A 461373-nucleotide genomic window follows, 5' to 3' on the forward strand; every position below is an offset into this window, starting at 1 on the left:
CCGGCGCTTCGGCCAGGGCTTCGACCGTCGGCAGCGCGGCCATGAACCGGTCGAAGTAATTGAGCACGGTGCTGACCTGGGTCTGCTGCAACATGATCTCGGACACCCACACCCGATACGGGTTGATGTTCTGTTGCCAGGGCAAATCATGGCGGCCGTGGCGGTCGAACCATTCCAGCACCGCCGTGGAAAACTGCTCCGCTCTCATCGCTTGAACAGCCCCTTCAATGCGTTTTTCAGTTCAGGGCTGACTTTGTCGCCCAGTTTCTCGTCGATTTTTTCGCTGAGCTTGTCACCGGCCAATTTGGTCGCGACCTGGCCGAGGCGCTCGTTATCCACACGACAAGCCTTGGCGCCGAGCTCCAGCGGGCCACGGCAGCGCAGCGGCCACTCGATGCCGACGAATTTCTCGCCGACCTGGCAGGCCGGGTCCGGCATGGCGCTGGTATCGCCTTCGACGATGATGCCGACGCGATAGTCCATACCCAGCACTTTCAGGTCGATGTCGCCGTCACCGTTGACGGTCATGCCAGGGATGCGCACTTTCAGGTCCGGGTTGTTGGCCACACCGTTGCGCAAGGTCAGGTTGCCCTTGAGTTCCTGGAACGGCGTGTCCTTGCCCCGCGGTTCGCCGCTCAGGGATTTGCGGTTGAGGGTGGCGATGCCTTTGCACAGTTGCTGTTCGAGGTTGGCATTGAGCAACACGCCGTTGTTGATCACGAAACTGGCGTTGCCGTTGAGGGTGTCGATCAGCGCCTGCTGGCTGTTCCCGCTACCGGTGACGGTGCTGGTGAGGTTCACCAGGCCTTTGACCGGCGGGTTCTTGCCCTGGCTTTCGAGGATTTTTTCCACCGGCACGCGGTTGATCCGGGTTTGCAGATTCAGTACCGGCACGGTCTGGCGCACGTCCAGCGTGCCCTTGGCTTCGAAGTCGCCGTTGTACAGCTCGCCGCGCAGGTTCTCCAGAGTCAGCAGGCCGCCCTGGCCGGTGGCTTTCAGTGCGGCGTTCTGGATCGGTAATTTATCGAGGGTCAACTGGCCGAAGGTCAGGTCGGCGTTCACGTCCAGTTTGCTCAGGCGCTCCACCGGAAACAGTCGCTCGGTGCTCCAGGCACTTTTGCTCGGTTTGTCCGGCAGCGGGGTGCTGCCGGCGCCGGCCATGGCATCGGCTTCGGTGCTGGCGACTTCGGTCTGGCGTGCCTGAGTGGCGCTGGCGGCTTTTTCCGATTTCGGCGGCAGGTAGCGGTCGACGTTGAAGGTGTCGGCCTTGAGGATCGCTCGCAGCGATTGCCTGGCGAAGTCTTCAACGGCGATGCGGCCGCTGAAGCTGCTGTCGTCGAGTTTCAGGTTGATGTTGTCCAGCGCCAGGCTGGTCGGTGTGGCAGCGACACGGCTGACCAGCTCGACCTTGCTCAGGCTGCCTTCGGCCATGGCCGGCAGTGTCTGGCCGATGCTGTCGACGAACTTCGCCAGATCGAACTGGGCGATGGAAATCGCGCCAGTGATCTGCGGCGTCTTGTCGAGATTGTTGGCCTTCAGCTCGCCCAAGGCGCGCAACTGGTTGGCGGAAATCTTGATCCCGGTCCATTCGGCGACGTTTGCGGCCTTGTCGAGCAACATCTGCCCCTGGGCGGAGAACGTCATGGCTTTGCCCTGCAGGGGATCACCGGTCAGTTCGCCGGACAGCTTCAGGTCTTCGAACTTGTAACGTTGCAGGGCGCGCTCGATGCGCAGCTCACCATTGAGCTCGGTGCGCACTCGCAGCACGGGCTGATTGGTGCTGAGGAATGCCGTGGCTTTGAGCGGAATGTTGGTCGAGTCGTGTACCGCGCCGGTGCTCAACTGGATGCTTTCGGCGCTGAACTGCTTGCCGGTCTGCTCGTCGTTGTATTCAACGCGGGCGTTGTTGACGGTCAGGCTGTCGATGTCGAGGCGAATCGGCTGCGGCGGTTTTTCCGGCTGGGCAGGTGTTTCGGCGACCGGTTCGCCAGCGGCAACAGGCGGGGTGCTGCCCGGCGCAGGCGCTGCAGCCGGCAGCTTGCCGATGTCTTCCCAGTTGCCGTGACCGTTCTTGTCGCGGTTCAGGCGCAGGTTCAGGCCTTCGACACGCACATCACTCATCTGCACTTCACGGCGCAGCAACGGCAGCACGCGTACCGACAGGCCGAGCATCTGCAGATCGGCATACGGTTCGTCAGGCTTGATCAGGGTGGCGACGCTGGCCTCGTGCAATTCCAGGCCGAGCCATGGGAACAGGCTCCAGCCGATATCGCCATTGAGCGTCAGCTCGATGTGGGCCTTGTCGCGGGCTATCTGGCGGATCTCGTCTTTGTAGTCGTTGGGATCGAAGAAGTGGGTCAGGGCGAAGCCCGCCGCCACAATGATCAGCAACAGCCCGAGAAGTACCAGACCCAGGATTTTGCCGAACGCTTTCATGGGCGAGTCCTTGTAGTTAGTCGAATTCATAATTTAGCCGGGGAGTATAGCGCTGCATGACCCTGTGCTGGTGCGGTGTCCAGAGGAACCTGTCGATCCGCGGCGTGCAGCGCTTCGACAACGGTCGGCGGGAGGGTTCCCCGGTCATCTGAGATCAGATGACTCAAAAAAGGTGATATCAGTTTGGTTTTTCTGTCACGTGCAGATGGTAACCTTCGCCCGTTCGTCCGTCCCTCTGCGACTTTTGGTCGCGCTTCAAGGAGCTCCACCCACCAACACGGTCATGCCTGCGTGCATAAAGGCCGGGGGTGAGCAGTGGCTGGCGAACGCATACTAATAATTGGGGGATACACAATGAGCACGAGCATCACGGCGGACGGCCTCAGCGCCGCCCAGCCTGCGTTCCTGTCCAAGGAACGCATCATCGCCAAGCCCGGTTTCAACCGCTGGCTGGTCCCGCCGGCCGCACTGGCCATTCACCTGTGCATCGGCATGGCCTATGGCTTCTCGGTGTTCTGGTTGCCGCTGTCCAAGGCGCTGGGCGTGACCGCTCCGGTGGCTTGCGCACCGGACATGAGCTTCATCGCACAAGTCTTCTCGTCGCAATGCGACTGGCCGATCTCCATGCTCGGCTGGATCTACACCCTGTTCTTCATCTTCCTCGGCTGCTCGGCAGCAATCTGGGGTGGCTGGCTCGAACATGCCGGGCCGCGCAAGGCCGGTGTGGTATCGGCACTGTGCTGGTGTGGCGGTCTGCTGATTTCGGCGTTGGGTATTTATACCCACCAGATCTGGCTGATGTGGATCGGCTCCGGCGTGATCGGCGGTATCGGTCTGGGCCTGGGCTACATCTCGCCGGTCTCGACCCTGATCAAGTGGTTCCCGGACAAGCGCGGCATGGCCACCGGCATGGCGATCATGGGCTTCGGTGGCGGCGCGATGGTCGGTGCGCCACTGGCAACCGCATTGATGAGCCATTTCGCTTCGCCAACCGGTGTGGGCGTATGGCAGAGCTTCGTCGCCATGGCCGCGATCTACTTCGTGTTCATGATCGGTGGTGCGCTGGCTTACCGCGTGCCGCCGACCGGCTGGAAGCCTGAAGGTTGGGCCGCGCCGGCGAAGAAAGCCTCGAATGCGATGATCACCCACCGTCACGTTCACGTGAATGTGGCGTGGAAAACCCCGCAATTCCGTCTGGTGTGGCTGGTGCTGTGCCTGAACGTGTCGGCGGGTATCGGCATCCTCGGCATGGCATCGCCCCTGTTGCAGGAAGTGTTCGGCGGCAAGCTGCTGGGCAACGATCTGCCGTTCGGTCAGCTGGACGCCGGTCAACTGGCGTCCATCGCTGCGATTGCGGCAGGTTTCACCGGCCTGTTGAGCCTGTTCAACATCGGCGGTCGGTTCTTCTGGGCGTCGTTCTCGGACTACCTGGGTCGCAAGAACACTTACTTTGTGTTCTTTGCACTGGGTTTTGCGCTGTACGCACTGATCCCGAACCTCGGTCACCTGGGCAACGTTGCGCTGTTCGTGGCGGCGTTCTGCATCATCCTGTCGATGTACGGCGGTGGTTTTGCGACCGTTCCAGCGTACCTGGCCGACCTGTTCGGCACGCAAATGGTCGGTGCGATCCACGGTCGTCTGCTGACCGCCTGGGCTGCCGCTGGCGTGCTGGGTCCGGTGCTGGTGAACTACCTGCGTGAGTATCAGCTGAGCATCGGCGTTGAACGCGCCGCCGCTTACGACATCACTTTGTACATCCTCGCCGGCCTGCTGGTGCTGGGTTTCCTGTGCAACCTGCTGGTGCGTCCGGTGGCGGACAAGTACTTCATGACCGACGCCGAACTGGCCGCCGAACAGGCGCTGGGTCACGACAAGGGTGCTGACAGCAGCACTGTGCTGGAGTGGAAAGCCGCGCCGGGCAGCAAGCCGTTGGCAATCGCTGCGTGGCTGGTGGTGGGGATTCCGTTGGCGTGGGGTGTGTGGGTGACCCTGCAGAAAACGGCGGTACTGTTCCACTAAGTAACCGTTAAAGCGCAGTACCCCTGTGGGAGCGGGCTTGCCCGCGATGGCGTCCGGTCAGTCGACATCACTGTTGGCTGACCCACCGCTTTCGCGAGCAAGCCCGCTCCCACATTTGTTTTGTGCTGTCCGAAATAGCTTGTATGCACATGTCTATCCCCGACAGCACGGGGTTCTATCCGTCAGTCATTCCACCTCTCGTGTTTCTGTTTCGGCCCCGCGCCCCTATAATGGCTGCCTTTTTCGCCCAATGATTTTGCGGAGCTGGTGATGGCCGAACGTAAGGCGTCTGTCGAGCGCGACACTCTGGAAACCCAGATCAAAGCCTCGATCAACCTTGATGGCACCGGAAAGGCCCGATTCGATATCGGTGTTCCTTTTCTTGAGCACATGCTGGATCAGATCGCCCGTCACGGGTTGATCGACCTGGATATCCAATGCAAGGGCGATCTGCATATCGACGACCACCATACCGTGGAAGACGTCGGTATCACCCTCGGCCAGGCCTTCGCGCAAGCCATTGGCGACAAGAAAGGCATCCGTCGCTACGGCCACGCCTACGTGCCGCTCGATGAAGCGCTGTCGCGCGTGGTGATCGACTTCTCCGGCCGCCCGGGCCTGCAGATGCACGTGCCGTACACTCGCGCCACCGTTGGTGGCTTCGACGTCGACCTGTTCCAGGAATTCTTCCAGGGCTTCGTCAACCACGCGCTGGTCAGCCTGCACATCGACAACCTGCGCGGCACCAACACTCACCACCAGATCGAAACCGTGTTCAAGGCTTTCGGCCGCGCGCTACGCATGGCCGTCGAGCTGGATGACCGCATGGCCGGCCAGATGCCTTCGACCAAGGGCGTGCTGTAATGCAGACCGTCGCGGTAATCGATTACGGCATGGGCAACCTGCACTCGGTGGCCAAGGCTCTCGAGCACGTTGGCGCCGGCAAGGTGCTGATCACCAGCGATGCGGACGTGATCCGCGAAGCCGACCGTGTGGTTTTCCCCGGTGTCGGGGCGATTCGCGATTGCATGGCGGAGATCCGTCGCCTCGGTTTCGACTCGCTGGTACGTGAAGTCAGCCAGGATCGTCCGTTCCTCGGCATCTGCGTCGGCATGCAAGCCTTGCTCGACACCAGCGAAGAGAACGACGGCGTCGACTGCATCGGCCTGTTCCCGGGCGCGGTGAAGTTCTTCGGCAAAGACCTGCATGAAGACGGCGAGCACCTGAAAGTCCCGCACATGGGCTGGAACGAAGTGAAGCAGGCGGTGGATCACCCGCTGTGGCACAACATTCCGGACCTGGCGCGTTTCTACTTCGTGCACAGTTACTACATCGCCGCCGGTAATCCGCGGCAGGTGGTCGGCAGCGGTCATTACGGCGTCGATTTCGCCGCGGCGCTGGCCGAAGGTTCGCGTTTCGCCGTGCAGTTCCACCCGGAGAAGAGCCATACCCATGGCCTGCAATTGCTGCAGAACTTCGCGGCGTGGGACGGTCGCTGGTAAATGGCTGCCAAGAAAAAACCGCCGATCCTGACCCTCACACCCGAGCAGGAAAGCGAGGCCAACCGCAAGATTCAGCGGTTCATGGAGGATCGTTTCGAACTGGACCTGGGTTCATTCGAGGCGGCGGAAATTCTTGAGCTGTTTACCCGCGAAATTGCTCCGCACTATTACAACAGGGCGATTTTCGATGTGCAGACCCACCTCAAGGAGCGGTTTGAAAGCATCGAAAGCGACCTGTGGGCGCTCGAGAAAAACTGATTTCCGAGCCAAGCTGAACATTCAAATTTGAAGGTTTGCCAGATGCTGATTATTCCCGCTATCGATCTCAAAGACGGTGCCTGCGTACGTCTGCGCCAGGGCCGCATGGAAGATTCCACAGTGTTCTCCGATGACCCGGTGAGCATGGCTGCCAAGTGGGTGGAGGGCGGTTGCCGTCGTCTGCATCTGGTCGATCTGAACGGTGCTTTCGAAGGCCAGCCGGTCAACGGTGAAGTGGTGACCGCGATCGCCAAGCGCTACCCGACCCTGCCGATCCAGATCGGCGGCGGCATCCGTTCGCTGGAGACCATCGAGCACTACGTCAAGGCGGGCGTGAGCTACGTGATCATCGGCACCAAAGCGGTGAAAGAGCCTGCGTTCGTCGCCGAAGCCTGCCGCGCGTTCCCGGGCAAGATCATCGTCGGCCTCGACGCCAAGGACGGTTTTGTCGCCACCGACGGCTGGGCTGAAATCAGCAAAGTGCAGGTCATCGACCTGGCCAGGCAGTTCGAAGCCGACGGTGTGTCCTCGATCGTTTATACCGACATCGCCAAAGACGGCATGATGCAGGGCTGCAACGTACCGTTCACCGCCGCGCTGGCTGCTGCCACGAAGATCCCGGTGATCGCTTCCGGCGGCATTCACAACCTGGGTGACATCAAGTCGCTGCTCGACGCCAAGGCGCCGGGCATCATCGGCGCAATCACCGGCCGGGCGATCTACGAAGGCACTCTCGACGTCGCCGAAGCGCAAGCTTTCTGCGACTCGTACCAAGGCTGAGGACTGACCATGGCGCTGGCCAAACGCATCATCCCTTGCCTGGACGTGGACAACGGCCGGGTCGTCAAAGGTGTGAAGTTCGAGAACATCCGTGACGCCGGCGACCCGGTGGAGATCGCCCGTCGCTACGACGAGCAGGGTGCCGACGAGATTACCTTTCTCGACATCACCGCCAGCGTCGATGGCCGTGACACCACACTGCACACCGTCGAGCGCATGGCCAGCCAGGTGTTCATCCCGCTGACCGTCGGCGGCGGCGTGCGGACCGTGCAGGACATCCGCAACCTGCTCAATGCCGGTGCGGACAAGGTGTCGATCAACACCGCTGCCGTGTTCAATCCTGAATTCGTCGGCGAAGCGGCGCAGCATTTCGGCTCGCAATGCATCGTCGTCGCCATCGACGCGAAGAAGGTCTCCGGCCCGGGCGAAACCCCGCGCTGGGAGATCTTCACCCACGGCGGTCGCAAGCCGACCGGTCTCGACGCCGTCGAGTGGGCAAAGAAAATGGAAGGCCTGGGTGCCGGTGAAATCCTCCTGACCAGCATGGATCAGGACGGCATGAAAAACGGCTTCGACCTCGGCGTGACCCGCGCCATCAGCGATGCGCTGGGTATTCCGGTGATCGCTTCCGGCGGCGTCGGCAACCTGCAGCACCTGGCTGACGGCATCCTCGAAGGCCACGCCAGCGCGGTATTGGCGGCGAGTATTTTCCACTTCGGCGAATACACGGTTCAAGAAGCCAAGGCCTACATGGCGCACCGCGGCATCGTAATGCGTTAAACATCCATACAGGCCAGTGGACAGCATGGCGTACCCAAGGCACTCTTGGGCACGCCATGGATTTCGGTAGCCCGACATGATCAAACGCCTGCTTCTCGTCCTCGCCAGTGCCTCCGTGTTGTTGATCAACACCGGCCACGCCGAAGAAAGTCCCGACACCGATCTGGTGCTCCTCACCGAAAACTTCCCGCCGTACAACATGGCGAAGAACGGCAAGAATTTCGCCCAGGACGAAAACATCAATGGCATTGCCACGGACATCGTGCGCGAGATGTTCAAACGTGCCGGCATCACCTACAGCCTGACCCTGCGCTTCCCCTGGGAGCGGGTCTACAAGCTGGCGCTGGAGAATCCCGGTTACGGTGCGTTCGTCATGGCGCGGCTGCCGGATCGCGAAAAACTGTTCAAGTGGGTCGGCCCGATCGGCCCGGACGACTGGGTCATGCTGGCCAAGGCCGACAGCAAGATCACCCTCGAAACCCTCAATGATGCGCGCAAGTACAAGATCGGCGCCTACAAAGGCGATGCGATTGCCGAGACGTTGACCAAACAGGGGCTGAAGCCGGTGGTGGTGCTGCGTGATCAGGACAACGCCAGAAAGCTTGTCAGCGGCCAGATTGACCTGTGGGCCACTGGCGATCCTGCCGGGCGCTATCTGGCTCGACAGGATGGCGTGACCGGATTGAAAACCGTGCTTCGCTTCAACAGCGCCGAGCTGTACCTGGCGCTGAACAAGGACGTGCCGGATGCAACCGTTGCCCGGTTGCAGGCTGAGCTGGATCAGATGCGCAAGGAAGGCGTGGTCGACGAGATCATGGGGCAGTATTTGTAACGACTCCTTCCTCTGTCGGCGGCTGTGGGGCGAGACCGATATCGTGGCTGTCACGGTCTGAATGGCTTTCGCTTGAGGGTGGCTCTGTCGCCAATTGCGGAGTGAAGGTCAGCGTGCTGTCGGTTTCTGGCGGATACTCGGTCAAGTAAAGGCTTTCATCATCGGTGTAACTCATGCTCACCGCTACATGAGTGCCGTCCGTGCGCCTCAACGTATAGAGACTTTGTACCTGGTAGATCGCCACGGCCTTGTTTTTGGCAGCCATGGCGACGATGTCCAGTGGGCGGGATTCATTCCAGCCGTCGGGTGATGTCTCGCAGTAGGTAAAGTCCTTGTACAAATGCGCCGAGTAGCGGATGGCACGGCCTGCGCTCGAAGGCATCGCTGGCCACGCTTTCGACACTTCGATAGAGGTGAGGCGACTGAAAATCTGCTGCATCTGCGGGTTCTGGGCACGAATTGCTTTCCACTTGAACGGCCGTGGCAGATCACTCGTGTTGTGACCGTGTCCCACCAGTACATACTGATCCGAGCGTTCCAGATGGTAGAACGGGGAAGTAGATAATTGCTCGCCAGGAGACAGATGATCGGTCACCGCGAACCACGGAATTCGCACGGTCTGTGTGACCTTGGCCGGTGCCAGTTCCGGGGGCGCTCCATACCCCGAGAGTTTCGGAGCTTCGGGTGCCGGTACTGACTGCCGGGGCAGCTGCATTCGCAACGCATAGGCGATGGAATTCACAGGTCTGGAGTGGCTCTGGACACCGAAGAATGTGCCCGGAGCAAAATAGATTTCGCCTTCGGCAGCCTGCGGAGGATCGATGTGCCAGGCGCTGAAGTTCTGTCTTGCGCCACTGCCTTTATCGTCCCAGATCAAATGGCCGACGGTCGTGGCGATGACCAGATCTTCCCGCACGCAGCGGATCGCATTGAGTAATGGCTTGTCGCGACCATTGGAGCAGACAAGTCCCATGGCCACGTAGCCGGAAGGAGGGATCGGGCGCCACACCGTGCAGTCGGCGGCAGCTCCGGAGTTGGAGTCCCTCCAGACTTTTTCATAGTCCGTGGGCGGGCTGAGTGCTTTGCTTCGGGAGGCGTCGTCACCTTGCAGCTCACCTTCACAGACGACGGCCACGATTCTGTTTCCGTTGATATTTTCATATCCGGTCACGGCCAGATCCCCAAGCGGGAAGTACCCCGGCAGCAGGTCAGGGGCGGGGGTCGGGCGCCAAAAGCTTCCAACCGAGGAGCCGGAGCCTCGGCTGTCCCAGATCCGATGGAATTCGCTGGTGAAATTGATCAGCAGATTGCCGAACCGGATCGGTTCCATTCGCTGCGCGGGTAATGTGTTGCTGTCGATGCCTGTCATAGTCAGTCCTGAAGTTTGAAAGGCGACTCACAAGAGTCGCTAACCATTGCAGGGCTGACTATCCAGACGCGGGCGAGTCGTCAGGCAATAACTATGTGTAGCGGTTGTATCAGGGCGTTTATCGGTAGACACCGTTTTTGCCGTGCGCGGCCGTAGCGCGATTGCTGCGCACGCTGATCATCTGCTTGATGTCGATCCACTCGATGCCTTGAGCTTTCAACTTAGGCAGTTCTCGCTCCAGCACGGCCAGGGTCTGTGGATAAGGATGGCCGATCATTACCGCCGAACCCTGTTTGCGCGCCAGATTGATTGCGGTCTGCAATTGGTTGTAGATCGCCGCTTCGGTGCGCTCGTCATCGAGAAACACGTCCCGGGAAACACTCGCCAGATCGATCTTCTGTGCCTGTTGCGCAGCGACAGTCTGGGCGCTGGTGCGGCTGTCGACGAAGAACTTGTGACGGCGCTGCAGTTCACCCATCAACCAAGCCATCGCCACCGGTTGCGCCGTCATGCGGCTGCCCATGTGGTTGTTGATGCCGGCGGTGTAGGGGACCATTTTGAACGCGGCGTCGAGACGCTTCTCAAGCTCTTCGATGGGCAGTTCGGGATGCCAGGCGAATGGACCGGTGGCCGGGTCCATCGGCATGTGCAGGATCACGATCTTGCCGGCACGATGGGCTTCGCGGGCGAATTCGGTGGCGTGCGGGGTGTCGGGCATGATTGCCGTGGTGACCGGCCCCGGCAGGGCCAGCACGCGGCGATCCCGGGGCAGGTTCTGCCCCAGGTCGTCGATGATCAGTGTCAGGTAGGCTTTTTGTGGTGTCGGTCTGGCAGGCTCTGCGTGAGCAGCACCCGCCAGACAGCACAGCAGGACAAAGACGAAACGCAAAGACATCCTCAACGGCCGGACGTGATGCTCAGGCCTTTGAGCAGGCTCAGGGCCTGGGCCAACTGGTAATCGTCATCCTGCGGCATGGCTTTCGGCTTGCCGCCGGAGCCGGTCGGTTTGTCCGCGCCGCCGTTGCCGTTGCCCAGGTGACCCTGCAGGTCGGCTTCCTTGAAGTAGTCGCCGTCCGCTTCGTTGGTGATCTTGGCCTTGCGCACTTCGATGTCCGGGACGATACCCTGGGCCTGGATCGAGCGGCCGTTCGGCGTGAAGTACAACGCGGTGGTGATCTTCAGCGCACGGTCGTTGTTCAGCGGCAGCACGGTCTGCACCGAACCCTTGCCGAAACTGGTGGTGCCCATGACCACGGCGCGTTTCTGGTCTTGCAGGGCGCCGGCGACGATTTCCGAGGCCGAGGCACTGCCCCCGTTGATCAGCACGACCATCGGCACGGCTTCGCTTTCGTCCTTGCCGGTGGCGGAGAAGCGCAGTTCGGAGTTGGCAATCCGGCCCTTGGTGTAGACGATCAGGCCCTTGGTGATGAAATGGTCGACCACTTCCACCGCTGCCTGCAGCACGCCGCCCGGATTGTTGCGCAAGTCGAGGATGATGCCGTTGAGCTTCTTGCCGTTGTCCTTGCGCAGCTTGGCCAGGGCCTTGGAGACTTCCTCGCCGGTCTTGACCTGGAACTGGGTGATGCGGATCAGGCCATAACCCGATTCGAGCAGTTGCGCCTTGACGCTCTTCACCTGGATCACTGCTCGGGCCAGGGTTACGTCGAACGGCGTACCGCCGTCACGGACCAGGGTCAGGGTGATTTTCTGGCCGATCTTGCCGCGCATCTTGTCCACGGCTTCGGTCATGGTCTGGCCGCGGGTCGGCGCGCCATTGATCTTGACGATGAAGTCACCGGCCTGGATGCCGGCCTTCGATGCTGGCGTATCGTCGATTGGCGACACGACTTTGATGAAGCCGTCTTCCGAGCCGACTTCGATACCCAGGCCGCCGAACTCACCGCTGGTGCTTTCCTGCAGCTCGGTGAAGTCTTCCGGGCCGAGGTAGGCCGAGTGCGGGTCGAGATTGCTGAGCATGCCCTTGATGGCGTTTTCCAGCAGGGTCTTGTCGTCCACCGGTTCGACATACGCGGCCTTGATCCGGTCCATGACCTCGGCAAAGGTGCGCAGCTCTTCCAGCGGCAGCGGGGCCTTGGACGTCGCGGCAGTGCCTGCCGGAGCGACAGCCGGAGCCGGTTGAGCGGCAAACGCCAGAGGCGCGCCGATCACCAGGGCGATCGTCAGGGCCAGCGAGGTAAGACGGGACAAATGCAGCATGTCGAACGAACTCCTAAAGTTGGTGACTCAACGCCTATCCTTGCGCGCGGCACCATTGCGCCGGATCACTCGGGTGACCCTGCTGACGAATTGCGAAATACAGCGCTGGTGTGTCCTGCCCGCCACTGTTACCGACAGTGGAGATGGACTCACCGGCTTTTACCACGTCACCAGCCGACTTCAGCAGCGTCTGGTTATGACCGTAAAGACTCAGAAAACCATTGCCGTGATCGAGGATCACCAATAGCCCGGCACCGCGCAACCAGTCGGCAAACACCACGCGCCCGCCATGTACGGCGTGCACCTGGCTGCCGGCGGAGGCGCTGATCATCACGCCATCCCACTTGGTGCGGGCATCGTCGCCACGGGTTTCACCGAAACGTGCCAGCAGTCGACCATCAACCGGCCATGGAAGTTTTCCCCGGGTGGCAGCAAAAGGGCCGCCGAACGTCTCGCCGCTGCTGGAAACCAGCGCGCCAGGTGTGGGTCTGGCTTGTTTTCGCGGGGCGTCGCTGGTGTCCGAGTCCGCATCGGCACGGGCCTGGGCCTCACGCAAACGCTTTTTTTCGGCTTCCTGCTGGGCGATGAGCGCTTTCTGTCGCGCTTCTTCTGCCTCACGGGCCTGGCGGGCCAGGATTTCTTCAATGGTTTTAAGGACTTTAGACAGGTCTGCCTGATCCTGCTCGCGGGCGGCCAGTTTCTGGTCACGCGCTTTTACGTCGTCGTTGAGCCTGGCCAGCACTTGCTGGCGCTCCTTGCGAACCTTTTCGAGGGCGTCGCGCTGGGTGTCGAGGTCGCTTTTCTGCACCAGCAACTGGGCTTGCTGGGAGGAGATGTCCTTTTCGACATTGGCCAGCTGACGCAGGGTTTCGTTGAAGTTTTTCAGCTGCTCCAGGCGGGCCTGGCTCAGGTAGTCGTAATAGGTGAGGGTACGGGCGAATTTCTCGGGATTCTGCTGGTTGAGCAGCAGCTTGAGGTATTCCTGCCGGCCGTTCTGATAGGCCGCGCGCGCCTGGATGGCGATCAGTCGTTGCTGTTCAGTGCGCGCGCTCTGGAGTTTTTTTTTCTCTGCATCGAGCCGCTGCAGCTCGGATTCACTCTTCTTCAGCTCTTTTTGCAGGGCGTCGACCTGTTTCTCGAGCTTGCCCATCTCGGTTTCGGTGCCCTTGAGCTCTTTCTGGACGCCGGATTTTTCCTCCTGGAGCTTGCCCAGCAGTTTTTTCAGCTCGGCGATGTCCTGACGCGTGGCGTCCAACTGTTGTTGGGTTTGCGCACGCTCGTCAGCGAAGGCCGGTTGGAGCAGGCATGTCAGAGCGAGGGCGATCAGGACGCGAAGCATAAGGGCGGGCGGTACCAGGGTAAGGGACGGCCTAGTATGCCCGCCCCACGCGGCAAAAAAAACGCCTCAAAGCCAACTGCTTTGAGGCGTTCGTCATAAAAAGCCGTTTCAGGCTGATTACAGGGCGTTTTTGATATCAGACCAGAATCGAAGTGCCAGTCATTTCCACCGGTTTTTCCAGACCCAGCAGTTTGAGCATGGTCGGTGCCACGTCCGCCAGCACGCCGCCTTCACGGACCTTGAGGTCGCGTTTGCCGACATAAATGAACGGCACCGGCTCGGTGGTGTGCGCGGTGTGCGCCTGGCCGGTGGCTTCGTCGGCCATTTGCTCGACGTTGCCGTGGTCGGCGGTGATCAGCGCTTCGCCGCCGACTTTTTCCAGGGCATCGACGATCCGGCCGACGCAGGTGTCCAGGCATTCAACGGCTTTCACTGCCGCTTCGAACACGCCGCTGTGGCCGACCATGTCGCCGTTGGCGTAGTTGACCACGATCACGTCATAGCGCTGGTTCTCGATGGCCTCGACGATGCGGTCGGTGACTTCCGGCGCGCTCATTTCCGGCTGCAAGTCATAAGTGGCGACTTTCGGCGACGGGATCAGGATGCGCTCTTCGCCCGGGAACGGCTCTTCGCGACCACCGGAGAAGAAGAAAGTGACGTGGGCGTATTTTTCGGTTTCGGCGATGCGCAGCTGGGTCTTGCCGTTTTTCGCCAGGTAGTCGCCGAGCACGTTTTCCAGGCTGCCCGGCGCGAAGGCGGCGGGGGCCGGGATGCTGGCGGCGTATTGAGTCAGGCCCACGTACTGCACTTTTGGCTGGCGTGCGCGCTCGAATTCCTTGAAGCCGTCTTCGACAAACACACGGCTCAGCTCGCGTGCGCGGTCGGCGCGGAAGTTCATGAACACCACGGCGTCGCCGTCTTCGACCTTCACCTGCTCACCGATGCTGGTGGCCTTGACGAACTCGTCGCTCTCGCCACGGGCGTAAGCGGCCTCCAGACCTTCCTGGGCGGTGGCGGCGTTGAATTCGCCCTTGCCATCAACGATCAGGTTGTAGGCCTGGGCCACGCGATCCCAACGGTTGTCGCGGTCCATGGCGTAGTAGCGGCCGATCAGGCTGGCGATGCGGCCCTTGCCGAGGGCCTGAAAGGTCGCGTCGAGCAGTTCGATCGACGAGGCGGCGCTTTTCGGCGGCGTGTCACGGCCGTCGAGGAAGGCGTGCAGGTAGATTTTTTCGGCGCCGCGCTTGAAGGCCAGTTCGGCCATGGCGATCAGGTGATCCTGATGGCTGTGAACGCCGCCATCCGACAGCAGGCCCATGAAGTGCACGGCCTTGCCGGCGGCCACGGCCTTGTCCACGGCGGCGCAGATGGTCGGGTTCTCGAAGAACTCGCCGTCGCGGATCGCTTTGGTCACACGCGTGAAGTCCTGATACACCACGCGCCCGGCGCCGAGGTTCATGTGGCCGACTTCGGAGTTGCCCATCTGGCCGTCCGGCAGACCGACGTCCATGCCGCTGCCCGAGATCAAACCGTTCGGCACGGTGGCCCACAGGCGATCCAGCACAGGCTTTTTGGCCGCATAGACGGCGTTGGATTCGGGGCTGTCGCTGTGACCGAAGCCGTCGAGAATCATCAGGACCAAAGGTTTAGGCGTGGTAGTCATGGAATCCACTCGTGGCTAATAAAGAAGAGGGCGATGGAAAAGGGAGTTGGAGTTTAAAGCGAAGTTCCGGCGGCGTCACCGCCGGACGGGGTTTGGCCCACCATAGTGGCTGTGTATACTGGCCGACATTTTAACGCCCTGGAACCTCCTTCGATGGTTGCTCACCTGATTGAATTTGCCACTAACCACTACATTCTTGTCGGTATCTTCGTCGTACTGCTGGCTTTGCTGCTGGCGCATACGGTGCAGGGCGGCGGTAAAAGCCTGAGTACCGGCGAGCTGACCGCACTGGTCAACAAGGACGCCGGCGTGGTGGTGGACATCCGTCCGAGCAAGGAATACGCCGCCGGTCACATCGTTGGCGCGGTGAACATTCCCCAGGACAAACTGGCCGCCCGTATCGGCGAGCTGGAAAAACACAAGGCCAAGACCATCATTCTGGTCGACGCCTTGGGTCAGACTGCCGGCACCCATGCCCGCGAGCTGATGAAATCCGGCTTTACCGCCGCCAAGCTGTCCGGCGGGATCTCCAGCTGGAAAGGCGACAACCTGCCACTGGTGAAGTGATATGAACGACGTCATCGTCTATTCCAGCGATTACTGCCCTTACTGCTCGCGCGCCAAGTACCTGCTCGCGAACAAAGGTGTGGCCTTCGAAGAGATCAAGGTTGATGGCAAGCCGCAGGTGCGCGCCGCCATGGCCCAGAAGGCTGGACGTACGTCCGTGCCGCAGATCTGGATCGGCGACACCCACGTCGGCGGATGTGACGATTTGTACGCCCTGGAGCGCGCCGGCAAGCTGGACGCGCTGCTCAAGGCCTGAACTGCTGCACCTCACCAAGAACCCAAAAGACCCAAGATCAGAAAGGATCTGAGATGACTGACCAACAGAACACTGCAGCCAGCGAAGAAGAAACCGCACCGCAATTCTCCTTGCAGCGCATCTATGTACGCGACCTGTCCTTCGAAGCTCCGAAAAGCCCGGCGATTTTCCGTCAGCAATGGGACCCGGCGGTCGCTCTGGATCTGAACACCCGCCAGAAAGCCCTGGAAGGTGATTTCTACGAAGTCGTGCTGACCCTGTCCGTCACCGTGAAAAACGGTGAAGAAGTGGCCTTCATCGCTGAAGTGCAACAGGCCGGTATCTTCCTGATCAAGAATCTGGACGCGGGCTCGATGAGCCACACCCTGGGTGCGTTCTGCCCGAACATCCTGTTCCCGTATGCTCGCGAAACCCTGGACAGCCTGGTGACCCGTGGTTCGTTCCCGGCCCTGATGCTGGCCCCGGTGAACTTCGACGCCCTGTACGCGCAAGAGCTGCAGCGCATGCAGGAAGCCGGCGAGACTCCGACCGTTCAGTAAATGATCTGAGCGTTGACGCAAGTCCAATGTGGGAGCGGGCTTGCTCGCGAAAGCGGTGTGTCAGGTGGCATAAATGTCATCTGATGCGGCCCCTTCGCGAGCAAGCCCGCTCCCACATTTGTTATGTGGTGCTATTTGAAGTCGTTCTGCCGCCACGCTTCGTACACGGCCACTGCTACGGTGTTGGACAGGTTCAAGCTGCGGCAGCCTTCGCGCATCGGCAGACGCAGGCGCTGTTCGGCGGGCAGGGCGTCGAGCACTTCCGGCGGCAGGCCACGGCTTTCCGGGCCGAAGATGAACGCATCGCCCGGGACGAACGCGGCATCGTGAAACGGCCGCGAACCCTTGGTGGTGAAGGCGAACAGCCGTGGATGGCCGAGGCTTTCCAGGCAGCTGGCGAGGTCGGCGTGGCGTTGCAGAGTGGCATACTCGTGATAGTCGAGACCGGCGCGACGCAGCCGCTTGTCGTCCATCTCGAAGCCCAGCGGTTCGATCAAATGCAGGTGGCAGCCGCTGTTGGCGCACAGCCTGATAACGTTACCGGTGTTCGGTGGAATTTCCGGTTGAAAAAGGATGACGTGAAACATGCACGGCTCCGAAGGTAAAGATGACGCGCATTCTACGCCGCCAGCCGACCCGCGTTCGAAACTATTCCCGCGAGTCATGGGGTCGCTGGCAATTTTCGGCCTGATGGTCGGAATGATGATCGGCCGTTTGACCACCCCCGACCCAAGCGTTTTGCAGCAGGTCGAAGTGATCGAGGGTGGTCTGGCGGTCTGGTTCAACAATGAGCCGAAGCTGCATGGCGAAATCGTCGATGGCAGCATTGCGTTGCTGTTCGAGGCCGAAGGCAAGGCGCAGAAAGGTCAGCTCAAGCTCAACGGCAAGGACGTGAACTGGCGGACGCGTTTGAGTGACGGGGGATTGTTGCTGACGCTGGTGGCGGCGCGGCCGCTGCAGGGCGACTGGGCCGGCCAGGCGGTCGATGACCGCTGGCGGCTGGAGATCCATCTCCGGGAGCAATAAAAGAGGGAATCCCCGGCCTGCCTGTACCAAGGTTCCCGAAACGGGCGGGCTCATCGCATCGCGTTCTGAGCCGGTGTAAAGAGGGAACCCCTGACCTGCCTGTATCAAGGGCCCCAAAAGGGTGGGCTCATCACGTTTGTGGTGTGAGCCTGGTGTAAAGAGGGGAATCCCCGGCCTGCCTGTACCAAGGCCCCCGAAAGGGTGGGTGAATCGAATCACCTGATTGGGTTATAGCAGGGGGCGTGCCAGTTTTTATCGTTTTGAAACAAAAAAGCCCGACACAATGACGAAGGCCCCGTAATACGGGGCCTTCGTCTTTTCACAGGGTGGGATTTTCAGCGGTTTACAGGACAAACCTGAGCCAGTGGCCGTGCCCGATTAAGGGTCACGCTGCCTTGCGGCGGTGCAGGCTGGCGCCGAAGCTCAGCCTTCATCGCCCTCATCGTCATCCCCGCCATCGACCTTCATGCCAAGTTCCTTGATCTTGCGGGTCAAGGTGTTCCGGCCCCAGCCCAGCAGCACGGCCGCGTCGCGACGACGCCCGGCGGTGTGCTTCAAGGCGGTCTCGATCATGATCCGCTCGAACGCCGGCACCGCGCTGTCGAGCAGGCTCGACTGACCGCGTGCGAGCGCCTGATCGGCCCACTGGCGCAGCGCCTGTTCCCAGTTGGTCACCGGCGCTGAATCCTGAGGCAGGCTCAGCAGTTCCGGTGGCAGGTCGCCGATGTGAACTTCGCGCCCCGACGCCATCACCGTGATCCAGCGGCAAGTGTTTTCCAGCTGACGCACGTTGCCCGGCCACGGCAGGTTTTTCAGGTATTCCTCGGTCTCGCTTTTCAGCAGCTTCGGCTCGACCGCCAGCTCTTGCGCGGCGCGGCTGAGGAAGTGCTTGGCCAGGGTCGGGATGTCTTCGCGACGGTCCGACAGGCGCGGGATGTGGATGCGGATCACGTTGAGGCGGTGGAACAAGTCCTCACGGAATTTCCCGGCGTGGACCAGGGTTTCCAGATTCTGGTGAGTCGCGGCGATGATCCGCACATCAACCTTGACCGGCACATGCCCGCCGACGCGATAGAACTCGCCATCGGCCAATACCCGCAGCAGCCGGGTCTGGGTGTCCGCCGGCATGTCGCCGATTTCATCGAGGAACAGCGTGCCGCCGTCAGCTTGCTCGAAACGTCCGCGACGAAGGTTCGCTGCGCCGGTGAACGCGCCTTTCTCGTGGCCGAACAGCTCGGACTCCATCAGGTCTTTCGGAATCGCCGCCATGTTCAGCGCAATGAACGGGGAGGCCGCACGCGGGCTGTGGCGGTGCAGGGCATGGGCTACCAGCTCTTTGCCGGTGCCGGATTCACCGTTGATCAATACGGTGATGTTGGAGTGGCTCAGGCGTCCGATGGCGCGAAACACTTCCTGCATCGCCGGTGCTTCGCCGATGATTTCCGGGGTGCGGGTCAGGGTTGGCGCGACTTCCATGCCCTGTTGTTCCTGGGCGTGCTGATTGGCGCGTTTGACCAGCGACACCGCTTCGTCGACATCGAACGGTTTTGGCAGGTATTCGAAGGCACCGCCCTGATAGGAGGCGACAGCGCTGTCCAGATCGGAGTGAGCGGTCATGATGATGACCGGCAGTCGTGGGTGTTGCTCGCGAATCCGCGCCAGAAGATCCAGGCCACTGGCACCCGGCATGCGGATGTCGGAGATGATCACGTCCGGCTGCTGGCGGGCCAGGCGGCTCATTACGCCATCGGCACTGTCGAAGCTCTGGGTGGTCATGCCTTCCTGTTGCAGGGCTTTTTCCAGAACCCAACGGATAGAACGGTCGTCATCGACGATCCACACGGTTTCACTACGGCTCATGTCGATGTGGCTCCTTGTTCCAGTGGCAGAAAGATCGAGAACGTGGTGTGGCCTGGGTGGCTGTCACACTCGATCAGGCCCTGGTGCTGGCTGATGATGTTCTGGGTGATGGCCAGGCCGAGTCCGGTACCGTCCGGACGGCCGCTGACCATGGGAAAGAAAATGGTTTCCTGGAGTTCCGCCGGAATCCCCGGGCCGTTGTCGATGATCTCGATCTTGGTCACCAGGCGATGGCGGATATGGCCGATGGTGAATTGGCGCATGGCGCGGGTGCGCAGGCTGATGCGGCCCAGGCGCAGCTCGTTCTGGCTGCTGATCGCTTGCATGGCGTTGCGCACGATGTTCAGCACGGCCTGAATCATTTGTTCACGGTCGATCAGTACGTCGGGAATACTCGGGTCGTAATCGCGCACCAGCGTGATGCAGCCCTGGCTTTCGGCCTCGACCAGTTGGCAGACGCGCTCCAGCACTTCGTGGACGTTGCACAGGGCCAGCGACGGCAGTTTGTTCGAGCCGAGCATGCGGTCGACCAGATTGCGCAGGCGGTCGGCCTCTTCGATGATCACGTTGGTGTAGTCGCGCAGGCTGTCTTCGGGCAGCTCCCGGGCCAGCAATTGCGCGGCGCCACGGATGCCGCCCAGCGGGTTCTTGATCTCGTGGGCGAGGCCGCGCACCAGCATCTTGCTGGTTTCCTGCTTGGACAGTTGCGCCTCTTCCTTGGTGATCCGCAGCAGGCGGTCGCGAGGGTGAACCTCCAGCAACAGCAGGGTCGCGCCATTGCTGAGGATGGGCGTCACCGCGTAATCCACCGTCAGGGTCTGGCCGGTGAGGGCGGTGAGCATCGCTTCACGCTTGGTGAACGGGTGCGCCTGTTCAACCGCCTGGCGCAACGAGTTGAGCGCTTCGGTGGATTCGGTAAACAGCTCGCTGATGAACTGCCCATGGCTGCGCTGACCACTGATGGCCAGCAGCATCTCCGCCGCCGGGTTCATGTACTCGAGGCGCAATTCGGCATCGAGCAGGATGGTGGCGGTGGTCAGGTTGTCGAGCAGCAAACGGTGGAGTGCGTCGCTTATGGTCATCAGGACCTCTTTTGGAGCAAGGCGTGCGCAAGAAACCAAGCGCCGGTGCGAGGAAAATGCAAAAACCAAACCAAGGCTCCGAAAAGAAGCGTTCGGCGCCTGAAACAGGCGTTTGACGCCCGTTTGCGCAGCGATTGGCCGGCCCTCGCGGGTACTTTCGAACCAAAATGGGTTGGATTGTGGGTACGGTGCAGACTGTTGCACCAATATAGTGCGCAAGGCTGAACGGCGCTAAAAGAAACGCAGGAAGGGATTTTTCGGTTCGGCGGGTTTGTCTTTCAGCGGGCATTCCGGTCGAACGCCGTAGTCATCGGTGGTGCAGGGTTTGACCTGGCGCTTTTGTGCCAGCGAAATGCGCTGCATGTGGAACGGCTGATTGGCCGTTCGTTCGACGATGCGATTCTGTGCATCGAGGATCTCTACTGACAGACTGTGACTGCCGCGATCGATATTGTTCAGTGGAAACACCGGGCTCAGGCCGGGTTCGCCGGTGGCCTGGCCATCCAGCAGCAGGCGATAGCGATGTCCCTTTTGCAGGCCGGGTTCGCTGGTGACGCTGACGATCAGCTCGCCGGCGCTGCTGCGAATGGTGGCGTCCGGCTCGGGTACCAGCACCCGCAGCATGTCGTAGCGGAACAGCGGTTGCTCCGGTGATTTTTTGGCCGTGGTGATGGGCGCCGCCCCGGTCGGGTTGGAGGCCATGCGATTGCTGGTGGCCAGCGGCACACGCTTGGCGTTGCCCCGGGGTTGATCGGTGTAGACGCGATTGCCCTGCGCATCGACATAAGTGAAGACTTCGGCGGACGCACCGAGCGCGAACAGGGCCAGACACGCAGCGATCAGTCCGCGAGTCACGGCTTGTGCACTCGCTGCACAGTGAAGACCACTGCCGGACTCTGTTGAATGATCGCCTCGCCATCGATCACCTGAACCGCCAGCCGATGCTCACCCCGGTCGACGTTCACCAGTTGCAGGATCGGCACGTTGCTCGGCTGGCCATAAGGCGCGTCGTCCAGCAGCAGGCGCAATTGGTGCGGCGGTTGCAGGCGCGGCTTGATCTGCACGCTGACGGTGAACGTGCCGTTGTTGGCGCGCAGGGCCTCTTCGGTGGGCAGGCCGGTCAGTTCCAGCACGTCATAGGCATTGCGCGCGGGCGACCGGCTGGCCGTGTCCGACGACGGCGCGCTCGGTGCCTGAGGCTGGACGCTGTTGAGCGGCGGCAACTCCACCGGCTGCGCCTTCATGCCGTCCGGCGAGTGATCGCTGTACACCGTGTTGCCGTTGGCGTCGGTGTATTTGTAGATCTGCGCTGACGCGTCGTACGCGCAAGCCAGCAACAGAATTGGCAGCAATGGCCGCATTCGGACGTCCTGTGAGTAGCGGATATCACTCCGACAATGGAATACCCTCGCCGCCAGCATAGAACACAACCAGCTCCACAGGTTTGTCTCCAGTGATCCCGCGATGACTGCGGTTCACCATTTCAGCGACGGCTTCTCCCTGTTTAAAACGTTTGCTGCGGCCATCGTCCCTGCTTTCGATAGTCAGTTCGCCGGAGAGAATGTAGGCAGCGTTGGGAATAGGGTGAGTGTGCCACTGGAGCTGTGTGTTGGCAGGAATACTGAGCCGGAGCACCGACAGTTCGGGTTTGGCGTCGGGGTAGTTTGAATAGGAGGTCCCATCCCACGACGTGGTGCTTTCGAGCAACAGATTGCGCTCTATCTGTCTGGATTCCTGTGGTGAGGCACAGCCTTGCAGGGTCAGAGTTGCCAGAGTGGCAAGCAGAATCTGGAAAAGACATTGCTTCATCGTTGTATTCCTCAAGTGGCCGTAAGGAGGAAAGGCTACGGGCCGCTCAAAGGGATTGATGCCGGACGATGTGTCAGTTGCTTTCGGATTTCTGGATTGATGTTGTCGGAAATAACCTCAAAAAAAAGGCCTCCCGAAGGAGGCCTCTCTTTTGTCACGCCGCGTAGCGCAGCGCTACCGGATCAGCAGCTGTAGTACAGCTCATATTCCAGTGGGTGTACGAAGGTGCGGACCTTGATTTCTTCTTCGGATTTCAGCGCGATGTAGGCATCGATGAAGTCGTCGGAGAATACGCCGCCCTTGGTCAGGAACGCACGGCCCTTGTCCAGCTCTTCCAGGGCTTCTTTCAGGCTGCCGCAAACTTGCGGGATCTCTTTCGCCTCTTCAGGCGGCAGGTCGTACAGGTTTTTGTCAGCAGCATCGCCTGGGTGGATCTTGTTCTGGATACCGTCCAGACCGGCCATCAGCAGTGCTGCGAAAGCCAGGTACGGGTTGGCAGCCGGATCCGGGAAACGTGCTTCGATACGACGGCCGCGTGGGCTGTTGACGTAAGGAATACGGATCGAGGCGGAACGGTTGCGAGCCGAGTAGGCCAGCATCACCGGAGCTTCGAAACCTGGCACCAGACGCTTGTAGGAGTTGGTGGCCGGGTTGGTGAAGCCGTTCAGGGCCTTACCGTGCTTGATGATACCGCCGATGAAGTACAGGGCGGTTTCGGACAGGCCGGCATAGCCTTCGCCAGCGAAGGTGTTCTTGCCGTCTTTGGCGATGGACATGTGGACGTGCATGCCCGAGCCGTTGTCGCCGTACAGTGGCTTCGGCATGAAGGTCGCGGTGCGGCCGTAAGCGTCAGCAACGTTGTGTACAACGTATTTCAGAGTCTGAACTTCGTCAGCTTTCTTCACCAGGGTGTTGAACTTGACACCAATTTCGTTCTGACCGGCAGTCGCCACTTCGTGGTGGTGAACTTCAACGGTCTGACCCATCTCTTCCAGTGCGTTGCACATGGCGGTACGGATTTCGTGGTCGTGGTCGAACGGCGGAACCGGGAAGTAGCCGCCCTTGATACCTGGACGGTGGCCCTTGTTGCCGCCTTCCACGTCCTGGTCGGACATCCACGAGCCTTGCTCGGAGTAGATCTTGAACATCGAGCCGGAGATGTCGGACTTGAACTTCACTTCGTCGAAGATGAAGAACTCAGGCTCTGGACCGGCGAATACGGTGTCACCGATACCGGTGGTCTTCAGGTATTCCTCGGCGCGGTGGGCAATGGCGCGCGGGTCGCGATCGTAACCTTGCATGGTCGAAGGTTCGATGATGTCGCAAACCAGGATCAGGGTCGGCTCTTCGGTGAACGGGTCCAGAACGGCAGTTTCGTCGTCCGGCAGCAGGATCATGTCGGAGGCTTCGATGCCTTTCCAGCCAGCGATGGAGGAACCGTCGAACATCTTGCCAACTTCGAAGAAGTCGTCTTCCAGCGCATCGCGAGCCGGCATGGTCACGTGGTGCTGAGTGCCTTTGGTGTCCGTGAAGCGCAGATCAATCCACTTGACGTCATGATCTTTGATGAGTTGAACCGACTTCGACATAGTGTCCTCCGGGTGGCTTAGGGCTGGTAGTGGATGCCCTTAAATGTTGGTGATGCCGGCGCGAATACTCTGCCAAGGCAACCTGCCTCACAAGGGAGCAAATTGCATGCCAGTGCCCCAGCATGGGTTTTTTGCCCCAAATTCACGCTTATAAAGGTGCAAAGCGCAGAAAGAGAGAAAATCTCGCCCTCTAATGTAGCGCTATAAGTCGAAAATGACCCGTTTTGGTGCATGCAAAACCTTCTGCACATTAACTGGTTAAACCTTGAGCAATTTCCGCTATAATCCGCGCCCCCCTTTTTCGGCTGGCCCAGCGCGCGCTGTTTTCATGAAACTAATCGTAAAAGTCTTCCCCGAGATCACCATCAAAAGCCGACCTGTCCGGACGAAATTCATCCGCCAGCTGGCCAAGAACATCCGCACCGTGCTCCGCGATCTGGACCCGGCCGTGGTGGTGAACGGTGTGTGGGACAATCTCGAGCTGGAAACCCGCGTGACCGATCCCAAGGCCCTGAAAGAGATGGGCGAACGCCTGACCTGCATGCCGGGCATCGCGCACTTTCTGCAGATCGACGAGTACCCGCTGGGTGACTTCGACGACATCACCGAGAAGTGCAAACAGCACTATGGCGATGCACTGGCCGGGAAGATTTTCTCGGTGCGCTGCAAGCGTGCGGGCAAGCATGCCTTCAGCTCGATGGACGTCGAAAAATACGTCGGCAGCAAGCTGCGCCGTGAGTGCGGTGCCGCCGGTATCGACCTGAAAGCGCCGGAAATCGAAGTCCGCATCGAAGTTCGCGACAAACGGTTGTTTGTCATCCACAGCCAGCACAATGGCATCGGCGGCTACCCGCTCGGTGCGCTGGAGCAGACGCTGGTATTGATGTCCGGCGGCTTCGACTCGACGGTTGCGGCCTACCAGATCATGCGTCGCGGTCTGATGGCGCACTTCTGCTTCTTCAATCTGGGCGGTCGTGCCCACGAATTGGGCGTAATGGAAGTCGCGCATTTCATCTGGAAGAAGTACGGCAGCTCGCAACGCGTGCTATTTGTCAGTGTTCCGTTCGAAGAAGTGCTGGGCGAAATTCTCGGCAAGGTCGATAACAGTCATATGGGCGTCGTATTGAAGCGTATGATGTTGCGCGCCTCCTCGGCCATCGCCGAGCGCCTGCATATTGATGCGCTGGTCACCGGCGAGGCGATCTCCCAGGTGTCGAGCCAGACGCTGCCGAACCTGTCCGTGATCGACTGCGTGACCGATAAGCTGGTCCTGCGTCCACTGATCGTCGCCCACAAGCAAGACATCATCGACACGGCCAACGAGATCGGCACCGCCGATTTCGCCCGGCACATGCCGGAGTACTGCGGGGTCATTTCGGTCAATCCGAAGACAGCCGCCAAGCGTGGTCGCGTTGAGCACGAAGAGCAGGAATTCGACATGGCGGTGCTCGAGCGTGCGCTCGCAAACGCCAGACTGGTGCCGATTGATCGGGTGATCGACGAATTGGGCCAGGATTTGCAAATCGAAGAAGTCAGCGAGGCACTGGCCGGCCAGATCGTCATCGACATCCGTCACCCGGATGCCGCCGAGGATGAGCCGCTGGAGCTCGAAGGCATAGAAGTACAGACGATGCCGTTCTATGCAGTGAACGCACGTTTCAAGGAACTGGACCCTACTCGCCAGTACCTGCTGTATTGCGACAAAGGCGTGATGAGTCGCCTGCATGCTCACCATTTGCTCAGTGAGGGGCATGCCAATGTGCGCGTTTATCGACCGAGCTAAGTGCCCGGGGCTGTTTGCCTGTGGCCTGCGTCACCGGCCCCCCGACACCGCCGTCAAGCTGTAACGGCCATGCCGGACACTACTGCTAATCGCTGCCAAGACTTGTCAGCAAACCGAATCCTCTGATCGAGATACACAAGTGATCGAAAATCTACGCAACATCGCCATCATTGCCCACGTTGACCATGGTAAGACCACCCTGGTAGACAAACTCCTGCGTCAATCCGGCACCCTGGAGCGCAACGAGCTCAACGACGAGCGCGTGATGGACTCCAACGACCAGGAAAAAGAGCGCGGCATTACCATTCTGGCGAAAAACACCGCCATCAACTGGAACGGCTACCACATCAACATCGTGGACACCCCGGGCCACGCCGACTTCGGCGGCGAAGTCGAGCGCGTAATGTCCATGGTTGACTCCGTGCTGCTGCTGGTCGACGCTCAAGACGGCCCTATGCCGCAAACCCGTTTCGTGACCAAGAAGGCTTTCGAAGCCGGCCTGCGTCCAATCGTGGTCATCAACAAGGTTGACCGTCCGGGCGCGCGTCCTGACTGGGTTCTGGACCAGATCTTCGATCTGTTCGACAACTTGGGCGCTACCGAAGAACAACTGGACTTCCAGGTTGTTTACGCTTCGGCCCTGAACGGCATCGCCGGTCTGGACCACACCGCCATGGGCGAAGACATGACCGCGCTGTACCAGGCGGTAGTCGACCACGTTCCGCCTCCGGCTGTTGACCGTGACGGTCCGTTCCAGATGCAGGTCTCCGCTCTGGACTACAACAGCTTCCTGGGTGTTATCGGTGTTGGCCGTATCGCTCGTGGTCGCGTCAAGCCGAACACTCCGGTTGTCGCTATCAGCGCCGACGGCAAGCGCCGCAACGGTCGTATCCTGAAGCTGATGGGTCACCACGGTCTGCACCGCGTTGACGTTGAAGAAGCTGCAGCTGGCGACATCGTCTGCATCAGCGGTTTCGACGAGCTGTTCATCTCCGACACCCTGTGCGACATCAACAACGTCGAGGCGATGAAGCCTCTGACCGTTGACGAGCCAACCGTTTCCATGACCTTCCAGGTAAACGACTCGCCATTCTGCGGTAAAGAAGGCAAGTTCGTGACCTCCCGTAATATCAAGGATCGTCTGGACAAAGAGCTGCTGTACAACGTTGCACTGCGCGTTGAAGAAGGCGACTCGGCTGACAAGTTCAAGGTATCCGGCCGTGGTGAACTGCACCTCTCGGTACTGATCGAAACCATGCGTCGCGAAGGCTTCGAGCTGGCCCTGGGCCGTCCTGAGGTGATCATCCGTGAAGTTGACGGCGTGAAGCAGGAACCGTTCGAAAACGTCACCATCGACATCCCTGAAGAATCCCAGGGCAAGGTCATGGAAGAAATGGGTCTGCGTAAAGGCGACCTGAGCAACATGGTGCCGGATGGCAAAGGCCGTGTTCGTCTGGAATACAACATCCCTGCTCGCGGTCTGATCGGTTTCCGTAACCAGTTCCTGACCCTGACCAACGGTGCTGGCATCCTGACCTCGATCTTCGACCGTTACGCTCCAGTGAAGTCGGGCCACATGTCGGGCCGTCAGAACGGCGTTCTGGTTTCGGTTGAAACCGGCAAGGCGCTGACCTACTCCCTGGAAACCCTGCAGGCTCGTGGCAAGCTGTTCGTAGAACACGGCCAGGAGATCTACAACGGTCAGATCGTTGGTCAGAACTCCCGCGACAACGACCTGGGTGTGAACCCGACCAAAGGCAAGAAGCTCGACAACATGCGTGCTTCGGGTAAAGACGAAACCATCGCTCTGGTCCCACCTGTTCGCTTCACCCTGGAACAGGCTCTGGAATACATCCAGGAAGACGAGCTGTGCGAAGTCACTCCTAAGTCCATCCGTCTTCGCAAGAAGATCCTGGACGAAAGCGAGCGTACCCGCGCTGCCAAGAAAGCCAAGGCATAAGATTTAGCCAGGCTTGAAAAAAACGCCCCCGGTCGAGAGACCGGGGGCGTTTTTGTTTGTCCGGGATTTGCGCGGTGTCTGTTCCGGCGCTATCGCGGGCAGGCCCGCTCCCACAGTGTTTTCAGTCGTACCAAAAGTTTGTGTACAGCAAAAATCACTGTGGGAGCTGGCTTGCCAGCGAAGGCGGCCGATCAGCCGCCGAACATCTCAGGGCAGATCAGAACTTCTCGATCGACCGCGAATTCTGCACCCGCTCCACTTCCTTCGGCTTGTACGCGCAGTAACCCGGGCGCGGGCCGATCTTCGGGTGGTTGCGGCAAGTGTCCGGGCGCTTGTCATAAATGGTGCACAGGCGGCTCTTACGATCCAGGTAGTAGCAATCGTTGTTGCTCATGCGCTGCAGGGTGAAGATCCCCGACTTCTGGTTGAAGCGCTCCACCAGGCCTTCCTTTTGCAGACGCTTGGCGATGTTCTTCGGCGGGTCGCCCAGTTCGAACTCGTCGACCACGCCGATGCGCACCAGGTCCTTGATCTTGACCTCGACCGGCAGCGTGCAGCAGCTGGAAACGCACGAGCCGCACATCGGGGCTGAATATTTGGCCCAGGTATCGAGACGGTCGATCTCGGCTGCGGCGATCAGGTTGGGCTTCATCATCGGGGTTTACCAGGCGTGTGCATCAGGGCGCGCGATCATACCGGGACGGGTGGATTTTTGAACAACCTTTCGCCAGATTTTTTCTTCATGTACCCGCATCGTCCGACAACTCGGCACGGCCCCTGCATTCATTGAGGCATTCGCCAGAGTATTGCCGGTCGATCTCACACTCTCGGTAAAAACTGCCGAACCAGAGCCCTTACCGTCGGTCAGACCGTCTAGGCTCTGACAACTCCCCGCTCGCTCGAGGTCCTATCGATGACTCAAGAACCACTAGTTCGCGAAGCAGAGGTGGCCGCATTCCGCGACGCCGTCCTGACCAAACTCACCTACGCGGTGGGCAAAGACCCGGATCACGCCTTCGACCATGACTGGTTCGAAGCCATCGCCCTGGCGGCGCGCGATCACATGGTCGAGCACTGGATGGACCACACCCGGCAGATCTACCGCAAAGGTCAGAAGCGGGTGTATTACCTCTCGCTGGAATTTCTCATCGGCCGCTTGCTCTACGACAGCCTGAGCAACCTCGGCCTGCTGGATGTTGCTCGTGAAGCACTGACCGAGCTGGGCGTCGATCTGGAGCGCATCCGCATCCTGGAGCCGGATGCGGCGCTGGGCAACGGTGGCCTTGGGCGGCTGGCGGCGTGCTTCATGGAAAGCATGTCGACCCTCGGCATCGCTGGCCACGGCTACGGCATTCGTTATGAGCACGGGCTGTTTCGTCAGGCCATCGTCGATGGCTGGCAGCAGGAACAGACCGAGCACTGGCTGGATTTCGGCAACCCCTGGGAGTTCGAGCGGCCGGAGGTGGTCTATCCGATCGGCTTTGGCGGCAGTGTTGAAACCGTCACTGACGCCAGCGGCAAGTCACGGCAAGTCTGGCAACCGGCGGAAACCGTCCGGGCCATTGCCTACGACACACCGGTGGTCGGCTGGCGCGGGGCGAGCGTCAACACCTTGCGCTTGTGGCGGGCCCGAGCGATGGAAGACTTGCACCTGGAGCGCTTCAACGCCGGTGACCACCTGGGCGCCGTCGCCGAAGTGGCCCGGGCCGAGAGTATTTCCCGCGTGCTCTACCCGGCGGACAGCACCGAAGCCGGGCAGGAACTGCGCCTGCGTCAGGAATACTTCTTCGTCGCCGCCTCGCTTCAGGATCTGTTGCGTCGTCATCGCAACATGCACACCTCGGTGCTGACCCTGGGCGATCACGCGGCGATCCAGCTCAACGACACGCACCCCTCGATTGCCGTCGCCGAACTGATGCGCCAACTGGTCGATGTCTATGACGTGGCTTGGGACGCGGCGTGGCAAGTCACCGTCGATACGCTGTCGTACACCAACCACACGCTGCTGCCCGAAGCGCTGGAAACCTGGCCGGTGGGCCTGATGGAACGCATGCTGCCGCGGCACATGCAGATCATCTATCTGATCAACGCCCAGCACATCGATTCGCTGCGGGCCAAGGGTATCCACGATTTTGACGTGCTGCGCGCAGTGTCGCTGATCGAGGAAGACAACGGCCGCCGGGTGCGCATGGGCAACCTCGCGTTCCTCGGCTCCCACAGCGTCAACGGCGTGTCCGGGCTGCACACGCAGTTGATGCGCAAAACCGTGTTCGCCGAGCTGCACAAGCTGTATCCAGAGCGGATCAACAACAAGACCAATGGCATCACCTTCCGCCGCTGGCTGTACCAGGCCAACCCGGAGCTGACGTCGATGCTGGTCGATGCCCTCGGCCCGGACGTTCTGGATAACCCGGAACAGCGTCTGCTCGATCTTGAGCCGTTCGCCGAAAAACCAGCCTTCCGCAAAGCCTTCGCCGAGCAACGGCTGCACAGCAAAAAAGCGCTGGCCTACCTGATTCACGAGCGGCTGGGGATCGCGGTCAACCCGGCGGCGATGTTCGACGTGCAGGTCAAACGGATCCACGAATACAAGCGCCAGTTGCTCAACCTGATGCACACGGTCGCGCTGTATCAGGCGATCCGCGCCGAGCCGGAAACCGACTGGGTGCCGCGGGTGAAGATCTTCGCCGGCAAGGCAGCGGCCAGTTATCACCAGGCCAAACTCATCATCAAACTGACCAACGACATCGCCCGGGTGGTGAACAACGACCCGACCGTGCGCGGCCTGCTCAAAGTGGTGTTCCTGCCTAACTACAACGTCAGTCTGGCGGAAAGCATCATTCCGGCGGCGGACCTGTCGGAGCAGATCTCCACTGCCGGTTTCGAGGCCTCGGGCACCAGCAACATGAAGTTCGGTCTCAACGGCGCGCTGACCATCGGCACCCTCGACGGTGCCAACGTGGAAATGTGCGAAAGCATCGGCGCCGAGCACATGTTCATCTTCGGCCTCAGTGCCCAGCAGGTCGAAGCGCGCAAGCAGAACCACGAGTTCAGCGCGGTGCCGGACATCGCGGCGTCCCATCGTTTGAACGATGTGTTGCAGGCGATCCGCAGCGGGGTGTTCTCGCCGGACGACACGTCGCGCTACACCGGGTTGATCGATTCGCTGGTGGACTACGACCGCTTCCTGGTCTGTGCCGACTTCGACTCGTACTGGGAAGCGCAGATGCGCGTGGATGCGCTCTGGCATGATTCCAACAACTGGTGGCGTTCGGCGGTGCTGAACACCTCGCGGATGGGCTGGTTCTCGTCGGACCGGACGATCCGCGAGTACGCCACGGATATCTGGAAGGCACTGGAGTAACTTTTAGCGACAAATGTGCGCCCGGCCCCACGCTTGTTGGGCCGGGCCGATATACTGAGCCTTGGTTCCGCCCCGTTCCGGGGCTGCTCAGGGATATCGACCATGCAATGGATGTTCATGTTGATCGGGCTGCTGCTCGGTTGGCTGCTCGACGAGTCGTTCAGTTCTTCGCTATTGGGCGCGCTGCTGGGCCTGGCAATCGGGCAGACGATCCGCATCATGCGGCTCGGCTCGCAGGTGGCGGAGCAACAGCGGCAACTTGAACAGACGAAGGTGGCTTTGCAAGGCGTTGCGCAGCGTCTGTATCTGCTGGAGGGATCGCCTTCGCACGCGGTGCCGACGTCAGGCGTGGAACCGGTCCCCGAGCCTTTGGTCGAGCCCGCCGAGGTCGCCGAAGATGCTGCGCCCCCCGAACTGGTCTGGGAGCTGCCGCCCGAACTCGAACCTCTCTCAGTCGTCGTCAGCGAAACCAGTCAGCCGTTGCCGGCCGATGTCTGGCGTCTCGACGCCGTTACCCCTGAAACCCCGGAACCGCGACAGCCCGCCGAACCCCGTGGCCCGAACTTCATCGAGCGCGGCATCAGCGCGGCGCGAAACTGGCTGTTCGGTGGCAACACCGTGCTGCGGGTGGGCGTGGTGCTTTTGTTCTTCGGCCTGGCCTTTCTGTTGCGTTACGCCACCGAAGGTATGGTGGTGCCGATCGAGTTGCGTTACGCCGGGGTCGCGGCGGCAGCGCTGGGATTGCTGGCGCTGGGCTGGTGGTTGCGCCATCGCAACACAAGCTACGCCTTGATGCTGCAAGGCACCGGGATCGCGGTGCTGTACCTGACGGTGTTTGCGGCGATGCGCCTGCACCCGCTGCTCGATCCGTCTGCTGCACTGGGATTGTTGGTAGCAGTGACGGTGTTTTCGGCGATTCTGGCCATCACCCAGGATTCCCTGGCCCTGGCCTGCGTCGCCGCATTGGGCGGTTTCGCCGCGCCGATCCTGACCTCCACCGGCAGCGGCAACCATGTCGCGCTGTTCAGCTATTTCGCGTTACTCAACGCCGGCATTCTCGCCATTGCGTGGTTCAAGGCCTGGCGTCTGCTCAACCTGATCGGTTTCGCCGGCACTTTCGGCATCGGTTTCGCGTGGGGCGTGCGTTCGTATGCGCCGGAACTGTTGTGGAGCACCGAGCCGTTCCTGATTCTGTTCTTCCTGATGTACCTCGCCATCGGCCTGCTGTTCGCCCGACGCAAGTTGCTGGACATGCCGGATGCACCGGCAGAGAGCGATCGCGAAGCGCTGCTGCACTGGTCGGCGCGCAAGGGCGACTACGTTGACGGCACGATGCTGTTCGGCCCGCCGCTGGTGGGTTTCGGCCTGCAATTGGCGCTGGTGCAGCCTCTGGAATTTGCCGCCGCGTTCAGTGCGCTGGCGCTGGGCATGATTTACATGGTTCTCGCCAAAGTGCTGATGGGCGGCCGGGCGCTGCTGCTGGGCGAGACCTGTCTGGCGCTCGGGGTGATTTTCGCCAGCCTGGCGATTCCTCTCGGGCTGGATGCGCGCTGGACTTCTGCGGCCTGGGCAGTTGAGGGCGCAGGGATTTTCTGGCTCGGCCTGCGTCAGCACCGGCCGTTCGCCCGGGCCTTCGCGTTGCTGCTGCAACTGGGCTCGGCGCTGGCGTTTCTCAGCCAGTTGCGTGTCGGCGAAAGCAGCCTGCTCGACGGAGCGCCGCTGGGCGCACTGATGCTTGGCGCGGCGTTGTTGTTCAGCTTCTATCAATTGCGCAAGGCGTTGCCGGAACAGGTTTCACCATGGGAGCGCCAAGGCCTGCCGGTGTTGGCGAGTCTCGGTCTGACCTTTCTCTATCTGCTGGCGCCATTGTTCTTCTTCACTCAGGGCACGGCGATCAGTTGGGCATTGGCCGGGCTGGTGACCTTGTTCGTCGGCTTGCGCCTGCAATCGCGCACCTTCCTGTTCACTGCGTTTGCCGTGCAACTGCTCGGCGGGGCGCTGTTCCTGTTGCGCCTGCAAGGGGCGGGCGAGGATTCGGCAGCCGTGTTCAGCGCCGGCTGGAGCGGTCTGCTCAGCGCCTCCCTGATCGGTCTGGCGCTGATCGCCGGCATGCTGCTGGCGGCGCGTGACGAGATGGTACGCAGCGATGTTCGGTTGCTGCGCGGCTTGTCGGTGGTGCTGCTGGCAGGGCTGGTGCTGATCAATCTGGCGGTGTTGTTCGTACTGCCGTGGCAAACCGCGAGTGCGGTGTGGGCGGCCAGTGGTTTGCTGATCATCTGGCTCAGCCTGTACCTCAGGCAGCGCGTGAGTTTTGTCTTTGGTCTGTTGTTGCAGTTGATCGGTGGCGCGGCGTTTTTGCTGGCCGGCCCCGAGTTGCTCGGGCCGCTGTCCAGCGAAGGTCTGCGACCGCTGGCCCATGGCGGATTCTGGACGCCACTGGTGCTGGGCCTGGCGGCGATGATCGGGGCGTGGCGCCTGCAACTGGGCAATCACGCTTCGGCGTTCGATGTACTGAGTCTGCAGCGGCTGTCCGAAGTGTTGCTGGTGTGGGGCGCCGGTTGGTGGTCGCTGGCGTGGGTCAGCGAAGTGCTGCGGTTTGCGCCGCTGAATCTGCAGGCAACGTTGTTGCTGCTGGTCGCCGCGCTGAGCGTCGCGTTGTGGACGCTGTTGGCCTTGCGTCTGAAATGGCCGTCGCTCGGGTTGCTCTGCACTTTACTGATTCCGGCGGCCGGATTGGTGTTGCTGGCCGCGTGGCACTCGCGTTATCACCCGGCGGCCAACTTCGGCTGGCTGGCCTGGACGGCGGTGTTCGTCGTGCACTTCATCAGCCTGCGGCGTCTGGTGCCAATGCTGCCGGCGCGGGCCTTGAGCACGGCGCATGTGCTCGGTTGCTGGCTGCTGATCGGCGTGCTGGCGCTGGAACTGCGCTACGGCCTGCTGCTGTTGTCCGAGCAATACAACGCCTGGCGCTGGCTGGGCTGGGCGCTTCTGCCGAGCGTGTATCTGTTGCTGATGGCCGCACCGCGCACCTGGCCGTGGCCGGTGGCGGCGTTCCCCCGTGAGTACCGTTTGTATGCGGCGTTGCCGCTGGCGGTGTTGATGCTGGTCTGGTTCTGGCTGGCGAACGGGGTGAGCGACGGCAACGCCGAACCGCTGCCTTACGTGCCGCTGATCAACCCGCTGGAACTGGGCCTGCTGATCGCGTTGTTCAGCGTTTATGCCTGGTCGCGCAACGCGGTAACCGAGCTGTCGATCCGCAAGGACTACGCCGCTCACGCCTCGCAACTGATCGCCGGCGTTTCGCTGTTCGCGTTCTGCACCGCGTTGGTGACCCGCGCCGCGCACCATTGGGCGGGGATTCCGTTCGAGCTGGACCTGTTGCTCGAATCGATGCTGGTGCAGGCCGGGTTGTCCATCGTCTGGACGCTGATGGCGCTCGGCCTGATGATCGGCGGGCACCTGCGCCATCGCCGTGAAGTGTGGTTGATCGGCGCGGCGCTGATTGCGCTGGTGGTGGCCAAACTGATTTTTGTCGAATTGAGCAACCGTGGCGGGCTGGCGCGGATCGTCTCGTTTATCGGCGTCGGTGTGTTGCTGCTGGTGGTGGGCTACTTTGCGCCGCTGCCGCCCAAACGCGTCGAAGCTGCACCGGAGGCGGACAAGCCGGCCCCGGAAACCGAAGGAGTGTCGTCTTGAGTCGCAAGCTTAATCTCGGGTGGCTGTTGCTGGGCGTGGCCATGACGGCCGGCGCTCAGGAAAAACCGGCGGACTTCGCCGCGCAGGTGCCGTTGTCGGTCAGCGGTGCGGGCCCGTGGTATCGCCTCGAACTGCCGCTGAGCGTGCAGTTGCAGGCGCGTCAGACTGATCTCAGCGATCTGCGGGTGTTCAACGCCGCCGGAGAACCGCAGGCCTATGCGCTGGCCCGGGAGTCGGCGCAGACCCGCGACGACGGCCAGTTGCATGAGGTGAAGTGGTTCCCGCTGTACAACTCGGCGGATGCCACCGAGCGCGCGCCGAGCGTTCGCGTGCAATCCACCACCACCGGCACGCTGGTGGAGGTGCAGCCGTCCAGTCAGCTCGAAGCCGGTGAAGAAGTGCTGCGCGGCTGGCTGCTCGATGCCAGTGCGATCAAGGCGCCGTTGCAGCAACTGATCCTCGACTGGACCAGCGAGCGCGACGGCTTCCAGCGTTTCAGCATCGAGGCCAGTGACGACTTGCAGCACTGGCAGGCCTGGGGCGAAGGGCAGGTTGCGCGCCTGACTTTTTCCGATGAGCGCATCGAACAGCATGAAGTCGCGCTGCCGGGGCAATCGGCGCGTTACCTGCGGCTGTTGTGGGATTCGCCCAACGCGGCACCCAATCTGACCTCGGCGCAATTGAAAAGCAGTGACCCGCAAAACCTGCCGTTACCGCTGGTCTGGTCGCCGGCGCTGGCCGGCAGCAGCGCCAAGGCCGGTGAATACACCTGGCAGTTGCCGATGGGGCTGAATGTCGAGCGGGTCCAGGTCGAGTTGAAACAGCCCAACAGCCTGGCGCCAGTGACGCTCTCGGGACGCCGGGAAACCAGTCTGCCGTGGCAGCCGTTGAGCAGCGGCTTGCTCTACCGACTGACCCAGAACGGCCAGGACGTGGTGCAGAACGAATTGCAGCTCTACGGGCAGACCGTGCAGCAGTTGAAGCTGACGGTCGACGAACGCGGTGGCGGTCTCGGCGAACAGGCGCCGAGCGTGAAATACGCGGTGCGCGCCACACAAGTCATCTTCCTTGCCCGTGGCGAAGGGCCCTACAGCCTGGCGCTGGGCAATCCGACGGTGAGAACGGCGAGCCTGCCGCTGACCACGCTGATCCCCGATTTCAAACCGGAGAAACTGGCCACGCTGGGCAAGGCCGCGGTGCAGGGTGAAGCAGTCGCGCCCCAGACTTCGACGGCCACCACAGCGGCGACCACCGATACCAACTGGAAGAAGTTCGGCCTGTGGGCGGTGTTGCTGCTCAGTGTGCTGTTTCTGGCGGCGATGGCCTTCAGTCTGCTGCGCAAACCGCCGGCCAAGTCCTGAATATGACGGGTGTCGCCTCTACACCCGTCGGGTTTCCAACTACGCTGAATCCGGTGCCTGAACTCTCCCGGATTCATCACGTCTGATAGCAGGAATTGCACCCGACGCACGTTAGCGGGCGTCATTGCTCGCTACGGTTTCAGACTCCCTGTAAACTGCGCGGGTTTTTAGCCCCCCATTCCACCGGAGCCGTCCATGTCCCGCGTTACCCTGAGTCGCTATTTGATTGAGCAGACCCGCAGCAACAACACTCCTGCCGATCTGCGTTTCCTGATCGAAGTGGTGGCGCGCGCCTGTAAGGAAATCAGCCACGCCGTATCCAAAGGCGCCCTGGGCGGCGTTCTGGGCAGCATGGGTACGGAAAACGTGCAAGGCGAAGTGCAGAAGAAGCTCGACGTGCTGTCGAACGAAATCCTGCTCGAAGCCAACGAGTGGGGCGGTCACCTGGCCGGCATGGCGTCCGAAGAAATGGACAACGCCTACCAGATCCCGGGCAAATACCCGAAAGGCGCCTACCTGCTGGTATTCGACCCGCTGGACGGTTCGTCGAACATCGACATCAACGCCCCGGTCGGCACCATCTTCTCGGTACTGCGCTGCCCGAACGAATACCTGAGCCAGAACGAAGCCCTGAACGAAAAGGCCTTCCTGCAGCCAGGCACCCAGCAGGTGGCTGCCGGTTACGCGATCTACGGTCCGCAGACCATGCTGATCCTGACCTTGGGCAACGGCGTGAAGGGTTTCACCCTGGATCGCGAAATGGGCAGCTTCGTCCTGACCCACGAAGACATCACCATTCCTGAAAGCACCCAGGAATTCGCCATCAACATGTCCAACCAGCGTCACTGGGAAGCCCCGGTACAGCGCTACGTTTCGGAACTGCTGGCCGGTGAAGAAGGCCCGCTGAAAAAGAACTACAACATGCGTTGGGTCGCGGCTATGGTTGCCGACGTGCACCGCATCCTGACCCGTGGCGGTCTGTTCATGTACCCGCGCGACAGCCGCGAGCCGTCCAAACCAGGCAAACTGCGCCTGATGTACGAAGCCAACCCGATGTCGTTCCTGGTGGAACAGGCGGGCGGCGCTTCCACCGACGGTCACCAGCGCATCCTCGACATCCAGCCTGAAGGCCTGCACCAGCGCGTAGCGGTGTTCCTCGGCTCGAAAGAAGAAGTCGCCCGCGCCACGGCCTACCACAAGGAATAAACCATGACCGCGCCCTGGCAGCCGTTGCTCGATTGGTGGTTCGGTCATGCCGAATCAGCCAGTGAAGTTTCGGCGCGACAGGGCAAGTTGTGGTTTGGCAAGCAAGACAGCCAGGACCTCGAGGCGCGAGAGCGTTTCGGGGTCTTTGTCGATCAGGCCCTCGCTGGCGAATTGACCGAGTGGACGCAATGTCCCGAAGGCTGGCTGGCAGTGGTGCTGCTACTCGATCAGCTTCCGCGCATGATTTTTCGCGATACGCCCAAGGCTTTTTCCGGTGATCTGCGAGCGCAGAAGCTGGTTGCTCAGGGGATTGCTGCAGACTTCGATCGGCAGTTGAAACCGATCCAGCGGGTTTTCATCTACCTCGTCTTCGAACACTGCGAAAATCTCGCGGTGCAGAATGAAGCGGTCTCGCGATTCATCGAATTGGTGGCTGAACAGCCGGAGGCGGAGCGCGGGGTGTTTGCCGACAACCTGGATTATGCCGAGCGGCATCAGAAGGTGATTGCGCGGTTTGGACGGTTTCCGCATCGCAATGCGGTGTTGGGGAGGGAGTCTACGGCTGAGGAGTTGGCGTTTTTGAGAGAGCCGGGTTCGCGTTTTTAGGGCGATTTTCGGCAATCTCAAAAACCAGCCCTCACCCTAACCCTCTCCCGGAGGGAGAGGGGACTGACCGAGTTGGATGTTCGAGTTACGCTGACTTGAAATACCGAGTTGAACTCAGGTCTGGAAAGCGACAGAGATCGGCTCCCTTTCCCCTCGCCCCCTTGGGGGAGAGGGTTGGGCGGGCGGCGTTCCGATGAGGGGGTAAGCTCTTGATCTTTAGATTCTGAAGCTACCCACCAACTGCTTCAACCGCGCAGCCTGCTGCTCAAGATCCGCACAAGCCCGCAAAGTAGCCTGCAAGTTCTCCACCCCTTCCTGGTTCAGCGTGTTGATCTCATTGATATCAACGTTGATCGATTCAACCACCGCCGTCTGCTCTTCCGTCGCGGTTGCCACCGACTGGTTCATCCCGTCGATCTCGCCGATGCGCTGGGTCACGCTTTCCAGGCGTTCGCCGGCCTGGTTGGCGATGCCGACGCTGCTTTCGCTCTCGCGCTGGCTCTCGGTCATGATGCCGACCGCCTGACGCGCGCCGACCTGCAACTCTTCGATCATGCTCTGCACTTGCTGCGCCGAATCCTGGGTGCGGTGCGCCAGGTTGCGCACTTCGTCGGCCACCACGGCGAAACCACGACCGGCCTCCCCGGCGCGGGCTGCTTCAATGGCTGCGTTGAGCGCCAGCAGGTTGGTCTGCTGGGAGATGCTGGTGATCACTTCCAGAATCTGCCCGATATTCACGGTGTTGCTGTTCAGGGTTTCGATGTTGCCGCAGGAGTCGCTGATCTTCGCCGACAGTTGCTGCATCGCGTGGATGGTTTTATCCACAACCTGCTGGCCGTCGACCGCCAGGCTGCGCGCGTCGCTGGAGTGTTGCGAGGCGAGCGCGGCGTTCTGGGCGATTTCCTGGGCGGCGGCGCCGAGCTGGTTGATTGCAGCGGCCACGCTGTTGGTGCGCGAGGCTTGCTGGTCGGAGTTGAACATCGACGAGTTCGATGCCGCGACCACGCGCAGGGCGACTTCGTTGACCTGCCCGGTGGCCGAGGACACTTCGCGGATCGAGGTATGGATACGCTCGACAAAACGATTGAATGACAGCCCCAGCGCGCCGAATTCGTCGTGGCCATGAATGGTCAGGCGTTTGGTCAGGTCGCCTTCGCCTTCGGCGATGTCATGCATGGCGCGGCCCATGGTCAGCAGCGGCTGCATCAGCACGCGAATGAGCATGCCGAGCAGGGCGATGATGATGACGACGGCGATGACCATGGCGATCAGCGCCGAGGTGCGGAACTCGCTGAGCATTGAGAACGCGGTGTCCTTGTCCAGCACCAGCGCCACGTACCAGTCGGCCGACGGCACGCCGTTGACGCGAGTGAAGGAGATCAGTTGGGTCTTGCCGTCGAACTCGACCTCTTTCAGGCCCGGGGTGACTTTCGGCGCACCGGTGGGATAGGCCTCGGCCAGAGTCTTGAGCACCAGCTTGCTGTCCGGGTGGATCAGGATCTTGCCGTCGGCACTGACGATGAACGCGTGACCGTGGCCGCCGAAGTTCAGCGAGTTGATGATCGCGCTGACGCTGGTGAGATCGATGTCGGCGCCGGCCACGCCGATCATCTGGCCCTGACGCTGCACCGGGGTGGCGACGGTGATCACCAGTTTGCCGGACGAAGCGGCGATGTACGGTTCGGTGACGATGGTCTGCTGGGCGCTGTTCGCCGCTTTGTACCAGCCACGGGCGCGGGGGTCGTAATCCGGTGCGCGGTTGCCGGCAGGGACCGAGAACATCACGCCGTCGGCGCCGCCGAAATAGCTGAGCTGGAAATTGCCGGTGTAGGCGGGCAGATCAATGATGCGCTTCAGGCTGGCCGGGGCGTTGCCGTCGGCGACCACCTGCTGGGCCATCGATTGCAGCAACTGAATGCGACTTTCCAGCCAGGTCTGGATGTTGCTGGTGGTCAGGCTGCCCAGTTCCTGCATCGACGCTTCGGTGCTGCTTTGCAGGGCTTCGCGCTGGCGATAGTCGTTGAACAAAATGAAACAGGCGAACGCAACGGCCACCACGAGGGCGGCAGCCAACAAGATTTTGTGGCTGAATTTCATGTTTCTGGTCATTAAGGAAGCTACCGCGAAGGGGCTGGTCAAGAAAGGGCGGCAATTTGCCACACTCTCGGGCTTTGCGCTGCTCTTATTTCGACCGCCGCGCGACAAAGATGAGAACGCTTTTGTTAAAGGCGACGAAATGCTCAATAGCCCTACAAAGTGACTGATTTACCGATGAAAGCCGGACGAGCGGGTCAATAAATAGCCGCCCGCCGAGGGAACCAGACAGGGGTTTTCTCTTCTAAGCTTCTGGTTGGCGCCAGGCCATCCCCCTTCCGTTCCAGGAGTTACACCATGTCGCTGCGATCTATCGCCCTTCTGTCGTTTTGTGTGCTGTTGGCCGCATGCAGCAAGGTCAATCAGGAAAACTACTCGAAGCTCTCGGCCGGCATGGCCAAGGCTGAAGTGGAGACGCTGCTCGGCAAGCCTACCGACTGCTCGGGTGCGCTCGGCATGTCCAGTTGCACCTGGGGCGACAAGAACAGCTTTATCAGCGTGCAGTACGCCGGTGACAAAGTGTTGATGTTTTCCGGCCAAGGCCTGAAGTAAACCGGGGCTACGCGCCCACGGGAGAAAAACAATGAAGCGGTTATTGCTTATCCTTTTCGCCGGCCTGGTACTGGCCGGCTGCGCCACGACCGGTGAAGATCCGCTGGCGCCCAAGACAGTCAACAGCGTCAACCTCAAACGTTACCAGGGCACCTGGTACGAGCTGGCGCGGTTGCCAATGTATTTCCAGCGCAACTGCGCGCAATCCGAAGCCCGTTACACGCTCGAATCGGACGGCAACCTGGGCGTGTTCAACCGTTGCCTGACCAAGGACTGGCAATGGGAAGAGGTCAAGGGCACGGCTTATCCCCAGGTGCCGGGCAAGACCGACAAATTGTGGGTCGAGTTCGATACCTGGTTTTCGCGACTGATTCCGGGATCGGCGAAGGGCCAATACTGGGTGCTGTACGTCAGCGACGACTACAAGACCGCCATCGTTGGCGATCCGAGCCGCCGCTACCTGTGGCTGTTGTCGCGTACACCGACCGTCAACGGTGTGGTGCGCGAAGAACTGCTGAGCAAGGCGCGCCAGCAGGGTTACGACACCACGCGGTTGATCTGGCGAACGTCGGATCAGCAGATGGCCAAGACGTCCAACTGACGCGCAACAAAAAACCTGTGGAGGTTGCCCTCCACAGGTTTTTTTGTGTCAGCCCAAAAGGTCTCGCAAGACCTGGGTGAAGGCGCGATTGCTGTCCTCTTCCCCGGCATGCCGGCCATCACGGACGACCCACTGACCGTTGACCAGCACATCGCGCACCTGACGGTCGCCACCGGCAAACAGCCAGCGATTCAGGATCCCGTCACCGCTGGCCGTGGCCAGGTACGGATCGTTGCCATCGAGCACAATCCAGTCTGCACGCTTGCCGACCTCCAGCGCGCCGATCGGCTGGCCGAGTGCCTGAGCGCCACCGTCCAGTGCGGCGTCATACAACGTGCGGCCAACCATCGGCTGATCCGCGCCATACAAGCGATTGCGTCGCTGGTCGCGCAGACGCTGGCCGTATTCCAGCCAGCGCAACTCTTCCACCACGCTCAGCGACACATGGCTGTCGGAACCGATGCCCATGCGTCCGCCCTGAGCGAGGAAATCCACCGCCGGGAAAATCCCGTCGCCGAGGTTGGCCTCGGTGGTCAGGCACAGGCCGGCGATGGCGCGACTCTTGGCCATCAGCGTGACTTCTTCCGGATTGGCGTGGGTCGCGTGCACCAGGCACCAGCGCTGATCGACTTCGGTGTTTTCGTACAGCCATTGCAGCGGGCGGCGACCGCTCCAGCTCAGGCAGTCGTCGACTTCCTTCTGTTGTTCGGCGATGTGGATGTGCACCGGGCATTGCGTGTCGCTGGCCGCCAGCACTTCGCTGATCTGTTGCGGCGTGACTGCGCGCAACGAGTGGAAGCACAGGCCCAGCGACTGCGCCTTCTGCTGAGCCAGCAGCGGTTGCAGGCGCGATTGCAGCTTCAGGTAGTTTTCGGTGCTGTTGATGAAGCGGCGTTGACCTTCGTTCGGCGACTGGCCGCCAAATCCGCTGTGGCTGTAGAGCACCGGCAACAACGTCAGGCCGATGCCGGCGGAGCTGGCGGCCTGGCTGATGCGCAACGCCAGCTCGGCTGGATCGGCGTACGGCTGACCGTTGTGATCGTGGTGAACGTAATGGAATTCGGCGACCGAGGTGTAGCCGGCCTTGAGCATCTCGATGTACAGCTGACGGGCGATCACGCCGAGCTGGTCGGGGCTGATTTTTCCGACGAGCCGGTACATCAGATCGCGCCAGGTCCAGAAACTGTCGTTGGGGTTGCCGGCCACTTCCGCCAGCCCGGCCATCGCTCGCTGGAACGCGTGGGAGTGCAGATTCGGCATGCCCGGCAGCAGCGGACCGCTCAGCCGTTCGGCGCCATCTGCGGTGGAGTTGGCCTGGATTCGGGTCAATACGCCGTCGGCGCTGACCTCGAGACGTACATTGTTGGCCCATCCGTTAGGCAGCAGCGCGCGTTCGGCAAAGAAGGCGGACATGGTTCAGCACCCCATCGTGTGTTATTTGTATATACATATACAGACGTTTGCCTGCCCGGTAAACTCCGGCAAGCTAGCAACCTTATCCAATGAACAGGGATCCATCGTGCCGACTCCGCCTCCAGTTTCTCCGTTGGCCGCGAACATGGGCGACAGTCCGGCGCCCTTGTACGCCCGCGTCAAACAGATGATCACCCAGCAGATCGACAGTGGTAACTGGCCGCCGCATTACCGCGTACCGTCGGAAAGCGAGCTGGTCAGCCAGCTGGGCTTCAGCCGCATGACTATCAACCGCGCGCTGCGCGAGATGACCGCCGACGGTCTTTTGGTACGCATGCAGGGCGTCGGCACCTTCGTCGCCGAGCCGAAGAGCCAATCCGCGCTGTTCGAAGTGCACAACATTGCCGACGAAATCGCCTCCCGTGGCCATCGCCACACCTGCCAGGTGATCACCCTGGAAGAAGAGGCCGCCGGTTCCGAGCGCGCCCTGGCGCTGGACATGCGCGAAGGGCAGAAGGTGTTCCACTCGCTGATCGTGCATTACGAAAACGACATTCCAGTGCAAATCGAAGACCGTTTCGTCAACGCGCTCGTCGCCCCGGAATACCTCAAGCAGGACTTCACCCTGCAAACGCCATACGCCTATCTGAACCAGGTTGCGCCGTTGACCGAAGGCGAACATGTGGTCGAAGCGATCCTGGCCGAGCCGTCCGAATGCAAATTGCTGCAGATTGAAAAGGGCGAGCCGTGCCTGCTGATCCGTCGCCGTACCTGGTCGGGCCGTCAGCCGGTGACGGCGGCGCGCCTGATTCACCCCGGTTCCCGTCATCGTCTGGAAGGACGCTTTCATAAATGAGTGAAGTGAAGGTTTTACGCGCCGAAGGCTACCCGCGCATGCCGTGGAAAAACGGCGGTGGCAGCACCGAAGAAATCACCCGTGACGCCGGTGCCGGCCTCGATGGTTTCGGCTGGCGCCTGTCGATTGCCGACATTGCTGAATCCGGCGGTTTCTCGACATTCACCGGTTATCAACGGGTGATCACGGTGTTGCAGGGCGACGGCATGACCTTGTGCGTCGACGGTGATGACACCCGACCGCTGTTACCTCTCGACCCGTTTGCCTTCAGCGGTGAAAGCCAGGTGTCTTGCACCTTGCTCGGCGGGGCGATCCGCGACTTCAATTTGATTTATGCGCCGCAGCGTTACAGCGCGCGCTTGCAGTGGCTGGACGGCGAGCAACGGTTTTTCAGCTCCGCCGGCACCGTTCTGGTTTTCAGCGTCAGCGAGTTGCTGCAAGTGCAGGTCGGTGACAGTGCTGCGCAACTTGGGCGGCATGATTGCCTGCAACTGGACGGCAACATCGGTCTGGTGGAAGTTGCCGTGAATGCCGGCTGCTGTGTGATCGAACTGACTGCACGCTGATCGCCCCTTGAAAAACCGCCGCTTTGAACAGTCCCGGCAGGGCTGTTGAAAGGGGCGGTTTTTTTCATCCCGACGTTCCCGAACGCGCACCAACTTGTTACCGAACGCCCCAGCGTGGCGCAAAACCACGCTTCTGTAACAGCTCACTGCTCGCGCAGACCCACCTCGCGAAAAAATTCATACACGCCACAGCCCTTGATATAGGCGTCCTCCAGTCGTGTCCGGCATTTTTGTTGAACAGCCCTCCAACAAGTTGGCCGCTCGATTGCATATGCTTGTATGTACAAGTAAAGACGTATGCGTATGAGTCGTTAGAGGTTCTCCGCAGCGTCCACTGATTCGCTTGTCGCGCATTGAAGCGCACAAGCCGCTTGCCCATCGCCAGGGTTGGTTTGAATTGATCGCTGAGGAGTCTTTTTCGTGACTGACAATAAGCCTACAAAATTCCGCAATGTTGAGATCCGTGCATCGCGCGGCAATAAGCTGACCGCCAAGAGCTGGCTGACCGAAGCGCCGCTGCGCATGCTGATGAACAACCTCGACCCGGAAGTGGCCGAGAACCCGAAAGAGCTGGTGGTTTACGGTGGCATCGGCCGCGCCGCGCGCAACTGGGAGTGCTACGACAAGATCGTCGAGAGCCTGACCAACCTGAACGACGACGAGACCCTGCTGGTGCAATCGGGCAAACCGGTCGGCGTGTTCAAGACCCACAGCAATGCGCCGCGCGTGCTGATCGCCAACTCCAACCTGGTACCGCACTGGGCGACCTGGGAACACTTCAACGAACTCGACGCCAAGGGCTTGGCCATGTACGGCCAGATGACCGCCGGCAGCTGGATCTACATCGGCAGCCAGGGCATCGTCCAAGGCACTTACGAAACTTTCGTTGAGGCCGGTCGCCAGCATTACGATTCGAACCTGAAGGGCCGCTGGGTCCTGACCGCGGGCCTCGGCGGCATGGGCGGCGCCCAGCCGCTGGCTGCCACATTGGCCGGTGCCTGCTCGCTGAACATCGAATGCCAGCAGGTCAGCATCGATTTCCGCCTGAAAAGCCGTTACGTCGACGAACAGGCCAAAGACCTCGACGACGCCCTGGCGCGCATTGAAAAGTACACAAAAGAAGGCAAGGCGATCTCCATCGCGCTGCTGGGCAACGCCGCCGAAATCCTCCCGGAACTGGTCCGTCGCGGCGTGCGCCCGGACATGGTCACCGACCAGACCAGCGCCCACGACCCGCTCAATGGCTACCTGCCGGCCGGCTGGACCTGGGACGAATACCGCGCCCGCGCCAAGACCGAACCGGCCGCGGTGATCAAGGCTGCCAAGCAGTCGATGGCGGTGCACGTCAAAGCCATGCTGGACTTCCAGAAGCAAGGCATCCCGACCTTCGACTACGGCAACAACATCCGTCAGATGGCCCAGGAAGAGGGCGTGGAAAACGCCTTCGATTTCCCGGGTTTCGTGCCGGCTTATATCCGTCCGCTGTTCTGCCGTGGCATCGGCCCGTTCCGCTGGGCGGCGCTGTCGGGTGATCCGCAGGACATCTACAAGACCGACGCCAAAGTCAAAGAACTGATCCCGGACGATGCACACCTGCACAACTGGCTGGACATGGCTCGCGAGCGCATCAGCTTCCAGGGTCTGCCGGCGCGGATCTGCTGGGTCGGCCTGGGCCAGCGCGCCAAACTCGGTCTGGCGTTCAACGAAATGGTCCGTCGCGGCGAGCTGTCGGCACCGATCGTGATCGGTCGCGACCACCTCGATTCGGGCTCGGTGTCCAGCCCGAACCGCGAAACCGAATCGATGCAGGACGGCTCGGATGCGGTCTCCGACTGGCCACTGCTCAACGCTTTGCTCAACACCGCGAGCGGCGCGACCTGGGTGTCGCTGCACCACGGTGGCGGCGTCGGCATGGGCTTCTCGCAACACTCGGGCATGGTGATCGTCTGCGACGGTACGGACGAGGCGGCCGAGCGTATCGCTCGCGTGCTGCACAACGATCCGGGTACCGGTGTGATGCGTCACGCCGACGCCGGTTACCAGATCGCCATCGACTGCGCCAAGGAGCAGGGGCTGAACCTGCCGATGATCACCGGCAAATAAAAAACGGCGGGAGCGAGCGTGCTCGCTCCCGCTCAAGCCAATACAGCAACAAAACCCAGAACAATCCACAGAGGTTGAATCATGGCGGGCAACACCGATCGTGCAGGCAGTAAACCGTTGATCGAAAGGCGTTCGATCGACTACATCCCGGAAGCGGAAAGACACGGTCGTCTATTCAGTCAGTTCACCCTGTGGATGGGTGCCAACCTGCAAATCACTGCGATTGTCACCGGGGCCCTGGCCGTGGTGCTGGGCGGCGATGTGTTCTGGTCGCTGATCGGTCTGTTGATCGGTCAACTGCTGGGCGGCGGCGTCATGGCGTTGCACGCGGCGCAGGGTCCGAAGCTGGGCCTGCCGCAGATGATCTCAAGCCGTGTGCAGTTCGGGGTTTACGGCGCAGCCATCCCGATCGTGCTGGTGTGCCTGATGTACCTGGGCTTCACCGCCACCGGGACTGTGCTGTCCGGTCAGGCGCTGGGCCAGCTGTTTGGTGTCAGTGACACCGTCGGCATCCTGCTTTTCGCCAGCGTCATCGTGGTGGTCACGGTGCTCGGCTATCGGGTGATCCACTGGATCGGTCGTATCGCCAGTGTCATTGGCGTGATTGCTTTCGTTTATCTGTTCAGCCGTCTGATGAGTCAGGTGGACGTCGGCGCACTCCTGCAAATTCGCCACTTCAGCTGGAGCAGTTTCCTGCTGGCGGTGTCGCTCGCAGCGTCCTGGCAGATCGCCTTCGGCCCTTATGTGGCTGACTACTCGCGTTACCTGCCGAGCAAGGTTTCCTCGGTGAAAACCTTTTTCGCCGCCGGTGCCGGTTCGGTAATCGGCGCGCAGGTAGCGATGATTCTCGGTGTGTTCGCGGCGGCTTCGGCCAACGGCCAGTTTGCCGGCCATGAAGTGGCTTACATCGTCGGTCTGGGCGGCACCGGTGCCACCGCTGCGCTGCTGTATTTCAGCATCGCGTTCGGCAAGGTGACCATCTCGACGCTGAACTCCTACGGCAGCTTCATGTGCATCGCGACCATCATCAGCGGTTTTCGTGGTGACCTGAAAGTAACGCGCATGCAGCGTCTGGTGTTCGTGCTGGTCATCGTTGGAGCGGCGACTCTGATGGCGCTGCTCGGCCAGCACTCGTTCCTCGGGGCGTTCAAGTCTTTCATCCTGTTCCTGCTGGCGTTCTTCACGCCGTGGAGCGCGATCAACCTGGTGGACTACTACTGCATCACTCGCGAGCGCTATGACGTACCGGCGCTGGCCGATCCGAACGGTCGCTACGGTCGCTGGAACATTCTCGGGATCAGCGTCTACGTGTTCGGTGTGCTGGTGCAGCTGCCGTTCATCTCCACCAAGTTCTATACCGGTCCGCTGGTTGCCGCGCTGGGTGATGTGGATATCTCGTGGATCATCGGTCTGGTGCTGCCCGCTGCGCTTTACTACCTGTGCGCAATGAAATGGCACGGCAGCGTGCCCGATCACCTGATTCTGCCGGTCGAGCAGAACAGCGTTGTACAACCTGAAGCAAACGGGACCGGCCGCGCTGCGGCACAGGCCTGATCTGGACGTGGACAGGGCTGGATGCCTCTTGAACTGCCGTAAGCCAATTCATGATTAGGAGCGTCACAACAATGAAATCGAACAAGACCCTGCTGACCACATTGCTGTCCATGGGCCTGCTGGCCAGTGCCGGCGCCACTCAGGCTGCCGGCTGGTGCGAATCCGGCAAACCGGTGAAATTCGCCGGTTTGAACTGGGAAAGCGCGATGTTGCTCACCGACGTACTGCAGGTCGTGCTGGAGAAAGGTTACGACTGCAAGACCGACAGCCTGCCAGGCAACTCCATCACCATGGAAAACGCGCTGAGCAGCAACGATATTCAAGTGTTCGCCGAAGAGTGGGTCGGCCGCAGCGAAGTCTGGAACAAGGCCGAGAAGGCCGGCAAGGTCGTCGGTGTCGGCGCGCCGGTCGTCGGTGCGGTTGAAGGCTGGTATGTGCCGCGCTACGTGATCGAAGGCGATGCCAAGCGCAAGATCGAAGCCAAGGCGCCAGACCTGAAAAACATCGCTGACCTGGGCAAATACTCGGCGATCTTCAAGGATGCCGAAGAACCGTCCAAGGGCCGCTTCTACAACTGTCCGGCCGGCTGGACCTGCGAGCTGGACAACAGCGAAATGCTGAAAAGCTACGGCCTGGAAAACAGCTACACCAACTTCCGCCCGGGCACCGGCCCGGCGCTGGATGCGGCGGTGCTGTCGAGCTACAAGCGTGGCGAGCCGATCCTGTTCTACTACTGGTCGCCAACCCCGCTGATGGGTCAGATCGACGCCGTCAAACTGGAAGAGAAACCGGGCGTCGACAAGCGCGTGACCATCAAGGTCGGCCTGTCCAAGGCCTTCCACGAGCAAGCCCCGGAGCTGGTGGCCGTGCTGGAAAAGGTCAACCTGCCGATCGACCTGCTGAACCAGAACCTGGGTCGCATGACCAAGGAGCGGATCGAGTCGCCGAAACTGGCGAAAATCTTCCTCAAGGAACATCCTGAAGTCTGGCACAAATGGGTGAGCGACGACGCAGCCAAGAAAATCGACGCGGCCTTGTAGGTCGAGCTTCACCGGCTGCCGGCAACGGCAGTCGGACGCTTGATCGCAACCCCTTGATTGAGAGTCTCTTATGTTTCCCGAACGCTTTACGTTTTCCATCGCCGACTGGGTCAACGGTTGGGTCGATGCACTGGTCACCAACTACGGTGACGTGTTCCGCCACATCTCCGACACCCTGCTGTGGGCCATCGTCAACCTTGAAGGCCTGTTACGCGCTGCACCGTGGTGGCTGATGCTGGCCATCGTTGCAGGCGTTGCCTGGCACGCCACCCGCAAAGTCGTGACCACCGCCGTGATCGTCGGTCTGCTGTTCCTGGTCGGCGCCGTCGGCCTGTGGGACAAGTTGATGCAGACACTGGCGCTGATGATGGTCGCCACGGTCATTTCGGTGCTGATCGGGGTGCCGCTGGGGATTCTCTCGGCGCGCAGCAATCGCCTGCGTTCGTTCCTGATGCCGCTGCTCGACATCATGCAGACGATGCCCAGCTTCGTGTACCTGATTCCGGTGCTGATGCTGTTCGGCCTGGGCAAGGTGCCGGCGATTTTCGCCACCGTGATCTACGCCGCGCCGCCGCTGATCCGCCTGACCGATCTGGGCATCCGCCAGGTCGACGGCGAAGTGATGGAAGCGATCAACGCCTTCGGCGCCAACCGCTGGCAGCAATTGTTCGGCGTGCAACTGCCGCTGGCCCTGCCGAGCATCATGGCCGGGATCAACCAGACCACCATGATGGCCCTGTCGATGGTGGTGATCGCCTCGATGATCGGCGCCCGTGGCCTGGGTGAAGATGTGCTGGTGGGCATTCAGACCCTCAACGTCGGACGCGGCCTGGAAGCCGGTCTGGCGATCGTGATTCTCGCAGTGGTCATCGACCGCATTACCCAGGCGTATGGTCGGCCACGGCATGAGGTGAGCAAATGAACAACGCAACCGTGAGCAAGATCGAAGTCAAAAACGTCTTCAAGATTTTCGGTAACCGTTCCAAGGATGCGCTGGCCATGGTCGGCCAGGGCAAGACCAAGGAGCAGGTGCTGAACGAAACCGGTTGTGTGGTCGGGGTCAACGACTTGTCCCTGAGCATCGGCACCGGCGAGATCTTCGTGATCATGGGCCTGTCCGGCTCCGGCAAATCGACGCTGGTACGCCACTTCAACCGCCTGATCGACCCGACCAGCGGCGCGATCCTGGTGGACGGCGTGGACATCCTGCAATACGACATGGACGCCCTGCGCGAATTTCGCCGGCACAAGATCAGCATGGTGTTCCAGAGCTTCGGCCTGCTGCCGCACAAGACCGTGCTCGACAACGTCGCCTACGGCCTGAAAGTGCGCGGCGAGAGCAAGCAGCTGTGCGCCGAACGCGCGCTGCACTGGATCAACACCGTGGGCCTCAAGGGCTACGAAAACAAATACCCGCACCAGCTCTCCGGCGGCATGCGCCAGCGTGTCGGCCTGGCCCGCGCCCTGGCGGCGGACACCGACATCATCCTGATGGACGAAGCGTTCAGCGCCCTCGACCCGCTGATCCGCGCCGAGATGCAGGACCAGTTGCTGGAGCTGCAAAAGACCCTGCACAAGACCATCGTCTTCATCACCCACGACCTCGACGAGGCCGTGCGCATCGGCAACCGCATCGCGATCCTCAAGGACGGTCGCCTGATCCAGGTCGGTACGCCGAAAGAGATCCTGCACTCGCCGGCGGACGAGTATGTCGACCGCTTCGTGCAGCGGCGGGCGGCGGTGGTCTGATCTGAGTTTTGCAGTGCACAGACTGGCCTCATCGCGGGCAAGCCCGCTCCCACAGGGATTGTGTGAGCAGCGGAGATTCTGTGGGAGCTGGCTTGCCAGCGATGAGGCCGGTGAGGCTGCATCAAAATTATGGTTGAGGTAAGTGATGTCCCAGGCTGAAAAAATCGTTATCGCCGACGCCCCGATGCGTTGGCAGGATGTGGTCGCAGTCGCCCGTCACGGCGCGCAGCTCGAGCTGTCGGCCCAGACCTGGGCGCGCATTGAAAACGCTCAGGGCATCGTCCAGCGCATCGTCGCCAGCGGCGAACGCGCCTATGGCGTCAACACCGGGCTGGGCGGTTTGTCCAACGTCTCGCTGCAGGGTGAACAGCTCAGCCAGCTGTCGCGCAACACATTGCTCAGCCACGCCTGCGGCGTCGGTCCGGTACTGGCTGACGAGCAGACCCGCGCCATCATGTGCGCCGCGATCCGCAACTACAGCCACGGCAAGTCCGGCATTCATCGCCGGGTGGTCGAAGCGCTGCTGGCGCTGCTCAATCGCGGTATCACCCCGCAGGTGCCGTCCCAGGGTTCGGTGGGTTATCTGACCCACATGGCCCACGTCGGCATCGCGCTGCTGGGCGTGGGCAATGTCAGCTATCGCGGGCAAGTGGTGTCCGCACAACAGGCGCTGACCGAAGAGGGCCTGCAACCGGTGCAGCTCGGGGCGAAGGACGGTTTGTGTCTGGTCAATGGCACGCCGTGCATGACCGGCCTCGGTTGCCTGGCGATTGCCGACGCCACGCGTCTGCTGCAATGGGCCGACGTGATCGGTGCCATGAGCTTCGAAGCCCAGCGCGGCCAGATCGCCGCGTTCGATGCCGAGATCATCGCGCTCAAGCCGCACCCGGGCATGCAACAGGTCGGCGTCAATCTACGGGCGCTGCTCGATGGCAGTGAAGTGATCGCGAAGAGCAAAGGCATTCGTACCCAGGATGCGCTGAGCATCCGCTCGATCCCGCAGGTGCATGGCGCCGCACGCGATCAACTGGAGCACGCGATCAAACAGATCGAAACCGAACTCAACGGCTGCACCGACAACCCGTTGCTGCTGGGCACGCCGGACGACTTCCGGGTGATGTCCCAGGCCAACCCGCACGGGCAATCGGTGGCGCTGGCGGCGGACTTGCTGGCGATTGCGATGGCCGAAATCGGCTCGATTGCCGAGCGACGTCTGGATCGTCTGATCAACCCGCACGTCAGTGGTCTGCCAGCGTTTCTGGTGGCCAACCCGGGGGTGAACTCCGGGATGATGATCGTGCAATACGTCGCCGCGTCGCTGTGTGCGGAAAACCGCCAGTTGGCGCAACCGGCGGTGCTCGACAACTACGTCACTTCGGGCCTGCAGGAAGACCATTTGAGCATGGGCACCAACGCCGCGCTGAAGCTGCACCGTGCGCTGGAAAACTGCACGCAGATCCTCGCCATCGAGTACCTGCTGGCGGCACAGGCTTTTGAATTTCTCAAGGACCAGCGCTTCGGCGCGGGCACCGATGTGGCGTGGCGACTGCTGCGCGAGAAGGTCCCGGCCTACGATCAGGACCGTTGGCTGGCGCCGGATATCGCCGCTGCTGCAAGTGTTCTGAAAGACTCGAACCTGTTGCACAACGCCTTACCGAATTTGCACTGACAACTACCCATACCAGCGTGCCAAGGCGCGGATCGTCCAAAAGGCGAGAGGCGACGGATAACGGAATGCTCCGGAGCGACTGGTAGTTAATAACAATGCCTCAAAAGGAGCATTTAAATGACTGCGCTGAACCTGATCCCCGGCCAACTGAGCCTGTCCCAACTGCGTGACGTCTATCAGCACCCGGTCAAGCTGACCCTCGACAACAGCGCCAGCGCCCAGATCGAAGCCAGCGTCGCCTGCGTCGAGCAGATCCTTGCCGAGAACCGCACCGCCTACGGCATCAACACCGGTTTCGGCCTGCTGGCCTCGACCCGCATCGCCAGCGAAGACCTGGAAAACCTGCAGCGTTCGCTGGTGTTGTCCCACGCCGCCGGCGTCGGCCAGCCGATCAGCGATGAGCTGGTGCGCCTGATCATGGTGCTCAAGGTCAACAGCCTCAGCCGTGGTTTCTCCGGGATCCGTCGCGTGGTGATCGATGCGCTGATTGCGCTGATCAACGCCGAGGTTTATCCGCATATTCCGTTGAAGGGTTCGGTGGGTGCGTCCGGCGACCTGGCACCGCTGGCGCACATGTCGCTGGTGCTGCTGGGTGAGGGCAAGGCGCGCTACAAGGGCGAGTGGATGGAAGCGACGGAAGCGCTGAAAGTCGCCGGTCTGGCCCCGCTGACGCTGGCGGCCAAAGAAGGTCTGGCGCTGCTCAACGGTACTCAGGTTTCCACCGCATTCGCACTGCGCGGTCTGTTCGAAGGTGAAGACCTGTTCGCCGGTGCGCTGGCGCTGGGCGGTCTGACGGTGGAAGCGGTGCTCGGTTCGCGCTCGCCGTTCGATGCCCGTATCCACGCCGCCCGTGGCCAGAAAGGCCAGATCGACGCCGCTGCTGCTTACCGCGATCTGCTGGGCGAGCGCAGCGAAGTCTCCGACTCGCACCAGAACTGCGAAAAGGTCCAGGACCCGTACTCGCTGCGTTGCCAGCCACAAGTCATGGGCGCGTGCCTGACCCAGTTCCGTCAGGCCGCCGAGGTGCTGGTCATCGAGGCCAACGCCGTGTCCGACAACCCGTTGGTGTTCGCGGCCGAAGGCGACGTGATTTCCGGTGGCAACTTCCACGCCGAACCGGTGGCCATGGCCGCTGACAACATGGCGTTGGCCATCGCCGAAATCGGTTCCCTGAGCGAGCGCCGCATCTCGTTGATGATGGACAAGCACATGTCGCAACTGCCGCCGTTTCTGGTGGCCAATGGCGGGGTGAACTCCGGTTTCATGATCGCTCAGGTGACCGCTGCGGCGCTGGCCAGCGAGAACAAGGCGTTGGCCCATCCGCATTCGGTGGACAGCCTGCCGACTTCCGCCAACCAGGAAGACCACGTGTCGATGGCCCCGGCTGCCGGCAAGCGTCTGTGGGAAATGGCCGAAAACACTCGCGGCATTCTCGCAGTGGAATGGCTGGCGGCGGTGCAGGGGCTGGACCTGCGCAACGGCCTGAAGACCTCGAGCAAACTGGAAAAGGCCCGGGGAATTTTGCGTCGCGAAGTGCCGTTCTACGAGAAGGATCGCTTCTTCGCACCGGACATCAATGCGGCGACCGAGCTGCTGGCTTCGCGGGTTCTGACGGAGCTGGTTCCGGCTAAGTTGCTGCCGAGCCTGTGATGCACTCATCGCCAGCAGGCTGGCTCCCACAAGAGCACCGCGCAACCTGTGGGAGCCAGCCTGCTGGCGATTCGATTACGAATACTGTGGAGACTAAGGGATGAAAACCCTCTGGCAACACTGCCACGTCGCAACCATGGCGCAAGGCGTCTACTCGATCATCGAGGATGCGGCCATCGTGACGTCCGGCGCACTTATCGAGTGGATCGGCCCGCGCAGCCAATTGCCGTCCGGCGAATATCCGGCGGTCAATGATCTGCAGGGCGCGTGGGTCACCCCCGGCCTGATCGACTGCCACACCCACACCGTGTTCGGTGGCAACCGCAGCGGTGAGTTCGAGAAACGCCTGCAAGGCGTCAGCTACGCCGAGATCGCAGCCGCCGGCGGCGGCATCGCCAGCACCGTGCGCGCCACGCGTGAAGCGTCGGAAGACGAACTGTTCGCCAGCGCCGCCAAACGCCTGAAAAGCCTGATGCGTGATGGCGTGACCACGGTCGAAATGAAATCCGGCTACGGCCTCGATCTGGCCAGCGAGCGCAAGATCCTGCGGGTCATCCGTCGTCTCGCCGCCGAGCTGCCGATCAGCGTGCGCAGCACCTGCCTGGCCGCCCATGCCTTGCCGCCGGAATACAAGGATCGCGCCGACGACTACATCGATCACATCTGCGCCGAGATGCTCCCCGCCCTGGCCGCCGAAGGTCTGGTGGACGCGGTGGATGCGTTTTGCGAATACCTGGCGTTCTCCCCGGAGCAAGTCGAGCGGGTGTTCATCGCCGCGCAAAAACTCGGTCTGCCGGTGAAGCTGCATGCCGAGCAATTGTCGTCGCTGCACGGCTCCAGCCTGGCCGCGCGTTATCACGCATTGTCCGCCGATCACCTGGAGTTCATGGACGAAGCCGACGCCATCGCCATGGCCGAATCCGACACCGTCGCGGTGTTGTTGCCGGGGGCGTTCTACTTTCTGCGCGAAACCCAGTTGCCTCCGATGGACGCCCTGCGCAAACACAAAGTGAAAATCGCCATCGCCAGCGACCTCAACCCCGGCACTTCGCCGGCGCTGTCGTTGCGCCTGATGCTCAACATGGCCTGCACCTGTTTCCGCATGACCCCGGAAGAGGCGCTGGCCGGCGCCACGATTCACGCGGCGCAAGCCCTGGGCATGGCCGAGACCCACGGTTCGCTGGAAGTCGGCAAGGTCGCGGATTTTGTCGCCTGGCAGATCGACCGTCCGGCGGATCTGGCGTACTGGCTCGGTGGTGAACTGGACAAACGCGTCGTGCGTCACGGCGTTGAATCAAGTCTGTAGGAGAGTGGTTGTGGATAAGGTTCTGAACTTCAAACAAGGTCGCGTGCCGCTGCTGATCAGCATGCCTCACGCCGGTGTGCGCCTGACTCCGGCGGTCGAGGCCGGATTGATCCCGGACGCGAAAAGCCTGCCGGACACCGACTGGCATATTCCGCAGCTCTACGACTTCGCCGCCGAACTGGGCGCCAGCACCCTGGCGGCCGAGTACTCGCGGTTCGTCATCGACCTGAACCGGCCGTCCGACGACAAACCGCTGTACGCCGGCGCCACCACCGGCCTGTACCCGGCGACGCTGTTCGATGGCATTCCGTTGTTCAAGGAAGGCCAGGAGCCGTCGAAACAAGAGCGTGCGACCTATCTGGAGCAGATCTGGACGCCGTACCACCGCACCTTGCAGGAAGAGCTGGCGCGGCTGAAGGCCGAGTTCGGTTACGCGCTGCTGTTCGATGCGCACTCGATCCGTTCGGTGATCCCGCACCTGTTCGACGGCAAGCTGCCGGACTTCAATCTCGGCACCTTCAACGGCGCCAGTTGCGATCCGCAGTTGGCTACGCAACTGGAAGCAATCTGCGCACGCCACGGCGATTACAGCCATGTGCTGAACGGACGCTTCAAGGGCGGCCACATCACCCGTCACTACGGCAACCCGGCCGAGAACATCCACGCCGTGCAGCTGGAACTGGGCCAGTGCACCTACATGGAAGAGTTCGAACCGTTCCGCTACCGCGCCGATCTGGCGGAGCCGACGCGGGTGGTGCTCAAGGAGTTGCTGCAAGGGCTGCTCGCCTGGGGCAAATCCCACTACAACGCATAACTAATTGTGGGAGCGGGCAAGCCCGCTCCCACAAGGGTTTTGGGTTTCCACAGGTTTCGCGTTCCAACAGGGTCGCCACCGTGCAAATCCCGGTCGCCACAGTTCGCTTTTCCGTCTCGCCTGCTGCGTAATGTTTCGGTCACGGTGCAAGAAGACACCGATCCGAACAATAAACTGCTGCCGCACGAGACGATCCCACATGAAAAAACTGTTCACTCGTTGTGCGTTAATCCTGACCGGCAGTGCGCTGCTCAGCGCCGGCGCCATGGCTTCCGACGATGCATCCTGCAAAACCGTGCGCATGGGCGTGGTCAACTGGACCGACGTGATCGCCACCAGCGGCATGGCCGACGTGCTGCTCAACGGCCTGGGCTACGAGAGCAAGCAGACCAGCGCCGTGCAGCAAATCATCTTTGCCGGCATCCGCGACAAGCGTCTGGATATTTTCCTCGGCTATTGGAAACCGGCGATGGACAAGAACATCGCGCCGTTCCTCGCCGCCAATCAGGTCAAGGTGATGGACAAGCCAAGCCTGGCCGATGCCCAGGCCACGCTGGCAGTGCCGGACTATGTTGCGGCGGCGGGGCTGAAAACCTTCGGCGACATCGCGAAATTCAAGGATCAGCTCGGCGGCAAGATCTACGGTATCGAGCCCGGCAGCGGCGCCAACACCACGATCAAGACCATGATCGAGACCAACCATTTCGGCCTGAAGGACTTCAAGATCATCGAATCCGGTGAGGCCGGCATGCTCGCCGCCGTGCAGCGGGCGGTGAACCGCAAGGAATTCGTGGTGTTCGTCGGCTGGACCCCGCATCCGATGAACATCAACATGAAAATCACCTACCTGACCGGCAGCGAAGACGTTTACGGCCCCAACGAAGGCGCCGCCACCGTTTCCACCGTTACCGCGCCGGACTACGCCGAGCGCTGCCCGAACGTCCATCGACTGCTGGAAAACCTGACCTTCACCGCCGCCCAGGAAAGCCAGTTGATGGTGCCGATCATGGAGCGCAAGACACCTCAGGAAGTCGCGAAAACCTGGCTGCGTGAGCATCCCGACGACTTGCAACGCTGGCTGGCGGGTGTCAGCAGTTTTGACGGCAAGGACGGCGTGGCCACAGTCCAGGCCAGCCTGAAAAACTGATGAGCACTTATCCACTTTCACCGGCGATGGCGGCGTTTGTCGCCAGAACCGAAAGCTTCGCCAGTGATGACGGCAGCCTCGCGGGTTTGCGCAAATCCTATGACGACATGTGCCGGGCCTTCGCGCCCGAGCGACCGGCGGGTCTGGAGGTGGTGGATTTCCAGTTGAGCGGGGTGGCGGTGCGTTCGTATCGCCCGCCCGTCCGGCCATCGGTCAGTGGCTGGCCGTGCGTGTTGTATCTGCACGGCGGCGGTTGGGTGGTCGGCGGGCTGGATTCCCATGATTTCATCTGCTGTGAACTGTCCATCGCGCTGGGGGTGATGGTGGTGGCGGTGGATTACCGGCTGGCGCCGGAGCATCCGTTCCCGGCCGGTTTCGAGGATTGCCTGACCGTGTGGCGCGCGTTGCGCAGCGGGCCGTTCTGGTTCGACGCCGAGCGGATGCTGGTAGCCGGCGACAGCGCAGGCGGCAATCTGGCGGCGGCGTTGTGCCTGGCCTTGCGCGATGCCGGCCAGCCGCTGCCGGGCGCGCAGGTCTTGATCTATCCGGGGCTGGGAGGCGACGCACAGTTACCGTCGCGCAGCGAATGCGCCGATGCGCCGCTGCTCGCCAGCAGCGATGTCGATTGTTATCACGCCTTGTACCTGCGCGGCACCGCGAAGCCGAACGCCTATGCGATGCCGTTGCTGGCCGATGACTTCAGTGGTTTGCCCCCGGCCTGGATTGCCGTCGCTCAGTTCGATCCGCTGCGTGACGACGGCGTGTGCTACGCCGAACGGCTTAACGCGGCGGGCGTCGACGCGGCGCTGTACTACGGCGAAGGGCTGGTTCACGGTTGCCTGCGGGCGCGGCATCAGGTCGCCGAGGTCGATCGTCTCTTTGAGAACCTGCTGGGGTTCATGACTGACAAAATGTGACAGCGCGCGGGCATGCTCATTGACGTAAATCGGGTTTATGATGCCGGACGGCAGAATAATAGAAGTCCCCCCAGGGATGACCTCGACCCCTTACGGAGCGCGCAATGCAGACTTTGTTTCCGCAGATCAAACCTCACGCACGGCACGATCTGGCCGTCGATGACACCCATACGCTGTACGTCGACGAAAGCGGTTCACCGGAAGGTTTGCCGGTGGTCTTCATCCATGGTGGCCCGGGCGCGGGGTGTGATGCCCAGAGTCGCCGCTACTTCGATCCGAATCTGTATCGCATCGTCACCTTCGACCAGCGTGGCTGCGGACGTTCCACCCCCCACGCCAGCCTGGAAAACAACACCACCTGGGATCTGGTCGAAGACCTCGAGCGTATCCGCAAACACCTGGGCATCGACAAATGGGTGCTGTTCGGCGGTTCCTGGGGTTCGACCCTGGCGCTGGCCTACGCGCAAACTCACCCGGAGCGCGTGCATGGTCTGATCCTGCGTGGGATCTTTCTCTGCCGCCCGCAGGAAATCGAATGGTTCTACCAGGCCGGGGCCAGCCGTCTGTTCCCCGATTACTGGCAGGACTACCTCGCGCCGATCCCGCTGGATGAGCGCGACGACCTGCTCAGCGCGTTCCACAAACGCCTGACCGGCAACGATCAGATCGCCCAGATGCACGCGGCCAAGGCCTGGTCGACCTGGGAAGGGCGCACCGCGACCCTGCGCCCGAACCCGCTGGTGGTCGACCGGTTCTCCGAGCCGCAGCGTGCCTTGTCGATCGCGCGGATCGAATGCCACTACTTCACCAATAACGCTTTCCTGGAACCGAACCAGTTGATCCGCGACATGGGCAAGATCGCCCATCTGCCCGGCGTGATCATCCACGGCCGCTACGACGTGATCTGCCCGCTCGACAATGCCTGGGAACTGCATCAGGCCTGGCCGAACAGCGAGCTGCAGGTGATCCGCGATGCCGGTCACGCGGCCTCGGAACCGGGTATCACCGATGCGCTGGTACGCGCCGCCAGCAACATGGCCCGGCGCCTGCTCGACCTGCCGCCCGAAGAAGCATGAAGGGGCTATTGCAGCGCGTGAAAGGCGCGCGAGTCGAAGTGGCGGGGGAGGTGGTCGGCAGCGTCGATCAGGGATTGCTGGTGCTGGTGGCGGTCGAACCCGACGACACGCAGGCCAGCGCCGACAAACTTCTGCATAAACTGCTTAACTATCGAGTATTCGGTGACGCCGTAGGCAAGATGAATCTGTCTTTGGCGGATGTGGGCGGCGGGCTGCTGCTGGTCTCTCAGTTCACCCTGGCTGCCGACACCAGAAGCGGGTTGCGTCCGAGTTTCTCGACCGCCGCCCCTCCGGCGCTGGGCGAGGAATTGTTCGACTATCTATTCAGCAAAGCGAAACAGATGCATGGCACTGTGGCATCAGGTAGATTCGGCGCGGATATGCAGGTTCACCTGGTCAATGACGGCCCGGTAACCTTCCTGTTACAGACATGAAAGTGCTTGAAACACGTTTTTAAGGGCTTTTCGACTGAAAACAGGGAATTTTCGCGATAAATACTTTGTTACCCCTGATGCGTTGTCACGCGGGCTACTAGATAATCGCGCGCTACGGGGATCAGCGTTCGTTGGTCCATTTTGACTTAGGTAGAGACTTGTCCGGATCCGATTGGGGAATCATTTCGACCCAGCGGAGTCGGAACAATGCTCGCCAACTTGGCAAGGGTGTCCTGCAAGGTCGGTTATTTTTGTACCGAATACCTCACAGGCGCTTCATCTGGCCGTTGGTTTATTGATCTGTTTTCGGCGAGGGTTGCTCGTGATTGTTAGTCCCTGTAATGCAGCAAAATTGTCTGCCAAACGCTTGCGCAGCGCTCTGGTAGCGGGCTCGGCAGTTCTCTGCCTGCTCAGCGCCGGCCAGCTTTGGGCATTCAATCTTGACGATGTGTCGGCCAAGGCCAAAGAGCTGGCCGGGCAGAAGTTCGAAGCCCCGCGCAGCAACCTGCCGAACGAATTCCGTGAGATGAAGTTCGCGGACTATCAGAAGATTCGTTTCCGCACCGAAAAAGCCGAATGGGCCGACCAGAAGACCCCGTTCAAGCTGTCCTTCTACCATCAGGGCATGCACTTCGATACGCCGGTGAAAATCAACGAAATCACCGCGAACACCGTCGAAGAGATCAAATACGATCCGAGCCGTTTCGATTTCGGCGATCTGCAGTTCGATCCCAAGGCCACCGAACAGCTGGGCTACGCCGGTTTCCGTGTGCTGTACCCGATCAACAAGGCTGACAAGCAAGACGAAATCATGACCATGCTGGGCGCGAGCTACTTCCGCGTTGTCGGCAAGGGTCACACCTACGGTCTGTCGGCCCGTGGCCTGGCGATCGATACCGCTTTGCCGTCCGGCGAAGAATTCCCGCGTTTTCGCGAGTTCTGGATTCAACAGCCGAAGCCGGGTGACAAGCATCTGGTGATCTTCGCCCTGCTGGATTCGCCACGTGCGACCGGCGCCTACCGCCTGATCCTGCGTCCGGGCAGCGACACCATCGTTGACGTCAAGGGCCAGATGTACCTGCGTGACAAGGTCGGCAAGCTCGGCATCGCGCCGCTGACCAGCATGTTCCTGTTCGGCGCCAACCAGCCGTCGAAAGTGCTCAACTACCGTCGTGAACTGCACGACTCCAGCGGTCTGTCGATCCATGCCGGCAACGGCGAATGGATCTGGCGCCCTCTGAACAACCCTAAACATCTGGCCGTGAGCCAGTTCAGCGTCGAAAACCCGCGTGGTTTCGGTCTGCTGCAACGTGGCCGTGACTTCAGCCACTACGAAGATCTCGATGACCGCTACGACAAGCGTCCAAGCGCCTGGATCGAGCCGAAGGGTGACTGGGGCAAAGGTACCGTCGATCTGGTCGAGATCCCGACCGCCGACGAAACCAACGACAACATCGTTGCGTTCTGGAACCCGGAAAAACTGCCGGAGCCAGGCAAGCCGCTGGACTTCGCCTATCGCATGCACTGGACCATGGACGAAGCGGCGATTCACGCGCCGGACAGCGCCTGGGTCAAGCAGACCCTGCGTTCGACCGGTGACGTCAAGCAATCGAACCTGATCCGTCAGCCGGATGGCAGCGTTGCCTATCTGGTCGACTTCGAAGGCCCGTCTCTGGCGGCCCTGGCCTCGGATGCGGACGTTCGCAGCCAGGTCAGCGTCGGCGACAACGCCGAACTGGTCGAAAACAGCGTGCGCTACAACCCTGAAACCAAGGGCTGGCGCCTGACCCTGCGGATGAAGATCAAGGACGCGAGCAAGTCGACCGAGATGCGCGCCGCACTGGTGCAGAACATCGTCCCGGCCGATCTGGCCAAGACCTCGCTGCCGGCTTCCAATTCCTCGGTTGCGAAGGCCGACAAGATCGCCGCCAAGCAGCAAGAGAAAGCCGACAAGGAAGCCAAGGCCGCCGAAGCCAAACAGGCCGACGCCAAGCCAGCGACAGACGCCAAGGACAAGGCCAACAAAGACGCCAAGCAGCCAGCGGCTGCGGACGCGGCCCCAGCCACACCGGAACCGGCCTCGACTGAAGAAGTCCTGACCGAGACCTGGAGCTATCAGTTGCCTGCCGATGAGTAATTCTCAAGTACAGCCAGAGACTCTGTCCGAGTATCTGGCGCATCTGCCGATGACCGACGAACAGCGCGCGGAACTCGCGGGCTGCCAGTCCTTCAGCGAATTGCATCAACGCCTGTCGTCCTCGACGTTCGACGCGCCGACCGAAGCCGCCCAGGCTTCGGTCGGCAAGCGCCTGACCCTGAGCACCGCCGAAGAGCTGGAAGACGCGGAAATGCTGGTGCTCGATGCCAGTGGCCGGGTCAGCCTCAAGGCTACGCCGCCGATCCGTCGGACCAAGGTCGTGCCGGAGCCGTGGCGCACCAATATCCTGGTGCGTGGCTGGCGTCGTATGACCGGCCGGACCAACCCGCCGCAGCCGCCGAAGGACCAGAACGTGCTGCCGGCCGCACGCTGGCGCACCGTCGGTTCGATCCGTCGCTACATCCTGCTGATCCTGATGCTCGGCCAGACCATCGTCGCCGGCTGGTACATGAAAGGCATCATGCCGTACCAGGGCTGGTCGTTCGTCGATCTGGAAGAAGTCCTGCATCAACCGCTGCTGCAGACCGCCACGCAAGTGCTGCCGTATGCGCTGCAGACCAGCATCCTGATCATGTTCGGGATTCTGTTCTGCTGGGTGTCGGCCGGTTTCTGGACCGCGCTGATGGGCTTCCTCGAATTGCTCACCGGTCACGATAAATACCGGATCTCCGGTAAAAGCGCTGGCAACGAACCGATTCCGAAAGATGCGCGCACCGCACTGGTGATGCCGATCTGCAACGAAGACGTGCCGCGAGTGTTCGCCGGTCTGCGTGCGACCTTCGAGTCGGTGGCGGCCACGGGTGACCTGGATCGTTTCGACTTCTTCGTCCTCAGCGACAGTAACGACACCGACATCTGTGTTGCTGAGCAGCAGGCCTGGCTGGACGTCTGCCGTGAAGCCAAGGGCTTCGGCAAGATCTTCTATCGCCGCCGCCGTCGCCGCGTCAAACGCAAGAGCGGCAACCTCGACGACTTCTGCCGTCGCTGGGGCGGTGATTACAAGTACATGGTCGTGCTCGACGCCGACTCGGTGATGAGCGGCGAGTGCCTGACCAGTCTGGTGCGCCTGATGGAGGCCACTCCGGACGCCGGCATTATTCAGACCGCGCCGCGTGCTTCGGGCATGGACACGCTGTATGCACGCATGCAGCAGTTCGCCACTCGCGTTTACGGTCCGCTGTTCACCGCCGGCCTGCACTTCTGGCAGCTGGGTGAATCCCACTACTGGGGTCACAACGCGATCATCCGCATGAAGCCGTTCATCGACCACTGCGCCCTGGCGCCGTTGCCGGGCAAGGGGGCGTTCTCCGGTGCGATCCTCTCTCACGACTTCGTTGAAGCCGCGCTGATGCGCCGTGCCGGCTGGGGCGTGTGGATTGCCTACGATCTGCCGGGCAGCTACGAAGAACTGCCACCGAACCTGCTCGACGAACTCAAGCGTGACCGTCGCTGGTGCCACGGCAACCTGATGAACTTCCGTCTGTTCCTGGTCAAAGGCATGCACCCGGTGCACCGCGCGGTGTTCCTGACCGGCGTGATGTCTTACCTGTCGGCGCCGCTGTGGTTCTTCTTCCTCGTGCTGTCCACCGCGCTGCTGGCGGTGAACACGCTGATGGAGCCGCAGTACTTCCTCGAACCGCGTCAGCTCTATCCGCTGTGGCCGCAATGGCACCCGGACAAGGCCATCGCGCTGTTCTCGACGACCATCGTGCTGCTGTTCCTGCCGAAGCTGTTGAGCATCATCCTGATCTGGGCCAAGGGTGCGAAAGAGTTCGGCGGCAAGTTCAAGGTGACCCTGTCGATGCTGCTGGAGATGCTGTTCTCCATGCTGCTGGCGCCGGTGCGGATGATTTTCCACACCCGTTTTGTCCTGGCCGCGTTCCTCGGCTGGGCTGCGACCTGGAACTCGCCGCAGCGTGACGACGACTCCACGCCATGGAGCGAGGCGGTCAAGCGCCACGGTCCGCAGACGCTATTGGGCTTCTTCTGGGCGCTGCTGGTGATCTGGCTGAACCCGAGCTTCCTGTGGTGGCTGGTGCCGATCGTCGGTTCGCTGATGCTGTCGATTCCGGTGTCGGTGATTTCCAGCCGTGTGGGGCTGGGCCTCAAATCCCGTGACGAGAGCCTGTTCCTCATCCCCGAGGAATACAATCCGCCACAGGCGCTGCTGGCCACTGATCAGTACACCCACGAAAACCGCTGGCACGCGCTGAACGACGGCTTCGTCCGTGCCGTGGTCGATCCGCAGCAGAACGCCCTGGCGTGCTCGCTGGCGACTTCGCGTCACGGTGAGGCCGAGCCGATCGAATGGCTGCGTCAGGAGCGTGTGCGTCACGCGATCAAGGTTGGCCCGGCCGGGCTGAACAACCATGATCGCCTGCAACTGCTGAGCGATCCGGTCGCCCTGGCCCGTTTGCACGAGCAGGTGTGGGCCGAAGGTCACAACGAGTGGCTGGACGCCTGGCGGGCTTCGGTGAAAGCCGACCCCCATGCGCCGCTGCTGCCGCTCAAGCCTGTGAGCTTGCAGGCGCAACCGGCCTGATGAAGAAACCCCGCGAAAGCGGGGTTTTTTTTGATCTCGATAAAGGAGCCCCTCGGCCCGGCCCTTGATTGTTAAACAAATCGCCCATTAAACCTTGTGCAAAAAATCGAGTGCGTTAGCATCCGTCCCCGAATTGGCGCACCCGGACAATTTTGTCCATCTCTGTCGGTTTTCGCGCCGCAAACGCAATGGTTTTGGGGACTTGAAGATGAAGAAGTATCTGTCGATGCTGCTGGTCGGCGTCACGGCACTGGTTGCAGTCAATGCGGCGCAGGCCGGCGCAATCGATGACGCGGTCAAGCGCGGCACCTTGAAAGTCGGCATGGACCCGACCTACATGCCGTTCGAGATGACCAACAAGCGCGGCGAAATCATCGGCTTCGAAGTCGACATCCTCAAAGCCATGACCAAGGCCATGGGCGTCAAGCTGGAGCTGGTTTCGACCGGTTACGACGGCATTATCCCGGCGCTGATGACCGACAAGTTCGACATGATCGGCAGCGGCATGACCCTGACCCAGGAACGCAACCTGCGCCTGAACTTCAGCGAACCGTTCATCGTGGTCGGCCAGACCCTGCTGATCCGCAAGGAGCTGGAAGGCACCATCAAGTCCTATAAAGACCTGAACACCGCCGACTACCGCATCACCTCCAAGCTCGGCACCACCGGCGAGATGGTCGCCAAGAAGTTGATCGCCAAGGCCAAGTACCACGGCTACGACAACGAGCAGGAAGCCGTGCTCGACGTGGTGAACGGCAAGGCTGACGCCTTCATCTACGACGCCCCGTACAACGTCGTTGCAGTGAACAAGGTCGGCGCCGGCAAACTGGTGTTCCTCGACAAGCCGTTCACCTACGAGCCACTGGCCTTCGGCCTGAAGAAGGGTGACTACGACAGCCTCAACTTCATCAACAACTTCCTGCACCAGATCCACGAAGACGGCACCTACGATCGCATCCATGACAAGTGGTTCAAGAGCACCGAGTGGCTCAAGGACATGGAATAACTCGGTCATATAGACCGAGTCGCCCCATTCGCGAGCAAGCCCGCTCCCACATTGGAATGCGTTCCCTGTGGGAGCGGCGGTGCGACGATTCGACTTGCCCGCGAAGGCGACCTCCCCGGCGACACAACTTTCGGATTTCGCTAAACCCATGAAACAGAAAAAAGCCCAATGGCCCTGGCACGTGCTGACTGTGCTGGTGCTGGTCGGCCTGGCTGGCGCGCTGTATTACGCCACGTCGCTGATGTCCTACGAATGGCGCTGGAACCGCGTGCCGCAGTACTTCGCCTACCAGGCCGAGGAAACCCAGCGCGCGACCGACATTTCCACCGTCAGCGAACTGGTGCGCAAGGGCGGCAGCGCGCAGGTCACCCTGCGCAACGATGCCGGTGACGAGCAGCATCTGACCGTCGACGAAAACAGCCTGCAATTCGCTCAGGGCGACGATGTGGCCGAAGGCGACGTCGTGGGCGTGACCCGGCATTGGGCGGCGGGTCCGCTGCTGTGGGGGCTGTGGACGACGCTTTGGCTGTCGGCGGTGTCCGGCGTGCTGGGACTGCTGATCGGTCTGGCGACCGGATTGTGCCGGTTGTCGAGCAACCCGACCCTGCGCGACCTGTCGACGATCTATGTCGAGCTGGTGCGCGGCACGCCGCTGCTGGTGCAGATCTTCATTTTCTATTTCTTCATCGGCACGGTGATGAACCTGTCCCGGGAGTTCGCCGGGATCGCCGCGCTGTCGCTGTTCACCGGCGCCTACGTGGCAGAAATCATCCGTTCCGGCGTGCAGTCGATTGCCCGTGGGCAGAACGAAGCGGCGCGTTCGCTGGGGCTGAGCGCTGGCCAGTCGATGCGCCACGTGGTGCTGCCGCAAGCGTTCAAGCGCGTGCTGCCGCCGCTGGCCGGGCAGTTCATCAGCCTGGTGAAGGACACCTCGCTGGTGTCGGTGATCGCCATCACTGAGCTGCTGAAAAGCGGCCGTGAAGTCATCACCACGTCGTTTTCGCCATTCGAAATCCTGTTCTGCGTTGCCGGCCTGTACCTGTTGATCAACCTGCCGCTGTCGAAAATCGCCAGCCGGCTCGAGCGGAGGCTCGCGCAAAGTGATTGAAGTCCGCGATCTGGTAAAAGTCTTCGACACCCGCGGCCAGGTAGTGCGCGCGGTGGATCACGTCAGTACGAACGTGGCCAAGGGCGAAGTGCTGGTGGTGCTCGGCCCGTCCGGTTCCGGCAAGTCGACCTTCCTGCGTTGTCTCAATGGTCTGGAAGAATTCGATTCCGGTTCGGTGAGCATCGACGGCCTGCAGCTGGCCGACCCGAAAACCGACGTCAACGCCTACCGCCGCGAAGTCGGCATGGTGTTCCAGCACTTCAACCTGTTCCCGCACATGACCGTGCTGGAAAATCTCTGCCTGGCGCAGAAAGTCGTGCGCAAGCGCGGCCAGAAAGAAAGCGAAGCCAAGGCCCTGGCGCTGCTGGAGAAAGTCGGTATTGCGCAGAAGGCCCGCGAGTACCCTTCGCGTCTGTCCGGCGGGCAGCAGCAGCGCGTGGCGATCGCCCGGGCGCTGGCGATGGATCCGAAGGTCATGCTGTTCGATGAACCGACCTCGGCCCTCGATCCGGAAATGGTCGGTGAAGTGCTGGACGTGATGAAGAACCTGGCTGTGGAAGGCATGACCATGGTCTGCGTGACCCACGAAATGGGCTTTGCCCGGGAAGTGGCGGATCGGGTGCTGTTCTTCGATCACGGCAAACTGCTGGAAGATGCCTCACCGGCCGAATTCTTCGATGCGCCGAAGGATCCGCGAGCCCAGACGTTCCTGCGCCAAGTCCTCTAAACGCAGGACAAAAAAAATCGCAGCCAATGGCTGCGATTTTTTTGTTTGCGCGGTTTAAACCTTGAACCGGCCCACCAGCGTTTGCAGGTGAGTGCCCAGGCGCGCCAGCTCGACGCTGGAGGCCGCCGTCTCTTCACTCGCTGCCGACGTCTGGTCCGACACATCCCGCACGTTCAGCACGCTGCGATTGATCTCTTCGGCCACGGCGCTCTGCTGCTCGGCCGCTGCGGCGATCTGCTGGTTCATGGCCTGAATCGCCGAAACGGTGCGGGTGATGCTTTCCAGCGAGCCACCGGCGCGACGGGTCAGCTCGACGCTGCTGTCGGTCAGGGTGCGGCTGTTGTCCATGATCGTCGACACTTGCTGGGTGCCGTTCTGCAGGCCGACGATCAGCTCTTCGATCTCTTCGGTGGACTTCTGGGTGCGCTGGGCAAGGCTGCGTACTTCATCGGCGACCACCGCAAAACCACGGCCGGCTTCACCGGCACGGGCCGCTTCGATGGCGGCGTTGAGGGCCAGCAGGTTGGTTTGCTGGGCCACGGACTTGATCACGTCGAGCACGCTGCCGATCTTGTCGCTTTCGCGCTTGAGCTCGCCCATGGCCTCAGTGGAATGGCCGACTTCAGCGGCCAGACGTTCAATCTGGGCGATGGCCTCGCCAACCACCTTGTCGCCTTCACGGGCTTGCTGGTCAGCCGCGACGGCCGCTTCCGAAGCTTCCTCGGCGTTGCGCGCGACTTCCTGCACGGTGGCGGCCATTTCGTTCATGGCGGTCGCGACCTGGTCGGTCTCGATTTTCTGATTGTTCACACCGGCGCTGGTTTGTTCGGTCACGGCTGACAGTTCTTCGGCGGCGCTGGCGATCTGGGTGACGCCGTCGCTGATGCCGACGATCAGTTCGCGCAGCCCCTGGGTCATGCTCTGCATCGACCGCTGCAACTGGCCGAGTTCGTCGCGACGCAGCGATACCAGGTTGTGAGTCAGGTCGCCGGCAGCCACGCGCTCGGCGACTTTCAGGGTCTGCTCCAGCGGGATGATGATCTGTCGGGTGATTGCCCAGGCGGCGAGCAGGCCGAACGCCACGGCCAGCAGGGTGGCGATCAGCAACAGGTTCTTGGCGCTGGCGGCATCGGTATCGCGGACGATGGTCTGGGACTCGGTGAGCTGGCGGCTGACGTCGAACAGAATGTCACCCTGAGCCGCCATGCGGGCCAGGGCCTTGGCGCTGGCAACTTGCGAGTCGCGGAACTGGCTGACGGCGGCCCGATAGGCTTTCAGCGAATCGGTGGCCTGTTGCAGGTTGGCGATGTGTTGCTCAGGCAGTTTGGCCGGCAGGGTCTCGAGGTTTTTCAGGGCGTTGTCGATGGCGTCGAGGGCCGGTTGCTCGGCTTCGGTCTTGCCGCTGTAGGTATAGCCGCGCACCTGGAAGCGGGCCTGCTGGATCAACTTGCTCAGATCGATCACCGCGTTGAACTGGGCAACGCTGTCACCCTGCAGCATGGATTTCTCGACTTCGGCAACCTTGGCCGCGGCGTTGTCGGCAGTGGCGCCGAGTTTGCTGCGGGCATCTTCGCGGTTGGCGCCGGCCTGCACCATGTCGGCGAAGGCGCGCTTGTACTCGGCGATGGCCGCCAGTTGTTGGTCGACTTTCGCCGCGTCGGCGGGTTGTTCGATCAGGTTGCGAGCGGTCTGCAGGCCGCTGTCGAGCTTGCCGAGCAGGTCATTGACCGCGCCCGGGCCTTGTTCGCCACGACGCATTTCGTAGTCCAGGCGCGCCAGACGCAGGTCCTTGGTCAGCTCGTTGAGGCTGGAGATGAAGCCGAGTTTGTCACCGCGGCTGATGATGCCGCTCATGCCGGTCCAGCCGGTAAAGGTGATCAACAGCGTCAGTAGCAGCACCAGGCCGAAACCGATGCCCAGCTTGCGTTTGACACTGACATTTCCAAGACTCTCGGCTAACCAACGGTACATGCGACGACTCCCCTCGGACCACTAATTGGACTTATGGAGACTGTATCGGCTGGATGATCGCAATCTGTAACGCGATTTGTCCGGCGCTCAATGGCGCCGGCAGGTTCAAAACAGGCGGGCAAGCAGGGCGGTGACGGCGGTTTCGACCCGAAGGATGCGATCGCCCAGTTGCACCGGTTGCAGGCCGGATTTGGCCAGCAGATCGATTTCGTAGGGAATCCAGCCACCTTCCGGGCCGATGGCCAGGGTCACCGGTTCGCTCAGGGCGCGAGGGCAGGGCGGGAAATTGCCGGGATGACCGACCAGACCGAGAGTGCCGTCGGTGATGGCCGGCAGCCGATCTTCGACGAACGGCTTGAAGCGCTTCTCGATGATGATTTCCGGCAGCACGGTATCGCGGGCCTGTTCGAGGCCGAGGATCAAATTCTCGCGGATCGCTTCCGGCTCGAGAAAGGGTGTCTGCCAGAAGCTCTTCTCGACGCGATAGCTGTTGACCAGAATCACCTTCGACACACCCATGGTCGCTACGGTCTGGAACACCCGGCGCAGCATCTTCGGGCGGGGCAGGGCGAGCACCAGGGTCAGCGGCAGTTTGGCCGGCGGCGGTTGATCGAGGGTGACTCGCAGCTCGGCTTCGCCCGCGTCCAGACGCAGCAGCTCGGCCGAGCCCATCATGCCGTTGATGCGCCCGACCCGCAGGCTGTCGCCGACTTCCGAGCGGTGGACTTCCTGCATGTGGGTCAGGCGCCGGTCGCGCAGCACGACGCGGTCGGCCGCAATGAAATCGGCTTCTTCGAGCAGCAGCAGGTTCATGGCTGGGTCGCTGGCGGCTGGTCGTTGTGGTCGTCGACGGTTTCGTCCGGGCGCTCGCGCTTGCTGACCAGGCTGCCGAACAGGATGCCGACTTCAAACAGCATCCACATCGGCACGGCCAGCAGGGTCTGGGAGAAGATGTCCGGCGGGGTCAGGATCATGCCGACCACGAAGCAACCGATGATCACGTATGGCCGGATCTTCTTCAGGTATTTGACGTCGACCACGCCGATCCACACCAGCAGCACCACGGCTACCGGGATTTCGAACGCCACGCCGAAGGCGAAGAACAGCGTCATCACGAAATCGAGGTAACTGGTAATGTCGGTCATCATTTCCACGCCGGCCGGGGTGGCGGAGGCGAAGAATTTGAAGATCAGCGGGAACACGAAGAAGTAGGCGAACGCCATGCCGGTGTAGAACAGCAGGATGCTGGAGATCAGCAACGGTACTGCAACGCGCTTTTCATGCTTGTACAGGCCTGGCGCGATGAAGCCCCAGATCTGGTGCAGGATCACCGGGATCGCGAGGAACAGCGACACCATCATCGTCAGCTTCAGCGGCGTCAGGAACGGCGACGACACGTCGGTGGCAATCATCGTCGCGCCGGCCGGCAGGTACTGACGCAGCGGTGTCGAGACGAAGGTGTAGATCTGCTGGGTGAAGGCAAACAGCCCGGCGAAGATGATGAAGATCGCCGCCACGCAACGCAGCAGGCGGGTGCGCAACTCGGTGAGGTGCGAAACCAGCGGCATGTGCTGGTCGTTTTCGGGGAGATCGCTCATGGGGCTCGCGGCGGCAGAGTGGTGTCGTGAGGGGCCGGCGTGGTTGGCGCGGCGGCTGGAGCAACGGGTTCGATCGGTTTCATGACCGGAGCAGCTTCAGCGCTTGCGGCAGAGACGTGTTCGACGCTCGCCGGTGCGTGAATCGTTTGTTCGGCGACAGGCGGTGTTGGCGTCTGGTCTGCCGCCGGCTGCACGGGCGTCGGCTCCTGCTGAACCGGTGGCGTGAAAATCTTCCGCGCCTCCTGTTCCAGCGACAGGATGTGCTCGTTGTGCAGTTGCCGACGGATTTCGTCGGCACCGATTTCACGTTCAACTTCCTGTTTGATCGCGTTGAAGCTGCGCTTCAGCCGTCCGACCCACAGGCCGGCCGTGCGTGCAGCGCCCGGCAGACGCTCGGGGCCCAGCACCAGCAGGGCAACGAGGCCGACGAGCAGCAGTTCAGAGAAGCTGATACCAAACATTAGTCAGTACTCACACGTCTTTGCGGATCGGCTCTTCGACTTTCTGCGCCTGCACGTCGATGGTGTGCGGCGGGTTGGCCTGAGCGGTGGCTTGCGGCTGAACCGGTGGTACCGGCTGCGCAGGCGTGACGGTCGGATCGGCCGGTTTCTCGTCGTCGTTCATGGCCTTGCGAAAGCCCTTGATCGACTCGCCGACGTCGGTGCCGAGGTTTTTCAGTTTCTTGGTGCCGAACACCAGCACCACGACAACCAGAATGACGATCCAGTGTTTCCAGTCAAAAATGCCCATGTTGCTGTTCCTCTCTTGAAGTTGTTCAGGCGGACGGGCGCGAGGCTTTCTCGACGTGTCCGGACAGGCCGAAGCGACGATCCAGCTCGTCGAGTACAGCCTGCGGATGCTGCCCCAGCTGGGCGAGCATGACCATGCTGTGGAACCACAAGTCGGCGGTCTCGTAGATCACGTCGCTGCAGTCACCGCTGATGGCGGCGTCCTTGGCGGCAATGATCGTTTCGACCGACTCTTCGCCGACCTTTTCCAGAATCTTGTTCAGGCCCTTGTGATACAGACTGGCTACATATGAGCTGTCGGCTGCTGCGCCTTTGCGCTCTTCGAGCACCTGGGCCAGACGAGTCAGGGTGTCACTCATGTTTGTGTCCTGCGGAATAAATAGCGTGCGGGTCTTTCAGGACCGGGTCGACCGTTTTCCAGTCGCCGTTTTCGAAGACGCGGTAGAAGCAACTTTGACGGCCGGTATGGCAAGCGATGTCGCCGATCTGTTCGACCATCAGGATGATGACGTCGGCGTCGCAGTCCAGACGCATTTCATGCAGCGTCTGTACGTGGCCGGACTCTTCGCCCTTGCGCCACAGCTTGCCACGGGAACGTGACCAATAGATGGCACGGTTTTCCGCCGCGGTCAGCTCCAGGGCTTCGCGGTTCATCCAGGCCATCATCAGCACGCGTCCGGTCTTGTGATCCTGGGCAATCGCCGGCACCAGGCCATCGGCGTCCCACTTGATCTCGTCCAGCCAGTTTTTCATCTTCGACTCCGACAGCGAACCCACACTTCAATAGTCGGGTTCAGGCGTTGAAACAGTGTGCCAGTCGATCACGCAACTGGCTATCGGCGAACGACCAGATACAAGCCGACTGCTACCATGATCCCGGCGGGCCAATGCCCCAGCTCATGCAGCGGGCCACCGGCGGCGAGGATCGTGCCGCCTGCCAGATGCGCGCTGCCAAGCAGGCGCAGGAACCAGTCGTCCTTGCGTTTCTGCCACGGGGGCGGCGGGTCGTTGGCGTGCGGTTGGGACATGCGTTCGAGCAAATCGCGGGCCATGTTGGCCAGGTGCGGCAGTTGTTCGAACTGGCTCTGGACGTTGCCGATCAAGGCTTTCGGGCTGACGCGTTCGCGCATCCAGCGCTCGAGGAACGGCTGCGCGGTGTTCCACAGATCCAGGTCCGGGTACAGCTGACGGCCCAGGCCTTCGATGTTCAGCAGGGTCTTTTGCAGCAGGACGAGTTGCGGCTGCACTTCCATGTTGAAGCGACGCGCAGTCTGGAACAGGCGCATCAGCACCTGGCCAAATGAAATATCTTTTAACGGTTTTTCGAAGATCGGTTCGCACACGGTACGGATCGCCGCTTCGAATTCGTTGAGCTTGGTTTCCGCCGGCACCCAGCCCGAGTCGATGTGCAATTGCGCCACGCGGCGGTAGTCGCGCTTGAAGAAAGCGAACAGGTTGCGCGCCAGATAGTCCTGGTCTTCCGGGGTCAGGCTGCCGACGATGCCGCAGTCGATCGCGATGTACTGAGGGCTCCACGGATTGACGGTGCTGACGAAGATGTTGCCCGGGTGCATGTCGGCGTGAAAGAAACTGTCGCGGAACACCTGGGTGAAGAAGATCTCCACGCCGCGTTCGGCGAGCATCTTCATGTCGGTGCGCTGGTCGGCGAGGGTCGCCAGATCCGTCACCTGAATCCCGTAGATGCGCTCCATCACCAGCACTTTCGGCCGGCACCAGTCCCAATAGACTTGCGGTACGTAGAGCAGTGGCGAGCCTTCGAAGTTGCGCTTCAACTGGCTGGCGTTGGCCGCTTCGCGCAACAGGTCGAGTTCGTCGTAGATGGTCTTTTCGTAGTCGCTTACCACGTCCACCGGGTGCAGCAGTCGGGCGTCGGCGGAGACCTTTTCGGCAGCGCGGGCGAGAATGAACAGCCACGCCAGATCCTGCGCGATGATCGGTTTCAGGCCCGGGCGGATCACCTTGACCACCACTTCTTCGCCGGTCTTCAGTTGCGCGGCATGCACTTGCGCCACCGAGGCCGAGGCCAGCGGTTCGACGTCGAAGCGGCTGAACACTTCGCTGATCTTCTTGCCCAGCTGTTCTTCGATCAATTTGACCGACAGCTGCGAATCGAACGGCGGCACGCGGTCCTGCAACAGCATCAGCTCATCGGCGATGTCTTCCGGCAGCAAGTCGCGGCGGGTCGAGAGGATCTGCCCGAACTTGATGAAGATCGGCCCCAGGTCCTGCAAGGCCAGGCGCAGGCGTGCGCCACGGCTCAGGTCCAGCGGCTTGCGCGGGAACCAGCGCCACGGCAGGACGTAGCGCAGCGCCAGCAGGAACCACGGCAAAGGCAGATCGAACAGCAGGTCATCGAGGCGGTAGCGGATCACGACGCGCTGGATGCGCAACAGACGGCGGACGGCGAGCAGCTTCATGCGTTATCGCTTGGGTCGAGGGATCGGGAAAGGCGCTCGAAGCGCGCCTCGAGGCGTTCCAGATCGAGTTTGATCCGGTCCAGTTCGCTGAAACGGGCTTCGGCTTCGCGCTGCCCGACGAGGGTGCGCGATTCTTCGGCCAGGTATTCGGCGAGATTCTGGTTGAGGCTGGCAAATCCTTGTTGATACCAGCGGGCGCGGCTGCGCAGGTGACCGCCGACCAGTTGCGTGGCGACCGGGCCGATCCAGCGCGAGAGCTCGTACTCCCAGTCCAGCTCAAGATCCTGCAGCACACCCGCCAGTTCCAGCAGCACGCCGCTGTCACCGTCGAGTTCGACTTCCGGCGCGTGCAGCACCGCCGTCTTGTCCTTGCTCAAGGCCAGTTTCACCAGGCTCGAGGCCGGGGCGCGCAGGGTGCAGTCGACGCCGGTTTCCCAGTGGGACGCCAGCATCAGGCCTTCATCGCTCGGCAGGATGAACAGTTGCAGCGCCGGGCTGCGGCAGTCGACGGCAATCACTTTGCCGGTCAAATGCGCCAGTCGCGGCAGCGCCGTGCTGTCGAGACGCAGCACGCGGTTAAGGCCGAGTTCGACGCTGGCCAGCAGCCCGGTCAGCAGCATCAGGGCTTGATGCCGCGGTGCAGGGCAACGATGCCTGCGGTCATGTTGTGATAGGTCACGCGATCGAAACCGGCGTCGACCATCATCGACTTCAGGGTTTCCTGATTCGGGTGCATGCGGATCGATTCGGCCAGGTAGCGATAGCTTTCCGAGTCATTGGTGATCAGCTTGCCCATCAGCGGCATGAAGGCGAACGAGTAGGCGTCGTAGGCCTTGGACATCAGGGCGTTGGTCGGCTTGGAGAATTCCAGCACCAGCAGACGGCCGCCCGGCTTGAGTACGCGCAGCATCGAGCGCAGGGCGTCTTCCTTGTGCGTCACGTTGCGCAGGCCGAAGGCGATGGTCACGCAGTCGAAGTGATTGTCCGGGAACGGCAGCTTTTCGGCGTCCGCCTGAACGAACTCGACGTTGCCCGAAACACCGACATCCAGCAGGCGGTCACGACCGACCTTGAGCATGGATTCGTTGATGTCCGCCAGCACCACCTGACCGGTCGGGCCGACCAGGTGCGAGAATTTCTTGGTCAGGTCACCCGTACCGCCGGCGATGTCCAGCACGCGGTTGCCGGCGCGCACGCCCGACAGTTCGATCGCGAAACGCTTCCACAGACGGTGCATGCCGCCCGACAGAAGGTCGTTCATCAGGTCATACTTGGCGGCCACGGAGTGGAACACCTCAGCGACTTTTTCCGCTTTCTGGCTTTCCGGAACGTTTTTGAAGCCGAAGTGAGTGGTGGGTTCGGCATCGCTGCCTTTGCGCTGATCAGTCATATCGCTGTCACCAAAAGAGAATGCGCGACATTCTAATCCCCAAGCCATGCTTTGTCTTGGAATGGCTAAAGGTAAGATGGGCAACCTTCGGGACGATTTGCCGCAGTGGCGGTCAAGATTCGTTGCAGGCATTCATAGCCCCATTCAAAAAGCAGGAGTCATTCAATGGCCCATATCAGTGTTGAGCGTGCCCACAGCCTGGGCAAGGAAGTGGCCCGTGAGAAAGCCGACAAACTGGCGCAGAAACTCTCCGATCAATATGGCCTGGAGCCGCAGTGGTCGGGCGATGTCCTGAACCTCAAGCGTTCGGGTGTGAAGGGCGCAGTACATGTGGCCGAGGATTCGATCCGGGTCGACGTGGAACTGGGCCTGATGATGTCGGCCATGAGCGGCATGATCAAAGCCGAGATCGAAAAGGCGCTGGATAAAGCGCTGGTCTGATTTCTGCCTGAAATGAAATCCCCCTGTGGGAGCAAGCCCGCTCCCACATTTGTTTTGTGGTGTGCCCAGCTGTTTATGTCAGTTGTTAGGGTGCCGTTTCTAATTTTTCTCCCTACTTTGTGCCTGAGCCCGACACTCGTCAGGGCAGTTCCTCAAACCTTCTGCGCGTGAGGTGCACCATGGCCAAAGTCATTTTGAAGAAAAAAATCGACGCTTCGACTTCCGCTCTGAGCGACGTCAAATCCTATGCCCGCAAGATCTGGCTGGCAGGCCTGGGTGCCTACACCAAGGTCGGTCAGGAGGGCAGCGAGTACTTTCAAGAGTTGATCAAGGCTGGTCAAACTGTTGAAAAGAAAGGCAAAAAAGCCGTCACCGAAAAACTCGAAGCGGCCAACGCCGAGATCGATGAAGCCAAGAGCGAAGTCAGCTCTTTCAAAGGCCGGGTCGAAGTTCAGCTCGACAAGGTCGAGAAGGCGTTCGACACGCGTGTCGCCAGTGCCTTGAATCGTATCGGCATTCCGTCTAAACATGACGTTGAGACACTCTCTGCTAAGCTCGATGAGCTGACGGCATTGCTCGAACGCGTCGCGCGTAAATCTTAAGGAGAACGGGATGGCTGGTAAAAAGAACACCGATAAAGAAGGCAGCTCGTGGATCGGAAAAGTCGAAGACTATTCCCGCAAGATCTGGCTGGCTGGTTTAGGCGTGTACTCGAAGATCGACACTGACGGCAGCAAGCTCTTCGATACATTGGTCAAAGACGGCGAGAAAGCCGAGAAGCTCACCAAGGCTGCAGTCGGCAAGAAAGTCGATGCTGCCAAGGATTCTGCAAGCTCGGCAAAATCGCGCATCAGCGGCGTGAAAGATCGCGCACTGGGCACCTGGGATCAGCTGGAAGGGGCTTTCGACAAGCGCCTGAACAGTGCGATTTCGCGCCTGGGCGTACCGAGCCGCAACGAGGTGAAGGATCTGCACAAGAAGGTCGATACCCTGACCAAGCAGATCGAAAAACTCACCGGCCTGAAAGCTCAGCCTGTCGCGGCGAAAACCGCAGCAGCCAAGCCTGCGGCCAAAACCGCTGCCAAGCCACTGGCTAAAGCCGCCGCCAAACCGGCAGCAAAACCAGCAGCCAAAACCGCAGCCGCCAAGCCTGCAGCGAAGGCCGCGGCCAAACCGGTTGCCGCCAAGGCCGCCGCCAAGCCGGCAACAAAATCAGCTGCCAAACCTGCGGCCAAGCCAGCAGCGAAAACCGCTGCCGCCAAGCCCGCTGCCAAGCCTGCCGCCAAACCGGCTGCGGCGAAAAAACCAGCAGTGAAAAAACCGGCCGCGCCGAAAGCCGCTGCGCCGAAAGCTGCTGCTCCAAAACCGGTGACCACACCGCAAGCACTGGCCAGCACGTCGAACTCCGCCTCGGCTCCAACCCCGGCGCCAGCTTCGACTGTTGCATCGACGCCGTCGACGCCGACCAGTCAGTCCTGATTTTTCAGGGCTCAAGAAAACGCCCGGCCTGTGAAGGTCGGGCGTTTTTGTTTGGGTAAAAGCCGTCGGGTTACTCGTGATCTTCGAGATACTGCAAAGCCATCCGCTCCGTCGCCACCTTCACCGGCGGCAACAGATGCGGCGCCACCAGCATCATGATCTGGTACACCACCAGCCGCACTTCCCCTTCGCGATCGAGAATCCGCTGATAGTCCAGCGAGAACAGCAAGGTCATGGTGATCTGTTCCACCAGTTGCCCCAGCGCCTGTGTATCGCTGACCAACTGCCCCGAGGCCTTCAACCGTGCCAGCAGTGACGCCAGCGTACGCTTGAGCACGTTGAGGAACTGGCGAATGCCCTTGGCCAGTTTCGGCAGGCGTCCGGCCAGGTTCGACAGGTCCTGGAACAGGAACCGGTACTGCGCCAGCCGCTCGACGATCAAATGCAGGAACAGCCAGTAATCCTCCGGTGCCAGTTCTACATCGGCGGGTGGGTCGAGCAGTGGCGCCAGTTCGTTCTGGAAGCGCTCGAACAGCCCGAGGATCAGCGGTTCCTTGCCGTGAAAGTGATAGTAGAGGTTGCCGGGGCTGATCCCCATTTCATTGGCAACCTCCATGGTGGAGACGTTCGGCTCGCCCTTTTCATTGAACAACTGCAGGGCACATTCGAGGATCCGGTCGCTTGTTTTCATCCAGTTTTCTTAAAGGGATTGAGGCCGGTCAGCGCACGCGCACGTAGGTGCCGGGTGCTGCCTCCATCGGTGGATAATTGGCGTTGCCCAGAGACATCTGGGTTTCGCGCAGGGTGCCGGAACGCTGCTGGACCCATTCCAGCCATTGCGGCCACCAACTGCCGTCGACCTTTTTCGCGTCGTAGTACCAGGCGCGCGGGTCGCTGCTCAGCTTGCCGTTCTCGACGTAAGTGGCTTTGGGGTTGCTCGGCGGGTTGAGAATGCTCTGTACGTGGCCGCTGTTGGACAGTACGAAGCGTCGCTCGCCGCCCAGCAGCAGGGTCGAGCGATACACCGCGTCCCATGGCGTGATGTGGTCGTTCATGCCGGCCACGCTGAAACTGTCGACCGTGACTTTCTGCAGGTCGATCGGTGTGCCGCAGACTTCCAGGCCTCCCGAATGAATCAGCGGGTTGTGCTTGAAGAAGTCCAGCAGGTCGCCATGAAACGCGGCTGGCAGGCGGGTGCTGTCGTTGTTCCAGTAGAGGATGTCGAACGCCGGCGGCTCCTTGCCCAGCAGGTAGTTGTTGACGAAGTAGCTCCAGATCAGATCGTTGGGCCGCATCCAGGCGAACACCCTGGCCATGTCGCGACCGTCCAGCACGCCTTTCTGATAGGAACGGCGCTTGGCCGCTTCGAGGGTCTGTTCGTCGGCGAACAGCGTCGCCGGGGAGTCGATCTGACTGTCGAGCAGGCTCACCAGATAGGTCGCGCTGGAGACCCGCCGCAACTGCCGCTTGGCCTGCAAGTGCCCCTGCAGTGCAGCGATGGTCAGCCCGCCGGCGCAGGCACCCATCAGGTTGACCTCCCGAGCGCCGGTAATCGCCCGGCAGACGTTCATCGCTTCCTCCACGGCCTCGACGTAGGTCGAAAGGCCCCATTCGCGATGGCGCACGTCCGGGTTGCGCCAACTGATCATGAAGGTCTGCAGGCTGTTCTTCAGGGCGTACTGGACGAAGCTGTTGTTCGGGCTCAGATCGAAAATGTAGTACTTGTTGATTTGCGGCGGCACCACCAGCAGCGGTTTCGAATACTGCTTTTCGCTCATTGGCTTGTACTGGATCAGCTCGAGCAGTTCGTTGCGAAACACCACCGAGCCGGTGGTGGTGGCAACGGTCTTGCCGATCTCGAAGGCCTGTTTGGTCACCTGGCGCGGCAGGCCGTCATTGTGCAGCAGGTCATCGAGCAGATGGCTCAGGCCGCGCACCAGGCTGTGGCCGCCGGAGTTGAACAGCTCCTTGATCGCCAGCGGATTGAGCAGCGTGTTGGAGGGCGCCACGGCGTCGTTGATCAGGGAAAAAGCGAAGTGCGCACGGGCGCGATCGTCGTCGCTCATGCTGCTTTCGTCGATCCAGCTCCTGACCTGTTTCTGCCAGCTCAGATAGGCCTGCAGGCCCCGGCGGTAGAACGGATTGAGGCTCCAGGCCGGGTCGGCGAAACGGCTGTCATTGGGGTTGGTCGGGTGCAGGGTTTCACCCAGCAGCACGCGTCCGAGCGCACCGCCGAGTTTCAATGCGTGTTTCGCACTGTGGATCGGGTTGCGCAGGCCATGGGCGGCGACGCTGCGCAACGTCGAAATCAGATCGCGGCCACGCAGGCCGGTCATTGCACTCTGTGCATTGATGAACACGGCAGGACTGGGCACTCCGCCCGTCGCTGGTTTGTCGCGCATGACTCAACACTCCTTCGTCTTCAGGTCAAAAACAAACACACCGAACCAGAACACCATAGACGCTGTTGTGGGTTGTTGCCTGCGCGGCGTCCTGCCACGCACTTGCAAAGCGCTCTGCAAGGAGCTGTCCAGAAAACCGGATCGGGCCGGTTATCCGCCCAGCGGTGTCGGGTGGGGGTGCATCACGGCACGAAGACGTTCCTCCTGCAGGAATTTCATGATGATCGGCGCCACGGCTTCGGCCCGGGTGATCAGGAACAGATGCCCGTCATCGATGATGTGCAATTGCGCGTTGGGAATTCGCCAGGCGAGCAGGCGCATGTTGATCAGCGGGATCAGCGGATCGTCATCACCGGCCAGCACCAGGGTCGGCTGATGGATCTTGTGCAGCCAGTGAATGCTGGTCCAGCCCAGGCCCGCGAACAGTTGCCAGTAGTATCCGAGCTTGCCCGCCGAACGCACCTTGGCCGCGTGACTGGCGGCGAGCGTCGGGTCGCGTCGGAACGAGCCACCGTAAATCATCGGGGCGATGCGGATCACATGGGACGGCTGGATGTAGCGGCGTGGGCTGGCCATCATCCATAGCACCTTAGGCTTGCCCGGCACCATCACCGCACCCGCCGCCGTGGCGGCCAGTACCAGCTTCTTGCAGCGCTCGGGATAGTCATGGGCGAACTGCTGCGCCAGCGCGCCACCCCAGGACACGCCGATCACATTGACCTGACCGTAGTCGAGGTAATCGAGCATCCGTGCCGTCAGCTTCGCCAGCCCCGGAAAGCGATACGGCCGGCTCGGCGTCGAAGAACCCCCGACACCGGGCACATCGAAGGCGATCACTTCCAGGTCCGGATCCAGCGCCGCGACAAAAGGAAACACCAGCTCCAGGTTGGCGCCGATGCCGTTGAAAATCAGCAAGGGCGTCAAGTGAGGCTTGCCGGGGCGGACCGCCGTGCGGATGGTCTGGCCATCCAGCTCGACAGTTCGAAAGATGAACGGGTGCGGCATGCTTCAAGGCCCTATGGGTCGATCTCAATATCACCTCTTACCCCTTGTGGGAGCGGGCTTGCTCGCGAAGGCGTCGTGTCAGTCGCCATTGATGTTGGCTGATCAACCGCTTTCGCGAGCAAGCCCGCTCCCACAGGGGAGTGAGGTGTGTCGGTTACCGCTCGTGTACGTAAGTGCCCGGCGAGGCTTCACCTGCCGGATACGCCTTGTTGCCCAGTTTGGTCGGCGCCTTTTTCAACTCGCCTGACCGCGCGGCCTGCCACGCCTGCCAGTACAGCCACCAGGAGTCGGCGTGCTTGGTCGAGTTTTCCTGCCAGTCATCGGCATTGGCGGTCATTTCATCGCTGGTCATGTAGCGTGATTTCGGGTTGCCCGGCGGGTTCAGGATGCTCTGGATATGCCCGCTGCTGGACAGCACGAATTCCACCTTGCCGCCAAACAGCTGCGCCGACTTGTAGCAGGACTTCCACGGGGTGATGTGGTCGTTGGTGCCGGCCAGCGAGAAGATGTCGGCGGTCACCTGCTTGAGGTCGATCGGCGTGCCGCACACTTCCAGTGCATTGGGGCGGATCAGTGGGTTGTTTTTGAACATCTCGATGAGGTCGCCGTGGAACGCGGCCGGCAGTCGAGTCGTATCGTTGTTCCAGAACAGGATGTCGAACACTGGCGGCTCGTTGCCGAGCAGGTAGTTGTTGACCCAGTAGTTCCAGATCAGGTCGTTGGGGCGCATCCAGGCGAAGACCTTGGCCATGTCTTTGCCTTCCAGCACGCCGGCCTGATACGAATGACGCTTGGCCATCTCCAGGGTCTGCTCGTCGACGAACAGCGCGACGTCGCTGTCCAGCGTTGTATCGAGCACGCTGACCAGCAGGGTCAGGGCATTGACCTTGTTTTCACCGGTGGCGGCGTAGTGGCCGAGCAGGGCGGTGCAGGTGATGCCGCCGGAGCAGGCGCCGAGCATGTTGACGTCCTTGCTGCCGGTGATCGCGGTGACCACGTCGACCGCTTCCTTCAGGGCTTCGATGTAGGTCGAGAGGCCCCACTCGCGCTGTTCCTTGGTCGGGTTGCGCCAGCTGACGATGAAGGTCTGCACATTGTTGCGCAGGCAGAAGCGCGCCAGGCTCTTGTCCGGGCTCAGGTCGAATACATAGAACTTGTTGATCTGCGGCGGCACCACCAGCAGCGGGCGCTCGTGCACTTGCTCGGTCATCGGCTTGTACTGGATCAGCTCCAGCACGTCGTTGCGAAACACCACCGCGCCTTCGGTCACGCCCAGGCTCTTGCCGACCTCGAACGCGCCCATGTTGACCTGGCTCGGCATGCCGCCGTTGTGCACCAGATCCTTGGCCAGATGCGAGAGGCCGTCGAGCAGGCTCTTGCCGCCGGTTTCGAAGAAGCGTTTGACCGCCGCGGGGTTGGCCGCCGTGTTGGTCGGCGCCATGGCTTCGGTCATCAGGTTGATCACGAAGTGGCCGCGCGCAATGTCCTTGGGCGAGAGGCTGCTGTCGTCGATCCAGGCATGGAGTTCCTTGCGCCATGCCAGGTAGGTTTGCAGGTAACGTTTGTACAGCGGGTTCTGACTCCACGCCGGATCGACGAAGCGACGGTCATCGCTGGCCGGTTGCAGTTCTGATTTGCCGAACAGCACGTTCTTCAATTCGAGACCGAAATGAGTGACGTGCTTGACGCTATGGATCGGTTGTTTGATGGCCTGGGTCAGCACCATTCGAGCAGAGGCCAGCAGATCCTTTCCGCGAAGCCCAACGACAGGATTCAGCCCCAGGGTGTTTTCCGAGGCCTGGTACTTCAAATCATCGTTATTCTTGTTACTCATCTACGACGCTCCATTGTCCTGAGACGAGTACCCGGTTTCTGCTGTGCAGTTCCACAGCCAATGCCAGGTACTACTGCTCGGGTGACCGTTGATTCTGCATAGCTGCTTTACAGTCGTAGAGCACTGCAGGGAACTTGCCAGTTCCATTGGTTACCCGAGATTGATTTTTTTCGCAAGCAGCCGATCCCGGGCCGCTTTAGCGGAGCATTCAAACAGATGAATCTAGAAAATGCCCTCTAAACAGTACGAGGCGCGGACTAGAGCATCAGCTTGACGACAGACTCGTCCGGGTCGCGGGTTTTGCCGGCGGCTTTGAGCTCGGCCAGATAATCCGCCCAGAGTGCGTCATAACGTCGCCCCAGTTCGTAGAGGTAATCCCAGGTGAACAGGCCGCTGTCGTGACCGTCGTCGAAGGTCAGTTTCAGTGCGTACTGACCGGCCGGTTCTACCTTGGTCAGGCCGACGTGCAGCTTGCCGAATTGCAGGATCGGTTTGCCGTGGCCCTGAACCTCGGCGGAGGGGGAATGCACACGCAGGAATTCGGCGGGCAGGGTGTATTCCTCGCCGGACGCGTATTTGAGCGACAGGGTTTTCGAGGCTTTGTGCAGTTTGATGTCGGTAGGGAGTTGGGTCATCGCCGGCGTTCCGTCAGGTGAAAAAAATTGTGGGAGCCGATGGCTCCCACAGTTTCACGACCACTGTAAGTATGGCTTACAGGATATAACGGGACAGGTCTTCGTTCTGCGCCAATTCGCCCAGGTGGCTGTTGACGTACTCGGCGTCGATCAGGATCGCCTTTTCGTCGTGGGCGCTGGCCAGATCGCCGGCACTGAACGACACCTCTTCCAGCAGGCGCTCGAGCAGGGTGTGCAGGCGACGGGCACCGATGTTCTCGGTCTTCTCGTTGACCTGCCAGGCGATCTCCGCCAGACGCTTGATGCCTTCAGGCTGGAACTGGATGTTCAGGCCTTCGGTCTTCAGCAGCGCGCAGTATTGCTCGGTGAGCGAGGCATGCGGTTCGCTGAGGATACGCTCGAAGTCTTCCGGGCTCAGGGCCTTGAGTTCGACGCGGATCGGCAGACGGCCTTGCAGCTCCGGCACCAGATCGCTCGGCTTGCTCAGATGGAACGCGCCGGAGGCGATGAACAGGATGTGGTCGGTCTTGACCATGCCCAGCTTGGTGTTGACGGTGCAGCCCTCGATCAGCGGCAGCAGGTCACGTTGCACGCCTTCACGGGACACATCGGCGCCGCCGACATTGCCGCGCTTGGCGACCTTGTCGATTTCGTCGATGAACACGATGCCGTGCTGCTCGACCGCTTCCAGGGCCTTGGCCTTCAACTCTTCTTCGTTGACCAGGCGACCGGCTTCTTCATCGCGCACCAGCTTCAGCGCTTCCTTGACCTTGAGCTTGCGGGACTTCTTCTTGCCCTTGCCCATGTTGGCGAACAGGGACTGAAGCTGGTTGGTCATCTCTTCCATGCCTGGCGGCGTGGCGATCTCGATGCCGGCCATTTCGGCGACTTCGATCTCGATTTCCTTGTCGTCCAGCTGACCTTCGCGCAGGCGCTTGCGGAACAGCTGGCGGGTGTTGGAATCCTGGGTCGGCGCTTCTTCGTTGCTGAAACCCATGCGTGCCGGTGGCAGCAGGGCGTCGAGGATGCGGTCCTCGGCGGCGTCTTCGGCGCGGTGGCGAACGCGGGTCATTTCCTGCTCGCGCAGCATCTTGATCGCGGCATCGGCCAGATCACGGATGATCGATTCGACGTCGCGGCCGACGTAGCCGACTTCGGTGAACTTGGTCGCTTCGACCTTGATGAACGGCGCATTGGCCAGCTTGGCCAGGCGACGGGCGATCTCGGTTTTACCGACACCGGTCGGACCGATCATCAGGATGTTCTTCGGGGTCACTTCAACGCGCAGCTCTTCAGGCAGTTGCATGCGACGCCAGCGGTTGCGCAGGGCAATCGCGACGGCGCGCTTGGCATCGTCCTGGCCGATGATATGGCGGTTGAGTTCGTGGACGATTTCGCGGGGAGTCATGGACATAATAATTGACGGTCCTCAAGCAGAAACAAGCCGTGGCACAGGGGCCGTATCAGGCTTCTTCAGCGAGATCCTGCTCCTCAATGGTCTGGGTGTGGTTGGTGAATACGCAGATGTCGGCAGCGATGCCCAGTGCGGTTTCGACGATTTCACGGGCCGACAGGTCGGTCTTTTTCAACAGCGCGCTGGCTGCAGCCTGGGCGTAACCGCCACCGGAACCCATGGCGATCAGGCCATTCTCGGGTTCGACCACGTCACCGTTGCCAGTGATGATGAGTGAAGCGTCCTTGTTGGCGACCGCGAGCATCGCTTCGAGGCGGCTCAGGGAGCGGTCGGTGCGCCATTCTTTGGCGAGTTCGACGGCGGCGCGGATCAGATGGCCCTGATGTTTCTCGAGCTGGCCTTCGAAACGTTCGAACAGGGTGAAGGCGTCGGCGGTGGCACCGGCGAAACCGGCGATGACCTGACCGTGGTACAGGCGACGAACTTTCTTCGCGTTGCCTTTCATCACGGTGTTGCCGAGAGAAACCTGGCCGTCGCCGCCCATGACGACTTTGCCGTGGCGGCGGACTGAAACGATGGTGGTCAAGGGAAGAGTCTCCACACTGCGGGGCGAAAATGCCTTATGCCCATTCATATGGGGGTGGTGGAGAGGATTTCAACTGCGGGGAGGGAGAGGGGACGAGCGGTGGTTTGCGCGGGGTCGTTCTCACGCAAAGCAACGTGATCGCTCCCACGCTCCGCGCGGGAATGCCTCAATGGACGCTCCGCGTCCCTGCGGCAAGGGACGCGGAGCGTCCCGGGCTGCATTCCCCACGCAGAGCGTGGGAGCGATCGGTGGGGAGTTGTTAGCGGCTCTGGCGTTGTTGTAACAACAGGTTGCTGAAACCTGCGCCCGCCAGTTGTTTCTGGGCGGTGGTCAGTTGTTCGCGGTTGCTGAACGGGCCGACCAGTACGCGATACCAGGTTTCATCCTTCACCGTCCCGGATTCAACCGCTACCGCCTGGCCGAGCAGAATGATCTGCGCGCGCACCTTGTCGGCATCGGCCTCTTTGCGGAACGAGCCGGCCTGGAGGAAGAACTTGGTCACCGGCGCAGCCTTGGTCACCGGTGGCGCTGGCGGCGGGGTGATCCCGGCCAGTGCAGCCTGCGCCCGCGCCGTGTCGATCTTCGCCGCTTCCGCCGGGGTCACCGGCGTGGTCGGGATCGCCGGCACCTGTGGCGTCGGCAGGGTTTTCTCCGGCACCGCATCAGGCGGCACGATCACTTCCGATTCCGGCAGCAGGGTGTAGAAGTCGTACTTCGGCTTCACTGGTTGAGTCGGGCTCGGCGGGGTCTTGTTGGCCTCGGCGATCTTGGTGGCCTTCTGTTGTTGCTGTTGCTCGACCTTCTCGCGCTTGACCGTGTCGCTGCCCTTGCCCGGCTCCAGTTTCATCAGGAACACGATGAACGCGCCGACCGTCAGGCCGATGGCCATCCACAGCCAACCCGGAATCGGTTGCTTCGCAGGAGCTTGGTAACGGCTGGCGCCACGCTTGGGTGCAGGTTTTTTCTTGGCAGCCAACTTACATACGCTCCAGGGTTTCCAGGCCGAGCAGTTCCAGGCCTTGCTTGAGGGTACGGCCGGTCAGCGCGGCAAGGCGCAGACGGCTTTGCATTTGTGCCGGGGTCTCGGCGGCGAGGATCGGGCAGTTCTCGTAGAAGCTGGAGAACAGGCCGGCCACGTCGTACAGGTAGGTGCACAGGGTGTGTGGCGTGCCCTTTTCCGCAACGTTGTTCAGCACTTCACCGAACTGCGCCAGTTTGGCCGCCAGTTCCTGTTCGTGCGCCGCTTCGAGGACGATCTGGCCGTCGACTTCGCTGAAATCCTTGCCCAGTTTGCGGAACACACCAGCCACACGAGTGTAGGCGTACAGCAGGTACGGCGCGGTGTTGCCTTCGAAGTTGAGCATCAGGTCGAAGTTGAAGCTGTAGTCGCTGGTGCGGTGCTTCGACAGGTCGGCGTATTTCACCGCGCCGATGCCCACGACTTTGGCGATGTTGCGCAGTTCGTCTTCCGCCAGTTCCGGATTCTTGTCTTTCACCAGGGTGTAAGCGCGTTCCTGAGCTTCAGTCAGCAGATCGATCAGCTTCACGGTGCCGCCGTCACGGGTCTTGAACGGACGGCCGTCGGCGCCGTTCATGGTGCCGAAGCCCATGTGTTCCATTTCCATCGGATGGGTCACGAAGCCGGCCTTGCGCGCCACGGCGAACACTTGCTGGAAGTGCAGGGCCTGACGCTGGTCGACGAAGTACAGCGCACGGTCGGCCTTCAGCTTGCCGCTGCGGTAGCGCACGGCCGCCAGGTCGGTGGTGGCGTACAGGTAGCCGCCGTCAGCCTTGACGATGATCACCGGCAGCGGCTCGCCTTCGGCGTTCTTGAATTCGTCGAGGAACACGCACTGGGCGCCGTTGCTTTCGACCAGCATGCCGGCGGCTTTCAGGTCGTTGACCACGTTGATCAGGTCTTCGTTGTAGGCGCTTTCGCCCATCACGTCGGCCATGGTCAGTTTGACGTTGAGCAGTTCGTAGATCTTCTGGCAGTGCGACAGCGAGATGTCCTTGAACTTGGTCCACAGTGCCAGACACTCGGCATCGCCGGCCTGCAGCTTGACCACCAGGCCACGGGCGCGGTCGGCGAATTCCGCTGACTCGTCGAAGCGTTGCTTGGCGGCGCGGTAGAAGTTTTCCAGGTCCGACAGCTCGTCGCTGGTGATCGGGTTTTCCTGCAGATACGCCATCAGCATGCCGAACTGGGTGCCCCAGTCGCCGACGTGGTTCTGACGGATGACGGTGTCGCCGAGGAATTCGAGTACCCGCGCCACGCCGTCGCCAATGATGGTCGAGCGCAAGTGGCCGACGTGCATCTCTTTGGCCAGGTTCGGTGCCGACAGGTCGACCACGGTGCGTTGCGCCGGACCGGCCTTGCGCACGCCAACGTGATCGTCGGCCAGGGCGGCGTCGAGGCGGGAGGCCAGTGCTTGAGTGTTCTGGAAGAAGTTGATGAAACCGGGACCGGCGATTTCGGCCTTGGTGACGTTTTCGTCAGCCGGCAGGGCGGCGATGATTTTTTCCGCCAGATCACGCGGTTTCATGCCGGCAGGCTTGGCCAGCATCATCGCGATGTTGCTGGCGAAGTCGCCGTGGGTCTTGTCCCGGGCGTTTTCCACCTGGATCGCCGGCGTCAGGCCTTCAGGCAACACACCTTCGTTGACGAGTTGGGTGAGGGCTTGTTGGATCAGCTGGCGAATGGTGTCTTTCATGGTCTTCTCTTTCGACCGCAAGCGCGGCGGCGCATCGATGCGCGGGTGGAAAAACTGGGCATTATCCGTTGCGAAGACGGGCTTGCCAACCTTAGCAGGCAGGATGTGGATGTGTGGTGACAATTCGGCCGGTTTTGCCCGGTCAGTACAGATCCACCGGGTCGACATCCAGCGACCAGCGCACCGCCCGGCCGCTCGGCATTTGTTCCAGCGCCAGCAGCCAGCTCGCCAGCAATCGGTGCAGCGGCGCCCGGGCCGTGGCCTGCAACAGCAGCTGCGCGCGGAAGCGTCCGGCCCGGCGTTCCATCGGCGCCGGCACGGGGCCCAGCAATTCGATTCCGCTCAGGTTCTGTTCGGCCAGCAAACGCTCGGCCTCGCTGCAGGCTTCATCGAGAAAGCCTTCGGCCTGTCCCGGCTTGTGCGCTTCGGCGCGCAGCAGGGCGAGGTGGGCGAACGGCGGCAGGCCGGCGGCTCGGCGTTCGCTAAGGGCCTGCTCGGCGAAGGCGAAGTAACCCTGCTCGGTCAACTGCACCAATAAAGGATGGTCGGCCAGATGCGTCTGGATGATCACCTTGCCCGGTTCTTCCGCCCGCCCGGCACGGCCGGCGACCTGCACGATCAATTGCGCCATGCGCTCGCTGGCGCGGAAGTCGCCGGAAAACAGTCCGCCGTCGGCGTCGAGGATCGACACCAGGGTGACCCGGGGGAAGTGGTGACCCTTGGCCAACATCTGGGTGCCGACCAGAATGCATGGCTGACCTTTCTGAATCGTGGCGAACAGTTGGTTCATCGCGTCCTTGCGCGACGTGCTGTCCCGGTCGACGCGCAGTACCGGATAGTCCGGGAACAGAATCGCCAGTCGTTCTTCGGCCCGCTCGGTGCCGGCGCCCACCGGCCGCAGATCGACCTTGTTGCACTTCGGGCACTGGCGCGGCACGCGCTCGACGTAACCGCAGTGGTGGCAGCGCAGTTCGCCGTAACGCTGGTGCACGGTCATCCGCGCATCGCAACGCTGGCACTCGGACATCCAGCCGCAATCGTGACACAGCAGGGTCGGGGCAAACCCCCGGCGGTTGAGGAATACCAGCACCTGCTGGCCGGCGGCGAGGGTCTGGCCGATGGCTTGCTGCATCGGCCCGGAAATGCCGCTGTCCAGCGGACGGCTTTTCACATCCAGGCGCAGGAATCGTGGTTGCTTGGCACCGCCGGCCCGTTCGTTCAGGCGCAGGAGCCCGTAACGACCGGTGTAGGCGTTGTGCAGGCTTTCCAGCGATGGCGTCGCTGAGCCGAGCACGATCGGGATGTTTTCCTGCCGCGCCCGCACCAGCGCCAGATCCCGCGCGTGGTAACGCAGGCCCTCCTGCTGTTTATAGGAGCCGTCGTGTTCTTCGTCGATGATGATCAGCCCCGGATTTTTCATCGGGGTGAACAGCGCTGAACGAGTGCCGATAATAATGTCGGCCTCGCCATCGCGGGCGGCGAGCCAGGCATCCAGACGATCACGATCGTTGACCGCCGAGTGCAGCAGGGCGATGCGCGCATTGAAGCGTTGTTCGAAACGGGCGAGGGTCTGCGGGCCGAGGTTGATCTCCGGGATCAGCACCAGCGCCTGCTTGCCGGCCTCGAGGGTTTCGCGGATCAGCTGCAAATAGACTTCGGTCTTGCCGCTGCCAGTAACCCCGGCGAGCAGGAATGCGTGATAACTGTCGAAACCGGCGCGAATCGCCTCGTACGCGGCGCGCTGTTCGCTGTTGAGCGGCAGCTCGGGCTGGGCCAGCCAGTGTTCATGGCGTGCGCCGGGGGCGTGGCGGCGCACTTCGACCTGCACCAGATTCTTGGCCAGCAGCAGGTCGAGGCTGTCCTTGCTCAGCATCAGTTTGCTCAGCAACTGATGGGCGACGCCGTGAGGGTGCTGGGCCAAAGTTGCCAAGGCTTCACGCTGGCGCGGGGCGCGGGCGATGCGCGGGTCATCGAGGCTGGCGCCGGGGGCGGCGGACCAGAAGCGTTCCTGCCGAACCTCGGCCAGTTCGCCCTGACGCAACAGCACCGGCAACGCCCAGCTCAGAGTGTCGCCGAGGCTGTGCTGATAATACTGGGCCGTCCACAGACACAGCTTGAACAGCGCCGGCGGCAGCGGTGCGGTGGCATCGAGCAGGGCCAGCGCCGGCTTGAGTTTTTCCACCGGCACTTCGCTGGTGTCAGTGACTTCCACCAGAATCCCGATCATCTCCCGCCGGCCAAACGGCACCCGCAGGCGCATGCCCGGTTGCAACTGCGAACGCAGCACGCCGGCCGGGGCCCGGTAGTCGAACAGGCGGCGCAGGGGCGAAGGCAGGGCGAGGCGCAGAATGGCGTCGGGCACGCGGGGGATTCTCTGTGAGCGGGCAATAAGAAAGGCTGAGCGCGAACCCTGTGGGAGCGGGCTTGCCCGCGAAAGCGTCCTGACAGTCGATGAAGATGCCGACTTTATGCGACTCTCAGGGTTGCGCGCAGATGATCAGCATTTGGGGCGCGAGCCTAGCAGACGGTCGGTCTCAGTGACAGCTTGCGTGATCGGGATTGTCTGGTAGAATCCGCGGCCTAATTACGTGCGGTATTCAACAATCGTGTTGGATGGCGGCACGCCAGCTGAGGAAAACACCATGAAAGCCGATATCCACCCGAATTACCCAGAAGTTGCAGTAACTTGCAGCTGCGGCAACAAGTTCGAAACCCGTTCGACCTTCGGCAAAGCCCTGGCGATCGACGTTTGCAACGAGTGCCACCCGTTCTACACCGGTAAGCAGAAGACTCTGGACACCGGTGGTCGCGTTCAGAAGTTCGCCGACCGTTTCGGTGCTTTCGGCGCGAAAAAGGCCTAAGGCCCTTCATTCTGGAAAACCTCAGCGGCTTTTCCGGTCTGATGAAAAAGGCGTCCCTTGCGGGCGCCTTTTTTGTGTCCGCGATTTGGCTCTCCGCCGCCCAGGCCTTCTGCCCGGCGCCGTCCGGGCTGGACAGCGCCACCGTGCAGCGAGTGGTCGACGGCGACACCCTGCGCCTGAGCGACGGGCGCAATGTGCGGATGATCGGTCTCAATACGCCCGAACTCGGCAAGCAGGGCCGCAGCGACGAGCCGTTCGCGGTTGCCGCGCGCAAGCGTCTCGAAGCCCTGGTCGCCGAGAGCGACGGGCGGGTTGGCCTGCGACTCGGCGCCCAGCCCAAAGACCATTACGGCCGCACCCTGGCCCATGTTTTCAGCGCCAGGGGTGAGAACCTCGAAGCGCAGATGCTCGCCGATGGCCTCGGTTTCCAGGTCGCGGTGGCGCCGAATGTCGATCTGGTCGATTGCCAGCAAGCCGCCGAACGCCGCGCGCGACAGGCCGGGCTTGGCCTGTGGAAGCGCTCACCTGTACTGAAAGCGGAGCAGATCGAGCGTTCGGGGTTCGCGCTGGTCAGCGGGCGTGTGAGCAAGGTTCAGCGCAATCGCGGCGGAATCTGGATCGAGTTGCAGGACAAGCTTGTACTGCGCGTTGCACCCAATCTGCTGGATCGTTTCGATGGTGCCTCTCTGCAAGCGTTGAAGGGCAAGCAGATCGAGGCCCGTGGCTGGGTGGTCGACCGTTCTCGGCGCGGTGGATTGAAATCAGGCCAGGCGCGCTGGCTGTTGCCGCTGACCGATCCTTCGATACTCCAGCCGTCCCGCTGAATAAAAAATTGTAGACATTTTTTCTGTCGATTGTGAACAGTCTAACCCTTGTGCGCCGTGGCTCTTGGCCCAAAGTCGTAGGGCAGGGCGCTTGACAGGGGTGACCGGGCAGTCTTGTGGGGACTTTGCGAGGCGCGTATCCTCGCTGACCAGTCTGTCCAACAGTAAAAAGCGGAATGCCAAAATGTCTGATCTGAAAACTGCCGCTCTCGAATATCATGCCCATCCTCGTCCAGGGAAGCTGAGTGTCGAGCTCACCAAGGCCACTGCTACCGCCCGCGACCTGTCGCTGGCCTACAGCCCCGGCGTAGCTGAACCAGTGCGCGAGATCGCCCGCGATCCTGAACTGGCCTACAAGTACACCGGCAAGGGCAACCTGGTTGCAGTCATTTCCGATGGCACCGCGATTCTGGGCCTGGGTAACCTCGGCCCACTGGCTTCCAAGCCGGTCATGGAAGGTAAAGGCGTGCTGTTCAAGCGCTTCGCCGGTATCGACGTATTCGACATCGAAGTCGATTCCGAAAGCCCGCAAGCCTTCATCGACACCGTAAAACGCATTTCCATCACCTTCGGTGGCATCAACCTGGAAGACATCAAGGCTCCGGAGTGCTTCGAGATCGAACGCGCCCTGATCGAGCAGTGCGACATTCCGGTGTTCCACGATGACCAGCACGGCACCGCGATCGTGACCGCTGCGGGCATGATCAACGCCCTGGAAATCGCTGGCAAAACCCTGGCCGACGCCAAGATCGTCTGCCTGGGCGCTGGCGCAGCCGCCATCTCCTGCATGAAACTGCTGGTGAGCATGGGCGCCAAGGTCGAGAACATCTTCATGGTTGACCGTACCGGCGTGATCCACGCTGGCCGTGACGACCTGAACCAGTACAAGGCCGTGTTCGCTCATCCTACCGAGAAGCGCACCCTGGACGACGCCATCGAAGGCGCTGACGTATTCGTCGGCCTGTCGGGCCCGAACCTGCTGAGCGCCGAGCAACTCAAGCGCATGGCGGCCAACCCGATCGTCTTCGCCTGCTCCAACCCGGATCCGGAAATCTCCCCGGAACTGGCTCACGCCACCCGCAACGACGTGATCATGGCCACCGGCCGTTCGGACTACCCGAACCAGGTCAACAACGTGCTGGGCTTCCCGTTCATCTTCCGCGGTGCCCTGGACGTTCGCGCCAAGCGCATCAACGAAGAAATGAAGATCGCTGCCGCCAACGCCCTGCGCGAACTGGCCAAGCTGCCGGTCCCTCAGGAAGTGTGCGACGCCTACGGCGGCATCTCCCTGGAATTCGGTCGTGAGTACATCATTCCGAAGCCAATGGACAAGCGCCTGATCACCGTGATCTCCGACGCCGTGGCCAAGGCTGCGATCGAGACCGGCGTAGCAACCCTGCCGTATCCGAAGAACTACCCGCTGAAAAGCGTGGATGATGTGTTCAACGGCTAAGTCGTTGTAGTGCTTCAACCGGAAGCCCCGGCTCGCGAGAGTCGGGGCTTTTTTGTGCCTATGAATTCTGTGTTGTCGGCGAGGGCCTCTTCGCGAACAGGCCCGCTCCCACAGGTGAAATGCATTCCAATGTGGGAGCGGGCTTGCTCGCGAAGGGGTCAGTCCATGCAATACAAATCTGGCAGGCATAAAAAAGCCCCGCACTTCTCACGAAGGCGGGGCTTTTTGCGGATCAGGATCAGAACAGGTCGATCGGCGCCTGTTCATCCGCCGGCAGCGGGCTGCCCGGTGCCGTGCCGTTGCCGATCTCGTTTACCGACGGTGGAGTGTCCTCAGCCTTGAACAGCTCGAAGTAGGCGCCTGGCGTGCTCGGCGACGCTGCGCGGCCGCTGACCGGGTCCACCCGCAGACTGAGGATGCCTTCCGGTTCCGGCTGGACATGCGGCGGTTTGTCCTTGAGCGCTGCGCTCATGTAGTTCATCCAGATCGGCAGCGCCACAGTACCGCCGAACTCCCGGCGACCGAGGCTTTCCGGCTGGTCGAACCCGGTCCAGACCGTAGTCACGTAATCGGCGTTGTAACCGGAGAACCATGCGTCCTTGGATTCGTTGGTCGTACCGGTCTTGCCGGCGATGTCGCTGCGACCCATGGCCAGTGCGCGACGACCGGTGCCGAGCTTGATCACGTCCTGCAACATGCTGTTGAGGATGTATGTGGTGCGGCCATCGACGATGCGCTCGGCGACTGCCGGCGCTTGTGGCACCGCTGCAGCGCCCGGCGCTTCGCCCGGCACCGGTGCGGCGTTGACGGTGAACGACTGGCTGGCCGGCGCCGCGATGCCGTCAGTGGCCGAGGCGCCTTGTGGCACGGTCGGCGGATTGGCGACGAACAGCGTGTCGCCATTGCGGCTTTCGATTTTGTCGATGATGTACGGGGTGATCTTGTAACCGCCGTTGGCAAAGGTGCTCCAGCCAGTGGCGATTTCCATCGGTGTCAGGGTCGCGGTGCCCAGTGCCAGGGACAGGTTTGGCGGCAGGTCCTGCTTGTTGAAGCCGAAGCGGGTGATGTAGTCGATGGTCTTGCCCACGCCCATGGCTTGCAGCAGGCGGATCGAAACCAGGTTGCGCGACTTGTACAGCGCTTCACGCAGACGGATCGGGCCGAGGAAGGTGTTGGTGTCGTTCTTCGGGCGCCAGACCTTGTCCAGGTACTCGTCGACGAACACGATCGGCGCGTCGTTGACCAGCGTGGCAGCGGTGTAGCCGTTATCCAGCGCGGCACTGTAAACGAATGGCTTGAAGCTCGAACCCGGCTGACGCTTGGCCTGCATGGCACGGTTGTAGTTGCTCTGCTCGAAGGCGAAACCGCCGACCAGCGAGCGGATCGCGCCGTTCTGCGGGTCCAGCGATACCAGCGCGCCCTGGGCCTGCGGAATCTGGCTGAACTTCAGCGAATTGTTCGGCTGGCGCTGCACGCGCACCAGATCGCCGACCTGCGCCACATCCGATGGCTGACGCGGAGCTGCGCCCATGCTGTTGGTATTGAGGAACGGGCGGGCCCACTTCATGGTGTCCCAGGCAACGTGTTCTTCACCGGTGCGGGTCAGCACCTGCAGGCCATTCTTGTCGACCTGGGTGACGATGGCCGGCTCCAGGCTGCTGATGGTGCGTTGCTTGGTCAGCTCGGTGGCCCAGGCTTCGCGGGTCTTGCCCGGCAGGCGCGATTCAGGGCCACGGTAGCCATGACGCTGATCGTAGGTCATCAGGCCTTCGTGCAGCGCGGTGTTGGCCATTTCCTGCAGATTGCTCGGCACCGTGGTGGTGACGCGGAAACCTTCGGTATAGGCGTCGCTGCCGTAGCGGCCGACCATTTCCGCACGGGCCATCTCGGCGATGTACGGCGCGTTCACTTCCGGGGTCGGCACGTGGTAGCTGGCGTTCAGCGGCTCGTTGATGGCGGCGGTGTAGTCGGCCTCGGTGATCTTGCCGAGCTTGTACATGCGCCCGAGGATCCAGTCGCGACGCTCCTTGCTGCGCGCCGGGTTGGCCAGCGGGTTGAAGCGCGACGGGGCTTTCGGCAGGCCGGCGATCATCGCCATCTGCGCCAGGCTGACTTCGCGGATCGACTTGCCGTAATACACCTGCGCCGCCGCCTCGATGCCGTAGGCGCGGTTGCCCAGATAGATCTTGTTCACATACAGCTCAAGGATCTCGTCCTTGGTCAGCTGGCGTTCGATCTGCAGGGCCAGGAGGATTTCCGTGGTCTTGCGCGAGAAGCTGCGTTCGCTGGTCAGGAAGAAGTTCTTCGCCACCTGCATGGTGATGGTGCTGCCGCCGGACTGGATGTGCCCGCTCTTGACCAGTTGGGTCGCGGCACGCATCAGGCTGCTCGGATCGACGCCGTAGTGGTTGGCGAAGTTGTCGTCTTCAGCACTTAGTAACGCATTGATGAAATTGGGGGGAATGTCGGCGAAACGGATCGGTGTGCGGCGCATTTCGCCAAATTCTGCGATCAACTTGTTGTCGCTGCTGTACACCCGGAGCGGAATCTGCAACTGAATGCTTCTCAGCGCCTCCACAGATGGCAAACCCGGACTAAGGTAAAGAAACGCGCCACTGAGAACTAAAAGCAGTCCGCAGAAAACGGCGACGATGGACCAACCGAAGAATTTCAGCAGACGAATCAAGGCTTTTGGACATCCAGGGCAAAGAATGAATTGGGCGACAGGGTTCCGGGAACACACAGAACGGCCCGCGCCGGCAGTAAAAAGCGGAAAAAATCGCTGGGCATTATAAGCACTTTTCCGCTGGGGGCGTCATTTGCGCTTCTGTCAAGACGGGGCGAGGGAACGCAATGCGCATTACAGAGTCCGTAACTCACGGAAAGTCATAGGGAATTGGTAGTGCTAGGACTCTTCAATAAAAAGACCAATACATTGCTGGGGATCGATATCAGCTCCACTTCGGTGAAGCTGCTGGAGCTGAGCCGTCAGGGCGAGCGCTACCGGGTCGAGGCGTACGCGGTGGAGCCGTTGCCGGCCAATGCCGTGGTCGAAAAGAACATCGCCGAACTCGAAGGCGTCGGGCACGCCCTGTCCCGGGTGCTGGTCAAGGCCCGCACCGGGCTGAAAACCGTCGCAGTGGCGGTAGCCGGTTCTGCCGTGATCACCAAGGTCATCGAGATGGACGCCGGCTTGTCCGAGGACGAGCTGGAAAACCAGCTCAAGATCGAAGCCGACCAGTACATTCCCTATCCGCTGGACGAAGTCGCCATCGATTTCGAAGTCCAGGGCATCTCGCCGCGCAACCCCGAGCGCGTCAACGTGCTGCTGGCCGCCTGTCGCAAGGAAAACGTCGAAGTCCGTGAGGCGGCCCTGGCCCTTGCCGGCTTGACTGCGCGGGTGGTAGACGTCGAGGCCTATGCGCTGGAACGCTCCTTCGGCCTGCTGGCCACGCAACTGGCGGCCTCCCAGGAGCGCCTGACGGTCGCGGTGGTCGACATCGGCGCGACCATGACCACCCTCAGCGTCCTGCATAACGGGCGGATCATCTATACCCGGGAGCAACTGTTCGGCGGTCGCCAGCTGACCGAGGAAATCCAGCGCCGCTATGGCCTGACCCTCGAGCAGGCCGGGCTGGCCAAGAAGCAGGGCGGGCTGCCGGACGATTACGTCAGCGAAGTCCTGCAACCGTTTCGCGAGGCGCTGGTACAGCAGGTTTCACGTTCACTGCAGTTCTTCTTCGCCTCCGGCCAGTACAACTCGGTCGATCACATTCTGCTGGCCGGCGGCACGGCCTCGGTGCCGGGGCTGGACCGGCTGATCGAAGAGCGACTGGGCACACCGACCCAGGTCGCCAATCCGTTTTCCGACATGTCCTTGAGCAACAAGGTCAACGCCGGAGCCCTGGCGAGTGACGCGCCGGCCCTGATGATTGCCTGCGGGCTCGCGCTCAGGAGTTTCGACTGATGGCGCGGATCAACCTTCTCCCCTGGCGCGAGGAGCGCCGCGAAGAACGGCGCAAACGCTTCCTGCTGGCCCTGACCGGCGTGGTGGTCGGTTCCATCGGCGCGCTGTTCATTGCCGCGCAGGTTTTCAGCACCGCCATCGAGCATCAACGGGCGCGTAACGATTACATCGGCAAGCAGATCGCTGTGGTTGATGAGCGCATCAAGCAGATCAGTGAGCTCAAGGCACGTCGCCAGCAACTGGTGGAGCGCATGCGCATCATCCAGGACCTGCAGGGCAACCGGCAGGTCAGCGGGCGGATCTTCGATCAACTGGCGCGGACCCTTCCCGACGGCGTCTATTTCACCAGCGTGAAGATGGTCGGCAAGACACTGTCGATCAGTGGTGCAGCGGAGTCGAACAATCGGGTGTCCGACCTGATGCGCAATCTCGAAGCGTCCGACTGGTTCGACGCCCCGACCCTGAACGAAGTCAAGGCAACCACGGCGGGGCAGCTGGATCAGGCCAACATGTTCCAGTTGACGGTGCATCAGACCCGGCCGAAGAACCTGGAGGACGAGCCATGAAACCGTCCGAATGGCTGGCCAGCCTGCGCAGTATCGACTTCAACGAGCTGGATACCGGCAACATTGGCTCGTGGCCACCGGCAGTAAAAGGCCTGGCCGGAGTGCTGCTGATGATTCTGGTGCTGGCGCTGGGCTACAACTTTTTCGTCAGCGACATGGAAAGCGAGCTCGAAACCAAACGTGCGGAAGAAGCCACGCTCAAGGAGCAGTTCTCCAGCAAGGCGCACATGGCGGCCAATCTGGAGCTGTACACCCAGCAGATGAAGGAGATGGAAAACTCGTTCGGCGTGTTGCTGCGGCAATTGCCCAGCGATACCGAAGTGCCCGGGTTGCTGGAGGACATCACACGCACCGGACTGGGAAGTGGCCTTGAGTTCGAAGAGATCAAGCTGTTGCCGGAGGTGACGCAGCAGTTCTACATCGAATTGCCGATCCAGATCACCGTCACGGGCGCCTATCACGACCTCGCCACCTTCGTCAGCGGCGTGGCCGGATTGCCGCGAATCGTGACCCTGCACGACTTCGAGCTGGCGCCGGCCAACCCGGAAGGCGGGACGAAGCTGCGCATGAGCATCCTCGCCAAGACGTACCGCTACAACGACAAGGGGCTGCAAAAATGAGCCCGATCCGTTTTCTTCTGTTGTCGGCATTGATGCTGGGGCTGAGCGGTTGCGGCGGCAACGACTTCGGCGATCTCGACGCCTACATGAATGAAGTGCGTCTGCGACCACCGGGCAGGATCGAGCCGACGCCAACCTTTCGTTCCTACCCGACGTTCACCTACAGCGCCGCGAACCTGCGCAGCCCGTTCTCGCGTCAGGTGCGGGTCGATCTGGCCGGGCAGCAGCACGGCTCGCGCAACGTCAAACCGGATCCGAACCGGGTCAAGCAATACCTCGAAGGTTTCAACATCGAGCAGTTCGAGATGGTCGGCACGATTTCCAATGCCTCCGGTTCCTTTGCGCTGCTGCGCGGGGCGGGCGGAGTGCACCGGCTGAAGGTCGGCGATTACCTGGGGCGCAACGACGGGCGCATCGTCGCGATCAGCGCCTCCCAGGTCGATGTGGTCGAAATCGTTCCCGACGGCGAAGGCGCCTGGCTGGAGCGGCCGCGCACCATTCCTTTGAAAGAGCACTCATAGTGGAAGTCGAACAATGAACAGGATTTTCTCCACCCTCGGTTTTTCGCTATGGATAGCGCTGCTTTCACCGATGGTTCAAGCGGCCAACCTGAAGACGCTGGATGTTGCCGCGCTGCCGGGTGATCGCGTCGAGCTGAAGCTGTCGTTCGACGGCCCGCCGCCGCAGCCCAAGGGTTACACCACCGACTCGCCGGCGCGCATCGCCCTCGACCTGCCGGGAGTAGCCAGCCAGCTCGCGACCAAGACTCGCGACCTCGGTAGCGGCAATGCGCGCTCTGCCACGGTGGTCGAGGCCAATGACCGCACCCGGTTGATCATCAATCTGACGCAACTGGCGCCGTATGACGCCCGGGTGGAGGGCAACACGCTGTTCGTGGTGGTCGGGCAAGGCACCAAGGCCACCGCGCCGCGACCTGCCGCCAAGACACCGCGCTCCACGCCGGTGGCAGCGCCGGCGCGGACTTACGCACCCGTCGCCAGGGCCATTCGTGGTGTGGACTTCCAGCGCGGCACGGCGGGTGAGGGCAATGTCGTCATCGACCTGTCCGACCCGACCATCGCGCCGGACATCCAGGAACACGACGGCAAAATCATCCTCAACTTTGCCCGCACCCAATTGCCAGAGCCATTGCGGGTGCGTCTCGACGTCAAGGATTTCGCCACCCCGGTGCAGTTCGTCAATGCCGGCGTCAGTGGGGATCGGGCGACCATTACCGTTGAGCCCGGCGGCACGTTCGACTATTCCACTTACCAGACCGACAACAAGCTGACCGTGAGCATCCGGCCGCTGACGATCGACGACCTGCAAAAACGCAATGCCGACCGCAACAGCTACAGCGGCGAGAAACTGTCCCTCAACTTTCAGGACATCGACGTGCGTTCGGTGCTGCAACTGATCGCCGACTTCACCAACCTCAATCTGGTAGCCAGCGATACGGTACAGGGCGGGATCACCTTGCGCCTGCAAAACGTGCCGTGGGATCAGGCGCTGGATCTGGTGCTCAAGACCAAGGGGCTGGACAAGCGCAAGGTCGGCAATGTGTTGCTGGTGGCGCCGGCCGATGAAATCGCCGCCCGCGAACGGCAGGAACTGGAATCGCAAAAACAGATCGCCGAACTGGCGCCGCTGCGCCGCGAGCTGCTGCAAGTGAACTACGCCAAGGCGGCGGACATCGCCAAGCTGTTCCAGTCGGTCACCAGTGCCGAGGCCAAGGTCGACGAACGGGGTTCGATCACCGTCGATGAGCGCACCAACAACATCATTGCCTACCAGACCCAGGATCGCCTCGATGAACTGCGGCGGATCGTGGCGCAGCTGGATATTCCGGTGCGTCAGGTGATGATTGAGGCGCGGATCGTCGAGGCCAACGTCGATTACGACAAGAGCCTAGGTGTGCGCTGGGGCGGGTCGATCCAGAACAAGGGCAACTGGAACACTTCCGGGGTCAGCAACGGTTCGTCGACCACCATCGGCACGCCGGGGAGCACCAGCACCAACTCGCCGTTCGTCGACATGGGCACGGTCAACAACACGTCCGGGATCGGCATTGCGTTCATCACCGACAACGTCTTGCTGGACCTTGAGTTGACGGCGATGGAAAAGACCGGCAACGGCGAAATCGTCTCGCAGCCCAAGGTGGTCACCTCGGACAAAGAGACCGCGAAGATCCTCAAGGGCACCGAGATTCCGTATCAGGAAGCCAGCTCCAGCGGCGCTACGTCGGTGTCGTTCAAGGAGGCCTCGCTGTCGCTGGAGGTCACGCCGCAGATCACCCCGGACAACCGCATCATCATGGAGGTCAAGGTCACCAAGGACGAACCGGACTACCTGAACAAAGTGCAGGATGTACCACCGATCAAGAAAAACGAGGTCAACGCCAAGGTGCTGGTGAATGACGGCGAGACCATCGTGATTGGCGGGGTTTTCTCAAATACTCAAAGCAAGGTCGTAGATAAGGTGCCATTTCTTGGCGATGTGCCGTATCTTGGCCGCCTTTTCCGGCGTGATGTGGTTTCGGAGAAAAAATCCGAGCTGCTGGTATTCCTCACTCCGCGTATCATGAATAACCAGGCGATTGCTGTGAGTCGTTGATTCTGTGCGAAATTTGATTCTTGTAGGACCGATGGGGGCTGGAAAAAGCACCATCGGCCGATTACTGGCCAAAGAGCTGCGCCTGCCGTTCAAGGATTCCGACAAGGAAATTGAGCTGCGTACGGGCGCCAATATCCCGTGGATCTTCGACAAGGAAGGCGAGCCCGGTTTTCGTGATCGTGAGCAGGCGATGATCGCCGAGCTGTGCGCGTTCGACGGCGTGGTGCTGGCGACGGGCGGCGGCGCGGTGATGCGTGACGCCAATCGCAAGGCCCTGCACGAGGGCGGGCGGGTGGTGTATCTGCACGCCTCCGTCGAACAGCAGGTCGGCCGCACCTCCCGCGACCGCAATCGCCCGCTGTTGCGCACGGCCAATCCCGAGAAAACCCTGCGCGACCTGCTGGCGATTCGTGATCCGCTGTATCGGGAAATCGCCGATCTGGTGGTGGAAACCGACGAGCGGCCGCCACGCATGGTGGTGCTCGACATTCTTGACCGCCTGGCGCAACTTCCGCCCCGTTAAAGCGCCGCCCGAAATGCGCTATCCTCGGCGTCCTGTCGAGGGTTGTGGCGGATCGCACGCAAGCGGCGTCACATCACTCAAGACCGGGGACATCCGATAATTCAAGGCAGGACGCCTGCTTCCATCTTCACTGTGGGGACACATGCAGACACTCAAGGTCGATCTAGGCGAGCGCAGCTACCCGATTCATATTGGCGAAGGCCTGTTGGATCAGCCTGAACTGCTGGCTCCGCATATCCATGGGCGGCAGGTGGCAATCATCTCCAACGAGACCGTTGCGCCGCTCTATCTCGAGCGTCTGACCCGCAGCCTGGCGCAGTACTCGGTAATTTCCGTGGTGCTGCCAGACGGCGAAGCCTTCAAGAACTGGGAAACCCTGCAACTGATCTTCGACGGCCTGCTGACCGCCCGTCATGACCGTCGCACCACGGTGATCGCTCTCGGTGGCGGTGTGATCGGCGACATGGCCGGTTTTGCAGCCGCCTGCTACCAGCGCGGCGTCGATTTCATCCAGATTCCTACCACGCTGCTGTCCCAGGTCGATTCGTCGGTGGGCGGCAAGACCGGCATCAACCATCCGCTGGGCAAGAACATGGTCGGCGCCTTCTACCAGCCGAACGTGGTGCTGATCGATACGGCCTCCCTGAAAACCCTGCCAGCGCGTGAACTGTCGGCCGGTCTGGCGGAAGTCATCAAGTACGGCCTGATCTGCGACGAGCCGTTCCTGACCTGGCTCGAAGACAACGTCGACGCCCTGCGTGCACTGGATCAGAAAGCCCTGACCTATGCCATCGAGCGTTCCTGCGCCGCCAAGGCGGCGGTAGTCGGTGCCGATGAGAAAGAAACCGGTGTGCGCGCCACGCTCAATCTTGGCCACACCTTTGGCCACGCCATCGAGACCCACATGGGCTATGGTGTCTGGTTGCACGGTGAAGCGGTCGCTGCTGGCACGGTAATGGCGATGGACATGTCCGCGCGCCTTGGCTGGATCAGCGAGCAGGAGCGTGATCGCGGCATCCGACTGTTCCAGCGGGCCGGTCTGCCGGTGATTCCGCCGGAAGAGATGACCGAGGCCGATTTTCTCGAACACATGGCAATTGACAAAAAAGTGATCGACGGTCGTTTGCGCCTGGTGCTGCTGCGCCGGATGGGCGAAGCGGTGGTGACCGACGATTATCCGAAAGAGGTTCTACAGGCCACGCTGGGAGCGGATTACCGCGCTCTGGCTCAGCTTAAAGGTTAATAAGATTCCGATGACTAGTTTGCATGCCGACGAGGCGTTCCTCGGCCATTTCCAGTTAAGTCACGACCCTTTCGCACCACGGGTCCCGGGCTTCAAATTCTTCCCGGCCCAGCGCAAACCGGTGCTGGGTCAACTGCACCACCTGGCGCGTTACAGCCAGTTGCTGCTGGTGGTCACCGGCCCTCAGGGCAGCGGCAAGACGTTGCTGCGCCAGGCTTTGGTGGCCAGCACCAACAAGCAGTCGGTTCAAAGTGTTGTCGTCTCCGCTCGTGGCGCCGGCGATGCGGCCGGTGTGCTGCGTCAGGTTGCTCAGGGGCTGGATGTCGCCCGGGCCGAGGTCGGGGCGATCCTCGATCAGGTCGTACAGCTGGCGCTGACTGGTCAGGAGGTCTATCTGCTGGTGGATGACGCCGAGCAGCTCGACGAATCCGCGCTCGAAGCCCTGATGGCTTTGGGAGCCGGCGCGCCGGAAGGCCGTCCGCACGTGTTCCTGTTCGGTGAGTCGTCGCTGATTGCACAGCTTGAGGCGCTGCACCTTGAGGAAGAGCGTTTCCACGTCATCGAATTGCAGCCGTACACCGAAGAAGAAACCCGCGAATATCTCGACCAGCGGCTCGAAGGCGCCGGCCGGGGCGTCGAACTTTTCACCGCGGATCAGATCTCTGATATTCACGAAAGCTCCGAGGGTTGGCCCGGCAACATCAACCAGGTCGCTCGCGATGCACTGATCGAAGTCATGATTGCCAGCCGCTCTGCGGTGAAGCGTCCAAGTATGGGGTTCAACATGCCGAAGAAACACGTATTGGCGATTTCCGCCGTTGTCGTGGTGGCGGTCGCTGCCGCCTGGCTGATGCCCGGTCGCAACAAGGCGCCGACCACCGGCGCACCGGCCAATGAACAGGCACAACTGCCACTGGGTCAGGGTGGTGCGCCGAACGTGGAGTTCGCCGGTAACACCCAGCCGATGCCCTTGCCGCTGGTCGGCAATTCGCAGCCGGTCATGCGCAAGCCCTTGGCCGAAGCGGCCGGCGGGATCACCGAAGGTGACGACGGTGTGCCGCTGGAAGGTTCCAGCAATACGCCGCCAACCGTGACCACTTCTGCGCCGCCGGTCGGTGTGCCGGCCGGTCCTGTACCGACGCCGGTTCCGGTCCCTGTCCCTGCGGCCAAACCGACACCGGCTCCGACCCAGGTGGCTACCGCCAAGCCAGCACCTGCTCCGGTGGCCAAGCCGGCCCCGGCGCCTGCCAAGCCTGTGGCAGCGGCCAAACCGGCCGAGAAAGCCGCCGAGAAGCCGGTTGCCGTCGCCAAAGCCGCCGGCGGTAGCTGGTATGCAGGTCAAGCACCGGGCAACTACGTGGTGCAGATCCTCGGCACCAGCTCTGAAGCCGCCGCGCAAAACTTCGTCAAGGAGCAGGGCGGCGAGTACCGCTATTTCAAGAAAGTCCTCAACGGCAAGCCGCTCTACGTGATCACCTATGGCAGCTTCGCCAATCGTGATGCGGCCGTTTCTGCCATCAAGGCCTTGCCAGCGAAGGTTCAGGCTGGTAAACCTTGGCCTCGCACTGTCGCCAGCGTCCAACAGGAACTGGCAACAACTCGCTGAAGATTCGGCGGCCTTACCCAGGCCGCCTCTCCAAGCACCTCAAAATTTCTACAAGTGCGCGCCGCCCTTACGGGCCGCGTGCCTTGTGGTGTCTGCGTCACAGTAGTCTTTGAGTCGTTGCGGTCAAAATTAAAAAAGTTTTGACTAGCACAGCAGATCGTTTTAAACCTTTCACAAATGCGACATGGATTTGCGACATTTCGTCGTCAAATTTGTGAGCCTCTGTGTCGCTGTGTACAATGACCACCCTTTTGCCCCCGCAAAGCCGGCGTACGTTCAGCGCTAGGTGCAAGTGGTTGAATTGAAAAGAAATTTGCCTCGAAAAGAGGCAGCCTGGTGAGAAAGTGTCTATGAAAGCAGGTCTGTACCAACCAGATGAATTCAAGGATAACTGCGGTTTCGGCCTGATAGCCCATATGCAGGGCGAACCCAGTCATACCCTTTTGCAAACGGCCATCGAGGCCCTGACCTGCATGACCCACCGCGGTGGGATTAATGCCGACGGCAAGACCGGTGACGGTTGCGGTCTGCTGATTCAAAAACCCGACGCCTTCCTGCGTGCCATTGCCCAGGAAGCCTTCAGCGTCGAGCTGCCCAAGCAATACGCCGTGGGCATGGTCTTCTTCAATCAGGATCCGGCCAAGGCCGAAGCCGCTCGCGAGAACATGAACCGCGAGATCCTGGCCGAAGGCCTGCAACTGATCGGCTGGCGCAAAGTACCGATCGACACCAGCGTCCTCGGCCGCCTCGCCCTTGAGCGCCTGCCGCAGATCGAGCAGGTGTACATCGGTGGCGAAGGCCTGAGCGATCAGGACATGGCGGTCAAGCTGTTCAGCGCCCGTCGTCGTTCGTCGGTGGCCAACGCCGCCGACACCGACCACTACATCTGCAGCTTTTCCCACAAGACCATCATCTATAAAGGCCTGATGATGCCGGCCGATCTGGCCGCTTTCTATCCGGACCTGGGTGACCAGCGCCTGCAAACCGCAATTTGCGTGTTCCACCAGCGCTTTTCCACCAACACCTTGCCGAAATGGCCGCTGGCCCAGCCATTCCGCTTCCTCGCCCACAACGGCGAGATCAACACCATCACCGGCAACCGCAACTGGGCTCAGGCCCGTCGCACCAAGTTCACCAACGATCTGATGGATCTGGAAGAACTCGGCCCGCTCGTGAACCGCGTTGGCTCCGACTCTTCGAGCATGGACAACATGCTCGAACTGATGGTCACCGGCGGCATCGACCTGTTCCGTGGCGTGCGGATGATCATCCCGCCTGCGTGGCAGAACGTCGAAACCATGGACCCGGATCTGCGTGCGTTCTACGAGTACAACTCGATGCACATGGAACCGTGGGACGGCCCGGCCGGCGTTGTGATGACCGACGGTCGCTACGCGGTGTGCCTGCTCGACCGTAACGGTCTGCGCCCGGCGCGCTGGGTTACCACCACCAACGGTTTCATCACTGTCGCTTCGGAAATCGGCGTCTGGAACTACCAGCCGCAGGACGTGATCGCCAAGGGCCGCGTCGGTCCTGGCCAGATCCTCGCCGTGGACACCGAGACCGGTCAGATCCTCGACACCGACGCGATCGACAACCGTCTCAAATCCCGTCATCCGTACAAGCAATGGCTGCGCAAGAATGCCCTGCGCATCCAGGCGACCATGGAAGACAACGATCACGGTTCGGCTTTCTACGACGTCGATCAGCTCAAGCAATACATGAAGATGTATCAGGTCACGTTCGAAGAGCGTGATCAGGTACTGCGTCCGCTCGGCGAGCAAGGCTACGAAGCCGTCGGCTCGATGGGCGACGACACGCCGATGGCCGTGCTGTCCCAGCGCGTGCGCACGCCGTACGACTATTTCCGTCAGCAGTTCGCGCAGGTGACCAATCCGCCGATCGACCCGCTGCGTGAAGCGATCGTGATGTCGCTGGAAATCTGTCTCGGTGCCGAGCGCAACATCTTCCAGGAATCGCCGGAACACGCGTCGCGCGTAATCCTCAGCTCGCCGGTGATTTCCCCGGCCAAGTGGCGCTCGCTGATGAACCTCGACCGCCCGGGTTTCGAGCGGCAGATCATCGACCTCAACTACGACGAAAGCGTCGGCCTCGAAGCGGCGATCCGCAATGTGGCCGATCAGGCTGAAGAAGCCGTGCGTGCCGGTCGTACCCAGATTGTCCTGAGCGACCGCCATATCGCGCCGGGCAAACTGCCGATCCACGCCTCGATGGCCACCGGCGCGGTACACCACCGTCTGACCGAAAAAGGCTTGCGCTGCGACTCCAACATCCTGGTGGAAACCGCCACCGCGCGCGATCCGCATCACTTTGCGGTGCTGATCGGTTTCGGCGCCTCGGCGGTGTATCCGTTCCTGGCCTACGAAGTGCTGGGCGACCTGATCCGCACCGGTGAAGTGCTGGGCGACCTCTACGAGGTGTTCAAGAACTACCGCAAAGGCATCACCAAAGGCCTGCTGAAGATCCTGTCGAAGATGGGCATCTCGACCATCGCCTCGTATCGCGGTGCGCAGCTGTTCGAAGCCATCGGTCTGTCCGAAGAAGTCTGCAACCTGAGCTTCCGTGGCGTGCCGAGCCGCATCAAAGGGGCGCGTTTTGTCGACATCGAAGCCGAACAGAAGGCACTGGCCACCGAAGCCTGGAGTCCGCGCAAGCCGATCCAGCAGGGCGGTCTGCTGAAGTTCGTCCACGGTGGCGAATATCACGCGTACAACCCGGACGTGGTCAACACCCTGCAAGCCGCCGTGCAGCAGGGCGACTACGCCAAATTCAAGGAATACACCTCACTGGTGGACAACCGTCCGGTGTCGATGATTCGCGACCTGTTCAAGGTCAAGACCCTCGACACGCCGCTGGACATCAGTGAAGTCGAGCCGCTGGAATCGGTGCTCAAGCGCTTCGACTCCGCCGGTATCTCGCTGGGCGCCCTGTCGCCGGAAGCGCACGAAGCCCTGGCCGAAGCCATGAACCGCCTCGGTGCGCGTTCCAACTCCGGCGAAGGCGGCGAAGACCCGGCGCGCTACGGCACCATCAAGAGTTCGAAAATCAAGCAGGTCGCGACCGGCCGTTTCGGGGTGACCCCGGAATACCTGGTCAATGCCGAAGTGCTGCAGATCAAGGTCGCCCAAGGCGCCAAGCCGGGCGAGGGCGGACAACTGCCGGGCGGCAAAGTGAACGGGCTGATCGCCAAGCTGCGTTACGCAGTACCGGGCGTGACCCTGATTTCGCCACCGCCGCACCACGACATCTATTCCATCGAAGACTTGTCGCAGTTGATCTTCGACCTGAAACAGGTCAACCCGAAGGCGCTGGTTTCGGTGAAGCTCGTGGCTGAAGCAGGCGTCGGCACCATCGCCGCCGGTGTGGCCAAGGCCTATGCGGACTTGATCACCATCTCCGGCTACGACGGTGGCACCGGTGCTTCGCCGCTGACCTCGATCAAATACGCTGGCGCACCGTGGGAACTCGGCCTGGCCGAAACCCACCAGACCCTGCGTGGCAACGACCTGCGCGGCAAGGTTCGGGTGCAGACCGACGGCGGCCTGAAAACCGGCCTCGACGTGATCAAGGCAGCGATCCTCGGCGCCGAAAGCTTCGGCTTCGGTACTGCGCCGATGATCGCGCTGGGCTGCAAATACCTGCGTATCTGCCACCTGAACAACTGCGCCACCGGCGTCGCGACCCAGAACGAGAAGCTGCGCAAGGATCACTACATCGGTACCGTCGACATGGTGGTGAATTTCTTCACCTACGTCGCCGAAGAAACCCGTGAGTGGCTGGCCAAGCTGGGCGTGCGTTCCCTCGAAGAGCTGATCGGCCGCACCGATCTGCTGGAAGTCCTCGAAGGCCAGACCGCCAAGCAGCATCACCTGGATCTGACCCCGCTGCTGGGCAGCGATCACATCCCGGCGGACAAGCCTCAGTTCTGCGGCGTCGAGCGCAACCCGCCGTTCGACCAGGGCCTGTTGGCCGAGAAAATGGTCGAGATGGCGACATCGGCGATCAACGACCTCAGCGGCGCCGAGTTCGACCTGGACATCTGCAACTGCGACCGTTCGATCGGCGCGCGGATCTCCGGCGAAATCGCGCGCAAGCATGGCAACCAGGGCATGGCCAAGGCGCCGATCACCTTCCGCTTTAAAGGCACTGCAGGTCAGAGCTTCGGCGTGTGGAACGCCGGCGGTCTGAACCTGTACCTGGAAGGCGATGCCAACGACTACGTCGGCAAAGGCATGACCGGCGGCAAACTGGTCATCGTGCCGCCGAAGGGCAGCGTTTATCAGACTCAGAACAGCGCCATCATCGGCAACACCTGCCTGTACGGCGCCACCGGCGGCAAGCTGTTCGCCGCCGGCACCGCAGGCGAGCGTTTCGCCGTGCGCAACTCCGGTGCCCACACGGTCGTGGAAGGCACCGGCGATCACTGCTGCGAGTACATGACCGGTGGTTTTGTCTGCGTCCTGGGCAAGACCGGTTACAACTTCGGCTCTGGCATGACCGGCGGTTTCGCCTACGTGCTCGACCAGGACAACACCTTCGTTGACCGGGTCAACCACGAACTGGTGGAAATCCAGCGGATCAGCGGCGAGGCGATGGAAGCCTATCGCAGCCACCTGCAGAACGTGCTGAACGAGTACGTCGCGGAAACCGACAGCGAGTGGGGTCGTGAGCTCGCCGAGAACCTCGATGACTACTTGCGTCGTTTCTGGCTGGTCAAGCCGAAGGCTGCCAACCTGAAATCGTTGCTTTCCAGCACCCGTGCCAACCCGCAGTGATATGCGCCTGAAGAGTTTGATGAGGTTTTAACAATGGCTGAACGTCTGAATAACGACTTCCAGTTCATCGATGTCGGGCGCAAGGATCCGAAGAAGAAACTGTTGCGTCAACGCAAGAAAGAGTTCGTGGAAATCTACGAACCGTTCAAACCCCAGCAGTCGGCCGACCAGGCCCACCGCTGCCTGGGTTGCGGCAACCCGTATTGCGAATGGAAGTGCCCGGTGCACAACTTCATTCCGAACTGGCTGAAGCTGGTGGCCGAGGGCAACATCCTCCAGGCCGCCGAGCTGTCGCACCAAACCAACACCCTGCCGGAAGTCTGCGGCCGGGTGTGCCCGCAGGATCGTCTGTGCGAGGGGGCCTGCACCCTCAACGACGGCTTCGGTGCGGTGACCATCGGTTCGGTCGAGAAGTACATCACCGACACCGCATTCGCCATGGGCTGGCGCCCGGACATGTCCAAGGTCAAACCGACCGGCAAGCGTGTCGCGATCATCGGTGCAGGCCCGGCGGGCCTCGGTTGTGCCGATGTGCTGGTGCGCGGTGGCGTGACCCCGGTGGTGTTCGACAAGAACCCGGAAATCGGCGGTCTGCTGACCTTCGGCATCCCCGAGTTCAAGCTCGAGAAGACCGTGCTGAGCAATCGCCGCGAAGTCTTCACCGGCATGGGCATCGAGTTCCGCCTCAACACCGAGGTCGGCAAGGACGTGACCATGGAGCAACTGCTCGCCGAATACGATGCCGTGTTCATGGGCATGGGCACCTACACCTACATGAAGGGCGGTTTTGCCGGTGAGGACCTGCCGGGCGTTTATGACGCGCTGGATTTCCTGATCGCCAACGTCAACCGCAACCTGGGCTTTGAAAAGTCGCCGGAAGATTTCGTCGACATGAAAGGCAAGAAGGTCGTGGTGCTGGGCGGTGGCGACACGGCGATGGACTGCAACCGCACGTCGATCCGCCAGGGCGCCAAGTCGGTGACCTGCGCCTATCGTCGTGACGAAGCGAACATGCCCGGCTCGCGCAAAGAGGTGAAAAACGCCAAGGAAGAAGGCGTGAAGTTCCTCTATAACCGCCAGCCGATCGCCATCGTTGGTGAAGACAGGGTCGAAGGCGTGAAAGTGGTCGAGACCCGTCTCGGCGAACCGGACGCCCGTGGCCGTCGCAGCCCCGAGCCGATCCCGGGCTCCGAAGAGATCATCCCGGCCGACGCCGTGGTCATCGCCTTCGGCTTCCGCCCGAGCCCGGCGCCGTGGTTCGAACAGTTCGAAATCCAGACCGACAGCCAGGGCCGCGTCGTTGCGCCCGAGCAAGGTCAGTACAAGCACCAGACCAGCAACCCGAAAATCTTCGCCGGTGGCGACATGGTGCGCGGTTCCGACCTGGTGGTGACGGCGATCTTCGAAGGCCGCAATGCGGCGGAAGGGATCCTGGATTACCTGGGCGTCTAACCGCGATCCCGAGCTGAAATGCAGTAAACCTGTGGGAGCGGGCTTGCTCGCGAAGAGGGAGTGTCAGTCGACAGATTTGTTGTCTGACACACCGAATTCGCGAGCAAGCCCGCTCCCACATTCGTTTCAGGGTGTTGCTGATAGCGCATTTCCAGCGCGACAAATTGACCCGATAGACAAAAGGCTGACCTGCATCCGTGCCTTTTGCGTCGCGCTCTGAGAAAATGCCCGCACTTTTTTTCCGGATGCCGACATGACTGCCCTGAAGAACGACCGTTTCCTCCGCGCCCTGCTCAAGCAACCCGTAGACGTCACCCCTGTGTGGATGATGCGCCAGGCCGGCCGCTACCTGCCGGAATACCGCGCCAGTCGTGCCCAGGCCGGTGATTTCATGAGCCTGTGCATGAATCCGGAATTCGCCTGCGAAGTCACGCTGCAACCCCTCGACCGCTATCCGCAACTGGACGCGGCGATCCTGTTCTCCGACATCCTCACCATTCCCGATGCCATGGGCCAGGGCCTGTACTTCGAGACCGGTGAAGGTCCGCGCTTCAAGAAAGTCGTCAGCACCCTGGCCGACATCGAAGCCCTGCCGATCCCGGATCCGCACAAAGACCTCGGTTACGTGATGGACGCGGTCAGCACCATCCGCCGCGAACTGAACGGTCGTGTGCCGCTGATCGGTTTCTCCGGCAGCCCTTGGACCCTCGCCACGTACATGGTCGAAGGCGGCTCGTCGAAAGACTTCCGCAAGACCAAGGCGATGCTCTACGACAACCCGCAAGCCATGCACCTGCTGCTGGACAAGCTGGCGCAGTCGGTGACCTCGTACCTCAATGGCCAGATCAAGGCCGGCGCGCAAGCGGTGCAGATCTTCGATACCTGGGGCGGCAACCTGTCGGCGGCGGCGTACCAAGAGTTCTCCCTGGCCTACATGAAGAAAATCGTCAGCGGCCTGATCCGCGAGCACGACGGTCGCAAGGTGCCGGTGATCCTCTTCACCAAGAACGGCGGCCTGTGGCTGGAAAGCATCGCCGACGCCGGCGCTGACGCACTGGGCCTGGACTGGACCTGCGACATCGGCAACGCCCGCGCTCGCGTCGGCGACAAGGTCGCCCTGCAAGGCAACATGGACCCGACCGTGCTGTACGCCAAGCCTGAAGCGATCCGCACCGAAGTCGGGCGCATCCTCGCCAGCTACGGCAAAGGCAGCGGCCACGTGTTCAACCTCGGCCACGGCATCACGCCGGAAGTCGATCCGGAACACGCCGGCGCGTTCCTGCGCGCGGTGCACGAGTTGTCGGCGCAGTATCACGAGTGATCGGCGCTCAGCTCTAATGTTAGAAAACAAAAACGCCCGGCTTATGCCGGGCGTTTTTTGTGGGCGTGAATCAAGCTTTGACGCCACCCAGCGGCGGCAGCTTCGCCAGCTTCAACGCCACCAACAGCGCCACCAGCAGCAACGCGCCGATAAACAGGCCGATCCCGTTCCATCCCGCCATGTGCCAGAACACCCCGCCTGCCGTCCCGGCGATGCTCGACCCGGCGTAATAGCTGAACAGGTACAGCGACGACGCCTGGCCCTTGGCCTTGAGCGCCCGACGGCCGATCCAGCTGCTGGCCACCGAGTGCGCGGCGAAGAAACCGAAAGTGAAGATCAGCATGCCGATGATCACCAGTGGCAGCGGCGTGAACATGGTCAGGGCGAGGCCGGCGAACATCAGGGCGATGGTGGCCCACAGCACTTTCCGGCGACCCAGTCTGTCGGCCAGCGAACCGATTTTGGCCGAGCTGTAGATACCCGACAGGTAGACCACCGACAACAGCCCCACAAACACTTGATCCATGTGGTACGGCTCGGCGAGCAGGCGATATCCGATGTAGTTGAACAGCGTGACGAACGCGCCCATCAGCACGAACGCCTCAAGGAACAGCAGCGGCAGGCCGGCATCACGAAAGTGCATGGTGAAACCATCGAGCAGGCTGCGTGGATGCAGCGAGCGGGAGCGGAAGTTGCGCGACTCCGGCAGGATTTTCCAGAACACCGCCGCCGCGATCAGCGCCAGACCGCCGATCACCAGCATCGCCGTGTGCCAGCTGACGAAGTCGATCAGTACGCCGGTGATCAACCGCCCGCTCATGCCGCCAATCGCGTTGCCGCCGATATACAGGCCCATCGCCAGACCGATGTGTTGCGGATGGATTTCCTCGCTCAGGTAAGTCATTGCGACCGCCGCCAGACCGCTCAATGACAGCCCGATCAGCGCACGCATGATCAGCACACCGTGCCAGCTCGGCATTATCGAACTGGCGATGGTGCACAGGGCTGCAGCAAACAGCGCGGCGACCATCACCGGTTTACGCCCGACCCGATCGGAAATCGGACCAGTGATCAGCAGACCGAACGCCAGCATGCCGGTGGCCACCGACAGGATCAGGCTGCTCTGCGCCGCGTTGATCGAATATTCGTGAGACAGCAGCGGCATCATCGGCTGCACGCAGTACAGCAGGGCGAACGTCGCGAAGCCGCCGCTGAACAGCGCGAGTACCGTGCGCATGAACGCGGGCGTGCCTTTCTCGATGTAGATCTCTTGCAGTTCGGTCAGCACATCGTCCGCCGCAGCGGGCGGGACTTCATGGGCCAGTGGAGCGACGGCGGTTTTCACATCAGACCTCGGAGGGCGCGGGCAGGCAGGCAATGAAAAAATCATATAGCTGGCTAATGTTTCTATCCAATATATTGTTCGACCTGTTTGATAGCTTTAACGACTTAATGGGGTGTCCATGGAATTGCGTCACTTGCGCTACTTCATCGCCGTCGCCGAAGAACTGCACTTCGGCCGCGCCGCACAGGTGCTGGGCATCTCCCAGCCACCGCTGAGCCAGCAGATTCAGGCGCTGGAACAGGAAGTCGGCGCACGGCTTTTCGAGCGTACCAATCGTCGGGTTGAACTGAGCGAAGCCGGGCGACTGTTTCTGGAGGAAGCGCGGCTGGTGCTGGCCCAGGTCGATAAAGCGGCCGACGTGGCCCGCCGTGCGCAACTCGGCGAGCTGGGTGAACTGAAGATCGGCTTCACCTCGTCGGCACCGTTCAACTCGACCATTCCCCAGGCGATCTTTTCCTTTCGCCAGCGTTTCCCGGCCGTGCACCTGAACCTGCGGGAGATGAGCAGCACCATGGTGGCCGACGCACTGGTGGACGAGTCGATCGAGGTCGGCATCATGCGCCCGCTGGGTTTGCCTGATTCGCTGAGCGTGGTCGAGTTGACGCGCGAGCCTCTGGTGGCGGTGCTCAGTTCCAAGCATCCTCTGGCCCAAGGCAGTGAGGAAGGTCTGTTTCTCTCGGCGTTGGCTCTGGAGCCGTTCGTGTTCTTCCCACGCAGCTATGGCAGCGGTCTGTACTCGCAATTGATCAGCCTGGCCCGTGACGCCGGGTTCAGTCCGCACTTCGCCCAAGAAGCGGGGGAGGCGATGACGATCATCGGCCTGGTGGCGGCGGGCCTGGGCGTCTCGGTCATGCCGGCCTCGTATCAGCGGATGCGCATTGACGGCGTGGTCTACCGACCGCTGCTCGATCCCGAGGCGGTGACGGCGGTGTGGCTGGTGCAGCGCAAGGATCAGAAATCGCCGATGGCCAAGGCCTTTGTCGAGCTGCTCACGCGCAAGGTCGAAACCGGTTGATCAGGGCAGCCGCACCAGATCGCCCTTCAACGCCACCCGCGTCACAAACACCCCGGCCCGACATTCGTATGTGTTCAGATCCTTGCGCACATGCTGGTCGTAATAGCTGACGATGTTGGTCACCGCATTGGCCCCGACGCGCTTGGCCTCGGCCTGCAGCGCAATCAGGTTCGACTGCAACACCCACTCGCAGGAGTCGTGATCGCTTTTGTTGAAGCCGTTGGTCTTCAAGTCGCTGACCACCCCGCGCTTCAACAACTGCTGTGTGCCCTGGGCCCCGTTGCCGATCAGATAAAACTTCACACTGCCATCCAGCCGCCCGGCACGAATCGCATCCGACAGCACGGTTTCGAACGGCATGTACATCAGATTGGTGGCGTGGCTGGCACTGGGGAGCAGGCTGAAAAGGGCGGCGGCGATCAGGGCTTTTGCTTGCATGGTCATCTCCTTGACGTAACGCGCAGCAAATCATGGGTATGACGAGTGTAGACGCCATATATCGCGCACTGTCAGGCGGGGTAAATCCCGAGTTTGGAACGATCCTGAAAGTCATGAAAGCGCTGGGGCTGAAGTTGCATGCCAGCACATGATCTGAACCGAAAAGGGCGCCGAAAGGCGCCCTTTGTCGTTTCCGACAGTTACTGAACCGTCGCCAGATCACCCTTCAAGGCAACGCCGGCCATGATCGCGCCCGCGTGGCACTCGTAGTTCTTCGCATCCTTGCGCTCGTTGCTCTTGTAGAAGCTGACGATGTTGGTCACGGCGTTGGCGCCGGCGTTTTTCGCCGCCTGATGCAGGCTGATGATGGCCGATTGCACGACCCACTCGCAGGCTTCCTGGTCGGACTTGTTGAAGGCGTTGGTCTTCTTGTTGGTCACCGCGCCAGGGCTGACGACGCTGACTTTGCCGGCCGGGGCGTTCCCCGCCAGATAGAACTTCACGCTGCCGTCGATCTTGCCGGTACGGGTTGCCTCTGCGACCGCCTTGTCGAACGGCAGATACACCGCCGTGTCACGGGCCTGGCTGACGGCTGGCAGCGCGCAGATGAGCAGGGCGGCAGCGAGTTTGTTCAAACGCATGGAGGTCTCCTTGACCTGGATTAATTCGGTGGCGTCCAGCGGCGGAAGATCAGCGAGGTGTTGACCCCGCCAAACGCGAAGTTGTTGTTCATCACGTAGTCGTGGTGCATCTGGCGGAATTCGCCGCGCAGGTAGTCGAGCTTGCCGCAGTGCGGATCGACCTCGTCGAGGTTGAGCGTGTGTACGTACAAGTCACGGTTGAGCATTTCGATGCTGAACCATGACTCCAGCGCACCGCAGGCACCCAGGGTGTGACCGAGGAAGCTTTTCTGCGAGCTGATCGGCATGTGTTCGCCGAACAGACTGCTGGTGGCCAGGGTTTCGGCGATATCGCCCTGTTCGGTGGCGGTGCCGTGACCGTTCACGTAACCGATGGCGTCGGGTTCCAGACTGGCGTCTTCCAGCGCCAGCTCCATGGCGCGGCGCATGGTGATCTGTTCCGGCCGGGTCGTGTGCTGGCCGTCGGCATTGCTGCCGAAACCGACGATTTCGGCGTGAATGTGCGCACCGCGCGCGAGGGCGTGTTCGAGCTCTTCGAGCACCAGCATGCCGCCGCCTTCACCGATCACCAGACCATCGCGGCCCTTGTCGTACGGGCGTGGCGAGGTTTGCGGCGCATCGTTTTTCAGGCTGGTGGCATACAGCGCGTCGAACACCATGGCCTCGGTCGGACACAGCTCTTCGGCACCACCGGCGAGCATCATCGGCAGGCGGCCGAACTTGATCGCCTCGTAGGCATAACCGATGCCCTGGCTGCCGCTGGTACAGGCGCTGGAGGTCGGGATCAGGCGGCCGGTGAGGCCGAAGAAGATGCTGATGTTCGCCGCGGTGGTGTGCGGCATCATCCGCACATAGGAGTTGGCGTTCAGGCCTTCGGCCACCGAGTTCAGCAGCATGTTGCCGAACGCCTTGATCTCGTCGGTGCTGCCGGTGGACGAGCCGCAGGCCACGCCCATGCGCCCGTCCTTGATCGATTCGTCGCCCAGCAGGCCGGCATCGGCCAGTGCCTTTTCGGCAGCGCCGACGGCCAGCCGCGAAACCCGACCCATGCTGCGCAGTTGCTTGCGGGTCCAGTGCGCCGGCACCAGAAAATCATCGATCGGCCCGGCCAGTCGGGTGTTGAGTTCGCTGAAACGATCCCACTCGTCCATCCGGCGGATGCCACTGCGGTTGGCCGCAAAATTGCCGGCGATGGTGTCCCAGTCGCTGCCCAGCGAGGTAATGCCGGCCATGCCGGTGACGACAACGCGCTTCATCAGCACAAGCCTCCGTTGACCGCCAGGACCTGGCGGGTGATGTACGACGCTTCCGCCGACATCAGGAAATTCACCGCACCGGCCACCTCTTCAGGGGTGCCCATGCGTTGTGCCGGGATCATTTTCATCAGTTCTTCCACTGGCACGTTTTCGTCGAGCATGGCCGTGTCGATCAGGCCCGGCGCGACACAGTTGACTGTAATTTTGCGCTTGGCCAGTTCGATCGCCAACGCTTTTGCGGCGCCGATCACGCCGGCCTTCGAAGCGCTGTAGTTGACCTGGCCACGGTTGCCGATCAACCCGGAGACCGAGGTGATGCAAACGATGCGACCGGCGGCGCGGCGGCGGATCATCGGCATCATCACCGGGTGCAGGACGTTGTAGAAACCGTCGAGGTTGGTACGCAATACCACGTCCCAGTCGTCATCGCTCAGGGCCGGAAACGCGCCGTCGCGGGTCAGACCGGCGTTCAGCACCACGCCGTAATAGGCGCCGTGAGTTTCGACGTCGGCTTCGAGGATGGCTTTGCAGGTTTCGCGCTCAGCCACGTCGAATTGCAGGATGCGCGCATGGCGGCCGAAGGCTTCGATTTCGGCCTGCACGGCTTGTGCGTCGCTCAAGGCACTGCGGCAATGCACGACGATATCGTGGCCGGCCCTGGCCAGACGCAGTGCGATGGCGCGGCCGATGCCACGGCTGGAGCCGGTGACCAGTACGGATTCAGTCATCGTTCGACTCCCTGGATTGTTGAAGGTATTGGTCGGCCTGCGGCGGGCGGAACACGTTCAGCCGGGCGCTGGCTTCGATGCCGGGCGCAGTGATGTGGCATTCGAACACGCCCATGCCGTTGTCGTCTTCCAGCGAGCGGATGCCATGGACGGTCAGTTCACAGCCGACGGGGAATGCCTCGACATTGCATTCGAACTTGCGGGTGCCAAGCAGAAAGCCCAGCTCCACCGTATTGCCTTTCTGCCGTGCATGGCAGCCAGCAAATGCAGCGACGCTCTGCGCCATCAACTCGACGCCGACCCATGCCGGCAGGCTGCCGTCGGGCAGGTTGAACGGGCCATCGGGCTTGACCGTGAGGGTCGTTTGGATCTGCTCGTCGTCGAAGCTGAGGATCCGGTCGATCAGAATCATGTCGCCAGCGTGGGGCAGCAATTCGGCGAGCGGCCAGTCATTCATGGTGCATCTCCGATAATCAGGCTGACGTTATTGCCACCGAAGGCAAACGAATTGCTCATCAGGTAGCGGGGTGCAATGGACGCCAGGCGCTCGCTCGCGGTCACCCACTTCAGCGCTGGCAGGTCGGGGTCGGCCTGGCCGTCCCAGACGTGGGGCGGCAAGGCGCGGTCGGGGTTGTCGGCACTCAGGCTCAGCCAGCAGAACGCGGCCTCCAGCGCTCCGGCAGCCCCGAGGGTGTGGCCGGTCATGGGTTTGGTCGAGGAACAGGCCACGCCCTGCGGGAACAGGGTGGCAACGGCCAGGCTTTCCATGGCGTCGTTGTGTTGGGTGGCGGTGCCGTGCAGGTTCAGGTAACTGATTTGCGCGGCTTGCAGTTGTGCGCGATCCAGCGCCTGTTGCATGGCTTGCAACGCGCCACGACCTGACGGTTCCGGCGCGGAAATGTGGTGCGCGTCGGAACTGGCGCCGGCGCCCAGCAGGGCAATGGCCGGGCCGTCGCCGCGCTGTCTGCTCATCACGAACAGCACCGCCGCCTCGCCGATGTTGATGCCGTTGCGGTTGGCGGAGAACGGATTGCAACGCTGGTCGGATACCGCTTCCAGCGACGAGAAGCCGTTGAGGGTCAGTTTGCAAAGACTGTCGACACCGCCGCACAGCACCGCATCGCACAGCCCCAGATCCAGCAGGCGTCGTGCACTCATCAAGGCCCGGGCGCTGGAGGTGCACGCGGTGGAAATCACGTAGGCCGGGCCGCTCAGTTGCAGCCAGTCGGCGAGGAAGGTCGCCGGGGCGCCGAGTTCCTGTTGCCGATAGTCGTAATCGGCCGGGAACTGCTGGTCGCGAATGTAATGCGCCAGACCCCGGCTGGCCTCGTCGATGCCCGAAGTGCTGGTGCCGAGCACCACACCGATACGCTCCGGGCCGTAGGCCTGAATGGCGGCGTCGATGTCGTCGCGAATCTGCAACGCGGCTTCCAGCAGCAGCTGATTGTTGCGGCTTTTGTGCGCGGCCATCTGCGGCGCAATGAGCGCCAGATCACCGCGCACGGCGGCCACCGGCAGCTCGCGCTCCGGTACCCAGCCAGCCTCGTGGCGTATGCCCGAGCAATTGCCGGCGAACAGGTGGTGTGCGATTTGCTGCTTGTCACGGCCCAGGGCACAGATTACGCCGAGGGCGTTGAGGTAGGCGGTCATGGCGTCGATTCACCTAAGGGAGACACGCGATAGTACGGGCCTTGTGGCAGATTCAATTCGAAGCTCGACGGTTGTGAATATCGGATGTTCCAGCGTGCCGGCAGGGAACGTTGCCCGTCGTGCTGTTGCGCCGCGGGGTAATTGCGCGACAGCTCGCCGGCAGGTGTCAGGGCGAACAACAGCGCGGCGAACAACTCCCGGGCCTCCGGATTCGGCGGCAGCAGGCCGTCAGCCTGCCAGCGTCCGTCGATCAGTTGCTGACGGGCCTGGGGGATGCCCAGCGGATCCATCATCGACCAGCGGATGCCCGGGCCCTCGCGCTGGATCACCAGCAACCAGTCCTGACGCTGCCCGGCTTGCTGGCGCTCGATGTGCAGTTGCAGCGGCAAGGGCAGCGTAGGGTTATCCACAGGCAGCGGCGCCTGGCTGGCGCAAGCGGTCAGCAGCAGGACGCAGGCGAGCAGCAGAACACGCAGCATCAGACGGCCTCTTCCAGCGGTTTGCGCGCCACGACATTGACCAGGGTTTCTTCACGCTGGCCAAACGGCTTCGGCTTGCGCAGGCCAAAACGTTCCAGCAGGCCAAAATCCTTTGCACGGCTCCACCACAGGTACGGATAGGAAACATTCCGCTCGGCGAACTCGAATCCCTGCTGGCGGATCATCTCCAGATATTGCGCCGCACTCTTCTGCACGTGCATCGGATGACGGAACAACCAGCGGATGACCCACGTATCAATGTATGCCTCGGTGGACTCGGCGAACAGCAGATAACCACCGGGTTTGAGCACCCGGTAGAACTCGGCCAGGGCTTTTTCCTGTTCCACGAGGTGATGAAAGGTCTGGTGGCAGAACAGCAGGTCGACGCTCGCATCCGGGACATTGAGTGTCGCGCAGTCGCTGCCGATCAGCTCGACGGCAAAACCCTGGCGCGCTGCTTCGGCGGCGCTCAATTCCAGGCTGTGCGGGTCGGCATCGACGCCGATCAAACGTTGTGGCGCGAAGGTCTGGCGCAGGTGGCCGAACGACTTGCCCTGACCGCATCCCGCATCCAGCAGCACCGGACTGGCCGGCAGCGATTCGCTGAACAACCCGCGCAAGTCGTTGATCGCCACGCGCAGCACATGGTGCTGCCAGGTGTGGCTGCGCAGGAACCAGAAGCCGAAACGGGTTTCCTCGACGTAGCTGTCGCTCAAGTAATTCATGGGGCGTCCTTTGCACAGAGTTCGGAGATCATCTTCAGCCGGCGACGCGCTTCGCTGACGAACGGGTTGCGTTCGTCCCAGGCGTAACCGGCGAGGATCGAGCAGATCATGCGACGGATTTGCGCCGAGCCTTGCTCGTGGAAAATCACGTCCTGGAAGGTGCCGGCGTACCAGCCCTCGACATAGCAGCGGAAGGTATCGACGCCGCGCTTGAGCGGTTCGGCGAACTCGCTTTGCCAATCCACGGTTTTGCCCTGCAACTGCCGATGCAGCACGCCGGCGGCCATACTCGCCGAGCGCATGGCGATGGTCACGCCGGAAGAAAACACCGGATCGAGAAACTCCGCCGCGTTGCCCAGCAGCGCGAAACCTGGGCCGTGCAGGGTTTTGACGTTGGCTGCATAACCGCCAAGGGTACGCGCCGGGGTGTCCCACACGGCGTTGTTCAGCACTTTGGCCAGACTCGGGGTTTCAGCGATGAAACCACGCAGGCAGGCATCGAGATCGGCATCGCGACCGTTGAAATGTTCAGCGGCAGCGACAACGCCCACCGAGCAGCGACCGTTGCTGAACGGGATTGTCCAGAACCAGATGTCGCGATGCTGCGGGTGGGTGGTGACGAGGATTTTCTCGCGGTCGAAGGCCGGGTGGTCGATGTGATCTTCGACATGGGTGAACACGGCCTGGCGCACCGGGAAATTCGACGGTGCTTCCAGATCGAGCAAGCGAGACAGCACCCGGCCGTAGCCGCTGGCATCGAGCACGAAATCAGCCTCGACACGGTACTCGCTGCCGTCTTCGCGACGCACATCGAGTTGCGGACGCGGACGCTCGAAGTCGACGCTGACAATGGCGTCGCCATAACGGATTTCCACGCCTTGCAACGCTGCCTGATCGGCCAGCAGTTTGTCGAAGTCGGCGCGTTGTACCTGGAAGGTGGTCGGTTTGCCGCCGGTGAATGTATCGCCGAAATCGAACGCGCTGTAGTGCTCGCCCCAGGCAAATGCCGCGCCGGTCTTGCGCTGGAACCCGGCGGCGTTCACGGCGTCGAGCATTCCCGCTTCTTCGACGAAATCCAGGCAATGACTGAGCAGGCTTTCGCCAATGGAAAACCGCGGAAAATGCTGGCGCTCGATGACCAGCACGTCGTGCCCCTTGCGCTTGAGCAACGCGGCGGCGATGGCGCCCGACGGGCCGGCGCCGATGATCACGACCTGACGGGATTCCATTTCAACGATTGGCACGCGAGCTCCCGGGTACGGCAATAGGGTTCAGTGACCTGCGGTGCAGGCCGATGAAGGCCGGCAACAGCGTCGCGATCAGCCCCATCAGCATCAGCGCAAAGTACAGCGCCGGGCTGATGATCTGTTGTTGCAACAGCAGGTTGAGAAAAACGATTTCGCTCAAGCCGCGAATGTTCAGCAGCACGCTTTCGTGCCAGCGACTGGCGCCTTCGAACGATGCGCCGGCCCAGCCAAGACCCAGCCAGTTGCCGAGCAGTTTGCTGGCGATCGGCAACAGCAGCAGTGCTGTCCATTGCACAACGCCGAGGCTGGCGAGGGCGCTGTGCACATCGATCTGCACAATGCCGAACGTCAGGATCAGCGGAATCGCAATCGACGTCTGCAAACGGTTCATCCAGCGTGCCGGCAGCGGCAACACCAACGGCACCTTCAGTGCGGCCATGCACAGCAGGTAGCCGATGCCGAAAATCAGTGCATTGAGCTTGTAGTGCTCGGCCAGCACCAACAGCGCAAAAAAAACCAGGCTGTAAGTCAGCGGCCGGCGGATGTCGAACACCCTAAGCAGCAATGGCACACAGGCCAGCCCCAGCGGCAGCAACAGACTGCTCAGGTGCAGGCTGCCCTGGGCGAGGCCGAACAGGGTCCAGCAGGTCAGGTCGATCAGGATCGCGGTCTGCACCAGACGCCGGGTGGCGGCGGGCGGGTAGTCGATGTGGCGCAGGTACAGGTACAACACCGGGATCGCGGTGATGGCGAACACCAGACCGATCGCCAACGAGGTGATCCACGGTTGCGCTGGCAGCAGCCAGTACGTCGTTGCGAGTCCGCAGGCGAACGGCACGGCGAAACTCGGCACGGCGATTTTCACGCTCTGGCGATCCAGGCGCAGGTCGATCACGTCGCTGAGAATGTGCCCCAGCAACAGCGCAAAACTCAGGCTGTAGAGATTTTTCAGCCAGTGCGGCGCAATCAGTTCGGCACCGCTGAGCTGCCAGCCCGGTTCGATCCAGAAATACATCAACAGCGGCAGCACGAAGCTGGCCAGCAGCAACTGGCTGACAATCGGAATCAACCCGAAATGCCGGCCGACGCGGGTGGCCACGGCGAACAACGCCAGCGCCATCAGCCAGAAGCCCGCGACCATCATGCTGCCGGCTCCGCGACTGTCGCCGCATGAGCATGACGCCCGGCCCAGGGTGCGAGCATGAAACTGAAGGCCAGCCCGAGGCTTACCGACAACCCGAAATTGCTCACCGCCGGCGTACTTGACACTGCCAGCAGGCCGAACGACAGCCAGGTCGTCAGCGCCGCCAGCAAAGTGCCGAGCAGACTGACCGCCGCGCCGCCGACCTGTTCGCGCATGAGGATCGCGTAATCGACGCTGATAGCGGTCACCAGCAGCAGGCCGAACAGACTGAACAGCGTCAGCGGCTGACCGAGCCAGCCGAGGCTGGCCAGACTGCAGAGCGCCGCGAGCAGCGGCAGGGAAACGATGCGCAACGCGCCGCCAAGGCCGAACGGCAGGATCAGCACCAGCACGATCAGCACGCAGGAGGCGAGTTTCAGTTCGGCGGCGCTGATCTGGGTTTCGGCAAATACCCGGTTCAGGTCACCGAGTCGATCCACCAGCTCCACGCCGGGCAAGTCCAGTGCCTGCACCCGCAGCAGTGCCGGGTTGTTCAGGCCTTGCAGGCTGACCATCGCCGCCACACCGCCCTCGGTCGGGCCGAGCCACAAGGTGCGGTAAGGCTCGCCGAGAGGGCCGACGAGTGCGGCGTCGATGTCTTCGGCGGGCAGGGATTGCAATTGCGTCAGTTCGGTTTGCAGGGCTGCCAGCGGTACGCCGACTTCAAGCAGCGGCTGCCAGAACTGCGGCAACTTGTTCAGGGCTTCGCGCACCTGTTGCTGCTGGCTGGGCGGGCTGACCAATTGGTTGAGCGCCAGAAAGCCCTGCAACTTGTCGAGGTTGACCAGTTGCTCCAGTCGCTCACTCAGCGCTGCCTGACGTTCCAGCAGTCGCTCCTGGTTTTCTGCGCGCACCAGGAAGAACTGGCTGGTCGGTTGATAACCGGTGATGCGGGCGATGGCCTGCGCCTCATCGGTCAGATGCTGCGGCGCGCCGACCCACTGGCGGATGTCGTTCTTGCTTTGCAGTTGCACCAGACCGCCGGCGCAGAAGGCGATCAACAGGGCGAACAGAATCGGCGTGCGCACGTGCTCCAGCAGGGTTTCCCGAAGGTTGACCATGCGTTCGGCCAGCCGCAGCGGCCACTGCGCCGGGCGCAGCTCGACGCCGCTCAACAGCGCCGGCAGCAGGCACACCGCCGACAGGTAGGCACCCAGCAGCCCGGCGGCGGAAAACACGGCGATCTGGGTCAGGGCCGGGAACGGTGTCCAGGCCAGCGCCAGATAGCCGATGGCGCTGGTGATCAGGCTCAGGGTCAGGCCTGATACTGTCAGGCGCAGCGCCGGCCAACTGCGCCATGGCTTGAGGCTCCAGCTCTTGGACAGGTAGTGCAGCGGGTAATCCACGGCTACGCCGATCAGGCTGGAGCCGAGCACCAATGTCATCACGTGCATGTGCCCGAACAGCGCCACGCAGGCCACTGCACCGAACAGCATGCCGACCAGCACCGGGATGAACGCCAGCAGCACCCGCCAGCGGCGGAAGGCGAGCAGCAACAGCAGCAGAATGCCGACCGTGGCGCCGCCGCCGACCCAGGTCATTTCCCGGGTCGCCTGCTGCTGACCGTTGGCGGCGTACAGCAGGCCGCTGGCGGCCAGCAGTTGCACGTCGGATTTCGCCGCTTGTTCGCGGCTGTGTTGCAGCAGCGTGGCGACTTGCAGCGGCAGGCTCATGTCGAAGGCGTTGCCGGTGGTGCGTGCGCGCAGCAGCACCCAGCTCTTGCCGTCGGCATCGGCGATCAATGCACCGCTGCCGATGTCCAGTTGCACCGCGCCATGTTGCGGCTGGCTGTTCTGGATGCGTCCGGTCAGGCCCAGCCAGTCGTCCTGACTCGGTACCAGACTGAAACCGGTGAACGGATCGAACAGCGCCTGCACCCGTTGCTGGATAAAGGCGTCCGGGTGTTCGATCAGCAGTTGCCGATCATCCGCCGAGAGCATCGCCAGCCGCCCTTGCAGCAACTGCGTGCGCAGCGCGGGCAAATCGGCTTGCAGATTCCACTGGACCTTTTCGAACAGTCCGCTGGCCTGCCACTGCTCGCCCAGGGTCTGGGCCATGGCAACGGCTTGCTGGCGATCGGTGTGACCGACCAGCACCAGCATTTCCCGGTTGAGCGGATCCTGCATGCGTTGTTCGGCCCGCTGCTCGACGGCGTCCGGGTGGGTGCCGGGCACCAGCTCCATCAGGTTGGCCGACAGTGGTGCGCCGTCGCGCCACTGCCAGGCGCCCAGTGCGACAACCGCCAGCAGCAGGATCAGGAACAGCCAGGGCAGCCTGCGTTCACTCGGCAAAGTCATGTTGCTCCGCTTCGCTCAACGGTTGGTCGGCGGTGCTGTCCTGCATGCGCAGCACGGTGCTGTCGCCTTGGGTTTCCAGCAGTTCGATGGTATTCACCAGCGTGCCGCCGGTGATGTTGATCTGATTGAAAACCTGCTTGAGCAGCACCGAGCGCGGGGTCAGTGTCAGATGCCATTGCTGAGCATCGCCGCTCAGGGCCAGTTCGAAATCCCGTTGCAGACCGCTGCTGTCGCCTTGCAGCACGGCGAGGAACAAGCGGTTCTGCTCGGCGCCGGCACTCTTGCCGGGCAACAGTTGCCAACCGTTTACGTCACGACGGGCGATGCCTTTGGCGCTGATGCGGTAATCCTGCTGCAACGGGGTTTTCAGCAGCCAGAGCAGGCCGTGGTTTTTCGCCAGCACGAAGCTGCCCTTGCTGATCAGCGGCTGGGGCAGGGCGCGCAGGTGCTTTTCCTGGATGAACTGGCCGTGGATCACGTCCGGCTTCGCCAGTTGATCGCTCAACTGTTGCAGGTCGAAGGCGTTGGCCAGCGACGACAGCGTCAGCAGCGCCAGGACCCCAAGGGATTTCACGAACACATTCATCGCAGCATCCTTTCCACGGCATCGGTGAAGACTTTCGGCGAGGCCAGTTGCATCTCGCGGCTGCTCACCTCGACGGCGACCTGTACGGAGCTGGCGCGGGTCAGGCGTTCGCCGGTCCGGGCGTCGGTGATCAGGTAGTGAATTTTCAGGCGGTTTTCCCATTCCACCAGACTGGCGCGCACGTTCAGCCGCTGACCGAACACCGCGCCGCGCACGTAGCGCAATTGCAGGTCGATCACCGGCCAGGCGTAGCCCGAGTCGACCATCTGGTTGTAGTTGTGGCCGATCTTGTCGAGCAACGCGCAGCGCGCCACTTCCAGGTATTTCACGTAATGGCCGTGCCAGACGACGTGCATGGTGTCGACGTCAAAGAACGGCACGAGGATTTCCGTATCGGCGTGAAGCACTCCGGCGCTACGCATGCAGCCTCCAGTGTTGTTCGGCGATGCGTTGCAGGCACAGGCGCAGTTCGCCTTCCAGAGCGCGGTCTTCGATCACTGGCGGGAAGTCTTGGGCCAGCTCCTCGTGCATGGCGGCCAGGGACGGTGGCAGCGCTCGCGCGTCCTCATCACGGCTGCGCAGCCACACGCCCTGATTGGCCGCGAGCAAGGTGGCGGCGGCGACCTGTTCGGTCAGCTCCAGCACACGAATGGCGTCGCGGGCGGCGATGGTGCCCATGCTCACCTTGTCCTGGTTGTGGCACTCGGTAGAGCGCGAGAACACGCTGGCGGGCATGGTGTTTTTCAACGCTTCGGCGGTCCAGGCGCTGGCACCGATCTGCACAGCCTTGAAGCCGTGGTTGAGCATCGCCCGATCAGCGCTGGCGCCGGACAGGTTGCTCGGCAAACCGTGGTTGTAACGCTCGTCCACCAGCAGCGCGAGTTGTCGGTCGAGCAGGTCGGCGACGTTGGCCACGAGGTTTTTCAGGCTGTCCATGGCGAACGCGATATGCCCGCCATAGAAGTGCCCGCCGTGCAGCACGCGCTCGGCTTCGGCGTCGATGATCGGATTGTCGTTGGCGCTGTTGAGTTCGGTCTCGATGAACGAGCGCAGCCAGTTCAGGCTGTCGGCCAATACGCCAAGCACATGCGGTGCGCAGCGCAGGGAATAACGATCCTGCAACCGGTGCAGCGGCGCGGTCGGCGCGTCGATCGCCAGATCCTTGCGCAGCCACGCGGCCACCTGCATCTGACCCGGATGCGGTTTGGCGGCGAACAGGCGCTCGTCGAAGTGCTCCGGATTGCCTTGCAGCGCCACCACGTTCAACGCGGTGATGCGGGTGGCCAGTTGCAGCAGGTAATCGGCGCGGGCGTAAGCCAGGCAAGCGAGGCCGGTCATCACGGCGGTGCCGTTCATCAGTGCCAGCGCTTCTTTCGGGCGCAGCACCAGCGGGGTCCAGCCCAGTTCACGATGCACATCGGCGGACTGGCGGCGCTGACCTTGGAACATCACTTCACGCTCGCCGGACAGGGTCGCGGCGACGTAGGACAGCGGCGTCAGATCGCCGCTGGCGCCCACCGAACCCTCTTCGGGGATCAGCGGCAGGATGTCGTGTTCAAGAAACGCATGCAGGCGCTCCAGCAGTTCGATGCGCACCCCGGACACGCCGTGGCACAGCGACTGCAAACGCGCCGCCAGCACCGCGCGGGTAGCCTGGGCGTCGAGCAGTTTGCCCAGCCCGCAGCCATGGAACGTGTAGAGATGCTGTGGCAATGCTTCGACGTGATGCAGCGGCACCGCAACCACGCAGGAGTCGCCGTAACCGGTGGTCACGCCGTAGATCACGCCTTCCTTGTCCAGCAGCGAGTCGAGGAACCGCGCACCTTTGGCGATGCGCTCACGGTAGTCGGCGTCGCTTTGCAACTGCACGGGCGCCTGACGATTGGCCAGGGCCAGCACGTCTTCGATGCGCAAAGGGCGTTCGCCGAAGGTTACCGGCTCATGGGTTGGCGTCGTCATCGGTCTTCCAGAAAGGGTAAAAGTTGAACCATTGCTTCGGTGCTTCAAGACAATAGTGACTCAGGCGTTCGGCGTAGCGGGTCGCCCACTGATGAATGACCTGTTCGCGATCGCGGCGCGTCCACGTCACGGCATCGGTGAACGGCTCGAGGGTCAGGCGATAGTGTCCGTCAGGTTGCTTGAGGCACATCAGCAGATTGACCGGGCATTTCAGCAGGCCGGCCAGCAGCCACGGGCCTTGCGGGAACCGCGCCGGATGGCCGAGGAAGTCCACGGTCACGCTGCGCCCGCCGTGCAGCGGCACCCGGTCGCCGGCAATCGCCAGCCATTCGCCGCGCTCCAGGCGTTCGTGCAGTTGCAGCATGATCACCGGGTCCAACTCGCTGACCTGGATCAGCCGCAGATTGGTCGCCCCGGCTTCACCCAGCAGCCGATTGAATTGTTCGGCGTGCTTGGTGTGCACCAACACATTCATGGTGACCTTTTCGCCGATCTCCGCCAGCGCCCGGCAGACTTCGAGGTTGCCCAGATGCGCGCCCACCAGCATTTGCCCGCGACTGCCACGCAACTGATTGCGCAGCAGCGCGGGGTCGATGATTTCGATCTGTTCGATGCGCAACTTGCGGTTCCACACGTCGAGCTTGTCGAGCAGTGAATCGGCGAACGCCATGAACTGGCCGAACACGCGCCACAGGCTTGGGCGCAATTCGCCGCGACCGCTCCAGTCGGCCAGGCGCTGCTGATACTGCCAGGCACTGCGCCGGGCCGTGCGGCCGAACAGGAAAAAGTACAGGACGATGCCGTACAACAGCGGGCTCAGCAGGCGTCGGCCAAGAACCCTGGCGGCGAACGCGGTGAATTTCATCAGCACAAAGCTGCCGCGTTCTTCGCGGTCGGCCCAGTGCTTTTTGTCGGTTTCGACGGTCATGCGCGCCACCGTCGCCAGAGGATGGCGGGCGAGCGCAGCAACATGCCGAAGAACAGGCGCGTGTGCATGCTCGAAATCAGCACGTTGTCATGGAACATCCGAAAGTGCGACACGCCGTCCAGCGGGTAATGCACGCCGGTTTGCAGCCAACGCATCGGCTGGTTGCGCCAGGACAGGCGCACGAGGATGTCCGAGTCGAAATCCATGCGCTTGCCGATCCGGGCCGAGTCGATCAGCGCCAGGGTCGGCTCCAGCGGATACACCCGGAAACCGCACATCGAGTCGCGGATCTGCAGCGACAGGGTGTTGATCCACACCATCACGTGAGTCAGGTAGCGGGCGTACAGGCGACCCTTGGGCACGCTGGCGTCGTACAGCGGATAACCGCAGATCAGCGCTCGCGGATGGGCGCGGGATTCTTCGACGAAACGGCTGACGTCCTGCAAGTCGTGCTGACCGTCGGCATCGACCTGCAAGGCGTGGCTGAAGCCCAGTCGCGCCGCTTCACGCAGGCCGGTCATCACCGCGCCGCCCTTGCCCTGATTGGTGGTGAGGCGCACCAGATACACCCGCTCGCGTTCGGCCAGCACATCCAGCACGGCTGCGCAGGATTTGCTGCTGGCGTCGTCCACCAGAATGCACGGCAAGCCTTGGGCGAGCAGGGCGTCGACCACCGTGGAGATCGCGGTTTCGTGGTTGTAGACCGGAATGACTGCGCAAGGATTATGCATTGACAGTCCCCAGCAGAATTCGCCCGCTGGAGCAGGTCGCGGTGTCGTTGCGGTAGGCGAAATACAGCTTGCCGCGTTCGGGGTCAAAGCGCAGGTGCAGCTGGATTTCATCGCCTGGGCGCACCAGTTGCTGGAACTTCAGCACTTCCATCCCGGCGAATGCACCGGACAGGTTCAGCAGTTTCCGACCCAGGTTCAGCGCCCACTCGACCTGCACCACGCCGGGCAGTACCGGGGCCTTGGGGAAGTGGCCGCTGAAGTAAGCGAGGTCTGGCGGCACGCTCAGTTGCAGGCTCCACTCGCCCTCGGTTTCGGTCTGTTCCAGAACCTCCGGAGCCTTCGGACGCGGCGCCAGCAGCAAGGCTTCGACCTCGGCCTGGGGCAGCTTGCCCTGAGGGTTCAGCGGCAGTTGTCGCAACAGGCGCCAGCGCCGGGGCAGGGCGAGGGCTTCGCAATGTTCGCCGAGGTGACGGCGCAGGGTTTCGGTGAGGCTGCGCCGGCCATGTTCGCGCAGGGCAAACAGGCCGGATTCGCTGAGCACCAGCAAGGCGCCGAGGGACGCACGGTTTTCCTGTACTACGCCCAGACGCACTTCGCTGACCCAGTCGTGGGCCACCAGCGCCTGTTCAAGCATCGGCAGGGAAATACGTTTTTCTTCGAGTTTGACGATCCGGTCGAGTCGCCCGAGCAGTTCGAAGCGACCATCGGCAGCAATGCGTGCCGCATCGGCGGTGTGTTCGACGTGTCCGGCGGGCAGGTACGGTGACGCGATCAGCAGTGCGCCGTCGCCGTCCTGGCTCAGCTCGACACCGGCAAACGGCTGCCACAGCTGTTGGCCCTGACGCCAGGCGATGCCGCCGGTCTCCGAGCTGCCGAGGATCTCCGTCGGCCACTGCTGCAAGCGCTGGTGCAGACTCTGCGCGGCATCTGCCGGCAGCGCGCCACCGGAGGAAAACACCCGGCGCACGGCGCTCAGGGCCGGCCAGTCGAGGTTGTCGCCCATGCGCTTGAGCAGTGCAGGGCTGGCGACCCAGGCGAATGCCGGGTGTTCGCGGCTGGCGCGCTGCAGGTCTTCGGGAAAGGCCAGTTGTTTGCGCAGGAACGGGCGCCCGGCGCACAGCGGCCACAACACACGGAACAACAGGCCGTAAATGTGTTGAGTGGCAACGCTGCCGATGATGCAGGCCTCGCCGAGATCCGCTCCCCACAGTTGCTCCAGGGCTTGGACTTCGTTGGCCAGTTGCCGCAGGGATTTGTCGATGCGCTTGGGTTCACCGCTGGAGCCGGAGGTGCACAGACTCAGGCGGCACTGGTCGAGATCCAGTTCGGCGCCCGTCAGTGCGGTGTGCTGCAAGTCGCTCAGGTTCGCGTCGTCTGCGTGATCGGTCAGCCACAGGTCGACTTCGCCTGACCAGCGCTGGCGGGTCTGCGCCTGCAGATCCGAAGGCAGCAACACGCTGGCGCCCGCTCGCCAGGCACCCAGCAGGGCGATCGCCAGTTCCGCGGCATCTTCCAGGTGCACGGCCAGGCGTTGCACGCCTTTGGCCTGCAGGCCGGCGGCCAGGCGCAGGGCCTGCTCGCGCAGATGTCCGTGATCGAGTGCCGGCGCGACAGTGACTGCGCGTCCCGGCAGATCCTTGAGCAACAGTTGCTCAAGTCTTATCCAGTTCATGGGCGACCTCTTACCCGTTGTCGTACCAGCCATTCAATGGCAAACATCAGGCCGATCAATCCGTAGGAGATCAGGCCGGTGTACAACATCCACCAGTGCAGCGGCGCCCAAAGGGTCAGCAGCGCGGCGCACAGACCGTTGCAGAAGAAAAACACGCTCCAGGCCACGGTGACCTGGCGGGTGTAGCGGATCGCTTCGGGCGGCAACTGCGGCTCGCGAATCCGCGCCAGGCGTTCAACCATCGGCGGCCCGTATTTCAGGCTCAGACTGAACAGCACCAGCATGAAACCGCTGATCAGCACCGGATACCAGCGCAGCAACAGCGGGCTGTCGAACAGCGCCAGCAGCAGGCAGAACACGATGGCCACGCAGGCCATCCACAGGCTGCCGGGCTTGCGCTCGCCGGTCAGCGCGCGGGCCAGCCACAGGCTGCCCAGCAGCAGACCGAACTGCCACGGCGCAAAGTGCTCCATGCCGAAGTACACCGCAAAGGGATAAAGCAGGCCCGCCAGCAGCAGGCCGAGGCCGATCAGTCGGCTCATGCGGCCGGTTGAACCAGACGGTAGACCGCCTCGACCACGTCACTGACGGTACGCACCGACTTGAATTCCTCGGCGGCGATTTTCTTGCCGGTCTGGCGTTTGATGTGGTCGATCAGGTCGACGGCGTCGATGCTGTCGATTTCCAGGTCCTGATACAGGTTCGATTCCAGGCTCACGCGAGCCGGGTCCAGTTCGAACAGCTCGACCAGGGCATCGCGCAGGGTGTTGAAAATGTCGTCACGAGTTTGCATGGTCCGGTCTCAAGCTGCCTGTTTTGCCGTGACGAACGCCGCGAGGCTCGCCACGTTGGTGAAATGGTTGCGGGTGTCCTTGGCGTCGGCGTCGATCTTGATGCCGTACTTTTTCTGGATCGCCAGGCCGAGTTCCAGTGCGTCGACGGAATCCAGGCCCAGGCCCTCGCCAAACAGCGTCTGATTGTCGCCGATGTCGTCGACGCTGATGTCTTCGAGGCCCAGGGCGTCGATGATCAGCAGTTTTATCTCACGGTGCAGATCGCTCATCTTCGGCGAGCTCCTTGATAAAAAAATGGTGCAGAAAGTCGTTGAGCTTGCGCGAGGCCTGCGGTGCAGGGCCCTGCGCGACAAACGTCTGTGGGTCTATATCGGCCCCGACGCGAAAACTGAAATGAACACGGCGGCTGGGGATGCGGTACCAGGGTTCAGCTTTGGTCAGAGTGGTCGGACTGACCTTGATGATGACCGGTGTGAGGATTTTCGCACCCCGCAGTGCAATGGCCGCCGCGCCCCGATGAAAGGCCGGTGCCTGTCCGGGCTGGGTGCGGGTGCCTTCGGGAAAAATGATCAGGGTCTGGCCGTCTCGAAGTGCGTCGGCGGCGGCATCGAGCATGTCCATGCTGCCGTCGTTGCTGATGTATTCGGTGCTGCGCAGCGGGCCGCGGGTGAACGGGTTTTCCCACAGGCTTTTCTTCACCACGCAATTGGCGTGGCGTACCAGACCGATCAGAAACACCACATCGATGAGCGACGGGTGGTTGGCGATGATCATCTGCCCCGGGCGGCCAAGGCGTTCGGCGCCCTGGATGTCATAGGTCAGCACACCGGTACGGGCCATGAACCGGACGAAAAACCAGAACAGCCGACTGACGGTCTGCCGTGCCCGCTCCCGATGGGCTTTCGCGTTGCCGGGCAGGCAGCCCAGCAGCGGAAACACCAGCAAACGCAGGCACAGCCCACCGAGCCCGAACAGGGCAAAGCTGAGGGCGGTGGCCAGCAAGCGCCAGTAATAGGCGTCGCGGTGCTTTTCGGTCACGGGTTGCGTTGCCAGGTCCATACACGATTTTTCCAGGCATGTTGGCAAAGGGGTTGCTGGCCGAGCAGGGTTTGCAACAGGCTCAATGCATGGGGCCATTGCGCTTTGGACAGTGCCGGCGGGGCGCTGTTCAGGGTCAGCCGCCAGTCGGTACCGGGGGTCAGCAGCAAGCCGACCGCGTATGGGAACGGCACGTCATCGATCCAGGCCGAATAGGCCGCGGGAGGTTGTTCTTCGGTGATCACCAGCAGTACGGCCGGGGCACCTTCGTCCAACAGCGCGGCGGCCTCCAGCATGCCGTGTTCGAGGCCGTCGCCGGCGGCGGCAAGGGCCGTCATCTCGCTGGTTTCTCCGCGCATGATCGACCACAGACCGATGATCGCGTTGTGTACGGAGAGGCTGAACTGAGTCGGTGACAGCGGCTGCTCGCTGGCCAGATCACTGAGAATATCGAACGTACGCGGGGTTTCACCGTGGCGTGAAATGAACACCAGCGGCAGGTTTTCCCGCCCCTCGGCCAACGGCCAGCCAACACTGAAGGCCATGCGCGCCAGGCGACTGAGACGGCGTCGCTGCATGGCCGCAAGAAACGACACATCGGGCGCGGCATCGCTGCTCGGGAGCACGACCGGTTGTCGGCTCCAGGCCTGCCAGGCGTCCACGCTGTCGAGCCCGGGAGCCCACGCGCGCCATTGGGCGATGTTGAAGTTGATCACGGACATTCATCCCGCCCCTGCGGGCTAAAGTGACGCTGTTTTGCCAGCGTCGCAGTTGCGCTGACCCTGCCGGAAGTGGCGTGGCGCTTGGCCCCGAGTGGTGCGCATTATCCCGGTGTGACGAGTGTGTAGCAAATGCTGGTTACATTTTGCGCGCTGAAATGGACCGAAGGGTACATTGTAAAAAATGTCACTTGGCCATTATCCAGAACACGCCGGTTTTTTCTGTCAGGCGGATCAGCAGTCCGTTGCAGTCTTTGCGCCGTGTTCATTGAGATATTGGCGTCTGACTCTGTAGTCCGCGTCCATGAAGGTAGCGAAGCGGGGCTGGGCGACACTACACTCGGTCATTCTTTGATACACGGAGGTTTTGTCATGCGGCGCGTGGTGTTCAATCAGAAAGGTGGCGTGGGCAAATCCAGCATCGCCTGCAATCTGGCGGCGGTCAGCGCCAGCGAGGGCTATCGCACGCTGTTGGTGGACCTCGATGCCCAGGCCAACTCCACTCAGTACCTGACCGGGCTCACCGGTAATGACATTCCGATGGGCATTGCCGACTTCTTCAAGCAGACCCTGTCTTCCGGGCCGTTCTCGAAAAAGAATCAGGCGGATATCTACGAAACGCCGTTCGACAACCTGCACATCATCACCGCCACGGCGGAGCTGGCCGACTTGCAGCCCAAGCTTGAGGCCAAACACAAGATCAACAAGCTGCGGAAGCTGCTCGACGAGCTGTCGGAAGATTACGACCGGATCTATCTGGATACGCCGCCGGCGCTGAACTTTTATGCGGTTTCGGCGCTGATTGCTGCTGATCGGGTACTGATTCCCTTTGACTGCGACAGCTTCTCGCGTCAGGCCCTGTACGGTCTGATCGCCGAGATCGACGAGTTGAAGGAGGACCACAACGAAGGCCTTGAGGTCGAAGGCATCGTGGTCAACCAGTTCCAGGCCCGAGCCAGCCTGCCGCAGCAGATCCTCGACGAACTGATCGCCGAGGGCCTGCCGGTGCTGCCGGTCTACCTCGCCAGTTCAGTGCGCATGCGCGAATCGCATCAGGCCAGCATGCCGCTGATCCACCTCGATCCACGGCACAAGCTGACGCAACAGTTCGTCGAGCTGCACAACCTGCTCGAAGACGCCTGAATAAACCCATGTGAGAGCAAGCTCTCACATGGGTTGGTGGTGTGTCAGATGCCTTGGCTGCGCAACCACGCCATCAGTTGCGGCAATGGAAACGCGCCGCTCTGCCGCGCCACCTCACGGCCGTTTTTGAACAGAATCAAGCTCGGAATCGAACGAATCCCCAATTGCGCCGACAACTGCTGATTGGCCTCGCTGTCGAGCTTGGCCAGCCGGCACTTGCCTGCCAATTGCCCAGCGGCCTGCTCGAACACCGGCGCAAACGACTTGCACGGCCCGCACCAGTCCGCCCACACGTCTACCAGTAACGGCAGATCGCCCTTGATCTGGCTGGCGTAATCGCCTTGCTTGAGTTCGAACGGCTTGTTCAACAGCACCTCTGACTTGCAGCGCCCGCATTTTGGGTGGTCGCTGAGGCGTTCGGCGGGAATGCGGTTGAGGCCGTTGCAGGAGGGGCAGGGGATGAGGAGTGGGTCGGTCATGATCAGCTCAATGAATAAAACGGGATCGTACGACTGATCTGGAGCCGTACGGATCGATTATCAAGGTTCAGTCGTTCCCGCTTACGACGAGCAACTGATCTCCAGATGCTTGCCCCACTCCGGCGGCCGTTCCGCATAGCTTTCCATTCCAGGCTGTTCCTCGAATGGATTGCTCAGCACCGCGTGCAACCGGCGCACTTCTGAATAGTCACCCTGCTCGGCAGCATCAATCGCCTTTTGCGCCAGGTAATTGCGCAAGATGTACAGCGGGTTCACCGCATGCATCCGCGCCCGGCGCTGTTCCTGATCGGTCGCGCCATCGCGCGCGACACGGGCGACATAACGCTCGCCCCAGGCATCGAAACCCTTGATATCGACGAAGTCATCGCGCAACTGGGCGACGGCCTGTCCGGCTGACTCTTCGCCCAGACGACGGAAGAACAAGGTGTAGTCGACGCCGCTGTTCTGCATCAGTTGCAGCAGTTGCTCCAGCAATTGCTGGTCCTCGTCCTCTGCCGTGGTGAAGCCGAAGCGGCGGCGCATCAGGTCGAGGTAATGGGCCTGGAACAGCGGCAGATACAGACCGAGGGTTTCGCGCAGGGCTTCGACGCTGATGAACGGCGTCAGGGCCTGGGCCAGGGCGCTGAGGTTCCACTGACCGACCGGCACCTGATTGCTGAACGAGTAGCGGCCCTGATCGTCGGAGTGGTTGCAGATGAAGTTCGCGTCGAAGTCATCGAGGAAGGCGAACGGGCCGAAGTCGAAGGTGATGCCGAGGATCGACATGTTGTCGGTGTTCATCACCCCGTGGCAGAAACCGTAGGCCTGCCACTTGGCGATCAGTTCGGCGTTGCGCTCGACGATTTCGCGAAACATCGCCAGATAGGGTTCCGGCTGTTCCAGGCATGCGGGATAGTGCATCGCCAACACGTGTTCTCCGAGCTGCTTCTGCTGCTCGGGACGCTTGGTGTAATAGAAATACTCGAAATGCCCGAAGCGAACGTGGCTCGGCGCCAGGCGCAGCACCATCGCGGCACGTTCCTGTTTTTCGCGCCACACCGGGGTGTCGGAGCCGATCACGCACGCGGCGCGTGAGGACGGGATGTTCAGCGCATACAGCGCTTCGGATGCAAGAAACTCGCGAATCGACGAACGCAGCACCGCGCGGCCATCACCCATGCGCGAGAACGGTGTCTGTCCGGCGCCCTTCAGGTGCAAGTCCCAGTGCTCGCCGGCCTCGTTATAGACCTCGCCCAGCAACAACCCGCGACCATCGCCCAGTTGCGGGGTGTAGCCGCCGAACTGATGCCCGGAATAGACCATCGCCCGCGGTTCGGCATCGGCCCACAACTTGTGGCCGCCGAACAGTTCAGCGAATTCCTGGGTGTCGGCCGTCGTCGGTTCCAGATCCAGCAGCGCCAACGCCGCAGGACTGGCGACGACCAGTCGCGGGTTGTCGATCGGTTCGGGCAGCACATGGGCCGAGAACGCGTCGCCCAGGCGGGCGAAGCGGTTGTCGAAGGTCAGTTCGTCGAGGGCTTTCAAGGGCCGGCTCCAGCAGAATGTCCGAGCATTCTGCTGGGAATGACCGGGTTAGTCGAGTTTGGCGGGCGGCGGCTCTTGCAGCGGTTTTTGCTCGCCGTTGACGGGCACGATGGTTTTGCTGTCGTCTTCGATCGGCACCAGTTTGTACTCCTGGCCGTGAAGGTTCTTCAGGTACACCTCCATCTGCCGGAACGAGATGTTGATGTGCTGTTTCTTGAACTCGCGGTTGATGAAGCGGTTGACCTCGTCGATCACCGGGTTGCGGTCACCGAGGTCGCGCACGTGCATGCGCAGCTCGTGGTCGAGGGTGCTTTCGCCGAAATTGAGGAAGTATACGTGCGGCTCGGGTTCTTTCAGCACGCGCGGATTTTCCCGGGCGGCCTTGAGCAGCAGTTCCTTGACCAGATCCAGATCCGAACCGTAATCCACGCCCAGTTTCAGCGTGACCCGGGTAATGGTGTCGGTCAGCGACCAGTTGATCAGTTGACCGGTGATGAACGTTTTGTTCGGAACAATGATGTCCTTGCGGTCGAAGTCGGTGATGGTTGTGGCGCGAATGCGGATCTTGCTCACCGTGCCCGACAGGTTGCCGATGGTGATGGTGTCGCCGATCCGCACCGGGCGTTCGAACAGGATCATGATGCCGGAGATGAAGTTCGCGAAGATCTCCTGCATGCCGAAGCCGAGACCCACCGACAGCGCCGCCACCAGCCATTGCAACTTGTCCCAGCTCACACCGAGTGTCGACAGGGTCGAGACGAAACCGACCCCGGCGATCACGTAGGACAGCAACGTGGTCGTCGCGTAGGCACTGCCCTGGGCCAGATTGAGTTTCGACAGCACGAACACTTCCAGCAGGCCCGGCAAGTTGCGTGCGAGCGCAAAGGTAATGCCGATGATGATCAACGCGCCGAGCATGTCGCCGATGCTGATCGGCACCATGCTCATGTTGGCGCCGGTGCCGCTGGTGTATTCGTAGAGGGTGATGTTGTCGAGGTACGAGAACACCGAGATCAGGTCCGACCAGACCCAGTAAAGCGCCGCGATGAAGCCGCCGAGCAGTGCCAGACGGATCAGGCGCAGGGACTGTTCGTTGACCTTTTCGATGTCCAGGGTCGGTTCTTCGATCACCGCCTCGCCGTCGCCGGCCTCTTTCGCTGCCTGACGTTTGGCCAGGGCGCGCTGGTAGGCCAGACGTCGAGCCGCAACGGCCAGGCCACGAACGAAAGTGGCTTCGATCACCAGCCAGAACATCAGCAGGTACAGCGTGTTGATCAAGCGGTCGCTGAGTTTCAGCGCGGTGTAGTAGTAACCGAAGCACACCGCGACGAACAGGGCGATGGGCAGCAGCGTGAACATGATCCCCACGGCCTTGCGGAACAGCGAGGCGTTTTCGTGAGTCGGGCTGCTGATCAGCAGGCGACTGAGCAGCCATGCCATCAGGGCGTAGCAGGTCAGCACCACCGGCATGCCCAGCACGTCATCGGCCAGTGCCGCCGGTTGCAGCTCGGCAACCGCCACCACCGCCACGAGGGCCATGACCACCAGGCCGAGGCGACGCACCCAGCCCTGGAGGAATTCGACCTGCGGTTTCTCCCAGCGGAAGTGCAATTCGGCCACGCCACCCGGCGCAAGGATCCGGTAAGCGGTGTAGAACACCAGCCACGCCTGGCCCATTTGCAGCAGGGCGGCGCCCATGTTGGCGTTCTGACCCCGGGCGTCGATCTGCAGCGCCAGCCCGCACAGCGCCAGCCCCAGCGCCACCGGCATCGCCAGCAGGATGTTGATCAGGATCGCCTGCGGCGTGTGCCACTGGCTGTCGCGCTTGAAGTGGCCGATGTCCTGGTGAACCTTGTTCAGGCGTGCATACAGCTGCTTGCGACGCCACAGCAAGGCACCGATCAGCAGCGCCAGTGGCAGGAACAGCAACGGGCGCTGGGTCAGACCGTCGGTCAGTTCACTGAAGCTCGACGCCATGGGCAGCGTGTCGATCTGGCGCTTGAGGCGTTCTGGCACACCGCGTATCCACTCGGCGTCCAGCGGCTTGTTGCTGGGAATCCAGAACATCTGTTCATCGAGGGTTGCGCGCAGGCTTTGCGCGGTGCTCAGCAGTTGCTTCTGGTTCAGTTGCAGGGTGATCGATTCGTTGAGGACCGCGCTCAGCTCGCGGTTCAGGCGCTCGAGCAGGTCGGCGCGTGTGTTGGCCAGCTCCAGCAGACTCTTGCGCAGTTGTGGCGTGACCTGCTCCGGCGGCTGGGTGGACAGCAGGTTGTCGACGTAGGCCGCCGGGTTGCTCAGCAGTTCCCGTTGCTGGCTGACTTCGAACTGATACAGGCGAATATCGGCGATCTGGTCCGCCAGGTCACGGTCGACCTTGAGACGAGGCAGCGACTGTTTCTGTTTATAGAGAATCTTCGACAGCAGCAGGCTGCCCTTGAGCACGTTGATCTGTTCGTCGAGGGCCGAGTCGCTCTGGGTCACGCTGTCCAGTTGCTGCTTGGTCTGCAGGTTCTGCTGAGTGACTTCGTTGAGGCGGTCGGTGCTTTTGAGCAGGTAGTCCGAGAGTTTGAGGTTGGCCGCACTTTCGGTGGCCAGCAGGCTGCTGCCGCCGGCCTTTTGCGCTTCGATGGACTGCTGGGTGACGGTCTCCTGAGACTGGGCCAGGCGCTTCTGGTTGATCAGGGTTTGCAGTTCCTGAATCTCATGGTCCAGGCGATCGGATTTTTCCGTGAGCAGGTCATGCTGGCTGTTGCCCAGGTCCTGCAACTGATTATTGCCGGCCAGTTCCTGACGGCGCAGCGGGATCAGTGCATTGAGCGCTGCCAGCTCGGCGTTGAGCAGGTCGCGTTGTTCGGCGCTCAGGGTCTTGCCGCTGTCCTTGCCGGTCTTGAGGATGCTGTTGATCTGCTGGATGCGCGTCTGGCTGGTGGAAATTTCGGCCTGGGCACGCTCCGGGCGGGTCTGGGCAGTGATGATCAGACTGTTGGCGTCCGCCAGCGCTTTTTGCAGGTCGCTTTGCTGGGTCGAGCGCTCGGTGAGCATCTGTTCCAGCTGCTGGATGTTTTCCTTGGTAAAACGCTGCGCCACCGGCACCGCAGGGGTGGCTTTGAGTCGCGTCAGTTCACGTGTGTTCTCGATGGTCTGTCTCGGCGCGGTGGCCAGTTGTTGCTTGAGATCGACCAGTTTCTGCTCGTAGTCACGCTTGTTGTTGAGCTGGTTCAGCGTGTTTTGCAGGATCGTCTGCAGGGTCTTTTTATCGGCCTCGGGCAGTTTGCTGTCGGCGATCTTGTCCAGATTGGCCTGTACGGCGTCGCTGGACGGCGGTTCGGCGGCCTGCAGTGGGCCGACAGTGAGACTCAGGCCCAGCAGGGCCGCGACGAAAAAGGAGCGCAGGGTAGGCATAGAGACCGGTCAAGCAAGTGAGAGTGGACGCAGTTTAGAGGAAGAGCCCGGGGCCCGGGCGACTTCCTTCGGGGAATCTGACGCCCACTTTGGCGATCTTGTTCCCGTCCATGACCGCAACCGTCCAGTGGGTGTTGTTCCACTCCACCTGGTCGCCAACGATCGGCGCACCGCCGACTTTCTGGGCGATGAAGTGGCCCAGGGTCATGTCCGGATCGATGCCATCGGCCGACAGGCCGTAAAGGGCGGCAACCGCTTTGAGCTGGGCGTCTCCTTCGAGCACGAAGTCGCCGAAGAAGCGCAGATCGAGGCCGCGCTGCGGCGCCTGGCTGAAGAGCTTTCCGAGGGCCGGAAGGTTGTGTTCATGGCCGATAACACACAGCAAATCATCGACTTCCAGCACCGTACTACCCGACGGATGGAGCAGTTGCTGACCACGAAACAGGGCCGCGATACGCGTGCCTTCGGGCATTTTCAGCTCGCGCAGGGGCGAACCGATGCACCATTTCTCCGCACCGAGCTTGTAAACGAACAGCTCCCATTCGCTGGTGATGTGCACTTCCAGGGCCGAGCGGGAGATCGGCGCCGGCTCCGGCGGCACCGTCACCTTGAGCAGTCTGGCCACCCACGGCAGACTCGTGCCCTGCACCAGCAGCGACACCAGCACGATGAAGAACGCGAGGTTGAAGTACAGCTGCGCATTCGGCAGCCCGGCCATCAACGGGAACACCGCCAGAATGATCGGTACTGCGCCACGCAGGCCGACCCAGGAAATGAAGGCCTTCTCGCGACCATGGAAAGCCTTGAACGGCAGCAGCCCGACCACCACCGACAGCGGCCGCGCGAACAGAATCATCCACAGCGCCAGACCCAGAGCAGGCAAGGCGATCGGCAGCAGGTCATGCGGAGTGACCAGCAGCCCCAGCACCAGGAACATGCCGATCTGCGCCAGCCACGCCATGCCGTCGAGCATGTGCAGGATGCCGTGGCGACTGCGCACCGGACGGTTGCCGATCACCAGACCACACAAGTAGACGGCAAGGAAGCCGCTGCCGTGCAGGGCGTTGGTCAGGGCGAACACCACCAGACCACCAGCGATTACCAGGATCGGATAAAGGCCGGTGGCGAGGTTGATCCGGTTGACCAGTTGCAGCATCAGCCAGCCGCCGCCGAGGCCGATCACGCCACCGATGCCGAACTCGCGGATCAGGTGGGTCAGCAGGCTCCAGTGCAGGCCGGTCTGGCCGCTGGCGAGCATGTCGATCAAGGTCACGGTGAGGAACACCGCCATCGGGTCGTTGCTGCCGGATTCGATTTCCAGGCTGGCGGTTACCCGTTCGTTCAGGCCCTTGCCGCCGAGCAGCGAGAACACCGCCGCGGCGTCCGTGGAGCCGACGATGGCGCCGATCAGCAGGCCTTGAATCAGGTTGAGGTCGAACAGCCAGGCGGCGGCCATGCCGGTGAGGCCGGTGGTGATAAGGACGCCCACCGTGGCCAGCGACAAGGCCGGCCACAGGGCCACGCGGAAACTGGACACCCGGGTGCGCAAGCCGCCGTCGAGCAGGATCACCGCCAGTGCGAGGTTGCCGACCAGATAGGCCGTCGGGTAGTTATCGAAAATGATGCCGCCACCATCGACCCCGGCAGTCATGCCGACTGCGAGGATGATCACCAGAATCGGGATGCCGAGACGCGACGAAAGGGAACTGACAAGAATGCTTGCACCTACCAGCAACGCGCCGATCAAGAACAGGCTGTTGATGGTCGTCGCATTCAAAGGCAGTACTCCAGAAGCGGAAAGACGGGCACAAACTGACCATGCAGTCTGCGTGCCAGCGATTCTAACCTGTTGAAATGTGATGCTGTCAAAAAGGTTTTTGCGGCGGAGTCATTAGCGGTTGTGCCTGGCTTCAGACCGCTGCCCTCACCCTAACCCTCTCCCGGAGGGAGAGGGGACTGATCGCGGCGTTTATGCGAGTTGCACCGACTTGCAATTGCGAGTCGAACTCACGATCTGAAAAGCCCCCCGATCTGCTCCCTTCCCCCTCGCCCCCTTGGGGGCGGTCCGACGTTTCGGGAGGGCTGGGGTGAGGGGGTAGCTTTTGATCTTGATCTCAAAATTACAGGCTGAACCGCCCAACCATATTGTTCAGATCCAGCGCCAGGCGCGACAGCTCGTTGCTCGCCGCACTGGTCTGATTCGCGCCGGTTGCCGATTGCACCGACAGATCGCGGATGTTCACCAGGTTGCGGTCCACTTCCCGCGCCACCTGCGCCTGCTCTTCGGCGGCGCTGGCGATCACCAGGTTGCGCTCGTTGATCTCGACGATGGCGGTGTTGATGGTGTCCAGCGACAGACCGGCGCCACGGGCGATGTTCAATGTCGACTCGGCACGCTCGGTGCTGTTGCGCATCGAGTCCACGGCGTGTTCGGTGCCGCTCTGAATGCTGCCGATCATGCGTTCGATTTCGCTGGTCGACTGCTGGGTGCGGTGCGCCAAGGCACGGACTTCGTCGGCCACCACGGCAAAACCACGGCCGGCTTCACCGGCGCGGGCCGCTTCAATTGCAGCGTTGAGGGCCAGCAGGTTGGTCTGGTCAGCCAGGCCGCGAATCACGTCCAGCACTTTGCCGATGTCGCGGGATTCGTTGGCCAGATCGCCGATCAGGGTCGCGGTGCTCTGCACGTCGGCGCTCATGCGTTCGATGGCGCTGACGGTTTCCTGCACCAGATCGCGACCGTCGCCGGCGGAGGTGGTGGCGTTCTTCGAGGCTTCCGAGGTGCTGACTGCGTTACGCGCAACTTCTTCCACGGCGCTGGTCATCTCGTTGACCGCGGTGGCGGCCTGTTCGATTTCGTTGTTCTGCTGGGTCAGGCCACGGGCGCTCTCGTCGGTGACGCTGTTCAGCTCTTCAGCGGCGGAGGCCAGTTGAGTCGCCGAGCCGGAAATCCGCTGCAGAGTGTCGCGCAGCTTCGATTGCATCTTGGCCATGGCCGCCAGCAGGCGCCCGGCTTCGTCGGTGCCGTCGACGTGGATCGGCTGGGTCAGGTTGCCTTCGGCGATGGTTTCCGCCGCATCCAGTGCCTTGGCGATCGGCTTGGTGATGCTGGCGGTCAGCAACCAGGCGAACAGGAAGGTCAGGCCGGTGGCGATCACCAGCAGGGTTACCACCAGATTGAAGGCCGAGGAATACTGGTCGGCGGCCTGCTGGTTGGTTTCGCTGATCTGCTGGCCGTTGATCTGCATCAAGCGGTTGAGCACGGTGTTCATCGCTTCGGAGTTGTCGAGCAACTGGGTGTTCAGCAGGTTGCGCAGCTCATCGAACTGATTGTTGCGCGACAGGTTTTTCATCCGGTCTTCGATCTGGCGGTACTGGCCCAGCAACTGCACGTATTGGTCGTAGGCCGCACGCTCTTCGGGGCTGCCGATCAGCGGCTCGTAATCGGTCTGGGCCTTGCGGATCTGCTGGTTGCGCATCTCCAGCAGCTCGATGGTTTTCTGCTGGACGTCCGGCTCGCGGTTCACCAGCAAACGGTACGACAGCACCCGCAGACGCAAGGTCAGCTGGGTGAATTCGTCAAGGTTTTTGATGCTTGGCACGCTGCTGGAGGAAATGTCCTCGGCGGCGCCGCGGATTTTGCTCATCTGGTTCAGGGCGAACACGCCGAGAATCAGCATCAGGCCGCCGATCAGGGCGAAGCCGGTGAACGCCCGGGGGGCGATATTCATATTGCGAAGGGACATGGGGGCGTATACCAGGAAGGGCCGCATCCATGCGGGCTGAGACTGCTGTTGGATGACTTATCGGTCATACGACTAAAGTCTTGAGGCGGTGCGCGTATTTGTCGCATGAGGGGGCGGGCGACGAAGTGCAGGAACCAGATCGGCAGATCACAGTCTCTAAGACTCGCAAGAACGGTCGAGCCGCCAGGAAAATCAAGGCCTTGCGCCGGTTTAACCCTGGCGTCAACGACGACTTTTCTTTATCGTACGCGCCCTTTGAAAAAGCCCTGGAAGATCAAAATGTTGGAAGCATCCCTCAGCCAATTGGAACAGCTCGTCAGCGACCTGGTGCAACAGAACCAGACCCTGTCGGAAACCAACCAGACCCTGTCCATGGAACTGGCCCAGGCCAAGGATGAAAACGAAAGCCTGCAACTGAGCCTGATGGAACAGGAAGAAAAGCACGGCGCCACTGCCGCGCGCATCCAGGCCCTGGTTGATCGCGTCAACGCAGGTCCTGTCAGCGCATGAACCACGGTACCGCAGGGGTAAAGGTCATCTCCATCATGGGGGAGGACTATTCGATCAAGGCACCGGCCGGGGAAGAACAGACCCTGCTGGACGCCGCATTGATGCTCAAGGCCGCACTGGCCGACACCAAGAAGAAATACCCGACCCTGATCGGCGACCGCCTGCTGGTGCTGGCGGCGATGAATCTGTGCTCGCAGCAGATTGAAATGAAGAAGCAGCATCAGGAAGAACTCGAGCGTTACCAAGAGCAAGTCAGCGCCACGGTCGAGACCATCGCCAAGACCATCAATCAGGGTTGATGGGTTGCGCACAACCAAAGAATAAGATTGTCGATTGCGCTGTATACAATCGGCACGGCTGTTGCAGTGTTTCAGCCTCTTATTCTTTGGGGGTGCTCCATGCAGTTCTGGCGTCGCAGTATTCAATGGCAGCTGATCCTCGGTATGGGCACCGCCCTGCTGGTCAGCATTCTGATCGTGGTTGGCATTTATACCCTGGTGGTCAACCGCCTCGCCCAGAGCTATCTGGTCGAACAGGCCCTGCCGTCGAGCATCGAAGCGACGCGCAACGACATCGAACGAATCCTCGTTCAACCCCTGACCGCCGCCAAAGACATCGCCAGCAACACCATGGTCCGCGACTGGCTGGCCGATGGTGAGGACTCCGCCAAAACGGCGGGCTTCGCGCAGTATCTGGAAGGCATCCGCGCCGAACACAAGGCGTTTACCGCGCTGATCATCGGCACCGAATCCAATCACTACATCACCGAAAAAGGCCTGGATCGGACCCTCAGTCGCGACAAACCGGCCGATGCGTGGTTTTACTCGTTTCTCGACAATAACCAGTCGCGAACCTTGAACATCGACAACGACGGGGCCACCGGAGAGCTGGCGCTGTTCATCGACCTGAAAGTCGAGCAGGCCGGCAAAGTGGTCGGTGTCGCGGGGCTCGGGCTGAGCATGAAAGAGCTGTCGGAGCTGATTCACAACTTCAGCTTCGGCGAGCGCGGGAAGGTCTATCTTGTGCGTTCCGACGGATTGATCCAGGTCCATCCCGAGGCGCAGTTCAGCGGTAAGCGCACCTTGAGCGAGCAGATCGGTGGCTCGGCAGCACAAGCGGTCATGGGCCATAAAGTCGCCGCCAACAGCAGCTTCCAGCGCGACGGCGAAGACTTCCTCGCCTTCAGCCTGCCTTTGCGCGACCTCGGCTGGACCCTGGTGGCCGAAGTGCCACAGTCGCAGATCTACGCCGAAGCTCGCCGGGCGATGTGGATGAGCAGCGGCATTGGTCTGGCGGTGGCGCTGGTTTGCCTGGCGCTGGTGATCTGGCTGGCCCAAGGGTTGGTAAGGCCGATTCGTCAGGTAACAGCTGCACTGGTAGCAATCGGTAGCGGTGGTGGAGATTTGACTCACCGGTTAGATTCCAGCCGCGCCGATGAACTGGGCGACCTCGCTCGGGGCTTCAACCGTTTCCTCGACAGCCAGCGCGGGATGATCGGCGAGGTACTGACCACCAGCGAGCGCCTGCGTGTCGCTGTGGGTCAGGTGGCCAGGGTTGTGGATAACACCGCCGAACGCTCCGGCCGGCAGCAGGAAATGACCGACATGGTTGCCACCGCCGTCCACGAAATGGGCCTGACCGTGCAGGAAATCGCCCAGAACGCCGGCAACGCCGCACTTGCCTCGCAAACCGCCCGCGATGAGGCGATGCAGGCGCGGGAAGTGGTCGGCGGCTCGATTCGCCATATAGAAAGCATGTCCGATGAAATCGGCGTTGCCGCTGGCGCGGTGGGTGAGCTGGCGCATCAGGTGGCGTCGATCGATCAAGTGCTGGCGGTGATTCGCGGGGTGTCCGAGCAGACCAACCTGTTGGCGTTGAATGCGGCGATTGAAGCGGCGCGGGCCGGGGACATGGGGCGTGGTTTTGCGGTGGTGGCCGATGAAGTGCGCACCTTGGCGCGCCGCACCCAGGCTTCAACCGACGAGATCCAGCAGATGATCGGCAGCCTCAAGCAGGGCGCGGAGAATGCGGTGTCTTCGATGCGCACCGGGCAGGCCGCGACGGGGACTGGGGTTGAGTCGAGCCAGCGTACCGGGGCTTCTTTGACTGCGATTACCGGGCAGGTCGAGCGCATCAGTGACATGAACCATCAGGTGGCGACGGCGACCGAGGAGCAGTCAGCGGTGACCGAGGAGATCAACCGTAACGTACAGGGGATTTCCGATCTGGCCCGGGCGACGGCGGGGGAGGTTCGGGCGTGTCGTGAGGATTGCCAGATGTTGCAGCGGCTGGCGGATGACCTGGCGCGGCAGATGGGTGGGTTCAAGTTGAGTTGAGTGCTGGATCTGAAAAGCCCCTCACCCTAGCCCTCTCCCGGAGGGAGAGGGGACGGATAGGGGGATATTGAAGAGGTTCACCGACTTGAAATATCGGTTTTGAATCCATAATCGACTCGGTCGTTCAGGTCGATGTTTAGCGCAAGACAACTCGGTCGGCCCCCTCTCCCTTTGGGAGAGGGCTGGGGTGAGGGCCGGGTTTCACTCGGTCAATGATCAGAACCATGCGTCCTGCATTGCCAGACACGTATCATCCCGCGCCTCCAGCAACGCCAGCTCATGCTGACACCCCGGCACTTCCCACGTCAGGAAATACCGCGCCGCCTGCAACTTGCCCTTATAGAAGTCGACATCCGCCGCATTCCCCTTGGCCAAACCTTCCTCCGCCCTAATCGCCTGCTCCAGCCAGCGCCAGCCAATCACCGCATGCCCGAACACTTTCAGGTACAGCGCCGAATTCGCCAGACTGCTGTTGACCTTGCCCTGTGCCAGATCGGTCAGCAGACCGATGGTCACTGTCTGCAGGCGTGCGACCAGTTTCTCCAGCGGTTCACGCAGTGCGGTCAACGACTCGAACGCCACTGCACGCTCGGCGGTGTCGGCGATCAGGCGAATCAGCTGCTTGAGCCCGGCGCCACCGTTCTGCGCCAGTTTGCGTCCCAGCAAGTCCAGCGACTGAATGCCGTGGGTGCCTTCGTGGATCGGGTTCAGGCGGTTGTCGCGGTAGTACTGCTCCACCGGGTACTCGCGGGTGTAACCGTGGCCGCCGAGAATCTGGATCGCCAGTTCGTTGGCCTTCAGGCAGAACTCCGACGGCCAGGATTTGACGATCGGGGTCAGCAAGTCCAGCAGTTCGTGGGCCTGTTTGCGCTCCGCTTCGGACTCAAGCGTGGTGGTGTCATCGAACAGTCGCGCCGCATACAGGCCGAGATCGAACGCCCCTTCAACGTAGGACTTCTGCGTCAGCAGCATGCGTCTGACATCCGCGTGCTGGATGATCGCCACCGGTGCCGTCGTCGGGTCCTTGCTGTCCGGCACCCGGCCCTGTGGACGCTCGCGAGCGTACTCCAGCGAGTACAGGTAACCGGCGTAACCGAGCATCACCGCGCCCATGCCGACGCCAATCCGCGCCTCATTCATCATCTGGAACATGTAGCTCAAACCGTGGTGCGGCTTGCCCACCAGATAGCCGACGCACTCGCCGTTATCGCCGAAATTCAGCGCTGTGGACGTCGTCCCGCGCCAGCCCATCTTGTGGAACAGCCCGGCCAGCAGCACGTCGTTGCGCTTGCCGAGGCTGCCGTCATCGTTGACCAGAAACTTGGGTACGATAAACAGCGAAATACCCTTCACCCCGGCCGGCGCGTCCGGCAGCTTGGCCAGCACCATGTGCACGATGTTTTCCGAGAGCGGGTGATCGCCGCCGGAAATGAAGATCTTGTTGCCCTTGAGGCGATAAGTGCCGTCGGACGCCGGTTCTGCGCGTGTACGAATATCCGACAGCGACGAACCGGCATGAGGTTCGGTCAGGGCCATGGTGCCGAAGAAGCGGCCGTCGATCATCGGTTGCAGGAAGCGCTGTTTCTGCTCTTCGGTGCCGAAGCTTTCGATCAGATTGGCCGCACCCATGGTCAGGAACGGATACGACGTCGAAGCCGCGTTCGCCGACTGGAAGTGGGCGAAGCAGGCCTGGGACAACAGCGTAGGAAGTTGCATGCCGCCGGTGTCGAAACTGCGCGCCGCGTTGAGGAATCCGGCTTCGAGGAAGGCATCCACCGCCGGTTTCACCTCGGGAATCAGAATTGCCTGACCGTTCTCGTAGCGCGGCTCGTTCTCGTCGCCCTTGCGGTTGTGCGGCGCGAAGTACTTCTCGGCGATGTTGCGCGCCGTGCCGATGGCGGCATCGAAGGTTTCGCGGTTGTGCTCGGCAAACCGCTCGCGCCGGGTCAGGCCCTCGGCATCGAGGACTTCGTACAGCTCGAAAGCCAGATTGCGGGAACTGAGCAGCGTCTCGGACATGGCGGCCTACCTTTTTTTGGAATGGGCCGAGTCTAGGCGTGCGAATAAAGGCTGAACAGGAAGATTGATAACGGTGATGGAGAGGCCAAAAAAATGGGCGCCGGTGAGGGCGCCCATTTTCAGGTGGCTGGCAGAGTCGCTGATTAACCGATGGTCATCAGGCTGGCGTTACCACCCGCCGCTGCGGTGTTGACGCTCAACGCACGCTCGATCACCAGGCGCTCCAGCGCAATGTTGGTCTCGCCCTGGGACAGGCCCTGAACCCCGACAATGGCGCCGGCACGCGTGGCGATCTGCTGGCAGACCGCACGCAACTGGTCGGAATGGCCGTGATGCAGAACCGCATCGAACACCACGTCGTCCTTGTTCCAGTCGGAAACCAGTTTGATCCGCGCCTGAATTTCCTTTGGCAGGCGTGCGAACAATGCCTTGCTGGTGTCGGATTCCGGCCAGACTGCCGAACCGCCTACCGCCAGTACTGCAGCGAGTTGGGTCAGCAGATCACCTTCGATGTCCGCCAGGCACAGCACGTGCTCGCGCGGCAGGATCGCGTAGCTGTTCTTCTCGCCGGTCGGGCCGGCCAGTACGCGGGTGATACCGCTTTGCGACTGCGCTGCGTACTGCACGCACAGGGTGCTCAGGTCGGCGAACTTGTTGCTGTCGGCCCAGGCTTTCAGGGCGGTCAGCGGTTTGCTCATGGCGTCGCGCAGACGAACGTCCGGTGCTGCGGCAGCATCACCGCGAGCGAAGGATTGTTCGATGGCATCGGCAGGACGCGTCGACAGCAGACGGTACAGGTACAGCGGGCCACCGGCCTTCGGACCGGTACCCGACAGGCCTTCGCCACCAAACGGCTGGACGCCGACCACCGCGCCGACGATGTTGCGGTTGACGTAGACGTTACCGGCATTGACGTTGTCGATCACCTTGGCGATGGTCTCGTCGATGCGGGTGTGCACGCCGAGGGTCAGGCCATAACCGGAGGCGTTGATCTGGGCGATCAACTGGTCGATCTCTTTACGCTTGTAGCGCACCACGTGCAGCACCGGGCCGAAGATCTCGCGTTGCAGTTCGTCGAAGCTTTCCAGTTCGATCAGGGTCGGCATGACGAAGGTGCCGCGTTTGATTTCCTCGGCATCGGCAATGGCCACCTGGTACACGTTGCGACCTTTGTCGCGCATGCCCTGGATGTGCTTCTCGATACCGGCCTTGGCTTCGGCGTCGATTACCGGGCCAATGTCTACGGACAGACGCTCCGGGTTGCCGAGACGGCTTTCAGCCATCGCGCCCTTGAGCATTTCGATGACGCGATCAGCGGAATCTTCCTGCAAGCACAGGACACGCAGGGCCGAGCAACGCTGACCGGCGCTGTCGAAAGCCGACGACACCACGTCAATCACTACTTGTTCGGTCAGGGCCGAAGAGTCGACGATCATCGCGTTCTGGCCACCGGTTTCGGCGATCAGCGGAATCGGACGGCCCTGGTTGTCGAGGCGACCGGCGATGTTGCGTTGCAACAGGCGGGCTACTTCGGTGGAACCGGTGAACATCACGCCCTTGACGCGCTCATCGCCCACCAGACCGGCGCCGACGGTTTCACCGCGACCCGGCAGCAGTTGCAGCACGCCTTCCGGAATCCCGGCTTCGAGCAACAGACGCACGGCTTGTGCGGCGACCAGCGGAGTCTGTTCGGCCGGTTTGGCCAGTACCGGGTTACCGGCGGCCAGTGCGGCGGCGACTTGACCGCTGAAGATGGCCAGCGGGAAGTTCCACGGGCTGATGCACACCACCGGACCCAGTGGGCGGTGAGCGTCGTTGCTGAAATCGTTGCGCGCCTGCACCGCGTAGTAACGCAGGAAGTCGACGGCTTCGCGGACTTCGGCGATGGCGTTGGCGAAGGTCTTGCCGGCTTCGCGAGCCAGCAGGCCCATCAGCGGCTGGATCTCGCCTTCCATCAGGTCAGCGGCGCGTTCCAGAATCGCCGCACGTTCGGCGGGCGGGGTGGCCTGCCAGATCGGTGCGGCGTTCAGGGCGCATTGAATGGCGTTGTCGACGTCTTCGACCGTGGCTTCCTGCACATGGCCGACCACGTCACGCAGATCGGACGGGTTCAGCACCGGTGCCGGCGCTTCGTTGCTGGAGGCGCAACCGAGCATCGGCGCGGCTTTCCAGTTGTTGTGCGCGGTGGCCAGCAGGGCGCAGGACAGCGACGCCAGACGATGTTCGTTGGCCATGTCGATGCCGGCAGAGTTGGCGCGCTCGGAGCCATACAGGTCACGCGGCAGCGGGATGCGCGGGTGCGGCAGGCCGAAGCCACCCTCCACGGTCGCCATCTGCTCGATCTGTGCCACCGGATCGGCCACCAGCTCCTGAATCGAAATCGACTGGTCGGCGATACGGTTGACGAACGAGGTGTTGGCGCCGTTTTCCAGCAGACGACGTACCAGATACGCCAGCAGGGTCTCGTGGGTGCCGACCGGAGCGTACACGCGGCACGGACGGTTCAGCTTGCCTTCGGAAACCTTGCCTACAACCTGCTCGTACAACGGTTCGCCCATGCCGTGCAGGCACTGGAATTCGTACTGGCCCGGGTAATAGTTCTGACCGGCAATGTGATAAATCGCCGACAGGGTGTGGGCGTTGTGCGTGGCGAACTGCGGGTAGATGACTTCCGGTACCGACAGCAGTTTGCGGGCGCAGGCGATGTAGGAAACGTCGGTGTACACCTTGCGGGTGTAGACCGGATAGCCTTCCAGGCCTTCGACCTGGGCGCGCTTGATTTCGCTGTCCCAGTACGCGCCTTTCACCAGACGGATCATCAGGCGATGACGGCTGCGGCGCGCCAGGTCGATCACGTAGTCGATCACGTACGGGCAACGCTTCTGGTAGGCCTGGATCACGAAACCGATGCCGTTCCAGCCAGTCAGTTGCGGCTCGAAGCACAGGCGCTCGAGCAGATCCAGCGACAGCTCCAGGCGGTCGGCTTCTTCGGCGTCGATGTTCAGGCCGATGTCGTATTGCTTGGCCAGCAGGGTCAGCGACAGCAGGCGCGGGTACAGCTCGTCCATCACGCGCTCGTACTGGGCGCGGCTGTAACGCGGGTGCAGGGCTGACAGCTTGATCGAGATGCCCGGGCCTTCATAAATCCCACGGCCATGGGACGCTTTACCGATCGAGTGAATGGCTTGTTCGTACGAGGCCAGGTACTTCTGGGCGTCGTGTTCGGTCAGCGCCGCTTCACCGAGCATGTCGTAGGAATAGCGGAAGCCCTTGGCTTCGAACTTGCTCGCATTGGCCAAGGCTTCGGCGATGGTTTCGCCGGTCACGAACTGCTCGCCCATCAGGCGCATGGCCATGTCGACGCCCTTGCGGATCATCGGTTCGCCGCTCTTGCCGATGATGCGGCTCAGGGACGAAGTCAGGCCGGCTTCGTTGTGGGTCGACACCAGTTTGCCGGTCAGCAGCAGGCCCCAGGTCGCGGCGTTGACGAACAGCGACGGGCTGTTGCCCAGGTGTGGCTGCCAGTTGCCGGTGCTGATCTTGTCGCGGATCAGCGCATCGCGAGTGCCCTTGTCCGGGATACGCAGCAGCGCTTCGGCCAGGCACATCAGCGCCACGCCTTCCTGGGACGACAGGGAAAATTCCTGCAACAGACCCTGAACAATGCCTGCACGACCGCCGGCACTCTTCTGGTTACGCAGTTTTTCCGCGATGGTTGCGGCGAGTTTGTTGGTGGCTTCGGCCATCGGTGCCGGCAGGCGAGCCTGCTCGATCAGCATCGGCACGACTTCCGGCTCAGGGCGGCGGTAAGCGGCGGTGATCGAAGCGCGCAGCACCGATTGCGGCAGGATGCTTTCGGCGAATTCGAGGAAGCATTGGTGAGCGTGATCGGTGTGGACTTCGCCCGCGTCGTCGGCGTCCTTGGCGGTCAAACCGTTCAGCTCAGTCAGGGTTGCACCACCCTCGAGTTTTTCCAGGTAATTGAAAATTGCCTGCTTGATCAGCCAGTGCGGTGTGCGATCAATCGAGGTTGCGGCGGCCTTCAGGCGCTCGCGGGTCGGGTCGTCAAGTTTGACCCCAAGGGTGGTGGTAGCCATATTTTTATCCTCATAGGTGCCGCAGTTGCGCGACAACAGCTGGCGGCAAGATTAGCTGCGAGCTGAAAGAGGTGCAACCGGGTGCAACCCTTTTTTTGTCGGAATATTCGGCAGCTTGTCAGGAATAAATTTCAGCTTTTCGATGGCCGCTCTAGATCGGTGCTTTCAAGGCAGATGAACGGGTGTTAATGCACCGGAGTCGCGCAAAATCGGCAGTTTTCGGTGGAAAATCCGACGCAGGTGCAACTAATTCCCAAGAAACTGGTTGCACCTCTTTTGCTTTGTTGCATAGGATTCGCGCCCAAGGTGCAACCGGGAAAAACCGGTTTACCGGCCAATGGCTTTCCTGGGGAAACATTGGTCATAAATGCGCGGCCGTGCGAATCGTCTGTCAGACGTCAGTCTGTAAACGGTGCAACTGCCGCCGCTACATAAAAACAAAGCCAGGGCACGTACGTAATGAGCGCAAGCAATCCAACCCTGATCACGTTCGTGATCTACATCGCAGCAATGGTGCTGATCGGCTTCATGGCCTATCGCTCCACCAACAACCTTTCCGACTATATTCTGGGCGGCCGCAGCCTGGGCAGCGTGGTGACCGCATTGTCCGCCGGCGCTTCCGACATGAGCGGCTGGCTGCTGATGGGCCTGCCGGGCGCCATCTACATGTCCGGTCTGTCCGAAAGCTGGATCGCCATCGGCCTGATCGTCGGTGCCTACCTGAACTGGCTGTTCGTTGCCGGTCGCCTGCGTGTTCAAACCGAACACAACGGTGACGCGCTGACCCTGCCGGACTACTTCTCCAGCCGTTTCGAAGACAAAAGCGGTCTGCTGCGTATCATTTCGGCAGTCGTGATTCTGGTGTTCTTCACCATCTACTGCGCTTCCGGCATCGTGGCCGGCGCCCGTCTGTTCGAAAGCACCTTCGGCATGTCCTACGAGACCGCGCTGTGGGCCGGTGCTGCGGCGACGATTGCCTACACCTTCGTCGGCGGTTTCCTCGCGGTGAGCTGGACCGATACTGTACAAGCCACCCTGATGATCTTCGCCCTGCTGCTGACGCCGATCATCGTGCTGCTGGCCACCGGCGGTGTGGACACCACGTTCCTGGCCATCGAAGCACAGGACCCAAGCAACTTCGACATGCTCAAGGGCACCACCTTCATCGGCATCATTTCGCTGATGGGCTGGGGATTGGGCTACTTCGGCCAGCCGCACATTCTGGCGCGCTTCATGGCCGCTGATTCGGTGAAGTCGATCGCCAACGCCCGTCGCATCTCCATGACCTGGATGATCCTGTGCCTGGGTGGCACCGTGGCCGTGGGCTTCTTCGGTATCGCCTACTTCTCGGCGCACCCGGAAGTCGCGGGTCCAGTGACCGAGAACCACGAGCGCGTGTTTATCGAACTGGCGAAGATCCTGTTCAACCCGTGGATCGCCGGTGTGCTGCTGTCGGCCATTCTGGCGGCGGTAATGAGCACCCTGAGCTGCCAGTTACTGGTGTGCTCGAGCGCCCTGACCGAAGACTTCTACAAGGCTTTCCTGCGCAAGAGCGCTTCTCAGGTTGAGCTGGTGTGGGTCGGGCGCGCCATGGTGCTGTTGGTTGCGCTGGTCGCCATTGCTCTGGCCGCCAACCCGGACAACCGTGTACTGGGTCTGGTGTCCTACGCCTGGGCCGGTTTCGGTGCAGCCTTCGGTCCTGTGGTACTGATCTCGGTGATCTGGAAGAAAATGACCCGTGACGGCGCACTGGCCGGCATCCTGGTCGGCGCAATCACCGTGATCGTGTGGAAGCACTTCGAGCTGCTGGGTCTGTACGAAATCATCCCGGGCTTCATCTTCGCCAGCCTGGCGATCTACTTCGTCAGCCTGATGGGACAGCCGAGCGCCGGCATGGTTCAGCGCTTTGAAGCGGCCGAGAAGGATTTCCATCTGAACAAGTGATGGGAATGAGCTGAGGCTCACAAGAAAACGGCCCGTTTCCTACCCGGAAGCGGGCCTTTTTTGTGCCTGCGATTTTTTTTGAAAGGAAAGTCTGTAGTCGAATGCTTTGATTTTTGAAGGGGAGATCGAAGTTTCAAGTAGGGGAAATCTGATTTTTCAGTCACCCGTCCTGCACCCCTTGCCCCTCATGCAGAATCGCCCGCCCTCATTCTGCAGAGAGACATCGGATGTTCGCGCCTGCCAATCAACCGCGTTTCACGTTGACCGTCGAAGGCGCCCAGTTTGATCTCAAAGTCCTTGAGTTCACGGGCAAGGAAGCCATCAGCCAACCCTTTCGCTTCGACCTGGAACTGGTCAGCGAGCGACCGGATCTGGATTTGGAGAGCCTGCTGCACTGTCAGGCGTTTCTGAGTTTTGATGAAGAGGGTTCCGGTATTCACGGTCAGATCTATCGGGTCGGGCAGGGGGATTCCGGCAAGCGTCTGACTCGCTATCACGTCAGTCTTGTTCCGCGCCTGGCCTATCTTGGCCACCGGATCAATCAGCGCATCTTCCAGCATCAAAGCGTGCCGCAGATCGTGACGCGGATCCTCAAGGATCACGCGATCCTGCGCGATGCCTTCGAATTTCGCCTCGGCAGCGATTACCCGCCGCGTGAGTATTGCGTGCAGTACGCCGAGAGCGATCTGGCGTTTATCCGGCGCCTGTGTGCCGAAGTCGGCATTCATTTCCATTTTCAGCACAGTCCGGACGGGCATCTGTTGGTGTTCGGCGACGATCAAACGGTGTTCCCGCGTCTGGCCGAGCCGACGCTGTACCTGCCGGGCAGCGGCATGGCTGCGGCGGCGCCGGCGATCAAGCGTTTCACCGTACGCGTTGAAACCCGCACCAGCGTGGTCACCCGACGAGATTACGACTTCACCAAACCCCGGCTGGCGCTGCAAGGTCGCGCCGAAAGCGAACAGCGCCCGGTGCTGGAGGATTACCACTTTCCCGGCCAGTTCACCGAGCGCGAAACCGGCAAGCAACTGGCCCGGCGCACGCTTGAGCGCCATGTCGCCGACTACCGTCAGGCCGAGGGGCGCAGCGATCAATCTGCCTTGGTCAGTGGACATTTCCTGCAACTGACCGAGCATCCGCGCCAGGATTTGAATGACCTCTGGCTGCTGACCTCGCTCGAACACCATGGCCGACAGCCGCAAGTGCTGGAGGAATCGGTGACCAGCGAAGGTGATGAATTCCAGGGTTACCGTAATACCTTTCTCGCCACGCCGTGGGACGTGTTCTTTCGCCCGCCGATGGGCCCGGAAAAACCACGCATGCTCGGCTATCAACCGGCCGTGGTCACTGGCCCGAAAGACAGTGAAATCCATTGCGACGAGTACGGCCGGGTCAAGGTGCAATTGGCCTGGGATCGCGACGGTGAACTCAACGAGCATTCCAGTTGCTGGCTGCGGGTTGCCAGCGGTTGGGCTCACGACCGTTATGGCAGCGTGCTGATTCCCCGGGTCGGCATGGAAGTGCTGGTGGGGTTCATCGATTCGGATGCCGACAAACCGCTGGTCATGGGTTGCCTGCCGAACGCCGCCACGCCGGTGCCGCTTGATCTGCCGGCCGACAAGACCCGCAGTATTTTCCGCAGCCAGAGCAGTCCCGGCGGTGGGGGCTACAACGAATTGCGCATCGAGGATCGCCAGGGGGCCGAGGAAATCTACCTGCGGGCCCAGCGAAACTGGACGCAGCATGTGCTGAATAATCAGCAGGTGCAGGTGGATAACCAGCGCAGCGTCGTTGTCACGGGTCTTGCCAGGCATGAACTGAAGGCCGATGAGCAGCACATCACCCACGGCCAGCGACAGACTGAAGTGAGGCAGGACGACCACCTCACGGTGACCGGCGACCGGCACATTCGCGTGAGCAATCAGGCGATCAACGCCAGTGCTCAATTCCACGTCAGCGCCGGCCAGCAGGTGGTGATCGACGGCGGGGCGAGCGCAACGATTCAGGCGGGCGGGCAGTGGATCAACATCGGCCCCGGCGGGATCTTCAGCAGCGTGCCGATTGTGGTGGGTGGTGCGCCGATGGCGGCGATGAGTGCGGCGCCGACAGTGCCGGGGTTGCCGGAAACACTGGTGGCGGCACCGGCTGCGATTCTGACTGCCGCGCAAATCATGAGCCTGAAGGGTGATGCGCCGTTCTGTGAAGAATGCGAGCGCTGCAAAGGTGGTGTCTGTGCAGCCTGATCAATGGTTGAAGGATGTGCCGCTGAAGCCGTCGGAGCAGTTGTTCGCGATTTTCAGCAGCGCCAGTGCGGCAGAGCCGCTGAAGGCCTGGCCGCTGAAAGCGCAGATGCCGAAACCGGTCTGGGCGGAAACGATCTACGCCGAGTGGGATGCGGTGATGCCCTACGTGGGAATCGTCGACGCGGACAGTGAGTTTCTGGATTGGGTGGCGACCACGGAGTCTCGCGACTGGGGTTGGCTGGTGGTTTCTTCGGCGGGGCTTGAGGTGGTGGCCGAGCACTTTCGCAGTTTGACTCAGGTGCTGATGCCGGACGGGAAAGCGGTGTTTTTCCGGTTCTGGGATGGGCGGTTTTTGTTGCCGATCCTTGAGTCGTCCGAGGTGGATGCCGGGCAATTGCTGCCGGTTCTCACGCGAGGCTTGATCAACGGTCAGGCCGTCGAGATCGGGGGTAGGGCGCAGGTCTCGGGTCGAGAGTTTCCCTGGTGGTCGGTGCCGGAAAAACAGCTGGCGCAATTCGGCGGTGATGCCCGGATCAACAACACCTTGCAGTGGTTGAGCGAGGAGCGGCCGGCGTTGTTCGAGGCGTTTCCCGCCGATGTCCTGCGCTGCAAGGTTGTCAGGTTTTTTGCGGTTTCAGCGTCGGACGAGTCGTCGGCTTCGGCTTTGCTGGACTACTTGCGGGACGAGTCAGAGTGAAATTTCCGGGCAAAGGCTTCGGACGTTTCCTGCGAGTTGCGGCGGTTTGCGTGAACTGGTGGGCGCGGTGGTGCGGGGATAGTCTTTGGCTGTCTCCGCAAGTGTGGAGAAAGGGCGTAGGAGCCCTGATTCCAGAGCAGTGCATAAGCGTCGTTGCCCGATTTGCGGCAGTCTTCGCTCGACCGTAAGATCTTTTGCGGCGGTTATGCGCGGGCACGCTTCGGCGTGGCTGAGTGCTCTGGTCTCAGTCCTCCTACCCCGCGCATGGCTGCCACCCAATCCTGTAGGAGGGAAACGGTGTGCGCCTCTTTCACTACCAGAGGATTAAACAATGAGCACGCTTCATCCAGATCCACCCTACGAGCCCTTCATCCCCCACCCCGACAACCGCCTCATGGCGCTGACCAGCAACTGCAACGACATGCCCACCCTGTTCATCGACACCCACGCCCCGCTCGACATCCTGATGGACGCCGCCAACTACCGCATCCGCGCCGTGATCCAGGTCCTGGAAAACATGTGCATGCGCGGCTCGGTCGAGTGCGACTCGGTCATCCTCAGCGACTTCGCCCAGCTCTGCGTGATTCCACTGCGTGACGGCTGCGATGTCTTGGATGTGATTGGCCGCAGGTTGCGTGACCGGCCTTAGATCCCATCCCCTCACCCTAGCCCTCTCCCCGAGGAGAGGGGACCGACCAAGGTGAATAGGTGACGTACGCCGACCTGCAACTTCGGTGGTGAACTTGGCTTGGCCAAGCCTTAGGTCGCGGTGATTTTTCAGGTCGATGCAAACCGAAAGATCACCTCGGTCAGTCCCCTCTCCCTCCGGGAGAGGGTTAGGGTGAGGGGGCTTCTCAGGATGTACCCGACAGCAAGGCCACCCACTCAGCCCTTCTCAAAGATCTTTCCAGCATCGGGTTTGAAAGGATCATTTAGTCAGGCGAGAAGATTTCAGTTTTGCAGATACCGATCCTGCGACTTGATGAAAGCGTCAAATTCCGGGGAGTTATAAATTTCCAGACAAGAATAGAAAACTATGTTTTTACCAGTCTGTTTGCTGGTCGAGGATGTTTTGAGGTAGGCGTCTGCCATGTGTTTCTCTGTCTCGGCATACGGATCATGCGTGACCTCCAGCGTGTCCTCATTCTGAACAATGGTGTGCAGGCCTTTGCCCATGAACGAGTAGGCTCCGGCGGACAGTTCAATGTCCTTTTTCATTGCGGAATGCTCTTTGAATGGCGCCAGGATGCAGTGGCTCAGGCCGTAGTTCTTGAGGTTCTGACGAGCTTGTTCAGTACGGCCTTCGCTGGCAACGATTTGGTATGAGCTGAGCAGGCACAATAGAGAGATGATCGGGCGACGCATTTGTTTTTGACTTCCTGTCGGGCTTGGTGAACGAGTGTAACTCCATAGATCGATAGCCCTCATCGGAACGCTGCCCGCCTAACCCTCCCGAAACGTCGGACCGCCCAGTGGGAGAGGGTTAGGGTGAGGGGCTTCTCAAGGATGTACCCGACAGCAAGACCACCCACTCAGCCCCCAACCCCTGACTTGCCGCCCGGTAAAAGGTAAACTTCACGGCCCTCGCAGGAGCAGCCATGAATTATCGTCACGCCTTCCATGCCGGCAATCACGCCGATGTGTTCAAACACCTGACCTTGACCCGCCTCATCGCCCTGATGTCGCGCAAGGAGCAGCCGTTTGCCTATCTCGACAGCCACGCCGGCATTGGTCTGTATGACCTGCAGGGCGATCAGGCCAACCGTACCGGCGAGTACCTGGAAGGCATCGCGCGGTTGTGGGATCAGCCGGATCTGCCGGCGTTGACCGCTGACTACATGAAAGTGCTGCACGAGATGAACCCGGATGGCCAGCTGCGCTATTACCCGGGCTCGCCGGAGCTGGCGCGGCGTCTGACCCGACCGCAGGATCGGGTGATGCTCAACGAGAAGCACCCCGAAGACGGCGTGCAGCTCAAGGAGAACATGGCCGGTGACCGTCGGGTAAAGGTGCATCTGGGTGAGGGCTGGCATGTCGCCCGCGCCATGTTGCCGGTGCAGGAGAAGCGCGCGGTGATGTTGATTGATCCGCCGTTCGAACAGCTCGATGAAATGCAGCGTTGTGCGGCGTCGATGAAAGAGGCAATCGGTCGGATGCGCCAGACTGTGGCGGCCATCTGGTATCCGGTGAAGGACCAGCGCGCACTGCGTCGTTTCTATCAGGATCTGGCCGGCACCGGTGCGCCGAAGTTGCTGCGGGTCGAGCTGCTGGTGCATCCGCTGGACACGCCGAACAGCCTGAACGGCTCCGGACTGGCGATTGCCAATCCGCCGTGGGGGCTGGAGGAGGAGTTGCGTGAGCTGCTGCCGTGGCTGTCCAAGAAACTTGGGCAAACCCAGGGTGGGTGGCAGATGGATTGGTTGATCGCCGAAAGCTGATCAGCCGTCAATCGCTCCCACGCTAAGCGCGGGAGCGATCAGGGCGGTCTTAGTTACCCGCCAGGCTTGGTGGCATGCACACACCGGTGCCGCCAATCCCGCAGTAGCCTTCCGGATTTTTCGCCAGATACTGCTGGTGATAGGCCTCGGCGAAGTAAACGGTCGGCGCCTGTTCAATCTCGGTGCTGATCTCACCCAGACCCGCTTTCGACAATTCAGCCTGATACACGGCCTTGCTCTTGAGCGCCGCCTCCAGTTGCTCCGGGTGGGTCGCGTAGATCACCGAACGGTACTGAGTGCCGATGTCATTGCCCTGGCGCATGCCCTGCGTCGGGTTGTGCAGTTCCCAGAACATCGCCAGCAGCTCTTCGTAGCTGACCTTGGCCTTGTCGTACACCACCAGCACCACTTCAGCGTGGCCGGTCAGGCCCGAGCAGACTTCTTCGTAGGTCGGGTTCGGCGTGAAACCGCCGGCATAGCCGACCACGGTGCTGACCACGCCTTCGCGCTGCCAGAAGCGGCGTTCCGCACCCCAGAAGCAGCCCAGGCCGAAGATCGCGAAATCGACGTCCTGAAAGAACGGGCCCAGCAACGGCGTCTCGGTGAAAACAAAGTGTTTTTCAGGCAGGGCCATCGGGGTTTCGCGGCCGGGCAGAGCTTGTTCTTTAGTCGGTAGCACGTTTTTGTTCACCAGAATTTCCGAGCGCAGAACCATGATCGTTCCTCTCAGTCAGGATGGGATGTAAAAAGTCTGACCGCCAGTGTGCCCAATGATGCCCAGTTAATCACCTGGCAAAGTGTGCGGATAGTGTGCCCTGTGAGTTACAGGCAGAGCGGGCCGCGGGGGTAGCGCTTGAGCGCCTGGATCAGCTCGCCGCCCGGAATCGGCCGGTCGAACAGGTAGCCCTGGCCGACGTCGCAGCGGTGACGGCGCAGGAACGCCAGCTGCTCGGCGGTCTCGATGCCTTCGGCCACGACCTTGAGTTTCAGGTTGTGGGCCATGGCGATCACGGCGGAGGTGATTTCCATGTCGTCCTGGTTGTCCGGGATTTCGTGGATGAAGCTGCGATCGATCTTGATGATGTCGATCGGGAATTTCTTCAGGTAGCTGAGCGACGAGTAGCCGGTGCCGAAGTCGTCCATGGCCAGGGTCAGGCCCAGGCGCTTGAGCTGGTCGAGCTGCAAGTGGGTGTCTTCGGTGGCTTCCAGCAGCAGGCCTTCGGTCAGCTCCAGTTCCAGCAGATTGGCCGGCAGCGCTTCTTCCTTGAGGATGTTGGCGATCGACGCCACCAGGTCCGGGTCGGAAAACTGCTTGGGCGACAGGTTGATCGCTACCTGCAGATTGCCCATGCCGGCGGCGGTCAGCGCCTTGCTCATGCGGCAGGCCTGGCGGGCGATCCACTTGCCGATCGGAATGATCAGGCCGGTTTCCTCGGCGACGCTGATGAACTGGTCCGGGCGGATCATGCCGCGTTCCGGATGGTTCCAGCGCAGCAGCGCCTCCATGCCCAGCAGGCGACCGCTGCGCAGGCACAGCTTGGGCTGGTAAAACACGTCCAGTTCGTTCTGGGTCAGGGCGCGGCGCAGGTTGTTTTCGACGAACAGCTTGTAACTGGCCTCGGCGTTCAGCGCCTCGGTGAACACCTGCACCTGGTGTTTGCCGTTGGCCTTGGCCTTGTGCAGGGCCAGGCCGGCGTTGCGCATCAGGGTCTGCGGGTCGCGGCCGTGCAGCGGTGCGCAGGCCAGGCCCACGGAGCCGGTGACGCTGATGAGTTGGTTGTCGACGAACATCGGTTTGTCGAGGGTCATCAGCAACTGACTGGCAATCTGTTGGCCGGCCTCAAGGGCGGTGTTGTCGAGCAACACCGCGAATTCATTACTGGCGAACCGCGCCAGGCTGCCGCTCGGGCTCAGGCTGTTGCGCAGGCGCCGGGCCAGACTGATCAACAGTTTGTCGCCGGTCTGGTGGCCGAGGCTGTCGTTGATCCGCTTGAAGTTGTCGATGTCCACCAGCAGCAGGCTGATCGGGGTATCGCTGTCTCGGGCGAAGCGTTCATCCAGATTGCGGATAAATGCAGGCCGGTTACCGAGGTTGGTCAGGTTGTCGGTGTAGGCCAGGCGCTCGATGCGCTGCTGCGCCAGCTTGGTCTGGGTGATGTCTTCGTAGATGCCGATGTAATGCGTCAGCTCACGGTTGTCGCCGTAGACCTTGGAGATCGACAACTGGCCCCAGTACGGTTCGAGGTTTTTTCGACGGCTCTTGAACTCACCCTGCCAGCTGTTGCTCTTGGCCAGCGCCGAGGGCGCGTCGAACAGCAGCTCGCTGAGGTTTTCCAGGGCCGGCAGCTCCGACAGGCGCTGGCCGTGGACTTCCTCGGTGGTGTACTGGGTGATCGCGGTGAAGCTCGGGTTGACGTATTCGACCACGCCGTCGCAGTTGACCAGCAAAAAGGCGTTGGCGCTTTGCTCGACCGCACGCTGGAACAGGTGCAGGGCGCTGGTGGCGATGCGGCGGTTGTGATTGTTGATGACCTGGGCGAACTGGTCGGCCAGTTCACCGGCAAAGGCGATTTCGTCGGACTGCCAGGCGCGGGTGACGCCGGTCTGCTCCAGGCACAGCACGCCGACCACCTGGCCGTCGACGCGGATGCTGGCGTCGAGCATGGCGTTGACGTCGCGGGGGCGCAGCGCTTCGGCCATCTCGCGGGTACGCGGGTCGCGCATCGCGTTGTGCGCGTCGATGGCGCGGCTGCCGTGCAACGCGTCCATGTAATCGGGGAAGCCGCTGACGTCGAGCACCTCCGGCAGGATGTATTCCTGGGTGGCGCGGTGATAGGCGGAAATCGGCACCAGCTTCTGACCTTCGAGGTTCCACAGGCTGGCGCAGTCGATTTCGTAGATATCGCAGGCGCAGCGGGTGATCAGTTCGGCGGCTTCCTGCAGGGAGTTCTGGCTGCTGTAGCGCTGGCGGGCCAGCAGCAGGATCAGGTCCTGCTGGGCGCGCACCCGCTCCAGGTGCTGCAATTGCTCCTGCTGGGCGCGCTGGTTGAGCTCAAGGGCGATCTGCAGGCGCGAGTTCTGGGTTTCGAGGTCGACGCACGGCAGCGCTGGCGCTTCGTCAAATACATCGTCGACCGCCAGCAGGTAACCGCGCAGCAAATGACGGTTGTGCTGTTTGTAGGCCTCGCCGAGTTCGAGAATGCTCAGGACACCGGCGGCGGTGTGCAGGGTGTAGCGCACCATATAATGCGGGCTTTGGCCAAGCTGTTGCTGGATCGCGTCGTGCAGCTGATAGCGCGCTTCGGGCTCCATCAGGCTGGCGTAGGGCGAGCCGACCAGGGCGCAGAGTTCGACGGCCGGCTGGCCGAACTGGCGTTCGCAGCTGGGATCGAGAAACAGCATCGCCCAACTGGCTTCATTCAGGCGCTCGAAACGCAGCATGCCGAGCCGCGAGGGCACAGGCAACTGCGTCACTACCTCGGCCGCCATACGGCTGGCGGCATCGGGTTGGCTCTTCATGAAGGGAACTCGCTTGGAAATTTGCTGAACGCGCCGGGCTCTCGCCCTCTTTACTGTTGCCTGCGGCAAGGTTGCATCATTGCGGCACCGACTGACAAGAGACATGAAGGCCAAGTGCTATAAGAATATGTCGGCAGCTGTGGGCATTTCTCCAGAGGGTGGTGGAAAGTAATGCGGGATCGCTCTGAAAGTACCGTTCCAGAGCTCTCTGGCGACCGGAACGGTAATGCCGCTGCATTTCAGCGAAGTGGAATGTCGATCGTTTGCAGGTGTCTGCCATCCCGGTCGTGGTAGTTGACCTGGATGTGCCCGGGCTCGACCACCATGTGCGCAAAATTGTCCTGGCTGATGACCTGGCTGGTCAGTTCGTGCCGATAGTCTCCCGTGTCGGTACGAACCAGCGGCTGATCGAGGATGAACGTCGCGGCCGTGGCATAGGGCAGCAGTTTGCTGTTGTGCAGCGGCGAAGAGACGATGGTGTGGATTTCGAATTCCGGGTCCTCGCTGTGGGTCAGGCGCGAGGTCAGCGAACCGTGCACGTCGCCGGAGATGAACACCACGTTCCTGATTCGATGCCGGCGGATGGTTTCCAGCAGCCGCAAGCGCTGTTGCGGGAAGCCCATCCAGGCGTCCTCGCCGTTCATTCTGCGATCCGGATAGAACATGACACTGGTAACCACAAACTTGACCCGTGCGGTGCTTTCGATCAGCCACTTGCACAAGGCCTGTTCCTGCTCTTCATCCAGAACGCGGCGGTTGTCGCTGGATAAGTGGCGACGGGTTCGACTATCGGTCACAAACCATTCGATATCGCCATCGCTGAATTGATACCAATAGTGCTTCAGCGAAGAATGCTCTACTTGGCCGTTAGTTGTGAGTGAACAGGCCGGACTGTGACTGGCTTGATAGATTTCGTAAGCCGCCATTGCATTGCGAAACAGTGTTTCATCGGCTGGGTCGGCATGACTTGGCCAGTTATCTTCTATTTCATGGTCGTCGAGAATCATGTAAGTCGAAGTGCCAGACATCAGTCGTTGAATATTGGGCTGGGAAAAAGCCGCGCGATACTTTGCAATGATCTCGTTATATTCGCGGTCGGGTGCAATCAGGTTCAAGTCATCGGCGTAGATCTGGTCACCGCTCATCATGATTGCGCTGACCGGTGGTTGTGCGCCTTCGATCAGTTGGCTGATCGAGGCGAAGATCCGGTCACCCAGCTGCGGCAATACGGGGATGCCGGCGGTCAGGCGCAAGTAGCGACACGAACCGAGGATATAGGCGCGTGGCTGTAAGGCCTGATCGCTGCGGGTACGCAGACGGTAAGTCTCCCGCGGCCATTGCAGCGGCAACTCCGCCACGCTTTCGGTGGTGTGGGCCGGACTCATCGGGCTGAACCATCCGGTCTGGTACTCGTAATCGGTGTCGGCGCTCAAGTTATCCAGAACCAGTACGCCAGACATATCACGTCTCGCGTCCAGTTTGATGAATCCTCCCGTGTGCCATTGTTTCGAATCGGTGGGTCGATAACGAATGCCGGCAAATACTGCAGCATTATTATGAAATTCGCCGCGTATAAAAATGCGGGTCTGGTTAGTTGTTGTGTGACCCATGATGGGGCCGACAGTCGGCTTCTGCATGTTCGAATCCATTCGAATGAGTGTTAATTGAAAAGAAAGCGCACTGACTTTTATTGGCTAACTTTGGTACGCAAAGATTAGTTGCCTGTGTATAAAAAAGATCGACAGGAAGGGGACTTGGCTCGTGGCTCAAATCAGCAAGGCTTGTGGGAAAAATACGGCTGGCTGATATTTCAGGCAAAAAAAGCCCCGCCAGGTTGACGGGGTTGAGGTACGAGCGTGTGGCGCTCGAAAACGTGGAACGCGGTCGGCCCTCCGCTGCCGGAGGGCCGAGCGCTTTACAGCAGGATGGTGCGGATGTCCGCCAGCAGATCGCTCAGACGCTTGGTGAAGCGTGCAGCAGCGGCGCCGTTGATCACACGGTGATCGTAGGACAGCGACAGTGGCAGCATCAGTTTCGGCTGGAAGGCTTTGCCGTCCCAGACTGGCTGGATGGTTGCCTTGGAAACACCGAGGATCGCCACTTCCGGCGCGTTGACGATCGGCGTGAAGCCGGTGCCGCCAATGTGGCCGAGGCTGGAAATGGTGAAGCAGGCGCCTTGCATCTCGTCCGACGAGAGCTTCTTGGTCCGGGCTTTTTCAGCCAGGGAAGCGGCCTCGGCGGCCAGTTGCAGCAGGCTCTTCTGGTCGACGTTCTTGATGACCGGTACCAGCAGGCCATCCGGGGTGTCGACGGCGAAGCCGATGTTCACGTATTTCTTGCGGATGATCGCCTTGCCGCTTGGTGCCAGCGAGCTGTTGAAGTCCGGCAGTTCCTTGAGCAGGTGCGCGCAGGACTTGAGCAGCAGCGGCAGGATGGTCAGCTTGACGCCGGCCTTCTCTGCAACAGCTTTCTGTGCGGTGCGGAACGCTTCCAGCTCGGTGATATCCGCCGAGTCGAATTGCGTCACGTGCGGCACGTTCAGCCAGCTGCGGTGCAGGTTGGCAGCGCCGACCTGCATCAGGCGGGTCATCGGCACTTCTTCGATTTCGCCGAAACGGCTGAAGTCGACGACCGGAATCGGCGGGATGCCCGCGCCACCGGTTGCGCCAGCGGCAGCGGCCGGTGCTTCCTTGGCCTTCTGCATCATGGCTTTGACGTAAACCTGCACGTCTTCTTTCAGGATGCGACCGTGCGGACCGCTGGCGCCGACAGCGCTCAGCTCGACGCCGAATTCGCGAGCCAGTTGACGCACGGCAGGACCGGCGTGAACTTTTGCACCAGGCTTGGCTGGAGCAGCGGCCGGAGCGGCAGCAGCAGGTGCAGCGGCCGCCGGAGCAGCAGCGGCCGGTGCCGGAGCGCTCGGGGCAGCAGCGGCCGCCGGAGCCGGGGCAGCAGCCGGAGCGGCGCCTTTGACTTTCAGCTTGAGGATCAGATCGCCGGTGCCGACTTCGTCGTCCAGCTTGATGGAAACGCTTTCCACCACGCCGGCGGCAGGCGACGGGATTTCCATGCTCGCCTTGTCGGATTCCAGGGTGATCAGCGACTGGTCGGCTTCAACGCTGTCGCCAGCCTTGACCAGCACTTCGATGATCTTGGCCTTGCCGGCCGAGCCGATGTCCGGAACGTGGATGTCCTGAACGCTGTCGGCAACCGGTGCAGCCGGTGCGGCGGCAGGCGCCGGAGCAGCAGCGGCTGGAGCAGCAGCCTGGGCCGGAGCGGCAGCCGCAGGGGCCGCAGCACCCGCCACTTCCAGATCCAGGATCAGGTCGCCAGTGCCGACTTCGTCGTTCAACTTGACGCTGATGGCCTTGACCACGCCAGCGGCAGGCGACGGGATTTCCATACTCGCCTTGTCGGATTCCAGGGTGATCAGCGACTGATCAGCCTCGACGGTGTCGCCGACCTTGACCTGGATCTCGATGATCTGGGCCTTGCCTGACGAACCGATGTCCGGCACGTGCACTTGCTGAACCGAAGCGGCAGCAGGGGCGGCGGCAGGCGCAGCCGGTGCAGGCGCGGCGGCCGGTGCAGCTTCAGCCTTGGCGGCAGGAGCGGCAGCCGGAGCAGGGGCCGCTTGCGCGGCGCCCTCGACTTCCAGCTCCAACAGTTCGTCGCCTTCTTTCAGGCGGTCGCCCAGCTTCACTTTCAGGCTCTTGATGACGCCGGCCTTCGGGGCCGGCACTTCCATGCTGGCCTTGTCCGATTCCAGAGTCAGGATGCTCTGGTCGGCTTCGATACGGTCGCCGACCTTCACAAACAGTTCGATTACTTCACCTTCACCGCTGCCGATGTCAGGTACGCGAATGAGTTCGCTCACAGAGTTTCTCCTCAGCAGTCCAGTGGGTTGCGTTTTTCCGGGTCGATGCCGAACTTGGTAATGGCCTCGGCCACGACTTTAGGTTCGATATCGCCACGGTCAGCCAGTGCTTCCAGGGCTGCCAACACCACGAAATGACGGTCGACTTCGAAGAAATGACGCAGTTTCTTGCGGCTGTCGCTGCGGCCGAAACCGTCGGTGCCCAGGACTTTGAATTCCTTGGACGGTACCCACTGACGGATCTGCTCGGCGAACAGTTTCATGTAGTCGGTAGAGGCGATGACCGGACCCTTGCGGCCGCTCAGGCACTCTTCGACGTAGCTGCGCTTAGGCTTCTGGCCTGGTTTCAGACGGTTGCTGCGCTCTACGGCCAGGCCGTCGCGACGCAGTTCGTTGAAGCTGGTGACGCTCCACACGTCGGCACCGACGTTGAACTCTTCACGCAGGATCTTCGCCGCTTCACGGACTTCACGCAGGATGGTGCCGGAGCCCATCAGCTGGACGTGGTGCGCCGCTTCGCGGGTGTCTTCTTCCAGCAGGTACATGCCTTTCTTGATGCCTTCTTCGGCACCGGCCGGCATGGCTGGCTGCTGGTAGGACTCGTTCATCACGGTGATGTAATAGAAGATGTCCTGTTGCTCTTCGGTCATCTTCTTCATGCCGTCCTGAATGATCACCGCCAGCTCATAGCCGTAGGTCGGATCGTAGGTGCGGCAGTTCGGGATGGTGGCAGCCAGCAGGTGGCTGTGACCGTCTTCGTGCTGCAGGCCTTCACCGTTCAGGGTGGTACGGCCGGCGGTGCCGCCGATCAGGAAGCCACGGGTGCGGCTGTCGCCGGCAGCCCAGGCCAGATCGCCGATACGCTGGAAGCCGAACATCGAGTAAAAGATGTAGAACGGCAGCATTGGCTGGTTGTGGCTGGAGTACGAAGTACCAGCGGCGATGAAGGAGCTCATGGCGCCTGCTTCGTTGATGCCTTCTTCAAGGATCTGACCTTTCTGGTCTTCCTTGTAGAACATCACCTGGTCTTTATCGACTGGCTCGTAGAGCTGGCCGACGGACGAGTAGATGCCCAGCTGACGGAACATGCCTTCCATACCGAAGGTACGGGCTTCGTCCGGGATGATCGGAACGATGCGCGGGCCGATTTCCTTGTCCTTGACCAGTTGCGCGAGAATTCGCACGAAGGCCATGGTGGTGGAAATTTCACGGTCGCCGGAGCCGTCGAGGATTGCCTTGAGGGTGTCCAGATCCGGAGTCGGCACGCTGAAGCTCTGTGCGCGACGCTGAGGCACGAAGCCACCCAGTGCGGCGCGACGCTCGGCCAGGTAACGGGCTTCGGCGCTGTTTGGCTCAGGCTTGAAGAACGGCAGGTTTTCCAGCTCTTCGTCTTTCACCGGGATGTCGAAGCGGTCGCGGAACAGCTTCAGGCTGTCGACGTCGACTTTCTTGGTGTTGTGCGCGGTGTTCTTCGCTTCGCCCGCACCGGTACCGTAACCCTTGATGGTCTTGGCCAGGATGACGGTCGGTTGTTCCTTGTGGTTGACCGCTTCGTGGTACGCCGCGTAGACCTTGTACGGGTCGTGGCCGCCACGGTTGAGTTTCCAGATTTCGTCGTCGGACAGGTCTGCAACCATCGCCTTGAGTTCAGGCGTGTTGAAGAAGTGTTCACGCACGAACGCGCCGTCTTTGGCTTTGTAGTTCTGGTACTCGCCGTCGATGACTTCGTCCATGCGACGTTGCAGGATGCCGTCGACGTCCTTGGCCAGCAGTGGGTCCCAGAAACGGCCCCAGATGACTTTGGTCACGTTCCACTGAGCACCGCGGAACACGCCTTCGAGTTCCTGGATGATCTTGCCGTTGCCGCGAACCGGGCCGTCGAGGCGCTGCAGGTTGCAGTTGATGACGAAGATCAGGTTGTCCAGCTTCTCGCGGCCGGCCAGGGAGATGGCGCCCAGGGATTCCGGCTCGTCGCACTCGCCGTCGCCCAGGAAGCACCAGACTTTCTGTTTGCCCGGCTGGATGAAACCGCGGTGTTCCAGGTACTTCATGAAGCGCGCCTGGTAGATCGCCTGGATCGGGCCCAGACCCATGGATACGGTCGGGAACTGCCAGAAGTCAGGCATCAGCCAAGGGTGCGGATAGGACGACAGGCCCTGACCGTCGACTTCCTGGCGGAAGTTGTTCATCTGGTCTTCGGAGATGCGGCCTTCCATGAATGCACGGGCGTAAACGCCTGGCGAGGTATGGCCCTGGAAGTAGATCAGGTCGCCGCCGTGTTCGTCGGTCGGGGCCTGGAAGAAGTAGTTGAAGCCGATGTCGTACAGGGTCGCGCTGGAGGCGAAGCTGGAGATGTGACCGCCCAGGTCAGAATCTTTCAGGTTCGTACGCATTACCATGGCCATCGCGTTCCAGCGTACCAGCGAGCGAATGCGGCGTTCCATGAACAGGTCGCCAGGCATGCGTGCTTCGTGGGTAACGGGGATCGTGTTGCGGTAAGGCGTGGTGATGGCGTAAGGCAGTTGCGAGCCGCTGCGGGTCGCGAGTTCGCCCATACGGGTCATCAGATAGTGAGCACGGTCTTCGCCTTCTTTGTCGAGAACCGATTCCAGGGCGTCCAGCCATTCCTGGGTTTCGACGGGATCGAGGTCTTGCATGGCTTGCTCCAGGGCGGAAAGGCTTCCAGAATCGGTTGCCTGAGTTTGCGACTGGCCTTGTGGGCAGACGATTTAAAATTCTTGGATTGCCGACAGGTTGTTCCGGCGGCGTGTAGTTTTACTACAAATCATCCGGCATTTCAGCCTTTCGAATGTATAGACGAGTAGTAAAACTACAGATGAAAGGCTTGTGGCCTCCGGCTGCGTTGTGAGAATAATCGTTAAGGTTGGTCTTTGGCCATCCGAAAAAGGTGAAAGTTTGATGCTGGCTGCCAAAGAAAAAGAAATTTCAGCTATTTCTCACTTTTGTTCGACAGTCCTTCGCGTAGCGGTTTTTCAATCATCACTACAAGCGGCCATTTACACGCCGATCAAGGATAGACCATGACCCTGCCCGCGCTTGCCGAACTGCCCGCCATTCTCCTGCCGTTGGTCAGCCGATCCGAGCAGTCGTTCCGTACGGCCGTCGCTCAGCTTGAAGACGATCACGGCTTCTCCACCTGGACCCCGGAGCGCTGGGCGCAGTTCGCCCGCGTTACCGCCGCCAGCGATTTTGTGATTGAACAGAGCGTTCGTGACCCTTTGATGTTGCTGTCGCTGGTGCAGTCCGGTGAACTCGACCGGCCGTTCGCCCCCGGCGAGTTATGTGCGCAGATCGCTGCTGCGGCGACGGCGGCGCAGACTGAAGATGAGCTGGGCCGCGTCCTGCGTCGCCAGCGCGCCCGGCATCAGGTGCGAATTATCTGGCGCGACCTGACCCGCCAGGCCGATCTGGTGCAGACCTGCCGCGACCTTTCCGACATGGCCGACGCCAGCATCGACCAGGCCTATCAATGGTTATATAGCCGCCATTGTCAGCAATTCGGCACGCCCACCGGCCGGCGCAGCGGTCTGCCGCAGCAAATGGTCATCCTGGGCATGGGCAAGCTCGGCGCGGTCGAGCTGAACCTGTCCTCGGACATCGACCTGATCTTCGCCTACCCCGAGGGCGGCGAAACCGTCGGCGTGAAGCGTGCGCTGGATAACCAGGAATTCTTCATCCGTCTCGGCCAGCGCCTGATCAAGGCCCTCGACCCGATGACCGTCGACGGTTTCGTGTTCCGCGTCGATATGCGTCTGCGCCCTTACGGCTCGTCCGGCGCGCTGGTACTGAGCTTCAATGCGCTGGAGCAGTATTACCAGGATCAGGGCCGGGACTGGGAGCGCTACGCGATGATCAAATCGCGAGTGGTGGCCGGCGATCAAGTGGCCGGTGCGCAGTTGCAGGAAATGCTGCGGCCGTTCGTTTACCGGCGCTATCTGGACTTCTCGGCCATTGAAGCGCTGCGCACCATGAAGCAGTTGATCCAGCAGGAAGTGCGGCGCAAGGGCATGGCCGACAACATCAAGCTGGGCTCCGGCGGCATCCGCGAGGTTGAGTTCATCGCCCAGGCTTTCCAGTTGATTCACGGCGGGCGCGACCTGAGTCTGCAACAGCGTCCTCTATTAAAGGTGTTGGGCACGCTGGAAGGGCAGGGTTATCTGCCGCCAGCGGTGATCAGCGAGTTGCGCGAAGGTTACGAATTCCTGCGCTACACCGAACACGCGATCCAGGCGATTGCCGACCGCCAGACTCAAATGCTGCCCGACACTGCGCAGGATCAGGCACGCATTGCTTTCATGCTCGGTTTCGCCGACTGGGACGCTTTCCATGAAAAGCTGATGTTCTGGCGAGGCCGGGTGGCCTGGCACTTTGCGCAAGTGATCGCGGACCCTGATGAAGAAGAGGGCGCCGATTGCGAAGTGGTGGTCGGCGGCGAATGGCTGCCGCTGTGGGAAGAGGCGCAGGACGAAGAAGCCGCCTGCCGCCAGCTGGAAGAGGGCGGTTTTGCCGACGCCACCAAAGCCTTGAAAGCACTGGCCGGTCTGCGCAGCAGTCCGCAACTGCGGGCGATGCAGCGTCTGGGGCGCGAACGCCTCGACGCCTTTATTCCGCGCCTGCTCGCTCAGGCAGTGGAGCATGACAATCCGGATCTGGTGCTCGAGCGGGTCCTGCCGCTGGTCGAAGCGGTGGCCCGGCGCTCGGCTTATCTGGTGTTGCTGACGGAAAACCCCGGCGCGCTGCGACGCTTGCTGACGCTGTGCGCCGCGAGCCCGTGGATCGCCGAGCAGATCACCCGTTTCCCGTTGCTGCTCGACGAATTGCTCAACGAAGGTCGCCTGTTCAAGCCGCCGCTGGCACCGGAGCTGGCCGCCGAGCTGCGCGAGCGCCTGACCCGCATTCCGGAAGACGATCTCGAACAACAGATGGAAGCCCTGCGCCATTTCAAACTGGCGCATCGCTTGCGGGTCGCCGCCTCGGAAATCGCCGGCAGCCTGCCGTTGATGAAAGTCAGCGACTACCTGACCTGGCTCGCCGAAGCGATTCTGGAGCAAGTGTTGGCCCTGGCCTGGCGCCAGACCGTGGCCAAGTACGGCACGCCGCTGCGCACTGACGGCACGTTGTGCGATCCCGGCTTCATCATTGTCGGTTATGGGAAAGTCGGCGGGATCGAGTTGGGGCATGGTTCGGACCTGGACCTGGTGTTCATCCACGACGGCGATCCACAGGCGGAAACCGACGGGGCGAAACCGATTGATGGTGCGCAGTTCTTTACCCGGCTCGGCCAGCGGATCATTCACTTGCTGACGGCGCAGACCAACTCCGGCCAGCTGTATGAAGTGGACATGCGTCTGCGGCCATCCGGTGCATCCGGGCTGTTGGTGAGTTCGCTTGGCGCGTTCGCCCGCTATCAAGAAAATGAAGCGTGGACGTGGGAGCATCAGGCCCTGGTGCGGGCGCGGGTGCTGGTGGGCAGTCAGGATGTCGGCCAGGCGTTCGAGAAAGTGCGGGCCCAGGTATTGGGCAAGACGCGGGATCTGGCGAAACTGCAACAGGAAGTGAGCGAGATGCGCGCCAAGATGCGCGACAACCTCGGCAGCAAGAGCACGGCCGCCGGTACGGGGGCGAATGCCTTCGAGGCCACGGCGCCGTTCGACCTCAAGCAGGACGCCGGAGGTATCGTCGATATTGAATTTATGGTGCAATACGCGGCCCTGGCGTGGTCGCAAAGCCATCCGCCGCTGCTGCGCTGGACGGACAATATCCGCATTCTGGAAGAGCTGGAACACGAAGGGTTGATGCCCGTCGAAGACGCCAGCCTGTTGCGCGAGGCCTACAAGGCCTACCGTTCCGCAGCCCACCGGCAGGCCTTGCAGAAGGACGCCGGAGTGATACCGGGCGACCAGTTCGCGGACGAACGGCGGCAGGTGATGCGGATCTGGCGAGAGCTGGGGCTAAGCTGATTCTCGAGACGGGGAGGCGTAAGGCCTCCCCGGTTCGTTTATGGAAACCACATGAATATTCTGATCGTTGGGCCCAGTTGGGTCGGTGACATGGTGATGGCGCAGACACTGTTTCAGTGTCTCAAACAGCGCCACCCGCAGTGCGAAATCGACGTGCTGGCCCCCGAGTGGAGCCGGCCGATCCTCGAACGCATGCCCGAAGTGCGCAAGGCCTTGAGCTTTCCGCTCGGCCACGGCGCGCTGGAGCTGGCGACCCGTCGGCGGATCGGCAAATCCCTGGCCGGCCAGTACGACCAGGCGATCCTGCTGCCGAACTCGCTGAAGTCGGCACTGGTGCCGTTTTTCGCCGGCATCCCGAAACGCACCGGCTGGCGTGGCGAATTCCGCTACGGCCTGCTCAATGACGTGCGCACGCTGGATAAAGAACGTTATCCGCTGATGATCGAACGTTTCATGGCACTGGCCTACGAGCCGAACGCCGAACTGCAGAAACCTTATCCGCGCCCGAGCCTGCAAATCGACTCGGTCACCCGCGAGGCCGCATTGGCCAAGTTCGGTTTGACCCTCGATCGCCCGGTGTTGGTGCTGTGCCCCGGTGCCGAGTTCGGTGAAGCCAAGCGCTGGCCGTCCGAGCATTACGCCAAGGTCGCCGAAGCGCGGATTCGCGAGGGCTGGCAGGTCTGGCTGTTCGGTTCGAAGAACGATCACGCGGTGGGTGAAGACATCCGCGCGCGGCTGATTCCGGGGCTGCGCGAAGAGTCGGTGAACCTCAGCGGCGGCACTTCGCTGGCCGAGGCCATCGATTTGATGTCCTGCGCCGACTCGGTGGTCTCCAACGATTCCGGCCTGATGCACGTGGCCGCTGCATTGAATCGCCCGTTGGTGGCGGTCTACGGTTCGACCTCGCCGGGTTTCACTCCGCCGTTGGCCGAGCATGTGGAAATCGTCCGTCTGGGCCTCGATTGCAGCCCCTGCTTTGACCGCACCTGCCGTTTCGGCCATTACAACTGCCTGCGCCAGCTGATGCCGGACGCGGTCAACGATGCCTTGCAGCGTTTGCAGGGCTCTGTGGTCGAGGTTCATTAAGTTGCGGGTATTGCTGATCAAGACTTCATCGCTGGGCGACGTCATTCACGCGTTGCCGGCGCTGACCGACGCCGCCCGGGCGATTCCCGGGATCAAGTTCGACTGGGTGGTGGAGGAAGGTTTCGCCGAGATTCCGACCTGGCACCCGGCCGTGGGCAACGTGATTCCGGTGGCGATCCGCCGCTGGCGCAAAAATATCTGGAAAACCATCACCAGTGGCGAATGGAAGCGCTTCAAGCAGTCCGTTCGGGCGAACAAATATGACCTGGTGATCGACGCCCAAGGTTTGCTGAAAAGCGCCTGGCTGACCCGCTACGTCAAGGCCCCGGTGGCCGGTCTCGACAAAGGTTCCGCCCGGGAGCCGATCGCCGCGCGTTTTTATGACCGCAAACTGGCGGTGGCCCGTGGGCAGCACGCCGTCGAGCGTGTGCGCCAGTTGTTTGCGATCGCGTTGGGTTACGACTTGCCCAAAGGCCTGGGCGATTACGGCCTCAACGTCGAGCGTCTGGTCGAATTGCCACGCAAGAATGCCTACGTGGTGTTCCTCCATGGCACCACCTGGGACACCAAGCACTGGCCGGAAGCCTACTGGCGCGAGCTGACCGAACGGGTCGGTTATCTCGGTGTCGGGATCAGGCTGCCGTGGGGCAACCCGCTGGAGAAAGCCCGGGCCGAGCGCATCGCCGCCGGTTTCAAACACGCCGAAGTGCTGCCGAAACTGAACCTGGCCGGGGTCGGCAAGGTGCTGGCCGGCGCCCAGGCCTGCGTTGCGGTGGACACCGGTCTGGGCCATCTCGCTGCGGCGCTGGACGTGCCGACGATTTCCCTGTTCGGCCCGACCAATCCGGGCCTGACCGGCGCCTACGGCAAGCTGCAGATTCACCTCGGCAGCGATTTTCCGTGCGCGCCGTGCCTGCAAAAGAAATGTACGTATCAACCGACCGCGCAGGATGCCCGTCAGTTTGACCTGAAACGCGAGTGGCCCCTGTGCTTCACGCGTCTGAATCCCGAGCGTGTTGCCAGCCGACTGAGCACGTTGTTGATGGCTGAGGAGCTGCGCTGATGCAATTGGCTTTTGTCCTGTACAAATATTTCCCGTTCGGCGGCTTGCAGCGCGATTTCTTGCGCATCGCCCTCGAGTGCCAGAAGCGCGGGCACCAGATCCGCGTCTACACCCTGATCTGGGAAGGCGACGTGCCGCCCGGTTTCGAAGTGCTGGTGGCGCCGGTCAAGGCGTTCTTCAATCACCGCCGCAACGAAAAGCTCAGCGCGTGGATGGAGGCGGACCTGGCCAAGCGCCCGGTGGACCGCCTGATCGGCTTCAACAAGATGCCGGGGCTGGACGTCTACTACGCCGCCGACGGCTGCTTCGAAGACAAGGCGCAGAACCTGCGCCATTCGCTGTATCGCCGCTGGGGCCGCTACCGCCACTTCGCCGAATACGAGCGCGCGGTGTTCGCCAAGGATGCGAAGACCGAAGTGCTGATGATTTCCGAAGTGCAGCAGCCGCTGTTCATCAAGTATTACGACACACCGCTGGAGCGCTTCCACCTGCTGCCGCCGGGTATCGCCCAGGATCGTCGCCGTCCGGCGGATGCCGACCAGATTCGCGCCGGTTTCCGCGCCGAATTCAATCTGAAGGACGACGAACTGCTGCTGGTGCAGATCGGCTCCGGGTTCAAGACCAAGGGCGTCGATCGCAGCCTGAAAGCGCTGGCCGCGTTGCCCGCCGAGCTGAAGAAACGTACCCGGCTGTTTGTAATCGGCCAGGATGACCCCAAATTGTTCCAGATGCAGAGTGCAACATTGGGTCTGGGCGATAACGTGACGTTCCTCAAGGGGCGCAGTGATATCCCGCGTTTCCTGCTCGGCGCCGATCTGTTGATTCACCCGGCGTACAACGAAAACACCGGTACGGTGCTGCTTGAAGCGCTGGTCGCCGGGTTGCCGGTGCTGGTCAGCGCGGTCTGCGGCTACGCCCATTACATTGCCGAGGCCGATGCCGGGCGAGTGCTGGACGAACCGTTCGATCAGGCGCAACTGACGCAGTACCTGACTGACATGTTGAACGACGACGCTGCACGGGCGGCCTGGAGCCGCAACGGTCTGGCCTTCGCCGAGACGGCCGACCTCTACAGCATGCCGCAGCACGCGGCCGATGTGATTCTGGCGGAGCACGCATAAATGAAGTTGATGCTGGCTGAACCGTTCAAGAGCCTCTGGGCTGGCCGCGATGCATTCGCGGAAGTCGAGGGCTTGCAGGGCGAGGTGTACCGCGAGCTGGAAGCCCGCCGGACTTTGCGCACGGAAGTCGACGGCAACGGATTTTTCGTCAAGATCCACCGTGGCATTGGCTGGGGCGAGATTTTCAAGAATCTGCTCACCGCCAAGCTGCCGGTGCTCGGTGCGGGCCAGGAATGGAAGGCCATCCAGCGTCTGCAGGAGGTCGGTGTGCCGACCATGACCGCTGTTGCGTACGGCGAGAAGGGCAGCAATCCGGCAGATCAGCATTCATTCATCGTCACCGAAGAGCTGGCGCCGACCATCAGTCTTGAAGACTTCAGCATCGGCTGGGTCAAACAGCCACCGCAGCCCAAGCTCAAGCGGGCGCTGATCGCCGAGGTCGCGCGCATGACCGGCATGATGCACCGCGCCGGGGTCAACCACCGCGACTGCTACATCTGCCACTTTCTGCTGCACACCGACAAGCCGGTGACCCCGGAAGATTTCAAACTCTCGGTGATCGACCTGCACCGCGCCCAGACCCGTCCGGCGATCACCCGGCGCTGGCGCGACAAGGATCTGGCGGCGCTATATTTTTCCGCGCTGGACATCGGCCTGACCCGCCGCGACAAGCTGCGCTTCCTCAAGGGCTATTTCCAGCAACCGCTGCGCCGGATCCTGGCTGAAGAAGCACCGTTGCTGAACTGGCTCGAAGGCAAGGCCAACAAGCTCTACGAGCGCAAGCAGCGATACGGGGATGCGCTCTGATGGCGGGTTGGAATCTTGAGCCCGAATACAACGATCTCGCAGCGGATTTCGGCAGCCTTGAAGCGGTGTTTGCGCTTGAAGGCGAGCGTCTGACCCGCGACCCGCTGTCCGAGGTCATTCGCGTGCAGCGCAACGGCGTCAACTATTACGTCAAACGCTACTCCGGCGCCGGCAAGGGCTTGCGCCGTTACCTGGGCAAGCCCCGGGTGAAGATGGAGTGGCAGAACCTCAAGCGCTTCGCCAAGTGGGGCATTCCCACCGCCGAAGTGGTGGCCTGGGGCCTGGAGCGCAACGGCATAGCCTACGATCGCGGGGCGATGATCACCCGTGAGCTGCCCCGCACCGAGGACCTCTCGGCATTGGCCGAGCGCAACGACCCCAAACTGAGAAATCACAGTTGGGTCGACGGCATCAGTCGGCAACTGGCCGTCTATACCCGGACGATGCACGATCATCGCTTCACCCATAACGATCTGAAATGGCGCAACCTGCTGATCGACGATCAGGCACAGCTGTTTCTCATCGATTGCCCGAACGGCGATTTCTGGCGCGGTTTCTGGCTCAAGTACCGGATCACCAAGGACCTGGCCTGTCTCGACAAGGTTGCCAAATATCACCTGTCGAACACCCAGCGCCTGCGCTTCTACCTGCAATACCGCCAGCGTGACCGGCTCAATGCCGCCGACAAGAAACGGATTCGTCACGTGGTGAGATTTTTCGAGGGACGCGAATGACTGATTTTCTCGCCGCTGAAGACCGTGCGCTGCTGGAGCGCCACGGCCTCGGTACTTTCGACGCGCTGTGGGCCAAACAGCTCGACGCGGTGGATGAGCCGAACACCGACGGCGGCGGCTGGAGCAGCGTATTCCGCCTCGAACTCGAAGGTCATGGTTATTATCTCAAGCGTCAGAGCAATTACCTGACCCGCACGCTGCATGCGCCGTTTGGCGAGCCGACGTTTGCCCGGGAATTTCGCAATATCAGCCGCTACCGCTCGCTCGGGATTCCGGCGCTGCAGGCGGCGTTTTTCGGTCAGCGCAACGTCGCGGGCGAAGTGCGCGCGCTCCTGCTGACTCGGGCGCTCGACGGTTGGGATGATCTGGATTCGCTGTTGCAGCGCTGGTCGGACCTTGAGGCATCGCAGCAGTCGGCGATTCTCAAGGCTTGCGGTCAGTTGGCCCGGCATCTGCACGGTGTGCGTCAGGTGCACGGCTGCTTCTATCCGAAGCATATTTTCCTGCGGGCCGAAGGCGCCGGTTATCAGGCGCAACTGATCGATCTGGAAAAGACCCGCCCTCTGCTGTTCGGTCAGCGGGATCGGGTCAAGGACCTGGAGCCGCTGCTGCGTCGTGCTCCGGAATGGAGCGATGCCCAGTTGCGCGAGTTGCTGGCGGCGTATCTCGATCAGTCGGTCGACAGTTCGCTGGTCGACAGCTGGGTCACGCGGCTGACCGCACGGCGCAGTCGCAAGGAGACGCGTTGATGCAGTTGTCCGAACTGAAAAACGCCGGACGCGCGCCGAGCCTGCCTCTGACCGTTGGGCTGGCTGATGCGGCGGGCCCGGCCGATCTGCAATTGCTCAGTCTGTTGCGGGTGTTGCCGGGGCAGCGTTATGTCGGTGCGGGCGTGTGGCGCGGTCGTCCGGTGCTGGCCAAGTTGTTGGTCGGCAGCAAGGCGGCGCGACATTTTCAGCGTGAACTGGAAGGCGTGAAGCTGCTCGCCGCCCAAGGCATGACCACGCCGTTGCTGCTGGCCGATGGCTTGAAAGACGGCGAGGGTGGCTGGCTGCTGTTCGAGTTCCTCGAGGGCGCCGAAAGCCTCGGCGATGCCTGGAACAAGGTCGAATCCTTGCCGGTGCTGGCGGATGAGCAATCGGCAGTGCTGGCCGAAGCGCTCGGCGCCATTGGCCAGTTACACGGCAAAGGCCTGTGGCAGGAAGACCTGCACCTGGATAACCTGCTGCGCCACGGTGGCCAGCTGTATCTGATCGATGGCGCCGGCATCTGTGCGGAAAATGCCGGCCAGCCATTGTCGCGGCAGAAAGTGCTGGAAAATCTCGGGGTGTTTTTTGCCCAGTTGCCCAAGTCGCTGGAGCCGTTCACCGAAGAATTGCTGGTGTATTACCTGCTGAGCAACAGCGAGCACGCGCTGCCGCTGGAAGCCTTGCAGAAGCAGATCGACAAGGTGCGCGCCTGGCGGCTCAAGGATTTCCTGATCAAGGTCGGTCGTGAATGCACGCTGTTCAGCGTGCGGCGCGGGGCCTTCGGTCTGCGGTCGATCCGTCGCGAGGAAGAGTCCGCGATGCTGCCGGTGCTGGAGCAGGCCGATGCCTTGCTCGATCAGGGTCATTTGTACAAGACCGGCGGCGCGGCGAGCGTCGGCAAGATCGAAGTGGCCGGGCGTGCGCTGGTGATCAAACGTTACAACATCAAAGGGTTTGCTCATTGGCTCAAGCGCTTCTGGCGCCCGAGCCGCGCCTGGCATTCCTGGCGCGAGGGTAATCGCCTCGCGTTCCTCGGTATCACCACGCCCAAACCGCTGGCGGTGCTGGAAACCCGGTTTTTCTGGCTGCGCAGCAAGGCGTATCTGATCACCGAGTACCTGCCCGGGCCTGACATCATCGAGCGCTTTGCGCCGTATGTTGAGAGCGGCGCAGCGCCGGAAGCCGAGTTGCAGGCGCTGGATCAGCTGTTTGCGCGGTTGATTGCCGAGCGCATCAGTCATGGCGATTTCAAGGGCCACAACCTGTTCTGGCATGAGGATCGCTGGGCGCTGATCGATCTGGATTCGATGTGTCAGCACGGTTCGGCGGGCAGCTTTGCTCCAGCCTATGCCCGGGATCGCGCGCGGTTCATGCGCAACTGGCCCGAGAGCAGTGCGCTGTACCAGGTGATCGATCAGCGTTTGCCCAAGGATGCATCGGGCGCTGTGTGATTTATTTCGCAAGCCGGTAAGACGTTTCTGCAATGGAAATCGGGTAAGGCATGTGACGACAAATTCTTGTGATTTGTCCTACGGCCTTACCAGAACCCATGAACTGCCCCGTATTAGCCTCCGATGCTAGTTTGCCCCGACGTTCCCGGAGGGCAAATCTTGACCATCAAAACGGCTATTACCATTGGCGCATTTTCCCTGGCATTGTCTGGCTGCGGCACCGCCGTCACTGTGCTGCAGGGCGACGAGGCTGCTACGCGCAGCCTGCGCAAACAGAAGACCTACTGTCAGTCCATTCCGCGCATCTACAGCGGGCTCGCCCACGACTTCTGCCTGTTGCACGCGCCCCCTGATCCCACTGGCATTCTGGTGCCGGTCGTCCTGCTCGACATGACTCTTTCCGGGGTATTCGATACGGCTTGCCTGCCTTATACGATCTATCGTCAGGCGGTGGACGGGAATATCGGTGTTTATTGGCGGCCGAGCCGTGGATAGTCCGATGGACAAGGGTTCTGCGGGGTGAACGACATGGGGTAATTCGCACAGGGTCATTCCCGCCACGTTTACGCTATAATCCCGCCCTTTAGCTGTCTCTCGCCCGGTGCGAGGGCACATCATTTTTCAAGGCGCATCGCGCCTGAATGCAGACTAAAGAGGCTAGACCCCTGTGGCATTGACGATTCTTGGCCTGTCCGGCGCCCTTAGCCATGATCCTTCAGCAGCCTTGTACATCGACGGCAAGCTGGTCGCGGCGGCTGAGGAAGAGCGCTTCGTACGCGATAAACATGCAAAGAACCGCATGCCCTACGAATCGGCGAAGTTCTGCCTGGAGCAGGCTGGCATCAAGCCGTCCGACGTTGACGTGGTCGCGATTCCGTTCGCCCCGATCAGCATTTTCGGCAAGGCCCGCTGGCAGTACGCCAAGCGTTACTGGTACGCCCCGGACCGCGCACTCGACGCGATCCTGATGGGCAACCGTCGCTACAAGCGCTATCGCAACAAAATTGTCTGGTGCCTGGAGCAACTGGGCTTCGATCCGAAGAAAATCAAGATCGAACCGGTTGAACACCACCTGGCCCACGCTTCCAGCGCCTACCACTGCTCGGGTTTCAAAGAGAAAACCGCGATCCTCGGCATCGACGGCAAGGGCGAGTACGCCACGACCTTCTTCGGTTATGGCGAAAACGGCAAGATCCACAAGATCAAGGAATTCTTCGATCCGGACTCCCTCGGCGGCCTGTACGGCGCGATTACCGAGTTCCTCGGTTTCGACATGCTGGACGGTGAGTTCAAGGTCATGGGCATGGCGCCGTACGGCGACGCCAGCAAATACGATTTCTCGCGCCTGGCCTCGTTCGAGAACGGCGAGCTGGTGATCAACACCGACTACGCCAACGTGATCGGCCTGCGTCGCTACAAAGAGAAGGGCAAGGGTTACTACTTCTCGCCGAAGCTGATCGAGTGGCTGGGTCCGAAGCGCGAAGGTGACATCGCCGACGAGCCGTACATCCACTACGCCGCCAGCATTCAAGCGCTGTTCGAAAAAATCGCGCTGCAGATGATCGACTACTATCTGGGTGACGTCCTCAAGGAAACCGGCAAACTGGCCTATGCCGGTGGCTGTGCGTTGAACGTCAAGCTCAACCAGAAAATCATCGCCCGCGACGACGTCAAGGAGCTGTTCGTTCAGCCTGCCTCCGGCGATGCCGGCACCGCAGTCGGTGCAGCGGCCTATGTGTCCAACGCCCGTGGCGTGCCGGTCGAGAAGATGGAACACGTCTACCTCGGCCCGTCGTACAGCAACGAAGACGTGATCGCCGCGTGCGCCCGTCACGAGAACAAGCCGACCTGGCGCAAGCTCGACAACATGCCGGAGCAGATCGCCAAAATCATGGTCGATGGCAACCCGGTGGCCTGGTTCCAGGGCCGCATGGAGTTCGGTCCGCGTGCACTGGGTGGTCGTTCGATCATCGGCTGCCCGAGCGTGGCTGGCGTGGCTGACCGCATCAACCACCAGATCAAGTTCCGCGAGCGCTGGAGGCCTTTCTGCCCGTCGATGCTCGACACCGTCGCGCCACAGATGATCAAGATCGATCACCCGGCGCCGTTCATGACCTTCACCTTCGAAGTGGCGGAAGAGTGGAAGACCCGCGTGCCGGAAGTCGTCCACGAAGACGGCACGTCCCGTGCCCAGGTGCTCAAGCGCGAATACAACCCGCGCTACTACGACATGATGAAGGCGCTGGAAGTGCTGACCGGCAACGGCGTGTCCCTGAACACCTCGCTCAACCGCCGTGGCGAACCGATGATCTGCTCGCCGACCGACGCCCTGAACATGTTCTTCGGCTCGGATCTGCAGTACCTGATCATGGAAGACATCCTGGTGGTCAAAGAAGGCGCAAACGCTTATGACACGCTCGGCTGAACGCCATGTGCTGCAGTTCTGTCACGGCTATGACGGGCCGTTCCTCGACTGCGCGCGGCAGTACGCCAGCCTGTTCGCGGGCACCGGTTATCGGGTCACCACGGTCTTTCTGACCGGGGTCGCCGATAGCGAGGTGGCCGCGGCCTGCGCCTCCGATGAAGTGTTGTTCATGGAGTACAGCTCCAAGGCCATTCGTGGCCTGAAGCTGGGCGCCATCGGCGATCTGCGCAAGATCGCCGCTTCACGCAATTTCAGTTTCTGCATCGCCCATCGTTTCAAGCCGATCTACATCGCTTTGCTCGGCACTTCACTGCCGGTGATTGGCGTGCACCACGCGTTTGGCGATTACAAACGCGGTTCGCGCAAACTCTTTGCACACATTTTCCGCAAGCGTCTGAGCCTGCTCGGCGTGTCCGATGCGGTGCGCGACGACATGCGCCGTTGCCTGCCGAAATGGCCGGCGGCGCGTATCCAGACCCTCTATAACCGCATCGATGTCTCGGCGTTGCAGATGAGTCAGGTGTCCGCCCGTGAAGCTCGCGAGACCCTCGGTCTGTCGGCGGATGCATTCATTGTCGGCAACGTCGGTCGCCTGCACCCGGACAAGGATCAGGCCACGTTGCTGCACGGGTTTGCCGCGGCATTGCCTGGTCTGCCGGCCAACAGCCAACTGGTGATTCTCGGCAAGGGTCGTCTTGAGGATGAACTCAAGGCCCTGGCCCGTGAGCTGGGCGTTGGTGATCGCGTGCTGTTTCTCGGTCAGGTGCCGGACGCGCGCAATTACTTCCGCGCATTCGATGTGTTTGCCCTGAGCTCCGACCACGAACCGTTCGGCATGGTGTTGCTGGAGGCCATGGCCGCCGGCGTGCCGTTGCTGGCCACGGCATGCGGCGGGGCGAAGGAAGTAGTCGAAGGCGTGGGCATTCTGTTCCCGCTGGGTGACGCCGAACATCTGGCCCAGGGCCTGAAACATCTGGCCGGTATGGACGAGCAACAACGTCGCCAGTGCGCCGAGATGATGTTCGACCGCCTGCGCGAGCGCTTCTCCGACCGCGCCGTGCGCGACACCTTCTGGCATTTGCCGCAAGTTACCGATCTGGCACCGAGGGGCTGATGCTCAACCGATTTCAAGGCTGGCGCGAACGTGGCTGGTCGCCCGTTGACGCCTCAACTTATGCACAGGCCTGGCAGCGTTTTGGCGGCAGCGTCGCGACTCATCCGATGGTCGTCGAGCGGCTGGCGAATCTGGCCGGCATTGCGGTGCGCTATCTGGCCTGGGAACAGCAGGGTGAGATCAAAGCGGCGATCCCGACCTGGGGCCGCGACCTGGCCTTGTCCAAGGACGTGCTCAAGCGCAACGGCAAGAAAGGCCTGTTCGATCTCGGCAACGCCGAACTGATCCTGCCGGCCGCCGCCGATGCCCGGGCCCCGCTGCGCCATCGCGGACGCTACCTGTCGGCGCTCAACGAAAACCGCTTCAGCGGCCTCAAGTTGCAGACCGAGCAACTGGCCATGGCCCGTACCCCGGAAGAACTGTCGAAGAAGTTTCGCTATAACCAGCGCCGCGAACTGCGCCTGCTGGAAGAGGCGGGCGGGGTGGTGCGGCCGGTCAGCGAATTCACCAGTACAGAGCTGGCAGCCATCTACTGCGATCTGTTTCAGCGCCGCTGGGGGTTTCCGGCCACTGGCGCGGCGCGGATGGCCGAGGTTATCGAGCTGCTGCGCGAGTTGTTGATCGGTTCGGTGATCTTGCTCAACGATGCGCCCATTGCGATCCAGTTGGTGTATCGCGTCGAGGCGCCGGAGTGGATCAGCGTCGAGTACATCAACGGCGGCGTCGATCCCGAAACCCGTGAATTCAGCCCCGGCAGCGTCCTGAGTTTCCTCAATACGCAAAGTGCCTGGGAACATGCCCGGGCACTGAACAAGCCGCTGCGCTTTTCCTTCGGTCGTGCCGACCGTGAATACAAGGATCGCTGGTGCAATCCTGTGCCGGTCTTCACCGTATGAGTCAGCCCATGAGCCGCAAACAGCAACTGCTCAAGCGTCACCGGCGCAATAAACGCATCGGCTTGTTGATCGCATTGATCGTGTTGATCGCCCTCGGCGTGCTGGTGGCCTGGTGGTTGCCGCTGGTGCTGGCGGTGATTGGCTGGATCGCTCACGAGGCGTGGTTCGCCGACCACTTGTTCTATTCGCCGAAAGACGATTACCAGTACAGCTTTCCACCATTCACACCGCAGCCCAAAGTGCATTTGCACGGTGAGCAATTGCGCCTCGATGAGGGCGTGATGCTGCCGGATGACGCAACGCTGATTCTCGCCGTGCGGGTGAAAAGTAGCTGGCTGGGGCGTTTCTTCGATCCACGGGTCGAGCTGGCGGGTGGATCGAATCCGGATGCCCAGACTTTCGAACGTGGCGTCAACGGCCTGCGTTTTCTGAACCTCAGCGGTCAGGCGCAGACCCTGTCTCAGGGCTTGCTGCGTCTGCGCGGGCGTTTTTGCCGGGTGTCCGGCGAGCCGGTGCTGTGGGCGCTGGAGCAGCCGGATTACCGGCGTCAGCGGGTGATGGTGATTGCGCCGCACGCCGACGATGCCGAGCTGGCCGCTTACGGTTTGTACAGTCAGGCCGACGAGGCCTGGATCGTCACCCTGACCGCCGGCGAGATTGAAGCCGAACACTATCGGCAGATGGGCCTGAACAAGGTCGAGGCGTCGCGGCTCAAGGGTCGCTTGCGGGCCTGGGACAGCCTCGCCGTGCCGCGCTGGGCCGGCGTGCCGCAGGAACATTGCGTGCAGCTCGGTTACTTCTGTCTGCAACTGGCGGCGATGCAGGCTGCGCCGAATCAACCGGTGGGCTCGCGGGAAGCCGATCTGAACGACACGCGGATTTTTCGTCAGTTGAATCCGTTTGCCCTGCCCGGCGATGCCGACGGCGCGCCGACCTGGAACAACCTGCTGGCCGACCTGCGTGACATTCTGTCCCGTGCGCGGCCGGATGTGATCGTGTTGCCACACCCGACACTCGATCCACATCCCGACCATATCTGCGCCCAGGAAGCTGTGATGGAAGCCTTGCACGGCCTGGACTGGCAGCCGACCCTGCTCGGCTACGCCAACCACTTGCACGACAACGATCGCTGGCCGATGGGCGACAGCGGGCAGGGCATTGCGTTGCCGCCGACGTTCGATGCAACGCTCGCAATGCAGCCGCTGTGTCTGCCACTGCCGATCGAGTTGCAGCGGGACAAGGCCATGGCACTGGGCATGATGCATGACCTGCAGCCGCCGGCGCCGTTCAAGCGTCGTCTGCGCCGACTGGTTCAGCGAGTGCTGGCCGGTCGAGTGCCTTCGGTCTACGGCGAAAACGAATTTTTCCGCAAAGCGGTCAGGCGCCAGGAGCTGTTCTGGCTGCTGAAGCAGAGTGAAACAGGCGCGACGGGATCGCACCGGGGAGAGTCATGAGTCAACGCGCAAAGGTGCTGCAGCTGCAGCCCGACTACAACGTCAAATCCCATGATTTCGCCGACCTCGCCGAGCAGATCGTCAAGGCCTTGCCGACGGATCGTTACGAGGTGACCGCTGCGTTTCTGCGCGGTAAACCCGGTCCCGGCGAAGCCGTCAGCCGGGCCGACCGTTCGGTGTATTTCGAGTTTTCCGACAAGTCCCTCAAAGGCATGCGCCTGCGGGCGATGTGGCAGCTGTACAAATTCTGCCGGCGGGAAAAGTTCGACGTGGTGATCTGCAACCGCTTCAAACCGGTGAACATGATGCTGACGCTCAATCGCTGGTTGAAGGTGCCGTTGTGCATCGGTATTTCCCACGGTTTCGGCGAGTACGACCGCTTCTATCGCCGTCGTCAGACTCAGCGCCTGATCGACCGGCACTGGCGTTTCGTCGGCGTGTCGCCGGCGGTCAAGCAATACCTGCTGGACTGCGATTGCGGTTTCACTGACCGGAATACCTACGCCATCACCAACGCCATCGACATCGAACAGGCTGAAGGCCTGCAGCACAGTCGCGAGCGTGCACGGGAGTTGCTGGGCATCGATCCGAAGGTGCGCCTGATCGGCGCTCTGGGACGGCTGGTATCGGTCAAGGGCCATACCTACCTGTTGCAGGCGTTCGCCCAACTGAAAGACAAATACCCGAACACCCAACTGGCAATTATCGGTGCCGGACGCCTGCAAGCACCGCTGGCCGCCGAGATCGAGCAACTCGGCCTGAGCGGTCGCGCCCACCTGCTGGGGTTCAAGGAAAACGCTCTGCAATACGTGCGTGCGTTCGATATCTGGACCATGCCGTCGCTGGCCGAAGGTCTGGGCCTGGCCTTGCTGGAAGGTATGAGCGGGCATCTGCCGGTGATCGCCTCGAACGTGCCGGCCATGCTGCCGCTGATCGAAGGTGCCGGTGGCCTGTCGATCACGCCTAGGGACGTGCCGAGCCTGGTCGCGGCGCTGGATGCCTACCTCGGGCTGTCGGATGACGAGCTCAAGGCCAAGGGTGAGCAGGCTTATCGCTATTTGCAGGAACAGCACGATATCGAGGTCTTCCGCCAGGAATACCTGAACCTGATCGACTCCGGCCTGGAACAGGCCCGCAAGGAACAGCCATGAGTGAGGTCACCGCCCTGAGTGATGCGCAACCCATCGTCACCGTGATCATCGCGTCGTATAACCACGGCCCGTACATCGAGGAAAGCATCCTCAGCGTCATCAACCAGAGCTACAAAAACATCGAGCTACTGGTGGTCGACGACGGCTCGAAGGATGACAGCGTCGAGCGCATCAATGCCTTGCAGGCAAAGCACGGTTTTGACTTCCGTGTGCAGCAGAACCAGGGCCTGACCAATACGCTCAATGGTGCCATTGCGCGGGCCAGGGGCAGCCTGATCGTCCCGTTCGGCTCCGACGACATCATGTACCCGGACCGCATCGCCACCCAGGTCGCCTACATGGACGGTAAGCCTGAGGTCGGCATCTGCGCCGGCAACATCGAGTTGATGGACGCCGATGGCAACCTCTACCCGGAAAAGCGCCAGCGCCGGGATGTGCCGTTCCGTCGTCTGGACTTCGATGACATGTTCCTGGAGCGCAAGCCTTATCCGCCGGCGCCGACCCTGATGATCCGTCGTGAAGCACTGGACAAGGTGGGTGGATTCGATCCGACGATTCGCCTCGAAGACCTGTACATCGAGCTGAAGGTGACACGCGCCGGGTATTTCATCGATGGTCTGAACGTGGTGATGGCTCGCTACCGCAAGCACGCCACCAACTCCTACAAGAACCATCGCTTCATGATCGAAAACATCCTGCGCACCTACGCGCTGTTCAGCGATCATCCGCTGTACGACGAGGTGCGCTACAAGTCGCTCAATTCGATGTTCCTGAAAACCGCCAACCGCGACCGCAAACTGGCGCGGGAGCTGCTGGCGCAGATTCCGTTCAAGGCGTGGAACAAGAAAACCTGGCGCGGTCTGGGCCGGTTGCTGTTTTCACCACTGGAAAAGGACTGAGGCCGCGGCCGCCCGTGATCAGCGGGCGGCTTTTTCTGCGATGCGCTTGTTGCCCTGCTGGCGCTGGCGAAGCCACTGCACGACCTTCCTGCCTGCGCTCATTCCCGGCTGTTCGATGTACAGGAATGTCGCGCTGCTGATCAGGATCAGCAGGCAGGTGCACGCTGCCAGCAATGGCAGGTAGACCCAGGCCTCCCGGCCATCGAGGTGCAGTGCCGGCGGCAGGCGCTGGACCATCAGCCACAGCACGAAACCATGCAGCAGATAGGTGCTGTAACTGATCTCTCCCAGCCAACGGATGCTGCGTGGCTTGAGGGCACCGAACAGAGTGTTGCCAGAAGCCACGATCACGAAGAACAGCGACAGCAGAAACAGTGGCTGGGTCTTGAAGGCCCTGTTGAAGGCGGTGAAGGCAATCGCCAGCGCAACCAGGGCGACGACTCCGGCCAGAGGGGTCTTGCTCCAGGCTACCAGTTGCGGTCGACGTACCCAGTACGCAGCAGCGATTCCGCCGAGGAAACTGGCCAGGAAGTGCTTCTTGAGCGAGTGCTCCCAGCCGACCACTTGATACAGCGCATAAATACCGAGCAGACACAGCACCACCTGGCGCCAGTTGCTTCGGAAGATGAACACCATGCCAGCCAGTGGCAGCGCCAGGTAGAAGAACACTTCGTAGGCCAGCGTCCAGGTGACGTTGGAGATGAGCATGCCGGTGTGCGGGTACAAGTTGACGTCCGGCCGGTCAAAGGTCAGCCAGGCCAGGGTCTGCTTGAGCAGCTCTACAGTGGATACTTTCAGTTCCCAGCCCTGTAGCTGGAACACCGTGATGAACACGATCAGCATCAGCGGCAAGTACAGCGGATACAGGCGAAAGACCCGAGAGACGCCGAAAGCCGTCCAGTCGAACTCGCGACCCTGGGCCAGCAGGCGGCCCCAGAACAGGAATCCGGTGATCATGAAGAACAGCGCGACGCTGCCCTGGCCAAGCATCGAATAGAACGCGCTCGGTGGAAAATCGATCACGCCCGTGCGCAGAAAGATCCAGGTGATGATCGAGTGATGCACAAACACGCCAAACGCCAGGTAACCGCGCAACCCATCGATGCTGGCGTAACGGCTCTCACCGGAATGCTGCAAATGGCGGGCTATTTTCGGAACCGCGCGCAACAACAGCGCGGCGGTTGCGATGGCCAGCAGATAGGCGGCCGGTGCAATAAGAAGATTGGTTGCGGTCATCATTGAACCCGGGCCGCAGTGGTGGTGGCCAGCACTTGCCTGTGCAGGTTGTCTACGGCGGATTTCGGCGCCGTCACAGCGTACCCCTGAAGCAGCGCGTCGAGGTGATCCTCGAACAGCCAGCGCTTGTCGACGGTGTAGCGTTGCATGTGTCGCAGATTGCGCTGGCGCAACGAAAGAGTCAGTGGCGAAGGGTAGATCCGCAGGTCTGCCAGATCGATCAACCCGAACTCGCCGTCCTCCAGCACCAGCACATTGCCCAGATGCAGCGAGCGGAAATAGACGCCTTGCTCATGCAGCCGGGCCATGAATTTGCCGAAACGTTCGACCAGGGCCTGTCGTACTGCTGGCGCGGTGATGCCTTGCAGCACCTGGCGCAAGGTATGGCCTGGCAGTGGCGCGTAGTGCACTGCACTGCTGCCATCGTCGAGGCGATACAGGTTCAGTACCTGCGGGGTGGGGATGCCCATCCGGCGCAATTGTTCGCTATTGATGGCGAAGCGTTCGGAGTAAGGGTTGAAGTTGCCGGAGGTGTACCAGCGACGGCGGCGGAACAGCTTGAGGAAGCTGCCATCGGTCAGGCGCAGGACCTTGGGGCCGAGGCCGTCCTCTTCAATCACCTGGGCATTGGCGCCCAGCTGTTGCAGGCCGGTGGCCGACAGTTTCTGCACGGGAACGGTCAACAGGCGGCGGGCTCGCTGATTGATGCTCAAGGCGGCGATCAGTGCCAGGGGAATCCACAGCAGGAACCAGTGCTCCTTGGGCCGCGAGATGATACCGCCGCCCTCTGTCAGGCCGGCGCCGATACCGAACACCAGCCAGGTGGAGGCGATGATCAGCAGCGGCTGAACGCGCTGGCGCCAGCTGCTCAGCAGTCCCCAGGCCTGGAAAAACAGCCACGGCAACAGGCCCAGAATACCGACATAATAAAGGACCCCCAGGGCAAAACTGTGGGGTTCCTGGAAGTTGTAGCCAACACCGGGGTCGATCGCCAGGCCGGCGTTATAGCCATGACCGATCCACGGGTGTTCGGCAATCTTTTGCAGGGCAATCTGCCAGATTTCGAAACGGTAGGAGTCGCCGCGTTCGGTGATCATCTTCGAAAACAGGGCGATCACGGTGATGCCAATGGCCGACAGTGCGCTCAAAAGCACCACCGAGCGTCGGTTCCAACAAATGAAGGCCAGCCAGAATGCGGCCAGGGTCAAGGCGACCAGCGGTGTTCTGGACCCGGTCGCGATCACCGCTGCGAACATGATCAGCATGGCCGGCAGGCTGAGCCAGAGCAGGCGGCCATGCTTGCAGGACATGCTGATACTGAGCCAATAGGCACAGAAGAATCCGAACAGGTGGGAGCTGAGCAGCGGGTTATCGAAGGCGCCACCCCCGATCAGGCGTGCGCCCGGCTCGTAATGACGGATGAACGGGATGAGGAAACAGAGGGTGGCGATCAGCGCGACCATGGCTGCGACGAACAGCATCGGCGCCAGAATGTCACTGCGGTAACGCACCAGCAGGTAGCAGCCGACGAACAGCATCAGGGTGTGCAAGGGAGGCTTGAGCATGCCGCCGAACGATTCGCCATCCGGCGGTCCCCAGGCGAGACTGAGCAATGCCCAGGCGACGAACACCAGCAGCGCGACAATCATCGGCTCGCGCAGCAGTTCCCGGCACTCCCGCGGACGCAGGCACAGGGCGATCAGCGCCGGAATGCTGAACAGGCCATAAAACAGTTTGTGATGCAGGCTGCGGCCAGGCAGGAAGAACAGCGCACACAGGAGCAGGAAGTAGCCGACGGGAAGTATCCACAGGCTGATGAAATCGAATATTCGACTGGACGTACTGCTGAAGCCGCGAAGTTGCATGCTGTGAGATTCAATCCTGAAGTTGATCGGCCATTACGTTGATGGCTATTTGATGCTGAAAAAGACGCATAACAATAACAGCCTTTGCCCGATTGCCAGAACCCTGAAGAAGCTGTGCTAAAGTCAGCGTCCTTTTTATCGACTTTCGCGTGATATGACCGACTCCAGTCCCGCCGCAAGCCCTTCGAGCTTGAAAATCTACTTCCGCCTGCTCGGCTACGTCCGGCCGTATATCAGTCTGTTTCTGATCAGCATCGTCGGTTTTCTGATTTTCGCATCGACCCAGCCGATGCTCGGTTACATTCTCAAGTATTTCGTCGACGGTCTGTCCAATCCAGAGGCAGTACTGTTCCCCACCGTGCCTTACCTGCGCGACCTGCAACTGCTGCAGGCCGTACCGCTGTTGATCATCCTCATTGCGGCCTGGCAGGGCCTGGGCTCCTATCTGGGCAACTATTTCCTGGCCAAGGTTTCCCTGGGCCTGGTGCATGATCTTCGGGTGCAGTTGTTCAACAACCTGCTGGTGCTGCCGAACCGTTATTTCGACAAGCATAACTCCGGTCACCTGATTTCACGCATCACGTTCAACGTCACCATGGTCACGGGGGCGGCAACAGATGCGATCAAGGTCGTAATCCGTGAGGGTATGACGGTGATCTTCCTGTTCGCTTCCCTGCTGTTCATGAACTGGAAGCTGACGCTGGTGATGGTTGCGATCCTGCCGCTCATCGCCGTGATGGTGCGTACCGCCAGCAAGAAATTCCGCAAGCAGAGCAAAAAGATCCAGTTGGCCATGGGCGACGTGACCCATGTTGCCTCGGAAACCATCCAGGGCTATCGCGTGGTGCGCAGCTTCGGTGGCGAAGCCTACGAAGAAAAACGCTTTCTCGATGCCAGTCAGAGCAACACTGACAAGCAACTGCGCATGACCCGCACCGGCGCGATCTACACGCCGATGCTGCAACTGGTGATCTACACCGCGATGGCGGTGCTGATGTTCCTGGTGCTGTTTCTTCGCGGTGATGCCTCGGCAGGTGACATGGTGGCCTACATCACCCTGGCGGGCCTGTTGCCCAAGCCGATCCGTCAGTTGTCCGAAGTCAGCTCGACCATCCAGAAAGGCGTGGCCGGTGCCGAAAGCATTTTCGAGCAACTGGACGTCGAGCCGGAGGTCGATACCGGTACGGTCGAGCGTGATGTGGTCACCGGTCGCCTCGAAGTACGCAACCTGAGTTTCACCTACCCGGGCACCGAGCGTCAGGTACTCGACAACATCACCTTCTCGGTCGAGCCGGGGCAGATGGTGGCGCTGGTGGGACGGTCCGGCAGCGGCAAGTCGACCCTCGCCAACCTGATCCCGCGTTTCTATCACCATGACAAGGGCGAGATCCTGATCGACGGTGTGGAGATCGAGCAGTACAAACTGCTGAATCTGCGTCGTCACATCGCCCAGGTGACCCAGCACGTCACGCTGTTCAGTGACACGGTGGCCAACAATATTGCCTACGGCGATCTGGCCGGCGCGCCACGTGAAGACATCGAGAAGGCCGCGCGTGATGCCTATGCCATGGACTTCATCGCGCAACTGCCGGAAGGCCTGGACACCCAGGTCGGCGAGAACGGCGTGCTGCTTTCCGGCGGTCAGCGCCAGCGCCTGGCGATTGCCCGTGCCTTGCTCAAGAACGCGCCGGTGTTGATTCTCGACGAGGCCACCTCGGCCCTCGATACCGAATCCGAGCGACACATCCAGGCTGCGCTGGATCAGGTGATGAAGGGCCGCACCACGCTGGTGATCGCCCACCGTCTCTCGACCATCGAGAAGGCCGACCTGATTCTGGTCATGGATCAGGGGCGTATCGTCGAGCGTGGCACTCACGGCGAGCTGCTGGCCCAGAACGGCTACTACGCGCGCCTCAATGCCATGGGCCTCGATGCCCCGGCCGAAGACATCGCCTGAGCCCGCCTTGCAAATGCCGGGCGCGCAATGCGCCCGGCGGTTTGTATCCGGAACTTTACCGTTCTTGACCAAACCTGCATAAAACCCGACACCGCGCTTGTTAAGGTTCCTGAACGAACTTTGACTTCCATCGAGGGGCCATCCCCGTCGCGCGGGTATCTTCATGTTGCAACGCTATCTGTGGAAGCTGCTGCCCAAGCCGCAGCGGGCTTTTCTGCTCGGGCGTCTGTCGGTGGTCGATAGACAGGCGGTGAACAAGTCAATGTCGGCCAACCTGCGCTTTCCCGAAGCCTTCGAACAGCGTTCCTGCCTGTTCATTCATGTGCCCAAATGCGCCGGCAGCAGCGTGTGTACCGCGATGTTCGATGGTTGGCGGCCCGGCCATCTGCCGTTGTACTGGTATGAAGAGCAGTTTCCCGCGCAGTTCGCCGCTGCATACAAATTCGCTTTCGTCCGCGATCCGCTGGAACGTGCCTATTCGGCATACGCTTTTCTGCGGGGCAACGAGCTGAGCGGACGCGATCACGCCGCGCAGCAACTGGTCAGGCATTACCGCGACTTCGATGACTTCGTTGCGCGCTGGCTGCATGCGGAAAACATCGCGCGACAATTGCACTTCGCTGCGCAAACCGACTTTCTCACCGACTCACTGGGCCGTCTGGCGCTGGACTTCATCGGTTATCAGGAACATCTGGAGCGGGATTTTCACCTGGTGTGCGAGCACCTGGGCCTGACCAGCCGATTGCAATACGTCAATTGTTCCCGGGAGCGGCGTCCACTGCCGGCCCGGGAATTCTGCTCCTTGCGTACCCGACGCCTGGTGCGGCGGGTCTATGCACGTGACTACGAGATGCTCGGTTATGAATGAGGTACCCCCGGGTCTGTGCCTGCCATCAATGGGCAGCGTTTCTGTACAAAAAATAAGCAAAAAAACCCGTCGTTTCATCCTGTTGCAGCCGCCGCACAAGCCTTCGCCAACCCTGTGTTAATATCGCGCCCCTGTTCATTTTGTATGTGGGTTGCTCCATGAAGTTGTCCATGCCGCGATTCGATCAAGCCCCTGTCTTGGTGGTCGGCGATGTCATGCTCGACCGTTACTGGCATGGTGGTACCTCACGGATCTCCCCTGAGGCGCCGGTACCGGTTGTAAAGGTCGAGCAAATCGAAGACCGCCCGGGCGGTGCCGCCAACGTTGCCTTGAACATTGCTGCGCTGGGTGCGCCGGCGTCGCTGGTCGGTGTGACCGGTGACGACGAAGCCGCCGACAGCCTGAGCAACAGCCTCAAGGGCGCGGGCGTGCGAGCCTTGTTCCAGCGCATCGCGCACCAGCCGACCATCGTCAAGCTGCGGGTCATGAGCCGGCACCAGCAACTGCTGCGTATCGACTTCGAAGAACCGTTTGCCACCGACGCACTGGCCCTTGGCGCGCAGGTCGACGATCTGCTCGAAGGCATCAAGGTGCTGGTGTTGTCCGACTACGGCAAAGGCGCCCTGAAAAACCATCAGGCACTGATTCAGGCTGCGCGTGCCAAAGGCATTCCGGTGCTGGCCGACCCGAAGGGCAAGGATTTCTCGATCTACCGTGGCGCGAGCCTGATCACCCCGAACCTCAGTGAGTTCGAAGCCATCGTCGGCGGTTGCGCCGATGAGCACGAACTGGTGAGCAAGGGCGCGAAACTGATGCACGACCTCGAGCTCGGCGCGTTGCTGGTGACTCGCGGCGAACACGGCATGACCCTGCTGCGCCCGGATCATCCGGCGCTGCACCTGCCGGCCCGGGCTCGTGAAGTGTTTGACGTGACCGGTGCCGGCGACACCGTGATTTCCACCCTGGCGGCTGCGATTGCCGCAGGCGAAGAGCTGCCCCACGCGGTGGCGCTGGCCAACCTGGCGGCCGGCATCGTGGTCGGCAAACTCGGTACGGCGGCGATCAGCGCCCCGGAACTGCGTCGCGCGATTCAGCGCGAGGAAGGTTCGGAACGCGGTGTGTTGGGTCTGGAGCAGCTGATTCTGGCGGTGGCCGATGCCCGGGCGCACAACGAGCGGATCGTGTTCACCAACGGCTGCTTCGACATCCTCCACGCCGGGCACGTGACCTACCTCGAGCAGGCACGGGCCCAGGGTGATCGTCTGATCGTCGCGATCAACGACGATGCCTCGGTCAGTCGCTTGAAAGGTCCGGGCCGGCCGATCAACAGCGTTGACCGGCGCATGGCGGTTCTCGCCGGTCTCGGTGCGGTGGACTGGGTGATCAGCTTCGCCGAAGGTACCCCGGAAAACCTGCTGCGCGAGGTCAAACCGGACGTGTTGGTGAAGGGCGGCGACTATGGCATCGACCAGGTTGTCGGCGCCGACATCGTCAAGGCCTACGGCGGCACCGTGAAGGTGCTGGGGCTGGTGGAAAACAGCTCGACCACGGCGATTGTGGAAAAAATCCGCAAATCCGAGTGATGCAAACATAAAGACCGCGCCTGCGACGACTCTCTGGAGTCGCTCGCAGGCGCGGTCTTTTGCCGTTCAGGAGTTCACTTTCTTGCGCGGCACGATCTTCTTCAGCAGCTGCTTCGCCTTGCCGCGCAACCGCGCCAGCCCCGTGTCCTTGGGCGGCGGCGTCAAACCCTGCTGACGCAGCCAGTCTTTCCAGCGAATCCGCTCATCGCGCACCAGCCAGCCGTCCTGTCTGGCGAAGCTTTCCGCCAGATACAGGCCTCGGGTGCCGGCCGGGGACAACTGACCTTTCTTCAGCGTATACAGCTCGGGGAGCGGTTCGCCGTCCTGTAGTGGCATCAAGTACAGATCGGGGCGCTTGCGGTCGAGCCGGGCGACGAGTTGATCGCCCTCAAGTCGTTCGTCGACATGGAACAGGCTCAGGTTCTTGGCTTCCTTGGGCACGTCCAGTCGCAGGTCGTAGATCAATTGCAGAGACGCGGTCGGCAAGTGCACGTAGGCCCGTGGCCGTTCGAGCAATTGCAGATTGGCGCAACGTACCGGCCGCGCCGAACCGGACAGCGGCGTCAGGCGAAAGGGCAGGGCCTCGCGATAATGCAGCGCCGATGCGTACGGCGCCGGCAGCCAGGTGTCGTTGAAGCGCCCGCCGAGCCAGCCTTCCGGAGTTTCCAGCAGGCATTCTTCGGCGATCTCCTGGATCGCCGTGTGCAACGGGATATTCAATTCGTGCGCCGGCACATAGCCGGAAATCAGTTTGAGGACGACGTCACCACGATCCTGCCGCCGCTGGCGCACCAGCACCCAGTAATCGCGATTCTGCCAGTGCAGGGTCAGGCGCACCGAGACGCCGAGATTGGCCAGTTCCAGCGCAAAGCGTTCGGCGTCGGCCACGCTGACCGGTTTGCGCCGCTGCAGGGTCTGGGCGAAATTCAGCGGCATGCCGACGCTCTGATACGTCAGGCCTTCGGGCGTCGCTTCGACGAACAGCGGCAGCGTCTTGAAGTTGCTCGGGTTCTTTCTGATGAGCGTGCGCGGCATGTCGGCTCCTGCTTAAGGCCGCGGGGCGGCGTCAGTGACCACGAAGGACCTGGGCAACGGTCGCAACGTTATGGGCGAGGTGCAGCGGATTGATTGTTCCGACAATGGCGCTGGTTACGCCAGGCCCGGCGAACAGCAACTCGAAGCTGGCGCGCACCGGATCCACGCCGGGGCTCAGGCACACATGACCACTGGCCAGCGCCTTCTTCACCAGAATGGCTTTGCCGTGGGCAGCAGCATAGTCAATGACCGCCTTCTCGTTTTGTTCGTTCAGATTGTAGGTGACCATCGCGCAGTCGCCTTGCTCCAGTGCTTTGAGGCCGCCGTCGACGGTCTTGCCGGAGAAACCGAAGCCGCGAATCTTGCCTTCGGCCTTGAGCGCCGCGAGGGTTGCATAGACTTCGCTGTCATTGAGAATCGCCAGGTCGTTGCCATCGGAGTGCACCAGCACCAGGTCGATAAAATCGGTTTCAAGACGTTGCAGGCTGCGCTCCACCGACATGCGTGTGTGAGCGGCGCTGAAGTCGTGGGTCGACTGGCCGTCGACAAATTCTTCGCCGACCTTGCTGACGATCACCCAATCCTGACGCTGGCCGCGCAGCAGCGGGCCGAGACGCTCTTCGCTGCGGCCATAGGCCGGCGCAGTGTCGATCAGGTTGATGCCCAGTTCCCGCGCCTGCTTTAGCAGCATGCGCGCGGCGTCGTCATCGGGGATCTGGAAGCCGTTGGGGTATTTCACGCCCTGGTCGCGACCGAGTTTGACGGTGCCCAGGCCCAACGGCGAAACCAGCGGGCCGGTGCTGCCCAGCGGGCGATGCAAATCGTGCAGGGTCGGCAGGCTCATGGCAGCAGTTGCTCCCAGGCCGGAACGCCCATCGGAGGTTTCGGCAACTCAGGCAGCGGAGCAGGGTGGCTTGGCTGGATGCCGTCGCGTTCGAGGGACGCGATCACGCGGTCAGCGAAGTCCGGCGCCAGGGCCAGTTTGGTAGGCCAGCCGACCAGCAGACGACCTTCTTCGGCGAGGAACGCATTGTCCGGGCGGGTCAGTCCGGTTTGCAGCGGTTCGGCGCGGTCGACGCGCAGGGTGGCCCATTGCACGTTGCTCAGGTCGATCCACGGCAACAACTGGCCGATTTCTTTTTGCGCGGTGGCGATCTGTTCGGCGGGCTCACGGGCCACGCCTTCGGATTCGGCAATGTCGCCGCCCATGTACCAGACCCACTGGCCGTCGGCGGCCGGATGTGTAGTCACGGTGATTCGCGGCTTGGTGCCACCGCCCAGGCAGTGCGCATAGAGCGGCTTCAGCCCCGGGCCCTTGGCGAGGATCATGTGCAGCGGCCGGCGTTGCATGGCCGGTTGCGTCAGACCGAGGGTTTCCAGCAGCGCCGCAGTACCGGCACCGGCGCTGAGGACGATGCGCTGGGCGCGGATCTCGCGACCGTCGACCTTCAGACCTACCAATACACCGCTTTGCAGCAATGGCTCGATGTTCTGACCGGCCAGCAGGCCGTCACCGGCGAGATCAGCCAGGCGCTGGATCACGCTTGGCACGTCGACCACCAGCTCGGCGAGGCGGTAGACCTTGCCCTTGAAACGCTTGTCCTGCAGCGCTGGCGGCAATTGGTCGCCCTTGACCTGATCGACCCGGCCGCGCACCGCTTTGCTGGCGAAGAAACTGGTGAGGTTGCCCGCGAGGGTGCCCGGCGACCACAGGTAATGGGCTTCGGACAGCAGGCGCACGCCGGTCAGATCCAGTTCACCGTCGCCGGCCAAGGCTTCGCGCCAGCGGCGTGGCATGTCGGCGATGGCTTCCGAGGCACCGGTCAGCGCGCCATGCAGCGCGTACTTGGCGCCGCCGTGGATGATGCCTTGGGACTTCACGCTCTGTCCGCCGCCGAGGCTGGCGCTTTCCACCAGCACGGTCGAAAAACCCTGGCGACGCAGGCGCGCGTTCAGCCAGAGGCCGGCGACACCTGCGCCGACAATCAGCACGTCGGTGGAAATGGGAGATGGCATGCAACGACCTCAGTGTTCAAGACGAGGGCGCAGTATACAGACTCGGGGAAAAGGGGATTTGTCGATGATCAACAGAGGGGAAGGTGTCGGGCAATGTGGGAGCGGGCTTGCTCGCGAAATCGGTCTATCAGTTAACAACAATGTTGCCTGAGACACCGTCTTCGCGAGCAAGCCCGCTCCCACAGGGGGTTACGCATTAATCAGTTAATGGCCTGCGGTTTTCGAGAACAGCTGAATCACCACCACGCCGAGCACGATCAGCGCCATTCCGAGCATCGCCGGGATATCCAGCTTCTGCCCATAAATGAACAGCGCCGCCACGCTGACCATCACGATGCCCATGCCGGCCCATACCGCGTAGGCCACGCCCACCGGCACGCTGCGCACCACCAGGGTCAGCATCCAGAACGCGATGGCGTAGCCGACGATGACCAGCACCAAGGGCAGAGGCGTGCTGATGCCTTTGACGGCTTTCATCGAAACGGTGGCGATCACTTCGGCGCAAATGGCAATGGCCAGATAGACGTAAGCGTTCATGTTCAAAATCCTCGTGTGAAGCGTTGCTTTCTGAGGCGCGATTCTAGTGGCTTCCCAGATGGGGTAAAGTCATTACCTATCTGTTTTGAAGATGGGTTTGTCGATGGACATGCAGTGGAATCTGGATCAGTTGCGCGCGTTCGTGGCGGTCGCCGAACAACGTTCGTTCTCCGCCGTGGCACGTCAGCAGCGCAAGGCGCAGTCGGCGATCAGCAGCGCGATTGCCATGCTGGAGGACGACCTCGGTGTCAGTCTGTTCGAGCGTAGCAGCGGTCGTCAGCCGCTTCTCACCGAGGCCGGGGAGGCGCTTCTGGAAGAGGCGCGGGAAGTGTTGCGTCAATGCGAACGCCTGAACGGCCGGGCCGTGGCGATGATGCGCGGGCAGGAAGCGCAGTTGCGGGTGGCCCAGGATGAGGCGATGCCCTATCAGGCGCTGGTGGAAAGCTTCGCTGCGCTGGCCGAGCAGTTTCCCAGTCTGGAAGTCCAACTGACCAGCGCCGCCCAGGGCGAGGTCTCGCGCAAACTGGTGGAGCGTCGGGCCGATCTCGGGTTGCTGTTCTATCACGATGAAATCCCCGAAGCGCTGGAGCGCCGGGTGTTGGGCAGCGTGGAAATGGTCACGGTCTGCGGTGTCAACCATTCCCTGGCATCCCAGGCTTACGTCACCTGTCAGCAACTGGCGCAGCATCGGCAGTTGTTGATGTCGACCCAGACCAGCCTTTATCCCGGCAACGAACCGGCCAGTCCGCAGGTGTGGCGCGCTGACAGTTTCTACGTGATGGCCGAATGGCTGGTGCGCGACCTCGGCTGGGCCTGGCTGCCGCGTCACGTGGTGCAGTACTCGGCCTATCAGGGCCTGATGGTGGAGCTCGACAGCGAATGGACGCCGCCGGCGCTGGTGGTGGAACTGGTCTGGCGTCGTGACGAACCGCTGGGTCCGGCGGCGCGTTGGCTTGCGGAGCGATTTGCCATACACCTGCGGGCGATCGGCGGCAAAAGCCGATAAACTCCGCCGCCATGAATAGAACTCTCTACACCGCGCTGTTTTACCTGGGGCTGCCATTGGTGGCGATTCGGCTATGGCTGCGTTCGCGCAAGGCGCCGGCGTATGCCAAGCGGATTGGCGAACGTTTCTCCTATGGCATGCCGATCCTGCAACCGGGCGGCATCTGGGTTCACGCCGTCTCGGTGGGGGAAAGCATCGCCGCCGCGCCGATGATCCGCGCACTGCTGCAACGTTATCCACAGCTGCCGATCACCGTGACCTGCATGACGCCGACGGGTTCGGAGCGGATTCAAGCGCTGTTCGCCAACGAGCCGCGTATCCAGCATTGCTACCTGCCTTACGATTTGCCCTGCGCGGCGGCGCGTTTTCTGGATCGCGTGCAGCCGAAACTGGCGGTGATCATGGAAACCGAACTGTGGCCCAACCACATTCACCAATGCGCCAAACGCGGGATTCCGGTGGCGCTGGCCAACGGACGCCTGTCCGAGCGCTCCGCCAAGGGCTATGGCCGGTTCAACAAACTGACCGCACCGATGCTGGCGGAGATGAGTCTGTTCGCCGTGCAGACCGAAGCTGAAGCCCAGCGTTTCCGTGATTTGGGCGCACGCCCTGAGACAGTCGAAGTCACCGGTTCGATCAAGTTTGACCTGACCATCGACCCGCAATTGTTGCAACGCGCCGCTGAACTGCGTGGCCAATGGCAGGCGCAGGAGCGTCCGGTGTGGATCGCCGCCAGCACCCATGAAGGCGAAGACGAGGTGGTGCTGGATGCTCATCGCCGTTTGCTGGCCAACCACCCCGATGCGCTGCTGATTCTGGTGCCGCGCCATCCGGAGCGCTTCAACTCGGTGTTCGAGTTATGCCAGCGTGAAGGTTTTGCCACGGTGCGTCGCTCCACCGGCGCGAGCGTCGATGCGCAGACTTCGGTGCTGCTCGGCGACACCATGGGCGAGTTGCTGTTTCTTTACGCCCTGGCCGACAGCGCGTTCGTCGGCGGCAGTCTGGTGGCCAACGGCGGCCACAATCTGCTGGAGCCGGCGGCCCTGGCGAAACCGGTCATCAGCGGCCCGCACCTGTTCAACTTCCTCGACATCGCCGCGCAACTGCGCAGCGCCGGGGCGTTGGCTGAAGTGGATGACGCCGAAGGGCTGGCGACCGAAGTGCAGCGGCTGTTCGAATTGCCGCGCGATGCACAGCGCATGGCGGAAGCCGGGCTGAGTGTGATGCGCCGCAATCAGGGCGCGTTGCAGCGCTTGCTCGATGGCCTGGGAAGGTTGATCGAACGCGCATGAAAAAACGCAGCCTCAGGGCTGCGTTTTTTGTTTAAGGCCGGGCCTTGAGCTGTGCTTCGGCGGCCTTGGCCAGATCCGGCGGTAGGAAATCCTTGTCCGGGTTGTAGTCGGCTTTCAGATAACGCGTCAGATCCTGCAAGTCCCCCGGGTTCAACGTCCCCGCCGCCTGTTTCAGGCGCAGGTTGTCGAGGATGTAGTCGTAGCGGGTGTTGTTGTAGTTGCGCACCGAGGTGTAGAGCTGACGCTGGGCGTCGAGCACGTCGACGATGTTGCGCGTCCCCACCTGATAACCGATTTCCGTGGCTTCCACCGCGCTCTGGTTGGAGATGATCGACTGGCGGCGCGCCTGCACCTGCTCGACGTCGGTGTTCACCGCGCGGTGCAGGTTGCGGGTGTTCTCGACCACTTGCCGACGCAGGCCTTCACGCTGCTGTTCGGTCTGGTCCAGTTGCGCGTAAGACTGGCGCACCTGGGAGCTGGTCAGCCCGCCGCTGTAGATCGGGATGTTCAGTTGCAGGCCCACGGTGCTCTGCTCGACGTTGCCACTGTACGGCGTACCGAAGGCATTCGGGTTGGCGAACCCGAGGGCGTCATTGTCGCCTTTTTCGTATTTGGCTACGGCGTCGAGGGTCGGCAGGTGGCCGGCCTTGCGTTGTTTGAGGGTCTGTTCGGCGGAGCTGACGGCATAGTTGCTGGCCAGCAGATTGAGGTTCTGTTTCGCGGCGGTGTCGACCCAGGCCTTGGCGTCGTTCGGCGCCGGCGGCAGGATCGGCAACGTGTGGACGATGCCCTGGATCGAGTTGTACTGGCGGTTGGTCAGGGTGATCAGTGCTTCGAACGCATCATCGACCTGCCGCTGAGCGACGATCCGGTTGGCCCGGGCGGTGTCGTAACTGGCTTGCGATTGCAGCACGTCGGTCTTGTCCGACAGGCCCACGTCGAAGCGCTCGTTGGACTGGTCGAGCTGGCGCTTGAACGCCGCTTCTTCAGCCTTGGTCGAGGCCAGGTTGTCCTGACTGCGCAGCACGTTGAAGTAGCTTTCGGCGGTTTGCAGGATCAGGTTCTGCTCGGTGGCCGAGAGTTGCAGTGCGGCCTGCTCGTTGACGTCCTTGGCGGCCTGGTACTGGAACCAGCGATCGGCGCGGAACAGTGGCTGGGCCAGGGTCGCCTGATAGGAGTGCGCGCTGCGATTGGCGATGGCCGAGGGCTGGTCGATCGAAGTGCGCACGTTGGCGACTTCAGCGCCACCGGACAGGTTCGGCAGCAACCCGGCGCGGGCCTGCGGCACCACTTCTTTCTGTGCGCCGTACTGGGCGCGGGCGGCGGCCAGATCGGCGTTGTTGTCGACCGCTTCCTGATAGACGCTGACCAGATCGGTCTTGGTCGATAAAGGCGCTTCTGCTGCCCAGACCGTTGTGGTGGACGCACAAGACACGGCAACAGCCAGTGAGAGTTTGCGCAGCATGAGGCGATCCCTAGCATGAATATTATGGAAATAATCCGGGCGCCAAAGGTAAGGCGCGGGCCGCATAGCGTCAAGGCGCAGCAGGGCAAGGCGAGTGTAGTTGCGCATTGAGGCCCTCACAATCCTGTCGGCCGCCGCAATTGCGCCATTCATCATGGTGTTTGCCACGGTGTTGGCGTTCTTTGCCGGTTGTGTCTAGACTGGCCAGGTTCTTGTCGGGGTGCCTTGCTATGAGGCTGAGATCGAATATTTTCGGATCCCGTTGAACCTGATCAGGTTAGCGCCTGCGTAGGGAACAAGATTTCTCGTCACCCGGCGAGTCCTCTTGTGCTTCGTCCGGGAAATTGTTCGACAATCGAACGCTCGACGACGATGCACAGCACCAGCCTTGGTGCGTCCGTGCCTTTCAGGTTCTGCTCCGACAATCCACTGCCTGGATGCTGTCTGGAGAGCCCGTGATGACTACAAAATCCAAAAACGCGATCAACCTGAGTGACTCGGCCAAGGTCGACGAGCAGTCGGTTCAACCGTTCACCCGTTCGCAAAAAGTCTACGTTCAGGGCTCGCGCCCGGACATCCGCGTGCCCATGCGTGAAATCACCCTCGATGTGACCCCGACCGACTTTGGCGGCGAAATCAATGCGCCGGTCACCGTCTACGACACCTCGGGCCCGTACACCGATCCGAACGTGGTGATCGACGTGCGCAAAGGTCTGGGCGACGTGCGTTCGGCGTGGATCGACGACCGTGGCGACACCGAGCGCCTGCCAGGCCTGAGCTCGAATTTCGGTCAGGAGCGCCTGGCCGATCCGGAGCTGACCAAGCTGCGCTTTGCCCACGTCAACAACCCGCGCCGTGCCAAGGCCGGGGCCAACGTCAGCCAGATGCACTACGCCCGTAAAGGCATCATCACCGCCGAGATGGAATACGTCGCCATCCGCGAAAACATGAAGCTGCAGGAGGCCCGGGCTGCCGGCCTGCTGAACCAGCAGCATGCCGGTCACAGTTTCGGCGCGAGCATTCCGAAAGAAATCACCCCAGAGTTCGTCCGCGAAGAAATCGCCCGCGGCCGCGCGATCATTCCGGCCAACATCAACCACGTTGAACTGGAACCGATGATCATCGGCCGTAACTTCCTGGTGAAGATCAACGGTAACATCGGCAATAGCGCGTTGGGTTCGTCCATCGAAGAAGAAGTGGCGAAACTGACCTGGGGCATTCGCTGGGGTTCGGACACGGTGATGGACTTGTCCACCGGCAAGCACATTCACGAAACCCGCGAGTGGATCATCCGCAACTCGCCGGTACCGATCGGCACCGTGCCGATCTATCAGGCACTGGAAAAAGTTAACGGTGTTGCCGAAGACCTGACCTGGGAGCTGTTTCGCGACACGCTGATCGAGCAGGCGGAGCAGGGCGTCGACTACTTCACCATCCACGCCGGCGTGTTGCTGCGCTACGTGCCGCTGACCGCCAAGCGCGTGACCGGCATCGTTTCCCGTGGCGGTTCGATCATGGCCAAGTGGTGCCTGGCGCATCACAAAGAGAACTTCCTCTACACCCACTTCGACGAAATCTGCGAAATCATGAAGGCCTACGACGTCAGCTTCTCGCTGGGCGACGGCCTGCGTCCGGGCTCGATTGCCGATGCCAACGACGAAGCGCAATTCGGCGAACTGGAAACCCTCGGCGAGCTGACCAAGATCGCCTGGAAGCACGACGTGCAGTGCATGATCGAAGGCCCGGGCCACGTGCCGATGCAGTTGATCAAAGAGAACATGGACAAGCAGCTGGAGTGCTGCGACGAGGCGCCGTTCTACACCCTCGGTCCGCTGACCACCGACATCGCGCCGGGCTACGACCACATCACCTCCGGTATCGGTGCGGCGATGATCGGCTGGTTCGGTTGCGCGATGCTCTGCTACGTGACGCCGAAGGAACACCTGGGCCTGCCGAACAAGGATGATGTGAAGACCGGGATCATCACCTACAAGATCGCGGCGCACGCCGCGGACCTGGCCAAGGGGCATCCGGGCGCGCAAATCCGCGACAACGCCTTGAGCAAGGCACGGTTCGAATTCCGTTGGGAGGATCAGTTCAACCTCGGTCTGGACCCGGACACCGCCCGTTCGTATCACGATGAAACCCTGCCGAAGGACTCGGCGAAGGTCGCGCATTTCTGTTCGATGTGCGGGCCGAAATTCTGCTCGATGAAGATCACTCAGGAAGTCCGCGAATACGCGGCCAACCAGCGGATCGACGCGGTCGACGTGGACGTCGCCCAAGGCCTGGCCGAACAGGCCGAGCGGTTCAAGAAGGAAGGCAGTCAGCTGTACAAAAAAGTTTGATCTGACCTGAAAGGGTGGGGCCTGTGCAGGCCCCATCGCCAGCAGGCTGGCTCCCACACAGGATTTGTGATCGCCACAAGTCCCCTGTGGGAGCCAGCCTGCTGGCGATTGATCGACACAACAACAAATGTCCCTCTGAGATAACACCCTTGAGCATTCAACCCGGTACTTATTCCCCCGACCTCGCCGTGCCCGCCGACAAGCGTGTATTCGGCGGTCGCGATCTGTTTTCCCTGTGGTTTTCCCTCGGTATCGGTCTGATGGTCTTGCAGACCGGCGCGCTGCTGGCACCGGGGCTGGGCCTGTCGGGATCGCTGCTGGCGATTTTCCTCGGCACCCTGGTCGGCGTCCTGCTGCTGGCCGCCGTTGGCGTGATCGGCAGCGACACCGGTCTGTCGTCGATGGCTGCACTGAAACTCAGCCTGGGCCGACAAGGTGCGAGCTTGCCGGCGCTGCTCAACCTGCTGCAACTGATCGGTTGGGGTTCGTTCGAAATCATCGTCATGCGCGACGCCGCGAGCCTGCTCGGCACCCGTGCGTTCAGTGAAGGTTCGCTGTGGGCCAGTCCGATGTTGTGGACGTTGTGCTTTGGTGCACTGGCGACCTTGCTCGCCGTCAGCGGGCCTCTGACATTTGTGCGCAAGATCCTGCGCAAATGGGGTATCTGGCTGATTCTGGCCGCCTGCATCTGGCTGACCTGGAACCTGTTCGCCAAGGCTGATCTGGGCGCCTTGTGGGCACAGGCCGGGGATGGTTCGATGCCGTTCGCCGTGGGTTTTGACATCGCCATTGCGATGCCGCTGTCGTGGCTGCCGCTGATCGCCGACTACTCGCGTTTCGGCAAGAAGGCGAAGAACGTATTCGGTGGCACCGCCATCGGTTTCTTCATCGGCAACTTCTGGCTGATGAGCCTGGGCGTCGCCTACACCCTGGCCTTCGCGCCGAGTGGTGAAGTCAATGCGCTGCTGCTGGCGCTGGCCGGTGCCGGCCTGGGGATTCCGCTGTTGCTGATTCTGCTGGACGAGTCGGAAAACGCTTTTGCCGACATTCACTCGGCTGCGGTCTCCAGCGGGATTCTGCTACGTCTGAAGGTCGAGCATCTGGCGCTGGCCATCGGCGTGATTTGCACCTTGATCGCGCTGCTTGCGCCCCTGGCGCAATACCAGAATTTCCTGCTGCTGATCGGCTCGGTATTTGCGCCGCTGTTCGGCGTGGTGCTGGTGGATCACTTCATCCTGCGCAAACGCAGTGGCCAGGTGGCTTCGGCCGCGTTGCACTGGCCGGCGCTGCTGGCCTGGCTGGGTGGCATCAGCACCTATCATCTGCTGGCCAATCTGTATCCGGATGTCGGCGCAACCCTGCCGGCGCTGGTCCTGGCAGGGTTGCTGCAACTCGTGCTGGGCCGGGCCTTCAGTTACGGCCGGGAAACAGCTCGGGCTTGATGATGCCGTTCAGGCGCGGGTAAGGGATCTTCAGTTCGACGTGGCCCAGTGCATAAGGCGCGAGGGTGCTCACGTCGTACTTGAGGATCACGCCGCCGTAGGTCAGCGCCACATGCGGGGTTTTGACGAACGGCCAGTTCTTCACGAACTCCGCTTCCTGATCGAGCTTGGTGCTGATCAGCCAGCTGTTGTGCGCCACTTGCGCCGCTTTCCAGAACGCTTCTTCCTGACCTGGCACCAGCATGTCCGACAGGCTCAGCACCTTGTGCTGCTGGCGCGAATAGTTGATGAAACCGCGGCCCGGCGTGCCATGGGCGCCGCCGGTGTCCAGGTAGCTCGACACTTCGACAATCACCAGACCGTCATGCTGCTCGCGTACTTTGGCCTGCAAATAGCTGCTGTTGCGCGGCCCGGCAGTGCGCAGGAATTGCTCGCGATAGGCCGCCAGGGTTGGCGCCACCGGTGCGTCGGGTTCGGTGCGGGTGAATTGCAGCAGGCGTTTTTCGATGATGCCGTCCAGCGCAGGCTCCGCCGGGAAGTGCAGGGTGTCAATGTTCACCAGCGGGCAGTCAGGGTTGGAACAACCGGGTTTCAGGGTTTCCGAGGCGTCGCGGGTGGCTTCCAGCGGCGTGCGGTAGTTGGGCTGGAAGAGGCTGGCGCAGGCGCCCAGGGTCAGGGCGATGGCGGCCACGGAGGCAATTTTGAAAAGCGACATGGGCGTCCTTTCTGAAGCAGGGGAAGGCAAAAAGTTACCGCTTCGACTCTCAACGAAGCGGTCAGTTCGCCACTAAGCTAATTAGAGTGGGTTTCGCTTCCACCGTCCATCCCGCTGACAGCAAAGGGGCTGCATCAAACGTCACGGGCGCGTTAGGATGGCGCGAAGTCGAGGTCGCCATTAACAAGACGAACCTCGTATTGGAATCTGCAGTAGACGAGGATGCCCATGACCGATTTTGCCAACGCCATTCCAACCGCCGTCGATATCGTGCAGCGGGTGCAATGCTACGAGGGCTTCTACAAGCTCGATCGCGTGCATTTGCGTCATGAACTGTTCGCTGGTGGTATGAGCCGCGAAATCAATCGTGAAGTGTTCGTGCGCCACGATGCGGTATGCCTGCTGCCCTACGACGCGCAACGCGATGAGGTGGTACTGATCGAACAGTTCCGCGTCGGTGCCATGGGCAAGACCGCCAACCCCTGGCTGGTGGAGCTGGTCGCCGGTCTGATCGACAAGGAAGAAGTGCCGGAAGAAGTTGCTCACCGCGAAGCGCAGGAGGAAGCTGGACTCGACATCAAGGCTTTGTGGCCGATGATGCAATATTTCCCGTCGCCGGGGGGCAGCAACGAATTCGTGCATTTGTTTCTGGGGCGTTGCAGCACCGAAGGCGTCGGCGGCCTGCACGGGCTGGAGGAAGAGGCTGAAGATATCCGCGTTACGGTCTGGGCATTCGAGGATGCCCTGCAGGCCGTACGCGACGGTCGGATTGCCAATGCGGCGAGCATCATCGCCTTGCAGTGGCTGGCGCTCAATCGCGCCGAAGTGAGGGGGTTATGGTCGTAAACAAACTGCGCGATCGCTATCGTGTCGACCTCGCGGGCCTGCAAGCCGCCTGCGAGGCCAACTACGCGCGCCTGATGCGACTGTTGCCGGACATGCGCCGCGACCCCGAAGCACGGCGCATCGCCGTGACCCAGGGCGACCAGATGCTCGGCGTGCTGGCCATCGAAGTGTTGCAGACCTGCCCGTACACCACGACCCTGCAAGTACGCCAGGAACACAGCCTGCCGTGGCTGCCGGTGCCGCAACTGGAAGTGCAGGTCTACCACGACGCGCGCATGGCCGAAGTGATCAGCGCCGAACATGCGCGACGCTTTCGCGGCATCTATCCTTACCCCAACGCGGCCATGCATCAGCCGGACGAAAAGGCCCAGCTCAATCTGTTTCTCGGAGAGTGGCTGAGTCATTGCCTGGCCTGCGGTCACGAGTACGCCGCTGTTCGATAGCGTCTATAACAGCGGCAAGTTGTGAACTGCGTCCGGTTCGGCGGTTTCATCCCGGGGCCTTCCCCCAGCATAATTGCGAACCTTTCCGACCCGGCGATCCAGCCCTGGGAGAACGCCTTGCCGAGCGTATCGACTCTGACCACCGCCGATGCGGCGTTGCTGGTGCAACTGTCCGACAGTCATTTGTTCGCCGAGGCGGACGGTGCGCTGCTGGGCATGAAAACTTGCGAGAGCCTGCAAAAGGTCATCGAGCTGGTGCTCGAGCAGCAGCCGCAAATCGACCTGATGATCGCCACGGGCGACCTGTCACAGGACGGCACGCTGGCGTCCTACCAGCAGTTTCGTCAGATGACCGCGCAGATCGACGCGCCCGCTCGCTGGATCCCCGGCAACCACGACGAACCGCAGATCATGCAAATGGCCGCTGTGCAGAGTGCGCTGCTGGAGCCGGTGGTGGACATCGGCAACTGGCGCGTGACCCTGCTCGATTCGGCGGTGCCGGGCTCGGTGCCGGGGTATTTGCAGGATGAACAGCTGCAATTGCTCGCCCGCGCCCTGAGCGAAGCGCCGGAGCGGCATCATCTGGTGTGCTTGCATCATCATCCCGTATCGATCGATTGTGCCTGGATGGAGCCGATCGGCTTGCGCAATCCCGAAGCTTTTTTCGACGTGCTCGACCGTTTCCCACAGGTCCGAGCCGTGTTGTGGGGACATGTGCATCAAGAGATCGATCGAGAGCGCAACGGTGTACGGCTGATTGCCTCGCCGTCGACCTGTATTCAGTTCGAGCCGCGCAGTGCCGACTTCAAGGTCGGCGAGCAGGCGCCGGGGTATCGCTGGTTGCGTCTTCTGCCGGATGGGCGGATCGAGACAGGTGTGGCGCGTGTCACGGGGTTCGATTTTCAGGTGGATTACGGCTCGAACGGCTATTGATTCAGGGGCGCAGCGCTGATTTCCTCGGGTGCTGGCCCAACACCCCCCGACTCCCTGTAAACTCCGCTTTCTTTAGCCGACACCCAGGGAGCTCAAATGTCCGGTTCGATCCTCTATATCCACGGCTTCAACAGCGCGCCGGCCTCGAAGAAGGCCTGTCAGCTGGTCGAGGTGATGGAACGACTGGGTTTGAGCGATCAACTGCGTGTCCCGGCGCTGCATCACCACCCCCGTGAAGCCATCGGTCAGCTGGAGCAGGCAATCGCCGAGCTGGGCCGGCCGTTGCTGGTGGGAAGCTCGCTCGGCGGCTACTATGCGACTCACCTGGCCGAGCGCCACGGCCTGAAAGCCCTGCTGGTCAACCCGGCCGTCAGTCCGCACCGGATGTTCGACGGATACCTGGGGACGCAGAAAAACCTGTACACCGACGAAACCTGGGAGTTGACCCACGACCACGTGACGGCCCTGGCTGAACTGGAAGTGCCGGCACCGCAGGATCCGCAGCGGTATCAGGTGTGGTTGCAGACCGGGGACGAAACGCTGGACTATCGCTACGCCCAGCAGTATTACCGGGCCTGTGCCTTGCGCATTCAGGCTGGCGGCGACCACAGTTTCCAGGGGTTTGCCGGGCAGTTGCCGGCGTTGCTGAGTTTTGCCGGCATTGGCGCCGATTTGTTTCAGGCAATCGATTTCACCGCGCTGTGAGCGGTTGCCCCATTAATTCCTTATTCACCGAACACTGACGACGAGACCTTATGGCCACTCCCAGCGCTAGCTCCTATAACGCCGACGCCATCGAAGTCCTCTCGGGCCTCGACCCGGTGCGCAAACGCCCCGGCATGTATACCGACACCAGTCGGCCGAACCACCTCGCCCAGGAAGTCATCGACAACAGCGTCGACGAAGCCCTGGCCGGCCATGCCAAATCGATCCAGGTCATCCTCCACGCCGACCACTCGCTGGAAGTCTGCGACGACGGTCGTGGCATGCCGGTCGACATCCACCCGGAAGAGGGTGTGTCGGGCGTTGAACTGATCCTGACCAAGCTCCATGCGGGCGGCAAGTTTTCCAACAAGAACTACCAGTTCTCCGGCGGTCTGCACGGGGTGGGTATTTCCGTGGTCAACGCCTTGTCGACCCAGGTACGGGTGCGGGTCAAGCGTGACGGCAACGAATACGAAATGACCTTCGCCGACGGCTTCAAGGCCACCGATCTGCAAGTGATCGGCACCGTCGGCAAGCGCAATACCGGGACCAGTGTGTACTTCGCGCCGGACCCGAAATACTTCGATTCGCCGAAATTCTCCATCAGTCGCCTCAAGCACGTGCTCAAGGCCAAGGCCGTTCTGTGCCCGGGGCTGCTGATCAGCTTCGAAGACAAAGGCACCGGCGAAAAGGTCGAGTGGCACTACGAAGATGGCTTGCGCTCCTATCTGGTAGACGCGGTCAGCGAATTCGAGCGTCTGCCGGACGCGCCGTTCTGCGGCAATCTGGCCGGCACCAAGGAAGCGGTCGAGTGGGCGCTGCTGTGGCTGCCGGAAGGCGGCACCTCGGTCACTGAAAGCTACGTCAACCTGATCCCGACGGAGCAGGGCGGCACCCACGTCAACGGTCTGCGTCAGGGTCTGCTCGATGCGATGCGCGAGTTCTGCGAATTCCGCAGCCTGCTGCCGCGTGGCGTGAAGCTGGCGCCGGAAGACGTCTGGGAGCGCATCGCTTTCGTCCTGTCGATGAAAATGCAGGAGCCGCAATTCTCCGGCCAGACCAAGGAACGTCTGTCGTCCCGTGAGGCGGCGGCGTTTGTTTCCGGTGTGGTCAAGGACGCGTTCAGCCTGTGGCTCAACGCCAACCCGGAAACCGGTCTGGCCCTGGCAGAACTGGCGATCAGCAACGCTGGCCGGCGTCTGAAAGCGAGCAAGAAAGTCGAGCGCAAGCGCATCACCCAGGGGCCGGCGCTGCCGGGCAAACTGGCGGACTGCGCCGGGCAGGACCCGATGCGTTCCGAACTGTTCCTGGTGGAAGGTGATTCCGCCGGTGGTTCGGCCAAGCAGGCGCGGGACAAGGAGTTCCAGGCGATCCTGCCGTTGCGCGGCAAGATCCTCAACACCTGGGAAGTCGACGGCAGCGAAGTGCTGGCCAGCCAGGAAGTGCACAACATTGCCGTGGCCATCGGTGTCGATCCGGGTGCCGAAGACATGAGCCAGCTGCGCTACGGCAAGATCTGCATCCTCGCCGACGCCGACTCCGACGGCCTGCACATCGCAACGTTGCTCTGCGCCCTGTTCGTCCAGCATTTCCGTCCGCTGGTGGACGCCGGTCACGTCTACGTGGCGATGCCACCGCTGTACCGCATCGACCTGGGCAAAGAGATCTACTACGCCCTCGACGAAGCCGAGCGCGACGGGATCCTCGATCGTCTGGTGGCCGAGAAGAAACGCGGCAAGCCGCAGGTCACCCGATTCAAGGGCCTGGGTGAAATGAACCCGCCGCAACTGCGTGAAACCACCATGGACCCGAACACCCGGCGCCTGGTGCAACTGACCCTCGGCGAAGACTTCGCCCAGACCTCGGAAATGATGGACATGCTGCTGGCGAAGAAACGCGCCGGCGACCGCAAGACCTGGCTTGAATCCAAGGGCAACCTCGCCGAGGTTCTGGCCTGATGCGGTTTGGCTGGGCCTTGGCGGGTGCCTTGCTGCTGGGTTCGATGACGGTGTCGGCAGAGCCTGCGCAAGAACTGCGCGTGCTCGCCGAACACCCGGTCGAAGGCATGCGTGGCGGCAACCTCTCGGGGCTGGCCTTGTGCGGCAACGCGCTGTGGACGGTTTCGGATCGGGACGATGACCAGATCTATCGACTCGATACCCGCGATCCGGTCTGGCAGGCCACGGCCGTGCGCATCGATCCGCCGCCGGTGCCCGACAGCGGCTTGCCGTGGGGCATCAAATCGCGAACCTGGGCGGCCTCGTTCGTCCGTGGTGGCGATCTGGATTTCGAAGGGATCACCTGCGACAGCGCCGGCAATCGCTACATTGTCAGCGAAGGTCATGCAGCGGTGCTCCAAGTGCCTGCGCAGGGGCCGTCGGCGTGGCTGAAAATCTCGCCGATGATGGTTCGCGAATCTCGGGCCAGCGGGATGTTGCTGCAGTTCAATGCGATCTTCGAAGGTCTGGCGATCAACCCGGCGGGCGATCAGATGTGGCTCGCCGCCGAGCGGCAAAACCGTGGCCTGTTGATGATCAAGCGTCAGCAAACGGTATGGGACTGTGACGGCCGCTGCGTGCTGCTCAGTGAAGGCGGGATGGAAATGCAACCGCCGCAGTTTCCCAAGGCCCGACCGGTCAATCGGGATTTTTCCGACGTGTCCCTGTTCGACGGCAAACTGTTTACCCTTGAACGCAACGCCTATCAGATCTGTCGTCGTGATGCGCAGACGGCCAAGGTCGAGCTCTGCTGGTCGTATGCGGACGAGCTGTTGCAGGCCAATCGGCGTTATTCGCAGAACTTCGGGCTGGAAGAGGCGTTGGTGGTCGATGCTCAAGGCGCCTGGATCGGTGTCGACAACAATTTCGGCCCCCGCGCCGATGGCGAAGTCCGCCCGATCGTCTGGCGTTTCGCCGCACCCGAGGGTGGCTGGAGTGCCAAGCCTTGAGCCAGCAACCGCCAGGCAAGCGCGCCGGTCGGGTGTTGATGATTCTGGCCTGGTGCGCGGCGCTGTTTCTGGCCACGCGGTTTTTTGGCCAGTGGGAAGAGCGTCAACGCAATCCCAATGTGGTGGTCAGCTCGGAGCAGGTGGGCGGCGTGATCGAAGTGAAACTGATCGGCAACACCCAGGGACATTTTGTCGCCAGCGGCCTGATCAACGGTCGGCCGGTGGAGTTCATGCTCGACACCGGCGCGACCGACGTGGCAATCCCGGCGCAGGTCGCTAAAGACCTCCGGCTGGAAGAAGGTTTCGGTGTGACCCTGAGCACGGCCAATGGCCTGAGCCAGGGCTATCGCACCCGTATCGACCGCCTGCAACTGGGCGACATCGTGCTGCGGGACGTCCGCGCACTGGTGGCGCCGGGGCTGCATGGCGATCAGGTGCTGCTCGGCATGAGCGCCCTGAACAAACTTGAATTTACCCAGCGCGGTGGCACCATGCTGCTGCGCCAGACAACGAACCGATGAGGCCCGCATGAGCGACTCCCTTGATCTCAGCCTGGACGGTGTAGAACGCCGGTCGCTGGCTGACTTCACCGAAAATGCCTACCTCAACTACTCCATGTACGTGATCATGGACCGTGCCCTGCCGCATATCGGCGACGGTCTGAAACCGGTACAGCGGCGTATCGTCTACGCCATGAGCGAGCTGGGGCTGGACGCCGATTCCAAGCACAAGAAGTCGGCGCGTACCGTCGGCGACGTGCTCGGCAAGTTCCACCCGCACGGCGACTCGGCGTGCTACGAAGCGATGGTGCTGATGGCCCAGCCGTTCAGCTATCGCTACACGCTGGTGGATGGTCAGGGCAACTGGGGTGCGCCGGACGATCCGAAGTCCTTCGCCGCCATGCGATACACCGAAGCGCGGCTGTCGCGTTATTCCGAAGTGTTGCTCAGCGAGCTGGGCCAAGGCACCGCAGACTGGGGCCCGAACTTCGACGGCACCCTGCAGGAACCGCTGGTTCTCCCTGCGCGCCTTCCGAACATCCTGCTCAACGGCACCACCGGTATCGCCGTGGGCATGGCCACTGACGTGCCGCCACACAACCTGCGCGAAGTCGCCACCGCTTGCGTGCGTCTGCTCGACGAGCCGAAAGCCACGGTCGAGCAGCTCTGCGAACACATTCAGGGCCCGGACTACCCGACCGAAGCGGAAATCATCACCCCGCGCGCCGACCTGCTGAAAATGTACGAAACCGGCAAGGGCTCGGTGCGCATGCGCGCCGTGTACCACGTCGAGGACGGCGACATCATCGTCACCGCGCTGCCGCACCAGGTCTCCGGGGCCAAGGTGCTGGAGCAGATCGCCGCGCTGATGCAGGCCAAGCCGTCGAAAGCGCCGCAGATCGCTGACCTGCGTGACGAATCCGACCACGAGAACCCGTGCCGCATCGTAATCATCCCGGTCAACAGCCGCGTCGATCACGAAGCGCTGATGCAACACCTTTTTGCCAGCACCGAGCTGGAGTCGACCTACCGGGTCAACGTCAACATCATCGGTCTGGATGGCAAGCCGCAGCTGAAAAACCTTCGTACGTTGCTGGTGGAGTGGCTGGAATTCCGCGTGCTGACCGTGCGTCGCCGCCTGCAATTCCGCCTCGACAAGGTCGAGCGTCGCCTGCACCTGTTGGACGGTTTGCTGATTGCCTACCTCAACCTGGATGAAGTGATCCACATCATCCGCACCGAGGAGCACCCGAAAGCCAAGCTGATCGAACGCTTCGCCCTGAGCGAAATCCAGGCCGACTACATCCTCGACACCCGTCTGCGTCAGTTGGCACGTCTGGAAGAGATGAAACTGCGCGACGAGCAGGACGAATTGCTCAAGGAGCAGGCCAAGCTGCAAGCCCTGCTGAGCAGTGAAGCCAAGCTGAAAAAACTGGTTCGCAGCGAACTGCTGAAAGATGCCGAAACCTACGGCGACGACCGTCGGTCGCCAATCGTCGAGCGCGCCGAAGCCAAGGCGCTGACCGAACACGATCTGCTGCCGAACGAGAAAGTGACTGTAGTGCTGTCGGAAAAAGGCTGGATCCGTTCGGCCAAGGGCCACGAGATCGACGCCACCGGCCTGTCGTACAAGGCCGGCGACGGCTTCAAGACCTCGGCGGCGGGGCGTTCCAACCAGTCAGCCGTGGTCATCGACTCCACGGGCCGCAGTTACTCGGTGGCCGCGCACACCTTGCCTTCTGCACGGGGCCAGGGCGAGCCGTTGACCGGTCGTCTGACGCCACCGCCTGGCGCTACGTTCGAATGCGTACTGATGCCGGAAGACGACGCGCTGTACGTGATCGCCTCCGACGCCGGCTACGGTTTCGTGGTGAAAGGCGAAGACCTGCAAGCCAAGAACAAGGCCGGCAAGGCCCTGTTGAGCCTGCCGAACAACGCCAAGGTGATCGCGCCGCGCCCGGTGGCCGACCGCGAACAGAACTGGCTGGCCTCGGTGACGACCGAGGGTCGCCTGCTGATCTTCAAAATCAGCGATCTGCCACAATTAGGGAAGGGCAAAGGCAACAAGATCATCGGTATCTCCGGTGAACGTGTGGCCAGTCGCGAAGAATATGTCACGGACATCGCCGTTCTTCCGGAAGGCGCCACGCTGGTGCTGCAGGCCGGAAAACGTACCTTGTCGCTGAAAGCCGACGACCTCGAACACTACAAGGGTGAGCGTGGTCGTCGTGGCAATAAACTGCCACGGGGCTTCCAGCGGGTGGACGCGCTGCTCGTCGAAAACCTCAATTAAGCGGCCAGGGGGCATTCGCTCTGTCTTCTCCGACGGAGAAAACAAGTGATAACGCCTCTCTAGAGCGCCCGATCTACGATTTAACCCGTAGATCGGCGCTTTGGCGCTGGAGTCGGAACGCATATTCACGGATGATATGGCCTTTCCAAGCGCCGGCGTGGCCGAGCGTTCTTCACAAATATTGAGTATTTTCACTGTGGTCAGCCTTGTGGCGGCCACCTGGACGGGATGATGACTTCTCTGCGCCCCCTTATTTTCCTGCTCGCCGGCGTTCTTGGCCTGGCGGGTTGCAGCGTTCACCAGCCGGTGTCGCTGTATCAGCTGGACAGCGGAAGTCCGGCTCAGCCTGCGCAAAGCGCGGGCATGGCGGTTTTGTTGGGCCCTGTGGTCGTTGCCGACTACCTGCAACGTGAAACCCTGCTGCAGCGTCAACCGGACGGCAGCCTGCAGGCAGCGGTCGATGGTCGTTGGGCTGGCAGCCTTTCGTCGGATATCGATCAATTGCTGCTGCGTCAGGTCGCCGGTCGTCTGGACAGTCAGCGCGTGGTGCTGGCACCGGCCACCGCAGGCTTCACCCCGGATGTACAAGTGCTGTTGACCATCACTCGCCTGGACTCCGGTGCCAAGCAGCCGGCGATTCTCGACGCACAGTGGCGCCTGATCGACCGTCGTGGTCAGGTGCGGGACAACCGCATCGTTCATCTGCAAGAGCTGCACAGCGGCGGCACGGCTTCGCAGGTTCAGGCACAAGGTATCCTGCTGCAGCGTCTGGCCGAGCAACTGTCGGTCGCGCTCAAGCCGCTGGCCAACCAGCCACCGGTTGCCGAAGCACCGCGCAAACCGGCACCGAAGCCGGCAGCGCCGGCGGCGGAAGCCGAGAAACAGCCGAAGATTCCGATGGCTTCGCCGATTCGCACCGATATGGAAGTGTTTCGCTTCTAAGGCTGGATCGAGTCAGAACAGAGCCCGCCTTGTGCGGGCTTTGTTGTGTCTGGGGTTCTGAGTAGACGATCAAAAGCCCCTCACCCTAACCCTCTCCCAGAGGGAGAGGGGACTGACCGAGGCGTCTGCCGCTATCCATCGACCTGAAAGCTCGAGTCGATTATGGATTTGTGAAGTCGTGTTCGGTTGCTTGTTTGGATTATGGATTCGGTCTTGTTCTTTCAGGTCGGTGTAGATCCCGAACATCCCCCAATCGTAGGGTGAGGGGGCTCCAAAGTCTGGCGCAATCACGAAACCACCACGCACAAAAAAGCCCGCAGACAATCACTCGTCTGCGGGCTTCGTTGTCACTGGCCTAAGGTTTAGGCTCGACGTTCATGCATCCGCGCCAGTTGCCGTTCAAGCATCGACGGATAAGGCTCCATCAACCGCTCAACACAGCAGGCACCCTCAGGGCTGGCAATCGGCCGGATCCGTGCACGTTGGCGTATCAGCGCGTCATCACCGATCTTGCGCTCCACCAGCAGCAGGTTGCGGCTGTGTTGCGACAGCGCCAGGGCGTCCTGGGCGGAGTCGGTCAGCAGCAAGTCGATCTGGCTCAGTCCGAACAGTTCGTCGCCCAGGGTCAGGCCCAGCTGCAATTGCAGGGTGATGCCGCTGTCGGCGACTTCGATCTGCAGTTGATGGCCCAGTGCCCGCAGCAGCTCGCCGCAGCAGATGGCGTTGGTCAGGTAATCGTCGCCGCTGTCTTCGGTGTGGAACAGCATCAGCGTGCTGCCGTCATTCAGGGTTTCGATTTCACCCTGGTACAGCGAAGCCGCCTGCTCCAGACAGTCGCGATAGCGCTCCTGCAGCTCTTCCAGACGTGCCCGTGGCAAGCGGCGCAATTGTTCTTGCGAGCCAAGTTGCACGGCCAGCACCGCGGTGTGTTGCGGAACGCTCGGCGTCGGGCGGCGCACCGCCGGTTGCGCGACGTCGTTCAGGGATTCGTCACGCAGGTCAGCAAACGGGTCTTCGTCATCGTCGTCTTCAACGGTGCTGACCACATGGCGTGGCGCAGGTTTCTGCGCGGCCATCGGGCGGCTCTCGTCAAAACTCGGATCGCGCAGGTTGCGCACCTCGAATTCCGGCCCGACGTCATCGTCCTCGAACTCGGGTTCCGGCTCAGGCTCGGGAATGCTTGGCTCCGGAGCGTAACTGGCGTGCAGTTGACGGGCCAGATCGCCGATCTCGTCCTGACGGTCAATCCCCGGCGTGTATTCGTCGATCCGGCGCAGCCACACACGCAATTGCAGCAACGGCGTGGAGATGTGCCGGCCAAGACGCAGGCTCAGGGCCAGGGACAGTGCCAGCAGGATCGCACTCAAAATGCCCATGCTCTGCAGACTGATGGTCATCGGCTGCTGGAACTGGTCCATGTCCAGGCTGATGCGCAATTGCCCGGCGGTCACGTCCTGGAAGGTGATCTTGCTCTCGTACATGCCCTCGGCTTCGCCCAGCAGGCTGTGCTTGGGCCGCTGACCGGACTCGGCGAGGATGCGGTTGTCCACGCTGTAGATGGCGGCGTGGGCCACCAGCTTGTTCTTGGTCAGGTTGTTGAGCAGCACGTTGAGGCTGAGGATGTCGTTGGACACCAGCAGCTCGGTCGCGGAGGTGGCGGTCTGCGTGGTCAGGCTTTCGCCCAGGGCATCGGCCTGCTCGTGCATGGCCTGCTTGAACTGCAAGCCCATCACGCAGGCATAGATCACCAGGGCCAGGGCGACCAGGATCACGTTATGGCTGGCAATGCGCAATGCAATCGGTACACGGCGGTGGCGCAGTGCACGGAAGATCAGCAGGAAGAAGTTATCGGTTTTAACTGGCGTGGGCCGGTTCACTGAGCTCGGCTCTTTTGTCCGTGAAGTTGACGCGCAGTATAGCGACAGGCCCTAGACCGGCAAAGCGCTGGCGGTGCCCGATGGTCACTGAAAGTGGGTAGAATGCGGTTTTTTTCCAGTTGCGGGGGTGCGCGTTGCGCGAAATCGTCCTGATTAACATCACGGGAGTCGACCGTCCCGGTCTGACTGCGGCCATTACCGGCGTTCTGGCCCAGGGTGGTGTGAATATCCTCGACATCGGTCAGGCGGTGATCCATGACATGCTGTCGTTCGGCATCCTCGTGGAAATCCCCGACTCCGAGCCAGGCAATTCTGTGCTCAAGGACATCCTGTTCAAGGGCTACGAGCTCGACCAGCAGGTGCGCTTCACCCCGGTATCCGAAGAGGATTACCAGCAATGGGTGGGCAATCAGGGCAAAAAACGCCACATCGTCACACTGCTGACCCGCAAGGTCACCGCCGGCCAGTTGCAGGCCGTGAGTTCGATCACCGCCAAATACGGCCTGAACATTGACCACATCGACCGTCTGTCGGGGCGCATGCCGCTGGACACTCCCGCGGACAAGGGCAAGGGGTGCATCGAGTTCTCCGTGCGTGGCGAAGCCGCCGATCCGCAGGCCCTGCGCGCCGAGTTCCTCAGCGTTGCCCAGGAACTGAACGTCGATATCGCCTTCCAGGAAGATTCGCTGTTCCGTCGCAATCGTCGCCTGGCGGTGTTCGACATGGACTCGACCCTGATCGAAGCCGAAGTCATCGACGAGCTGGCCAAGGCCGCCGGTGTCGGCGACCAGGTTTCGCAAATCACCGAGCGGGCGATGGCCGGCGAGCTGGACTTCCGCGCCAGCTTCAAGGAGCGTCTGGCACTGCTCAAGGGGCTGGATGTCAGCGTGCTCGATTCGATCGGTGCCTCGCTGCGCCTGACCGAAGGCGCAGAAACCCTGTTCGCCGAACTCAAGCGCCTGGGCTACAAGACCGCGATCCTGTCGGGCGGCTTCACTTACTTCGCCAAGCAATTGCAGGCCAGACTCGGCATCGACTACGTGTTCGCCAACGAGCTGGAAGTGGTCGACGGCAAGTGCACCGGCGTGGCGATCGAGCCGATCGTCGATGCCCAGCGCAAGGCCGATCTGCTGAAACAGCTGGCTGAAAAAGAAGGTTTGCGTCTGGAGCAGACCATTGCCGTGGGCGACGGCGCCAACGACCTGCCAATGCTGGCGATTGCCGGTCTGGGTGTGGCGTTCCGCGCCAAGCCGCTGGTCAAGCAATCGGCGAAGCAGGCGATCTCGACGCTCGGTCTGGATGGCGTGCTGTACCTGTTGGGCTTCCGGGATCGCGACGGGCAGCTCTGAAAGCTCTGCCGCCTGAGCTGCCCCTTCGCGAGCAAGCCCGCTCCCACATCGGAATGCATTTCAAATGTGGGAGCGGGCTTGCTCGCGAAGGGAGCGCCCTGGATTACCTGGTTGTACTCAAAGGGATTTCCACAACGAGTCGAAATCCTCCTCGCTCCCGCCATTCTGCGCGGTCTCCAATGAGCGATAAGCGAACTGATTGAAACTGTGTGTGCTCGCTACTCGCCGATCCAGCCCGGCGCGGTGCTCTTCGCCCTGGGTGTTGATCAGCACTTTGTTGCCTTCCTGAAACGGCAGTCGCGGCGCCAATAGCGTTGCGGGCAAGTCGATGGCGCTGATTTCCGGCAACAGCAAACCTCGCAGGTAATGGCTGTGATCGTCCCGGGTGCGCACCAGTTGCAGGCCGCAGGGCTGGGCGTATGGGGCCACCAGCTCGATACCCATTTGTGTCCCGGCACCACGCACCTGACGGATCCAGCGCACCACGGCAATGCTCCAGCCCTGATTCGTGGTGTCCTGAATGCCGACCATTTCCCCGGTCTGCAATTCGGCGGGCACTTCTTTTGGCCACGCCAGGCAGTAACCGCCCGGACTGTGGTTGATGACCGGCAACGCATAGGTCGGGTAATGCGGCGGGCTGTCAGCGTCGCCTTCGTCGTCGGCCAGCGGTTCGTAGCGGATTTCCTCGTAGGGCAGGAATTCGTCGGCCTTGCTCTGCGGAGCGGCGTCGAAGGCCTGGCTCCAGCTGTCCTTTTCACCTTGAGCCACCGCCTGGCTGAAATTGGCGGCGCGTGAGCCCGGGTGTTTGAGCAATTCGCTGAATGTGCGTTCGCCCCCAAGATAGAAGTGCAGGGCGCTCATGCCGACGCACACAGTCAGGTTGCCCTGGCCGACGGTGCGCTGAAAACTGCGCTCGGCGGCCTCGCCCCAAGTGGCGAGCAGATGTTGCAGGGTGTCGAGGGTCAGGCCGGATGGGACGGGCAGCGGCGTCGAAGTCTCCTGATGCAGCAGGTGAGCCTCGATGGCCTTCACCAGCGGTTGCGGATCGAAGCCGAGCAGGTCGGGCTGTTGTTCGCTGCGAAACTTGCTGCGATAACGCGGGCCGGCGTCGATCTCTGCAGAAATGGCGAACAATCCCTCGCCCGGGGCACCGGGATGCAGTTTCAGCCAGGCGCTCCAGGGCTCGAGCACCTGCGCGAGTTGGGCGATCGGATTCTGCCGCAACTGATTGCAGCGAGCGCTGCCCAGCAGCAGGGCGGCGATATAAGTCTGTTCGACGCTCAGTTCGCCGGCCAGGCTGGCCAGGTCATCGCGGACCCGGCGATGCTGCAGCTGCAAGTCGCAGGCGCAGCGAAACAATTGGTGCAGTTCAAACCACAGCTGTTCCGGCGCCGGGCTGTACAGCTGCGTGGCGCGCAGCAGTTGTCCTTTCAGCGCGTGGGTTGCACGTTGCAGCGCTACGCTCAACAAGGCTGCCCGATCCCTTGTGTATTTGGGGGCGATGCGCAGAACGATCTGTTTGTAGCCGATGGCCAGATGGCTTTGCAGGGCCTGGCACAGGTTGCTGATCTTGCGCGAGCGCTCATCGAGCATGATCGCCTGATGCAGAAAATGTCGCTCAAGGTGCTGGCAGACGAAATACACCTCGGGCCGCAACAGCTCCAGCAGGTGCAGGCGGTTGTCGCTGGGTGTCAGCAATTGATTGAGTTCACCAAGCCCCTGATAGAGCTGGCGCGCGGTTTCGCCGATGTTGGCCTTGGGCAGACCGGCGATCCAGCGCTTGAGGTCGCGCGGGGTGGCTTCACAGAATGACAGGCGCAACAGCGCCGGGATCGGGGCGCTCAGTTGTGGTTGGGATCGAGGCTCACTCATGCCGTGACCAGCTCCGGCGGCGAATAGGGCAATGCCAAAAACTTTAGCAGTTGTGGTCTGTTTCGCAGGCGTTTATCAGGCTTTTTTACCATTGGTCTGCTGGCCTGGTGCCATTTCGGCTGGCGCTACTAGGCTCTCTGGCGTGCGATCGGAAACGCACGGTTGCACGGCTTGCCGCCAACGTCGGGCAGGTCTCTGAAAAACTTCAAGGAGATGAGGTTCATGTCTAAATACGCAGTGGCAAACCAATGGGGCGGTAGTTCGGCACCTTGGCATCCGGGTGGAACCTGGGTCCTGGGCGCGCGGGACAACCAGAAAGTCGTCGCCATCGACATCAAGTCTGGCGATGGCGGCAAAAGTTTCACCGGCACCATGACTTACGCCGGCGAAGGCCCTATTGGCTTCAAGGCTCAGCGCACTGGTCAGAACCAGTACAACGTCGAGAACCAGTGGGGTGGCAACGATGCCCCCTGGCATCCGGGTGGCAAATGGGTGATCGGCGGTCGGGATAACCAGAACGTTATCGCGTTGAGTGTCACGTCGAGTGACGGCGGGAAAAACCTCAGCGGCACCAATACCTACGCCAACGAAGGGCCGATCGGCTTCCGTGGGCAGATAGAGTAACGGCGCTACTCAGGTCGTGTCCGCCCCTTCGCAGACGTGCGCAGGGGCGGATCAGCAGGTTCAGGCGTTCGACAGTGCCAGGGCCTGACCCATCTGTACCGGCGAGCCGGCTTTCAGTTCTTCAACCCACTTCACCTGATCCGGCCCGAACAGCACGATCGCGGTCGAACCCAGCTTGAAGCGCCCCAGTTCCGCACCTTTTTCCAGATGAATCGGCGCACGGGCGGCTTCGTCGTAACGGAAGGTTTTCAGCTCACGCTTCGGCGGCGTGACCAGACCGGCCCACACGGTCTCAATCGAGGCCACGATCATCGCGCCCACCAGCACCACGGCCATCGGTCCGCGCTCGGTGTCGAAGATGCACGCTACGCGCTCGTTGCGGGCAAACAGTTCCGGAACGTTTTCCGCGGTGGTCTGGTTGACCGAGAAGATCCGCCCCGGGATATAGACCATTTCGCGCAGGGTGCCGGCCAGCGGCATGTGCACCCGGTGGTAGTCCTTGGGCGACAGGTAAACGGTGGCGAATTCACCGCCCATGAACGGCGCCGCATTGGCCGCGTCGCCACCCAGCAGTTCCAGCACGCTGAAGCTGTGGCCCTTGGCCTGGAAGATGCGACCGTGCTCGATCGGGCCGAGCTGGCTGATCGCACCGTCGGCCGGGCTGAGGATCGCGCCCGGGGTCGGGTCCAGCGGGCGGGCGCCGTCTTTCAGGGCACGGGTGAAGAAGGCATTGAAGTGCTCGTAAGCGGTGACGTCTTCAACCAGTGCCTGCGACATGTCCACCTGATAACGCTTGGCGAACCAGGTGGTGAAGGCATTCTTGAACCAGCGCACGCGGCACTCGGCAATGCAGCCGGCCAGGCGCGACAGCAAGTGATGAGGCAGCAGGTACTGGCTGATGATAAACAAACGCTCTTTCATGACTGTCCTTAAAAATCCTTAAAGCTCGACGGGGGTGTCGGGGTGGTTGCCCCATTCGCCCCAGGAACCGGCGTAGCCCTTGACCCGCGGATAACCGAGGGCCTTGGCCACCAGATAAGTGAAACCGGACCGGTGATGGGTCTGGCAGTGGGTAATGACTTCTTTGTCCTTGGTGATCCCGAGGTTTTCCAGGATCTGCGGCATGTCGGTACGGATGCGCAGTTGACGCGCCTGGTCCATGCCCGCCGTCCATTCGAAATTGACCGCGCCGGGGATGTGTCCACCTTTGGCTGCGAGGACTTTCTCGCCGGAATACTCCAGCGGCCCGCGAGCGTCCCAGATTGCCAGGTCAGCGGCGCCGAGACGGCTTTGCAAGTATTCACGGGTGGCGGTCGGCTCGTCGTGCAGGGTCAGGGCTACCGGGCCGCCCACCGCTGGAGGAACCTGGATCGACATTGGCGAACCTTCCGCCAGCCACGCCGTCAGGCCGCCGTCGAGGTAGTGGTACTTGTCGTGTCCGATCACGTCGAGCAGCCAGATGAAGCGTCCGGCCCAACCGCCGCCTTCGTCGTCATAGACCACGTAGACCGCGTCCTTGTTGTGGCCCAGCTCGCCGAACAGCTCTTCAAGTTTTTCCTTTGTCGGCAGCAAGCCCGGAGCCGGTGCCAGGCCCAGCTGGGTGCGCTTCGGATCGACGAAGCGTGCGCCGGGAAGGTGACCCTCGGCATAGCGGGCGGCACTGGTCAGATCCACCAGAATCAGATTGCGGTCGTCGAGGCGCGGGAGCAGGTCGCTCGGCTCGATCACCAGCGCCAGGCCAGAGAAGTCAGGCATGTGAGGTCTCCAGAGCACAAAGGGGAAGGATTGTAGCTGTCATTGGCCGCGCTGGCTAAAGCTGTGCAGTGCTTTCTCGATGCACTGCGCGGTTTTGCCGAAGGCTTGTACGGTGATGTCGGCGAACGGCCCGCCGCCCTGGTCGGCGACCACGATCATGATGACCCGGCCGTTGTTCACCAGCGAGCGCAGGAACAGGTGTTCGCCACGAAACAGGGCGCGTAGCGAGGGCGGCAGCAGGGCGGAAAACTGGGCGTTGTTGTCCGGGGTGATCCGCACCTGCGCCTGCTGCGCGAGCAATCGTTGCAGCACGGTGCTCTGGCTGACGACAAAATTGAGCGCAGCAGCTTCCTTCGGCAACCCCGAGGTTTGATGGACGCGCAGATTGGCGTGGCTGCGGTCGGCCATCAGGATCATCACCCGACGCATGCCGCTGGCGACCAGCGCATCGCGTGCGGCGACGGTCAGGCTCATGGCGTTGGTGAAGCGGCTTGGCACGGCCAGCAGCTCGGCGCATTGCCGGCGCCACTGAGTCAGGTCTTCAGCGGACGGCGCCGCAGCCGGCAGCATTCCGGCGGGCAGACGACGGGTGCCCCACGGCCACAGCAGCGAGACCGCCGGGTGCCAGAGGTCGGGCATGAAGTGATGGCGAGCGCTGACAGCGGCCTGTTGGTGCAACTGCTGTTGCACCTCGTCCATCGAGATTTGCAGGTAGAGGCTGGTCAGGTATTGCCAGCGTTCACTGTGCGGACTGTCCCAGGCCTGTTGCGCCGAGAGTGCCAGACCGTTGGCCAGCAGCACGGTGTTGGCTGGCTGGTTGAGCCAGCGGCGCAAGGTCGGGTCGTCATCGAGGCGATTCTGTTGGCGCAGTGGATGATCGACGTCGCGGGCAATGCGCAGGACCTTGACCAGTTCGCGCTGCTCGGTCAGCAGTAGTCGGTAACCTTGCTGCACCCAGATCGGCAGACGCCAGGCTTGCACAAGCGCTTCGCCGATTTTCAGCAGGCGCACGCCGAACAGCTGCTTTTCAACGACTCGCGCTGATTCGCCCTTGTGGATAACCCGCACTTCCCACTCTTCAAGCAATTTGGGAAAGGTCAGCGCCAACGGCCACAGCGGCGACAGAAACAGCAGGCTGCCCCAATGAATGTCCTGCCACAGCCGCGCCAGGCGACTGGCAAAAAAGCCGTTGGCCTGTTGGGTGGCGTGCTGGCTGATCATCTGTATCTGGCGCAAGGCCTGGGGGATTTGAGCCTGGGGTTCGGCGGGCAGGCGTGCCAGCAGTTCTTCGGTGCGGGCCAGACCAAGACGATTGATCGCCACTTCAAGGTTTTCCGCCGGCGCAGTCATGCTGCCCTGGGTGTGACGGTTGGCTTCGCGGATGATGCTCAGGGCCAGTGCCGGGCTGTCCTGCATCAGCTCGGCAATATCGCGCAACGAGCTGCGATTGTCGCGGATGGCACGGCAAACGCGGTCGTGTGCTTCTTGCGGTACCGGCAGGCGCACGCCGTCGAGCAGCTTCACCCAGCCATCGAGTGTGGTCGGTCTTGCGTGTGGGACGTTCGTTTCATTAGCCATGTCTGGACGAGATCTTCACTGACTGTAGACGCGCCCGGCATGGGCTAAATTGGCTTTTCGCCTGAACTGGCTATAGTCTGGCGCAGTTTTGCCGATAAGTAGAAGAAGAGATTTTTTAACTTCCGAATATGACCTTGAACCCGACTTAAACAAGTACCTTTCTACCTATGGCTAAAATTATCGGCATCATCGTCGTATTCGCGAGCGTGCTCGGCGGATACGTGCTCTCCCACGGCAAGATTGCCGCCCTGATCCAGCCCTTCGAGGTGATGATCATCGGCGGTGCGGCACTCGGAGCCTTCCTCCAGGCCAACCCCGGTTACATGACGATGCATGTGCTCAAGAAATCCCTGGGCATGTTCAGTTCGCGTTTCAGCCACACGTTCTATCTGGAAGTGCTGGGCCTGATCTACGAGATCCTCAACAAGAGCCGCCGCGAAGGCATGATGGCCATTGAAGGCGACATCGAAGATGCCGCCGCGAGCCCGATCTTCGCCAAGTACCCGGCGGTGCTGAAGGACGAACGCATGACCGCGTTCATCTGTGATTACCTGCGCATCATGTCGTCCGGCAATATGGCTCCCCACGAGCTGGAAGGCCTGTTCGACATGGAACTGTACAGCCTGAAGGAAGACCTCGAGCATCCGTCCCACGCGGTGAACGGCATTGCCGACGCCATGCCGGGTTTCGGTATCGTCGCGGCGGTACTGGGTATCGTGGTGACCATGGCCTCCCTGGGTGAAGGCGATCAGAAGTCCATCGGTCTGCACGTCGGTGCGGCACTGGTAGGTACCTTCTTCGGTATTCTCGCGGCGTACGGTTTCTTCGGTCCGTTGGCGCACTCCCTGGCCCACGATGCCAAGGAAGAGCTGAACGTCTACGAAGCCATCAAGGCCTCGCTGGTGGCTTCGGCTTCCGGCATGCCGCCGTCGCTGGCTGTCGAGTTCGGTCGCAAGGTTCTGTACCCGGCTCACCGTCCAAGCTTTGCCGAGCTGGAACAAGCCGTTCGCGGTCGCTAAGTCATGGAAAATAACCAGCCGATAATCATCAAGCGCGTCAAGCGCATCGCCGGCGGGCATCACGGCGGGGCGTGGAAGATCGCCTTCGCCGACTTCGCGACGGCGATGATGGCGTTCTTCCTGGTGTTGTGGCTGCTGTCCACCGCGACCCCGGAGCAGAAGATCGCCATCGCCGGTTACTTCAAGGACCCGGTCGGTTTCTCCGAGAGCGGCACGCCGTACATCATCGATCTGGGCGGCACGCCGACCCTGGCGCCGGAAAACACCCTCAACCCTGAAGTGAAGTCTCAGCCGCAACCGGACAAGGTCACAGTCGATACTGAACAGGTTGAAGGCATGGCCGAGCAGGTCGAGAAGGAGCGCCTGGAACTGCTGCTGCAAGAACTGCAGAACAAGGTCGACGAGAACCCGCAACTGCAGAAGTTCAAGGACCAGATCCTGTTCGAAATCACGCCGAACGGCTTGCGTATCCAGATCATGGACGCCGAGAACCGGCCAATGTTCGACTCCGGTTCTGCGCGCCTGAAGCCGTACTTCGAAGACATCCTGCTGGCCATGGCCGACACCATCAAAGCGGTGCCGAACAAGATCAGCATCAGCGGCCACACCGACGCCAAGCCGTACACCGGCACTGGCGACTTCGGCAACTGGGAACTCTCGGCCAACCGTGCCAACGCCGCCCGGCGTGCGCTGGTGGCGGGCAGTTATCCGGATTCGCAAGTGGCGCGCGTGGTGGGTTACGCCTCGTCGGCGCTGTTCGACAAGGAGAACCCGTTCAACCCGGTCAACCGCCGCATCGACATCGTGGTCCTGACCAAGAAGGCCCAGGCCGCCATCGAAGGTTCGCAAGGTGCCGAGCCGGCGAAACCGGCTGAAGGGCAGAACGGTGCCGATCCAGCCAAACCGGTCGACCCGAATGCCTTGCCGGCGGATCAGCAGCCAGTGCCGGCCCACGAGTTGCGCGAACGGTTGAATCTGTTTGACGACCCGCTGCCGAAACCGGTCGAGCCGGGCAGCGCGGCGCCTGCCCCGGCGCCTGCCCCGGCGCCTGCTGCACCGGCCACTGCTCCGGCGCCCGCGCCGAAACAGTGATCCACAAAAAAGCCGCGAGATGATCGCGGCTTTTTTGTGTCTGGCTACTTGAACGCTCAGTAACCGTTTTCCGGCAGGCTGGCAATGATCGAGCGGTAGCTGTTCATTCGCTGCTGCTGGATGCGTCCGTCCTCAAGTGCCTTGAGCAAGGCACAGCCCGGTTCGCGGTCGTGCTTGCAGTCGCGGAAGCGGCAGGTGCCGAGCAGGTCGTCGAACTCGATGAAACCGGCTTCGACATCGGCACGGCTGACATGGCCGAGGCCGAATTCGCGGATGCCCGGGGAGTCGATCAGTTCACCGCCGCCGGGGAAGTGGAACAGCCGTGCGGTGGTCGTGGTGTGGGTGCCCTGGCCGGACAGTTCGGACAGCGGGCCGACACGGGTTTCCACGTCGGGCAGCAGGCTGTTGACCAGCGACGACTTGCCGACACCGGACTGACCGACGAACACGCTTATGCGCCCGTCGAGCTGTTTCTGCAACTGCTCCATGCCGTTGCCATGGTGCGCCGAGACTTCCAGCACCGGATAACCCAGGGTCCGGTACACCGCCAGCAGCGCGTTCAGGGCCGGGGCGTTCTGCTCGTCGATCAGGTCGAACTTGTTCAGCAGCAACAGCGGGCGGATGCCGGCGTGTTCGGCGGCGACCAGATAACGGTCGATCAGGTTGGCATGGGGCTCGGGCAGCGGGGCGAAGACGATGACGATCATGTCGACGTTGGCGGCCACCGGTTTGAGCTGACCACGGCTGTCCGGACGGCACAGCTCGGTGGTGCGCGGCAGTTGCGCGACGATCACGCCGATGCCCTGGTTGCCGGCGCGCCAGACGACGCGGTCGCCGGTTACCAGCGCTGGCAGGTTGGCCCGCAAGTGGCAGCGGAAGACCTGGCCGGCCAGTTCGCCGTCAACGGCCTCGACCTCGACCTGCACACCGAAGTGGGCGATCACCAGGCCATGCTGTTCCGGGCCCAGGTCGCCGCCTTCGAGCGCCTCGACAGCCGAGGACTCGCGTTTGGCGGCGCGGGCGGCGCGCTCGCCCTGAATCTTTTCGATGCGCCAGTTTTGACGACGATTGAGTTGGCGTTTGGCCATGGGTGTTCCGTCTGAAGAATGCAGCGATTAGGTAAAACGGCCGCGAGTTTAGCACGCCCGGGCATCGCCCTAGGCTAAACTGCGCAGCATTGCTCAGGAGCCGAAATATGCAAAACCCGCAGAATCTGATCTGGATCGACCTGGAAATGACCGGTCTGGATCCGGAAAACGACGTGATCATCGAAATGGCCACCATCGTCACCGACAGCGATCTCAACACCCTGGCCGAAGGCCCGGTGATCGCCATCCACCACAGCGACGAAGTCCTCGCCCGGATGGACGAGTGGAACACTCGCACCCACGGCAACTCCGGCCTGACCCAGCGCGTGCGCGATAGCCGCATCAGCATGGCCGAAGCGGAAGCCGAAACCATCACCTTCCTCGAAAAGTGGGTGCCGAAGGGCAAGTCGCCGATCTGCGGCAACAGCATCTGTCAGGATCGCCGCTTCCTTTATACCCACATGAAGTCGCTGGAAAGCTACTTCCACTACCGCAACCTCGACGTCTCCACGCTCAAGGAACTGGCCGCGCGCTGGGCGCCGGACGTGCGTGACAGCTTCAAGAAAGGCAGCACTCACCTGGCGCTGGACGACATCCGCGAATCCATCGCCGAGCTGCAGCACTACCGCAAGCATTTCATCAAGTTCTGAGATCGGCACCCACGCCGGGGCGCCCTCTTTTGGTGCCTCGGCGAAGTGAGTAGACTGCGCGCCTTCCTGCCAGGATCGCCACCATGTTGCTGATGCTCTACCTCGTTGCCATTACTGCCGAAGCCATGACCGGCGCCCTGTCTGCGGGCCGTCGCGGCATGGACTGGTTTGGCGTGGTGCTGATTGCCTGCGTCACGGCATTGGGCGGCGGTTCGGTGCGCGACGTGTTGCTCGGGCACTACCCACTGACCTGGGTCAAACACCCGGAATACCTGGTGCTGACCACGGTCGCGGCGATGATCACCGTGTTCACCGCGCGCTGGATGCGTCACCTGCGTTCGCTGTTTCTGGTGCTCGATGCGGTCGGCCTGGTGGCGTTTACGCTGATCGGCTGCATGACCGCCCTGGAAATGGGCCACGGCATGCTGGTGGCTTCGGTCAGCGGCGTGATCACCGGGGTATTCGGCGGCATCCTGCGCGACATCTTCTGCAACGACATTCCGCTGATCTTTCGCCGTGAGTTGTATGCCAGCGTCTCTTTTGCAGCGGCCTGGTGTTACATGTTGTGCCTGTATCTCAATGTGCCGAGTGAGCAGGCAATCCTGATTACCTTGTTTGGCGGTTTTCTGTTGCGATTGCTGGCGATTCGTTTTCATTGGGAAATGCCAAAGTTTGTCTATAGCGACGAGCATTGATAGTTGTTGCAGTCACGGTTTAATAAACGACCATTTGCAGCCTTTCGGCGGTTTGCAAGTGTATGTTTCTTACATTTTTCGCTTTGCTGATTGTTTTAAGGTCATGTTATTTCTTTTGTTGATGGATTGTTCAATGCCAATCCTTGAATAAAACTCCTCAAAGGAAATGCAACATGAATGAAGATGTGAGCGAAACACAGGGCGGGCAAACCATCGCACCTGTTCTCGAAGGCCTTGCCAGCTTCAAGGTAAAGTTTGATGCTGGCGACAGCACCACCAGCAAATCACTATACGGCAATGGCCGCATGCAGGTGAAAGTGCAAGTTCTGGTGTCCGGAGTGGATGCCAACGGCAACTTCGTGCACGTGCCGGAAAGTGTAATGGATAGCATAGAACTCATTCATTACAGTACCGGCAGGACGTTACGTGACGGCTGGGCGGCGAGCACCGAACAAGGGCGTTACACGCTTGAGACGCAAACGTCGGCGACAGGTGAGGTCGTTTACGACGATGCTGAAAATGACAGCGTTCATCCTCAGGTTCGCACCTTCTGGGTATCCTCATCGGTCGCAGGAACGACCAGGATCGCTGCGCGCCTGTCTCTGAACGGGTTGAGAATTCTCAGTAACGGAACCACGCTGTCCAGCGTCCATGACAGCAGCATTACGATCGAATCCCAAACGCCTCCGGCTTATGCCATTGAACAGTTCCGCTGGTATCAAGCCCGGCGCGGCAATGAGCAACCCGGTAATCGTATCTTCAACTATTATCTGGGGCTTTATCCGCAGGGGCAGCAGATCAAGCTGGTTGATTGGATTGCAGACGGAGCTGAAGCGGGGAAAGACCACGCTTTTGCTGGGGGCAACAAGTTAGAGGAGCCGAGAACCAATTTTATGCGGGCCACTTTTGTCCGCCCGGAACGGAATACTCTGGAGGTGAAACTGCCATTTAATGGCGATCCCATTGCGTATCTTTTCCCCGATGCCATTACAAGAGAGTCAAAAACATACTCTGTAAGGGTCAATGATCACAACGGAGAGCTGACGGTTGTGCAGGCGCTGTCCGAATATTCTGAAATTGCACCTGGTTCCAGGCACGGCGAAATATTTCACTTTCGCGCCATTGATCAACACGGTACCGAGCATCGTTTAGCGTTGAGGCTGGATTTTTATACGCGCAACTTCACGCTTGAACGAGGTTGATAGCATTTTCTGCTGATGCACATTCGGCAGGAGTAGTAGGTATATATGCTCTTTTAACGGCGGATATCGATACTCTGTGATGTTCAATTGTCGGGTATTCGCATAAAAAGTGCAGTACTTATGACTTGTGTTGGCCCCTTGGTTCTGCGGGGGCCAGCGTAAACTACTCCTCAAGGATGAGAACTCAATGGCTGACAAAACGCCAAAGGTCAAAACTGTTCCTGCCCCAAACCATTCACCCGATTTCAGCATCGATGTTTCACATCGACCAACCTCCCCCATTCCAGTAGCACCGCAGGTATCCATGCCGAATCGACTGGAACCGTCGAACCCCTTCCCCCGGCTAGAGGTGGGTGCATTGATGCAGGAGAGCAATGTGAGTGCGAACCCGGTTGCTTTTGCGATCGACGAGCTTGCGATGCTTTCCGCGCCCCGCTCCCTGGCAGATTACCGGATACCTGCTTCAACACTCCTCGGCGACGCCGATGCTCAGGGCATCCGGATGTACAAGGGGCGTCAGTTTGTGGCAGTCGCCGACGGCCATTTCGTGCAAGTGGTCCTGGATGCCGGGAGTGGTCTGCTTCGCGCCACGCAAGCCAGAGAGCTCAACCCTTCCGGTCCGCTATTGAAGCCCGATGGTGAGGGCCGGTTCTGGCTCGCACTGGACAGCAGTGATTCGCGCAATCGTCTCGCAAGGACGGATTCGATACACAGACGGACGGCTGAACTGGTTCGCCGCGTGGGGTATTCGGTGGACGACTTCTCTGAAATTACAATGACACGTGTCCTTGCGGTGAGTGGCATGGATGAAGCGTTGGCGCGTGATTTCCCCATTCATTCTCGTTCCCTCGCGGTGCTCCAGGAAACTCTCAGGCGTTTCAGCCTCGATCGGAAAATCCAGATTTTCTTCACACAACTGCAGCATCCCGATCCGCTGGTTCGCGCCCAGCTCGATCCACAACTGCTGGCGCTGCTGAAGTCGCGCAAGGGCGATCTTGCCGAGAGGGACCGGGCTCTGCTCTTCCAGGATCATGAGCGTGCGTTTGAACTCGACTGTGATGAAAACACGTTGCAGATGCGACGCAGTTTTCCGGAACTGACCAAAACGGTGGCCGAGGCGCTGTGGCAGGACGCAAGCGCCTCCGATCGTCTGTATGTGCACAGTCATTCGGGAATGACACGACAAATGGCAGAAGACGCGCAGCTGGCAATGCGCGATGTGCGTCTGGCAAGAGCCTGTGAAGGGATTTACCTTGATTCGGTATCCAGTTTCGATAGTGATCGGCTGGCGTTGCATATGATCGGCCTCCTTGCGCAATGGCCATCGACAGTTCGTATCGAAATTCGTCACAACGCAAAAGTCGCGACCGCTGTTGGCGATGTTCAGGCGCCGTTCCTTCATGTACTGGTCAGACAGGACGCCGGGTATGTCATCGACAGCCCCGAGGGCGCGTCTGCCAAAGATACGAGCGATCTCTATTCGTCAGTCTGGTTGCGGTTATTGCCCGTTCAGCGTCAGGCGCTCGGTGTCCTGGACGGAGGAGGGCAAGCGTTACGGCAATTGGTGCGTTTACAGCCGTTGCCCTCGCGCCAAGTCGTGAGCGAAGTTCTGGAAATGGCTCCACGGCCGGTTTCTGTCGATCCCGCTGCCTTGCAATACGCGCAAACGGGAGGATTGCGAGGTGGAGCCGATAACGATCCGACATCGGCAAAGTCAGTTGTAGACAGCGTGCGTGAGCTTTATCCGCAACTCAAGGATGAGGAGGTGACGGCGTTTATCAACCGGCGATTGAAGAATGATCCATCCGGCGTGATACAGCGGCTTGAAAAAGAGTTCGCGATGCTGCGTGAAGAACTGGCGATATGGAGTGCCGGTGAGTCATCACCTCATTCGCAATCGTCGGGATGGTCGTCAGCGCCGACACTTGTCGAACAGCGCCAGGCCCGCGAGCAATTCAGCAAGTTGCTGCAGGATATCTGGCAGCGCAAGTCGATTTCGAGATGGGAATATGGTGACTATCATTTTTCTGCTGATGTCGATTTTTCTGGCGAGTTACCAAGGTTATCCACCCGATTCGAATATGTAACAGAGTTAATATTAACCGCAAAAAATCCGGAGGCACGGATCGGTCCATTTCTCGACAGTTTTCCCAACGTTCAATATTTGATGGTGAACGGCGTAAAAATGGAGGACCTTGCGCCAGGGATCTTCCAAATGCGTGAGTTGCGTCAACTTACCTTGAACGGGTGCTCGCTCAGACTTTCTGAAGCAACGGCTGAGGGGCTGGGGAGAATAGAAACGCTGACACTGTTGAATCTGTCACAGAACCCTTTGACGGTGGCTCCGCATGTAGGCTTCATGCAGGATCTGACTGAGTTGATGCTGCATGACGCCAATCTTTCAAATGTGCCTTCGGGAGTAGGAACACTCAAGGAGCTCGAGATATTGACGTTGCAGAACAATAATATTGTCGATGTGGGGGATGAGTTATTCGATATTCTGGATACACAGAATCTATTCATCGGTCTGGTGGGCAACCCCTTGAATAACGCTTCCAGGGAGCGAATTGACCAATATCTTGACCGTTCCAGCATGGATAGAAAAATAGAAATAAAAGTGGAAGAGTATTTTTCAGACTCGGAGTACGAAAGTGACTCTTCAGAAAGTGGGTTCGGGACAGACTCAAGCAGTAGCTGATTGTTGATAAGCGTAACGTTCTGCGTATTTTTCTAACACGATCTGATACGAATGAATAACGTAGCGCTTCATCTTCTGTTATCGGTAAAGCCAGAATAAAGGAGAGAAGCGCTGCGGGGAATGCCGAAACGAAAGGGGTGCGGATGGAAAGCTTGAATTTCGTAATTTGGAGTTTCCCTTTTTGAATGTTTGTTTGCTTTGCCGGGTTTGATGTTAAGGTATTTCCTCGGATGGCCTGTTCATAATTTGTCGAGTGTCTTGGCTGTTATTGTTGTTTTAGTCATGCGTCAATACTTGGGCGCGTCCTTGTATGGACGTCATGTATTTATTAGCCAAGGTGTTATTGAATGTCTGACGAACAACTTAGTATTTCCCGTATCGAAGTTAAACTCGACGCTACCAAGTCTGGCCAGCACAAAGTGCTTTACGCCAACGGTCGCATGCAAGTGCGTGTGTTGGTGCTTGTACAAGGAGCCGATAGCAATGGTGATGGCGTGTCACTGTACGGGCATCCCGCCTTGCAGACACTGCGGCTGATTGCCTATAACGGTGCTCGGCCTCTGGAAGGTGACTGGAGTGTATCCAGGCAGGAGAACCGGTTTGCCCACGAAATGTCGGGTGGGGCGCCGCGCGTTACAGAAGTTCGCCAAGTCAAGGACAATCGAATCAGTGATGATTCCGATCCTGTGCAAGTATTTGAATTTTGGGTTTCCGCCTCCCGGCCTGGAATCATGGAAGTGGCTGCCGAAATAGCCATGGATAACGTGACGCTGCGAACGAACGGAATTGGCTTCGATAGCAGTGTCACGCTGGAAGCTATTCCGCCGAGAGTGTATTCGCTAAACAGTTTTTCGCTGAATAAATATGAAGAGAAGCAGCAGAGGGCCTCTTACGACTGGATCCAGCTTTACCATATTGGACTGCACGCAGAGGGCAGACAGGTTCATCTCCTCGACTGGTACAGCAGTGAGGTCAAGCTTGATCCTTATGATTCTGAAATGGCGGCGCTGGTCTACGTGTCCGGAAATATTCCCGATACACGGGACGGACGCAGAAACTTTTACGGTTACATGGCGCCGATTTATGGGCAGAAAACAACGTTTCGCAGTCCGCTGGGCTATGTGACCGTACCTATTAACAAAGTGCCCGGCCAGTTGACACTTGTTCAGTACATTTCCGCTGACTTTCAAGTGGCACGGGAAAATGAAAGTGCATTCGAGTTTGCAGTGCTTGATGAGTTCGGCTCGGAACACAGGCTTTCGCTCGATGGTGACAAGGAACAGCGTACCTTTATTTTGGGCGAGTCCCGGCGGTCAATGAAACAGCTTGCCTGATTTTGTCAGGTGGCCAGCCGGTGTTCACTGGTCACTTGATTTGCCAATATCTGAATATGGAAATAAAGGACGTCTTTTTCAATGGAAAGTAATTCATCTTCCAATGCTCACTCCAATGCTTTCAACTTCGGTGAGTTTGTTTCTGGAGGCGTTGACCCTCGCACCGGAATGTATACGTGTTCATTTTCGCTGGGCAAGTTGCACTCGGCGGGTCTGAATGGCCCTGAGCTTGCACTGACATTGGGTTTCAATCCACTGAATCAAGTGGATACCGGTTTCGGCGTCGGCTGGTCTTTGACCATGACGCATTACGACTTGCGCAGCAAGGTCATGACGCTGGCAAACGGTGAACGCTATAAGGCTGTGGAGACGTCTGCCGGCCTGAAGTTCAGGGAAATGAAACTGCAAACCGCCAAGGTGCTGGAGACGGGGGGCGGACGCTATGAAGTCCGGTACAAGGATGGTCGGCGTGAGTTGCTCAAGGTTCAGGCCGGCACCCAGGTCGCGGTAGTAGAAAAAATCATTGCCCCGAACGGTGTGAGCATCACGCTGAAGCATGTGTTGTTCAATCAGTTTCCCATGTTGGTTGAAGTCAATGACACCCAGCGATGCCTGCTGAAAATCACACGCAAGGCAGGTCAGGTGATACTGACCCGGCATCCTGGTACTTCGGTCGCTACCGATTACGGACTGGTCCTGAAAAATAGTCGGGTAACGGCCATCGAGCTTCCGGTCGGCAAAGGCTGGGAGCTGGAATATGAGGTCATTGATCAGGCCATCTATTTGTGGCGCGTCGTCAATCCGTTGCGCGGTGTCGAATTCATTCGCTACAAGCGCCAGGGTCACCTCTTCGTAAACGGCGTGGAGCGGTCACTGCCATTTGTCATCGCTCACGATATTTATCCGGGGCACCACCAACCCAGGCTCTGCAAGGAATACTCGTATTCCGACCATAACTTTCTCGGGCAGGGCCTCATCCCGACCAGAAGCAATGACGGAGATCCTCTCTACCTGGCGCCCGCCAACTACGTCTATTCCTCGACCGAGCGGTTGGTGGTCAAGGGGGCTGTGCACACCCTTGTCAACCGCACTTACAACAAGTTCCATTTGTTGACCGCAGAGGTCACTACAAGAGGTGATGCCAAGACCTCAGTCGCCACCGAATACCATTGTTCCGTCACCAAGCCATTCAATGAGCAGCCGGCTCAGTTCCGCATGCCAAAGATTCAGACGGTGACTTATCTCGACCGACGCACCCAACAGACGCGTCAGGAAACCACCGTCACTGAGTTCGATGGTGAAGGCAACTTGCTCAAACTTGTCGAGCCGAATGGAATGACCACTTTGTCGGAGTTTTATCCGGCAAGCGGTGGGGACAACTGTCCAGAGGATCCGATGGGCTTCGCCAGGTTCCAGAAAAAGAGGACAGTCATCCCGGCAGACGGGGGAGGGAACTCGACTGTTACCTACTACGACTATGCCCTGCATCCTGCGCTGGAAGGTGCAGAGCTGGCCTTCGTCCTGCCAGTTGAGGAGCGTTTTTTCGAGCTTGTGGAGGGGGTTGAGATCCAGCGGTCGAAAACCGAAAAAAGTTACCTGAATACGCCGCAGGACCCGTTCAAACATGGGGCCACGCAAGAGCAAAGCGTCACCCGTAACGATAAAAAGACCCGTACTGAATTTTCCTATGAGCTCAAGGACACCCGGCTGGAGGTAAAGTCCAGTACATACGGATTTGATGGAACGCTTCAGACCAGTGAAAAAGTGCTCTCGACGCTGACTGGATTACAGGTCTCGGAAATCGGTGTCGATGGCGAGCACATTGAGTATGAGTACGACGCAATCGGCCGGGCAGTATGCAAGACGGTTGCCCCTGGAACGCCCTTCGCGAGCTCTACTCAGTGGTCTTATATATCCGCCAGCCAGAAACTGCCGGCCACAATAGTGGGAACGAATCCCGCTGGCGGCGAGCAACGCGTAAGTGTTGACGGCCTGGAACGGGTGATCACTGTTGCGGAAAAGGACTGTGACCATCCGGACAGGGAGGGACTTATTCAGACTCGCACCCTTTATTCCGCGGTTCATGATTCGGCGGGTAACAGGATACAAGTGACACTGACCGATTGGCGCGACGGCAAACCTTGTCCAGTGGTGACTCGCTACGAATTCGATGACTGGGGCCAGGTCTGCAAGACGCTCCATGCCGATGGGCGCATCGAACACAGCGAGGTCGATCCGGTCGCTCGCCAGCAAACGAATTGGCTTCAAGGGATGGGCAAGACAGTCACCCTCGTCAACTCGTTCGGAAAGCCTCTGAGTGTCGAGAGCTTCAACCTCAAGAACAGCAGTCTGGGCAAAACGGTTTACACCTATGACGGCCTCGGGCGCACGACCACCGAGACCGATCCCGCCGGCAATACCACACGCTATGAATATGACGTCTTCGACCGGATGACCCGCAGCGTCCTGCCCGATGCCAGCGAGGTGGTAACCGATTACGCCGATCACAGTGACGAAGCGCTGCCGGCCTGCATCCAGGTCGACGGCAAAATGTTGGGCCGGCAAACCTATGACGGCTTGAATCGTCTCACGCAAAGCACAGTGGGCGGGCGCAAGTCCGAAGCCGGTTATGAAGCGGGCTTCCGTCAGCCGCAGTGGCACAAGAGTCCCGACGGCAAGAAAACCGAATTCACCTATTTGCGTGAGCTGGGCGGTTTACTGACCGAGCGCAAGGCGGGTGCGTTGCTCACAACCATGACTTACGACCCGGTCAATGGTCATCCCCTGACCTGCAGTGAAAACGGCAGAGAGCGTCGTTTTACGTATTACCCTTCCGGGCGCATCAAATCCGAAACGACCACTTACGGGGTGATCAGTAAATCAACTTCCTTTACCTATTCTCTCGAGGGGCGACCGCTCACCTATATCGATGTGCTGGGGACGGAGCGCAGATCCGAATACGATGATCACGGTCGTCTGCTATCAACCTTGCAGGGTTCACTGAAAACCGAATTCCACTACAACCTTCAGACCGGGTTGCTGGAATGGACAATGACCGAAGAGACTTCGCTCAAGCGTCAAATGATCACCCGGTTTGCCTACGATGATATCGGTCGTGAAACATGCCGTACTTTCGAGGTCAAGGGCCAGCCCGATCAGACGCTGGTGTCGACCTATACACTGGCTGGCAAACTGGCGCGGAAGGTGTCCAGCCGCGGTACGCAAGTGTTGCGCGATGAACAGTTTTCCTACGACAGGCGCGGGCGTCTGATCCAGTACGACTGCGCCGGAACCCACAAGCCCCGGGATCCCTATGGCAAGGAGATTGTTCAGCAGGCGTTCACATTCGATGCGCTGGATAACCTGCTCACCGTACAGACGCGCTTCCCGCTGGGTGTGAACCTGACTACCTTTGGTTATGACAACCCGGACCCTGCGCAACTCAGCTCGGTCAAGCATTCACACGTCGACTATCCCTCGGCAGTGACCCTGGAATATGACGCCAACGGCAGGATGATCAAGGATGATCAGGCGCGAACCCTGGCCTATGACGCGTTCGGGCGACTCGAGCAATTGACCGGTGCAGGAGGCAAGGTCATTCGCGGCTACCATTACGACGGGTTCGACCAACTGGTTGAACTGGCGCAACCGGATACGGTAACTACCCAGCGTTATTACCATGAAGGCCGGATCACCCATGAAGTCAGCGGTAATCGTTCATCCAGCGTCGTGCGTCACGGTGGATTGCTTGTAGGGCAGCAACAACTCGGATTGAGCTCCGGTATTCAGCTGTTCGGCACCGATCAGCAGCAAAGTGTGTTGGCTCAACTGGGTGAGGAGCATCTGACCGATTGCGCTTACAGCCCTTATGGGCACCGTCCCGCCGAAGGTGGCTTGTTCAGTCTGGCGGGCTTTAACGGCGAGCAACTGGACCCGGCTACCGGTCTGTATCTGTTGGGCAATGGATACCGAGCCTATAGCCCGACCTTGATGCGCTTTCTCAGCCCCGACAGCATGAGTCCGTTTGGTGAAGGCGGATTGAATGCCTACGCCTATTGCCTGGGCGACCCTGTCAATCGTATTGACCCCACTGGACACATCTCCTGGCAAACCATCCTGGGCGTTGGATTGAGCGTTTTCGGGATTGTTGCCAGCGTATTGACGATGGGAGCGACGACGCCCTGGGCAGTGGCGGCCTTGGGGCTGGCCGTTACTTCGGGCTTGTCGAGTATTGCCAGCGAGGTGGTCAATGAGCTGGAGCCGGAATCTCAAGCGGGGAATATATTGGGCTGGATCACCTTTGGTCTTGGACTGGCTTCGTTCGGGGCTGGGCTGGGGGCGGGTGCCAGAGCGGGCATTAATGCGGGCAGGAAACTCGCTGGCGCCTGGGCGCAAGGGGCGAGTGGCAAGGGGGCAGGCGCTGCGGGCAAAGAGATGGCCAAAGGAATGATCAAGGGAAAAGGAGCCAAGGCTGCAGCAAAAGCCAGGAAAGCCGCTGAGCCGGTTGCCGAAGAAGTGAAGTGGACACTGGTCAGGCCCAAAGCCAAGATGAATATTGTCAGAATAGAAGCGCGCAAGGCCACGGAAGACAGAGCTGAACTGTTCATGAAACATATCGAGGCGGGTAATTCCCCGACCTCCGCCGCCGCGCTCATACACGCCGACTATACGCCAATGTATGGTCCCGCCAGTTCCGGGGCAAAGCCGATGCATCTTTACTTATCGCAGGGGGATCGCATTTATCTGACGGAAAACACCAAGCACAAGATTGTCACCATCAAGCAGGTGGGTGGCCACTACAACGAAAAAAAATAGGTGCGAATAACGCACCCGGACAGCGACGGGCATGAGGCAACGACACTCAATGTCCAGACTGCGGCTTGAGCACCGTGTCTGCAGGTTTTGCCTGTGCTGATCGTGAGTGTTGTTCAAGCGCCCATTCCACATGCTCTCTCACTAACTCTGACGGATAATCCCGTCGCGCCTTCAACGCTTCCAGCACCGGAATCGTTGAAGGCGCATTCCCCAGACCCACCGCCAGATTGCGCAGCCAGCGTTCGTAACCCGCCCGGCGCAACGGCGAGCCTTCGGTACTGCTCAAAAACTTGTCTTCATCCCACAGAAACAGCTCGGCGAGTTCGGCATTGTCCAGATTGTGCCGTGGCTTGAAATCGCTTTCGCCGGAGGGGCGGGCGAAGCGGTTCCACGGGCAGCAGATCTGGCAGTCGTCGCAGCCGAACACCCGGTTGCCGATCAGCGGTCGCAGGTCTTCGGGAATAGCGTTCTTCAACTCGATGGTCAGGTAGGAAATGCAGCGTCGCGCATCCAGCACATACGGGCCGACGAAGGCGTTGGTCGGACAGATGTCGAGGCACGCGGTGCAGCGCCCGCAATGTTCGCTGCTGTGGGGTTCATCCACCGGCAAGGGCAGGTCGACGAACAGTTCGCTGAGAAAGAAGTAACTGCCGGCCTTGCGGTTGAGCACCAGAGTGTTTTTGCCGATCCAGCCCAGGCCGGCCTGTTCGGCGATGGCTTTTTCCAGCACCGGAGCGCTGTCGACGAAGGCGCGGAAGCCGAACGGACCGATCTCGGATTGAATCCTGTCCGCCAGTTGTTGAACGCGTTTACGGATCAACTTGTGATAATCGCGGCCCAAGGCATAACGCGAGATGTAGGCCTTTTCCGGTTTGGCCAGCAATTGTGCCATTTGCGTGTCGCCCGGCAGGTAGTCCATGCGCAGGGAAACGACACGCAAGGTGCCCGGCACCAGTTCTTCGGGGTGCGAGCGTTTGCTGCCGTGGGCACCCATGTAATCCATTTCGCCGTGGTAGCCGGCCTCGAGCCAGCGTTGCAGGTGCTGCTCATGCTCGGCCAGGTCCAGACCGCTGATGCCGACTTGCTGGAAGCCCAGCTCGCGGCCCCAGTCCTTGATGGATTGGGCGAGGGCAGGCAGATCTGTGGTGATGGCGGACATGAGGCGAGAGAAACCGGAGCTGAGGTGCGTATAATTCTGCCAGACATCGGAGCCCGAAGACGCATGCCGCACACTAAAGATCAATTACCCGACGCGCTGTACCGCGCCGCGCAGGTGCGCGAACTCGACGCACGGCTGATCGCCGCCGGCACGCCGGGCTTCGAATTGATGCAGCGTGCCGCCCATGCCACCTGGCGCGCGCTGGTGCGCCAATGGCCGGCCGCGAATGAAATGACGGTGCTGGCCGGGCACGGCAACAACGCCGGCGATGGTTATCTGGTGGCGGCGCTGGCCCATCGGGCGGGTTGGCAGGTTCAGGTGCTGGCTGTCGGCGAGCCGCAGCGTCTGAAGGGCGATGCCGCGGTGGCGCACGCCGAAGCCGTGGCTGACGGCGTCTCGATTGCCCCGTGGGATGTGTCCTGCGAGTTGCGCGGTATCGTTGTTGACGCGTTGCTCGGCACGGGCCTGAGCGGTGACGTGCGTGAGCCTTATGCCTGCGCGATTGCGGCGATCAATGGCAGCGGACTGCCGGTGGTGGCGGTCGATATCCCTTCCGGGTTGTGTGCTGATACCGGTCATGCTCTGGGTGATGCAGTGCGCGCCGACCTCACCGTGACCTTCATCGGCCTGAAACTCGGGCTGTTTACGGGCGCGGCAGCGGATCACGTCGGCGAACTGCTGTTTAACGATCTGCAGGCTTCGACCGAAACCTTCAGTGACATTCCTGTCGCCGCTCGCCGGCTCAACGTGACTAACCTTCCGCATCTGGCTGCCCGTGCGCCGGCTGCGCACAAGGGGCGTTTCGGTCATGTGCTGCTGATCGGCGGCGATCACGGTTTTGGCGGGGCAATTCTGCTCAGCACCGAAAGCGCCTTGCGCAGCGGGGCCGGGATGGTGTCGCTGGCGACCCGCCCGGAACATGTGCCGGCGGCGTTGAGCCGGGTGCCGGAAGCCATGGCGCTGGGCGCTTCTTCGGCCAATCAATTGATGGGGCTGCTGGAAAAGGTGTCCGTATTGGTGGTCGGCCCGGGGCTTGGGCAGGCCAGTTGGGGCAGGGCACTGCTCTCGGCCGCCGCCAATGCACCGCTGCCGCAAGTGTGGGATGCCGATGCGTTGAATCTGCTGGCGTCCGGCTTCGTTACTCTGCCCAACGATTGCGTGATCACACCGCATCCGGGTGAAGCGGCGCGCTTGCTTGGGATCAGCACGGCAGAAGTGCAAGCGGATCGTCCGGCCGCCGCGCTGGCGTTGAGCAAAAAATATACAGCGGTGGTGGTGCTCAAGGGCGCCGGCAGTCTGATCGCTCATCCCGACGGGCGTCTGGCGTTGTGTCATCAAGGCCATCCGGCGATGGCCACTGCGGGGCTCGGCGATGTGCTGGCCGGTCTGGTCGGAGCGTTACTGGCTCAAGGCATGGACGTCTTCGATGCGGCTTGCCTGGCGGTCTGGCTGCACGCCAACGCCGGAGCGCAACAAGGTAAATTCGGCCGTGGGCTGGCGGCCAGTGATCTCATTCCAGCCATTCGTCAGTTGTTGGAGGAGCATGCACCGTGTCTGAAGTAACCCTGTACGTGGCCGATGAACAGGCAATGAGCGACTTTGGTGCACGGATCGCCCGCGTAACCGGGGGGCATGGCCTGATCTTCCTTGAGGGCAACCTCGGCATGGGCAAAACTACGCTGTCGCGGGGCATCATTCGCGGGCTGGGGCACGTGGGTGCGGTGAAAAGTCCGACCTTCACGCTGGTCGAGCCCTACGAGATCGGTGACGTCCGCGCCTTTCACTTTGATCTGTATCGTCTGGTCGATCCGGAAGAGTTGGAGTTTCTCGGCATTCGCGACTATTTCGAAGACGACGCCCTGTGCCTGATCGAGTGGCCCGATAAAGGTGCAGGCTTTTTGCCAAAGCCTGACCTGACCATTACCATTAGCCCGCAAGACAGCGGGCGTTCGCTGACTATTTTGTCCCAGGGCTCGCGTGGCGAGGCCTGGTGTGCCGCTTTGGCATTGGAAACCAATTAAATGATGGGGTTAGGTATGCGCTTTCGCGCGTTGGTGGCTGCCGCTGGACTGATGTTGATGGCAGTAACCGTCAACGCTGTGGCCGAAACGAAGGTCAACAGCGTGCGCCTGTGGCGGGCGCCGGACAACACGCGCCTGGTGTTCGACCTGACCGGCCCGGTGCAACACAGCGTCTTTACCCTCACTGCACCGGATCGACTGGTGATCGACATCAATGGCGCCACCCTTGGGGCGCCGTTGAAAGTCTCCACGGCCAATACGCCGATCACCGCCATGCGTTCGGCACAGCGTACGCCGACCGATTTGCGGGTGGTCATTGACCTGAAAAAAGCCGTCACCCCGAAAAGCTTCTCGCTGGCGCCGAACGCGCAGTACGGCAACCGTCTGGTGGTCGACCTGTTCGATAACCCGGCCGATGCCGCGCCTCCACCTCCGACACCTGCGCCCGCACCAACGGTAGCGACCGTTCCGGCCGTGCCGGTAACCCCGACAGAACCTGCGATCAAACTGCCTCCGGCCCCGGCCGGCAAACGCGACATCATTGTGGTGATCGACGCCGGCCACGGCGGCGAAGACCCGGGTGCGTCCGGCTCACGTGGTCAGCGCGAAAAAGACGTGGTGCTGCAGATCGCCCGTGAATTGCAACGCCAGGTCAACGGCATGAAAGGCTTCCGCGCCGAACTGACCCGTACAGGCGACTACTTCATCCCGCTGCGCGGTCGAACCGAAATCGCCCGCAAGAAGGGCGCCGACCTGTTCGTCTCGATCCACGCCGACGCCGCGCCGTCTGCGGCGGCATTCGGGGCTTCGGTGTTTGCGTTGTCCGACCGTGGCGCAACGTCGGAGACCGCCCGTTGGCTGGCCGACAGCGAAAACCGTTCCGACCTGATCGGTGGTGCCGGCAACGTCAGCCTCGACGACAAGGACCGGATGCTCGCCGGCGTGCTGCTCGACCTGTCGATGACCGCCTCGCTGACCTCCAGTCTCAACGTCGGCCAGAAAGTCCTGAGCAACATCGGCCGGGTCACGCCGTTGCACAAGCAGCGCGTAGAACAGGCCGGGTTCATGGTGTTGAAGTCGCCGGACATTCCGTCGATCCTGGTGGAAACCGGCTTTATCTCCAACGCCAACGAAGCGAACAAACTCTCTGCTTCGAGCCACCAGCAGGCGCTGGCGCGGTCGATCAGCAGCGGCGTGCGTCAGTTCTTCCAGCAGAACCCGCCACCGGGCACCTACATTGCCTGGCTGCGTGATTCGGGCAAGATCGCCCAGGGGCCACGTGATCATCGGGTCAGCCCGGGTGAGACCCTGGCGATGATTGCCGTGCGCTATCAGGTGTCGGCCGCCACGTTGCGCAGTGCCAACAACCTGAGCAGCGATGAGTTGAAGGTCGGTCAGCACCTGACCATTCCGGGCACTGAACTGGCGTCCAAAGAATGAATCAGGTTCTGAACGCTGCCCGTATCGAACTGCTCAGCCCGAGGCTGGCGAACCAGATCGCCGCCGGTGAGGTGGTGGAGCGCCCGGCCTCGGTGATCAAGGAGTTGCTGGAAAACAGCCTCGACTCCGGCGCCAGACGCATCGACGTCGATGTCGAGCAGGGCGGCGTCAAACTGTTGCGGGTGCGCGACGATGGCAGCGGAATTTCCGCCGATGACCTGCCGCTGGCACTGGCCCGTCACGCCACCAGCAAGATCCGCAACCTCGAAGACCTCGAACAGGTGATGAGCCTGGGTTTCCGGGGCGAGGCACTGGCGTCGATCAGCTCCGTGGCACGTCTTACCCTGACTTCCCGCACCCGTGACGCCGATCAGGCCTGGCAGGTCGAAACCGAAGGCCGTGACATGGCGCCCCGGGTACAACCGGCAGCCCATCCGGTCGGCACTTCGGTGGAAGTGCGTGACCTGTTCTTCAACACCCCGGCACGGCGCAAATTCCTCAAGACTGAAAAAACCGAATTCGATCACCTGCAGGAAGTGATCAAGCGTCTGGCGCTGGCGCGTTTCGACGTGGCGTTTCACCTGCGCCACAACGGCAAGACCATCCTCAGCCTGCACGAAGCTCACGATGACGCGGCTCGCGCCCGGCGTGTGGCGGCGATCTGCGGTTCGGGCTTCCTTGAGCAGGCGTTGCCGATCGAGATCGAGCGCAATGGCTTGCACCTGTGGGGCTGGGTCGGTCTGCCGACCTTCAACCGCAGTCAGGCGGATTTGCAGTATTTCTTCGTCAACGGCCGTGCGGTGCGCGACAAACTGGTGGCCCACGCGGTGCGTCAGGCTTATCGCGATGTGCTGTTCAATGGCCGGCATCCGACGTTCGCGCTGTTTTTCGAGGTCGATCCGGCAGCGGTCGACGTCAACGTGCACCCCACCAAGCACGAAGTGCGCTTCCGTGACGGGCGCATGGTGCATGATTTCCTTTATGGCACCTTGCACCGTGCCTTGGGGGATGTGCGGCCGGAAGATCAGTTGGCCGGTTCGGTCACTACCGCGGTCGTGCGGCCAACCGGTCTCGAAGCCGGCGAATTCGGGCCGCAGGGCGAGATGCGCCTGGCCGCCAACGCGCTGCTGGAGCAACCGCAGGCACAACCGACGTTCAATACCTCGTCGAGCGCCAGTGCTGGCGGTGCTTATCAGTATCAATACACGCCGCGTCCGCAATCGACCGTGCCAGTTGCCGAGGCTCAGGCCGCGTACCGCGAGTTTTTCGCGCCGCTGCCCGAGGCCAATGCCAACGCGCTGCCGGCCGGTCAGGAAGACATTCCGCCGCTGGGGTACGCACTGGCGCAGCTCAAGGGCATCTACATTCTTTCCGAGAACGCCCAGGGCCTGGTTTTGGTGGACATGCACGCCGCTCACGAGCGGATCATGTACGAGCGCCTGAAGATCGCCATGGCCAGCGAAGGCCTGAGCGGTCAGCCGCTGCTGGTGCCGGAGTCGCTGGCGGTCAGTCAGCGCGAGGCCGATTGTGCCGAAGAGCATGCGGCGTGGTTCCAGCGTCTCGGTTTCGAATTGCAGCGTCTGGGCCCGGAAACCCTGGCGATCCGTCAGATCCCGGCCCTGCTCAAACAGGCCGAGGCCAACCGTCTGGTGGGCGACGTGTTGTCGGACTTGATGGAGTACGGCACCAGCGATCGAATCCAGGCGCATTTGAATGAACTGCTCGGCACCATGGCCTGCCACGGCGCGATCCGCGCCAACCGCCGCCTGGCCTTGCCGGAAATGAACGGCCTGCTGCGCGACATGGAAAACACCGAGCGCAGCGGTCAATGCAACCATGGCCGGCCGACCTGGACCCAACTGGGCCTGGACGATCTGGACAAACTGTTCCTGCGCGGTCGTTGATGAGCCAGCTTCCTCCAGCGATTTTCCTGATGGGCCCGACCGCTGCGGGCAAGACCGACCTGGCCATCGAGCTGACCAAGGTGCTGCCGTGCGAGCTGATCAGTGTCGATTCGGCGCTGGTTTATCGCGGTATGGACATTGGCACGGCCAAACCGTCGAAAGAGCTGCTGGCCGAGTACCCTCATCGCCTGATCGACATTCTTGACCCGGCCGAGGCTTATTCGGCTGCGGATTTCCGCCGCGACGCTTTGCAGGCGATGGCCGAAATCACCGCGCGCGGAAAAATTCCGCTGCTGGTGGGCGGCACGATGCTCTATTACAAGGCTTTGGTCGAAGGTCTGGCCGATATGCCGGCGGCGGATCCCGAGATTCGCGCGCAGATTGAAGAAGAGGCTGCACGCCTTGGCTGGCAAGCCCTGCACGATCAACTGGCGGCAATCGATCCGGAGTCGGCGGCGCGTATTCATCCGAACGATCCACAGCGCCTGAGTCGTGCGCTGGAAGTCTATCGGGTCAGCGGTCAGAGCATGACTGAACTTCGGCTGAAACAATCTGTACAAAGTACTGAAGCGGCGGCATCGGGACGGCAACAATTGCCCTATACTGTCGCGAACTTGGCCATTGCTCCGGCAAATCGCCAGGTACTGCACGACCGCATTAAACAAAGATTCACAAATATGCTGGAACAGGGATTCATCGACGAGGTCGTAGCCCTGCGTAATAGAAGTGACCTGCATGCCGGGTTGCCGTCTATACGTGCGGTAGGCTACCGCCAGGTCTGGGATTACCTGGATGGCAAGCTGACGGCGGCCGAAATGCAGGAGCGGGGCATCATCGCCACGCGCCAATTGGCCAAACGCCAGTTTACCTGGCTGCGCAGCTGGGACGATTTGCACTGGCTCGACAGTCTGGATTGCGACAATCTGCCACGCACCTTGAAATACCTTGGGACCATCTCCATATTGGGCTGAGTCCTTGCAATTGCCGTCTATCCTTGGGGGTGTGGCGGCAAAAGCCATCTGATTACCTATTTTTTATATTGAATCCTTAAAGGAGTGCGGCACATGTCAAAAGGGCATTCGCTACAAGACCCTTACTTGAATACTTTACGTAAAGAGAAAGTGGGGGTTTCCATCTACCTGGTCAACGGTATCAAACTGCAAGGCACGATCGAATCGTTCGACCAGTTCGTTATCCTGCTGAAGAACACCGTCAGCCAGATGGTTTACAAACACGCTATCTCTACAGTCGTGCCGGTTCGTCCAATTCGTCTGCCAAGCGCAACCGAATCCGAAGCAGGTGACGCTGAGCCAGGTAACGCCTGATAGGAGTCTCCTTTGTTCTTTGAGCGCCACGGTGGTGGTGAACGAGTCATCCTCGTTCACTTGGATGGACAGGACCCTGAGGCGCGCGAAGATCCGCAGGAGTTTCAGGAACTGGCAAATTCGGCAGGCGCCGAGACCGTTGCGTTTTTTAACGTGCCGCGTCATCGGCCAACCGCCAAATACCTGATCGGCAGCGGCAAGGTCGAGGAACTGCGCGACCTGGTACACGCCGAAGAAGCCGATCTGGTGATCTTCAATCACGTCCTTACGCCCAGTCAGGAACGCAACCTCGAACGTGTCTTCGAGTGTCGCGTGATCGACCGTACCGGTCTGATTCTCGATATTTTCGCCCAACGCGCCCGTACCCATGAGGGCAAGCTCCAGGTAGAACTGGCCCAGCTTGACCACATGAGCACCCGGCTGGTTCGCGGCTGGACTCACCTTGAGCGTCAAGGTGGTGGTATCGGCATGCGCGGCCCGGGTGAAACCCAGCTCGAAACCGACCGGCGACTGCTGCGGGTTCGCCTGCGCCAGATCAAGGGCCGGCTGGAAAAAGTGCGCAGCCAGCGCGAACAGTCGCGTCGTGGCCGCTCGCGTGCGGATATCCCTACCGTGTCTCTGGTGGGATACACCAACGCCGGCAAGTCCACGCTGTTCAATAACGTGACGAAATCCGAGGTGTACGCGGCCGACCAATTGTTCGCCACGCTGGACCCGACCCTGCGCCGTCTGGAACTGGACGACCTGGGGCCGATTGTCCTGGCCGACACCGTGGGTTTCATTCGTCATCTGCCCCACAAGCTGGTCGAGGCATTTCGGTCTACGCTCGAAGAGTCGAGCAATTCCGACCTGCTGTTGCACGTGATCGATGCGGCCGAACCGGATCGCATGTTGCAGATCGAGCAGGTGATGGTGGTGCTGGGCGAGATTGGTGCTCAGGACTTGCCGATCCTCGAGGTCTATAACAAACTCGATTTGCTTGAAGGCGTTGAGCCACAAATCCAGCGCGACGAGAACGGCAAGCCTCAACGGGTCTGGTTGTCGGCGCGTGATGGCACTGGTCTGGAATTGCTTGAGCAAGCCATTGCCGAATTGCTGGGCAGTGATTTGTTTGTCGGAACCTTGCGTTTGCCCCAGCGGTTTGCGCGTCTGCGTGCACAGTTCTTCGAACTGGGCGCGGTACAGAAAGAAGAATACGACGAAGAAGGTGTCAGCTTGCTGGCCATTCGATTGCCGCGCTCGGAGCTCAATCGACTGGTCAGCCGTGAAGGCGTTGTGCCGACGGAGTTCATCGAGCAACACACTTTGCAATAAAAGCCTGAAAAAGCGGTTGTGCCGCAACGGCAGGCATTCTGTAGCATTGGTCGGCGCGCCGTGGGTGCGTCTTTGCTTTATCAGATGGAGAGCGCTATGGCTTGGAATGAGCCGGGTGGCAACTCGAACAATCAGGATCCCTGGGGTGGCAAGCGTCGCAACAATGGCGACCGCAAGGGGCCGCCGGATCTCGACGAGGCCTTCCGAAAGCTGCAGGAAAGCCTGAACGGGTTGTTCGGTGGTGGAAAGAAACGTGGTGACGATGGTGGTGGTCCGGGCAAGAGTGGCGGCTTCGGCGGCCTGCTCGGCATTGGCCTCGTCGTGCTTGCGGCCGTGTGGCTGTACAGCGCGGTGTACGTGGTGGACGAGCAGGAGCAGGCCGTGGTGCTGCGCTTCGGCAAGTACTACGAAACCGTCGGCCCGGGCCTGAACATCTACTTCCCGCCGATCGACAAGAAGTACATGGAGAACGTCACGCGCGAGCGTGCCTACACCAAGCAGGGCCAGATGCTGACCGAAGACGAGAACATCGTCGAAGTGCCGCTGACCGTGCAGTACAAGATCAGCAACCTGCAGGACTTCGTGCTGAACGTCGACCAGCCGGAAATCAGCCTGCAACACGCGACCGACAGTGCGCTGCGCCATGTGGTGGGTTCCACCGCGATGGACCAGGTGCTGACCGAGGGTCGTGAGCTGATGGCCAGCGAGATCAAGGAGCGTCTGCAACGTTTCCTCGATACCTATCGCACCGGTATCACCGTCACTCAGGTCAACGTACAGAGCGCAGCGGCACCGCGTGAGGTGCAGGAAGCCTTCGATGACGTGATCCGTGCCCGTGAAGACGAGCAGCGTTCGCGCAACCAGGCTGAAACCTACGCCAACGGTGTGGTGCCGGAAGCCCGTGGTCAGGCCCAGCGCATCCTTGAAGATGCCAACGGTTATCGCGACGAAACAGTCTCGCGCGCCAAGGGTGAGGCTGATCGTTTCACCAAGCTGGTAGCCGAATACCGCAAGGCGCCCGAGGTTACTCGTCAGCGTCTGTACCTGGACACCATGCAGGAAGTCTTCAGCAGCACCAGCAAGGTGCTCGTGACCGGTAACAAGAACGGCCAGAGCAACCTGCTTTACCTGCCGCTGGACAAGATGATTCAAAACAGTTCGGGCAGCAATTCACCGGTCACCGGTTCGGCTGCCGCCAGCAACAACACGGACGTCACGCCGCATGTCACTGACCTGCCGCAAACGCGTACAAGGGAGACCCGCTGATGAGCAATAAATCGCTGATCGCCCTGATCGTTGGCGTTGTTGTGGTTCTGGTTGGCTGGAACTGCTTCTACATCGTGGCTCAGACCGAGCGAGCGGTGTTGCTGCAGTTCGGTCGCGTGGTTCAGGCTGATGTTCAGCCAGGTCTGCATGTGAAAGTGCCTTACGTTAACCAGGTGCGTAAATTCGACGCACGCCTGATGACGCTGGACGCACCGACACAACGCTTCCTGACCCTGGAAAAGAAAGCCGTGATGGTCGATGCCTACGCCAAGTGGCGCGTGAAAGATGCCGAGCGCTTCTACACCGCGACTTCCGGCCTCAAGCAGATTGCTGACGAGCGTTTGTCCCGTCGTCTGGAGTCGGGCCTGCGTGACCAGTTCGGCAAGCGCACCCTGCACGAAGTGGTGTCGGGTGAGCGTGATGCGCTGATGGCTGACATCACCGCATCGCTGAACAAGATGGCGGAAAAAGAACTGGGTATCGAAGTGGTCGATGTCCGGGTCAAGGCCATCGACCTGCCGAAGGAAGTGAACCGCAGCGTGTTCGAACGTATGAGCACAGAGCGTGAGCGTGAAGCTCGCGAGCACCGCGCCAAGGGTAACGAACTGGCCGAAGGCATCCGTGCCGACGCCGATCGTCAGCGCCGCGTGCTGCTGGCTGAAGCCTATCGTGAATCCGAAGAGATTCGCGGTGACGGTGACGCCCAGGCTGCTGCGATCTACTCCAAGGCCTACGGTCAGGATCAGGAGTTCTACGGTTTCTACCGTAGCCTGCGTGCCTACCGTGAAAGCTTCGCGAACAAATCCGACGTCATGGTCCTCGACCCAAGCAGCGACTTCTTCCGTTACCTGGAAAAGTCCAAGCCTTGATACGACGTTGACCTGAATCATTCCGCCCGGCGGCTAAAACCTCGGGCGGGGTGATCCTTTGGGAAAACGTGTGTATGATGCGGCAGCCGGGAAATTCCCGGCTTTTTTGCGTCTGCATGTTTGATTGCTGTTTTTGTTGCAGAAGAACGGGTTGAATGGCCCGACAGTTTTTCGAGGAAAGTGATGGGCGAAGCCGGTAACAGGCCTTTCGCCGCGTCGTTCATGCGCGTGCGTTTTGAACGAGCCGGTCATTTTCTGCTTCACTCAAGGCTCGCCCTCGGGCTGGCCGCCCGGATCTAAGGGGAATGGCGTAATGGCAACGGTAGACCGCTGGCTGCTGCCAGATGGCATCGAAGAAGTACTGCCACCGGAAGCGGCGCGCATTGAAGTTGCGCGTCGTCAGGTGTTGGATCTGTTCCAGAGCTGGGGTTACGAGTTTGTCGTGACTCCCCATATCGAGTACCTGGAATCCCTGCTGACCGGCGCGGGCCAGGATCTGGATCTGCGTACCTTCAAGGTCATCGACCCGCAATCGGGCCGGCAGATGGGGTTCCGTGCAGACATCACGCCGCAGGTGGCGCGCATCGATGCGCACACTCTGCGTCGCGAAGGCCCGAGCCGTCTGTGCTACGCCGGCAGCGTGCTGCATGCCCAGCCGCGTGCCTTGTCGTCCTCGCGCAGCCCGATCCAGTTGGGTGCCGAGTTGTACGGCGATGCGAGCCCGAGCAGCGACGTTGAAGTCATCAGCCTGATGCTGGCCATGCTGCAACTGGCCGACGTGCCGGATGTGCACATGGATCTGGGGCATGTCGGCATTTACCGCGGTCTGGCTCAGGCGGCCGGTCTGTCGGGTGAAGTCGAGCAGCAGTTGTTCGATGCGTTGCAACGCAAGGCCATCGACGAGGTCATTACCTTGACCGAAGGCCTGCCGGCCGATCTGTCCGGCATGCTGCGTGCGCTGGTCGACCTGTGCGGCGACCGTGAAGTGCTGAGTGCTGCCCGCGAGCGTCTGGCCAATGCGCCTGCGCCGGTATTGGCTGCGCTGGAAGATTTGCTGGCGATCGCCGAGCGACTCTCGGCGCGCTTCCCGGAACTGCCGCTGTACTTCGATCTGGGCGAGTTGCGCGGTTACCACTACCACACCGGTGTGGTGTTCGCGGTGTTCGTGCCGGGTGTTGGCCAGTCCATCGCTCAGGGCGGTCGTTATGACGACATCGGTGCCGACTTCGGTCGCGCCCGTCCGGCAACCGGCTTTTCCACCGATTTGAAAACCCTGGTGACCCTGGGGCGTGCTGAGGTCGAGCTACCGTCTGGCGGTATCTGGATGCCTGACAGTACGGATGCGGCACTCTGGCAGCAGGTTTGCCAGTTGCGCAGTGAGGGTCAGCGTGTCGTTCAGGCGTTGCCTGGACAACCTTTGGCCGCCGCCCGTGATGCGGACTGCGACCGGCAATTGATCCAGCAGAACGGGCTTTGGCAAGTATCGCCACTGGCTTCTTGAGTTTTCCTGCCGGCCACCGCCGGCACCAAGTTTGCGCGAATGAGGACAAGTGTTATGGGTAAGAATGTCGTAGTCCTGGGCACCCAGTGGGGTGATGAGGGCAAAGGCAAGATCGTTGATCTGCTGACCGAACATGCTGCCGCCGTAGTGCGCTACCAAGGTGGCCACAACGCTGGCCACACACTGGTGATCGACGGTGAAAAAACCGTCCTGCACCTGATCCCGTCGGGCGTGCTGCGCGAAGGCGTGCAGTGCCTGATCGGCAATGGCGTGGTGGTTGCACCCGACGCCCTGCTGCGTGAGATCACCAAGCTGGAAGAGAAAGGCGTACCGGTGCGCGAGCGTCTGCGTATCAGCCCGTCCTGCCCGCTGATCCTGTCCTTCCACGTGGCGCTGGACCAGGCCCGTGAAAAGGCCCGTGGCGAGCTGAAGATCGGCACCACCGGTCGCGGCATCGGCCCGGCGTACGAAGACAAGGTTGCACGTCGTGGCCTGCGCGTTGGCGACCTGCTCAACATGCCGCGCTTCGAAGACAAGCTGCGTGAACTGGTGGACTACCACAACTTCATGCTGGTCGGTTACTACAAAGAGCCTGCCATCGAGTTCGAAAAGACCCTGGCCGAGTGCAAGGAATACGCCGAGCTGCTCAAGCCGTTGATGCTGGACGTGACGGCAGAGCTGCACGACCTGCGTCGCGCCGGCAAGGACATCATGTTCGAAGGTGCCCAGGGTTCGTTGCTCGACATCGACCACGGTACCTATCCGTACGTGACCAGCTCCAACACCACCGCCGGTGGCGTGGCGACCGGTTCGGGCGTTGGCCCGATGTTCCTGGACTACATCCTGGGCATCACCAAGGCTTACACCACTCGCGTAGGTTCCGGTCCGTTCCCGACCGAGCTGTTCGACGAAGTCGGTGCACACCTGGCCAAGCAAGGTCACGAATTCGGTGCGACCACTGGCCGTGCCCGCCGTTGCGGCTGGTTCGATGCCGTTATCCTGCGTCGCGCTATCGATGTGAACAGCATCTCGGGCATCTGCCTGACCAAGCTGGACGTACTCGACGGCCTGGAAACCATCAACATCTGTACCGGCTACAAAGATGCGCAAGGCAATGCCGTTGCTCCGACTGACGCTGACAGCTACGTAGGCCTGCAGCCTGTGTACGAAGAAGTGCCAGGCTGGACCGAATCGACCGTGGGTGCCAAGACCCTGGAAGAGCTGCCGGTCAACGCTCGTGCCTACATCAAACGCGTTGAAGAATTGATCGGCGCGCCGATCGACATTATTTCGACGGGCCCGGACCGCAACGAAACCATCGTTCTGCGTCATCCGTTTGCTTGATAAGTCGTTGATGTAAAAACACAAAGGCCCCTTTATCGGGGCCTTTGTCGTTTATGCCTGTTGGACGGCATGACCTTTGCTGTGAATCTGTCTACAAGAGTGCCATCAAATTAATGGCGTCAGAAGTAGAGGGATTCACAGTGTCGGCCGTTCTCTCACTGTTACAAAGCCGTTTGTTGCGGCCCGTATTCGTTACCCTTGGTATCGCCCTTTTGGTGCAGGTGTTGGTGGCCGTTGCCCTGACGCGGAGCACCGTCACCGCGCTGGAAGCCGACCTGGGCACTCGCCTGGGCGCCGACAGCCAGAAGCTCTCCGGTGAACTGGAGCAGGCCGGGCGTGAAGTCACGTCGAGCCTCGATACCTTGTCCACCAATACTCGTCAGCGTTTGACTGCCGGGCTGTCTTCGCGTCTTAAACAAGAGCAGGCACAGCTGCGTACAACCCTGGAAAAAGACCTGAAGGACTCGGCCAATGACATGGCCCAGTTGCTGGCCTCCGTTGCGCCTCGTGCCATGTGGGACAGCGACGTGCCGACCCTGTCCGAATTCGCCCGCCGGGCCCAGCGCAATCCCAACGTGCTGTTCGTGGTGTATGACGACGCCACCGGCCAGCATCTGACGCGTTATCTCAATCGTGAAAACCCGATCAACAAGGCCCTTCTGGAAAAAGGTCAGGGTGAGCGGGCGCTGGATAAGGTGCTGGACGCAGCGAAGAATGATCCTTCGGTCTACTACCTCGAAGCCTCGATCAACCCCAATGGCGTGGAAATCGGCAAGGTGCTGATGGGGGTCTCGACCGCCTCGGTCGAAACCGATCTGGCGGCGCTCGATCAGCGCTTCACGGCGTTGATTGCCAGCAGCGACCAGCTGGTTGGCGACAGCCTCAAGGGCGCCGCTGCCGACAGCGCCACGGCCATGCGTGCGCGCCTGCAGTCGGCGCAGTCCACCGCCGCCGAAATGAAAGCCAACACGGCCGGCACCGTGCAGGACGCTGCTGCCACGCTGCGTTGGCGTATCGGCATGGGCCTGGCGCTGGTGGGTGCCGGCGTGCTGTTGCTGTTGGCGGTGGTGCTCGGCCATCGCGTGGTCAACCGCCTGAAGATGCTCAATGCTGCGATGGATGACCTGGCGGCAGGCGAGGGCGACTTGACCAAGCGCGTACAGATCAACAGCAAGGACGAAATTGGCGACATGGCTTCGGCAGTCAACCGCTTTGTGGATAAGTTGCAGCCGATCGTGCGCGAGGCCGGGGATGTGGCTCAGCGTACCGGTGAGGAAATTGGTGCTATGACCCTGCGCAATGCTGGCGCTGATGCAGCGGCCGGGATGCAGCGCGATGAAGTGGCTGAAAGCCTGCGCGCGTTGTCGCAAATGGCTGATGAGGCGCAGTCGGAAAGTCATGCGATGCAGGCGGCGTTGAAGCAGGTTGTGGATATTCGCCAAGCCACCGACGAAAACACTCGCACCTCGGCGAAGGTCGGCAGCCTGATCGAGGCGCTGGCGGGGCAGGTCGATACCGGCGCGAAAGTCATCGAGCGGCTGGCGCAGCAGAGTGAACAGATTGAAGTGGTGCTGACCGTGATTCACGGTATCGCCGAGCAGACCAACCTGCTGGCGCTCAACGCTGCGATCGAAGCAGCTCGAGCCGGTGAAACCGGACGAGGCTTTGCGGTGGTGGCGGATGAAGTGCGCGCACTGGCGAGCAAGACTCAAAGCTCCACCGGTGACATTCAGGCGCACATCGTGGCGTTGCAGCAGGGGGCCCGTGAAGCGGTCGAGGCGATCGGTCAGGCCGGGCGTCAGGCCAGCGAAGGCTTGCTGGTGCTGCGTGACAGTGCACGGTTGCAGCAGTCGGTGCAGGCGTCGGTTGAACAGGTGCACGCGGCGATTGGTTTGGCGACCCAGGCCGCGGCGCATCAGGCGCAGGGCGCGCAGGCCGTGCGTGGGCGTGTCGAGACGATTCATGCCCAGGCTGAGAAAGCCGCTCAGGCCGTGGTCGAGACCACGGCCAGCGGCAAGGTGCTGGATGGTCTGGCGGCGCAGCTCAAGGCAAGTCTGGGGCAGTTCCGGGCCTGATAGCGCGGGCAAAAAAATCGCAGCTTCGGCTGCGATTTTTTATCGGCTCAAATACATTCGGGTTGTCAGCAGGTAGACGGGCAGCCCCGACACCACAATCAACAACGCCGCATAAGGCGCCGCTGCGGCAAACTCGACGTTCGCGGTGTGTGCCCACACCTCGGTCGCCAAGGTGTTGAGCCCGGTCGGACTCAGCAACAGTGTCGCCGTCAGCTCCTTCATGGCATCCAGAAACACCAGAGCAAACGCTGCGCCCAGTGCCGGGAAAATGATTGGCAGGGTTACTCGACAAAATGCCGTGAACGACGATGCGCCGAGGGTGCGGGCGGCTTCCTCCAGTTGCGGTGCGGCCTTGTTCAGTGCCGTGCGGATCGGTGCCTGAGCCAGCGGCAGAAACAGCAACGCATAAGCGATCAGCAACAGCGCGGAGGTCTGATACAGCGCCGGCAGGTAATGCAGGGCGAAATACACCAGCGTCAATGCGATCACCAATCCCGGCAGGGCGTGCAGCAGATAGGGCAGGCGCTCGGCCCAGATCGCCAATTGGCCTTTGTAGCGTACGACCAGCAACCCGACCGGCACCGCCAGCACCAGACACAGTCCCGCGCCACCCAGCGACAGCGCCAATGAAGACAGCAAAGCTTCAGTGATCGCTGCAACCGGGAATGCCGCTGACGATCCCACGGCGAGCCAGTACGCCAGCATCCCCAGTGGAATGCCGCTGCCGACAATCGCCAGCATCAGGCAGTACAGTTGGCCGGCAATCGCCCAAGGCCCCAGTTGCACTTGTTCGGCCCGGCGTGCCGCGCCCTGGCCGGTCCGCACATGGCGGCCCTTGCCGCGTACCCGCAGTTCCAGCCACAGCAGCATCAAACACAGCGCCAGCAGCACCGCCGAAAGCATTGCCGCATTGGCATTGCTGAATTCCAGTTCGAATTGCTGATAGATCGCGGTGGTGAAGGTTTGCAGACCAATGATCGACAGTGCGCCGAATTCCACCAGCATGTGCAGCGCAATCAGCAGCGAACCGGCCAGCAACGAAGGCCAGAGCAGGGGCAGGGTGACGCGGAAAAACACGCCCCGGCGATTCTGTCCCAGCGTTCGGGCGGACTCTTCAAGGGATGGATCGAGATTGCGCAGCGTGGCTGCCACCGGCAGGAAGATCAGCGGATATTTCGACAGGCTCATCACCAGAATCGCTCCGCCGAGTCCTTCGAACTGCGCGCTGAGCGATACCCAGGTAAAACTGCTGACGAATGCCGGCACCGCGAACGGCAGGCAAAGAATCACGCCCCACAGTCGTCGGCCCGGCAGATTGCTGCGCTCCAGCAACCACGCCAGCGACAGACCGATCACGCCGCAAGTTACGGTTACGCCGACCATCAGCGCCAGCGTATTGCGCAGCAGGCCGAACACGTACGGGCGCCACAGCAAATGCAGCGCCTCGGACCAGCCCGCCTGCCAGGCTTTAAGGCCGACGTAGGCCAGTGGCAACAGGCTCATCACCACCAGTAGCAATACCGGCAGTACCAGCCAGATCGACGGCCGCTTGCGCCGTGGCACGTAACCCCCGCGCGTGACGGGGGCGGATAACGAGGCGCTCATCAGTTCAGGCCAACTTCGCGTTCCAGATCCAGCGCTTCCTCGGCATTGCCCAGATCGGCCGGGGTCACATCCGGCGCTTCCAGCTCACTGAAAGGCTTGAGGCCGCGATCCGATTCCATGCCGTTGTGCAACGGATACTCGGCGGTGGTCTGGGTGATCACCCGCTGGCCTTCTTCACTGGCCATGTAGGCGAGAAATTGCTGGGCTTCTTTTGGATGCTTGCTGGATTTCAGCACGGCTGCGCTGGAGACGGTGATCAAGCCGCCCACGTCGCCGCCGGTGAAGTAATGCAGTTTGGAGTCGAGCTTGCCTTTCTCCCGTTGCAGGGCGAACCAGTAGTAGTTGTTCACCAGTACGGTGGCGACTTCGCCGTTTTCGACAGCCTTGAGGGCAACCATGTTGTTGCTGTAGGTCTTGCCGAAGGCGCGCAGGCCGGTCAGCCATTCTTCGGCGGCTTCACGGCCATGCTTTTTGATGATGGCGACGGCCTGTTCCTGGAAGGCACCGCTGGTGGGCACGAAACCGACCTTGCCTTGCCACTGCGGATCGGCGAAATCCAGGACCGACTTGGGCAGGTCTTTTTCATCGACCAGCTTCGGGTTGAAGGCGACTACGCGAACCCGTGCAGTGACGCCGATCCAGGTGCCATTGCCTGCGACATATTTTTTCGGCAGGACTGCCAGAGTGGCATCGTCAGTCCTGGCCAGCAGGCCGAGTTCTCCGAGGTTGTTCAGTGGTGGGGATTCTTCGGTGTAGATGACGTCGGCGGGAGAGCGGTCGCCTTCTTCGATGATCTGGCTGGCGAGCTGGTTGCTGCTGCCCTTGCGCACATTGACGTGAATGCCGGTCTTGGCTTCGAAGGCTTTGGCGATCGCGTCGCCGACTTCCTTGTGTTGACCGTTGTAGAGCGTCAGGGAAACCGCGTCGGCAGCCTGGGTGAGGGGAGTGGCGAGTGCCAGGCCGAGCAGGGTGAAGGTCAAGCCGCGGCGCAGGGTATTTCGAAACATCATTCGCAGGGTTCCTCACTGTCGCATTGCAAAAACTTGCAACAATGATAAACGATATCGTTTCTCAAGTGCGCCTTGCGGGGGAGAAGGTGTGTCTGGTAGGCGCTGTTTCTCGAGTTTTTCCAAACCCCGGAAACGCAAAAACCCGCTTTCGCGGGTTTTTGTGAAATTCAAGATCGTGACCTTGAATTTGAATTGGTGCCCAGAAGAAGACTCGAACTTCCACGACCGTAAGGTCACCAGCACCTGAAGCTGGCGTGTCTACCAATTTCACCATCTGGGCTTCATCTTCAGCGTTACCGCTGTTGATGTGGCGCACTATACGGAGCACCTTTTGATCTGTAAACCCCTGATTTGATTTTAATAAATCATTTTCAGAAAAAGGCGGGGCGTAGAATGCAAAAAACCCGCTTTCGCGGGTTTTTGTGTGAGTCTTGAAACTGATCTAGTCTCAACCTCGAAATTGGTGCCCAGAAGAAGACTCGAACTTCCACGACCGTAAGGTCACCAGCACCTGAAGCTGGCGTGTCTACCAATTTCACCATCTGGGCATCTCGGCAACGTGTGTACGTCGTCGATGGCGCGCACTATACGGAGCGCCTTTTTAACTGTAAACCCCTGCCAGCAAAAAAAATGGTTTTTTTTACCAGCGGTGTTCAAAACGCCTTTCAGACGTCGATACAAGGCCTCAGATGTCCCTTATAGAGTCGGAAATTTCCCGTTTGATGGCGCCTATGCCAAACTAACCCGCATATAGACAAGGTGAAAACTCTCTAATGGCCGATTGGCAGTCCCTCGATCCCGAGGCCGCTCGTGAAGCGGAAAAATATGAAAACCCTATTCCCAGCCGCGAACTGATCCTTCAGCACCTTGCTGACCGGGGTTCGCCTGCTGCCCGCGAGCAACTGGTCGAAGAGTTTGGTCTGACCACAGAAGACCAGATCGAAGCCCTGCGCCGCCGCCTGCGCGCCATGGAGCGCGACGCTCAATTGATCTACACCCGCCGTGGCACGTATGCGCCGGTGGACAAGCTCGACCTGATCCTCGGTCGCATCAGCGGTCACCGCGACGGTTTCGGCTTCCTGGTGCCGGATGACGGTTCCGACGACCTGTTCATGAGCCCGGCGCAGATGCGTCTGGTGTTCGATGGCGACCGTGCCCTGGCCCGTGTTTCCGGCCTGGATCGCCGTGGTCGCCGTGAAGGCGTGATCGTCGAAGTGGTGTCCCGTGCCCACGAAAGCATCGTCGGACGCTACTTCGAAGAGGGTGGCATCGGCTTCGTCGTTGCGGACAACCCGAAAATCCAGCAGGAAGTGCTGGTCACTCCCGGCCGCAACGCCAACGCCCAGATCGGTCAGTTCGTCGAGGTGAAGATCACCCACTGGCCGACTCCGCGCTTCCAGCCGCAAGGCGATGTGATCGAAGTCGTCGGCAACTACATGGCGCCGGGCATGGAAATCGATGTCGCCCTGCGCACCTACGACATTCCGCACGTCTGGCCTGAAGCCGTTCTGAAGGAAGCCGGCAAGCTCAAGCCGGAAGTCGAAGAGAAAGACAAAGAGAAGCGCGTCGACCTGCGCCATCTGCCGTTCGTCACCATCGACGGCGAAGATGCCCGGGATTTCGACGATGCGGTCTACTGCGAATCCAAGCCAGGCAAGCTGCGCCTGTTCTCCGGTGGCTGGAAGTTGTACGTGGCGATTGCCGACGTTTCCAGCTATGTGAAGATCGGCTCGGCTCTGGACAACGAAGCCCAGGTGCGCGGCAACTCGGTGTACTTCCCCGAGCGCGTGGTGCCGATGCTGCCGGAGCAACTCTCCAACGGCCTGTGCTCGCTGAATCCGCATGTCGATCGTCTGGCCATGGTTTGCGAGATGACCATCTCCAAGTCCGGCGAAATGACCGACTACTGCTTCTATGAAGCGGTGATCCACTCCCACGCCCGTCTGACCTACAACAAGGTCAGCGCGATGCTGGAAACGCCGAAGGCTACTGAAGGGCGCAAGCTTCGCGGCGAATACACCGACGTGCTGCCGCATCTCAAGCAGCTCTACGCGCTGTACAAAGTGTTGCTGGCTGCCCGTCACGTGCGTGGCGCGATCGATTTCGAAACCCAGGAAACCCGGATCATCTTCGGTTCCGAGCGCAAGATTGCCGAAATCCGTCCGACCACCCGTAACGACGCGCATAAGTTGATCGAGGAATGCATGCTGGCGGCCAACGTGGCCACCGCCGAATTCCTGAAGAAGCACGAAATCCCTGCGCTGTACCGCGTCCACGACGGCCCGCCCCCGGAGCGTCTGGAAAAACTTCGTGCGTTCCTCGGCGAGCTCGGCCTGTCGCTGCATAAAGGCAAGGACGGCCCGTCGCCGAAGGACTATCAGGCCCTGTTGGCGAGCATCAAGGACCGTCCGGATTTCCACCTGATCCAGACCGTGATGCTGCGCTCCCTGAGCCAGGCGGTGTACAGCGCCCAGAACGAAGGCCACTTCGGCCTGAACTACGAAGCCTATACCCACTTCACTTCGCCGATCCGTCGTTACCCTGACCTGCTCACGCACCGGGCGATTCGCAGCGTGATCCATTCGAAACAGGACACCCCGCACGTTCGCCGTGCCGGTGCGATGACCATTCCGAAGGCGCGCATCTACCCGTACGACGAAGCGGCGCTGGAGCAACTCGGCGAGCAGTGCTCGATGAGCGAGCGCCGTGCCGACGAAGCGACCCGTGACGTGGTGAACTGGCTCAAGTGCGAGTTCATGAAGGATCGCGTGGGCGAATCGTTCCCTGGTGTAATCACTGCCGTGACCGGTTTCGGTCTGTTCGTCGAACTGACCGATATTTACGTCGAAGGTCTGGTACACGTGACGGCGCTGCCGGGCGATTACTACCACTTCGACCCTGTGCACCATCGTCTGGCGGGCGAACGCACCGGTCGCAGCTTCCGTCTTGGCGATACCGTTGAAGTGCGCGTCATGCGTGTCGATCTCGACGAGCGCAAGATCGACTTCGAGATGGCTGAAAAAACCATCAGCGCGCCGATCGGCCGCAAAAAGCGTGGCACCGAGACGACCGCTCCAGCGGCCAAGGTTGTGGAAGAGAAGGCTCCGGCAAAATCCGCCAGCCGTCGTCCGGCCAAGGAAAAGGCCGTCGAGGCCTATCGTCCAAGCGATGCCGTGGCGAAAAACGCCGAGCTGCGCAAAAGCCGTGAGATGAAGAAGGCCTTGCTGGCCGACGCCAAAAACGGTGGTAAAGCGGCGTCCGGGGGAAAGACCGGACGGTCGGCGCCTGACAAGGCTTCCGGCGGCAAGCCAGCCAAACCGAGCAAACACCGTAAGGGCCCGCCAAAAGCGGGTTCCGCTCCAGCCAAAAGCGGCGGGGCACGTAAACCGAAGGCGAAGTCATGAGTCAGTTGGAAAAAATCTACGGCGTTCACGCGGTAGAAGCGTTGCTGCGTCACCACCCAAAACGCGTCAAGCAGATCTGGCTGGCTGAAAGCCGCAACGATCCACGGGTACAGACGCTGATCGAGCTGGCCAACGAAAACCGCGTTCAGGTCGGTCAGGCCGAGCGCCGCGAAATGGACGCCTGGGTCGAGGGCGTGCACCAGGGCGTGGTGGCGGACGTCAGCCCGAGCCAGGTCTGGGGCGAGGCGATGCTCGACGAGCTGCTCGATCGCACCGAAGGCGCGCCGCTGCTGCTGGTGCTCGACGGCGTGACCGATCCGCACAACCTCGGCGCCTGCCTGCGCTCGGCGGACGCTGCCGGTGCGCTGGCGGTCATCGTGCCGAAAGACAAGTCGGCCACCCTGACGCCGGTCGTGCGTAAAGTGGCTTGCGGCGCGGCGGAAGTGATTCCGCTGGTGGCCGTGACCAACCTTGCGCGTACCCTGGAAAAACTTCAGCAGCGTGGTCTGTGGGTTGTCGGCACGGCGGGTGAGGCCGAGGTCAGCATCTATGACCAGGACCTGACCGGCCCGACCATCCTGATCATGGGGGCCGAAGGCAAAGGCATGCGTCGCCTGACCCGTGAGCACTGCGACTACCTGGTGAACCTGCCGATGGCCGGTAGCGTCAGCAGCCTCAACGTATCGGTTGCGACCGGTGTGTGCCTGTTCGAGGCCCAGCGCCAGCGCGGGGCCAAGGCCAAGGCGGCTGCCAAGAAGCCTTAAGCCTTACGCCGATTCAAATGTGGGAGCGGGCTTGCTCGCGAATGCGGCATCACATCCAACATTTTTGCTGAATGACACACCGCTTTCGCGAGCAAGCCCGCTCCCACATTGGTTCTGCGCAAAGGTGCAGATTGGTAAAGTGAATGAACTGTTCAAATAATCACCAATTGCCTTGCACCTCTTCAGTCCCTTCTCTACAATTGCGCCCCTTGCTGTGACGGCAGGCACGCATGTGCCCCGCGCCGGTAAGTCCATAAGTGTCATTCACTCCTTGTCTGACCGTTTTTGAGCGGCAGGCTACAACCCGTAAGGAGCATTCATGCGTCATTACGAAATCATCTTTCTGGTCCACCCTGACCAGAGCGAGCAAGTCGGCGGCATGGTTGAGCGTTACACCAAGCTGATCGAAGAAGACGGCGGCAAAATCCACCGTCTGGAAGACTGGGGCCGTCGTCAACTGGCCTACGCAATCAACAATGTTCACAAGGCTCACTACGTGATGCTGAACGTTGAGTGCACCGGCAAGGCCCTGGCCGAGCTGGAAGACAACTTCCGCTACAACGATGCTGTGATCCGTAACCTGGTCATCCGTCGCGACGAAGCCGTTACCGGCCAGTCCGAGATGCTCAAGGCTGAAGAAAACCGCAGTGAGCGCCGTGAGCGTCGCGAACGTCCTGAGCACGATGGCAGCGCCGATGGCGATGACAGCGATAGCGACAGCGACAACAGCGATAACGCTGACGAGTAATCCACGGACCTTTTAAGGAGCCTATCAAATGGCACGTTTCTTCCGTCGTCGTAAATTCTGCCGCTTCACCGCTGAAGACGTGAAGGAGATCGATTACAAAGATCTCAACACTCTGAAAGCCTACGTATCCGAGACCGGCAAAATCGTTCCAAGCCGCATCACCGGTACCAAAGCTCGTTATCAGCGTCAGCTGGCCACCGCTATCAAGCGCGCCCGCTTCCTGGCCCTGCTGGCCTACACCGACAGCCACGGCCGCTGAGACCGGGTAGTCGACAAGTAAGTAAGGGATCGAATGCATGCGTGCCTTGGCTGAATTCATCATGCGGGGGCGTATGCAGGCCACGCTGGTCGTGGCCGGATCTGCGGCATTGCCGCTGTTGTTCTGGTTGAGTGCCGCTGCAGGTTGCCTTGTGCTCCTGCGGCGCGGTTCGGACGCCTTGAGCGTCCTGGGTGTGGGAGTGCTGTCAGCGTTGGTGAGCTGGCACTACCTGAAAGACCCGACGGCACTGATTGTGCTGCTCGGGGCTTGCGGTCTGGCGCTGGTTTTACGCGCCGAACACACCTGGAATCGCGTGCTGCTGGTCAGCGTGGCCGTGGGATTGTTGATTGCCGTGAGCCTGGGATCCGTTTTCGGTTCCTTCACCGAAGCGCTGGCGCAGACGTTTGAACAAGTCTTGCCGCTGGCGATGGGTGAGGTCTACGAGAAATTCTCGGCAGACCAGAAGGCGATTCTCACGGGATTGGCGGTTCCACTGTCGATCATCTCGACAGCGGTGTCGTTGCAGGTTTTTAGCGTGCTGTGCCTGATTCTTGGGCGCTACTGGCAGGCGTTGTTGTATAACCCCGGTGGTTTCGGTCGCGAGTTTCGCGCCATCCGACTGCCGAAAGGCGTTGCGCTGTCGCTTCTGGCCGTCATGTGTGTGGCACCGTTCTTCGGTCTGCACGCACTGGTTCTGTTGCCGTTGTGCAGTGTGCCGCTGTTCTTCGCTGGTCTGGCTCTGGTTCACGGGCTGGTGGCGCAGAAACGGCTGGCCGGTTTCTGGCTGGTGGGGATATACGTCACGCTCGTGCCTTTCATGCACTTGCTCGGTCCGTTGCTTGTGGTCTTGGCCATTGTCGACAGCCTGATTGATTTTCGCGGTCGTCACGTGTCGAAAGACACCGATAACGCGAACGGTGAAGGTTAAAAGTTAAGAGGATTTCCACATGCAACTGATCCTTCTGGAAAAAATCGCCAACCTGGGCAACCTGGGCGACAAAGTAAACGTTAAGGCCGGTTACGGCCGTAACTACCTGCTGCCTTTCGGCAAAGCCACCGCTGCGACCGCTGCCAACCTGGCTGCGTTCGAAGAGCGTCGTGCTGAGCTGGAAAAAGCCGCCGCAGACCGTAAAGCATCGGCTGAAAGCCGCGCTGCCCAACTGGCCGAGCTGGAAGTGACCATCACTGCCACCGCTGGCGACGAAGGCAAGCTGTTCGGTTCGATCGGTACTCACGACATCGCTGACGCACTGACCGCCTCCGGCGTTGAAGTGGCGAAAAGCGAAGTTCGTCTGCCGAACGGCACCATCCGCAACGTGGGTGAATTCGACGTGGCTGTGCACCTGCACGCCGAAGTTGAAGCCACCGTGCGCGTTGTCGTGGTAGCAGCTTAAGCAACACCTGATCGACTGGCGGCTTGTTCGCCAGACGGTTAACATCGGGCACGATCCTGTCTTCAGGTCGTGCCCTTTGTCTTTCTGCAATCCCTGCTTTTCCTGAATAAAAAGTGGCCATGAACGAAATTTCCGCTCCCGAGCAATACGATCTGCAAACCGCCGCGCTGAAGGTACCGCCGCATTCCATCGAGGCCGAACAGGCCGTGCTCGGTGGTCTGATGCTGGACAACAACGCCTGGGAGCGCGTGCTCGATCAAGTCTCCGACGGCGATTTCTACCGGCATGACCACCGTCTGATTTTCCGTGCGATCGCCAAGCTGGCCGATCAGAACTCGCCGATCGACGTCGTGACCCTTGCCGAGCAACTGGACAAGGAAGGTCAGACCTCGCAAGTCGGCGGCCTGGGCTACCTCGGCGAACTGGCGAAGAACACGCCGTCCGTCGCCAACATCAAGGCCTATGCGCAAATCGTCCGCCAGCGTGCGACGTTGCGTCAGTTGATCGGCATCAGCACCGAAATTGCCGACAGCGCCTTCAACCCTGAAGGTCGTACCGCCGAGGAAATCCTCGACGAAGCCGAACGGCAGATCTTCGCGATTGCCGAGGCCCGGCCAAAAACCGGCGGCCCGGTGGGCGTGAATGACCTGTTGACCAAGGCCATCGACCGTATCGACACCCTGTTCAACACCGCTGACTCGATCACGGGCCTGTCCACCGGTTACACCGATCTCGACGAGAAGACCAGCGGCCTGCAACCGGCCGACCTGATCATCGTCGCCGGTCGTCCGTCGATGGGTAAGACGACTTTTGCGATGAACCTGGTGGAAAACGCCGTGTTGCGCAGCGACAAGGTGGTGCTGGTGTACTCCCTCGAGATGCCAGGCGAATCGCTGATCATGCGTATGCTGTCGTCCCTTGGGCGTATCGACCAGACCAAAGTGCGTTCCGGCCAACTGGAAGACGACGACTGGCCGCGTCTTACTTCGGCGGTCAACCTGCTCAACGACCGTAAACTGTTCATCGATGACACCGCCGGTATCAGCCCGTCGGAGATGCGTGCCCGGACCCGGCGTCTGGTGCGCGAGCACGGCGACATCGGCCTGATCATGATCGACTACCTGCAGCTGATGCAGATCCCCGGCTCCAGCGGTGACAACCGGACCAACGAGATTTCCGAGATCTCCCGATCGCTGAAAGCCCTGGCCAAGGAATTCAACTGCCCGGTGGTGGCTCTGTCGCAGCTCAACCGCTCCCTGGAACAACGCCCCAACAAGCGCCCGGTGAACTCCGACTTGCGGGAATCCGGAGCGATCGAGCAGGACGCCGACGTGATCATGTTCGTGTACCGGGACGAGGTGTATCACCCGGAAACCGAGCACAAAGGCATCGCCGAAATCATCATCGGCAAACAGCGGAACGGCCCGATCGGCTTCATCCGTCTTGCCTTTATCGGCAAGTACACGCGCTTCGAAAACCTCGCGCCGGGCAGTTACAACTTCGACGACGATGAGTAACGCGATTGATCACGTCAGGTGATCAAACAGTTTCTGGGCAACTCGCGGACTGATGAGTTCCCGCCAGATCCGCTGGTGGGGTCGGCCAGCCTGTGCTTCGCGCTGTTGAAACGCGCTGCCGAGCTTGCTTTGACCCAGGGTTTTCATGTGTGCACCCTTGAGCGTGTAGTCCAGCGCCGCGCGATCTTGCCTGTCGTAGTGAAAGTGGGCCTCCCACAACTGCGAATTGTCTGAACGGTCGTTGATCGAGTAGACATCGAGGAATGACTTGTCCCTTCCCTTGCCCATTTGTTTGCGTTCTACCGTTTTCACGACTTTCAGCTGTGAGTGATCGAGCAGGAAGTTCAGGCGCAGTACATCCAGGACATCCTTGTTTTTGTACATCCGTATCAGAATGGACTGTCCTTCGGTCTCCATTGATGCCGCGGCGGTTCTGAGCCGACTGATCAATCCGCTGACCTCGGCGTCTTCTGTCACCCGATCAGTGGCCTCCAGACGTTGCGCCAGATCCCTGAAACGATCCGTCTCTGCGCCCAAAAATTCGACGATATTGGTCGGATTGGCTTTGCGGGCTTCCATGATCCGGGCCTGGGTTACGTATTCATTCACGCGTTGAAGGGATTCAGTCGCGTCGCTCACAAGTTGTGGTCTGGGTGTGAGCGCGACGGCGGGGCGAACCTGTTGCCACTCACCTTCGATGTTCTCGTAGCGTTGAGGTGGCTGGTGCGGCTTGAAAAGATCGGGAACCTTGAGAGTAATGCTGCCATCCGCTGCTGTGTCCTGCTCCCCCACCAGAACCCGGTAAGTGCCATGGTGGCGTGTCCGGAACAGTTTTCGCGGGGCGGTTGCCTCGGCCTCCGCAGCGGACTGCTCCGGAAGAAAATCGAAATCGATGTCCTGATCGTAAAGAGGTAATTGGCTGTTGCTGTCGACCTGTTCATGGATTGCGTTCAGGCGGTTGTCGATTTTCGTTTCGAACACATGCATCAGGGACAATGCATGGCTGACGTATTGCGCCTTGACCGGATCCGCTGAAGTATCCAACGATTCGAACCCGGCTCTGTCACTCCTGATGTTTTCCAGCGTCAAATGCAGCGCCAGCGCTTCGGAGTCACCATAGACTTGGTGCAAATCCTTTTTCAACAGGTGCAAGGCCATTGCACTGCGCATGCCGAAAGGCGGCGGATTTTCGGGGTCGTCGGAAATCAGGCGCAGGCAGATGTTGTATTGAGTGGAATGGATCTGATCTACGGTGGGTACTCCACGGTTCATATCGTCCAGATCTGATGTTGCACTACGGTCGGCTTTGCGAATCTGATCCATGACATCCTGGCGATCATTCATGATCTTCAGCTTTTTGTTGAGATGGGCAAAATTGCTCTTTAGCGACTCGACCGTTATTGGATGCGTGGTCGGATAGACCCTGTGATCCATCGCGGCAATCAGCTTGTTGAGATAGTCGACTCTGTTCAACTGTTGAGTATGCAGTTCGCTTTTGTAGAGCCCGCCGGCCTTCAGCAGGATCAACCAGTCCTTGTTGTCGATCAGTGACTTGACGTATTCGGCTTGCATTCTTGTGTGCTTGATGATGTGCACTTCAAGCCTGATCAGCGCCTCTTTCTCTGCCTGGCTTCCCTCAGGAAGATCTCGGGCACTGTCCCAGAGTTCTCCATAGCGCTTGTTGGATGTGACTAGCGCCTCGAAGGCGTTTCTGATGGGCTCATATTTTTGAAGCAAATAGGCTTTGCTGTCCTGAGTCTGTGCAGTACGACGCATGCCTCCCTTGAGTCCATCCAGACTTGTTGTCCAGATGCCATCGGAATTGCGGGTGATTGCCAGCGTTTCACCGGATCGGCTTGCGCGATAGACATTTTCGCTGTCGGCGGCGACCGGGTCCTTCGGATTGACGACGCGCCAGACATTGCGCTGGGGAGATGAAGCGTCAATGTCGCGCATCACCTGATGGGCATGGTTTTCGATGATGACGTAGCGCTTGCCTTCAAAACGATGCAGGCCGTCGCTGTCCGGGTCTGCTCCGGAGAAGTCCAGAGGCGTCCTGAAAGTCGCCAGCCGGCTGGCGGAGAGTGGGAGTGGGCTCTTTTCGAAGTCGATCAGCGGATGCCATCGGTTGCTATCGGGATCATGGAAGAGAATCGGGCCCGAGGGCCTTGATTCACTTCCCAGTCTGGCCCGGTAGAGGGCAGTGTCGGGATCCAGGCTGATCTGCAGGATGCTGCCATCGTGCATATCGACGAACTGCCGGCCCTTTAACCTTCTGAATCCTGATGCGTCGGCGACCGGCAATCGGATGTTCGGGCCGACCCTGTAGGCTTCAAGTAAAGGTGGTGCGGGTATTGCGGTCGGGTATGAATGAGTTTCGCTGACACTCACCGAAGGCGCTTGAGAGATCATGTCCGTGTCTGTGCTGTCCGGGATTCTGCCCGATGTCTGTTCATTGATGAGGCTGTGCTCGGCAGGACGGATAGCGTGCGAGACGTCGTGCCGTGGCAGGTGGTCATGGTTTGATCGCAAAGGCGGGTTATGCACCTCGACGGTGGTTACGCTTCTTGACGGTGGTTTTGCAGGCATCTTTATTCATCCTTGAATAAGTTGAAGGGCATCTTTTGGAGCCGGTGTGTGGCCGGTGGGACAAAGGGGAGAGAAACCGACCACGGCCGTCGGAATTGGTCAAAATTTGTGCTATATTCCGCGCCCGCGAAATTCAATGAAAGCCAACACCGGTTATCGACATGCAAGCAGCCAAGCCGTTATTTGACTATCCAAAATATTGGGCCGAATGTTTCGGGCCAGCGCCGTTCCTGCCGATGAGCAGGGAGGAGATGGATCAGCTCGGCTGGGATTCCTGCGACATCATCATTGTGACGGGAGATGCCTACGTCGATCACCCGTCGTTCGGCATGGCGATCATCGGCCGGCTGCTGGAGTCGCAAGGCTTCCGCGTCGGGATCATCGCGCAGCCGAACTGGCAGTCCAAAGACGACTTCATGAAGCTCGGCGAGCCGAATCTGTTCTTCGGCGTCGCGGCCGGCAACATGGACTCGATGATCAACCGCTACACCGCGGACAAGAAAATCCGTTCCGACGACGCCTATACCCCGGGTGGCATGGCCGGCAAGCGTCCGGATCGCGCGAGCCTGGTCTACAGCCAGCGCTGCAAGGAAGCCTACAAGCACGTGCCGATCGTGCTCGGCGGCATCGAAGCCTCCCTGCGCCGCATCGCCCACTACGACTACTGGCAGGATCGCGTGCGCAACTCGATCCTGATCGACGCCAGCGCCGACATCCTGCTGTACGGCAACGCCGAGCGGGCGATCGTTGAAGTCGCCCAGCGTCTGTCCTACGGTCACAAGATTGAAGACATCACCGATGTGCGCGGTACCGCATTCATCCGCCGTGATACGCCGGCAGGCTGGTACGAAGTCGACTCCACGCGCATCGACCGTCCGGGCAAGATCGACAAGATCATCAACCCGTACGTCAACACCCAGGACACTCAGGCTTGCGCGATCGAGCAGGAGAAGGGCCCGGTCGAAGACCCGCAGGAAGCCAAGGTCGTGCAGATCCTGGCCAGCCCGAAAATGACTCGCGACAAGACCGTGATCCGCCTGCCGTCGATGGAAAAGGTGCGCAACGACCCGGTCCTGTATGCCCATGCCAACCGCGTGCTGCACCTGGAAACCAACCCGGGCAACGCCCGTGCGCTGGTCCAGAAGCATGGCGAGATCGACGTCTGGTTCAACCCGCCGCCGATTCCGATGACCACTGAAGAAATGGACTACGTGTTCGGCATGCCTTACGCACGTGTTCCGCATCCTGCGTACGGCAAGGAAAAGATCCCGGCCTACGACATGATCCGTTTCTCGGTGAACATCATGCGGGGCTGCTTCGGTGGCTGCACCTTCTGCTCGATCACCGAGCATGAAGGCCGGATCATCCAGAACCGTTCCGAAGAGTCGATCATTCGTGAAATCGAAGAGATCCGCGACAAGGTGCCGGGTTTCACCGGCGTCATTTCCGACCTCGGCGGCCCGACCGCGAACATGTACCGCATCGCCTGCAAGAGCCCGGAAATCGAATCCGCTTGCCGCAAGCCGTCCTGCGTGTTCCCGGGCATTTGCCCGAACCTGAACACCGACCACTCGTCGCTGATTCAGCTGTATCGCAGCGCCCGTGCGTTGCCGGGTGTGAAGAAGATCCTGATCGCCTCCGGCCTGCGTTACGACCTTGCGGTCGAGTCGCCGGAGTACGTCAAGGAGCTGGTGACGCACCACGTCGGTGGTTACCTGAAGATCGCCCCGGAACACACCGAGGAAGGTCCGCTCAACCAGATGATGAAACCGGGGATCGGCACCTACGATCGCTTCAAGCGCATGTTCGAGAAGTACACCAAGGAAGCCGGGAAAGAGCAGTACCTGATTCCGTACTTCATCGCCGCGCACCCGGGCACCACCGACGAAGACATGATGAACCTGGCCCTGTGGCTCAAGGGCAACGGCTTCCGTGCCGACCAGGTCCAGGCGTTCTATCCGTCGCCGATGGCCACCGCCACCGCGATGTACCACTCGGGCAAGAACCCGCTGCGCAAGGTCACCTACAAGAGCGACGGCGTGACCATCGTCAAGAGCGAGGAGCAGCGCCGTCTGCACAAGGCGTTCCTGCGTTATCACGACCCGAAAGGCTGGCCGATGCTGCGTGAAGCGCTGATCCGCATGGGCCGCGCCGACCTGATCGGGCCCGGCAAGCACCAGTTGATCCCGACGCATCAACCGGCCACCGACAGCTACCAGAGTGCCCGTCGCAAGAACTCGACGCCGGCCGGCAGCCATAAAGTGGCGAAGGACGTAAAAGAGAAGACCACCAGGATCCTCACCCAGCACAACGGCCTGCCACCGCGCGCCAGCGACGGCGGCAATCCCTGGGACAAGCGTGAACAGGCCAAGGCCGCGGCATTCGCCCGCAACCAGCAGGCCGCCAAGGAGCGCAAGGAAGCCGCGAAAGGCAAGGGACCGAAACCGGCACGCAAACCGGTCGTACCGCGCTAAAACGCACTTGAGCTGAGCAGAACGCCAACCTTCGGGTTGGCGTTCTGCGTTGTGCCTCGCAACATTTGCGTGCAACTGTGCCAAACCATTTCACCGCATCGCCCGATTTTGGTGCTGTACTGCCCTGAGCATTCCGGGAAAGCGCCCAAGCCTCTGCATGGCATAAGTCTTGCGCGCTTTCGAATACGCTTGGGCTCGCAGGAGGCACGCCGTGTCGATTCATGTCGCATTGCATCACGTCACGCATTACCGCTACGACCGCGCTGTCGAACTCGGCCCGCAGATCGTGCGTCTGCGCCCGGCTGCCCACAGCCGCACGCGGATTTTGTCTTATTCACTGAAAGTCTCCCCCGAGCGGCACTTCATCAATTGGCAGCAGGACCCTCAGGGCAACTACCTTGCACGGCTGGTGTTCCCCGAGAAAACCGCCGAACTGCGGATCGAGGTCGACCTGCTGGCCGAGATGGCGGTGTTCAACCCGTTCGACTTTTTCCTTGAACCCTACGCCGAGAAAATCCCCTTTGCCTACGCCGCCGATGAGCGCAAGGAACTGGCGCCGTACCTCGAAACCCTGCCGCTGACGCCGACATTCAAGGCCTATCTGGACGCCATCGACCGTACGCCGCTGCCGGCCGTGGATTTCCTGGTAGCGCTCAACCAGCGTCTGAGCGAAGACATCAATTACCTGATCCGCATGGAGCCGGGTGTACAGACCCCGGAACATACCCTCGAACACGCCTCCGGTTCCTGCCGCGATTCGGCGTGGCTGCTGGTGCAACTGCTGCGCAATCTCGGGCTGGCAGCGCGTTTCGTTTCCGGTTACCTGATTCAGCTGACCGCCGACGTGAAAAGCCTCGACGGCCCGTCCGGCACCGAAGTGGATTTCACCGACCTGCACGCGTGGTGCGAGGTGTATCTGCCGGGAGCGGGCTGGATCGGTCTCGATGCGACGTCGGGGCTGTTCGCCGGGGAAGGGCATATCCCGTTGGCCTGCAGTCCCGATCCGTCTTCCGCGGCGCCGATCAGCGGTCTGGTGGAGCCTTGCGAATGCGAATTCAGCCACGAAATGTCCGTGGAGCGGGTCTGGGAAGCGCCACGGGTGACCAAGCCTTACACCGATGAACAGTGGCTGGCGATCCAGGCCCTGGGCCGGCAGATCGATGCCGACCTGATGGAAGGCGACGTGCGCCTGACCATGGGCGGCGAACCGACCTTCGTGTCCATCGACGACCCGGACGGCGCCGAATGGAACACCGCTGCGCTCGGCCCGGACAAGCGTCGGCTCTCCGCCGAACTGTTCCAGCGCCTGCGCAAGCATTACGCGCCCAAAGGGCTGGTGCATTTCGGTCAGGGCAAGTGGTATCCCGGAGAACAACTGCCGCGCTGGTCGCTCAATTGCTACTGGCGCCGCGACGGCGTGCCGATCTGGCACAACAACGCACTGATCGCCGACGAGCAGCAGGATTACGGCGCCGATGGCGCACTGGCCGGACGCTTTCTGGCGAGTGTCGCCGAGCGCCTGAAACTGCCGACACGTTTTGTGTTCCCGGCCTACGAAGACAATTTCTATTACCTCTGGCGCGAGGGCGCCTTGCCGAGCAACGTCAGCGCTGAAGACTCGCGTCTGGAGGAACCACTGGAACGTGCGCGACTGCGCAAGGTGTTCAGTCAGGGGCTGGACAAGGTCATCGGCCAGGTGCTGCCGCTGGCGCGCACCGCCAAGGGCGATCAGTGGCAGAGCGGGCGCTGGTATCTGCGCGATGAGCATTGCCGGCTGGTGCCGGGGAATTCACCGCTGGGCTATCGCCTGCCGTTGGGTTCACAGCCCTGGGTGAAGGCGGCGGAGTATCCGTTCATTCATCCGAACGATCCGAATCAGGATTTCCCCGAGTTGCCCGAAACGACGCAGCTCAACGATCACCGTGAGCCGGCTCCGGCGGACGAACGTGCACCGAAGATCGACGAGTCCGCTGATTGGCTGACCCGCACCGCCTTCTGCGCCGAGGCCCGGGAAGGCCGGTTGTACCTGTTCATGCCGCCGCTGGAGCGGGTCGAGGATTATCTGGAACTGGTCGCGGCCATCGAAGCCACCGCCGAGGAGCTGCATTGCCCGGTATTGCTGGAAGGCTATGAGCCGCCGAGCGATCCGCGTCTGAGCAACTTCCGCATCACCCCGGATCCTGGCGTGATCGAGGTCAACGTGCAGCCGTCGGCGACCTGGGACGAGTTGGTCGAACGCACAGAGTTTCTGTACGAAGAAGCGCGCCAGACCCGGCTGTCCACCGAGAAGTTCATGATCGACGGGCGCCACACCGGTACGGGCGGCGGAAACCATTTCGTGCTCGGCGGCGCGACGCCGGCGGACTCACCGTTTTTACGCCGCCCGGATCTGCTGCGCAGCCTGATCAGCTACTGGCACAACCATCCATCGCTGTCCTACCTGTTTTCCGGTCTGTTCATCGGCCCGACTTCTCAGGCGCCGCGAGTCGATGAAGCGCGCAACGATGCGCTGTATGAGCTGGAAATCGCCTTCGCGCAAATGCCCGCACCGGGAGAAGAGTGCGCGCCATGGCTGGTGGATCGGCTGTTACGCAATCTGCTGATCGACGTCACCGGCAACACCCACCGCGCCGAGTTCTGCATCGACAAGCTGTATTCACCGGACGGCGCCACCGGGCGCCTCGGTCTGCTGGAGTTGCGCGCGTTCGAGATGCCGCCCCATGCGCGCATGAGTCTGGCTCAGCAGCTGTTGCTGCGGGCACTGGTGGCGCGGTTCTGGCGCGAGCCTTATGCACCGCCGAAGCTGGCGCGCTGGGGCACCGAGTTGCATGACCGTTTCCTGCTGCCGCATTTCATCGAGCAGGACTTCGCCGACGTCATCGTCGAGCTCAACAACGCCGGTTACCCCCTGCGTGCCGAATGGTTTGCGGCGCATCTGGAGTTTCGCTTCCCAAAGGTCGGCGATTACGCCGTCAACGGTATCGAACTGGAGTTGCGCCAGGCCCTTGAGCCCTGGCATGTGCTGGGTGAGGAGGGCGCGGCGGGCGGCACGGTACGCTACGTCGATTCATCGCTGGAGCGTTTGCAGGTCAAGCTCACGGGGCTGCCGCCGCAGCGATATCTGCTGACCTGCAATGGCATCCCGGTGCCGCTGCAACCGACCGGGCGGGTCGGCGAGTTTGTCGCCGGCGTGCGTTTCCGCGCCTGGCAGCCGGCCAACTGCCTGCAACCGACGATCCCGGTGCATGCGCCGCTGGTGTTCGACCTGCTCGATACCTGGATGCAGCGCTCGCTGGGCGGCTGCCAGTACCACGTTGCGCATCCGGGCGGACGCAATTACGAGACGCTGCCGGTCAACGCCAACGAAGCGGAGAGCCGGCGCATGGCGCGTTTCTTCCGCATCGGACATACGCCGGGGAAACTTCCGATACCCAATGTCGAAACGAATGACGAATTACCGATGACACTCGATTTACGACGTTTCTGAATCAGGCACGACGCCCGGATTTTTCGTATATCCGGGCGTCATGTGCCTGCGTTAGTCTGACCGTTCCTTGCTGGCTGCCGAGCTTTCCATGCCTGACCTGCTTGACCGCTACCCGCTGACGGCGGGCACCTATCACGAACTGCTCGACGACAGCGGAGCGGTGCGTCCGCACTGGCAGCGGCTGTTCGACCAATTGCAGCGCAGCACCCCGGCGCAACTGGTGCAGCGTCAGGCGCTGCTGACCCGACAGATTCAGGAAAACGGCGTCACCTACAACGTCTATGCCGATCCCAAGGGGGCGGATCGTCCCTGGGAGCTGGATCTGCTGCCCCACGTGATCGCCGCTGGCGAGTGGCAACAACTGTCGGCCGGGATCGCCCAGCGCGCACGCTTGCTCAATGCGGTGCTGGCGGATCTGTACGGCCCGCAACAGTTGATCCGCGAAGGGCTGCTGCCGGCAGAACTGGTGTTTGGCCACAACAACTTCCTCTGGCCCTGTCAGGGCATCGCGCCGCCGGACGGGGCCTTTCTGCACCTGTATGCCGTGGATCTGGCGCGCACGCCGGACGGTCGCTGGTGGGTGACCGCGGATCGTACCCAGGCGCCATCCGGTGCCGGTTATGCACTGGAAAACCGCACCATTGTGTCCCGGGCCTTCCCCGAGTTGTACCGGGATCTGAAGGTGCAGCACCTGGCCGGATTCTTCCGCACCTTGCAGGAAACCCTGGCCCGTCAGGCCCCCTGCGACGATGACGCGCCGCTGGTGGTGTTGCTGACCCCGGGGCGTTTCAACGAAAGCTATTTCGAACATCTTTATCTCGCCCGTCAGCTCGGTTATCCACTGGTTGAGGGCGGCGACCTGACGGTGCGTGATGCCACGGTCTACCTGAAAACCCTCAGCGGTCTGCGTCGGGTCCACGCGATCATGCGTCGGCTCGACGATGACTTCTGCGATCCGCTGGAACTGCGTACGGATTCGGCGCTGGGCGTTCCCGGATTGCTCGAGGCCGTGCGTCAGGGCCGGGTGCTGGTGGCCAATGCACTGGGCAGCGGCGTGCTGGAGTCGCCGGGGCTGTTGGGTTTTTTGCCGAAGATCAATCAGTACTTGTTCGGCGAAGAACTGATCCTGCCCTCCATCGCCACCTGGTGGTGCGGGGAGGCACCGGTGCTGGCCCAGGCGTTGGAAAAACTGCCGGAGTTGCTGATCAAACCGGCCTTCCCGTCCCAAAGCTTCGCTCCCGTTTTCGGGCGAGACCTGAGTGAGAAACAGCGTCAGAGTCTCGCCGAGCGCATGCAGGCCCGGCCTTATGCCTATGTCGCGCAAGAACTTGCGCAACTGTCCCACGCGCCGATCTGGCAGCCCGAGGACGGCCAGTTGCAACCGCGTGCCATTGGCATGCGCATGTATGCGGTGGCCAGTCATGATGGTTATCGGGTGTTGCCCGGTGGCCTGACCCGGGTGGCGGCCGAAGCCGACGCCGAAGTGGTGTCGATGCAGCGTGGTGGCGCGAGCAAGGACACTTGGGTGCTGGGAGACCGGCCGCCAAGCGGCGAGCAGTGGAAGACCCAGCGCAACATCGGCGTGCATGATCTGGTGCGGCGCGATCCCTATCTTCCGTCCCGGGTGGTGGAAAACCTGTTCTGGTTCGGCCGTTATTGCGAGCGCTGCGACGACAGCGCGCGGCTGTTGCGGATCATGCTGGCGCGTTACATCGACGGGGATGATCCGCAAGCCTTGCAGGCTGCCGTGGAGCTCGGCGAGCGCCTGATGCTGCTGCCGGACGAAGGCGAGCTGCCAGAGCGTCTGCTCGCGGCCCTGCTTGGCGAGGACTGGTCGTTCAGCCTGCGCTCCAACCTGCAACGCTTGCAGTGGGCGGCGTCGCAGGTGCGCGGCAAGCTCTCGCGGGAGAACTGGCAGGCGCTGGTGGAATTGCAGCGCGAGGCGACGGAGCTGGACACCGATGAGCCGGACTTTGGCGAGTTGCTGGATTTTCTCAATCGGCTGGTGATGTCACTGGCGGCGCTGTCCGGGTTTGCCCTCGATGACATGACCCGCGACGAAGGCTGGCGTTTCCTGATGATTGGCCGGCGGATCGAGCGCCTGCAGTTTCTCAGCAGCAGTCTCGCGGGTTTCCTGCGCGGCGCCGGGGCGTTCGATCAAGCGGGACTTGAGTGGTTGCTGGAGCTGGGCAACAGCAGCATCACCTATCGCTCGCGTTATCTGGCGGTGGCGCAGTTGATCCCGGTGCTCGACCTGTTGCTGCTGGACGAGCAGAACCCCCATGCGGTGTTGTTCCAGTTGAAACTGGTGACGCGCACGCTCAAGCGTTTGAGCGACGATTTTGATGCGCCTCGGGAGGCCGGGTTGCCGCAACTGGTCGAGCGTCTGGCGCGCTTCGATCTGGGGTGTCTGGAAAACCCCCTGTTCGGCGAATCCAGCGTGCGCGCGGCCCTCGATGGTCTGGCGGATCTGCTGCAAGACATCGCCGACGCCAGCGGCCAGGTGTCCGATCGACTGGCCCTGCGTCATTTCGCCCATGTCGATGATGTCAGCCAACGCACGGTGTCCGTCTGATGAATGCCCACTACCAGATTCTTCACGATACCTGCTATCACTACGACAGCCCGGTCTCCCTGGCGCAGCAACTGGCGCACCTGTGGCCCCGTGAGTGCGCCTGGCAGCGCTGCACCGAACAGCAATTGCTGATCAGTCCGGAACCGACCGCCCGGCGTGACGAGCAGGATGTGTTTGGCAATCCGCTGACACGCCTGGCGTTCGAACGGCCTCACGATGAATTGCAGGTCAACGCCCGGCTGACGGTCGAGGTGCTGGCGCGGCCGGCGCTGGATTTCAATCTGTCCCCGGCCTGGGAGCAGACCTGCAATTCGCTGACCTACACCAGCCAGCCATTGTCCACCGAGCTGCTGGAAGCTTGCCGTTACCGGTTTCAATCCCCCTACGTTCATTTGAAACGCAGCTTTGTCGAGTTTTCCGAAAGCTGTTTCCCGCCCGGGCGACCGCTGCTGCTGGGCGTACAGGCGTTGATGGAGAAGATCTTCGATGAATTCACCTTCGATGCCGAGGCCACGCAGGTCGCGACACCGTTGGTCGAGGTGCTGGAGCGCCGGCGCGGGGTCTGTCAGGACTTCGCTCACCTGATGCTGGCCTGCGTGCGTTCCCGAGGATTGGCGGCGCGCTACATCAGCGGCTACCTGCTGACACGGCCGCCACCGGGGCAACCGCGATTGATTGGCGCCGATGCGTCTCATGCGTGGGTTTCGGTGTTTTGCCCGGTGCTCGGCTGGGTGGATTTCGATCCGACCAACAATGTGCAGCCGGCACTGGAACACATCACCCTGGCCTGGGGCCGGGATTTCTCCGATGTGTCGCCGTTGCGCGGGGTGATTCTGGGCGGTGGCAATCACGACCCGGAAGTCCGCGTCACCGTGTTGCCATTGGAGGAATGAAGATCAAATGTGGGAGCGGGCTTGCTCGCGAAAGCAATGGTTCAGTCATGAATGTCACGACGCTTTCGCGAGCAAGCCCGCTCCCACAGGGATTGTGTTCAAGGTTTCAGCAATGTGCTCAGGCGTCTGGCGTCTGATCTTTCGGTGCATCAACATCAATTGCATCATCATCGGTCGCCACTTCACCGTCAGGGTTCAGTGCCGCTTCTTCAGCCATCTGTTTCTTGCGCTGAAGCTTTTCCTCTTTCTTCTGTTCCTTGGCCAGGTCACGTTGACGCTTGGCGAAGGAGTAATTGGGTTTGGCCATGGGCGATCCTCTGGGGTCGAAGGTGAGGTTGAGCGGCGCGTATTCTGCCCTGTATCGGTGCTCGGGGGTTAACCGGGTTTCTGGTCGACCCACTTTGGCGTGACGGTCGGCTGCCACTGATCGAGGGCATCGAGCAGCGTTTGCGGCGATTCGCTTACTTGCAGCATGTCACGGTGCGGTGCGCGAACGAAGCCTTCGCCGACGATGTGATCGAGAAATGCCGTGAGTTTGCTGTAGAAACCGTTCACTTCCAGCAGACCCAGCGGCTTGCCGTGGTAACCGAGCTGGCCCCAGGTCCAGACTTCGAACAGCTCTTCAAGCGTGCCGAGGCCGCCGGGCAGGGCGATGAACGCATCGCTGAGTTCAGCCATCCGCGCCTTGCGCGCGTGCATGCCGTCGACCACTTCCAGGCGCGTCAGGCTCTTGTGGCCGATTTCCTTGTCCATCAGGCTCTGCGGAATGATGCCGATCACTTCACCGCCGGCCGCCAGTGCGGCATCCGCGACGATCCCCATGAGGCCGACAGCGCCACCGCCGTAGACCAGGGTCAGTTTGCGCTCGGCAATGGCTGTGCCGAGGGCGATGGCGGCTTCGGTGTACGCCGGGGTGGTGCCGGCGTTGGCACCGCAAAATACACAAACGGATGTGAGAGACATGCCTTCCTCCTGGGTCAATCCGTCACAGGGTAATGGCTGGCACGCCTTGATCCAAGGGCTAGACTTCGCGTTTCGGGGTTTCATAGGTGCCGCTGGCGCCACAGGCGTAGGCGGCGAGCAGACTGTACAGCAGGCTGTTGAGGGACATGACTGATGCTCCAGTTGAGTTGAGCCCTGAAGATACGTCCCGGCCAAACGTCTGGCTGTTAGATTGTTTCGATGAGTGTCATAGCCTGAAAGTTGTATACAATTTTTGACTCAAGTCATAGGAACTTGCGAAGATTTCAGGCAGTCTTTCCACCACTCGTGTTTTTGTTAACCCTGCCTTGGAGATTCACCATGTTTTCCAAAGTTGTTGCGGTATCCCTGCTGGCGCTGGCCAGCAGCCAATTGATGGCTGCCGAGTGCAAAACCACCGTCGATTCCACCGACCAGATGTCCTTCAACACCAAGGAGATCGTGATCGACAAGAGCTGCAAGACGTTCACCGTCGAACTGACCCACTCCGGCAGCCTGCCGAAGAATGTCATGGGCCACAACCTGGTGGTCAGCAAGACCGCTGACATGCAGCCGATCGCCACCGACGGCCTGGCCGCCGGCATCGACAAGAACTACCTGAAGGACGGTGATGAGCGCGTTATCGCCCACACCAAAATCATCGGCGCCGGCGAGAAAGACTCGCTGACCATCGATGTATCGAAACTGGCAGCCGGCACCGATTATGGCTTCTTCTGCTCGTTCCCTGGCCACATCTCGATGATGAAAGGCACAGTGGTTGTGAAGTAAGAAAGCCGCAGGCAAAAAAAAGCGTCCCGAAGGACGCTTTTTTCATGCCTGAAATTCAGGGCGCAAACGGCATGACCCGCTTGTGATGAGTCTTTTTGTAGGTGTTGACGATGATGTCGAACGCTTCCTGACGCACCGGCTCGCCGTGCAGGAAGGCGTCGATCTCGGCGTAGGTCACGCCGTGGGAGGCTTCGTCCGGTTTGCCCGGCGACAGGTCTTCCAGATCCGCCGTCGGCACTTTTTCCACCAGCGATTCCGGTGCGCCGAAGCTGCGGGCGATGGCCCGGACCTGGTTTTTCACCAGACCGCTGAGCGGGGCCAGGTCGCAGGCGCCGTCACCGAACTTGGTGAAGAAACCCATCACCGCTTCCGCCGCGTGGTCGGTGCCGATTACCAGGCCATGGGCTGCGCCGGCGATGGTGTACTGGGCGACCATGCGCATCCGCGCCTTGGTGTTGCCGAGCACGAAATCCACCGACACCGCGTGCTTGCCTTCGAAGGCTGCGACTTCGCCGGCCAGGGATTTGACCGCCGGGCCGATGTTGACGGTATGGCGCTCGTCCGGGGCGATGAAGTCCACCGAAGCCTGGGCGTCGTGTTCGTCGAACTGCACGTCGTACGGCAGGCGCACGGCGATGAACTTGTAGGCGCTGTCGCCAGTGCGCTCGCGCAGTTCACGCATGGCGCGCTGGGCCAGCAGGCCTGCAGTCAGCGAGTCGACACCGCCGCTGATGCCCAGCACCAGGGTCTTGAGGCCGGAGTTGACCAGGCAATCCTGGATGAAGGTGATGCGCCGGGCGACTTCGGCCTGAAGGGCATGGTAGTCGGCGAATGGCGGCTGGACCTTGAGCTGTTCAGCAATCTCACGCTGTACGGCTTGCATGAATTCACTCCTTGCTAGATAGGCTGGAAACGGCAGGAACCTGGAAAACGTGTCGCAAATAGGCGACGAAATTCGGGTCTTTGCAATGGGTCTTACCCGGCTCGTCGGAGATCTTCGCCACCGGTTGGCCGTTGCACGCGGTCATTTTAAGCACGATGCTCATCGGCTCGACACCCGGAATGTCGCAGGTCAGGTTGGTGCCGATACCGAAGCTGACATTGATCCGGCCCCGCAGCGACCGGAAGATCTCCAGCGACTTGGGCAGCGTCAGGCTGTCGGAGAACACCAGAGTCTTGCTCATCGGGTCGATGCCGAGCTTGTGATAGTGGGCGATGCATTTTTCGCCCCACAGCACCGGGTCCCCGGAATCGTGGCGCAGACCGTCGAACAGCTTGGCGAAGAACAGATCGAAATCACCGAGGAACGCGTCGGTAGTGATGCAATCGGTCAGGGCGATCCCCAGCAGGCCGCGATACTCGCGGACCCAGCAATCGAGGGCGGCGATCTGGCTGTCGATCAATCGCGGGCCGAGTTGCTGGTGGGCCATGATCCATTCGTGGGCCATGGTGCCCAGGGGTTTCATGTCCAGTTCGCGGGACAGGTGCACGTTACTGGTGCCGACGAAACGGCCGGGGAAATCGTGCTTGAGCACGTTCACCACTTCTTCTTGCACGCGGTAGGAAAAACGGCGACGTGTGCCGAAATCGGCGACCTGCAACTGCGACAGTTCTTCGGCCGAGGCGTTGGCGGTGAGCCAGTCGAACTTGCGGTAAAGCTGTTCGCGGGCCTGTTCCAGAACCGTTTCGCGGTAGCGATAGCGGTTGCGCACTTCGCTGACGATCGCCAGCAGCGGCACTTCAAACAGAATCACATGCAGCCACGGTCCGCGCAGGCGGATGAACAGCTCGCCGTTCTCGATGCCGGTGTGCAGGTAGCGCAGGTTGAAACGGAACAGACCGAGGAAGCGCAGGAAATCCGGCTTGAGGAACGAGATGCGCTCGAGAAAACTCAACTGATCGGCGCTCAGGCTCAACTCGGCCAGACGCTCGACCTGGAAGCGGATCTCCGCCAGATACGGGCGCAGATCCTCGGCATTGCGGCAACGAAACTCCCATTCGACTTCGACGTTGGGGTAGTTGTGCAGCACCGCCTGCATCATCGTCAGCTTGTAGAAGTCGGTGTCGAGCAGGTTCTGCACGATGCGATCGGCAAACACACTCTCGCTCATAACGGGGTCTCCAGGCGGGCCGCGCGTTGGCGCGGTATCAATCAATGGCGCTAGTGGCGCATATCAATGGTGCGTTGTGCCAGCGTTTTTTGTATCGCCGCAGATCCCCGTGGGAGCGGGCTTGCCCGCGAAGAGGCCAGTGGGTCCAACATCAATGTTGATTTTGCCGACGTCTTCGCGGGCAAGTCGGACCGCCGCAACGCCGCTTCCACAGGGACTGAATACAACTTCAAACCGGACTGTCGATCTGCTCCAGCATCCACTTCACGAAATCCCGCACCTTGGGCACTTCCGCCGCGTGTTCCGGGTAGGCCAGGTAATACGCGTCGGTGCTGGGCATGGCGTGCTGCCAGGGAATGACCAGTTTGCCGTCGGCCAATTCCTCTTCCACCAGAAACCTGGGCAGCAGGGCGACGCCGCAGCCGACCTGAGCGGCGCGGATGCACATATAAAAGGTTTCGAAACGCGGGCCGTGGTAGCTGTGTTCGGTCTGGAAGCCCTGGCTGTCGAACCAGTCGTGCCACGCTTGCGGGCGCGAAGCATTCTGCAGCAGGACCAGATCGGTGAGTTGCGTTGGATCAGTCAACGGCGTATCGGGCAGGCTGCTCGGCGCGCAGACCGGCACAAGCTCTTCGCCGAACAACTTCAGGCATTCAGTACCGGGGCGTGAACCCTGGCCGAAATAGAATGCCAGGTCGCTGCGCCCTTGCAGCAGGTCATCGGCCTCCTGCTCGTTGCACAGGTCCAGATGAATCGACGGATGGCGCAGGCGCCAGCCCTTGAGGCGCGGCACCAGCCAGCGGGCACCGAAGGTCGAGGGCGTGGAGACGCGCAGGACTTCGGTTTCGCCGCCGTAGGAACGCAGGTAATGGGTCGACATCTCGACCTGGGTCAGGATTTTTCTGACTTCCACCAGATACAGATCGCCGGCCGGGGTCATCTGCAAACGGCGGCGCACCCGGCGGAACAACAAGTGCTGCAGCAATTCTTCGAGCTGCGCCACCTGCTTGCTGACGGCGCTCTGGGTCAGGTTCAGTTCCTCGGCGGCCCGGGTGAAACTCAGGTGCCGGGTCACGGCCTCGAAGCACTGCAACGCGGTGATCGACGGCAAGTGGCGTTTGTTCAGCATGGGCGATCCTTTTCTTGTCTTTCTGCGCAGCATGAATAAACGGAATGATATCTCGCGTAAAGGTCGTTTGTTGCACAGCCTTCCTGACGCTACAACTAAAGGCCTGCCCGGTCGTGAAAACGCGCCCGCACACATTCAGTTTTTTGCTTGAGGAGTGACCCATGGTTGCCGCATTGCTTGATCGTCTTGGTGTGAACCCGGCCCTGTACCAGAACGGCAAAGTGCCGGTGCATTCGCCCATCGACGGCAGCCGCATCGGCGCCGTGAACTGGGAAGGCCCGGCCGAAGTGGAGCAGCACATCAGTCGCGCAGATCATGCGTTCGAACAATGGCGCAAGGTGCCGGCGCCGCGTCGTGGTGAGCTGGTGCGTCAGTTCGGTGAAGTGTTGCGTGAATACAAGGCCGACCTCGGCGAACTGGTGTCGTGGGAAGCGGGCAAGATCACGCAGGAAGGCCTCGGTGAAGTGCAGGAGATGATCGACATCTGCGACTTCGCCGTCGGCCTGTCCCGCCAGTTGTACGGCTTGACCATCGCCTCCGAGCGTCCGGGCCACCACATGCGTGAAACCTGGCATCCGCTGGGCGTGGTCGGTGTGATCAGTGCGTTCAACTTCCCGGTCGCGGTGTGGGCGTGGAACACCACGCTGGCGCTGGTCTGCGGCAACCCGGTGGTGTGGAAACCGTCGGAAAAGACTCCGCTGACCGCGCTGGCCTGCCAGGCGCTGTTCGAGCGCGTACTGAAGAATTTCAGCGATGCCCCGGCGCACCTGAGCCAGGTAATCATCGGTGGCCGCGATGCCGGCGAAGCGCTGGTGGATGACCCGCGTGTCGCGCTGATCAGCGCCACCGGCAGCACTCGCATGGGTCGCGAAGTGGCGCCGAAAGTCGCCGCACGCTTTGCCCGCAGCATTCTCGAGCTGGGCGGCAACAACGCGATGATCCTCGGCCCGAGCGCCGATCTGGACATGGCCGTGCGCGCCATTCTGTTCAGCGCCGTCGGCACCGCCGGCCAGCGTTGCACCACGTTGCGTCGCCTGATCGCCCATGAATCGGTGAAAGAAGAAATCGTCACCCGACTGAAAGCCGCGTACTCCAAGGTCCGTATCGGTCACCCGCTGGAAGGCAACCTGATCGGCCCGCTGATCGACAAACACAGCTTCGAAAACATGCAGGACGCGCTGGAGCAGGCGCTGAGCGAGGGCGGCCGGGTGTTCGGCGGCAAGCGTCAACTGGAAGATCAATTCCCGAATGCCTACTACGTGTCGCCGGCCATCGTTGAAATGCCGGAGCAGAGCGACGTGGTGTGCAGCGAGACTTTCGCGCCGATCCTGTACGTGGTCGGTTACAGCGATTTTGAAGAGGCGCTGCGCCTGAACAACGCCGTGCCGCAGGGCCTGTCGTCGTGCATCTTCACCACCGATGTGCGCGAGGCCGAGAAATTCATGTCGGCGGTCGGCAGCGACTGCGGTATCGCCAACGTCAACATCGGCCCGAGCGGCGCGGAGATCGGCGGGGCGTTTGGCGGTGAAAAAGAAACCGGTGGTGGTCGTGAGTCGGGCTCGGATGCGTGGCGCGCGTACATGCGCCGGCAGACCAATACCGTGAACTACTCGCTGGAGTTGCCGCTGGCGCAGGGCATTACATTCGACTGATCCCTTCGGTCAAGTGGAGATCCCCATGTGGGAGCGGGTTTGCTCCGGGCGGCGTTCCGACGAAAGCGCTGGGTCAGTCAGCATGGATATTGGCTGATATACCGCTTTCGCGGGCAAGCCCGCTCCCACAGGGTATGCAGTGTTTGTTAGGTTTCTGTTGGAGTCTGGCAATGCCGTTACGCGAAGAATGTCTGTGGGAAAAACTCACGCCGCAACGACCGGATAACGCGGCGCTCAGGGGCGAGGTCAAGGTTGATGTCTGCGTGATCGGCGCCGGGTTCACCGGGCTGTCGGCGGCGCTGCATCTGTTGGAAAAGGGCAAAAACGTCTGCGTGCTCGAAGCCCATCGCGCCGGGCATGGCGGATCCGGGCGCAACGTCGGGCTGGTCAACGCCGGGATGTGGATTCCACCGGACGAGATCGAGGCCGGCTTCGGCGAGGCGGTCGGCAGTCAGCTCAACCGCATGCTCGGGGCGGCGCCGGCGCTGGTGTTCAGCCTTGTGGATAAATACAACATCGATTGCCAGTTACGCCGCGAAGGCACCCTGCACATGGCGCACAACGCCAAGGGCGAGGCGGATCTGCGCAGTCGCGAGGAACAGTGGAAACGCCGGGGGGCACCGGTCGAACTGCTGACCGGCAAGGCCTGTGAACAGGCGACCGGTACGCAAAAGATTGCCGCCGCGCTGCTTGACCGGCGTGCCGGTACGCTCAACCCGATGGCGTATGTCACCGGGCTGGCGAAAGCCGTGGCGAGTCTCGGCGGGCAAATGTTCGATCATTCCCCGGTCACCCGCCTTGAACGTCAGGGCCAGCAATGGTCGGTGCAGACCGGGCAGGGTTCGGTGCTGGCCGAACAAGTGGTGATTGCCTCCAACGCCTACACCGAAGGCGACTGGACCGAACTCAAGCGCAATTTCTTCCCCGGTTACTACTATCAGGTCGCTTCGGTGCCGCTGAATGAAGACGCCGCTCAGGAAATCCTCCCGGGCGGGCAGGGCTCGTGGGATACCCGCCAGGTGCTGAGCAGCATCCGCCGCGACAAGGATGGACGTCTGTTACTGGGCAGTCTCGGTAACGGCAATCAGAAACCGACCTGGTTTCTCAAGGCCTGGGCTGACCGGGTACAGCAGCATTATTTCCCCAACCTCAGGCCCGTCGAATGGGAATGCACCTGGACCGGGCGCATTGCGTTCACCCCCGATCACTTGATGCGCTTGTTCGAGCCGGCCCCCGGATTGGTGGCCGTCACCGGGTACAACGGCCGTGGCGTGACCACCGGCACTGTGGTCGGCAAGGCCTTCGCCGACTACCTGTGTAACGGAAATCCTCAGGCATTGCCGATTCCTTTCGCACCGATGCAGCCCCTGGCAGGTGTGGGCTTGCGCAGTTGCCTGTACGAGGCCGGGTTCTCGCTGTATCACGCGGGCCAGTGCCTGCGCATCGTTATCTGAGTGTTGAAATATGTTGCCGGAAGCGGCGCTTTTCGATGTAGCGACTAGCCTGTAATGGTGCGGGTTGTAGCAGTCCCGCACCAGCAGTGTGCAGTTCGGTGACGCGGGCTGTTACAGGCTGGTTGCACGTCGTTTGGCGCCGCGGTTGCAATGATGGCGCGTGCGGGTTGCGCCTGAAAAAACAAATGGTTTCACCTTCCGCGGTTTAGACGGTTGCACGCCCAATGAAAATGGGAACGAAACAGTCGAAATAACAAGAAAGCAGCGACTTTTTGAAGAATAAAAAACCGATGGCACGGCCCTTGCTCTGAGCAATCCAGTGAAGTCGCAGTGCCAACTAAAAAAACCTTGGAGCACCACCTCATGTCCCAGACGTTTTACAAGAAAGGCTTTCTGGCCCTCGCAGTCGCTACTGCGCTGGGTGTTTCTGCGTTTGCACAAGCTGATGTGAAAATCGGTGTGGCGGGCCCCATGACCGGCGCCAACGCGGCATTTGGCGAGCAGTACATGAAGGGAGCCCAAGCGGCGGCCGATGCGGTCAACGCGGCGGGCGGCGTCAACGGGGAGAAAATCGTCCTGGTCAAAGGCGATGACGCCTGCGAACCGAAACAGGCGGTGACGGTCGCCAAGGACCTCACCAACCAGAAAGTCGCCGGTGTGGTCGGTCACTTCTGTTCGTCCTCCACCATTCCTGCGTCCGAGATCTACGACGAAGCCGGGATCATCGCCATCACTCCGGGTTCCACCAACCCGCAAGTGACCGAGCGCGGCCTGAGCGCCATGTTCCGTATGTGCGGCCGTGACGACCAGCAAGGCATCGTTGCCGGCGATTACATCGTCGACGTGCTCAAGGGCAAGAAAGTGGCCGTGCTGCACGACAAGGACACCTACGGTCAGGGCCTGGCCGATGCGACCAAGGCTCAGCTGGAAAAACGCGGCGTGAAGCCGGTGCTGTACGAAGGCCTGACCCGTGGCGAGAAAGACTTCAGCGCCGTGGTCACCAAGATCCGTGCGGCCGGTGCCGACGTGGTCTACTTCGGCGGCCTGCACCCGGAAGCCGGTCCACTGGTCAAGCAACTGCGTACCGAAGGCCTGAAAGACGTGAAGTTCATGTCTGACGACGGCATCGTGACCGACGAACTGGTGACCACCGCTGGCGGCCCGCAATACGTCGACGGCGTGCTGATGACCTTCGGCGCCGACCCGCGTCTGCTGCCGGAAAGCAAGACTGTCGTGGATGCCTTCCGCAAGGCCGGCACCGAGCCTGAAGGCTACACCCTGTACGCCTACGCTTCGGTTCAGGCACTGGCCGCCGCCTTCAATGGCGCCAAGTCGAACAAGGGCGAGGAGGCCGCTGCCTGGCTGAAGAAAAACCCGGTCAAGACCGTCATGGGCGAGAAGACCTGGGACTCCAAAGGCGACCTGAAGGTCTCCGACTACGTGGTCTACCAGTGGGACAAGGATGGCAAATATCACCAGCTGGAAAAACAGAAGTAAGGGCTGACGCGATCGGCTGACCTCCACTGTTCCATGTGGGAGCGAGCCTGCTCGCGAAGACGGACTGACAGGCAACATCGCTGTTGAATGATCAACCGCTTTCGCGAGCAGGCTCGCTCCCACAGGATCCTGTGGTGGTCGGGCTGAATGCGCTCTGACATTGCTCCGACGTAAATCTGTATTTTTCCTAGAGGAACCGCGCGCCCCAGGGCGTGCAGGTTCTCACTGCGTGAGATTGCGTTATGGATGGTATTTTCCTGCAGCAACTGGTCAACGGCCTGACCCTCGGGTCGGTCTATGGCCTGATCGCCATCGGCTACACAATGGTCTACGGCATCATCGGCATGATCAACTTCGCCCATGGCGAGGTTTACATGATTTCCGCTTACCTGGCGGCAATCAGTCTGGCTCTGCTGGCTTACTTCGGTATCGAATCCTTCCCGCTGCTGATGCTCGGCACACTGGTCTTCACCATCGTCGTCACGGGGGTGTATGGCTGGGTCATCGAACGCATCGCCTACAAACCACTGCGCAACTCCACCCGACTGGCACCGCTGATCAGCGCCATCGGTATCTCCCTGATCCTGCAAAACTATGCCCAGATCAGCCAGGGCGCCCGTCAACAGGGTGTTCCGACGCTGCTCACCGGCGCCTGGCGCATCGACGTCGGCTCGGGCTTCGTCCAGTTGACCTACACCAAGATCTTCATTCTCGTCGCGGCGTTCGTCGGGATGGGCCTGCTGACCTACGTGATCAAGTACACCAAGCTCGGCCGCATGTGCCGCGCGACCCAGCAAGACCGCAAGATGGCTTCGATTCTGGGGATCAACACCGACCGGGTGATTTCCTATGTGTTCATCATCGGTGCAGCGATGGCGGCCCTGGCCGGCGTGCTGATCACCATGAACTACGGCACGTTCGACTTCTACGCAGGCTTCGTCATCGGGATCAAGGCGTTCACTGCCGCGGTGCTCGGCGGGATCGGCTCGCTGCCTGGCGCCATGTTGGGCGGGATCATCCTCGGGATCTCCGAGTCGCTGTTCTCGGGCCTGGTCAACTCCGACTACAAAGACGTGTTCAGCTTCTCGCTGCTCGTACTTGTTCTGGTCTTCCGGCCTCAGGGCCTGCTGGGCCGTCCTCTTGTGTCGAAGGTGTAAGCGATGTCTTCAACCACTACAAAATCCATTGATGTCAAAAAAAGCCTGGTTGAGGCGATTCTCGCCGGACTGATCGCCCTGATCGTGTTCGGGCCGATTGTCGGCGTGGTACTCGACGGCTACAGCTTCAACCTCGAACCGACCCGCGTGGCGTGGATCATCGCCATCGTCATGGCCGGCCGCTTTGCCCTCAGCCTGTTCCTGCAAACCCCCAAGGGCCTGCGCATTCTCGAAGGATTCGAGAGCACCGGATCCGGCGTACATGTGCTGCCCGCCGATCACAAATCCCGCCTGCGCTGGATCATCCCGCTGCTGATCGTACTGGCCGTGGCCGTGCCGTTCGTGTCCAACTCCTACCTGCTGGGCGTGGTCATCCTCGGGTTGATCTACGTGCTGCTGGGGTTGGGGCTGAACATCGTGGTCGGTCTGGCCGGCCTGCTCGACTTGGGTTACGTGGCGTTCTACGCCATCGGCGCCTACGGTCTGGCGCTCGGTTATCAGTACCTCGGCCTGGGTTTCTGGACGGTGCTGCCGCTGGCGGCGATCACGGCTGGCCTTGCCGGTTGCATCCTCGGTTTCCCGGTGCTGCGCCTGCACGGCGACTACCTGGCGATCGTGACCCTGGGTTTCGGTGAAATCATCCGTCTGATTCTCAACAACTGGCTGTCCCTGACCGGCGGTCCGAACGGTATGCCGGCCCCGCTGCCGACGTTCTTCGGTCTGGAGTTCGGCAAGCGGGCGAAGGATGGCGGGGTACCGTTTCACGAGTTCTTCGGTATCGCCTACAACCCGGACGTGAAGTATTACTTCATCTATGCGGTGCTGTTCCTGGTGGTGCTGGCCGTACTGTACATCAAGCATCGTCTGGTGAAGATGCCGGTCGGCCGCGCCTGGGAAGCCCTGCGTGAAGACGAGATCGCCTGCCGCTCGATGGGCCTCAACCACGTGCTGGTCAAGCTCTCGGCGTTCACCATCGGTGCGTCCACCGCGGGTCTGGCAGGTGTGTTCTTCGCCACTTATCAAGGCTTCGTCAACCCGACTTCGTTCACCTTCTTCGAATCGGCGCTGATCCTCGCGATCGTCGTGCTCGGCGGCATGGGCTCGACCATCGGCGTGGTGATCGCAGCGTTCGTGTTGACCGTCGCCCCGGAACTGCTGCGCGGCTTTGCCGAATACCGCGTGCTGCTGTTCGGGATCCTGATGGTGTTGATGATGATCTGGCGACCTCGCGGGCTGATCCGCATCAGCCGTACCGGGGTCACTCCACGCAAAGGTGCCATTCACTATGAGAGGACTGCGCCATGAGTGAAGTCGTACTCTCTGTTGAAAAACTGATGATGCACTTCGGTGGCATCAAGGCCTTGAGCGACGTCAGCCTGAAGGTCAAACGCAATTCGATCTTCGCCCTGATCGGCCCCAACGGCGCCGGCAAGACCACGGTGTTCAACTGCCTGACCGGGTTCTACAAGGCCTCCGGCGGCAAGATCGAACTCAACGTGCGCGGTCAGCAGACCAACGTCATCAAACTGCTGGGCGAATCCTTCAAACCGACCGACTTCGTCTCGCCGAAAAACTTCGCCAGTCGCCTGTACTACAAGATGTTCGGCGGCACCCACCTGGTGAACCGCGCGGGCCTGGCCCGGACGTTCCAGAACATTCGTCTGTTCAAGGAAATGTCGGTGCTGGAAAACCTGCTGGTGGCCCAGCACATGTGGGTCAACCGCAACATGCTGGCCGGCATCCTCAACACCAAGGGCTATCGCAAGGCCGAAAGCGACGCGCTGGATTGCGCGTTCTACTGGCTGGAAGTGGTGGATCTGGTGGACTGCGCCAACCGTCTGGCCGGTGAACTGTCCTACGGCCAGCAACGCCGTCTGGAAATCGCCCGGGCCATGTGCACGCGGCCGCAGATCATCTGCCTCGACGAACCGGCCGCCGGCCTCAACCCTCAGGAAACCGAAGCGCTGAGCGCGATGATCCGGCTGCTGCGCGACGAGCACGATCTGACCGTGGTGCTGATCGAACACGACATGGGCATGGTAATGAGCATTTCCGATCACATTGTGGTGCTGGACCACGGCATCGTCATCGCCGAGGGCGGTCCGGATGCCATTCGTAACGATCCGAAAGTGATCGCTGCCTACCTGGGCGCCGACGAAGAGGAAGTCGTATGACGCAACCCATCCTCGAACTCAAGGATCTGGACGTGTTCTATGGCCCGATCCAGGCCCTCAAAGGCGTTTCGCTGCAGATCAACGAAGGGGAAACCGTCAGCCTGATCGGCTCCAACGGTGCCGGCAAATCCACTCTGCTGATGTCGATCTTCGGCCAGCCACGGGCGGCGGGCGGGCAGATTCTGTATCAGGGCGTGGACATTACCCACAAGTCATCGCACTACATCGCTTCCAACGGCATCGCGCAGTCGCCGGAAGGACGGCGGGTGTTCCCCGACATGACCGTCGAGGAAAACCTGCTGATGGGCACCATTCCGATCGGCGACAAGTACGCCAAGGAAGACATGCAGCGCATGTTCGAGCTGTTCCCGCGGCTCGAAGAGCGCCGTACCCAGCGTGCCATGACCATGTCCGGCGGCGAGCAGCAGATGCTCGCCATTGCTCGGGCGCTGATGAGCCGGCCCAAGCTGTTGCTGCTGGATGAACCGAGCCTGGGGCTGGCGCCGATCGTGGTGAAACAGATCTTTGCCACCCTGCGGGAACTGGCGAAAACCGGCATGACCATTTTCCTCGTCGAGCAGAACGCCAACCATGCGTTGAAACTGTCCGACCGGGCATACGTGATGGTCAACGGTGAGATTCGCCTGACGGGCACCGGCAAGGAGCTGCTGGTGAACGAGGAGGTGCGTAACGCCTATCTCGGCGGGCACTGAGTTTTCAGGTTTGCCATAGATATACAGAGCCCCGGGACGCGAGTCTCGGGGCTTTTTTGTATCCACAATCCACGACGATCCACGCCATTCCCGAAATTGTGGAAAACAAAATCTCCAACCTGCCAAAGCGCGACATATAGACGCTGCAAATCGCTGTTTTTCCACAGTTTTGACTTGTCCCCGTTTGCTGTGGAACCGGCTGTGAATAACGTGGGAGTAGCTGGCTGAGAGCCTTTAAAACCGTGGCTTGCGGGCGCATGGTTGTTTTTTGATCAGGGCTTTTCACTGTTGCAGGGTACCCGTTTGTCAACCTTTTTATAGCCGCGGCAGAACAGGCGATTGCATGTGGGCAAGCCTGTGGATAAGTCTGTGATTAAACTCTGGAAAGACTCCGCTAAGGGCCGTGATTACTGGCCCTGCGCAATCACCGCCGTAACCGGCCGGTCGTGCAAAATGCCTTGCCCGGCATAATCGGCAGATCAGGGTCAAGCGAAAAACTTTGCTTTTGCGGCGCAAAGCCTTGTGTGGCGCGGCTTTGCGCATTTCCACTTGCCCCCGGAAACTGTGGAAGGGACTGTGGATAACGTGCGTGCATGTGGCTACAGGCCACGCCCGTCAAGGCGTTGCGAGGATTGATCAAATTTTGAGCAGAAATCCACGCCCGCCGGTGGTTGCTCGTGAATGCGGGGCCGGGCATGCTGCCCGCTGATTTTCTATTCCAATGGCTGCTCCGGCGGCCGAAGCAAGGAGAACACGATGTCCAACACCCTGTTTATCACCGGCGCGACGTCCGGTTTTGGTGAAGCCTGTGCCCGTCGTTTTGCCGAGGCCGGCTGGAAACTGGTGCTGACCGGTCGTCGTGAAGAACGCCTCAACGCGCTGTGCGCCGAGCTGTCGAAGCAGACCGAAGTACATGGCCTGGTGCTGGACGTGCGTGATCGCAAAGCGATGGAGGAGGCGATTGCCAACCTGCCGCCATCGTTCGCCAAACTGCGCGGCCTGATCAACAACGCCGGGCTGGCGCTGGGCGTGGATCCGGCCCCGAAGTGCGATCTCGATGATTGGGACACCATGGTCGACACCAACGTCAAAGGCCTGATGTACAGCACTCGCCTGTTGCTGCCGCGCCTGATCGCTCACGGTCGCGGCGCCGGCATCGTCAACCTTGGTTCCATCGCCGGTAACTACCCGTACCCGGGCAGCCACGTTTACGGCGCGACCAAAGCGTTCGTCAAACAGTTCTCGCTGAACCTGCGTTGTGACCTGCAGGGCACCGGCGTGCGCGTCAGCAACATCGAGCCGGGCCTGTGCGAGAGCGAGTTCTCGCTGGTGCGTTTTGCCGGCGATCAGGCGCGTTATGACGCGACCTACGCCGGTGCCGAGCCGATTCAGCCGCAGGACATCGCCGAGACGATTTTCTGGGTGCTGAATGCACCGGCGCACATCAACATCAATAGCCTGGAGCTGATGCCGGTGAGCCAGTCCTGGGCCGGTTTCGCCATCGAGCGTAACAAGGCCTGACACCGCGTAGCGGCTAATCGCTGGCAAGCCAGCTCCCACAAGTCTATCGGTGTACCCAAGCCTTGGGATCGCCTTGAAACCTGTGGGAGCGGGCTTGCCCGCGATGGGGCCGTAACAGGCAAAATCCCCGCATGGGGTAGACTCACTCCTCAACAACCCCGCCGCATCTCGCGGTTTTCAAGGTTTTTCGAGGAGTCAAAGTGAGTAACCGAGGTGAGCAGTCACTGCTCAAACAATCGACCATCCTGATGTTCGCCGTGTCGATCGCCGGGATCGCCACCGGTTTTGTTTCGGGTTCCCAGTCCATCCTGTTCGATGGCTTTTTTTCGCTGATTGCAACCTTCATCAAAGTCCTGATGCTGATCACCGCGAAGCTGATCGCCAAACAAAGCAATCACCGATTCCAGTTCGGCTTCTGGCACCTGGAGCCGATGGTGTTGCTGATCGAGGGCAGTTTCCTGTTGTTGATCGCCATTTACGCGTTTCTCAATGGCGTGTTCGGCATTATCAATGGCGGTCGTGAAATCGAGCTGGGCCTGGTGATCATCTACGCGGCGGTGTTCACCGTTGTCGAGTTCGCCTACTTCTTCTACGTGCGCCACCGCAATCGCAAGCTCAAATCGAGCCTGATCCAGTTCGACAACATCAGCTGGCTGGTGGACGCGATGTTGTCCGTGGGCCTGTTGATCAGTTTCCTCGCGGCGTTGCTGCTCAAGTCCCAGGGTTATGGCGAGTGGGCGAAATTTGTCGACCCGCTGATCCTTATCGTGCTGGCCCTGACCATGCTGCCGCCGGCCTTCAAGATCCTCGGCCCGGCGCTGCAGGACGTGCTCGGCATTGCGCCGGACACGCTGGACGATCAGGTACGCCAGGTAATGGACGCGGCCACGGCCGAGCATGGTTTCGACGATTACGTGTCCTACGTGCAGAAGCACGGGCGGGCGCGGTTCATCGAGATTCATGTGGTGTTGCCGGCGGATTACCGGCTGCAGAGCGTCGGCCAGCTGGATGTGCTGCGTGAGGAGATTTCCGCGAAGCTGGGCAAGCCGGACGCGGCGCGCTGGCTGACCATCAGCTTCACTGGCGACAGGAAGTGGATTGCCTGAGGACCAATCGCCAGCAGGCTGGCTCCCACATTGGAATGCACATCCTGTGGGAGCCAGCCTGCTGGCGATGGCGGAGGGTCAGTTAGCGTAGATATTCAGTCAGACCGGCATAGCAGGTCGCCAGGTGATACGGCGTGGTCGACGGCATGTCCTTGCGGCTGACCTCGCCCTGATCGTCACGGCACTCGTGCCAGCCGCCGGCATGCAGGAAGCGCTGTTGCAGCGCCTGCAACTGGCGCAACACCGCGCTTTCACTGCCCGGACGCAACGTCAGGGCGCGCAGGTATTCGGCCTGGGCCCAGATGCGCTGAGTCGAATCCTTCCTGTGTCCTTGCGGATCAAGCATGGCCAGCACCGCACCGGTGTCGGCCTCGACGCCCTGTTGTTCGGTGAAGGAAAACGTACGATCCAGTGCCGCGTGCAGTTTCGAGCCGCGCAGCAGCGGTGAGGATTCCAGCAGGAAATACCATTCGAACTGATGCCCCGGCTCAAACCAGTTATCCACAGCCCCCAGCGGCTTTTCCATCAACACGCCCTGTTGCGGTTCGATGAAGCGCTTGTGCATGGCTGTGCATAACTCGCTCAGCGCCTGCTGGGTCTCGGGATCTTCGCGCACGGCCAGCGTTGCCAGGAACGCTTCGGCCAGGTGCATCAGCGGGTTTTGCAGCGGGCCGGTTTCCAGCGTGATCCAGTCGCGGTCCAGGCAGGCTTCGTAGAGGCCGTCGCCCGTTGCGAAGCGCCGACCGATAACTTCCAGCGCGGCGTTGAGGGTCGATTCAACCAGCGGCTCGCGAGACTTGTCCCAATAGTGGGCGCAGGCGAACAGGATGAAGGCGTGGGTGTAGAGGTCCTTGCGCTGATCCAGCGGTTTGCCCTGGGGATCGATGCTATAGAACCAGCCGCCGTGTTCGGCATCGTGGAAGTGCCGTTGCAGGGAACGGAACAACGCAGCCGCCCGGACTTCGGCGTTATCCACAACCCCGATCAGGCTGGAAAACAGGTACAGCTGCCGTGCGCAGGCCATGGCCCGATAGCGCTGCGGTGCCAGCGGCTGATGCGCGGCGTCCAGCGCCTCGTAAGGCAATGCCATGTCGGCGTTCCAGCCCGGTCCTTGCCAGAGGGGCACGATCACGTTCAGAAAGTGCTGTTGCACTTCACCGAACAGGGCGGTCAGTTCAGGCAGGGAGGTGGAGCGGGAAGCGTGGGGCATGGGCGGACGTCGTCACGGCAGGGGCGATTGCGCGACATGTTAACAGAGCGACCGGCCTTAGAGACGCGGTGTCTGTCAGGCCGCTATCGCCAGCAGGCTGGCTCCCACAATGGATTTGCAGCGTACACAATCCTGTGGGAGCCAGCCTGCTGGCGATGAGGCCGGATCAGGCGATAGAAATCAACCGGCCAGCAACCACGCGCCCGTCACCGCCGAAGCGGCTCCGGCCAAGCGAACCAGCGGCGCGGCCGCCTGAGGCAGAAAACGCACGACGGCATAACCCGCCGCATGCAGGGCCGCGGTCGCGACCACGAAACCGGCGGCATACGCCCAAGGGCTCGACATGTCCGGCAACTCCAGGCCATGGGCCACGCCGTGGAACAGCGCAAACAGCGCCGTCGACGCCACCGCCATTACCAGCGGTGGACGCACCGCCAATGCGACCGCCAGACCGAGCGCCAGCACCGAGGCGGCAATCCCGCTTTCCAGCGCCGGCAACTCCAGCCCTTCAAACCCGAGCAGGCCGCCAATCAGCATGGTGCCGACAAAGGTGCACGGCAGCGCCCAGCGTGCCGCGCCTTGCTGCTGCGCGGCCCACAGACCGACGGCCACCATCGCCAGCAAATGATCGAGGCCGCCGATCGGGTGGCTGATGCCGGCCACCAGACCCGAGTCGCCATGGCCGGGGTGGGCGAAGGCCAGGGCCGGTGTCAGCAGCAGCGCGACGGCGCCGAGAATGCGTTTGAGTGTCATGGATAAGCTTCCTTGTTGATCAGTGAATCAGGCTGCAGTCAGCAGGCCCTGGCGTTCGATGAAGGCGATGATGTCTTCCAGGCCCTGACCGGTTTTCTGGTTGCTGAACACGAACGGCTTGCCGTTGCGCATGCGTTGGGTGTCGCTGTTCATCATCTCCAGCGAGGCGCCGACCAGCGGCGCGAGGTCGATCTTGTTGATCACCAGCAGGTCGGATTTGCAAATGCCGGGCCCGCCCTTGCGTGGCAGCTTGTCGCCGGCCGAAACGTCGATCACGTAGATGGTCAGGTCGGACAGTTCCGGGCTGAAGGTCGCGGAAAGGTTGTCGCCACCGGACTCCACCAGAATCAGGTCCAGCCCCGGAAAACGCCGGTTCAGTTGATCCACCGCTTCGAGGTTGATCGAGGCGTCTTCGCGGATCGCCGTGTGCGGGCAGCCACCGGTTTCCACGCCGATGATGCGTTCCGGCGCCAGGGCTTCGTTGCGCACCAGAAAGTCGGCGTCTTCGCGGGTGTAGATGTCGTTGGTCACCACGGCCAGGTTGTAGCGCTCGCGCAGCGCCAGGCACAGGGCCAGGGTCAACGCGGTCTTGCCGGAACCGACCGGGCCGCCGATACCGACGCGCAGGGGTTGTGTGTTCATGTGATTCTCCAGATAAATAGGCCCTAGGAACGGAACAGGCGGCTGTACTGGCGCTCATGGGCCATGCACGCCAGGGACAGACCGAACGCGGCACTGCCGAGGTGTTCGGGATTGATTCGGGTGGCGTCCTGCTGGGCCTGTTGCAGCAGCGGGAGCAGTTCGCTGGTCAGGCGCTGGGCGGCTTGCTGGCCCAGCGGCAGGGTTTTCATCAGCACCGCGAGCTGGTTTTCCAGCCAGCTCCACAGCCACGCGGCGAGGGCGTCCTGCGGGCTGATCTGCCAGGCGCGGGCTGCCAATGCCCAGCACAGGGCCAGGTGCGGCTCGGCGCAGTGTTCGAGAAAATCCCGCGCGGCCTGATCGAGTTCGGGCAAACCGTTGAGCAATTGCTGCAATGAGTAGCCCATCTGCCGGCTCTCCAGATGCAGCTCGCAGGTTTCGCGGCTGGCGCGGTGGCTTTCGCAGATACGCAGCAGCTCATCCCAATTTTCGTCCGCTGCGGCCTGGCAATGGGCGAGCAGCATGGGCGCTTCAAACCGCGCAAGGTTGAGCAGCAATTGATCGCTGATCCAGCGGCGAGCGCTGTCCGGGCTGTCGACGCGGCCGTTATCCACCGCCATTTCCAGGCCCTGGGAATAGCTGTAGCCGCCAATCGGCAGCTGCGGACTGGCCAGGCGCAGCAGCGCCCAGGCCGGGTTCACAAACGGACGCCGAACTGATGGAGTTTCGGCGCGTAGTTGAAGTCTTCGTCACCGTGCCGCGAATGGTGATGGCCGCCACCGTAGGCGCCGTGTTCCGGCTGGAACGGGGCTTCGATCGATTCGACCTGCGCACCCAGTTGTTCAAGCATCGCCTTGAGCACGTAATCGTCGAGCAGGCGCAACCAGCCGTCACCGACTTGCAGCGCGACGTGGCGATTGCCCAAGTGATAGGCCGCGCGGGTCAGTTCGAAGGTGTTGGCGCAGGTGACGTGCAGCAATTGTTCAGGGCGGGCACAGACCCGGACGATTCGGCCATCTTCGGCTTGCAGGCATTCGCCGTCATGTAACGGCGGCTGGCCGCGCTCCAGAAACAACCCGACGTCTTCGCCTTCGGCACTGAAACAGCGCAGGCGGCTTTTGCTCCGGGCCTCGAAGGTCAGGTGCAACTCGGCGGCCCAGACGGGTTGGGGGTCGATTCTGCGATGAATCACCAGCATCGGAAAGCTTCCAGCAATGGACAATGCTCAGGCTAGAGCAAGGGGCTTGCCAATCGGACGAGACGTAGGAAAACCCTGTCGGAGCGTAGTGGATGTTTCAAGATGTTGCAGGATTGTGAGGTGTTTTGGTGCATGAAATTTTTTGCATGCACCAAATCGGAGCCGTGATGCATGGCCCGCTCCCACAGGGGGAAGTGTGTTGTGTGCGTAATAACAGGGAGCTACTCGGTGCTGCCGAGCCCTTGCCAGTGCTTGAGCCCGATAAAGATGAAGCGCAACTGCTGGGTGATCTTGGCCTGTGGCGTCAGATGCTCCGGCAGGGCTTCGGCCGGCGGGTCGATGATGTCCGGCAGGGTGGCGAACACCGATTTGACGATCAGGTCGGCCATTACGCTGAGGCCTTCGCGATTGAGGTGCTGGAGCTTGGGCATCAAGGCCAGGTCCGCCGCCAGGTCGGAGCTGATGTCCTCCCGTAGACGGCCGATGGCCTGACGCACCGGCAATGATCCACCGTACTGCTCACGAGCCAGAAACAGGAACTGCGAACGGTTGGCGCTGACGACGTCGAGGAAGATCCGCACCGAGGCATCGATGATGCCGCCCATGACGAATTCGTTGTGGCGCACCAGGCGGATGGTTTCGCGGAAGGTCTGGCCGACTTCGCTGACCAGTACCAGGCCGAGTTCATCCATGTCGGCGAAATGCCGGTAGAAACCGGTGGGCACGATGCCGGCGGTTTTCGTCACTTCACGCAGGCTCAGGCTGCCGAATCCTCGGCCGCTTTCCATCAAGTGGCGGGCAGCGTCCATCAGGGCGTTGCGGGTCTGTTGTTTCTGTTCGGCGCGGGGCAGCATCGCAAGGGTGTGTTCTTAGGCAAGACAAGCGCCGCACTCTAGCAAATCGGCTTTGTCGGCGTCGAACGGCAGCGGGGATGCAGGAGGGAATCGCGACTGCTTTATACAGGACTCTTCTTTACCAGCTTCTGAAAAGTCAAAAGCCCAATCCGGGGATTGGGCTTTTTTTCCAGGCCGCCATGGGCTTAGCTCAAAGCGCTGTTGCGTTCGATCACACGGTCACCACCACCTTCGGCCAGGGTTTGGCCTTGTGGGGTCTTGTCGTAGCCATCGGAAGCCAGGGTCTGGCCTTGTGGAGTCTTGTCGTAGCCGTCGGAAGCCAGGGTTTGACCTTGTGGAGTCTTGTCATAACCGTCCTGGACCAGACCTTTTTCTTCCAGACGATCACGGCCGCCTTCGGCTAAGGTTTGGCCTTGTGGGGTTTTGTCATAGCCATCTTGAACCAGACCTTTTTCTTCCAGACGGTTGCGACCGTTTTCAGCCAGGGTCTGGCCTTGTGGTGTGCGGTCCGAGCCATCAGCAGCAACGGTCTGGCTGAACACCGAGTGGCTGGTTTTGACTTGCGGAGTCGCTTGATCGGCAGCTGGCAGAGCGAAAGCGGTGCTGGCCAGCATCGAGAGGGTAAGACTGAACAGAAGTTGGCGTTTCATGTTGGGTTGCTCCTTGGGAGGGCGATAAAGTGGGTACGAGGGCAATGCTACTCTCGATAAGTCGATATAAAAGTTCATAAACACAATGGTAATAATCAACAGAATTGATTGTTCGCTTGGGAGGCTCTAGCTCGGGCGTTTCAGGCGGGCGGTTTTGCACTGCGGTGGGTATTTTCCACCCACTCGCGCTCCGCAAATGTGCGGGGCCGGTAACGCCTGCTCGACCGATCGGTCAGAATGGCGACCGTTTTTCCCTCTATGAGGGCTTTGGATTAAACCTGCGGACTGTTTGTCAGTCACAGATTTCATGAGGGCCATCATGGCCTGCCGTTTCAGCTGCGTCGTGCCAATGGATGCAGTCGTTTTCAGGAGCTTTGTGCATGACGCGCACGCGTAAAATCTTCGCCTGGACCTTCGCCACCCTTGTGCTGCTTCTGGCGGTGCTGGTGTTGATCATCGTGTTTTTCGACTGGAACCGGATCAAACCGCCGCTCAACGCCAAAGTCTCGGAAGAATTGCACCGACCGTTCGCCATCAACGGCAACCTGTCGGTGGTCTGGCGGCGCGAACTCGACGAGGGCGGCTGGCGCGCCTGGGTGCCGTGGCCGCATGTGGTGGCCGAAGACCTGACGCTGGGCAACCCGGACTGGTCGAAGCAGCCGCAGATGGTCACCCTCAAACGGGTCGAGTTGCGCATCTCGCCACTGGCCTTGCTGGCACAACGGGTGACGATCCCGCGCATCGACCTGACCGAACCCAATGCGCAATTGCAGCGCCTGGCCGACGGCCGCGCCAACTGGACCTTCAAGTTCGATCCCAAGGATCCGAATGCCGAGCCCTCGAACTGGGTGGTCGACATCGGTGCCATCGGCTTCGACAAGGGCCACGTCACTCTGGATGACCAGACCCTCAAGACCAACCTCGACCTGTTGATCGATCCGCTGGGCAAGCCGATTCCGTTCAGCGACATCGTCGGCGACAAAGCCGCGAAAACCGCACAGGACAAGGGCGGTGCACCGCAGGATTACGCCTTCGGCCTGAAAGTCACCGGCCAGTACCACGGCCAGAAACTCGCCGGCCAAGGCAAGATCGGCGGTCTGCTGGCCCTGCAGGATGCGAGCAAGCCGTTCCCGTTGCAGGCCCAGGCGAAGATCGGCGACACCAGCATCGAACTCGCCGGCACCCTGACCGATCCGTTGAATCTCGGTGCGCTCGATCTGCGCCTGAAACTGGCGGGTGCCAGCCTCGGCAATCTGTATCCGCTGACCGGCGTGACCCTGCCGGACACCCCGCCTTATGCCACTGACGGCCATTTGATCGCCAAGCTGCATGAGCCGGGCGGCGCGCAATTTCGTTATGAACAGTTCAACGGCAAGATCGGCAGCAGCGACATCCATGGTGATCTGGCTTACGTCGCCAGCCAGCCGCGCCCCAAGCTGAGTGGCGCGCTGCTCTCCAATCAACTGTTGTTCGCCGACCTCGCGCCATTGATCGGTGCCGACTCCAACGCCAAGCAGAAGGCCCGTGGCGGCGAAAGCAAGCAGCCGGCAGACAAGGTACTGCCTGTGGAAGAGTTCAAGACCGAGCGCTGGCGCGACATGGACGCCGACGTCGAATTCACCGGCAAGCGCATCGTTCACAGCGAAGAACTGCCGTTTACCGACCTCTATACCCACCTGAAACTCAATGACGGCGAACTGAGCCTGGAGCCGCTGCGTTTCGGCGTGGCCGGCGGCAACCTCGATGCGCAGATTCGCCTCAACGGTCGCACCGAGCCGCTGGAAGGCCGGGCCAAACTGACCGCGCGCAAGTTCAAGCTCAAGCAGCTGTTCCCGACCTTTGAACCGATGAAGACCAGTTTCGGCGAGCTCAACGGCGACGCCGACATCGCCGGTCGGGGCAACTCGGTGGCCAAACTGCTGGGCGGTGCCAACGGCAACCTGAAGATGCTGATCAACGACGGCGCCATCAGTCGTGAGCTGATGGAGTTGGCAGGGCTCAACGTCGGTAACTACGTGGTCGGCAAAGTCTTTGGCGACAAGGAAGTGAAGATCAACTGCGCGGCGGCGGACTTCGACATCAAAACCGGCCTGGCGACCACGCGGCTGTTCGTGTTCGATACCGAGAACGCGATCATCTACATCGACGGCACAGCGAACATGGCCACCGAGCAACTGGATCTGACGGTGACGCCGGAATCCAAGGGCTGGCGCCTGATTTCCCTGCGCTCACCCTTGTACGTGCGTGGCAAGTTCATCAAGCCGGATGCCGGGGTCAAAGCGGTGCCGCTGATGTTGCGCGGGGCGGGAATGGTGGCCTTGGGCGTGATCGCCGCGCCGGCGGCGGGGCTGCTGGCGCTGGTGGCGCCGAGCGGTGGCGAGCCGAACCAGTGCGCGCCGCTGTTGGAGCAGATGAAGGCGGGCAAGGCACCCGTCACAGTGAAACCTACAAAATGATCGGTGATTGACAGGGCCTCTTCGTCGGATCGCCGCCCGGACCAAGCCCGCTCCCACAGGGTTTCACTGAACCTGTGGGAGCGGGCTTGCCCGCGATTGGATCTGGAGGACTCAGAGGTCTTTCAGGATATCCGCCATGTCATCCGCATGCTCTTCTTCCTGAGCCAGGATGTCTTCGAAGATCCGGCGCGTGGTCGGATCCTTTTCGCCGATGTACTGGATGATTTCGCGGTAGCTGTCGATGGCAATCCGCTCGGCCACCAGGTCTTCGTAGACCATTTCCTTCAAGGTGTTGCCGGCCACGTATTGCGCGTGGGACATCTTCGACAGCAGGTCAGGGTTGAATTCAGGCTCGCCGCCCAGTTGCACGATGCGCTCGGCGAGACGGTCGGCGTGTTCGGCTTCCTGAGTGGCGTGCTCAAGGAACTCGTCGGCGGCGACATTGGCTTTCAGGCCGTTGGCCATGAAGTAGTGGCGCTTGTAGCGCAGGACGCAGACCAGTTCAGTGGCCAGCGATTCGTTGAGCAGGCGCAGCACTTCTTCACGGTTGGCGCTGTAGCTTTCGGTCACCGCGCCATTTTCCACATGCTGGCGTGCGCGCTCGCGCAGGGTTTGAACATCAGACAAATGCAGGTCACTCATTTCAGTCTCCTGGAGGCTAATCCGATTGGCGTCACGTTCTGCTGACGTGATCGTTACCTGGTTGTGAGTGATGAACGCTGCAAAAAGTTTTGTCGGATTCAGCGCGGGGCATGTCCCGAAAGCAATGCCTCCTCGCGCAGCCAGGCAAAAAACGCCTTCACCGGCGGGTGCCGCTCGCGGCCCGGTACGCAAAGTGCGCTGTATCCGGCGCCATCGACCTGTACCTCGCCCTTGTACGGCACCAGCAGACCGCTGGCGACGCTTTGCGACACCAGGATGTTGCTCGCCAGCACCAGCCCCTGTCCGGCAATGGCCGCTTGCAGGGCGTAATGCTCTTCGTCGTATTCGCGGACGGCCGGGTGTTGATTCAACCAGTTTTCGCCCGACTGGGCGCACCAGGCCTCCCAACCGTGAGCGTAGAGCTTCGAATTGTGCCAATGCACGCTGATCAGCGCCGGGGTGCGGCGGGCGGCCAGCGCCACCTGTTCCGGCGAGCCGTACACGCCGAACGATTCATCGAACAGGCACAGCCCGTAGAGGTTCGGGTAATCGTCGAGGCTGTAGCGCAACACCAGATCGACGCTGGCGTCCTGATGCAGGTCGATCACTTCGCAATGGGTATCCAGCCGCACATTGATGTTCGGATGTTTTGCGTAAAACCGCCCCAGGCGCGGCACCAGCCACAGCGCGGCGAACGCGGCGGTGGTCGACAGCGTCAGGCTGCTGCCGCTGCGTTGCGGGCGCAGGGTGTCGACGCTTTGCGCTACCTCCAGAAACGCCCCATGCAGGCTGCGGAACAGCCGCTCGCCACCCTCGGTCAGGCGCACCTGACGCGGCAGACGTTCAAACAGGGCGACGCCGAGCCAGTCCTCCAGCGAACGGATCTGATGGGAAATCGCCGTCGGCGTCACCGCCAGTTCTTCGGCGGCCGCCTTGAAACTAAGCAGGCGTGAGGCGGATTCGAACGCGCGCAAGGCGGTCAGGGGCAAGGCTGCGAACATGAAAACTCCATGGATGAAATCAATTCATCCAGACTGATTTTTGCTCATTTGAGGCGATGAGGTGATGCCTGCAATCTGGCGCCACACAGTCACTCAAGTCTAGTCCCAAGGAGTTTCAGATGAGCAAGATTCTTGTGGTTCATGCCAGTCCCCGCGGTGAGCGCTCCCATTCTCGGCGCTTGGCCGAAAGCTTTCTAAGCGCCTGGCAAGTCCGTCATCCACAGGCTCAGGTTACTCGCCGTGAAGTCGGGCGGGCGGTGATTCCGGCGGTGAATGAAGCGTTTGTCGCGGCAGCGTTTTATCCGGAACCCGAAGCGCGGCCGCTAACGATGCAGGCCGATCTGGCGCTCAGCGATCAACTGGTGGGCGAGCTGTTCGATCACGACCTGCTGCTGATTTCCACGCCGATGTACAACTTCAACGTGCCCAGCGGCCTCAAGGCCTGGGTCGATCAGATCGTGCGTCTGGGCCTCACGTTCGATCACACCCTCGACAACGGCATCGCCCAGTACACGCCGCTGCTGCACGGCAAAAAGGCGCTGATCGTCACCAGTCGCGGCGGTTTCGGATTCGGTCCGGGCGGCGAGCTGGAAGCGCTGAACCACGCCGATCCATGGTTGCGCACCGCGCTGGGCTTCATCGGTATCAACGACGTCACGGTGGTCGCCGCCGAGGGCGAGGAGTCCGCTGAGCGCACCTTCGCGGTGTCGGTGGCCGAGGCCGAGCAGCGCTTGCTCGATCTCGCCCGGGAGTTCTAGGTGGCCTGGCTGTTTCTGCTGATCGCGGCAGGGTTTGAAGTCACCTTCGCCATGGGCATGAAATACGCCGAGGGTTTCACCCGGCTCTGGCCGTCGCTGATCACCGTGGTCGCGGCGGTGGGCGGGATTTATTTCCTGACCCTGGCAATGCGCGAGTTGCCGGTGAGCATCGCCTACCCGATCTGGACCGCCATCGGTTCGCTCGGCACGGTGTTTCTCGGTTTCGCGCTGCTGGGCGAGAGCCTGACGCTGGTGAAGTTGCTGTCGGTGGGGCTGATTGTGGCGGGGGTGGTGGGGCTGAAGTAGGCTGGTCGTGGAGTTGTCATCATCGAGGAGGATGCTTGGCGTGCGTTTTGCACGTCGTGCCTCCACCCACCGACCACAGGGATGTCTGCCCATGTCGCAGGAATCGGCCACACGTTATCCACTGGTGCTGGTGCCGGGAATGCTCGGTTTCATTCGTCTGGTGCTGTACCCGTACTGGTACGGGATCATCAAAGCGTTGCGCCGGGGTGGCGCGACGGTGATCGCGGTGCAGGTGTCGCCGCTCAATTCCACCGAGGTGCGCGGCGAGCAGTTGCTGACGCGCATCGATGAAATCCTGCGCGAGACCGGCGCGGCCAAGGTCAATCTGTTCGGCCATAGCCAGGGTTCTCTGACGGCGCGTTACGCGGCGGCCAAGCGTCCGGACCTGGTGGCGTCGGTCACATCGGTGGCCGGGCCCAATCACGGTTCGGAACTGGCCGACTATCTGGCGAAACACTATCCGGCGGACAGCGCCAAGGGCCGAATCCTCGAGGCGCTGTTGCGTTTTGTCGGCTGGCTGATGGCGCTGCTGGAAACCGGTTATCACGGGCCGAAACTGCCGGTGGATATCCACGCCTCGCACCATTCCCTGACCAGCGAAGGCGTGGCGCTGTTCAACCAGCGTTATCCACAGGGTCTGCCGCAAACCTGGGGCGGGCACGGGCCGGAAGAGGTCAACGGGGTGCGTTATTACTCGTGGTCCGGCACCTTGCAACCGGGCAAGACCGACCGTGGTGGCAACCTGTTCGACGGCACCAACCGCAGCTGTCGTTTGTTTGCCAAAACCTTCGTGCGCGAGCCGGGGCAGTGCGACGGCATGGTCGGACGCTACAGCTCGCACCTGGGCACGGTCATCGGCGATGACTACCCGATGGATCACTTTGACATCGTCAACCAGTCGCTGGGACTGGTCGGCAAAGGGGCGGATCCGGTGCGGCTGTTCGTCGAGCATGCGGCGCGTTTGAAAGCCGCCGGGGTCTAGGCGGCGCTCGGAGTGCGGGAGCGACCGAGGACGGTGGTCCAGCGTTCGGAAAGAATCACCCCGCCCAGCGTCAGCAAGCCACCGACCAGGTGATACATCGCCAATTGTTCCTTCAACACCACTGCGGCAATCAGCGCGGTGATCAACGGCAGCAGGTTGAAGAACAGCGTGGTCCGGCTCGGCCCCAGACGCTGTACGGCCTGCATCCACGCCAGCGGCGCGAGCATCGAGGCCAGCAGGCACGCGTACAGCACCAGCGGAATGTTCTGCAGGGTCAGGCCGGTTTTCGGCGACGCGGCATACAGCGGAAACAGCACCACCACCGCCACCAGCACCTGCAAATACAGCAACACCAGCGGCGGCAGGCGCAGCTGCCATTTTTTCAGCAGGGTGCTGTAGATCGCGTAGGCGAGGGTGGCGATCAGCATCATCGCGTCACCTAGGTTCACCCCGTGTTGCAGCAATGCGCCGAGGCTGCCGGACGACACCACCACCAGCACGCCGGCGAACGACAGCACCGCACCGACCAGCGCGCCGGCGGTCAGGCGCTGGCCGAGGCTGATGATCGCCATGGCCAGCGACATCAACGGCATCAGCGACAGGATGATGCCCATGTTGGTGGCGCTGGTCAGGGTCGCGGCGAAGTAGGCCAGGCTCTGATAGACCGCCATGCCCAGCACGCCGAGGATGAAGATCTTGCCGAGATTCGGGCGAATCTGCGGCCAGTGCGCGATCACTTTCTTGAGCATGAACGGGGTAAACAGCAGGCCGGCAAGCAGCCAGCGGTAGAAGCCGATCTCGGCGGGGAAGATCGCACCGACGGCCAGTTTGTTGATCACGGTGTTGCCGGCCCAGATGAAAATCGCCAGCAGGGGAAACGCGTATTGCATGGGAGGAGAAACCAGTACGTTGATGAACGGCGATTATCCTCTGTCTGGATGCAGGCCTATACTGCGAACCGGACAACCTGCCTCTGATTCCGGACAGCATGAACAGTAAACACATCGATCTGCTGGATTTCAGCGAACTGCCATCGGCGGTGTATTTCCGCTATGCCGACTTCAACGCCCACGAATACGCCGCGCCGCACCGCCATCCGTGGGGCACGCTGGAGTACGCGGCTCACGGCGTGCTGCACATGGATGTCGACGGCAGTCGTTTCATGTCACCGCCGCAATACGCGGTGTGGGTGCCGCCGCAGGTCGAGCACAGTTTCTACAGCCATCAGCCGGTCAATTATCGGGCGGTTTGCCTGGCGCCGGATGTCTGTTGCGACTTGCCGGCGCAGGCCTGCACCCTGGCGATCAGCGATATTCTCAAGGCCATCCTCAAGGACTTCGCCGCCCGCGATGTGAAAATCCCCGCGCTCGAGGCCGACCAGAGATTGGCCCAGGTGTTGGTGGATCAACTGCGCCAGGCGCCGGTTCATCAGTGTTATCTGCCATACGCCAGCAGCCCCGGGTTGCTGACGATCCTCGAAACCCTGCAGGCCGAGCCCGGCAACAATGAGCCGCTGGCGCACTGGGCGGCGCAGGTGCATGTCAGCGAGCGCACGCTGGCCCGGCAATTCGTGCGGGAGTTGGGGATGAGTTTCGGCGAATGGCGTCAGCGGCTGCGCTATCTCGCGGCCATCGAGGCGCTGGAAAGTACGCGTAGCGTGCAGGAAATCGCCTTCGATCTCGGCTACAGCAGCGGCTCGGCGTTCATTGCCATGTTTGCGCGGCAGGCCGGATGTACGCCGGAACAATACCGGCGCAGTCACCTTGAGGCTAGGAAGGTGTAACAAGCTTTGACTACACTCAGCCGGAGGCCGTATCCATCGATGCGGCGACAAGGAGAAAACTCCATGAAGATGTTGCGTGTCCCTTTGTTGATGATCGGTCTGCTGCTGTGCTCCCAGGGTTTCGCCGCCACGGCGCAACAGAACAAGATGACCACGTGTAACGCCGACGCCACGGCCAAGAGCCTCAAGGGTGACGAGCGCAAAGCCTTCATGAGCACTTGCCTCAAGGCCGCGCCGGCCGCCAATGACGCCAAGACCCTGACCCCGCAGCAGGAAAAGATGAAGACCTGTAATGCCGATGCCAAGACCAAGGCGCTGACCGGCGATGCGCGCAAGACGTTCATGAGTGATTGCCTGAAGAAGAAATAAACGCCAGAGCTTTGTGGTGAGTGTGCTGGCCCCATCGCGGGCAAGCCCGCTCCCACAGGGAGTGAGGCTGTTCACGACATTTGTGTTCGACACTTAACTTGTGGGAGCTGGCTTGCCAGCGATGAGGCCCGAAAGGTCTGCCCGCATATCCCTAGTGCTCCTCTCGGATCGCTGGCAGACTGCCAATCCTTTTACGCCGTTCGTTTTGAGGCTGTATGCCAACGTTTTCTGAGCGTCATGTTGTGTTCTGGGTCAGTTGCATCATCATTTTCGGCGGTCTGTTGCTGGTGTTGCCATTGCGTCTGCTGCCCAGTCTGCTGGCCGGGTTGCTGGTGTTCGAGCTGGTCAACATGCTCACCCCGCAACTGCAGCGGCTGATCGAAGGTCGCCGCGCACGCTGGCTGGCGGTGGCGTTGCTGGGCACGCTGGTGGTGAGTGTGCTGGCGCTGATCTTTGCCGGGGCCATCAGTTTCCTGCTGCACGAGGCGGAAAACCCCGGCGCTTCCCTCGACAAATTCATGGGCGTGGTCGACCGCGCGCGCGGGCAGTTGCCGCCGTTCATCGACGCCTACCTGCCGGCCAGCGCTGCCGAGTTCCGGGTGGCCATCGGCGACTGGATGAGCAAACACCTGGCCGACCTGCAACTGGTGGGCAAGGACGCGGCGCACATGTTCGTGACGCTGCTGATCGGCATGGTGCTCGGCGCGATCATCGCCTTGCAGCGCGTGCCGGACGTCACCAAGCGCAAGCCGCTGGCGGCTGCGTTGTTCGACCGTCTGCACCTGCTGGTTCAGGCGTTTCGCAATATCGTCTTCGCGCAGATCAAGATTTCCCTGCTCAACACCTTTTTCACCGGGATCTTCCTGGCGGTGATCCTGCCGCTGTTCGGGATCAAGCTGCCGCTGACCAAGACCCTGATCGTGCTGACCTTCCTGCTCGGTCTGCTGCCGGTGATCGGCAACCTGATGTCGAACACGCTGATCACCATCGTCGGCCTGTCACTGTCGATCTGGGTAGCGGTTGCCGCGCTGGGTTACCTGATCTTTATCCACAAGCTCGAATATTTCCTCAACGCGCGCATTGTCGGCGGGCAGATCAGTGCCAAGTCCTGGGAGTTGCTGCTGGCGATGCTGGTGTTCGAGGCCGCGTTCGGCCTGCCGGGGGTGGTGGCGGGGCCGATCTATTACGCGTACCTGAAGAGTGAGTTGAAGCTGGGCGGGATGGTTTGATCCAGACTTCCAGCGTCTGAACTGGCCCTTTCGCGAGCAAGCCCGCTCCCACAGGATCACACTGAACCTGTGGGAGCGGGCTTGCTCGCGAAGGGCGCACCGCCGCTTTTGGATCAGTTCACCGAGCCATAGCGTTTCATGGCTTCAATCGCCAGACCGCTGCCAATGCTGCCAAAGATGTTCCCTTCCACATGCCGCGCGTTGGGCAACATCGCCGAAACGCTGTTGCGCAGTGCCGGAATACCGCTCGAACCGCCGGTGAAGAACACCGTATCGACCTGACCCACCGCCACGTTGGCGTCCGCCAGCAATTGCGTAACGCTGCCACGTACCCGCTCCAGTTGCGCATCGATCGCCGCTTCGAACAGGGCGCGGCTCAGTTCCACGCTCAGCCCCGGCTCGATGCGATCCAGCGGCACGTGACGGCTGTCGTTGTGGGTCAGGTGGATCTTGGTTTCTTCCACTTCCATCGCCAGCCAGTGTCCGGCGCGCTGTTCGATCAGTTTGAACAGACGGTCGATGCCGCCGGTGTCCTCGATGTCGTAGCGCATGCTGCCCAGGGCCAGGGTGGATTTCTGCGAGTACACCGAGTTGATGGTGTGCCACGTTGCCAGGTTCATGTGGTGGCTGGTCGGCATGAGCGCACCGCTCTTCATGCGGCTGCCATAGCCGAACAGCGGCATCAGGCCTTGCAGGCTCAATTGCTTGTCGAAATCGGTCCCGCCGATGTGTACGCCGCCGGTGGCGAGGATATCGTCGTGACGGTTGTCCATCCCCCGACGCTCGGGCGACAGGCGCACCAGCGAGAAGTCCGAGGTACCACCGCCGATGTCGACGATCAGTACCAGTTCTTCCTTTTCGATGGTCGACTCGTAGTCGAAGGCCGCGGCAATCGGTTCGTACTGGAACGACACGTCCTTGAAACCGAGCTTGCGTGCCACTTCCACCAGGGTGTCTTCGGCTTCCTGGTCGGCCAGCGGATCGTCGTCGACGAAGAACACCGGACGGCCCAGTACAACCTGCTCGAATTCACGACCGGCGGCAGCTTCGGCGCGGCTCTTGAGCTGACCGATGAACAGTCCGAGCAAGTCCTTGAACGGCATCGCGGTGCCAAGGACGCTGGTGTCGTGCTTGATCAGCTTGGAACCGAGCAGGCTCTTGAGCGAGCGCATCAGCCGGCCTTCGTAGCCTTCCAGGTACTCGTGCAACGCCAGACGTCCGTACACCGGGCGGCGCTCTTCAATGTTGAAAAAGACCACCGACGGCAGGGTGATCTTGTCGTCTTCCAGCGCGATCATCGTTTCCATGCCGGGGCGCAGCCAGCCGACGGTGGAGTTGGACGTGCCGAAGTCGATGCCGCAGGCACGGGCTGGAGAGGCGTCTTTCATGGTCTTTCGGTTCCGGTCAAAAAAACGGCCGCGCAGTGTATGTCAGTGCGCGACAGATTCGAAGGCCGGTCATCTGCTATTTAGCGACTAAGCTTGCTTGAAAGTCGGCGCTTTGCCCCAAACTTGCTGGCATGGGCCGGCAGACACACCGGTGGTCGCAAGAACCGCCGTCCACTGCCGATAAACTTCTGCTGCGCCACCCGGTCACAAACTTGAGATCGGTCAACCCGGCACGCGCAAATCGGCGCATGCTGAAGATGGCGCGAAATCGATAACGGATGGTGACTCCTTCGATGGACTTCAAAGACTATTACAAGATACTCGGCGTGGAGCCAACGGCTGACGACAAGGCGATCAAGGCGGCCTATCGCAAGCTCGCGCGCAAATACCACCCCGATGTCAGCAAGGAAAAGGACGCCGAGGCCAAGTTCAAGGACGCCTCGGAAGCCTATGAAGCGCTGAAAAGCGCTGACAAGCGCGCCGAATACGACGAACTGCGTCGTTATGGCCAGCACGGTCAGCCGTTCCAGGGCCCGCCGGGCTGGCAGAGCCGTGGCGGTTTTGGCGGCGGCGGTGGCGACACCGGTGACTTCTCGGACTTCTTCAGTTCGATCTTCGGCAATCGCGGCCCCGGTTTCGGTGGCGGCGCTGGCCGGCAATCTCGCAGCGCCGGGCGCCGAGGGCAAGACGTGGAACTGGAACTGCCGATTTTCCTGGAAGAAACCCTGTCGAACGAATCGAAAAAGATCAGCTTCCAGGTACCGCAATACAACGCCAACGGCCAGCACATCAGCAACACCAGCAAGAGCCTGAACGTGAAGATCCCGGCGGGCGTGACCGACGGCGAGCGCATCCGCCTCAAGGGCCAGGGCGCACCGGGCATCGGTGGCGGCGCCAATGGCGATCTGTACCTGACCATCCGATTCGCACCGCACCCGAAATTCGACGTTGAAGGCGAAAACCTGATCATCACCTTGCCGCTGGCACCGTGGGAACTGGCGCTGGGCACCGAAGTGGCCGTGCCGACCCTGACCGGCAAGATCAACCTGAAGGTGCCGGCGGGCAGCCAGAACGGTCAGCGCATGCGCGCCAAGGGCCACGGCCTGCAGAACAAGGCCGGCGAGCGCGGTTATCTGTTTGTCCAGCTCAAGGCCGTGATGCCGAAAGCCAACGGCGATGACGTCAAGGCACTGTGGCAGGAACTGGCGAAGAAGGCCGCCTTCAATCCGCGAGAGAACTTCTGATACTGACGACGGAGTAGCCCATCATGAGCAGCCCCCTGATCGTTCAACTGGACATGGCAGAATTCTGTGAGGCGGCCGATCTGTCGGACGTCTACGTGATCGAAATCGTCGAACACGGCATCCTCGAACCTCAGGGCGCGCAGCCCCGGGAATGGCGTTTCACCGACTACGAACTGGTCCTGGCCAAACGCGCCGCCAAGCTGCGGCGCGACCTGGAGCTGGAATGGGAAGGCGTCGCCCTGGCGCTGGACCTGCTGGAAGAGGTGCAGGAGCTGCGGGCCGAGAACCGCATGCTTCGCCAGCGTCTGGCGCGGCTGGTGATCGAGTGACCGCTTCAGGTCTTCCTTGGCAGCATCACGCTGAACAGCGTTCCGTCGGTTTCGCTTGAGCTGACCTCGATCGTCCCGCCGTGGGCGGTCACCACCTCCTTGACGATGAACAGCCCAAGGCCAAGGCTGGTGGACGGTTGTCCGAGTTCTTCATCGGCGCTGCGTACCAGCGGATCGAATATCGTGCCGATCGCCTCATCCGGGATCGGTTCGCCATAGTTGTGCACCGACAAATGCACCGCGTCGTTCTCGCCACGCAAGGTCACGATCACTTCGCGCGGGTTCGAACCATGTTGCAGGGCGTTGCCGATCAGGTTCTGCAGCAACTGATCCAGCCGTCCCGCATCCCAGACACCTCGAGTGTCCCCTTCGATCTTCAGCGTCGGGTCGCACTCGGGATTGGCAGCGCAGGCTTCGGCGATCGCTGCCCGCGTCGTGTCGGCCAGATCCATCGGCGCCGGTTCGATGGGCAGGCTCCTGCCGAGGCGGCTGCGCACCAGTTCCAGCAGGTCGCTGACCATCGCCGCCATGTGCCGGGCGCTGTGCTTGATGTTGAGTGCGCAAGTCAGCGCATCGCCCTCAAGCGTGGTTTTGCGCATCAGCAATTCGTTGGACATGCTCACCGCCTGCAGCGGTGCGCGCAGGTCATGGCCAAGAATGGCGAGAAAGATGTCCCGCGAACGGTTGACCTGTTCGGCGTAGGCCGCCGTCGATTCGGCGAGGGCTTCATCGATGGCTTCGTTGAAGCGGATCATGTCCTGAAAGTACGCCATGTCCGGGGATTCCAGACTGCCGACCCAGAGGCGGATCACACAGGCACGCAAATGGCGGAACTCCGACGTCATCTGCACCAGGTCGAAGCCCACGGTATGACGCAACTCACCGTGGCTGGCGCCGGCCTCGTCCAGGCTCGGGGTTTTCTCCGGGCCTTCGCCCTTGGCCTTGGCGAGCTGCTCGCTGGCGGTCTGTGCGGTTTCCATGTCGCGCGCGGCGGCCAGCAGAATCGCCCGGGCATGATCGCGCAGCGCTGCCCGATCCATGGTGTCGGCCGCCGGGGTGATGGTCCTGGCGAACTGTTCCCACTCCTCGACGATGTGATCCGCGTGTTGCCGGATGAATTCGGATAAACGCATGTCCGGGTTCCTGGAAATTCAAGGCGGGGCGTTCGAATATTAGCCCCTTTATGCGGGAATGAAAGCGCCGTTCGAGCCAGCAATTCCCGCTGACAAGTTACCCTGCTGCGATACCTATGTACCGCAGCCACAGCAGTGCGCCATGGTCTGCTTTTCGCTCCATTTCAAGGAGCGAAACCATGTCCGACACACCCGTCAATTCACTTTCGCCGGACAACGTCGCACCGCCGCCGGGACCGGTCGTGACGCAGAGTCTGCACGCCGATTTTCTTCGGCAATCCAGCCCGCAGTGGCTGGTCAATGCACCGTTGCGCCAGCGCGAGGCCTTGAAGAATGCCGACTCCGCCCCGCCGGACTGGTACAGGCGCGCATCCCGCGAGCAACGCAAGGCCGTGGGTGACGCTGCGGCCGACAGCCTCGCTGCCCGGTCGCGCCTGGACAAGGCCATGTCGACCTTCCAGGACATCGACCGCTTCGCCGCACCATTGCTGACCCAGGCCCTCAAGGACCGTTTCAATGTGACGCTGGACGTCAACAAGACCTGGCTGGTACTGAACAAACCGGTGGAGATGGGGATTTTTGCCATCGAAATCGATTTTTTCGAAGTCATGAAACTGCCTCTGCTGCAAGCTGCATTGCACAACTTCGAAGCCCGTGAAGGTAAACGTGGAGAGTTTCATCAAACGTCGGGATTTCGCGTTGAAACCTCGAAGCCAGGCATTCTGCAGCCGTTGAGTACCCGTTTGACCGTCGAACAGTTCATCGGTCTGTGTCGTACGCTGGACATCGGGGCGAAATATCAGGCGTATCTCAAGGATTTCCTGCACCCCAAAGACGCGGCGGCCGAGGATGCATTGCGCGACACATTCATCGACGCGCACAAGACCGCCCTGCGTGCGGCAGCCGAACTGGCCCTGGTCAAAGGCGACATCGGGCGCGAAGACTATGCATCGATTCGCTCGGTCCTCAATGGCGAACTGGCGCCGCGTCAGGGCAAGCGGCAGATCTGGTTCTGCGATCTGGGCCTGATGGGGCGGCGCATGACCGGTTGTGTGATGTTCACGATCTGCGAGAAGTACCGCTACAGCGACGATTCGATGCTGTATATCCCGGGCGATCCCTATCACCCGCTCAAACGCTACAAGGGCCGGGAAATCGAAGCGATGTTCAAGCAGCGCTTCACCGCTCGCGATGCCAGTCAGGTTCATCCTGCAGAACCGAATGCCTACCAGCGCTTTTTCAGCCAGTTTGTCGCCTATGCGGACCGACCACACTTTTTCAGTCAGTTCACCGAAGACACACCCGACCGGACATTCGCACAGAGACTGGAGCCTTACAGTTCGCTGCTCAATGAGATTCTCAAGGCCTTCAATCCCCTCAGCGGGACGCTTGTCGGGATTCGCGAGTTGCCGCCGGCGTCACCGGTCGCGCAGGTGCCGAATGCGGATCCGTATCTGAATCCTGTGGACCTTTCCCGCAAGGGCCACGGGATCTGGGCGGATAACGTCGATCTATGGAATTACCTGTTCGAACAGCATCGCGACCGCTTGATTACCGATGCTCGCAGCCATGCCGTGCCCACGGCGGATGTCGATGCCAGAGTACGCTCGGAAAAGCTCTCCTCGCTGCTGAATATCGGCATGCTGGTGCTGACTGGCGTTTCGATGTTCGTGCCGGTGCTGGGCGAAGTGATGATGGTGGTGATGGCAGGGCAACTGCTCGAAGAAACCTTTGAAGGCGCCATCGAGTGGAGTGAGGGGGATCGCAAGGCTGCAAAGGCACACCTGATCGATGTCGCGCAAAACCTCGCATTGGTGGCTCTGATGGCGGGTGCCGGCAAAGGGCTCGCCCGGCTGACCGCAGCCAGACCGACACCGGTCATCGAGAACCTGCATCAGGTGCAAATGCCCGATGGCACGACCCGCTTGTGGAGGCCGGATCTGAGTGACTACGCGAGTCCGGTCACGCTGGACTCGCGTGCAGTGCCGAATGCATTGGGGCAGTACGAGGTCGGGCAAAACCACTACATTCGGCTTGAAGGCAAGACGTACCGGCAGACTTATGACGAGTCGCTCAGGGCATGGCGAATCAATCACCCAAACGATCCACAGGCTTATCAACCGCTGCTGACACACAACGGCGCCGGCGCTTGGCGACATACGCTCGAGCGTGCGCAGAACTGGGACCGGCTGACACTCTTGCGGCGCATCGGCTACAGCACCGATGCGTTCACTGACGAGCAGCTGCTGACCCTTGCCGATATGGCCGGTGTCAGCGATGACGCCTTGCGCAGGATGCATCTGGACAATGCCTTGCCCCCTCCGGAGCTGGCGGATGCCATGCGTCTGCTCAACACCGAGCGGGATGCCGGGCTGATCGTCGAGCAGATTGCAGGCCGACAGGCCATTGACGATCGTTATCTGCAGGTGCTGCCACTGCTGCCCGACATGCCACGCTGGCCGTGGGGGCGGCAGTTGAAGGTCTACGATGCGGCCGATCTGTCGGGCACCGCGCGCGGCTACGGGGTGAAGCGCGGGGGCAAGGCGCCGATCCGCATCAGTCGGGACGAGGTACTTGGCGGTGCGTTGCCTGCGCGCATTCTCGCGGCACTGGATGAAGCCGAGACGGTTCGTCTGTTGGGTGGCGAGCCGGCGCGCGTTCGGGCTGCACGGCCCCGGGAGCTCGCCGCACAGATGGCCGATTTTGCCAGCGCGCAGCAGTCGGCGCTGTTCGACAGCCTGCTCAAAGGTACTGCCCCCGTGGATCCCCGGACGGCGAAGCTGCAACGGATCATCCCCGGCCTGACCGAGCGAGCGGCCAGCGCCGTCCTGAGTCAGGCGAATGCCGGAGAACTGGCGAGGCTGGACAGTACGGCGAAGGTCCCGCTGCATTTGCAGGAACTCGGTCGCTGGTATGGCCAGACGGGTCGCCTGACCCGAGCTATGGCCGGGTTGCGCAGTGAAACCATGGCATCTGCCGACAGCCGCCATCTCGCATTGCAGACATTGGGACGACTGCCAGGCTGGTCCAATGACGTGCGTCTGGAAATCCGCGAGGGCAGCATTGACGGGCCGATGCTGGACGCCATCGGCAGCGAAACCGCCTCGACGCGCAAGTACCTCGTCAAGTACGGGGATGCCTATCAGGCTGTCAATGAGCGCGATGAACCGCTCAACAGCATTCCGCACAAAGGTGACAATTTTTACGCTTCGTTGATGCATGCCTTGCCCGATGAGGCTCGTCATGGGCTGGGCCTGCCGAATGTTTGGCAGAGCAATGATCTGCAACGCACGATCATCGAACGGGCGCTCGCCGATCGCGGCCAGTCGGCCCGTATTCTGCGGGAAGGCACCGCCGAAAAACCATGGTTCAAACCGCCGCAACGCATAGCGCCCGGCGTGCTCGGCTATCCCGCCAGTGGTGACGGGCCGGGGCCGAGCCTGGCGTTGACCGTTCACGTGCAGAACGTTTATCCGGGATTGAATGACGCCCAGGCCCGAGGCTTTATTCTTGAGCAGTGGCGGTTGGGCAGGAGCGATCAACAGATTTTTCATTTGCTCAACAACCGGTTGAGCGAGTGGCAGAGGCTGGAAACGACACTCGATCAATGGCTGGTGTCGCAAAGCCTGCCTCTGCGCGCTACCCGTGACGAGTCAGTCAGCGTGGTGCAAAGCATCAAGGACTGCTGGCGCAATGCACCGTTGGCCGAGCACCATCGGCAAGCGGCCCGCCTGACACTCATAAGTGACGTGCCGTTGCCCTCATTGCCGGCGGACTTTGCCCACGTTCGCGAACTGACGCTGCACACCCCGGTGGTCGGCGATACGCTTGCCGCGTTTCCCAATGTCGAGAAACTGGTCCTGAGCGCAAGCGTGGCGGAGTTCGACAAAGTGCTCGCGACATTGAAGACGCTGCGACACATGACCCGCCTGAAACTCTCCACGCCGATCACCGGCCAGGTGGCGTCACGTCTGCGTGTGCTGACCCGGCTGGAAGAGCTGGAGCTGCACTGTACCGCCGGCGGGGTGAATCCGGTGGTGCCCATGACGCTCGACGTCGCTGGCATGCGCCAATTGCGCAGGCTCGAAGTCGTCAGTCCGCAGATGTACCAGTGGCCGCAGGGCGTTCTGGATTTGCCGCGACTCGAGCGTCTGAATCTGCGAGCGACCGCGATCAATACTCTGCCGGTGGAAATCTATGAAGGCCATCAGCGATTGTTGTCCGGCCTGTCACTGGACTGGTCGAAATTTCCGCGTCGGGTGTTCAAGCCGATCTATGAATTTGTCCGCAGTCAACCTCGGCATCTGCTCGATCTGGACGAAATGGTTGCGGATTATTGTCGCGGTGAACTCAAGCGTTTTGTCGACATGGAAGCGAACCTGTTCGATGTCTTGAGCCCGGGGTTCAAGGCCCAGTGGACGGACGTCGGCAGTCGTTTTGCCGCGATCGAAACCTTGAGTGAGCAGTTCAGTGAACTGAACCGGCTTCAGGAATGGGTCGGTTCCGATCCGACGGTATTCAATGGCGGCGCAGCACGCTCGGCGGTGGCCGAAGCGTTGCGAAGCAGTTGGCGCAGCGGGTTGTTCCAGCGCTATGGCGCACGTACCGAAAGCCTGTTCTACAACCTCTATGTCAGCCCGCCCAACGATGCCTCGGTGCTGGCTATTCTCGGCTCGCCGATGGACAGCCTTCCGAGCTTGTCCGCTGAGGGCTTCACCCACGTCAGAAGCCTGCATCTGGCAGGGCTGCAGGTTCCGCTCGAACAGCTGCGTGGTTTTCTTCGTACCTTCAGCGGTGTCGATACACTGGACCTGAGCCATTGCGGTTTGTCTGCGCTGCCGCTGGAGTCAGCGGATCTGCCGGCGCTTGAAACGCTCAATCTGCATGACAACCCATTGAGCAGTATCGATGTGCGCGGAATGAATCGCCTGAAGTCGCTGGACCTCAGCGCAACGGCCCTGCGTGAATGGCCGACGGGTGCGGAGCAGCTGCCGGAACTGACCTGGCTGGACCTGAGTGACAGCCGGTTGACCTCGCTGCCGGACGCGTTGCTGGCGCGTGACGCGTTGTTGCTCGATACCAGCCTGAGCGGTACGCCGCTGACTGCACAGGCCAAAGCGTCGCTGCTCACAGCGCGCCAGCGCATCGAAACAGCCAGAGGTCTGTTGCCCGGATCGTTGCAGCGCTTTGCGCTGGAAGAACCGCGCCATCGAACCCCGCCCATCGAAAGTGGCTCAGTGATCGCCCGACGACTGCTGCCGTTACCGCCGCCGCTGGCAGGCGAGGGACCGGCGGGCTGGATCGCCCGAGTCCGGCGTCTGCGCCCGCAATACGACAACGCTCGGGCGCAACAGGCCATCGAGCGGATGCAGGACGCGGGCCTGACCGAGGTGCAGATCGGCGCGCAAATCGACGCATGGGACCGCGACTTCGAGTCCCTGACGCGGCGTCTGAACGATTGGCTGTTCACCCATGAAACCCGGGGCATGGATTGGGTCGTGTCATCGCGCACCCGTCAGCTCGCCGCGCAGCGCATCATGGAATGCTGGCGCGAAGGCACCGTCGACTGGAATGGCGTCCCGGATCGAGAACTGGATCTCAACGGTCTGCAGGTGGGCAACCTGCCGGAGCCGGGTACGACGTTTGCGGCAGTGAGTAGCTTGAACCTGGGGGGCGTCAAGCTCACTTCACAAGGCTCCAGTGGTTTCCTCAGGGCGTTCATGCAGGTACGTCGGCTCAACCTCAGCGGCAATCACTTGCCTGCAGTGCCCGAACCGGTGGCACAAATGCATCGGCTCGAGCGGCTGGAGCTGTCGCTTACCGGTCTTGCGGATTCCGCAGCTACGGGGCAAGCGCTGCAGAGGCTGACGCAGTTGCAGTGGCTGGACCTCAGCCATAACAGCCTGCGTTCGTTCAACGTCACGGGTTTCGGGCAGCTGGTGCGGCTGGATCTGCGCGATAACCTGCTGACTGCCTGGCCGGAGGGCGCATTGCAGGCCCCACGCTTGCAGGCGATTGACTTGAGCAACAATGAAATTGCATCGATCCCCCCCGAGCTGTTTGACGGCAGCCATACGGCGTTACTGGCCGGCAGCAATCTGGCGGAGAACTACGAAATATCGCAGCAGAGTCTGCTGAGACTGCGTGAATACGCCGATGCCCATGGCCGGCGCGACCTGCTGGGTCTGACGTATGCCGACATCGACCGGATGATCCATGACATGTACAGCACCACCGAAAGTGATGCCGAAGACCTGGAGGTCGAAAGTGAACCCGAAGAGGTTATTCCGGCACTCCCCGAAACGGTCCTTGAGCAGCAAGTGACACCGTGGATTGAAAACTTGCCCGAGGAGGACTCTGCACGCTATCGGGCGATGTGGCAGCGACTGGCTGCCGAACCCGACAACGCGGCGTTCTTTCACCTGCTGTCGCGGATGCCGGACACCGAAGAGTTCCGCGTATTTCGCGCCGACCTGACCCGTCGGGTCTGGGAAATCGTCGAAGCCGCCGATGGCAGCCAGGAGCTGCGTGACACGCTGTTTTCCATGGCCACCACGCACACGACCTGCGTCGACGGGCGAACCCTGGCGTTGAGTGAAATCGAGGTCAAGGTGTTCGAGTACAACGCCTTGCGCCATTTGCAGCCCGGTCTTGCGAACAAGGGGCGCGCCTTGCTCGACTTGTCGCGGCAATTGTTCCGCCTGGGCGAAGTGGAAAAACTCGCCACCCGCAGCATGGGGCGCCACGCGGATCCGGCTGAAGTACGCCTGCAGTATCGAATTGCTCTGACCTCCGGCTGGGAAGACGGTCTGCGTCTGCCGGGGCAACCTAGCCACATGCGGTTTGCCCGGCCGATCCGGGGCGAAGAACTGGCGGCTGCACGTGCCGCGGTAGTGAACGCAGAAAAAAGCGCACAGTTCTATGAGGATCTGATCAGCCGCGATTACTGGGTACAGTACCTCGAGGAGAAATATCCTCAGGCCTTCAGCGACCTGGATCAGCGTATGAGAGAGAAACAGTCGGACATCGAGGGCCGGTTCGAGGACGACCTGCACAGTGCGGATTATCAGGAGGCCGTGCAGATGCTCGAGATCGAGCGGGAACTGAAGCGCAATCTGAAACTGATTGAGTTATCCCGGCTGGAAACGGGTGAGCCCGCACCGGTCGAAACCGATGGTGCTCACCCACGCACCTCGCGGGACTTGGTGGACACCTCTGCTCGCTAGCCAGAGACAGCCCCGGGCGACCGGGGTTGTTCTTCAGAACAGAAAATAACGCTGCGCCATCGGCAGGGACTCCGCTGGCTCGCACCAGAGCAGTACACCGTCAGCCTTGACCTGATAGGTCTGCGGATCGACGTCGATAGTCGGCAGGTAATCGTTGTGGATCAAGTCGGTTTTCTGCACGTCGCGACAACCTTTGACCACGGCGATTTTCTTCTTCAGGCCCAACGCTTCGGGCAGTCCCGATTCCTGTGCTGCCTGGCTGATGAAGGTCAGGCTGGTGGCGTGCAGCGAGCCACCGTAACTGGCAAACATCGGACGGTAATGCACCGGTTGCGGGGTCGGGATCGAGGCGTTGGCGTCGCCCATCAGGCTCGCGGCGATGGCGCCGCCCTTGAGGATCAGCGTCGGCTTCACGCCGAAAAAGGCCGGGCGCCAGAGCACCAGATCCGCCCACTTGCCGACTTCCACCGAACCCACTTCATGGCTGATGCCGTGGGTGATCGCCGGGTTGATCGTGTACTTGGCGATGTAGCGTTTGGCGCGGAAGTTGTCGTTGCCTTCGCCGTCCTGCGGCAGCGGGCCACGCTGTTTTTTCATCTTGTCGGCGGTCTGCCAGGTGCGCGTGATGACTTCGCCGACGCGGCCCATGGCCTGACTGTCGGAGCTGATCATCGAGAATGCGCCGAGGTCGTGGAGGATGTCTTCGGCGGCAATCGTTTCGCGGCGGATACGGCTTTCGGCGAACGCCACGTCTTCGGCAATGCTCGGGTCGAGGTGGTGGCAGACCATCAGCATGTCGAGGTGTTCGTCGATGGTGTTGCGGGTAAACGGCCGAGTTGGATTGGTCGAACTCGGCAGCACGTTGGCGAAACCACAGGCCTTGATGATGTCCGGCGCATGGCCGCCACCGGCACCTTCGGTGTGATAGGTGTGGATGGTGCGGCCCTTGAATGCACCGAGAGTGGTTTCGACGAAACCGGACTCGTTGAGGGTGTCGGTGTGGATCGCCACCTGCACATCGTACTGGTCGGCGACGCTCAGGCAGTTGTCGATGCTCGCCGGGGTGGTGCCCCAGTCTTCGTGCAACTTGAGGCCGATGGCGCCGGCCTTGACCTGTTCGATCAATGGCTCTGGCAGGCTGGCGTTGCCCTTGCCGGTGAGGCCAATGTTCATCGGGAACGCGTCGGCAGCCTGGAGCATCCGCGCCAGATGCCACGGCCCCGAAGTGCAGGTCGTTGCATTGGTACCGGTGGCCGGGCCGGTGCCGCCGCCGATCATGGTGGTGACGCCGCTCATCAGCGCTTCTTCGATCTGCTGCGGGCAGATGAAGTGGATGTGGGTGTCGATGCCGCCGGCGGTAAGGATCATGCCTTCGCCGGCGATCACTTCGCTGCTGGCGCCGATGGCGATGGTCACGCCGGGCTGCACGTCCGGGTTGCCGGCCTTGCCGATGGCGGCGATGCGCCCGTCCTTGAGGCCGACGTCAGCCTTGACGATGCCCCAGTGGTCGATGATCAGCGCGTTGGTGATGACGGTGTCGACCACCTCGGCCGCCAGCAACTGGCTCTGGCCCTGGCCGTCGCGGATCACTTTGCCGCCGCCGAATTTCACTTCTTCGCCGTAGGTGGTGAAGTCCTGTTCGACCTCGATCCACAGCTCGGTGTCGGCCAGGCGCACCTTGTCGCCGACGGTGGGGCCGAACATGTCGGCGTAGGCTTGTCTGGAAATCTTCATCTGGCGTCCTTCAGGAAAATAGCGGTGAGCCATCGACCCTCACCCTAACCCTCTCCCGGAGGGAGAGGGGACTGATCGCGGTGGGGCAGTTATCGGTGGTTGGCTCCCTCTCCCCTGGGAGAGGGCTGGGGTGAGGGCTGCGGTACACGCGGACTCAGAGGTCACCCATGACCCGCCCGGCAAACCCGAACACCCGCCGGTGTCCGGCGTAATCCACCAGTTCCACCTCGCGGCTCTGGCCCGGTTCGAAGCGCACGGCGGTGCCTGCCGGGATGTTCAGGCGCATGCCGCGACTGGCGGCGCGGTCGAAGGTCAGGGCGTCGTTGGTTTCGAAAAAATGGTAGTGCGAGCCGACCTGGATCGGCCGGTCTCCGCTGTTCGCCACCTTCAGGCTGACGGTGCGGCGACCGACGTTGAGTTCGATGTCGCCGGGCTGGATCCGGTATTCGCCGGGAATCATCAGTTCGCTCCTTGCAGGACTTTGTAATAGAGGGCCGTCGGGCGATAGGTGCCACTCGGGTCGCAGGCGTAGTCGGGGATTTCCCCGGCGCGGGTGTAACCCAGGGCCTTGTAGAAATCTTCGGCAGGGGAGCCGGCCTCGGTGTCGAGGTAAAGCATGCCGCGCTTGTACTGGCGGGCCGTCAGCTCCAGCGCTTCCATCAATTGCTGACCGAGGCCGCGCCGCCGGGCGTGTTCGCGCACCAGCAATTTCTGCACCTCGGCACGGTTCAGGCCGTTGGCTTTCTGGCACAGGCTCAACTGGACGCTGGCCTGCACCTGTTCGTCCTTGACCACCACCCACAGCAAGACGCTGCCCTTGTTCAGGTTGTCCTGCACTTCATCGAAATAGGCACGGGCCTGCGCGGCATCGAGGTCGGCCATGAAGCCGACGCTGGCGCCATACCCCACGGCGTCGAGCAGCAGGTCGATCAGGCCCTGACGATAGTGCGCAAAACTTTCAGCATTGACGCGTCGCAGTTGGGCGGGGTTCATCGGTGTCACTCCTTGTTGGCGGGCGGTGGCTCCGCGCCAGGATTGAGGGTCAGTTGCATGAAGGTCAGGTCGAGCCAGCGGCCGAACTTGGTGCCGACTTGCGGCATCTGCCCGGTGGTGATGAAACCGGCACGCTCGTGCAGGCGGATCGACGCCGCGTTGCCGCTTTCGATGGCGGCGACCATGACGTGCTTGCCACAGGTTTTCGCGCGTTCGATCAGCGCGGTCATCAGTTGCGGGCCGAGGCCGTTGCCGCGCTGGTCGCTGCGCACGTAGACCGAGTGCTCGACGGTGTGGCGGAAACCGTCGAACGGTCGCCAGTCACCGAACGAAGCGTAGCCGAAGGTGGTGTTGTCGGCGTCGACGATCACCAGGATCGGATACCCCTGGGCCTGGCGCGCGCTGAACCACGCCTGACGGTTGCCGAGGTCGACGGCGGATTCATTCCAGATCGCCGTGGTGTTGAGCACGGCGTCGTTGTAAATGTCGCGGATCGCCGGCAGGTCGGCGTGCAGTGCATCGCGGATGGTGTAAGTCATGGCGCGGCCTCAGACGATCGGTTGGTGGACGGTGACCAGTTTGGTGCCGTCGGGAAACGTCGCTTCGACCTGGATCTCCGGGATCATTTCCGGGATGCCTTCCATCACCTGATCGCGGGTCAGCAGGGTGGTGCCGTAGTGCATCAGCTCGGCCACGGTCTGGCCGTCACGGGCACCTTCGAGCAGCGCCGCCGAGATGTAGGCCATGGCTTCCGGGTAGTTGAGCTTCACGCCACGGGCCAGTCGCCGCTCGGCAACGAGGCCGGCGGTGAAGATCAGCAGCTTGTCTTTTTCGCGTGGGGTCAGGTCCATCGTTTTAAATCCATTTGGGCAGTTTGTGTGGTTCTTGTGGTGAGTGGGGTGTCAGTCAGACCCAGCCCTCACCCTAGCCCTCTCCCGGGGGGAGAGGGGACAGATCGCTGTCGTTTGCAATGGCCAGTTCAGTCAGCAACATTTTTGAGTTAAAAAATTTCTTTTCAGGGCACCTCGGTCAGGCTCCCTCTCCCTCCGGGAGAGGGCGGGGGGTGAGGGCTGGTTTTCAGGTGTTCCATATTCTTGGCGGTACTGCCTCGCGTCCCATCAATTTCGGCCGCAACAATCGCCACAACTCAATAAGCCACGCCCGCGCCAGCAACGCTTCACTGGCCAGGCAACGGGCGACCAAAAGACCGGGCAATTGCGTCAGATCCCCGCGCACTTCGTGCTCCAGCGAGCGGCAGCGCTCCAGCAATTCAGCGTCGACTTCACCGGTGACCAGCAACGTCGCAAACACCGGATTGCCATCCAGCCCGATCGGCGAATCCAGCAAGCCGTCATCACCGACGATGCGCTGACGCTCATGCCACAACAACCGGCCATCACGGCGAATATCCAGATGCGCCTGGAAATGCCCGAGGTCGAAACGCTCGCCACTGGCCGGACGACCGAGCGCCACCACGTCCCAGTAAAACAGCCGCGCATCGCCTTCAAGGTCGATCGAGGTCGTGAGTTCAGCCTGGGCGGCGCTGTAGACGATGGTTTCCTGGGGCAGCCATTCCAGTGTCGCGCCATCAGCGACATGCAGGTTGAGCGACTGATAAGCGGGCCCCGCCGCGCGATACCACTTGGCCGCGCCGGGGCTGGTGATCTGTGCCCAGGCGCCCTGTTCGACGCGGGCGCTGATGTCGAGCCGGTCACCGCCGGCAATCCCGCCCGGCGGGTGGACGATAATGTGCTGGCAGACCTCGGGCCCTTCGGCGTACAGGTGCTTTTGCACCCGCAGCGGGCCGAGGTGCCGGCGTCGGGTCGGTCGTGTGCAATCGCCGAAGCGGGCGTAGGCCAGCTCAAGCTCGGCGTGCCAGCTCGGGGTAAACAGGGCAGTCGCTAAAGGTAAGTTCATGTTTTCTGATTATCGTTAGGACGCTACAGGTTAGATCGTAACCAGGCCGCGCACACCCTCGCTTTCCATATTTTCTCCACGGCCCTGCTGCACGATCTCGCCCCGGGACATCACCAGGTACTGATCGGCCAGCTCGGCGGCGAAATCGTAGAACTGCTCCACCAGCAGAATCGCCATGTCGCCACGGGCGGCGAGCTTCTTGATCACCGCGCCGATTTCCTTGATCACCGACGGCTGGATGCCTTCGGTGGGCTCGTCGAGGATCAGCAGTCGTGGACGGCTGGCCAGCGCGCGGCCGATGGCGAGTTGTTGCTGCTGACCGCCGGACAAGTCACCACCGCGCCGCTGTTTCATTTGCAGCAGCACCGGGAACAACTCGTAGATGAACGCCGGAACCTCTTTGGCCTGGCTGCCGGGAAAACGCGACAGGCCCATCAGCAGGTTCTCTTCCACGGTCAGCCGGCCGAAAATCTCCCGGCCCTGCGGCACGTAGGCGATCCCGGCGTGTACCCGTTGATGCGGCTTGAACGTGGTGATCGGTTGGCCTTCCCAGTTCACCGCGCCTTCCTTGGCCGGCAACAGGCCCATCAGGCATTTGAGCAGCGTGGTCTTGCCCACGCCGTTACGGCCGAGCAGGCAGGTCACTTCGCCGACCTTCACGTCAAAGCTCAGGCCACGCAGGATGTGGCTTCCGCCGTAATACTGGTGCAGCTTGTCGACTTGCAGCATTTCCAGATCTCCTCAAATCCCCCTGTGGGAGCGGGCTTGCTCGCGAATGCGGTGGATCAGTCGCCATCAACTTTGAATGACACACCGCATTCGCGAGCAAGCCCGCTCCCACATTGGAAAGGTGTTTGCAGTTTCAGCGGCCGAGATAGACTTCGATCACGCGCTCGTTGTCCTGCACCTGTTCCAGCGACCCCTCGGCCAGCACGCTGCCCTGATGCAGCACGGTGACATGGTCGGCAATCGAGCCGACGAAGCCCATGTCGTGTTCCACCACCATCAGCGAATGTTTGCCGGCGAGCGACTTGAACAGCTCGGCGGTGAACTCGGTTTCGGCGTCGGTCATGCCCGCCACCGGTTCATCGAGCAACAGCAATTGCGGGTCCTGCATCAGCAACATGCCGATTTCCAGAAACTGTTTCTGCCCGTGGGACAGCAACCCCGCCGGGCGATTGACCGAGGTGGTCAGGCGAATGGTGTCGAGCACTTCGCTGATCCGGTCTTTCTGCTCGCCGCTCAACCGCGCCCGCAGACTGGCCCACACCGACTTGTCGGTTTTCTGCGCCAGCTCCAGGTTCTCGAACACGCTCAACGCTTCGAACACCGTCGGTTTCTGGAACTTGCGACCGATGCCGGCCTGGGCGATCTGCACTTCGCTCATCTGCGTCAGGTCGAGGGTTTCGCCGAACCACGCCTTGCCATGGCTCGGGCGGGTCTTGCCGGTAATCACGTCCATCAGCGTGGTCTTGCCCGCGCCGTTGGGGCCGATGATGCAACGCAGTTCGCCGACGCCGATGTACAGGTTCAGATTGTTCAGCGCCCGGAAGCCGTCGAAGCTGACGCTGATGTCTTCCAGGGTCAGGATCGTGCCGTGACGGGTGTCGAGGCCCGGACCGACGCGTTGTCCGAGGCCGATCGAGTCGCGGCTGGTGCCTTCGTCCTTGTTGGGCTCCACCGGGAAAAAGGCCGGTTCCAGCATGAATTCAGCGCTCGCCGTGACTCTCATGATTCACCTCGTTTCTTCAGCAGACCGATCACGCCTTTGGGCAGGTACAACGTCACGACGATGAACAGCGCGCCGAGGAAGAACAGCCAGTATTCGGGGAAGGCCACGGTGAACCAGCTCTTCATGCCGTTGACCACACCGGCGCCGAGCAGCGGGCCGATCAGGGTGCCGCGCCCGCCGAGGGCCACCCACACGGCGGCTTCGATCGAGTTGGTCGGCGACATTTCGCTGGGGTTGATGATCCCCACCTGCGGCACGTACAGCGCACCGGCCAGACCACACAACACCGCGCTCAACACCCAGACGAACAGCTTGAAGCCGCGCGGATCGTAGCCGCAGAACATCAAACGGTTTTCCGCATCGCGCAACGCCGTCAGCACCCGGCCGAACTTGCTGCGGGCCAGTCGCCAACCGATGAACAGGCTCGCCACCAGCAGCAATACCGTCGCCAGAAACAGCACTGCACGAGTGCCGGGTTCGGTGATGCCGAAACCGAGGATCGTGCGGAAATTGGTGAAACCGTTGTTGCCGCCGAAGCCGGTCTCGTTGCGGAAAAACAGCAGCATCCCGGCGAAGGTCAGGGCCTGGGTCATGATCGAGAAATACACGCCCTTGATCCGTGAACGGAACGCGAAGAAACCGAACACCAGCGCCAGCAAGCCCGGCGCCAGCACCACCAGGCACATCGCCCAGAGGAAGCTGCCGGTGCCGCTCCAGTACCACGGCAACTCGGTCCACGACAGGAAGGTCATGAACGCCGGCAGACCATCACCGGCGGCCTGACGCATCAGGTACATGCCCATCGCGTAACCGCCGAGGGCGAAGAACAGACCGTGGCCCAGCGACAAGAGACCTGCGTACCCCCAGACCAGATCCAGTGCCAGGGCGACGATGGCGTAGCAGAGAATCTTGCCGACCAGTGTCAGGGTGTAGGCCGAAACGTGCAGCGCACTGTTCGCCGGCAACAGCGACAGCAGCGGCAGGGCGATCAGCAAGGCGAGAACCACCGCGCCTACAGCGAGGGTGACTTTCGGACCGGCCTTTTGTGTGGCCGTGACAAGCAGAGGCTGGTTCATCAGTCGATCACCCGTCCTTTCAGTGCGAAGAGGCCTTGCGGACGTTTCTGGATGAACAGAATGATCAGCGCGAGGATCAGGATCTTGCCGAGCACCGCACCGATCTGCGGTTCGAGAATCTTGTTGGCAATGCCCAGGCCGAACGCGGCGAACACGCTGCCGGCCAGTTGGCCGACGCCGCCGAGCACCACCACCAGGAACGAGTCGATGATGTAGCTCTGGCCGAGGTCCGGGCCGACGTTGCCGATCTGACTCAGCGCCACGCCACCGAGCCCGGCGATGCCCGAGCCGAGGCCAAAGGCGAGCATGTCGACCCGCCCGGTCGGCACGCCGCAGCAGGCTGCCATGTTGCGGTTCTGGGTAACGGCGCGTACGTTCAGACCGAGGCGGGTCTTGTTCAGCAGCAGCCAGGTCAGCACCACCACGAACAACGCAAAGGCGATGATCACGATGCGGTTGTACGGCAGCACCAGATTCGGCAACACCTGAATCCCGCCGGACAGCCACGCGGGGTTCGCCACTTCAACGTTCTGCGCACCGAACACCAGACGCACCAACTGGATCAGCATCAGGCTGATGCCCCAGGTGGCGAGCAGGGTTTCCAGTGGCCGACCGTAGAGGTGACGAATCACCGTGCGCTCCAGGGCCATGCCGATGGCGGCCGTGACGAAGAACGCCACGGGCAGCGCGATCAGCGGATAGAACTCGATGGCCTGCGGGGCGTAGCGCTGGAACATCAACTGCACGACGTAGGTCGAGTAGGCGCCGAGCATCAGCATTTCGCCGTGGGCCATGTTGATCACGCCGAGCAAGCCGAAAGTGATCGCCAGCCCCAGGGCTGCGAGCAACAGAATCGAACCGAGGGACATGCCGCTGAACGCCTGACCGAGCAGTTCGCCAACCAGCAATTTGCGTTTGACCTGGGCGAGGCTGGTTTCAGCAGCGGTGCGCACGTTGGCGTCGGCTTCGACGCCGGGTTCGAGCAGGTTTTCAAGTCGGGTGCGAGCCAATGGGTCGCCGGTTTCACCGAGCAGACGCACGGCCGCGAGGCGCACCGCCGGGTCAGTGTCGACCAGTTGCAGGTTGGCCAGCGCCAGGCTCAGGGCGGCGTGGACGTTTTCATCTTGTTCGCCAGCCAGTTGCTGGTCGAGGAATTTCAGCTGCGCCGGTTTGGCGCTTTTCTGCAATTGCTGCGCGGCGCTCAGACGGGTTTTGGCGTCGGCGGCGAGCAATTGGTGGCTGGCCAGTGCGGTGTCGATCAGACCCCGCAGGCGGTTGTTCAGGCGCAGGGTTTTGGGTTGGCCGTCGACGGTCAGCTCGCCTTGTTGCAGGGCGTTGATCAGTTCGACACGCGCCGGATCGGGCTGCGCGGCCCAGGCTTCCAGCAGTTTGGCCTGTTGCGTCGGGTTGGCGGCGACGAAGTCTTCGGCGTCGCTGGCGTGGGTCATCATGGGCAGCAGGAGCAAGAGGGCCAGGATGACGCGGTAAAAGGCAGTGGGCATGGGTGGTGCTTCCTGTGTTGCGGTGGCCGATGGAGCGGTGTCCGACTGCGAAATCCAGCCCTCACCCTAGCCCTCTCCCGGAGGGAGAGGGGACTGACCGAGTTGTCTGTTCATCAAGCATCGACCTGAAAAAACAGAGTCGAACTCAGGCTTTGAAAACGATGGAGATCTGCTCCCTTTCCCCCTCTCCCTGAGGGAGAGGGCTGGGGTGAGGGGGAAGGTCTCAAGTCCGCCTCAAGGTCTGAATCCGCCTCAGTTGCTCTTCACCGCATAATCCGGCTTCTTGTCATTACCCGGAATGAACGGGCTCCAAGGCTGTGCCCGAATCGGCCCCTCGGTCTGCCACACCACGTTGAACTGACCGTCGGCCTGGATCTCGCCGATCATCACCGGTTTGTGCAGGTGGTGGTTGGTCTTGTCCATGGTCAGGGTGTAGCCGGACGGCGCGGCGAAGGTCTGGCCGCCGAGGGCTTCGCGGACCTTGTCGACGTCGGTGGATTTGGCTTTCTCCGCCGCCTGCGCCCACATGTGGATACCGACGTAGGTGGCTTCCATCGGGTCGTTGGTCACCGCTTTGTCGGCGCCTGGCAGGTTGTGTTTCTTCGCGTAGGCTTTCCAGTCGGCGACGAATTTCTTGTTCACCGGGTTCTCCACCGACTCGAAGTAGTTCCATGCCGCGAGGTTGCCCACCAGCGGCTTGGTGTCGATGCCGCGCAGTTCTTCTTCACCCACCGAGAACGCCACCACCGGTACGTCGGTCGCCTTCAGGCCCTGGTTGGCCAGCTCTTTGTAGAACGGCACGTTGGAGTCGCCATTCACGGTGGAGATCACAGCGGTCTTGCCGCCGGCCGAGAATTTTTTGATGTTGGCGACGATGGTTTGATAGTCGCTGTGGCCGAACGGGGTGTAGACCTCTTCGATGTCTTTATCCGCGACGCCTTTGGAATGCAGGAACGAACGCAGGATCTTGTTGGTGGTGCGCGGGTAGACGTAGTCGGTGCCGAGCAGGAAGTAGCGCTTGGCGCCGCCACCTTCTTCGCTCATCAGGTATTCAACCGCCGGGATCGCTTGCTGGTTCGGCGCGGCGCCGGTGTAGAACACGTTCGGCGACATCTCTTCGCCTTCATATTGCACCGGGTAGAACAGCAGGCCGTTGAGTTCTTCGAACACAGGCAGCACCGATTTACGCGACACCGAAGTCCAGCAGCCGAACACCACCGCGACCTTGTCCTGGGTCAGCAACTGCCGGCCTTTCTCTGCGAACAGCGGCCAGTTCGACGCCGGGTCGACCACTACCGGTTCAAGCATCTTGCCGTTCACGCCGCCCTTGGCGTTGATCTCGTCGATGGTCATCAACGCCATGTCCTTGAGCGATGTTTCGGAGATCGCCATGGTGCCGGACAACGAATGCAGAATTCCGACCTTGATGGTCTCGGCGGCCTGTACCGTCCAGGTCATGCCCATCGCGGCAATCGATGCCGTGAGTGTGAAAGCCTTGATCAAACTGCGACGCTTCATTGTGCGATCTCCATGAACGTTAAAGTTTTTTATGGTTGGCAGATGCGAACGACTGAAGGGTGTTTTGCAAGGGCTGTGCCCGGTCGTGTTTGAGCAGGGAAATGTCGGTTTAGAGCGGTTGCGCGCAAAGTCCGCGCACCATCGGAGGACGTGTTGCATGCAAAGGTGCAGCGGGGTGCGCCAGAATGGGGCGCGCCCCGAGGAGTCAGCGACGGCGCATCAGGCCGATGAAGAACAGCCCGCCGAGGGCCGCGGTGGCGACGCCGATGGGCAGGTCTTCGGGAGCGATCAGCGTGCGTGCGGCGACGTCGACCCAGACGAGGAATACGCTGCCGAGCAACACGCACACCGGCAGCAGACGCCGGTGCTCTGCACCGATCAGACGCCGGGCAATGTGCGGCACCATCAGCCCGACAAAGCCGATGGAACCACTGATCGACACCAGTACCCCGGTCATCAACGAAGCAATCACGAACACCCGCAGACGCACCGCCCGGGCATTCAGGCCGAGGGTGACGGCGGTCTGTTCGCCGGCCATCAAGGCGTTCAGCGGACGGGCCATGCCGATCAGCAGAATCAGTCCGAGCAACACGCTGAGCGCCGGCACCGCCAACAATTCCCAGCGCGCCAGACCGAGTCCGCCGAGCATCCAGAACATCACCGCCGAGCTGGCGCGATGATCGCCCATGAACAGCAGCAGGTTGGCGATCGCCATCATCACGAACGACACGGCCACGCCGCACAGCAGCAGACGATCACTGTCCAGCCGACCCTGACGGTTGGCGATGCCCAGCACCAGAAACATGCTCAACAATGCGCCGATGAATGCGGCGATCGGCAAGGTCAGCAGGCCGACGATTTCACCGACGTGCAGCACCACGATCACTGCACCGAGCGTGGCGCCGGAGGTGACGCCGAGCAGGTGCGGATCGGCCAGCGGATTGCGCGTCACCGCTTGCAGTACCGCACCGATCAACGCCAGCCCGGCGCCCACCAATGCACCGAGCAACATGCGCGGCACGCGGATCAGCCAGACGATGTGCTCCTGGCCGGCGCTCCAGTCCGGCACGCCGAGACCGAACAGTTTGTGCAACAAGATCCGCCACACCACGTCCACCGGCACCCGCGCCGGGCCGAAGCCCAGCGACACCACGCACGACACCAGCAGCACGGCACCGAGGGCGATCAGCAGCAGCGCATAGCGACGATCGATCATTCGCCGTGGAACCCTTTGGCCAGGGTTTCAACTGCGAGCACGTTGTCGATCCCCGGCGTGGCCTGCACGTAAGGGATGACGATGAAGCGCTGGTTCTTGATCGCGTCCACCGATTGCAGTGCCTTGTTCTTCAGCAGGAATTCAATCTTCTGCTCGGCGGTAATTTCGCTGTAGTCGACGATCACGATCACCTGCGGATTGCGCTCGACCACGGTTTCCCAGTTGACCCGGGTCCAGCTCGCTTCGACGTCATCGAGCACGTTGCGTCCGCCGGCCGCGTCGATCAGCGCCTGCGGCATGCCGAGGCGGCCGGAGGTCATGGCGCGGTCTTCGCCGCTGTCGTACAGGAACACCCGTGGTTTTTCAGCGGGCAGGTTTTTGCGGATTTCCGCGACCTGACTTTGCATGTCGGCGATCAGCGCGTTGGCGCGGTCCTGCACGTCGAAAATCTTTCCGAGGTTGCGCAGATCGTTGTAAGTGTCGTCCAGCGTGGCGGCCGGGCGCTTCATCACGAAGGCGCAGGATTCGGTCAGTTCATAGACGTTGATGCCCAGCGGTTGCAGGGTCTGCGGCGTGAGATCACCGCCGACGCGCATGCCGTAATCCCAGCCGGCGAAGAAGAAATCGACGTTGGCGTTGAGCAGGGTTTCCACCGACGGGTACTTGGCTGCCAGTTCCGGCAGACCGTCGAGCAGGCTCTGCATTTCAGGCGTTACCGATTTCCAGCCACTGACGCCGCTGTAACCGGCCATCTTCGACTTGAGGCCGAGGGCGAGCATCATCTGGGTCATATTGATGTCGTGACTGACCGCGTGTTTCGGCGCTTGCTCGAAGGTCACTTCGCGGTTGCAGCTCTGGATCGTCAGCGGGTACTTCGTGGCCTCGGCAAAGGCTTGAGTGGTGCCCAGCAACAGAGCGAGGCAAAGCAGGGAGCGCACAGTCATGGTCGGGTTATCCAGGTGATTCGCGGGTAGCCGTGGAGGGGGTGGGAATCGATCAGTGCTTCGACGCCGAACACGTCGCGCAGCAGTTCGACGGTCAGGACTTGTTGCGGGGTGCCGCTGGCGACGATGCGACCGTGGTTGATCACATACAAACGGTCGCAGAACGCGGCGGCCAGGTTCAGGTCGTGGATGCTCGCCAACGTGCCGATCTGCAAACGCTTGACCAGTTGCAGCAGTTCCAGCTGATAGCGCGGGTCGAGGTGGTTGGTCGGCTCGTCGAGGATCAGCAGTTGCGGCTGCTGGGTCAGGGCGCGGGCCAGAATCACACGCTGTTTTTCACCGCCGGACAGGGTGGCGAACGCGTGGTCTTCGAAGCCGTCGAGGCCCACGGATTTGAGGGCCTGGGTGGCAAGCTGGCGGTCTTCCAGTGTGTCGCCATCGAACAGACCCTTGTGCGGCGTACGGCCCATGGCGACCACTTCTTCGACCGTCAGGCCGAAGGCGTCGGGGAATTCCTGCAGCACCACGGCGATGCGTTGCGCACACCAGCGTGAAGATTGTTTCCAGACGTTGTGGTGGTCGAGTTTGACCTCACCACGTTCCGGCTGGCTGAAGCGGTAGGCGCAGCGCAACAGGCTGGTCTTGCCGCTGCCATTGGGCCCGATCAGCCCGACGAACTCACCGGCGGCCACTTGCAGCGAGGCGTCACGCAGCTGGAACTGGTGATGGCAGTGGCCGTGGCCCAGGGGTGTCCAGGCGAGATCGGTGAGGGACAGTGAGGTCATTTCGTTCCTGTTCTAGAAGGTGTAGTCAGCCGTGACAAAGAACGAACGAGGCTCACCCAGAATCCACTGCTGCCCCTCATTGTATTGGCTTTGTGCATACGTCCGGTCAAACAGATTGTTCACCTGCAACCCCAGCGTGGTGTTGCGCAGGGCTTTCCACGACAGCGTCGCATCGACCACGGTGTAACTCGGCAGCTCGTTGCGGTTGGCCATGTCGGCGTAGCGCGCATCGACATAACGCACACCGGCGCCGGCTTTCAGATCATCGGTCAGCGCCTTGCTCAGCCACAGATTGGCAGTGCGACGTGGCACGTCCACCGGGCGATTGCCATTACGCGACACCGGCACGCCGCCGATCACTTCTTCGAAGTCGTCGTACTTGGCCTTCACGATTGCGGCGTTGGCCTGCAGTTGCCAGGCGTTCGGCAGTTGCAGATCGAGGCTGGCCTCCAGGCCGTTCGACGATTGCTGGCCGACCTGTTGCTTGAGCGTCGGGTTGCCCGGGTCGTCAGTCAGCAGCTTCTTCTTCACGATGCGATATGCCGCCAACGTGAACTCGCCGCGCTGATCCCAGAACAGCTGCTTCAGGCCGATCTCGGTTTGCCGCGCGGTGGACAGGTCGTATTGCTGCTGACTCGGGCTCAGGGAAATCAGGCCGCCGACGCCGTCGGTGCTAGTGGCGACCTGGCCGTAGAACGAGGTGTCCTGCGTCAGCGCGAACACCAGCCCGGCCTTCCAGTTGTTGCCGGTCAGGGTCTTGTCGCTCTGGCTGCCGTCGACCAGGTTGTTGCGATCCACGTGCACGTAGTCGCGGCGCACACCGGTCACCAGCGACCAGCGCTCGCTCAGTTGCGTGCGGTTTTCGGCGAACACCGACATCTGTCTGGTGGTGCTGTCGAACTGATCGCGATACGGATCGGCGCTCTCGAAATAACCGGTCTGCGGGTGATAGCGATCCAGCGGCTGGCCGTTCGGCAATACGTCGTTGAACGGCGAGTTGCTGTCGAGCTGGAAGCGGATGCGGTTGTAGTCGACGCCGGTCACGGTCTGGCTGTCGAGGCCGAACAGCGAGTGCTTGAAGGTGAAGGTCTGGCGGTCGCCGACCTGTTCCTGTTTGTGGCCAATGCCGAAGTAACCACTGCGGCTGAGCTGTTGGCTTGCGATATCGAAGTTGTAGTTCTCGGCGTTCTGCCAGCGGCGTTGGGCCTTGAGGTAATACAGCTCGTTGCTGGCGCTGACCGCGTTGTTGATCTGCCAATCGGTGGTCAGGCGCGTCCATTGATCGTTGTAGTGCTGCTTGTCGTCGCGCACGTTGTAGTTCTTGTTGCGCAGGCTGTCTTTCAACTGGCCGTTGATCAGCGGTGTGCCGAAGTCGTTCTGCGGGCGCTGATCGCCGTAATCGTGGGCAAGGGTGAAGGTCAGGTCGTCAGTGGCCTGCCAGCGCAGGGCGGCGCTGATGAAGTCGCTGGACGAGTCGCCGCGATCAACCCAGCCGTTGCTGCGCAGGCGATTGAGGTTGAGGCGATAGCTCAGGGTGTCGGTCAGCGAACCGCCGCTGTCGAACGCCTGCTGCTGGCTGTCGAACGAGCCGTAGCCGACCCGCACATGGTTTTCGATTTCGCCTGCGAACGGCTTCTTCGGGATCACGTTGACCACCGCGCCGGTCGCGCCTTCGCCGTACAGCACCGAGGCCGGGCCGCGCAGCACGTCGACGCGCTCCACTGACCAGGTGTCGACCGGGAAGGTCACGGTGCCCATGCCGGTGTACAGGCGGTTGCCGTCATACAACTGCATCACCGAACCCTGTCCGGTAAAACCCCGGGCCTGCAACGAAGTGCCGCCATCGCCCGGCGTGCCGGTGCGGCTGATGCCGGTGCTGCGCGACACCGCGTCCTGCACGCTGCGGTCGCCACGGGTGCGGACTTGTTCGCCGCTCAGGCTTTCGACACTGGCCGGGGTTTCCATCGCGCTGAGGTTCAGGCGCGAACCGGCACTGGTCGGCGTGGTCAGGCTGACGGTCTGGTCGTCATTGGCCAGGGCGGTGATGGTGCCGGTGGGCAGCGTCAGCGGGGCGTTGTCGGCGTGGGCGCTGTTGTTCAAGGCGAACAGACAGAGGCTGGACAAGAGGTACTTGTTCATCGGGGCGGTGAATCACTTCTTCAAAAGAAAAGCCCGCAGCCTCATGACAGTGCATGGCTGCGGGCAGAGCAGCAAATTTGCGTTATACAGTAACACTAAAAATTGCCGGAGTTTAAGCCCCGGCAGTTTAAAGGTCTGTCTGGATCGCGCATCTCGCCTGTTTCATGATGAAGTTGAGGCAGATTCAGTTTGTCGGCCCAGGCGCGACAGCAGCAGCCGATCCAGCAACCACACCACCACCAGCGAAGCCCCCACCAGCGGAAACACCACCGCCAGCACCAGCATGATCGCCACGCCGGTTTTCCACTTCGGCAGATCGTGGCGCAGCGGCGGCACGCCGAATTTGCCCTGGGGCCGACGCTTCCACCAGATCACCACGCCGCTGACGGCGCTGAGCAGGATCATCAGGCAGATCAGCAACACGATGATCTGGTTGAAGGTGCCGAACATCTTGCCTTCGTGGAGCATCACGCCGATCTCGGTGGCCCGGGCAACCGCGCCGTACTGCTCGAAACGCACGTCGGCCAACACCTTGCCGGTGTACTGATCGACATGCAGGGTCGCGTCGTTGCGCGGGTCGTCGGCGAACACCGCAATGGTGAACACACCGGTGGAAGTGGTCGGCAGGGTGATGCTGTAACCCGGCTCGACCTTGCGCTCGATGGCGATGTTCTGCACATCCTGCAGGCGGATACTCGGCGCGGCGGGACCGTGTTGCATGCCGCCGTGGGCCATGTGTTCGGCGTGGTCACCGGACATCGGCATCGGCGTGTTTTCCATCGCCCACGGCACGGTCTGGCGCGCGGCGTTGTTCAGGCTGCCGGCCTCGACGTCGGAGGTCGGCACGTTGTTCCACATCGCCGCCGGGAACACATTCCACACCTGGGCGTACTGCTTGCCCCAGAAGCCGGTCCAGGTCATGCCGCTGAGCAGCATCACCAGCAGCAGTGCCGCGCCCCAGAACCCGGTGACCGCGTGAAGGTCACGCCACAGCACGCGACCGCGACTGTTCAGGCGTGGCCACAGAATCCCCGCTGCCTGACCTCGCGGCCACCACAGGAAAACCCCGGACACCACCAGCACCACGCCCCACCCGGCGGCCAGTTCGATCAGCCGGTCACCGACGGTGCCGATCATCAGTTCGCCGTGGATCGCCCGGGCGAGCGCCTGCAGGTTCTGCTTGGCATCCTGCTCGCCGAGGATGTCGCCGTGGTACGGATCAACGAACACGTTCAGCTCATGGCCGGCATTCTTCACCACGAATTGCGCACTGCGCTCGGCGTTCGCCGGTGGCAGGTACTGGGTGACCTGGCCTTGTGGATAAGCGCTTCTGACCTTTTGCAGCAGGTCGTCGGCCGGCACCGTGTGATGCCCGGCGGGGACGTTCAGCAGGCTGCTGTACATCAGCGAATCGAGCTGCGGCTTGAACAGGTAAATGATGCCGGTCAGGGCCAGCATCACCATGAAAGGCGCGACGAACAATCCGGCATAAAAATGCCAACGCCAGGCCAGGTTGTAGAAATTCGGTTTGGGCTGTTTCATCACGTGTGCTCCGCTTGGCTTGGATCTTCTCGTTGTCTGTTGCCGCCCGCTCCCTGAAGGGAGCGAGCGCCCTTGAGGGTTAGAAACTCATGTCCACCTTGGTCCAGAGCGTGCGCCCCGGTTCATTGATCGCTTGCGGATCGTTGGCCGGGTAGCCGAACCCAGCGTTGCCCGCCAGGTTCAGGTGTTCGGCGTAAGCCTTGCCGAACAGGTTGTCGACGCCGGTACTGACCTTCCAATTCTTGTTGATCCGATAGGCACCGTTGAGCGAGAACACGCCGAAGCCTGAACTCTTGTCGTAATCCTTGCCGACCACGTTGCCCTTGTTCTGGTCGATACGGTTTTGCGCGGCAACCACCCTCCACAGTGCACCGGCGCTCCAGTTGTCTTCGCTGTAGGTCAGGCCGAAACGTGCATCCAGCGGCGGCATCTGCGGCAAGGCCTTGCCGTCGCTGCTGTTCTTGCCCCAGGCGTAGGCCAGGGTCGCATCGGCTTTCCAGTGGTCGGTGAGTTTGTAGGCGGCACCGAGTTCACCGCCCATGATCCGCGCGTCAATGTTCTCGGCGCGGGAGGTGCTCATGCCCATCATCGTCGGGGTGTAGTCGAACAGGATGTAGTCGCGCACCACGCCGATGTAGCCCGAGGCCCAGGCTTCCAGGTCGGCGTCCTTGTAGTTCACGCCGAAGTCCAGCTGAGTGGTCTTTTCCGGTTTGATCGAATCGAACGCATTGACCGAACCCGCCGGGCCGGACTTGGGCGAAAACAGTTCCCAGTAATCCGGGAATCGTTGTGCGTGGCCGAGGCCGGCGTAGAGCGTGGTCGGGCTGTCGGCGAGGTCATGCTCGTAACGGATGAAGCCACTCGGCAGGGTGTCGGCTCGGGTATCGCCGGCAGTCGGATTCGGGCGAGACATCATTCCCGAGCCGATGCTCTGCCGGTAATCCTTGGCCGAGGCTCGGTCGACCCGGGCGCCGGTAATCAGCCGGTCGCGGTCGGCGGCGTACCAGGTCATCTCGCTGAACACCCCGTAGTTATGGAAGTCGGCGTCCTTGGTGTACGGCTGATCCTTGTAGGTATCGATGCCCATGCCGCTGCGCTGACGGTGTTCGTTGGTCTGCGCATCGAGCCCGGTGATCAGCTGGATGTCGGCCCAGCGCCAGGTGGCCTTGATCCGTGCGCCGAGGGTGCGACGGTCGACGTTGGACGCCATGGGACCTGCCATCATCCCGGTGCCGGACGGCGTGCGCAGGGTGTAGTTGTCCATCACGTGGTCGGCGTAGTTGTAGTAGACCTGGGCTTCGAGCTTCTCCAGTACATCGGTGATGTTGGATTTTTCGAAGCGCAGACCGAGGCTTTCGCGCAGGAACTGTGAGCCGTCCATGCCGCGTCCGGCGTAGCGCGCTTCGCCGTCGCCCTTGCCGGCGGTGAGTTCGATCAGGGTGTCGGCATCGGGAGTCCAACCCAGCGCCACGTCGCCGTTCCACTTGTCATAACGCGAGGCAACGATGTCGTTGTTGCCGTCGCGGTAGTCGTCGGACTGCGCGGTGTTGCCGATCACCCGCACATAGCCCAGCGATCCGCCGGCCGCCGCATCGACGACTTTGTCGAAGCGGCCGTGGGAGCCCGCCAGCACGCTGGCATTCACGCGGGTACCGAGTTCGCCGAAGCTTTCCGGCTCGCGGTCGAACAGGATCGTGCCGGCCGAGGCGCCCGGTCCGTAGAGCACGGTTTGCGGGCCTTTGATCACGGTGAGTTTGTCGTAGGTCTCGGGCGATATGTACGAGGTCGGCGCGTCCATCCGGCCGGGGCAGGCACCGAGCATCATGCTGCCGTTGGTGAGAATGTTAAGACGCGAACCGAACATCCCGCGCAGCACCGGATCACCGTTGGTGCCGCCGTTGCGCACCAGGGCGAAGCCGGGAATGGTCTTCAGGTAGTCGCCACCGTCGCTGGCCGGCACCGGTTGGCGCGGGTCTTTCGGATTGGTGACGATGGTCAGCGGCGAGCTCGGGGCGATGGCGGTGATCACCGTCGGGCTCAGTTCGTCAGCATGGCCGGTGTGTTCATCGGCGTGGACCAGCGGGGACAGCAGGACGCCGCAAAGGACGGCGGTAGCGTGCCTGAAACGAACGCGGGATTCGTTCAGGGCAAAGGACGCCGGGGCACAACCCGGGCGTGGGACAGCAGAAAACCTGGACATGACAATTTCCATCAAACAGTCGTAAACGACACGGCCGGCAGCCTGAAGCTGTCTTCTCAACCGTGTGCAATCAGAGGTGGGTGTTTACGCTGCGACGGGCGGGGCGCGGGTGCGGGCGCCGGGGAAGAAGGTCTGCCGGGCATGGCCCAGACGCGGGGAGGGTGGGGTGAAGGTGTTGACGAGTGGAATGCTGAAAGTGGCGAAGCTGCCGCCGCCGGTCAGCGCCGGGCAATTGAACAGCAGGCTGCAATAGCCGCACTTTTCCCACAGCACGTGGTGCGAGGATTGCGGCGGGCAATGTTCCGCCGAGGGCTGTGCACCGTGCCCGGAATGATCCATGCCCGGCATGTCCATCGACATGTCCATGCTCATCGGCATGGAGGTCGAGGCGTGCTGATCCATCGGCATCGACTGGGAAATCAGCGGGCCGATGAAGATCATCAACATGGCGAACAGGGCGATCCAGCTGCCGCGGGTCAGGTGTTCAGTCTGACGGCGTTGCACGGACGACCTGGCGCTGCGCGGGCGCATGGGCGGAGTCTGCCGAAGGGGTTACTGGGCGTGCGCGTGTTCCGGCATGTCCTGCGGTGGTTTCTTCTGCACGGCGACTTCGACGGTCACGTTACCGGCCTTTTCGAAGTGCAGGGTCAGCGGGAAGCGCTTGCCGTCGGTGAGCAGACTGCGGTCGCTCGGATTCATCAGCATCACGTGATAGGCCATCGGCGCAAAGGTCACGTTGCCACCGGCCGGGATCGCCACGTTCGGCACCTGTTGCATCTTCATCAGGTCGCCCTGCATCACGTGCTCGTGCAGTTCGGCCGTCGGGGCGATGGGCGAGTCGACACTGAGCAGGCGGTCAGCCGTCTTGCCACCGTTGTGAATGATGAAATACGCGGCAACGGTCGGCGCATTCGGCGGCAGTTCCTGCGACCACGGGTGGGCGATTTCCAGCTCGCCGGCCTTGTATTCGTGGGCATGGGCGAAGCACGCAGGCAGCAACAGCGCAGCGATGACGATGAATTTGTTCAACATGGCAGTTCTCCAGAACGATTTGAAACGCAGGTCAAATGCGGGAACAAATCAAACCAGAGGAGAGGCGCGGGGATTGAGGCTCGGCCATTGCTGGCGCGGTGTCGGAGTTTGCAGCAAGGCGGGCGCTACGCTGCGATTGCTTTCGTATTGGGCGAAATACAGCTGCGGCGAATGCCCCGGCAACGCCACCACCGGCGCCGATCCGGAACAGCACCAGCAATGCTGCATGGTCGAATGACTGTCACCGCTCTGCGGCGCTTTCTGATCGAGGCTGCCGATGTCGATCGCCACCATCTTCGTCCCGCTGCCGGTGCAGAAACTGCTCCACAGCAACTGCTCGGCCGGCGTCTGCGCCGCCTGCGCCATCGCTCCCGTCAACGGCATGGCGAGCATGTTGAACAGCACTGCAAAGCAGGCGATCCAGGCAAATGCGAGCCGGTGGCGGTTCATGGGACAGGTCCGTAGGGTGGGCGATCAGGCGCGGCTATTTAGCCTGATCAGGGCCGATAAGTAAAAAAGCGTCGTGCGGTTTGGTGTCGCAGAGGATTCACCCTGCTACGGCATGCAACCGCAAACCCAGCGCCTTCATGACTTTCATGATAGTCGCGAATTCCGGATTTCCAGTGCTGCTGAGCGCTTTATAAAGGCTTTCGCGACCGAGGCCTGCATCTCGTGCAACCTGGGTCATGCCTTGGGCGCGGGCAATGTCATTAAGTGCTGCACGGATGAGAACGCCGTCGCCAGCATCTTCGTCAAAACAAGCGTCCAGGTAAGCCGCCATTTCCTCGGGCGTTTTAAGAAACTCTGCAGCGTCGAAGCGGGTGAATTTTTCGGTCATGACTTACTCCTCATTACCGATGCTTTGCGCCATCCGGATGGCGCGTTTGATATCTCGTTTTTGTGTCGACTTGTCACCTCCCAGCAGTAGCATATAAATCACGTCACCTCTACGTGTGAAGTACATCCTGTAGCCGGGACCGTAATGAACACGCATTTCATAAACGGCACTGCCAACGAACTCGCAATCACCCATGTTTCCATGCTCTGCACCTCGAATTCTGGCGATGATGCGAGCTTTGCCATTGGTGTCTTTCATCGAGTCGATCCAATCGGCAAATGCAGGGGATCGTTCAAATTCGATCATGTCGAAATCGTATTCCTTGGGATACAGACTGACAAGCCGCATTTATCTTGAGCGCTGCAGTGCGCTTCAAGAATTTGCTCGCTGCAAATCTGTGGGGATTAAAGGAATCGAAATCTTGGCGTGAGGTGGCAAGAACGAACAGTCAGCTGCTTCCTGAAAATTTGCCGGTCAAATCAAGGATTAGCTCGAAATCAGGAATTATCTGACGTGGAGAGGGCTTTCAGGACTTCAGACGTACTCATGAATTCCCGATCAACCCCCGCCAACTCCGGCCGCTTCAACACCATCACCGGTACCCCAAGCTCCCGCGCCACCTCCAGTTTCGGCTCGGTCGCGGTGCTGCCGCTGTTCTTGCTGATCAGCACGTCGATCTGCCGGCGTTCGAACAGTGCCCGCTCATCTTCCAGCAGAAAGGGGCCACGGGCGCCGATGACTTCGCAGCGTTCGTTGCCGGGGTAGACGTCGAGGGCGCGCAGGGTCCAGAACTGGTGCGCGGGGATTTCATCAAGGTGTTGCAGCGGTTCGCGGCCAAGGGTGAACAGGGGGCGGCGGAAGGGTTCGAGGGCGGTGATCAGTTCGGCCCAGTCGGCGACTTCGCGCCAGTCATCGCCCGGTTGCGGTTGCCACGCCGGGCGGCGCAGGGCCCAGCAGGGGATGCCGGTGAGTTGCGCAGCGGTGGCGGCGTTCCGGCTGATTTGTGCGGCGTAGGGGTGGGTCGCGTCGAGCAGCAGATCGATGCCCTCGTCGCGAATGAACTGCGCCAGACCTTCGGCGCCACCGTAGCCGCCGACGCGCACCTGACACGTCAGATCGGTCGGGACCCGGCCGACGCCGGCCAGGCTGTAAATGTGTTCCGGCCCCAAAGTACGAGCGATGGCCAGGGCTTCAGTCACGCCGCCCAGCAACAAAATCCGTTTCATGTAAAAGCCCCCGCATGGCCAACGATGCCGCCCTGACGATCAATCGCAAACACCTCGACCTGCACCTGAGCCGGCACCACGCTGCGGGCGAATGCCAGAGCATGGCGGCAAACTTCATCACCGAGGGCAACACCCGCCGCACTGGCCATCGCCAATGCCTGCTGACTGGTGTTCGCCCCGCGAATGGCTTGCTGCAAGGTGTCGTCGGCGCCAATCGCCGCCGCCCATTCGGCCAGTTGCGGCAGGTCGATGCTCGAGTGGCGCGAGTGCAGGTCCATGTGCCCGGCTGCCAGTTTGCTGATCTTGCCGAAGCCACCGCACAGGCTGAGTTTATCCACAGGCACTTTGCGCAGGTGCTTGAGCACGGCGCCGACGAAGTCGCCCATTTCGATCAGGGCGATTTCCGGCAGGTTGTAGACCCGGCGCATGGTGTCTTCGCTGGCGTTGCCGGTACAGGCGGCGATGTGCAGGTAGCCGTTGGTTTTCGCCACGTCGATGCCTTGATGGATCGAGGCGATGTACGCCGCGCAGGAAAACGGCCGGACGATGCCGCTGGTGCCGAGGATCGACAGCCCGCCGAGAATGCCCAGACGGGGGTTCATGGTTTTCAGCGCCAGGGCTTCGCCACCCTCGACGTTGACCGTCACTTCGAAACCGCCGTTATAGCCGGTTTCTTCGGCGAGCAGCGTCAGGTGATCGCTGATCATCTTGCGCGGCACCGGGTTGATCGCCGGTTCGCCGACGGCCAGCACCAGTCCCGGGCGGGTGACGGTGCCGACACCTTTACCGGCGATGAAGCGAATTCCCGGCTCGTCGATCAGTTGCACACGGGAGTAGAGCAGGGCGCCGTGAGTCACGTCCGGATCATCGCCCGCATCTTTGATCGTCCCGGCTTCCGCGCCGTCATCGGTCAGCCGGCAGAACTCCAGACGCATCTGCACCTGCTTGCCCTTGGGCAACACGATCTGCACGGCGTCCGCCACCGCTCCGCCGAGCAGCAGGCGGGCGGCAGCAAGGCTGGTGGCCGTGGCGCAGCTGCCGGTGGTCAGGCCGCTGCGCAGGGGCGCGGGTTGTTCGGCGGTTTCGTCACGCATCGAGGGGTTTGACCAGATCGAGCAGGGTGATCGGCAAGGCCTGGCGCCAGGTGTCGAACTCGCCCAGCGGCTGCGCCTGGGCGATGTGGATGCGGGTCAGCTCGCCGCCGTGGCGATCGCGCCAGCTCATCAAGGTCATTTCGCTTTGCAGGGTCACGGCGTTGGCGACCAGCCGGCCACCGGGTTTGAGTTGCTCCCAGCAGGTGTCGAGCACGCCTTCGCGGGTCACGCCGCCGCCGATGAAAATGGCGTCCGGACGTTCCAGCCCGACGAGGGCCTGTGGTGCGCTGCCGCGAATCAGTTGCAGGCCGGGAACACCCAAGGCGTCGCGGTTGTGTTCGATCAACTGCTGTCGGCCGTCATCGGCCTCGATGGCCAGCGCGCGGCAACTTGGATGAGCACGCATCCACTCGATACCGATCGAGCCGCTGCCGGCGCCGACGTCCCACAGCAGTTCGCCCGGTGTCGGGGCGAGGCGGGCGAGGGTTATGGCGCGCACGTCGCGTTTGGTCAGTTGGCCGTCATGCTGGAAGGCCGAGTCCGGCAGACCGGCGAGGCGGGACAGGCGTGGTGTCTGCGGATCGGCCAGGCATTCGATGGCGATCACGTTGAGGTCGGCAATGAGCGGATCGTTCCAGTCGTTGGCGGTGCCGTCGATCCGGCGCTCGGCGTTGCCACCCAGATGTTCCAGAACACTCAGGCGACTGGCGCCGAATCCACGCTCGCGCAGCGATGCCGCAACGGCGGCCGGGCTCTGACCGTCATTGCTCAGCAGCAACAGGCGCACGCCGCTGGACAACTGTGCATTCAGGGCGGCCAACGGTCGTGCCACCAAGGACACGATCACCACCTCCTGCAACGGCCAGCCCAGTCGGGCAGCCGCCAGCGAGCACGAAGACGGCGCCGGCAGAACCAGCATCTCGGTCCCCGGCACCTGCCGCGCCAGACTCGCGCCGACGCCGTAGAACATCGGATCACCGCTGGCCAGCACGCACACCGCTTCCCCGCGACGCTCGAGCACCGGGGCCAGGGAAAACGGGCTCGGCCACAACTGGCGCTCGCCACGGATGCACACCGGCAACAGATCCAGCTGACGCTGACCGCCGATGATCCGCGAAGCGCCCATCAGGGCGCGCCGGGCATTCTTGCCCAGGCCCTTGAAGCCGTCTTCACCGATTCCTACTACTGTCAGCCAGGGTGACATCTGTAGCCTCTCAAAAAAGTGTCCGCAAACGCGCCGTTCCGACGGGCAGACTTTTCATGCCGTCGGACAAAGCAGGCATAATACCGCGCCTTCGCCCGCGAAGCGCCTTTCCCACAGAGCTGCCAGCCCTTGAACGAACGTCCGATGTCCAACGCCATACGCCCCTCGGCCTGTCCGGGGTTGCTGCGTATCGTCCAGGCGCTGGATGGCGGGATCTGCCGGATCAAGCTCGATGGCGGTTCGATCACGGCCGACCAGACCGATGCGGTGGCCAATGCCGCCGAGCGGTTTGCCGGTGGGGCGATCGAGGCGACCAACCGGGGCAATCTGCAGATTCGCGGGATCGGCGAGCAGTCCGCTGCGCTGATCGACAGCCTGCTGGCTGCCGGTCTCGGGCCGCGAACCGCAGCGGGCGACGACGTGCGCAACCTGATGCTCAGCCCCGCCGCCGGCATCGACCCGCAGTTGCGCTTCGATACCCGCCCATTGGCCGGGCAGATTCTCGAGACCCTGCAAAGCCATCCGCGCTTCCACGAGCTGAGTGCCAAGTTCGCCGTGCAACTGGACGGTGGCGAGGCGCTGGCGATGCTCGAACATCCCCATGACCTCTGGTTGTCGGCATTCGAAGATCACGGCGATACGCTGCTGGCGTTCGGCCTGGCGGGTTGCCCGACGGATCGACCGCTGGCCGCCGTGGCGCTTGCGGACGGACACGCGCTGGTGGCCGCGGTGCTGGAACTGTTCCTCGATCTGGCACGACCGGAGCAGACGCGAATGCGGCATCTGCTGGATGAATGTCCGGCACCGGTGTTCCTCGAAAAACTCGGTCAGCGGATCAGTCTGCAAAACGTCGGCGACTGGCAACGTGAAACTGTGCCGGAGGGCTTGCACATCGGCATTCATCCTCAGCAATCGGCCGGTCAGGTCTATGTCGGTGCCGCACCGGCGCTCGGCCGCCTCGATCCGGACATGCTGCGTGGCGCCGCGCAATTGGCCAGAGCCTTTGGCGACGGCAGCCTGCGTTTCACCCCTTGGCAGAGTCTGTTGCTGCCCGATGTGCGGGAAACCGATGCGGTTCAAGTGCTCGACGAATTGGGCAGGCTGAACCTGCTGACCCATGTCGAAGATCCTTTGGCGCGCCTGATCGCCTGCACCGGCGCCAACGGCTGCGGCAAAGGTCTTGCCGACACCAAACAAGATGCCCGCCGTCTGGCTACGCTGTTGCCGCACGCCGTGGATGTGCACCTGTCCGGCTGCTCGCGTTCCTGCGCCGCCGCACACCGGGCTGCGGTGACTCTGCTGGCGGTGGGCCCCGGTCACTACGATCTCTATTTTCGCGATGCAGCGCTGCCGGGTTTTGGCGCGCTGCACGCCCACAACCTTACTATCGAAGCGGCCGCGGCCCTGCTCGCCGCCCGCTCACGGAGCCCCCTTGATGCTTGATTACATCCGCGACGGTCAGGAGATCTATCGCAACTCCTTCGCGATCATTCGCAGCGAGGCCAACCTGGCGCGCATCCCGGCCGATCTGGAAAAACTCGCGGTGCGGGTGATCCACGCCTGCGGCATGGTCGAGGCCATCGACGGGCTGCAATTCTCCGAAGGCGCCGGCAAGGCCGGGCGCGATGCGCTGGCCGCTGGCGCGCCGATCCTGTGCGATGCGCGGATGGTTTCCGAGGGCGTGACCCGTGCGCGCCTGCCGGCCAACAACGAAGTGATCTGCACCCTGCGTGATGACAGCGTGCCGGAGCTGGCGCGTGAACTGGGCAACACTCGCTCGGCAGCGGCGCTGGAACTGTGGCGCCCGCATCTGGAAGGCAGCGTGGTGGTGATCGGCAACGCGCCGACTGCGCTGTTCTATCTGCTGGAAATGCTCGACGCCGGCGCTCCGAAACCGGCGCTGATCCTCGGCTTCCCGGTGGGCTTCGTCGGCGCTGCCGAATCCAAGGCCGAGCTGGCCGCCAACAGCCGTGGCGTGCCGTTCGTGATCATGCAGGGCCGCCTCGGCGGCAGCGCCATGGCCGCCGCTGCGGTCAATGCCCTCGCCACGGAGATCGAATGATGCAGGCTAAAGGACGTTTGATTGGTCTGGGCGTCGGCCCCGGTGATCCGGAACTGATTACCGTCAAGGCCCTGCGCCTGCTGCGCGAATCGCCGGTGGTGGCGTACTTCGTGGCCAAGGGCAAGAAGGGCAACGCGTTCGGCATCATCGAAGCGCATCTGCAGGACGCGCAGAATCTGCTGCCGCTGGTGTACCCGGTGACCACCGAAGTGCTGCCGGCGCCGCTGTCCTACGAACAGGTGATCAGCGATTTCTACGATGACGCTGCCGAGGAAGTGGCCGCGCACCTGGACGCCGGTCGCGATGTGGCGGTGATCTGCGAAGGTGACCCGTTCTTCTACGGCTCCTACATGTACCTGCACGATCGCCTGGCCAGCCGTTACGAAGCCGAAGTGGTGCCGGGCGTCTGCTCGATGCTCGGCGGCGCTTCGGTGCTGGGCGCGCCGCTGGTGTATCGCAACCAGAGCCTGTCAGTGCTGTCCGGCGTGCTGCCGCATGAGGAGCTCAAGCGCCGTCTGGCCGATGCTGACGCGGCGGTGATCATGAAGCTGGGGCGCAACTTCCCGAAAGTACGCGACGTGTTGGCAGAACTGGGCCTGGCCGAGCGTGCGCTGTACGTCGAGCGCGCCACCATGGCCAACCAGAAGATTGTGCCGCTGGATGAGGTCGAGCCGATGTCGTCGCCGTACTTCTCGCTGATCATTGTGCCCGGCGAACGGTGGCAAGGCTGATGACTCATTCCACACCGGCCATCGTCATTCTCGGCCAGGGCGCACTGGCCACGGCCCGTCGCCTGCAACAGGTTTATCCGGCTGCGCAGATTCACGGCCTCTGCGGACGCGTCGAAGGTGCCGATCAGACTTACAGCGAGTTCAGCACGACCCTGCGTGAGCTGTATCAACAGGACACGCCGATCATTGCCCTGTGCGCGGCCGGCATTGTCATTCGAACCCTGGCGCCGCTATTGCTGGAAAAAGGCGTCGAGCCACCGGTGCTCGCCGTGGCTGAAGACGGCAGCGCCGTGGTGCCGTTGCTCGGCGGCCTCGGCGGGGTGAATGTCATGGCCCGCGAAATCGCTTCTGTGCTTGAAGTGGCAGCGGCGATCACCACCAGCGGCGAATTGCGTTTCGGCACTTGCCTGCTCAACCCGCCCGGCGGTTACGCGCTAGGCGATCTGGAGCAGGGCAAACGTTTTGTCTCTGATCTGCTCGCCGGCCACAGTGTGCGCATCGATGGTGCTGCGCCGTGGCTTGAGCAGGCGCAACTGCCGGAAGATCCACTGGCACAGCGTTCGATTCATGTGGGCAGCGATGCCCGCATGGCGAGCGCCAGTGAGTTGCTGATTTATCCACGCAGCGTGGCGGTGGCGGTCGGTTCAGACGTGACTGACCTGCCGGGCACGATTCGCGGTGCGTTGCAGCAGGCCGGGGTGGCGATTCGATCGCTGGCCTGTCTGGTGGCGGCGGACGTTCAGATGGCCAGTCCGGCCTTGCGTGAAGCTGCGCTCGAGCTGGCGGTGCCGCTGCGCTTTGTTGCGCCAGCGAATGACATCGGTGAGCTGGCTCGCGATGCAGTCCCTGACGCTCGAATCATCACAACATCCCACGATATAGCCATCGCCGTGGCCGAACAGCCGCTGGATGTTTCGCAGGTCGGTCGTCCGCGCGGACGTCTGGCTGTCATCGGCCTTGGCCCAGGTGCGGCGGAGCTGATGGTGCCGGCGGTGAAAGCCGAGCTCGCTCGAGCCACCGATGTGCTCGGCTACGAAACCTACGTGCGCATGGCCGGTCCGTTCCGCGACGATCAGGTGCAGCACTGCACGGACAACCGCGAAGAAATGCAGCGTGCCCGTCATGCCTTCAGGCTGGCCGCTGAGGGCCGTTCGGTGATCGTCGTTTCTTCGGGTGATCCGGGCGTGTTCGCCATGGCGGCGGCGGTGCTCGAAGCGTTGCACGAATCGACGGATCCGGCGTGGCACAGCGTCGATCTGGAAATCCTGCCGGGTGTTTCCGCCTCGCTGGCCACCGCTGCTCAGGCCGGTGCGCCGCTGGGTCACGACTTCTGCGTGATGTCGCTGTCGGACAACCTCAAGCCGTGGTCGATCATCGAAAAGCGTCTGGATCTGGCCGCCGAAGCCGATCTGGCATTGGCGTTCTACAACCCGATCTCCCGCGCCCGGCCATGGCAGTTGGGGCGCGCACTGGAAATCGTCGCGCAACACCGTGTGCCGCAGACACCGGTGGTGCTGGGCCGTGATATCGGTCGTCCGGGACAGACGTTGCGGGTGACGACACTCGGCGCATTGACACCGGATCAGGTGGACATGCGCACCATGGTGCTGGTGGGATCCTCCACGACCTGCACTTTTCCACGGGCTGCCGGTGGGGAGTGGGTGTACACGCCGCGCTGGTATGGCGAGAAACCCGATAGCTGAGAAATGAAAAAGCGGCCCTTCGGAGCCGCTTTTTCATTTCCGGGGTGGCAGGTCAACCAAGATAACCCTTCACCCCGGTAAAGATGATCTGCGCAGCCAGGGCACAGACAAACAATCCCATGAGCCGGCTGACGATCTGTAACCCCTGATCGCCGAGAATCCGCTCGATTCGATTCGACAGATACAACACCACGCCGACGGTAAAACTGGCGAGTGCGATGCTCATGATCGCGATCAGCTTGTCATCCCAGTGCGGCTGGCTGACGCCCATCACCAGCAGCGCACCGATCGTGCCGGGGCCGACGGTCAGCGGGATGGTCAGCGGGACGATGGTCACGTCCTGCTGCACATTGTCGGCCTGCACCGCCGACTTGCCCTGCGCCATGCCCAGCGCCGAGATGAAGAGCACGCTGCCGGCACCGATGCGGAAAGCATCCACGGTGATGCCGAACACGTCGAAGATCACTCGCCCGAACAGGTACAGCAACACGCTCGATACCAGGGTGGCGATCGCAACTTTCCAGGCCAGGCGCCGTTGTTCCTTGCGCGAATAACCCCGGGTCAGGCTGATGAAGCAGGACAACACGAAGAACGGGCTGTAGAGCACCAGCATCTTCAGGTAAACGCTGAACAACACATGGAGCATGATGGAAACTCGCGCCGACGAAAGTTGAACGGAGTCTATCAGGCGGATCTGGCGTCATCACGGCAAGATCCGTTGAGAAAGTGAGCGCTCGCCAGGTTCAGGGCGTTCGTGCCGCCGTGCGATTGTGTTGATCACGCTGAGCTACCCAGTGCTCGATCAGCTCGCGCAGTTGCGACAGTTCCACCGGTTTGGCCATGTGCCCGTCCATGCCGGCCTGGCGCGCACGCTCCTTGTGTTCGGCAAGGATGTGCGCGGTCAGCGCGACGATCGGCGTACGGATACGCTGATTGCCGACCTCCCAGGCCCGCAGTTGCTGGGTGGCGGAGAAGCCATCGAGGATCGGCATTTCGCAATCCATCAGCACCAGGTCGTAGCGCTGGGCCTTCATGGCCTGCAAGGCTTCTTCGCCATTGCTGGCGGTGTCCGGTTGCAGGTTGAGCTTGCCGAGCATGCCTCGGATCACCTTGGTGGAAATCGTATTGTCTTCGGCGACGAGGATGCGGAAGTCGCTCGGAACCTTGACGGCCGTGGCCGGGCCGGTCGCTTGTGGCTGGAACACCGCCTGGCCGCGGTTGCGCTGGTTCAGCTCGTCGGCCAGCGTGGTCTTGAGGGTATAACCGGCCACCGGTTTGGCCAGGATGCGCTTGATCCCCGAGTTGCGCGCGATGATCTTGCTCGGCGCATTGCTGATGCCGGTGAGCATGATCAGCAGGATGTCGTGGTTCAGGCTCGGGTCTTCCTTGATCTTGGCGGCCAGTTGCATGCCGGTCATGCCGGGCATGTTCTGGTCCAGCAGGACCACGTCGAAATAGTCGCGCAGATGCGCCTTGGTACGCAGCAGGGCCAGCGCTTCCTTGCCTGACGGCACGGCGCTGACGTTCAGGCCCCAGGCGCTGCACTGTTGCACCAGCACCTTGCGACAGGTTTCGTTGTCGTCGACCACCAGCACCCGCGCCCCTTGCAGCGGGCTGTCGAGATCGGAGGTCGGGTGCTCCAGGCGATCGGGATCCAGCGGCAGGGTCAGCCACAGTGTGCTGCCCTGAGTGCCACCGCTCTTGATGCCGAACTCGCCGTGCATCAGGCGAATCAGTTGCCGTGCGATCACCAGCCCGAGATTGCCGCCCAGTCGGTTGGCCGACAGGAAATGCTTGCTGTGGAGCTCGGCGTGCATCAGCGCATCGCGCTCTTCCTGATCCATCGGCTGACCGCTGTCCTGCACGGCAATGCGCAGGCGTGGCCCGGCCCTGCGCTCATCGAGGGCGACCACGACCAGTACTTCGCCTTCCTCGGTTTTCTTCAGGGCGTTTTCCAGCAGGCTCAGCAAGGTCTGGCGCAGGCGCGTCGGATCACCGCTGATGACCCGGGGTACCTGCGGCTGGATGAAGCTGATCAATTCGACGCTCTGCTGTTCGGCCTTCGCCCGATAGATGCTCAGGCAATCGTCGATCAAGGCGTTGAGGTCGAACTGCACGTCGTCCAGCTCGATCTGGCCAGATTCGAGCCGGGAGATGTCGAGGATCTCGTTGATCAGGGTCAGCAGTTCGTTGCCGGCGCTGTGGATGGTCTGCACGTAGTCCCGTTGCTTGACCGACAGCGGCGTGCCGAGCAGCAGTTCGGTCATGCCCAGCACGCCGTTCATCGGGGTGCGGATCTCGTGGCTGATCTTGGCCAGGAATTCGGCTTTGGCGTTGATTTCGGCGTTGCTCGCGGCGAGGTCGCGGCTGATGCTGAAACGGCTTTCGGTGATGCTGCGCTGGCGTTCGCCCAGGGCGATGCTCATCAGCAGCCCGCTGATGCAGATGAACCCCATCAGCGTCATGATCAGGCCTTGCGGCGCCACCAGGGTCAACCCCAACAAGGCCGGGAGGATGATCAGCGTACCGATGTTGAACACCACCATCGCGGCGACGAACAACCGGGCAGGGCGGTAGCCTTTCTGCCAGTGGTAGAACCCCACCAGCAACATGCTCAGGCCCGCCAGGGCCACCAGTGCATAGGTAATGATGTTCAGCGGCAAGGTGTTTACGAACAACAGCAGCAGGCTGCAAATCACGATGAACAGAATGTCGCCCAGCAACAGCTTGTTCAGCGGATGTTCGCCGAGCGGAGCGAAAAATCGGTAGGCGAACATCAGTCCGGACGGGGCGGTCAGCAGCAGGGCCAGATAGGCGCCGGGGGTCTGGATCGCGTGCCAGTTCGGCAGCCATGGGCCGGCCAGGTTGAGCAACAGCAACAGGCTCAGGGTCAGCAGGCCTTCACACACTGCCAGCCACAGACTGCTGCGCGAGCGGGTGTAGGCGTAGCGGATCAGGTTGTGCAGGATCAGCATGCCGAGGCAGCCGAACAGCAAGCCGTAGATCAGCGTCTGGTTATGATTGGCCGCGCCCATCACCGCCGATTGCAGAGTGATGTACGGACGCAACTGGTGATCGGAGACCATTCGCAGGTAGATGTCGAGAGTCTTGTCGCTTTGCGGCAATGGCAACAGAAAGTCAGTGCTGGGCAGCGGACGTTCGGCCTGGGCCTGCCCGGTCCCGGTTTCCCGTTGTTCGATCAGTCGCTCGCCGTCCAGGACGTACAGATTGAGGTGCGACAGGTCGGGGGCAAAGATTCGCAGCACTTGTTCGTGCTTGCCGGGGGCCAGTTTGAAGCGCAGCCATAGTGCGCCATCGGGTTCGGCCGCGGTGAGGCGGTCAAGCTCGATGGGGCTGAATTGATTGGTGTAGCGGGAGGAGCGGATATCGCTCAGCTGGAGGTTGCCCTGATCGTCGAGCAATATCGACCAGCCACTGCCTTGCGCGGCCTGGGCCGGAAGCATGCAGAGCAAGGTCAGCAAGGTGACGGTGAAGCCTATGGCAATCCTGAGCCAGCGCACGGCGAAATCCCTTCGTAGGTTGATGCCAGAATATAACGATGCGCAGCGTCGGAACAGTCCGGCAAGGGCGATGAGCCCCTGCCGGAAACACAGCGTAGCTTATTAGCGGGTTTCGCCGCGTTCACGGGCAATGGCGCGGTAGCCAATGTCGGTGCGGTAGAAGCAGCCTTCCCAGTCGATGGCCTTGGCCAGCTTGTAGGCTTGCTCCTGAGCGGCACCTACGCTGGCGCCCATGGCGGTAGCGCACAGCACCCGACCGCCGGCTGTCACGACGTTGCCGTCCTTGAGCGCGGTGCCGGCATGGAAGACCTTGCCTTCCAGAGCCGCTGCCGCGTCCAGGCCGTTGATCGTCGAGCCCTTGGCGTAATCGCCCGGGTAACCGCCGGCCGCCAGCACGATGCCGACGCTCGGGCGTGGATCCCACTGGGCTTCGACCTTGTCCAGGGCCTGGGCCAGCGCTGCTTCGACCAGCAACACCAGGCTCGACTGCAGACGCAGCATCACCGGTTGGGTTTCCGGATCGCCGAAACGGCAGTTGAACTCGATGACCTTCGGATTGCCGGCCTTGTCGATCATCAGACCGGCGTACAGGAAACCGGTGTAGACGTTGCCTTCGTCGGCCATGCCGCGCACGGTCGGCCAGATCACCTGGTCCATCACGCGCTGGTGCACGTCGGCGGTGACCACCGGGGCCGGGGAGTAGGCGCCCATGCCGCCGGTGTTCGGGCCGCTGTCGCCGTCGCCGACGCGTTTGTGGTCCTGGCTGGTGGCCATCGGCAGGACGTTCTTGCCGTCGACCATGACGATGAAGCTGGCTTCTTCGCCGTCGAGGAATTCCTCGATCACGACGCGGGAACCGGCGTCGCCGAAGGCGTTGCCGGCGAGCATGTCGCGCACGGCGTCTTCGGCTTCGGCCAGGGTCATGGCGACGATCACGCCTTTACCGGCGGCCAGGCCGTCGGCCTTGATCACGATTGGTGCGCCTTTTTCACGCAGGTAAGCCAGGGCCGGCTCGATCTCGGTGAAGTTCTGGTAGTCGGCGGTCGGGATCTTGTGGCGAGCCAGGAAATCCTTGGTGAAGGCTTTCGAGCCTTCCAGCTGTGCGGCACCCGCCGTCGGTCCGAAGCAGTCAAGGCCACGGGAGCGGAACAGATCGACGACGCCGGCGACCAGCGGGACTTCCGGGCCGACGATGGTCAGGGAAACGTTCTTCTCGGCGAAGTCAGCGAGTTGCTCAAGGGCCAGCACGTCGATGGCGACGTTCTCGCACTTGGCTTCAATCGCGGTGCCGGCGTTGCCCGGTGCGACGAAAACTTTCTGCACACGCGGATCCTGAGCCACTTTCCAGGCCAGGGCGTGTTCGCGGCCACCGCTGCCAATGATCAAAACATTCATTTCAAAACCTCGGATGACGCTAATTCTGTTTTAGAACCTGAAGCGCTTCACGCTCCAGGAGGTCGCAATGAAGCCGGTAGATGCAAGGCGGAGTCGACCTCGGTGAGCGGAGTTGCCTTTTGGCAATGAGCATCATCGAGGTCGGCTCCAACGCAGCAGATGCCGGCTTCAGTGCGGCCGTTGTCGGATTAGTGACGGAAGTGGCGCATTCCGGTGAATACCATGGCGATACCGGCTTCGTCAGCAGCAGCAATCACTTCGGCATCACGCATCGAGCCACCCGGCTGGATCACCGCAGTGATACCGACCTTGGCCGCATTGTCCAGACCGTCGCGGAACGGGAAGAACGCGTCGGACGCCATCACCGAACCAGCCACTTGCAGACCGGCGTGCTCAGCCTTGATCGCAGCGATACGCGCCGAGTTTACGCGGCTCATCTGGCCGGCGCCGACACCGATGGTCTGACGGTTCTTGGCGTAGACGATGGCGTTGGATTTAACGTACTTGGCCACTTTCCAGGCGAAGATCAGGTCGTTGATTTCCTGTTCGGTCGGGGCGCGCTTGGTCACCACTTTCAGGTCGTCGGCGCCGATCATGCCGATGTCGCGGCTCTGTACCAGCAGGCCGCCGTTGACGCGCTTGTAGTCCCAGGCCGGAACGCGATCGGCCGACCACTCGCCGCAGGCCAGCAGGCGTACGTTGGCCTTGGCAGCAACGATGGCGCGGGCTTCTTCGCTGACGCTTGGGGCGATGATCACTTCAACGAACTGACGCTCGACGATCGCCTTGGCGGTTTCGGCATCCAGTTCACGGTTGAAGGCGATGATGCCGCCGAACGCCGATTCGGTGTCAGTGGCGTAGGCCAGTTCGTAGGCCTGACGAATGCCGCCTTCGGCGTCCGGGCTCACGGCCACGCCGCACGGGTTGGCGTGCTTGACGATCACACAGGCCGGTTTGACGAAGCTCTTCACACATTCCAGCGCGGCGTCGGTGTCGGCCACGTTGTTGTACGACAGCTCTTTACCTTGCAGCTGGGTCGCGGTGGCGATGCCGACTTCGGCCGGTTTGGCTTCAACGTAGAACGCCGCGCTCTGGTGCGGGTTCTCGCCGTAGCGCATTTCCTGGGCCTTGATGAACTGGCTGTTGAAGGTGCGTGGGAATTCGCTGCGACCTTCGGTGCTCAGGGTCTCGGCAGCCTGGTTCACGGTGCCCATGTAGTTGGCGATCATGCCGTCGTAGGCGGCAGTGTGTTCGAATGCCTTGAGCATCAGGTCGAAACGCTGAGCGTAGGTCAGGCCGCCAGCCTTGAGGTTTTCCAGAACGTTGGCGTAGTCGCTGGCATTCACCACGATGGCCACGTCTTTGTGGTTTTTCGCTGCCGAACGGACCATGGTCGGGCCGCCGATGTCGATGTTCTCGATGGCGGTCGGCAGGTCGCAGCCTGGCTTGCTGATGGTGGCTTCGAACGGGTACAGGTTGACGGCTACCAGATCGATCGGCTTTATGCCGTGCTCGTTCATGATGGCGTCATCGATACCGCGACGACCGAGGATCCCGCCGTGGATTTTCGGGTGCAGGGTTTTCACCCGACCGTCCATCATTTCCGCGAAACCGGTGTAATCCGCGACTTCCACTGCGGCCACGCCGTTGTCCTGCAGCAGTTTGAAGGTCCCGCCGGTGGAAAGGATTTCCACGCCCAGGGCTTCCAGCTCCCTGGCGAATTCGAGGATCCCGGTCTTGTCGGAAACACTGATCAAGGCGCGGCGGATCGGCAGGCGGGTAGTCTGGTCGGTCATCTCAATTTCCATCAAAAGCAAGGGAAGTCAGCAAAAAAGGCGACCGGTTTTACGCGGGCGCCTTTCTGGTTGGATTGAATGCTTACAGCAGGTCGTACTGCTTGAGTTTCTTGCGCAGCGTGCCGCGGTTGAGTCCGAGCAGCTCGCTGGCCTTGGTCTGGTTGCCCTTGACGTAGTTCATCACGCTTTCGAGCAGGGGAGCCTCGACTTCGGAGAGCACCAGGTTGTACACGTCCGTGACGGCTGCGCCCTCAAGGTGGGCGAAATAATTGTGCAGCGCCTTCTCGACACTCCCGCGAAGGGTCTGGCCTTCTTCGCTCGGGGTATTGAGGTGCTGTTTCAAATTCACGTTGTCGCTCACGGGTGTTGTTCCACTCACTAAAGTCTCGGTCATCATCGTCATGCGGCCACCCCTTCTCCGTCCCCTGTCAGGCTCTTGTAACGTTCGGCGAAGAACTCCCGAACGTTGGCGCATTGTGTTTCCGTACCATCCAAACGATTGAAACGGGCGCGAAACTCCTTGGCGCCCGGCAAGGTTGCGAGATACCAGCCCACATGCTTTCGGGCAATGCGTACGCCCATCACATCCCCATAAAAGGCGTGGAGGGCAGCCAGATGCTCAAGCAGAATGCGTTCCACCTCGATCAGTTCCGGCGCCGGCATTTTCTCGCCGGTACGCAGGAAGTGTTCGATCTCACGAAAAATCCATGGCCGCCCCTGGGCAGCCCGGCCGATCAACAGGCCATCGGCACCGGTCGCGTCGAGCACGTAGCGGGCCTTTTCCGGCGATACGATGTCGCCGTTGGCAAAGACCGGAATCGACACCGCCTGCTTGATCGCGGCAATGGTGTCGTACTCGGCTTCGCCGGTGTACAGGTCGGCGCGGGTGCGGCCATGCACCGCCAGCGCCGTGATCCCGGCCTGCTCGGCGATCTTCGCCACGGTCAGGCCGTTCTTGTTGTCGCGATCCCATCCGGTGCGGATCTTCAGGGTTACCGGCACATCAACCGCAGCCACGACGGCGTGCAGGATCTCGGTAACCAGTGCTTCATCCTTCAGCAACGCGGAGCCGGCAGCCTTGTTGCAGACCTTTTTCGCCGGGCAACCCATGTTGATGTCGATAATCTGTGCGCCCAGTTCGACGTTGGCCCGGGCTGCATCCGCCAGCATCTGCGCGTCGCCACCGGCAATCTGCACCGAGCGTGGCTCGGGATCGCCTTCGTGGATCATGCGCATGCGCGACTTGCGGGTATTCCACAAGCTCATGTCACTGGTGACCATTTCCGAGACTACAAGCCCTGCGCCCAAACGCTTGCACAACTGACGAAAGGGCTGGTCGGTGACACCCGCCATGGGGGCGAGGATCAAGCCGTTCTGCAATGTATATGGGCCGATGCGTACCGCCGACATAGGACTTCCCTGAAGTGGGGCCGGATCATGAGAGTTCGAAAAAGGGTTGGCATGATACCCGCTCTCGATGACTGGATAAAGGCTGAATTGAACAAAATCTGAACAGCCATTTCGTTATTGCCGACGGTTTGGTCGTGCCGGGCAAAGTCAGAAAACTGCCGTCAATCCTGAAGCAGTGGAGCGTTCTACTCGGGGGAGTGGAAACTCAGACTGTAGTTCACCGCTTTCGGTCCGGGATCGAGGATGTCCAGGGCGATGTGGATGGGCGTCTGCGGGGGCATTTCCGCCATGCCTTCGAGATCGCCATTGAGGTACTCGCCGGGCTTGAAGCGCCGGCTGGCGATCAGGTGTCCGTTGAGGTCGGCAAAGCGCAACTCCAGCAACGGAAAAGGCTGCGAGAAGGGTGCGCGGTTATAAATGATCGCATCCACCACCAGCGCACCGCTGAATTCCGGGTGGCTGCGCACCACCAGGTTGCTGCTCTTGATCTTGGCGATATCGACCTTGGACGGCACCGTGCAGCCGATCTGCGGGCACAGTTGCTGGAACCACGGGCGGTACTGGTCCTGGCGGGCCAGTTCGTCGAAGTGATAGCTGATGTACTGGCCGGCGAGACCGCCGGCGGCCAGTAGCACCAGCAACAGCCAGAGCAGGCGCCGGCCCCAGGGCGAGCGACGCTTCTGCCAGTCCAGTTGCAGCGGATCGTCGGTCAGATCCTGCAGGACTTCGGCACGTACGCCGGGTTCGTCACGTTCGCGCTTTTTGCGGGATGGTTCGACCGTCGGCAGATCGTCATCGATTTCCGTGCTCGCCGACAGGCGCTCGTGGCGCGCTGCCGGATCGATCGGGTCATGCAGGCGCAACTGCGGAATGGCTGGCTCGTCATCGAGGTCGACCGGCTCCAGCGACAGTGAAGGTTCGGTGCGTTCCGGTTTCACCGGTTCGAAATCGGCGGGATCGCTGGCGTGTTCAGGCTCGACGATCCGTTCATTTGCCGGTTTGCTGAAAAGGCTGTCCGACCAAGGCTCGTCATCCGGCTCGTGGTCGTCACGGCGAGCGCTGAGGGATTCTTGGCGCGCACCGCCGAATTCGGTGGTCGGCTGGATTTCCCGCTGCTCGAGACGAGCCAGCTCTTCATCGAGATCCAGGCTGTCGAGATCCAGCTCGGCAGCGCTCCACTGCTTCTGGCTGATGGCGCGAGGTTCAGGTGGTTCGATGGGGTCGGGTTGTCTGGCGACGACCGGTGCTTCGGTTGCCGGTGCCGGTTCTGTGATGGCTGGCGCCGTCGGCGTGACTGCTTCCTTGCCTGCGCGTTGTTCGAGCAGCTGCTTGGCGGCGTTGAACACTTGCAGGCAGGAGCCGCAACGAACCACCCCGCGGGCCACGCTCAATTGAGTATGGCTGACGCGGAAACTGGTTTGGCAATGCGGGCACTGGGTGACGAAGCTGTCGGTCATGCGGCGATCCGGATTGAGCAGGCGGTCATTCTAGCGCCGACAGCCAGTGATGCGCACCCAGCCATCGCGATTGGCGATCGGGTCGAGATCGAAGTCCTGCGCGTAGGCGGCGGCGACTTCTTCGCCTTGTTCGGCGAGGATCCCGGACAGCGCCAGGCGTCCGCCGGACTTGACCAGGCCTGACAGCTGCGGCGCCAGGGATACCAGCGGGCCGGCCAGGATGTTGGCCACCAGTACGTCGGCTTTGACCTGTGGCAGGTCTTCCGGCAGATACAGCGGGAACAGTTCGTCGGCAATGCCGTTGCGCCCGGCGTTGTCGCGCGAAGCTTCCAGCGCCTGCACGTCGATGTCGGTGCCGACGGCTTCTTTCGCGCCGAGCAGCAGGGCGGCGATGGCCAGAATCCCCGAGCCGCAGCCGAAGTCCAGCACGTTGCAGTCTTTCAGATCCTGGCCGTCGAGCCATTCCAGGCACAGGGCGGTGGTCGGGTGGGTGCCGGTGCCGAAGGCCAGGCCCGGATCCAGCAGCAGGTTGACTGCATCGGGTTGCGGTGCGGCGTGCCAGCTCGGCACGATCCACAGACGCTGGCCGAATTGCATCGGCTGAAAGCCGTCCATCCAGCTGCGTTCCCAGTCCTGGTCTTCGATCACTTCGCTGTGGTGCTCGGGCAGCGGGCTGCCGGTCAGCAGTTCGAGATGGGCCAGTACCGGCGCCGCTTCGGTGCCGCCCTCGAACAGGGCCAGCAGGTGGGTGTGTGCCCACAGCGGGGTGGTATTGAGTTCCGGTTCGAAGATCGGCTGATCTTCAGCGTCCATGAAGGTCACCGAAACGGCGCCGACTTCAAGGAAAGCGTCTTCGTAGGTTTCGGCTTGTTCCGGGCTGATGGCCAGACGTACTTGCAGCCAAGGCATGGCGGGCACCTGTGAAAAAGATTGATTGCAGCCTAGCGGCCTGCGAGAAGCGCGCAAGTTTACGCGAGCTCGACGCTTTTGTGGGAGCGGGGAATGTGTGAGCAGATGAAACCTTCGGAAACAACAAAGCCGCCCGAAGGCGGCTTTGTCAGGTGCGGGCTGAAGCTTAGTGCTTCTCGCCAGCCAGCTTGTGCTCGAGGTAGTGAATGTTCACGCCCCCTTTGCAGAAGCCTTCGTCGCGGGTCAGGTCACGGTGCAGCGGGATGTTGGTCTTGATCCCGTCGACCACGATTTCGTCCAGGGCATTGCGCATGCGGGCCATGGCTTCGTCGCGAGTGGCGCCGTAAGTGATCAGCTTGCCGATCAGCGAGTCGTAGTTCGGCGGAACGGCATAACCGCTGTACAGGTGCGAATCGACGCGAACGCCGTTGCCGCCTGGTGCGTGGAAATGCTTGACCGTGCCCGGGCTCGGCATGAAGGTCTTTGGATCTTCAGCGTTGATCCGGCATTCCAGCGAGTGACCGCGGATGACCACATCATCCTGGGTATACGACAGCTTGTTGCCAGCGGCGATGCTGAGCATCTCCTTGACGATATCGATACCGGTGACCATTTCCGAAACCGGGTGCTCCACCTGAACACGGGTGTTCATTTCGATGAAGTAGAAACGACCGTTCTCGTACAGGAACTCGAAAGTGCCGGCGCCACGGTAGCCGATGTCGATGCACGCCTTGACGCAGCGAGCCAGGACTTCCTTGCGCGCGTTCTCGTCGATGCCCGGAGCTGGCGCTTCTTCGAGAACCTTCTGGTGACGGCGTTGCAGCGAGCAATCGCGGTCGCCCAGATGGATGGCGTTGCCCTGGCCGTCGGACAGAACCTGCACTTCGACGTGACGCGGGTTGGTCAGGAATTTTTCCAGATAGACCATCGGGTTGCCGAACGCCGCGCCTGCTTCGGAGCGGGTCAGTTTCGCCGAGGCGATCAGGTCTTCTTCCTTGTGCACCACGCGCATGCCGCGACCACCGCCGCCACCAGCGGCCTTGATGATCACCGGGTAGCCGACTTCGCGACCGATGCGCAGCGCCGTTTCTTCGTCTTCCGGCAGTGGGCCGTCGGAACCTGGAACGGTGGGAACGCCCGCTTCGATCATCGCGTGCTTGGCCGATACCTTGTCGCCCATCAGGCGAATGGTCTCGGCTTTCGGGCCGATGAAAGCGAAGCCGGAGTTCTCGACCTGCTCGGCAAAGTCGGCGTTTTCCGCGAGGAAGCCGTAGCCTGGGTGAATGGCGGTAGCGCCAGTCACTTCAGCGGCCGCGATGATTGCCGGGATGTGCAGGTAAGAGTGCGCGGCAGAAGCCGGGCCGATGCAGACGGATTCGTCTGCCAGACCCAGGTGCATCAGCTCTTTGTCGGCCTTGGAGTAAACGGCGACGGTCTTGATGCCCATCTCTTTGCAGGCACGCAGAATCCGCAGGGCGATCTCACCGCGGTTAGCGATCAGAACTTTTTCCAACTTCGCAGTCATCAAAGGCTCTCCGCAGTTCAAACGATGGTGAACAGCGGTTGGTCGTACTCAACCGGCTGGCCGTCTTCGACGAGGATGGACTCGATCACACCGCTGGTTTCAGCTTCGATGTGGTTCATCATCTTCATGGCTTCGACGATGCACAGGGTGTCGCCTTTCTTCACGGTCTGGCCGACTTCAACGAAGGACGGCGAGGTTGGCGAAGATTTGCGATAGAAGGTGCCGACCATCGGCGAACGGGCAACGGTGCCGTTCAGCGCTGGAGCAGCAGCGGCTGCTGGAGCGGCTGCAGCAGCAACCGGAGCGGCAGCCGCGGCAGGTGCAGCGGCCGGAGCCTGCATCGGAGCCGGTGCGTAGTACTGCTGCGCCGGGGTCTTGCTGTGACGGCTGATGCGTACGGACTCTTCGCCTTCCTTGATCTCGAGCTCGTCGATGCCGGACTCTTCCAGCAATTCGATCAGTTTCTTAACTTTACGGATATCCATGAATCATCAACTCCCAAGGGTCGGTCAGGGGCGTATAGCTTGTTGTTCAAGCTGCTCTAGTGCAGCCTCCAGGGCCAGTCGATAACCGCTGGCGCCAAGGCCGCAGATCACTCCCACCGCTACGTCGGAGAAGTAAGAGTGATGGCGGAAAGGTTCGCGTTTGTGCACGTTGGACAAATGCACTTCGATGAATGGGATGCTCACCGCCAGCAGCGCGTCACGTAATGCGACACTTGTGTGTGTAAAAGCTGCTGGGTTGATCAGAATGAAGTCCACACCTTCGCCGCGCGCGGCGTGGATGCGGTCGATCAATTCGTACTCGGCATTGCTTTGCAGATACAGCAGATGATGGCCGGCGTCACGGGCGCGGCGCTCCAGATCCTGATTGATCTGCGCCAGGGTGGTCGACCCGTAGGTCCCGGGTTCCCGGGTGCCGAGCAGGTTCAGGTTGGGGCCGTGCAGCACCAGTAGCGTTGCCATCTGCGTGTTCCTTGTTATGGGTGAGCCTTCATCAGAACCCGGCGACTATGCCGCAAAGACTTTGTGACTGTCCAGTTCTCTGCAATAGCCAGCACGATCTCCGATGTTTGCGCGAAATATGTGACTGAGTGATCAGATCCGGTCATTCACGCGGCCAAACCCGGCACAATCGCGATCAGACGCGGAATGCCTGCACCGCTGTATGCAGTTGCCCGCCCAATACCAGCAGATTCTCCCCCTGTTCGCGTCCTTCGCCGATGCGCAACAAGTTATCCCCACCCAATTGATGAATGCGTTCGCTGTGATCGCGGATTTCGCTGACCGCGCCGCTTTGCTGCGCGGTGACCTCGGCGATGCGCACTGCCGTGTCGGAAATGGTCTGGATCGCGCCGACGATCTTGTCCAGCGCACCGTCCGCCGATTGCGCCTGATTGGCCGTGGCTTCGGCGTGCTCCACCTGGGCGCGCATACCTTCGACCGATTGTCGGGCGGCGGTTTGCAGGCCGGCGATCAAGGTCTGGATTTCTGCGGTGGCGCCGGCGGTGCGTTGTGCCAATGAGCGGACTTCCTCGGCCACCACGGCAAACCCGCGGCCCATTTCTCCGGCGCGGGCGGCTTCGATCGCGGCATTCAGGGCCAGCAGATTGGTCTGGTCGGCAATCGAACGGATCACTGTCAGTACGCCGCCAATGGTGGCCGACTCTTGCGCCAGATGTTCGATCATCTGCGCATTGCCTTGCACTTCTCCGACCAGCGCATGCAGGCCGGTGAGGCTCAGGCCGATGACCTTTTGCCCATGCTCGACGGCCTGTCCCGCGTGACGGCTGGCGTCCGCAGCCTGACGGGCATCGCCGGCCACCTGCTGGATGGTCGCTTCCAGTTCGCTCAGGGAGTCACGGATCAGCGCGGTATCGCCGGCCTGATGCTCGGCGCCGCTGTGCAGGTCGTTGCTCAGTTCGGCCAGGGTGCGGCTGCTGCCCGCCACTTGTTCGGCATTGCCGCGAATCGTCCCGACCAGATCCACCAGATAGGCACGCAGGCGATTGAGCGAGGCTTCGATGTCGTGCAGTTCGCGGTTGGTCTTGCCCAGATGAATGTCACGGCTGAAATCACCCTCGGCCCAAGTCGACAATGCGGGCGCGAGATTGGTCAGGGTACGAGCCAGACGTCGCTGCAGGGTGTCGATCAGCAGGGCGATCAACAGGATCAAGCCGATCATCACACCTTGCATCAGGCGCACTTCGCTCTGGATCTGCCCGTGTTGGGCACGTACTACTGGCTCAAGGCCAGCGATGGCTTGTTGAACGGCGGCGATTTTCTGGTGGGTCGCGCTGCTGAGTTCGGTGCGTTTCTGGATCTGGTCGCGGGTGCGGGCCAGTTCTGCCGGATAGCGGCCAAGCAAGCTGTTGAGTTCGCGTTTGAGACCGACGCCGGCGTCTTCGGCGACGGCTTTTTCAGTGCTTTCAATGCCCATCATCGAGGCGAAATCGTCGCTGCCGGATTCGCTACGGGTGACCACGCCGAGCAAGGGCAGGGCATCGATTGCCTGGGCCTGGGTGCGGATGTTGGTGATCTCGCGCTCGACATCGGCAGCCAGTTCACTGCGCCCGCTGCTGACCAGTTTGTCGCGGGCCAGCGACAACTTGCCCAGATGCTGAGAGGCGGCAAGCAACGGCGCCAGATAGGTCAAGTTGCCGCCGGCATAGGTGCTGAGCTGATCGAGGCTGGCACTCAATTCGCGCTCGGCCTGCAACAGCAGCGCCTGCGGATCGCCGGCCAGTTTGCCGGCGGCCAGCAGGTCGGTCTTGCTGAATTCATCGAGGCTGGTGAGGCTCGGGCGCAGGGTGTCGGCCAGGGCGGGCGGCAGCTCGCCGAGTTCTTTCTGCAGGCTGTCGATGGCCTGGCTGGCGCTGCTCAGGCGCAAGGCATCGCCGCTGCCGAGGTAGTCCTCGACGTTGCGCGCGACTTCATTCTGAAATTGCTGTGACAGCCCGAGGTAGCGCTCCATCAGCAGATACGGGCGTTCGAGGGCTTTTTGCGACCACCACAGCGTGGCACCGAGGGCCACGCAGACGGCGACCAGCAACAGCGTGTTGAGATTGGTGAGCAACTTCAGGCGCATGACGGCTACCAACGGCAGAAATGGTAAGTGCCTGAATTTATTTCTGTTCTGTTACAAGGTTATGACCGAATCGGTGGATTCCGGTGAAAAAGTGGCACTTTGCTTTGAGTCTCGCGCGGTCTGCACCCGATTGCGGCCTTCACCCTTGGCGCGGTAAAGCGCCTCGTCGGCCTGGCTGGCCATCATCAGGCTGTCGGAGTCGTCGTGCATCTCCACTACCCCGGCGCTGAAGGTGCACCAAAGATCCTGTGGCTGGGCCGGGTAATGGATTTCAGCGAAGCGCTGGCGAATTTCGTCGAGCACTTTGTGCGCGGCTTCTATATCGGTGTCAGGCATGACGATGGCGAATTCTTCGCCGCCGTAACGGCCGATGAAGTCGGTCTTGCGCAGACGCTGCTTGAGGAACAGCGCCAGGCTCTTGATCACCCGGTCGCCCATGGGGTGGCCATGGCTGTCGTTGACCCGTTTGAAATGGTCGATGTCGAGCATTGCAAAACTCAGCGGCTTGTTTTCGCGGCGGGCGCGGAACGAGCAGTCTTCCAGCAACTGAAGAATGTGCGTGTGGTTGTACAGGCCGGTGAGGCTGTCGCGGACCATCCGTGCTTTCAGGTTGCGCGCACGGGCGGCGCGGTTGCGCACCGTGGTGATCAGGTGGCGCGGTTTGATCGGCTTGGTCAGGAAGTCATCGCCGCCCTCGCTCATGGCGTCGAGCTGCTTGTCGAGGTCGTCTTCTGCCGACAGATAAATGATCGGCACGCTGACGTAACGGTCGTTGTGGCGGATGACCTTGGCCAGCTCGGTGCCGGTGCAGGCCGGCATGTACATGTCGAGGATGATCAGGTCCGGCTGGAAATCCGCCAGCTCGGCCATCGCCTGAATCGGCTCGATCAGGGTACGGGTGACAATCCCGGCGCTGTTGAGGAGGCGCTCGGTGTGCATCGCCTGGGCGCGGGAGTCGTCGATGATCAGCACTTTATAAGGTTCGTACTGAGCGACGCAGGTCAGGACTTCGATTTTCTCCAGCAAGCTCGAGGCTTCGAGGGTGCCGGTAAGGAACTCCTGACCGCCGGCGCGCACGGCGGCGAGGCGGGTAGGGGTGTCGGTTTCATGCAGGCTGAAGAACAGCAGTGGCAACGGCTCTTCCAGACCTTGCTGGGCTTCGGCGGCGAGTTTCAGGCCGACGCCGGCGCCGCTGAAGTCCACGTCCATGACGATGGCGGCCGGCAGACGCTCGACCATCGAGGAGCGAAACGCCGACACACTGTCCAGCGCCTGGGCGCTGAGACCGAAGAACTCCAGTTGTTTGGCCAGTCGTTCGGCGCGGTCGTGATCCTGAAGCATCACGTAGATCGGTTTGCGCAGGGGCGGCAGAAAGGTCTGGTCGAGTTGATCACCATGGCGCAGGCCGGTGCGCGACAGACGCTGCATCAAACGGTTGAGATCGGTGATCAGGCCGCTGCTCAGGCGCCCGCGATTGGCGTCGACGGCTTCCAGCGACTGGCTGATGTGATGGGCCAGTTGGGTGTGCTCGGGCTGTTCGAAGCGCTCGGCAAAACGCAGCAGGCGCAGATTGGCCTCGCTCAGTTCGGCGAGGTCGGCAGTGGACCACTCACTGCGTTGCAGGCGCTGCCATATCTCAAGAATCTGACGTGCCTGATGAATTACCCGCTGGGCAAAGTGGTGCTTGAGGCGCTCGCGGCTGGGGTCTTCTGGCTCGGTCATATCCTGACTACTAGTTAGGGTGCATGCTGAGATCGACTGGTGGCTCTATGCTAGCACCTCTTTCCGGTTACATCAGTGTCGTACGTCAATAATCTGCGGTGCGTCACCATTCAGTTTCTGACCGGCGGGTTTTGCTTCGAACCGGGTCGTCGGTAGAGGCCCCGTGAACAGGGCACTTTGTGGCGTGTCGAGAAGCAGTTTCTGCCGAAAACGCGTAACGAAAACCTGAGGGAACACGAGTTTTTCCGTGGGTATCGGCAAGCATTTCTCGGGGTGACGGGCATCAGGGAATCCCTTAGTGCACGACGCCCGGTCCAAAGAGTCACCCCCTGTCATTATTGACGGGTGCGGGCCAGAGGCACGTTGTTGTATGGTTGCTGTCGAACCGTTGAACCCAAGATTGAAAGGATATCGCCATGCTGGACTGGAAGAATCGCGCGAGCAGTGCGCCCGAACGTGCCGCCGAGCCGAAATCCGCCGCCCGCAGCTATGTGGGCGGCCTGTTGTTCAGCCGCGCGCTGGCCACGCTGGTCGGTATTTATCTGTTGGTGACCATCGCCCTGGGCTGGTACTGGAGCGAGGAACCGGCCCTGTTTCCCGTGGCGCAGAACGCCCAGCTGGCCGCCGAGAAGGAAGGCAAGCAGATGGTGGTCGGCTACACCACCGTCGAAACCCTCAAGACCGTCGCCAGTACTCTGCTGAACAAACCGGGCGGCTACATTTCCAACGACCGCTTCCCGCCAGGCCTGTGGATGGACAACATGCCCAGCTGGGAATACGGCGTGCTGGTCCAGGTGCGCGACCTGACCCGTGCCTTGCGCAAGGACTTTGCCCGCTCGCAGTCGCAGTCGGCTGAAGATGCCGATCTGGCCAAGGCCGAACCACGCTTCAACTTCGACAACAAGAGCTGGATCCTGCCGTCCAGCGAGTCGGAATACCAGGAAGGCATCAATTCCCTGAGCCGTTATCAGGCGCGCCTGTCTGACCCTACCCAGAAAAACGCCTTGTTCTACGCCCGCGCCGACAACCTGAACAACTGGCTGGGCGACGTCGGGACGCGTCTCGGTTCGCTGTCGCAACGGCTGTCCGCCAGTGTCGGCCGGGTCAAGCTCAACACCGCGCTGAAAACCGAAGTGCCAGCGGTGGGTGAAGTGCCGCAGGTCGACGAGGAAGTCGTCGAGACCCCGTGGATGCAGATCGACAACGTGTTCTACGAAGCCCGTGGCCAGGCTTGGGCGCTGTCGCACCTGCTGCGCGCCATCGAAGTCGATTTCGCCGATGTGCTGGCGAAGAAGAACGCGACCGTCAGCGTGCGTCAGATCATTCGTGAACTGGAGGCGTCTCAGGAGCCGATCTGGAGCCCGATGATCCTCAATGGCAGCGGCTTCGGTGTGCTGGCCAACCACTCGCTGGTCATGGCCAACTATATTTCCCGGGCCAACGCCGCCGTGATCGATTTGCGTCAACTGCTCAATCAGGGCTGAGTCATGGACGAGAGCGCCAGAGAGGCGGCCCACCGCGCCGCCTCGGATGCCGAACAGATCGCCTGGGTCGACGAGCAGGACAACCTGCTCGGCGCCCTGGTACGTTCCGACCTGCGCGAGCGCGGGCTGATCGGCCGTGGCACCTACATCATGCTGTTCAACTCCGCCGGTGAACTTTGCGTGCATCGGCGCACGTTGAGCAAAGCCATTTATCCCGGTTACTGGGACGTGGCGGCAGGCGGCATGGTGCAGGCGAACGAGACCTACGCCGAGTCGGCGGCCCGTGAACTGGAGGAAGAGTTGGGGGTGAGCGGCGTCGAGCTGACGGCCCACGACCATTTCTACTTCGAAGACACCGGCAATCGCCTGTGGTGTTCGGCGTTTTCGGCGGTGTGGGACGGGCCGTTGATCCTGCAACCGGAAGAGGTGCTCGAAGCGCGCTTCATTCCGGTCGATCAGGTGATGCGCGAAATCAAGCTGAAGCCTTATTGCCCGGACTCTCTGGCAGCGTTGAAACGCTATCTGAAGGCTCAGCAAAGCGACGTCGCAAAGAACTCATAAATTGGCGCCGATTGGCACTTAGCAATCGGCGTTTTTGCCGTTACACTGCGCGACCTTTTCAAGCTGTGCCGGCCTGTTTTCAGGAGCAACCGGTGCAGTAGCGCTGCCCCTGCCTGAGTGGGGCTTCGCGGTCGATAGCCTTGCCCAAGGCTGCGATCAGTCTTTGTCCTCCCAAGAGGATTGCCGGTGGCCAAAAAAGCCGCATCCTTCGCCGCCCTGGGCGGCCTGGTATTTTCCACCGACGCAGGTCGTCATTGCCCGGAATGCAGCAAGCCGGTGGACGCCTGTATCTGCAGACAAACCGTGATCCCGGCCGGTGACGGCATTGCCCGCGTGCGTCGCGAGAGCAAGGGCCGTGGCGGCAAGACGGTGACCACCATCACCGGCGTGCCCCTGGCCGAAGACGCACTCAAGGAGCTGGCGACAACGTTGAAGAAACGTTGCGGCACCGGCGGTGCGTTGAAGGACGGGGTCATCGAGATCCAGGGCGATCATGTCGAGTTGCTCCTGGCCGAGTTGATCAAGCACGGTTTCAAGGCGAAGAAGTCCGGCGGCTAGCAGCCTCTGTGAAAACCACCTGCGGCTTGATCCGGCACTGATCGTCATCGGTTCCGGCGTCGTTTCCATGGTTTTCACAGAGCCTGTTCATGACCGGTTTCTAAACTCAACGCTGTCAGCGCGGTCTACCGCCCCGCTGACGAACCGTCATTTTCATTCTTTAGACTGCGCCGGCCTGAGATCAGGCGACGCACTATGACTTCTTTATAGGGGACTTCGATGTCCGTACGACGCACACGCAAAGACGATGGCAGCCAATGGACAGTTGCGGACAGCCGCAGTGTTTACGGGATTCGCCATTGGGGGGCCGGGTATTTCGCGATCAATGACGCCGGTCGCGTCGAAGTTCGTCCGAACGGCCCGAGCAGTTCGCCTATCGATCTGTTCGAACAAGTCGACCAGTTGCGCAAGAGTGGCTTGTCCCTGCCGCTGCTGGTGCGTTTTCCCGACATCCTGCAAGACCGCGTCCGTCAGCTGACCGGTGCGTTCGATGCCAACATCGAGCGTCTGGAATACCAGAGCAAGTACACCGCGCTGTACCCGATCAAGGTCAACCAGCAGGAAGCGGTGATCGAGAACATCATCGCCACCCAGAACGTTTCCATCGGTCTGGAAGCCGGTTCGAAGCCCGAGCTGCTGGCAGTGCTGGCACTGGCGCCGAAGGGCGGCACCATCGTCTGCAACGGGTACAAGGACCGCGAGTTCATCCGTCTGGCGCTGATGGGCCAGAAGCTCGGCCACAACGTGTTCATCGTGATCGAGAAAGAATCCGAAGTCGGCCTGGTGATCGAAGAAGCGGCTTCGCTGAAGGTCAAGCCACAGGTCGGCCTGCGTGTTCGCCTGTCCTCGCTGGCTTCGTCGAAGTGGGCGGACACCGGTGGCGAGAAGTCCAAGTTCGGTCTGTCGGCGGCGCAACTGCTGTCGGTGGTCGAGCGCTTCCGCGCGGCGGGCCTGGATCAGGGCATCCGCCTGCTGCACTTCCACATGGGTTCGCAGATCGCCAACCTGGCCGACTACCAGCACGGCTTCAAGGAAGCGATCCGTTATTACGGTGAGTTGCGCAATCTGGGCCTGCCGGTCGATCACATCGACGTCGGCGGTGGTCTGGGTGTGGACTACGACGGTACTCACTCGCGCAATGCCAGCTCGATCAACTACGACATGGATGACTACGCCGGTGTCGTGGTCGGCATGCTCAAGGAGTTCTGCGACGCGCAGGCCTTGCCGCATCCGCACATCTTCTCCGAAAGCGGCCGTTCGCTGACCGCGCACCACGCGATGCTGGTGGTGCAGGTGACCGACGTCGAGAAACACAACGACGACGTGCCGCAGATCGAAAACAAGGAAGCGCTGCCGGAAACCGTGCAGTGGCTGGTTGACCTGCTCGGCCCGACCGACATTGAAATGGTCACCGAAACTTACTGGCGCGCCACCCACTACATGAGCGATGTGGCTGCCCAGTACGCCGACGGCAAGCTGACCCTGGCTGAAAAAGCCTTGGCCGAACAATGCTACTTCGCCGTGTGCCGTCGCCTGCACAACTCGCTGAAGGCGCGCCAGCGTTCGCACCGCCAGGTGCTGGACGAACTCAACGACAAGCTGGCCGACAAGTACATCTGCAACTTCTCGGTGTTCCAGAGCCTGCCGGATACCTGGGCCATCGATCAGGTGCTGCCGATCATCCCGCTGCACCGTCTCGATGAAGAGCCGCTGCGTCGCGCGGTGCTGCAGGATCTGACCTGCGACTCCGACGGCAAGATCAACCAGTACGTCGACGAGCAGAGCATCGAGACCAGCCTGCCTGTGCATGCGCTGAACGAAGGTGAAGATTACTTGCTGGGCGTGTTCCTGGTCGGCGCCTATCAGGAAATTCTTGGCGACATGCACAACCTGTTCGGTGACACCGACTCGGTGAACATCTACCAGAACGCCGACGGCAGTGTGTACCACGCCGGGATCGAAACCCACGACACCATCGAAGACATGCTGCGCTACGTACACCTGTCGCCGGAAGAGCTGATGACCCACTACCGCGACAAGTGCGCCAGTGCCCGCATCAGCGCCAGCGAGCGTACCCAGTTCCTCGATGCACTGCGCCTGGGTCTGACCCGTTCCTCCTACCTGTCTTCCTGACGGCAGGTTCCGAATCCATCAGGTTGTCTGAAATTGTTCCGTATTAATCGGAGTTTTCAGACAACCTGGTGAGACTTGTCTTTTTCGACTAGCGAATTGACTGTCGTCCTCACGAGAAAAGTGATGTCGTCTGCTTTTCACGTAGGTCATTTCCTAATTTGTACTTCGGCTCTCTACTCGGCCATGGCTCTCGGCGAGAATCCCCGCCCGCCCCTCCTGTAGAGAATCATCCATGTTCGATCCAGCCGACGAGCCGTCGTTTCGCCTCGATGTAGCGGGTCTGTCCGCCCCGTTCGAAGTCCTGGCCTTTACGGGGAGCGAGGCCATCAGCGAGCCTTTTGCGTTCGAAATCGATGTGTTGATCGACGATCCTCATCTGGACCTTGCCGGCCTGCTCTATCGCTCGGCACGCCTGTCCTTCGGGCCGTCGGGCAACGGCGTTCACGGCCAGTTGCAGGGGCTTGTCCAGCACGAACATGGCCATGGGCCCAGATTGTGCCGAGCGCGGCTGGGGCCCCGGCTGAGTTGCCTGGGGCTGCGTCACAGCCAGCGGATTTTCAGTGGCCGGTCTGTTCCACAGATTCTGGACCAAGTGCTCAGGGAGCATGGAATCACCGGTTCCCGGCGCCGCTTCGAATTGCAGGTCGAGCATCCGGCCCGCAGATTCTGCACCCAATACGGCGAATCGGATCTGCAACTGGTGCAGCGCCTGTGTGCACAGGCACGGATTCACTATCACTTCGAGCATGGGCAGGACAGCCACTGCCTGGTGTTCGGCGATGATCCGGCGTTGCTGCCGCCATCAGAGGCGGTGCGATTCGACGTTGAGGGGCAGGCGCCGGCGGTGCGCCGCTGGGCGACCCGGGAACAGGCTTGTGGCCCCGGTGAACATGCCCGGCGGATTCGATCGGCGCAGGGGCACTCCGACGTGCCGACCCTGCGCTGCGGTCAATGGCTGAGCCTGTCGTCGCAGCCATTTGCGCAATGCGGTACGAACTGGTTGCTGACCCGAGTCGAGCATCGCGCCGATCAGTTGCTCGAGCCCACTTACAGCAACCGAATCTGTGCCGTCGAACACTTGCAGGTCAATGCGCCGGCCGTCGAACGCCCGGCGCTGAGCATGAGCAGTCTGCAACGCGCCTGGGTCGTGGCGGTCGATGAGCCCCGACCTGACCGTTCGAGGCCCGTTGCGGTGCAGTTCGACTGGCTCTACCAGGGCGAGGGCGCAGCGCCCAGCCACTGCTGGCTGCCACTGGCTCCGGCATTGGCCGACACGGCGACGAAGGCATTGCGCGAGGGTGTCGAAGTGGTGGTCAGTTTTCTTGAGGGTGATCCCGAGCAGCCGGTCATCAGCGGAGTCCTGCAGCCACCGGCATACGACGGCAGCCATGAGGAGGATGAACCGCCGCCATTGCCCGAGACGCTGGCCAGTGAAGGAATCGCACAATGGCTGCGTGGCGCCGAACCCCTGTTGCTGCTGTGCCTGATGCCCGGGGGCGGCAGCTTTCATCACTGTCGGGAGGCCGTGTGCAGTTGCCGGCTGCTCGCGGGGCGCAAACCTGGCGATGGACGATGAGCGGTACAGCGCCGGGGCAACGTGCGCAGTGGCTGTTGCTGGACGTTGCGCATGCGGCGCAGGCCTTGAGTGTATTGCGCCAGGGTTTCCCGGATGTGCCGAGCCTGAAGCTGTTCGACGGTACGGAGTTTCAGCCCGTGTGCGAGCAGGGACCGTTGCTGGTCGATCTGCGCGATTGTCCGATGCTGTCGGCGTTATGTCATACAGACCCGCAGATCTGGTGCGGGCTGTTGCTGGGCAGCGATGCCTCAAGCGAATCGCTGCGTGAACATTTGCAACGGATGCTGACGGTTTCTGTCGGTCTGAATCATCGTGCGCTGCTCAATTACTACGACCGGCAGACGGCCAGCTACTTTTTCGACGCCTGCGATGCGCGCCAGTTGAGCCGCTGGCTCGGGCCGATCGGTTGGCTGCGCTGGTTCGGCGGTACCTGGGCCGACCGGGCGAGCGGCATCCAGGGATGGCAGCAACTGCGCAATCCTGGGCTGGACGTCGAGCCACTCAACATCGAGCAGTCCCTGACCCGTCATCAGCGTGAACACTTGCACCGCTGCCTGCTGGAACAACATATCTGGCGCTGGAGCCAATCGACGGGAACCGATTACCGCGCGTTGTCCTCCCACGTTGAACAAGGCCTGACATTGGGTTTCAGCGAGCGGGCCGTGCTGGACGACTGGTTGTGGCTACGCCTGCTGCATCCGCGTGCAGAACTGATGCAACCGCCGCAAGGATTGACCCAGCAAGAGCGGCTCGATCATCTGCGTCGACGCTGGCAGAACGACCCACCCTGACACGAGGTTTCGCGCGCATGGCCCATTCTTTACGGCATTGGTTTTGCGCGATTCCTGCCGGTGCTCGATCAGATCGACGAGTTTATCCGGCACACGCCGCCTCAATGAACACCGCCGGCGAGCCAGCCGTCGTTGCGCCGCAGTCGCCACGCCAATGTGCCGAGGGTCAGGCTGCGCAGCACCATGAACAGCAGGAATGAAATCCACAGTCCGTGATTGCCCAGCCCGCTCAACGCCCAGGCGAACGGCAGCAACAAAGCGACCGTCAGCAGCATGCCGTTGCGCATTTCCCGGGCGCGGGTAGCGCCGATGAACAGGCCGTCGAGCAAGTAGCTCCACACCGCAATCAACGGCAGCACGGCGAGGTAGGGCAGATAGATGAACGCAGTCTCGCGCACGCTCTGAATATCGGTCTGCATTTCGATGAACAAGTGCCCGGCGAACAGAAACAACACAGCAAAACCCAGGCTTGCCAGCAACGACCAGCCACCGGCGACCACCAGCGAACGACGCAGCGCAAGGCGATCACGGGCGCCGATGGCGTGTCCGCACAAGGCCTCGACCGCGTGGGCCAGGCCGTCCAGCGCATGGGCGGTCAGCAGCAGGCCGTTGAGCAGCAGCGCGTTGGCTGCCACCGTGGCATCACCCAGTCGCGCGCCCTGCACTGTGATCAGGAAAAATACCGATTGCAGCGCCAGGCTGCGGATGAAAATGTCGCGGTTGACCCCCAGCAGCGGTCGCCAGCTCTGCCACACCCTCAATGCCGCCCAGACGATATGCCCGGGGTAAGCGCGCAAGGCCTTGTGGGTGAGTGCCAGGCCGAGCAGGGCGCCGCACCATTCGGCGACCACCGAGGCCCGGGCCGAGCCGACCACGCCCCAGTCCAGACCGATGACGAACCACAGGTTCAGCACGATGTTGATCAGGTTGGTGGTCAGCAGAATCGCCAGCGGCGCCCGGGCGTTCTGGGTGCCAAGAAACCAGCCGACCAGAGCATAACTGGCCAGCGCCGCCGGCAGCCCGAACAGGCGGGTGTAGAAGAAGTCGCGGGTCAGTTCATTGAGTTCCGGCGACGGTTGCATGAAATGCAGGGCGACGCCGCTGAGCGGCACGCCCACGGCCCCCAGCAGCAGCGCCAGCCCCATTGCCAGCAACAAGCCTTGCAGCAGAATCTGCCGCAGTGCCGCACCATCGCTGCGCCCGGCCGCCTGCGCGGCGAACCCCGTGGTGCCCATGCGCAGGAAACCCATGGCCCAGGCCAGAACGGTGTACAGGCTCGCGCCCACCGCTACGGCGCCCAGTTGGTGGGCATGGGGCAGGTGACCGATGACGGTGCTGTCGACCAGCGCCACCAGCGGCACAGAGAGGTTGGAGAGGATCATGGGGGCGGCGAGGGCCCAGACCCGGCGATGGGTCGGGCGGTCGCGCCAGTCGGCGATCAGGTTGGACATGCGGGCTCCTTGGGGAGCGGCATTGTAGCGGGAGGTGTCAGTGAATGATCCAGCTCAGCAGCCACAGCCCCAGCAGCAACCAGATGATCCCGGCAATGATTGACGCATTCATGAAGGCGCGGATCGCCGACCACAGCAGCATCAGGCCAACGATCAACGCGATGATGCTGATGATCGAAGTGTCCATGCCCAGGGCCTTTGCCAGCCCGTCGACGAAGTTGCCGCCGGCATGGCTCAGCACGTTGAACAGGCCACTCAGGCCGTCGACGATGAAACGGATGATCGAGCCGAGCGCCTGGCCCAGCCATTCGAAGAAGCTTTCTACCTGCATGTTTTCATCCTGATGAAAGAGCTGAGCCTTGGGCCGCGGCGGGGGCGGTCGAGTTCCCTGCAAGCATAGAGGGTTTGCCCGGTGGTGGCTGCCCCTTGCCTTCGCGCAGCATCCCCTCGAAGCTATACGCCTTCAGGAGAAATCGATGAACCTTGTTGAACTGACCGAACGCCTGCACGCCATTCGCGACCGTAATGACTGGCGGCAATTTCACAGCCCGAAAAACCTGGCCATGGCGGCCAGCGTGGAAATGGCCGAGCTGGTGGAAATCTTCCAGTGGCTGAGCGAAGACCAGTCCCGCGAACTGCCCGCCGAAAAACTGGCCCACGCCGGCCAGGAAGTCGGGGACATCGTCCTTTATCTGTTGCTGCTGTGCAGCGAACTGGGGCTGGACATGAATGAAGTGGTGCGTAGCAAACTCGCCGACAGCGAACGGCGGTTCAGCTGATGAGCGACCGTCATTTCGATCAGTTGGCGACCCGTTTCGCCGAAAAAATCTACGGCGGTGCCAAAGGCGCAATCCGCTTGGCGGTGCTGCAGGCCGACCTCGCCGAAGCCCTGCCGGATCGTCCGCTGCGGGTGCTGGACATCGGTGGCGGCCTGGGCCACATGTCTCTGTGGCTGGCCGAGCGCGGTCACGAGGTGACTTTCACCGAGCCGGCCGAGCCGATGCTCGAAGGCGCACGTCAGCGCTTTGCCGATGCCGGGCAAACCGCGACGTTCATTCAGGCGCCCTGGCAGGAACTGCTCGGGCAACTCTCCGAACCCTATGACGTGGTTATCTGCCACGCGGTGCTCGAGTGGCTCGCCGAACCCCACGCGATCCTGCCGGTGCTGCATCAGTTGACCAAGCCCGGCGGCTGGCTGTCGCTGGCGTTCTACAACCGTGATGCGCTGGTCTACCGCAACCTGCTCAAAGGCCATTTCAAGAAAATACGCAGGAACGACATGGCCGGCGAAAAGCAGAGCCTGACCCCGCAGCAGCCGCTCGATCCACGGGAACTGGCCACGCAACTCGAAGGGTTGTGGCAGGTCGAAACCCAGAGCGGGATACGGGTTTTCCACGATTACATGCCGGTGGAATTCCAGGCCCGCGCCGAGTTGATTGATTTGCTCGAGATGGAACTCGCCCACCGTCGTCACCCAAGCTTCGCCGGGCTTGGGCGCTACTTGCACTGGATCTGCCGGCCGATCTGATCGGAGCATGAAATGAAAGGTCATTCAGGGTTATTGCTGATCTGTCTGGGGTTGGCCGCCTGCCAGGGCAGCAACCCTTATGTGGCGCAGTCGCGGCCCTTGCCGCCGGCGCCACCGCAAGCTGCGACCACCTTTGACCGCAGCGCTTACCCCGCGCCGCCACGCGATTACGGGCGTTACCGCAGTTGGGCGTGGCTCAACGGGCGCCTGCCGCCGGGGAGTGCCTGGGCGGATTCGGCACAAGTGGCCGAGGCCGTCAGCAGTGCGCTGGACCAGCGCGGCTTGCGCCCGCTGCACGACAATCGCCCGGCCGACTTGTTCGTCAGCGCCAACCTGAGCCTGGAAACCCGCCTGCGTCAGGTCCAGGACGATTACGGTTACTACGGTGGATACGGCGGTTATGACCGTTACGGCCGGGGTTACGGGATGTACAACACGGTGCCCATTGTCCGCACCTATCAGGAGCAGGTCGTGGTGGTGCGGGTCGATCTTTTCGACGCCGGCACCGGCCAGCCGGTCTGGAGTGCCAGCGCCGAAACCGGCACTCAGGGCAACCAGAGTGACCGTGCCGATGCGATCCGGGAGGCTGTCGAAAAGGCCATGTCGGCGTATCCTCCCAGTTAGCTTCCCGTGAACCGGAAGCTCCCTCAGGTTCATGTTTTCCACCGGAGAAAAACCATGTTCCGCCGTTTTGCTTTACTGGCTGTGGCCGCGCTGCTCAGTGCCTGCGCCACCAACCAGGTCAATCATGACTTTGACGCCAGCCGCGACTTCGCCGCCTACCGCAGCTGGAGCTGGAAAGAACCTGCCCTGCAGTACCGCCCCGACGATCCTCGGATCAAGAGCGACCTGACGGAACAGCGGATCCGCCAGTCGGTCGCCGATCAACTGGACCAGCGCGGCCTGCGCCCGGCCACGGCGGGCAGCAAAGGTGACTTGAGTGTGCAGGCCTACCTGATCGTCGAGGATCGCCAGCAACAGGTCACCACCAATTACGGCGGTGGGTGGGGTGGTCCATGGAACGGTTATTGGGGCGGGCCGATGTACAACGAAACCCGCAACGTCACCTACAAGGTGGCGACCATTCAGATCGACCTGCTCGACGGCAAGGACGGCAAACTGGTGTGGCGAGGCAGCGACGAGCAGATGCTCAGCCGCACGCCGAACCCTGCGGATCGCAGCAGCGCCATCCATGAAACGGTGACGCGTATCCTGTCGAACTACCCTCCGCGCTAAGTGAGCGCCTTGAACGGGAGCCCAGGAGCTCCCGTTTTTTCTGAAGGGACGGCTGGCGTGTTGCCAGCCGTGTCGTCACGCCGCGTCTACACTGACATCCACCAATGGAGCTTGCGCCCGGCCGTGCGCCGGCAAAGGAGTGCGCCATGTCGCGTCTTTCGCAGTGTCGCGGCCCCGCCCGGCAGCGCGGGGCCATCGGCTTGATGGCGGCCGCCACCCTCAGCCTCGCGCTGATCCTGATGTTGCTGGTGGTGGACACCGGCCGTCTGTACATGGAACAGCGCAAATTGCAGCGGCTGGTGGATAACGCGGCACTGGAGGCGGTCAGCCGTGGCGGCAATTGCCTGCCGGGCCTCACTGCCGCCAGCTACGCCGGGCAAAGTGCGACACGCAACGGGTTTGTCGCCGATGCCAATAACGTCCTTGTGATCGATTGCGGAAAGTTGGTGACAGCCGCCACCGGCCTGCGCACGTTTACGGTTGACGCGACGCAATCAGAGGCGGTCAAGGTCGCGGCCAACCGCACCGTGACCACCAGTTTTGCCGGCGGCGTGCAGGCGCTGTTCAGTGCCGCACCGGTCAGTCTCAATACCGTGCTCTACGCTTCGGCGGTGGCGGCCAAGCCCAAGCCGACCGTCGCTCAATTGAACATCCGCAGTAATCTGGCCAGTATCGACACCGCGCAATCGAACATCCTCAACCCGCTGTTTTCCGGATTGCTCGGCGGCAACGTCAATCTGACGGCCCTGGGCTGGAACGGCTTGCTCAACACCGACATCAATCTGCTCAGCTACCTGAATCAACTGGCAATCAACCTCAACGTGGCCGCCGGCAATTACAGCCAGTTGCTCAATACCCAGGCCACGGTGACCCAATTGATCCAGGCTGCGGCTACCGTGGTGCAACTCAACGGTGCCACCGCCGATGTGATTACAGCGCTCGGTCAGTTGCAAGTGGCGGCGATCAATGCTGCGCCGGTAAAGCTCGGCGACATCCTGCAACTGCAGATCGGCACCACGGCGGCCGGGCTGGATGCCAATCTGCAACTGTTACAACTGGTTCAGGGCGTGATTCAACTGGCCAACAGCAAAAGTGCGGTGGCCGCGACCCTGCCGATCAGCGTGCTGGGGTTGGCGAATGTTACGGTGCGGGTCAAGGTGATCGAGCCGCCGCAGTTCTCGGCGATTGGTGATCCGGCGCTGGCCAAGGCCAATCCTCTGGGGCCGAACCGGATTTATGTGCGCACTGCGCAGATTCGCACGATGCTCTCGGTGAATCTGCCGGTGTTGACCGGGGTGGCCGGGCTGAGCAACGCGGTATTGGGATTGGTCGGCACTCTGAGCACGACTGTCAATCAGCTGTTGACCCTGAATCTGGTCTCGTTGGCCAACTCACTCCTTTGCCTCAGTTGCCAACGGATGGACCCGTTATTGTTGCCGTCACCGACAATCGACATCAGCCTGGATGCCGGCGGCGCCATCAGTTATGTCACCGACTACAGCTGCCCGACCGGCAATACCGGCACCAAAAGCCTGACGGCCCACACCATCACCTCGATTGCCGACCTCAAACTGGGCAAGATTGACCCGACCAACGCGTTTTCATCCTCTGCCGAACCCACGGTCACCCCGTTGCCGCTGGTGGATCTGGGCATTGTGACCTGCCATACGATTTTAGGTATTGGCAGCTGTGACTCGAATACCCACGTGCAATACGGCGCCGGCGGTATCGCGATCATGGTCGATACCAGCGTGGCGCAGAACACTCAGGATCTGGTGTTTTCCAGCAGCACACCGTTCGCCACGCCACCCAACCTGAAACAGCCGCCGAGCGTGATTTCCGTCGTACCCACCAGCAACATCGTCAACAGCCTGTCGAGCACGCTCGCCGGAATCAATCTGATTGTTTACCAACCGATCGGCAGCAATCCGCTGGGCTCCGTTGTAGCGGGTGTGGCGGGCCTGATCAGTAGCGTCACGGCAATCCTGCAACCGCTGATCACCAACCTGGTCAGCCCGCTGCTCGACCCGTTGCTCAATAACCTGCTAAAGGGGCTGGGGATCAACCTGATGGATGTTGATGTCGGCGCCAACATGACCTGCGGCCAGACCGGCAAGGCGTATCTCGTCATCTAGTCATCGGGTGCAATCGGCAGTTCGATGCAGAACCGCGCACCGTCCGCCGAGTTGCACACGCTCAGATGGCCGCCCATGTTTTCGATGATTCCGTAACTCACCGACAACCCCAGACCGGTACCGATGCCCACCGGTTTGGTGGTGAAGAACGGCTCGAAAATCCGCTCCAGCAGACGCGGGTCGATGCCGCCGCCATTGTCCTCGACCCACAGTCGCACCTTCTGCTCGTCGTGCTCGGCGTAGATCGAAATCCACGGCTTGAACGCCGGATCGGACTCGCGTTTGCCCAGCAGCGCATCCCGGGCGTTGACCATCAGGTTGATCAGCACCTGTTCAAGCTGATCGACGTATCCGCGCACCTGAACCTCGAACGCGGTTTCACTGATGCGCAAATCCACGCCTTTGCCGCGGATGCCTTCGGCCAGCAGTGACAGCGTGCCTTCGATGGCGCTGGCGGGGTTGAACAACTGTTGTTCGATTTCCGAGCGACGGCCGAACACCCGCATGTGATCCACCACTTTCGCGGCACGCTGGACCTGGGCGTCGATGCGGTTGAGTTTGTCGGTCAGGTAGTCGATCTGCACATCGCCGTTGCTCAGGCGCTTTTGCACGTTGACGATGGCCATGCGCATGACATTCAGCGGCTGGTTGATTTCGTGGGCGAGACCTGTGGCCATTTCGCCGAGGGTGGCCATTTTTGCGCTCTGGGTGAGTTGTAGTTGGGAGCGGCGCACTTCGGTGTTGTCGCGGCCAACGGCTTGTACTTCGATCAGTTTCCCGTGCTCATCGAACATGCCCCGATCCGACCACACCCACCACGCATGCTCGCGCCCCGGCAATTGCAGGTTGATTTCGGCGGTGCTGACGGGGGATTCCGGGGTCAACAACGCCAGGCGCTCGACGAAGTCTGCGCGTTGTACGTCCGACATCCAGCTGCCCAGATTGACCCCCGGTAAATCTTCGGGAGCGCATTCCAGGTACTTCGCCAGCGGCTGGTTGCCGAACGTCAGGATCAGGTCCGGACGATAACGGCAGATCATCGCCGGCGAGTCCTCCACCAGAATCCGGTAGCGCTCTTCACTCTGTCTGACTTGTTCGGCAGCCAGCGTCGCCTCGGTGACGTCCAGCCACAAGCCGACGGCTTCCACCGGCAGGCCGAGGTCATTGCGCAGCAGGCGGGCCTCGTCGAGCAGCCAGTGGTAATCACCGCGACTGTCGCGCAAGCGATAGCGGGCACGTACCAACCCTTCGCGCAACAGCTGGCGGGTGCGTTCGAAATACAGGGCCCGGTCCTCCGGGTGTATCCGCTCCACCAGTGCGCCGGCATCGCAGTCTTCCAGGCTCCAGCCCAGCAACGGTTGCAGACTGGCGCTGAAAAACGCCGGCAGCAACGCGCCCTCGACGTAGTGCTGGACATAGATGACCGCCGGTGAACTGGCGATCAGATTGTCCAGTCGCGCATGGGCCGCAGCGGCCAGTTGCTGCTGATTCTTGATGTCGCTGATGTCCAGCATGAAGCCTGCCAGCCGACGGTGATCGCCGGTGCCGCTGACCTGCCCCTGAAGGCGATACCACGCCGGGGGCTGACTGCTGTCGCGAAGATGCAGGCGCACGCACAGGTCAAGGATTTCGCCGTGCACCTGCAGGTCCTGCAGGCGGCTGCGCACTTCTTCGCGGTCAGCGGGGTGGATCAGATTCAGCCAGTTTTCCAGGGGCAGCGTCGAGCTGTCCCGTTGCAGGATGGCGGCCAGTGTCGGGGCCAGCTGGATGTGTTCGCCACTGCTGCCGATTTCCCACCAGCCGGTGCCCAGCAATGTCTGCAATGACTCCAGGCGTTCCAGCTGCAGTTGATGCTGCTGCTCACGCAAACGCCCGAGCAACGGACCTGCCAGCGCCCCGGCCAGCATCAGCCAGTCACGGTCGGTCAGATACGGCGCGGTCTTGTCCACCGCATAAAAGCCGCAGAGCAGCCACGCCATCACGCCACGATCATCGCTGTAGGGCACGGCGAACCCCTCGGCATTGCCGAACAGCCCCTGCACCCGTGTGTGTTCATACTGGCCGTAATGCGCCCCGAGGCGCTGCGGGCCGGTGCCATTGAGGCTGTCCAGCGGCGTGCCGAGGCGCTGGCCGTCCTGCCATAGCGCGGGCGCATCGTGGGCGTGGAACTGGCAGTGAATCTGCCACACCTGTTCCTGCTCATTGAGCAAGGCGAGTGCCACACACGGGATCTGCCAGCGCTGCGCGATTATCTGCAGTTGATCGCTGACGACCATCGGCAGTCGTCCCAGGCTGCAACTGCGCAACTGCTTGCTGATCTGCTCGGCAATCCCGTGGCACGCCTCGCGTTGATGCGCTTGCCGGCGTTCGGACAGCAGGTCGGCAATGTCGATCAGTTGCAGCAGCCAGCCGTGGCCCAGAGGCTGGGCCCAGCCGCGCAGGTGCAGGGTCTGTTCGCCCAGGCCGGTGAAGTCCAGGTCCAGCAGTTGCCCTTGCCATTCCTGCGGCCGGCCTTCGATCGCCAGGGTGCTGTGGGGTAGCAGTAAGTCGTGCAGTGGCAACGGTTTGTCATGGGGTATCTGCTGTGCCAGCAACAGGCGCAAGGGGCCGGCCATTTGCAACACGGCGCCTTCGCCATCGAGGTACAGATGCAGACCCGTCGCGGGCGAGCCGAGCACGTCCGGCAGGTCCCCGGCGAGCGGGGCGCGCTTGAGCAGGCGGCCGAACAGATTGTCCCCGGCCGTCAAAATTTCAGGCTCGAGCTGGCGGTCAGGTTGGTGGGCAGGCTGGGTACGGTGCCGATGCCTGGCAACACCAGAAACGGAATGACCTGATTGAGTTTGCTGACGGGGTAATTGACGCTGACGGTGAGCGTGCCCAGCGTTGAGTCATAGGTTGCTGAAGTGTCCACGCCTACTACCACGTTCAGGGACGTTGGCAAGCCTGAAAACTGCTGCGTCAGAGCGGCATTGGCGGTGTTGACGACAACCGTCGAGTAGTTGGGCGTCGCAGGGTCGACGGCGACGCTGCGGCGGACCGCTTCGGCGGTGGCCTGATTGAACGTCTGCATCAGCACGAACGGCAGGGCATAGCTGACCAGGCCGTAAAACACCGCGAAAAAGATCACGAACACCAGGGCGAATTCGATCGCCACCGCACCTTTTTGCGCCTTGCGAGAGCCGGTTTTCATCCGTGCGTCTACCCTGACAGTCACTGCGTAGTATCAGCATAGAATCATTCAGCCAAAACGGACGGTTTTTACCGGATGCAAAGCCTTGTTCTTCTGATCTGGTTGGGCTTGTGTGCAGCCCAGGATGCCCGGCAACGGAGAATCGCCAACCTCCTGACATTGGGCGTTGGCGCCCTGGCACTGGTTTATCTGCTGTATTGCGGGACCACCTGGATGGGCGCCGCAGCGGAGCAGGGCGGCTGGGCCTGCCTGGTGGCGCTGGCGTTCACCCTGCCGGGGTATTTCATGGGGCGCATGGGGGCCGGGGATGTGAAATTAATGACAGCCCTTGGCCTTGCGACGGACGGTACATCGCTGCTCGGGATATTTATCGGCGCCGGCGTTGCGAGCCTTGTCTGGATCCTGCTGGCGCCAAGACTCTGGCTTCATATGAGTCAAGGGGTTAGGCAACGTCTTCGATATATGGCGCCATCGATGTCAAAAAAGCTGCCATTTGCGCCGTTCGTGCTGATCGGTTTTTTACTCGCACTACCTTGGATCCATTAGTCGCCAAACGCCACTAGTCTTATGTACATAGTCGGAAAGTGCGTCTACTTTCAATGTACTGGTTATACAGCCAACGGCTGACAGTACAGGAACGGTCAGGTTTGGCCCGGGCATGGAGTGGCACGTGAACAAGCTTACATCTGCGGTAAAAGTTCTTGTGGTCGATGATCAGGCACTGATCGTCGAGGAACTCTGTGAGTTTCTCGAGAGCAGCGGCTATCGCTGTGTCCCCTGCGGGTCCGGCAAAGAGGCGGTCGAGCGTTTTGCCGAGGATCCGGCGATCGGTCTGGTGCTGTGCGACCTGCACATGCCGGACCTCGACGGCATCCAGCTGGTGCAGGAGCTGCAGCGCCAGGCCGGCAAGCAGCGAGTGTTCGAAGCGATCATGCTCACTGGCCGCGCCGACAAACAGGATGTGATCAAGGCGCTGCGTGCCGGGATTGCCGACTACTACCAGAAGCCGGTCAATCTGGATGAACTGCTCGAAGGCCTGCAGCGTCAGGAGACCGTTCTGCAGGAACGGCACAAAACCCTGCAACTGGGGCAGTTGAATCAGAAACTGCAGGACCTGTCGTCGTCCATCGATGATCTGTATCAGGATCTGGACAAAGTGCGTCGCGGGCCGGCCCCCGTCAGTGAGCAGGCATCGGGTGACACCGACATGCTGGAGATCCCGGCCATTTTCAATCAGCTGTCGCCGCGGCAACTGGACGTGGCGCGCCTGGTGGGCAAGGGGCAGACCAATTACCAGATCGCCTGCGAGCTGGGCATCACCGAAAACACCGTGAAACTTTACGTCTCGCAGGTGCTGCGCCTGACCCACATGCACAACCGCACCCAACTGGCGCTGGCGCTTACGCCGCGTGCTGCGGCTTTACGTCAGCGGGTTACCGCGCACTAGCTCGTTGCTCCTGGCCGCCATCGGGCGGCCAGGAACGTCGACACCTCCAGTCAGTTCTTCCTCTCGATCTTGCCCCCGGCATCGGGGTCATAGAAGTCGGGGATGTCATATTTGTATTTCTTCAGCCAGCGCTGCATGGCCAGTTCACGTTCGGTGGCCGTGGCTGCCTGCGGATCGGGGGACGCGGCCTTGTTGCGGCTTTGCAGCAACAGCCAGCCCTCGGTTTCCTGCTGCTGGGCCGAGGCGGGGCCGGCGTCGATGGCCTGTGCGCCGAGCGGCAGGCTCAGCAGCCCCACGCAGCACAGTGTCTTGACGATGTTCATGGCGCCTCCTTGAGGATCACTTGATGGTCGCCGGTTGCGGGTCAGCCACTACCGCGACCTGATTGCCCGCGGCGGCTTTCGCCTTGACGGGCGACTTGAGTTTTTCCGCCCGCTCCTGAGCGTCGGTGAACTGTTCCGGAGTCAGGTGTGCGCGACTGACGATTTCGGCAGCCTGCTGCCAGTTGTTCTGGTAGATCAGCAGGGTGATCAGATTCAGCGTCGCCAATTGATTGTTCTGCTTGAGCTCGATGGCCGTGAGGAACTCGAAGCGCGCGTCTTCGAGCCGCAACTGATTGAGGTACACCACGCCCAGATCGTTGTGAATGTTTTCATTGGTCGGCGCCAGTCGCACGGCGCGCTGCAGGTGCGCCTGGGCCTGGCCGTTGTCGCCACGGGCGGCATACAGCTGACCCAGGCCGTGTTCGGCGTCGGCACTCAGACAGGTGCCGAGCAGGCCGCGATACAGCGGTTCGGCTTCATTGCGTCCCAGCAGACGATAGACCTTGGCCTTGCGCAGACGCACCTCCACGAGGTTGTCGGGCAGGCCTTGCAGGTTGGCCAGACTGGCGTGCAGCTTGCCGTCGTTGGCCAGGTCGTCCACCAGATTCAGCGACAGCTCCTGCTCGGCGCTCAGCTTGCTGCAACTGCTCGGCGCCAGCATGGCGGTCCACGGCGCCTGACCGTCCGTTGCGCAACCGCTCAGCAGCAACAGGCTTGCCACCACCATCAGTGCTTTCATCAAACGCTCTCCATGTCAGGACGCAAACGCCCGGGTGATTGCGGTAAATCCGGGGCCCGCCAGTACGATCAGCAAGGCCGGAAACAGGAACAGCATCATGACCACCGACATCTTCGCCGACATCTTCGAGATGTATTCCTGCAAACGCGTCAGGCGTCGGTCATCGAGCAGTTGCTTGAGCGCCAGCAGCGATTTCATCGCGCCGCCACCCTGTTGAATCAGTTGTTGCAGGATCACGCAGGTGTCGGTGAATTCATCCACCGCCAGCATCACCGCCGACTTGTTCAATTCCTGGCCGAGCTCCAGCCCCGAGTCGACGCGGGCAAGGATCAGGCGCAATTCGCTGGTCAGTTCCGGCAGCAGTTTCTGTCCTTCGATGCTCAACACGCGCAGTGCCTGTTCGACCGCCATGCCGGACTCGAACAGGATGCGCAGCAGAGGAATGAACGTCGAAACCTCCACCGAAATGATTTTCTGCCGCCGGGCGGCGGCATACGCCAGCAGGCGCTTGGGCAGCAGGTAACCGGTGCCGGTGGCGAGCATCGGCACCAGCCAGCCCTTGGGCGCCTGGGGAAAGAACACCTCCTGCAGAAACAAACCGATACCCAGCGCCAGCAACGGTGTACCGATCTGGCACGCGGCAAACAGCGAGCGTTCACTGGTCCGGCGCCAGCCGAGGCGGTTGAGCAGGGTCTGGGTTTCGCTGTCCATGCTCACCGAACGCTGGCCGAACCGGCTGTTGCCCAGCGCCCGCAGCAAGGTGCGCAAGCGGCTCTCTCGCACCAGATGGCCCTGCAGGCGCTGGTTGACCTGACGCACCCGGCGACGTTCGGTCAGCAAATGATTGCCGACCAGCAGCAGCGCCCCGAGCAGCAGCATGAGACTGGCCAGGATCACCATCTCAGACACTCCTCAACATGCGCCACAGCGCCAGGCTGCCGATCACCTGCAGCACCACCGCGATGATCAGCATGGTCTGGCCGCCGGGGTCTTTCCACATGCCAAGCATGTAGCCGGGATTGGTCAGCATGAAGTAGCTCACCAGGATCACAGGCAGTGATCCGAGCACCCACGCGGTCAAGCGGGTTTCGCCGGTCAGGGCGCGCAGCTGACGGGCGCCCTGATCGCGTTCGCGGATCAGCTTGATCAGGTTTTCCAGCAATTCGCTGGCATTGCCGCCGTAGCGGTGATTGACCTTCAGGCCCAGGGCAAACATGCGCAGTTCGTCCTGTTCGTAGAGCTCGGCGAAGTCGCTCACCGCATCGGGCAGGTTCACCCCCAGTTGCACGTTGCGCTGCACCCGGCCCATCGCGGTCTTCAACGGATCCTCGCAGGAATCGATGCCGCCCAGCACGGCGTCGCTCAGGGTGCGCCCGGATTTGAGGCTGCGCACCGAGTGGTCCAGCAGCTGCGGCAGTTGCTCGATCATGCGATTGAGCCGGCGGCGATACAGCCAGGCGATGTACAGGCGCAACACCAGGGGCGGCGCCAGCGTCAGGATCAGCAGGCCGATCCAGTCGGCGGTCAGATAACCCAGCATCATCGCGATGGCCCACAACGCCAGCCATAATCCCAGGCGCTCGTCGGGGCGGCCCAGGCCGGCCCTCAGGAACATGCGTTCGAGCCCTGTCCACGAAGTTTTGCCGGGCGCTGTCTGCGGTTGTCCGGCAGCCAGTCGCTTGAGCACCCGTTCGTTGGCGGTCTTGCGTACACCCTGCAGGAACAGACGGATGGACAGCGCCAGCAGCATCAGGCAAATGACGATGAGAATCACCGGCCCCATCATGACGAAAGCTCCATGCGCTCAGCCCAGACTCGACTCGTGCCGCAACTTGTCGCCGGCCGGGTTGACCGCTTCGCGCAGGAAGCCGAACCCGGTGCGTCGATCAAGGCGGAACAAGGTATTGGTGACGTACACGTCTTCGCGCACGCCGACCACTTCCACCACTTCACTGACACAGCGCCGGCCGTCGGGCATGCGGGTCAACTGGATGATCATGTCGAGCGCGGCACAGATCATTTGCCGCAGGGTGCGCTCGGCCACCGTGCGACCGGTCAGGCCGACCAAAGTTTCCAGCCGCAGCAACGCATCCTGGGCATTATTGGCGTGGACCGTGCTCATCGAACCGTCGTGACCGGTGTTCATTGCCGTGAGCACGTCGAGCACTTCGACGCCGCGGATTTCGCCGAGAATGATCCGGTCCGGGCGCATCCGCAGGGCGTTGCGGATCAGGTCGCTGGCCTTGACCTCGCCATGACCTTCGGCGTTCGGCGGCCGGGTTTCCAGACGCACCACGTGTGGATGACCGAGCTGCAATTCGGCGACGTCCTCGATGGTCACCAGGCGCTCTTGGGGGTTGATCAACTGACTGAGAATGTTCAACAGCGTGGTCTTGCCGGTACCGGTACCGCCGCTGATCAAAATGTTGCAGCGCTTGCCTACCGCGTCCTGCAGGCAATCGAAGATCGCCAGGTCGATGGTCTGCATGGCGATCAGGTCGCTGCTCTTGAGCATGTCCTTGCGGAATTTCCGAATCGACAGACACGGCCCGTCGAGGGCGATCGGCGGGATGATCGCGTTGACCCGGCTGCCGTCGGGCAGGCGTGCGTCGACCATCGGCGACGACTCGTCCAGCCGTCGCCCGAGCGGCGCCAGAATGCGTTGCATGACCCGTTCGACGTGGTGCGCGTCGATGAAGCGCAAGTCGCTCTGGTGCAGCACGCCGTCGCGTTCGACGAATACCCGATGCGGGCCGTTGACCAGGATCTCGGTCACGGCACTGTCGCGCAGCAACACCTCCAGCGGGCCGAAACCGGTCAGTTCATCGACGATCTCTTCCGCCAGGCGCTCCATCTCGTAACGGGAAATCGCCAGGTGCAGACGGGCGATGTACTCAGCGACCTTGTCGGTGACGAACTGCGCCAGCAACTGCCGCGAACCTTCCAGCAGGTTTTTCCCGGACTCCTCGATGGCATCGATGATGTAGCGATGCAGGACCAGTTTCAGACCTTCGTGGTCGGTGTTGCCCGACTGACCGCGAGCAGGGGCACCGAAGAGTTTTTCCGGACTCATGAGCTGCCTCGCAACCGGTCGAACCAGGTGATCCTGGGTTTGGTCAGGCCTTCGGAGCGTTTGGCCAGACGCTCGCCAAGCGCTCGCAGGCTCTGGGTGAGTTTCTCCCGGGGGGCCAGTTCAAACAGGCTCACACCCTGGTTCTTGGCGTTCATGCGCAGCTCCGGGCTCAGGGCCAGCACCGCGATCACTTCCAGATTGAAGGTCTTGCCGAGGGTGTCCGCATCCGGCGCGACGTTGCTCAGATAGCGGTCGACCAACAGCCGTCCGTGATCGAGCTTCATGCCTTTTTCCCGCCACAGATTGAACACCGCCAGGTTGCGCCGGCAATCGAGCACATTCTGGTCGGTGTACCAGATCAGCTTGTCGCAATGGCTGACAAAGGTGCGCAAGGCTTCGCTGTCAGGCTGGCCGGTGAGGTTCACGACAATGTGCTGGAAGTGCTGGCGCAAGGCACTGAGCAACATGTACAGCTCGGCGGCGCTGGTGCTCTCCAGTGGCTCGTCAGTGTCGGCATAGGCCAGAATCCGCAGACCCGCTTCGGCGCTGGTGAAGGCGCTGTCGATCAGCGTCGCGTCGAGCCTGCGCAAGTGGCGCAGGGCATCGCCGAAGTGGAACGAACTTTCCAGACCCAACAGCGCCAGGCTGTCGCCACGGGGCAGGCCGAGGTCCAGCAGCAGCGTCTGTTGCCCGCTCTTTTGCACCACCAGCGCCATATGGTTGGACAGCAGCGCGCCGTCGGAACTGCTCTGCACACCGTACAGAACCGTCAGCCCGCCCGACTGCGTGGTGTGGGTCACCGGCGGCATGCGTTTGCTCAAGCGACGTACCAGCCCCGCGACTTCGCTGGAGCGCGAACCGTAGGCGACAAAATCCCGTGCCCCGGCGCGCATGGCGTTGAGCACCAACTGATTGTCCATGCCGTCGCCGAGGGCGACGATCGCCAGCATCGGCTTGGCCTCCAGCGCACCTTCGATCAGCGCGCTCTGGGCCACCACGTGTTCACGGTCGAGGCCGACGAACACCAGGCTGGCGAAGGTGACATCCACCAGCGCGAGCAATTCATCGAGGCTGCCCGTACCGGCGCTGACCACTTGCCCCAGGGGCGCGAGAGCGCTTTGCAGCCATTCCAGATCGGTGCTGTTGCGGGTGATGGCGAGAAAGGTCTGGCTCATGCTCTGGCTCATTGGGACAACCCGCTGCGCTTGTCGAAGTTGCCGTTTTCCATGAAGAACATGCGATAGAAGTTCGGGTCGTAGTTGCGCAGTTTTTCTCCCGGCAGCGAAGGCAGTTGCGCTTCCGCCGACAGTGGACGCACCAGATGCGGGGTGACGATCATCAACAGTTCACGCTCTTCGCGTTTGATCTGTGAACTCTTGAAAAACGCCCCGAGCACCGGGATATCGCCGAGCCCCGGAAACTTGTCGACCTGGGAGCTGTTGCTGGTGCTGATCAGTCCGCTGATGACGAAGCTCTCGCCATCGGCGAGGGAGATGCTGGTGTCGGTGCGGCGGATGGTCAGGGCCGGTACCGTGGTTCCGGCGATCTGCACGGAATTGCTGAAGTCCAGTTCGCTGACTTCCGGTGCGACTTTCAGGGCGATGCGGTCGTGGCTGATGATGGTCGGCGTCAGGGTCAGGCGGATGCCGAACTCCTTGTATTCGATAGATACGCTGTCGCTGCCGGAACTGGGTACCGGGATCGGGATCTGGCCACCGGCGAGGAAGCTCGCGCTCTGCCCGTTCAGCGCCACCAGGCTTGGCCGCGCCAGGGTGTAGGCGAAGCCGCTGCCCTCCAGGGCGTTGATGATCGCCATGGTATTGCCGCCGATCCAGGAGAAGTTGAACAGCGAGTTATCCACCGGCAGTCGCGGCTGCGGCACGCCATCGATGGGCGGCAGTGTCCCGGGGGAGCCGAACAGGAAATTACCGCGGGTGCCGATCAGTTTGGCCGAGGCCTGCTTGAGTTTGGTGCGGCTGACTTCGACGAAACGGATGTCGGTCTGCACTTGCGAAGGCAGCAGCGCATCCTCCGCAGGCGGTGAGCCCGTGCCGGTCAGCGCCCCGGTGGCGGCGCCCTGGACAAACACCATGCTCTGGCGCGGCTCGCTGGAGCAGCCGGTCCAGACCATCAGGCTGGTGGCGCCGGGGGCCATGCCGGTGACCAGGAACGACGCGTTGCCGGTGGCGTGCACGTCGGCGATTTTCGGATCGCCGATGGCCAGGCGCGTGATTGCCACCGGCGATTGCAGATCCTTTTGCCAGCCTTCGTTGACTTCGATCACCGGTGGCAAGCGGCCGAGGGCCGAGCAATTGCCGGTCGCCGCCTGCGCGGCATTGATCGACAGTCCCATCAGCAGCAAGGCCCGGAGCAGGGGATTGAAGGTCGGCCAGGAACGACTCTGCATGCACTTGGATCCTTGCTCAGTCATGGATTCTGTTGGGTGATCTGATTACCGCGAATCACTTCCACCGCAGGCCGCGCTGCGCCGCTGTGCTCGCCGGCGGACGGGACTTTCGGCGCAGCGCCCAGCGCAAGCTGGGTGAACTGGAAGAGTTGGCTGTTGGCGGCGACCAGTTTGTCCGGAGCCTGATTTTCGCCGGCCCAGTATTTGGCCAGGCGCTGTTCTTCACTGCTGCGCACAGCCAGGCGCAAGGTGCCGACCTGGGTGGCGAGCATCATCCGGCTCAGCAGTTGTTCCGGCACTGCCAGCACCACCGTGCGCGCCGTGAGCCGGCGCTGATCCTGTTTGAGCTTGTCGTCGGCACTCAACGCGGGAGCAGACGGTTGCCCATCATTGGTCAGGCCGTATTGCTCGCCGACACCCAGCACGCGCATGGCCGGCACCACAATCTGCGCCGACTGCTGCGGGTTGCTGGCGTCCTGGCGCAGGAACAACAGCACATCGACGTAATCACCAGGAATCAATTGTCCGGCCGCGCCAATGACTTCATCGACCGACACTGCCAGTGCGCGTTCATCTTTGTGGATCATGCGCGCCAGCGTTCCGCCGGCCTCGAAGCTTTCATCGTTGAGCCAGGTTCCGGCACTCAGATGGCGCCACGGTGTGCGACCCACGGCCTGTTCGATTGTGCCGAGGCTGCCGGCAGGTGCACTGCGCAGTTTTTCAACGGCCAGGTCGGCAGCAGTGAGGGGCGTGAATGGAGGGATATCGCGCACCAGCACCACGACGGATTGGCGGGTCTGGTCTTCAGCGGCGGCGACGGTTTTTTCGACGGTGACCACCGCTGGCGCAGGTGCCTCGGCAACCGGCGCCGGTTGCCGGCTGAGCACCAGGCCCCAGTAGCCGACAATGATGGCCCCCAGCAGAAGCACGGCGGCAAGGCCCATGGTGACACGACTGTTCATGACGGCTCTCCCTTTCCTGCTGCACTACCAGCCCGCACTTCCTACCAAGGGAACATCGCAATCAGGCAGCTATGAACATCCAACTATTTCGCTATTTCCACGCTAGCTGAAACAAGCCAAAACGCCATTACTGGCGGGCAAATAACCTACGAAAGTATGGGGGTTGGCCAATTAGCAGTCGAAATGAGGGAAGCGACGATGCAATTAATCCTTTGTGATTAATCCGTTCTTACAGTTGTTGACGGGGGCTTTGTTGACAATGCTCAGATGGCACGGTGGAAGCTTTGCCGCTGTAGCGACATCGGCGCCAGGAGCGCAAAGGAGTGGACGTATGATTCTCGATTATCTGCTGGCCAGGGCACGACTGTTTTTCAAAAGTGACGAAGGGGCTTCGGCTATCGAGTACGCGATCGTGGTGGCGATGGTAGCGGTGGTGGTCGTGGTGTTCGTGACGCCAATGGGCACCAAGGTCTTCAACATTTTCAGCGCGATACTGACCTCGCTGGGTGGCACGGCCCCGACCAAACCCGGCATACCTTGACCGAATTTCCCTTCCCTCTGTCGATGCCTGTCTGGCGCTGAGAGAAAGCGCGCAGGCATTACCCTGATCATTGGCTTTCCGGTGCCCGGAAGACCCCGGGCATGAAGGAGAATGTCCATGTTCTTCGAATACCTGATGTTGCGTGCCCGCTCGTTCCTGGCAAGCACCGAAGCTGCGTCGGCCATCGAGTATGCAATTGTGGTGGCAATGGTCGCCATTGTGGTGGTGGTGTTCGTGACGCCGGTAGGCGCCAAGGTGCTGGCGATCTTCAACAACATCCTCGTGGCCTTGGGTGGCACGGCACAGACTGCGCCGACGCAGTTACCCTGACTCGATGGGTGGCGAATCTCGCACTACACTCGATTCCACCTTCAGTTTTTCAGGGATTGACCCATGACTGCTTCCTCGCTGCCCCGCCAACAGTTGCTTCTGGTTGACGATGAAGAGGACGCGTTGCTGGAGTTGGCGGAGTTGCTGGAGGGCGAGGGCTTCGTCTGTCATACCGCGACGTCGGTGAAACTCGCCCTGCATCATCTGACCCGTCATCCCGATATCGCCCTGGTGATCACCGACCTGCGCATGCCGGAGGAGAGCGGCATGTCGCTGATCAAGCGGCTGCGCGAACACACTTCGCGCCAGCACTTGCCGGTGATCGTGACCTCGGGGCATGCGGACATGGAGGATGTCAGCGACATGCTGCGGTTGCAGGTGCTGGACCTGTTTCGCAAGCCGATCTATCACGTGCGGTTGCTGGAAACCCTCGACAACCTGTTTCCCAAGCCCTGGGTGAATGCGAAGCCGGCCGACTACAGCTGATAACTGAAACTGACGCTGTAGCGTGGCCGGCGATTGAACGTGTCCAGCGCTTCATCCGACATCGGTTTGGCCGCTTCCAGAGCGATGTTGTAGTACTTGGCATCGCCGAACCTCAGACCCACGGCCGCCGAGGACAAGCTGTTGGCCTGCACCGGCAATTGATTGAACCAGCTGCGGGAGCGGTCGAGCACGACATAGGGCTGCAGGATGCGCACCCAGTTGCCGTCGCGGTTGAAACTGTAGTTGATCTCGTAGGCCACGCCCCAGCCCTTGTCGCCGGATGCCTGATCGTCCGGGTAGCCGCGGCCGAAATTCTGCCCGCCGAACACCGCGCGCTCGCTGTCGGGCAGGGTGTCGTCGCTCCAGTACAGTGCACCCGAAAGCACGCCTTGCCAGTTGTCGAAGAACTTGTCGCTCTGCACCCCGGAAAGCCGCAGGCGCAGGAAGTTGAGATCGATGGCGCTGTTGTTGGTGTGCGCCCCCATGCTGTCCAGCCCCTGATACACACCACCGCTGAGAATCCGCAGTTGCCGGGCGTCGGCCTTGCGCCAGTCGCTTTCGAAGGCGAGGGCGCGGACATCGGTGCGTTCTTCAACGCTCAGCGGGTAGCCGATGACGTTGTAGCGGGTCTTGTCATTGACCGCGTACAGACGGGCTCCGGCCGTCAGCAGTTCATTCGAGGCGGCAATCAGCGGCAGGCTGAAACCGATCGAGTAACGGTCGTTCTCACGGTGGGGCTTGAGTTCCAGGCCGTTGTTCAGCAGCACGTTGGTGCCGGGGTCGGCGCGATAGCGTGAAGCCGACAGGCTCAGTTGCGTGCCTTCGTCATCGAGGAACTGGCTGTAGTCCAGACGGTAGTAATGCTCGTGGTCCTTCCCGGGCGGAAACAATCCGCTGAGGGTCAATTGTTCGCCCATCGACGTCTGGGAGTTGCTGCTTACGCCCAACAAGGCCTGAGTACCGTTGCGGTTGTCTTCGGTGGTACTCAGGGTGCTGGTGAACGGTTTGCGGCTGGCCTGGGCGAGCAGCGTGGTCGCGCCGTCGGTGGTGCCGGGTGGCGGCACCTGGGCCTGGAGCGTGACGCCAGGGATGCGGGTCATCAGCGTGGTATAGCGTTCGAAGGTCTTGCGGGTCAGCGGGCGTTCAGCCTGGATTTTCGCTGCCAGTCTATCGATCAGGCCTTTGACCCGGCCGATATCGCCCTGAACCTCAACGTCCCGCACGTAGCCTTCTACCAGCACGACCCGCGCCACTCCGCCCTCGAAAGTCTGTTGCGGCAAGAAGGCATAGGACAACAGGTAGCCGTCGCTCTGGTAGCGCCGGGTGATGGTGCGGGTGGCTTCGATCAGATCGGCAAGGCTGGGTTCGTGACCGATCAGGGGTTTGAAGACTTCCGCCAGTTCGTTGAGCGGGTAGAGCGTGCCCCCTTCGATCTGCACGGTTTTCAGTTTGATCTTCGTGCCCATCTTCAGCGGTTCGGTCGCTGCGGCACCGGGCTCCGGGACTTGCAGCGGCGCAGCGTTCGGCCGGTAAGCATCGGCCGGCAGATTCGGCACCGGCAAATTGCGAATGGTTTCATTGCTGTTGAGAAAGCTGGGCAGGGTGTCGGCGAGGGCAGAGGAACTGAGACTGAGGAACAGCAGGGATGCCATTACGCGCATAGGACACTCCATGTTCAAACCGCAGCACCAGGCAGGGTTTTCCTGAGAAAAAAGCGGAAGACTCGTGGGAATCTTCCGCCCTCAACCAAGCGTAGGCGCTGTAGGTTAGGCCGTCGAATCGGCCAGGTGCAATTCAGGGTTTGTTGCCGCCCAGGGCGCCGGTCAGGCCACCGAGAACACCGCCCAGGCCTGCGCCCACGCCTGTGCCAGTGCCGCCGGTCGCAGTGCCGCCGTTGACCAGTCCGCCGACGGCGGTGACGGTGTTGCCCACGGTGGTGACGGTGTTGCCGACAGCGGTCACGACCGGGTTACTGTTGGTGCTCGCAAGGGTACTGCCCAGATTGCCGACCGCGCCGCCCACCTGACTGGTGACGCTGGCGACCGGAGCGCCGAGCCCGGTGGTACTGCCGACGTTCTGGGTCAGACCGGTGACGGCGGTAGTGACGGGAGCGATCCCGCTGCCGACGTTGTTGCCCAGGGTTGCCAGTGGTGTGGTGGGTGCGGTGATCGGTGTGCCCGAACCGCCGAGCACGGTGTTGAGCGACGCCACGGTGTTGCCAGTCGATGCGAGTACGCCGCCGGGTGCGCTGAGTGCGCCGTTGCCGGCCGTCAGCCCGGTGCCGACATTGGCCACCGCGCCGCCGACAGTCTGCAGCAGGCCATTGTTGCCCAGGCCGCTACCGGCGCCGGTTCCCGATCCGGTGCCGTTGTCGACTACACCGCCGACCTTGCCAACCGTGGTGCCGACGTTGCTCAGTGCACCGCCGACGGTGTTGGTCAAGGCATTGCCATTGCCGGCCGCGGTGACGTTGTTGCCCACGCCGTTGACGGTGCTGCCGACTTTCTGAACGATCCCGTTCAACGGCACACCCAGGCCCGTGGTGCTGCCGATTCTGTCGGTGGTGCTTTCGACCATGGCGATCACCGGCACCAGGTTGTTGCCGACGTTTTTGGTCAGCGAACCGAGGGGGCCGGTGGTGGTCGCTGTGCTGAGGGTGTCGCCGATCATGGTGACTTTTTCACCGACACCACCGAGCAGCGGCGCGACCTTGGTGACCACGCCGCCGACTACCGGAACGCTGCCTGTGGCATTCGCCAGTTGGCCGCTCAGGTCGGACACACCGTTGCCGACATCCTGCACCACGCCGCCGACGGCCGACGCTGTCACGCCCAGGCCATTATCGGTCGTACCCAGTTTGCCGATTCCGTTGGCTACGCCGTCACCCAGTGTGGTCACGACGTTGCCGGCGGTTTTGGCAGCGCTTTGCACAACCCCGCCGACCACAGGTACGCCACTGAGCGAGTCACCGACCTGGCCGACGCCGCTGCCGACGCCTGCGACGGTGTTGCCAACGTCTTGCACCAGGGTTGAGGTGACCAGGGGTGAAGGAGTACTCGGGTTGGTGGGATTGGTCGGATCGGTTGGATTCGTCGGGTTGGTCGGGTCCGTGGGATTGGTCGGATTCGTTGTGCCGGTCCCGCCGGTGCCACCGGTGCCCGCAGTGCCGCCATTGCCCGCCCCGGTTCCAGTTCCAGTTCCGGTACCTGTTCCTGTTCCTGTTCCCGTTCCCGTTCCCGTTCCCGTTCCGTTATCAGTGCCGGCAGTGCCGGTCCCGGTGCCTGATGTTCCGCCTGTTCCGCCAGTGCCTGCGGTGGAGCTGTCCGGTGAAGAACTGCCGGAACTGCTGTGATGACCGCCACCGCCGCTGCTGCAGCCTGCCAGTCCAAGAGAGAGAATCAATGCCAGCGCTGTTGCCGATTTGCACCACACTTGAGTTTTCATGAGGGTAATCCCTTGCACCTGTCACAACGTTCGTTGTCTTCGATGGCTCACCGATTCTGTTGTCGGCAATGCCTTCGCCCGTTGTGCTCATATCAATCGCAAGGTTGGATTCATGCCATTCTCGAGTTGGTATTAATGCCTTTATATAGAGGGGTGAATCTGCAGCTTAGCGACTAATGCCGAGGATATAAGCGCGCAAAAAAAGCCTTGAGAATCAAGCCCGGGTGTTTGGCAAGGAAGTGGATGGCGGGGGAAAAAACTTAAGTTATATACACACAATTAAACATGTTTCGCGGGGCGGATCGCACCCCGCCAGGAGCGGGGTAGCGACTGGCGCGGTGGGTCGACTCAGGCAATCGGTTGCCAGTGGCCGACCATATGTTCCAGATCCCCGGCACCGATCAGGCGTAATTCACCGCTGGATCCCGCAGTGCTGGCGAACAGCGATACTTCGCTTGGCAGGCGCACCGGCTTGCGAAAGTACACAGCAATTTCCAGGTTGGCCCGTGGCAGATGATCTGCCAGTGCAGCCAGCGTACGGGCCTTGTTCCACAAACCGTGGGCGATGGCGGTGGGGAAGCCGAACAGCCTGGCACTGGCGGCACTCAGGTGGATCGGGTTGTAGTCGCCGGAGACTTTGGCGTACTGCCGGCCAATGTCCGCCGGGGCTTTCCACTGCGCCACCTGCATCAGTGGCAGCGTGGGTTCCCACGTCTGTTCGAGCGCTTCGCCCTCCAGCCTCACGCCTCGGCAGAGCATCTGGCTTTCGGCCTCCCAGAGTGGGCCAAGCTGATCGTCGAGGGTGGTCAGCAGCTCGAACGTCGCGCCTTTCGGATGCGGTTGCAGGTTGTGGACCCGAACGCTGACCTGCGCCCGACCGATCCCGCCCATCGGCCGCAGTACGCGAATACGGTTGCTCAGATGAATCAGCCCCAGCAGCGGGAATGGAAAGTCTTTGGCCGTGAGCAATTGCATCTGCAACGCAAACGCCAGGACGTGTGGATAAGTTGGCGGCAGCAGGCCGTCATCGGCAAAACCGCAGACCTTGCGGTAGGCCGCCAGACGTTTGCCATCTACCTCGACGGCGCAGCGCAAGCCGCTGTCGGGCAAGGTGGTGCCGGTGATTTTGCGCCGGGTCGCCGCCCGGACATACAGTCCTGGCAGGCTCGGTTCCTGGTGCAACGTATGCCATTCGATGCTCATGCCTAAGCCCCCAGAACACTTTGTCCACAGACCCGCAGCGCCTGCCCGGTGAACGCGCCGGTGCCCGGTTGTGCCAGCCAGGCCACGGCTTCGGCGACGTCTTGCGGCAGGCCGCCCTGGCCCAGCGAACTCATGCGCCGGCCGGCTTCACGCAGGCCGAACGGAATGTGCGCTGTCATCTGGGTCTCGATGAATCCCGGCGCCACGGCGTTGATGCTGATGCCGCGCTCCAGCAGCGTCGGCGCCCAGGCTTGGGCGAGGCCGATCAATCCGGCCTTGCTCGCCGCATAATTGGTCTGCCCGCGATTGCCGGCGATGCCGCTGATCGAGGCCAGCAAAATCACGCGTGCGTTGTCGCGCAGGGTGCCGCTGTCGAGCAGGGCCTTGGTCAGTACTTGCGGGGCGTTGAGATTGACCGCCAGCACCGCGTCCCAGAACTCGGGCGTCAAGTTGGCCAGGGTCTTGTCGCGGGTGATGCCGGCGTTGTGCACCAGAATGTCGAGGCCGTCCGGCAACTGTTCGATCAGCTGCGCGGCGGCGTCTTCGGCGCAGATATCGAGGGTGATGGCGCGCCCGCCGAGTCGGGCGGCCAGGGCTTCCAGATCGGTTTTCGCGGGCGGCACGTCGAGCAGAATCACCTCGGCGCCGTCCCGCGCAAGGGTTTCGGCGATGGAGGCACCGATGCCCCGCGCCGCGCCAGTGACCAGCGCCTTGCGCCCGGCCAATGGGCGCGTCCAGTCGGTGACCTGGGTAGCGCAGGCTGTCAGCCTGATCACCTGCCCGGAGACGAACGCACTTTTCGGCGAAAGGAAAAACCGCAGCGGCCCTTCGAGCTGATCCTCGGCACCTTCGCCGACGTAGATCAGTTGCAGCGTGCCGCCGCTGCGCAACTCCTTGGCCAGCGAGCGAGAGAAACCTTCGAGCGCTCGCTGGGCACTGGCGGCAAACGGTTCGCGCAGGGTTTCCGGGGCGCGGCCGAGGATTACCAGATGCGCGCTGCTGTCGAGGTTCTTCATCAGCGGCTGGAAGAACTCGCGCAGCTGCTTTAGCTGGTCGGTGTGCTGCAAATCGCTGGCATCGAACACCACGGCCTTGAGTTTCGGGCCATGGCCGGGAATCCATTGGGTGGCAGTTGCCGGCTGGTCGCCGTAACGGTAAATCGAGTCAGTCAGGCGATTGGCGAATGTGCTGACCCGTTCGGCCAGCGGCCCGCCGCCGATCAGCAGCGCACCGTCCACCGGCCGCAGGCGCCCGGCCTGCCAGCGTTCCAGCCGCACCGGCGACGGCAGGCCCAGGGCCCCGACCAGACGATGGCCGATGGACGAGTTGGCGAAGTCGATATAGCGGTCAGACATGGAACGCTCTCCAGAAGATGGGGTTCAAAGTGTGGACTGCGAAGGGCAATCAATCGTTCGATCCACGCAATAAGGCCTACGCTAGAACAGCAGAGTAGTTTGCCCCCGGTGTTTTTGGGGCCCGGCAGGGTTTTCAGTGCCCGATTTTCAGACTGGATATTTCACAAGGAGTTTTTCATGAGTCAGCTGCGCCGCGTCGCGATCATAGGTGGCAACCGTATTCCGTTCGCCCGTTCCAACGGCCCATACGCCACCGCGAGCAATCAGGTGATGCTCACCGCCGCCCTCGAAGGTCTGATCGAACGCTACAATCTGCACGGCCAGCGCATGGGCGAAGTGGTCGCGGGGGCGGTGCTGAAATTGTCACGGGATATGAACCTGACCCGCGAATGCGTGCTCGGCTCGCGCCTGTCGCCGGCCACGCCGGCCTATGACATACAGCAGGCGTGCGGCACCGGCCTGGAGGCGGCGTTGCTGGTGGCGAACAAGATCGCCCTCGGCCAGATCGATTGCGGCATTGCCGGCGGCGTCGACACCACGTCGGACGCGCCGATCAGCGTCAGCGAGGGCCTGCGCAAGATTCTTCTGCAAGCCAACCGCGCGAAAACCACTGGCGACAAGCTCAAGACTTTCCTGCAATTGCGTCCGAAACACCTGATCCCCGAATTCCCGCGCAACGGCGAACCGCGCACCGGCCTGTCGATGGGCCAGCACTGCGAGCTGATGGCGCAGACCTGGAATATTCCTCGCGAAGAACAGGATCAACTGGCACTCGAAAGCCACCACAAACTCGCCGCGTCCTACAGCGAAGGCTGGCACAACGACCTGATGACCCCATTCCTCGGCCTGACCCGCGACAACAACCTGCGCCCGGACCTGACCCTGGAAAAACTCGCTACCCTGAAGCCGGCCTTCGAGAAAAGCGCCAAGGGCACGCTGACCGCCGGCAACTCCACGCCACTGACCGATGGCGCATCGGTGGTGTTGCTGGGCAGTGAGGCGTGGGCGAAAGAACGTGGCCTGCCGATTCTCGCTTACTTGCGGGACGGCGAAGCGGCGGCGGTGGATTTCGTCAACGGCGCCGAAGGGCTGTTGATGGCGCCGGTGTATGCGGTGCCGCGTTTGCTGGCGCGCAATGGGCTGACCTTGCAGGACTTCGACTACTACGAAATCCACGAAGCATTTGCCGCGCAGGTGTTGTGCACGTTGAAGGCCTGGGAGGATCCGGAGTACTGCAAGACCCGACTGGGGCTGGATGCGCCGTTGGGCTCGATTGACCGCAGCCGCTTGAACGTCAAGGGCAGCTCGCTGGCGGCGGGGCATCCGTTTGCCGCGACGGGCGGGCGGATCGTGGCGAATCTGGCGAAGTTGCTGGATGCGGCGGGGCAGGGGCGGGGGTTGATTTCGATTTGTGCGGCGGGGGGGCAGGGTGTGACGGCGATCATCGAGCGCTAGAAGAGCAAAAGCTTGCCCTCACCCTAACCCTCTCCCGGAGGGAGAGGGGACTGACCGAGGTGTCTGGCGTTATACATCGACCTGAAAGATCGGTGTCGATTATGGATTCAACAACGTTCTTTCATGTCGGCGGATTTCTAAAGCATCCCCGATTCGGCTCCCTCTCCCCCCGGGAGAGGGCTGGGGTGAGGGCGCTTTTCAGGATGCCCGCCAATCTCAAGTCCGGAACCTGCGCACCAACCCATCCAGTTCATTCGACAAACCCGCCAGACTCTGCGAATCCAGCCGCGCCGAATTGGCCAGCTCGGCCACCAGTTGCGCATCACCATGAATCTGGCTGATGTGCCGATTGATGTCCTCGGCCACCTGATGCTGCTCTTCCGCCGCCGTCGCGATCTGCGTGTTCATGTCACGAATCACATCCACCGATTCCCGAATCTGCCCAAAGCTTTCCCGCGCCTCGCCAATGCGTGCCACCGATTGCTGTGACACATCAAGGCTGGCCCGCATCTGCTGGGTCACCGCGCTGGTGCGTTTGGCGAGGTTGCCCAGCAGGCCGTCGATTTCCGCCGTCGAATCCGCCGTGCGTTTGGCCAGTGCGCGAACCTCGTCGGCCACCACCGCAAAACCACGCCCCTGCTCACCGGCCCGCGCCGCCTCGATGGCGGCGTTGAGCGCCAGCAGGTTGGTCTGTTCGGCAATGGAACGAATGGTGCCGAGGATCGACTGGATGTCATTGCTGTCACGCTCCAGTTGCTGCATCGACTGTGCCGACTGTTCCAGCTCCTGGCTCAGTTGATCGACGCTGTGCACCGCCGCATCGATCTGTTGCTGACCTTCGCGGGCCTGGCGCTGACCGCTGTCGGCCGACTCCGCCGCCTGGCTGCACGAGCGGGCGACTTCGTTGGCGGTGGCGACCATTTCGTGAAACGCAGTCGACACCATGTCCACCGCTTCGCGCTGACGGCCGGCGGCTTCAGCCATGTCGCCGGAGACCCGGGTCGAGCTCTGCGAAGTGGCAAGGATTTTCCCGGCCGCGCCGCCGATGTGCTGGATCAGGCTGCGAATCGCGGTGAGGAACTGGTTGAACCAGTTGGCCAGTTGCGCGGTTTCGTCGCTGCCACGGATGTCGAGGTTCTTGGTCAGGTCGCCTTCGCCCTGGGCGATGCCTTCCAGACCATTGGCCACGCTGCGGATCGGCCGCACGATCAGGCTGGCGAAACTGGCGCCGACCACGGCGAAGAACACCGCCAGCACCGCGGCTATGATTGCGATCAGCCAGGTCAGGCGGGTCGCCGAGCTCATCACTTCGTTCTGTTTGATCAGGCCGATGAAGGTCCAGCCCAGTTGCTCCGATGGCCAGACATTGGCCATGTAGCGCTCGCCGTTGAGCTCGATGTCAACCAGGCCTTTGCCGGCCTTGGCCAGTTGCGCGTAGCCGTCGCCGAGGCTGTCGAGTCGCTTGAAGTTGTGCTCCGGTTGCTTCGGATCGACCAGCACCGTGCCGGTGTTTTCCATCAGCATCAGGTAACCGCTTTCACCGAGCTTGATCTGTTTGACGATCTCGGTCAGTTGCTTGAGCGACACGTCAATGTTGACCACGCCACCCTGGGCGCCCAACTGGTTGGCGACCGCGCGCACGGTGCTGACCAGTACCGCGTCATCGCCGGCCCAGTAATAGGCTTCGGTGCGCAGGGTCTTGCCCGGGTTGGCCATGGCGGTCTTGTACCACGGGCGGGTGCGCGGGTCGTAGTTGGCCATCTTCGGATCGCCCGGCCAGAAGGCATAGCCGCCGCTGTTCAATCCATAAGAAACGTAGGAGTAGGCAGGGTGAGCTTTGGCCAGCCCCTCGAACAGTGCAAACAGTTGTTTGTCGATCTCGCCATCCGAGGTGTCGGAAGCGTTGGCGCTCATGCGGCTGCGCACGCTGCCGTCGGCGTTTTTGACCAATGGTTGCGCCGCCAGGTAATCGACGTTCTGGCTGATGCCGTCGAAAAAAAGCTGCATGGCATTGCTGACCTGACGGATCTCGCGCCCGCTGCTGTCGACAAAATCGTCTCGGGCATCGCTGCGCAGGTTCAGTACCACCAGCGTGGCGACCAGCACCACGGGCAAGCAGGCGATGATTGCAAACGCCCAGGTCAACTTCTGTTTGATGTTCATCCGCGCTCCAGATTTTCTTGTAGGCCCACGCAGTGCAGATGACTCGCGGTTATTGGCAGCCGAAAAACCTATTTCTCACCCGTTTCCTTGGATGCGACATCGACATTTTTTTGGGAACGATTGTCGGACAAATTCCTCTGTCACAGAGGAATTCGGCCGCACGAGAGGGAAATTGAGGCCGGAAGAGAAAATTCTTACGAGCTGTGTGCGGCGGGATGTCAGATTCTGTCGCAAATGCCCTCAAGTCCTTGCGACAACAAGTTCGGTGGGCTCGGCTATGATTCGCAGCGGTCGATACAAGGGCGATGGATTGACGTATTTGATCCGGCACAGTGTGTGCATCCACAGGTTCACAGGTCGGCAACCCCTCCCCGTGATGCGAGGATTGCCGTATAACGAGTGACATTCGCGTGTTTGGTAATAAAGGACCCACAATAAAAGCTGATGAAGACTCCAAAACGCATTGAACCCCTGATCGAGGACGGTCTGGTCGACGAAGTGCTGCGTCCACTCATGAGTGGCAAAGAAGCAGCTGTTTATGTGGTGCGCTGCGGCAATCAGTTACGTTGCGCAAAGGTCTACAAGGAGGCGAACAAACGCAGTTTCCGCCAGGCGGCCGAGTATCAGGAAGGCCGCAAGGTTCGCAACAGCCGACAGGCCCGGGCGATGGCCAAGGGGTCCAAGTTCGGGCGCAAGGAAGCCGAAGATGCCTGGCAGAACGCCGAAGTCGCGGCGCTGTTCCGCCTGGCCAGTGCCGGGGTGCGAGTGCCCAAGCCGTACGACTTCCTTGAAGGCGTGCTGCTGATGGAGTTGGTGGCCGACGAATATGGCGATGCCGCGCCACGTCTGAACGACGTGGTGCTGGAACCGGATCAGGCCCGCGAATACCACGCGTTCCTGATTTCGCAGATCGTGCTGATGTTGTGTACCGGTCTGGTGCACGGTGACCTCTCGGAGTTCAACGTGCTGCTGACGCCGACCGGCCCGGTCATCATCGACCTGCCGCAAGCGGTGGACGCCGCCGGCAACAATCACGCGTTCAGCATGCTGGAGCGTGACGTGGGCAACATGGCGTCGTACTTCGGTCGCTTTGCCCCGGAGTTGAAGAAAACCAAATACGCCAAGGAAATGTGGGCGTTGTACGAAGCTGGGACGTTGCACCCGGCCAGCGTGCTGACCGGTGAGTTCGACGATCCCGAGGACCTGGCCGATGTCGGCGGGGTACTGCGCGAGATCGAAGCGGCGCGTCTGGATGAGGAGCGCAAGCAAGCCATCCGCGCGGCGGACGACGAGCCCAAGGGCAAGTCTGACGAACCGCCTCCGCCACCCTGGATGCAGTGAGCATCTGAAGAAGAAAACCCGGCTTCGGCCGGGTTTTACACATTCAAGGATTGATTGTGAGCACTACGTCCCGCAATGCCCGGCTGATCATCACGGCCCGGCTGATTTCCGATTTCGGCGCGTTCCTCAACATGGTTGCGCTGGCCACTTATGTCTATCTGCTGAGCAACAGCGCGATGAGCGTGGGGATTTTTCTCGCCAGTCGCGTGGGCGGCGGGATTTTCGCCAGCCTGCTCGGCACCGCGTTCTATCGCCGATGCAGCGGCCGCTTGCCGTTGATTGCCTTCGATCTGCTGCGCGCCGCTGTGCTCGGGCTGTTGCTGATCGTTCCGGTCAGTCAGCAGGCGTTGTTGCTGCCGCTGATTGCGTTCGGTCTGGGATTTGGCAACTCGATGTTCGCCATCGGTCTCAACAGTCAGTTGCCGCGATTGATCGAGTCGGCGCAGTTGCTCAAGACCAATGCCTGGATCACGTCCGCCTCGTCCATGGCGATGGTCGGCGGCAGTCTGGTGTCCGGGTTGCTGGTCGCGGGATTTGGTTTTGAAACGGTGTTTGCGCTGAACGCGGTGACCTACCTGCTGGCAGCGCTGTTGATCGTGCCGCTGCGGTTCAGTGCACCTGAGCCAGTGGTTGAATCCAGTGTTAAACAAGGTGAATGGTCGGCGTTGTTGCAAGGCCTGCGCAGCGTTCCGGTGGTGGCGGCGATGTTGGCGGTGACCATGGCCGACACCCTTGGCAGCGCTGCGCACAACGTCGGCTTCCCGATCATTTCCAGACTGCTCACGCCGGATTCAGCCAGCACCACGCTGGGCCTGATGCTCGCGGTGTGGGCCGCCGGCAAACTGCTCGGCGCGCGCATCGCCAGTCGCCTCAACGGCTCGGAAAACATCCATCTCGAGCGCCGCTATTTCGGCGGCGTGCTGCTGATGTCTTGCGGGTTCATCCTGATGTTCCAGCAGCACAGCGTCGTCGGTCTGTTGCTGTTTTCGCTGCCGGCCGGATTGGGTGACGGGTTCTCGGAAGTCGGCCTGATGTCGCGCTTGCAGCGGGAGCCGGAGCCCCTGCGCCTGCCGATTTTCAGTTTCCTGACGTTGTTGCAGATGACCGGGTTCGGCGTCGGCATGCTGATCGCCGCACCGTTCTATGCGTGGTGGGCGCCGGGTGCCGTGGTGCTGTTGTTCCACGGCATTCCCCTCGCCACAGTGCTGTCGATGAAACTCCTGCTGCTCAGGCGCGAGCGGGTTGCGCGCAGCAGCCCGACGCCAGTTCCTTGAGGATCGGGCAGTCCGGGCGGTGGTCGCCGTGGCAGTGTTCGACCAGATCCTGCAGGGTGTCGCGCAGTTCGCCGAGTTCGCGGATCTTCTGATTCAGCTCGTCGATGTGCTGGCGGGCCAAAGCCTTCACATCGGCGCTGGCGCGCTGGCGGTCCTGCCAGAGGGTCAGCAGCTTGCCGACTTCCTCCAGCGAAAAACCCAGGTCCCGCGAGCGCTTGATGAACGCCAGCGTATGCAGGTCGTCATCGCCGTAGATGCGATAGCCGCTGTCGGTGCGATGGGCAGCCTTGAGCAGGCCGATCGACTCGTAGTAACGGATCATCTTCGCGCTCAGGCCGCTGTGGCGGGCCGCTTGGCCGATGTTCATCGGTTGTCCTCCAGATCCTCGGGTTTCCAGGTCTTCAACAGTAGCGCATTGCTCACCACGCTGACGCTCGACAGGGCCATCGCCGCACCGGCCAGCACCGGATTGAGGAAGCCGAACGCCGCCAGCGGAATGCCGATCAGGTTGTAGACGAAGGCCCAGAACAGGTTCTGGCGGATCTTCGCGTAGGTCTTGCGGCTGATCTCCAGCGCGGCCGGCACCAGCCGTGGATCACCGCGCATCAGGGTGATGCCGGCGGCGTGCATGGCCACGTCGGTGCCGCCGCCCATGGCGATGCCGATATCGGCAGCGGCCAGTGCCGGAGCGTCGTTGATGCCGTCGCCGACCATGGCCACGACCCCGGTTTTTTTCAGTTCGGCGACGGTGGCGGCTTTGTCTGCCGGCAGCACTTCGGCGTGGACGTTTTCGATGCCCAGCGCTTCGGCGACGACGCGAGCGCTGCCTCGGTTGTCGCCGGTCAGCAGGTGGCTGTGGATATTTCGCGCCGCCAGTTGTTGCACCGCGTGCAGCGCGCCGGGCTTGAGGGTGTCGCCGAAGGCGAACAGACCGAGCACGCGGGGTTCGGGGCTCTGCTCAATCAACCAGGACAGTGTGCGACCTTCGGTTTCCCAGGCCTTGGCGGATTCGCTCAGGTTTCCGGCGTTAAGACCGCTTTCTTCCAGCAGGCGCCGGTTGCCCAGCGCCAGACGTCGACCGTCGAGATGGCCGGCGATGCCTCGGCCGGTCAGGGACTGACTGTCGCTGACATCCGGCACGCTCAGATGGCGTTCGGCACAGGCGTCCAGCACCGCTTTGGCCAGCGGATGTTCGCTGCCGCGTTGCAGCGCGCCGGCGGCTGTCAGCAGGGCGTTTTCGTCACCGTCGATCGCACTGAAATGCGCGATGCGCGGCGTGCCGGAGGTCAGGGTGCCGGTCTTGTCGAACACCACGGCGCTGACTTCATGGGCGCGCTCCAGTGCTTCGGCATCCTTGATCAGAATCCCGTGGCGCGCCGCCACGCCGGTGCCGGCCATGATCGCAGTGGGTGTTGCCAGGCCGAGGGCACAGGGGCAGGCGATCACCAGTACCGCGACGGCGTTGATCAACGCGGTTTCCAGTGGCGCGCCGTATAGCCACCAGCCGATCAGCGTGGCCAGGGCCAGCAGCAACACGGTCGGCACGAACACCTGACTGACTTTATCCACCAGTTTCTGGATCGGTGCCTTCGCCGCCTGGGCGTCTTCCACCAGACGGATGATCCGCGCCAGTACGCTTTCCGCACCGAGCGCCGTGGTGCTTACCAGCAAGCGGCCTTCGCCGTTGATCGCGCCGCCGGTGACCTTGTCGCCCGTCTGCTTGGGCACCGGCAGGCTCTCGCCGCTGATCAGTGCTTCGTCGGCGTGGCTCTGACCTTCCAGCACCTCGCCATCCACCGGGAAGCGCTCACCGGGTTTGACCAGTACAAGATCGCCGAGGCGCAGAGCACTGATGGCAACGTCCTGTTCGCGGCCATCGATGACTTGAATCGCCCGCTCCGGCCGCAACGCCTCCAGGGCGCGGATGGCGCTGGCGGTCTGGCGTTTGGCGCGGCTTTCCAGATATTTGCCGAGCAGCACCAGCGCGATGACCACCGCCGAGGCCTCGAAATACAGATGCGGCATGCGCCCGGCGGCGGTCGCCCATTCATAGAGACTCAGTCCGTAACCGGCGCTGGTGCCCAGCGCTACCAGCAAGTCCATGTTGCCGGCCCCGGCGCGTACGGCTTTCCACGCGGCCACATAAAACCGTGCGCCGAAAATGAATTGCACCGGAGTGGCGAGGGCAAATTGCACCCAGGCCGGCAGCATCCAGTGAATGCCGAATGGTTGCAGCAGCATCGGCAGCACCAGCGGCAAGGCGAGGGCGATGGCGCAGATCAAGGCCCAACGCTCGTGGTTCAGGCGTTGCTGATGATTGTCGGTCTGGTGTTCAAGTTCGAAGAGGCTGGCCGAATAGCCGGCCTTGCTCACGGCGGCGATCAGGGTTTGCGGGTCGACCGCGCCAAGCAGCTCAAGATGAGCGCGTTCATTGGCGAGGTTGACGCTGACACTTTTTACCCCCGGGACTTTGTTCAGCGCGCGTTCGACGCGGCCGACGCAGGAAGCGCAAGTCATGCCGTCGATGTTCAATTCCACCGTTTGCTGCGGCACGCTGTAACCGGCGCGTTCGACCGCCTCCATCAGTGCCGGCAGGCTGTCGCTGGGTGCCAGTACGCGGGCCTGTTCGGTGGCGAGGTTGACGCTGACGGCGCTGGCGCCGCTGACTTTGCTCAAGGCGCGCTCGACGCGGCCGGCGCAACTGGCGCAGGTCATGCCGCTGATGGGCAGATCGAACGTGATGGAATCGGACATCGGTCGTACTCCCTGTAGTGGATGCCTACAGGATCAACCTTGCCATGCTGGCAAGGTCAAGCGCCAAAAAAATGGGGGGAGCAAACCTGCTCCCCCCATTTTCGAAACGCTCAGTATTCGAGAGCGGCCGGCCGCAGGTACAACCCTTTGGCGTTTGCCGCGATCCGGTACTTCACCACATCCCCGGCCTTGAGCGAGATTTCCTGCGCCGGCGGTGCCAGCATGCCCGACTGGCAACCCGGCACCTGGCCCGGTTCCAACTTCAGACGAAGGGAGAACGTGCCGTGGGGCAGGTTGAACGAGGTGGACTGCTCCTGAAGGAGTCGCCCGGCGAACTGATCCTGGATGTACACGCCGATCTCGCAGGAGGTCGGCACTTCCAGACGCTCGCGGGAGATGATCAGAACGGCGTAATCCTCGCCGGTTGCGTTGGCCTGGGGCAGGCAGGCAAAAAGGCTGAGTACGCCAAACAGGCTGAAAGCTGACCAGCGCATGGCTGAATCTCCTGAATTCATGTCATTGATGCACGCAGCTTGGCCGAGCGCGGCGCCGATTGCCAGCCCGGCAGTTGTTTGCAGAACTTGACCTTGCCATCGTGGCAAGCTCGACACTGCCGGCAACCTCACTCAAAGGAGTCATTCCATGCAAGTGTTCACTGTTGAAGGCATGTCCTGCGGTCACTGTGTCAAAGCCGTCACCCAGGCGGTGCAGAGCAAAGATCCGACCGCCAGCGTGCGGGTCGATCTGGCAGCGAAGGAAGTCGGTGTCGAAAGTGCGCTGAGTGCCGAGCAGGTCATCGAAGCGATCAGCGAAGAAGGATATGCGATCAAACTCGCCTGATCTTTTTAATAGTTAGCGAGCTACCGGAATGTTCAAGGCGTCCTCGCGCGGCTAGACTGTCGGGCTGCACACTCAACCCGATTGTCTGCCCGACCTGGACGCCTGATGAACTTCCGTACCCTCTTGATTCTCGGTGCCCTGACCGCTTTCGGTCCGTTGGCGATCGACTTCTATCTACCCGCTTTTCCCACCATGGCGCTGGCGTTCGGTACCGACGAGAAAGACGTTCAGCTGACGCTGTCGGCTTACTTCTTCGGCCTGTCCATCGGCCAACTGGCTTACGGCCCGGTGGCGGACCGCTTCGGCCGGCGGATTCCGTTGCTCATTGGCCTGACGCTGTTCACGCTGGCGTCAGTGGCCTGCGCCTATGCACCGAATCTGGAGTGGCTGATCGGAGCGCGGCTCGTGCAGGCGCTGGGTGGTTGTGCGGGGATGGTGATTGCCCGGGCGGTGGTCAGCGACAAGTGCGACGCGGTGGGTTCGGCGAAAGTCTTCTCGCAGCTGATGCTGGTGATGGGGCTGGCACCGATTCTGGCGCCGATGCTCGGCGGTCTGCTGGTCAACACCACGGGCTGGCAGTCGATCTTCCTGGTGCTGACGGCGTTCAGTGCCCTCGCCGGGCTGGCGGTGGCGCTCGGCCTGCCGGAAAGTCTGCCGGCGCATGTTCCGCGTCAGCCGTTGTCCGGTGCCCTGCGTCAGTACGGTCGATTGCTGACCGACCCGGTCTACATGGGCCATGCCCTGACTGGCGGTATCGCCATCGCCGGGATGTTTGCCTACATTGCCGGCTCGCCTTTCATTTTCATCAAGTTGTATGGCGTACCGGCCGAGCATTTCGGCTGGCTGTTCGGCACCAACGCGGCAGGGTTCATTCTGGTGGCCCAGGTCAATGCGCGACTGTTGGCCAAACGTGGTCCGGCCTTCCTGCTGTCGCGGGCAGTCTGGGTTTACCTGGGCGCCGGGCTGACGCTGCTCGCGGTCAGCGCCTTGCACACCGAAGCCCTGTGGCCACTGCTGATTCCGTTGTTCGTCTGCGTGGCCAGCCTTGGTTGCATCAGCCCCAATGCGGCGGCGTGTGCGATGAACGGGCAGGGCGGTCGCGCTGGCAGTGCTTCCGCCTTGCTAGGCAGTATGCAATTCAGCGTCGCCGCCGGGGCTTCGGCGCTGGTGGGAATTCTGCACGATGGCACCGCCGTGCCGATGGCCATGGTCATCAGCCTGTGCGGTCTGTTGGTCGTCTGCGCGGCGACGCTCACCCGACGCATGCAGAATGCCCGGGCGCTGGCAAAGGCGCAGGCTGAAATCCAGTAACGAAAGCCTCAGCCGACAGCGCGTTGCTGGCCGGGATCGGGAATCTGATGGGGCGCGTGCAGACGCGCTTCGAGGGTGCGAGTGAAGGCGCGAGCTTCGGCCTCACTGCGGAAGGTCACGGCGTGCTGGTCAAGGCGAACTTGCCATTGGGACTTTGCCACTTCTTTTATCAGGATCTTCATTGCTGACCTCCCGTACGTAAAAGATTGCCTCGCAGAGGTTTCGATTGTAGACCTGAATACGATCGCAATTGTGACAAGGCTCAAGCATCTGACTGACGGCAAAAAACACCGCAGCCCCGAGCCAGCCACATCCGGCGCTGACGAAGACTGCGGTTTTTCGAGTTTTAGAAACCTTCTAAAACAATTTTTCCCTTGGCTTTGCCACTTTCGAGCAGTTCATGGGCGCGGCGCAGGTTGCTCGCGTTAATCGTGCCGAAATGCTCGCCAACGGTGGTTTTCAGCGTTCCGCTGTCGATCAGCGCGGCCACGCGGTTGAGCAGTTTGTGCTGCTCGATCATGTCCGCGGTTTCGAACAGCGAGCGGGTGTACATGAACTCCCAGTGCAGCGACAGGCTCTTGCGCTTGAGCTTGGTCACGTCCAGCGCTTTCGGATCGTCGATCAAAGCCAGTTTGCCTTGCGGCGCCAGGACCTCGACCAGTTGGTCCAGATGCTGGTCGGTCTGGGTCAGGCTGGCGACGTGAGTCACGTGGTCGATGCCGGTGCGCTTCAGTTCTTCGCTCAACGGCTGGCTGTGATCGATCACCCGGTCGGCGCCCAGCGCGGTCACCCAGTCGCGGGTTTGTGGGCGAGAAGCGGTGCCGATCACGTTGAGCCCGGTCAGTTGGCTGGCCAGTTGAGTGAGGATCGAACCCACGCCGCCAGCCGCGCCGACGATCAGCAGACTCTGACCTTCGTCGGTATTGCCTTCACGGATCTGCAGGCGCTCGAACAACAGCTCCCACGCGGTGATAGCGGTCAGCGGCAGGGCGGCGGCTTCGGCGAAGCCGAGGGTTTTCGGCATGTGGCCGACGATCCGCTCATCCACCACGTGCAGTTCACTGTTGCCACCGGCCCGGGCGATGGAGCCGGCGTAAAAAACCTTGTCGCCGGCCTTGAACAGCGTCACTTCACTTCCGACCGACTTCACCACGCCGGCGACGTCCCAGCCCAACACCTTGGCCGAGCCACCTTCAGGTGCGACGTTCTGGCGAACCTTGGTGTCGACCGGGTTGACCGAAATGGCTTTGACTTCCACCAACAGATCGCGCGGGCCGGCAACCGGCTCCGGCAGTTCGATGTCTTGCAGGGCTTTTTCGTCGCTGATCGGCAGGGACGCGTAATAGGCGATGGCTTTCATGGAGAACTCCGAAAGTGAATGTCAGGAAGGATTCAGGCGATGGCGCGCAGACGCTTGAGTTCGAAATGCTCGAGGAACCCGGCGGCCTGCGCCCGGAAATGCTGGATATGCGCGCTGGCGTCATGGGCCTGGAGGGCTTCGTCGCTGGCCCACTGTTCGATCATGTAAAAAGCCAGCGGGTTGGCCAGATCCTGGTGCAGGTCATATTGGCCGCAACCGGCTTCCGCGCGGGTCGGCTCGATCAGTGCGCGCAGGTGCTGTTCGAGAGCGTCCTGCTGACCCGGTCTGGCGATCAGGGTGGCGATGGCGGTGAAGGGTTGGGACATGGTCGGCTCCGAAAGGGGATGAATTCGATGGGAGGCATGATTGGCTATTTCTGTACGAGATAAAACCGGCTAAAAGAGCAGTCTCTTTCAATATTTTTTTGATAATCGAGGCTGATGATGTTGCGGTTCGATGACTTGCAGTTATTTGTCCGGGCGGCGGACCTGGGCAGTCTGTCGGCGGCGGCACGGGTGATGGACATGTCCGCCGCCGTGGCCAGCGCGGCGCTCAAGCGCATCGAGCAACAGCTCGGCGCACGATTGCTGGCGCGCTCGACCCGCAGTCTGCGGTTGACCTCCGAGGGCGAGGGCTTTCTCGAATATGCCCGGGCGGCGTTGAGCAATCTGGATGAAGGACGCCGCTTGTTGGCCAGCGGGCAGGATCAGGTGAGCGGGATCCTGCAACTGTCGGCGCCCTCGGATTTCGGCCGCAACCTGCTGCTGCCGTGGCTCGACGAGTTTCAGCGTGAACATCCGAGGCTGACGGTGCGTCTGTTGCTGGGCGACCGCATTGCTGACCTGTTTCGTCAGCCCGTGGACATCGCCCTTCGTTATGGCGAACCGGAAGATTCCAGCCTGGTGGCGCTGCCCATTGCGGCAAACAACCGGCGAGTTCTGTGCGCCTCCCCTGGCTACCTGGCGAAACACGGTGAACCGACACAACTGGAACAGCTCGCGCAGCACAATTGCCTGCTGTACATGCTGGGCAGCCGGGTGCATGACCATTGGAGCTTTCACGATGGCAAGCGCGAAGTCGGCCTGACCGTCAGTGGTGATCGCTTCAGCGATGACGCCGACGTGGTGCGTCTGTGGGCGGTTGCGGGAGCGGGTATCGCCTACAAGTCGTGGCTGGATGTGGCCGACGATGTGCTCGCCGGACGCTTGAAAGTGCTGTTGCCAGGTTTGCTCTGCGAACGGGCTCCGCTGAATCTGCTGTGCGCCCATCGCGCTCAATTGAGTAAGCCGGTGAACCTGTTGAGGGAGATGCTCGCCAGTCGTTGCGCCGAATTGAGTAGCCGATTTCCCGTTTTTCCGCAGGTTGATCATTAGTCGCAGGTAAATAGCGAAATTTCTGTCAGGAACAATCACCAGCCGCACCCGCTCCAGCGCAGGACGCCGCTATCAACCCGCTTATACTAGCGTCCGCCTGAAGCCTGCACCGGCGCGCTGGCACAGGCACGATCAGATCGTCACTGACCGGTGGCGGTGGTGGCTGCGCCAAATGCAGCGAATGCCGGTGGCCGGGGTTGTTGCCTTGCCTTTTGCTCAGGGCATTTTGCGCGGTTTGGCCGACGACTGATTACGGGTCAAGATGTCTGCGGGCAGTAGACGATACGATTCAACAGGGAGTGAATACATGGAACATGCACCTTGCATCAGCCAGATCGCCACGTTGCTGGCCGATCCCAAACGCAGCGCAATGATGTGGGCGCTGATGGATGGCTCGGCCCGGCAGACCGAGGAACTGGCGCTGCTGGCAGGGCTTTCGCCCTCGTCGGCCAGCGCACATCTGGGGCGCTTGTCCGCTGGCGGTCTGTTGAAGGTCGAGGTCCGTGGGCGCAAACGTTTCTTCCGCCTCGCCGCTCCCGAAGTCGGCGCGGCGATCGAGGCACTGGCCAGTGCCTCGATCGCCAGCGCTCCGCAGAAAATTCCCGACGTGTTCAAGCGCTCGACACCGATTGCCAGACCACAGGCCGCCCCGTCTTCCCTGCTGCGTGCGCGTTTTTGTGATGACCATCTGGGCGGTACGCTGGCGGCCGACCTGTATCAACGCCTGCTCGATGCCGGGTGGATCGAACAGCTTGAACACCGTGTGGTCGTCACCCACAAGGGGGCGACGCAACTGGCCAGTCGCGGGGTCTTCATCCAGGCACTGGCTCATCGCAATGTCCAGGTGGCCTGCGCTTGCCCGGACTGGAGCGAGCGTCGGCCGCACATGGGCGGCTCGCTGGGCGCGGCGTTGCTGCAGCTGTTCATGCAGTCTGGCTGGTTGATGCTGCCCAACGATTCCCGCGCCTTGCAGTTGACGGCGGCGGGGCAGCGGGAGATTCACCGGTTTGCCCGGGAAACCGAGCTGGAAATGGCGTTGTAGAGCACTCGTTGTCATTGTCCTGATGACTGGCGTCGCCCACGACTGCTATCAGGTCGCATCTGGCACAAACGCCTGACGTCTATCGCGCACACTCGATCTGCGGACATTTCGGATAGAGGAGGTGGCATGGACACGGCAAGCTACAGCGCGGCCGATCGACTGGAACGGCTGCCGGTGAGCGGTTATCACCGGATCATTTTCATCATCATCGCCCTGGCGTTTTTCTTCGACTCCATGGATCTGGCGATGATGACCTTCCTGCTTGGCTCGATCAAAACCGAGTTCGGCCTGAGCAGCGCCGAAGCCGGGTTGCTCGCCAGTTCGAGCTTTTTCGGCATGGTGCTGGGGGCGTCGCTCTCCGGGCTGCTGGCCGATCGTTTCGGGCGCAAACCGGTGTTTCAGTGGAGCATTGTGTTGTGGGGGCTGGCCAGTTACCTGTGTTCCACGGCGCAAACGGTCGAGAGTCTGACGCTGTTCCGCATCTTGCTGGGAGTCGGCATGGGCATGGAGTTTCCGATCGCCCAGTCGATGCTGTCGGAGCTGATCCCCGCGCAACGTCGCGGGCGATACATCGCTTTGATGGACGGTTTCTGGCCGCTGGGCTTTGTCGCTGCCGGGGTGCTGTCGTACTTCCTGCTGCCACTGATTGGCTGGCGCGACATCTTTCTGGTGCTGGCGGTGCCGGCGGTGTTTGTGCTGGCGATCCGCTTTTTCATTCCCGAGTCGCCGCGCTGGCTGGAACAGGCGGGCAAGCACGAAGCGGCGGACAAGGTGTTGTGCGCGATCGAGGACCGGGTACGGAAGTCGCTGGGCGGGGTCGCGTTGCCGGAGCCGGTTCGCCTGCCTCGGATGATCACGCCTCCGGGCAACTTCCTGTCGGCCCTTGGGCAGATCTGGTCGCCGCTGTACCGACAGCGCACCATGATGATCTGGAGCCTGTGGTTCTTCGCGCTGCTCGGGTTCTACGGCCTGACCTCCTGGCTCAGCGCGTTGCTGCAACAGTCGGGGTTCGCGGTGACCCAGTCGGTGTATTACACGGTGCTGATTTCCCTCGGCGGGATTCCCGGCTTCCTGATGGCGGCCTGGCTGGTGGAGCGCTGGGGACGCAAGCCGGTGTGCATCGTCACGTTGCTCGGCGGCGGGGTGATGGCGTTTCTGTACGGCCAGAGCGCGGTGTTTGGCGGCAACGTGGCGCTGCTGATCGGTACGGGTCTGTTGATGCAGTTTTTCCTGTTCGGCATGTGGGCGGTGCTCTACACCTACACGCCGGAGTTGTACCCGACATCGGCGCGGGCGACGGGCTCGGGGTTCGCTTCGGCCATCGGGCGCGTGGGCTCGCTGCTCGGGCCGTTGGTTACCGGTCTGGTGTTTCCGATCACCGGGCAGGGCGGCGTATTTGCGTTGGGGGCGTTGTGCTTTGCGGTGGCGGCGGGGGTGGTGTGGCTGTTCGGGATGGAAACCCGGGGCAAGACGCTGGAAGAGTTGACCGAAGCGGTTGTGCGCTGACACCTGAAAAGCCGTTCGAACACGGGCGTGTTCGAACGGCTTTGTGCTGTTACGGTTTTACCAACCGTGCATCCAGGCTGTTCTGCGCCAGGCGCTTGGCCTGATCCTGAGTCATGCCCAGGTGAGTGTGCAGCGCATGGAAGTTCTCGGTGACATAACCGCCGAAGTACGCCGGGTCATCGGAGTTCACCGTGACCTTCACGCCGCGCTCGAGCATGTCGAGGATGTTGTGCTGCGACATGTGATCGAACACGCAGAGTTTGGTGTTCGACAGCGGGCACACGGTCAGCGGGATCTGCTCATCGATGATCCGCTGCATCAGGCGCTCGTCTTCGATGGCGCGCACGCCATGGTCGATGCGCTGGATTTTCAGCAGGTCGATGGCTTCCCAGATGTACTCCGGCGGGCCTTCCTCACCGGCGTGAGCGACGGTCAGGAAGCCTTCGTGACGGGCACGATCGAACACGCGCTGGAACTTGCTCGGCGGGTGACCCATCTCGGAACTGTCCAGGCCCACCGCGACGAACGCATCACGGAACGGCAGCGCCTGGTCGAGGGTTTTCTGCGCTTCGTCTTCGCTGAGGTGGCGCAGGAAACTCAGGATCAAACCGCTGGTGATACCCAGTTGCTGTTCGCCATCTTTCAGCGCGGCGGCGATGCCGTTGAGCACCACTTCGAACGGGATACCACGGTCAGTGTGAGTCTGCGGGTCGAAGAACGGCTCGGTGTGAATCACGTTCTGCTCTTTGCAGCGCAGCAGATAGGCCCAGGTCAGGTCGTAGAAGTCCTGGGAGGTGCGCAGCACGTCGGCGCCCTGGTAATACAGGTCGAGGAATTCCTGCAGGTTGTTGAAAGCGTAAGCCTTGCGCAGGGTTTCGACATCGCTCCACGGCAGGGCGATCTTGTTGCGTTCGGCCAGGGCGAACAGCAGCTCGGGCTCCAGCGAGCCTTCCAGATGCAGGTGCAGTTCAGCCTTGGGCAGGGCGTTGAGCCAGTCGTACATATTCTTTTCTCATCAGGTGCAATGACGGCATTCTACAGATGCGCGCCGAAACAATTGGCAAAACCTGACCAACCGATCCATCACACCGCTTCCTGTTCCCGCCGATAGGCGTAGGTATCGGCAAAGCGCGACAGCAGGAATTCGGCGCAGGTGGTGGTCGGATATTTCGCCGGATGCTGTGCGTCCTGGCAACCGGGCAGACACTCGATGCGTGTGTCCGGGTGCGGCTCGGCGAAAAACGGCATCGAATAGCGATCCACGCCCAGCGGGCTGATGACCCGGTGCGGGGTCGAGCGATAACGGTCATTGCTCCAGCGCGCCATCATGTCGCCGAGGTTGACCACGAAGGTACCGTCGATGGGCGGTGCGTCGATCCACTGGCCTTTGACGTTTTTCACCTGCAAACCGCCAGCGGTGTCCTGATACAACAGCGTGATGCAGCCGTAATCGGTGTGCGCGCCGGCGCCTTGCTGTTCGGCGGAACTGGCGGTGTGGCGCGGCGGGTAATGAATCATCCGCAGCACGCTGACCGGCTCATTGAAGCGTTTGTCGAAGAAATCGCGCTCGATGCCCAGTGCCAGGGTCATGGCCCGCAACAGGGTTTGCGCCAGGGCCTGCATGTCGCGGTAGTGCTGTTCCATCAGCGCTTCCCAGCCGGGAATGGCCGGGTGACGATTGGGGCCGCGCAAGGGTTTTTCCGCCAGCACCTCCGGATGGTCGGCCGGCAGGTGCAGGCCCATGTCGAAGGTTTCCTTGAGATCGCTGGGTTTGTCCGGGTCGAGCTGTTCGGTGGCGATGGCGCCGTAGCCGCGGTGATGGACGGTCCGGGTAATGTCGATCTTGAGTTTTTCCGCTGCCGGCAATTCGAAGAAGTGCCGGGCGTGATCGAGCAGGGATTCGATGCGCTGCGCAGAAATCGGATGGCCCTTGATATAGAAGAAGCCCCATTCGCGGCAGGCGTGGTCGATCTGTTCGGCGACGGCGGGCCAGGCGTTCTGGTCGTCGGAGTAGAGCGCAGAGATGTCGATGATCGGAAGGCTGTTCATGCACAATCCTTGGAGTCATGTGAGATCCAGTGTGGGAGCCAGCCTGCTGGCGATGAGGCCAGAACGGTATCGACTGAAAGTGCGCTATCGCCAGCAGGCTGGCTCCCACAGGGTTTTATGGCGGGCAGGCGTTATTTCGGCATCTCGGCCTTCATGCCTTCGACGTAGTAATTCATCGACGCCAGTTCCGCGTTGGTGGCGCTGACCCCCGCCGGGATTTTCTCGACCCCGGCCTGATCCTTGATCGGCCCGGTGAATGGTTGCAGGGCACCGCTCTTGATATCGGCGATGATCTGCTCGGCTTCGGCCTTCACCGGTGCCGGCACCAGATCACTGATCGGCAGTTCGACTGTGCCTTCTTTCAACCCGCCCCAGTAATCCTGGGATTTCCAGTTGTGGTCGATCACGCTCTGGGTTGCCTGAATGTAGTGCGGCGCCCAGTCGTTGACGATCGAAGTCAGCACCGCTTTCGGACCGAAGTGCGCCATGTCCGAAGCGTAGCCCACGGCGTAAACACCTCGCCGTTCGGCGGCCTGGATCGGTGCCGGGCTGTCGGTGTGCTGGAACACCACGTCCACGCCCTGGTCGATCAGCGCGTTGGCGGCGTCGGCTTCCTTGCCCGGATCGAACCACGAGTTGACCCACACCACTTTGATTTCCGTGCCGGGGTTGTACTTGTTCAGGGCCAGTTGAATGGCGTTGATGTCGCGGATCACTTCCGGGATCGGGAACGAGGCGACGTAGCCGATCTTTTTGCTCTTGGTCATCTTCGCCGCGAGGAAACCACCGACGTAACGGCCCTCGTAGGTACGCGCGAGATAGGTGCCGAGGTTCTTGTCCTGCTTGTAGCCGGTGGCGTGCTCGAAGGTCACCTTGGGAAACTGCTTGGCGACTTTCACCGTCGGGTTCATGTAGCCGAAAGAGGTGGTGAAGATCAGGTCGTAATTGTCCTTGGCCATGTTGCGGATCACCCGCTCGGCGTCGGCGCCTTCGGCGACGTTTTCCACGTAGTTGGTGGTGATCTGTGTGCCGAGTTTTTCCGCCAGTGCCTTGCGCCCCTGTTCATGCTGATACGTCCAGCCGTGGTCGCCGATGGGGCCGATGTAGACGAAGCCGACTTTCAGTGGATCGGCGGCACTGGCGCTCAGGCTGAGGCCAAGGCCCATGGCGATGCACAGCAGTGTTTGCAGTGGACGTTTTTGCATGAACGCGAACTCCCTTTTGTTGTGTGTGGGGAGAGCAATGCAAAAGGCTGACCAAGCGGACAACAATCTGGCTTGAAACCGAGGCGCGCCCATCGCGGGCAAGCCCGCTCCCACAAAAACGCCGCGATCCCTGTGGGAGCGGGCTTGCTCGCGAAGAGGCCGTAAAGGCCAATAAAAGTGCATGTCCGTACAAGGACGCCATCGACTGGTGCGCTAAGGTGTAACGAACCATTAGCGCCGCCCCGCAGTCAGTAGCTCATTCGACCTCAGCGCCCGAAGGCCCGCCATGCTCACGATCCTCAAGCAAGAAAGCTTTCTGCTGCTGGCCCTGATCGCGGCCCTCGTCGCGTATTCGATGGAGCACTGGTTGCTGCACAGCGGCCAGGTAGCGGCCAGGTCGTCGCCCTGACAGCAGGGCTGGTGTTGATCGCCTTCATCGTTGCCGCCTCGATGCGCGTCGCCCATCAGGCCGAACTGCTCGCGGAAAAAGTCGGCGACCCTTACGGCACGATGATCCTGACCCTCGCCGCCGTGCTGGTGGAAGTGGTGATCCTGGCGATCATGATGCGCAACGAAGCCTCGGCCACACTGGTGCGCGACACGATCTACTCGGAGGTGATTTTCTAGACACACTCCTCTTTGGTGTCAAAGCCCTTAGGCTTTGACCTGCTCCTGCTCCTGCTCCTGCTCCTGCTCCTGATATGGAAGCTTAAGGATGTGTATTTGATTGGGAGTGCTCTTGCCTATTCCTTCCTGACACACCTCTATCTATGGCATACCTCGGAAGCCCGGAGATTTTCCTCGGCCAGATTCTGTGCCTCTGCCTGAGGTCTAAGGATAACCTGCTGTGCGGGGAGCATTCATGCCGCGAGTTCATACAATATCTGCGACACGCGGCTACCTGTCAGGCATTTGGCTGGGCGGAAAGAAATGGCGTTACGTATGTGACGAACTCAGCATGAGGAGTGCGATGCTCATTCCACCTTGGAGGGTTAGAGGCCGGTCGATGGCGTAAGTCGCATGTCGTAATCATCAATCGTTCCTTGGCGCGTGAAACACCTACAAAGAAGCCGCAACGCTCCTCTTGTACTTTGCCCCAAAATGTCTGTGTTTCTACACCGATCATAATTACAGAGTGGAATTCCAATCCCTTACTTTTATGAATCGTCAGAAATCGGACTGCTTGATCGTTGGAGAACAGATCAAGTGCTTTGAGCAAATCCGGTTCTTGCTCGAGCAGTTTCTCAATTTGCTGTCTCGTGTTCTTGATAACCTCGTTCAATCTGGCTTTTGCTTCGTAGTCAGAAGAAAGGGTCGTCAGCACGGGTAGGCCGATGTTCTTCAGGAACTTCATAGTTAGCTCCCACCATCCTGAATAAGGCGCGTCAGATCGGGCCAATTTTTTCACTTCCTTGCGCTGGGCAAGATAGAGGCGCTCGAAGTTTCTCTGAAGCTCAGATTCACCGTCCTCGTTATTAAATGAAACCAGTTGCTCCATCAAATTGATCCACGCCTTCGGTTCTCTCTCCCGATACAGGCATGATAGGTAGTCAATGATTAGGCGAGCAGCGGGCTCATTAACCAGATCTTGAGACTCATGCTCGTTGCGATAGGGAATTCCTCTTGCTGCCAGTTGCTCCATGAGGGGGGTGCCATACAGGTCTATCTGCCTGGGGAAAAGAATCGCTATTTCTGGTAGGGGTATTTCCTCTACATCTATCCACCTCTGGATGATGTCGGCCAACGCGGCTGCTTCGCTGTGATTGTTATCGTAGTTTCGAGCGAGGAGTTCGCCTTCGTTTCCAATGATCAGGTCATCTGCCATCACCGCAGCAGGATCAAGGGTTCGAATGATCTCGTTCTGCATCCGCAAAAGCCGAGGCTTAGATCGGAAGTTTCGATATAGATTGAGTGGTCGGGCGTCGAAGTCCTTTGCGTAGTCTATAAATATGCCATCCAGTGCTCCGGCCCAGCCCATAATTTTCTGTTTGGTGTCACCGACGGCGGTCAATCGAATTGGCTTATTCATGAAGATAAGCTTCAGCAGTGCGTACTGCTCAGTAGTGCAGTCTTGGAACTCATCAAGGAACACATCGGCGTAGGTCTGACAAATTGCATTTCTTGCAACTACTGAATTGGTCAAGATCTTCGTTGCGAGAGGTATGAGCTGCGCGAACTTAATTTGTTTGCCTTGAATTGATTCGTCGCCTATGGAGTAGTTTGGCTCAAGAGAGTCCCCGCCCGTGAGCACGGGTCTAAACCTATCAATGATGCGCTTGGCGAAGCCGTGAAAGGTGTAGCTGTCGAAGCGTGCAGCCAGATCAAGCCCGCATCTGCGACGAATCCGTTCCTTGAGGTTTACGCTCGCATCGACCTTGAAGGAGATCGCCAGTATTCGCTTGGGGTAGCGACAGTTTCCGGTGCGTAGCAAAAAGTCTGCACGCTGCGCCAGAACCTCCGTTTTGCCTGCGCCTGGGCCTGCGGTAAGCGCGAGCGACTTTCCAAGCTCCCTCACTGCAAGAAGGGCGTTTGTTTCCAAGGTCAAGCCATCGGCGACTTTCCATACATCCGCGCTGATCATTCTGGGATGTCCTCCAGCGCCGCGATGATTGCGTCTGCTAAACGATCTAGCGATGGAGGAAGGCTTTTTAGCAGATCTTCGTCAGTCAGCTTCGCAAGGGCGGAGATGTGTGCTGCCGGTTTGCTACCTAGTTTGAACTTGGAGTGGTAGGTGCCAAAAAGTTGCTGTTCCGCTGCATTGTATTGGTCGGACTTATGATGACTCTTGCCTAGGACGGCCTTAACAGTTGATTCGTCCGGATCGCTTAGCGATACATCATATGCATCTGGGTAGGCCAGCAACATTGAGAAGTCCAAATCCATGGGCTCTGAGAAGAAAACTCCGCGCTTCTCTAGCTCGACAAATACGCTCACTTTTCCTTCTTCAAACCAATGGTGGGTTCGAACCGGAAGGTCATCATTCCACTTGGCTATATTCCAAGCGGGAAGCTTTTTCTCTGGAGCAAATTTTGCAAGTTGATTATTGACGTTGGTTACACGTCCCCACCCACCTTGATGTCGTGCAACGTCGAGATCAAGTAGGGTTACATAGGGCGTCTCCAGCGCGGATAGCAATCTCCAAAAATGGTTGACGTGACGACCGCCCAGTGGCGCGATGGTCACCGCCGACTCATCAACAGGCGCACCTTTCGCCTGAAGAATTCTCGGAAGAACAATTTCTTCGCTGTCTCCCTCACCCAGTACCACTAGCCGGGAAAAATAGACTTCCGGAAAGGCCTGTACAGCCTCTCGAACAAACTTATGAGCTTCATCTTCCTTGTCGGGTAGGGCTATAGAGGTAACTTTGGTGGCGCGGTTCGCAGCAAGGCGTAGATAGCGGATGTTCTCAGGATCCACGCGGCGGAGCATGGATGGAGCATGCGTGGCGATGATTGCCTGGGAGTCTGCCCCCCCTATTGAGCTATTGAGGGCGTTAACGATGCGCCCTAGGTAATGAGGTGAGAGGCTGTTTTCAGGTTCCTCCACTGCGATCAGCGTAAATGACGGTGGCTTCAGTTTGTCAGCGTCGAAAGAGACATCCTTACCGGTAAGGACTGCGCGCCCGATGGCGTGAGAGGACAAAACAAGTGACAGGTAAAGCATCGACTTCTGACCATCGCTGAGGCGAGAGAAGTCGACTAGATTTTCGTCATGCCCTGGTGAAAACGACACTGACATGTGTCTGAGAAGAGACTCAATCTCGGAAGTAACGAACGTGAGCTTTGGGTCGGTGAAGAAGGTGCCCTTGTGAAGCCGTTTCCACATGGCGTTCAGGCTTTCACTGAATGCACTTACCGATTGATTTCCGGACAAGCATTCGCTGATTTCGTCAGTGAGTCCTTTGATCCGCTCGCGGTCATCCTCCCAATTGACGGCTCGTAGCAAGCGTCCGAGCAGGGCATTAGCGCCGTAGGTTATGTGGTCGGCAGGGTCTCGTCTGGCGGGAAGGTAATGCATTTGAATGGTATTACGATGCGCCCGAGTGACTACTGCGGTCGACAGTGGGTTGGCGTCTTTATCAACATCAAGGACATACACTAGGTTCTCTTCAATGTCGCCATCGATCCCCATGGTTGCGCTCAATCGATATCTAACGCGCGGGATTCCTTCGGCTGTGTCCAATCGCATATGAGCGAAGTGCGGGGCCACGGTAGTGTTGTCCTCATCCTCCAGAAGCTCTGGAAATTCGAAATCCGCTTCCAGCCACAGACTGCGTTCCTCAGGCACCAAATCCTCATCAGCAGGTACATGGAAGTCAGATCGCTTGATCCGACGGAGGCTTGGATCAAAGGCAAACAACCTGCAAAGCGCTTGCAGGACTGCGGTCTTTCCAGAGCCATTGGGGCCGATAAGGTAGGTGACATCCTCAAACGTGATTACCGTAGGCCCATTGGCGAAGGACTGAAAATTACATAGCCGAATACTCTGCAGCTTCATTGCTCACCGCCCATCGTCCAGGATTTTGTTTGCCCCGTGTCTGCTGACCCGGTTCACGTCGCCGACAGCCGAACCGCTCGGATATAGGTGATTCAGAATAGGCGGTTTGATCCAGAAGATGGTAGTTGGCCAGCATTCAGTAACGATTATTTGGTTCGTTCTTGAATTTTCAGGTGCGGCTCGCTAGGTATTGATGAACGGCATGATGCGTCAATTGTCTAGAAAGGTGCTTTCCGTAATCCCATGGCGACAGGGCAATTCTGAGCCCATGGAGTGAAGGTATGCGGGGCATCAGCCTCGTTGTGCCTAAGGTAGGGAAAAAATAACAGCCCGGAAGGAGCCTTAGATGGCTGGCAGTAGCTTGTTCGCACTATTGGATGATATCGCCACACTGCTAGACGACATCTCCCTGATGAGCAAAGTCGCTGCAAAGAAATCGGCTAGTGTCCTGAGCGACGACCTTGCTGTGAATGCTGAGCAGGTTACCGGCATGAAAGCAGATCGAGAGCTACCGGTGGTATGGGCTGTATTTAAGGGGTCGTTGAGAAACAAAGCAATCCTGGTGCCTTGTGCGTTGGCGCTGAACGCACTGTTGCCTGCGGCGGTTCACTGGCTGCTCATGATTGGGGGAGCATATCTTTGTTATGAGGGCTTTGAGGCCATCAAGGACAAGCTCACGGCTAGTCGAGACGATGGCACAGGGCAATCAAAGAAAACGAAGCGTAAGACACCTGAAGAGCTGGCTGCTTATGAAAAGCGGAAGATTGCAGGGGCTGTACGAACGGACTTCATTCTGAGCGCCGAGATCATCGTAATCACCCTAAATATCGTTACTGATGCCCCGATGCTCCAACAGGTTTTGACGTTAGCGTTGATCGCGGTGGTCATGACAGTGGGCGTTTACGGATTGGTTGCGGGGATCGTCCGCTTGGATGATGCCGGCCTTATTCTCCAGAAGTCTAAAGCTACTGGTGCGTGGGGTTCGGTGGTGAGGACTGTCGGGGGATGGCTGCTGTCCGCTGCACCAAAGCTTATGAAAGCATTGTCCGGGATTGGAACTGTTGCGATGTTTCTGGTCGGCGGGGCGTTTATCACGGAGGGCATTGAGCCAATACGGCACTTTGCTGAGGGACTGGTGGAAGGGGTTGGGGCGTGGGAAACCGCCGCAAATCTAGGTATTCACTGCCTAGTAGGCGCGCTCGTCGGCATGGTTGCGGTACTTATCGTCAAAGGTATCACCACCATCTCTGGTAAAGCCTCAACGTAGTCTGTCGAAGCTGAGCAGGCGCACTCCCTCCCTGCTCACCTTCCTCAGAAATCCGAGGGGGGACGCAGATGAGCTTTAAAAAGCGCTCGCTATCATGTTCCGTAATTGGCGCATTAAGCCTAGAAAATAGGGCTGATGCGCCTTTTGGGGAACTTTAGCGTCCTCCTCCAGTGGCCAGGGTTGTGGATCACTCATGCCACGAATCAGTCGGCCCATTCCAGTCTAATGAAGTCTTCGATGCTCTGTGCCCGAGCTAGAACCATTTCTTCAGTCCACGATTCAGCGTCATGAATCTGTTGGCCAACCTGGATTGTGGCAATGAGACCGCAATTACGATAAACCTCAAACTTTTCAATTGGAGGCTTCGCTTTGAGCGATGAGTTGATCCCTGGTGGAAGCATAGTCAGATTGCCCAAGTGATGAGTCCAATCAACGCCACTGCTCTGAGCTGCAATGTGCTCTATGGAACTCGCAGGATCTTGCTCCCAAATCTTGCTCCACTGGCTTTCGTTGAGCTTTTGCCCCGCAAGTTTTGCCAAGTGCTCGTCATAACGGTTCAGCACATACCGCAGTTGATTCTGCCAGCCTTCGTAGCTGCTTATCCAATCGATGTTTTTTAACACCTCGTCAATCGAATATCCCTTAGAAATTTTCTGGATGCCACTGAGAATCTGATCCTTATCCAAGTTGTTCCGGTAGATCTCATAACCAAGACGAATATACTCCCCAACCTTGTGACGGCTATCTCGGCTTGCCAGCTCGTAGATTCTGAAGGTAGCGCGCTCCCATTTACCGAGAAGCTCTTGCTCTGTCTTTTTGTCGAATTTCCGCAATAGGATCGCTGCGGCAACAAATCGAGCGTGCACAATGCGCGTAACAGCCCGTAGGCGTGGATCTCGGAACAGGCGCAAGTTCGCCTGCACGACCCCCTCGAGCTCATGACCGACCTCTGCGATTGTTCTTAAATGGGTGCCAGCTTTCAAAGTTAGAAGTGCGGTCGAGTCGGCTTCACTGGGAATCCGATTCGGTCGCGCGTCAGAGGCCCATGCTCCTGCGAAACGGAGAGCTTCGTCACCGATTCGTGTGCTGTTTTCCAGCGAGCGATAAATGCCTCGCCAGACATCTTGCATTTCACCTACCGCCTCATCGCGAGTACCACCTTCAACATGCTCGAAAATCAAAGCCATTAGCTGGCTTTTAAGCTTGTCGATCCATTTCACATCAAGACCACGGCTGTTAAGAACCTCAAAAACTCTGTAAACAGTCGCCTCGTCCGAGATCTCATGGTAGATGATCGTTAGCTTGTTTCTGATGGTCACCAACAGCTCAAAGATCGTATCTCCACGAGCCAACCATTTACTCACAAAGAGCTCGCAGTCACGGGCAGCTTCAACCAAGTTTTGATCTGCAGCAGTTTTTGCAGAGCCTTCCTCCACCAACCCCTTGCGGATGTAGTTGGTGAAAACCTGACTCGCATCATGGTTTGTCTGGAGCAGAATCAGAGAATGATCGTCTCCTTTTACAAGCAGCTCACCCAACTCCCGTCGCACCTTGGCTTGCGTGACATCATCCTTGTCTAGAGCCTTCTCAATTGCCTTCATAAGGATGATGAGAGTCGTTACACGTTGTTGGCCATCAACCAGTTCAACGGTTTTGAACTCGTCAACGCCAAGAAGGCGAGTCTCTTTCTCCTTGGCCAAGGCGACTAGAGTTGCCATGAAATGCTCCCGACCAGATCGAAACGCCTCCTCGATGTCGCCGAACAAGTCTTTTCGCTGTCGGGATGTCCAGGAGTAGGCTCGTTGATATTCGGGGATTCGAAAAAGTCTTCCCTCAAGCAAGCCGGCGATCTTGAGATGTAGTGGATTGAGCTTCATGCGCGTTCCCTGCTGTTGAAATGATGAGAGAATAGCCATTGGCCAGCAAAAATAGCTAGCGAACCCTGCCAATCCTCCCTGACAAAAGGAACACGACATGAGTCTGCGCACCGATGTGCTGGATGCTGTAATCGAAGGTCACCTTGGCAAAGGTCTTATTGTCACAAGACAGGCTTTAATCCAGCTTTTCAGCGACATTGCTGAAACCTATACAGGCGTCTTCCTATCCAATTCGGAGATGACCACTGGCGTTAGCAGCCCAACCTATGAACACTTCACACAGCGGGTTGGTGTAGGCACCTACCGCATTCATCCTCAAGCGCTTCTTGATCGTATGATTGAGCGCGGGCTGGCTTAAGGAGTGATCGCTTACTCAAGCAGTATCCATGCCTTTCAAAGCTGACGTCCGTCTCGTGGCGGCGCAGCGAGGGCAACAGCTTCTGGGTCAGGAAAAACGGGCCTTTTCACGAACATGTGCTAGATGCGCTAATCCTCGCTGCTCCTGCTACCTTCTTGGCCCCGGTGATGGAGGCCCAAGCTCGGAAATGATATGGAGCTTGATTCGCGAGGCCATCGGCACTTCTCCAGCCTCTTAGTCCGACGGCGATCTGTAGTATCCCTGCGTCGAGCCAGCCCCCTGTCTGGCTACGGCTGTCGTGAATCAAAACGTGACTTCGCCAGGGTTCGGCGCTGTGAGCGTCCATCCTCACGCCTCTGGCCCAGAGTGGGCCGGAGCGATCCGCTTGAGCAAAATCTCAAGCTCCGGGCCCGTCCTCCCACTCTCTAATGCCCACCTCTGCGGCCATCTCAACCAACGTTGAGGCGTTTAGCACTCGTGTCATGTTTCTGAAACAACAGAAACGTATGCGTACTCCGTGTGCGTACTACGCTAAAATAAGCCGATAATCTTGGTAGGAAATACCTGTGAGCAACTCTGACAACCGATTTGACTACGAAGCGTATACCGCTTCAAAAAACGAGCTCCGCAAACTCATTGAAAATGATTTTGCGGAGGTGATCGCCCTTGTCAATAAATGCGATCATCTCATCCTGGACTCCACCGAAGACCTTGGCTCTACTGAGCCACTTACAGCCGCCGTTCACGCTCATTCCCTTTTTGTGGCAGCCTACGACCTAGCACGCGCTGGTCATTTTTCGGCATTATTCCCGCTGTTTAGAACCGCGATGGAATCAGCCATTTATGGCTACCTATTCAACCGCGAAGAAGGCCTTGTCGAAAAATGGCGGAATCGACACACCTCAGATGCTGATTTCAATACCAGCAAACAAGCATTTACAGCAGCAATTAAAAGATTCAGAGGCTACATCCAAGAGCACGACGCAAATTCCAATGACACCCCATATGAACAACATATCTTCAGCCTTTATGACGCTGCCATTGACTTTGGTGCACACCCGAACCCAATTGCACTCACGAACAATACGTCTGTAGTGGCAGAGCCTGAGCAGTTAAAAGTCAGCTATGAATACCTGCGCAGAAACAAAAAAGGAATACTACAGGGGCTTTATGCATGTATTGATTACGCACTGGCAATCGCTGAAATCAATCATCTTTCTCGAATGCTAGTCAACCCAGAGCTGCCCGGACTCGATGCCACTTTTCTAGCAACATTCAATGAATATAAAGCGTTATCTGACAAACTAAATGGACAGCCTATCGGTTTTGACAACCGGTACTACAAACGCATAAATCCTTTCGTACGAAAGCCTTCAGACGAGTAAGAGTAGCCAATTGAACCAGCGCATACCGGGATTGGAATGATCCCATCCCGGTTGCTCCTTTTCCGTAACCGTCCGGCCAAGTCATCTACCCAGCCCCGCAAAGCCAAGACATGGTGTGCACTTCAATTTAAGTGGACACCACTTCTAGCCTTTCAAGAGGTACCCACTCAACGTCTGGTATTTCACCATGCATGAGCCCCTCCGAGCAGTAGCGCTCTCGGTAGTCTTTGGTTCCAAGCAAAATCATGTTGGGACTGATGGGAAACTGGATTGCTATCGGCCCATCAGTGGAAATGGCATACGGGTTCTGCCTTTCGATTGGGATTGATGGGTCGTACCAAACGACTGGATTGTCGCTTGTGAGAAACGGTATGTCTGACGTGTTATGGATAATGGCAAGGCCAACCGTCTCAAAAAGCTCCCCGATTTTTTTGATAAGGCCGGGCATCGCATGAATGCTTTGATGAGGGTCGATGGACACCTCGACCTTGTCGAAGATGTCTTCGAAACCTCGGGGTGGTGGTGAGAGCTTTCCGTTCCTCACCAGCGCTTTCAGTGTGTCCTTAACGGTTGCCGCCAGCCCCGCCTCAAAAGCATCTCGCGCCGCAGGTACTCGAGCCCGCTGTAGAGCAACAAACTGGATGAAGGACTCAATGTCATCGTTTATGGACTCTTTCCGAGCCAGCTTTTCAACGAGGGACGGCCATGCGGACTCTACTTCACAGAAGATGTCCTCGAGGGTGTTATTGTCCTGACCCCCTTCGGGCAGCGGTTGCGAATAGTAATAGCGCTCAAACTGTGTTGTATCTGGCCTGGCAGGAAGCGCTCGTCCGGGGTTGTCCTTACGGTAAACGAGAACCTGGCCATTCTTATTCGCGAACGCTTTTAGATATGCTTTGGGGACAAAGTGGTGACGTTTTTTTGCTGGATAGAATTCACTCCTCTACTGGATATCAATAAACAATACGACCCGAATTGAATCTCTCGCCTGCTCGAGCGTATGTAGTCAGAACTCCTCACCCTCACCGCGAATCCAGTGGTGATCATGAACGATCAGGGTTCCGATAATGCCATCCGTTTGCTTTCTAAGGATTTCCTCGTGCTGAGAAGTTGCCAGTGCCAGCATCTGGATTGCAGATCTTGCGACCCGGAGAGCACCCAGGACTTCTTCGGCAAAGTCTGATTGGTTGAGATGCTCGACTTCAGGAGCTTGCCTCGCTCGCAAGGGATCTCCAAAGTCATGAAGCACTACGAATCGGTGCGTACCCGAATTCCGCAGATCTTTTTGTGAACGGAGAATCCCTTCGCTGCCATCGTAGTCATCAGCCAGCTCGGCTAAGCCGTACATCGCGTATACGCCTGCACGAATCAGTGCCTCTACTTTTTTTGTGAGCGGAGTACCTGTCTTCTTGTCTGCAGATTCTCTCCACAACTTTCCGAAAATGACCTTGTTAGGAGCGACTCCTAGCTCGAAATAGTGATTTGCCGTTACAGCTACCTTGTCCAGCAGATCAAGAGCTGTTCGATGCGCCAGTATGAGTGCCGAGGTATCAGGGCCGTATATTGCGTAGTCGAGCGTGTCCGCATACTGGCTTGTTTTCGGCCAAACGCTTCCATCACTTGCACGCCATACCAAATCCCGTGCGAGAACAAAATCGCTCTTCAGCATATTGAACATGGCGAACAATGGCGGTGGCCTGCCGCCCATTTCTGGTTCACGCTCGAGAATACCTGGAAGGGAAAGCCAGTCGAGCTTGCCCAAGGATGGATCGACGAGCTCTACCGCAGGGGCAAGCGTAAGACGTTCGTCTTCAACCCACCTGGTGAACGGACTTATGTGCTGGGAGCGCGGGGGAGGATCGCTTAGCTCACTGGCTAGCGCGTCAACCTTAGCTGCGACGCTTTCACCGGCATACTGAACAATTCGCTCCCTATGTCGAAGCGCCTGCCTGGCTAACATCACGGCTTCCATGTGCGTTAGCTCCGAGCAGTCTCCACGCCTATAAAGCCACATTAGATCCAATGCTGCGCAGAATGCGGCGACGCCGTTTTTTGGATCAACCTTTAGCGCGGAAAGGCGGGCATCATGAGCCTCAGAAAGCCGGTAGGATTTTGCGAACAAATTAGCAAGGTTCGTCCAAGCTTGTGTGCGTAATTCCACATCGGCATCTACGTCTTTCACCACCCTCCAATAGCATCGTCGAGCTTCGGTTCTGTAGGCCCGAGCCTGTTCCTGATGATCTAACCATTTTGAATTAGCGCTCCCACAGTTTGCTGATTCAACTAGCCCGTTTGCTAAGTTGTAAGTGATGTCCGCCGTCGGATACAGGTCGTGAAGTTCACGGTATAGCCCGAGGCCCTCATCAATTGCATCCTTGTAACCCAGCGATGCGCCGGCATTGACCAGAGTGGCCGCACGCAGGGACATCATATTTAAACGATCCCGCCCATCTAGAACGAGGTCGCGAGCTTCTTGTATCGCAAGGTTGGGATCGGCATCCACCAGGTAATCGAGGTGTGATGAGAGCTCCAAAAATTTGCTCAACATACAAATCATCTCCCTTTGGGGTGGTTACAGCTAAAACCCCTGGATAGAGACCTAGAGGATCTAAGTCGTCCCTGCGCCCCAAGCCCAATCACCGCCCACAACAACGAAGATCTCAGATTTGAAAAGTCGTGCTCGAAAGGCAGCTTGTACCGCGTTACGGAAATCGTTCCGTACAGCCGCCACGCTGGTGCCGTTAAAGAATCCCATCGTAGAGGTGGTAGGAATGACCACATGCTGCCCTTCGTCTGCTTTGACCACCTTCGCTAGGCCGATGCGTTGAAGATCCGCATACGCATTTTCATAATCCTTGGAAGACGCGTTTACAAGACAGCTTCTAGTCGTGTCCCCTTCGATCATCCATCGGGGCAGCTTGAGACCCACGGCAGCGGGTCTGATGTGATTCTGACGCCGGGGCACCTTGCGATTCTTTTAAAATTTAGTGGTAAGAGACGTTCATTGTTCGCTGGAAGCTGTTTATGGCGAATATTGACATGTGTGAAATTTCAAATTTTTACTGCACCAGGGCAAATACACATGTGTTTTTACTATGAGTTATCCTCGCTGAATGACGAATGAACGCTAGAGGTTCCTACTAGTGCTCTGCCACGGCTCCTAGGTTGAATGTTCGGTGACTGTGAGAAAAAACGTTATCCGTCAAACCTACGGAAGCGTGCTCGTCAGTGCACCTTATCTCGGTTGGCTTTGGAACGAAGTGGAGTCGTGGAGTCGAGTTCGCTTCGCTCAACGTTTAGTCGCTGTACTCTGAGGGTGACTGTTCGTTGATCCACAATTTCTGAAATCTGTGGAAGATGAAATTTTGTGATGGTGTCAAACGCTCAGTGTCAACGGCGAACACAACTCTCTGTTATTGATGCATTAATTCGAAATTTAAAGTTCGTCTGTCTAGAAAAACTTATTGCTCGACATCAATGGCATCCTCGGCCTCGCCGCGCTGATGGGCGGGATCAAACATGGCGAGCAGTCCTACAACGACGATTCGGCCCGCAGTTACAGCGTGATGATCCTCACCGCCATGGGCGTGTCGATGGTGGTGCCGGAGTTCATTCCCAAGGCCAACTGGAAAATTTATTCGGCGTTCACCATCGGCGCGATGGTGCTGCTTTACGCGTTGTTCCTGCGGATGCAGGTCGGGCCGCACAGTTATTTTTTCAGCTATAGCTACCCGGACAAACGCCGCAGGAAAGAGCCCGTGGAGCAGGAGCCGAAACCGGTCAGCCTGGCGCTGTCGATCGGCATTCTGGTGTTCGGTGTAGTGGTGATCGGCGCACTGGCCGAGGTGATGTCCAAGACCCTCGATCTGGGCCTGGAAGGGACGGGTGCTTCTCTGTCGACGGTGATTCTGACGGTACCGGTGATGGAGGCGATGGCGCTCTATACGGGGCAGCCGTTTCAGATGGCGATGACGCCGGTGCAGACGGTGATGATCTTCATCACGCTGATCGTCAGCGCGATCAACCTCAATGACGGTGAGACCAATGCCATCGAGGGCATGACCCACTTCGTGCTGTTTGCGACGTTCATCATGTTGTCGCTGCTGGGCCTCTGAGCCGATCACAACACCAAATGTGGGAGCGGGCTTGCTCCGGGCGGCGTTCCGACGAAGGCGTCGTGTCAGTCGATATATTTATTAGCTGATACACCGCTTTCGCGAGCAAGCCCGCTCCCACATTCAGACTTCCGCTTGGATCAGGTGCCGGCGATCAACTGCCGAGCCGCCTGACTGTGATCGGCAATCAGGCCTTTGAGATCCAGCCCTTCAACCTGCCCGTCAATCACGCGCCACTTGCCGCCGATCATCACTCTATCCGCTCGGTCCGCACCGCATAGCAGCAATGCGGAAATCGGGTCATGACTGCCGGAGAAGCGCAGTTCATCCAGTTTGAACAACGCCAGATCCGCCTGTTTGCCCACCGCCAGTTCGCCGATGTCGGTACGGCCCAACAGACTCGCCGATCCTTTGGTCGCCCAGCCCAGCACGCGTTCCGGGGTAATCTTCTCGGCGCCGTAACGCAGGCGCTGGATGTACAGGGCCTGACGGGCTTCGAGGATCATGTTCGACGCATCGTTGGACGCCGAGCCATCCACACCGAGACCGAAAAGTGCGCCGGCATCGGTCAGTTCGATGCTCGGGCAGATGCCGGATGCCAGGCGCATGTTCGAACTCGGGCAGTGGCAGATGCCGGTGCCGGCCGCGCCGAGGCGGGCGATTTCGTCGGGGTTGAAATGGATGCCGTGGGCCAGCCAGGTGCGCGGGCCGAGCCAGCCGACGCTGTCCAGATAATCCACGGTGCGAAGGCCGAAGCGTTGCAGGCAGAAGTCTTCTTCGTCGAGGGTTTCGGCCAGGTGAGTGTGCAGGCGCACATCAAGCTTGTTCGCCAGTTCGGCGCTGGCGGACATGATTTCCGGGGTCACCGAGAACGGCGAGCACGGCGCCAGGGCGATCTGGATTTGCGCGCCGTCGCCACGTTCGTGGTACTCGTGAATCAGGCGCTGGCTGTCGTCGAGAATCACCTGACCTTCCTGCACGGTCTGCTGCGGAGGCAGGCCGCCGTCCTTCTCGCCGAGGCTCATCGAACCCCGGGTGAGCATGGCGCGCATGCCCAGTTCGCGCACGGTTTCGACTTGCACGTCGATGGCGTTTTCCAGGCCATCCGGGAACAGGTAATGGTGATCGGCGGCGGTGGTGCAACCCGACAACAGCAACTCGGCCAGCGCGACTTTGGTGGCGAGGGCGAGTTTTTCAGGCGTCAGGCGCGCCCACACCGGGTACAGGGTTTTCAGCCACGGGAACAACGGCTGATTGACCACCGGCGCCCAGGCGCGGGTCAGGGTCTGGTAGAAGTGGTGATGGGTGTTGATCAGGCCCGGCAGGATCACGTGTTCACGGGCGTCGAACACTTCATTGCACGGTGTCGATGGTTGCTGGCCGGCGCCGAGCACTTCGGTGATCACACCGTCTTGCAGCACCAGACCGCCACGGGCATCGAGACCGTTGGCCGTGAAAATGGCGAGGGGATTTTTTAACCAGATACGGGTCGCAGGCATTGTGGCCGGCTCCTCTGAAAGTGGGGTTCAGGGTTGCCAGCTCAGTGTTGCCCTGTCTGCTGATCCAGGGTCGCCGCGAAGGGCGAGGTGCGGAGTTTCGAACAAAATGTTGCGACGGGCAAGCCCAACCCGACCAGACACCGGGATAACCCTGTGGGAGCCAGCCCCCACAGGGTCCAGTGATTACCAGGGAATGGTTTCACCCTTGTAGTTCACAAAGTGATGGCCGCCCTTGCCGGCAAACGCATCCACTTGATCCACCAGGCCTCGGGTGCTGGTCTCCACGTCGATGTCGGCACCTTCGCCGCCCATATCGGTTTTCACCCATCCCGGATGCAGCGACAGCACGGTGAGTTTCTGCTCGCCCAACTGAGTGACGAAGCTGTTGGTCATCGAGTTCAGTGCTGCCTTGCTGGCCTTGTACAGCGCCAGTTCCGGCGCGTCGGGCATGGTCACGCTGCCGAGCACCGAACTCATGAACGCCAGCACGCCGCTGCCATCGCGGATCTGCCCGACGAAGCGCTGGGCCAGGTTGATCGGAGCCACGGCGTTGGTGAAGAACAGTTGACCGACTTCGGCCAGCGTTGCGCCGCCCGGGGTCTGCACTTCAGGGCCTTTGACCCCGGCGTTGACGAACAGCAGGTCAAACGTCTCGCCCTTGAGCTTCTGGCTCAGAGCGATCACCGCTTGCTGGTCGTCCATGTCGAGTTTTTCGATCTGCACGTTGCCCAGTGCTTTCAGCGCCTCGGCATTCGAAAGGTTGCGAACCGTGGCGGTGACTTGCCAGCCGTCGGCCAGCAGGGTTTTCACCAGGCCCAGACCCAGGCCCCGGGAGGCGCCAATGATCAGTGCGTGCTTGGCAGGATTCAGTGCGGACATGATGGGCTTTCCTTGAAAGTTGAAAGATCACGGGTTCAATGGACAGCGTTGACCGAGCCGATGCTGCAATTCGTGGCGTAGCTCGCCGAGTTCGGCCATGCGGGTTTCAACCAGCTTGAGCTTGTCTTGCAGCAGTTGCGTGACGGTGGTGTCGGGGTTTGGCGATTGCCACAGCGCGCCAACGCTGCTGCCGATCTCGCCAAGGGTAAAGCCCAGACGCTGCGCCGTCTTGATGTACAGCACCAGTTGCACCATCTCCGGCGGATAGTTGCGATAACCGTTGGCGCTGCGTTGCGCCGCGATCAATCCGCGCTCCTCGTAAAATCGCAGCGTGTCACGACTGACATCGCAGGCCTGGGCCAACTCACCGATGCGCATCTTGCAGGTCTCGAAAGTGTTTGACCCTGGAGCATACTCCAGGCTTTACCGTGGTTGCTCCCTGAATTTTCGGAGCAAGGATGATGTGGACTTCAACGCAGTATCGGCAGTTGGTGCGCGGCAGTGCCTGGTATGACCTGATCGTGACGGCGGCGTTTGTCACGCCGTGGAGTTTTGCTGTGTTGCATGGGTTGTTGACGGCGCTGAGTCAGGCGCTGGAGCTGCCCGGCGAGCTGCCGCCGTTCGAACCTGCGCATTTGTTGATGGCGAATCTGTTCGGTTCGGTGGTGTGCATGTGGGCGGTGCTGCGGATTCGTGATCCGCAGGCGGTTTATGGGCGCTACGACGCGGTGACCCGGTTTCTGTTCGCCGCGTGGATGACGTATGCCCTGGCCCACGGCGCCAGTTCGTTGGTGGTGGGTTTCCTGGTTCTCGAAGTGGCGTGGGGCATTGCTCAAGCGTTGCCGGTTCGGCCGCTGTCGCGAGCCGTCACGGCTTAATGACCGGCCTGCCACGGCTGCCCCAGTGATACCGGCGCATACAACCGTGTACGCAGCGCATCTCGCGACAACACCACCAGCACCAGAATGGTCGCGACATACGGCAGCATCGCCAGCAAGCTCGAAGGAATCGCCAGCCCCAACCCCTGCGCCACCAGGTGCAGGATGCTGGCGAGTCCGAACAGATACGCCCCGAGCAATAGTCGCCACACCCGCCAACTGGCGAACACCACCAGCGCCAGCGCGATCCAGCCGCGGCCGGCGGTCATGTTCTCGGCCCACATCGGCGTATACGCCAGTGACAGATATGCGCCGGCCAACCCGGCCATTGCGCCGCCAAACAGCACCGCCAGTGTGCGCACGATCAACACCGGCAAGCCCATGGCACTGGCCGCGTCCGGGTTCTCGCCCACCGCTTGAATGACCAGCCCGACACGGCTTTTCACGATCACCCACGCCACCAGCGCAAACAGCGTGAACGACAGGTACACCAGCAGATCCTGGGCAAACAGCATGCGACCGATCAGCGGGATTTCGCTCAGGTAGGGAATGGCCAGCGGCTCGAAACCGGCCAGCGGTTTGCCGACCCACGCCGCGCCGACAAAGGTCGACAGGCCGACGCCAAAAATCGTCAATGCCAACCCGGTCGCCACCTGATTGGCGTTGAACACCAGCGCCACCAGCGCAAAGAGCGACGACAACAGCATCCCGGCGAGCATCGCCAGCACCACGCCCAACCACAGGTTGCCGCTGTTGAACGCGACGATGAAACCGATCACCGCACCAAACAGCATCATGCCTTCCTGCCCGAGGTTGAGTACGCCGCTCTTTTCGCAGATCAGTTCACCCAGCGCCACCAGCAGCAGTGGCGTACCGCAGCGCACCATGGCGTAGAAAATATTGCTCAGCAGATCGATATCCATCACAGCGCTCCGGCGGTTACGGCGGTGGTTGAAGTGCGCCGCACCCAGCGCAGGTTCAGGCGTGGTCGGTAGAGGATCAGCACGTCACAGGCCAGCAGGAAAAACAGCATCATTCCTTGAAACAACTGGGTGATCGCCTGGGGCAGATTCAGCGTCATCTGTGCGCTCTCGCCACCGATGTACAGCAGCGCCATCAACAGGCTTGAAAACAGAATGCCGATGGGGTGAAGCCGCCCGAGAAACGCGACGGTGATCGCCGCATAGCCGTAGCCCGGCGAGACCTGCGGCACCAGTTGGCCGATCGGGCCGGTGACTTCGCAGACACCGGCCAGCCCGGCCAGTGCGCCGCTGATCAACAGCGCGAGCCAGATCAGACGCTTCTCGCGAAAACCGGCAAATCCCGCCGCGCGCTTGTCCAGACCCAACACTTTTATCTGGAAACCGACGAAGCTTTTCTGCAGCAACACCCACACCGCGACCAGCGCAAGCAAGGCGAAATACACACCGATGTGTGCCCGACCGTCCTCCATCAACAGCGGCAGGCGGCTGGCATCGCTGAACATTGCTGACTCGGGAAAATTGAATCCGGCCGGATCCTTCAGCGGTCCGTGTACGCAGAACAGCAACAGGTTCAGCGCGATGTAATTGAGCATGATGCTGGTGAGGATTTCGTTGGCGTTGAAGCGCGTGCGCAACCAGGCGGTGAGCCCGGCCCACGCGGCGCCGGCGAGGGTGCCGGTGAGCAGGATCAGCACCAGCGCCCAGCGGCTTTGCAGATCGATGATGTTCACCGCCAGCGCACTGCCGGCCAACGCACCGAGCAACAGTTGACCTTCGGCGCCGATGTTCCAGATCCGCGCCTGATAAGCCACTGCGAGGCCCAACGCACACAACAGGATCGGCAAGGTTTTGACCAGCAGCTCGGAGACGCCATACAGGTCGCTGACCGGGGCGATCAGCAAGGTATGCAAAGTTTTCAGCGGATCATGGCCGAGGGCGACGAACAGCAACGATCCGCAGACCAGCGTCAGCACCGCCGCCAGTACCGGCGAGCACCACAACATCAGACGCGATTGGCGACCACGGGGTTCGAGGGAAAGCAACATGGGAAAACTCCGTTAAACCGTGGTCGGTTGTGAATGAGGGGTGTCGAACTGACCGGCCATCCAGCCGCCGACGTCGCTGAGGCGGGTCAACGCCGTGTCCTGCAACGTCGACAGGCGCCCGCCGCAGAGCGCGCCGAGGCGGTCGCTGATCCGGAACAGTTCGTCGAGGTCTTCGGAAATCACCAGGATCGCCGCACCGGCATCGCGCAAGGCAATCAGGGCGCGATGAATCACCGCTGCCGCGCCGACGTCCACGCCCCAGGTGGGGTGCGCGGCGATCAGCAGTTTCGGTTGCTGGAGGATTTCCCGGCCGAGGATGAATTTCTGCAGGTTGCCGCCCGACAGGCTGCGGGCGGCGGTCTGGGTGTCCGGGGTTTTAACGCCGAAGCGCTGGATGATCGTTTGGGCGAGGGCTTCGACCTTGCCGCGCTCGATCAAGCCGTGGCTGACCAGGCCTTGTTGAAAGGCGGTGAGCAGGGCGTTGTCCGCCAGGCTCATGTCCGGCACCGCGCCATGCCCGAGGCGTTCGGCGGGGACGAACGCCAGGCCGAGTCTGCGTCGCGCATCCGGGCGCCGATCGGCGACGGCGTGTTCTCGAAGATGGATGGTTGCCGCTGATTCGCGGGGCAGTGTCTGCTCGCCGCTGAGCAATGCCAGCAACTCGTCCTGACCGTTGCCGGCCACTCCCGCGATGCCGACGATTTCACCGCTGCGCACCTGCAAGTCGATGTCGGTCAACGAGCAGCCGAACGGATCGGGGTTGTGCCAGTTCAATCCGCTGACTTGCAGGAATGCTGCGCCGCCCCTGACTTTCGGGTACTCGCCGCTCAGCGCCGCCGACTCGCCGACCATCAACTGCGCCAGTTGTTGGTCGGTGCATTGCGCCGGTACGCAATGCCCGGCCACCCGACCACCGCGCAATACCGTGGCGCTGTGACACAAGGCGCGTACCTCGCCGAGTTTGTGGCTGATGAACAGAATGCTGCAGCCCTCGGCCGCGAGCCGGCGCAGGGTGATGAACAACTCGTCGGCTTCCTGCGGCGTGAGCACCGAGGTCGGCTCATCGAGAATCAGCAGGCGAATGTCTTGCATCAGGCAACGAACAATCTCGACCCGTTGCCGCTCGCCGATCGACAGGCTGTGGACAAGTCGCTGGGGTTCCAGCGCCATGCCATATCGGCGGGACACGTCACGGATTTTCGCCTCAAGTCGTTTCGGCGAACCGGCCGCCGGGCCCATCGCCAGTGCGATGTTCTGCGCCACGCTCAAGGTCTCGAACAGCGAGAAATGCTGGAACACCATGCCGATGCCCAACTGCCGCGCCTGGGCCGGATTGCGCATGATCACCGGTTGCCCCTGCCACAGCATCTCGCCCGAATCGGCCTGGATGACGCCGTAGATGATCTTCATCAACGTGCTTTTACCTGCGCCGTTTTCACCGAGCAGCGCGTGGATTTCACCGGGGGCGATGCTCAGGTCGATGGCGTCATTGGCGAGGCAACCGGGATAACGTTTGCTGATGTGGCGCAGTTGCAGGCGCGGTGTGGACGTGGGGTTTGGCATGACAGGCTCGGGTCGCTTGGAGTTGTGCCTGTGGATAAAGCAATTTCCTGGCCATTGAGTCAGGAACGCGGAAGGCCGCTGTTTGCCAGCCTGTGGCGTAGAGCCCGTGAAATGATTTCGACGTTTTGCGAGGCACCACTTGAGGGCAAAGCCTTTGATCAGGCTCCAGTTTTGCCCGTAACCGGCTGATCAAAAAACGACCAGTCCCGCCGGAGCCATGCAGAACCTGCGACTGCGCCAGCCATGAACGGCTTATCCACAGGTTGCTCCACAGTATTTGTGCGCAAGACAAAATCCCGGGCATAAGCACTGTCGGGCTTTCTTCTAAAGGCGATAAACAACGCTAAGCGATTGTTTTCATGTGAAATTGTTCGTTGTGTCAGGCGATTGGACGAAAAGTGAACAAATCCCGCAAAGCCACGTGACAGAAGGGTTACAGCCTCCTGTGCTCAGGTTATCCACAGCCGGGTGCACAGCGGATGTGGGCAAGTCCCGGGTATGAGCCAATCGGCTTGTGCCCTAAAACGTGGCGAGGGTTCAACGCTGCAGCAGGATTCGCCCACGGCTCAGGTCGGCCAACTGATTCTGCAACAGCTCGATGTGCGCTTCGCCCACGGCCAGTTGCAGCTCGACACCATTGGCGGTGAAGTTTTCCTCCAACACCAGACCGCCGAGATCCGCCACCCGCAACTTCACCAGTGCCAGTTCGCTGAAAGCGCAGGCGCAACGCACGGGCACGCGACTGATCAACTCGATCTTCGGCGCTGCCTGCAGGCACTTGTTTGCACCGCCGCCATAGGCCCGGGCCAGGCCACCGGTGCCCAGTTGAATGCCGCCATACCAGCGGATCACCAGCACCGCGACCTGATCGCAATCCTGCGCTTCGATGGCCGCGAGAATCGGCCGCCCGGCAGTGCCACCGGGTTCGCCGTCGTCGTTGCTGCGGTATTGATCGCCGAGTTTCCACGCCCAGCAATTGTGCGAAGCGTTCAAGTCGCTGTGCTGCTCGATGAAGGCTTGAGCCTCGGCAGGGCTGCCGATCGGCGCGGCGAAGGTGATGAAACGGCTTTTGCGAATCTCTTCGCGGAATTCGCAAAAGCCGCTGAGGGTGAATGGCATAAAACGACTTATATAGAAGAAGTGAGGCCGCAGCCTTTGAGGATGATGCGGATCAGGTTGTTGCCGGCGTCTTCCATGTCCTGTTTGGTCAACTTGCTGCGACCGGTCACCCGGCAGATCTGGTTGGCGAAGTCGGCGTAGTGCTGGGTGCTGCCCCACAGCAGGAAGATCAGGTGAACCGGGTCGACCGGGTCCATCTTGCCGGCGTCGATCCACGCCTGGAATACGGCGGCCCGGCCCTGGAACCAGGTGCGATAGTCCTGGTTGAAATACTCGGTCAGGCATTCGCCGCCGCTGATCACCTCCATCGCGAAGATCCGCGACGCTTGTGGCTGGCGACGGGAAAACTCCATTTTCGCGCGGATGTAGCGGGTCAGCGCTTCGGCCGGATCGTCCTCGGCCGTGAGGGAGTTGAAGGTGCTGTCCCACAGCTCAAGGATGTTGCTCAGTACTGCCACGTACAACCCGAGCTTGTTGGTGAAGTAGTAATGCAGGTTCGCCTTGGGCAGCCCGGCCTTGGTGGCGATGGTATTCATGCTGGTGCCTTTGTAACCGTGACGGGCGAATTCGTCTTCGGCGGCTTTGATGATGGTCTCTTCGTTCTTCTGACGAATGCGGCTGGCAGGTTTTCCGCCGTGGGCAGGGACTTCAAAGGTCATAGGCACTTCCGGGTTTGTCTGTGGGGTGCAACCAGTTGCGTTGATAGCGCAACCATCGGCCTGCGACAAGCCCCGGGCAATAAAACGCCGCTCATCAGCGGGTCGCGGCCAGGCTTTCGAGAAAACTTTCCAGCACCAGATGCGGACGCCGGCCCTTGCGGGTGACCGAGGCCAGGCTCAAATCATAGAACCGCGTGCTGGCCTTGAGCGCACGCAGCCGTCCCTGTTGCACCCAGAGACTGGCGTAGTGATCCGGCAGATAACCGATGTAACGCCCGGTCAGAATCAGGAATGCCATGCCTTCTCGGTCGGAAGCACTGGCGGTGCAATTGAGCGCCTGATAGTGCGCCTGGATCTCCGCCGGCAAACGGAAGGTCGGGGCGATGGCGTCCTGGCTGTTCAAGCGTTCGTCATCCAGTTGTTTGTCATCGACGTAAAACAGCGGATGGCCGACCGCGCAATAAAGCAGCGAACGTTCGCTGTACAGCGGCTGATACTCCAGTCCCGACAGCGCACTGGCCTGCGGCACCACACCGACATGCAGACGGCCGTCGAGCACGCCTTGTTCGACTTCATTGGGGGCAATCATGCGGATCTGGATCTGCACGTCCGGCCCGCGCTCCTTCAACTGCGCCAGTGCATGGGTGATACGCATGTGGGGGAGGGTGACGAGGTTATCGGTCAGGCCGATGATCAACTCGCCGCGCAGGTGCTGATGCAGGCCGTTGACCTCGGTGCGGAAACTTTCCAGTGCACTCAACAGCTGCAACGCCGACTGATAAACCTCGCGGCCCTCTTCGGTCAGGGAGAAACCGGCGCGCCCGCGCTGGCAAAGACGCAGGCCGAGGCGTTGCTCCAGATCGCTCATCTGCTGGCTGATCGCAGAGCGACCGATGCCGAGCACGGTTTCTGCTGCCGAGAAGCCGCCGCACTCCACCACGCTGCGAAAAATCCGCAACAGGCGAATGTCAAAGTCACTGACCTGGGCCAGTGGATCGGGGCGACGACTGCTCATGCTGTTGTTCTCATTGTTTAGCAGAGTTCTAACTGAAGGTTAGAAGAGTTGGATTTCACCGACTTTATCCCCGTGGCAATTTAGCTGCAACAACGCTTTCTATCTCCCTGAAGCTTATTGCCCTGCGAGGTTTTGCCCGATGAACATGCCTGAAAACGCGTCGTCGCCACTGGCCAGCCAACTGAAGCTGGACGCGCACTGGATGCCGTACACCGCCAACCGTAACTTCCAGCGCGACCCGCGTTTGATCGTTGGCGCCGAAGGCAGCTGGCTGATCGACGACAAGGGCCGCAAGGTGTACGACTCGCTGTCCGGTCTGTGGACCTGCGGCGCCGGGCATACCCGCAAGGAAATCCAGGAAGCGGTGGCCAAGCAGTTGGGCACCCTCGATTACTCGCCGGGCTTCCAGTACGGCCACCCGCTGTCGTTCCAGCTGGCGGAGAAAATCACCGACCTGACGCCGGGCAACCTGAATCACGTGTTCTTCACCGACTCCGGTTCCGAGTGCGCCGACACCGCAGTGAAAATGGTCCGCGCTTACTGGCGCCTGAAAGGCCAGTCGACCAAGACCAAAATGATCGGCCGTGCACGTGGCTACCACGGTGTGAACATCGCCGGCACCAGCCTTGGTGGTGTCAATGGCAACCGCAAACTGTTCGGTCAGGCGATGATGGATGTCGATCACCTGCCGCACACTCTGCTGGCGAGCAATGCCTTCTCCCGTGGCATGCCGGAGCAGGGCGGTATCGCACTGGCCGATGAACTGCTGAAGCTGATCGAGCTGCACGATGCTTCGAACATCGCAGCGGTGTTCGTTGAGCCGATGGCCGGTTCCGCTGGCGTGCTGGTTCCGCCACAGGGTTACCTCAAGCGCCTGCGTGAAATCTGCGATCAGCACAACATCCTGCTGGTGTTCGACGAAGTGATCACCGGTTTCGGCCGTACCGGCACCATGTTCGGCGCCACTACTTTCGGGGTGACCCCGGACCTGATGTGCATCGCCAAGCAAGTCACCAACGGCGCGATCCCGATGGGCGCGGTGATTGCCAGCTCCGAGATCTACCAGACCTTCATGAACCAGCCGACCCCGGAATACGCCGTGGAATTCCCGCACGGCTACACCTACTCGGCACACCCGGTGGCTTGCGCCGCAGGTCTGGCAGCCCTCGATCTGCTGCAGAAGGAAAACCTGGTACAGAGCGTGGCCGAGGTCGCACCGCATTTCGAAAACGCTTTGCATGGTCTGAAAGGTGCGAAGAACGTCATCGACATTCGTAACTTCGGTCTGGCTGGTGCGATCCAGATCGCGGGCCGTGACGGCGACGCCATCGTGCGTCCGTTCGAAGCCGGCATGGCGTTGTGGAAAGCAGGGTTCTACGTGCGCTTCGGCGGCGACACCCTGCAGTTCGGCCCAACCTTCAACAGCAAGCCGCAGGACCTTGATCGTCTGTTCGACGCGGTCGGCGAAGTGCTGAACAAGCTCGACTGATTTTTCCTTCTATATAGATACGCCAATAGCAGGTGCCCTTGCGGGCGCCTGCGCACAAGAATTCAGGAGTTTTCGATGAGCGTTATCCCGCATTTGATCAATGGCGAACTGGTGACCGAGAACGGCCGCGCGGTCGATGTGTTCAACCCGTCCACCGGTCAGGCTATCCACAAGCTGCCGCTGGCCAGCCAGGAAACCATCCAGAAAGCCATTGATGCCGCCAAGGCTGCGTTCCCGGCCTGGCGCAATACGCCACCGGCCAAACGCGCCCAGGTGATGTTCCGTTTCAAGCAACTGCTGGAGCAGAACGAAGCGCGCATCGCACAGTTGATCAGTGAAGAACATGGCAAGACCCTGGAAGATGCCGCCGGTGAGCTGAAGCGCGGTATCGAGAACGTCGAGTTCGCTTGCGCAGCCCCGGAAATCCTCAAGGGTGAATACAGCCGCAACGTCGGCCCGAACATCGATGCCTGGTCGGACTTCCAGCCGCTGGGCGTTGTGGCCGGTATCACTCCGTTCAACTTCCCGGCCATGGTGCCGCTGTGGATGTATCCGCTGGCGATTGTCTGCGGTAACTGCTTCATCCTCAAACCGTCCGAGCGTGATCCAAGCTCGACGCTGCTGATCGCTCAATTGTTGCTGGAAGCGGGTTTGCCGAAAGGTGTACTGAGCGTGGTGCACGGTGACAAGACTGCGGTGGACGCGCTGATCGAAGCGCCGGAAGTCAAAGCGCTGAGTTTTGTTGGCTCGACGCCGATTGCTGAATACATCTATGCCGAAGGTACCAAGCGTGGCAAACGCGTTCAGGCACTGGGTGGCGCGAAGAACCACGCGGTGCTGATGCCGGATGCGGATCTGGACAACGCGGTCAGCGCACTGATGGGCGCGGCTTACGGCTCCTGCGGTGAGCGCTGCATGGCGATTTCGGTGGCCGTGTGTGTGGGCGACCAGGTAGCGGACGCACTGGTCGCCAAACTGGTTCCACAGATCAAGGCGCTGAAGATCGGTGCCGGTACTTCTTGCGGTCTGGACATGGGGCCGCTGGTTACCGGTCAGGCCCGCGACAAAGTCAGCGGTTATGTCGAAGACGGCGTGGCGGCGGGCGCGACCCTGGTGGTCGATGGTCGTGGTCTGAGCGTTGCCGGTCATGAAGAAGGCTTCTTCCTGGGTGGCTGCCTGTTCGACAACGTCACCCCTGAGATGCGCATCTATAAAGAAGAGATCTTCGGGCCAGTGTTGTGCGTCGTTCGGGTGAACAGCCTGGAAGAGGCGATGCAACTGATCAACGATCACGAATACGGCAACGGTACCTGCATCTTCACCCGTGATGGTGAAGCGGCGCGTCTGTTCTGCGACGAGATTGAAGTCGGCATGGTCGGTGTCAACGTTCCATTGCCGGTACCGGTGGCTTACCACAGCTTCGGTGGCTGGAAGCGTTCGCTGTTCGGCGACCTGCATGCCTATGGCCCCGATGGTGTGCGTTTCTACACGCGTCGCAAGGCGATCACCCAGCGCTGGCCACAGCGTGCGAGTCATGAAGCTTCGCAGTTCGCATTCCCTAGCTTGTAAGTAGAAGGGCAACGCAAAGAAGGCCGACCTTTTAAGGTCGGCCTTCTCGTTTTCGGGCTTTTTTGACTGATATGACAGATTTGTGAAATTAGGGGTTGACGGCAGATTCTGGAGGTCTATAATTCGCCCCACTTCCGGCGCAGTCGAAACGGAAAACTCCTTGAGATTCAATGAGTTACACGGTTTTCGATAGCGGTTTGCTTCAGATCATCGAAGCCTGGAAGGAGTTGGAAATGCCGGTTTTTCTGGCGCTTTCAACGGTTCGATCTTCTCGGTCGAAAGCGGAGAAAAAGAGGTGTTGACAGCAGCGTGTAACGCTGTAGAATTCGCCTCCCGCTGACGAGAGATCGGAAGCGCAAGTGGTTGAAGTTGTTGAGGAAATCTTCGAAAACTTCTGAAAATAATCACTTGACAGCAAATGAGGCTGCTGTAGAATGCGCGCCTCGGTTGAGACGAAAGCTCTTAACCAGCCGCTCTTTAACAACTGAATCAAGCAATTCGTGTGGGTGCTTGTGGAGTCAGACTGATAGTCAACAAGATTATCAGCATCACAAGTTACTCCGCGAGAAATCAAAGATGTAACCAACGATTGCTGAGCCAAGTTTAGGGTTTCTTAAAAACCCAAAGATGTTTGAACTGAAGAGTTTGATCATGGCTCAGATTGAACGCTGGCGGCAGGCCTAACACATGCAAGTCGAGCGGATGAAGGGAGCTTGCTCCCGGATTCAGCGGCGGACGGGTGAGTAATGCCTAGGAATCTGCCTGGTAGTGGGGGACAACGTTTCGAAAGGAACGCTAATACCGCATACGTCCTACGGGAGAAAGCAGGGGACCTTCGGGCCTTGCGCTATCAGATGAGCCTAGGTCGGATTAGCTAGTTGGTGAGGTAATGGCTCACCAAGGCGACGATCCGTAACTGGTCTGAGAGGATGATCAGTCACACTGGAACTGAGACACGGTCCAGACTCCTACGGGAGGCAGCAGTGGGGAATATTGGACAATGGGCGAAAGCCTGATCCAGCCATGCCGCGTGTGTGAAGAAGGTCTTCGGATTGTAAAGCACTTTAAGTTGGGAGGAAGGGTTGTAGATTAATACTCTGCAATTTTGACGTTACCGACAGAATAAGCACCGGCTAACTCTGTGCCAGCAGCCGCGGTAATACAGAGGGTGCAAGCGTTAATCGGAATTACTGGGCGTAAAGCGCGCGTAGGTGGTTCGTTAAGTTGGATGTGAAATCCCCGGGCTCAACCTGGGAACTGCATCCAAAACTGGCGAGCTAGAGTATGGTAGAGGGTGGTGGAATTTCCTGTGTAGCGGTGAAATGCGTAGATATAGGAAGGAACACCAGTGGCGAAGGCGACCACCTGGACTGATACTGACACTGAGGTGCGAAAGCGTGGGGAGCAAACAGGATTAGATACCCTGGTAGTCCACGCCGTAAACGATGTCAACTAGCCGTTGGGAGCCTTGAGCTCTTAGTGGCGCAGCTAACGCATTAAGTTGACCGCCTGGGGAGTACGGCCGCAAGGTTAAAACTCAAATGAATTGACGGGGGCCCGCACAAGCGGTGGAGCATGTGGTTTAATTCGAAGCAACGCGAAGAACCTTACCAGGCCTTGACATCCAATGAACTTTCCAGAGATGGATTGGTGCCTTCGGGAACATTGAGACAGGTGCTGCATGGCTGTCGTCAGCTCGTGTCGTGAGATGTTGGGTTAAGTCCCGTAACGAGCGCAACCCTTGTCCTTAGTTACCAGCACGTAATGGTGGGCACTCTAAGGAGACTGCCGGTGACAAACCGGAGGAAGGTGGGGATGACGTCAAGTCATCATGGCCCTTACGGCCTGGGCTACACACGTGCTACAATGGTCGGTACAAAGGGTTGCCAAGCCGCGAGGTGGAGCTAATCCCATAAAACCGATCGTAGTCCGGATCGCAGTCTGCAACTCGACTGCGTGAAGTCGGAATCGCTAGTAATCGCGAATCAGAATGTCGCGGTGAATACGTTCCCGGGCCTTGTACACACCGCCCGTCACACCATGGGAGTGGGTTGCACCAGAAGTAGCTAGTCTAACCTTCGGGGGGACGGTTACCACGGTGTGATTCATGACTGGGGTGAAGTCGTAACAAGGTAGCCGTAGGGGAACCTGCGGCTGGATCACCTCCTTAATCGACGACATCAGCTGCTCCATAAGCTCCCACACGAATTGCTTGATTCATTGAAGAAGACGATAGAAGCAGCCCGAAATTGGGTCTGTAGCTCAGTTGGTTAGAGCGCACCCCTGATAAGGGTGAGGTCGGCAGTTCGAATCTGCCCAGACCCACCAATTTTGTGTGGGAAACGCCTGTAGAAATACGGGGCCATAGCTCAGCTGGGAGAGCGCCTGCCTTGCACGCAGGAGGTCAGCGGTTCGATCCCGCTTGGCTCCACCACTACTGCTTCTGAAGTTTGAAAGCTTAGAAATGAGCATTCCATCAGTGTGATGATGAATGTTGATTTCTAGTCTTTGACTGGATCGTTCTTTAAAAATTTGGGTATGTGATAGAAAGATAGACTGAACGTTACTTTCACTGGTAACGGATCAGGCTAAGGTAAAATTTGTGAGTTCTCTTAATTGAGAAGTTCGAATTTTCGGCGAATGTCGTCTTCACAGTATAACCAGATTGCTTGGGGTTATATGGTCAAGTGAAGAAGCGCATACGGTGGATGCCTTGGCAGTCAGAGGCGATGAAAGACGTGGTAGCCTGCGAAAAGCTTCGGGGAGTCGGCAAACAGACTTTGATCCGGAGATGTCTGAATGGGGAACCCAGCCATCACAAGATGGTTATCTTGTACTGAATACATAGGTGCAAGAGGCGAACCAGGGAACTGAAACATCTAAGTACCCTGAGGAAAAGAAATCAACCGAGATTCCCTTAGTAGTGGCGAGCGAACGGGGACTAGCCCTTAAGTGGCTTTGAGATTAGCGGAACGCTCTGGAAAGTGCGGCCATAGTGGGTGATAGCCCTGTACGCGAAAATCTCTTGGTCATGAAATCGAGTAGGACGGAGCACGAGAAACTTTGTCTGAATATGGGGGGACCATCCTCCAAGGCTAAATACTACTGACTGACCGATAGTGAACTAGTACCGTGAGGGAAAGGCGAAAAGAACCCCGGAGAGGGGAGTGAAATAGATCCTGAAACCGTATGCGTACAAGCAGTGGGAGCAGACTTTGTTCTGTGACTGCGTACCTTTTGTATAATGGGTCAGCGACTTATTTTCAGTGGCGAGCTTAACCGAATAGGGGAGGCGTAGCGAAAGCGAGTCTTAATAGGGCGTCTAGTCGCTGGGAATAGACCCGAAACCGGGCGATCTATCCATGGGCAGGTTGAAGGTTAGGTAACACTGACTGGAGGACCGAACCGACTACCGTTGAAAAGTTAGCGGATGACCTGTGGATCGGAGTGAAAGGCTAATCAAGCTCGGAGATAGCTGGTTCTCCTCGAAAGCTATTTAGGTAGCGCCTCATGTATCACTGTAGGGGGTAGAGCACTGTTTCGGCTAGGGGGTCATCCCGACTTACCAAACCGATGCAAACTCCGAATACCTACAAGTGCCGAGCATGGGAGACACACGGCGGGTGCTAACGTCCGTCGTGAAAAGGGAAACAACCCAGACCGTCAGCTAAGGTCCCAAAGTTATGGTTAAGTGGGAAACGATGTGGGAAGGCTTAGACAGCTAGGAGGTTGGCTTAGAAGCAGCCACCCTTTAAAGAAAGCGTAATAGCTCACTAGTCGAGTCGGCCTGCGCGGAAGATGTAACGGGGCTCAAACCATACACCGAAGCTACGGGTATCACGTAAGTGATGCGGTAGAGGAGCGTTCTGTAAGCCTGTGAAGGTGAGTTGAGAAGCTTGCTGGAGGTATCAGAAGTGCGAATGCTGACATGAGTAACGACAATGGGTGTGAAAAACACCCACGCCGAAAGACCAAGGTTTCCTGCGCAACGTTAATCGACGCAGGGTTAGTCGGTCCCTAAGGCGAGGCTGAAAAGCGTAGTCGATGGAAAACAGGTTAATATTCCTGTACTTCTGGTTATTGCGATGGAGGGACGGAGAAGGCTAGGCCAGCTTGGCGTTGGTTGTCCAAGTTTAAGGTGGTAGGCTGAGATCTTAGGTAAATCCGGGATCTTAAGGCCGAGAGCTGATGACGAGTGTTCTTTTAGAACACGAAGTGGTTGATGCCATGCTTCCAAGAAAAGCTTCTAAGCTTCAGATAACCAGGAACCGTACCCCAAACCGACACAGGTGGTTGGGTAGAGAATACCAAGGCGCTTGAGAGAACTCGGGTGAAGGAACTAGGCAAAATGGCACCGTAACTTCGGGAGAAGGTGCGCCGGTGAGGGTGAAGGACTTGCTCCGTAAGCTCATGCCGGTCGAAGATACCAGGCCGCTGCGACTGTTTATTAAAAACACAGCACTCTGCAAACACGAAAGTGGACGTATAGGGTGTGACGCCTGCCCGGTGCCGGAAGGTTAATTGATGGGGTTAGCTAACGCGAAGCTCTTGATCGAAGCCCCGGTAAACGGCGGCCGTAACTATAACGGTCCTAAGGTAGCGAAATTCCTTGTCGGGTAAGTTCCGACCTGCACGAATGGCGTAACGATGGCGGCGCTGTCTCCACCCGAGACTCAGTGAAATTGAAATCGCTGTGAAGATGCAGTGTATCCGCGGCTAGACGGAAAGACCCCGTGAACCTTTACTATAGCTTTGCACTGGACTTTGAATTTGCTTGTGTAGGATAGGTGGGAGGCTTTGAAGCGTGGACGCCAGTTCGCGTGGAGCCATCCTTGAAATACCACCCTGGCAACTTTGAGGTTCTAACTCAGGTCCGTTATCCGGATCGAGGACAGTGTATGGTGGGTAGTTTGACTGGGGCGGTCTCCTCCTAAAGAGTAACGGAGGAGTACGAGTGCGCTCAGACCGGTCGGAAATCGGTCGTAGAGTATAAAGGCAAAAGCGCGCTTGACTGCGAGACAGACACGTCGAGCAGGTACGAAAGTAGGTCTTAGTGATCCGGTGGTTCTGTATGGAAGGGCCATCGCTCAACGGATAAAAGGTACTCCGGGGATAACAGGCTGATACCGCCCAAGAGTTCATATCGACGGCGGTGTTTGGCACCTCGATGTCGGCTCATCACATCCTGGGGCTGAAGCCGGTCCCAAGGGTATGGCTGTTCGCCATTTAAAGTGGTACGCGAGCTGGGTTTAGAACGTCGTGAGACAGTTCGGTCCCTATCTGCCGTGGACGTTTGAGATTTGAGAGGGGCTGCTCCTAGTACGAGAGGACCGGAGTGGACGAACCTCTGGTGTTCCGGTTGTCACGCCAGTGGCATTGCCGGGTAGCTATGTTCGGAAAAAGATAACCGCTGAAAGCATCTAAGCGGGAAACTTGCCTCAAGATGAGATCTCACTGGAACCTTGAGTTCCCTGAAGGGCCGTCGAAGACTACGACGTTGATAGGTTGGGTGTGTAAGCGCTGTGAGGCGTTGAGCTAACCAATACTAATTGCCCGTGAGGCTTGACCATATAACACCCAAGCAATTTGCGTCGGCTCTCTAAACCAGAGCAACCAGATTGCGGTGTGTGAAGACGAAACGAACCGAAAGTTCGACGCTCACAAAGCACCGAAAACTATCCCATACCCAATTTGCTGAAGCGAGGCCGTCCGGTCACGAGTCAGTACCCGAATTTCTTGACGACCATAGAGCGTTGGAACCACCTGATCCCATCCCGAACTCAGAAGTGAAACGATGCATCGCCGATGGTAGTGTGGGGTTTCCCCATGTGAGAGTAGGTCATCGTCAAGATTAAATTCCGAAACCCCAATTGCGAAAGCAGTTGGGGTTTTGTTTTGCCCGCAGGAAAGTTCTTACAGCATTCTCAGCCGCCTTGCGGCTGTCCTCGCCGGCCGACAATGCTAAGGTTCAGCCCTAGCTTTTGTATTTTTCCAAGGAAGCCTTATGCCGGACACACAGTCCCTCAATGCTGCATTCATGGTGGTTCAGAGCAACAGCCTGGACGAACTGCGCAGCCTTGTGATCGGCATAATGCGGCGTTATCCGTTGGCTCCCTTGGAGAACGAAATTGCGCTCGTGCAGAGCAACGGCATAGCCCAATGGCTCAAGCTCGCGTTAGCCGAGGATCCTGAAGAGGATGACCTTGGCGGCTGCGGCATTGCCGCCGCAATTGATGTGCAATTGCCGGGCAGCTTCATGTGGCAGCTTTACCGCATGGTGCTGGGGCGAGATGAGATTCCGGCCAAGTCCTTGCTCGACAAGGCCCCTCTGACCTGGCGACTGATGCGCTTGCTGCCGCAGCTCATCAACCTGCCGTATTTCGAACCACTGCAACGATTCCTGACCCATGACACCGACTTGCGCAAGCGCTACCAGTTGTCCGAGCGATTGGCGGATCTGTTCGATCAATATCAGGTATACCGTGCCGACTGGCTTGAGGATTGGGCCGAGGGGCGCCATCAGCTACGAAATGTCAGGGGGGAAGTGAAACCACTTCCCAGCACCAGTTGCTGGCAGGCAGAGCTATGGCGTGCATTGCTTGAAGATGTCGGTGAGCAGGGCATGGCTCAAAGTCGGGCAGGCGTGCACCAGCGATTCATCGAGCGCATCAACAATCTTGAATATGCACCGACAGGCTTGCCGTCTCGGGTAATCGTTTTCGGAATTTCTTCGCTGCCCGCGCAAGTATTGGAAGCATTGGCAGGGCTGGCCCGTTTCAGCCAGGTTCTGCTCTGCGTGCACAACCCTTGCCGTTATCATTGGGCCGATATCGTTGCCGACAAGGATCTGTTGCGTCATCAATACAAGCGTCAGGCTCGCAAGAACGGCATGCCCGTGGTGCTGGATCCAGAGTCGCTGCATCAACACGCCCATCCGCTGCTTGCCGCCTGGGGCAAGCAAGGCCGTGACTACATTAATCTGCTGGACAGCTATGACGACCCCGGCAGCTATCGGGCGGCATTTCGCAACGGCCGTATCGACCTGTTCAGTGACACTCTTCCACAAAACATGCTCAACCAGTTGCAGGATGACATTCTGGAGCTGCGTCCACTCAGCGAGACCCGTGAGCTCTGGCCTGAGGTCGATTTGAAGCAGGACCAATCGATTCGATTCCACATAGCCCATAGTGCGCAGCGCGAAGTAGAGATTCTCCACGACCAGCTTCTGGCCCGCTTCAGCGCCAATCCGCAATTACGCCCTCGTGACGTGATCGTGATGGTGCCTGACATCGATAGTTATGCACCGCATGTCCGTGCGGTGTTCGGACAACTGGACCGTCAGGATCCTCGGTTCATTCCTTTCACGCTGGCAGACCAGGGGCAACGGGGTCGGGATCCATTACTGATCGCTGTCGAGCACCTGCTCAAACTGCCAGACAGTCGTTTTCCCGTCAGCGAAATCCTCGACTTGCTCGATGTTCCGGCGTTACGCGCACGGTTCGGTGTGGAGGAGCGGGATTTGCCGACTCTGCATCGCTGGATCGAAGGCGCCGGTGTGCGTTGGGGGATGGACGCTGACCAACGTGCCGGACTGGGATTGCCAAATGAACTGGAGCAAAACAGCTGGCGTTTTGGCCTGAGCCGGATGCTCCTCGGATATGCAGTTGGCGATTCCAGTGCCTGCGCGGGCATCGAGCCCTACGATGAAATTGGCGGTCTCGATGCTGCGTTGATCGGTCCTCTGGTCGCCTTGCTGGATGCCTTGGAGTATTCGCACCAGCAATTACTGAAGCCTGCGAAACCTCAAGAGTGGGGGAGTCGGTTACAGGTACTGATGCAGTTGTTTTTCAAGGCCAGCAATGAGCATGACGACTACTTGCTGACTCAGCTCGAGGAGCTGCGCGAGACATGGCTGGAGACCTGCGAGTCCGTCGGACTTGAAGACGAGTTACCGCTGACCGTTGTTCGCGAGGCATGGCTGGCAGGGCTGGATCAGGGGCGTTTGTCCCAGCGATTCCTGGCCGGTGCAGTGAACTTCTGTACCCTGATGCCGATGCGGGCGATTCCATTCAAGCTGGTTTGTCTTCTGGGCATGAACGATGGCGATTATCCCCGGGCACAACCACCGCTGGACTTCGACCTCATGGGCAGTGATTACCGGCCGGGAGATCGCTCCCGTCGTGAGGATGATCGCTATCTGTTGCTGGAAGCGCTGCTGTCTGCTCGCCATCAGCTTTACATCAGTTGGGTCGGGCGCAGTATCCGTGACAACAGTGAACGACCACCCTCGGTACTTATCGGTCAGTTGCGTGATCATCTCGCCAGTGGTTGGCGAACGACGGATGAAAAGGCCAATATTCTGGAAGTCCTGACTCAGGAGCATCCACTCCAGCCATTCAGCTCACGCTACTTTCATGAAGGCAACGAGCTGTTCAGTTATGCCAGCGAATGGCAGGTGCTGCACCAGCATCATGAACCTACTGAGGTGGCAAGTAAGCTTGGACCCCATGTTCAGGAAGAGCCCCTGAGTCTCGCATTGCTGCAGGACTTTCTGCGTAACCCGGTTCGACACTTTTTTACCCAGCGACTGAAGGTTTACTTCGAAGCGGCGCAGGCACCTCAGGCGGATGAAGAACCCTTTGTGCTTGACGCATTGCAACGATACTCACTGAGCGGCAGCCTTCTGGAAGCAGCCTTGAGACAACCGGAGAATGTCGATCAGGCGCTTGAAGCTCAAGCGCGGCGCCTGCAAAACAGCGGGCTGCTGCCCATGGCGGGTTTCGGTGAGTGCCTGCAGCGAGAGTTGATCGAACCGCTTCCTGACTTGCTGCACCGCTATCATCAACTGCTGACGCTTTGGCCAACTCCGTTGACCGGTGCCACCCCGATCAATCTTCAATGGCAGGGATTACGGCTGGAAGGGTGGCTTGGAGGTCTGCACCAACGCGCCGATGGCGGGGTGTTGTCGGTGACGACGATCCCCAACAGCATCGGTTCGATCAAAAACCGCAAATGGCACCGTCTGACCAAACCATGGGTCAGTCATCTGGTCGCTTGTGCAAGTGGGCTTGCTTTGACGACTGCGCTGGTCGCCAGTGACGACACCCTTTTATTGGAACCAATGGAACAGGATCGGGCCTGGAGAATACTCGAAGATCTGCTGCTCGCCTGGCAGTCAGGAATGCGTCAACCGCTCCCGGTTGTGGTGAAAACCGCTTTTGCATGGCTGGGTCAGAATGACTCGCTGAAGGCTGAAGCCGCTGCCCGCAAAGCCTACGAGGGGGATGGTCAGACCAGCGAAGGTGAGCGACGCGAAAGCCCCGCCCTGGCGCGACAGTTCCCGGATTTCGATGCGTTGTTGGCCGAGGAGACCTTCCCCGATTGGTGCAACGCTTTATACCGCCCAGTGATCGAAGCCCCTTGGCAATCCTTGGCCAGCGCGGGGGTACGTTCATGAGTGCAAGGCAGCCACTTGCCCTGTCGTTTCCGTTGAAGGGCAGTCAACTGATCGAGGCCAGCGCAGGTACTGGCAAGACGTTCACGATCTCTGCGTTGTATCTGCGCCTGATCCTTGGTCACGGAGGTGATGCGAGTGGCTTCGGTCGCGAGCTGCTGCCACCGCAGATTCTTGTGGTGACCTTCACCGATGCGGCGACCAAGGAGTTGCGCGAGCGCATTCGCACACGCCTGGCCGAGGCCGCACGCTTCTTCCGTGACGAGACGCCGCCCCCTGATACGTTGATCGACGAGCTACGCGCGCAGTTCGACCCTCAGCAATGGCCCGTTTGCGCCAACCGACTGGATATCGCCGCGCAATGGATGGACGAGGCTGCCGTCTCGACGATCCACAGCTGGTGTCAGCGCATGCTTCGCGAACACGCATTCGACAGCGGCAGCCTGTTTACCCAGACCCTCGAAACCGATCACAGCGATCTGCTGGGCGAAGTGCTCCGCGATTACTGGCGCCTGTTCTGTTATCCGATGCAGGGGGATGCCCTGAATTGGGTTCGCAGTCACTGGGGAGGGCCGGCCGCTTTGTTGCCTCGTGTACGTGCTCTCTTCGGTACTGAACGTAATGGAGCGCAAGGCAGATCTCCGGCTGAATTGATCGAAGAGTGCCTGCAAGAGCGCCGGGCTGCATTGGTTGAATTGAAAAAGCCGTGGCAGCAGTGGGCGGATGAGCTGCTTGCCATTTGTCATCAGGGCGTCGCCAGCAAGACAGTCGACGGGCGCAAGATTCAGGCCCGGTACTTCGAGTCTTGGTTCGAAAAGCTCAAGACCTGGGCCGGAGACGAGTCTGAGGAACAACTGGATATCGGAACCGGATTTACCCGGCTGACGCCTGAGGGCATGGCCGAAGCCTGGAAAGGCGAGCCACCGAGCCATCCGGGGCTGGACGCCATGCAGGTACTCAAGTCGAGCCTCGACGGGCTGCCAACCCCCGATGCCGCGGTGCTGCAGCACGCCGCCAAATGGGTGGGCGAGCGCTTTGAGGAAGAAAAGCGTCGACGTGCCGAAATGGGTTTCGACGACATGCTGCTGCGACTCGACGCAGCCTTGCAATCCGAAGGCGGCGAGCGACTCGCCACGCTTATCCGCGAGCAGTTTCCGGTCGCCATGATCGACGAGTTCCAGGACACGGACCCGGTGCAGTACCGGATCTTCGAGAGCATTTATCGCATCGAGGAAAACCAACCCGAGACCGGTCTGTTTCTGATCGGGGACCCGAAGCAGGCGATCTATGCCTTCCGTGGTGCGGACATCTACACCTACCTGCGTGCGCGAATAGCAACCGCCGGGCGGCTACATACGTTGGGCACGAACTTTCGCTCCAGTCACGGGATGGTCAAGGCGGTAAATCAGGTGTTCGAGCGTGCGGAGTCCCGTGAACAGGGACGCGGCGCGTTCCTGTTTCGAGAGCCAAACGGTGATAACCCGGTGCCGTTTCAGCCGGTGGATTCTCAGGGGCGCAAGGAACATTTACTGATTTGCGGGCAAGACGTGCCGGCGCTGAATGTCTGGCGTTTATCTACCGAGCAACCAGTCTCCGGTGCGGTCTATCGCCAGCAGTTGGCGGCGGCCTGCGCCAGTGAAATCACTGCCCTGCTCAATGGCGGACAAACGGGCAGCGCTGGTTTCGCGCAGGACGGCGGGGATTTTCGCGGGCTGCAACCGGCGGACATCGCAATTCTTGTGCGCGACGGCAAAGAGGCTCAAGCGATACGCGGTGAGCTTGCAGCCCGAGGGGTGCGCAGTGTTTACCTGTCGGACAAGGATTCTGTCTTCGCGGCTCAAGAGGCCCATGACCTGTTGGCCTGGCTCAAGGCCTGTGCCGAACCGGATGTCGAGCGCTCGTTGAAAGCAGCCCTGGCCTGCACCACGTTGAATCTGCCGTTGACAGAGCTGGAGCGCCTGAATCAGGACGAACTGGTCTGGGAGGCACGCGTCATGCAGTTCCGAGCCTATCGCGAGATCTGGCGCAAACAAGGCGTGCTGCCGATGTTGCGGCGCTTTCTGCATGACTTCCATTTGCCTCGAACCTTGATTGCACGCAGTGACGGTGATCGGGTGCTGACCAACTTGCTGCACTTGTCGGAGCTGCTGCAACAAGCGGCCTCGGAACTGGATGGAGAGCAGGCGCTGATCCGGCATTTGTCCGAGCACCTGGCGTTGTCTGGTCAAGCCGGTGAGGAGCAGATCCTGCGCCTTGAAAGCGACGAGCAACTGGTCAAGGTCGTGACCATTCACAAGTCCAAGGGACTTGAGTATCCGCTGGTGTTTCTGCCCTTCATCTGCTCGGCCAAACCCGTGGATGGCAGTCGGCTGCCGTTGCATTACCACGATGCATCCGGCAACGCTCGGGTCAGTCTCAAGCCTGATGCCGAGCTGATTGCCCTGGCCGACAATGAGCGTCTGGCGGAGGATCTGCGTTTGCTCTATGTCGCGCTGACCAGGGCACAACATGCCTGCTGGCTTGGCGTGACGGACCTCAAGCGCGGTAATAACAGCAGTTCGGTCCTGCATCTTTCAGCACTTGGCTATTTGCTGGGTGGTGGTGCGTCACTGAGTGAGTCCAGCGGTTTGATTCGTTGGCTCGATGATCTGCAACAGCACTGTCCTGCGCTGAGCATCGTTGAAATGCCGCTGGCGACCAGTGACCACTACCGGCCACCGCGCAACGAAGCAACCCTCAGTGCCACGTTGGTACCCAAACGCAAGGCCAGCGAAAACTGGTGGATCGCCTCCTACAGTGCTTTGCGGATCAGTGATGTGTTGAGTATGGGCAGTGAGGACGCGCCGGACAGTCCGCAAGCGCAGAAACTGTTCGACGACGAGCGCCTTGAACCCGACGCCCCCCGGGAGATCATCCCGGGAGGCGCTGATATTCACCGCTTCCCTCGTGGACCGAATCCGGGAACATTTCTCCACGGACTGCTCGAATGGGCCGGTGATGAAGGTTTCGCGGTTTCACGCGAGGCACTGGAAGACGCGATCGGCCGACGCTGCAATCGTCGCGGCTGGGAAGGCTGGATCACGACCCTCAGTGACTGGCTGCAGCATCTGCTCAAGTCGCCGATGCCCGCAGGTACCGGCCGACCACCGGTCGTATTGGAGCAATTGAAACGGTATCGGGTCGAGATGGAGTTCTGGTTCGCCAGCCACAAGGTCGATGTCGTCAGACTCGACGAACAGGTTCGCAAGTTCACCCACGGCGGTGTTGCCCGGGTCGCCGCCGAAGCGGTGCAACTCAACGGCATGTTCAAAGGCTTCATTGACCTGACCTTCGAACATGACGGTCGTTACTACGTGGCGGACTACAAATCCAACTGGCTGGGCGTCGATGACGCCGCCTACACCGAACAAGCCATGGAACAGTCGATTCTGGAAAATCGCTACGATCTGCAATATGTGTTGTATCTGCTGGCTCTGCATCGTCAGCTCAAGGCCCGCCTCGCCGATTACGATTACGACCGGCATGTTGGCGGTGCGCTGTATCTGTTCCTGCGGGGCACTCGTGCCGACAGCGGTGGTGTGTATTTCGTGCGACCGCCGCGGGAGCTGATCGAGCGTCTGGACCGGATGTTCCAGGGCAAACCGGAACCGAAATCCGAGCCGGTATGGGAACAGGGAGAGTTGCTATGAGCCGCACCTTTGCGCACTTGTCGCCGATTGCGCTGGATGCAGACAGTCTTGCCCAACTGACGCCCCTGTTGCGGGCCGAGGACTTGCTGCAGTTGCTGACCCACTGGGTAGAACGAGGATGGCTGCGGGCTCTGGACAAGGCATTCGTGACGTTTCTTCATGAGTTGGTGCCAGACGCCGACCCGCTGGTTCTGCTTGCCGCCGCTTTGACCAGTCACCAGCTCGGTCATGGTCATGTGTGCCTGGATCTGTTTGAAACCCTCAAGGCTCCGGACTTCGCCCTGTCCCTGCCGCCGGAGGGGGACGTGCAATCGGGTGTGTTGTTGCTGCCATCGCAATTGCTTGAAACCCTGGAAGGGGCGCACTGGTGCAAGGTGCTGGCCGGCAGCTCGCTGGTGGCGCTGGCTGCCGACGAGAGTGAGGCTGCACGGCAATGTCCCCTGGTGCTGTCCGGCAAACGCCTGTACCTGCGGCGGTACTGGGCCTATGAGCGACGCATCGACACGGCACTGCGTCAGCGCCTCGCGGAGCATGAATCGACGCCGAGCGACCTGTCGCAGCGTCTTGACGAGTTGTTCGGGGCGGCAATGAAAACCGGGGTGATCGACTGGCAGAAACTCGCCTGCGCACTGGCGACTCGAGGTGCTTTCAGCATCGTCACGGGCGGGCCGGGCACCGGCAAGACCACCACCGTGGTGCGTTTGCTGGCCTTGCTTCAGGCTCCCGCCGTCGAAGCCGGCCAGCCTTTGCGTATTCGTCTGGCCGCGCCCACGGGTAAAGCGGCTGCGCGGTTGACCGAGTCCATCAGCCAGCAAGTGCAATCGCTGAAAGTCGCCGAGGCCGTTCGGGAAAAAATCCCTTCCGAGGTAACGACCGTGCACCGCTTGCTGGGCAGTCGTCCCGGTACCCGGCACTTTCGTCATCATGCGGGCAACCGCTTGCCGCTGGATGTGTTGGTGGTCGACGAAGCATCCATGATCGACCTGGAAATGATGGCCAACCTGCTTGATGCGTTGCCGTCACATGCTCGCCTGGTGTTGTTGGGCGACAAGGATCAACTGGCCTCTGTCGAGGCCGGTGCGGTGCTGGGGGATTTGTGCCGCGATGCCGAGGCGGGTTGGTACAGTCCGCAGACACGTCAGTGGCTGGAGTCCGTGAGTGGGGAATCCTTGCAGGACGCCGGTTTGCACGAGGACAGCGACGGTACGCACCCGTTGGCGCAGCAAGTGGTGATGTTGCGTCACTCGCGGCGTTTCGGCGAGGGCAGTGGCATCGGTCAGCTTGCGCGACGGGTGAATCAGCAATTGCCGGATGAGGCGCGCCAACTGTTGGCTGCACGAAGCCATGACGATGTGTATTCACTGGCGCTCAAAGGTGAGCAGGACCACGCACTGGAGCGTCTTGTTCTGGAAGGGCATGGCGAGGGCCCTTGCGGTTATCGGCATTACTTGAGCGTTCTGCGCAATCAGCGCCCGCCTGCCGGAGCTCCCCTTGAGCATCCCGGTTGGCTCGATTGGGCGCGTGAGGTCTTGCAGGCGTTCGATACCTTCCAGCTGCTGTGCGCGGTGCGTAAAGGGCCGTGGGG

General features: G+C 61.1%; 375 protein-coding genes, 4 tRNA genes, 3 rRNA genes, 8 pseudogenes and 1 riboswitch (2 of these 391 only partly in view). Of the genes and pseudogenes, 198 read left to right on the forward strand and 192 right to left on the reverse strand.

Annotated elements, in window-relative coordinates; genetic code table 11:
* Both mutY and ACSPX5_RS25400 read right to left on the reverse strand, forming a co-directional pair.
* Positions 1 to 208, reverse strand: partial view of an A/G-specific adenine glycosylase gene (gene mutY / locus ACSPX5_RS25395; RefSeq protein WP_119428651.1) — the beginning only. Its footprint begins 860 nt before the window's first position; only the first 208 of its 1068 coding nucleotides appear in the window; its start codon is at positions 206 to 208; the stop codon falls past the left edge of the window.
* The gene (locus ACSPX5_RS25400; protein ID WP_439820483.1) at positions 205 to 2436 is read right to left on the reverse strand and encodes an AsmA family protein; all 2232 of its coding nucleotides are present in this window, start codon (positions 2434 to 2436) and stop codon (positions 205 to 207) included. Before ACSPX5_RS25400 ends, mutY begins: the two co-directional genes overlap by 4 nt.
* Before the next feature lie 354 nt (positions 2437 to 2790).
* On the opposite strand from ACSPX5_RS25400, the gene ACSPX5_RS25405 reads away from it, so the two are divergent.
* The 7 genes from ACSPX5_RS25405 (at position 2791) to ACSPX5_RS25435 (ending at position 8607) form a co-directional block, all read left to right on the forward strand.
* Positions 2791 to 4455 (forward strand): OFA family MFS transporter, encoded by a 1665-nt coding sequence (locus tag ACSPX5_RS25405; RefSeq protein WP_169428446.1) that lies wholly within the window; start codon positions 2791 to 2793, stop codon positions 4453 to 4455.
* A gap of 270 nt (positions 4456 to 4725) precedes the next feature.
* Positions 4726 to 5319, forward strand: a complete 594-nt coding sequence (gene hisB / locus ACSPX5_RS25410; RefSeq protein WP_085712764.1) for an imidazoleglycerol-phosphate dehydratase HisB — start codon at positions 4726 to 4728, stop codon at positions 5317 to 5319.
* Positions 5319 to 5957: an imidazole glycerol phosphate synthase subunit HisH gene (gene hisH / locus ACSPX5_RS25415; protein ID WP_439820484.1), complete on the forward strand. Its 639-nt coding sequence runs from the start codon at positions 5319 to 5321 to the stop codon at positions 5955 to 5957. Before hisB ends, hisH begins: the two co-directional genes overlap by 1 nt.
* Positions 5958 to 6215 carry a DUF2164 domain-containing protein gene (locus tag ACSPX5_RS25420; RefSeq protein ID WP_230734798.1) on the forward strand — a complete coding sequence of 86 codons (258 nt, stop codon included), beginning with the start codon at positions 5958 to 5960 and terminating at the stop codon, positions 6213 to 6215.
* Between the two features lie 42 nt (positions 6216 to 6257).
* Positions 6258 to 6995 carry a 1-(5-phosphoribosyl)-5-[(5-phosphoribosylamino)methylideneamino]imidazole-4-carboxamide isomerase gene (hisA, locus tag ACSPX5_RS25425; protein ID WP_439820485.1) on the forward strand — a complete coding sequence of 246 codons (738 nt, stop codon included), beginning with the start codon at positions 6258 to 6260 and terminating at the stop codon, positions 6993 to 6995.
* 9 nt (positions 6996 to 7004) lie between these two features.
* Positions 7005 to 7775 carry an imidazole glycerol phosphate synthase subunit HisF gene (gene hisF, locus ACSPX5_RS25430; RefSeq protein ID WP_007897430.1) on the forward strand — a complete coding sequence of 257 codons (771 nt, stop codon included), beginning with the start codon at positions 7005 to 7007 and terminating at the stop codon, positions 7773 to 7775.
* Between the two features lie 76 nt (positions 7776 to 7851).
* A complete protein-coding gene (locus ACSPX5_RS25435) occupies positions 7852 to 8607 on the forward strand; it encodes a substrate-binding periplasmic protein (protein WP_323161079.1) in 756 nt (251 codons plus the stop codon).
* Here ACSPX5_RS25435 and ACSPX5_RS25440 read toward each other — a convergent pair.
* The 5 genes from ACSPX5_RS25440 to gpmI all read right to left on the reverse strand — a co-directional run bounded on the left by ACSPX5_RS25440 (position 8588) and on the right by gpmI (position 15195).
* A complete protein-coding gene (locus ACSPX5_RS25440; protein WP_439820486.1) occupies positions 8588 to 9976 on the reverse strand; it encodes a Vps62-related protein in 1389 nt (462 codons plus the stop codon). The two genes, ACSPX5_RS25435 and ACSPX5_RS25440, sit on opposite strands and share 20 nt — an antisense overlap.
* A 118-nt stretch (positions 9977 to 10094) precedes the next feature.
* Positions 10095 to 10871: a divergent polysaccharide deacetylase family protein gene (locus tag ACSPX5_RS25445; RefSeq protein ID WP_439820487.1), complete on the reverse strand. Its 777-nt coding sequence runs from the start codon at positions 10869 to 10871 to the stop codon at positions 10095 to 10097.
* A gap of 2 nt (positions 10872 to 10873) precedes the next feature.
* Positions 10874 to 12193, reverse strand: coding sequence for a S41 family peptidase (locus tag ACSPX5_RS25450; RefSeq protein WP_085712771.1), 1320 nt, complete (start codon positions 12191 to 12193; stop codon positions 10874 to 10876).
* A gap of 34 nt (positions 12194 to 12227) precedes the next feature.
* Positions 12228 to 13532: a murein hydrolase activator EnvC family protein gene (locus ACSPX5_RS25455; protein ID WP_439820488.1), complete on the reverse strand. Its 1305-nt coding sequence runs from the start codon at positions 13530 to 13532 to the stop codon at positions 12228 to 12230.
* Positions 13533 to 13668: 136 nt separating this feature from the next.
* A complete protein-coding gene (gpmI, locus tag ACSPX5_RS25460; protein WP_439820489.1) occupies positions 13669 to 15195 on the reverse strand; it encodes a 2,3-bisphosphoglycerate-independent phosphoglycerate mutase in 1527 nt (508 codons plus the stop codon).
* Positions 15196 to 15348: 153 nt separating this feature from the next.
* On the opposite strand from gpmI, the gene ACSPX5_RS25465 reads away from it, so the two are divergent.
* Genes ACSPX5_RS25465 through secB form a run of 3 tightly spaced genes read left to right on the forward strand, consistent with a single transcriptional unit; the run spans position 15349 to position 16557 of the window.
* Positions 15349 to 15762: a rhodanese-like domain-containing protein gene (locus ACSPX5_RS25465; RefSeq protein WP_169428455.1), complete on the forward strand. Its 414-nt coding sequence runs from the start codon at positions 15349 to 15351 to the stop codon at positions 15760 to 15762.
* A 1-nt stretch (position 15763) separates the two neighbouring features.
* The gene (gene grxC / locus ACSPX5_RS25470; protein ID WP_207866872.1) at positions 15764 to 16018 is read left to right on the forward strand and encodes a glutaredoxin 3; all 255 of its coding nucleotides are present in this window, start codon (positions 15764 to 15766) and stop codon (positions 16016 to 16018) included.
* Positions 16019 to 16071: 53 nt separating this feature from the next.
* Positions 16072 to 16557, forward strand: a complete 486-nt coding sequence (secB, locus tag ACSPX5_RS25475) for a protein-export chaperone SecB (RefSeq protein ID WP_169428457.1) — start codon at positions 16072 to 16074, stop codon at positions 16555 to 16557.
* Between the two features lie 131 nt (positions 16558 to 16688).
* Here the strand turns inward: secB and ACSPX5_RS25480 are convergent, their stop codons facing one another.
* On the reverse strand, positions 16689 to 17144 hold the full coding sequence (locus ACSPX5_RS25480) for a tRNA (cytidine(34)-2'-O)-methyltransferase (RefSeq protein ID WP_041071426.1): 456 nt from the start codon (positions 17142 to 17144) through the stop codon (positions 16689 to 16691).
* On the opposite strand from ACSPX5_RS25480, the gene ACSPX5_RS25485 reads away from it, so the two are divergent.
* Positions 17143 to 17583, forward strand: a complete 441-nt coding sequence (locus tag ACSPX5_RS25485; RefSeq protein WP_169428458.1) for a hypothetical protein — start codon at positions 17143 to 17145, stop codon at positions 17581 to 17583. The two genes, ACSPX5_RS25480 and ACSPX5_RS25485, sit on opposite strands and share 2 nt — an antisense overlap.
* 423 nt (positions 17584 to 18006) lie before the next feature.
* Here ACSPX5_RS25485 and ntrC read toward each other — a convergent pair whose 3' ends face one another.
* The 6 genes from ntrC to glnA form a co-directional block, all read right to left on the reverse strand.
* Complete coding sequence (gene ntrC, locus ACSPX5_RS25490; RefSeq protein ID WP_439820490.1) at positions 18007 to 19443, reverse strand: nitrogen regulation protein NR(I); 1437 nt, start codon at positions 19441 to 19443, stop codon at positions 18007 to 18009.
* On the reverse strand, positions 19440 to 20525 hold the full coding sequence (glnL, locus tag ACSPX5_RS25495; RefSeq protein WP_096821967.1) for a nitrogen regulation protein NR(II): 1086 nt from the start codon (positions 20523 to 20525) through the stop codon (positions 19440 to 19442). The genes ntrC and glnL overlap by 4 nt, the downstream gene beginning before the upstream one ends.
* 231 nt (positions 20526 to 20756) lie before the next feature.
* Complete coding sequence (locus tag ACSPX5_RS25500) at positions 20757 to 21380, reverse strand: DUF4124 domain-containing protein (RefSeq protein WP_439820491.1); 624 nt, start codon at positions 21378 to 21380, stop codon at positions 20757 to 20759.
* A complete protein-coding gene (locus tag ACSPX5_RS25505; RefSeq protein ID WP_439820492.1) occupies positions 21377 to 21886 on the reverse strand; it encodes a DUF4124 domain-containing protein in 510 nt (169 codons plus the stop codon). Before ACSPX5_RS25505 ends, ACSPX5_RS25500 begins: the two co-directional genes overlap by 4 nt.
* A 25-nt stretch (positions 21887 to 21911) precedes the next feature.
* Entirely contained in the window at positions 21912 to 22334 is a 423-nt protein-coding gene (locus ACSPX5_RS25510; RefSeq protein ID WP_207866876.1) for a cupin domain-containing protein, read from the reverse strand.
* Between the two features lie 182 nt (positions 22335 to 22516).
* Entirely contained in the window at positions 22517 to 23923 is a 1407-nt protein-coding gene (glnA, locus tag ACSPX5_RS25515; RefSeq protein WP_169428462.1) for a glutamate--ammonia ligase, read from the reverse strand.
* A 328-nt stretch (positions 23924 to 24251) separates the two neighbouring features.
* Here glnA and thiI point away from each other — a divergent pair, with 328 nt between their 5' ends.
* Positions 24252 to 25706: a tRNA uracil 4-sulfurtransferase ThiI gene (gene thiI, locus ACSPX5_RS25520; RefSeq protein WP_085712783.1), complete on the forward strand. Its 1455-nt coding sequence runs from the start codon at positions 24252 to 24254 to the stop codon at positions 25704 to 25706.
* A gap of 139 nt (positions 25707 to 25845) precedes the next feature.
* Positions 25846 to 27666: a translational GTPase TypA gene (typA, locus tag ACSPX5_RS25525; RefSeq protein ID WP_439820493.1), complete on the forward strand. Its 1821-nt coding sequence runs from the start codon at positions 25846 to 25848 to the stop codon at positions 27664 to 27666.
* 217 nt (positions 27667 to 27883) lie between these two features.
* Here typA and ACSPX5_RS25530 read toward each other — a convergent pair whose 3' ends face one another.
* The gene (locus ACSPX5_RS25530; protein WP_007961740.1) at positions 27884 to 28321 is read right to left on the reverse strand and encodes a YkgJ family cysteine cluster protein; all 438 of its coding nucleotides are present in this window, start codon (positions 28319 to 28321) and stop codon (positions 27884 to 27886) included.
* 258 nt (positions 28322 to 28579) lie between these two features.
* Here ACSPX5_RS25530 and ACSPX5_RS25535 point away from each other — a divergent pair, with 258 nt between their 5' ends.
* From ACSPX5_RS25535 to ACSPX5_RS25555, 5 genes are all read left to right on the forward strand, one after another.
* Positions 28580 to 31030 carry a glycogen/starch/alpha-glucan phosphorylase gene (locus tag ACSPX5_RS25535; protein WP_207866879.1) on the forward strand — a complete coding sequence of 817 codons (2451 nt, stop codon included), beginning with the start codon at positions 28580 to 28582 and terminating at the stop codon, positions 31028 to 31030.
* Between the two features lie 102 nt (positions 31031 to 31132).
* Complete coding sequence (locus ACSPX5_RS25540) at positions 31133 to 34726, forward strand: DUF2339 domain-containing protein (protein WP_439820494.1); 3594 nt, start codon at positions 31133 to 31135, stop codon at positions 34724 to 34726.
* Positions 34723 to 36087, forward strand: coding sequence for a DUF3999 domain-containing protein (locus ACSPX5_RS25545; protein ID WP_439820495.1), 1365 nt, complete (start codon positions 34723 to 34725; stop codon positions 36085 to 36087). The genes ACSPX5_RS25540 and ACSPX5_RS25545 overlap by 4 nt, the downstream gene beginning before the upstream one ends.
* A 195-nt stretch (positions 36088 to 36282) precedes the next feature.
* On the forward strand, positions 36283 to 37293 hold the full coding sequence (locus ACSPX5_RS25550; RefSeq protein ID WP_065261556.1) for a class 1 fructose-bisphosphatase: 1011 nt from the start codon (positions 36283 to 36285) through the stop codon (positions 37291 to 37293).
* 3 nt (positions 37294 to 37296) lie between these two features.
* A complete protein-coding gene (locus ACSPX5_RS25555) occupies positions 37297 to 37899 on the forward strand; it encodes a DUF924 family protein (protein ID WP_323161088.1) in 603 nt (200 codons plus the stop codon).
* A 216-nt stretch (positions 37900 to 38115) separates the two neighbouring features.
* Here ACSPX5_RS25555 and ACSPX5_RS25560 read toward each other — a convergent pair whose 3' ends face one another.
* Positions 38116 to 38880: a methyl-accepting chemotaxis protein gene (locus ACSPX5_RS25560; RefSeq protein ID WP_371320915.1), complete on the reverse strand. Its 765-nt coding sequence runs from the start codon at positions 38878 to 38880 to the stop codon at positions 38116 to 38118.
* A gap of 93 nt (positions 38881 to 38973) precedes the next feature.
* Positions 38974 to 40008: pseudogene (locus tag ACSPX5_RS25565) on the reverse strand (HAMP domain-containing protein); the annotation flags it as partial.
* On the opposite strand from ACSPX5_RS25565, the gene ACSPX5_RS25570 reads away from it, so the two are divergent.
* From ACSPX5_RS25570 to ACSPX5_RS25580, 3 genes are all read left to right on the forward strand, one after another.
* Entirely contained in the window at positions 39995 to 40159 is a 165-nt protein-coding gene (locus ACSPX5_RS25570) for a hypothetical protein (RefSeq protein ID WP_169428469.1), read from the forward strand. The pseudogene ACSPX5_RS25565 and the gene ACSPX5_RS25570 overlap by 14 nt on opposite strands.
* Before the next feature lie 131 nt (positions 40160 to 40290).
* Positions 40291 to 40545, forward strand: coding sequence for a hypothetical protein (locus tag ACSPX5_RS25575; protein ID WP_007952486.1), 255 nt, complete (start codon positions 40291 to 40293; stop codon positions 40543 to 40545).
* A gap of 31 nt (positions 40546 to 40576) precedes the next feature.
* A complete protein-coding gene (locus tag ACSPX5_RS25580) occupies positions 40577 to 41146 on the forward strand; it encodes a lipocalin family protein (protein ID WP_169428470.1) in 570 nt (189 codons plus the stop codon).
* A gap of 48 nt (positions 41147 to 41194) precedes the next feature.
* On the opposite strand, the gene ACSPX5_RS25585 is transcribed toward ACSPX5_RS25580, so the two are convergent.
* Positions 41195 to 42559, reverse strand: coding sequence for a formimidoylglutamate deiminase (locus ACSPX5_RS25585; RefSeq protein WP_169428471.1), 1365 nt, complete (start codon positions 42557 to 42559; stop codon positions 41195 to 41197).
* Between the two features lie 145 nt (positions 42560 to 42704).
* Between ACSPX5_RS25585 and hutC the strand changes: the two genes are divergently transcribed.
* The 20 genes from hutC (at position 42705) to ACSPX5_RS25685 (ending at position 66981) form a co-directional block, all read left to right on the forward strand.
* Positions 42705 to 43415, forward strand: coding sequence for a histidine utilization repressor (gene hutC / locus ACSPX5_RS25590; RefSeq protein WP_162803449.1), 711 nt, complete (start codon positions 42705 to 42707; stop codon positions 43413 to 43415).
* Positions 43412 to 43981, forward strand: coding sequence for a HutD/Ves family protein (locus tag ACSPX5_RS25595; RefSeq protein ID WP_169428472.1), 570 nt, complete (start codon positions 43412 to 43414; stop codon positions 43979 to 43981). The genes hutC and ACSPX5_RS25595 overlap by 4 nt, the downstream gene beginning before the upstream one ends.
* A gap of 420 nt (positions 43982 to 44401) precedes the next feature.
* Positions 44402 to 46084, forward strand: coding sequence for a urocanate hydratase (hutU, locus tag ACSPX5_RS25600; RefSeq protein WP_439820496.1), 1683 nt, complete (start codon positions 44402 to 44404; stop codon positions 46082 to 46084).
* A gap of 81 nt (positions 46085 to 46165) precedes the next feature.
* Complete coding sequence (locus ACSPX5_RS25605) at positions 46166 to 47638, forward strand: purine-cytosine permease family protein (protein ID WP_169428474.1); 1473 nt, start codon at positions 46166 to 46168, stop codon at positions 47636 to 47638.
* Positions 47639 to 47709: 71 nt separating this feature from the next.
* Complete coding sequence (locus tag ACSPX5_RS25610; protein ID WP_169428475.1) at positions 47710 to 48678, forward strand: ABC transporter substrate-binding protein; 969 nt, start codon at positions 47710 to 47712, stop codon at positions 48676 to 48678.
* Between the two features lie 70 nt (positions 48679 to 48748).
* Positions 48749 to 49600: an ABC transporter permease gene (locus tag ACSPX5_RS25615; RefSeq protein ID WP_085711027.1), complete on the forward strand. Its 852-nt coding sequence runs from the start codon at positions 48749 to 48751 to the stop codon at positions 49598 to 49600.
* Complete coding sequence (locus tag ACSPX5_RS25620) at positions 49597 to 50427, forward strand: quaternary amine ABC transporter ATP-binding protein (RefSeq protein WP_169428476.1); 831 nt, start codon at positions 49597 to 49599, stop codon at positions 50425 to 50427. Before ACSPX5_RS25615 ends, ACSPX5_RS25620 begins: the two co-directional genes overlap by 4 nt.
* Positions 50428 to 50572: 145 nt before the next feature.
* The gene (gene hutH, locus ACSPX5_RS25625; RefSeq protein ID WP_439820497.1) at positions 50573 to 52096 is read left to right on the forward strand and encodes a histidine ammonia-lyase; all 1524 of its coding nucleotides are present in this window, start codon (positions 50573 to 50575) and stop codon (positions 52094 to 52096) included.
* Between the two features lie 117 nt (positions 52097 to 52213).
* Positions 52214 to 53746, forward strand: coding sequence for a histidine ammonia-lyase (gene hutH / locus ACSPX5_RS25630; protein ID WP_439820498.1), 1533 nt, complete (start codon positions 52214 to 52216; stop codon positions 53744 to 53746).
* A 100-nt stretch (positions 53747 to 53846) separates the two neighbouring features.
* Entirely contained in the window at positions 53847 to 55052 is a 1206-nt protein-coding gene (gene hutI / locus ACSPX5_RS25635) for an imidazolonepropionase (protein ID WP_074689540.1), read from the forward strand.
* 10 nt (positions 55053 to 55062) lie between these two features.
* Entirely contained in the window at positions 55063 to 55866 is an 804-nt protein-coding gene (gene hutG, locus ACSPX5_RS25640) for an N-formylglutamate deformylase (RefSeq protein ID WP_439820499.1), read from the forward strand.
* A gap of 199 nt (positions 55867 to 56065) precedes the next feature.
* Entirely contained in the window at positions 56066 to 57013 is a 948-nt protein-coding gene (locus ACSPX5_RS25645; protein ID WP_323161095.1) for a choline ABC transporter substrate-binding protein, read from the forward strand.
* Positions 57013 to 57930, forward strand: a complete 918-nt coding sequence (locus ACSPX5_RS25650; protein ID WP_439820500.1) for an alpha/beta hydrolase — start codon at positions 57013 to 57015, stop codon at positions 57928 to 57930. Before ACSPX5_RS25645 ends, ACSPX5_RS25650 begins: the two co-directional genes overlap by 1 nt.
* 104 nt (positions 57931 to 58034) lie before the next feature.
* Complete coding sequence (gene pip / locus ACSPX5_RS25655; protein WP_169428482.1) at positions 58035 to 59006, forward strand: prolyl aminopeptidase; 972 nt, start codon at positions 58035 to 58037, stop codon at positions 59004 to 59006.
* Positions 59003 to 59440 (forward strand): D-aminoacyl-tRNA deacylase, encoded by a 438-nt coding sequence (gene dtd / locus ACSPX5_RS25660; RefSeq protein WP_169428483.1) that lies wholly within the window; start codon positions 59003 to 59005, stop codon positions 59438 to 59440. The genes pip and dtd overlap by 4 nt, the downstream gene beginning before the upstream one ends.
* A gap of 322 nt (positions 59441 to 59762) precedes the next feature.
* Positions 59763 to 61577, forward strand: coding sequence for a glucan biosynthesis protein G (locus ACSPX5_RS25665; RefSeq protein WP_439820501.1), 1815 nt, complete (start codon positions 59763 to 59765; stop codon positions 61575 to 61577).
* Positions 61570 to 64140 carry a glucans biosynthesis glucosyltransferase MdoH gene (mdoH, locus tag ACSPX5_RS25670; protein ID WP_439820502.1) on the forward strand — a complete coding sequence of 857 codons (2571 nt, stop codon included), beginning with the start codon at positions 61570 to 61572 and terminating at the stop codon, positions 64138 to 64140. Before ACSPX5_RS25665 ends, mdoH begins: the two co-directional genes overlap by 8 nt.
* A 208-nt stretch (positions 64141 to 64348) precedes the next feature.
* Positions 64349 to 65146, forward strand: coding sequence for a transporter substrate-binding domain-containing protein (locus ACSPX5_RS25675; protein ID WP_169428486.1), 798 nt, complete (start codon positions 64349 to 64351; stop codon positions 65144 to 65146).
* 148 nt (positions 65147 to 65294) lie between these two features.
* Positions 65295 to 66254, forward strand: a complete 960-nt coding sequence (locus tag ACSPX5_RS25680; protein WP_169428487.1) for an amino acid ABC transporter permease — start codon at positions 65295 to 65297, stop codon at positions 66252 to 66254.
* Positions 66247 to 66981, forward strand: coding sequence for an amino acid ABC transporter ATP-binding protein (locus ACSPX5_RS25685; protein ID WP_439820503.1), 735 nt, complete (start codon positions 66247 to 66249; stop codon positions 66979 to 66981). Before ACSPX5_RS25680 ends, ACSPX5_RS25685 begins: the two co-directional genes overlap by 8 nt.
* Before the next feature lie 54 nt (positions 66982 to 67035).
* Here the strand turns inward: ACSPX5_RS25685 and ACSPX5_RS25690 are convergent, their stop codons facing one another.
* The 11 genes and pseudogenes from ACSPX5_RS25690 to ubiE all read right to left on the reverse strand — a co-directional run bounded on the left by ACSPX5_RS25690 (position 67036) and on the right by ubiE (position 75127).
* Complete coding sequence (locus ACSPX5_RS25690) at positions 67036 to 67908, reverse strand: methyl-accepting chemotaxis protein (protein ID WP_423815191.1); 873 nt, start codon at positions 67906 to 67908, stop codon at positions 67036 to 67038.
* Positions 67891 to 68952: pseudogene (locus tag ACSPX5_RS25695) on the reverse strand (methyl-accepting chemotaxis protein); the annotation flags it as partial. The gene ACSPX5_RS25690 and the pseudogene ACSPX5_RS25695, both read right to left, overlap by 18 nt.
* Positions 68953 to 69057: 105 nt before the next feature.
* Positions 69058 to 69765 carry a 16S rRNA (uracil(1498)-N(3))-methyltransferase gene (locus tag ACSPX5_RS25700; RefSeq protein ID WP_439820504.1) on the reverse strand — a complete coding sequence of 236 codons (708 nt, stop codon included), beginning with the start codon at positions 69763 to 69765 and terminating at the stop codon, positions 69058 to 69060.
* Positions 69762 to 70550 (reverse strand): twin-arginine translocase subunit TatC, encoded by a 789-nt coding sequence (gene tatC, locus ACSPX5_RS25705; RefSeq protein ID WP_065261773.1) that lies wholly within the window; start codon positions 70548 to 70550, stop codon positions 69762 to 69764. The genes ACSPX5_RS25700 and tatC overlap by 4 nt, the downstream gene beginning before the upstream one ends.
* On the reverse strand, positions 70547 to 71011 hold the full coding sequence (gene tatB / locus ACSPX5_RS25710) for a Sec-independent protein translocase protein TatB (RefSeq protein ID WP_207867217.1): 465 nt from the start codon (positions 71009 to 71011) through the stop codon (positions 70547 to 70549). Before tatB ends, tatC begins: the two co-directional genes overlap by 4 nt.
* Before the next feature lie 10 nt (positions 71012 to 71021).
* Positions 71022 to 71300, reverse strand: a complete 279-nt coding sequence (locus ACSPX5_RS25715) for a twin-arginine translocase TatA/TatE family subunit (RefSeq protein ID WP_007952423.1) — start codon at positions 71298 to 71300, stop codon at positions 71022 to 71024.
* A 25-nt stretch (positions 71301 to 71325) separates the two neighbouring features.
* On the reverse strand, positions 71326 to 71658 hold the full coding sequence (locus tag ACSPX5_RS25720; protein WP_003220849.1) for a phosphoribosyl-ATP diphosphatase: 333 nt from the start codon (positions 71656 to 71658) through the stop codon (positions 71326 to 71328).
* Complete coding sequence (gene hisI, locus ACSPX5_RS25725) at positions 71651 to 72052, reverse strand: phosphoribosyl-AMP cyclohydrolase (protein ID WP_007909357.1); 402 nt, start codon at positions 72050 to 72052, stop codon at positions 71651 to 71653. Before hisI ends, ACSPX5_RS25720 begins: the two co-directional genes overlap by 8 nt.
* A gap of 80 nt (positions 72053 to 72132) precedes the next feature.
* The gene (gene ubiB, locus ACSPX5_RS25730) at positions 72133 to 73737 is read right to left on the reverse strand and encodes a ubiquinone biosynthesis regulatory protein kinase UbiB (RefSeq protein ID WP_169428492.1); all 1605 of its coding nucleotides are present in this window, start codon (positions 73735 to 73737) and stop codon (positions 72133 to 72135) included.
* Entirely contained in the window at positions 73734 to 74357 is a 624-nt protein-coding gene (locus ACSPX5_RS25735) for a ubiquinone biosynthesis accessory factor UbiJ (RefSeq protein ID WP_207867220.1), read from the reverse strand. Before ACSPX5_RS25735 ends, ubiB begins: the two co-directional genes overlap by 4 nt.
* A complete protein-coding gene (gene ubiE / locus ACSPX5_RS25740; protein ID WP_007952418.1) occupies positions 74357 to 75127 on the reverse strand; it encodes a bifunctional demethylmenaquinone methyltransferase/2-methoxy-6-polyprenyl-1,4-benzoquinol methylase UbiE in 771 nt (256 codons plus the stop codon). The genes ACSPX5_RS25735 and ubiE overlap by 1 nt, the downstream gene beginning before the upstream one ends.
* A gap of 165 nt (positions 75128 to 75292) precedes the next feature.
* On the opposite strand from ubiE, the gene ACSPX5_RS25745 reads away from it, so the two are divergent.
* From ACSPX5_RS25745 to ACSPX5_RS25755, 3 genes are all read left to right on the forward strand, one after another.
* Positions 75293 to 75568: a polyhydroxyalkanoic acid system family protein gene (locus ACSPX5_RS25745; RefSeq protein ID WP_323161102.1), complete on the forward strand. Its 276-nt coding sequence runs from the start codon at positions 75293 to 75295 to the stop codon at positions 75566 to 75568.
* A gap of 179 nt (positions 75569 to 75747) precedes the next feature.
* The gene (locus tag ACSPX5_RS25750; protein ID WP_039772451.1) at positions 75748 to 76170 is read left to right on the forward strand and encodes a phasin family protein; all 423 of its coding nucleotides are present in this window, start codon (positions 75748 to 75750) and stop codon (positions 76168 to 76170) included.
* Positions 76171 to 76180: 10 nt separating this feature from the next.
* Entirely contained in the window at positions 76181 to 77047 is an 867-nt protein-coding gene (locus ACSPX5_RS25755) for a phasin family protein (RefSeq protein ID WP_207867221.1), read from the forward strand.
* A gap of 70 nt (positions 77048 to 77117) precedes the next feature.
* Here the strand turns inward: ACSPX5_RS25755 and ACSPX5_RS25760 are convergent, their stop codons facing one another.
* The 10 genes from ACSPX5_RS25760 to ACSPX5_RS25805 form a co-directional block, all read right to left on the reverse strand.
* On the reverse strand, positions 77118 to 77738 hold the full coding sequence (locus tag ACSPX5_RS25760) for a TetR/AcrR family transcriptional regulator (protein WP_207867222.1): 621 nt from the start codon (positions 77736 to 77738) through the stop codon (positions 77118 to 77120).
* A gap of 28 nt (positions 77739 to 77766) precedes the next feature.
* Positions 77767 to 79449: a class II poly(R)-hydroxyalkanoic acid synthase gene (gene phaC, locus ACSPX5_RS25765; protein ID WP_169428495.1), complete on the reverse strand. Its 1683-nt coding sequence runs from the start codon at positions 79447 to 79449 to the stop codon at positions 77767 to 77769.
* A 150-nt stretch (positions 79450 to 79599) separates the two neighbouring features.
* On the reverse strand, positions 79600 to 80454 hold the full coding sequence (gene phaZ / locus ACSPX5_RS25770; RefSeq protein WP_169428496.1) for a poly(3-hydroxyalkanoate) depolymerase: 855 nt from the start codon (positions 80452 to 80454) through the stop codon (positions 79600 to 79602).
* A gap of 154 nt (positions 80455 to 80608) precedes the next feature.
* On the reverse strand, positions 80609 to 82288 hold the full coding sequence (gene phaC / locus ACSPX5_RS25775) for a class II poly(R)-hydroxyalkanoic acid synthase (RefSeq protein ID WP_439820505.1): 1680 nt from the start codon (positions 82286 to 82288) through the stop codon (positions 80609 to 80611).
* Between the two features lie 257 nt (positions 82289 to 82545).
* Complete coding sequence (locus tag ACSPX5_RS25780) at positions 82546 to 82923, reverse strand: gamma-butyrobetaine hydroxylase-like domain-containing protein (protein ID WP_085711048.1); 378 nt, start codon at positions 82921 to 82923, stop codon at positions 82546 to 82548.
* A 76-nt stretch (positions 82924 to 82999) separates the two neighbouring features.
* The gene (gene hslU / locus ACSPX5_RS25785; protein WP_439820506.1) at positions 83000 to 84337 is read right to left on the reverse strand and encodes an ATP-dependent protease ATPase subunit HslU; all 1338 of its coding nucleotides are present in this window, start codon (positions 84335 to 84337) and stop codon (positions 83000 to 83002) included.
* 49 nt (positions 84338 to 84386) lie between these two features.
* Positions 84387 to 84923, reverse strand: coding sequence for an ATP-dependent protease subunit HslV (gene hslV / locus ACSPX5_RS25790; RefSeq protein ID WP_003220875.1), 537 nt, complete (start codon positions 84921 to 84923; stop codon positions 84387 to 84389).
* A gap of 259 nt (positions 84924 to 85182) precedes the next feature.
* Positions 85183 to 85899 (reverse strand): SPOR domain-containing protein, encoded by a 717-nt coding sequence (locus ACSPX5_RS25795; RefSeq protein WP_085732564.1) that lies wholly within the window; start codon positions 85897 to 85899, stop codon positions 85183 to 85185.
* A 1-nt stretch (position 85900) separates the two neighbouring features.
* Positions 85901 to 87637: an arginine--tRNA ligase gene (gene argS, locus ACSPX5_RS25800; RefSeq protein WP_439820507.1), complete on the reverse strand. Its 1737-nt coding sequence runs from the start codon at positions 87635 to 87637 to the stop codon at positions 85901 to 85903.
* 142 nt (positions 87638 to 87779) lie between these two features.
* Positions 87780 to 89999, reverse strand: a complete 2220-nt coding sequence (locus ACSPX5_RS25805) for a primosomal protein N' (RefSeq protein WP_207867224.1) — start codon at positions 89997 to 89999, stop codon at positions 87780 to 87782.
* Between the two features lie 280 nt (positions 90000 to 90279).
* On the opposite strand from ACSPX5_RS25805, the gene rpmE reads away from it, so the two are divergent.
* The 3 genes from rpmE (at position 90280) to ACSPX5_RS25820 (ending at position 92775) form a co-directional block, all read left to right on the forward strand.
* Positions 90280 to 90498 carry a 50S ribosomal protein L31 gene (rpmE, locus tag ACSPX5_RS25810; RefSeq protein WP_007952398.1) on the forward strand — a complete coding sequence of 73 codons (219 nt, stop codon included), beginning with the start codon at positions 90280 to 90282 and terminating at the stop codon, positions 90496 to 90498.
* A 41-nt stretch (positions 90499 to 90539) separates the two neighbouring features.
* On the forward strand, positions 90540 to 91322 hold the full coding sequence (locus ACSPX5_RS25815) for a thermonuclease family protein (RefSeq protein WP_439820508.1): 783 nt from the start codon (positions 90540 to 90542) through the stop codon (positions 91320 to 91322).
* 184 nt (positions 91323 to 91506) lie between these two features.
* The gene (locus ACSPX5_RS25820; protein ID WP_169428502.1) at positions 91507 to 92775 is read left to right on the forward strand and encodes a malic enzyme-like NAD(P)-binding protein; all 1269 of its coding nucleotides are present in this window, start codon (positions 91507 to 91509) and stop codon (positions 92773 to 92775) included.
* A gap of 238 nt (positions 92776 to 93013) precedes the next feature.
* Here the strand turns inward: ACSPX5_RS25820 and ACSPX5_RS25825 are convergent, their stop codons facing one another.
* On the reverse strand, positions 93014 to 95458 hold the full coding sequence (locus ACSPX5_RS25825; RefSeq protein WP_423815192.1) for a penicillin-binding protein 1A: 2445 nt from the start codon (positions 95456 to 95458) through the stop codon (positions 93014 to 93016).
* A 219-nt stretch (positions 95459 to 95677) separates the two neighbouring features.
* Between ACSPX5_RS25825 and ACSPX5_RS25830 the strand changes: the two genes are divergently transcribed.
* From ACSPX5_RS25830 to hemE, 11 genes are all read left to right on the forward strand, one after another.
* The gene (locus ACSPX5_RS25830) at positions 95678 to 96742 is read left to right on the forward strand and encodes a pilus assembly protein PilM (RefSeq protein WP_439820509.1); all 1065 of its coding nucleotides are present in this window, start codon (positions 95678 to 95680) and stop codon (positions 96740 to 96742) included.
* Positions 96742 to 97308: a PilN domain-containing protein gene (locus ACSPX5_RS25835; protein WP_439820510.1), complete on the forward strand. Its 567-nt coding sequence runs from the start codon at positions 96742 to 96744 to the stop codon at positions 97306 to 97308. The genes ACSPX5_RS25830 and ACSPX5_RS25835 overlap by 1 nt, the downstream gene beginning before the upstream one ends.
* Positions 97305 to 97928, forward strand: coding sequence for a type 4a pilus biogenesis protein PilO (gene pilO, locus ACSPX5_RS25840; protein ID WP_169428506.1), 624 nt, complete (start codon positions 97305 to 97307; stop codon positions 97926 to 97928). The genes ACSPX5_RS25835 and pilO overlap by 4 nt, the downstream gene beginning before the upstream one ends.
* Positions 97925 to 98449: a pilus assembly protein PilP gene (locus ACSPX5_RS25845; protein ID WP_323161108.1), complete on the forward strand. Its 525-nt coding sequence runs from the start codon at positions 97925 to 97927 to the stop codon at positions 98447 to 98449. The genes pilO and ACSPX5_RS25845 overlap by 4 nt, the downstream gene beginning before the upstream one ends.
* A gap of 13 nt (positions 98450 to 98462) precedes the next feature.
* Positions 98463 to 100541 (forward strand): type IV pilus secretin PilQ, encoded by a 2079-nt coding sequence (pilQ, locus tag ACSPX5_RS25850; RefSeq protein ID WP_169428508.1) that lies wholly within the window; start codon positions 98463 to 98465, stop codon positions 100539 to 100541.
* Between the two features lie 4 nt (positions 100542 to 100545).
* A complete protein-coding gene (gene aroK, locus ACSPX5_RS25855) occupies positions 100546 to 101064 on the forward strand; it encodes a shikimate kinase AroK (RefSeq protein ID WP_011332081.1) in 519 nt (172 codons plus the stop codon).
* 142 nt (positions 101065 to 101206) lie between these two features.
* Entirely contained in the window at positions 101207 to 102307 is a 1101-nt protein-coding gene (gene aroB / locus ACSPX5_RS25860; RefSeq protein WP_439820511.1) for a 3-dehydroquinate synthase, read from the forward strand.
* A 10-nt stretch (positions 102308 to 102317) separates the two neighbouring features.
* On the forward strand, positions 102318 to 103913 hold the full coding sequence (locus ACSPX5_RS25865; RefSeq protein WP_439820512.1) for an AAA family ATPase: 1596 nt from the start codon (positions 102318 to 102320) through the stop codon (positions 103911 to 103913).
* A gap of 350 nt (positions 103914 to 104263) precedes the next feature.
* Positions 104264 to 108709: a glutamate synthase large subunit gene (gene gltB, locus ACSPX5_RS25870; protein ID WP_169428511.1), complete on the forward strand. Its 4446-nt coding sequence runs from the start codon at positions 104264 to 104266 to the stop codon at positions 108707 to 108709.
* Between the two features lie 33 nt (positions 108710 to 108742).
* Entirely contained in the window at positions 108743 to 110161 is a 1419-nt protein-coding gene (locus tag ACSPX5_RS25875) for an FAD-dependent oxidoreductase (RefSeq protein WP_169428512.1), read from the forward strand.
* A 253-nt stretch (positions 110162 to 110414) separates the two neighbouring features.
* Positions 110415 to 111482 (forward strand): uroporphyrinogen decarboxylase, encoded by a 1068-nt coding sequence (hemE, locus tag ACSPX5_RS25880; protein WP_169428513.1) that lies wholly within the window; start codon positions 110415 to 110417, stop codon positions 111480 to 111482.
* A gap of 70 nt (positions 111483 to 111552) precedes the next feature.
* On the opposite strand, the gene ACSPX5_RS25885 is transcribed toward hemE, so the two are convergent.
* Positions 111553 to 112827, reverse strand: coding sequence for an MFS transporter (locus ACSPX5_RS25885; protein WP_439820513.1), 1275 nt, complete (start codon positions 112825 to 112827; stop codon positions 111553 to 111555).
* 118 nt (positions 112828 to 112945) lie between these two features.
* Between ACSPX5_RS25885 and ACSPX5_RS25890 the strand changes: the two genes are divergently transcribed.
* A complete protein-coding gene (locus ACSPX5_RS25890; RefSeq protein ID WP_169428515.1) occupies positions 112946 to 113842 on the forward strand; it encodes a LysR family transcriptional regulator in 897 nt (298 codons plus the stop codon).
* Here ACSPX5_RS25890 and ACSPX5_RS25895 read toward each other — a convergent pair whose 3' ends face one another.
* A complete protein-coding gene (locus ACSPX5_RS25895; protein ID WP_439820514.1) occupies positions 113843 to 114280 on the reverse strand; it encodes an excinuclease in 438 nt (145 codons plus the stop codon).
* A 44-nt stretch (positions 114281 to 114324) separates the two neighbouring features.
* On the opposite strand from ACSPX5_RS25895, the pseudogene ACSPX5_RS25900 reads away from it, so the two are divergent.
* A pseudogene (locus ACSPX5_RS25900) lies at positions 114325 to 114432 on the forward strand (addiction module antidote protein); the annotation flags it as partial.
* 48 nt (positions 114433 to 114480) lie between these two features.
* Here ACSPX5_RS25900 and ACSPX5_RS25905 read toward each other — a convergent pair.
* The 21 genes from ACSPX5_RS25905 to ACSPX5_RS26005 are packed head-to-tail and all read right to left on the reverse strand — an operon-like array spanning position 114481 to position 132916.
* Positions 114481 to 114921 (reverse strand): excinuclease, encoded by a 441-nt coding sequence (locus tag ACSPX5_RS25905; RefSeq protein WP_169428517.1) that lies wholly within the window; start codon positions 114919 to 114921, stop codon positions 114481 to 114483.
* A gap of 20 nt (positions 114922 to 114941) precedes the next feature.
* A complete protein-coding gene (locus tag ACSPX5_RS25910; RefSeq protein WP_207867233.1) occupies positions 114942 to 116177 on the reverse strand; it encodes a beta-ketoacyl-ACP synthase in 1236 nt (411 codons plus the stop codon).
* Positions 116177 to 116905, reverse strand: coding sequence for a 3-oxoacyl-ACP reductase FabG (gene fabG, locus ACSPX5_RS25915; RefSeq protein ID WP_439820515.1), 729 nt, complete (start codon positions 116903 to 116905; stop codon positions 116177 to 116179). Before fabG ends, ACSPX5_RS25910 begins: the two co-directional genes overlap by 1 nt.
* A complete protein-coding gene (locus ACSPX5_RS25920; RefSeq protein WP_439820516.1) occupies positions 116898 to 117362 on the reverse strand; it encodes a hotdog family protein in 465 nt (154 codons plus the stop codon). Before ACSPX5_RS25920 ends, fabG begins: the two co-directional genes overlap by 8 nt.
* On the reverse strand, positions 117359 to 118555 hold the full coding sequence (locus ACSPX5_RS25925; RefSeq protein WP_439820517.1) for a beta-ketoacyl-[acyl-carrier-protein] synthase family protein: 1197 nt from the start codon (positions 118553 to 118555) through the stop codon (positions 117359 to 117361). Before ACSPX5_RS25925 ends, ACSPX5_RS25920 begins: the two co-directional genes overlap by 4 nt.
* Positions 118552 to 119034 carry a hypothetical protein gene (locus tag ACSPX5_RS25930; RefSeq protein WP_439820518.1) on the reverse strand — a complete coding sequence of 161 codons (483 nt, stop codon included), beginning with the start codon at positions 119032 to 119034 and terminating at the stop codon, positions 118552 to 118554. Before ACSPX5_RS25930 ends, ACSPX5_RS25925 begins: the two co-directional genes overlap by 4 nt.
* Complete coding sequence (locus tag ACSPX5_RS25935) at positions 119034 to 119759, reverse strand: class I SAM-dependent methyltransferase (protein WP_439820519.1); 726 nt, start codon at positions 119757 to 119759, stop codon at positions 119034 to 119036. The genes ACSPX5_RS25930 and ACSPX5_RS25935 overlap by 1 nt, the downstream gene beginning before the upstream one ends.
* On the reverse strand, positions 119756 to 121003 hold the full coding sequence (locus tag ACSPX5_RS25940) for an NAD(P)/FAD-dependent oxidoreductase (protein ID WP_439820520.1): 1248 nt from the start codon (positions 121001 to 121003) through the stop codon (positions 119756 to 119758). Before ACSPX5_RS25940 ends, ACSPX5_RS25935 begins: the two co-directional genes overlap by 4 nt.
* Positions 120990 to 122150: a sodium:proton antiporter gene (locus ACSPX5_RS25945; protein WP_439820521.1), complete on the reverse strand. Its 1161-nt coding sequence runs from the start codon at positions 122148 to 122150 to the stop codon at positions 120990 to 120992. The genes ACSPX5_RS25940 and ACSPX5_RS25945 overlap by 14 nt, the downstream gene beginning before the upstream one ends.
* A complete protein-coding gene (locus ACSPX5_RS25950; protein ID WP_439820522.1) occupies positions 122147 to 124486 on the reverse strand; it encodes an MMPL family transporter in 2340 nt (779 codons plus the stop codon). Before ACSPX5_RS25950 ends, ACSPX5_RS25945 begins: the two co-directional genes overlap by 4 nt.
* Entirely contained in the window at positions 124470 to 125072 is a 603-nt protein-coding gene (locus ACSPX5_RS25955) for an outer membrane lipoprotein carrier protein LolA (protein WP_439820523.1), read from the reverse strand. Before ACSPX5_RS25955 ends, ACSPX5_RS25950 begins: the two co-directional genes overlap by 17 nt.
* The gene (locus tag ACSPX5_RS25960) at positions 125069 to 125494 is read right to left on the reverse strand and encodes an acyl-CoA thioesterase (protein ID WP_169428528.1); all 426 of its coding nucleotides are present in this window, start codon (positions 125492 to 125494) and stop codon (positions 125069 to 125071) included. The genes ACSPX5_RS25955 and ACSPX5_RS25960 overlap by 4 nt, the downstream gene beginning before the upstream one ends.
* Positions 125487 to 127031 carry an HAL/PAL/TAL family ammonia-lyase gene (locus ACSPX5_RS25965; protein ID WP_207867240.1) on the reverse strand — a complete coding sequence of 515 codons (1545 nt, stop codon included), beginning with the start codon at positions 127029 to 127031 and terminating at the stop codon, positions 125487 to 125489. Before ACSPX5_RS25965 ends, ACSPX5_RS25960 begins: the two co-directional genes overlap by 8 nt.
* On the reverse strand, positions 127012 to 127959 hold the full coding sequence (locus ACSPX5_RS25970) for an LpxL/LpxP family acyltransferase (protein WP_323161117.1): 948 nt from the start codon (positions 127957 to 127959) through the stop codon (positions 127012 to 127014). The genes ACSPX5_RS25965 and ACSPX5_RS25970 overlap by 20 nt, the downstream gene beginning before the upstream one ends.
* Positions 127956 to 128690 carry a glycosyltransferase family 2 protein gene (locus tag ACSPX5_RS25975; RefSeq protein ID WP_207867242.1) on the reverse strand — a complete coding sequence of 245 codons (735 nt, stop codon included), beginning with the start codon at positions 128688 to 128690 and terminating at the stop codon, positions 127956 to 127958. The genes ACSPX5_RS25970 and ACSPX5_RS25975 overlap by 4 nt, the downstream gene beginning before the upstream one ends.
* The gene (locus ACSPX5_RS25980; RefSeq protein WP_439820524.1) at positions 128683 to 130362 is read right to left on the reverse strand and encodes an AMP-binding protein; all 1680 of its coding nucleotides are present in this window, start codon (positions 130360 to 130362) and stop codon (positions 128683 to 128685) included. Before ACSPX5_RS25980 ends, ACSPX5_RS25975 begins: the two co-directional genes overlap by 8 nt.
* A complete protein-coding gene (locus tag ACSPX5_RS25985) occupies positions 130359 to 130904 on the reverse strand; it encodes a hypothetical protein (RefSeq protein WP_169428533.1) in 546 nt (181 codons plus the stop codon). The genes ACSPX5_RS25980 and ACSPX5_RS25985 overlap by 4 nt, the downstream gene beginning before the upstream one ends.
* Positions 130901 to 131155: an acyl carrier protein gene (locus ACSPX5_RS25990; protein WP_007947135.1), complete on the reverse strand. Its 255-nt coding sequence runs from the start codon at positions 131153 to 131155 to the stop codon at positions 130901 to 130903. Before ACSPX5_RS25990 ends, ACSPX5_RS25985 begins: the two co-directional genes overlap by 4 nt.
* A gap of 9 nt (positions 131156 to 131164) precedes the next feature.
* Positions 131165 to 131425 carry a phosphopantetheine-binding protein gene (locus tag ACSPX5_RS25995; RefSeq protein WP_169428534.1) on the reverse strand — a complete coding sequence of 87 codons (261 nt, stop codon included), beginning with the start codon at positions 131423 to 131425 and terminating at the stop codon, positions 131165 to 131167.
* Positions 131406 to 132215 (reverse strand): lysophospholipid acyltransferase family protein, encoded by an 810-nt coding sequence (locus tag ACSPX5_RS26000; protein WP_207867244.1) that lies wholly within the window; start codon positions 132213 to 132215, stop codon positions 131406 to 131408. Before ACSPX5_RS26000 ends, ACSPX5_RS25995 begins: the two co-directional genes overlap by 20 nt.
* Positions 132191 to 132916: a beta-ketoacyl synthase chain length factor gene (locus tag ACSPX5_RS26005; RefSeq protein WP_207867245.1), complete on the reverse strand. Its 726-nt coding sequence runs from the start codon at positions 132914 to 132916 to the stop codon at positions 132191 to 132193. The genes ACSPX5_RS26000 and ACSPX5_RS26005 overlap by 25 nt, the downstream gene beginning before the upstream one ends.
* 369 nt (positions 132917 to 133285) lie before the next feature.
* Between ACSPX5_RS26005 and ACSPX5_RS26010 the strand changes: the two genes are divergently transcribed.
* Positions 133286 to 134056 (forward strand): ParA family protein, encoded by a 771-nt coding sequence (locus ACSPX5_RS26010; protein ID WP_169428537.1) that lies wholly within the window; start codon positions 133286 to 133288, stop codon positions 134054 to 134056.
* Positions 134057 to 134100: 44 nt separating this feature from the next.
* On the opposite strand, the gene trxC is transcribed toward ACSPX5_RS26010, so the two are convergent.
* The 5 genes from trxC to ACSPX5_RS26035 form a co-directional block, all read right to left on the reverse strand.
* Positions 134101 to 134535 (reverse strand): thioredoxin TrxC, encoded by a 435-nt coding sequence (gene trxC / locus ACSPX5_RS26015; protein ID WP_169428538.1) that lies wholly within the window; start codon positions 134533 to 134535, stop codon positions 134101 to 134103.
* A gap of 81 nt (positions 134536 to 134616) precedes the next feature.
* Positions 134617 to 136080 carry a protein adenylyltransferase SelO gene (gene selO / locus ACSPX5_RS26020; RefSeq protein WP_439820525.1) on the reverse strand — a complete coding sequence of 488 codons (1464 nt, stop codon included), beginning with the start codon at positions 136078 to 136080 and terminating at the stop codon, positions 134617 to 134619.
* Between the two features lie 48 nt (positions 136081 to 136128).
* Positions 136129 to 139482: a mechanosensitive channel MscK gene (gene mscK, locus ACSPX5_RS26025; protein WP_439820526.1), complete on the reverse strand. Its 3354-nt coding sequence runs from the start codon at positions 139480 to 139482 to the stop codon at positions 136129 to 136131.
* Positions 139483 to 139516: 34 nt separating this feature from the next.
* Positions 139517 to 141259 carry a potassium/proton antiporter gene (locus tag ACSPX5_RS26030; protein WP_065259501.1) on the reverse strand — a complete coding sequence of 581 codons (1743 nt, stop codon included), beginning with the start codon at positions 141257 to 141259 and terminating at the stop codon, positions 139517 to 139519.
* A gap of 343 nt (positions 141260 to 141602) precedes the next feature.
* Positions 141603 to 143228 (reverse strand): methyl-accepting chemotaxis protein, encoded by a 1626-nt coding sequence (locus tag ACSPX5_RS26035; RefSeq protein WP_439820527.1) that lies wholly within the window; start codon positions 143226 to 143228, stop codon positions 141603 to 141605.
* 279 nt (positions 143229 to 143507) lie between these two features.
* Here ACSPX5_RS26035 and ACSPX5_RS26040 point away from each other — a divergent pair, with 279 nt between their 5' ends.
* The 4 genes and pseudogenes from ACSPX5_RS26040 (at position 143508) to ACSPX5_RS26055 (ending at position 146074) form a co-directional block, all read left to right on the forward strand.
* Positions 143508 to 143738: a cell division protein ZapB gene (locus ACSPX5_RS26040; protein ID WP_207867248.1), complete on the forward strand. Its 231-nt coding sequence runs from the start codon at positions 143508 to 143510 to the stop codon at positions 143736 to 143738.
* The gene (locus ACSPX5_RS26045; RefSeq protein WP_064592966.1) at positions 143735 to 144037 is read left to right on the forward strand and encodes a cell division protein ZapA; all 303 of its coding nucleotides are present in this window, start codon (positions 143735 to 143737) and stop codon (positions 144035 to 144037) included. Before ACSPX5_RS26040 ends, ACSPX5_RS26045 begins: the two co-directional genes overlap by 4 nt.
* A gap of 144 nt (positions 144038 to 144181) precedes the next feature.
* Positions 144182 to 145207: pseudogene (locus ACSPX5_RS26050) on the forward strand (cache domain-containing protein); the annotation flags it as partial.
* A 135-nt stretch (positions 145208 to 145342) separates the two neighbouring features.
* The gene (locus ACSPX5_RS26055; protein ID WP_425273009.1) at positions 145343 to 146074 is read left to right on the forward strand and encodes a methyl-accepting chemotaxis protein; all 732 of its coding nucleotides are present in this window, start codon (positions 145343 to 145345) and stop codon (positions 146072 to 146074) included.
* Positions 146075 to 146290: 216 nt separating this feature from the next.
* Here the strand turns inward: ACSPX5_RS26055 and ACSPX5_RS26060 are convergent, their stop codons facing one another.
* Both ACSPX5_RS26060 and putA read right to left on the reverse strand, forming a co-directional pair.
* Positions 146291 to 148093 carry an acyl-CoA dehydrogenase gene (locus ACSPX5_RS26060; protein ID WP_439820528.1) on the reverse strand — a complete coding sequence of 601 codons (1803 nt, stop codon included), beginning with the start codon at positions 148091 to 148093 and terminating at the stop codon, positions 146291 to 146293.
* 143 nt (positions 148094 to 148236) lie between these two features.
* Positions 148237 to 152190 carry a trifunctional transcriptional regulator/proline dehydrogenase/L-glutamate gamma-semialdehyde dehydrogenase gene (gene putA / locus ACSPX5_RS26065; RefSeq protein WP_439820529.1) on the reverse strand — a complete coding sequence of 1318 codons (3954 nt, stop codon included), beginning with the start codon at positions 152188 to 152190 and terminating at the stop codon, positions 148237 to 148239.
* A 459-nt stretch (positions 152191 to 152649) separates the two neighbouring features.
* Here putA and putP point away from each other — a divergent pair, with 459 nt between their 5' ends.
* From putP to ACSPX5_RS26085, 4 genes are all read left to right on the forward strand, one after another.
* A complete protein-coding gene (gene putP, locus ACSPX5_RS26070; protein ID WP_169428546.1) occupies positions 152650 to 154134 on the forward strand; it encodes a sodium/proline symporter PutP in 1485 nt (494 codons plus the stop codon).
* A 227-nt stretch (positions 154135 to 154361) separates the two neighbouring features.
* The gene (locus tag ACSPX5_RS26075) at positions 154362 to 156377 is read left to right on the forward strand and encodes a type VI secretion system Vgr family protein (RefSeq protein ID WP_439820530.1); all 2016 of its coding nucleotides are present in this window, start codon (positions 154362 to 154364) and stop codon (positions 156375 to 156377) included.
* Positions 156367 to 157074 carry a DUF4123 domain-containing protein gene (locus tag ACSPX5_RS26080; protein ID WP_439820531.1) on the forward strand — a complete coding sequence of 236 codons (708 nt, stop codon included), beginning with the start codon at positions 156367 to 156369 and terminating at the stop codon, positions 157072 to 157074. Before ACSPX5_RS26075 ends, ACSPX5_RS26080 begins: the two co-directional genes overlap by 11 nt.
* Positions 157075 to 157405: 331 nt before the next feature.
* Positions 157406 to 157723 (forward strand): hypothetical protein, encoded by a 318-nt coding sequence (locus tag ACSPX5_RS26085; RefSeq protein ID WP_323161126.1) that lies wholly within the window; start codon positions 157406 to 157408, stop codon positions 157721 to 157723.
* Between the two features lie 302 nt (positions 157724 to 158025).
* On the opposite strand, the gene ACSPX5_RS26090 is transcribed toward ACSPX5_RS26085, so the two are convergent.
* Positions 158026 to 158439 (reverse strand): hypothetical protein, encoded by a 414-nt coding sequence (locus tag ACSPX5_RS26090; protein WP_323161127.1) that lies wholly within the window; start codon positions 158437 to 158439, stop codon positions 158026 to 158028.
* A 233-nt stretch (positions 158440 to 158672) separates the two neighbouring features.
* On the opposite strand from ACSPX5_RS26090, the gene ACSPX5_RS26095 reads away from it, so the two are divergent.
* The gene (locus ACSPX5_RS26095; protein WP_085746455.1) at positions 158673 to 159512 is read left to right on the forward strand and encodes a 23S rRNA (adenine(2030)-N(6))-methyltransferase RlmJ; all 840 of its coding nucleotides are present in this window, start codon (positions 158673 to 158675) and stop codon (positions 159510 to 159512) included.
* Positions 159513 to 159561: 49 nt separating this feature from the next.
* Here ACSPX5_RS26095 and msrA read toward each other — a convergent pair whose 3' ends face one another.
* The 5 genes from msrA to aceE form a co-directional block, all read right to left on the reverse strand.
* Positions 159562 to 160227 carry a peptide-methionine (S)-S-oxide reductase MsrA gene (gene msrA / locus ACSPX5_RS26100; protein ID WP_323161129.1) on the reverse strand — a complete coding sequence of 222 codons (666 nt, stop codon included), beginning with the start codon at positions 160225 to 160227 and terminating at the stop codon, positions 159562 to 159564.
* Positions 160228 to 160334: 107 nt separating this feature from the next.
* A complete protein-coding gene (locus tag ACSPX5_RS26105; RefSeq protein WP_169428551.1) occupies positions 160335 to 163031 on the reverse strand; it encodes a putative bifunctional diguanylate cyclase/phosphodiesterase in 2697 nt (898 codons plus the stop codon).
* Between the two features lie 239 nt (positions 163032 to 163270).
* The gene (locus ACSPX5_RS26110) at positions 163271 to 164668 is read right to left on the reverse strand and encodes an alkaline phosphatase D family protein (RefSeq protein WP_439820532.1); all 1398 of its coding nucleotides are present in this window, start codon (positions 164666 to 164668) and stop codon (positions 163271 to 163273) included.
* A gap of 278 nt (positions 164669 to 164946) precedes the next feature.
* Positions 164947 to 166908 (reverse strand): dihydrolipoyllysine-residue acetyltransferase, encoded by a 1962-nt coding sequence (aceF, locus tag ACSPX5_RS26115; protein ID WP_169428552.1) that lies wholly within the window; start codon positions 166906 to 166908, stop codon positions 164947 to 164949.
* An 11-nt stretch (positions 166909 to 166919) separates the two neighbouring features.
* Entirely contained in the window at positions 166920 to 169565 is a 2646-nt protein-coding gene (aceE, locus tag ACSPX5_RS26120) for a pyruvate dehydrogenase (acetyl-transferring), homodimeric type (protein WP_169428553.1), read from the reverse strand.
* A 384-nt stretch (positions 169566 to 169949) separates the two neighbouring features.
* Between aceE and glnE the strand changes: the two genes are divergently transcribed.
* The 15 genes from glnE to ACSPX5_RS26195 all read left to right on the forward strand — a co-directional run bounded on the left by glnE (position 169950) and on the right by ACSPX5_RS26195 (position 187839).
* Positions 169950 to 172889 carry a bifunctional [glutamate--ammonia ligase]-adenylyl-L-tyrosine phosphorylase/[glutamate--ammonia-ligase] adenylyltransferase gene (gene glnE, locus ACSPX5_RS26125; RefSeq protein WP_323161965.1) on the forward strand — a complete coding sequence of 980 codons (2940 nt, stop codon included), beginning with the start codon at positions 169950 to 169952 and terminating at the stop codon, positions 172887 to 172889.
* Between the two features lie 51 nt (positions 172890 to 172940).
* On the forward strand, positions 172941 to 173975 hold the full coding sequence (gene waaF, locus ACSPX5_RS26130; protein ID WP_439820533.1) for a lipopolysaccharide heptosyltransferase II: 1035 nt from the start codon (positions 172941 to 172943) through the stop codon (positions 173973 to 173975).
* A gap of 1 nt (position 173976) precedes the next feature.
* Positions 173977 to 175038, forward strand: coding sequence for a lipopolysaccharide heptosyltransferase I (gene waaC, locus ACSPX5_RS26135; RefSeq protein WP_169428555.1), 1062 nt, complete (start codon positions 173977 to 173979; stop codon positions 175036 to 175038).
* Entirely contained in the window at positions 175038 to 176159 is a 1122-nt protein-coding gene (locus ACSPX5_RS26140; RefSeq protein WP_439820534.1) for a glycosyltransferase family 4 protein, read from the forward strand. The genes waaC and ACSPX5_RS26140 overlap by 1 nt, the downstream gene beginning before the upstream one ends.
* Positions 176160 to 176966: a lipopolysaccharide core heptose(I) kinase RfaP gene (gene rfaP / locus ACSPX5_RS26145; protein WP_439820535.1), complete on the forward strand. Its 807-nt coding sequence runs from the start codon at positions 176160 to 176162 to the stop codon at positions 176964 to 176966.
* Entirely contained in the window at positions 176966 to 177700 is a 735-nt protein-coding gene (locus ACSPX5_RS26150; protein WP_169428558.1) for a lipopolysaccharide kinase InaA family protein, read from the forward strand. The genes rfaP and ACSPX5_RS26150 overlap by 1 nt, the downstream gene beginning before the upstream one ends.
* The gene (locus ACSPX5_RS26155) at positions 177697 to 178449 is read left to right on the forward strand and encodes a lipopolysaccharide kinase InaA family protein (protein WP_169428559.1); all 753 of its coding nucleotides are present in this window, start codon (positions 177697 to 177699) and stop codon (positions 178447 to 178449) included. The genes ACSPX5_RS26150 and ACSPX5_RS26155 overlap by 4 nt, the downstream gene beginning before the upstream one ends.
* Complete coding sequence (locus ACSPX5_RS26160) at positions 178449 to 179900, forward strand: lipopolysaccharide kinase InaA family protein (protein ID WP_439820536.1); 1452 nt, start codon at positions 178449 to 178451, stop codon at positions 179898 to 179900. Before ACSPX5_RS26155 ends, ACSPX5_RS26160 begins: the two co-directional genes overlap by 1 nt.
* 159 nt (positions 179901 to 180059) lie before the next feature.
* Positions 180060 to 180395: a YceK/YidQ family lipoprotein gene (locus ACSPX5_RS26165; RefSeq protein ID WP_169428561.1), complete on the forward strand. Its 336-nt coding sequence runs from the start codon at positions 180060 to 180062 to the stop codon at positions 180393 to 180395.
* A 172-nt stretch (positions 180396 to 180567) separates the two neighbouring features.
* Positions 180568 to 182325: a carbamoyltransferase family protein gene (locus tag ACSPX5_RS26170; protein WP_007952261.1), complete on the forward strand. Its 1758-nt coding sequence runs from the start codon at positions 180568 to 180570 to the stop codon at positions 182323 to 182325.
* The gene (locus ACSPX5_RS26175; RefSeq protein WP_207865575.1) at positions 182309 to 183439 is read left to right on the forward strand and encodes a glycosyltransferase; all 1131 of its coding nucleotides are present in this window, start codon (positions 182309 to 182311) and stop codon (positions 183437 to 183439) included. Before ACSPX5_RS26170 ends, ACSPX5_RS26175 begins: the two co-directional genes overlap by 17 nt.
* Entirely contained in the window at positions 183439 to 184335 is an 897-nt protein-coding gene (locus ACSPX5_RS26180) for an antimicrobial resistance protein Mig-14 (protein WP_439820537.1), read from the forward strand. Before ACSPX5_RS26175 ends, ACSPX5_RS26180 begins: the two co-directional genes overlap by 1 nt.
* Positions 184336 to 184343: 8 nt before the next feature.
* Positions 184344 to 185789, forward strand: coding sequence for a PIG-L family deacetylase (locus ACSPX5_RS26185; protein WP_439820538.1), 1446 nt, complete (start codon positions 184344 to 184346; stop codon positions 185787 to 185789).
* Positions 185786 to 186940 carry a glycosyltransferase gene (locus ACSPX5_RS26190; RefSeq protein ID WP_169428566.1) on the forward strand — a complete coding sequence of 385 codons (1155 nt, stop codon included), beginning with the start codon at positions 185786 to 185788 and terminating at the stop codon, positions 186938 to 186940. The genes ACSPX5_RS26185 and ACSPX5_RS26190 overlap by 4 nt, the downstream gene beginning before the upstream one ends.
* A gap of 14 nt (positions 186941 to 186954) precedes the next feature.
* Positions 186955 to 187839 carry a glycosyltransferase gene (locus ACSPX5_RS26195; RefSeq protein WP_169432586.1) on the forward strand — a complete coding sequence of 295 codons (885 nt, stop codon included), beginning with the start codon at positions 186955 to 186957 and terminating at the stop codon, positions 187837 to 187839.
* An 18-nt stretch (positions 187840 to 187857) separates the two neighbouring features.
* Here the strand turns inward: ACSPX5_RS26195 and ACSPX5_RS26200 are convergent, their stop codons facing one another.
* Complete coding sequence (locus tag ACSPX5_RS26200; RefSeq protein ID WP_169428567.1) at positions 187858 to 189075, reverse strand: acyltransferase family protein; 1218 nt, start codon at positions 189073 to 189075, stop codon at positions 187858 to 187860.
* Positions 189075 to 190940, reverse strand: a complete 1866-nt coding sequence (locus ACSPX5_RS26205) for a bifunctional O-antigen ligase/aminoglycoside phosphotransferase family protein (RefSeq protein ID WP_169428568.1) — start codon at positions 190938 to 190940, stop codon at positions 189075 to 189077. Before ACSPX5_RS26205 ends, ACSPX5_RS26200 begins: the two co-directional genes overlap by 1 nt.
* 154 nt (positions 190941 to 191094) lie before the next feature.
* Between ACSPX5_RS26205 and msbA the strand changes: the two genes are divergently transcribed.
* From msbA to hldE, 3 genes are all read left to right on the forward strand, one after another.
* Positions 191095 to 192897, forward strand: coding sequence for a lipid A export permease/ATP-binding protein MsbA (msbA, locus tag ACSPX5_RS26210; protein ID WP_207865581.1), 1803 nt, complete (start codon positions 191095 to 191097; stop codon positions 192895 to 192897).
* Positions 192898 to 193060: 163 nt separating this feature from the next.
* On the forward strand, positions 193061 to 193765 hold the full coding sequence (locus tag ACSPX5_RS26215) for a sulfotransferase family 2 domain-containing protein (protein ID WP_169428570.1): 705 nt from the start codon (positions 193061 to 193063) through the stop codon (positions 193763 to 193765).
* Between the two features lie 158 nt (positions 193766 to 193923).
* Entirely contained in the window at positions 193924 to 195348 is a 1425-nt protein-coding gene (gene hldE, locus ACSPX5_RS26220) for a bifunctional D-glycero-beta-D-manno-heptose-7-phosphate kinase/D-glycero-beta-D-manno-heptose 1-phosphate adenylyltransferase HldE (protein WP_439820539.1), read from the forward strand.
* A 66-nt stretch (positions 195349 to 195414) separates the two neighbouring features.
* Here hldE and ACSPX5_RS26225 read toward each other — a convergent pair whose 3' ends face one another.
* The 4 genes from ACSPX5_RS26225 to ACSPX5_RS26240 form a co-directional block, all read right to left on the reverse strand.
* Entirely contained in the window at positions 195415 to 196383 is a 969-nt protein-coding gene (locus ACSPX5_RS26225) for a metal ABC transporter ATPase (protein WP_114881185.1), read from the reverse strand.
* Between the two features lie 31 nt (positions 196384 to 196414).
* Complete coding sequence (locus ACSPX5_RS26230; RefSeq protein ID WP_439820540.1) at positions 196415 to 197227, reverse strand: aldo/keto reductase; 813 nt, start codon at positions 197225 to 197227, stop codon at positions 196415 to 196417.
* Positions 197224 to 198399, reverse strand: coding sequence for an NAD(P)/FAD-dependent oxidoreductase (locus tag ACSPX5_RS26235; RefSeq protein WP_439820541.1), 1176 nt, complete (start codon positions 198397 to 198399; stop codon positions 197224 to 197226). The genes ACSPX5_RS26230 and ACSPX5_RS26235 overlap by 4 nt, the downstream gene beginning before the upstream one ends.
* A 204-nt stretch (positions 198400 to 198603) precedes the next feature.
* Positions 198604 to 198936 carry a DMT family transporter gene (locus ACSPX5_RS26240; RefSeq protein WP_439820542.1) on the reverse strand — a complete coding sequence of 111 codons (333 nt, stop codon included), beginning with the start codon at positions 198934 to 198936 and terminating at the stop codon, positions 198604 to 198606.
* 103 nt (positions 198937 to 199039) lie between these two features.
* On the opposite strand from ACSPX5_RS26240, the gene ACSPX5_RS26245 reads away from it, so the two are divergent.
* Both ACSPX5_RS26245 and waaA read left to right on the forward strand, forming a co-directional pair.
* The gene (locus tag ACSPX5_RS26245; RefSeq protein WP_207865584.1) at positions 199040 to 199942 is read left to right on the forward strand and encodes a LysR family transcriptional regulator; all 903 of its coding nucleotides are present in this window, start codon (positions 199040 to 199042) and stop codon (positions 199940 to 199942) included.
* 11 nt (positions 199943 to 199953) lie between these two features.
* Positions 199954 to 201234: a lipid IV(A) 3-deoxy-D-manno-octulosonic acid transferase gene (gene waaA / locus ACSPX5_RS26250; protein ID WP_439820543.1), complete on the forward strand. Its 1281-nt coding sequence runs from the start codon at positions 199954 to 199956 to the stop codon at positions 201232 to 201234.
* A gap of 31 nt (positions 201235 to 201265) precedes the next feature.
* Here the strand turns inward: waaA and ACSPX5_RS26255 are convergent, their stop codons facing one another.
* Positions 201266 to 202699 (reverse strand): TolC family outer membrane protein, encoded by a 1434-nt coding sequence (locus ACSPX5_RS26255; protein ID WP_439820544.1) that lies wholly within the window; start codon positions 202697 to 202699, stop codon positions 201266 to 201268.
* 206 nt (positions 202700 to 202905) lie between these two features.
* A riboswitch (TPP riboswitch) is annotated at positions 202906 to 203011 on the forward strand.
* A 146-nt stretch (positions 203012 to 203157) separates the two neighbouring features.
* Between ACSPX5_RS26255 and thiC the strand changes: the two genes are divergently transcribed.
* Positions 203158 to 205047, forward strand: a complete 1890-nt coding sequence (gene thiC, locus ACSPX5_RS26260) for a phosphomethylpyrimidine synthase ThiC (RefSeq protein WP_085711132.1) — start codon at positions 203158 to 203160, stop codon at positions 205045 to 205047.
* A gap of 149 nt (positions 205048 to 205196) precedes the next feature.
* Positions 205197 to 206489: a putative hydroxymethylpyrimidine transporter CytX gene (cytX, locus tag ACSPX5_RS26265; RefSeq protein WP_439820545.1), complete on the forward strand. Its 1293-nt coding sequence runs from the start codon at positions 205197 to 205199 to the stop codon at positions 206487 to 206489.
* Here the strand turns inward: cytX and ACSPX5_RS26270 are convergent.
* The gene (locus ACSPX5_RS26270) at positions 206458 to 207204 is read right to left on the reverse strand and encodes an RsiV family protein (RefSeq protein WP_169428579.1); all 747 of its coding nucleotides are present in this window, start codon (positions 207202 to 207204) and stop codon (positions 206458 to 206460) included. The genes cytX and ACSPX5_RS26270 overlap by 32 nt on opposite strands.
* Before the next feature lie 228 nt (positions 207205 to 207432).
* On the opposite strand from ACSPX5_RS26270, the gene ACSPX5_RS26275 reads away from it, so the two are divergent.
* The 9 genes from ACSPX5_RS26275 to ACSPX5_RS26315 all read left to right on the forward strand — a co-directional run bounded on the left by ACSPX5_RS26275 (position 207433) and on the right by ACSPX5_RS26315 (position 216813).
* Positions 207433 to 208050, forward strand: coding sequence for an NUDIX domain-containing protein (locus ACSPX5_RS26275; RefSeq protein ID WP_169428580.1), 618 nt, complete (start codon positions 207433 to 207435; stop codon positions 208048 to 208050).
* The gene (locus ACSPX5_RS26280; protein WP_169428581.1) at positions 208041 to 208493 is read left to right on the forward strand and encodes a DUF1249 domain-containing protein; all 453 of its coding nucleotides are present in this window, start codon (positions 208041 to 208043) and stop codon (positions 208491 to 208493) included. Before ACSPX5_RS26275 ends, ACSPX5_RS26280 begins: the two co-directional genes overlap by 10 nt.
* Before the next feature lie 117 nt (positions 208494 to 208610).
* A complete protein-coding gene (gene cpdA, locus ACSPX5_RS26285; protein ID WP_169428582.1) occupies positions 208611 to 209426 on the forward strand; it encodes a 3',5'-cyclic-AMP phosphodiesterase in 816 nt (271 codons plus the stop codon).
* Between the two features lie 96 nt (positions 209427 to 209522).
* Positions 209523 to 210131 carry a YqiA/YcfP family alpha/beta fold hydrolase gene (locus ACSPX5_RS26290; RefSeq protein WP_169428583.1) on the forward strand — a complete coding sequence of 203 codons (609 nt, stop codon included), beginning with the start codon at positions 209523 to 209525 and terminating at the stop codon, positions 210129 to 210131.
* A gap of 50 nt (positions 210132 to 210181) precedes the next feature.
* Positions 210182 to 212089 carry a DNA topoisomerase IV subunit B gene (parE, locus tag ACSPX5_RS26295; RefSeq protein ID WP_169428584.1) on the forward strand — a complete coding sequence of 636 codons (1908 nt, stop codon included), beginning with the start codon at positions 210182 to 210184 and terminating at the stop codon, positions 212087 to 212089.
* Positions 212089 to 213078 carry an esterase-like activity of phytase family protein gene (locus ACSPX5_RS26300; RefSeq protein WP_439820546.1) on the forward strand — a complete coding sequence of 330 codons (990 nt, stop codon included), beginning with the start codon at positions 212089 to 212091 and terminating at the stop codon, positions 213076 to 213078. Before parE ends, ACSPX5_RS26300 begins: the two co-directional genes overlap by 1 nt.
* Positions 213075 to 213599 (forward strand): retropepsin-like aspartic protease family protein, encoded by a 525-nt coding sequence (locus tag ACSPX5_RS26305; RefSeq protein WP_169428586.1) that lies wholly within the window; start codon positions 213075 to 213077, stop codon positions 213597 to 213599. The genes ACSPX5_RS26300 and ACSPX5_RS26305 overlap by 4 nt, the downstream gene beginning before the upstream one ends.
* A gap of 7 nt (positions 213600 to 213606) precedes the next feature.
* Complete coding sequence (gene parC / locus ACSPX5_RS26310) at positions 213607 to 215871, forward strand: DNA topoisomerase IV subunit A (RefSeq protein ID WP_439820547.1); 2265 nt, start codon at positions 213607 to 213609, stop codon at positions 215869 to 215871.
* 231 nt (positions 215872 to 216102) lie between these two features.
* Positions 216103 to 216813, forward strand: coding sequence for a PqiC family protein (locus tag ACSPX5_RS26315; RefSeq protein ID WP_207865591.1), 711 nt, complete (start codon positions 216103 to 216105; stop codon positions 216811 to 216813).
* 362 nt (positions 216814 to 217175) lie between these two features.
* On the opposite strand, the gene ACSPX5_RS26320 is transcribed toward ACSPX5_RS26315, so the two are convergent.
* On the reverse strand, positions 217176 to 218690 hold the full coding sequence (locus ACSPX5_RS26320) for an AhpA/YtjB family protein (RefSeq protein WP_169428589.1): 1515 nt from the start codon (positions 218688 to 218690) through the stop codon (positions 217176 to 217178).
* 134 nt (positions 218691 to 218824) lie between these two features.
* On the opposite strand from ACSPX5_RS26320, the gene serB reads away from it, so the two are divergent.
* On the forward strand, positions 218825 to 220039 hold the full coding sequence (gene serB, locus ACSPX5_RS26325; RefSeq protein WP_169428590.1) for a phosphoserine phosphatase SerB: 1215 nt from the start codon (positions 218825 to 218827) through the stop codon (positions 220037 to 220039).
* A 117-nt stretch (positions 220040 to 220156) separates the two neighbouring features.
* On the opposite strand, the gene ACSPX5_RS26330 is transcribed toward serB, so the two are convergent.
* Positions 220157 to 221911 (reverse strand): molecular chaperone, encoded by a 1755-nt coding sequence (locus ACSPX5_RS26330; protein WP_439820548.1) that lies wholly within the window; start codon positions 221909 to 221911, stop codon positions 220157 to 220159.
* 222 nt (positions 221912 to 222133) lie between these two features.
* On the opposite strand from ACSPX5_RS26330, the gene ACSPX5_RS26335 reads away from it, so the two are divergent.
* Positions 222134 to 222535 (forward strand): lectin OAA family protein, encoded by a 402-nt coding sequence (locus ACSPX5_RS26335; RefSeq protein ID WP_207865594.1) that lies wholly within the window; start codon positions 222134 to 222136, stop codon positions 222533 to 222535.
* 60 nt (positions 222536 to 222595) lie between these two features.
* Here ACSPX5_RS26335 and asd read toward each other — a convergent pair whose 3' ends face one another.
* From asd to ACSPX5_RS26350, 3 genes are read right to left on the reverse strand one after another with little or no spacing between them, the layout of a single operon-like run.
* Positions 222596 to 223456 (reverse strand): archaetidylserine decarboxylase, encoded by an 861-nt coding sequence (asd, locus tag ACSPX5_RS26340; protein WP_169428593.1) that lies wholly within the window; start codon positions 223454 to 223456, stop codon positions 222596 to 222598.
* Between the two features lie 18 nt (positions 223457 to 223474).
* A complete protein-coding gene (locus ACSPX5_RS26345) occupies positions 223475 to 224290 on the reverse strand; it encodes a rhodanese-like domain-containing protein (RefSeq protein ID WP_169428594.1) in 816 nt (271 codons plus the stop codon).
* A gap of 39 nt (positions 224291 to 224329) precedes the next feature.
* A complete protein-coding gene (locus ACSPX5_RS26350) occupies positions 224330 to 225868 on the reverse strand; it encodes an HDOD domain-containing protein (RefSeq protein WP_323161978.1) in 1539 nt (512 codons plus the stop codon).
* Positions 225869 to 226035: 167 nt separating this feature from the next.
* Here ACSPX5_RS26350 and motA point away from each other — a divergent pair, with 167 nt between their 5' ends.
* Entirely contained in the window at positions 226036 to 226887 is an 852-nt protein-coding gene (motA, locus tag ACSPX5_RS26355) for a flagellar motor stator protein MotA (RefSeq protein ID WP_169428596.1), read from the forward strand.
* Positions 226888 to 226890: 3 nt separating this feature from the next.
* Positions 226891 to 227979, forward strand: coding sequence for a flagellar motor protein MotB (motB, locus tag ACSPX5_RS26360; RefSeq protein ID WP_439820549.1), 1089 nt, complete (start codon positions 226891 to 226893; stop codon positions 227977 to 227979).
* Between the two features lie 56 nt (positions 227980 to 228035).
* Here motB and rsgA read toward each other — a convergent pair whose 3' ends face one another.
* Positions 228036 to 229067: a small ribosomal subunit biogenesis GTPase RsgA gene (rsgA, locus tag ACSPX5_RS26365; RefSeq protein ID WP_169428598.1), complete on the reverse strand. Its 1032-nt coding sequence runs from the start codon at positions 229065 to 229067 to the stop codon at positions 228036 to 228038.
* A gap of 107 nt (positions 229068 to 229174) precedes the next feature.
* Between rsgA and orn the strand changes: the two genes are divergently transcribed.
* The 6 genes from orn (at position 229175) to ACSPX5_RS26395 (ending at position 240461) form a co-directional block, all read left to right on the forward strand.
* Positions 229175 to 229717 (forward strand): oligoribonuclease, encoded by a 543-nt coding sequence (orn, locus tag ACSPX5_RS26370; RefSeq protein WP_439820550.1) that lies wholly within the window; start codon positions 229175 to 229177, stop codon positions 229715 to 229717.
* A gap of 83 nt (positions 229718 to 229800) precedes the next feature.
* Positions 229801 to 230412 carry a trimeric intracellular cation channel family protein gene (locus ACSPX5_RS26375; RefSeq protein WP_439820551.1) on the forward strand — a complete coding sequence of 204 codons (612 nt, stop codon included), beginning with the start codon at positions 229801 to 229803 and terminating at the stop codon, positions 230410 to 230412.
* Positions 230413 to 230585: 173 nt separating this feature from the next.
* On the forward strand, positions 230586 to 231614 hold the full coding sequence (locus ACSPX5_RS26380; RefSeq protein ID WP_439820552.1) for a hypothetical protein: 1029 nt from the start codon (positions 230586 to 230588) through the stop codon (positions 231612 to 231614).
* A gap of 187 nt (positions 231615 to 231801) precedes the next feature.
* Complete coding sequence (locus ACSPX5_RS26385; protein ID WP_439820553.1) at positions 231802 to 234312, forward strand: hypothetical protein; 2511 nt, start codon at positions 231802 to 231804, stop codon at positions 234310 to 234312.
* A 347-nt stretch (positions 234313 to 234659) separates the two neighbouring features.
* A complete protein-coding gene (locus ACSPX5_RS26390) occupies positions 234660 to 235646 on the forward strand; it encodes a hypothetical protein (protein ID WP_439820554.1) in 987 nt (328 codons plus the stop codon).
* 81 nt (positions 235647 to 235727) lie between these two features.
* Positions 235728 to 240461, forward strand: a complete 4734-nt coding sequence (locus ACSPX5_RS26395; RefSeq protein WP_439820555.1) for an RHS repeat domain-containing protein — start codon at positions 235728 to 235730, stop codon at positions 240459 to 240461.
* 46 nt (positions 240462 to 240507) lie between these two features.
* On the opposite strand, the gene queG is transcribed toward ACSPX5_RS26395, so the two are convergent.
* Positions 240508 to 241620 (reverse strand): tRNA epoxyqueuosine(34) reductase QueG, encoded by a 1113-nt coding sequence (queG, locus tag ACSPX5_RS26400; protein ID WP_207865602.1) that lies wholly within the window; start codon positions 241618 to 241620, stop codon positions 240508 to 240510.
* Positions 241621 to 241683: 63 nt separating this feature from the next.
* Between queG and ACSPX5_RS26405 the strand changes: the two genes are divergently transcribed.
* From ACSPX5_RS26405 to ACSPX5_RS26460, 12 genes are all read left to right on the forward strand, one after another.
* Positions 241684 to 243183 carry an NAD(P)H-hydrate dehydratase gene (locus ACSPX5_RS26405; protein ID WP_439820556.1) on the forward strand — a complete coding sequence of 500 codons (1500 nt, stop codon included), beginning with the start codon at positions 241684 to 241686 and terminating at the stop codon, positions 243181 to 243183.
* The gene (gene tsaE / locus ACSPX5_RS26410; RefSeq protein ID WP_169428605.1) at positions 243171 to 243641 is read left to right on the forward strand and encodes a tRNA (adenosine(37)-N6)-threonylcarbamoyltransferase complex ATPase subunit type 1 TsaE; all 471 of its coding nucleotides are present in this window, start codon (positions 243171 to 243173) and stop codon (positions 243639 to 243641) included. Before ACSPX5_RS26405 ends, tsaE begins: the two co-directional genes overlap by 13 nt.
* A gap of 51 nt (positions 243642 to 243692) precedes the next feature.
* Positions 243693 to 245081, forward strand: coding sequence for an N-acetylmuramoyl-L-alanine amidase (locus tag ACSPX5_RS26415; RefSeq protein ID WP_423815208.1), 1389 nt, complete (start codon positions 243693 to 243695; stop codon positions 245079 to 245081).
* The gene (mutL, locus tag ACSPX5_RS26420) at positions 245078 to 246985 is read left to right on the forward strand and encodes a DNA mismatch repair endonuclease MutL (RefSeq protein ID WP_169428607.1); all 1908 of its coding nucleotides are present in this window, start codon (positions 245078 to 245080) and stop codon (positions 246983 to 246985) included. Before ACSPX5_RS26415 ends, mutL begins: the two co-directional genes overlap by 4 nt.
* Positions 246985 to 247956 carry a tRNA (adenosine(37)-N6)-dimethylallyltransferase MiaA gene (gene miaA, locus ACSPX5_RS26425; RefSeq protein WP_169428608.1) on the forward strand — a complete coding sequence of 324 codons (972 nt, stop codon included), beginning with the start codon at positions 246985 to 246987 and terminating at the stop codon, positions 247954 to 247956. Before mutL ends, miaA begins: the two co-directional genes overlap by 1 nt.
* Positions 247957 to 248049: 93 nt before the next feature.
* Positions 248050 to 248310: an RNA chaperone Hfq gene (gene hfq, locus ACSPX5_RS26430; protein ID WP_007902656.1), complete on the forward strand. Its 261-nt coding sequence runs from the start codon at positions 248050 to 248052 to the stop codon at positions 248308 to 248310.
* Between the two features lie 12 nt (positions 248311 to 248322).
* The gene (gene hflX, locus ACSPX5_RS26435) at positions 248323 to 249624 is read left to right on the forward strand and encodes a ribosome rescue GTPase HflX (RefSeq protein WP_169428609.1); all 1302 of its coding nucleotides are present in this window, start codon (positions 248323 to 248325) and stop codon (positions 249622 to 249624) included.
* Between the two features lie 96 nt (positions 249625 to 249720).
* Positions 249721 to 250890, forward strand: a complete 1170-nt coding sequence (gene hflK / locus ACSPX5_RS26440) for an FtsH protease activity modulator HflK (RefSeq protein ID WP_169428610.1) — start codon at positions 249721 to 249723, stop codon at positions 250888 to 250890.
* Complete coding sequence (hflC, locus tag ACSPX5_RS26445) at positions 250890 to 251759, forward strand: protease modulator HflC (protein ID WP_027611416.1); 870 nt, start codon at positions 250890 to 250892, stop codon at positions 251757 to 251759. Before hflK ends, hflC begins: the two co-directional genes overlap by 1 nt.
* 313 nt (positions 251760 to 252072) lie before the next feature.
* A complete protein-coding gene (locus ACSPX5_RS26450; protein WP_169428612.1) occupies positions 252073 to 253260 on the forward strand; it encodes an ATP phosphoribosyltransferase regulatory subunit in 1188 nt (395 codons plus the stop codon).
* Positions 253261 to 253314: 54 nt separating this feature from the next.
* Positions 253315 to 254604 (forward strand): adenylosuccinate synthase, encoded by a 1290-nt coding sequence (locus tag ACSPX5_RS26455; protein ID WP_169428613.1) that lies wholly within the window; start codon positions 253315 to 253317, stop codon positions 254602 to 254604.
* Positions 254605 to 254744: 140 nt separating this feature from the next.
* Positions 254745 to 256679, forward strand: a complete 1935-nt coding sequence (locus ACSPX5_RS26460) for a methyl-accepting chemotaxis protein (protein WP_439820557.1) — start codon at positions 254745 to 254747, stop codon at positions 256677 to 256679.
* Between the two features lie 39 nt (positions 256680 to 256718).
* On the opposite strand, the gene ACSPX5_RS26465 is transcribed toward ACSPX5_RS26460, so the two are convergent.
* The 4 genes from ACSPX5_RS26465 to ACSPX5_RS26480 form a co-directional block, all read right to left on the reverse strand.
* Complete coding sequence (locus ACSPX5_RS26465; RefSeq protein ID WP_439820558.1) at positions 256719 to 258284, reverse strand: ABC transporter permease; 1566 nt, start codon at positions 258282 to 258284, stop codon at positions 256719 to 256721.
* Complete coding sequence (locus ACSPX5_RS26470) at positions 258284 to 259294, reverse strand: extracellular solute-binding protein (RefSeq protein ID WP_169428616.1); 1011 nt, start codon at positions 259292 to 259294, stop codon at positions 258284 to 258286. The genes ACSPX5_RS26465 and ACSPX5_RS26470 overlap by 1 nt, the downstream gene beginning before the upstream one ends.
* A gap of 193 nt (positions 259295 to 259487) precedes the next feature.
* Positions 259488 to 259574: transfer RNA gene (locus ACSPX5_RS26475), tRNA-Leu, on the reverse strand.
* Between the two features lie 181 nt (positions 259575 to 259755).
* Positions 259756 to 259842: transfer RNA gene (locus ACSPX5_RS26480), tRNA-Leu, on the reverse strand.
* A 225-nt stretch (positions 259843 to 260067) separates the two neighbouring features.
* Between ACSPX5_RS26480 and rnr the strand changes: the two genes are divergently transcribed.
* From rnr to dnaB, 7 genes are all read left to right on the forward strand, one after another.
* Positions 260068 to 262698: a ribonuclease R gene (gene rnr / locus ACSPX5_RS26485; protein WP_323161468.1), complete on the forward strand. Its 2631-nt coding sequence runs from the start codon at positions 260068 to 260070 to the stop codon at positions 262696 to 262698.
* A complete protein-coding gene (gene rlmB / locus ACSPX5_RS26490) occupies positions 262695 to 263462 on the forward strand; it encodes a 23S rRNA (guanosine(2251)-2'-O)-methyltransferase RlmB (RefSeq protein ID WP_169428618.1) in 768 nt (255 codons plus the stop codon). The genes rnr and rlmB overlap by 4 nt, the downstream gene beginning before the upstream one ends.
* A gap of 319 nt (positions 263463 to 263781) precedes the next feature.
* Positions 263782 to 264210: a 30S ribosomal protein S6 gene (gene rpsF, locus ACSPX5_RS26495; RefSeq protein ID WP_007950702.1), complete on the forward strand. Its 429-nt coding sequence runs from the start codon at positions 263782 to 263784 to the stop codon at positions 264208 to 264210.
* 28 nt (positions 264211 to 264238) lie between these two features.
* Positions 264239 to 264469, forward strand: coding sequence for a 30S ribosomal protein S18 (gene rpsR, locus ACSPX5_RS26500; protein WP_002551829.1), 231 nt, complete (start codon positions 264239 to 264241; stop codon positions 264467 to 264469).
* Positions 264470 to 264506: 37 nt separating this feature from the next.
* Positions 264507 to 265397, forward strand: a complete 891-nt coding sequence (locus tag ACSPX5_RS26505) for a hypothetical protein (protein ID WP_207865610.1) — start codon at positions 264507 to 264509, stop codon at positions 265395 to 265397.
* 19 nt (positions 265398 to 265416) lie between these two features.
* Positions 265417 to 265863, forward strand: a complete 447-nt coding sequence (rplI, locus tag ACSPX5_RS26510) for a 50S ribosomal protein L9 (protein ID WP_003186385.1) — start codon at positions 265417 to 265419, stop codon at positions 265861 to 265863.
* A 119-nt stretch (positions 265864 to 265982) separates the two neighbouring features.
* Entirely contained in the window at positions 265983 to 267380 is a 1398-nt protein-coding gene (gene dnaB, locus ACSPX5_RS26515; RefSeq protein WP_085711165.1) for a replicative DNA helicase, read from the forward strand.
* A 9-nt stretch (positions 267381 to 267389) separates the two neighbouring features.
* Here the strand turns inward: dnaB and ACSPX5_RS26520 are convergent, their stop codons facing one another.
* Positions 267390 to 269969 (reverse strand): hypothetical protein, encoded by a 2580-nt coding sequence (locus tag ACSPX5_RS26520; RefSeq protein WP_439820559.1) that lies wholly within the window; start codon positions 269967 to 269969, stop codon positions 267390 to 267392.
* 161 nt (positions 269970 to 270130) lie between these two features.
* Here ACSPX5_RS26520 and ACSPX5_RS26525 point away from each other — a divergent pair, with 161 nt between their 5' ends.
* The 4 genes from ACSPX5_RS26525 to ACSPX5_RS26540 all read left to right on the forward strand — a co-directional run bounded on the left by ACSPX5_RS26525 (position 270131) and on the right by ACSPX5_RS26540 (position 279398).
* Positions 270131 to 272443 (forward strand): YgiQ family radical SAM protein, encoded by a 2313-nt coding sequence (locus ACSPX5_RS26525; RefSeq protein WP_169428622.1) that lies wholly within the window; start codon positions 270131 to 270133, stop codon positions 272441 to 272443.
* A 211-nt stretch (positions 272444 to 272654) separates the two neighbouring features.
* Positions 272655 to 275930 carry a DUF2126 domain-containing protein gene (locus ACSPX5_RS26530; protein WP_439820560.1) on the forward strand — a complete coding sequence of 1092 codons (3276 nt, stop codon included), beginning with the start codon at positions 272655 to 272657 and terminating at the stop codon, positions 275928 to 275930.
* Positions 275931 to 276018: 88 nt separating this feature from the next.
* Positions 276019 to 278505 (forward strand): circularly permuted type 2 ATP-grasp protein, encoded by a 2487-nt coding sequence (locus ACSPX5_RS26535; protein ID WP_439820561.1) that lies wholly within the window; start codon positions 276019 to 276021, stop codon positions 278503 to 278505.
* Positions 278505 to 279398 (forward strand): transglutaminase family protein, encoded by an 894-nt coding sequence (locus ACSPX5_RS26540; protein ID WP_169428625.1) that lies wholly within the window; start codon positions 278505 to 278507, stop codon positions 279396 to 279398. The genes ACSPX5_RS26535 and ACSPX5_RS26540 overlap by 1 nt, the downstream gene beginning before the upstream one ends.
* A gap of 118 nt (positions 279399 to 279516) precedes the next feature.
* Here the strand turns inward: ACSPX5_RS26540 and ACSPX5_RS26545 are convergent, their stop codons facing one another.
* Together ACSPX5_RS26545 and ACSPX5_RS26550 are read right to left on the reverse strand one after the other, a co-directional pair.
* On the reverse strand, positions 279517 to 279705 hold the full coding sequence (locus ACSPX5_RS26545) for a hypothetical protein (protein ID WP_169428626.1): 189 nt from the start codon (positions 279703 to 279705) through the stop codon (positions 279517 to 279519).
* A 68-nt stretch (positions 279706 to 279773) separates the two neighbouring features.
* Complete coding sequence (locus ACSPX5_RS26550; protein WP_169428627.1) at positions 279774 to 280361, reverse strand: TIGR00730 family Rossman fold protein; 588 nt, start codon at positions 280359 to 280361, stop codon at positions 279774 to 279776.
* A gap of 339 nt (positions 280362 to 280700) precedes the next feature.
* Between ACSPX5_RS26550 and azu the strand changes: the two genes are divergently transcribed.
* On the forward strand, positions 280701 to 281147 hold the full coding sequence (azu, locus tag ACSPX5_RS26555; RefSeq protein ID WP_065258792.1) for an azurin: 447 nt from the start codon (positions 280701 to 280703) through the stop codon (positions 281145 to 281147).
* 55 nt (positions 281148 to 281202) lie between these two features.
* Here the strand turns inward: azu and nadE are convergent, their stop codons facing one another.
* From nadE to ACSPX5_RS26570, 3 genes are all read right to left on the reverse strand, one after another.
* On the reverse strand, positions 281203 to 282030 hold the full coding sequence (gene nadE, locus ACSPX5_RS26560; protein ID WP_169428628.1) for an ammonia-dependent NAD(+) synthetase: 828 nt from the start codon (positions 282028 to 282030) through the stop codon (positions 281203 to 281205).
* Positions 282031 to 282034: 4 nt separating this feature from the next.
* Positions 282035 to 283258, reverse strand: coding sequence for a nicotinate phosphoribosyltransferase (gene pncB, locus ACSPX5_RS26565; protein WP_439820562.1), 1224 nt, complete (start codon positions 283256 to 283258; stop codon positions 282035 to 282037).
* 229 nt (positions 283259 to 283487) lie between these two features.
* Positions 283488 to 284387, reverse strand: a complete 900-nt coding sequence (locus ACSPX5_RS26570) for a LysR family transcriptional regulator (RefSeq protein WP_323161474.1) — start codon at positions 284385 to 284387, stop codon at positions 283488 to 283490.
* A gap of 161 nt (positions 284388 to 284548) precedes the next feature.
* Between ACSPX5_RS26570 and amaB the strand changes: the two genes are divergently transcribed.
* The 9 genes from amaB to ACSPX5_RS26615 all read left to right on the forward strand — a co-directional run bounded on the left by amaB (position 284549) and on the right by ACSPX5_RS26615 (position 295661).
* Entirely contained in the window at positions 284549 to 286039 is a 1491-nt protein-coding gene (gene amaB / locus ACSPX5_RS26575; protein ID WP_179692844.1) for an L-piperidine-6-carboxylate dehydrogenase, read from the forward strand.
* A 170-nt stretch (positions 286040 to 286209) separates the two neighbouring features.
* Positions 286210 to 287493: an L-pipecolate oxidase gene (amaA, locus tag ACSPX5_RS26580; protein WP_439820563.1), complete on the forward strand. Its 1284-nt coding sequence runs from the start codon at positions 286210 to 286212 to the stop codon at positions 287491 to 287493.
* Between the two features lie 363 nt (positions 287494 to 287856).
* Positions 287857 to 288990: an ABC transporter substrate-binding protein gene (locus tag ACSPX5_RS26585; protein WP_169428633.1), complete on the forward strand. Its 1134-nt coding sequence runs from the start codon at positions 287857 to 287859 to the stop codon at positions 288988 to 288990.
* A 242-nt stretch (positions 288991 to 289232) separates the two neighbouring features.
* Positions 289233 to 290147, forward strand: coding sequence for an ABC transporter permease subunit (locus ACSPX5_RS26590; RefSeq protein ID WP_007950661.1), 915 nt, complete (start codon positions 289233 to 289235; stop codon positions 290145 to 290147).
* A 3-nt stretch (positions 290148 to 290150) separates the two neighbouring features.
* The gene (gene livM / locus ACSPX5_RS26595) at positions 290151 to 291452 is read left to right on the forward strand and encodes a high-affinity branched-chain amino acid ABC transporter permease LivM (RefSeq protein WP_169428634.1); all 1302 of its coding nucleotides are present in this window, start codon (positions 290151 to 290153) and stop codon (positions 291450 to 291452) included.
* Entirely contained in the window at positions 291449 to 292321 is an 873-nt protein-coding gene (locus ACSPX5_RS26600; RefSeq protein ID WP_169428635.1) for an ATP-binding cassette domain-containing protein, read from the forward strand. The genes livM and ACSPX5_RS26600 overlap by 4 nt, the downstream gene beginning before the upstream one ends.
* Positions 292318 to 293034 carry an ABC transporter ATP-binding protein gene (locus ACSPX5_RS26605; RefSeq protein WP_007950655.1) on the forward strand — a complete coding sequence of 239 codons (717 nt, stop codon included), beginning with the start codon at positions 292318 to 292320 and terminating at the stop codon, positions 293032 to 293034. The genes ACSPX5_RS26600 and ACSPX5_RS26605 overlap by 4 nt, the downstream gene beginning before the upstream one ends.
* Positions 293035 to 293790: 756 nt before the next feature.
* The gene (locus tag ACSPX5_RS26610; RefSeq protein ID WP_207865615.1) at positions 293791 to 294555 is read left to right on the forward strand and encodes an SDR family oxidoreductase; all 765 of its coding nucleotides are present in this window, start codon (positions 293791 to 293793) and stop codon (positions 294553 to 294555) included.
* 200 nt (positions 294556 to 294755) lie between these two features.
* Positions 294756 to 295661 (forward strand): cation diffusion facilitator family transporter, encoded by a 906-nt coding sequence (locus ACSPX5_RS26615; protein ID WP_439820564.1) that lies wholly within the window; start codon positions 294756 to 294758, stop codon positions 295659 to 295661.
* Between the two features lie 82 nt (positions 295662 to 295743).
* Here the strand turns inward: ACSPX5_RS26615 and ACSPX5_RS26620 are convergent, their stop codons facing one another.
* From ACSPX5_RS26620 to ACSPX5_RS26650, 7 genes are all read right to left on the reverse strand, one after another.
* A complete protein-coding gene (locus tag ACSPX5_RS26620) occupies positions 295744 to 296871 on the reverse strand; it encodes an AGE family epimerase/isomerase (RefSeq protein ID WP_439820565.1) in 1128 nt (375 codons plus the stop codon).
* A 180-nt stretch (positions 296872 to 297051) separates the two neighbouring features.
* Positions 297052 to 297624 (reverse strand): HupE/UreJ family protein, encoded by a 573-nt coding sequence (locus ACSPX5_RS26625; protein ID WP_207865618.1) that lies wholly within the window; start codon positions 297622 to 297624, stop codon positions 297052 to 297054.
* A gap of 27 nt (positions 297625 to 297651) precedes the next feature.
* Positions 297652 to 298266, reverse strand: coding sequence for an urease accessory protein UreG (gene ureG / locus ACSPX5_RS26630; RefSeq protein WP_007950645.1), 615 nt, complete (start codon positions 298264 to 298266; stop codon positions 297652 to 297654).
* A gap of 23 nt (positions 298267 to 298289) precedes the next feature.
* Entirely contained in the window at positions 298290 to 298964 is a 675-nt protein-coding gene (locus tag ACSPX5_RS26635) for an urease accessory protein UreF (RefSeq protein WP_439820566.1), read from the reverse strand.
* Complete coding sequence (gene ureE, locus ACSPX5_RS26640; RefSeq protein ID WP_169428640.1) at positions 298961 to 299461, reverse strand: urease accessory protein UreE; 501 nt, start codon at positions 299459 to 299461, stop codon at positions 298961 to 298963. Before ureE ends, ACSPX5_RS26635 begins: the two co-directional genes overlap by 4 nt.
* A 221-nt stretch (positions 299462 to 299682) precedes the next feature.
* Positions 299683 to 300315 carry a TetR family transcriptional regulator gene (locus tag ACSPX5_RS26645; RefSeq protein ID WP_007950628.1) on the reverse strand — a complete coding sequence of 211 codons (633 nt, stop codon included), beginning with the start codon at positions 300313 to 300315 and terminating at the stop codon, positions 299683 to 299685.
* A 185-nt stretch (positions 300316 to 300500) separates the two neighbouring features.
* Positions 300501 to 300965 carry a hypothetical protein gene (locus tag ACSPX5_RS26650; protein ID WP_207865620.1) on the reverse strand — a complete coding sequence of 155 codons (465 nt, stop codon included), beginning with the start codon at positions 300963 to 300965 and terminating at the stop codon, positions 300501 to 300503.
* 380 nt (positions 300966 to 301345) lie between these two features.
* Here ACSPX5_RS26650 and ACSPX5_RS26655 point away from each other — a divergent pair, with 380 nt between their 5' ends.
* The gene (locus tag ACSPX5_RS26655; protein WP_439820567.1) at positions 301346 to 303421 is read left to right on the forward strand and encodes an AsmA family protein; all 2076 of its coding nucleotides are present in this window, start codon (positions 301346 to 301348) and stop codon (positions 303419 to 303421) included.
* Positions 303422 to 303532: 111 nt separating this feature from the next.
* On the opposite strand, the gene ACSPX5_RS26660 is transcribed toward ACSPX5_RS26655, so the two are convergent.
* Both ACSPX5_RS26660 and ACSPX5_RS26665 read right to left on the reverse strand, forming a co-directional pair.
* Complete coding sequence (locus ACSPX5_RS26660; RefSeq protein ID WP_064379129.1) at positions 303533 to 304063, reverse strand: ferritin-like domain-containing protein; 531 nt, start codon at positions 304061 to 304063, stop codon at positions 303533 to 303535.
* A gap of 98 nt (positions 304064 to 304161) precedes the next feature.
* The gene (locus tag ACSPX5_RS26665; RefSeq protein ID WP_064593150.1) at positions 304162 to 305064 is read right to left on the reverse strand and encodes a LysR substrate-binding domain-containing protein; all 903 of its coding nucleotides are present in this window, start codon (positions 305062 to 305064) and stop codon (positions 304162 to 304164) included.
* Positions 305065 to 305183: 119 nt separating this feature from the next.
* On the opposite strand from ACSPX5_RS26665, the gene ACSPX5_RS26670 reads away from it, so the two are divergent.
* The 3 genes from ACSPX5_RS26670 (at position 305184) to ACSPX5_RS26680 (ending at position 307110) form a co-directional block, all read left to right on the forward strand.
* A complete protein-coding gene (locus tag ACSPX5_RS26670) occupies positions 305184 to 305822 on the forward strand; it encodes an FMN-dependent NADH-azoreductase (protein WP_439820568.1) in 639 nt (212 codons plus the stop codon).
* Positions 305823 to 306128 (forward strand): DMT family transporter, encoded by a 306-nt coding sequence (locus tag ACSPX5_RS26675; RefSeq protein ID WP_007950617.1) that lies wholly within the window; start codon positions 305823 to 305825, stop codon positions 306126 to 306128. It abuts the gene before it with no gap.
* Positions 306129 to 306219: 91 nt separating this feature from the next.
* Entirely contained in the window at positions 306220 to 307110 is an 891-nt protein-coding gene (locus tag ACSPX5_RS26680) for an esterase/lipase family protein (RefSeq protein ID WP_169428645.1), read from the forward strand.
* Here the strand turns inward: ACSPX5_RS26680 and ACSPX5_RS26685 are convergent.
* Complete coding sequence (locus ACSPX5_RS26685; RefSeq protein WP_169428646.1) at positions 307107 to 308000, reverse strand: DMT family transporter; 894 nt, start codon at positions 307998 to 308000, stop codon at positions 307107 to 307109. The two genes, ACSPX5_RS26680 and ACSPX5_RS26685, sit on opposite strands and share 4 nt — an antisense overlap.
* A 98-nt stretch (positions 308001 to 308098) precedes the next feature.
* Between ACSPX5_RS26685 and ACSPX5_RS26690 the strand changes: the two genes are divergently transcribed.
* The 3 genes from ACSPX5_RS26690 to ACSPX5_RS26700 all read left to right on the forward strand — a co-directional run bounded on the left by ACSPX5_RS26690 (position 308099) and on the right by ACSPX5_RS26700 (position 310491).
* Positions 308099 to 308893: an AraC family transcriptional regulator gene (locus ACSPX5_RS26690; RefSeq protein ID WP_169428647.1), complete on the forward strand. Its 795-nt coding sequence runs from the start codon at positions 308099 to 308101 to the stop codon at positions 308891 to 308893.
* Between the two features lie 63 nt (positions 308894 to 308956).
* Positions 308957 to 309262, forward strand: a complete 306-nt coding sequence (locus tag ACSPX5_RS26695; RefSeq protein ID WP_169428648.1) for a PsiF family protein — start codon at positions 308957 to 308959, stop codon at positions 309260 to 309262.
* A 215-nt stretch (positions 309263 to 309477) separates the two neighbouring features.
* Positions 309478 to 310491 carry an AI-2E family transporter gene (locus ACSPX5_RS26700; protein WP_169428649.1) on the forward strand — a complete coding sequence of 338 codons (1014 nt, stop codon included), beginning with the start codon at positions 309478 to 309480 and terminating at the stop codon, positions 310489 to 310491.
* A 113-nt stretch (positions 310492 to 310604) separates the two neighbouring features.
* On the opposite strand, the gene ACSPX5_RS26705 is transcribed toward ACSPX5_RS26700, so the two are convergent.
* Complete coding sequence (locus ACSPX5_RS26705) at positions 310605 to 311879, reverse strand: Hsp70 family protein (protein WP_323161482.1); 1275 nt, start codon at positions 311877 to 311879, stop codon at positions 310605 to 310607.
* 293 nt (positions 311880 to 312172) lie between these two features.
* Between ACSPX5_RS26705 and ACSPX5_RS26710 the strand changes: the two genes are divergently transcribed.
* On the forward strand, positions 312173 to 313123 hold the full coding sequence (locus ACSPX5_RS26710; protein WP_169428651.1) for a DnaJ C-terminal domain-containing protein: 951 nt from the start codon (positions 312173 to 312175) through the stop codon (positions 313121 to 313123).
* A 23-nt stretch (positions 313124 to 313146) separates the two neighbouring features.
* The gene (locus tag ACSPX5_RS26715; RefSeq protein ID WP_207865627.1) at positions 313147 to 313452 is read left to right on the forward strand and encodes a chaperone modulator CbpM; all 306 of its coding nucleotides are present in this window, start codon (positions 313147 to 313149) and stop codon (positions 313450 to 313452) included.
* Positions 313453 to 313457: 5 nt separating this feature from the next.
* On the opposite strand, the gene ACSPX5_RS26720 is transcribed toward ACSPX5_RS26715, so the two are convergent.
* On the reverse strand, positions 313458 to 314585 hold the full coding sequence (locus ACSPX5_RS26720; RefSeq protein ID WP_207865628.1) for a sensor histidine kinase: 1128 nt from the start codon (positions 314583 to 314585) through the stop codon (positions 313458 to 313460).
* 179 nt (positions 314586 to 314764) lie between these two features.
* On the opposite strand from ACSPX5_RS26720, the gene ACSPX5_RS26725 reads away from it, so the two are divergent.
* Positions 314765 to 321811, forward strand: coding sequence for an NEL-type E3 ubiquitin ligase domain-containing protein (locus ACSPX5_RS26725; protein ID WP_439820569.1), 7047 nt, complete (start codon positions 314765 to 314767; stop codon positions 321809 to 321811).
* Positions 321812 to 321844: 33 nt separating this feature from the next.
* Here the strand turns inward: ACSPX5_RS26725 and ureC are convergent, their stop codons facing one another.
* The 25 genes from ureC to cbiE form a co-directional block, all read right to left on the reverse strand.
* Positions 321845 to 323545, reverse strand: coding sequence for an urease subunit alpha (ureC, locus tag ACSPX5_RS26730; protein WP_439820570.1), 1701 nt, complete (start codon positions 323543 to 323545; stop codon positions 321845 to 321847).
* 154 nt (positions 323546 to 323699) lie between these two features.
* Positions 323700 to 324005, reverse strand: coding sequence for an urease subunit beta (locus ACSPX5_RS26735; protein ID WP_064593167.1), 306 nt, complete (start codon positions 324003 to 324005; stop codon positions 323700 to 323702).
* Complete coding sequence (locus ACSPX5_RS26740) at positions 324005 to 324538, reverse strand: GNAT family N-acetyltransferase (protein ID WP_169428656.1); 534 nt, start codon at positions 324536 to 324538, stop codon at positions 324005 to 324007. Before ACSPX5_RS26740 ends, ACSPX5_RS26735 begins: the two co-directional genes overlap by 1 nt.
* A gap of 5 nt (positions 324539 to 324543) precedes the next feature.
* Positions 324544 to 325077, reverse strand: coding sequence for a GNAT family N-acetyltransferase (locus ACSPX5_RS26745; RefSeq protein ID WP_169428657.1), 534 nt, complete (start codon positions 325075 to 325077; stop codon positions 324544 to 324546).
* Positions 325078 to 325086: 9 nt separating this feature from the next.
* On the reverse strand, positions 325087 to 325389 hold the full coding sequence (gene ureA, locus ACSPX5_RS26750) for an urease subunit gamma (protein ID WP_039766748.1): 303 nt from the start codon (positions 325387 to 325389) through the stop codon (positions 325087 to 325089).
* Positions 325390 to 325615: 226 nt separating this feature from the next.
* Positions 325616 to 326455 (reverse strand): urease accessory protein UreD, encoded by an 840-nt coding sequence (locus ACSPX5_RS26755; protein ID WP_439820571.1) that lies wholly within the window; start codon positions 326453 to 326455, stop codon positions 325616 to 325618.
* A gap of 30 nt (positions 326456 to 326485) precedes the next feature.
* Positions 326486 to 327184 carry an urea ABC transporter ATP-binding subunit UrtE gene (gene urtE, locus ACSPX5_RS26760; RefSeq protein WP_323161485.1) on the reverse strand — a complete coding sequence of 233 codons (699 nt, stop codon included), beginning with the start codon at positions 327182 to 327184 and terminating at the stop codon, positions 326486 to 326488.
* Between the two features lie 133 nt (positions 327185 to 327317).
* On the reverse strand, positions 327318 to 328187 hold the full coding sequence (urtD, locus tag ACSPX5_RS26765) for an urea ABC transporter ATP-binding protein UrtD (protein ID WP_085746541.1): 870 nt from the start codon (positions 328185 to 328187) through the stop codon (positions 327318 to 327320).
* On the reverse strand, positions 328184 to 329263 hold the full coding sequence (gene urtC, locus ACSPX5_RS26770; protein ID WP_439820572.1) for an urea ABC transporter permease subunit UrtC: 1080 nt from the start codon (positions 329261 to 329263) through the stop codon (positions 328184 to 328186). Before urtC ends, urtD begins: the two co-directional genes overlap by 4 nt.
* Positions 329263 to 330765, reverse strand: a complete 1503-nt coding sequence (gene urtB / locus ACSPX5_RS26775) for an urea ABC transporter permease subunit UrtB (RefSeq protein WP_439820573.1) — start codon at positions 330763 to 330765, stop codon at positions 329263 to 329265. The genes urtC and urtB overlap by 1 nt, the downstream gene beginning before the upstream one ends.
* Before the next feature lie 252 nt (positions 330766 to 331017).
* Positions 331018 to 332283, reverse strand: a complete 1266-nt coding sequence (gene urtA / locus ACSPX5_RS26780) for an urea ABC transporter substrate-binding protein (protein ID WP_207865633.1) — start codon at positions 332281 to 332283, stop codon at positions 331018 to 331020.
* Between the two features lie 205 nt (positions 332284 to 332488).
* A complete protein-coding gene (locus tag ACSPX5_RS26785) occupies positions 332489 to 333499 on the reverse strand; it encodes a FecCD family ABC transporter permease (RefSeq protein WP_129973478.1) in 1011 nt (336 codons plus the stop codon).
* The gene (locus tag ACSPX5_RS26790) at positions 333496 to 334443 is read right to left on the reverse strand and encodes an ABC transporter substrate-binding protein (RefSeq protein WP_207865635.1); all 948 of its coding nucleotides are present in this window, start codon (positions 334441 to 334443) and stop codon (positions 333496 to 333498) included. The genes ACSPX5_RS26785 and ACSPX5_RS26790 overlap by 4 nt, the downstream gene beginning before the upstream one ends.
* A complete protein-coding gene (locus tag ACSPX5_RS26795; protein ID WP_169428665.1) occupies positions 334440 to 335228 on the reverse strand; it encodes an ABC transporter ATP-binding protein in 789 nt (262 codons plus the stop codon). The genes ACSPX5_RS26790 and ACSPX5_RS26795 overlap by 4 nt, the downstream gene beginning before the upstream one ends.
* 12 nt (positions 335229 to 335240) lie before the next feature.
* Positions 335241 to 337367, reverse strand: coding sequence for a TonB-dependent receptor (locus ACSPX5_RS26800; protein WP_439820574.1), 2127 nt, complete (start codon positions 337365 to 337367; stop codon positions 335241 to 335243).
* Positions 337368 to 337529: 162 nt separating this feature from the next.
* Entirely contained in the window at positions 337530 to 338909 is a 1380-nt protein-coding gene (locus ACSPX5_RS26805; RefSeq protein WP_439820575.1) for a PepSY-associated TM helix domain-containing protein, read from the reverse strand.
* 79 nt (positions 338910 to 338988) lie between these two features.
* Positions 338989 to 341109 (reverse strand): TonB-dependent copper receptor, encoded by a 2121-nt coding sequence (locus ACSPX5_RS26810; protein WP_439820576.1) that lies wholly within the window; start codon positions 341107 to 341109, stop codon positions 338989 to 338991.
* Positions 341110 to 341193: 84 nt separating this feature from the next.
* Entirely contained in the window at positions 341194 to 341640 is a 447-nt protein-coding gene (locus ACSPX5_RS26815) for a DUF2946 domain-containing protein (protein WP_439820577.1), read from the reverse strand.
* 21 nt (positions 341641 to 341661) lie between these two features.
* Positions 341662 to 342141, reverse strand: coding sequence for a copper chaperone PCu(A)C (locus ACSPX5_RS26820; protein WP_439820578.1), 480 nt, complete (start codon positions 342139 to 342141; stop codon positions 341662 to 341664).
* Positions 342142 to 342189: 48 nt separating this feature from the next.
* Positions 342190 to 342591 carry a DUF2946 domain-containing protein gene (locus ACSPX5_RS26825; protein ID WP_085701000.1) on the reverse strand — a complete coding sequence of 134 codons (402 nt, stop codon included), beginning with the start codon at positions 342589 to 342591 and terminating at the stop codon, positions 342190 to 342192.
* A gap of 97 nt (positions 342592 to 342688) precedes the next feature.
* Positions 342689 to 342979, reverse strand: coding sequence for an addiction module antidote protein (locus ACSPX5_RS26830; RefSeq protein ID WP_085609233.1), 291 nt, complete (start codon positions 342977 to 342979; stop codon positions 342689 to 342691).
* A 3-nt stretch (positions 342980 to 342982) separates the two neighbouring features.
* Positions 342983 to 343285, reverse strand: coding sequence for a type II toxin-antitoxin system RelE/ParE family toxin (locus tag ACSPX5_RS26835; protein WP_439820579.1), 303 nt, complete (start codon positions 343283 to 343285; stop codon positions 342983 to 342985).
* A gap of 191 nt (positions 343286 to 343476) precedes the next feature.
* A complete protein-coding gene (locus ACSPX5_RS26840; protein WP_439820580.1) occupies positions 343477 to 344205 on the reverse strand; it encodes a cobalt-precorrin-6A reductase in 729 nt (242 codons plus the stop codon).
* Positions 344202 to 345299, reverse strand: coding sequence for a cobalt-precorrin-5B (C(1))-methyltransferase (locus tag ACSPX5_RS26845; RefSeq protein ID WP_439820581.1), 1098 nt, complete (start codon positions 345297 to 345299; stop codon positions 344202 to 344204). Before ACSPX5_RS26845 ends, ACSPX5_RS26840 begins: the two co-directional genes overlap by 4 nt.
* Positions 345292 to 346503 carry a precorrin-6y C5,15-methyltransferase (decarboxylating) subunit CbiE gene (gene cbiE, locus ACSPX5_RS26850; RefSeq protein WP_439820582.1) on the reverse strand — a complete coding sequence of 404 codons (1212 nt, stop codon included), beginning with the start codon at positions 346501 to 346503 and terminating at the stop codon, positions 345292 to 345294. Before cbiE ends, ACSPX5_RS26845 begins: the two co-directional genes overlap by 8 nt.
* 144 nt (positions 346504 to 346647) lie before the next feature.
* On the opposite strand from cbiE, the gene cobG reads away from it, so the two are divergent.
* The 4 genes from cobG to cobJ are packed head-to-tail and all read left to right on the forward strand — an operon-like array spanning position 346648 to position 350999.
* On the forward strand, positions 346648 to 347946 hold the full coding sequence (cobG, locus tag ACSPX5_RS26855) for a precorrin-3B synthase (RefSeq protein ID WP_439820583.1): 1299 nt from the start codon (positions 346648 to 346650) through the stop codon (positions 347944 to 347946).
* A complete protein-coding gene (locus ACSPX5_RS26860) occupies positions 347939 to 348565 on the forward strand; it encodes a precorrin-8X methylmutase (RefSeq protein WP_085609238.1) in 627 nt (208 codons plus the stop codon). The genes cobG and ACSPX5_RS26860 overlap by 8 nt, the downstream gene beginning before the upstream one ends.
* Complete coding sequence (locus ACSPX5_RS26865; RefSeq protein ID WP_425220352.1) at positions 348562 to 349296, forward strand: precorrin-2 C(20)-methyltransferase; 735 nt, start codon at positions 348562 to 348564, stop codon at positions 349294 to 349296. Before ACSPX5_RS26860 ends, ACSPX5_RS26865 begins: the two co-directional genes overlap by 4 nt.
* Complete coding sequence (cobJ, locus tag ACSPX5_RS26870) at positions 349296 to 350999, forward strand: precorrin-3B C(17)-methyltransferase (protein WP_439820584.1); 1704 nt, start codon at positions 349296 to 349298, stop codon at positions 350997 to 350999. Before ACSPX5_RS26865 ends, cobJ begins: the two co-directional genes overlap by 1 nt.
* A 52-nt stretch (positions 351000 to 351051) precedes the next feature.
* On the opposite strand, the gene ACSPX5_RS26875 is transcribed toward cobJ, so the two are convergent.
* From ACSPX5_RS26875 to gcbA, 13 genes are all read right to left on the reverse strand, one after another.
* The gene (locus ACSPX5_RS26875) at positions 351052 to 351645 is read right to left on the reverse strand and encodes a MarC family protein (protein WP_119429392.1); all 594 of its coding nucleotides are present in this window, start codon (positions 351643 to 351645) and stop codon (positions 351052 to 351054) included.
* Between the two features lie 97 nt (positions 351646 to 351742).
* The gene (locus ACSPX5_RS26880) at positions 351743 to 354520 is read right to left on the reverse strand and encodes a hybrid sensor histidine kinase/response regulator (protein ID WP_323161500.1); all 2778 of its coding nucleotides are present in this window, start codon (positions 354518 to 354520) and stop codon (positions 351743 to 351745) included.
* 102 nt (positions 354521 to 354622) lie between these two features.
* Complete coding sequence (gene purD / locus ACSPX5_RS26885) at positions 354623 to 355915, reverse strand: phosphoribosylamine--glycine ligase (RefSeq protein ID WP_169428678.1); 1293 nt, start codon at positions 355913 to 355915, stop codon at positions 354623 to 354625.
* Between the two features lie 188 nt (positions 355916 to 356103).
* Positions 356104 to 357711 carry a bifunctional phosphoribosylaminoimidazolecarboxamide formyltransferase/IMP cyclohydrolase gene (gene purH / locus ACSPX5_RS26890; RefSeq protein WP_169428679.1) on the reverse strand — a complete coding sequence of 536 codons (1608 nt, stop codon included), beginning with the start codon at positions 357709 to 357711 and terminating at the stop codon, positions 356104 to 356106.
* A gap of 82 nt (positions 357712 to 357793) precedes the next feature.
* Positions 357794 to 358114 carry a DNA-binding transcriptional regulator Fis gene (gene fis, locus ACSPX5_RS26895; RefSeq protein WP_003186237.1) on the reverse strand — a complete coding sequence of 107 codons (321 nt, stop codon included), beginning with the start codon at positions 358112 to 358114 and terminating at the stop codon, positions 357794 to 357796.
* A complete protein-coding gene (gene dusB / locus ACSPX5_RS26900; protein ID WP_207865658.1) occupies positions 358111 to 359121 on the reverse strand; it encodes a tRNA dihydrouridine synthase DusB in 1011 nt (336 codons plus the stop codon). Before dusB ends, fis begins: the two co-directional genes overlap by 4 nt.
* 185 nt (positions 359122 to 359306) lie before the next feature.
* Positions 359307 to 360578, reverse strand: a complete 1272-nt coding sequence (locus ACSPX5_RS26905) for a DUF3426 domain-containing protein (protein WP_439820585.1) — start codon at positions 360576 to 360578, stop codon at positions 359307 to 359309.
* Positions 360579 to 360608: 30 nt separating this feature from the next.
* Positions 360609 to 361487 carry a 50S ribosomal protein L11 methyltransferase gene (gene prmA, locus ACSPX5_RS26910; protein WP_439820586.1) on the reverse strand — a complete coding sequence of 293 codons (879 nt, stop codon included), beginning with the start codon at positions 361485 to 361487 and terminating at the stop codon, positions 360609 to 360611.
* Between the two features lie 166 nt (positions 361488 to 361653).
* Positions 361654 to 363012 carry an acetyl-CoA carboxylase biotin carboxylase subunit gene (accC, locus tag ACSPX5_RS26915; RefSeq protein WP_011332264.1) on the reverse strand — a complete coding sequence of 453 codons (1359 nt, stop codon included), beginning with the start codon at positions 363010 to 363012 and terminating at the stop codon, positions 361654 to 361656.
* Positions 363013 to 363029: 17 nt separating this feature from the next.
* Positions 363030 to 363497, reverse strand: a complete 468-nt coding sequence (gene accB / locus ACSPX5_RS26920) for an acetyl-CoA carboxylase biotin carboxyl carrier protein (RefSeq protein WP_007951023.1) — start codon at positions 363495 to 363497, stop codon at positions 363030 to 363032.
* A gap of 24 nt (positions 363498 to 363521) precedes the next feature.
* The gene (aroQ, locus tag ACSPX5_RS26925; protein WP_169428681.1) at positions 363522 to 363977 is read right to left on the reverse strand and encodes a type II 3-dehydroquinate dehydratase; all 456 of its coding nucleotides are present in this window, start codon (positions 363975 to 363977) and stop codon (positions 363522 to 363524) included.
* A gap of 175 nt (positions 363978 to 364152) precedes the next feature.
* A complete protein-coding gene (locus ACSPX5_RS26930; protein ID WP_439820587.1) occupies positions 364153 to 366099 on the reverse strand; it encodes a methyl-accepting chemotaxis protein in 1947 nt (648 codons plus the stop codon).
* A gap of 51 nt (positions 366100 to 366150) precedes the next feature.
* On the reverse strand, positions 366151 to 367821 hold the full coding sequence (gene gcbA, locus ACSPX5_RS26935) for a diguanylate cyclase GcbA (RefSeq protein WP_085711233.1): 1671 nt from the start codon (positions 367819 to 367821) through the stop codon (positions 366151 to 366153).
* 416 nt (positions 367822 to 368237) lie between these two features.
* Between gcbA and ACSPX5_RS26940 the strand changes: the two genes are divergently transcribed.
* The 6 genes from ACSPX5_RS26940 (at position 368238) to ACSPX5_RS26965 (ending at position 374924) form a co-directional block, all read left to right on the forward strand.
* Positions 368238 to 369305, forward strand: coding sequence for a DUF2333 family protein (locus tag ACSPX5_RS26940; RefSeq protein WP_169428683.1), 1068 nt, complete (start codon positions 368238 to 368240; stop codon positions 369303 to 369305).
* A 3-nt stretch (positions 369306 to 369308) separates the two neighbouring features.
* On the forward strand, positions 369309 to 369866 hold the full coding sequence (locus tag ACSPX5_RS26945) for an NUDIX hydrolase (protein WP_169428684.1): 558 nt from the start codon (positions 369309 to 369311) through the stop codon (positions 369864 to 369866).
* 186 nt (positions 369867 to 370052) lie between these two features.
* Positions 370053 to 370424, forward strand: a complete 372-nt coding sequence (locus ACSPX5_RS26950; RefSeq protein ID WP_085732741.1) for a translation initiation factor Sui1 — start codon at positions 370053 to 370055, stop codon at positions 370422 to 370424.
* Positions 370425 to 370643: 219 nt separating this feature from the next.
* Positions 370644 to 372557: an arginine decarboxylase gene (speA, locus tag ACSPX5_RS26955; protein ID WP_011332271.1), complete on the forward strand. Its 1914-nt coding sequence runs from the start codon at positions 370644 to 370646 to the stop codon at positions 372555 to 372557.
* Positions 372558 to 372789: 232 nt separating this feature from the next.
* Positions 372790 to 374133 carry a type VI secretion system Vgr family protein gene (locus tag ACSPX5_RS26960; RefSeq protein WP_439820588.1) on the forward strand — a complete coding sequence of 448 codons (1344 nt, stop codon included), beginning with the start codon at positions 372790 to 372792 and terminating at the stop codon, positions 374131 to 374133.
* Positions 374130 to 374924: a DUF4123 domain-containing protein gene (locus ACSPX5_RS26965; RefSeq protein WP_207865667.1), complete on the forward strand. Its 795-nt coding sequence runs from the start codon at positions 374130 to 374132 to the stop codon at positions 374922 to 374924. Before ACSPX5_RS26960 ends, ACSPX5_RS26965 begins: the two co-directional genes overlap by 4 nt.
* Before the next feature lie 101 nt (positions 374925 to 375025).
* Here ACSPX5_RS26965 and ACSPX5_RS26970 read toward each other — a convergent pair whose 3' ends face one another.
* Both ACSPX5_RS26970 and ACSPX5_RS26975 read right to left on the reverse strand, forming a co-directional pair.
* Positions 375026 to 376375 (reverse strand): MATE family efflux transporter, encoded by a 1350-nt coding sequence (locus tag ACSPX5_RS26970; protein ID WP_207865669.1) that lies wholly within the window; start codon positions 376373 to 376375, stop codon positions 375026 to 375028.
* Between the two features lie 37 nt (positions 376376 to 376412).
* Positions 376413 to 376706, reverse strand: coding sequence for a hypothetical protein (locus ACSPX5_RS26975; RefSeq protein ID WP_085711241.1), 294 nt, complete (start codon positions 376704 to 376706; stop codon positions 376413 to 376415).
* A 145-nt stretch (positions 376707 to 376851) separates the two neighbouring features.
* On the opposite strand from ACSPX5_RS26975, the gene ACSPX5_RS26980 reads away from it, so the two are divergent.
* From ACSPX5_RS26980 to ACSPX5_RS27000, 5 genes are all read left to right on the forward strand, one after another.
* The gene (locus ACSPX5_RS26980; protein ID WP_169428688.1) at positions 376852 to 377154 is read left to right on the forward strand and encodes a MazG-like family protein; all 303 of its coding nucleotides are present in this window, start codon (positions 376852 to 376854) and stop codon (positions 377152 to 377154) included.
* Positions 377154 to 377903 (forward strand): methyltransferase, encoded by a 750-nt coding sequence (locus tag ACSPX5_RS26985; RefSeq protein ID WP_439820589.1) that lies wholly within the window; start codon positions 377154 to 377156, stop codon positions 377901 to 377903. Before ACSPX5_RS26980 ends, ACSPX5_RS26985 begins: the two co-directional genes overlap by 1 nt.
* Before the next feature lie 12 nt (positions 377904 to 377915).
* Positions 377916 to 378527: a DUF4136 domain-containing protein gene (locus ACSPX5_RS26990; protein WP_085732749.1), complete on the forward strand. Its 612-nt coding sequence runs from the start codon at positions 377916 to 377918 to the stop codon at positions 378525 to 378527.
* Between the two features lie 54 nt (positions 378528 to 378581).
* Entirely contained in the window at positions 378582 to 379139 is a 558-nt protein-coding gene (locus ACSPX5_RS26995; RefSeq protein ID WP_207865675.1) for a DUF4136 domain-containing protein, read from the forward strand.
* Between the two features lie 146 nt (positions 379140 to 379285).
* Entirely contained in the window at positions 379286 to 381274 is a 1989-nt protein-coding gene (locus ACSPX5_RS27000; protein WP_439820590.1) for a pilus assembly protein TadG-related protein, read from the forward strand.
* Here the strand turns inward: ACSPX5_RS27000 and ACSPX5_RS27005 are convergent.
* The gene (locus tag ACSPX5_RS27005) at positions 381271 to 384021 is read right to left on the reverse strand and encodes a PAS domain-containing sensor histidine kinase (protein ID WP_439820591.1); all 2751 of its coding nucleotides are present in this window, start codon (positions 384019 to 384021) and stop codon (positions 381271 to 381273) included. The two genes, ACSPX5_RS27000 and ACSPX5_RS27005, sit on opposite strands and share 4 nt — an antisense overlap.
* Positions 384018 to 384464, reverse strand: coding sequence for a TadE/TadG family type IV pilus assembly protein (locus ACSPX5_RS27010; RefSeq protein ID WP_439820592.1), 447 nt, complete (start codon positions 384462 to 384464; stop codon positions 384018 to 384020). The genes ACSPX5_RS27005 and ACSPX5_RS27010 overlap by 4 nt, the downstream gene beginning before the upstream one ends.
* A 75-nt stretch (positions 384465 to 384539) precedes the next feature.
* On the opposite strand from ACSPX5_RS27010, the gene ACSPX5_RS27015 reads away from it, so the two are divergent.
* Positions 384540 to 385010, forward strand: a complete 471-nt coding sequence (locus ACSPX5_RS27015; protein WP_169428694.1) for an A24 family peptidase — start codon at positions 384540 to 384542, stop codon at positions 385008 to 385010.
* A gap of 124 nt (positions 385011 to 385134) precedes the next feature.
* Positions 385135 to 385911 carry a response regulator transcription factor gene (locus ACSPX5_RS27020; RefSeq protein ID WP_323161510.1) on the forward strand — a complete coding sequence of 259 codons (777 nt, stop codon included), beginning with the start codon at positions 385135 to 385137 and terminating at the stop codon, positions 385909 to 385911.
* Positions 385912 to 385961: 50 nt separating this feature from the next.
* Here the strand turns inward: ACSPX5_RS27020 and ACSPX5_RS27025 are convergent, their stop codons facing one another.
* The 8 genes from ACSPX5_RS27025 to cpaB are packed head-to-tail and all read right to left on the reverse strand — an operon-like array spanning position 385962 to position 393415.
* Positions 385962 to 386234 carry a DUF3613 domain-containing protein gene (locus tag ACSPX5_RS27025; RefSeq protein ID WP_169428696.1) on the reverse strand — a complete coding sequence of 91 codons (273 nt, stop codon included), beginning with the start codon at positions 386232 to 386234 and terminating at the stop codon, positions 385962 to 385964.
* Between the two features lie 16 nt (positions 386235 to 386250).
* Positions 386251 to 386973: a tetratricopeptide repeat protein gene (locus ACSPX5_RS27030; protein WP_439820593.1), complete on the reverse strand. Its 723-nt coding sequence runs from the start codon at positions 386971 to 386973 to the stop codon at positions 386251 to 386253.
* A 15-nt stretch (positions 386974 to 386988) separates the two neighbouring features.
* Entirely contained in the window at positions 386989 to 387873 is an 885-nt protein-coding gene (locus ACSPX5_RS27035) for a type II secretion system F family protein (protein ID WP_439820594.1), read from the reverse strand.
* Between the two features lies 1 nt (position 387874).
* On the reverse strand, positions 387875 to 388759 hold the full coding sequence (locus ACSPX5_RS27040) for a type II secretion system F family protein (protein WP_439820595.1): 885 nt from the start codon (positions 388757 to 388759) through the stop codon (positions 387875 to 387877).
* Positions 388760 to 388777: 18 nt separating this feature from the next.
* Positions 388778 to 390046 (reverse strand): CpaF family protein, encoded by a 1269-nt coding sequence (locus ACSPX5_RS27045; protein ID WP_439820596.1) that lies wholly within the window; start codon positions 390044 to 390046, stop codon positions 388778 to 388780.
* Positions 390043 to 391233 carry a pilus assembly protein gene (locus tag ACSPX5_RS27050; protein WP_169428701.1) on the reverse strand — a complete coding sequence of 397 codons (1191 nt, stop codon included), beginning with the start codon at positions 391231 to 391233 and terminating at the stop codon, positions 390043 to 390045. The genes ACSPX5_RS27045 and ACSPX5_RS27050 overlap by 4 nt, the downstream gene beginning before the upstream one ends.
* Positions 391230 to 392453, reverse strand: a complete 1224-nt coding sequence (locus ACSPX5_RS27055) for a type II and III secretion system protein family protein (protein WP_169428702.1) — start codon at positions 392451 to 392453, stop codon at positions 391230 to 391232. Before ACSPX5_RS27055 ends, ACSPX5_RS27050 begins: the two co-directional genes overlap by 4 nt.
* 20 nt (positions 392454 to 392473) lie before the next feature.
* Positions 392474 to 393415 (reverse strand): Flp pilus assembly protein CpaB, encoded by a 942-nt coding sequence (gene cpaB, locus ACSPX5_RS27060; RefSeq protein ID WP_439820597.1) that lies wholly within the window; start codon positions 393413 to 393415, stop codon positions 392474 to 392476.
* Positions 393416 to 393746: 331 nt separating this feature from the next.
* Here cpaB and ACSPX5_RS27065 point away from each other — a divergent pair, with 331 nt between their 5' ends.
* From ACSPX5_RS27065 to ACSPX5_RS27075, 3 genes are all read left to right on the forward strand, one after another.
* Entirely contained in the window at positions 393747 to 393956 is a 210-nt protein-coding gene (locus tag ACSPX5_RS27065) for a Flp family type IVb pilin (protein WP_169428704.1), read from the forward strand.
* A 117-nt stretch (positions 393957 to 394073) separates the two neighbouring features.
* Positions 394074 to 394286 (forward strand): Flp family type IVb pilin, encoded by a 213-nt coding sequence (locus ACSPX5_RS27070; RefSeq protein WP_207865689.1) that lies wholly within the window; start codon positions 394074 to 394076, stop codon positions 394284 to 394286.
* 63 nt (positions 394287 to 394349) lie between these two features.
* Positions 394350 to 394772, forward strand: coding sequence for a response regulator (locus ACSPX5_RS27075; RefSeq protein ID WP_169428706.1), 423 nt, complete (start codon positions 394350 to 394352; stop codon positions 394770 to 394772).
* Here the strand turns inward: ACSPX5_RS27075 and ACSPX5_RS27080 are convergent.
* The 4 genes from ACSPX5_RS27080 to ACSPX5_RS27095 form a co-directional block, all read right to left on the reverse strand.
* Positions 394763 to 396433: a ShlB/FhaC/HecB family hemolysin secretion/activation protein gene (locus ACSPX5_RS27080; protein WP_207865691.1), complete on the reverse strand. Its 1671-nt coding sequence runs from the start codon at positions 396431 to 396433 to the stop codon at positions 394763 to 394765. The two genes, ACSPX5_RS27075 and ACSPX5_RS27080, sit on opposite strands and share 10 nt — an antisense overlap.
* A gap of 133 nt (positions 396434 to 396566) precedes the next feature.
* Positions 396567 to 398216, reverse strand: a complete 1650-nt coding sequence (locus ACSPX5_RS27085; RefSeq protein WP_439820598.1) for a collagen-like triple helix repeat-containing protein — start codon at positions 398214 to 398216, stop codon at positions 396567 to 396569.
* Positions 398217 to 398564: 348 nt separating this feature from the next.
* Positions 398565 to 399419 carry a MaoC family dehydratase gene (locus ACSPX5_RS27090; RefSeq protein WP_439820599.1) on the reverse strand — a complete coding sequence of 285 codons (855 nt, stop codon included), beginning with the start codon at positions 399417 to 399419 and terminating at the stop codon, positions 398565 to 398567.
* Between the two features lie 2 nt (positions 399420 to 399421).
* Positions 399422 to 400774, reverse strand: coding sequence for a 3-oxoacyl-ACP reductase (locus ACSPX5_RS27095; protein WP_439820600.1), 1353 nt, complete (start codon positions 400772 to 400774; stop codon positions 399422 to 399424).
* A gap of 177 nt (positions 400775 to 400951) precedes the next feature.
* Here ACSPX5_RS27095 and ACSPX5_RS27100 point away from each other — a divergent pair, with 177 nt between their 5' ends.
* Positions 400952 to 402229, forward strand: a complete 1278-nt coding sequence (locus ACSPX5_RS27100; protein WP_169428711.1) for an acetyl-CoA C-acetyltransferase — start codon at positions 400952 to 400954, stop codon at positions 402227 to 402229.
* A gap of 216 nt (positions 402230 to 402445) precedes the next feature.
* Here the strand turns inward: ACSPX5_RS27100 and ACSPX5_RS27105 are convergent, their stop codons facing one another.
* Positions 402446 to 403213, reverse strand: a complete 768-nt coding sequence (locus tag ACSPX5_RS27105) for a methyl-accepting chemotaxis protein (RefSeq protein WP_371850984.1) — start codon at positions 403211 to 403213, stop codon at positions 402446 to 402448.
* A 90-nt stretch (positions 403214 to 403303) separates the two neighbouring features.
* A pseudogene (locus ACSPX5_RS27110) lies at positions 403304 to 404392 on the reverse strand (cache domain-containing protein); the annotation flags it as partial.
* A 444-nt stretch (positions 404393 to 404836) separates the two neighbouring features.
* On the opposite strand from ACSPX5_RS27110, the gene ACSPX5_RS27115 reads away from it, so the two are divergent.
* The gene (locus ACSPX5_RS27115; protein ID WP_192563381.1) at positions 404837 to 405733 is read left to right on the forward strand and encodes a PA4780 family RIO1-like protein kinase; all 897 of its coding nucleotides are present in this window, start codon (positions 404837 to 404839) and stop codon (positions 405731 to 405733) included.
* 56 nt (positions 405734 to 405789) lie between these two features.
* Positions 405790 to 407007: an MFS transporter gene (locus ACSPX5_RS27120; protein WP_439820601.1), complete on the forward strand. Its 1218-nt coding sequence runs from the start codon at positions 405790 to 405792 to the stop codon at positions 407005 to 407007.
* On the opposite strand, the gene cueR is transcribed toward ACSPX5_RS27120, so the two are convergent.
* The 3 genes from cueR to ACSPX5_RS27135 all read right to left on the reverse strand — a co-directional run bounded on the left by cueR (position 406961) and on the right by ACSPX5_RS27135 (position 410255).
* Positions 406961 to 407374: a Cu(I)-responsive transcriptional regulator gene (gene cueR / locus ACSPX5_RS27125; RefSeq protein ID WP_011332302.1), complete on the reverse strand. Its 414-nt coding sequence runs from the start codon at positions 407372 to 407374 to the stop codon at positions 406961 to 406963. The two genes, ACSPX5_RS27120 and cueR, sit on opposite strands and share 47 nt — an antisense overlap.
* Entirely contained in the window at positions 407371 to 409761 is a 2391-nt protein-coding gene (locus tag ACSPX5_RS27130; protein ID WP_439820602.1) for a heavy metal translocating P-type ATPase, read from the reverse strand. The genes cueR and ACSPX5_RS27130 overlap by 4 nt, the downstream gene beginning before the upstream one ends.
* Positions 409762 to 409871: 110 nt before the next feature.
* Positions 409872 to 410255: a hypothetical protein gene (locus ACSPX5_RS27135; protein WP_439820603.1), complete on the reverse strand. Its 384-nt coding sequence runs from the start codon at positions 410253 to 410255 to the stop codon at positions 409872 to 409874.
* Positions 410256 to 410403: 148 nt separating this feature from the next.
* Between ACSPX5_RS27135 and ACSPX5_RS27140 the strand changes: the two genes are divergently transcribed.
* Together ACSPX5_RS27140 and ACSPX5_RS27145 are read left to right on the forward strand one after the other, a co-directional pair.
* Complete coding sequence (locus ACSPX5_RS27140) at positions 410404 to 410601, forward strand: heavy-metal-associated domain-containing protein (RefSeq protein WP_085700947.1); 198 nt, start codon at positions 410404 to 410406, stop codon at positions 410599 to 410601.
* Between the two features lie 105 nt (positions 410602 to 410706).
* The gene (locus tag ACSPX5_RS27145; RefSeq protein ID WP_169428717.1) at positions 410707 to 411912 is read left to right on the forward strand and encodes a multidrug effflux MFS transporter; all 1206 of its coding nucleotides are present in this window, start codon (positions 410707 to 410709) and stop codon (positions 411910 to 411912) included.
* An 8-nt stretch (positions 411913 to 411920) separates the two neighbouring features.
* On the opposite strand, the gene ACSPX5_RS27150 is transcribed toward ACSPX5_RS27145, so the two are convergent.
* From ACSPX5_RS27150 to ACSPX5_RS27160, 3 genes are all read right to left on the reverse strand, one after another.
* Complete coding sequence (locus ACSPX5_RS27150) at positions 411921 to 412094, reverse strand: hypothetical protein (protein WP_169428718.1); 174 nt, start codon at positions 412092 to 412094, stop codon at positions 411921 to 411923.
* Between the two features lie 164 nt (positions 412095 to 412258).
* On the reverse strand, positions 412259 to 413272 hold the full coding sequence (locus ACSPX5_RS27155) for a zinc-binding alcohol dehydrogenase family protein (protein WP_207868290.1): 1014 nt from the start codon (positions 413270 to 413272) through the stop codon (positions 412259 to 412261).
* Positions 413273 to 413304: 32 nt separating this feature from the next.
* Positions 413305 to 413598: a putative quinol monooxygenase gene (locus ACSPX5_RS27160; RefSeq protein ID WP_169428720.1), complete on the reverse strand. Its 294-nt coding sequence runs from the start codon at positions 413596 to 413598 to the stop codon at positions 413305 to 413307.
* Positions 413599 to 413715: 117 nt separating this feature from the next.
* Between ACSPX5_RS27160 and ACSPX5_RS27165 the strand changes: the two genes are divergently transcribed.
* From ACSPX5_RS27165 to ACSPX5_RS27175, 3 genes are all read left to right on the forward strand, one after another.
* Complete coding sequence (locus tag ACSPX5_RS27165; protein ID WP_169428721.1) at positions 413716 to 414645, forward strand: LysR family transcriptional regulator; 930 nt, start codon at positions 413716 to 413718, stop codon at positions 414643 to 414645.
* Positions 414646 to 414952: 307 nt separating this feature from the next.
* The gene (locus ACSPX5_RS27170; protein WP_169428722.1) at positions 414953 to 415687 is read left to right on the forward strand and encodes an ArsR/SmtB family transcription factor; all 735 of its coding nucleotides are present in this window, start codon (positions 414953 to 414955) and stop codon (positions 415685 to 415687) included.
* A 126-nt stretch (positions 415688 to 415813) separates the two neighbouring features.
* Entirely contained in the window at positions 415814 to 417193 is a 1380-nt protein-coding gene (locus ACSPX5_RS27175) for an MFS transporter (RefSeq protein WP_169428723.1), read from the forward strand.
* A gap of 49 nt (positions 417194 to 417242) precedes the next feature.
* On the opposite strand, the gene ACSPX5_RS27180 is transcribed toward ACSPX5_RS27175, so the two are convergent.
* The 3 genes from ACSPX5_RS27180 to ACSPX5_RS27190 form a co-directional block, all read right to left on the reverse strand.
* Positions 417243 to 418196, reverse strand: coding sequence for an adenosine deaminase (locus ACSPX5_RS27180; RefSeq protein ID WP_007958502.1), 954 nt, complete (start codon positions 418194 to 418196; stop codon positions 417243 to 417245).
* Between the two features lie 80 nt (positions 418197 to 418276).
* Positions 418277 to 419242, reverse strand: coding sequence for an isopenicillin N synthase family dioxygenase (locus ACSPX5_RS27185; protein ID WP_439820604.1), 966 nt, complete (start codon positions 419240 to 419242; stop codon positions 418277 to 418279).
* A gap of 131 nt (positions 419243 to 419373) precedes the next feature.
* On the reverse strand, positions 419374 to 420447 hold the full coding sequence (locus ACSPX5_RS27190; protein ID WP_064593279.1) for a BMP family ABC transporter substrate-binding protein: 1074 nt from the start codon (positions 420445 to 420447) through the stop codon (positions 419374 to 419376).
* A 286-nt stretch (positions 420448 to 420733) separates the two neighbouring features.
* Between ACSPX5_RS27190 and ACSPX5_RS27195 the strand changes: the two are divergent.
* A pseudogene (locus ACSPX5_RS27195) lies at positions 420734 to 421068 on the forward strand (calcium:proton antiporter); the annotation flags it as partial.
* 283 nt (positions 421069 to 421351) lie between these two features.
* On the opposite strand, the gene ACSPX5_RS27200 reads toward ACSPX5_RS27195, so the two are convergent.
* Together ACSPX5_RS27200 and ACSPX5_RS27205 are read right to left on the reverse strand one after the other, a co-directional pair.
* Positions 421352 to 423028 (reverse strand): UvrD-helicase domain-containing protein, encoded by a 1677-nt coding sequence (locus ACSPX5_RS27200; protein ID WP_439820605.1) that lies wholly within the window; start codon positions 423026 to 423028, stop codon positions 421352 to 421354.
* Complete coding sequence (locus ACSPX5_RS27205; RefSeq protein WP_439820606.1) at positions 423025 to 424944, reverse strand: ATP-dependent nuclease; 1920 nt, start codon at positions 424942 to 424944, stop codon at positions 423025 to 423027. The genes ACSPX5_RS27200 and ACSPX5_RS27205 overlap by 4 nt, the downstream gene beginning before the upstream one ends.
* 346 nt (positions 424945 to 425290) lie before the next feature.
* Here ACSPX5_RS27205 and ACSPX5_RS27210 point away from each other — a divergent pair, with 346 nt between their 5' ends.
* Complete coding sequence (locus ACSPX5_RS27210) at positions 425291 to 426211, forward strand: DUF808 domain-containing protein (RefSeq protein ID WP_439820607.1); 921 nt, start codon at positions 425291 to 425293, stop codon at positions 426209 to 426211.
* Between the two features lie 203 nt (positions 426212 to 426414).
* Here the strand turns inward: ACSPX5_RS27210 and ACSPX5_RS27215 are convergent, their stop codons facing one another.
* The gene (locus ACSPX5_RS27215; RefSeq protein WP_122674054.1) at positions 426415 to 428088 is read right to left on the reverse strand and encodes a GmrSD restriction endonuclease domain-containing protein; all 1674 of its coding nucleotides are present in this window, start codon (positions 428086 to 428088) and stop codon (positions 426415 to 426417) included.
* A gap of 97 nt (positions 428089 to 428185) precedes the next feature.
* Here ACSPX5_RS27215 and ACSPX5_RS27220 point away from each other — a divergent pair, with 97 nt between their 5' ends.
* Complete coding sequence (locus ACSPX5_RS27220; protein ID WP_122674055.1) at positions 428186 to 428446, forward strand: hypothetical protein; 261 nt, start codon at positions 428186 to 428188, stop codon at positions 428444 to 428446.
* Between the two features lie 566 nt (positions 428447 to 429012).
* Positions 429013 to 429831: a hypothetical protein gene (locus ACSPX5_RS27225; RefSeq protein WP_439820608.1), complete on the forward strand. Its 819-nt coding sequence runs from the start codon at positions 429013 to 429015 to the stop codon at positions 429829 to 429831.
* Positions 429832 to 429958: 127 nt separating this feature from the next.
* Here ACSPX5_RS27225 and ACSPX5_RS27230 read toward each other — a convergent pair.
* Both ACSPX5_RS27230 and ACSPX5_RS27235 read right to left on the reverse strand, forming a co-directional pair.
* Positions 429959 to 430735, reverse strand: a pseudogene (locus tag ACSPX5_RS27230) (DUF4238 domain-containing protein); the annotation flags it as partial.
* 102 nt (positions 430736 to 430837) lie between these two features.
* The gene (locus tag ACSPX5_RS27235; protein WP_439820609.1) at positions 430838 to 432379 is read right to left on the reverse strand and encodes an LA2681 family HEPN domain-containing protein; all 1542 of its coding nucleotides are present in this window, start codon (positions 432377 to 432379) and stop codon (positions 430838 to 430840) included.
* Positions 432380 to 433292: 913 nt separating this feature from the next.
* Between ACSPX5_RS27235 and ACSPX5_RS27240 the strand changes: the two are divergent.
* Positions 433293 to 433946 (forward strand): annotated as a pseudogene (locus ACSPX5_RS27240) (calcium:proton antiporter); the annotation flags it as partial.
* Between the two features lie 140 nt (positions 433947 to 434086).
* Here ACSPX5_RS27240 and ACSPX5_RS27245 read toward each other — a convergent pair.
* The 3 genes from ACSPX5_RS27245 to ACSPX5_RS27255 form a co-directional block, all read right to left on the reverse strand.
* Positions 434087 to 435445: an 8-oxoguanine deaminase gene (locus ACSPX5_RS27245; RefSeq protein WP_323161550.1), complete on the reverse strand. Its 1359-nt coding sequence runs from the start codon at positions 435443 to 435445 to the stop codon at positions 434087 to 434089.
* Between the two features lie 183 nt (positions 435446 to 435628).
* On the reverse strand, positions 435629 to 436315 hold the full coding sequence (locus tag ACSPX5_RS27250; RefSeq protein ID WP_439822054.1) for an SDR family oxidoreductase: 687 nt from the start codon (positions 436313 to 436315) through the stop codon (positions 435629 to 435631).
* 36 nt (positions 436316 to 436351) lie between these two features.
* A complete protein-coding gene (locus ACSPX5_RS27255) occupies positions 436352 to 436702 on the reverse strand; it encodes a MerR family transcriptional regulator (RefSeq protein WP_169428728.1) in 351 nt (116 codons plus the stop codon).
* Between the two features lie 83 nt (positions 436703 to 436785).
* Here ACSPX5_RS27255 and ACSPX5_RS27260 point away from each other — a divergent pair, with 83 nt between their 5' ends.
* Positions 436786 to 437202: a hypothetical protein gene (locus ACSPX5_RS27260; protein WP_439820610.1), complete on the forward strand. Its 417-nt coding sequence runs from the start codon at positions 436786 to 436788 to the stop codon at positions 437200 to 437202.
* Here the strand turns inward: ACSPX5_RS27260 and ACSPX5_RS27265 are convergent.
* The 6 genes from ACSPX5_RS27265 to ACSPX5_RS27290 all read right to left on the reverse strand — a co-directional run bounded on the left by ACSPX5_RS27265 (position 437199) and on the right by ACSPX5_RS27290 (position 443587).
* Entirely contained in the window at positions 437199 to 438125 is a 927-nt protein-coding gene (locus ACSPX5_RS27265) for an ABC transporter permease (protein WP_439820611.1), read from the reverse strand. The two genes, ACSPX5_RS27260 and ACSPX5_RS27265, sit on opposite strands and share 4 nt — an antisense overlap.
* Entirely contained in the window at positions 438125 to 439231 is a 1107-nt protein-coding gene (locus tag ACSPX5_RS27270) for an ABC transporter permease (RefSeq protein WP_169428731.1), read from the reverse strand. Before ACSPX5_RS27270 ends, ACSPX5_RS27265 begins: the two co-directional genes overlap by 1 nt.
* Positions 439232 to 439243: 12 nt before the next feature.
* Positions 439244 to 440794, reverse strand: a complete 1551-nt coding sequence (locus tag ACSPX5_RS27275) for an ABC transporter ATP-binding protein (RefSeq protein ID WP_439820612.1) — start codon at positions 440792 to 440794, stop codon at positions 439244 to 439246.
* Between the two features lie 537 nt (positions 440795 to 441331).
* Positions 441332 to 441913, reverse strand: a complete 582-nt coding sequence (locus ACSPX5_RS27280; protein WP_207868269.1) for an IMPACT family protein — start codon at positions 441911 to 441913, stop codon at positions 441332 to 441334.
* 8 nt (positions 441914 to 441921) lie between these two features.
* Positions 441922 to 442572, reverse strand: coding sequence for a TetR/AcrR family transcriptional regulator (locus ACSPX5_RS27285; RefSeq protein WP_169428734.1), 651 nt, complete (start codon positions 442570 to 442572; stop codon positions 441922 to 441924).
* A gap of 94 nt (positions 442573 to 442666) precedes the next feature.
* The gene (locus ACSPX5_RS27290; RefSeq protein WP_007958517.1) at positions 442667 to 443587 is read right to left on the reverse strand and encodes a LysR family transcriptional regulator; all 921 of its coding nucleotides are present in this window, start codon (positions 443585 to 443587) and stop codon (positions 442667 to 442669) included.
* A 139-nt stretch (positions 443588 to 443726) separates the two neighbouring features.
* Between ACSPX5_RS27290 and ACSPX5_RS27295 the strand changes: the two genes are divergently transcribed.
* The 10 genes from ACSPX5_RS27295 to recD all read left to right on the forward strand — a co-directional run.
* A complete protein-coding gene (locus ACSPX5_RS27295; RefSeq protein ID WP_127796838.1) occupies positions 443727 to 445076 on the forward strand; it encodes an aspartate aminotransferase family protein in 1350 nt (449 codons plus the stop codon).
* 75 nt (positions 445077 to 445151) lie between these two features.
* Positions 445152 to 446645: a CoA-acylating methylmalonate-semialdehyde dehydrogenase gene (locus ACSPX5_RS27300; RefSeq protein ID WP_169428735.1), complete on the forward strand. Its 1494-nt coding sequence runs from the start codon at positions 445152 to 445154 to the stop codon at positions 446643 to 446645.
* Between the two features lie 633 nt (positions 446646 to 447278).
* Positions 447279 to 448815, forward strand: a 16S ribosomal RNA gene (locus ACSPX5_RS27305).
* 81 nt (positions 448816 to 448896) lie between these two features.
* A tRNA-Ile gene (locus ACSPX5_RS27310) sits at positions 448897 to 448973 on the forward strand.
* A 30-nt stretch (positions 448974 to 449003) separates the two neighbouring features.
* A tRNA-Ala gene (locus ACSPX5_RS27315) sits at positions 449004 to 449079 on the forward strand.
* Between the two features lie 247 nt (positions 449080 to 449326).
* Positions 449327 to 452215, forward strand: a 23S ribosomal RNA gene (locus ACSPX5_RS27320).
* Positions 452216 to 452380: 165 nt separating this feature from the next.
* Positions 452381 to 452496: ribosomal RNA gene (gene rrf, locus ACSPX5_RS27325) — 5S ribosomal RNA — on the forward strand.
* Together the 16S, 23S and 5S rRNA genes with 2 tRNA genes alongside form the textbook arrangement of a ribosomal RNA operon.
* Positions 452497 to 452649: 153 nt before the next feature.
* Positions 452650 to 456102, forward strand: coding sequence for an exodeoxyribonuclease V subunit gamma (gene recC, locus ACSPX5_RS27330; protein WP_439820613.1), 3453 nt, complete (start codon positions 452650 to 452652; stop codon positions 456100 to 456102).
* Entirely contained in the window at positions 456099 to 459788 is a 3690-nt protein-coding gene (recB, locus tag ACSPX5_RS27335; RefSeq protein ID WP_169428737.1) for an exodeoxyribonuclease V subunit beta, read from the forward strand. The genes recC and recB overlap by 4 nt, the downstream gene beginning before the upstream one ends.
* Positions 459785 to 461373, forward strand: the 5' portion of a protein-coding gene (gene recD / locus ACSPX5_RS27340; RefSeq protein WP_439820614.1) for an exodeoxyribonuclease V subunit alpha. It continues 520 nt past the right edge of the window; 1589 of the gene's 2109 nt are visible here — the first part of the coding sequence; the start codon lies at positions 459785 to 459787; the stop codon falls past the right edge of the window. Before recB ends, recD begins: the two co-directional genes overlap by 4 nt.

This window comes from Pseudomonas sp. HLG18 (assembly GCF_051903985.1).
GTDB classification, from domain to species: domain Bacteria; phylum Pseudomonadota; class Gammaproteobacteria; order Pseudomonadales; family Pseudomonadaceae; genus Aquipseudomonas; species Aquipseudomonas fluorescens_BT.

Bases quoted from the DNA above. Each gene is read 5' to 3' on its own strand.
- ACSPX5_RS25400 (WP_439820483.1), bottom strand. From the start codon at position 2,436: ATGAAAGCGTTCGGCAAAATCCTGGGTCTGGTACTTCTCGGGCTGTTG.
- ACSPX5_RS25405 (WP_169428446.1), top strand. From the start codon at position 2,791: ATGAGCACGAGCATCACGGCGGACGGCCTCAGCGCCGCCCAGCCTGCG.
- hisB (WP_085712764.1), top strand. From the start codon at position 4,726: ATGGCCGAACGTAAGGCGTCTGTCGAGCGCGACACTCTGGAAACCCAG.
- hisH (WP_439820484.1), top strand. From the start codon at position 5,319: ATGCAGACCGTCGCGGTAATCGATTACGGCATGGGCAACCTGCACTCG.
- ACSPX5_RS25420 (WP_230734798.1), top strand. From the start codon at position 5,958: ATGGCTGCCAAGAAAAAACCGCCGATCCTGACCCTCACACCCGAGCAG.
- hisA (WP_439820485.1), top strand. From the start codon at position 6,258: ATGCTGATTATTCCCGCTATCGATCTCAAAGACGGTGCCTGCGTACGT.
- hisF (WP_007897430.1), top strand. From the start codon at position 7,005: ATGGCGCTGGCCAAACGCATCATCCCTTGCCTGGACGTGGACAACGGC.
- ACSPX5_RS25435 (WP_323161079.1), top strand. From the start codon at position 7,852: ATGATCAAACGCCTGCTTCTCGTCCTCGCCAGTGCCTCCGTGTTGTTG.
- ACSPX5_RS25440 (WP_439820486.1), bottom strand. From the start codon at position 9,976: ATGACAGGCATCGACAGCAACACATTACCCGCGCAGCGAATGGAACCG.
- ACSPX5_RS25445 (WP_439820487.1), bottom strand. From the start codon at position 10,871: ATGTCTTTGCGTTTCGTCTTTGTCCTGCTGTGCTGTCTGGCGGGTGCT.
- ACSPX5_RS25450 (WP_085712771.1), bottom strand. From the start codon at position 12,193: ATGCTGCATTTGTCCCGTCTTACCTCGCTGGCCCTGACGATCGCCCTG.
- ACSPX5_RS25455 (WP_439820488.1), bottom strand. From the start codon at position 13,532: ATGCTTCGCGTCCTGATCGCCCTCGCTCTGACATGCCTGCTCCAACCG.
- gpmI (WP_439820489.1), bottom strand. From the start codon at position 15,195: ATGACTACCACGCCTAAACCTTTGGTCCTGATGATTCTCGACGGCTTC.
- ACSPX5_RS25465 (WP_169428455.1), top strand. From the start codon at position 15,349: ATGGTTGCTCACCTGATTGAATTTGCCACTAACCACTACATTCTTGTC.
- grxC (WP_207866872.1), top strand. From the start codon at position 15,764: ATGAACGACGTCATCGTCTATTCCAGCGATTACTGCCCTTACTGCTCG.
- secB (WP_169428457.1), top strand. From the start codon at position 16,072: ATGACTGACCAACAGAACACTGCAGCCAGCGAAGAAGAAACCGCACCG.
- ACSPX5_RS25485 (WP_169428458.1), top strand. From the start codon at position 17,143: ATGCACGGCTCCGAAGGTAAAGATGACGCGCATTCTACGCCGCCAGCC.
- ACSPX5_RS25480 (WP_041071426.1), bottom strand. From the start codon at position 17,144: ATGTTTCACGTCATCCTTTTTCAACCGGAAATTCCACCGAACACCGGT.
- ntrC (WP_439820490.1), bottom strand. From the start codon at position 19,443: ATGAGCCGTAGTGAAACCGTGTGGATCGTCGATGACGACCGTTCTATC.
- glnL (WP_096821967.1), bottom strand. From the start codon at position 20,525: ATGACCATAAGCGACGCACTCCACCGTTTGCTGCTCGACAACCTGACC.
- ACSPX5_RS25505 (WP_439820492.1), bottom strand. From the start codon at position 21,886: ATGCGGCCATTGCTGCCAATTCTGTTGCTGGCTTGCGCGTACGACGCG.
- ACSPX5_RS25510 (WP_207866876.1), bottom strand. From the start codon at position 22,334: ATGAAGCAATGTCTTTTCCAGATTCTGCTTGCCACTCTGGCAACTCTG.
- glnA (WP_169428462.1), bottom strand. From the start codon at position 23,923: ATGTCGAAGTCGGTTCAACTCATCAAAGATCATGACGTCAAGTGGATT.
- thiI (WP_085712783.1), top strand. From the start codon at position 24,252: ATGAAACTAATCGTAAAAGTCTTCCCCGAGATCACCATCAAAAGCCGA.
- ACSPX5_RS25530 (WP_007961740.1), bottom strand. From the start codon at position 28,321: ATGATGAAGCCCAACCTGATCGCCGCAGCCGAGATCGACCGTCTCGAT.
- ACSPX5_RS25535 (WP_207866879.1), top strand. From the start codon at position 28,580: ATGACTCAAGAACCACTAGTTCGCGAAGCAGAGGTGGCCGCATTCCGC.
- ACSPX5_RS25540 (WP_439820494.1), top strand. From the start codon at position 31,133: ATGCAATGGATGTTCATGTTGATCGGGCTGCTGCTCGGTTGGCTGCTC.
- ACSPX5_RS25550 (WP_065261556.1), top strand. From the start codon at position 36,283: ATGTCCCGCGTTACCCTGAGTCGCTATTTGATTGAGCAGACCCGCAGC.
- ACSPX5_RS25555 (WP_323161088.1), top strand. From the start codon at position 37,297: ATGACCGCGCCCTGGCAGCCGTTGCTCGATTGGTGGTTCGGTCATGCC.
- ACSPX5_RS25560 (WP_371320915.1), bottom strand. From the start codon at position 38,880: ATGTTCAACTCCGACCAGCAAGCCTCGCGCACCAACAGCGTGGCCGCT.
- ACSPX5_RS25570 (WP_169428469.1), top strand. From the start codon at position 39,995: ATGTTTCTGGTCATTAAGGAAGCTACCGCGAAGGGGCTGGTCAAGAAA.
- ACSPX5_RS25575 (WP_007952486.1), top strand. From the start codon at position 40,291: ATGTCGCTGCGATCTATCGCCCTTCTGTCGTTTTGTGTGCTGTTGGCC.
- ACSPX5_RS25580 (WP_169428470.1), top strand. From the start codon at position 40,577: ATGAAGCGGTTATTGCTTATCCTTTTCGCCGGCCTGGTACTGGCCGGC.
- ACSPX5_RS25585 (WP_169428471.1), bottom strand. From the start codon at position 42,559: ATGTCCGCCTTCTTTGCCGAACGCGCGCTGCTGCCTAACGGATGGGCC.
- hutC (WP_162803449.1), top strand. From the start codon at position 42,705: ATGGGCGACAGTCCGGCGCCCTTGTACGCCCGCGTCAAACAGATGATC.
- ACSPX5_RS25595 (WP_169428472.1), top strand. From the start codon at position 43,412: ATGAGTGAAGTGAAGGTTTTACGCGCCGAAGGCTACCCGCGCATGCCG.
- ACSPX5_RS25605 (WP_169428474.1), top strand. From the start codon at position 46,166: ATGGCGGGCAACACCGATCGTGCAGGCAGTAAACCGTTGATCGAAAGG.
- ACSPX5_RS25610 (WP_169428475.1), top strand. From the start codon at position 47,710: ATGAAATCGAACAAGACCCTGCTGACCACATTGCTGTCCATGGGCCTG.
- ACSPX5_RS25615 (WP_085711027.1), top strand. From the start codon at position 48,749: ATGTTTCCCGAACGCTTTACGTTTTCCATCGCCGACTGGGTCAACGGT.
- ACSPX5_RS25620 (WP_169428476.1), top strand. From the start codon at position 49,597: ATGAACAACGCAACCGTGAGCAAGATCGAAGTCAAAAACGTCTTCAAG.
- hutH (WP_439820497.1), top strand. From the start codon at position 50,573: ATGTCCCAGGCTGAAAAAATCGTTATCGCCGACGCCCCGATGCGTTGG.
- hutH (WP_439820498.1), top strand. From the start codon at position 52,214: ATGACTGCGCTGAACCTGATCCCCGGCCAACTGAGCCTGTCCCAACTG.
- hutI (WP_074689540.1), top strand. From the start codon at position 53,847: ATGAAAACCCTCTGGCAACACTGCCACGTCGCAACCATGGCGCAAGGC.
- ACSPX5_RS25645 (WP_323161095.1), top strand. From the start codon at position 56,066: ATGAAAAAACTGTTCACTCGTTGTGCGTTAATCCTGACCGGCAGTGCG.
- ACSPX5_RS25650 (WP_439820500.1), top strand. From the start codon at position 57,013: ATGAGCACTTATCCACTTTCACCGGCGATGGCGGCGTTTGTCGCCAGA.
- pip (WP_169428482.1), top strand. From the start codon at position 58,035: ATGCAGACTTTGTTTCCGCAGATCAAACCTCACGCACGGCACGATCTG.
- dtd (WP_169428483.1), top strand. From the start codon at position 59,003: ATGAAGGGGCTATTGCAGCGCGTGAAAGGCGCGCGAGTCGAAGTGGCG.
- mdoH (WP_439820502.1), top strand. From the start codon at position 61,570: ATGAGTAATTCTCAAGTACAGCCAGAGACTCTGTCCGAGTATCTGGCG.
- ACSPX5_RS25675 (WP_169428486.1), top strand. From the start codon at position 64,349: ATGAAGAAGTATCTGTCGATGCTGCTGGTCGGCGTCACGGCACTGGTT.
- ACSPX5_RS25680 (WP_169428487.1), top strand. From the start codon at position 65,295: ATGAAACAGAAAAAAGCCCAATGGCCCTGGCACGTGCTGACTGTGCTG.
- ACSPX5_RS25690 (WP_423815191.1), bottom strand. From the start codon at position 67,908: ATGCAGAGCATGACCCAGGGGCTGCGCGAACTGATCGTCGGCATCAGC.
- ACSPX5_RS25700 (WP_439820504.1), bottom strand. From the start codon at position 69,765: ATGAACCTGCTGCTGCTCGAAGAAGCCGATTTCATTGCGGCCGACCGC.
- tatC (WP_065261773.1), bottom strand. From the start codon at position 70,550: ATGAGCGATCTCCCCGAAAACGACCAGCACATGCCGCTGGTTTCGCAC.
- tatB (WP_207867217.1), bottom strand. From the start codon at position 71,011: ATGTTTGGTATCAGCTTCTCTGAACTGCTGCTCGTCGGCCTCGTTGCC.
- ACSPX5_RS25715 (WP_007952423.1), bottom strand. From the start codon at position 71,300: ATGGGCATTTTTGACTGGAAACACTGGATCGTCATTCTGGTTGTCGTG.
- ACSPX5_RS25720 (WP_003220849.1), bottom strand. From the start codon at position 71,658: ATGAGTGACACCCTGACTCGTCTGGCCCAGGTGCTCGAAGAGCGCAAA.
- hisI (WP_007909357.1), bottom strand. From the start codon at position 72,052: ATGAAAAACTGGCTGGACGAGATCAAGTGGGACGCCGATGGCCTGGTG.
- ubiB (WP_169428492.1), bottom strand. From the start codon at position 73,737: ATGAAGCTGCTCGCCGTCCGCCGTCTGTTGCGCATCCAGCGCGTCGTG.
- ACSPX5_RS25735 (WP_207867220.1), bottom strand. From the start codon at position 74,357: ATGCTGCTGACCGGGCTGCTGGCCAGCGTCGAACTCGGCCTTAACCGC.
- ubiE (WP_007952418.1), bottom strand. From the start codon at position 75,127: ATGACTGATCAGCGCAAAGGCAGCGATGCCGAACCCACCACTCACTTC.
- ACSPX5_RS25745 (WP_323161102.1), top strand. From the start codon at position 75,293: ATGGCCCATATCAGTGTTGAGCGTGCCCACAGCCTGGGCAAGGAAGTG.
- ACSPX5_RS25750 (WP_039772451.1), top strand. From the start codon at position 75,748: ATGGCCAAAGTCATTTTGAAGAAAAAAATCGACGCTTCGACTTCCGCT.
- ACSPX5_RS25755 (WP_207867221.1), top strand. From the start codon at position 76,181: ATGGCTGGTAAAAAGAACACCGATAAAGAAGGCAGCTCGTGGATCGGA.
- ACSPX5_RS25760 (WP_207867222.1), bottom strand. From the start codon at position 77,738: ATGAAAACAAGCGACCGGATCCTCGAATGTGCCCTGCAGTTGTTCAAT.
- phaC (WP_169428495.1), bottom strand. From the start codon at position 79,449: ATGCGCGACAAACCAGCGACGGGCGGAGTGCCCAGTCCTGCCGTGTTC.
- phaZ (WP_169428496.1), bottom strand. From the start codon at position 80,454: ATGCCGCACCCGTTCATCTTTCGAACTGTCGAGCTGGATGGCCAGACC.
- phaC (WP_439820505.1), bottom strand. From the start codon at position 82,288: ATGAGTAACAAGAATAACGATGATTTGAAGTACCAGGCCTCGGAAAAC.
- ACSPX5_RS25780 (WP_085711048.1), bottom strand. From the start codon at position 82,923: ATGACCCAACTCCCTACCGACATCAAACTGCACAAAGCCTCGAAAACC.
- hslU (WP_439820506.1), bottom strand. From the start codon at position 84,337: ATGTCCATGACTCCCCGCGAAATCGTCCACGAACTCAACCGCCATATC.
- argS (WP_439820507.1), bottom strand. From the start codon at position 87,637: ATGAAAGACACCATTCGCCAGCTGATCCAACAAGCCCTCACCCAACTC.
- rpmE (WP_007952398.1), top strand. From the start codon at position 90,280: ATGAAAGCCGATATCCACCCGAATTACCCAGAAGTTGCAGTAACTTGC.
- ACSPX5_RS25815 (WP_439820508.1), top strand. From the start codon at position 90,540: ATGAAAAAGGCGTCCCTTGCGGGCGCCTTTTTTGTGTCCGCGATTTGG.
- ACSPX5_RS25820 (WP_169428502.1), top strand. From the start codon at position 91,507: ATGTCTGATCTGAAAACTGCCGCTCTCGAATATCATGCCCATCCTCGT.
- ACSPX5_RS25835 (WP_439820510.1), top strand. From the start codon at position 96,742: ATGGCGCGGATCAACCTTCTCCCCTGGCGCGAGGAGCGCCGCGAAGAA.
- pilO (WP_169428506.1), top strand. From the start codon at position 97,305: ATGAAACCGTCCGAATGGCTGGCCAGCCTGCGCAGTATCGACTTCAAC.
- ACSPX5_RS25845 (WP_323161108.1), top strand. From the start codon at position 97,925: ATGAGCCCGATCCGTTTTCTTCTGTTGTCGGCATTGATGCTGGGGCTG.
- pilQ (WP_169428508.1), top strand. From the start codon at position 98,463: ATGAACAGGATTTTCTCCACCCTCGGTTTTTCGCTATGGATAGCGCTG.
- aroB (WP_439820511.1), top strand. From the start codon at position 101,207: ATGCAGACACTCAAGGTCGATCTAGGCGAGCGCAGCTACCCGATTCAT.
- ACSPX5_RS25865 (WP_439820512.1), top strand. From the start codon at position 102,318: ATGACTAGTTTGCATGCCGACGAGGCGTTCCTCGGCCATTTCCAGTTA.
- gltB (WP_169428511.1), top strand. From the start codon at position 104,264: ATGAAAGCAGGTCTGTACCAACCAGATGAATTCAAGGATAACTGCGGT.
- ACSPX5_RS25875 (WP_169428512.1), top strand. From the start codon at position 108,743: ATGGCTGAACGTCTGAATAACGACTTCCAGTTCATCGATGTCGGGCGC.
- hemE (WP_169428513.1), top strand. From the start codon at position 110,415: ATGACTGCCCTGAAGAACGACCGTTTCCTCCGCGCCCTGCTCAAGCAA.
- ACSPX5_RS25890 (WP_169428515.1), top strand. From the start codon at position 112,946: ATGGAATTGCGTCACTTGCGCTACTTCATCGCCGTCGCCGAAGAACTG.
- ACSPX5_RS25895 (WP_439820514.1), bottom strand. From the start codon at position 114,280: ATGCAAGCAAAAGCCCTGATCGCCGCCGCCCTTTTCAGCCTGCTCCCC.
- ACSPX5_RS25905 (WP_169428517.1), bottom strand. From the start codon at position 114,921: ATGCGTTTGAACAAACTCGCTGCCGCCCTGCTCATCTGCGCGCTGCCA.
- ACSPX5_RS25910 (WP_207867233.1), bottom strand. From the start codon at position 116,177: ATGAAGCGCGTTGTCGTCACCGGCATGGCCGGCATTACCTCGCTGGGC.
- fabG (WP_439820515.1), bottom strand. From the start codon at position 116,905: ATGACTGAATCCGTACTGGTCACCGGCTCCAGCCGTGGCATCGGCCGC.
- ACSPX5_RS25920 (WP_439820516.1), bottom strand. From the start codon at position 117,362: ATGAATGACTGGCCGCTCGCCGAATTGCTGCCCCACGCTGGCGACATG.
- ACSPX5_RS25925 (WP_439820517.1), bottom strand. From the start codon at position 118,555: ATGACCGCCTACCTCAACGCCCTCGGCGTAATCTGTGCCCTGGGCCGT.
- ACSPX5_RS25930 (WP_439820518.1), bottom strand. From the start codon at position 119,034: ATGCTGCGTGTTCTGCTGCTCGCCTGCGTCCTGCTGCTGACCGCTTGC.
- ACSPX5_RS25935 (WP_439820519.1), bottom strand. From the start codon at position 119,759: ATGAATTACTTGAGCGACAGCTACGTCGAGGAAACCCGTTTCGGCTTC.
- ACSPX5_RS25945 (WP_439820521.1), bottom strand. From the start codon at position 122,150: ATGATGGTCGCGGGCTTCTGGCTGATGGCGCTGGCGTTGTTCGCCGTG.
- ACSPX5_RS25950 (WP_439820522.1), bottom strand. From the start codon at position 124,486: ATGACTTTGCCGAGTGAACGCAGGCTGCCCTGGCTGTTCCTGATCCTG.
- ACSPX5_RS25955 (WP_439820523.1), bottom strand. From the start codon at position 125,072: ATGAATGTGTTCGTGAAATCCCTTGGGGTCCTGGCGCTGCTGACGCTG.
- ACSPX5_RS25960 (WP_169428528.1), bottom strand. From the start codon at position 125,494: ATGCGTAGCGCCGGAGTGCTTCACGCCGATACGGAAATCCTCGTGCCG.
- ACSPX5_RS25965 (WP_207867240.1), bottom strand. From the start codon at position 127,031: ATGACGACGCCAACCCATGAGCCGGTAACCTTCGGCGAACGCCCTTTG.
- ACSPX5_RS25970 (WP_323161117.1), bottom strand. From the start codon at position 127,959: ATGACCGTCGAAACCGACAAAAAGCACTGGGCCGACCGCGAAGAACGC.
- ACSPX5_RS25975 (WP_207867242.1), bottom strand. From the start codon at position 128,690: ATGCATAATCCTTGCGCAGTCATTCCGGTCTACAACCACGAAACCGCG.
- ACSPX5_RS25980 (WP_439820524.1), bottom strand. From the start codon at position 130,362: ATGAACTGGATAAGACTTGAGCAACTGTTGCTCAAGGATCTGCCGGGA.
- ACSPX5_RS25985 (WP_169428533.1), bottom strand. From the start codon at position 130,904: ATGAGCCGACTGATCGGCCTCGGCCTGCTGCTGGCGGGCCTGCTTTAT.
- ACSPX5_RS25990 (WP_007947135.1), bottom strand. From the start codon at position 131,155: ATGCAAACTCGTGACGACATTTTCAACACCCTGCGCGATGCCCTGGTC.
- ACSPX5_RS25995 (WP_169428534.1), bottom strand. From the start codon at position 131,425: ATGAGCGATCTGCACCGTGAGATAAAACTGCTGATCATCGACGCCCTG.
- ACSPX5_RS26000 (WP_207867244.1), bottom strand. From the start codon at position 132,215: ATGGACCTGGCAACGCAACCCGTGACCGAAAAGCACCGCGACGCCTAT.
- ACSPX5_RS26005 (WP_207867245.1), bottom strand. From the start codon at position 132,916: ATGTCCGTGATCAACTTCAACATCGCCCAATGGCGCGCGTGGGCTCCC.
- ACSPX5_RS26010 (WP_169428537.1), top strand. From the start codon at position 133,286: ATGCGGCGCGTGGTGTTCAATCAGAAAGGTGGCGTGGGCAAATCCAGC.
- trxC (WP_169428538.1), bottom strand. From the start codon at position 134,535: ATGACCGACCCACTCCTCATCCCCTGCCCCTCCTGCAACGGCCTCAAC.
- mscK (WP_439820526.1), bottom strand. From the start codon at position 139,482: ATGCCTACCCTGCGCTCCTTTTTCGTCGCGGCCCTGCTGGGCCTGAGT.
- ACSPX5_RS26035 (WP_439820527.1), bottom strand. From the start codon at position 143,228: ATGTCCCTTCGCAATATGAATATCGCCCCCCGGGCGTTCACCGGCTTC.
- ACSPX5_RS26040 (WP_207867248.1), top strand. From the start codon at position 143,508: ATGTTGGAAGCATCCCTCAGCCAATTGGAACAGCTCGTCAGCGACCTG.
- ACSPX5_RS26045 (WP_064592966.1), top strand. From the start codon at position 143,735: ATGAACCACGGTACCGCAGGGGTAAAGGTCATCTCCATCATGGGGGAG.
- ACSPX5_RS26055 (WP_425273009.1), top strand. From the start codon at position 145,343: ATGGTTGCCACCGCCGTCCACGAAATGGGCCTGACCGTGCAGGAAATC.
- ACSPX5_RS26060 (WP_439820528.1), bottom strand. From the start codon at position 148,093: ATGTCCGAGACGCTGCTCAGTTCCCGCAATCTGGCTTTCGAGCTGTAC.
- putA (WP_439820529.1), bottom strand. From the start codon at position 152,190: ATGGCTACCACCACCCTTGGGGTCAAACTTGACGACCCGACCCGCGAG.
- putP (WP_169428546.1), top strand. From the start codon at position 152,650: ATGAGCGCAAGCAATCCAACCCTGATCACGTTCGTGATCTACATCGCA.
- ACSPX5_RS26075 (WP_439820530.1), top strand. From the start codon at position 154,362: ATGTTCGCGCCTGCCAATCAACCGCGTTTCACGTTGACCGTCGAAGGC.
- ACSPX5_RS26085 (WP_323161126.1), top strand. From the start codon at position 157,406: ATGAGCACGCTTCATCCAGATCCACCCTACGAGCCCTTCATCCCCCAC.
- ACSPX5_RS26090 (WP_323161127.1), bottom strand. From the start codon at position 158,439: ATGCGTCGCCCGATCATCTCTCTATTGTGCCTGCTCAGCTCATACCAA.
- ACSPX5_RS26095 (WP_085746455.1), top strand. From the start codon at position 158,673: ATGAATTATCGTCACGCCTTCCATGCCGGCAATCACGCCGATGTGTTC.
- msrA (WP_323161129.1), bottom strand. From the start codon at position 160,227: ATGGTTCTGCGCTCGGAAATTCTGGTGAACAAAAACGTGCTACCGACT.
- ACSPX5_RS26105 (WP_169428551.1), bottom strand. From the start codon at position 163,031: ATGAAGAGCCAACCCGATGCCGCCAGCCGTATGGCGGCCGAGGTAGTG.
- ACSPX5_RS26110 (WP_439820532.1), bottom strand. From the start codon at position 164,668: ATGCAGAAGCCGACTGTCGGCCCCATCATGGGTCACACAACAACTAAC.
- aceE (WP_169428553.1), bottom strand. From the start codon at position 169,565: ATGCAAGACCTCGATCCCGTCGAAACCCAGGAATGGCTGGACGCCCTG.
- glnE (WP_323161965.1), top strand. From the start codon at position 169,950: ATGACCCTGCCCGCGCTTGCCGAACTGCCCGCCATTCTCCTGCCGTTG.
- waaF (WP_439820533.1), top strand. From the start codon at position 172,941: ATGAATATTCTGATCGTTGGGCCCAGTTGGGTCGGTGACATGGTGATG.
- ACSPX5_RS26140 (WP_439820534.1), top strand. From the start codon at position 175,038: ATGCAATTGGCTTTTGTCCTGTACAAATATTTCCCGTTCGGCGGCTTG.
- rfaP (WP_439820535.1), top strand. From the start codon at position 176,160: ATGAAGTTGATGCTGGCTGAACCGTTCAAGAGCCTCTGGGCTGGCCGC.
- ACSPX5_RS26150 (WP_169428558.1), top strand. From the start codon at position 176,966: ATGGCGGGTTGGAATCTTGAGCCCGAATACAACGATCTCGCAGCGGAT.
- ACSPX5_RS26155 (WP_169428559.1), top strand. From the start codon at position 177,697: ATGACTGATTTTCTCGCCGCTGAAGACCGTGCGCTGCTGGAGCGCCAC.
- ACSPX5_RS26160 (WP_439820536.1), top strand. From the start codon at position 178,449: ATGCAGTTGTCCGAACTGAAAAACGCCGGACGCGCGCCGAGCCTGCCT.
- ACSPX5_RS26175 (WP_207865575.1), top strand. From the start codon at position 182,309: ATGACACGCTCGGCTGAACGCCATGTGCTGCAGTTCTGTCACGGCTAT.
- ACSPX5_RS26180 (WP_439820537.1), top strand. From the start codon at position 183,439: ATGCTCAACCGATTTCAAGGCTGGCGCGAACGTGGCTGGTCGCCCGTT.
- ACSPX5_RS26185 (WP_439820538.1), top strand. From the start codon at position 184,344: ATGAGCCGCAAACAGCAACTGCTCAAGCGTCACCGGCGCAATAAACGC.
- ACSPX5_RS26190 (WP_169428566.1), top strand. From the start codon at position 185,786: ATGAGTCAACGCGCAAAGGTGCTGCAGCTGCAGCCCGACTACAACGTC.
- ACSPX5_RS26200 (WP_169428567.1), bottom strand. From the start codon at position 189,075: ATGACCGCAACCAATCTTCTTATTGCACCGGCCGCCTATCTGCTGGCC.
- ACSPX5_RS26205 (WP_169428568.1), bottom strand. From the start codon at position 190,940: ATGCAACTTCGCGGCTTCAGCAGTACGTCCAGTCGAATATTCGATTTC.
- msbA (WP_207865581.1), top strand. From the start codon at position 191,095: ATGACCGACTCCAGTCCCGCCGCAAGCCCTTCGAGCTTGAAAATCTAC.
- ACSPX5_RS26215 (WP_169428570.1), top strand. From the start codon at position 193,061: ATGTTGCAACGCTATCTGTGGAAGCTGCTGCCCAAGCCGCAGCGGGCT.
- hldE (WP_439820539.1), top strand. From the start codon at position 193,924: ATGAAGTTGTCCATGCCGCGATTCGATCAAGCCCCTGTCTTGGTGGTC.
- ACSPX5_RS26225 (WP_114881185.1), bottom strand. From the start codon at position 196,383: ATGCCGCGCACGCTCATCAGAAAGAACCCGAGCAACTTCAAGACGCTG.
- ACSPX5_RS26230 (WP_439820540.1), bottom strand. From the start codon at position 197,227: ATGAGCCTGCCGACCCTGCACGATTTGCATCGCCCGCTGGGCAGCACC.
- ACSPX5_RS26235 (WP_439820541.1), bottom strand. From the start codon at position 198,399: ATGCCATCTCCCATTTCCACCGACGTGCTGATTGTCGGCGCAGGTGTC.
- ACSPX5_RS26240 (WP_439820542.1), bottom strand. From the start codon at position 198,936: ATGAACGCTTACGTCTATCTGGCCATTGCCATTTGCGCCGAAGTGATC.
- ACSPX5_RS26245 (WP_207865584.1), top strand. From the start codon at position 199,040: ATGGACATGCAGTGGAATCTGGATCAGTTGCGCGCGTTCGTGGCGGTC.
- waaA (WP_439820543.1), top strand. From the start codon at position 199,954: ATGAATAGAACTCTCTACACCGCGCTGTTTTACCTGGGGCTGCCATTG.
- ACSPX5_RS26255 (WP_439820544.1), bottom strand. From the start codon at position 202,699: ATGCTGCGCAAACTCTCACTGGCTGTTGCCGTGTCTTGTGCGTCCACC.
- thiC (WP_085711132.1), top strand. From the start codon at position 203,158: ATGACTACAAAATCCAAAAACGCGATCAACCTGAGTGACTCGGCCAAG.
- ACSPX5_RS26270 (WP_169428579.1), bottom strand. From the start codon at position 207,204: ATGTCGCTTTTCAAAATTGCCTCCGTGGCCGCCATCGCCCTGACCCTG.
- ACSPX5_RS26275 (WP_169428580.1), top strand. From the start codon at position 207,433: ATGACCGATTTTGCCAACGCCATTCCAACCGCCGTCGATATCGTGCAG.
- ACSPX5_RS26280 (WP_169428581.1), top strand. From the start codon at position 208,041: ATGGTCGTAAACAAACTGCGCGATCGCTATCGTGTCGACCTCGCGGGC.
- ACSPX5_RS26290 (WP_169428583.1), top strand. From the start codon at position 209,523: ATGTCCGGTTCGATCCTCTATATCCACGGCTTCAACAGCGCGCCGGCC.
- parE (WP_169428584.1), top strand. From the start codon at position 210,182: ATGGCCACTCCCAGCGCTAGCTCCTATAACGCCGACGCCATCGAAGTC.
- ACSPX5_RS26300 (WP_439820546.1), top strand. From the start codon at position 212,089: ATGCGGTTTGGCTGGGCCTTGGCGGGTGCCTTGCTGCTGGGTTCGATG.
- parC (WP_439820547.1), top strand. From the start codon at position 213,607: ATGAGCGACTCCCTTGATCTCAGCCTGGACGGTGTAGAACGCCGGTCG.
- ACSPX5_RS26315 (WP_207865591.1), top strand. From the start codon at position 216,103: ATGACTTCTCTGCGCCCCCTTATTTTCCTGCTCGCCGGCGTTCTTGGC.
- ACSPX5_RS26330 (WP_439820548.1), bottom strand. From the start codon at position 221,911: ATGAGTGAGCCTCGATCCCAACCACAACTGAGCGCCCCGATCCCGGCG.
- ACSPX5_RS26335 (WP_207865594.1), top strand. From the start codon at position 222,134: ATGTCTAAATACGCAGTGGCAAACCAATGGGGCGGTAGTTCGGCACCT.
- asd (WP_169428593.1), bottom strand. From the start codon at position 223,456: ATGAAAGAGCGTTTGTTTATCATCAGCCAGTACCTGCTGCCTCATCAC.
- ACSPX5_RS26345 (WP_169428594.1), bottom strand. From the start codon at position 224,290: ATGCCTGACTTCTCTGGCCTGGCGCTGGTGATCGAGCCGAGCGACCTG.
- ACSPX5_RS26350 (WP_323161978.1), bottom strand. From the start codon at position 225,868: ATGGCTAATGAAACGAACGTCCCACACGCAAGACCGACCACACTCGAT.
- motA (WP_169428596.1), top strand. From the start codon at position 226,036: ATGGCTAAAATTATCGGCATCATCGTCGTATTCGCGAGCGTGCTCGGC.
- motB (WP_439820549.1), top strand. From the start codon at position 226,891: ATGGAAAATAACCAGCCGATAATCATCAAGCGCGTCAAGCGCATCGCC.
- rsgA (WP_169428598.1), bottom strand. From the start codon at position 229,067: ATGGCCAAACGCCAACTCAATCGTCGTCAAAACTGGCGCATCGAAAAG.
- orn (WP_439820550.1), top strand. From the start codon at position 229,175: ATGCAAAACCCGCAGAATCTGATCTGGATCGACCTGGAAATGACCGGT.
- ACSPX5_RS26375 (WP_439820551.1), top strand. From the start codon at position 229,801: ATGTTGCTGATGCTCTACCTCGTTGCCATTACTGCCGAAGCCATGACC.
- ACSPX5_RS26380 (WP_439820552.1), top strand. From the start codon at position 230,586: ATGAATGAAGATGTGAGCGAAACACAGGGCGGGCAAACCATCGCACCT.
- ACSPX5_RS26385 (WP_439820553.1), top strand. From the start codon at position 231,802: ATGGCTGACAAAACGCCAAAGGTCAAAACTGTTCCTGCCCCAAACCAT.
- ACSPX5_RS26390 (WP_439820554.1), top strand. From the start codon at position 234,660: ATGTCTGACGAACAACTTAGTATTTCCCGTATCGAAGTTAAACTCGAC.
- ACSPX5_RS26395 (WP_439820555.1), top strand. From the start codon at position 235,728: ATGGAAAGTAATTCATCTTCCAATGCTCACTCCAATGCTTTCAACTTC.
- queG (WP_207865602.1), bottom strand. From the start codon at position 241,620: ATGTCCGCCATCACCACAGATCTGCCTGCCCTCGCCCAATCCATCAAG.
- ACSPX5_RS26405 (WP_439820556.1), top strand. From the start codon at position 241,684: ATGCCGCACACTAAAGATCAATTACCCGACGCGCTGTACCGCGCCGCG.
- ACSPX5_RS26415 (WP_423815208.1), top strand. From the start codon at position 243,693: ATGTTGATGGCAGTAACCGTCAACGCTGTGGCCGAAACGAAGGTCAAC.
- mutL (WP_169428607.1), top strand. From the start codon at position 245,078: ATGAATCAGGTTCTGAACGCTGCCCGTATCGAACTGCTCAGCCCGAGG.
- miaA (WP_169428608.1), top strand. From the start codon at position 246,985: ATGAGCCAGCTTCCTCCAGCGATTTTCCTGATGGGCCCGACCGCTGCG.
- hfq (WP_007902656.1), top strand. From the start codon at position 248,050: ATGTCAAAAGGGCATTCGCTACAAGACCCTTACTTGAATACTTTACGT.
- hflK (WP_169428610.1), top strand. From the start codon at position 249,721: ATGGCTTGGAATGAGCCGGGTGGCAACTCGAACAATCAGGATCCCTGG.
- hflC (WP_027611416.1), top strand. From the start codon at position 250,890: ATGAGCAATAAATCGCTGATCGCCCTGATCGTTGGCGTTGTTGTGGTT.
- ACSPX5_RS26450 (WP_169428612.1), top strand. From the start codon at position 252,073: ATGGCAACGGTAGACCGCTGGCTGCTGCCAGATGGCATCGAAGAAGTA.
- ACSPX5_RS26455 (WP_169428613.1), top strand. From the start codon at position 253,315: ATGGGTAAGAATGTCGTAGTCCTGGGCACCCAGTGGGGTGATGAGGGC.
- ACSPX5_RS26465 (WP_439820558.1), bottom strand. From the start codon at position 258,284: ATGAGCGCCTCGTTATCCGCCCCCGTCACGCGCGGGGGTTACGTGCCA.
- ACSPX5_RS26470 (WP_169428616.1), bottom strand. From the start codon at position 259,294: ATGATGTTTCGAAATACCCTGCGCCGCGGCTTGACCTTCACCCTGCTC.
- rnr (WP_323161468.1), top strand. From the start codon at position 260,068: ATGGCCGATTGGCAGTCCCTCGATCCCGAGGCCGCTCGTGAAGCGGAA.
- rlmB (WP_169428618.1), top strand. From the start codon at position 262,695: ATGAGTCAGTTGGAAAAAATCTACGGCGTTCACGCGGTAGAAGCGTTG.
- rpsF (WP_007950702.1), top strand. From the start codon at position 263,782: ATGCGTCATTACGAAATCATCTTTCTGGTCCACCCTGACCAGAGCGAG.
- rpsR (WP_002551829.1), top strand. From the start codon at position 264,239: ATGGCACGTTTCTTCCGTCGTCGTAAATTCTGCCGCTTCACCGCTGAA.
- ACSPX5_RS26505 (WP_207865610.1), top strand. From the start codon at position 264,507: ATGCGTGCCTTGGCTGAATTCATCATGCGGGGGCGTATGCAGGCCACG.
- rplI (WP_003186385.1), top strand. From the start codon at position 265,417: ATGCAACTGATCCTTCTGGAAAAAATCGCCAACCTGGGCAACCTGGGC.
- dnaB (WP_085711165.1), top strand. From the start codon at position 265,983: ATGAACGAAATTTCCGCTCCCGAGCAATACGATCTGCAAACCGCCGCG.
- ACSPX5_RS26520 (WP_439820559.1), bottom strand. From the start codon at position 269,969: ATGCCTGCAAAACCACCGTCAAGAAGCGTAACCACCGTCGAGGTGCAT.
- ACSPX5_RS26525 (WP_169428622.1), top strand. From the start codon at position 270,131: ATGCAAGCAGCCAAGCCGTTATTTGACTATCCAAAATATTGGGCCGAA.
- ACSPX5_RS26535 (WP_439820561.1), top strand. From the start codon at position 276,019: ATGCCTGACCTGCTTGACCGCTACCCGCTGACGGCGGGCACCTATCAC.
- ACSPX5_RS26540 (WP_169428625.1), top strand. From the start codon at position 278,505: ATGAATGCCCACTACCAGATTCTTCACGATACCTGCTATCACTACGAC.
- ACSPX5_RS26545 (WP_169428626.1), bottom strand. From the start codon at position 279,705: ATGGCCAAACCCAATTACTCCTTCGCCAAGCGTCAACGTGACCTGGCC.
- ACSPX5_RS26550 (WP_169428627.1), bottom strand. From the start codon at position 280,361: ATGTCTCTCACATCCGTTTGTGTATTTTGCGGTGCCAACGCCGGCACC.
- azu (WP_065258792.1), top strand. From the start codon at position 280,701: ATGTTTTCCAAAGTTGTTGCGGTATCCCTGCTGGCGCTGGCCAGCAGC.
- nadE (WP_169428628.1), bottom strand. From the start codon at position 282,030: ATGCAAGCCGTACAGCGTGAGATTGCTGAACAGCTCAAGGTCCAGCCG.
- pncB (WP_439820562.1), bottom strand. From the start codon at position 283,258: ATGAGCGAGAGTGTGTTTGCCGATCGCATCGTGCAGAACCTGCTCGAC.
- ACSPX5_RS26570 (WP_323161474.1), bottom strand. From the start codon at position 284,387: ATGCTGAACAAACGCCACTTGCCGTCGATCACCGCGTTGCAGTGCTTC.
- amaB (WP_179692844.1), top strand. From the start codon at position 284,549: ATGGTTGCCGCATTGCTTGATCGTCTTGGTGTGAACCCGGCCCTGTAC.
- amaA (WP_439820563.1), top strand. From the start codon at position 286,210: ATGCCGTTACGCGAAGAATGTCTGTGGGAAAAACTCACGCCGCAACGA.
- ACSPX5_RS26585 (WP_169428633.1), top strand. From the start codon at position 287,857: ATGTCCCAGACGTTTTACAAGAAAGGCTTTCTGGCCCTCGCAGTCGCT.
- ACSPX5_RS26590 (WP_007950661.1), top strand. From the start codon at position 289,233: ATGGATGGTATTTTCCTGCAGCAACTGGTCAACGGCCTGACCCTCGGG.
- livM (WP_169428634.1), top strand. From the start codon at position 290,151: ATGTCTTCAACCACTACAAAATCCATTGATGTCAAAAAAAGCCTGGTT.
- ACSPX5_RS26600 (WP_169428635.1), top strand. From the start codon at position 291,449: ATGAGTGAAGTCGTACTCTCTGTTGAAAAACTGATGATGCACTTCGGT.
- ACSPX5_RS26605 (WP_007950655.1), top strand. From the start codon at position 292,318: ATGACGCAACCCATCCTCGAACTCAAGGATCTGGACGTGTTCTATGGC.
- ACSPX5_RS26610 (WP_207865615.1), top strand. From the start codon at position 293,791: ATGTCCAACACCCTGTTTATCACCGGCGCGACGTCCGGTTTTGGTGAA.
- ACSPX5_RS26620 (WP_439820565.1), bottom strand. From the start codon at position 296,871: ATGCCCCACGCTTCCCGCTCCACCTCCCTGCCTGAACTGACCGCCCTG.
- ACSPX5_RS26625 (WP_207865618.1), bottom strand. From the start codon at position 297,624: ATGACACTCAAACGCATTCTCGGCGCCGTCGCGCTGCTGCTGACACCG.
- ureG (WP_007950645.1), bottom strand. From the start codon at position 298,266: ATGAACACACAACCCCTGCGCGTCGGTATCGGCGGCCCGGTCGGTTCC.
- ureE (WP_169428640.1), bottom strand. From the start codon at position 299,461: ATGCTGGTGATTCATCGCAGAATCGACCCCCAACCCGTCTGGGCCGCC.
- ACSPX5_RS26645 (WP_007950628.1), bottom strand. From the start codon at position 300,315: ATGCTGCCCCGCGCCGAACAGAAACAACAGACCCGCAACGCCCTGATG.
- ACSPX5_RS26650 (WP_207865620.1), bottom strand. From the start codon at position 300,965: ATGAAACGCCAACTTCTGTTCAGTCTTACCCTCTCGATGCTGGCCAGC.
- ACSPX5_RS26655 (WP_439820567.1), top strand. From the start codon at position 301,346: ATGACGCGCACGCGTAAAATCTTCGCCTGGACCTTCGCCACCCTTGTG.
- ACSPX5_RS26660 (WP_064379129.1), bottom strand. From the start codon at position 304,063: ATGAGTGACCTGCATTTGTCTGATGTTCAAACCCTGCGCGAGCGCGCA.
- ACSPX5_RS26665 (WP_064593150.1), bottom strand. From the start codon at position 305,064: ATGTTCGCAGCCTTGCCCCTGACCGCCTTGCGCGCGTTCGAATCCGCC.
- ACSPX5_RS26670 (WP_439820568.1), top strand. From the start codon at position 305,184: ATGAGCAAGATTCTTGTGGTTCATGCCAGTCCCCGCGGTGAGCGCTCC.
- ACSPX5_RS26680 (WP_169428645.1), top strand. From the start codon at position 306,220: ATGTCGCAGGAATCGGCCACACGTTATCCACTGGTGCTGGTGCCGGGA.
- ACSPX5_RS26685 (WP_169428646.1), bottom strand. From the start codon at position 308,000: ATGCAATACGCGTTTCCCCTGCTGGCGATTTTCATCTGGGCCGGCAAC.
- ACSPX5_RS26690 (WP_169428647.1), top strand. From the start codon at position 308,099: ATGAACAGTAAACACATCGATCTGCTGGATTTCAGCGAACTGCCATCG.
- ACSPX5_RS26695 (WP_169428648.1), top strand. From the start codon at position 308,957: ATGAAGATGTTGCGTGTCCCTTTGTTGATGATCGGTCTGCTGCTGTGC.
- ACSPX5_RS26700 (WP_169428649.1), top strand. From the start codon at position 309,478: ATGCCAACGTTTTCTGAGCGTCATGTTGTGTTCTGGGTCAGTTGCATC.
- ACSPX5_RS26705 (WP_323161482.1), bottom strand. From the start codon at position 311,879: ATGAAAGACGCCTCTCCAGCCCGTGCCTGCGGCATCGACTTCGGCACG.
- ACSPX5_RS26710 (WP_169428651.1), top strand. From the start codon at position 312,173: ATGGACTTCAAAGACTATTACAAGATACTCGGCGTGGAGCCAACGGCT.
- ACSPX5_RS26715 (WP_207865627.1), top strand. From the start codon at position 313,147: ATGAGCAGCCCCCTGATCGTTCAACTGGACATGGCAGAATTCTGTGAG.
- ACSPX5_RS26720 (WP_207865628.1), bottom strand. From the start codon at position 314,585: ATGCGTTTATCCGAATTCATCCGGCAACACGCGGATCACATCGTCGAG.
- ACSPX5_RS26725 (WP_439820569.1), top strand. From the start codon at position 314,765: ATGTCCGACACACCCGTCAATTCACTTTCGCCGGACAACGTCGCACCG.
- ureC (WP_439820570.1), bottom strand. From the start codon at position 323,545: ATGAAGATTTCCAGACAAGCCTACGCCGACATGTTCGGCCCCACCGTC.
- ACSPX5_RS26735 (WP_064593167.1), bottom strand. From the start codon at position 324,005: ATGATTCCCGGCGAATACCGGATCCAGCCCGGCGACATCGAACTCAAC.
- ACSPX5_RS26740 (WP_169428656.1), bottom strand. From the start codon at position 324,538: ATGAACCCCGCCCAACTGCGACGCGTCAATGCTGAAAGTTTTGCGCAC.
- ACSPX5_RS26745 (WP_169428657.1), bottom strand. From the start codon at position 325,077: ATGACTTACACCATCCGCGATGCACTGCACGCCGACCTGCCGGCGATC.
- ureA (WP_039766748.1), bottom strand. From the start codon at position 325,389: ATGGACCTGACCCCACGCGAAAAAGACAAGCTGCTGATCTTCACCGCC.
- ACSPX5_RS26755 (WP_439820571.1), bottom strand. From the start codon at position 326,455: ATGAACTTACCTTTAGCGACTGCCCTGTTTACCCCGAGCTGGCACGCC.
- urtE (WP_323161485.1), bottom strand. From the start codon at position 327,184: ATGCTGCAAGTCGACAAGCTGCACCAGTATTACGGCGGAAGCCACATC.
- urtD (WP_085746541.1), bottom strand. From the start codon at position 328,187: ATGAGAGTCACGGCGAGCGCTGAATTCATGCTGGAACCGGCCTTTTTC.
- urtC (WP_439820572.1), bottom strand. From the start codon at position 329,263: ATGAACCAGCCTCTGCTTGTCACGGCCACACAAAAGGCCGGTCCGAAA.
- urtB (WP_439820573.1), bottom strand. From the start codon at position 330,765: ATGCCCACTGCCTTTTACCGCGTCATCCTGGCCCTCTTGCTCCTGCTG.
- urtA (WP_207865633.1), bottom strand. From the start codon at position 332,283: ATGAAGCGTCGCAGTTTGATCAAGGCTTTCACACTCACGGCATCGATT.
- ACSPX5_RS26785 (WP_129973478.1), bottom strand. From the start codon at position 333,499: ATGATCGATCGTCGCTATGCGCTGCTGCTGATCGCCCTCGGTGCCGTG.
- ACSPX5_RS26790 (WP_207865635.1), bottom strand. From the start codon at position 334,443: ATGACTGTGCGCTCCCTGCTTTGCCTCGCTCTGTTGCTGGGCACCACT.
- ACSPX5_RS26795 (WP_169428665.1), bottom strand. From the start codon at position 335,228: ATGACCTCACTGTCCCTCACCGATCTCGCCTGGACACCCCTGGGCCAC.
- ACSPX5_RS26800 (WP_439820574.1), bottom strand. From the start codon at position 337,367: ATGAACAAGTACCTCTTGTCCAGCCTCTGTCTGTTCGCCTTGAACAAC.
- ACSPX5_RS26805 (WP_439820575.1), bottom strand. From the start codon at position 338,909: ATGAAACAGCCCAAACCGAATTTCTACAACCTGGCCTGGCGTTGGCAT.
- ACSPX5_RS26810 (WP_439820576.1), bottom strand. From the start codon at position 341,109: ATGTCCAGGTTTTCTGCTGTCCCACGCCCGGGTTGTGCCCCGGCGTCC.
- ACSPX5_RS26815 (WP_439820577.1), bottom strand. From the start codon at position 341,640: ATGCGCCCGCGCAGCGCCAGGTCGTCCGTGCAACGCCGTCAGACTGAA.
- ACSPX5_RS26820 (WP_439820578.1), bottom strand. From the start codon at position 342,141: ATGTTGAACAAATTCATCGTCATCGCTGCGCTGTTGCTGCCTGCGTGC.
- ACSPX5_RS26825 (WP_085701000.1), bottom strand. From the start codon at position 342,591: ATGAACCGCCACCGGCTCGCATTTGCCTGGATCGCCTGCTTTGCAGTG.
- ACSPX5_RS26830 (WP_085609233.1), bottom strand. From the start codon at position 342,979: ATGACCGAAAAATTCACCCGCTTCGACGCTGCAGAGTTTCTTAAAACG.
- ACSPX5_RS26835 (WP_439820579.1), bottom strand. From the start codon at position 343,285: ATGATCGAATTTGAACGATCCCCTGCATTTGCCGATTGGATCGACTCG.
- ACSPX5_RS26840 (WP_439820580.1), bottom strand. From the start codon at position 344,205: ATGAAACGGATTTTGTTGCTGGGCGGCGTGACTGAAGCCCTGGCCATC.
- ACSPX5_RS26845 (WP_439820581.1), bottom strand. From the start codon at position 345,299: ATGCGTGACGAAACCGCCGAACAACCCGCGCCCCTGCGCAGCGGCCTG.
- cbiE (WP_439820582.1), bottom strand. From the start codon at position 346,503: ATGTCACCCTGGCTGACAGTAGTAGGAATCGGTGAAGACGGCTTCAAG.
- cobG (WP_439820583.1), top strand. From the start codon at position 346,648: ATGTCCAACGCCATACGCCCCTCGGCCTGTCCGGGGTTGCTGCGTATC.
- ACSPX5_RS26860 (WP_085609238.1), top strand. From the start codon at position 347,939: ATGCTTGATTACATCCGCGACGGTCAGGAGATCTATCGCAACTCCTTC.
- ACSPX5_RS26865 (WP_425220352.1), top strand. From the start codon at position 348,562: ATGATGCAGGCTAAAGGACGTTTGATTGGTCTGGGCGTCGGCCCCGGT.
- cobJ (WP_439820584.1), top strand. From the start codon at position 349,296: ATGACTCATTCCACACCGGCCATCGTCATTCTCGGCCAGGGCGCACTG.
- ACSPX5_RS26875 (WP_119429392.1), bottom strand. From the start codon at position 351,645: ATGCTCCATGTGTTGTTCAGCGTTTACCTGAAGATGCTGGTGCTCTAC.
- purD (WP_169428678.1), bottom strand. From the start codon at position 355,915: ATGAATGTTTTGATCATTGGCAGCGGTGGCCGCGAACACGCCCTGGCC.
- purH (WP_169428679.1), bottom strand. From the start codon at position 357,711: ATGACCGACCAGACTACCCGCCTGCCGATCCGCCGCGCCTTGATCAGT.
- fis (WP_003186237.1), bottom strand. From the start codon at position 358,114: ATGACGATGATGACCGAGACTTTAGTGAGTGGAACAACACCCGTGAGC.
- dusB (WP_207865658.1), bottom strand. From the start codon at position 359,121: ATGTCGGCGGTACGCATCGGCCCATATACATTGCAGAACGGCTTGATC.
- ACSPX5_RS26905 (WP_439820585.1), bottom strand. From the start codon at position 360,578: ATGACCGACAGCTTCGTCACCCAGTGCCCGCATTGCCAAACCAGTTTC.
- prmA (WP_439820586.1), bottom strand. From the start codon at position 361,487: ATGCCTTGGCTGCAAGTACGTCTGGCCATCAGCCCGGAACAAGCCGAA.
- accC (WP_011332264.1), bottom strand. From the start codon at position 363,012: ATGACTGCGAAGTTGGAAAAAGTTCTGATCGCTAACCGCGGTGAGATC.
- accB (WP_007951023.1), bottom strand. From the start codon at position 363,497: ATGGATATCCGTAAAGTTAAGAAACTGATCGAATTGCTGGAAGAGTCC.
- aroQ (WP_169428681.1), bottom strand. From the start codon at position 363,977: ATGGCAACGCTACTGGTGCTGCACGGCCCCAACCTGAACCTGCTCGGC.
- ACSPX5_RS26930 (WP_439820587.1), bottom strand. From the start codon at position 366,099: ATGCGCCTGAAGTTGCTCACCAATCTCAACACGCTGTTGCTGGTCGCC.
- gcbA (WP_085711233.1), bottom strand. From the start codon at position 367,821: ATGACCGAGCCAGAAGACCCCAGCCGCGAGCGCCTCAAGCACCACTTT.
- ACSPX5_RS26940 (WP_169428683.1), top strand. From the start codon at position 368,238: ATGCTGGACTGGAAGAATCGCGCGAGCAGTGCGCCCGAACGTGCCGCC.
- ACSPX5_RS26945 (WP_169428684.1), top strand. From the start codon at position 369,309: ATGGACGAGAGCGCCAGAGAGGCGGCCCACCGCGCCGCCTCGGATGCC.
- speA (WP_011332271.1), top strand. From the start codon at position 370,644: ATGTCCGTACGACGCACACGCAAAGACGATGGCAGCCAATGGACAGTT.
- ACSPX5_RS26960 (WP_439820588.1), top strand. From the start codon at position 372,790: ATGTTCGATCCAGCCGACGAGCCGTCGTTTCGCCTCGATGTAGCGGGT.
- ACSPX5_RS26965 (WP_207865667.1), top strand. From the start codon at position 374,130: ATGAGCGGTACAGCGCCGGGGCAACGTGCGCAGTGGCTGTTGCTGGAC.
- ACSPX5_RS26970 (WP_207865669.1), bottom strand. From the start codon at position 376,375: ATGTCCAACCTGATCGCCGACTGGCGCGACCGCCCGACCCATCGCCGG.
- ACSPX5_RS26975 (WP_085711241.1), bottom strand. From the start codon at position 376,706: ATGCAGGTAGAAAGCTTCTTCGAATGGCTGGGCCAGGCGCTCGGCTCG.
- ACSPX5_RS26980 (WP_169428688.1), top strand. From the start codon at position 376,852: ATGAACCTTGTTGAACTGACCGAACGCCTGCACGCCATTCGCGACCGT.
- ACSPX5_RS26985 (WP_439820589.1), top strand. From the start codon at position 377,154: ATGAGCGACCGTCATTTCGATCAGTTGGCGACCCGTTTCGCCGAAAAA.
- ACSPX5_RS26990 (WP_085732749.1), top strand. From the start codon at position 377,916: ATGAAAGGTCATTCAGGGTTATTGCTGATCTGTCTGGGGTTGGCCGCC.
- ACSPX5_RS26995 (WP_207865675.1), top strand. From the start codon at position 378,582: ATGTTCCGCCGTTTTGCTTTACTGGCTGTGGCCGCGCTGCTCAGTGCC.
- ACSPX5_RS27000 (WP_439820590.1), top strand. From the start codon at position 379,286: ATGTCGCGTCTTTCGCAGTGTCGCGGCCCCGCCCGGCAGCGCGGGGCC.
- ACSPX5_RS27010 (WP_439820592.1), bottom strand. From the start codon at position 384,464: ATGAAAACCGGCTCTCGCAAGGCGCAAAAAGGTGCGGTGGCGATCGAA.
- ACSPX5_RS27015 (WP_169428694.1), top strand. From the start codon at position 384,540: ATGCAAAGCCTTGTTCTTCTGATCTGGTTGGGCTTGTGTGCAGCCCAG.
- ACSPX5_RS27025 (WP_169428696.1), bottom strand. From the start codon at position 386,234: ATGAACATCGTCAAGACACTGTGCTGCGTGGGGCTGCTGAGCCTGCCG.
- ACSPX5_RS27030 (WP_439820593.1), bottom strand. From the start codon at position 386,973: ATGAAAGCACTGATGGTGGTGGCAAGCCTGTTGCTGCTGAGCGGTTGC.
- ACSPX5_RS27035 (WP_439820594.1), bottom strand. From the start codon at position 387,873: ATGGTGATCCTGGCCAGTCTCATGCTGCTGCTCGGGGCGCTGCTGCTG.
- ACSPX5_RS27040 (WP_439820595.1), bottom strand. From the start codon at position 388,759: ATGATGGGGCCGGTGATTCTCATCGTCATTTGCCTGATGCTGCTGGCG.
- ACSPX5_RS27045 (WP_439820596.1), bottom strand. From the start codon at position 390,046: ATGAGTCCGGAAAAACTCTTCGGTGCCCCTGCTCGCGGTCAGTCGGGC.
- ACSPX5_RS27050 (WP_169428701.1), bottom strand. From the start codon at position 391,233: ATGAGCCAGAGCATGAGCCAGACCTTTCTCGCCATCACCCGCAACAGC.
- ACSPX5_RS27055 (WP_169428702.1), bottom strand. From the start codon at position 392,453: ATGCAGAGTCGTTCCTGGCCGACCTTCAATCCCCTGCTCCGGGCCTTG.
- cpaB (WP_439820597.1), bottom strand. From the start codon at position 393,415: ATGAACAGTCGTGTCACCATGGGCCTTGCCGCCGTGCTTCTGCTGGGG.
- ACSPX5_RS27065 (WP_169428704.1), top strand. From the start codon at position 393,747: ATGATTCTCGATTATCTGCTGGCCAGGGCACGACTGTTTTTCAAAAGT.
- ACSPX5_RS27070 (WP_207865689.1), top strand. From the start codon at position 394,074: ATGTTCTTCGAATACCTGATGTTGCGTGCCCGCTCGTTCCTGGCAAGC.
- ACSPX5_RS27075 (WP_169428706.1), top strand. From the start codon at position 394,350: ATGACTGCTTCCTCGCTGCCCCGCCAACAGTTGCTTCTGGTTGACGAT.
- ACSPX5_RS27080 (WP_207865691.1), bottom strand. From the start codon at position 396,433: ATGCGCGTAATGGCATCCCTGCTGTTCCTCAGTCTCAGTTCCTCTGCC.
- ACSPX5_RS27085 (WP_439820598.1), bottom strand. From the start codon at position 398,216: ATGAAAACTCAAGTGTGGTGCAAATCGGCAACAGCGCTGGCATTGATT.
- ACSPX5_RS27090 (WP_439820599.1), bottom strand. From the start codon at position 399,419: ATGAGCATCGAATGGCATACGTTGCACCAGGAACCGAGCCTGCCAGGA.
- ACSPX5_RS27095 (WP_439820600.1), bottom strand. From the start codon at position 400,774: ATGTCTGACCGCTATATCGACTTCGCCAACTCGTCCATCGGCCATCGT.
- ACSPX5_RS27100 (WP_169428711.1), top strand. From the start codon at position 400,952: ATGAGTCAGCTGCGCCGCGTCGCGATCATAGGTGGCAACCGTATTCCG.
- ACSPX5_RS27105 (WP_371850984.1), bottom strand. From the start codon at position 403,213: ATGGCTGAAGCCGCCGGCCGTCAGCGCGAAGCGGTGGACATGGTGTCG.
- ACSPX5_RS27115 (WP_192563381.1), top strand. From the start codon at position 404,837: ATGAAGACTCCAAAACGCATTGAACCCCTGATCGAGGACGGTCTGGTC.
- cueR (WP_011332302.1), bottom strand. From the start codon at position 407,374: ATGAACATCGGCCAAGCGGCCCGCCACAGCGGCCTGAGCGCGAAGATG.
- ACSPX5_RS27130 (WP_439820602.1), bottom strand. From the start codon at position 409,761: ATGTCCGATTCCATCACGTTCGATCTGCCCATCAGCGGCATGACCTGC.
- ACSPX5_RS27135 (WP_439820603.1), bottom strand. From the start codon at position 410,255: ATGCGCTGGTCAGCTTTCAGCCTGTTTGGCGTACTCAGCCTTTTTGCC.
- ACSPX5_RS27140 (WP_085700947.1), top strand. From the start codon at position 410,404: ATGCAAGTGTTCACTGTTGAAGGCATGTCCTGCGGTCACTGTGTCAAA.
- ACSPX5_RS27145 (WP_169428717.1), top strand. From the start codon at position 410,707: ATGAACTTCCGTACCCTCTTGATTCTCGGTGCCCTGACCGCTTTCGGT.
- ACSPX5_RS27150 (WP_169428718.1), bottom strand. From the start codon at position 412,094: ATGAAGATCCTGATAAAAGAAGTGGCAAAGTCCCAATGGCAAGTTCGC.
- ACSPX5_RS27155 (WP_207868290.1), bottom strand. From the start codon at position 413,272: ATGAAAGCCATCGCCTATTACGCGTCCCTGCCGATCAGCGACGAAAAA.
- ACSPX5_RS27160 (WP_169428720.1), bottom strand. From the start codon at position 413,598: ATGTCCCAACCCTTCACCGCCATCGCCACCCTGATCGCCAGACCGGGT.
- ACSPX5_RS27165 (WP_169428721.1), top strand. From the start codon at position 413,716: ATGTTGCGGTTCGATGACTTGCAGTTATTTGTCCGGGCGGCGGACCTG.
- ACSPX5_RS27170 (WP_169428722.1), top strand. From the start codon at position 414,953: ATGGAACATGCACCTTGCATCAGCCAGATCGCCACGTTGCTGGCCGAT.
- ACSPX5_RS27175 (WP_169428723.1), top strand. From the start codon at position 415,814: ATGGACACGGCAAGCTACAGCGCGGCCGATCGACTGGAACGGCTGCCG.
- ACSPX5_RS27180 (WP_007958502.1), bottom strand. From the start codon at position 418,196: ATGTACGACTGGCTCAACGCCCTGCCCAAGGCTGAACTGCACCTGCAT.
- ACSPX5_RS27185 (WP_439820604.1), bottom strand. From the start codon at position 419,242: ATGAACAGCCTTCCGATCATCGACATCTCTGCGCTCTACTCCGACGAC.
- ACSPX5_RS27190 (WP_064593279.1), bottom strand. From the start codon at position 420,447: ATGCAAAAACGTCCACTGCAAACACTGCTGTGCATCGCCATGGGCCTT.
- ACSPX5_RS27200 (WP_439820605.1), bottom strand. From the start codon at position 423,028: ATGATCAGCGCGGATGTATGGAAAGTCGCCGATGGCTTGACCTTGGAA.
- ACSPX5_RS27205 (WP_439820606.1), bottom strand. From the start codon at position 424,944: ATGAAGCTGCAGAGTATTCGGCTATGTAATTTTCAGTCCTTCGCCAAT.
- ACSPX5_RS27210 (WP_439820607.1), top strand. From the start codon at position 425,291: ATGGCTGGCAGTAGCTTGTTCGCACTATTGGATGATATCGCCACACTG.
- ACSPX5_RS27215 (WP_122674054.1), bottom strand. From the start codon at position 428,088: ATGAAGCTCAATCCACTACATCTCAAGATCGCCGGCTTGCTTGAGGGA.
- ACSPX5_RS27220 (WP_122674055.1), top strand. From the start codon at position 428,186: ATGAGTCTGCGCACCGATGTGCTGGATGCTGTAATCGAAGGTCACCTT.
- ACSPX5_RS27235 (WP_439820609.1), bottom strand. From the start codon at position 432,379: ATGTTGAGCAAATTTTTGGAGCTCTCATCACACCTCGATTACCTGGTG.
- ACSPX5_RS27245 (WP_323161550.1), bottom strand. From the start codon at position 435,445: ATGCCTGCGACCCGTATCTGGTTAAAAAATCCCCTCGCCATTTTCACG.
- ACSPX5_RS27255 (WP_169428728.1), bottom strand. From the start codon at position 436,702: ATGCGCATCGGTGAGTTGGCCCAGGCCTGCGATGTCAGTCGTGACACG.
- ACSPX5_RS27260 (WP_439820610.1), top strand. From the start codon at position 436,786: ATGTGGACTTCAACGCAGTATCGGCAGTTGGTGCGCGGCAGTGCCTGG.
- ACSPX5_RS27265 (WP_439820611.1), bottom strand. From the start codon at position 438,125: ATGGATATCGATCTGCTGAGCAATATTTTCTACGCCATGGTGCGCTGC.
- ACSPX5_RS27270 (WP_169428731.1), bottom strand. From the start codon at position 439,231: ATGTTGCTTTCCCTCGAACCCCGTGGTCGCCAATCGCGTCTGATGTTG.
- ACSPX5_RS27275 (WP_439820612.1), bottom strand. From the start codon at position 440,794: ATGCCAAACCCCACGTCCACACCGCGCCTGCAACTGCGCCACATCAGC.
- ACSPX5_RS27280 (WP_207868269.1), bottom strand. From the start codon at position 441,913: ATGCCATTCACCCTCAGCGGCTTTTGCGAATTCCGCGAAGAGATTCGC.
- ACSPX5_RS27285 (WP_169428734.1), bottom strand. From the start codon at position 442,572: ATGACCTTTGAAGTCCCTGCCCACGGCGGAAAACCTGCCAGCCGCATT.
- ACSPX5_RS27290 (WP_007958517.1), bottom strand. From the start codon at position 443,587: ATGAGCAGTCGTCGCCCCGATCCACTGGCCCAGGTCAGTGACTTTGAC.
- ACSPX5_RS27295 (WP_127796838.1), top strand. From the start codon at position 443,727: ATGAACATGCCTGAAAACGCGTCGTCGCCACTGGCCAGCCAACTGAAG.
- ACSPX5_RS27300 (WP_169428735.1), top strand. From the start codon at position 445,152: ATGAGCGTTATCCCGCATTTGATCAATGGCGAACTGGTGACCGAGAAC.
- recC (WP_439820613.1), top strand. From the start codon at position 452,650: ATGCCGGACACACAGTCCCTCAATGCTGCATTCATGGTGGTTCAGAGC.
- recB (WP_169428737.1), top strand. From the start codon at position 456,099: ATGAGTGCAAGGCAGCCACTTGCCCTGTCGTTTCCGTTGAAGGGCAGT.